Annotated in this window: 362 protein-coding genes, 6 tRNA genes, 2 rRNA genes and 11 pseudogenes (1 of these 381 running past the window's edge); 185 read left to right on the plus strand and 196 right to left on the minus strand. The window is 41.4% G+C overall.

What is annotated here, in order from left to right; translation table 11 throughout:
* The 6 genes and pseudogenes from L6494_RS15485 to tnpA (L6494_RS15510) all read right to left on the minus strand — a co-directional run.
* Positions 1-417: ribosomal RNA gene (locus tag L6494_RS15485) — 23S ribosomal RNA — on the minus strand; it reaches 2,415 nt to the left of the window's first position.
* 256 nt (positions 418-673) lie between these two features.
* Positions 674-746 (minus strand) — tRNA-Ala (locus tag L6494_RS15490).
* An 80-nt stretch (positions 747-826) separates the two neighbouring features.
* A tRNA-Ile gene (locus L6494_RS15495) sits at positions 827-900 on the minus strand.
* Positions 901-1,024: 124 nt separating this feature from the next.
* Positions 1,025-2,515: ribosomal RNA gene (locus L6494_RS15500) — 16S ribosomal RNA — on the minus strand.
* The 16S and 23S rRNA genes sit together here with 2 tRNA genes alongside, the layout of an rRNA operon.
* Positions 2,516-3,191: 676 nt before the next feature.
* Positions 3,192-4,424: pseudogene (locus L6494_RS15505) on the minus strand (ISAzo13 family transposase).
* Positions 4,425-4,767: 343 nt separating this feature from the next.
* A pseudogene (gene tnpA / locus L6494_RS15510) lies at positions 4,768-5,025 on the minus strand (IS200/IS605 family transposase); the annotation flags it as partial.
* 21 nt (positions 5,026-5,046) lie between these two features.
* Between tnpA (L6494_RS15510) and L6494_RS15515 the strand changes: the two are divergent.
* On the plus strand, positions 5,047-6,129 hold the full coding sequence (locus L6494_RS15515; RefSeq protein ID WP_237996037.1) for an RNA-guided endonuclease InsQ/TnpB family protein: 1,083 nt from the start codon (positions 5,047-5,049) through the stop codon (positions 6,127-6,129).
* Between the two features lie 178 nt (positions 6,130-6,307).
* On the opposite strand, the gene L6494_RS15520 is transcribed toward L6494_RS15515, so the two are convergent.
* The 6 genes from L6494_RS15520 to alr form a co-directional block, all read right to left on the minus strand.
* Positions 6,308-6,766, minus strand: a complete 459-nt coding sequence (locus L6494_RS15520; protein WP_330911013.1) for a reverse transcriptase domain-containing protein — start codon at positions 6,764-6,766, stop codon at positions 6,308-6,310.
* A 154-nt stretch (positions 6,767-6,920) separates the two neighbouring features.
* A complete protein-coding gene (locus L6494_RS15525) occupies positions 6,921-7,844 on the minus strand; it encodes a hypothetical protein (protein WP_237988605.1) in 924 nt (307 codons plus the stop codon).
* Positions 7,845-7,919: 75 nt separating this feature from the next.
* Positions 7,920-8,213 carry a hypothetical protein gene (locus tag L6494_RS15530; protein WP_237988607.1) on the minus strand — a complete coding sequence of 98 codons (294 nt, stop codon included), beginning with the start codon at positions 8,211-8,213 and terminating at the stop codon, positions 7,920-7,922.
* 2 nt (positions 8,214-8,215) lie between these two features.
* Positions 8,216-8,461, minus strand: coding sequence for a hypothetical protein (locus tag L6494_RS15535; RefSeq protein ID WP_237988609.1), 246 nt, complete (start codon positions 8,459-8,461; stop codon positions 8,216-8,218).
* A 409-nt stretch (positions 8,462-8,870) separates the two neighbouring features.
* Positions 8,871-8,952 (minus strand) — tRNA-Leu (locus tag L6494_RS15540).
* 84 nt (positions 8,953-9,036) lie between these two features.
* On the minus strand, positions 9,037-10,224 hold the full coding sequence (gene alr / locus L6494_RS15545) for an alanine racemase (RefSeq protein ID WP_237988611.1): 1,188 nt from the start codon (positions 10,222-10,224) through the stop codon (positions 9,037-9,039).
* Between the two features lie 409 nt (positions 10,225-10,633).
* On the opposite strand from alr, the gene L6494_RS15550 reads away from it, so the two are divergent.
* The 14 genes from L6494_RS15550 (at position 10,634) to L6494_RS15615 (ending at position 24,251) form a co-directional block, all read left to right on the plus strand.
* Positions 10,634-11,131, plus strand: a complete 498-nt coding sequence (locus tag L6494_RS15550; RefSeq protein ID WP_237988613.1) for an HNH endonuclease — start codon at positions 10,634-10,636, stop codon at positions 11,129-11,131.
* Between the two features lie 948 nt (positions 11,132-12,079).
* Entirely contained in the window at positions 12,080-13,366 is a 1,287-nt protein-coding gene (locus tag L6494_RS15555) for a DHH family phosphoesterase (RefSeq protein ID WP_237988614.1), read from the plus strand.
* 204 nt (positions 13,367-13,570) lie between these two features.
* Complete coding sequence (locus L6494_RS15560; protein ID WP_237988615.1) at positions 13,571-14,770, plus strand: HNH endonuclease; 1,200 nt, start codon at positions 13,571-13,573, stop codon at positions 14,768-14,770.
* Between the two features lie 76 nt (positions 14,771-14,846).
* A complete protein-coding gene (locus L6494_RS15565; RefSeq protein WP_237988617.1) occupies positions 14,847-15,092 on the plus strand; it encodes a hypothetical protein in 246 nt (81 codons plus the stop codon).
* Positions 15,085-15,474 carry a type II toxin-antitoxin system VapC family toxin gene (locus tag L6494_RS15570; protein ID WP_237988618.1) on the plus strand — a complete coding sequence of 130 codons (390 nt, stop codon included), beginning with the start codon at positions 15,085-15,087 and terminating at the stop codon, positions 15,472-15,474. The genes L6494_RS15565 and L6494_RS15570 overlap by 8 nt, the downstream gene beginning before the upstream one ends.
* Positions 15,475-15,506: 32 nt before the next feature.
* Positions 15,507-16,001: a phosphohistidine phosphatase SixA gene (sixA, locus tag L6494_RS15575; protein ID WP_237988619.1), complete on the plus strand. Its 495-nt coding sequence runs from the start codon at positions 15,507-15,509 to the stop codon at positions 15,999-16,001.
* Between the two features lie 112 nt (positions 16,002-16,113).
* Positions 16,114-17,250, plus strand: coding sequence for a citrate synthase (locus L6494_RS15580; RefSeq protein WP_237988620.1), 1,137 nt, complete (start codon positions 16,114-16,116; stop codon positions 17,248-17,250).
* A 395-nt stretch (positions 17,251-17,645) separates the two neighbouring features.
* Positions 17,646-18,764, plus strand: coding sequence for an NADH-quinone oxidoreductase subunit NuoH (gene nuoH / locus L6494_RS15585; protein ID WP_237988621.1), 1,119 nt, complete (start codon positions 17,646-17,648; stop codon positions 18,762-18,764).
* 64 nt (positions 18,765-18,828) lie between these two features.
* Positions 18,829-19,422, plus strand: coding sequence for an NAD(P)H-quinone oxidoreductase subunit I (gene ndhI, locus L6494_RS15590; RefSeq protein ID WP_237988623.1), 594 nt, complete (start codon positions 18,829-18,831; stop codon positions 19,420-19,422).
* An 89-nt stretch (positions 19,423-19,511) separates the two neighbouring features.
* Positions 19,512-20,117, plus strand: a complete 606-nt coding sequence (locus L6494_RS15595; RefSeq protein WP_237988624.1) for an NADH-quinone oxidoreductase subunit J — start codon at positions 19,512-19,514, stop codon at positions 20,115-20,117.
* Positions 20,118-20,154: 37 nt separating this feature from the next.
* Positions 20,155-20,460: an NADH-quinone oxidoreductase subunit NuoK gene (gene nuoK / locus L6494_RS15600; RefSeq protein ID WP_006199065.1), complete on the plus strand. Its 306-nt coding sequence runs from the start codon at positions 20,155-20,157 to the stop codon at positions 20,458-20,460.
* Between the two features lie 6 nt (positions 20,461-20,466).
* Positions 20,467-21,387: an NAD(+) kinase gene (locus L6494_RS15605; protein WP_237988625.1), complete on the plus strand. Its 921-nt coding sequence runs from the start codon at positions 20,467-20,469 to the stop codon at positions 21,385-21,387.
* 434 nt (positions 21,388-21,821) lie between these two features.
* Positions 21,822-22,613: a GNAT family N-acetyltransferase gene (locus L6494_RS15610; RefSeq protein ID WP_237988626.1), complete on the plus strand. Its 792-nt coding sequence runs from the start codon at positions 21,822-21,824 to the stop codon at positions 22,611-22,613.
* 60 nt (positions 22,614-22,673) lie between these two features.
* Entirely contained in the window at positions 22,674-24,251 is a 1,578-nt protein-coding gene (locus L6494_RS15615) for a hypothetical protein (RefSeq protein WP_237988627.1), read from the plus strand.
* Between the two features lie 200 nt (positions 24,252-24,451).
* On the opposite strand, the gene L6494_RS15620 is transcribed toward L6494_RS15615, so the two are convergent.
* Positions 24,452-25,750, minus strand: a complete 1,299-nt coding sequence (locus L6494_RS15620; protein WP_237988629.1) for an ABC transporter substrate-binding protein — start codon at positions 25,748-25,750, stop codon at positions 24,452-24,454.
* Between the two features lie 264 nt (positions 25,751-26,014).
* Here L6494_RS15620 and pilM point away from each other — a divergent pair, with 264 nt between their 5' ends.
* The 5 genes from pilM to L6494_RS15645 all read left to right on the plus strand — a co-directional run bounded on the left by pilM (position 26,015) and on the right by L6494_RS15645 (position 32,379).
* Entirely contained in the window at positions 26,015-27,124 is a 1,110-nt protein-coding gene (gene pilM, locus L6494_RS15625; RefSeq protein WP_237988631.1) for a type IV pilus assembly protein PilM, read from the plus strand.
* A 4-nt stretch (positions 27,125-27,128) separates the two neighbouring features.
* The gene (locus tag L6494_RS15630) at positions 27,129-27,890 is read left to right on the plus strand and encodes a PilN domain-containing protein (RefSeq protein ID WP_237988632.1); all 762 of its coding nucleotides are present in this window, start codon (positions 27,129-27,131) and stop codon (positions 27,888-27,890) included.
* Positions 27,887-28,648 carry a pilus assembly protein PilO gene (locus L6494_RS15635; protein WP_237988634.1) on the plus strand — a complete coding sequence of 254 codons (762 nt, stop codon included), beginning with the start codon at positions 27,887-27,889 and terminating at the stop codon, positions 28,646-28,648. The genes L6494_RS15630 and L6494_RS15635 overlap by 4 nt, the downstream gene beginning before the upstream one ends.
* Positions 28,649-28,875: 227 nt before the next feature.
* Positions 28,876-31,359, plus strand: a complete 2,484-nt coding sequence (locus tag L6494_RS15640; RefSeq protein WP_237988635.1) for a type IV pilus secretin family protein — start codon at positions 28,876-28,878, stop codon at positions 31,357-31,359.
* A 378-nt stretch (positions 31,360-31,737) separates the two neighbouring features.
* Positions 31,738-32,379: a Uma2 family endonuclease gene (locus L6494_RS15645; protein ID WP_237988636.1), complete on the plus strand. Its 642-nt coding sequence runs from the start codon at positions 31,738-31,740 to the stop codon at positions 32,377-32,379.
* Between the two features lie 284 nt (positions 32,380-32,663).
* Here L6494_RS15645 and L6494_RS15650 read toward each other — a convergent pair whose 3' ends face one another.
* Positions 32,664-32,894, minus strand: coding sequence for a type II toxin-antitoxin system HicA family toxin (locus tag L6494_RS15650; RefSeq protein WP_237988638.1), 231 nt, complete (start codon positions 32,892-32,894; stop codon positions 32,664-32,666).
* Positions 32,891-33,130 carry a type II toxin-antitoxin system HicB family antitoxin gene (locus L6494_RS15655; protein WP_237988640.1) on the minus strand — a complete coding sequence of 80 codons (240 nt, stop codon included), beginning with the start codon at positions 33,128-33,130 and terminating at the stop codon, positions 32,891-32,893. The genes L6494_RS15650 and L6494_RS15655 overlap by 4 nt, the downstream gene beginning before the upstream one ends.
* 676 nt (positions 33,131-33,806) lie before the next feature.
* On the opposite strand from L6494_RS15655, the gene L6494_RS15660 reads away from it, so the two are divergent.
* The 3 genes from L6494_RS15660 (at position 33,807) to L6494_RS15670 (ending at position 36,890) form a co-directional block, all read left to right on the plus strand.
* Entirely contained in the window at positions 33,807-34,091 is a 285-nt protein-coding gene (locus L6494_RS15660; RefSeq protein WP_237988642.1) for an HU family DNA-binding protein, read from the plus strand.
* 26 nt (positions 34,092-34,117) lie between these two features.
* Positions 34,118-35,266, plus strand: coding sequence for a threonine-phosphate decarboxylase CobD (gene cobD / locus L6494_RS15665; RefSeq protein ID WP_237988644.1), 1,149 nt, complete (start codon positions 34,118-34,120; stop codon positions 35,264-35,266).
* A gap of 169 nt (positions 35,267-35,435) precedes the next feature.
* Positions 35,436-36,890: a dihydrolipoyl dehydrogenase family protein gene (locus L6494_RS15670; RefSeq protein ID WP_237988645.1), complete on the plus strand. Its 1,455-nt coding sequence runs from the start codon at positions 35,436-35,438 to the stop codon at positions 36,888-36,890.
* A 10-nt stretch (positions 36,891-36,900) separates the two neighbouring features.
* Here the strand turns inward: L6494_RS15670 and L6494_RS15675 are convergent, their stop codons facing one another.
* On the minus strand, positions 36,901-38,676 hold the full coding sequence (locus L6494_RS15675; protein WP_237988647.1) for a DUF3685 domain-containing protein: 1,776 nt from the start codon (positions 38,674-38,676) through the stop codon (positions 36,901-36,903).
* Positions 38,677-38,814: 138 nt separating this feature from the next.
* On the opposite strand from L6494_RS15675, the gene L6494_RS15680 reads away from it, so the two are divergent.
* Positions 38,815-41,793 carry a pentapeptide repeat-containing protein gene (locus L6494_RS15680; protein ID WP_237988649.1) on the plus strand — a complete coding sequence of 993 codons (2,979 nt, stop codon included), beginning with the start codon at positions 38,815-38,817 and terminating at the stop codon, positions 41,791-41,793.
* A gap of 64 nt (positions 41,794-41,857) precedes the next feature.
* On the opposite strand, the gene L6494_RS15685 is transcribed toward L6494_RS15680, so the two are convergent.
* Positions 41,858-42,307 (minus strand): Fur family transcriptional regulator, encoded by a 450-nt coding sequence (locus L6494_RS15685; protein WP_237988650.1) that lies wholly within the window; start codon positions 42,305-42,307, stop codon positions 41,858-41,860.
* An 851-nt stretch (positions 42,308-43,158) separates the two neighbouring features.
* On the opposite strand from L6494_RS15685, the gene L6494_RS15690 reads away from it, so the two are divergent.
* Entirely contained in the window at positions 43,159-45,261 is a 2,103-nt protein-coding gene (locus L6494_RS15690) for a TonB-dependent receptor plug domain-containing protein (RefSeq protein WP_237988652.1), read from the plus strand.
* Between the two features lie 107 nt (positions 45,262-45,368).
* On the opposite strand, the gene namA is transcribed toward L6494_RS15690, so the two are convergent.
* Together namA and L6494_RS15700 are read right to left on the minus strand one after the other, a co-directional pair.
* The gene (gene namA / locus L6494_RS15695; protein WP_237988654.1) at positions 45,369-46,433 is read right to left on the minus strand and encodes an NADPH dehydrogenase NamA; all 1,065 of its coding nucleotides are present in this window, start codon (positions 46,431-46,433) and stop codon (positions 45,369-45,371) included.
* Between the two features lie 96 nt (positions 46,434-46,529).
* Positions 46,530-46,757, minus strand: a complete 228-nt coding sequence (locus L6494_RS15700; RefSeq protein ID WP_237988656.1) for a hypothetical protein — start codon at positions 46,755-46,757, stop codon at positions 46,530-46,532.
* Positions 46,758-47,487: 730 nt separating this feature from the next.
* Here L6494_RS15700 and L6494_RS15705 point away from each other — a divergent pair.
* The 3 genes from L6494_RS15705 to L6494_RS15715 are packed head-to-tail and all read left to right on the plus strand — an operon-like array spanning position 47,488 to position 52,726.
* On the plus strand, positions 47,488-48,894 hold the full coding sequence (locus L6494_RS15705) for a glycoside hydrolase 100 family protein (protein ID WP_237988658.1): 1,407 nt from the start codon (positions 47,488-47,490) through the stop codon (positions 48,892-48,894).
* A gap of 53 nt (positions 48,895-48,947) precedes the next feature.
* The gene (locus L6494_RS15710) at positions 48,948-51,404 is read left to right on the plus strand and encodes a hybrid sensor histidine kinase/response regulator (protein WP_237988659.1); all 2,457 of its coding nucleotides are present in this window, start codon (positions 48,948-48,950) and stop codon (positions 51,402-51,404) included.
* Positions 51,405-51,445: 41 nt separating this feature from the next.
* On the plus strand, positions 51,446-52,726 hold the full coding sequence (locus L6494_RS15715) for a sensor histidine kinase (protein ID WP_237988660.1): 1,281 nt from the start codon (positions 51,446-51,448) through the stop codon (positions 52,724-52,726).
* 81 nt (positions 52,727-52,807) lie between these two features.
* Here the strand turns inward: L6494_RS15715 and L6494_RS15720 are convergent, their stop codons facing one another.
* A complete protein-coding gene (locus L6494_RS15720; protein ID WP_237988661.1) occupies positions 52,808-53,986 on the minus strand; it encodes a phosphoserine transaminase in 1,179 nt (392 codons plus the stop codon).
* 309 nt (positions 53,987-54,295) lie between these two features.
* Here L6494_RS15720 and L6494_RS15725 point away from each other — a divergent pair, with 309 nt between their 5' ends.
* The 4 genes from L6494_RS15725 to hpsU all read left to right on the plus strand — a co-directional run bounded on the left by L6494_RS15725 (position 54,296) and on the right by hpsU (position 59,073).
* Positions 54,296-56,068 carry a serine/threonine-protein kinase gene (locus tag L6494_RS15725; protein WP_237988662.1) on the plus strand — a complete coding sequence of 591 codons (1,773 nt, stop codon included), beginning with the start codon at positions 54,296-54,298 and terminating at the stop codon, positions 56,066-56,068.
* A 299-nt stretch (positions 56,069-56,367) separates the two neighbouring features.
* A complete protein-coding gene (locus tag L6494_RS15730) occupies positions 56,368-57,159 on the plus strand; it encodes a hypothetical protein (protein ID WP_237988663.1) in 792 nt (263 codons plus the stop codon).
* A 122-nt stretch (positions 57,160-57,281) separates the two neighbouring features.
* Positions 57,282-58,208, plus strand: coding sequence for a glycosyltransferase family 2 protein (locus L6494_RS15735; protein ID WP_237996039.1), 927 nt, complete (start codon positions 57,282-57,284; stop codon positions 58,206-58,208).
* Positions 58,209-58,506: 298 nt separating this feature from the next.
* Positions 58,507-59,073 carry a hormogonium polysaccharide biosynthesis acetyltransferase HpsU gene (hpsU, locus tag L6494_RS15740; RefSeq protein WP_237988664.1) on the plus strand — a complete coding sequence of 189 codons (567 nt, stop codon included), beginning with the start codon at positions 58,507-58,509 and terminating at the stop codon, positions 59,071-59,073.
* A 104-nt stretch (positions 59,074-59,177) separates the two neighbouring features.
* Here hpsU and L6494_RS15745 read toward each other — a convergent pair whose 3' ends face one another.
* The 9 genes from L6494_RS15745 to L6494_RS15785 all read right to left on the minus strand — a co-directional run bounded on the left by L6494_RS15745 (position 59,178) and on the right by L6494_RS15785 (position 71,830).
* Positions 59,178-59,945: a DUF928 domain-containing protein gene (locus L6494_RS15745; RefSeq protein WP_237988665.1), complete on the minus strand. Its 768-nt coding sequence runs from the start codon at positions 59,943-59,945 to the stop codon at positions 59,178-59,180.
* An 81-nt stretch (positions 59,946-60,026) separates the two neighbouring features.
* Positions 60,027-62,354, minus strand: a complete 2,328-nt coding sequence (locus L6494_RS15750) for a CHASE2 domain-containing protein (RefSeq protein WP_237988666.1) — start codon at positions 62,352-62,354, stop codon at positions 60,027-60,029.
* Between the two features lie 102 nt (positions 62,355-62,456).
* Complete coding sequence (locus L6494_RS15755) at positions 62,457-63,419, minus strand: DUF1822 family protein (protein ID WP_237988667.1); 963 nt, start codon at positions 63,417-63,419, stop codon at positions 62,457-62,459.
* Between the two features lie 146 nt (positions 63,420-63,565).
* Entirely contained in the window at positions 63,566-64,543 is a 978-nt protein-coding gene (locus L6494_RS15760) for a Bpu10I family restriction endonuclease (protein WP_237988668.1), read from the minus strand.
* Complete coding sequence (locus tag L6494_RS15765; protein ID WP_442946960.1) at positions 64,516-65,787, minus strand: DNA cytosine methyltransferase; 1,272 nt, start codon at positions 65,785-65,787, stop codon at positions 64,516-64,518. The genes L6494_RS15760 and L6494_RS15765 overlap by 28 nt, the downstream gene beginning before the upstream one ends.
* A gap of 100 nt (positions 65,788-65,887) precedes the next feature.
* Positions 65,888-68,599 carry a CHAT domain-containing protein gene (locus L6494_RS15770; RefSeq protein ID WP_237988669.1) on the minus strand — a complete coding sequence of 904 codons (2,712 nt, stop codon included), beginning with the start codon at positions 68,597-68,599 and terminating at the stop codon, positions 65,888-65,890.
* A gap of 108 nt (positions 68,600-68,707) precedes the next feature.
* Positions 68,708-69,361, minus strand: coding sequence for a sigma-70 family RNA polymerase sigma factor (locus L6494_RS15775; protein WP_237988670.1), 654 nt, complete (start codon positions 69,359-69,361; stop codon positions 68,708-68,710).
* A 175-nt stretch (positions 69,362-69,536) separates the two neighbouring features.
* Positions 69,537-70,910 (minus strand): DUF2330 domain-containing protein, encoded by a 1,374-nt coding sequence (locus L6494_RS15780; protein WP_237988671.1) that lies wholly within the window; start codon positions 70,908-70,910, stop codon positions 69,537-69,539.
* A gap of 65 nt (positions 70,911-70,975) precedes the next feature.
* On the minus strand, positions 70,976-71,830 hold the full coding sequence (locus L6494_RS15785; RefSeq protein ID WP_237988672.1) for an RnfABCDGE type electron transport complex subunit D: 855 nt from the start codon (positions 71,828-71,830) through the stop codon (positions 70,976-70,978).
* A gap of 324 nt (positions 71,831-72,154) precedes the next feature.
* Between L6494_RS15785 and L6494_RS15790 the strand changes: the two genes are divergently transcribed.
* The 3 genes from L6494_RS15790 to L6494_RS15800 all read left to right on the plus strand — a co-directional run bounded on the left by L6494_RS15790 (position 72,155) and on the right by L6494_RS15800 (position 73,809).
* On the plus strand, positions 72,155-72,808 hold the full coding sequence (locus tag L6494_RS15790; protein ID WP_237988673.1) for a phosphoribosyltransferase: 654 nt from the start codon (positions 72,155-72,157) through the stop codon (positions 72,806-72,808).
* A 71-nt stretch (positions 72,809-72,879) separates the two neighbouring features.
* On the plus strand, positions 72,880-73,509 hold the full coding sequence (locus tag L6494_RS15795; protein ID WP_237988674.1) for an HPF/RaiA family ribosome-associated protein: 630 nt from the start codon (positions 72,880-72,882) through the stop codon (positions 73,507-73,509).
* Between the two features lie 90 nt (positions 73,510-73,599).
* The gene (locus L6494_RS15800; protein ID WP_237988675.1) at positions 73,600-73,809 is read left to right on the plus strand and encodes a hypothetical protein; all 210 of its coding nucleotides are present in this window, start codon (positions 73,600-73,602) and stop codon (positions 73,807-73,809) included.
* 140 nt (positions 73,810-73,949) lie between these two features.
* On the opposite strand, the gene gatC is transcribed toward L6494_RS15800, so the two are convergent.
* The 3 genes from gatC to L6494_RS15815 form a co-directional block, all read right to left on the minus strand.
* Positions 73,950-74,240: an Asp-tRNA(Asn)/Glu-tRNA(Gln) amidotransferase subunit GatC gene (gene gatC, locus L6494_RS15805; protein ID WP_237996043.1), complete on the minus strand. Its 291-nt coding sequence runs from the start codon at positions 74,238-74,240 to the stop codon at positions 73,950-73,952.
* Between the two features lie 125 nt (positions 74,241-74,365).
* Positions 74,366-74,887 carry a photosystem I assembly protein Ycf3 gene (locus L6494_RS15810; protein WP_237988676.1) on the minus strand — a complete coding sequence of 174 codons (522 nt, stop codon included), beginning with the start codon at positions 74,885-74,887 and terminating at the stop codon, positions 74,366-74,368.
* Between the two features lie 129 nt (positions 74,888-75,016).
* Positions 75,017-75,718, minus strand: a complete 702-nt coding sequence (locus tag L6494_RS15815) for an SOS response-associated peptidase (RefSeq protein ID WP_237988677.1) — start codon at positions 75,716-75,718, stop codon at positions 75,017-75,019.
* Between the two features lie 201 nt (positions 75,719-75,919).
* Here L6494_RS15815 and L6494_RS15820 point away from each other — a divergent pair, with 201 nt between their 5' ends.
* Complete coding sequence (locus L6494_RS15820) at positions 75,920-76,552, plus strand: glutathione S-transferase family protein (protein ID WP_237988678.1); 633 nt, start codon at positions 75,920-75,922, stop codon at positions 76,550-76,552.
* A 196-nt stretch (positions 76,553-76,748) separates the two neighbouring features.
* Here L6494_RS15820 and L6494_RS15825 read toward each other — a convergent pair whose 3' ends face one another.
* The 4 genes from L6494_RS15825 to L6494_RS30865 all read right to left on the minus strand — a co-directional run bounded on the left by L6494_RS15825 (position 76,749) and on the right by L6494_RS30865 (position 78,273).
* Positions 76,749-76,976 (minus strand): DUF167 domain-containing protein, encoded by a 228-nt coding sequence (locus L6494_RS15825; protein WP_237988679.1) that lies wholly within the window; start codon positions 76,974-76,976, stop codon positions 76,749-76,751.
* Positions 76,954-77,370 (minus strand): ribosomal maturation YjgA family protein, encoded by a 417-nt coding sequence (locus tag L6494_RS15830; protein WP_237988680.1) that lies wholly within the window; start codon positions 77,368-77,370, stop codon positions 76,954-76,956. Before L6494_RS15830 ends, L6494_RS15825 begins: the two co-directional genes overlap by 23 nt.
* A 75-nt stretch (positions 77,371-77,445) precedes the next feature.
* Positions 77,446-78,006 carry a DUF2231 domain-containing protein gene (locus tag L6494_RS15835; RefSeq protein WP_237988681.1) on the minus strand — a complete coding sequence of 187 codons (561 nt, stop codon included), beginning with the start codon at positions 78,004-78,006 and terminating at the stop codon, positions 77,446-77,448.
* 138 nt (positions 78,007-78,144) lie between these two features.
* Positions 78,145-78,273 carry a hypothetical protein gene (locus L6494_RS30865; RefSeq protein WP_269139260.1) on the minus strand — a complete coding sequence of 43 codons (129 nt, stop codon included), beginning with the start codon at positions 78,271-78,273 and terminating at the stop codon, positions 78,145-78,147.
* Positions 78,274-78,492: 219 nt separating this feature from the next.
* Between L6494_RS30865 and L6494_RS15840 the strand changes: the two genes are divergently transcribed.
* Positions 78,493-79,548 carry a hemerythrin domain-containing protein gene (locus tag L6494_RS15840; RefSeq protein ID WP_237988682.1) on the plus strand — a complete coding sequence of 352 codons (1,056 nt, stop codon included), beginning with the start codon at positions 78,493-78,495 and terminating at the stop codon, positions 79,546-79,548.
* Positions 79,549-79,777: 229 nt separating this feature from the next.
* On the opposite strand, the gene L6494_RS15845 is transcribed toward L6494_RS15840, so the two are convergent.
* The 15 genes from L6494_RS15845 to L6494_RS15915 form a co-directional block, all read right to left on the minus strand.
* Positions 79,778-80,200: a hypothetical protein gene (locus L6494_RS15845; protein WP_237988683.1), complete on the minus strand. Its 423-nt coding sequence runs from the start codon at positions 80,198-80,200 to the stop codon at positions 79,778-79,780.
* Positions 80,201-80,289: 89 nt separating this feature from the next.
* Entirely contained in the window at positions 80,290-81,957 is a 1,668-nt protein-coding gene (locus L6494_RS15850; RefSeq protein ID WP_237988684.1) for a GUN4 domain-containing protein, read from the minus strand.
* Between the two features lie 30 nt (positions 81,958-81,987).
* Positions 81,988-84,018, minus strand: a complete 2,031-nt coding sequence (locus L6494_RS15855; RefSeq protein ID WP_237988685.1) for an ABC transporter ATP-binding protein/permease — start codon at positions 84,016-84,018, stop codon at positions 81,988-81,990.
* A gap of 163 nt (positions 84,019-84,181) precedes the next feature.
* Positions 84,182-85,360 (minus strand): 2-isopropylmalate synthase, encoded by a 1,179-nt coding sequence (locus tag L6494_RS15860; protein ID WP_237988686.1) that lies wholly within the window; start codon positions 85,358-85,360, stop codon positions 84,182-84,184.
* Between the two features lie 95 nt (positions 85,361-85,455).
* Complete coding sequence (locus L6494_RS15865) at positions 85,456-89,637, minus strand: non-ribosomal peptide synthetase (RefSeq protein ID WP_237988687.1); 4,182 nt, start codon at positions 89,635-89,637, stop codon at positions 85,456-85,458.
* Between the two features lie 69 nt (positions 89,638-89,706).
* Positions 89,707-90,303 (minus strand): Uma2 family endonuclease, encoded by a 597-nt coding sequence (locus L6494_RS15870; RefSeq protein WP_237988688.1) that lies wholly within the window; start codon positions 90,301-90,303, stop codon positions 89,707-89,709.
* A 52-nt stretch (positions 90,304-90,355) separates the two neighbouring features.
* Positions 90,356-98,032, minus strand: coding sequence for a non-ribosomal peptide synthetase (locus tag L6494_RS15875; RefSeq protein ID WP_237988689.1), 7,677 nt, complete (start codon positions 98,030-98,032; stop codon positions 90,356-90,358).
* A gap of 67 nt (positions 98,033-98,099) precedes the next feature.
* Complete coding sequence (locus L6494_RS15880; RefSeq protein ID WP_237988690.1) at positions 98,100-101,297, minus strand: amino acid adenylation domain-containing protein; 3,198 nt, start codon at positions 101,295-101,297, stop codon at positions 98,100-98,102.
* Between the two features lie 115 nt (positions 101,298-101,412).
* Positions 101,413-108,036 carry a non-ribosomal peptide synthetase gene (locus L6494_RS15885; RefSeq protein ID WP_237988691.1) on the minus strand — a complete coding sequence of 2,208 codons (6,624 nt, stop codon included), beginning with the start codon at positions 108,034-108,036 and terminating at the stop codon, positions 101,413-101,415.
* Between the two features lie 191 nt (positions 108,037-108,227).
* Positions 108,228-108,620, minus strand: coding sequence for a hypothetical protein (locus tag L6494_RS15890; protein WP_237988692.1), 393 nt, complete (start codon positions 108,618-108,620; stop codon positions 108,228-108,230).
* Between the two features lie 86 nt (positions 108,621-108,706).
* Positions 108,707-110,416: an aconitase/3-isopropylmalate dehydratase large subunit family protein gene (locus L6494_RS15895; protein ID WP_237988693.1), complete on the minus strand. Its 1,710-nt coding sequence runs from the start codon at positions 110,414-110,416 to the stop codon at positions 108,707-108,709.
* 22 nt (positions 110,417-110,438) lie between these two features.
* Positions 110,439-111,491 carry an isocitrate/isopropylmalate dehydrogenase family protein gene (locus tag L6494_RS15900; RefSeq protein ID WP_237988694.1) on the minus strand — a complete coding sequence of 351 codons (1,053 nt, stop codon included), beginning with the start codon at positions 111,489-111,491 and terminating at the stop codon, positions 110,439-110,441.
* Between the two features lie 78 nt (positions 111,492-111,569).
* Positions 111,570-113,774 carry a patatin-like phospholipase family protein gene (locus L6494_RS15905; RefSeq protein WP_237988695.1) on the minus strand — a complete coding sequence of 735 codons (2,205 nt, stop codon included), beginning with the start codon at positions 113,772-113,774 and terminating at the stop codon, positions 111,570-111,572.
* 423 nt (positions 113,775-114,197) lie between these two features.
* Complete coding sequence (metK, locus tag L6494_RS15910; RefSeq protein WP_237988696.1) at positions 114,198-115,385, minus strand: methionine adenosyltransferase; 1,188 nt, start codon at positions 115,383-115,385, stop codon at positions 114,198-114,200.
* Positions 115,386-115,579: 194 nt separating this feature from the next.
* Positions 115,580-118,558 (minus strand): cation-translocating P-type ATPase, encoded by a 2,979-nt coding sequence (locus tag L6494_RS15915; protein WP_237988697.1) that lies wholly within the window; start codon positions 118,556-118,558, stop codon positions 115,580-115,582.
* 886 nt (positions 118,559-119,444) lie between these two features.
* Here L6494_RS15915 and L6494_RS15920 point away from each other — a divergent pair.
* Positions 119,445-119,732, plus strand: coding sequence for a DUF427 domain-containing protein (locus L6494_RS15920; RefSeq protein WP_237988698.1), 288 nt, complete (start codon positions 119,445-119,447; stop codon positions 119,730-119,732).
* Between the two features lie 91 nt (positions 119,733-119,823).
* Here the strand turns inward: L6494_RS15920 and L6494_RS15925 are convergent, their stop codons facing one another.
* Positions 119,824-120,399, minus strand: coding sequence for a hypothetical protein (locus L6494_RS15925; protein WP_237988699.1), 576 nt, complete (start codon positions 120,397-120,399; stop codon positions 119,824-119,826).
* Positions 120,400-120,796: 397 nt separating this feature from the next.
* Between L6494_RS15925 and L6494_RS15930 the strand changes: the two genes are divergently transcribed.
* Positions 120,797-122,410 carry an AAA-like domain-containing protein gene (locus L6494_RS15930; RefSeq protein WP_237988700.1) on the plus strand — a complete coding sequence of 538 codons (1,614 nt, stop codon included), beginning with the start codon at positions 120,797-120,799 and terminating at the stop codon, positions 122,408-122,410.
* 152 nt (positions 122,411-122,562) lie between these two features.
* Positions 122,563-122,850: pseudogene (locus L6494_RS15935) on the plus strand (AAA-like domain-containing protein); the annotation flags it as partial.
* 9 nt (positions 122,851-122,859) lie between these two features.
* Here the strand turns inward: L6494_RS15935 and L6494_RS15940 are convergent.
* Complete coding sequence (locus L6494_RS15940) at positions 122,860-124,569, minus strand: IS66 family transposase (RefSeq protein WP_237988702.1); 1,710 nt, start codon at positions 124,567-124,569, stop codon at positions 122,860-122,862.
* A 130-nt stretch (positions 124,570-124,699) separates the two neighbouring features.
* Between L6494_RS15940 and L6494_RS15945 the strand changes: the two genes are divergently transcribed.
* From L6494_RS15945 to L6494_RS15965, 5 genes are all read left to right on the plus strand, one after another.
* Entirely contained in the window at positions 124,700-128,617 is a 3,918-nt protein-coding gene (locus tag L6494_RS15945) for an eIF2A-related protein (RefSeq protein ID WP_442947016.1), read from the plus strand.
* Between the two features lie 42 nt (positions 128,618-128,659).
* Positions 128,660-128,917 carry a hypothetical protein gene (locus L6494_RS15950; protein ID WP_237988704.1) on the plus strand — a complete coding sequence of 86 codons (258 nt, stop codon included), beginning with the start codon at positions 128,660-128,662 and terminating at the stop codon, positions 128,915-128,917.
* A 190-nt stretch (positions 128,918-129,107) separates the two neighbouring features.
* Entirely contained in the window at positions 129,108-131,414 is a 2,307-nt protein-coding gene (locus tag L6494_RS15955) for a heavy metal translocating P-type ATPase (protein WP_237988705.1), read from the plus strand.
* Positions 131,415-131,490: 76 nt separating this feature from the next.
* Positions 131,491-131,799 (plus strand): DUF5132 domain-containing protein, encoded by a 309-nt coding sequence (locus tag L6494_RS15960; protein WP_237988706.1) that lies wholly within the window; start codon positions 131,491-131,493, stop codon positions 131,797-131,799.
* 429 nt (positions 131,800-132,228) lie between these two features.
* Positions 132,229-132,816: an HMA2 domain-containing protein gene (locus tag L6494_RS15965; protein ID WP_237988707.1), complete on the plus strand. Its 588-nt coding sequence runs from the start codon at positions 132,229-132,231 to the stop codon at positions 132,814-132,816.
* A 174-nt stretch (positions 132,817-132,990) separates the two neighbouring features.
* Here L6494_RS15965 and L6494_RS15970 read toward each other — a convergent pair whose 3' ends face one another.
* Entirely contained in the window at positions 132,991-133,806 is an 816-nt protein-coding gene (locus tag L6494_RS15970; protein ID WP_237988708.1) for a carbon-nitrogen hydrolase family protein, read from the minus strand.
* 173 nt (positions 133,807-133,979) lie between these two features.
* Here L6494_RS15970 and L6494_RS15975 point away from each other — a divergent pair, with 173 nt between their 5' ends.
* Together L6494_RS15975 and L6494_RS15980 are read left to right on the plus strand one after the other, a co-directional pair.
* The gene (locus L6494_RS15975; protein ID WP_237988709.1) at positions 133,980-134,576 is read left to right on the plus strand and encodes a MarC family protein; all 597 of its coding nucleotides are present in this window, start codon (positions 133,980-133,982) and stop codon (positions 134,574-134,576) included.
* 146 nt (positions 134,577-134,722) lie between these two features.
* A complete protein-coding gene (locus tag L6494_RS15980) occupies positions 134,723-135,253 on the plus strand; it encodes a PEP-CTERM sorting domain-containing protein (protein WP_237988710.1) in 531 nt (176 codons plus the stop codon).
* A 185-nt stretch (positions 135,254-135,438) separates the two neighbouring features.
* Here the strand turns inward: L6494_RS15980 and L6494_RS15985 are convergent, their stop codons facing one another.
* Positions 135,439-137,631, minus strand: coding sequence for a PhoX family protein (locus tag L6494_RS15985; protein WP_237988711.1), 2,193 nt, complete (start codon positions 137,629-137,631; stop codon positions 135,439-135,441).
* A 545-nt stretch (positions 137,632-138,176) separates the two neighbouring features.
* Here L6494_RS15985 and L6494_RS15990 point away from each other — a divergent pair.
* Positions 138,177-139,142 (plus strand): glycosyltransferase family 2 protein, encoded by a 966-nt coding sequence (locus tag L6494_RS15990; protein ID WP_237996045.1) that lies wholly within the window; start codon positions 138,177-138,179, stop codon positions 139,140-139,142.
* An 84-nt stretch (positions 139,143-139,226) separates the two neighbouring features.
* Here L6494_RS15990 and L6494_RS15995 read toward each other — a convergent pair whose 3' ends face one another.
* The gene (locus tag L6494_RS15995; protein WP_237996047.1) at positions 139,227-139,565 is read right to left on the minus strand and encodes a hypothetical protein; all 339 of its coding nucleotides are present in this window, start codon (positions 139,563-139,565) and stop codon (positions 139,227-139,229) included.
* A 184-nt stretch (positions 139,566-139,749) separates the two neighbouring features.
* Entirely contained in the window at positions 139,750-141,234 is a 1,485-nt protein-coding gene (locus tag L6494_RS16000; RefSeq protein ID WP_237996049.1) for a CIA30 family protein, read from the minus strand.
* A 414-nt stretch (positions 141,235-141,648) separates the two neighbouring features.
* Here L6494_RS16000 and L6494_RS16005 point away from each other — a divergent pair, with 414 nt between their 5' ends.
* Both L6494_RS16005 and L6494_RS16010 read left to right on the plus strand, forming a co-directional pair.
* The gene (locus tag L6494_RS16005; protein ID WP_237988712.1) at positions 141,649-142,146 is read left to right on the plus strand and encodes a HugZ family pyridoxamine 5'-phosphate oxidase; all 498 of its coding nucleotides are present in this window, start codon (positions 141,649-141,651) and stop codon (positions 142,144-142,146) included.
* A 269-nt stretch (positions 142,147-142,415) separates the two neighbouring features.
* A complete protein-coding gene (locus L6494_RS16010; RefSeq protein ID WP_237988713.1) occupies positions 142,416-143,300 on the plus strand; it encodes an alpha/beta fold hydrolase in 885 nt (294 codons plus the stop codon).
* Between the two features lie 60 nt (positions 143,301-143,360).
* On the opposite strand, the gene glgB is transcribed toward L6494_RS16010, so the two are convergent.
* From glgB to L6494_RS16025, 3 genes and pseudogenes are all read right to left on the minus strand, one after another.
* Positions 143,361-145,649 (minus strand): 1,4-alpha-glucan branching enzyme, encoded by a 2,289-nt coding sequence (glgB, locus tag L6494_RS16015; RefSeq protein ID WP_237996051.1) that lies wholly within the window; start codon positions 145,647-145,649, stop codon positions 143,361-143,363.
* 234 nt (positions 145,650-145,883) lie between these two features.
* Positions 145,884-146,129: a hypothetical protein gene (locus tag L6494_RS16020; protein WP_237988714.1), complete on the minus strand. Its 246-nt coding sequence runs from the start codon at positions 146,127-146,129 to the stop codon at positions 145,884-145,886.
* Positions 146,101-146,223 (minus strand): annotated as a pseudogene (locus tag L6494_RS16025) (M23 family metallopeptidase); the annotation flags it as partial. The pseudogene L6494_RS16025 and the gene L6494_RS16020, both read right to left, overlap by 29 nt.
* 111 nt (positions 146,224-146,334) lie before the next feature.
* On the opposite strand from L6494_RS16025, the gene L6494_RS16030 reads away from it, so the two are divergent.
* Positions 146,335-146,718, plus strand: a complete 384-nt coding sequence (locus L6494_RS16030; protein ID WP_237988715.1) for a hypothetical protein — start codon at positions 146,335-146,337, stop codon at positions 146,716-146,718.
* Here L6494_RS16030 and L6494_RS16035 read toward each other — a convergent pair.
* The 6 genes from L6494_RS16035 to L6494_RS16060 form a co-directional block, all read right to left on the minus strand.
* Complete coding sequence (locus L6494_RS16035) at positions 146,715-148,178, minus strand: lipid-A-disaccharide synthase (protein WP_237988716.1); 1,464 nt, start codon at positions 148,176-148,178, stop codon at positions 146,715-146,717. The genes L6494_RS16030 and L6494_RS16035 overlap by 4 nt on opposite strands.
* A 52-nt stretch (positions 148,179-148,230) precedes the next feature.
* The gene (locus tag L6494_RS16040) at positions 148,231-149,580 is read right to left on the minus strand and encodes a UDP-N-acetylmuramoyl-tripeptide--D-alanyl-D-alanine ligase (RefSeq protein WP_442946961.1); all 1,350 of its coding nucleotides are present in this window, start codon (positions 149,578-149,580) and stop codon (positions 148,231-148,233) included.
* Between the two features lie 290 nt (positions 149,581-149,870).
* On the minus strand, positions 149,871-150,317 hold the full coding sequence (locus L6494_RS16045) for a tellurite resistance TerB family protein (protein ID WP_237988717.1): 447 nt from the start codon (positions 150,315-150,317) through the stop codon (positions 149,871-149,873).
* Between the two features lie 181 nt (positions 150,318-150,498).
* Positions 150,499-150,636, minus strand: a complete 138-nt coding sequence (locus L6494_RS16050; RefSeq protein WP_237988718.1) for a hypothetical protein — start codon at positions 150,634-150,636, stop codon at positions 150,499-150,501.
* 219 nt (positions 150,637-150,855) lie between these two features.
* Complete coding sequence (locus L6494_RS16055) at positions 150,856-151,776, minus strand: histone deacetylase family protein (RefSeq protein ID WP_237988719.1); 921 nt, start codon at positions 151,774-151,776, stop codon at positions 150,856-150,858.
* An 83-nt stretch (positions 151,777-151,859) separates the two neighbouring features.
* Positions 151,860-152,078 carry a hypothetical protein gene (locus L6494_RS16060; RefSeq protein ID WP_237988720.1) on the minus strand — a complete coding sequence of 73 codons (219 nt, stop codon included), beginning with the start codon at positions 152,076-152,078 and terminating at the stop codon, positions 151,860-151,862.
* Positions 152,079-152,551: 473 nt separating this feature from the next.
* Here L6494_RS16060 and gyrA point away from each other — a divergent pair, with 473 nt between their 5' ends.
* Positions 152,552-155,188: a DNA gyrase subunit A gene (gene gyrA, locus L6494_RS16065; RefSeq protein ID WP_237988721.1), complete on the plus strand. Its 2,637-nt coding sequence runs from the start codon at positions 152,552-152,554 to the stop codon at positions 155,186-155,188.
* Positions 155,185-156,915 carry an apolipoprotein N-acyltransferase gene (gene lnt / locus L6494_RS16070; RefSeq protein WP_237988722.1) on the plus strand — a complete coding sequence of 577 codons (1,731 nt, stop codon included), beginning with the start codon at positions 155,185-155,187 and terminating at the stop codon, positions 156,913-156,915. The genes gyrA and lnt overlap by 4 nt, the downstream gene beginning before the upstream one ends.
* A 196-nt stretch (positions 156,916-157,111) precedes the next feature.
* Here the strand turns inward: lnt and psb34 are convergent, their stop codons facing one another.
* From psb34 to L6494_RS16095, 5 genes are all read right to left on the minus strand, one after another.
* Positions 157,112-157,282, minus strand: a complete 171-nt coding sequence (psb34, locus tag L6494_RS16075) for a photosystem II assembly protein Psb34 (protein ID WP_237988723.1) — start codon at positions 157,280-157,282, stop codon at positions 157,112-157,114.
* A 196-nt stretch (positions 157,283-157,478) separates the two neighbouring features.
* Positions 157,479-157,892, minus strand: a complete 414-nt coding sequence (gene arfB, locus L6494_RS16080) for an alternative ribosome rescue aminoacyl-tRNA hydrolase ArfB (RefSeq protein ID WP_237988724.1) — start codon at positions 157,890-157,892, stop codon at positions 157,479-157,481.
* Between the two features lie 67 nt (positions 157,893-157,959).
* Complete coding sequence (locus tag L6494_RS16085; RefSeq protein WP_237988725.1) at positions 157,960-160,674, minus strand: GAF domain-containing sensor histidine kinase; 2,715 nt, start codon at positions 160,672-160,674, stop codon at positions 157,960-157,962.
* Positions 160,675-161,015: 341 nt separating this feature from the next.
* A complete protein-coding gene (locus L6494_RS16090) occupies positions 161,016-161,507 on the minus strand; it encodes an NADAR family protein (RefSeq protein WP_237988726.1) in 492 nt (163 codons plus the stop codon).
* Between the two features lie 287 nt (positions 161,508-161,794).
* The gene (locus tag L6494_RS16095; RefSeq protein WP_237988727.1) at positions 161,795-163,027 is read right to left on the minus strand and encodes an RNA-guided endonuclease InsQ/TnpB family protein; all 1,233 of its coding nucleotides are present in this window, start codon (positions 163,025-163,027) and stop codon (positions 161,795-161,797) included.
* A 29-nt stretch (positions 163,028-163,056) separates the two neighbouring features.
* On the opposite strand from L6494_RS16095, the gene L6494_RS16100 reads away from it, so the two are divergent.
* Positions 163,057-163,398, plus strand: a complete 342-nt coding sequence (locus tag L6494_RS16100; RefSeq protein WP_237996055.1) for a transposase — start codon at positions 163,057-163,059, stop codon at positions 163,396-163,398.
* A gap of 335 nt (positions 163,399-163,733) precedes the next feature.
* On the plus strand, positions 163,734-164,105 hold the full coding sequence (psb28, locus tag L6494_RS16105) for a photosystem II reaction center protein Psb28 (protein WP_237988728.1): 372 nt from the start codon (positions 163,734-163,736) through the stop codon (positions 164,103-164,105).
* A 107-nt stretch (positions 164,106-164,212) separates the two neighbouring features.
* On the opposite strand, the gene dprA is transcribed toward psb28, so the two are convergent.
* Positions 164,213-165,331 (minus strand): DNA-processing protein DprA, encoded by a 1,119-nt coding sequence (gene dprA, locus L6494_RS16110; protein WP_237988729.1) that lies wholly within the window; start codon positions 165,329-165,331, stop codon positions 164,213-164,215.
* Positions 165,332-165,407: 76 nt separating this feature from the next.
* Between dprA and L6494_RS30970 the strand changes: the two genes are divergently transcribed.
* The 3 genes from L6494_RS30970 to rpiA all read left to right on the plus strand — a co-directional run bounded on the left by L6494_RS30970 (position 165,408) and on the right by rpiA (position 166,603).
* Positions 165,408-165,563, plus strand: coding sequence for a hypothetical protein (locus L6494_RS30970; RefSeq protein ID WP_330911015.1), 156 nt, complete (start codon positions 165,408-165,410; stop codon positions 165,561-165,563).
* Complete coding sequence (locus L6494_RS30975; protein ID WP_330911016.1) at positions 165,564-165,806, plus strand: hypothetical protein; 243 nt, start codon at positions 165,564-165,566, stop codon at positions 165,804-165,806.
* A gap of 86 nt (positions 165,807-165,892) precedes the next feature.
* Positions 165,893-166,603, plus strand: coding sequence for a ribose-5-phosphate isomerase RpiA (gene rpiA, locus L6494_RS16120; protein ID WP_237988730.1), 711 nt, complete (start codon positions 165,893-165,895; stop codon positions 166,601-166,603).
* Positions 166,604-166,686: 83 nt separating this feature from the next.
* Here the strand turns inward: rpiA and L6494_RS16125 are convergent, their stop codons facing one another.
* Together L6494_RS16125 and L6494_RS16130 are read right to left on the minus strand one after the other, a co-directional pair.
* Positions 166,687-166,950, minus strand: a complete 264-nt coding sequence (locus tag L6494_RS16125) for a hypothetical protein (RefSeq protein ID WP_237988731.1) — start codon at positions 166,948-166,950, stop codon at positions 166,687-166,689.
* A 238-nt stretch (positions 166,951-167,188) separates the two neighbouring features.
* On the minus strand, positions 167,189-168,805 hold the full coding sequence (locus tag L6494_RS16130; RefSeq protein WP_442946962.1) for a mechanosensitive ion channel domain-containing protein: 1,617 nt from the start codon (positions 168,803-168,805) through the stop codon (positions 167,189-167,191).
* Positions 168,806-169,197: 392 nt separating this feature from the next.
* Between L6494_RS16130 and ahcY the strand changes: the two genes are divergently transcribed.
* From ahcY to L6494_RS16145, 4 genes and pseudogenes are all read left to right on the plus strand, one after another.
* Entirely contained in the window at positions 169,198-170,475 is a 1,278-nt protein-coding gene (ahcY, locus tag L6494_RS16135; protein ID WP_237988732.1) for an adenosylhomocysteinase, read from the plus strand.
* Between the two features lie 132 nt (positions 170,476-170,607).
* A pseudogene (locus tag L6494_RS30870) lies at positions 170,608-170,784 on the plus strand (element excision factor XisH family protein); the annotation flags it as partial.
* Between the two features lie 133 nt (positions 170,785-170,917).
* A pseudogene (locus L6494_RS30875) lies at positions 170,918-171,160 on the plus strand (element excision factor XisH family protein); the annotation flags it as partial.
* Complete coding sequence (locus L6494_RS16145; protein ID WP_237988733.1) at positions 171,148-171,480, plus strand: XisI protein; 333 nt, start codon at positions 171,148-171,150, stop codon at positions 171,478-171,480. The pseudogene L6494_RS30875 and the gene L6494_RS16145, both read left to right, overlap by 13 nt.
* Before the next feature lie 529 nt (positions 171,481-172,009).
* On the opposite strand, the gene L6494_RS16150 is transcribed toward L6494_RS16145, so the two are convergent.
* The 4 genes from L6494_RS16150 to L6494_RS16165 form a co-directional block, all read right to left on the minus strand.
* Complete coding sequence (locus L6494_RS16150) at positions 172,010-174,856, minus strand: AAA family ATPase (RefSeq protein ID WP_237988734.1); 2,847 nt, start codon at positions 174,854-174,856, stop codon at positions 172,010-172,012.
* A gap of 40 nt (positions 174,857-174,896) precedes the next feature.
* Positions 174,897-176,471 carry a serine protease gene (locus L6494_RS16155; protein ID WP_237988735.1) on the minus strand — a complete coding sequence of 525 codons (1,575 nt, stop codon included), beginning with the start codon at positions 176,469-176,471 and terminating at the stop codon, positions 174,897-174,899.
* Positions 176,472-176,532: 61 nt separating this feature from the next.
* Complete coding sequence (locus L6494_RS16160; RefSeq protein ID WP_237988736.1) at positions 176,533-176,844, minus strand: CU044_2847 family protein; 312 nt, start codon at positions 176,842-176,844, stop codon at positions 176,533-176,535.
* A 150-nt stretch (positions 176,845-176,994) separates the two neighbouring features.
* Positions 176,995-177,068: transfer RNA gene (locus tag L6494_RS16165), tRNA-Pro, on the minus strand.
* 185 nt (positions 177,069-177,253) lie between these two features.
* Here L6494_RS16165 and lipA point away from each other — a divergent pair.
* The 4 genes from lipA (at position 177,254) to L6494_RS16185 (ending at position 181,848) form a co-directional block, all read left to right on the plus strand.
* Positions 177,254-178,147 (plus strand): lipoyl synthase, encoded by an 894-nt coding sequence (lipA, locus tag L6494_RS16170; protein WP_237988737.1) that lies wholly within the window; start codon positions 177,254-177,256, stop codon positions 178,145-178,147.
* A gap of 43 nt (positions 178,148-178,190) precedes the next feature.
* Positions 178,191-179,114, plus strand: coding sequence for an NAD(P)H-dependent glycerol-3-phosphate dehydrogenase (locus L6494_RS16175; protein WP_237996059.1), 924 nt, complete (start codon positions 178,191-178,193; stop codon positions 179,112-179,114).
* A 649-nt stretch (positions 179,115-179,763) separates the two neighbouring features.
* The gene (gene sigC / locus L6494_RS16180; RefSeq protein WP_237988738.1) at positions 179,764-181,014 is read left to right on the plus strand and encodes an RNA polymerase sigma factor SigC; all 1,251 of its coding nucleotides are present in this window, start codon (positions 179,764-179,766) and stop codon (positions 181,012-181,014) included.
* A gap of 378 nt (positions 181,015-181,392) precedes the next feature.
* On the plus strand, positions 181,393-181,848 hold the full coding sequence (locus tag L6494_RS16185) for a Fur family transcriptional regulator (RefSeq protein ID WP_190703469.1): 456 nt from the start codon (positions 181,393-181,395) through the stop codon (positions 181,846-181,848).
* Between the two features lie 129 nt (positions 181,849-181,977).
* On the opposite strand, the gene L6494_RS16190 is transcribed toward L6494_RS16185, so the two are convergent.
* Both L6494_RS16190 and cobN read right to left on the minus strand, forming a co-directional pair.
* Positions 181,978-183,225, minus strand: coding sequence for a peptidoglycan-binding protein (locus L6494_RS16190; RefSeq protein WP_237988739.1), 1,248 nt, complete (start codon positions 183,223-183,225; stop codon positions 181,978-181,980).
* Positions 183,226-183,239: 14 nt separating this feature from the next.
* Positions 183,240-187,133, minus strand: a complete 3,894-nt coding sequence (gene cobN, locus L6494_RS16195) for a cobaltochelatase subunit CobN (protein WP_237988740.1) — start codon at positions 187,131-187,133, stop codon at positions 183,240-183,242.
* Positions 187,134-187,224: 91 nt separating this feature from the next.
* On the opposite strand from cobN, the gene L6494_RS16200 reads away from it, so the two are divergent.
* A complete protein-coding gene (locus L6494_RS16200; protein WP_237988741.1) occupies positions 187,225-189,162 on the plus strand; it encodes a GAF domain-containing sensor histidine kinase in 1,938 nt (645 codons plus the stop codon).
* A 32-nt stretch (positions 189,163-189,194) separates the two neighbouring features.
* Here the strand turns inward: L6494_RS16200 and L6494_RS16205 are convergent, their stop codons facing one another.
* Positions 189,195-190,058 (minus strand): hypothetical protein, encoded by an 864-nt coding sequence (locus tag L6494_RS16205; protein ID WP_237988742.1) that lies wholly within the window; start codon positions 190,056-190,058, stop codon positions 189,195-189,197.
* A gap of 186 nt (positions 190,059-190,244) precedes the next feature.
* Here L6494_RS16205 and L6494_RS16210 point away from each other — a divergent pair, with 186 nt between their 5' ends.
* Entirely contained in the window at positions 190,245-191,150 is a 906-nt protein-coding gene (locus L6494_RS16210; RefSeq protein WP_237996061.1) for a metallophosphoesterase family protein, read from the plus strand.
* 545 nt (positions 191,151-191,695) lie between these two features.
* Here L6494_RS16210 and L6494_RS16215 read toward each other — a convergent pair.
* The 5 genes from L6494_RS16215 to L6494_RS16235 all read right to left on the minus strand — a co-directional run bounded on the left by L6494_RS16215 (position 191,696) and on the right by L6494_RS16235 (position 197,433).
* On the minus strand, positions 191,696-192,208 hold the full coding sequence (locus L6494_RS16215) for a L,D-transpeptidase (protein WP_237988743.1): 513 nt from the start codon (positions 192,206-192,208) through the stop codon (positions 191,696-191,698).
* Between the two features lie 131 nt (positions 192,209-192,339).
* Positions 192,340-192,795: a response regulator gene (locus L6494_RS16220; RefSeq protein WP_237988744.1), complete on the minus strand. Its 456-nt coding sequence runs from the start codon at positions 192,793-192,795 to the stop codon at positions 192,340-192,342.
* A gap of 135 nt (positions 192,796-192,930) precedes the next feature.
* Positions 192,931-193,461 carry a response regulator gene (locus L6494_RS16225; RefSeq protein ID WP_237988745.1) on the minus strand — a complete coding sequence of 177 codons (531 nt, stop codon included), beginning with the start codon at positions 193,459-193,461 and terminating at the stop codon, positions 192,931-192,933.
* Positions 193,462-193,870: 409 nt separating this feature from the next.
* Complete coding sequence (locus tag L6494_RS16230) at positions 193,871-196,183, minus strand: NACHT domain-containing protein (RefSeq protein ID WP_237988746.1); 2,313 nt, start codon at positions 196,181-196,183, stop codon at positions 193,871-193,873.
* Positions 196,184-196,800: 617 nt separating this feature from the next.
* Positions 196,801-197,433, minus strand: coding sequence for a bifunctional 4-hydroxy-2-oxoglutarate aldolase/2-dehydro-3-deoxy-phosphogluconate aldolase (locus L6494_RS16235; RefSeq protein ID WP_237988747.1), 633 nt, complete (start codon positions 197,431-197,433; stop codon positions 196,801-196,803).
* A gap of 109 nt (positions 197,434-197,542) precedes the next feature.
* On the opposite strand from L6494_RS16235, the gene L6494_RS16240 reads away from it, so the two are divergent.
* Both L6494_RS16240 and L6494_RS16245 read left to right on the plus strand, forming a co-directional pair.
* Positions 197,543-198,193 carry an erythromycin esterase family protein gene (locus tag L6494_RS16240; RefSeq protein ID WP_237988748.1) on the plus strand — a complete coding sequence of 217 codons (651 nt, stop codon included), beginning with the start codon at positions 197,543-197,545 and terminating at the stop codon, positions 198,191-198,193.
* Positions 198,194-198,282: 89 nt separating this feature from the next.
* Positions 198,283-198,372 (plus strand): annotated as a pseudogene (locus L6494_RS16245) (DnaJ domain-containing protein); the annotation flags it as partial.
* Positions 198,373-198,399: 27 nt separating this feature from the next.
* On the opposite strand, the gene L6494_RS16250 reads toward L6494_RS16245, so the two are convergent.
* From L6494_RS16250 to L6494_RS16260, 3 genes are read right to left on the minus strand one after another with little or no spacing between them, the layout of a single operon-like run.
* Complete coding sequence (locus L6494_RS16250; RefSeq protein WP_237988749.1) at positions 198,400-198,813, minus strand: heavy metal-responsive transcriptional regulator; 414 nt, start codon at positions 198,811-198,813, stop codon at positions 198,400-198,402.
* Positions 198,814-198,839: 26 nt separating this feature from the next.
* Positions 198,840-199,067 carry a hypothetical protein gene (locus tag L6494_RS16255; protein WP_237988750.1) on the minus strand — a complete coding sequence of 76 codons (228 nt, stop codon included), beginning with the start codon at positions 199,065-199,067 and terminating at the stop codon, positions 198,840-198,842.
* 13 nt (positions 199,068-199,080) lie between these two features.
* Positions 199,081-201,420, minus strand: coding sequence for a heavy metal translocating P-type ATPase (locus tag L6494_RS16260; protein ID WP_237988751.1), 2,340 nt, complete (start codon positions 201,418-201,420; stop codon positions 199,081-199,083).
* 168 nt (positions 201,421-201,588) lie between these two features.
* On the opposite strand from L6494_RS16260, the gene L6494_RS16265 reads away from it, so the two are divergent.
* Positions 201,589-201,662, plus strand: a tRNA-Met gene (locus L6494_RS16265).
* A gap of 181 nt (positions 201,663-201,843) precedes the next feature.
* On the opposite strand, the gene L6494_RS16270 is transcribed toward L6494_RS16265, so the two are convergent.
* Positions 201,844-203,976, minus strand: a complete 2,133-nt coding sequence (locus L6494_RS16270) for an amylo-alpha-1,6-glucosidase (protein ID WP_237988752.1) — start codon at positions 203,974-203,976, stop codon at positions 201,844-201,846.
* 141 nt (positions 203,977-204,117) lie between these two features.
* Between L6494_RS16270 and L6494_RS16275 the strand changes: the two genes are divergently transcribed.
* The 4 genes from L6494_RS16275 (at position 204,118) to L6494_RS16290 (ending at position 206,369) form a co-directional block, all read left to right on the plus strand.
* Complete coding sequence (locus L6494_RS16275) at positions 204,118-204,729, plus strand: peroxiredoxin (protein ID WP_237988753.1); 612 nt, start codon at positions 204,118-204,120, stop codon at positions 204,727-204,729.
* A 253-nt stretch (positions 204,730-204,982) separates the two neighbouring features.
* Positions 204,983-205,255: a hypothetical protein gene (locus tag L6494_RS16280; protein ID WP_237988754.1), complete on the plus strand. Its 273-nt coding sequence runs from the start codon at positions 204,983-204,985 to the stop codon at positions 205,253-205,255.
* Positions 205,252-205,629, plus strand: a complete 378-nt coding sequence (locus L6494_RS16285; protein WP_237988755.1) for a clan AA aspartic protease — start codon at positions 205,252-205,254, stop codon at positions 205,627-205,629. Before L6494_RS16280 ends, L6494_RS16285 begins: the two co-directional genes overlap by 4 nt.
* Before the next feature lie 197 nt (positions 205,630-205,826).
* Positions 205,827-206,369: a peroxiredoxin family protein gene (locus tag L6494_RS16290; RefSeq protein WP_237988756.1), complete on the plus strand. Its 543-nt coding sequence runs from the start codon at positions 205,827-205,829 to the stop codon at positions 206,367-206,369.
* Between the two features lie 46 nt (positions 206,370-206,415).
* Here the strand turns inward: L6494_RS16290 and L6494_RS16295 are convergent, their stop codons facing one another.
* From L6494_RS16295 to L6494_RS16315, 5 genes are all read right to left on the minus strand, one after another.
* Positions 206,416-207,417, minus strand: coding sequence for a DnaJ C-terminal domain-containing protein (locus L6494_RS16295; protein ID WP_237988757.1), 1,002 nt, complete (start codon positions 207,415-207,417; stop codon positions 206,416-206,418).
* A 224-nt stretch (positions 207,418-207,641) separates the two neighbouring features.
* Positions 207,642-208,226, minus strand: coding sequence for an AAA family ATPase (locus L6494_RS16300; RefSeq protein ID WP_237988758.1), 585 nt, complete (start codon positions 208,224-208,226; stop codon positions 207,642-207,644).
* Positions 208,227-208,745: 519 nt separating this feature from the next.
* Complete coding sequence (locus L6494_RS16305; RefSeq protein WP_237988759.1) at positions 208,746-210,035, minus strand: glucose-1-phosphate adenylyltransferase; 1,290 nt, start codon at positions 210,033-210,035, stop codon at positions 208,746-208,748.
* A gap of 173 nt (positions 210,036-210,208) precedes the next feature.
* Positions 210,209-210,487: a hypothetical protein gene (locus L6494_RS16310; protein ID WP_237988760.1), complete on the minus strand. Its 279-nt coding sequence runs from the start codon at positions 210,485-210,487 to the stop codon at positions 210,209-210,211.
* Positions 210,488-210,556: 69 nt separating this feature from the next.
* Complete coding sequence (locus L6494_RS16315; protein WP_237988761.1) at positions 210,557-212,284, minus strand: S8 family serine peptidase; 1,728 nt, start codon at positions 212,282-212,284, stop codon at positions 210,557-210,559.
* A 240-nt stretch (positions 212,285-212,524) separates the two neighbouring features.
* On the opposite strand from L6494_RS16315, the gene L6494_RS16320 reads away from it, so the two are divergent.
* On the plus strand, positions 212,525-213,982 hold the full coding sequence (locus tag L6494_RS16320; RefSeq protein WP_237988762.1) for a glycoside hydrolase family 13 protein: 1,458 nt from the start codon (positions 212,525-212,527) through the stop codon (positions 213,980-213,982).
* 262 nt (positions 213,983-214,244) lie between these two features.
* Here the strand turns inward: L6494_RS16320 and L6494_RS16325 are convergent, their stop codons facing one another.
* On the minus strand, positions 214,245-214,886 hold the full coding sequence (locus L6494_RS16325; protein ID WP_237988763.1) for a metal-independent carbonic anhydrase: 642 nt from the start codon (positions 214,884-214,886) through the stop codon (positions 214,245-214,247).
* Positions 214,887-214,999: 113 nt separating this feature from the next.
* A complete protein-coding gene (gene rppA / locus L6494_RS16330) occupies positions 215,000-215,692 on the minus strand; it encodes a two-component system response regulator RppA (RefSeq protein ID WP_237988764.1) in 693 nt (230 codons plus the stop codon).
* A 100-nt stretch (positions 215,693-215,792) separates the two neighbouring features.
* Between rppA (L6494_RS16330) and hisG the strand changes: the two genes are divergently transcribed.
* The 6 genes from hisG to L6494_RS16360 all read left to right on the plus strand — a co-directional run bounded on the left by hisG (position 215,793) and on the right by L6494_RS16360 (position 224,853).
* Entirely contained in the window at positions 215,793-216,437 is a 645-nt protein-coding gene (gene hisG / locus L6494_RS16335; protein WP_237988765.1) for an ATP phosphoribosyltransferase, read from the plus strand.
* 349 nt (positions 216,438-216,786) lie between these two features.
* Positions 216,787-219,471: a GAF domain-containing protein gene (locus L6494_RS16340; protein ID WP_237988766.1), complete on the plus strand. Its 2,685-nt coding sequence runs from the start codon at positions 216,787-216,789 to the stop codon at positions 219,469-219,471.
* Between the two features lie 14 nt (positions 219,472-219,485).
* Positions 219,486-219,911 (plus strand): response regulator, encoded by a 426-nt coding sequence (locus L6494_RS16345; protein ID WP_237988767.1) that lies wholly within the window; start codon positions 219,486-219,488, stop codon positions 219,909-219,911.
* Positions 219,912-219,916: 5 nt separating this feature from the next.
* Entirely contained in the window at positions 219,917-222,217 is a 2,301-nt protein-coding gene (locus tag L6494_RS16350; RefSeq protein ID WP_237988768.1) for a hybrid sensor histidine kinase/response regulator, read from the plus strand.
* Between the two features lie 111 nt (positions 222,218-222,328).
* Positions 222,329-224,209: an ABC transporter ATP-binding protein gene (locus L6494_RS16355; protein ID WP_237988769.1), complete on the plus strand. Its 1,881-nt coding sequence runs from the start codon at positions 222,329-222,331 to the stop codon at positions 224,207-224,209.
* A 38-nt stretch (positions 224,210-224,247) separates the two neighbouring features.
* The gene (locus tag L6494_RS16360) at positions 224,248-224,853 is read left to right on the plus strand and encodes a Uma2 family endonuclease (protein WP_237988770.1); all 606 of its coding nucleotides are present in this window, start codon (positions 224,248-224,250) and stop codon (positions 224,851-224,853) included.
* A 48-nt stretch (positions 224,854-224,901) separates the two neighbouring features.
* Here the strand turns inward: L6494_RS16360 and L6494_RS31180 are convergent, their stop codons facing one another.
* Positions 224,902-225,288, minus strand: coding sequence for a dual OB domain-containing protein (locus L6494_RS31180; protein ID WP_442947017.1), 387 nt, complete (start codon positions 225,286-225,288; stop codon positions 224,902-224,904).
* Between the two features lie 14 nt (positions 225,289-225,302).
* Positions 225,303-226,781, minus strand: coding sequence for a hypothetical protein (locus tag L6494_RS16365; protein WP_237988771.1), 1,479 nt, complete (start codon positions 226,779-226,781; stop codon positions 225,303-225,305).
* A 520-nt stretch (positions 226,782-227,301) separates the two neighbouring features.
* On the opposite strand from L6494_RS16365, the gene L6494_RS16370 reads away from it, so the two are divergent.
* Entirely contained in the window at positions 227,302-228,702 is a 1,401-nt protein-coding gene (locus L6494_RS16370) for an amidase (protein ID WP_237988772.1), read from the plus strand.
* Here L6494_RS16370 and L6494_RS16375 read toward each other — a convergent pair.
* A complete protein-coding gene (locus L6494_RS16375; protein WP_237988773.1) occupies positions 228,699-229,655 on the minus strand; it encodes a response regulator in 957 nt (318 codons plus the stop codon). The two genes, L6494_RS16370 and L6494_RS16375, sit on opposite strands and share 4 nt — an antisense overlap.
* Before the next feature lie 240 nt (positions 229,656-229,895).
* On the opposite strand from L6494_RS16375, the gene L6494_RS16380 reads away from it, so the two are divergent.
* Positions 229,896-230,981, plus strand: a complete 1,086-nt coding sequence (locus tag L6494_RS16380) for a RuBisCO accumulation factor 1 (protein ID WP_237988774.1) — start codon at positions 229,896-229,898, stop codon at positions 230,979-230,981.
* A gap of 149 nt (positions 230,982-231,130) precedes the next feature.
* Here L6494_RS16380 and L6494_RS16385 read toward each other — a convergent pair whose 3' ends face one another.
* The 3 genes from L6494_RS16385 to L6494_RS16395 are packed head-to-tail and all read right to left on the minus strand — an operon-like array spanning position 231,131 to position 236,414.
* Entirely contained in the window at positions 231,131-231,652 is a 522-nt protein-coding gene (locus L6494_RS16385) for a DUF411 domain-containing protein (RefSeq protein WP_237988775.1), read from the minus strand.
* 27 nt (positions 231,653-231,679) lie between these two features.
* Positions 231,680-234,802 carry an efflux RND transporter permease subunit gene (locus tag L6494_RS16390; protein WP_237988776.1) on the minus strand — a complete coding sequence of 1,041 codons (3,123 nt, stop codon included), beginning with the start codon at positions 234,800-234,802 and terminating at the stop codon, positions 231,680-231,682.
* 25 nt (positions 234,803-234,827) lie between these two features.
* Positions 234,828-236,414: an efflux RND transporter periplasmic adaptor subunit gene (locus L6494_RS16395; protein ID WP_237988777.1), complete on the minus strand. Its 1,587-nt coding sequence runs from the start codon at positions 236,412-236,414 to the stop codon at positions 234,828-234,830.
* Between the two features lie 182 nt (positions 236,415-236,596).
* On the opposite strand from L6494_RS16395, the gene rppA (L6494_RS16400) reads away from it, so the two are divergent.
* Both rppA (L6494_RS16400) and rppB read left to right on the plus strand, forming a co-directional pair.
* Positions 236,597-237,301, plus strand: coding sequence for a two-component system response regulator RppA (gene rppA / locus L6494_RS16400; protein ID WP_237988778.1), 705 nt, complete (start codon positions 236,597-236,599; stop codon positions 237,299-237,301).
* Complete coding sequence (rppB, locus tag L6494_RS16405) at positions 237,288-238,628, plus strand: two-component system sensor histidine kinase RppB (protein ID WP_237988779.1); 1,341 nt, start codon at positions 237,288-237,290, stop codon at positions 238,626-238,628. Before rppA (L6494_RS16400) ends, rppB begins: the two co-directional genes overlap by 14 nt.
* 4 nt (positions 238,629-238,632) lie before the next feature.
* Here rppB and L6494_RS16410 read toward each other — a convergent pair whose 3' ends face one another.
* Entirely contained in the window at positions 238,633-240,639 is a 2,007-nt protein-coding gene (locus L6494_RS16410) for a serine/threonine-protein kinase (RefSeq protein ID WP_237988780.1), read from the minus strand.
* Positions 240,640-240,690: 51 nt separating this feature from the next.
* Complete coding sequence (locus tag L6494_RS16415) at positions 240,691-242,391, minus strand: serine/threonine-protein kinase (RefSeq protein WP_237988781.1); 1,701 nt, start codon at positions 242,389-242,391, stop codon at positions 240,691-240,693.
* Positions 242,392-242,521: 130 nt separating this feature from the next.
* Between L6494_RS16415 and L6494_RS16420 the strand changes: the two genes are divergently transcribed.
* From L6494_RS16420 to L6494_RS16440, 5 genes are all read left to right on the plus strand, one after another.
* Complete coding sequence (locus L6494_RS16420) at positions 242,522-244,039, plus strand: phenylacetate--CoA ligase family protein (protein ID WP_237988782.1); 1,518 nt, start codon at positions 242,522-242,524, stop codon at positions 244,037-244,039.
* 399 nt (positions 244,040-244,438) lie between these two features.
* A complete protein-coding gene (locus tag L6494_RS16425) occupies positions 244,439-244,612 on the plus strand; it encodes a hypothetical protein (protein WP_237988783.1) in 174 nt (57 codons plus the stop codon).
* Positions 244,609-246,681, plus strand: a complete 2,073-nt coding sequence (locus tag L6494_RS16430; protein ID WP_237988784.1) for an AAA family ATPase — start codon at positions 244,609-244,611, stop codon at positions 246,679-246,681. The genes L6494_RS16425 and L6494_RS16430 overlap by 4 nt, the downstream gene beginning before the upstream one ends.
* 47 nt (positions 246,682-246,728) lie before the next feature.
* On the plus strand, positions 246,729-247,667 hold the full coding sequence (locus tag L6494_RS16435) for a nucleotidyl transferase AbiEii/AbiGii toxin family protein (RefSeq protein WP_237988785.1): 939 nt from the start codon (positions 246,729-246,731) through the stop codon (positions 247,665-247,667).
* Positions 247,668-247,770: 103 nt separating this feature from the next.
* Positions 247,771-248,244 carry a DNA phosphorothioation-associated protein 4 gene (locus L6494_RS16440; protein ID WP_237988786.1) on the plus strand — a complete coding sequence of 158 codons (474 nt, stop codon included), beginning with the start codon at positions 247,771-247,773 and terminating at the stop codon, positions 248,242-248,244.
* Between the two features lie 69 nt (positions 248,245-248,313).
* Here the strand turns inward: L6494_RS16440 and L6494_RS16445 are convergent, their stop codons facing one another.
* Positions 248,314-249,915, minus strand: coding sequence for a DGQHR domain-containing protein (locus L6494_RS16445; RefSeq protein ID WP_237988787.1), 1,602 nt, complete (start codon positions 249,913-249,915; stop codon positions 248,314-248,316).
* A 295-nt stretch (positions 249,916-250,210) separates the two neighbouring features.
* Here L6494_RS16445 and dndC point away from each other — a divergent pair, with 295 nt between their 5' ends.
* From dndC to L6494_RS16520, 15 genes and pseudogenes are all read left to right on the plus strand, one after another.
* The gene (gene dndC / locus L6494_RS16450; RefSeq protein WP_237988788.1) at positions 250,211-251,836 is read left to right on the plus strand and encodes a DNA phosphorothioation system sulfurtransferase DndC; all 1,626 of its coding nucleotides are present in this window, start codon (positions 250,211-250,213) and stop codon (positions 251,834-251,836) included.
* A gap of 61 nt (positions 251,837-251,897) precedes the next feature.
* Positions 251,898-252,329, plus strand: a complete 432-nt coding sequence (gene tnpA / locus L6494_RS16455) for an IS200/IS605 family transposase (protein ID WP_237988789.1) — start codon at positions 251,898-251,900, stop codon at positions 252,327-252,329.
* A gap of 144 nt (positions 252,330-252,473) precedes the next feature.
* On the plus strand, positions 252,474-254,462 hold the full coding sequence (gene dndD, locus L6494_RS16460; protein ID WP_237988790.1) for a DNA sulfur modification protein DndD: 1,989 nt from the start codon (positions 252,474-252,476) through the stop codon (positions 254,460-254,462).
* An 88-nt stretch (positions 254,463-254,550) separates the two neighbouring features.
* Positions 254,551-254,793: a hypothetical protein gene (locus L6494_RS16465; protein ID WP_237988791.1), complete on the plus strand. Its 243-nt coding sequence runs from the start codon at positions 254,551-254,553 to the stop codon at positions 254,791-254,793.
* Positions 254,794-254,845: 52 nt separating this feature from the next.
* Entirely contained in the window at positions 254,846-255,247 is a 402-nt protein-coding gene (dndE, locus tag L6494_RS16470; protein ID WP_237988792.1) for a DNA sulfur modification protein DndE, read from the plus strand.
* A gap of 42 nt (positions 255,248-255,289) precedes the next feature.
* Positions 255,290-256,741, plus strand: a complete 1,452-nt coding sequence (locus tag L6494_RS16475) for a DNA phosphorothioation-associated putative methyltransferase (RefSeq protein WP_237988793.1) — start codon at positions 255,290-255,292, stop codon at positions 256,739-256,741.
* Positions 256,742-256,781: 40 nt separating this feature from the next.
* Entirely contained in the window at positions 256,782-257,015 is a 234-nt protein-coding gene (locus L6494_RS16480) for a hypothetical protein (RefSeq protein WP_237988794.1), read from the plus strand.
* Between the two features lie 135 nt (positions 257,016-257,150).
* The gene (locus L6494_RS16485; RefSeq protein WP_237988795.1) at positions 257,151-258,539 is read left to right on the plus strand and encodes an RNA-guided endonuclease InsQ/TnpB family protein; all 1,389 of its coding nucleotides are present in this window, start codon (positions 257,151-257,153) and stop codon (positions 258,537-258,539) included.
* Positions 258,540-258,610: 71 nt separating this feature from the next.
* Positions 258,611-258,760: pseudogene (locus tag L6494_RS16490) on the plus strand (AmpG family muropeptide MFS transporter); the annotation flags it as partial.
* Positions 258,761-258,783: 23 nt separating this feature from the next.
* Positions 258,784-260,322 carry a sodium:solute symporter gene (locus tag L6494_RS16495; protein ID WP_237988796.1) on the plus strand — a complete coding sequence of 513 codons (1,539 nt, stop codon included), beginning with the start codon at positions 258,784-258,786 and terminating at the stop codon, positions 260,320-260,322.
* Positions 260,323-260,346: 24 nt separating this feature from the next.
* Positions 260,347-260,547: pseudogene (locus tag L6494_RS16500) on the plus strand (AmpG family muropeptide MFS transporter); the annotation flags it as partial.
* Positions 260,532-260,957 carry an ABC transporter permease gene (locus L6494_RS16505; RefSeq protein WP_237988797.1) on the plus strand — a complete coding sequence of 142 codons (426 nt, stop codon included), beginning with the start codon at positions 260,532-260,534 and terminating at the stop codon, positions 260,955-260,957. The pseudogene L6494_RS16500 and the gene L6494_RS16505, both read left to right, overlap by 16 nt.
* 136 nt (positions 260,958-261,093) lie before the next feature.
* Complete coding sequence (locus L6494_RS16510) at positions 261,094-261,246, plus strand: hypothetical protein (RefSeq protein ID WP_237988798.1); 153 nt, start codon at positions 261,094-261,096, stop codon at positions 261,244-261,246.
* A gap of 92 nt (positions 261,247-261,338) precedes the next feature.
* Positions 261,339-261,869 (plus strand): GNAT family N-acetyltransferase, encoded by a 531-nt coding sequence (locus L6494_RS16515; protein WP_237988799.1) that lies wholly within the window; start codon positions 261,339-261,341, stop codon positions 261,867-261,869.
* A 173-nt stretch (positions 261,870-262,042) separates the two neighbouring features.
* Positions 262,043-262,807, plus strand: a complete 765-nt coding sequence (locus tag L6494_RS16520) for a HEAT repeat domain-containing protein (protein WP_237988800.1) — start codon at positions 262,043-262,045, stop codon at positions 262,805-262,807.
* A 129-nt stretch (positions 262,808-262,936) separates the two neighbouring features.
* On the opposite strand, the gene L6494_RS16525 is transcribed toward L6494_RS16520, so the two are convergent.
* Together L6494_RS16525 and L6494_RS16530 are read right to left on the minus strand one after the other, a co-directional pair.
* Complete coding sequence (locus L6494_RS16525; RefSeq protein ID WP_237988801.1) at positions 262,937-263,341, minus strand: phosphomannose isomerase type II C-terminal cupin domain; 405 nt, start codon at positions 263,339-263,341, stop codon at positions 262,937-262,939.
* A gap of 155 nt (positions 263,342-263,496) precedes the next feature.
* Positions 263,497-264,615 carry a PQQ-dependent sugar dehydrogenase gene (locus L6494_RS16530; RefSeq protein ID WP_237996062.1) on the minus strand — a complete coding sequence of 373 codons (1,119 nt, stop codon included), beginning with the start codon at positions 264,613-264,615 and terminating at the stop codon, positions 263,497-263,499.
* Between the two features lie 25 nt (positions 264,616-264,640).
* On the opposite strand from L6494_RS16530, the gene L6494_RS16535 reads away from it, so the two are divergent.
* Positions 264,641-265,564, plus strand: a complete 924-nt coding sequence (locus L6494_RS16535; protein ID WP_237988802.1) for a transposase — start codon at positions 264,641-264,643, stop codon at positions 265,562-265,564.
* A gap of 107 nt (positions 265,565-265,671) precedes the next feature.
* Here L6494_RS16535 and L6494_RS16540 read toward each other — a convergent pair whose 3' ends face one another.
* Complete coding sequence (locus L6494_RS16540) at positions 265,672-265,989, minus strand: hypothetical protein (RefSeq protein ID WP_330911019.1); 318 nt, start codon at positions 265,987-265,989, stop codon at positions 265,672-265,674.
* 183 nt (positions 265,990-266,172) lie between these two features.
* Here L6494_RS16540 and L6494_RS16545 point away from each other — a divergent pair, with 183 nt between their 5' ends.
* A complete protein-coding gene (locus L6494_RS16545; RefSeq protein WP_237988803.1) occupies positions 266,173-266,724 on the plus strand; it encodes a hypothetical protein in 552 nt (183 codons plus the stop codon).
* Between the two features lie 219 nt (positions 266,725-266,943).
* Here L6494_RS16545 and L6494_RS16550 read toward each other — a convergent pair whose 3' ends face one another.
* The 8 genes from L6494_RS16550 to L6494_RS16585 form a co-directional block, all read right to left on the minus strand.
* Positions 266,944-267,393 (minus strand): hypothetical protein, encoded by a 450-nt coding sequence (locus L6494_RS16550; RefSeq protein ID WP_237988804.1) that lies wholly within the window; start codon positions 267,391-267,393, stop codon positions 266,944-266,946.
* A 7-nt stretch (positions 267,394-267,400) separates the two neighbouring features.
* Positions 267,401-269,710: an NACHT domain-containing protein gene (locus tag L6494_RS16555; protein ID WP_237988805.1), complete on the minus strand. Its 2,310-nt coding sequence runs from the start codon at positions 269,708-269,710 to the stop codon at positions 267,401-267,403.
* A 455-nt stretch (positions 269,711-270,165) separates the two neighbouring features.
* Positions 270,166-271,317 carry a hybrid sensor histidine kinase/response regulator gene (locus L6494_RS16560; protein WP_237988806.1) on the minus strand — a complete coding sequence of 384 codons (1,152 nt, stop codon included), beginning with the start codon at positions 271,315-271,317 and terminating at the stop codon, positions 270,166-270,168.
* A gap of 223 nt (positions 271,318-271,540) precedes the next feature.
* The gene (locus L6494_RS16565; protein ID WP_237988807.1) at positions 271,541-272,752 is read right to left on the minus strand and encodes an EAL domain-containing response regulator; all 1,212 of its coding nucleotides are present in this window, start codon (positions 272,750-272,752) and stop codon (positions 271,541-271,543) included.
* A gap of 12 nt (positions 272,753-272,764) precedes the next feature.
* Positions 272,765-277,915, minus strand: a complete 5,151-nt coding sequence (locus L6494_RS16570) for a PAS domain S-box protein (protein ID WP_237988808.1) — start codon at positions 277,913-277,915, stop codon at positions 272,765-272,767.
* Between the two features lie 327 nt (positions 277,916-278,242).
* Positions 278,243-280,948, minus strand: a complete 2,706-nt coding sequence (locus tag L6494_RS16575; protein ID WP_237988809.1) for a glycoside hydrolase family 10 protein — start codon at positions 280,946-280,948, stop codon at positions 278,243-278,245.
* 92 nt (positions 280,949-281,040) lie between these two features.
* Positions 281,041-282,381: a TIGR03279 family radical SAM protein gene (locus tag L6494_RS16580; RefSeq protein WP_237988810.1), complete on the minus strand. Its 1,341-nt coding sequence runs from the start codon at positions 282,379-282,381 to the stop codon at positions 281,041-281,043.
* A gap of 68 nt (positions 282,382-282,449) precedes the next feature.
* A complete protein-coding gene (locus tag L6494_RS16585) occupies positions 282,450-283,412 on the minus strand; it encodes an undecaprenyl-diphosphate phosphatase (RefSeq protein WP_237988811.1) in 963 nt (320 codons plus the stop codon).
* A gap of 439 nt (positions 283,413-283,851) precedes the next feature.
* On the opposite strand from L6494_RS16585, the gene L6494_RS16590 reads away from it, so the two are divergent.
* The 3 genes from L6494_RS16590 to nadB all read left to right on the plus strand — a co-directional run bounded on the left by L6494_RS16590 (position 283,852) and on the right by nadB (position 287,251).
* Positions 283,852-284,631 carry a DUF3120 domain-containing protein gene (locus tag L6494_RS16590; RefSeq protein WP_237988812.1) on the plus strand — a complete coding sequence of 260 codons (780 nt, stop codon included), beginning with the start codon at positions 283,852-283,854 and terminating at the stop codon, positions 284,629-284,631.
* A 299-nt stretch (positions 284,632-284,930) separates the two neighbouring features.
* The gene (psbU, locus tag L6494_RS16595; protein ID WP_237988813.1) at positions 284,931-285,359 is read left to right on the plus strand and encodes a photosystem II complex extrinsic protein PsbU; all 429 of its coding nucleotides are present in this window, start codon (positions 284,931-284,933) and stop codon (positions 285,357-285,359) included.
* A gap of 218 nt (positions 285,360-285,577) precedes the next feature.
* On the plus strand, positions 285,578-287,251 hold the full coding sequence (gene nadB, locus L6494_RS16600) for an L-aspartate oxidase (protein WP_237996063.1): 1,674 nt from the start codon (positions 285,578-285,580) through the stop codon (positions 287,249-287,251).
* A gap of 195 nt (positions 287,252-287,446) precedes the next feature.
* On the opposite strand, the gene L6494_RS16605 is transcribed toward nadB, so the two are convergent.
* The 4 genes from L6494_RS16605 to btpA all read right to left on the minus strand — a co-directional run bounded on the left by L6494_RS16605 (position 287,447) and on the right by btpA (position 292,660).
* Positions 287,447-287,683: a hypothetical protein gene (locus L6494_RS16605; protein ID WP_237988814.1), complete on the minus strand. Its 237-nt coding sequence runs from the start codon at positions 287,681-287,683 to the stop codon at positions 287,447-287,449.
* 612 nt (positions 287,684-288,295) lie between these two features.
* A complete protein-coding gene (locus L6494_RS16610; RefSeq protein ID WP_237988815.1) occupies positions 288,296-290,590 on the minus strand; it encodes a CHASE2 domain-containing protein in 2,295 nt (764 codons plus the stop codon).
* Between the two features lie 139 nt (positions 290,591-290,729).
* Complete coding sequence (locus L6494_RS16615; RefSeq protein ID WP_237988816.1) at positions 290,730-291,725, minus strand: vitamin K epoxide reductase family protein; 996 nt, start codon at positions 291,723-291,725, stop codon at positions 290,730-290,732.
* An 80-nt stretch (positions 291,726-291,805) separates the two neighbouring features.
* Entirely contained in the window at positions 291,806-292,660 is an 855-nt protein-coding gene (gene btpA / locus L6494_RS16620; protein WP_237996064.1) for a photosystem I biogenesis protein BtpA, read from the minus strand.
* Positions 292,661-292,723: 63 nt separating this feature from the next.
* On the opposite strand from btpA, the gene L6494_RS16625 reads away from it, so the two are divergent.
* The 4 genes and pseudogenes from L6494_RS16625 to L6494_RS16640 all read left to right on the plus strand — a co-directional run.
* Complete coding sequence (locus L6494_RS16625) at positions 292,724-292,987, plus strand: hypothetical protein (protein WP_237988817.1); 264 nt, start codon at positions 292,724-292,726, stop codon at positions 292,985-292,987.
* Between the two features lie 521 nt (positions 292,988-293,508).
* Entirely contained in the window at positions 293,509-294,834 is a 1,326-nt protein-coding gene (gene rimO / locus L6494_RS16630; protein WP_237988818.1) for a 30S ribosomal protein S12 methylthiotransferase RimO, read from the plus strand.
* A 151-nt stretch (positions 294,835-294,985) separates the two neighbouring features.
* Positions 294,986-296,524, plus strand: a complete 1,539-nt coding sequence (locus L6494_RS16635) for a DEAD/DEAH box helicase (protein WP_237988819.1) — start codon at positions 294,986-294,988, stop codon at positions 296,522-296,524.
* Between the two features lie 114 nt (positions 296,525-296,638).
* A pseudogene (locus L6494_RS16640) lies at positions 296,639-296,867 on the plus strand (Uma2 family endonuclease); the annotation flags it as partial.
* Positions 296,868-297,298: 431 nt separating this feature from the next.
* On the opposite strand, the gene L6494_RS16645 reads toward L6494_RS16640, so the two are convergent.
* A complete protein-coding gene (locus tag L6494_RS16645) occupies positions 297,299-297,925 on the minus strand; it encodes a (2Fe-2S) ferredoxin domain-containing protein (RefSeq protein WP_237988820.1) in 627 nt (208 codons plus the stop codon).
* A gap of 66 nt (positions 297,926-297,991) precedes the next feature.
* Positions 297,992-298,237 (minus strand): Asr1405/Asl0597 family protein, encoded by a 246-nt coding sequence (locus L6494_RS16650; protein ID WP_237988821.1) that lies wholly within the window; start codon positions 298,235-298,237, stop codon positions 297,992-297,994.
* 661 nt (positions 298,238-298,898) lie between these two features.
* Between L6494_RS16650 and L6494_RS16655 the strand changes: the two genes are divergently transcribed.
* On the plus strand, positions 298,899-299,453 hold the full coding sequence (locus tag L6494_RS16655; protein WP_237988822.1) for a Dps family protein: 555 nt from the start codon (positions 298,899-298,901) through the stop codon (positions 299,451-299,453).
* Positions 299,454-300,129: 676 nt separating this feature from the next.
* Positions 300,130-303,405: a carbamoyl-phosphate synthase large subunit gene (gene carB, locus L6494_RS16660; protein ID WP_237988823.1), complete on the plus strand. Its 3,276-nt coding sequence runs from the start codon at positions 300,130-300,132 to the stop codon at positions 303,403-303,405.
* Here the strand turns inward: carB and L6494_RS16665 are convergent.
* The gene (locus L6494_RS16665; protein WP_237988824.1) at positions 303,387-303,569 is read right to left on the minus strand and encodes a hypothetical protein; all 183 of its coding nucleotides are present in this window, start codon (positions 303,567-303,569) and stop codon (positions 303,387-303,389) included. The genes carB and L6494_RS16665 overlap by 19 nt on opposite strands.
* Positions 303,570-304,236: 667 nt before the next feature.
* Here L6494_RS16665 and L6494_RS16670 point away from each other — a divergent pair.
* The 5 genes from L6494_RS16670 (at position 304,237) to nblB (ending at position 308,230) form a co-directional block, all read left to right on the plus strand.
* Positions 304,237-305,193 carry an RNA polymerase sigma factor, RpoD/SigA family gene (locus L6494_RS16670; protein WP_237988825.1) on the plus strand — a complete coding sequence of 319 codons (957 nt, stop codon included), beginning with the start codon at positions 304,237-304,239 and terminating at the stop codon, positions 305,191-305,193.
* Between the two features lie 423 nt (positions 305,194-305,616).
* Entirely contained in the window at positions 305,617-305,961 is a 345-nt protein-coding gene (locus L6494_RS16675; RefSeq protein WP_237988826.1) for a DUF760 domain-containing protein, read from the plus strand.
* Positions 305,962-306,253: 292 nt separating this feature from the next.
* Positions 306,254-306,673 carry an 8-oxo-dGTP diphosphatase MutT gene (mutT, locus tag L6494_RS16680; protein WP_237988827.1) on the plus strand — a complete coding sequence of 140 codons (420 nt, stop codon included), beginning with the start codon at positions 306,254-306,256 and terminating at the stop codon, positions 306,671-306,673.
* Between the two features lie 274 nt (positions 306,674-306,947).
* On the plus strand, positions 306,948-307,412 hold the full coding sequence (locus tag L6494_RS16685; protein WP_237988828.1) for a CBS domain-containing protein: 465 nt from the start codon (positions 306,948-306,950) through the stop codon (positions 307,410-307,412).
* A 152-nt stretch (positions 307,413-307,564) separates the two neighbouring features.
* Complete coding sequence (gene nblB / locus L6494_RS16690) at positions 307,565-308,230, plus strand: phycobilisome degradation protein NblB (RefSeq protein ID WP_237988829.1); 666 nt, start codon at positions 307,565-307,567, stop codon at positions 308,228-308,230.
* 62 nt (positions 308,231-308,292) lie between these two features.
* On the opposite strand, the gene L6494_RS16695 is transcribed toward nblB, so the two are convergent.
* Both L6494_RS16695 and L6494_RS16700 read right to left on the minus strand, forming a co-directional pair.
* A complete protein-coding gene (locus L6494_RS16695) occupies positions 308,293-308,730 on the minus strand; it encodes an exosortase-dependent surface protein XDP2 (RefSeq protein WP_237988830.1) in 438 nt (145 codons plus the stop codon).
* Entirely contained in the window at positions 308,717-309,127 is a 411-nt protein-coding gene (locus L6494_RS16700; protein ID WP_237988831.1) for an exosortase-dependent surface protein XDP2, read from the minus strand. Before L6494_RS16700 ends, L6494_RS16695 begins: the two co-directional genes overlap by 14 nt.
* A 711-nt stretch (positions 309,128-309,838) precedes the next feature.
* Here L6494_RS16700 and L6494_RS16705 point away from each other — a divergent pair.
* Complete coding sequence (locus L6494_RS16705; protein WP_237988832.1) at positions 309,839-312,064, plus strand: C2 family cysteine protease; 2,226 nt, start codon at positions 309,839-309,841, stop codon at positions 312,062-312,064.
* 264 nt (positions 312,065-312,328) lie between these two features.
* Here the strand turns inward: L6494_RS16705 and L6494_RS16710 are convergent, their stop codons facing one another.
* The 3 genes from L6494_RS16710 to L6494_RS16720 form a co-directional block, all read right to left on the minus strand.
* Positions 312,329-313,192 (minus strand): exosortase-dependent surface protein XDP2, encoded by an 864-nt coding sequence (locus tag L6494_RS16710; RefSeq protein WP_237988833.1) that lies wholly within the window; start codon positions 313,190-313,192, stop codon positions 312,329-312,331.
* A 486-nt stretch (positions 313,193-313,678) separates the two neighbouring features.
* Entirely contained in the window at positions 313,679-313,945 is a 267-nt protein-coding gene (locus L6494_RS16715; RefSeq protein ID WP_237988834.1) for a DUF456 domain-containing protein, read from the minus strand.
* 459 nt (positions 313,946-314,404) lie between these two features.
* Positions 314,405-315,088, minus strand: coding sequence for a PEP-CTERM sorting domain-containing protein (locus tag L6494_RS16720; protein WP_237988835.1), 684 nt, complete (start codon positions 315,086-315,088; stop codon positions 314,405-314,407).
* Positions 315,089-315,349: 261 nt separating this feature from the next.
* On the opposite strand from L6494_RS16720, the gene L6494_RS16725 reads away from it, so the two are divergent.
* The gene (locus L6494_RS16725) at positions 315,350-315,802 is read left to right on the plus strand and encodes a helix-turn-helix domain-containing protein (protein ID WP_237988836.1); all 453 of its coding nucleotides are present in this window, start codon (positions 315,350-315,352) and stop codon (positions 315,800-315,802) included.
* Between the two features lie 447 nt (positions 315,803-316,249).
* Here L6494_RS16725 and L6494_RS16730 read toward each other — a convergent pair whose 3' ends face one another.
* From L6494_RS16730 to rpaB, 5 genes are all read right to left on the minus strand, one after another.
* Positions 316,250-316,768 (minus strand): DUF456 domain-containing protein, encoded by a 519-nt coding sequence (locus L6494_RS16730; RefSeq protein ID WP_237988837.1) that lies wholly within the window; start codon positions 316,766-316,768, stop codon positions 316,250-316,252.
* A gap of 122 nt (positions 316,769-316,890) precedes the next feature.
* On the minus strand, positions 316,891-317,169 hold the full coding sequence (locus L6494_RS16735; RefSeq protein WP_237988838.1) for a hypothetical protein: 279 nt from the start codon (positions 317,167-317,169) through the stop codon (positions 316,891-316,893).
* Between the two features lie 5 nt (positions 317,170-317,174).
* Positions 317,175-317,681 (minus strand): hypothetical protein, encoded by a 507-nt coding sequence (locus L6494_RS16740; protein WP_237988839.1) that lies wholly within the window; start codon positions 317,679-317,681, stop codon positions 317,175-317,177.
* 199 nt (positions 317,682-317,880) lie between these two features.
* The gene (locus tag L6494_RS16745) at positions 317,881-318,522 is read right to left on the minus strand and encodes a cofactor assembly of complex C subunit B (protein WP_237988840.1); all 642 of its coding nucleotides are present in this window, start codon (positions 318,520-318,522) and stop codon (positions 317,881-317,883) included.
* A gap of 95 nt (positions 318,523-318,617) precedes the next feature.
* On the minus strand, positions 318,618-319,346 hold the full coding sequence (gene rpaB / locus L6494_RS16750; protein WP_011318678.1) for a response regulator transcription factor RpaB: 729 nt from the start codon (positions 319,344-319,346) through the stop codon (positions 318,618-318,620).
* 177 nt (positions 319,347-319,523) lie between these two features.
* On the opposite strand from rpaB, the gene radA reads away from it, so the two are divergent.
* The 3 genes and pseudogenes from radA to L6494_RS16765 all read left to right on the plus strand — a co-directional run.
* The gene (gene radA / locus L6494_RS16755) at positions 319,524-321,053 is read left to right on the plus strand and encodes a DNA repair protein RadA (RefSeq protein ID WP_237988841.1); all 1,530 of its coding nucleotides are present in this window, start codon (positions 319,524-319,526) and stop codon (positions 321,051-321,053) included.
* A gap of 122 nt (positions 321,054-321,175) precedes the next feature.
* Positions 321,176-321,889, plus strand: coding sequence for a Uma2 family endonuclease (locus tag L6494_RS16760; RefSeq protein ID WP_237996066.1), 714 nt, complete (start codon positions 321,176-321,178; stop codon positions 321,887-321,889).
* A gap of 332 nt (positions 321,890-322,221) precedes the next feature.
* Positions 322,222-322,923: pseudogene (locus tag L6494_RS16765) on the plus strand (serine/threonine protein kinase); the annotation flags it as partial.
* 31 nt (positions 322,924-322,954) lie between these two features.
* On the opposite strand, the gene L6494_RS16770 reads toward L6494_RS16765, so the two are convergent.
* The gene (locus L6494_RS16770) at positions 322,955-324,253 is read right to left on the minus strand and encodes an IS4 family transposase (RefSeq protein ID WP_237995764.1); all 1,299 of its coding nucleotides are present in this window, start codon (positions 324,251-324,253) and stop codon (positions 322,955-322,957) included.
* Between the two features lie 204 nt (positions 324,254-324,457).
* Here L6494_RS16770 and L6494_RS16775 point away from each other — a divergent pair, with 204 nt between their 5' ends.
* The 4 genes from L6494_RS16775 to L6494_RS16790 all read left to right on the plus strand — a co-directional run bounded on the left by L6494_RS16775 (position 324,458) and on the right by L6494_RS16790 (position 327,891).
* On the plus strand, positions 324,458-326,443 hold the full coding sequence (locus tag L6494_RS16775; RefSeq protein ID WP_237988842.1) for a WD40 repeat domain-containing protein: 1,986 nt from the start codon (positions 324,458-324,460) through the stop codon (positions 326,441-326,443).
* A 54-nt stretch (positions 326,444-326,497) separates the two neighbouring features.
* Positions 326,498-326,719: a hypothetical protein gene (locus L6494_RS16780; protein ID WP_237988843.1), complete on the plus strand. Its 222-nt coding sequence runs from the start codon at positions 326,498-326,500 to the stop codon at positions 326,717-326,719.
* Between the two features lie 3 nt (positions 326,720-326,722).
* On the plus strand, positions 326,723-327,007 hold the full coding sequence (locus L6494_RS16785; protein ID WP_237988844.1) for a type II toxin-antitoxin system PemK/MazF family toxin: 285 nt from the start codon (positions 326,723-326,725) through the stop codon (positions 327,005-327,007).
* 125 nt (positions 327,008-327,132) lie between these two features.
* Positions 327,133-327,891, plus strand: coding sequence for a Uma2 family endonuclease (locus L6494_RS16790; RefSeq protein ID WP_237988845.1), 759 nt, complete (start codon positions 327,133-327,135; stop codon positions 327,889-327,891).
* A 240-nt stretch (positions 327,892-328,131) separates the two neighbouring features.
* On the opposite strand, the gene L6494_RS16795 is transcribed toward L6494_RS16790, so the two are convergent.
* Together L6494_RS16795 and L6494_RS16800 are read right to left on the minus strand one after the other, a co-directional pair.
* A complete protein-coding gene (locus L6494_RS16795; protein ID WP_237988846.1) occupies positions 328,132-328,530 on the minus strand; it encodes a RidA family protein in 399 nt (132 codons plus the stop codon).
* Between the two features lie 18 nt (positions 328,531-328,548).
* A complete protein-coding gene (locus L6494_RS16800) occupies positions 328,549-328,983 on the minus strand; it encodes an NUDIX domain-containing protein (RefSeq protein WP_237988847.1) in 435 nt (144 codons plus the stop codon).
* 176 nt (positions 328,984-329,159) lie between these two features.
* On the opposite strand from L6494_RS16800, the gene malQ reads away from it, so the two are divergent.
* On the plus strand, positions 329,160-330,668 hold the full coding sequence (malQ, locus tag L6494_RS16805; protein WP_237988848.1) for a 4-alpha-glucanotransferase: 1,509 nt from the start codon (positions 329,160-329,162) through the stop codon (positions 330,666-330,668).
* A 51-nt stretch (positions 330,669-330,719) separates the two neighbouring features.
* On the opposite strand, the gene L6494_RS16810 is transcribed toward malQ, so the two are convergent.
* Entirely contained in the window at positions 330,720-331,535 is an 816-nt protein-coding gene (locus L6494_RS16810; protein WP_237988849.1) for a helix-turn-helix domain-containing protein, read from the minus strand.
* Entirely contained in the window at positions 331,510-332,325 is an 816-nt protein-coding gene (locus tag L6494_RS16815) for a pseudouridine synthase (RefSeq protein ID WP_237988850.1), read from the minus strand. Before L6494_RS16815 ends, L6494_RS16810 begins: the two co-directional genes overlap by 26 nt.
* 294 nt (positions 332,326-332,619) lie before the next feature.
* On the opposite strand from L6494_RS16815, the gene L6494_RS16820 reads away from it, so the two are divergent.
* Positions 332,620-333,333: an LmeA family phospholipid-binding protein gene (locus L6494_RS16820; protein WP_237988851.1), complete on the plus strand. Its 714-nt coding sequence runs from the start codon at positions 332,620-332,622 to the stop codon at positions 333,331-333,333.
* A 125-nt stretch (positions 333,334-333,458) separates the two neighbouring features.
* Here L6494_RS16820 and L6494_RS16825 read toward each other — a convergent pair whose 3' ends face one another.
* Complete coding sequence (locus L6494_RS16825) at positions 333,459-334,349, minus strand: phosphatidate cytidylyltransferase (RefSeq protein WP_237988852.1); 891 nt, start codon at positions 334,347-334,349, stop codon at positions 333,459-333,461.
* Positions 334,350-334,500: 151 nt separating this feature from the next.
* Entirely contained in the window at positions 334,501-335,103 is a 603-nt protein-coding gene (gene cbiT, locus L6494_RS16830; protein ID WP_237988853.1) for a precorrin-6Y C5,15-methyltransferase subunit CbiT, read from the minus strand.
* A 180-nt stretch (positions 335,104-335,283) separates the two neighbouring features.
* Here cbiT and L6494_RS16835 point away from each other — a divergent pair, with 180 nt between their 5' ends.
* The 4 genes from L6494_RS16835 to tatA all read left to right on the plus strand — a co-directional run bounded on the left by L6494_RS16835 (position 335,284) and on the right by tatA (position 337,474).
* The gene (locus L6494_RS16835) at positions 335,284-336,678 is read left to right on the plus strand and encodes a serine/threonine protein kinase (protein WP_237988854.1); all 1,395 of its coding nucleotides are present in this window, start codon (positions 335,284-335,286) and stop codon (positions 336,676-336,678) included.
* A 121-nt stretch (positions 336,679-336,799) separates the two neighbouring features.
* Complete coding sequence (locus tag L6494_RS16840; RefSeq protein ID WP_237988855.1) at positions 336,800-336,997, plus strand: hypothetical protein; 198 nt, start codon at positions 336,800-336,802, stop codon at positions 336,995-336,997.
* Positions 336,994-337,254, plus strand: a complete 261-nt coding sequence (locus tag L6494_RS16845) for a type II toxin-antitoxin system RelE family toxin (protein WP_237988856.1) — start codon at positions 336,994-336,996, stop codon at positions 337,252-337,254. The genes L6494_RS16840 and L6494_RS16845 overlap by 4 nt, the downstream gene beginning before the upstream one ends.
* 46 nt (positions 337,255-337,300) lie before the next feature.
* On the plus strand, positions 337,301-337,474 hold the full coding sequence (gene tatA, locus L6494_RS16850; protein WP_237988857.1) for a twin-arginine translocase TatA/TatE family subunit: 174 nt from the start codon (positions 337,301-337,303) through the stop codon (positions 337,472-337,474).
* Between the two features lie 68 nt (positions 337,475-337,542).
* Here the strand turns inward: tatA and cphA are convergent, their stop codons facing one another.
* Entirely contained in the window at positions 337,543-340,248 is a 2,706-nt protein-coding gene (gene cphA, locus L6494_RS16855; RefSeq protein ID WP_237988858.1) for a cyanophycin synthetase, read from the minus strand.
* Between the two features lie 170 nt (positions 340,249-340,418).
* Complete coding sequence (locus L6494_RS16860; RefSeq protein WP_237988859.1) at positions 340,419-341,282, minus strand: cyanophycinase; 864 nt, start codon at positions 341,280-341,282, stop codon at positions 340,419-340,421.
* A 621-nt stretch (positions 341,283-341,903) separates the two neighbouring features.
* On the opposite strand from L6494_RS16860, the gene trmD reads away from it, so the two are divergent.
* The 8 genes from trmD (at position 341,904) to L6494_RS16900 (ending at position 350,607) form a co-directional block, all read left to right on the plus strand.
* Positions 341,904-342,674 carry a tRNA (guanosine(37)-N1)-methyltransferase TrmD gene (gene trmD, locus L6494_RS16865; protein WP_237988860.1) on the plus strand — a complete coding sequence of 257 codons (771 nt, stop codon included), beginning with the start codon at positions 341,904-341,906 and terminating at the stop codon, positions 342,672-342,674.
* A gap of 54 nt (positions 342,675-342,728) precedes the next feature.
* Positions 342,729-343,211 carry a 2-C-methyl-D-erythritol 2,4-cyclodiphosphate synthase gene (ispF, locus tag L6494_RS16870; protein ID WP_237988861.1) on the plus strand — a complete coding sequence of 161 codons (483 nt, stop codon included), beginning with the start codon at positions 342,729-342,731 and terminating at the stop codon, positions 343,209-343,211.
* Positions 343,212-343,272: 61 nt separating this feature from the next.
* Positions 343,273-345,057, plus strand: coding sequence for an ABC transporter substrate-binding protein (locus L6494_RS16875; RefSeq protein WP_237988862.1), 1,785 nt, complete (start codon positions 343,273-343,275; stop codon positions 345,055-345,057).
* A 56-nt stretch (positions 345,058-345,113) separates the two neighbouring features.
* Entirely contained in the window at positions 345,114-345,902 is a 789-nt protein-coding gene (larB, locus tag L6494_RS16880; protein ID WP_237988863.1) for a nickel pincer cofactor biosynthesis protein LarB, read from the plus strand.
* A gap of 114 nt (positions 345,903-346,016) precedes the next feature.
* The gene (locus L6494_RS16885; protein ID WP_237988864.1) at positions 346,017-346,223 is read left to right on the plus strand and encodes a hypothetical protein; all 207 of its coding nucleotides are present in this window, start codon (positions 346,017-346,019) and stop codon (positions 346,221-346,223) included.
* 117 nt (positions 346,224-346,340) lie between these two features.
* Entirely contained in the window at positions 346,341-347,726 is a 1,386-nt protein-coding gene (gene argH, locus L6494_RS16890) for an argininosuccinate lyase (RefSeq protein WP_237988865.1), read from the plus strand.
* 1,371 nt (positions 347,727-349,097) lie between these two features.
* Complete coding sequence (locus tag L6494_RS16895) at positions 349,098-349,592, plus strand: NUDIX domain-containing protein (RefSeq protein WP_237988866.1); 495 nt, start codon at positions 349,098-349,100, stop codon at positions 349,590-349,592.
* Positions 349,593-349,788: 196 nt separating this feature from the next.
* Positions 349,789-350,607 carry an alpha/beta fold hydrolase gene (locus tag L6494_RS16900; protein WP_237988867.1) on the plus strand — a complete coding sequence of 273 codons (819 nt, stop codon included), beginning with the start codon at positions 349,789-349,791 and terminating at the stop codon, positions 350,605-350,607.
* A gap of 184 nt (positions 350,608-350,791) precedes the next feature.
* Here the strand turns inward: L6494_RS16900 and L6494_RS16905 are convergent, their stop codons facing one another.
* Positions 350,792-351,682: a pantothenate kinase gene (locus tag L6494_RS16905; RefSeq protein ID WP_237988868.1), complete on the minus strand. Its 891-nt coding sequence runs from the start codon at positions 351,680-351,682 to the stop codon at positions 350,792-350,794.
* A 109-nt stretch (positions 351,683-351,791) separates the two neighbouring features.
* On the opposite strand from L6494_RS16905, the gene L6494_RS16910 reads away from it, so the two are divergent.
* The 8 genes from L6494_RS16910 to L6494_RS16945 all read left to right on the plus strand — a co-directional run bounded on the left by L6494_RS16910 (position 351,792) and on the right by L6494_RS16945 (position 364,624).
* Positions 351,792-353,516, plus strand: coding sequence for a diflavin flavoprotein (locus L6494_RS16910; RefSeq protein WP_237988869.1), 1,725 nt, complete (start codon positions 351,792-351,794; stop codon positions 353,514-353,516).
* 374 nt (positions 353,517-353,890) lie between these two features.
* Positions 353,891-354,676 carry an Rpn family recombination-promoting nuclease/putative transposase gene (locus L6494_RS16915; protein ID WP_237988870.1) on the plus strand — a complete coding sequence of 262 codons (786 nt, stop codon included), beginning with the start codon at positions 353,891-353,893 and terminating at the stop codon, positions 354,674-354,676.
* Between the two features lie 92 nt (positions 354,677-354,768).
* A complete protein-coding gene (locus L6494_RS16920) occupies positions 354,769-354,975 on the plus strand; it encodes a hypothetical protein (RefSeq protein ID WP_237988871.1) in 207 nt (68 codons plus the stop codon).
* A gap of 169 nt (positions 354,976-355,144) precedes the next feature.
* Positions 355,145-355,579, plus strand: a complete 435-nt coding sequence (locus L6494_RS16925; RefSeq protein ID WP_237988872.1) for a hypothetical protein — start codon at positions 355,145-355,147, stop codon at positions 355,577-355,579.
* A gap of 105 nt (positions 355,580-355,684) precedes the next feature.
* Complete coding sequence (locus L6494_RS16930; RefSeq protein WP_237988873.1) at positions 355,685-359,302, plus strand: HEAT repeat domain-containing protein; 3,618 nt, start codon at positions 355,685-355,687, stop codon at positions 359,300-359,302.
* Positions 359,303-360,031: 729 nt separating this feature from the next.
* Positions 360,032-361,744, plus strand: coding sequence for a diflavin flavoprotein (locus tag L6494_RS16935; RefSeq protein ID WP_237996068.1), 1,713 nt, complete (start codon positions 360,032-360,034; stop codon positions 361,742-361,744).
* A gap of 239 nt (positions 361,745-361,983) precedes the next feature.
* A complete protein-coding gene (locus L6494_RS16940; protein ID WP_237988874.1) occupies positions 361,984-362,547 on the plus strand; it encodes a Uma2 family endonuclease in 564 nt (187 codons plus the stop codon).
* A 394-nt stretch (positions 362,548-362,941) separates the two neighbouring features.
* Positions 362,942-364,624, plus strand: a complete 1,683-nt coding sequence (locus L6494_RS16945) for a choice-of-anchor I family protein (protein ID WP_237988875.1) — start codon at positions 362,942-362,944, stop codon at positions 364,622-364,624.
* A gap of 104 nt (positions 364,625-364,728) precedes the next feature.
* On the opposite strand, the gene L6494_RS16950 is transcribed toward L6494_RS16945, so the two are convergent.
* A complete protein-coding gene (locus L6494_RS16950) occupies positions 364,729-365,268 on the minus strand; it encodes a phycobiliprotein lyase (protein ID WP_237988876.1) in 540 nt (179 codons plus the stop codon).
* A 548-nt stretch (positions 365,269-365,816) separates the two neighbouring features.
* Here L6494_RS16950 and L6494_RS16955 point away from each other — a divergent pair.
* Together L6494_RS16955 and L6494_RS16960 are read left to right on the plus strand one after the other, a co-directional pair.
* The gene (locus tag L6494_RS16955) at positions 365,817-367,184 is read left to right on the plus strand and encodes an efflux RND transporter periplasmic adaptor subunit (RefSeq protein ID WP_237988877.1); all 1,368 of its coding nucleotides are present in this window, start codon (positions 365,817-365,819) and stop codon (positions 367,182-367,184) included.
* A 185-nt stretch (positions 367,185-367,369) separates the two neighbouring features.
* Entirely contained in the window at positions 367,370-370,606 is a 3,237-nt protein-coding gene (locus tag L6494_RS16960) for an efflux RND transporter permease subunit (RefSeq protein ID WP_237988878.1), read from the plus strand.
* A 186-nt stretch (positions 370,607-370,792) separates the two neighbouring features.
* On the opposite strand, the gene L6494_RS16965 is transcribed toward L6494_RS16960, so the two are convergent.
* A complete protein-coding gene (locus tag L6494_RS16965) occupies positions 370,793-371,617 on the minus strand; it encodes a sterol desaturase family protein (protein ID WP_237988879.1) in 825 nt (274 codons plus the stop codon).
* Between the two features lie 53 nt (positions 371,618-371,670).
* Entirely contained in the window at positions 371,671-373,254 is a 1,584-nt protein-coding gene (locus tag L6494_RS16970; protein ID WP_237988880.1) for a mechanosensitive ion channel family protein, read from the minus strand.
* 147 nt (positions 373,255-373,401) lie between these two features.
* On the opposite strand from L6494_RS16970, the gene L6494_RS16975 reads away from it, so the two are divergent.
* Entirely contained in the window at positions 373,402-373,959 is a 558-nt protein-coding gene (locus L6494_RS16975; RefSeq protein WP_237988881.1) for a 3'-5' exoribonuclease domain-containing protein, read from the plus strand.
* Between the two features lie 26 nt (positions 373,960-373,985).
* On the opposite strand, the gene L6494_RS16980 is transcribed toward L6494_RS16975, so the two are convergent.
* The 10 genes from L6494_RS16980 to L6494_RS17025 all read right to left on the minus strand — a co-directional run bounded on the left by L6494_RS16980 (position 373,986) and on the right by L6494_RS17025 (position 386,468).
* A complete protein-coding gene (locus L6494_RS16980) occupies positions 373,986-375,311 on the minus strand; it encodes a hypothetical protein (RefSeq protein ID WP_237988882.1) in 1,326 nt (441 codons plus the stop codon).
* 237 nt (positions 375,312-375,548) lie between these two features.
* On the minus strand, positions 375,549-376,880 hold the full coding sequence (gene ovoA, locus L6494_RS16985; protein WP_237988883.1) for a 5-histidylcysteine sulfoxide synthase: 1,332 nt from the start codon (positions 376,878-376,880) through the stop codon (positions 375,549-375,551).
* 8 nt (positions 376,881-376,888) lie between these two features.
* The gene (locus L6494_RS16990; protein WP_237988884.1) at positions 376,889-378,013 is read right to left on the minus strand and encodes a mechanosensitive ion channel family protein; all 1,125 of its coding nucleotides are present in this window, start codon (positions 378,011-378,013) and stop codon (positions 376,889-376,891) included.
* A gap of 236 nt (positions 378,014-378,249) precedes the next feature.
* On the minus strand, positions 378,250-379,248 hold the full coding sequence (egtD, locus tag L6494_RS16995; protein WP_237988885.1) for an L-histidine N(alpha)-methyltransferase: 999 nt from the start codon (positions 379,246-379,248) through the stop codon (positions 378,250-378,252).
* An 858-nt stretch (positions 379,249-380,106) separates the two neighbouring features.
* Positions 380,107-381,312: an RNA-guided endonuclease InsQ/TnpB family protein gene (locus L6494_RS17000; protein ID WP_237988886.1), complete on the minus strand. Its 1,206-nt coding sequence runs from the start codon at positions 381,310-381,312 to the stop codon at positions 380,107-380,109.
* A 314-nt stretch (positions 381,313-381,626) separates the two neighbouring features.
* Complete coding sequence (locus L6494_RS17005) at positions 381,627-381,959, minus strand: tRNA-binding protein (RefSeq protein ID WP_237988887.1); 333 nt, start codon at positions 381,957-381,959, stop codon at positions 381,627-381,629.
* A 9-nt stretch (positions 381,960-381,968) separates the two neighbouring features.
* Positions 381,969-382,763, minus strand: a complete 795-nt coding sequence (gene tatC / locus L6494_RS17010) for a twin-arginine translocase subunit TatC (RefSeq protein ID WP_237988888.1) — start codon at positions 382,761-382,763, stop codon at positions 381,969-381,971.
* A 381-nt stretch (positions 382,764-383,144) separates the two neighbouring features.
* Positions 383,145-384,068: a transposase gene (locus tag L6494_RS17015; protein ID WP_237988802.1), complete on the minus strand. Its 924-nt coding sequence runs from the start codon at positions 384,066-384,068 to the stop codon at positions 383,145-383,147.
* 78 nt (positions 384,069-384,146) lie between these two features.
* Positions 384,147-384,725 carry a J domain-containing protein gene (locus L6494_RS17020; RefSeq protein ID WP_237988889.1) on the minus strand — a complete coding sequence of 193 codons (579 nt, stop codon included), beginning with the start codon at positions 384,723-384,725 and terminating at the stop codon, positions 384,147-384,149.
* 33 nt (positions 384,726-384,758) lie between these two features.
* A complete protein-coding gene (locus tag L6494_RS17025) occupies positions 384,759-386,468 on the minus strand; it encodes an IS66 family transposase (RefSeq protein WP_237988702.1) in 1,710 nt (569 codons plus the stop codon).
* Positions 386,469-386,552: 84 nt separating this feature from the next.
* Between L6494_RS17025 and L6494_RS17030 the strand changes: the two genes are divergently transcribed.
* The 3 genes from L6494_RS17030 (at position 386,553) to L6494_RS17040 (ending at position 388,526) form a co-directional block, all read left to right on the plus strand.
* Positions 386,553-387,650 (plus strand): tocopherol cyclase family protein, encoded by a 1,098-nt coding sequence (locus L6494_RS17030; protein WP_237988890.1) that lies wholly within the window; start codon positions 386,553-386,555, stop codon positions 387,648-387,650.
* 33 nt (positions 387,651-387,683) lie between these two features.
* Positions 387,684-387,757 (plus strand) — tRNA-Arg (locus L6494_RS17035).
* Between the two features lie 262 nt (positions 387,758-388,019).
* On the plus strand, positions 388,020-388,526 hold the full coding sequence (locus L6494_RS17040) for a YdcF family protein (RefSeq protein WP_237996070.1): 507 nt from the start codon (positions 388,020-388,022) through the stop codon (positions 388,524-388,526).
* A 112-nt stretch (positions 388,527-388,638) separates the two neighbouring features.
* Here the strand turns inward: L6494_RS17040 and L6494_RS17045 are convergent, their stop codons facing one another.
* The 7 genes from L6494_RS17045 to L6494_RS17075 all read right to left on the minus strand — a co-directional run bounded on the left by L6494_RS17045 (position 388,639) and on the right by L6494_RS17075 (position 396,079).
* Positions 388,639-388,932 (minus strand): DUF2288 domain-containing protein, encoded by a 294-nt coding sequence (locus tag L6494_RS17045; protein WP_237988891.1) that lies wholly within the window; start codon positions 388,930-388,932, stop codon positions 388,639-388,641.
* Between the two features lie 78 nt (positions 388,933-389,010).
* Entirely contained in the window at positions 389,011-390,048 is a 1,038-nt protein-coding gene (locus L6494_RS17050) for an AI-2E family transporter (RefSeq protein WP_237988892.1), read from the minus strand.
* 99 nt (positions 390,049-390,147) lie between these two features.
* Positions 390,148-390,786, minus strand: a complete 639-nt coding sequence (locus L6494_RS17055) for a lysophospholipid acyltransferase family protein (RefSeq protein ID WP_237996071.1) — start codon at positions 390,784-390,786, stop codon at positions 390,148-390,150.
* Positions 390,787-391,177: 391 nt separating this feature from the next.
* Positions 391,178-392,059 carry an ACP S-malonyltransferase gene (gene fabD, locus L6494_RS17060; protein ID WP_237988893.1) on the minus strand — a complete coding sequence of 294 codons (882 nt, stop codon included), beginning with the start codon at positions 392,057-392,059 and terminating at the stop codon, positions 391,178-391,180.
* A gap of 94 nt (positions 392,060-392,153) precedes the next feature.
* Positions 392,154-393,146, minus strand: a complete 993-nt coding sequence (locus L6494_RS17065) for a beta-ketoacyl-ACP synthase 3 (RefSeq protein WP_237988894.1) — start codon at positions 393,144-393,146, stop codon at positions 392,154-392,156.
* A 117-nt stretch (positions 393,147-393,263) separates the two neighbouring features.
* Positions 393,264-394,289 (minus strand): phosphate acyltransferase PlsX, encoded by a 1,026-nt coding sequence (gene plsX, locus L6494_RS17070; RefSeq protein WP_237988895.1) that lies wholly within the window; start codon positions 394,287-394,289, stop codon positions 393,264-393,266.
* 314 nt (positions 394,290-394,603) lie between these two features.
* Positions 394,604-396,079 (minus strand): leucyl aminopeptidase, encoded by a 1,476-nt coding sequence (locus L6494_RS17075; RefSeq protein WP_237988896.1) that lies wholly within the window; start codon positions 396,077-396,079, stop codon positions 394,604-394,606.
* Between the two features lie 193 nt (positions 396,080-396,272).
* Here L6494_RS17075 and L6494_RS17080 point away from each other — a divergent pair, with 193 nt between their 5' ends.
* The gene (locus L6494_RS17080; RefSeq protein WP_237988897.1) at positions 396,273-396,929 is read left to right on the plus strand and encodes a Uma2 family endonuclease; all 657 of its coding nucleotides are present in this window, start codon (positions 396,273-396,275) and stop codon (positions 396,927-396,929) included.
* On the opposite strand, the gene L6494_RS17085 is transcribed toward L6494_RS17080, so the two are convergent.
* The 3 genes from L6494_RS17085 to L6494_RS17095 all read right to left on the minus strand — a co-directional run bounded on the left by L6494_RS17085 (position 396,930) and on the right by L6494_RS17095 (position 400,271).
* Complete coding sequence (locus L6494_RS17085) at positions 396,930-398,003, minus strand: EcsC family protein (RefSeq protein ID WP_237988898.1); 1,074 nt, start codon at positions 398,001-398,003, stop codon at positions 396,930-396,932. It abuts the gene before it with no gap.
* A 152-nt stretch (positions 398,004-398,155) separates the two neighbouring features.
* Positions 398,156-399,019: an alpha/beta fold hydrolase gene (locus L6494_RS17090; RefSeq protein WP_237988899.1), complete on the minus strand. Its 864-nt coding sequence runs from the start codon at positions 399,017-399,019 to the stop codon at positions 398,156-398,158.
* A 526-nt stretch (positions 399,020-399,545) separates the two neighbouring features.
* Entirely contained in the window at positions 399,546-400,271 is a 726-nt protein-coding gene (locus L6494_RS17095; RefSeq protein ID WP_237988900.1) for a lysophospholipid acyltransferase family protein, read from the minus strand.
* Positions 400,272-400,624: 353 nt separating this feature from the next.
* On the opposite strand from L6494_RS17095, the gene metG reads away from it, so the two are divergent.
* The 3 genes from metG (at position 400,625) to lptC (ending at position 404,239) form a co-directional block, all read left to right on the plus strand.
* Positions 400,625-402,211 (plus strand): methionine--tRNA ligase, encoded by a 1,587-nt coding sequence (metG, locus tag L6494_RS17100; RefSeq protein ID WP_237988901.1) that lies wholly within the window; start codon positions 400,625-400,627, stop codon positions 402,209-402,211.
* A gap of 178 nt (positions 402,212-402,389) precedes the next feature.
* Positions 402,390-403,013: a LabA-like NYN domain-containing protein gene (locus L6494_RS17105; protein WP_237996073.1), complete on the plus strand. Its 624-nt coding sequence runs from the start codon at positions 402,390-402,392 to the stop codon at positions 403,011-403,013.
* Positions 403,013-404,239, plus strand: a complete 1,227-nt coding sequence (gene lptC, locus L6494_RS17110) for an LPS export ABC transporter periplasmic protein LptC (RefSeq protein ID WP_339394191.1) — start codon at positions 403,013-403,015, stop codon at positions 404,237-404,239. The genes L6494_RS17105 and lptC overlap by 1 nt, the downstream gene beginning before the upstream one ends.
* Before the next feature lie 74 nt (positions 404,240-404,313).
* Here the strand turns inward: lptC and L6494_RS17115 are convergent, their stop codons facing one another.
* The 4 genes from L6494_RS17115 to L6494_RS17130 all read right to left on the minus strand — a co-directional run bounded on the left by L6494_RS17115 (position 404,314) and on the right by L6494_RS17130 (position 409,325).
* Positions 404,314-405,633: a D-alanyl-D-alanine carboxypeptidase gene (locus tag L6494_RS17115; RefSeq protein WP_237988903.1), complete on the minus strand. Its 1,320-nt coding sequence runs from the start codon at positions 405,631-405,633 to the stop codon at positions 404,314-404,316.
* Between the two features lie 345 nt (positions 405,634-405,978).
* Positions 405,979-407,049: an LOG family protein gene (locus tag L6494_RS17120; RefSeq protein ID WP_237988904.1), complete on the minus strand. Its 1,071-nt coding sequence runs from the start codon at positions 407,047-407,049 to the stop codon at positions 405,979-405,981.
* A gap of 329 nt (positions 407,050-407,378) precedes the next feature.
* Positions 407,379-407,702, minus strand: coding sequence for a thioredoxin (gene trxA / locus L6494_RS17125; protein ID WP_237988905.1), 324 nt, complete (start codon positions 407,700-407,702; stop codon positions 407,379-407,381).
* A 459-nt stretch (positions 407,703-408,161) separates the two neighbouring features.
* A complete protein-coding gene (locus L6494_RS17130; protein WP_237988906.1) occupies positions 408,162-409,325 on the minus strand; it encodes a GuaB3 family IMP dehydrogenase-related protein in 1,164 nt (387 codons plus the stop codon).
* Between the two features lie 488 nt (positions 409,326-409,813).
* Between L6494_RS17130 and L6494_RS17135 the strand changes: the two genes are divergently transcribed.
* The 8 genes from L6494_RS17135 (at position 409,814) to L6494_RS17170 (ending at position 418,301) form a co-directional block, all read left to right on the plus strand.
* Positions 409,814-410,890, plus strand: coding sequence for an RNA-guided endonuclease InsQ/TnpB family protein (locus L6494_RS17135; protein ID WP_237988907.1), 1,077 nt, complete (start codon positions 409,814-409,816; stop codon positions 410,888-410,890).
* A 124-nt stretch (positions 410,891-411,014) separates the two neighbouring features.
* A complete protein-coding gene (locus L6494_RS17140) occupies positions 411,015-413,462 on the plus strand; it encodes an endonuclease MutS2 (protein ID WP_237996096.1) in 2,448 nt (815 codons plus the stop codon).
* Positions 413,463-414,087: 625 nt separating this feature from the next.
* Positions 414,088-414,693, plus strand: a complete 606-nt coding sequence (locus tag L6494_RS17145) for a DUF3038 domain-containing protein (protein WP_237988908.1) — start codon at positions 414,088-414,090, stop codon at positions 414,691-414,693.
* A gap of 21 nt (positions 414,694-414,714) precedes the next feature.
* The gene (locus L6494_RS17150) at positions 414,715-416,316 is read left to right on the plus strand and encodes a DUF4335 domain-containing protein (RefSeq protein WP_237988909.1); all 1,602 of its coding nucleotides are present in this window, start codon (positions 414,715-414,717) and stop codon (positions 416,314-416,316) included.
* A 188-nt stretch (positions 416,317-416,504) separates the two neighbouring features.
* Positions 416,505-416,789: a YiaA/YiaB family inner membrane protein gene (locus L6494_RS17155; RefSeq protein ID WP_237988910.1), complete on the plus strand. Its 285-nt coding sequence runs from the start codon at positions 416,505-416,507 to the stop codon at positions 416,787-416,789.
* A 338-nt stretch (positions 416,790-417,127) separates the two neighbouring features.
* Positions 417,128-417,373 carry a DUF433 domain-containing protein gene (locus L6494_RS17160; protein WP_237988911.1) on the plus strand — a complete coding sequence of 82 codons (246 nt, stop codon included), beginning with the start codon at positions 417,128-417,130 and terminating at the stop codon, positions 417,371-417,373.
* 315 nt (positions 417,374-417,688) lie between these two features.
* Positions 417,689-417,979: a hypothetical protein gene (locus L6494_RS17165; protein ID WP_237988912.1), complete on the plus strand. Its 291-nt coding sequence runs from the start codon at positions 417,689-417,691 to the stop codon at positions 417,977-417,979.
* Positions 417,980-418,031: 52 nt separating this feature from the next.
* Positions 418,032-418,301 (plus strand): hypothetical protein, encoded by a 270-nt coding sequence (locus tag L6494_RS17170; protein WP_237988913.1) that lies wholly within the window; start codon positions 418,032-418,034, stop codon positions 418,299-418,301.
* A gap of 81 nt (positions 418,302-418,382) precedes the next feature.
* On the opposite strand, the gene L6494_RS17175 is transcribed toward L6494_RS17170, so the two are convergent.
* The 6 genes from L6494_RS17175 to L6494_RS17200 all read right to left on the minus strand — a co-directional run bounded on the left by L6494_RS17175 (position 418,383) and on the right by L6494_RS17200 (position 423,673).
* The gene (locus tag L6494_RS17175; RefSeq protein WP_237988914.1) at positions 418,383-418,841 is read right to left on the minus strand and encodes a ferredoxin; all 459 of its coding nucleotides are present in this window, start codon (positions 418,839-418,841) and stop codon (positions 418,383-418,385) included.
* Entirely contained in the window at positions 418,841-419,227 is a 387-nt protein-coding gene (locus L6494_RS17180) for a DUF1257 domain-containing protein (protein ID WP_237988915.1), read from the minus strand. Before L6494_RS17180 ends, L6494_RS17175 begins: the two co-directional genes overlap by 1 nt.
* A 39-nt stretch (positions 419,228-419,266) precedes the next feature.
* Positions 419,267-419,476 (minus strand): DUF2997 domain-containing protein, encoded by a 210-nt coding sequence (locus L6494_RS17185; RefSeq protein WP_237988916.1) that lies wholly within the window; start codon positions 419,474-419,476, stop codon positions 419,267-419,269.
* Between the two features lie 1,415 nt (positions 419,477-420,891).
* The gene (locus tag L6494_RS17190; RefSeq protein ID WP_237988917.1) at positions 420,892-421,728 is read right to left on the minus strand and encodes a metallophosphoesterase; all 837 of its coding nucleotides are present in this window, start codon (positions 421,726-421,728) and stop codon (positions 420,892-420,894) included.
* 150 nt (positions 421,729-421,878) lie between these two features.
* Positions 421,879-422,709 carry a metallophosphoesterase gene (locus L6494_RS17195; RefSeq protein ID WP_237988918.1) on the minus strand — a complete coding sequence of 277 codons (831 nt, stop codon included), beginning with the start codon at positions 422,707-422,709 and terminating at the stop codon, positions 421,879-421,881.
* Positions 422,710-422,830: 121 nt separating this feature from the next.
* Positions 422,831-423,673: an alpha/beta hydrolase gene (locus L6494_RS17200; RefSeq protein ID WP_237988919.1), complete on the minus strand. Its 843-nt coding sequence runs from the start codon at positions 423,671-423,673 to the stop codon at positions 422,831-422,833.
* 93 nt (positions 423,674-423,766) lie between these two features.
* On the opposite strand from L6494_RS17200, the gene L6494_RS17205 reads away from it, so the two are divergent.
* Positions 423,767-424,708: a lysophospholipid acyltransferase family protein gene (locus tag L6494_RS17205; protein WP_237988920.1), complete on the plus strand. Its 942-nt coding sequence runs from the start codon at positions 423,767-423,769 to the stop codon at positions 424,706-424,708.
* A gap of 389 nt (positions 424,709-425,097) precedes the next feature.
* On the opposite strand, the gene L6494_RS17210 is transcribed toward L6494_RS17205, so the two are convergent.
* Together L6494_RS17210 and L6494_RS17215 are read right to left on the minus strand one after the other, a co-directional pair.
* Complete coding sequence (locus tag L6494_RS17210) at positions 425,098-425,316, minus strand: hypothetical protein (protein WP_237988921.1); 219 nt, start codon at positions 425,314-425,316, stop codon at positions 425,098-425,100.
* 235 nt (positions 425,317-425,551) lie between these two features.
* Positions 425,552-427,036: a hypothetical protein gene (locus L6494_RS17215; protein WP_237988922.1), complete on the minus strand. Its 1,485-nt coding sequence runs from the start codon at positions 427,034-427,036 to the stop codon at positions 425,552-425,554.
* A gap of 171 nt (positions 427,037-427,207) precedes the next feature.
* Between L6494_RS17215 and L6494_RS17220 the strand changes: the two genes are divergently transcribed.
* The gene (locus L6494_RS17220; protein WP_237988923.1) at positions 427,208-430,459 is read left to right on the plus strand and encodes an alpha-mannosidase; all 3,252 of its coding nucleotides are present in this window, start codon (positions 427,208-427,210) and stop codon (positions 430,457-430,459) included.
* A gap of 127 nt (positions 430,460-430,586) precedes the next feature.
* Here the strand turns inward: L6494_RS17220 and psbN are convergent, their stop codons facing one another.
* Complete coding sequence (gene psbN, locus L6494_RS17225) at positions 430,587-430,718, minus strand: photosystem II reaction center protein PsbN (protein WP_237988924.1); 132 nt, start codon at positions 430,716-430,718, stop codon at positions 430,587-430,589.
* Between the two features lie 96 nt (positions 430,719-430,814).
* On the opposite strand from psbN, the gene psbH reads away from it, so the two are divergent.
* The 3 genes from psbH (at position 430,815) to pth (ending at position 432,160) form a co-directional block, all read left to right on the plus strand.
* Entirely contained in the window at positions 430,815-431,003 is a 189-nt protein-coding gene (gene psbH / locus L6494_RS17230) for a photosystem II reaction center phosphoprotein PsbH (RefSeq protein WP_190696864.1), read from the plus strand.
* Positions 431,004-431,216: 213 nt separating this feature from the next.
* Positions 431,217-431,489 carry a TatA/E family twin arginine-targeting protein translocase gene (locus tag L6494_RS17235; RefSeq protein ID WP_330911022.1) on the plus strand — a complete coding sequence of 91 codons (273 nt, stop codon included), beginning with the start codon at positions 431,217-431,219 and terminating at the stop codon, positions 431,487-431,489.
* Positions 431,490-431,518: 29 nt separating this feature from the next.
* Positions 431,519-432,160: an aminoacyl-tRNA hydrolase gene (gene pth / locus L6494_RS17240; protein ID WP_237988925.1), complete on the plus strand. Its 642-nt coding sequence runs from the start codon at positions 431,519-431,521 to the stop codon at positions 432,158-432,160.
* Positions 432,161-432,413: 253 nt separating this feature from the next.
* Here pth and rpsU read toward each other — a convergent pair whose 3' ends face one another.
* On the minus strand, positions 432,414-432,590 hold the full coding sequence (rpsU, locus tag L6494_RS17245; RefSeq protein WP_237988926.1) for a 30S ribosomal protein S21: 177 nt from the start codon (positions 432,588-432,590) through the stop codon (positions 432,414-432,416).
* A 318-nt stretch (positions 432,591-432,908) separates the two neighbouring features.
* Here rpsU and L6494_RS17250 point away from each other — a divergent pair, with 318 nt between their 5' ends.
* On the plus strand, positions 432,909-435,662 hold the full coding sequence (locus L6494_RS17250; protein WP_237988927.1) for a GUN4 domain-containing protein: 2,754 nt from the start codon (positions 432,909-432,911) through the stop codon (positions 435,660-435,662).
* Between the two features lie 423 nt (positions 435,663-436,085).
* On the opposite strand, the gene L6494_RS17255 is transcribed toward L6494_RS17250, so the two are convergent.
* Both L6494_RS17255 and L6494_RS17260 read right to left on the minus strand, forming a co-directional pair.
* Positions 436,086-436,490, minus strand: a complete 405-nt coding sequence (locus L6494_RS17255; RefSeq protein ID WP_237988928.1) for a type II toxin-antitoxin system VapC family toxin — start codon at positions 436,488-436,490, stop codon at positions 436,086-436,088.
* Entirely contained in the window at positions 436,480-436,740 is a 261-nt protein-coding gene (locus L6494_RS17260) for a hypothetical protein (RefSeq protein WP_237988929.1), read from the minus strand. Before L6494_RS17260 ends, L6494_RS17255 begins: the two co-directional genes overlap by 11 nt.
* A 299-nt stretch (positions 436,741-437,039) precedes the next feature.
* Here L6494_RS17260 and L6494_RS17265 point away from each other — a divergent pair, with 299 nt between their 5' ends.
* Positions 437,040-437,825 carry a Uma2 family endonuclease gene (locus tag L6494_RS17265; protein ID WP_237988930.1) on the plus strand — a complete coding sequence of 262 codons (786 nt, stop codon included), beginning with the start codon at positions 437,040-437,042 and terminating at the stop codon, positions 437,823-437,825.
* 98 nt (positions 437,826-437,923) lie between these two features.
* Here the strand turns inward: L6494_RS17265 and L6494_RS17270 are convergent, their stop codons facing one another.
* The 9 genes from L6494_RS17270 to L6494_RS17310 all read right to left on the minus strand — a co-directional run bounded on the left by L6494_RS17270 (position 437,924) and on the right by L6494_RS17310 (position 446,168).
* A complete protein-coding gene (locus L6494_RS17270; protein ID WP_237988931.1) occupies positions 437,924-438,265 on the minus strand; it encodes a hypothetical protein in 342 nt (113 codons plus the stop codon).
* Positions 438,266-438,420: 155 nt separating this feature from the next.
* The gene (locus tag L6494_RS17275; RefSeq protein WP_237988932.1) at positions 438,421-440,043 is read right to left on the minus strand and encodes a mucoidy inhibitor MuiA family protein; all 1,623 of its coding nucleotides are present in this window, start codon (positions 440,041-440,043) and stop codon (positions 438,421-438,423) included.
* A gap of 221 nt (positions 440,044-440,264) precedes the next feature.
* Positions 440,265-441,200, minus strand: a complete 936-nt coding sequence (locus L6494_RS17280) for a LysR family transcriptional regulator (RefSeq protein ID WP_237988933.1) — start codon at positions 441,198-441,200, stop codon at positions 440,265-440,267.
* A gap of 291 nt (positions 441,201-441,491) precedes the next feature.
* Positions 441,492-442,280 carry a carbon dioxide-concentrating mechanism protein CcmK gene (locus L6494_RS17285; protein ID WP_237988934.1) on the minus strand — a complete coding sequence of 263 codons (789 nt, stop codon included), beginning with the start codon at positions 442,278-442,280 and terminating at the stop codon, positions 441,492-441,494.
* A 32-nt stretch (positions 442,281-442,312) separates the two neighbouring features.
* The gene (locus tag L6494_RS17290; RefSeq protein WP_237988935.1) at positions 442,313-443,062 is read right to left on the minus strand and encodes a transferase; all 750 of its coding nucleotides are present in this window, start codon (positions 443,060-443,062) and stop codon (positions 442,313-442,315) included.
* A 274-nt stretch (positions 443,063-443,336) separates the two neighbouring features.
* Positions 443,337-444,998, minus strand: a complete 1,662-nt coding sequence (locus tag L6494_RS17295) for a ribulose bisphosphate carboxylase small subunit (protein WP_237988936.1) — start codon at positions 444,996-444,998, stop codon at positions 443,337-443,339.
* Positions 444,999-445,114: 116 nt separating this feature from the next.
* Complete coding sequence (locus tag L6494_RS17300) at positions 445,115-445,417, minus strand: EutN/CcmL family microcompartment protein (protein WP_237988937.1); 303 nt, start codon at positions 445,415-445,417, stop codon at positions 445,115-445,117.
* Between the two features lie 7 nt (positions 445,418-445,424).
* Positions 445,425-445,769 carry a carbon dioxide-concentrating mechanism protein CcmK gene (locus tag L6494_RS17305; RefSeq protein WP_039748664.1) on the minus strand — a complete coding sequence of 115 codons (345 nt, stop codon included), beginning with the start codon at positions 445,767-445,769 and terminating at the stop codon, positions 445,425-445,427.
* A 90-nt stretch (positions 445,770-445,859) separates the two neighbouring features.
* The gene (locus L6494_RS17310) at positions 445,860-446,168 is read right to left on the minus strand and encodes a carbon dioxide-concentrating mechanism protein CcmK (RefSeq protein WP_010995042.1); all 309 of its coding nucleotides are present in this window, start codon (positions 446,166-446,168) and stop codon (positions 445,860-445,862) included.
* Positions 446,169-446,838: 670 nt separating this feature from the next.
* On the opposite strand from L6494_RS17310, the gene L6494_RS17315 reads away from it, so the two are divergent.
* From L6494_RS17315 to L6494_RS17325, 3 genes are all read left to right on the plus strand, one after another.
* Complete coding sequence (locus L6494_RS17315) at positions 446,839-448,695, plus strand: NAD(P)H-quinone oxidoreductase subunit F (protein ID WP_237988938.1); 1,857 nt, start codon at positions 446,839-446,841, stop codon at positions 448,693-448,695.
* Between the two features lie 245 nt (positions 448,696-448,940).
* Positions 448,941-450,443 (plus strand): NADH-quinone oxidoreductase subunit M, encoded by a 1,503-nt coding sequence (locus tag L6494_RS17320; RefSeq protein ID WP_237988939.1) that lies wholly within the window; start codon positions 448,941-448,943, stop codon positions 450,441-450,443.
* Between the two features lie 200 nt (positions 450,444-450,643).
* On the plus strand, positions 450,644-451,774 hold the full coding sequence (locus L6494_RS17325; protein ID WP_237988940.1) for a CO2 hydration protein: 1,131 nt from the start codon (positions 450,644-450,646) through the stop codon (positions 451,772-451,774).
* Between the two features lie 62 nt (positions 451,775-451,836).
* Here the strand turns inward: L6494_RS17325 and L6494_RS17330 are convergent, their stop codons facing one another.
* Positions 451,837-452,559, minus strand: coding sequence for a Uma2 family endonuclease (locus L6494_RS17330; RefSeq protein WP_237988941.1), 723 nt, complete (start codon positions 452,557-452,559; stop codon positions 451,837-451,839).
* Positions 452,560-452,786: 227 nt separating this feature from the next.
* Between L6494_RS17330 and L6494_RS17335 the strand changes: the two genes are divergently transcribed.
* Together L6494_RS17335 and L6494_RS17340 are read left to right on the plus strand one after the other, a co-directional pair.
* Positions 452,787-453,803 (plus strand): serine/threonine protein kinase, encoded by a 1,017-nt coding sequence (locus L6494_RS17335; protein WP_237996100.1) that lies wholly within the window; start codon positions 452,787-452,789, stop codon positions 453,801-453,803.
* 62 nt (positions 453,804-453,865) lie between these two features.
* Positions 453,866-455,230 carry a serine/threonine protein kinase gene (locus L6494_RS17340; RefSeq protein WP_237988942.1) on the plus strand — a complete coding sequence of 455 codons (1,365 nt, stop codon included), beginning with the start codon at positions 453,866-453,868 and terminating at the stop codon, positions 455,228-455,230.
* Between the two features lie 201 nt (positions 455,231-455,431).
* Here the strand turns inward: L6494_RS17340 and L6494_RS17345 are convergent, their stop codons facing one another.
* From L6494_RS17345 to trpS, 3 genes are all read right to left on the minus strand, one after another.
* A complete protein-coding gene (locus tag L6494_RS17345; protein ID WP_237988943.1) occupies positions 455,432-456,175 on the minus strand; it encodes a Uma2 family endonuclease in 744 nt (247 codons plus the stop codon).
* 298 nt (positions 456,176-456,473) lie between these two features.
* Complete coding sequence (locus L6494_RS17350) at positions 456,474-457,409, minus strand: methylenetetrahydrofolate reductase (RefSeq protein ID WP_237996102.1); 936 nt, start codon at positions 457,407-457,409, stop codon at positions 456,474-456,476.
* A gap of 245 nt (positions 457,410-457,654) precedes the next feature.
* Positions 457,655-458,662 (minus strand): tryptophan--tRNA ligase, encoded by a 1,008-nt coding sequence (gene trpS, locus L6494_RS17355; RefSeq protein ID WP_237988944.1) that lies wholly within the window; start codon positions 458,660-458,662, stop codon positions 457,655-457,657.
* Between the two features lie 285 nt (positions 458,663-458,947).
* Between trpS and L6494_RS31185 the strand changes: the two genes are divergently transcribed.
* Together L6494_RS31185 and pip are read left to right on the plus strand one after the other, a co-directional pair.
* Positions 458,948-459,937: a CAP domain-containing protein gene (locus tag L6494_RS31185; protein WP_442946963.1), complete on the plus strand. Its 990-nt coding sequence runs from the start codon at positions 458,948-458,950 to the stop codon at positions 459,935-459,937.
* Positions 459,938-460,174: 237 nt separating this feature from the next.
* On the plus strand, positions 460,175-461,113 hold the full coding sequence (gene pip, locus L6494_RS17370; protein WP_237996104.1) for a prolyl aminopeptidase: 939 nt from the start codon (positions 460,175-460,177) through the stop codon (positions 461,111-461,113).
* The last annotated feature ends 260 nt before the right edge of the window (positions 461,114-461,373 follow it).

Below are 461,373 nucleotides of genomic sequence, written 5' to 3' on the forward strand. Positions count from 1 at the left end.
TGGGATTCCTCGTGCCCCATGCTACTCGGGATTCAGCTACTATCCTTCAACTTTCGACTACAGGACTTTCACCTCCTCTGGTGCAGTATTTAGCTGCTTCGTCTAGTCTCCAAGATTCGTTATCGCTGTCCCACTACCCCAATCGGTAAACCAATTGGTTTAGGCTCTTCCCCTTTCGCTCACCACTACTTAGGGAATCTCTTTTGATTTCTCTTCCTCCAGCTACTAAGATGTTTCAGTTCGCTGGGTTGGCTCTTTCCTGTCTATATATTCAACAGGTAGTATTTAGGGTTGCCCCATTCGGACATCTCCGGCTCTTCGTTTGCTTCCAACTCCCCGGAGTATTTCGTCGGTAACCACGTCCTTCTTCGCCTCTGTGTGCCTAGGTATCCACCATGAGCCCTTATTAGCTTGACCACAAACAATTGGTTTTCATCCGGCAAACACTTTGCTTCCGGCTCTGATTTCTGATTTCTTCACACTGATTTTACTCAGCACTCATCTCTCAGCACTCATCACTTTCTCTCTTCGGTGTTTGCTAATTTCTCGCTTTATCTATGCAGTTTTCAAGGTTCTGGCTGGTTTTCACCCAGCAGTCTAACTCTTTATCGATACATACTTTTATATATCTTTACTGTTAGTTGCTGAATTTTCCGGTTTCTTTTTTTTCAGGTGGAGGTTAGCGGACTCGAACCGCTGACATCCTGCTTGCAAAGCAGGCGCTCTACCAACTGAGCTAAACCCCCAAATCATAATTCGTAATTCGCAATTCTTTATTCGTATTTAATTACGAATTACGAATTAGCAATTACTAATTACTTTCAGGTGGGCCATCCTGGACTCGAACCAGGGACCTCACCCTTATCAGGGGTGCGCTCTAACCACCTGAGCTAATAGCCCAAAAGAACCTAATTATTAGTTTGAAAGCCTTTTCAACTTCTGCGACCGACCTAGGTTAGACCTTCTCAGTCTCTATTCACAACTTTCGCTGTTTTCGTTACTTGAGTGGTTTAGGTCTCCCTATAAAGGAGGTGATCCAGCCACACCTTCCGGTACGGCTACCTTGTTACGACTTCACCCCAGTCACCAGTCCTACCTTAGGCATCCCCCTCTCCTAAAAGTTGAGGTAATGACTTCGGGCGTGACCAGCTTCCATGGTGTGACGGGCGGTGTGTACAAGGCCCGGGAACGAATTCACTGCAGTATGCTGACCTGCAATTACTAGCGATTCCTCCTTCACGAAGGCGAGTTGCAGCCTTCGATCTGAACTGAGCTACGATTTCTGAGATTTGCATCACATCGCTGTGTAGCTGCCCTTTGTTCGTAGCATTGTAGTACGTGTGTAGCCCAAGACGTAAGGGGCATGCTGACTTGACGTCATCCCCACCTTCCTCCGGTTTGTCACCGGCAGTCTCTCTAGAGTGCCCAACTTAATGCTGGCAACTAAAAACGAGGGTTGCGCTCGTTGCGGGACTTAACCCAACATCTCACGACACGAGCTGACGACAGCCATGCACCACCTGTGTTCGCGCTCCCTAAGGCACTCTCCCCTTTCAAGGAAATTCGCGACATGTCAAGTCTTGGTAAGGTTCTTCGCGTTGCATCGAATTAAACCACATACTCCACCGCTTGTGCGGGCCCCCGTCAATTCCTTTGAGTTTCACACTTGCGTGCGTACTCCCCAGGCGGGATACTTAACGCGTTAGCTCCGGCACGGCTCGGGTCGATACAAGCCACGCCTAGTATCCATCGTTTACGGCTAGGACTACTGGGGTATCTAATCCCATTCGCTCCCCTAGCTTTCGTCCCTCAGTGTCAGTACAGGCCTAGCAGAACGCTTTCGCCACCGGTGTTCTTCCTGATCTCTACGCATTTCACCGCTACACCAGGAATTCCTTCTGCCCCGAACGTACTCTAGCTCTGTAGTTTCCACTGCCTTTACAAGGTTGAGCCTTGCTCTTTGACAGCAGACTTACAGTGCCACCTGCGGACCCTTTACGCCCAATCATTCCGGATAACGCTTGCATCCTCCGTATTACCGCGGCTGCTGGCACGGAGTTAGCCGATGCTTATTCCTCAGGTACCGTCATTTTTTTCTTCCCTGAGAAAAGAGGTTTACAACCCAAGAGCCTTCCTCCCTCACGCGGTATTGCTCCGTCAGGCTTTCGCCCATTGCGGAAAATTCCCCACTGCTGCCTCCCGTAGGAGTCTGGGCCGTGTCTCAGTCCCAGTGTGGCTGATCATCCTCTCAGACCAGCTACTGATCGTCGCCTTGGTGGTCTCTTACACCCCCAACTAGCTAATCAGACGCGAGCTCTTTCTCAGGCGGCAAGCCTTTCACCTTCCGGCACATCCGGTATTAGCCACCGTTTCCAGTGGTTGTCCCCGACCTGAATGCAGATTCTCACGCGTTACTCACCCGTCCGCCACTAGAATCCTAAGATTCCCGTTCGACTTGCATGTGTTAAGCATACCGCCAGCGTTCATCCTGAGCCAGGATCAAACTCTCCATTTTGTTGAGTCTTTCTTTTAGCTCTTTTGGCTGCTCTTTTACCACCTCAGCCTGGTGTCTTTATTTTCTTGACGCAGGGTAGTTGCTTTTTTTAGGCTTTCAAACTATAATTTTTTCAAGGTTCGGTTGCCCCCCGGACTGCGCTTCGTCGCGCTCTTCCCTTCAGGCACTTATCCAATATATCTAACTTCTCTTTCAGTGTCAACTCTTTTTTTGAATTTTTTTTCTTGAAGCCTTTTTATTTAATTAAACTCAACGAGTCTGTCACCAGACCCGACCCGTTGGTCTTCAGAACCGTGCATGAGACTTTCACCTCACACGGCTCCTCGCTGACTTGGCTCTTGTCATGAGTACCTCTAACTACCATGCGGCTAACTCATCTTCTTCTATGAGGGTTTTTGAGTTATCGTTGGCAGTTTTACTATCGTGGCAGTGACGATGCAATGCTTGAAGGTTTCCGTATAGGGACTTCCAAAGAATAAATTATTCCAAGAAAAACAAGAGACGGGTTCTCTCAAGAATAATAATCATTTTAAGGGGGGAGAAAAGGGGTTGCCCTCGGCAACCCCTTTTCTCCCCCTCATTTAGGCATGAAGAATCTATACACTTGTCGTCTGCTTTGAAGTTAAACAGTGTAAATAAGGGATGTTTTGTAGCTAAATAAATGCTGTTATTAAAATCAAATTAAGTTTGTTTTACTACAACAAATATCAATAAACCAGTTACCTAAATTTGGGAAAAATTCATGAGTAGAATCGGTTAGCCGATGAATCTGTTTTTTAATTTGAGCCATAGCTTTTTTTGTAAGCTTTACCCCATTTTCATAAGTTTCGTGTACTAGCTTAACTGCTGGATGTTTCCCGTTTCATTTCATAGTATTAGCGAAATTTAAAGCCGTTTCTAGTTCATCTAAAATACTGCCGTTCCAATGATTTTCTAGTACTGCCCATGTTCTTTCTATTGGATTATACTTACTATGATAGGGAGGATAGTAGGCTAAACGTATATTTACTTGATGCTTGTGAGCAAACTCTACTATACGTTTCATGAATTGGGTACGTCGTGAACTATTCTGTGGACCATTATCTTGATTGAGAAGTAGGGTTTGAATATCGCCAAAACGATGCTTTTGTTCTACCCAAAAATCTTCTAAAATATCAACAATAAAATCGCTTGTAACTTTCGATTCTGTAAAGTACAAAAATAGCTCATCAAGCTCTGGAAGAAAGATACCATAAGGAGTTACAGTTGTTTGTGGATTATAATCATGGTCATCAGCTTTCGCTCCATCCCGGCTTTTACCCCCTCGATCAAATGAGCCAATCTTAACGCGGGCTTTTCCGTCCATACTTAGACGTAAAACACTCTTATCTTCCGAAGCATCTTTATTTACTATGTCTAATTGCTCAAAGATTGCATCAGTTTGTGGGATTTTTTTTGAGGCTGAACTTTCTTTACCCTTCTGAGCTTGTAACCTAAATTATTTAATTTGACGCGAATTGAATAGGAATGTGTGTAAATTTTCATCACTATAACCATACTTTTCAATTAATTGTTTTCTAACTTCAACGGCACTAAGTCTGGTATATAGTCTTTGACTTTTAAAGCTCGGATCAGTTTGACTATGGAAGTCAACTAAATTTTTTATGTCTTCTAAAAGATTTGGCAGGTGTTCTTCTGCTTTACAACGTCCTTTTGCGCTCATGTTATCAACGCAAGTAATACCACTTTTTAATTCTCTTGTCCCTTTCCTAATTGTGTCTCGATTCCATCCTAATTCTGATGATGCAAGTCTTTGTCCTCCTAAACCTAAGCCCTGAACTGTCTGCGCCATAAATTTACGATTGGCTGAACCTTTTAATTGAAATGCAGTTTCAATCAACAACTTTTTAAGAGAATCAGTTAATACTATAGACATACCACACTCAAAAATCCAATCATTATTTAAATTACTACAAAAGGGGGTGATGAAAGTTTTAAATCCTAGCAATTTGCCGTTGCATTGTTTTCCTGAATGGTTGTTATTAACCTCATACTGCCTGATATTGAATCCGAGAAAATCGAAGCCAGAGTCTTTATAATCGTCTGTTTCTTCTTCTGGGATTATCGGGTTTAGCAGAGTGTGACCTATTCTGGTTTTACTAGGACTTAATTCTAGACCCATTTTTGCTAACCACTTTGAGACCAATATAACTGCGGCGGGCTAGCCCCTGGCTTTAGACATGGGGGTTAGCCGCAGGCGAATTTATTCGCCTTCAAGTTTCTTTTTGATTTTGAATGTACATTTTTATTGTCTCCAGGGGTACGCCTCCAACTGTAGATACAAAGTAAGAATTAGTCCACAAAGTAGGAAGTTTAGTCTTTAATTCGGGAAATTCCAAACGAAGATTTCTAGAACTATTACCTTTGAATCTTTTTACTACTTTGTGGATTCCAAACTGGGGGTCTACCTCAACTAAAAGATGTACATGGTCGGGCATTATCTCCATTTCTAAAATTTCTACTTTTATGTCAAAAAGGCACAAGCCAAAGCCATAGATGAAGCTATCCGCACAAGTCAGTTTGTCAGAAACAAGGTACTTAGATACTGGATGGATAATCGTGGTATTGGCAAGAAGGAATTGTACCAATACAACACTCAATTACGAGCAGAATATGAATTTGTCAAAAACTTAAGCAGTCATTCTTGCCAAGCATTTGTTGAGAATGTAGAACGTGCTATTAATAGATTTTTTGCTAACTGCAAGGCTAAAAAACCAGGTAAGAAAGGTTATCCAAAATTTAAAAAGCATAGTCGCTCTGTTGAATATAAACAACAGTCTTGGAAACTACACCCTTCCATACGACGGATAGCATTTACCGATAAAAAAGGTATTGGCGAACTTAAACTATTGGGTAAATGGGATATTCATCAATATCCTGTTGATTTAATTAAACGAGTGAGGATTGTTCGCCGTGCCGATGGGTATTATGTGCAATTCTGCGTGAAAGTTGATAACAAGCAGGAAGCACCATTAACTACATCCGAAATCGGCATTGATGTAGGTTTGGAATATTTCTACTCTGATAGCAATGGCAACCATGAAGAAAACCCGCGATATTTACGTAAAGCCGAGAAAGATATTAAGCGAGTTCAAAGAAATATTTACAAAAAGAAAAAAGGGTCATCTGGCAGAAAAAAAGCTCGTGGTGTTTATGCTCGTAAGCATTTAAAAGTAACTCGACAAAGGAATGAACACGCTAAGAGATTAGCGCGTAACTTATGCCTAGCTAACGCTAAGGTAGTCTTGGAAGATTTAAATGTTTCCGGCTTGGTGAAAAACCACAAGTTAGCCAAGAGCATTTCTGATGTCTCTTGGTACAACTTCCGCCAGTGGCTCGAATACTTTGGTGAGAACTTTGGGCGGGAAATAGTTGCTGTTCCGCCTCATTTCACTAGCCAGGAATGCAGTAATTGTGGTGCTAAAGTCCAGAAATCTCTTAGCACCAGAACACATTCTTGTCTACATTGCGGACACATTGAACAACGTGATGTGAATGCTGCCAAAGTAATTTTAAGTCGTGCAAAGGCAAGGCAGTGCGGTCTTGGGGAGACCCCAAGACCGCACTGCCGCTAGGGGTGGGCAACCCCAAAGTAACGCCAGTCGAGATGTTCCCTCTACTTCTATTGGACGCAAGTCCAGTAAAAGCAAGGAACGTCAGTGACGCTGGAATCCCACGGCTAAAGCCGTGGGGAGTGTCAATAAATCTCTCATCTCGATGACTTGAGATTTTTGGTTGGCGAGGATTACAAAGTCATCGGCATATCTTAATTAATGATATGGAACTTTGATTTCTATTTTTCGTACCTTTGAGGCTACGTGCATAATCTACTACTAGTTGTTCTAGTCCATGAAGGGCTATATTTGCTAATAGGGGAGATATTACACCGCCTTGGGGTGTGCCTTCTTTAGTCTCAAAGAATTGTCCATCATCCATTACCCCCGATTCTAGCCATGCTTTGATGAGTCTCCGCATAGTTGGGAATGTATTGATTTTGTTGAGCAATTCTTTGTGGTTGATTTTATCGAAGCATTTCGATATATCAGCATCTAGAACGTATTTGTACATTTTACTGATGCTGTTAAATATTGCTTCGATTGCATCATGGGTGCTTCTTCCTGGTCGGAATCCATAGCTATTAGACTCAAAGAGAGCTTCCCATTCTGGCTCAAGAGCTAGTTTGGCAAGGGCTTGAGTCGCTCTGTCGTGCATTGTAGGGATACCGAGGGGACGCTTGTCACCGTTAGATTTAGGAATCCAAACCCGGCGGGTGGCAAAGCCGGGGCTTTACTCATGGATATCTTGCTTGGCGATTACCAGGTTTAGGCTAGGGTGTTGACTTTGTAGGAAAAGCATTAAAAAAAGTTCATACAAATTCTGCGTCGTTATCTAAGGTCGAAAATACGATTTTTCTTTTCGAGAGCATGGACTGACCAAAAACTTGAGATGACCAATCCTTAAGGTCTATATAGCGAACATTTTCTAATGCCTGTTTAACCACAGATGTGGTCAAATTCATCGTACATAAACAAATGCTTAAAATCATCTGACCTATCTGTTTGAGAGGGCATCTAGAGGAAAAATGTTTGTATTTACCAAAAATAGATTCAATGATATCAGAAGCTGCCAAAAAAGTTTTATCCTTGGGAATCTGTTCGATTTCAGTTTTTATATATAACCAAATATTTTGTGGGAAAGTTATATCCAGAAATGTTGAATTGTTTTTTAACTGGAATTCAGCTAGAGATTCTTGATTAATACCGTTTTGTTTAAGTTGAATTTCTAAGGCTCTGGTCATCATCACCATTTGACTCCAAATCCGGATGTCTTCTTGATAATCTTTTAACCATCCAAACTTCATAATTAATTTTTGATTGAAAATGTCCGGGTCAGAAGTTTCTGCTAATTTTAATAAAGTCTCAATTGGACATTTCAACAGTTTCTCTGCCCAATTAATCAACTTCTCTACATTGAAATAACGACATTGAGAGCGTTGCGATGGTGGAGATATAAAGGCTAATTCGGTTTGTTGAAGTTGATGCCGACACTGATTACATTTTTGAATAAAAGATTGATATTTTTCGGAATTAGCTAGCTCATGTTTGAGTAATAAAGCCATTGCATGAGTTACATCATACGTATAAACTACATCTGGATATTTTTGTATGTAAAGCTTAATTCCTTTTTCAATGTCACTACCATGATCTGCTATTATTTGTACTGGGCAGCCCACTTTAGTAGTTAGTTCACAAAGCTTTTGTTCAATCAATTCTCCTCTGGTCGAATCCATGATTTCCAGTGCTAATACTTGAACATCATGGTGTTTTAATCCTCTTTTTGATGGGAAAACTTCCGATTCTAAGTATTATTGAGATACTCCCAAAACCACCAAACACTTTTGCTTTCCTAATTCTACTGTTAGGTCTATAATAAAAACCCAATCACTTCGGTATTCTTTGGCTCGTTGTAGTTCATATAAACCAATTCTTCCTAACCAACTTCTCACACTACTGAAGCAGGGAGTTTTTACTTCCTCCGCCGATGCTTCCCACTTCAAGTTATTCTCAACTCCTCGTAAGCTACTTCCAGAATCAATGCTTTGTTGTATGGCTTTTTGTACTGTTTGAACGCTATATTGATGCCCGAACGCTGCCACCATCTCTATTTTTTCGGAATTTTCTTCCCCTTTTTTTGTCCATCAACCAAATTGGTATGAAGGATACGTAGTTCTTTTTCTGCTTTCATCGCCCGTGTTTTCCAATTCTCTCTTGAGAGCAATAAATCCCTAACTTTTACTTCTAATGCTCTGAGCTTTTTTTGTCTCTCAAGGGCTATCTCTTTCCAATTCTCTCTACTTTGTTTAAACAGACGAATTAATCGGCTGGAGGAACTTTTTAATTTATTCATTAACCACCCAACCTCAATTTGATATTTTTAGGTGTCTATCCTGTATGAAGAAATATCATCATAAGATACCCAAAGTCAACACCCTAGGTTTAGGCTCCCAGTAAGAGCGTCGTTCATTCCCGCTTTACGGATTGAGGACTAGTCGCTACCGTAGGGAAAGGGCTTTCACCTCAGCACTTGAGGGGTAGGATTCACACCTACATTGTTAATCAGTTATCTAGGCTATTACCTAGCAGCTAATCCCCTAGAATCTTTGTGGAGTCTAGTTTCTAGCTAACGAATCGCACGCATCTAAGGCTTGCCAACCAAGGGTTTTGACATGAAATTTTTTACCGGAAAGCCGCAAATAACAAGAGGGTCTTAGGTAAAAATCGACCTAAGACCCTCTTGTTTATTGTTTAAAACTATATGCGGATGAAAGGACTTGAACCTTCACTCCTCTCGGAACTAGAACCTAAATCTAGCGCGTCTGCCAATTCCGCCACATCCGCATCACATAGTTATACCACCATAACATATTTTTTAAGAAAATAGGGAATAATTCAAAATCAATCACCAATGTCCAATATCGCCAACTAAATTACTCCTACACGAGGCAGGCGATGTTTGAAGCCGCACAGAATTTCCCAAGAAATGGTCTTTAATTCTTCTGCCCAATCATCAGCTGTAATTTTTTGATCGCCTTGTTCACCAAGTAACGTAACTACTTCACCTTCTTGTACATCTGGAATAGTAGTGACATCTATCATTAACTGATCCATTGTGATTGTGCCGATTTGTGGTACTCTCTGACCCCGAATTAATACCTGTAATTTGTTTGTAAGATTCCGTGGTACACCATCAGCGTAACCAATACCAACAACAGCTAGACGCATTTCATTAGGAGCAATAAATTGATGACCGTAACTAACACCTGTACCCGCAGCAATTGTTTTGATGTGGGTGACTCGTGCGTTAAGTTGGAGAACAGGCTTGAGGTTGATCGTGTTTTGTAAATGTGGTGCTGGGTAGAGTCCATAAACAGCTAGACCAACACGTACTAGGTCGTAGTGTAATTTTGAGTCTGCGAGGGTGGCGGCTGAGTTTGCCAGGTGCAAGCTAGGAATTTTGATACCTAAAGCTTTGATTTGAGCGATCGCTTCCTCAAATCTTTGATGCTGTTGTTGCATAATTGCTGGATCTGGGTTGTCGGCTGTAGCCAAGTGGGAGTAAATACTGGCAATATGAAGATGAGGTAGCCGGTCTACTAACTGTACAAATTCCCCTGCTTCTTGCCAGTTAGTACCTAATCTAGACATTCCTGTATCTAGCTTGATATGTACAGGAAGAGGCGAATTGTATTGAATAGTTTCTAACACGTTAGAAACTATTAAAGCTTGTTTGGGAGAGCCTATTGTGGGCTGGAGTTGCCATTGAGCGATCGCATGAATTTGTTCTCGTGTGTGGGTTGCACCTAAAATCAAAATTGGTGCTTTAATACCGCTTTCTCTGAGTTGAATCCCTTCAGGAACTGTAGCAACTCCCAACCAACTTGCACCTGCTTGTAATACTATTTGAGCAACTGAAACTGCACCATGACCATAAGCATCTGCTTTGACTACTGCCATCAATTGGGTATCTGGTGATAAACATTGCTTGATTTGCTGTACATTATGTGTCAATGCGTTTAGGTCAATTTCCACCCAAGCACGTTGCGAAAACCAGGCGTAAGTGTCGCACTGTTGATAAGCAGCAATGCTTACAGCTTGTTTGCGACTTAACATTTCTCCTCCCTCCTATCACACCACTGTTCAATTACTTTGCTCTGTTATTAGTTTGTATTTTCAATACTGTTAGGTATATCAGAGTTAATCTGAAAGTTTAACCTTGATTACGGAATAATTACAATATAGCTAGCTCTACCTTTAGGTGTAAGTAATATTTCACTGTACGCCATAAAAATATCTACTGAAGTAGTTCATGGGGAATAGGACATGAAAAAGTGATGCTCACTATCCTATTTCCTATAATCAGTCCCCCGCCACAAATCTTGATTGCGTGAGGATTTCAGCAACTATAGGTTCTTATCTGTATAATTTTTGAAATTATTGCGGAAGTATAATTTATTCTCATCTCCCAATAAGCGGAGATTCGTGTTAATATATGTAAAACTAATACCTTGAGCTTTAATCAATGGGTAAGGTTTTAGTCCTAAACGCCTCTTACGAACCGCTCAATATAACCAGCTGGCGTCGTGCTGTGGTTCTGTTAATTAAAGGCAAAGCAGAACGTGTTGAACACAACGGTAGATTTCTTTATGCAGATTTTCCGTTGCCAACCGTGATTAGGTTGCGCCATTATGTGCGCGTCCCTTACAAGGAAATTCCACTTACTCGCCGAAATATATTGCATCGTGATGGACATAGTTGTCAATACTGTGGCTATACAGGCGATGAGTTGACATTAGACCATGTAATACCGCGATCGCGTGGTGGTGGGGACAGTTGGGAAAACATTGTTACAGCTTGTGTCCGTTGCAATGTGAAAAAGGGTAGTCGTACTCCCCAAGAAGCTCATATGTTGCTGCGCCATCCACCTCGGCAACCTTATAGTAGTCTCTATTTTGAGGTTAGCAAGCATCTTAAGAGTGGACTGCATCAAGAGTGGCAAAAATATGTTATAGGACTTTGACATCAACACGCTAATCATTAGTACCCGGTAGCTCGATTGTCACTTAATCCGGGTACTAGATTCGTGTGTATTGGGTGAAAGTACAGTTTAAGTACCTTGGATTGTCGCTGCTCTGGGTACAAACTCCTCATGGAAATTATCTAAAACATAATTTTTATTCAGATTTGCTAGAATATCTGTACTTTCGTCGCAGATAGCTATAGCATCTGATAAATTTTTAGCTAAATAATTCAGCAACAACCCATTATAACTTATAAAACATCAAAATAGATAAACTTGCTAAGAAATTATTGTCAATATCTTGGATATGGTTGGCAGTACGCAAAATTCTTCAGGAGTTTATTGTCTAATATGATACATAAAAATCCAACTTCACAAAGAAAAAATCTGAAGCGAATGAGTTGATACAGAGTAAATTTTCGTTATAGATATAAATAATTGTGAATTCCTTGAAAACTATAACTAAATGACTAAAACTACTGACCACAAATATCGGGCAACTAAACGATAAAATATAAGGATAGACAGAAATATAGGGACAAAACCGTAACCTGGGCTAGCAAAATTTTGTGGTTGTGTAGCAAAGATGCCATAGTAGATTTCAGTCTAGTACAAACGTAGAAGACAAGAGGTAAAGGGCAGAGTACATAGGTGTCACCCATACCGTAGTTTAGGCAGGTATTTATCTACAAAAGATAACAAAGATTGATCATTATTTGAGATGCGCGTTACAAGACCAGAAGTCTTCGTTTTCAGCCTCTATGTGCATTCTGGTAGAATTGGGTAGATGGATAAACTATCTGCTTGACAAAAAATATACCGAGATATGTATCCCTATCTCCTCATACTTTTTGCGAAGATCAGAATGTGGGGCTAAATTCAGTCAAGTGCTGGTTGTAGTGTCTCTAAACAAATTCATAGAGCTTCACACTTAGAACAAATTTTACTATGCAATTGAATTCTTCTTTTATTAAGCAGTCTGATAGTTTTGCATTGACTACTGAGTCAAATTCGGAGGAACCTGACATAGATAAAGAAACGGAAGTGTCACTGACTAAATCTACCTTACCAACATCTACACCTGACGGTGTAGGTATTTATATAGGACAACGTAGCAATTCCTTAGCATTTCAAAAATCAGAAGAATTGCAAAAGACCCTACTGTCACACCGACATGAGCGTCAGTTAATCATTTTACAAGACTTTCCTGACCCTGATGCGCTTTCTTGTGCTTGGACGTACCAGCTAATTGCCCAGCAATACGATATCAAGTGTGAAATGATTTATGCTGGGACATTAAGTCACCAAGAAAATATAGCTTTAGTCAAGCTAACAGGTTTACCTGCCCAACGCTGGACACCTCAAACTATTAAGGGTAAAGACTTATCATTATATCAAGGCTTGGTTTTAATTGATAACCAAGGTACAACCAGTCAGCTACTAACATCTGTACAGCAAGCAGGTATACCATTAGTAGCAGTAATTGACCACCATAGTTTGCAATCTGAACTGAAATCGGAGTTTGTGGATGTTCGTCCTTATGTGCGAGCCACAGCAACGATTTTTACTCAATATCTTCAATGCGGCTTACTAGCTTTAGATAGTAGTATTAGCCAACACGTCAAATGTGCTACGGCCTTAATGCACGGCTTGCGTTCAGATACGAATCGCCTGATGCAAGCGCAAGAAGAAGACTTTATGGCAGCAGCCTATCTGAGCCGATTTTATGATGCTCAACTGCTGAATGCAATTCTTCAAGCCAACCGTTCTAAACGGGTGATGGATGTAATTGAGCGATCGCTAAAAAATCGCATTGTCCAGAATAACTTTTCTATTGCGGGTGTTGGTTACTTACGTTACGACGATCGCGACGCTATCCCCCAAGCAGCAGATTTTCTAGTGACAGAGGAAAATGTGCATACGGCTGTGGTTTATGGCATTGTTCACGATGAAGACGACGAACTAGAAGTAGTCATTGGTTCGCTGAGAACTACTAAACTGACCCTTGACCCTGATGAATTCATTAAGGAAGCCTTTGGTCAAGATAGCACAGGGCGGTTTTTTGGTGGTGGGAGAACGGGTGCTGGTGGCTTTGAAATTCCAATGGGATTTTTATCTGGTAGTAATGAAAATTCCGCTTATGCAAGAATGAAGTGGGAAGTTTTTGACGCGCAAATTAAGCAGAAGCTACTGAAATTAGTGAATCCTAAAGATAACCCAATTCAGTCTGAGTAAAGCTTGTATTCAAGCAATGATAATTGAGAACTAGCATCAACAAAACTAAAGATAGTTCTCAAGTCATATACGCCTCGGAATTAATTCTGAGGAGTGTCTTCTAATTATTTTGAAGAGGAGTATTTTCAAGTAAAAATACTGCTGACTATTTGTATATTAAATAGCTAGGCTAACAATTAGCATTATTAGCCAATTGCATCTATTATGGAAACTATAATTTTTCTTTTCAATGGTGAAGCACCATATCATACGGAAAGAGGAACGATTCAAAATAAAGATTTGCCTACAGAAATTAAAGAATATTTTTCAAAACAGCAGGATTACTATAAAACATTATGGAGTTGTGGAAACTCTAAATTTATAAAAGTTGGAGATAGAGCATATTTTAAGAGAAGTGGTAATGTTAGAAATGAACCGCTTGGTTTTATTGCTGCTGGCTATGTTATTGCAGCACCAGAAAATGAAAAATTAAGGCTTATTGATAAGAGCAAATATTCAGATTTAAGTGCTGCATATGCAGATGATTATGATGGCTGTTTGTATGTTTATATTAAAATAGATTCAGTAGTAGATTTTAATCTTCCTCTAGACCAAAAATATTTAAAGAAATTACCTCAGTTTCAAGGAGTAAATTTTAACTTTGGAGGAGGTGGTTGTAAATTTAACGAAAAATCATCTCCTTTTTTAGATTCAAAATGGGAGGAGCATTCCCTAATACAACACAGAAAAAAACTAGGGTGTAGACTTGTTGATATTTTTGTGGATCAAGGTGAGAATTTTCAGCAAAATAAGGATTATCAGGCTGCAATTGATGCTTATAAATTAGCTTTAGAAGTTGATTCTAAATATGCCAAAGCAATTAATAAAATAAATAATTGTGAATCCATTTTGAAGAAAATAAATGAAACAAACCCACCAAAATTACCTAACAGGAACGATAAACTATCAAAGGCTAGAGAAGAACTTGATAAGGAGAAATTCTTCACTGTCCAAAATGACAGTGAAGCTTGCCAGAAAATTTATGTATCAATAGCTAGGAGGCAAGGGCAATCAAAGTTCCGGCAAAATTTACTAGAAGCTTATTCTTCTAGGTGTGCAATTACTAATTTTGATGCAGAGGAAGCACTCGAAGCTGCTCATATAATCCCTTATATTGCAACAGAAAATAATCATCCTTCAAATGGTTTGTTATTACGTGCTGATTTGCATACTTTATTTGATTTAAATCTTATTGCCATCAATCCAAAAACAATGATGGTACATATTTCACCTACCTTACAAAAAACTGAGTATAGAGTGATCGAGGGCAAAGAGTTACGTATTCCAAAAAATGAACTGCACCATCCCAGTTTACAGTTCTTAAAGAAGAGATGTGAAATGTGTGAATGGTTCAAACATTTGTAGTGCGATCGCTCATTCTGGTAATGTATGGCAAGATAATTAGTATGATACCTTATTGCCTTAATTTGGAGAAGTTTTCATGACACAGCAAGAGTTGTTGAATGAATTTTTATCCCTACCTTTAGAAGCACAGCATCAAGTAATCGACTTTATAGCTGTTTTACGACAAAGATATACAGTAGTTGAATGCGCAACACAACCAGTAGATGATGATTTAGCAAATGATAATTTTATTGGGATGTGGCGCGATCGCCAGGATTTAGCTGATAGCACTGCTTGGGTACGTAGTGTTCGAGAAAATGAGTGGTCAAAGTCAAATGACTAACTTAACCATTATTGATACCGATATTTTAATCGATGCTGGTTATGGCATTATCGAAGCAGTAAACTGTTTACACAATCTACAAGTAAACTCTGGTTTAACGATTAGCATAGTTACACAAATGGAATTGATAGTTGGTTGTGCTAACAAAGCAGAGCTAAAAACCTTAGAAAATTTCCTCAAACAGTTTCATATCATTAAAGTTGATCAAGCTATTTCAAACAAAGAAGTTGATTTATTGCGGTTTTATCGGTTAAGTCATGGCTTGCTGATTGCTGATAGTCTTATTGCAGCCACAGCAATAGTCTGGAATTACCCATTTATTACGAAAAACCAACGGGATTACAGGTTTATTCAAGGTTTAAATTTATTAAAATATCCATAACTTTTAAAACTTTTTACTCAACACTAAATATCGTGGAAGTATATTTTATTCGTCATGGCATAGCAGAAGAACAACAAACCGGAATCAAGGATGAGGAGCGTAAACTTACCAAAGAAGGAAAGCAAAAAACTGAGAAAGTAGCCCAGCGATTACAAGAACTGGGTTTGCAGTTTGATTTGATTGTCACTAGTCCTTTAGTCCGCGCTCGCCAAACAGCAGAAATCCTCCTAGCCACCGGACTTAGTTCTCAGCTAGAAGAATCAAATCATCTAGCTCCCAATGGACATATTTCCAATTGGCTAGATTACTGGTTGCAACCTAAAAATTTTGACCAAAATACCCAACTAGCATTGGTAGGACATGAGCCTTGTTTGAGTAATTGGGCAGAAATTCTTCTATGGGGGGAAGCCAAAGGCGGTTTAGTCCTCAAAAAAGCAGGTATGATCGGAGTAAAAGTGCCAGAAGTAGGTTCACCTGTGGGTCGTAGTCAAATGTTTTGGTTGACACCTCCCAGGTACTTGTTATAACAGTTTTGCAACTTTTCTCTAAAGAATTGTTGTGAGTTAGGCTACTGTTATGGCAACCATAATTTCTGGTAAGTTAGCGTGTCGGATATTTCACTAAGCAAATGGTGTTGCCATGATGGTGTGCGAATACAAGCCTGGTTTAGAAGGCATTCCCGCCGCCCAATCGAGTATCAGTTATGTAGATGGGCAAAAGGGAATTCTAGAGTATCGTGGCATTCGGATTGAGGAATTAGCAGCAAAAAGTACATTTTTGGAAACTGCTTATCTCCTGATCTGGGGAGAATTGCCAACGAAGGAAGAATTGCAGGTATTTGAGGAAGAAGTCCGCCTCCACCGGCGGATTAAATATCGCATTCGGGACATGATGAAATGTTTTCCCGAAAGCGGTCATCCAATGGATGCACTCCAAGCCTCTGCTGCGGCTTTAGGCTTGTTCTACTCCCTGCGGGACTTACATAATCCTGCCTACATTCGGGACTCTGTAGTGCGCCTAATAGCGACAATTCCGACAATGGTAGCCGCCTTCCAATTAATGCGAAAAGGTAACGACCCCGTTAAGCCTCGCGATGACTTAGATTATTCTGCCAATTTTCTCTACATGCTCAACGAGAAAGAACCGGATGAATTAGCAGCCAAAATCTTTGATGTCTGCTTAATTCTCCATGTTGAGCATACAATGAATGCTTCTACCTTTAGTGCTAGGGTGACAGCTTCAACTTTAACTGACCCTTACGCGGTGGTTGCTAGTGCTGTAGGAACGTTAGGCGGCCCCCTACATGGTGGAGCTAACGAAGAAGTTATTCAGATGTTGGAAGAAATTGGCTCTGTGGAAAATGTCCGTGCTTATGTCGATGAGAGGCTGCAAAATAAACAGAAACTCATGGGCTTTGGTCATCGCGTCTACAAAGTCAAAGACCCACGCGCTACTATTTTGCAAGACCTAGCAGAGCAATTGTTTGCTAAGTTTGGCGCAGACAAATACTACGACATTGCCCAAGAAATGGAACGGGTAGTGGCGGAGAAACTAGGACACAAAGGGATTTATCCCAATGTTGACTTTTATTCTGGTTTGGTGTACAGAAAGATGGGAATTCCCACAGACTTGTTTACACCAATATTTGCGATCGCTCGTGTGGCTGGTTGGCTAGCTCACTGGAAAGAACAACTGGCTGAAAACCGGATTTTCCGTCCTACCCAGGTTTATAGCGGTCATCACGAAGTTCCTTACACACCCCTAGACCAACGTTAATTGGTAGTTCCATTGTCATTCACATCGCCTCCCAGTGTTGGGAAATAGCAACTTCATAGACAGTGGAGAACCGTTGCCAAAATGGAAACGGGCGTTTTGTCTTGTTTAAAGAGACTGGGGAGCAGGGGAGCAGGGGGACAGAGGATGAGAAAATACCCCCTTCCCTATTCCCTATTCCCTATTCCCCATAGTCAATCCCAATCCTAGCTATAAGTAGAACTTCTTGTGTAGCTACAGAAGGCAAAAACCATCGGGCGATATACTAGGCATGGGTATTGGCAAAAGATATTCAATCAGGTGTCATCTGAACAGAGATATAAACAGGTGTCGTTGCAGGGATTAGTTTAACTAATGATTGTAATCCACCATGACTTGATGACTTAAAGAGCAGAAACATGAATTCAGGAATTGACCTCCAAGGAACTTTTATTAAATCCTTGATGGATTTAGGACTCCCACAGGGGGCAGCTAAAGCAATTTGGATGCCTCTACCCATGATCCTAATGCTCATTGGGGCAACAGTGGGCGTACTTGTTTGTGTGTGGCTAGAACGGAAGATTTCCGCCGCCGTACAACAGCGAATTGGCCCCGAATATATCGGGCCGTTGGGGTTACTAGCTCCCGTAGCTGATGGACTGAAGCTAGTATTCAAAGAAGATATTGTACCGGCACAAGCTGACCCTTGGTTATTTACCATCGGCCCCATCCTCGTTGTGCTGCCAGTGTTTCTGTCTTATTTAATCGTTCCTTTTGGACAGAATATTATCATTACCAATGTAGGGACAGGAATATTCTTGTGGATTGCTTTATCTAGCATCCAACCTATTGGCTTATTGATGGCTGGTTATGCCTCCAACAATAAATACTCCCTCTTGGGAGGCTTGCGGGCAGCAGCGCAATCTATTAGTTATGAAATTCCCTTAGCTTTGAGTGTGTTAGCGATCGTCATGATGTCTAACAGCCTCAGCACTGTGGATATTGTTAACCAACAATCTGGCTACGGTATCCTGGGTTGGAACATTTGGCGACAGCCTCTTGGGTTTCTGATCTTTTGGATAGCGGCTTTAGCTGAATGCGAACGCTTACCTTTTGACTTACCTGAAGCAGAAGAAGAACTAGTTGCAGGCTATCAAACTGAATACTCCGGGATGAAATTCGCCCTGTTTTATCTCAGTTCCTACGTCAACTTAGTGCTTTCCGCTTTGTTGGTAGCAGTTTTGTACTTGGGTGGTTGGGATTCTCCCATTCCCCTCAATGTTATAGCTGGCTGGTTGGGAATCAGTGATGTGAATCCCGTACTCCAGGTAGTTAATGCTGCTTTGGGTATCACCATGACCCTAATCAAAGCTTACTTTCTCGTGTTTATTGCCATCCTATTACGCTGGACAGTACCACGGGTACGGATTGACCAACTGCTAGATTTAGGATGGAAATTTTTGTTACCAGTTGGGTTAGTGAATCTGCTATTAACCGCAGCTCTGAAACTGGCTTTTCCTTTCGCCTTTGGCGGTTAGTCATTAGTCATTAGTCATTTGACCAGTGACTAATGACAAATAACAAAAAAGAGAGAGACACAAAATGCTAAAGTTCCTCAAGCAAGTTGGTGATTACGCCAAAGAAGTAGTACAAGCTAGTCGTTACATTGGTGAGGGGTTATCTGTCACCTTTGACCATATGCGTCGCCGTCCTGTCACTGTGCAGTATCCTTATGAGAAACTGATTCCTGGTGAACGGTTTCGGGGTCGGATTCACTATGAATTTGATAAGTGTATCGCCTGTGAAGTTTGTGTGCGGGTTTGTCCGATTAACCTACCTGTAGTTGATTGGGAATTTGACAAAGCGACCAAAAAGAAAAAGCTCAAACACTACAGTATCGATTTCGGGGTTTGTATTTTCTGCGGTAACTGTGTGGAATATTGCCCAACTAACTGTCTGTCAATGACAGAAGAGTATGAGTTAGCCGCTTACGATCGCCATGAACTCAACTATGATAGTGTGGCTTTAGGTCGTCTCCCCTACAAAGTTACTGATGACCCAATGGTGACACCACTACGTGAACTAGTTTATTTACCTAAAGGTGTTCTTGACCCCCACGACCTACCCGCCAACGCTCCTCGTGCTGGCGCACGTCCAGAAGACCTAATAGAAACAGTAGAAACAGTAGAAAATTAAGTGTCATTAGTCATTTGTCCTTTGCTAACGACTAAAGACTAATGACCAATGACTAATGACCAATGACTAATGACTGAGGACAAAAAACAGTGAATCTAGCGGAAGGAGTACAACTTGTTACCTTTGGCATACTGGCCGTGATGATGATTGGAGCAGCCCTTGGTGTAGTGCTAGCATCCAGCATTGTCTATTCTGCCTTTATGTTAGGGGGCGTGTTTATCAGCATCGCGGGTCTGTACCTGTTGTTAAATGGTGATTTTGTCGCCGCCGCCCAAGTGCTGGTTTATGTGGGAGCAGTAAATGTGCTGATTTTGTTTGCCATTATGTTGGTGAACAAGCAGCAGAATTTTAGCCCCTTCCCCAGTACGGGAGTGCGGAAAGTCCTGACTGCGATCGTGGCTGTAGGATTGTTTGGGCTATTAAGTACAATGGTATTGGCTACTCCTTGGGCTAACTCTACTATTCCGGTAGCAGGAGAAAGTTCTATCGTTGTAATTGGTGAACATTTCTTCACCGATTTTTTATTACCTTTTGAATTGGCTTCTGTGTTATTGCTGATCGCAATGGTAGGCGCAATTATTTTGGCACGCCGTGAGTATCTGCCAGACGTGACCCCAGAATTGCCCCAAACTGTGTTGACCTTACCAGAACGACCTAGAGAACTGATAGGTGCTGGTAGCGACACCAAAGAATAAATAGAAGCCAGATTTCGCAGAAGGAATACCAGAACTCATGCAACTCCAGTATTTTTTGCTACTTGCAGCCGCTTTATTCTGTATTGGTATTTATGGCTTAATTACTAGCCGTAATGCGGTGCGAGTATTAATGTCAATCGAGTTATTGCTCAATGCTGTTAACTTGAATTTAATGGCATTTTCCAACTTCCTTGACTCAACATTAATTAAGGGTCAGGTTTTCACAGTATTTGTGATTACCGTGGCAGCTGCTGAAGCGGCGGTAGGTTTAGCGATCGTGCTTGCCATTTATCGCAACCGTGATACCGTCGATATGGAGCAGTTTAATCTCCTGAAGTGGTAATTGCGTGTGCAACTCAAGCAGGTAATCATTGCTTATAAAGCGCGAGACTCCCAGAGCAAACGCTGGGCGGAAATTTGCGCTAAACAGCTAGAAAGTCGCAATTGTCAGGTCTTAATGGGGCCTAGCGGGCCAAAGGATAATCCTTATCCGGTATTTTTGGCTTCAGCAGGACAACCAATCGATCTGGCAATTGTCCTCGGTGGTGATGGTACAGTCCTAACTAGTGCCAGGCATTTAGCACCAGCAGGTATCCCCATTCTGGGGGTAAATGTAGGTGGTCATCTAGGTTTTTTAACCGAGTCAGTAGAAGAATTTCAAGATACAGAACAAGTTTGGGATCGGCTGTTTGAAGACCGCTATGCTATTCAACGGCGGATGATGTTACAAGCAGCTGTATATGAAGGTCATCGCACAAATTTAGAGCCAGTTACTGAACGTTATCTGGGGTTGAATGAATTTTGTGTCAAACCCGCTTCTGCCGATCGCATGATCACCTCTATCCTAGAAATGGAAATTGATGGTGAAGTAGTAGATCAATATGTGGGGGATGGACTGATTGTTTCTACTCCCACAGGTTCAACTGGTTATACTGTTTCTGCCAATGGTCCAATTATGCACGATGGTATGGAGGCGATTACCATCACGCCTATTTGTCCCATGAGTCTTTCGAGTCGCCCTATAGTTTTACCCGCAGGTTCTGTTGTGAGTATCTGGCCTTTGGGTGACTATGAGTTGACGACTAAATTGTGGATGGATGGAGTCTTAGCAACTTCAATCTGGCCTGGACATCGTGTTGATATACGCATGGCTGATTGTCGGGCTAAGTTTATTATTTTGCGGGAGAACAATTCTTACTATCAGACGCTACGGGAAAAATTGCTCTGGGCAGGTACTAGGGTTCACTACACTAGTAATCACAAAAATTGATGAAAACGGTAATTTTTCATCTACTACCTCACCATCATACAGGAAAAAATTAGTAATTACTGAGCAATTTGACCAGCGTAGGCGCAGCCAGCCACAGGTATCGCTCGTGCAATTGAATTCATTTTAGCCCCCAGGTATCTTACCGGGGGCTTTCTATGGGTATAAAGCTCTTTAACTGTTGACTTTTTACTTCCGCATAGCGGTTAATGGTTATGCAAACTTGATATTAGACAAATTCTGTATCCTATTACCAGATTTTTGAAGAAATTAAGCTCATAATAAAACACATTACTGACTTTGACTTTTCGCGTTTTGTTCTCAAAACACTCTTAAATATCGCTTTAATAAGTTGACAAATAAAATAATCTATTTCTATGGTCAGTAAATTTCAGAAGTTAGGATATTTATCTCTACATATTTAAGTTGGAAGACAGATGGAAATTTCTTATAGACACATCAATTACCCACTTAGTCCTCCTTCTGACCTCAAAGATTTTCCCATCATAGAAACAGACAAATATATCCTCAAAATTGCATCGACTAATGAAGAGTTAGAATCTATTTTTCGCTTGCGTTTTGACGTTTTTAATCTAGAATTGGGCTTGGGATTTTCTAGTTCTAGCTTGACACAAATGGATCAAGATCAGTTTGACGCTGTTTGTCATCATTTGATGTTGATTTGTAAAACTACTGGGAAAACCATTGGTACGTATAGGATGCAAACGTATAAAATGGCTTCTTACAATTTAGGTTTTGATGCTGCTGATATATTTAATCTTCAGAAAATACCTCATGCTGTATTACAGGCATCTGTAGAAGTGGGACGTGCCTGTATAGCCAAAGAATATCGCAATATTCAAGCTTTGTTATTACTCTGGAGAGGGCTAGCTAACTATCTTATTTGGAGTGGTAATGAGTATTTTTTCGGGTGTGCTTCATTACTGACACAATCCCCTTGGGAAGCTGCATATGCTTATGATTATTTCCGAAAAAATGATTGGATACACGAAACTATCTTAGTTTATCCGCACTCACAATATTGTTTAGATATGCCACAAATTTTTACTAAAACATATCATGTAGAAATTCCAAAAATTGTCCAAGCTTATTTAAGCATTGGTGCTAGGATATGTAGCTTACCAGCAATTGATCAGTATTTTAAAACCATAGATTTTCTAACTATATCTCATCTAAAAGAATTTACAAAATGGCATTTTAAAGCGTAACAATTTGCTGTATAATAATACCGTTTATGTGTCAATACACAAAAATAATCGGTATAAAATATGTTAGCTAAAAAAGTAATTAATAGAATTTCTAGTTTACCCTTTCATTCTCCTTGGTTGATTATAATTATTTTTTCTGTTCTTGGGTTCATAGGTGTGATCAACCATTCTATGTGGAGAGATGAACTCAACCCTTGGCTAATTGTAAGAGATAGTGAGTCTTTTGGAGATTTAATTGCCAATATACGTTATGAAGGTCATCCTGTTCTTTGGTATTTTTCTCTAGCATTTTTGAGAAAAATTGCTGATAATCCTTTGATAATGCAAATTTTTCATTTGACTATTACAATTTTTTCGGTTTCTATTTTTTGTTTATATAGTCCATTTAATTATCAACAAAAATTTCTTTTTACTTTTGGCTACTTTCCTTTTTATGAGTATTTAGTAATCTCCAGAAATTATGCTTTTAGTATGTTGTTTATTTTTACTTTCTGTGCTGTTTTTTCATCCAGAAAGATAACTTATTTTTATTTAGCAATTTTATTAGGGTTACTGGCTAATAGTAGTGCTTATGCTTTATTTGTATCCTTTTCTTTGTCATTGACTTTGCTAGCCGAATTTTGTTTTGATGGGGAACATCGACAGCAATATTTTAGCCAAAGTCGAAAACATGACTTATTTTTAAGTGCTGGAATTATTGTATTTTCTTTTTTATTATCTATTTATATTATTATCCCTCCCGTAGATAGCTATCTTCATGGAGGGTTAGATGATGGATGGTTAATTAAATTAGATATTCATCATTTACTGAGAAGTATCAGCAGATTGTTTGCTAGTTATTTTTTGATTGTACCCAAGCAAAAATGGCTGGATTTAAGTATTTGTGCTGGTATCGCCTTGTTTATCTTTGCTTTAACATTAATTAAGTTAGTTAAAAAACCATTTTCTATATTTTTATATATTGTTGGCAATTGCGTAATCCTGGCATTTACTTATTTGAGATTTGCTGGCGCACCTAGACATTTTGGACATTTTTATTTAATTCTTATAGCTGCTTTATGGTTGGGCAGCTATTATAAAGAATCTAGTTTTTTGATCAATAAAATTACTATGAAAGAAAAAGTAATTACCTTAGGACAAAAATGGCATTATATTGCATTAGTTTTAATTCTTTATGCTCAATTTTTTGGAGGATTATACGGTTTTACAAGAGATTTAATCATACCATTTTCTGCTAGTCGTGAAACTGCTAATTATATTAAAAAATCAGAATTACAAGATGAATTTATTGTTGCTAGCCGAGATGCGAATATGGCTGCAATATCTGGTTATCTCAATCGAAAGCTTTATTATCCTGAACTTCAAAGAATGGGGAGCTTTACAATATTTAAACAAGGTCGTAATCCTGTTGAACAACCTGAGATATTAGAGCAGATTAATTCTATATTTAAGAGTGAAGCAGACACTAAGAGAATCTTACTAATTTTAAACAAGCAACTAAATGTCACTGCAAATGAATTAAAGATTATTCCTATAAAGAATTTTGATAGAGCATGGGTAGATAGTGAACGATATTACCTTTATTGGGTACACAAAATGCCAAATTTGGGTACAGAGTTTTCTCTCCAGAAAGGATAAACAGACTTTTCAAACATCCTCTGAGTGCTGAGTAATAAGCATTTGTTGAGTCCAGGGTCTGTAGGGGCGGGTTGAGCTAAATCTTCGTGAATGATTCGAGCATATCTGTGAACTCGCCCCTACTGTTTGGGAGAAATGCGGGAAAGTTTTAAACCAACCTACAAATAATTTTATTCAAACCGTATTACCATCCCTAATCACTACCGATTATTCCATTCTTTTGCTGCATCTTCTACAGCTTTATCTACAGTTTTTTCTCCTAACATCGCTGCTTGTAGGTTCTCATAAATGGCTTTTTGCAACTTTTTAATGTCTTTCAAAGCTGGAGTTAATATTTCGGCTTTTTGCAGTTGTTGTGCGCTGACTACTCTCGCTTTTTCTACTGTGGAAGCATTCGCGGGAATATCTTTAAAGTAACTATCCGCTAGTGCTTTACTCGTAGATGGTAGAACATTAGCAGCTTTAGCAAAGGCTAATTGATTATCATCATTGGTGAGGAATAAACCAAATTTCACCGCCGCATCTGGTTGTTTGGTATCGCGGGGAATGACGATATTCATCACAGCGACATTTTTCTTACCTGTATCACCAGTAAGTTGGGGTGAAATTGCTGAAACCTGGGCGATTTTGGGCGCATTGTTGGCGATGGTTTTAAGAAACTCTGGCCCGGAAGCTAAGAATGCTGTTTCACCAGATTGGTATAAATCGATGGCGTGGCGATGTCCTTGCGTCAGTGATTCTTTTGGTAATAACCCTTTTTTATAAAGTTCTACCCAATACTGAAACGCTGCTTTACCTTGAGGCGTGTTAAACGCGGCTTTTCCCTCCGCATCTACTAGGGTGACTCCCATCTGCACCAATGATTGCAGCACTTCACCGGAATCTTGTGGGACAAAAGTTACAAAAAAGGCGTATTTGCCTGTCTTATCTTTAATTTGTTGTGCTGCTTGTGCTAATTCTGCGTAAGTTGTGGGTGGTTTACTGATACCTGCCTGTTTTAATAAATCGGTGTTATAAATGGTTAACCTCGTGGTGAGATACCAGGGAATCCCAAAACTTTTGCTATTGAGTGTGCTGGCTTTCCAAATATTTGGTAGGTAGGAGGAACGCGCTTCCTGTGGGATTTTTGTATCCAAATCTAACCAGGCATTTCGACCTGCTAATTGAGAAGCAAAATCGGGATTGAGGTTAACAACATCAGGTGGCGTTTTTGCGGAGACAGCTGTTAAGATTTTGTTCTCCATAGCTGCCCAAGGAACATCAACCCATTTCACCTTTATACCTGGATTTTGTGACTCAAAGTTAGTAATTAAGCTTTGGAAGTAGTTGGTAAATTGAGGTTGGAGTTGCATAGTCCAAAACTCAATATTGGCTGTTCCAGAAGCAGCTTGTTGGGTATTTGAATTAATTGTTCCGGTACTGCAACTGACAACCCAACTGGTCAGTAATCCTAATATTGCTAAAGCGACCAGTTGTTTAAATTTTTTTAATTGAATCATTTTCCCAGTATTTTTACGCTTGATCAGGGTCAAAAGCTTATGCAGAATTGTCGAGATTATAGTCTAAAACAAACGGTTATGAGTGTTGAATGTTGAGTTGCTGTTAGCGGTAGCGCGGCGTTTAGTCGGTGCTGAGTTATGTAGGGTGGGCAAAGCTGGTATATTTCTAAATTTGGTCAAAAGTTCATAGCCCAAGTGACTAATGACCAATGACTACTTAAGTATCATTTAAATTTTCAATTTTGCATTTTGGTGGGCATTGTTGTGGTGAAAAGTTTTAGTAGTCTGTTTGGTAAATCTCATAAAGGGGTAGGTGTTGAAATAGCACCGGAACGTGTGAATGTAGTTCAAATACGCAAGCAACGCCAAGGTTTAAAAATCGAATCTTTAACATCAGTACCAGTTCCAGAAGGAATTGTTAGTGATGGTCAAATCAATGACCCTCCAGCAATGGCGCAATTGATTCAGCAGGCCTTGGCTCAAAGCAAAATCAAGACTTCTCGTGTGGCGACTGGTGTACCAGGTCGTGATTCGATTGTACGGATCATACCTGTACCGGCAGAGTTGGATGATCGGGAACTCCGGGATATGGTGTTAGACCATGAAGCAGGTTTGTATTTACCCTATCCCCGTGAGGAAGCTGATGTAGATTATCAAAAACTTGGGTACTTTGTAGATGAGGACGGCATTGAAAAGGTACAGGTGTTGTTAGTTGCTACCCGTAAGGAGGTGACAGATACATATATTCGTACCTTTGAGCAGGCAGGATTGCAAATCAATGTTTTAGAGATTAACAGTTTCGCACTGATTCGGACAATCCGCGATCGCCATTTGCGCGAATTAAGTCCACAAGAAGCCGCCGTTTTAGTTGACATCGAGTTCGACAGTACAGAAATAGCCATCATTGTTAACGGTATACCCCAATTTTCCCGCACTGTACCCGTTGGCACTTACCAAATGCAAATGGCCTGGGCTAGAGCTATGAGCTTACCCACATCACGGGATATGGAACTGTTATATGAAATGAAAATTCCCCTAACTCCCATAGACGGTGATAAAACTGGGATGACGGAAGCTGACCCAGGGATGGCCGGGGTGATGCGAATCTTGGGAGAACTCACAGATGAGCTACGCCGTTCTGTCGATTTTTACTTAAATCAAAGTGAAAACTTAGAGGTAGCACAGATTTTCTTAGCTGGGCCTGGAGGTGGGCTACAATATTTAGATGATTTTTTTACACAAAGACTAAGTATACCTACTACACAAATAGATCCTATTGGGTCTTTGTCCTTGGAAGTTAATCAAGACGATTACCCCGCAACACAGCGTTCTGGTTTAGGAATAGTTCTTGGTTTAGGAATGCGGGAGGTGTAACAAAATGTACAGTTTAGATATTAACTTTCTTAAAGATCGTCCAGCCTATCAGCCCAAACTTGAGAAAAAGTCAGGAATTAAGCTACCGACGGGGAATTTAACACCAGTTTATATTGGGGTGACATTGGGTTTAGGCTTTCCAGTCTTGGTAGGGGCTGGTTTGTGGTTTTTGCAAGCTAAAACTAGTGAGTTAGAGCAGGCGATCGCACAACTAGAAGACCAAAGTAAGAAATTAGACGCAGAAATCAGCAATATCAACAAAATTAAAGAACAGACAGCCGCCTTCAAAGCGGAAACCCAAAGTTTAGTTACCGTATTTGACCAGATTCGACCTTGGTCAGCCATGTTAGAAGATTTGCGCGATCGCATTCCCGCGACAGTGCAAATTGAAAATGTCAGGCAAATTCCCCCCACCGCCGCAACAGAAGGACAGCCCTCTCCTAACCCCGCAGGTGGGATAGAAATCACTGGATTGGCTCGCTCTTTTGACAATGTGAACGACTTTTTATTAAGTCTGCAACAGTCGCGCTTTTTAAAGTCTTCCGCAAGCAGAATTATTACAGCTACTTTAGTAGATGCACCAGTACAAGCAACAGCTAGAAATGGTGTAACAATTAAACCACCACAAGTAGTTAAATATACCATTCAATCCAGTCTCAGTGATGTTCCAGCTTCGGAATTGATTCGGGAATTAGAGCAAAAAGGCACAGTGGGATTAGTAACCCGAATTCGTAGTATGCAACAAACAGGAGTCATTACACGATGACGCTGAGTGAAGATTTAAATTTTGCCGAACACGCCGGCAATGTAGATTCAGAACCAACTTACCCCGTTATTTTTGGTATTACCTTTACACCAAAAATCATTGGAATTTTGGTCGGGGTCGTAGGTCTGGCAGGAGCTATGTATATGCTACTCAATATGGTGATGCCAGCTTGGGACAGCTATCAGCAAAAGCAAGGACAAAGCAACGAACTCCAAGGACAAATCCAGCAGAAGGAGGCTACTGTCAAACAAATTGGTAAGGTTAAAGAAGAGCTAGCCCAAGCAAAACAGCAAAAAAAACAGGTTTTAGCTTTATTCTCTGACGAAAAAACTTTAGATACTCTACTTTTGGATTTAAATCGTTTAGTAGAGTCTGGTAGTTCGCCAACGCCTCTCAATGCAGTGAGAGCCAAACTGCAAAAATTTGTACCAGCTACAGATAAACCAGAAATTGTTACCGATGGTTCTCTGGGAGCAGCCGTCAACGGCAAGCTCAAACGCAGTAGCATTAATGTCGAAATCATCGGTACTTATGAACAAACCCAATCTATTATTCGGAATATAGAGCGTTTACAGCCATTACTAATAGTTAAAGACTATCAATCAGCATTAGCAAATATACAAGCTACAGATACATCTGGTAAGCCTTTGCGGAGGGTAGGGGCTGCACCAATTACGACATCTTTCCAATTACAAGCATTAATGCCCCTTAATTCAGAAGATGCAGCTGCTGCGGCTAAAGCAGCGACTAAGAAGTAGTTAGAGGCTACGGGCTTTTAGTTTGGGTTAAGATCCCCCCGCCTGCGGCGACCCCCTTAAAAAGGGGGTAAAAGAGGGTTAAAAGACCATTTCTAATTCTAATAGGGTTAGAAGCCCCTTTTTAAGAGTCTCATAAGCCCCCCTTTTTAAGGGGGGTTGGGGGGATCTTAACCCAACCTACACTCTATTTTTGAATTTTGAATTGCTTATTAAGTGAGGAATGAACTGTGAAACAGTTTCACGGTAATAATTTTATTTTAGGTACGGCTGCTTTATCTTTTCTGGCAGCACAACCAGTATCAGCACAAATTACACAAGTTAATGAAGTCAAGTTAGCTCCCGTAGATGGGGGAGTTAGTGTTACTCTCAAAACTTCTGCCGGCTCGCGTCCACAAGTTTTTACGACGAAACGAGGTAAGGCTTTAGTTTCAGATGTGATTAATACCCAACTGCGTTTACGACAAGGGAATAATTTCCGCCAAGAAAAACCAGTTCCGGGAATTGCTTCTGTTGAGGTTGTGCAACTTGATGCTAATAGTATTCGGGTGATAGTGACTGGTGATAATGATGCGCCAGGTGGTCAACCTGTGGTTAGAAAATCAGATGGAATTACCCTCGGCTATACTCCATCAACAGGAACTACAGCATCAGCACCAATTACCCCTAAACCACCGACATCGACAACACCACCTGCGACTACTCCACCTCCTGGGGCTATGGTTGCTCAACCGGGTGCAGTTCCAAATGTGCTTGTACCTAACCCGGAAGTCACAATTGATGGTAGACCAGCACAACCTGCTGGTGTAGGTCAGCCTGTCAGCCAAGCACCGCCATTCTTACCCAGAGCGATCGCCCCACCAGTTGGGGATATTGCGATTTCTGCAACTGATGCGTCTCCTAGCACCATAGATTTAGGTACTCAGGAACGTGTGCCTCGTTTGGTGTTGCGGGATGCGCCAGTCCGTGAGGTTTTATCGCTGTTGGCTCGTGCGGCTAATCTCAACTTGGCTTATATAGGAGGCGATGCCCCTAAAGAGGGGCAGGAAATTCAGCAAACCATTTCTCTAGATATAGAAAATGAGCCTGTGCAAGATGTGTTTAATTATGTCTTGCGCTTAAGTGGTTTAGAGGCTAACCGCAGCAATAGGACTATTTTTGTTGGGCCGAAACTGCCTAATTCAACGCGTGACGTGATTATGCGTAACCTGCGACTCAATCAGGTAAATGTAGGAGTTGCTTTAAACTTTTTGGTTGGCTTGGGGGCTGAAAGTGCTATTAGTAGAGAAAGACTGGTTACTAGCGTAAATGCCGTTCCTGTTGGTGGTGCAGCTAATGTGGCAGTCACTCAAACTCAGACAACCTCAGAAACCAAACTTGAAACTCAAAGAGTTGAATTTCAAGATTCAAGACCTTTGCTCAGAGGTCTACAAGCATTAGGCGATGAGCGTACCAATTCTCTTACCTTAATTGGACCACCCAGGCAAGTAGAAATGGCAATGGCTCAACTGACCCAACTTGATGTCCGCCGCCGTCAGGTGGTAGTTAATGTCAGAATTATTGATGTAAACCTTTTAGGCCTTCAAGAATCCAACTCTAGCTTTTCTTTTGGAATAGGAAATAACTTCTTCTCCAGTGACGGTGGTGCAGCATCACTGAATTTTGGTGGACTGAATCCACCCAGTGCTAGTAATGTACGTAATAATCTTAACCCCACAGTGAGTGGTAATCCTTATAGTGGTGGTAATACTTTCTTAGATTTAAATAACACTACCAGTATTCCAGGAACTGGAATAGGTGAAAGAACAGTTTTTACTGATAATGTTAATGGCAACTCATTTATTCGTGAGACACCTGGAAGTTCTGAGAGCTTCTTTAATCGCCAAGCCGGAATTTCAGGAGATCCATTTCAGGCAGGTTTTACAGATTTTACAAGGGGAACACCTAATATTGTTACCACAACCGTAAATCCACCTACTACCCCAGGACAGCCAAACACAGTAACAACAACTGTTACACCAGGAACTGTTGGCACAGCAACAGCTGCTTTACCTTCTTTATTTCAGTATCCTAAACGTCTTCTCGCTAGTTTGCAGGCTCAAGTACAAAATGGCAACGCCAAGATTTTGACTGACCCAACTTTAATTGTGCAAGAAGGTCAAGAAGCTGTAGTGAAATTAACGACAGAAGTATTTGGAGGCTTTGAAAGTTCAGAACAAAGTTCATCAACAGGGACAAATTCTCAATCATCTTCTACCAGAAAACCTATTATTAAGGATGCAGGTCTGACGTTGGCAGTTAAAGTTGAGAGAATTGATGATAATGGTTTTGTTTCTTTGTCCGTTGCACCTACAGTGTCAGCACCTGGTGGTACAACATCAACTGGTGATGGTACGATTACTTTAATATCCCAACGCAGTCTTAAATCTGGGCTAGTTCGTCTGCGAGATGGTCAAACATTAATTCTTAGTGGCATTATTCAAGAAACCGATAGAGTCTCAGTAAGCAAGATTCCCATTTTGGGCGATATTCCCCTTCTTGGTTCACTATTTAGAAGCACAAACAGAACTAATCAGCGTAATGAGGTGATTGTACTCCTAACACCTCAAATTATGGATGATTCGGAAAACTCTGCTTATGGCTATAATTACAACCCTAGCCCACAGGTGCGGCAAATGCTTGAGCGTCGTGGTTTGGGTACACCTAAGCGATAATTCGTAATTCGTAATGGGCTAACGCCCCGCTCCGCTAACGTAATTCGTAATTCAAAAAAGTCAGATGTGTCTAAGTTTTGGTTTGATATCTGTTGGCTGATTTTGGCGAATTGGTATTAGGAAGAAAATGCAATCTACTAGATAAACCACAAGCTTTTAAGCTTTGTGGTATTTTTTTGGATAGCCTTGAAGACCCGCATTTCTCACAAACAGTAGGGGCGGGTTAACAGATATACTCGAATCATTCACGAATATTTCGCTCAACCCGCCCCTACGGACGTTGCAATAATTGGTGAGAAATCCGGGTTTAACAAACCAACTATTGCGAAATATGGCAAACTCTTGATATAAGCCAATATCCTGGGGGAGAAATCAACTATGGTGGCGATAAAACAACCAGCAGAAACTAGAACTTTACTCCACAACATCAGCTGGCAAACTTTTAAAACTATGCTCCTGGAGATGGGAACAGAGCGCAATTCCCGACTAGCTTACGAAAATGGAATAGTAGAGATTATGTCCCCACTCATGGCACACGAAAACTCCAACCGCCTTATAGAGGTCTTTGTCGGTGTCCTGTGTGAAGAATTTGGTTTAGAGATTAAACGTTCTGGCTCTCTGACTTTAACGCGGGATGATTTAGAACGGGGGGCAGAGCCAGATAGTAGCTACTACATCCAAAATGAAGCTTTAGTCAGAAATAAAGAAAATATTGACCTAGCCACTGACCCACCGCCTGATTTGGTGCTAGAGGTGGAATATTCTCGCTCTGCAATAGACAAATTGAAGCTGTATGCAGCGATGGGAGTTCCTGAGTTTTGGCGTTATAACGGCAGTACATTAAGAATTTATACGCTTGTAGGTGGGCAATATTCAGAAGTGCAAATGAGCATGACTTTTGCATCTGTGCCGGTGAGGGAGATTCCCCAGTTTGTTTTAGCAGCTAAACAGAATGGTGAAGTCTCTACTACTCGCGCTTTTCGTGCTTGGGTTAAGGGGAAACTTTCTTCGGTGGATTAAGATGGTTGCACCCCACCCCCAACCCCCTCCCCGCAAGCGAGGAGGGGGCTATGATGTACCTCATGTGATTAGGAAACGCTATAGATGATGAGTTCTATGCTTAGAGGCTGTTTAAAAAGTTTTGTCAGGTATCCTTTGTCATTCTGAGTGGAGCTTTGCGGAAGGTTCGCGAAGCGTTCCGAAGGAAAGAATCCGCGTTTTCACCGTTATACTGGGATGCTTCCTTCGTCAGCATGACATAAAAGGCGACTTTTCAAACACTCTCTTAAATTACCTTTCACATATTATTCTTGTAACAACTCGAAAAAAGTTTCTTTATCAATGCCAATATCTTGAATCATTCCCATTAGAGTACCTTGTTTTAGGTCTTTTCCAGAATGAATCGGAACGACAACTCGACTCCCCTGGACATTTTTATAAATGGCATGGCTACCCTTTTGACGATCAAGATAAAAACCTAATTTTTCAATTACTTTAACAAAATCTTTAGCTTTGACACTAGGAAAATTACTCATATTAAGATACTTAATGGCTTAACAATTAAATCTTCTTTAGGGATAGGTTGATGATCAGCCATTAAACTTTCAAGATATAATTCGATAGCTTCTGTAATATTCTCAACAGCTTCTTCAAAAGTGTCGCCTTGAGAATGGCAGCCCTTGAGAACAGGACAAAAAGCGTGATAGCCACCATCTTGTTCTTTTTCTAGAAGAACCGTATAGTTATAGACTTGTTTACTGTTATTTTCCATATATTCCACCTGTTTTGAAAGCTACTATTTTTAGCTTAGACCGTTTCTGTTAAAACTCACTGTAAGAGCCTATTTATAAAGTAAATATTAAGTAGGGTGTGTTACGGCGGTGTGATGATTTGAGTATGAGCGACAGTATAAATTGCCGTAACGCACCATAATCACGCGGTGCGTTACGCGTTGCTTTAACGCACCCTACAATTTAAGCTTTACTTTCGTCGGTGGATTGAGATGGTTGCACCCCACCCCTAGCCCCTCCCCACAAGCGAGGAGGGGAATTTTGATTTGATGGTATGCGATCGCAGTCCAATAAATTAAATTAAACTAAACTACTCAACTAACTTTTTATTTCTTTACTTTTGCAGTGTGACTTAATTGTAATCAGGGGTCTTACTAAGTATTTATTCCTACTTTTGGGGTGGTTTTGGCTGCAACAATCACCCAAAAATTAAAAAAAAATGCCGAAATCCATATAAATTAATGGTTTCATCTATCCACTTCTGGCTGGAACACCTTAGAATGATTCATTGAAAAGTCGAGCCGATGGGATTTACAGACATTTTGAGTAGAAATACTCCCCAAGGTCGATTTTTGTGTTCTGTAAAACAGAGATTTAAGTAAAGATGCTACATGGTACATCTAGAAAAAATCTCAACTAAAAATTAAGGAGTTCCAAATGAACAAGGGTGAATTGGTTGATGCCGTATCTGAAAAGGCTAGTGTGACTAAGAAGCAAGCTGATGCTGTCTTAACTGCTGCTTTGGAAACGATTATTGAAGCTGTTTCCTCTGGCGATAAGGTGACACTGGTAGGTTTTGGCTCTTTTGAATCACGAGAACGCAAGGCTCGTGAAGGTCGTAACCCCAAAACTAACGAAAAGATGGAAATTCCCGCTACTAGAGTTCCTGCTTTCTCTGCTGGTAAGCTATTTAGAGAAAGAGTTGCGCCCCCAAAAGCGTAGGCGTTACTTTTAGGAATTTTGATTTGATGCGGCAACCGGCTCATGGGGGAAATTTAGCTTGGGCAGCAGCACTAGCTGGCTGTCCGGCTGATGCTATTGTGGATTTTTCTGCGAGTATCAGCCCCTTAGGCCCACCCAAAAGTGCGATCGCTGCTATTCACTCGCAAATGGGTAATCTCAGGCACTATCCAGACCCAGATTACAGTGACCTAAGATTAGCTCTAGGTGACTTCCATCAACTGCCGCCAGAGTGGATTCTGCCGGGCAACGGTTCAGCAGAATTACTGACTTTGGCAGGTAGGGAATTAGCAGAATTGGCCGCAACCTTTTTAATTACTCCAGCTTTTGGCGACTACTACCGCACCCTGGCGGCGTACAACGCTAAAGTTCTGGAGTTTTCCCTTTCTTTGGGGACTGGGGACTGGGGATTGGGGACTGGGGACTGGGGACTGGGAACTGGGGGAATTACAGAATCAGGTTCTCCCCTACACCCTTACACCCCTACACCCCTACACCCCTACACCCCATCAAAAAACTGCGCTTTCTTAATTAACAATCCCCACAACCCGACAGGCAAACTATTCTCACGGGAGGCGATTTTGCCTTATGTGGAACAGTTTGCTTTGGTGGTGGTGGATGAAGCTTTTATGGATTTTGTACCTCCTGATGAGGAACAAAGCCTTATTTCGCTGGTGCAGGAATATCCCAACTTGGTAGTGTTGCGATCGCTAACTAAATTTTACAGTCTACCTGGACTGAGAATGGGATATGCGATCGCTCACCCTGACCGCCTCCGCAAATGGCAGTTATGGCGTGACCCCTGGCCAGTAAACACCTTGGCAGCAGCTGCGGCGGTTGCGTCCCTCCAGGATACAGAGTTTCAAGCACAAACTTGGCAATGGCTACCACCTGCACGACAGCAATTGTTTGAGGGTTTAGCCGCCATCCCCGGATTACAACCCCAACCCAGTGCTGCTAACTTTTTACTGGTGGAAACACAACAATCAACTGTGCAGTTACAGCAACAGTTACTCCAGCATCACCAAATTTTAATTCGTGATTGTCTCAGCTTTAAAGAATTAGGCGATCGTTTTTTCCGCGTCGCTGTACGTTCTGAATCTGACAACAAACGCCTGCTAACAGGGTTAAACTTAGTGCTGAGTGCTGAGTGCTGAGTGCTGTTAGCGGTAGCGCGGTGTTTAGCCGGTGCTGAGTGAGAAGACAATATAGCGTTTCCAAATGAGGTTATCATAGCTCCCTCCCTGCTTGCGGGGAGGGGTTGGGGGTGGGGTTCTTGTACCTCACTAAAGCGCAGATTTGAATTTTGAATTGGAGCGAAGCGACTTGACTATTGACTACGATATTGTAATTATTGGCGGTAGTCTTGCTGGACGCTATGCAGCTTTATTTGCTACTCAACTCAAAGCTAAAGTTGCTTTAGTAGAATCTAGAGTAGACTACGGATTATTTTATTCTCAAGCGATCGGCAAAATTGCTAATCTTGCCCAGCCTGGCGATGATTTGGTCAGTTTTGGTATTAACTCCAGAAACGCTGATACTGTCGAAAAATACCCAATATCTGTGAACTGGCCAGATGCAATGCTGTACGCCTATGGTGTTGTATCTAATATCCAAGAACAGACCTCTCCGGCTGTATTAGCGGCGGAGGGGGTCGATGTGATTTTTGGTAATGGTCAATTTTCAGATGATCCTGATTTGGCATTTGCTGTTAATCAACGCCTATTGCGGGGACGCACTTATTTACTAGCTACTGGTTCTCGTCCAGCCATTCCAGAGATTGAGGGATTGCAAACCACTGGCTACTTGACCCTAGCTAATATTTGGCAGGCTTTTAAAGCACCTACACCGCCCCAAGATTGGGTAATTATTGGCGGTGTTCCCCAAAGTATTGAAATTGCCCAAACTCTTGTCAAATTGGGTTGCAGTGTCACTTTAGTAGTTAACCACCCTTACCTGATATCCTCTGTTGACCCAGAAATTTCCCAGTTGCTACAAGCGCAGTTAGAAGCTGAGGGTGTAAGTATTTTTACAGGGAAAATAGTTACTCAAGTCAGGCGAATTGATGGTAAAAAATGGATTCAGGTTGGAGATAAAGCCATTGAAGTTGATGAAATTTTAGTAGCGACAGGGCAACAACCCAATATTGAATCATTAAATTTGTCAAATGTCGGTGTGAAATTGCATCAGCAGCGTTTATTAATTAATGAAAAGCTGCAAACTACTAACCACCGAATTTATGCTTGTGGGGATGTAATTGGTGGCTATGATTTCGCTAATATCGCTCAATATGAAGCGAGAATTGCGATAAAAAATGCTTTATTTTTACCTAGGTTGAAAGTTAATTACTCTAATATTCCTTGGGCAATATTTTCTCAGCCAAGTTTAGCGCGGGTAGGTTTAACACAAGCGCAAGCACAACGCCGATTTGAGCGCAAAGAAATTTTAGTTTTACGACACTATTATAAATCAGTAGCAGCAGCCCAAGTAGAAAGTAAAATTACAGGTATTTGTAAGTTAATTGTATTACGCAACGGCGAGATTGTAGGAGCAACGATATTAGGAACAGCAGCCAGAGAATTAATTAATCTAATCGCTTTCGCCATGTCTCAAAAAATACGCGTCAAGCATTTAGCAGATTTATCTCCTATTTATCCCAGTTTTGCAGAAATTTTAGAACAAACAGCCAGCGAATGGAGCAATCAGAAATTGCATAGTAATCTAACTTGGCAAGAGTGGTTAGAAGGTTTCTTTTATTTTCGTCGCAACTGGAATTTATAAGAATTACGAATTACTTACTCTTTTCATTGTTGCGCTTAAAGTTCTTTTCTGAAAAAGAGACACTACCAATACCTTGGATGACACCGCGACCAATTAAACCTAAACCGCGACCAATTATTTGTGTGAGTACGAAGACAATACCACTGCCTAAGAAAGATAATACTGATTGTAACCTTGGTGCGATCGCATCTCGAAATTCTAGGGTCAATGTCACTAGTAGAGGAATACCACCAAGCTGGGCTAATTCTTTATTGCGAGGAGCATAAACGGAAATTGTCGCAATACCACGAGGCGCAAATAAAAATAATTCATAACGGCTTTCAAAAATTGCCTGGGCTTCTTTCACATAATTATTTAACCGATATTTCCAAGATAAATCATTTCTAAACCTTTCAATTTCTCTCGTGGATATTAATTTGCGATCGTAAAAGTCTTTTTTGATTTGTTCTACATCTGCTAAAGAGTTGAGTAAAGGTTGTACTACAGCGTTAGCTACCTGAATTAACAAATTCTCTAGCATGATTTCAGCTTGAAAGTTGGCTTCTGAAGTACCTGCTGGGTAAGATGTATTATCTATTTGTAAATCAGTTTGAAATAACAGGTAAGATAACAATTCCCTAACTAACGGAATTTTATTCAGAATCGCGGTTTGAACCACTACTGAGTTTTGTAATAATACATTAACAATTTCTATATTGCGGTTTCCTAGTTTGATTAGAGAAAATTTACCAAAAAATTCTGTAACTGTAGCTTGCCACAAATCTTTTAAAATTATAGGCTGCAATTCTATCAATTGATTAACTGTGATTTGAGCTTCACGTAAATCATCTAATTGCTCAGATAATTTCTGGAGAATTAAATAAAGTAATTCCCGTTTCCTATCTTCACGAAAGATGTCAATTTCTAAGGGAGTATTTGAAACATTATTTAAAGAAAATTGTAGTTTATTGATGCAAGATGCAAAGAGGGTAGATTGCAGTGATCTTGGACTTAATAAAGAAGGTGTACTGAATATTTGTTGTATATCTGAAGGGACAATATTACTACTAACTGAAGGTAATACAGATAGTGGTGGTTGAACGGAGTGAATGACTTCTGGTTGCTGTTGTTGTTTTTCTTGGGGTGCTAATAATAATTGATTGACTAACCAACGAGCTGCTAAAATTTCTCGCCTTTGTCCAGCTAAAATTGCTCTATCTAGAATTGGTAAACCAGGGATTTGTAATTGGGCTGTAATTTCTTTTAACGTAGCGTCAATGTAACCAATTCCTGATGAATGTAAATTATATCGCCACTTTGCCAAGGGTAAGCGTCGTGGTGGAGTCTGAGGGGGAGGATTTAATTCAGTATTTGCCCTAGTTTCTAACCAATAGGAATTACCATTGGCTACCTCTATCATCGCTGTCATCAATTCTGCAATAGGAGTACCTTTAGGACAGTAACCATCTGCACCAAAAGCTTTGGCTGCCATGATGATTCCTGGTGTTTGCACAGAACTAAAGAGTAAAATCGGCAGTGTGGGATATAAAGCTTTGAGTTGCTGAATTAGTTGTAAACCTTGCTGTTGAGAGCCTGTTGAGCGATTATCACCTAATTCTAAAATTACCAAATTCACTTGGTTTGGGTCTTGTTGAGCTAGTTCTGCTAGAGTTTGCAAAACTGCTGTATCCGTGGCTGCTTCTGACACCACTTCTATGTTAGGCATTGCCTCTAAAGCTACCCGTAGTCCCAAGCGGAAGATAGGGTCTGGATCAACTAATATAATTTTAAAATGGCGATCGCTCATAGTCTACCCAAATAACATCAGCACTATCTTGTCCACTTTTGCTAACAACTTAGAATCGTATCTCCTTATTGTTACCTGTTTTCGTCCTCTGATAAATGGATGATAATTGGGATAGGCCGCAGTTCACTATGTAATTAAATGAACCTTAGTATTAGGCATTGGTTGGCAGAACGCCAGCTGACAATCAGTTACACTTCCAGTTTGTGCGTTGGGCAATTAGCAGGTATTGCCTATCGTATTGTCCAGGATATGGAAGCTAAAAGCCTAATACCATTAGATATTTGTACTTTAGCTGAGGTTTTGGCACTGCCTTTAGACGCGGTTGAACAAGAAATTACTGTCATTATTTTATTAACCGAAAGTCTGTTACGTAGTCTCAGCCAGAAAAAAGCTTTAAAACGCAACGAAGGTACATGGCTAGCCTTTCAAATTGCTTATCTGCAAGCTTTAGAACAAGTTTTACACCAAGAAACTATCCTGCAAAGACCTTGGCTAGAACGTGCCAAGATACCCTCCCCTACACCAATTCTTCAAGATGTGCTACTCCAGGGATTATTAAAAACCCTCTCTCCAGGCAAATTGACAGACACCCAAGCTGAACAAGCTTTATCTTTGGTGGCAGACTCATTACTCGTACAACAAATGAATCATGCTACTGTTGCTTGGTTCGTCGCCAATGGTACAGAGGAGTTAAAGGCAAAACTGTTAACTCAACGGTTAACACACTCGCTTCCTGGATACTTACTATCAGTCATTGCCCAGAATGCCCTAGCTTTGGCTCAACTGCAAAAATTTTTCCGGGTGGGAACGCCTGGTGATATCCACAGCCCAGAATTGGGGGCGATGGTAGCGGATAAAATTGACTTACATCGAGAAAATTACCGTGCTAGTTTGCTGCAAAACCTCAGCACACCGCTACTAATGGAATATTTTTCATTGAAAGATATTTACATTCCCTTAGTTGGGATACCAGAAACAGCCAATGATGAACAGTCAGTTGATTTAAAAACATGGGTGCAGGAACAGTTAACTGATTTAGAAACTATAACTGTGATTGAATCAGCACCGGGCTATGGTAAAACTAGTTTCTGCCAGATGTGGGCGGCGGAAATAGCACGGGAACTTTACCCTTCTTGGATGCCTGTGGTGATTCGGTTACGGGATATTAGATATGGACAGAATTTAATTGAAACTCTCAATTCTGGTTTTGCATTTAATCAACAGATTCATCTTACTACTTGGCTAGGACAAGACCATCCTCGATGTATATTACTACTAGATGGACTGGATGAATTGCCTCCTGCTAGTCAGAGTAAAAGAACAAAGACAATTTTTATCCAACAGTTAATTCAATTTCAAGCTCAACATCAGCATAAAATTGTGTTGACTAGTCGCTCAACAACTGTGCAAGAATTTGCGCCAGAAATACCCCCACAATGGCGGCGCATTACTATTCAGCAGTTGACAGCAAATGAACTTAAGCTATGGTTTCAACAGTGGACATTAATTCAATCATTACCTGTTGCTCAAAACTTTTTTACGTTTTTAAAACAGGCCGGGTTATTTACAAGTAAATCCAAGTTACCAGAACTCTCAGCTTTGGTACACCAACCATTCATGCTGTATCTTTTGGGTGTTTTACATCGGGATGGGTTACTAGATGACGGGATATTGCAGTTAGCTTATAACCAACAAAATAGTAATTCCTCTTTGTTGTGGGAAATTTATCATCGCCTCCAACAATGGTTGTTAGGCTATCCCTTAACTGGCAATATCCGCGCCAGCTTACAGCGTCAAGGATTGGCGCATATTCATCGTACACAAGAAGCGATCGCAAATTTACTTGCTGGTCATCATCCCCAAGATGTCATCGACCAAATACAAACGATATCTCTACAAATTTTACACAGCGATCGCCATCATATCACCCTGGAATTAACCCCAACGGCTAACCTACCCCCATTTTATTTTCAAAAGAGGCACAGGATTACCCCAATTCCCAATTCCCAAACCATCGCATTCTCTCACCCAAACCTAGGGACATATCTCTGCGCTGAGGCGGTGGCTAGTCAATTACAAATTTTGACACAGTGTCAAGCAGATATTTACGGTACGCAAAATTTTGTGATTGATTCTCCTAACGGCGTTGCCCAGCACCTGTATAATTTACTGGGTTATGGTATTTTGACTCAAGAAATTGCAGAATTAGCGATCGCCAGTTTACACCATCAGCCAATAAATCATTTTACTGGGGAAATTCTCATCCAACGCCTGGAATCTTTTTGGCGTGGTTACTGTCAAGGACGTTGGTTAGATGAAGGTATCGCCCACACAGCTTTATCTTATTTCCACTCACTGCACAACCCTGTCAATATAGAACAGCTAAATACTTATGTGGGTATTAATATATTTTTCTTGGTAGGCGGTATTCACAAAGAAATTCAAGTTACTTTTTGTCCTTGTGGCAACCCCAGCAATAGCACAGAATTTTATCCAGAAGCAATGCTCATGCTGTTATCAAAAGCAAGATTACTGGATACTCATGTTATTAAGTGCATTCATTCTGAATCTCTAGCGGGGATTAATCTATCAGGAGCATCTTTATCTCAAATTATATTAGCTGGTGCTAATTTTGAGCAGACAAATTTAACCAATGCAGTATTGATAGGAGCAAATCTTGCTGGAGTTAACCTGAGTGATGCAAATCTCAGTGATGCAAATCTCAGTGATGCAAATCTCACTGGTGCAAATCTTACTAATACAAATCTTACTAATGCAAATTTAACTGGTGCTAACCTGACTGGTGTCAATTTTCATGATGCTAATTTCACTAATACTTGTTTATCTGATGCTATTATCAGTGAAGCTAATCGAGAAACTGCTAAATTCAAAGGTGCTTTATTCTCCTTAGAACAGTTTCAAGCTTTGAAAGTTTTGTTATCACAGCAATCATACTTTAACATCCAGAACAGTACGGATAACACGAAGCATTGGGATCATAATACCCATGATATCGGTATCATTGAAAATGTAGAAGGTGAAATTAGTTCACCTTCAAATTTAGATGATGATGGTGATGATGAAACGGTTTTTTATGATCAGTTTAATAATTCGTAACTTCCTTATAAACGCTTTACGCAAAGGAGAGGGCTAAAGCCCTCACTACAAACCCGAAAAAGCTTTATTCACTGTCTTGGGAACTGCGATAGCCGTAGAAATTAATTGTGTATTCAGTAATTTTTACCCCAGTTTTTTGTTCAACCTCACGGATAAATTCTTCTGGTAGTTCAATATGAACGTCAAGAATTTGATTAGTATCTAAACAATTAACATGACTGTGAGCATCGCTAATATTGCCATATAAACGCCCATCACAGCGTTCGATACACTCTATAATCCCTTGACTTGATAATGCTTCTAAATTCTGATATACAGATGTATGACCGATTTCTTTACCTTCATGGTTGAGGCGATCGTAAATTTCCCTCGCAGAAAGATGTTCATTAGCTTGCCATAATAGTTCTAAAATAAAGCGACGTTGACGGCTAACCCGCATACCTAATATTTGACACCGTTCAAGCGCATCTTCTAAAGAACGAATGGGTTTTGTGGATACTGCCTGTTTCTGCATATTTAAGTCTACTTAACTATGGGGGAGTTTTCCCAGTTTGAGTTGATGGTTGCTGTGTATCTACCAGGGAACTACACATTTTACCTTTACACCTGCTCTACCTGTGCTGCTGCTGGGGAATGCTGCGGAAATTATAGTTTGAAGTGATTGTGGGGATAATTTTCTGATGTTTGCTTCACCACACCTTCATCTAAAACAAACTCATTACAACTTTAGCTTAAATTTTAGGTAAATGTCCACCTTGAAGCAGGAGCTAGGGAACTTCCAAATCAAAAATGTCCTATCCCTTAGTAAGCAGGGGACGTAGAGGAAGTTGGCAAAGAAGAACCTCATGGTTGTCTTTGAAGCAAAAACACCCCTATTTTTGCATTTTTTAGATTATTTTTTATTATTGTATAAATTATTGCACTTATATCCTTCCCTAAAGAAAAGACCTCTTGCATAAATGCTGAAGCTGTCATGTTGAGTGAAATATTAGTGAATGATTCGAGAATATCTGTGAACCCGCCCCTACTGTTTGTGCGAAATGCGGGTAAATTACCTGATGCAACAATTATTTCTTATTTCTGAATATTAGGGATGAAAAAATATTTTTTATCCATACAAAAAATTATTTCCTGGCGAATTAAAATACAGCTTGCATCGTAACAAGAGCAGTAATCTTATCTTGAATTGTCAAGATATTTATATATGACACTCTGTCAAACTTAAAAATAAGTGAACCCAGCAAATAAGACAGGCTGTCAAAGTAAAATAATTCGATAAAAGTGCTTGACATATATTCGTATTTATCGATACTGTTTTGTTTGGTTAATAAATACAAATAATCATTTTAATTTTTGGAGAACTCAATGAAGCAAGAGTTATGGGTGCTGCCATTAAGTTTATTGGGTGCATTCGTTGGTTCACCATCATTAGCATCAGAGATTGCAGTTGAAGAATTAGATATTAATAAAAAATCGCAAAATATTAATTTAAATATTCTGCAAATAAGTGAGTTAACCCAACACTATACCGATGCTAAATTATTGATGCAGCCATCGGAGTTACACTCAGTTCAAGCTGAGAAATTAGCACAAACTGAAGTGCCATTAGAAGATGATGCAGATATCAGCTTGGAAACCATAGGAGAACAAGACTCACTACCCCAATCAACACCGACTTACGTTATTGAAAAAGAAGAAATTCAAAAACAGGGAGCAACAAGCGTTGCTGATGTTTTGAAAAGAATGCCGGGGTTTGCTATCAATGATGCTGGACATGGCGCAGACATTCACACAGGTACATATTATCGCGGACATTCAATTAACCAGTCTGTCTTTTTAATTAATGGTAGACCGATTAATAATGATGTGAATACTTATCACGGTGCGACAGATTTAAATAGTATTCCTGTAGAAGCAATTGAGAGAATAGAAGTATCTAGCGGTGCATCTACAGCCTTGTATGGTTCTTCAGCTTTTGGCGGAGTAATTAATATTATTACTAAACAAGGGAGCAGCACTCCAAGGTTTAACGCCTCAGCAGAATTTGGTTCGTTGAATTTAAATAATCAACAAACTAGTTTGAGTAGTGGTGGTAAAAACTTTAGATATAATTTGAGCTTTGAACGATTTTTTATTGATAATCGTTATAAAGTACCTCAAGGTGCAGCTAACCGCGATGCTAGCGGTAATTTATTCAATGCAGATACAGCTACTAGCACCTATTTTGGTAACGTTGCTGTTGATTTGAATCCCAAAAATACCTTGAGTTTTGATGTAAAAAAACTCAGTAGCCGTAGGGGTTTGATCTATTTTGGCTTCCCTTTGCAAAGAGATAGGTTAGACCACGATGGATTAAATATTGGTTTATCATGGCGATCGCAACTTGCGAAAGACTCTAACCTTACCACTACACTAGGTTATAACCAAGACTACTTTAATACTTACGGCCCTACGGTTTTTCAAGGCAACACATTTTACCGCACTGGCACGTTAGACACACAAAACTTAACAGCCAGAGTAGACCATGAATGGCGACTCACCGCTAATAATCGTCTACGTTGGGGTTTAGATTTAAAAAATACCAATTTAGATGGGATTACTAACAGCAACAGCCCCAATCGAATCGCGTTGAATGAAGAAGAAAATCGCAGTGTATTGAATACAGCCTTATTTGCGGTTAATACTTGGGATTTGAGCGACAATTTTCAGGTAGATTTAGGTTTAAGACAAAACTTTGATTCCCAATTTGGTAATTACCTCAATCCCAGTGTGGGTATGCGTTACGTAATGTCCCCAAATTTGGCTGTGCGGGGAAGTTGGGCTGGTGGACAACGTAACCCTGGGTTAGACCAGTTATATCTTTATGATACAGTGCATGGTTGGCTGTCTAATCCAGATTTAAAACCAGAAACGGGTTCATCATGGACTGCTGGGCTAGATGTTAATTTTACTCAGGATTTAACCGGACAATTTACTTACTTTGGTAGTAGTTTAGATAATCGTCTGGGAATTATTCAAGGGCAATGGCAAAATATTGGGCTAGTTGATACCAATGGCTTAGAAGCTGCATTACGTTGGCGATTTACTAGGAATTGGTCAACGTTTGTTAACTACACTTACACCGATGCTCAAATTAAAACAGGAACAGAGCGCGGTTTGCAATTAGGTTTGATTCCTTATTCTAATTTGCAAGCTGGAATTGGCTATCAACAAAATGGATGGCAAGCTAATTTATACGCTACATACAATAGTGGTGCGCGAAGGGCTTTGTTTAATAATCCAGGTGATAAGAATACAGATTTTGTACCATCCTACGTAAATTTTGATTTGAGTGGGCGCATCCCTTTAAGTAAAGGTTTGGGGCTGACGTTTTATTTAGAAAATTTATTGGGTGAACAATACGAACGGGTGAACAGAATTTATAGTCCTGGGTTTACTTTCCGGGTTGGTTTAAGTTCAGAAATTTAGAGGAAATAATAATTCGTAATCGGGAATACGTTGACACTTGACACAGTATGTAACAAGTCTGACACACTGAGAGAAGGTTGCTGATCAGTTAGGATGAAGGGAAATTATCACCAGGCTCGATCATATTGAACCGGCCAATGTTTCTCATATCCTAGTTCTTTAGCAGCTAAGTGAGGCCAGTAGGGATTGCGGAGTAATTCCCGCCCCAAAAGCACCATGTCGGCTACGCCATCGCGGATGATTTTGTCTGCTTGTTCGGGGGAAGTGATTAAGCCGACTGCACCTGTGGCGATATTACTTTCTTGACGAATGCGTTGAGCAAATTGGGTTTGATATCCGGGTTTTACTGGAATGTTGATACCGGGTATAATTGCCCCGGAAGAACAATCAATGAGGTCTACACCAAGAGATTTAAGTTCTTTACTTAAGGTAATACTTTGTTCCATATCCCAACCCTTATCTACCCAATCTGTGGCAGAAATGCGGACAAACAGAGGGTATGTTTGCGGCCATATTTCTCGGACGGCGGTAACGACTTCTCGCAATAAACGGGTACGGTTTTCAAAGCTACTACCGTAATTATCTTGGCGTTGGTTGACTAAAGGTGAGAGAAACTGATGTAATAAGTAGCCGTGGGCTGCATGGATTTCTATGACTTTGAAACCAGCTTGTAAAGAACGTTGGGTAGCTTGGACAAAGGCTTGAATAACTTGCTGGATTCCTTCTAAACTGAGGGCTTCGGGTACTGGACTATCTTTACTAAAAGCGATCGCACTACTCGAAACCACTGGCCGCCAACCTTCTTGGGATTCATCTAAAAATTTTCCCCCGCGACTAGGTTTAGCTGTGCTGGCTTTTCTCCCTGCATGGGCTAGTTGAATACCTGCTACAGCCCCAAAGTTATGTATTAATCCCACAATCTTAGCTAAATATTCTATGTGGTCATCTGACCAAATTCCTAAATCTTGGGGACTAATCCGGCCACGAGGTTCTACAGCCGCCGCTTCTGTAATTATTAAACCTGCACCACCTACTGCACGGGATGCTAAATGAACCAAATGCCAGTCGTTAGCAAATCCATTGGTGCTGGAATATTGACACATGGGCGACATGGCGATGCGGTTGCGAAAGGTAACTTCACGAAGCTTGAATGGTTCAAATAGGTGTGCCATTGAGACTAATTCCTTCTCTGATTCGGTAAAAATTGGGAATGGAATTGGTGTTACACCGCAGGCGATCGCATTTAATTGGGAATGGGAAATTGGCTATTATGTATTCCTTCCTTTCTGGAATCTTGCCTTTTTCCAATTCACACCCATAAATGATTTTGGATTTTCTCCTGGAAGCACGGTATTTTGTCCTTGACATTCCCAAATATCGTGGTTTTCTTGTTCTTGATTTATTAGTAAGTGTAAATTCCCTGGCAATTGGGTACTTTGGCAGATTGAATATATTTCTGCCGATAACATTTCTCTTTCAATGTGTCCAAAAAACATAACTACAATCTCTCTTGCTAAAGAACACTTAATTTTTCCTAAAAATTTGGATAGTGATTGCTATATTTTTTAAGATTAAATTAATATATCTTGGAATTAAAAATGTTATCTAGATAGCACTCTAGTCCCAAGACAAAAAACAAAGTTTTAATGATTTATCCTTAATATTACAACCTTCTGCTAGTTTTGATAGTATTAAGAAGGATGACAATTTTCAATATTTATTCATAAAGGAATAGGGTTCAGTTGAGAAAAGGGTCAATTGGGTTATATCAGTAAACAGTTATCAGTGCAAGAGAATTGGTTAAAGGTTTGACAGTCGTATTCCCCAAGACTGACAGCAGTTTCTTGTACTGATAATTAAAACTGATAACGAGTTAATGCTAGCCAAGTGCAGAGAAATATATGCTAGGGTAACAAAGAAGGCACATCCAAATTACGATGTAAGTTCAGAGATTAGTTAGGCGATCGCCAGTAAAGATGCCTCATCAGAGTAAATATTGCCCTAAGTAGTTCCCAAAACCATACTCTAAGGTTATTCCACCGCAGACTTTAACGCGTAAATAAGGCAACTGCTAAAAGTCATATTTTTTAGCGTATTAGTAGTTCAGAAGAAATAGCAGCAGTTTCTTGAGCTTTATCTGATTTCCTTTCATCTTTGGTCAGCTTGAAAGTTGATTTGCTGTGCTTTCCAAGATGGATTTGAGAGTAGTAATAGAACTAAGTGCTTATGAAAACTTCCACAATCAATCAAAAAAATTTCCAGCAAACAGAAGCTTGGCGACTCCTAGAAGAATCCATAATTTATTACCAGGGAAAACCCATTGGGACTGTAGCAGCTCACGATCCTGAATTGGAGGCACTCAACTATGATCAGTGTTTTCTCCGCGATTTTATTCCTTCTGCTTTAGTATTCCTCATGGAAGGTAAATCAGAAATTGTGCGTAACTTTTTAGTGGAGACACTGAAATTACAAAGCCATGAAAAGCAGATGGATTGCTTTCAACCTGGTTCGGGATTGATGCCTGCAAGTTTTAAAGTAGAATCCAATGGCAGCGAGGAATATTTAATTGCTGATTTTGGTGAACAAGCGATCGCACGCGTTCCGCCTATAGATTCTTGTTTGTGGTGGATTCTGCTGCTACGTGCCTATGAAAAAGCCACAGGGGACTTAGAATTAGCCCGTCAGCCACAATTTCAAGCCGGCATCAAGTTAATTTTGGATCTTTGCCTGGTACATCGGTTTGCCATGTACCCCACAATGTTAGTTCCCGATGGCGCATTTATGATTGACCGCCGGATGGGAGTTTACGAACACCCTTTAGAAATTCAGGTATTATTCTACGCAGCCATGCGGGCTTCTCGTGAGTTACTTTTACCCGATGGAGACGGGGGACGCTATATCGATAAAGTTAATGGCAGATTGGGTGCTTTGCACTATCACATCTGCAATTATTATTGGGTAGACCTGAAAAGGTTAAGAGAAATTTACCGTTACAAAGGAAATGAATTTGGTAAAGAAGTTGCCAATAAATTCAATATATACTCAGAATCAATTCCTAATTGGGTAATTGAGTGGCTACCCGAAAGTAGTGGTTATTTAGCCGGGAATTTGGGGCCGGGACGGATGGATTTTCGCTTCTTTGCTTTGGGTAATTTGATGGCAATTTTAACTTCTTTAGCTAGCGAAAAAGAATCTCAAAGCATCATGAATTTATTTGTGCATCGCTGGCAAGACTTAATTGGCTATATGCCTGTGAAAATTTGCTATCCGGCTATAGAAGGTTTAGAGTGGCGAATTGTCACAGGATGTGATCCCAAAAACATCCCTTGGTCTTATCATAATGGTGGTAATTGGCCGGTATTACTGTGGTTATTTACAGCTGCGGCAGTAAAAACCGGCAGAGTAGAACTAGCCCAAGAAGCGATCGCGATCGCTGAAAGTCGTTTAACCCAGGATAAATTCCCCGAATACTACGATGGCAACAATGGTCGTCTGATTGGCAAAGAAGCCAGAATCAATCAAACTTGGAGCGTAGCTGGATTATTAGCAGCAAAGCAGTTTTTAGCCAATCCACACTTCTTAGAATTAGTCACTTTTGCTGAGAGTTTTGAAGGTTTTGGGTGTAGTCTTTAATATACTCCTTAACAAATGGGCATCATAAATTATCAATCTTGAATCTATCATAGATGCCCATGTCCGTCGTCTGGTTCTGGCAATCTTCTCGATCAGCTAAAAAACCTGTCGGTGATTCGCCCTCATCTCTCAGTACAAACTTTAGTAAACCTTCGCGCAGCCTGTTAGCTAAGGTAATTGTGGGTGGTACTACTTTATTTGTAGTTGTAGCCACTTATTTCAGCTATCAGACGGTGCGAAGTATCATGTTAGCCAATCTCAAGGATCAAGTTCTCTCGGAGGTGGAACAGAGCCGAGATCAGATTGATCACTGGTTAGCAGTTCTCAAAGTTAGAGTTGAGATGTTGGCAAACACAGATTTAGTGCGCTCAGTGGATTGGTCGATCGCCAGTAAATATTTAAAAGCGGAAGACCAACGAATTGAAGATTTTTCACTCTTTGGTTTAACCACAGCAGATGGATGGCGAGAAAGTACAGTATTGCACAGTAAACGGGCAAATGTCATCGATAGACCCTGGTTTCAAAGGTCGATTTTAGGATATGTCCATGTTGGCGATCCCATGATTGCCAGAGCGAATGGAGTCTCATCAGTACCAATCTCATTTCCCATACGCAGAGACGGAAATTCATCGAGTTCTCCTATAGGTGTAGTGCATGGAAGCGTGGCTGTTGATCGCATCCAGTATGTCACAGAGACACTAAAATACGGCAAGAATAGCTATGCTTTTACTCTTAACTCCATTGGACAAGCGATCATCTATCCTAACCCCGACTTCATGAGTACAATTGAAAAGCCTGGGATCAAATTGGTGGATGCCGCAGATCGAGGTTTAGCGGCGATCGCTCAAAAGATGGTAAATCGGCAACAGGGTATTGAATTAGTCAACATAGATAAAACTCAAAAATATGTTGCGTTTCTACCTCTAAAAGAAGCTAACTGGTCAGTAGCACTCGTCATTCCCCGTGAAAATATCGAATCTCAGCTAAAACTCTTAGATAGCATTGCTCTGGCAATCTTAGCCTTGGCGGGAACACTGATTGGGGTGTTAGTTTATGTCCAATCTACTGAACAAGCCCAACTCAAACAATCAAAAGCGTTAGCGGATGCAGCCAAAGAAATTGCTGACAGTGCCAACCATGCTAAGAGTGAATTTCTCGCCAACATGAGCCACGAACTTCGCACACCGTTGAATGGGATTCTCGGCTATGCCCAAATTCTGGAACGCTCCAAAGCCTTGCCCGACAAAGAACGTCAGGGAATCCGTATCATCCACCAGTGTGGTTCTCACCTGCTAATGCTAATCAATGATATTCTGGATATCTCCAAAATCGAAGCCCGGAAACTGGAACTTGCCCCCCAAGCTTTCCACTTGCCATCTTTCCTGCAAGGTATTGTCGAAATTTGCTACATTCGGGCGGAGCAACAAAACATTGAGTTTCACTACGAACCTGATGCGGATTTACCCGTGGGTATCAGTGCAGATGAAAAACGTCTCCGCCAAGTATTGATTAACCTACTCGGTAACGCCATTAAGTTTACTGATCGCGGCCGTGTTACCCTACGAGTTCAAAGAATTGGGCTAAAGAGTGATTACACCGCCCAATTGCGCTTTAGCATCGCCGATACTGGTGTGGGTATTGCGCCAGCAGATATCAACAAACTCTTCCAAACCTTTGAACAAGTGGGAGAGCAGAAGCGCAAAGCCGAAGGAACGGGACTAGGATTAGCCATTAGCCAACAGTTTGTAGGGTTAATGGGTGGACAGATCCAAGTCAAAAGTCAGTTGGGTATCGGTAGTGAGTTCTTCTTTGAGATCATTCTGCCCTTAGCAAATGACTGGAGTCAACAGCAGACCGCATCCGCAGGTAAAATTATTGGCTACGAAGGCTCACAGCAGCATATTTTAGTCATAGACGATCGCTGGGAGAATCGCTCCATCTTGCTCAATCTGCTAGAGCCTTTAGGGTTCATCATCATCGAAGCAGAAGATGGACAAGCAGGCTTAGACCAAATTCAGCAACATCGCCCCGATTTAGTCATTACTGACTTAGCTATGCCAATCATGGATGGTTTTGAGCTGCTGCGACAGATTCGGGAAAATGAACAACTGCGATCGCTCAAAGTCATTGTCTCTTCTGCCTCGGTTGCTCAAATCGATCAACAAATGAGCATTGATGCTGGTGGCGATGATTTCCTTGTCAAACCAGTGCAAGTCAATGATTTGTTCAGACTGCTGGAAAAACATCTTGAACTGACTTGGAAAACTGAAGACATCCCCGATCAATCAGTAGATCAGCAACCAACAGAACTAACTCCACCCCCCATAACTGATCTCCAGGCTTGGTTAGAACTCGTGCAAGAGGGGCGATTGAAGAAGCTAATAACAGCCGCAGAACAACTGGAGCAACATAGTCATCAATACCAACCTTTCACTCAGAAGATTATCCAACTGGCAAAACAGTTCCAAAGTGAACAACTCGAACAATTCATACAGCAGTATCTCTCATAAGCATCTGCTACTGCACTTTTATTGATTTCCACAGTTCCAATATGACGTACACACCGCCAATATCTACCATTACAGGTTTAGTTTTAATTGTTGATGATACGCCTACCAACCTAGAGGTAATTTCAGAGACCCTCAGTGATGCGGGCTTTGATATAGCTATAGCCACCAGTGGCGATCGCGCTCTCAAACAAATCGAACGCTGCCGCCCCGACTTGATTTTACTAGATGTGATGATGCCTGGAATCGATGGATTTGAAACCTGCCGACGGATCAAAGCCAATGACAGCACCCGCCATATTCCCATCATTTTTATGACTGCCCTTTCCGATAGTGACAGCAAAGTGAAGGCATTGGAACTAGGTGCTGTAGATTATATAGTCAAACCCTTCTATGATAAAGAGGTTCTAGCACGAGTCAGTACCCATTTGCACCTGTCTCACCTCACCCAAAACCTCGCAGCACAAGTCGCCGAAAAAGTAGCAGAACTAGAAGCTTCGCAACTACAACTGATTCAAAATGAAAAAATGTCTGCTCTCGGTAATCTGATCTCCGGGGTTGCCCATGAAATCAATAATCCCATCGGCAGTATTGTCGGTAACGTCAATATGTTACAGGATTATATTAATGACTTGTTAGGCATTATCGATCTCTATGGACGGAAACTTCCTCAACCTGATGTAGAAATTGAGCATGAACTGGAAGCCGTCGATCTCGATTACATTCGAGAAGATTTACCCAAACTAATTCGTGCTATGAAAGATGCAGGAGATCGCATTATCTCTATCAGCAAAAGTTTGGGTATTTTTTCTCGTGCTGATAGCAACACCAAGCAATTTTTTAATATCCATGAAGGCATTGATAGCACTATTTTAATTCTCAAACATCGTCTCAAAGCTAACGAACGATTTCCAGAAATTACAGTTATCAGAAACTATGATAATTTACCTGAACTAAAATGTTTTCCTGGTCAGTTAAATCAGGTATTTATGAATATCTTAGCCAATGCCATTGATGCTTTAAATGAATCCAATCAAGGACACAGTTTTGAGGAAATTCGAGCTAATCCCAACCTCATTACAATTACTACATCAGGAAATGACAACTATGTAAAAATCTCAATTGCTGACAATGGTAAGGGAATAAGTGAAGAAGTTAGACAAAAAATATTTGACCATTTATATACTACTAAACCTGTGGGAAAAGGTACAGGTTTAGGTTTAGCTATAGCCAGACAAATTGTCGAAGAAACCCACGGTGGCAAGTTGATTTGTAATTCTATCCTTGGTAAAGGTACTGAGTTTATAATTGAGCTTCCACTATAAAAGGATAAGCAAGGGAGCGATGCCTGCGGCGAGCGTAGCCATCGCGGATGGTGTGGGGATAATTCGTAATTACGAATTATTTCAAGCTACAGCAGCAAACTCACTTTTCAAAGTAGCGTATGCCCAATCTAACCAAGGAAGTAAAGCTTCAATATCTGTAGTTTCTACCGTAGCTCCTCCCCAAATTCTAAGTCCAGGAGGTGCAGAACGATAAGGGGCAATATCGTAAGCTACTTGTTGTTTTTCTAAAAGTTTCGCCATTTTCTTAGCGAATTTCCCTTGGTCTTCTGGACTGAGACTAGCAAAACTTGCGTCAACTATTTTTAAGCAGATAGAAGTACAAGAACGGGTTTCTGGTTTGTCTGCCAAGAAACCAGCCCAACTGCTTTGTTCAACCCAGGTGCTAATTGCCGCTAAATTGGCTTCACTACGTCTAATTAAGCCGGAAAGTCCCCCAATACTTTCTGCCCAAATTAGGGCATCTAGGGCATCTTCTACACACAACATTGATGGTGTATTGATCGTATCTCCTTTGAAAATGCCTTCAATTAACTTGCCTTTTTGTGATAGACGGAAAATTTTTGGTATAGGCCAACTTGGCTGATAAGTTTCTAGTCTTTCTACAGCGCGGGGTGAGAGAACAACGACACCATGCTGTGCTTCCCCACCTAAGACTTTTTGCCAAGAATAGGTCAGCACATCGATTTTTTCCCAAGGTATATCCATTGCAAACACCGCAGAAGTGGCATCACAAATGGTTAGTCCTTCACGGTCATCGGGAATCCAATCACCATTGGGAACTCTCACGCCGGATGTTGTGCCATTCCACAAAAACACGACATCATGGCTAAAATCAACTTCTTCTAAATTGGGTAAGCTGCCATAGGGTGCTTTCATCAAGCGGACATCAGACAATTTCAACTCATCTACGACATCTTTAACCCATTCTTGACCAAAACTTTCCCACGCCAGGATATCAAGGGGTCTTTGTCCCAGTAGTGACCATAACGCCATCTCTACTGCACCAGTATCGGAAGCGGGAACAATACCCAAGCGGTAATCAGCAGGAAGACCGAGAATTTGTTTGGAACGTTCAATTACGGCTGCTAATTTGGCTTTGCCATCTTCCGATCTGTGGGAACGACCTAAACAAGCATTTTGCAAATTAGCAACAGACCAGCCAGGATGCTTGGCACAGGGGCCGGAGGAAAAATTAGGATTTTGGGGTTTGGTTGTAGGGAGAGTAGGATACTCTGACATGGTTGCAGTAGGTGGTATTCAGTAGCTAGTAATGATGTAGATACTACATTACCGGATATCTGGGGTGTTGTGGCAAACTTTGTGGAGCGATCGCCTACGCCGGGGTGGAGCATCATCGCTCTTACTTTAGTTAGTCTTCCAAATGGCTGCAAATAGTTACTATGAAAAATTAATAGTTAGAATATGGTGGCTAAGATGATTAGTATACTTGCCAAAGTATCTATTACATGATTCAGATTCTCCAATCCCCAATCCCCGGTCCCCACATCGTGATGTACATTGAGAAATAGCGCACATATTTAACTGTTCATGACATCTATTTTGCTGAACAATCGCTATCAAGTTATTCAGGTACTCGGTGCTGGTGGGTTTGGGGAAACCTTTTTGGCGGAAGATACTCATATGCCTTCTCGCCGTCGTTGCGTGATTAAGCAACTCAAACCCATTGCGAATGACCCCCAAGCCTATCAAATGATTCAACAAAGGTTTGAGAGGGAAGCCGCAACTTTGGAATATCTGGGTGAACATAGCGACCAAATCCCCAAACTCCATGCTTATTTTTTAGAGAATGGACAGTTTTACCTGGTGCAAGAATGGATTCAAGGTCAAACGCTGAGGGGTTTGCTGGAAGCTAAAGGATACCAGAGTGAAACTATTGTCCGGCAAATTGTCTTGAGTCTATTATCGGTGTTAGATTATGTCCACAGTAAAGGGATTATTCACCGGGATATTAAGCCAGATAATATTATTCTCCGTGCTGTTGACCAAAAGCCAGTTTTAATTGATTTTGGTGCAGTTAAAGAAACGATTCGTTCTGTGGTAGGTTCTCCAGGATATCCTACACGTTCGATGGTGATTGGTACACCGGGATATATGCCTAGTGAACAAGCTGTAGGTAGACCAGTTTATGCCACTGATATCTATAGTTTAGGTTTAACAGCGATTTATCTGTTGACTGGTAAACATCCTGAAGAATTACCAACTCACCCCCAAACCGGCGAGATTATTTGGGAACGAAACGCGCCGCATATTTCCCCGGATTTTGCTAGGGTGCTGACTCAGGCGATTAAACCCCAGGCGAGCGATCGCTTCACCACTGCCAGTAAAATGCTGTATGCTCTATCTGCTGGTGATAATACGCCTATACAGTCGGTTGTTAATCCTCCTCAAGCAACCCAACAAACCCAAGCTATACCTATTCCCCAAAAAATCTCTCCTAACAAAAAACAACAGCCTGTTTGGATATTTGGCGTTTTAATCGTAGGTGGTTTGATAGGTGGAGTAGCACTATCTAGTCTGACTCGCCAACCCCCATCTGAAACAATAGTCAGTGATTCTATCCCCTCACCAAAATTTCAGAATCCTGATGTTTTAGCATCTAATCCTCCCGTTTCTGCGCCATTTTCTCCACCCCCTGTTACCCCCAACTCTACCCCGCAGCCAGAAACCCCTCCTCCTGAAACCCCAACCAACAATCGCCCCCTAGATTCTGATCCTCCTCCTATTCCAGTGGATACTCCCGCGCCTCAAGTTCCAGCAACACCACCAGTAGAAATGGAGAATGAGACTGTTGTTGTCCCACCACAAGAAGATCCATTACCACCAAACCCACCTCCCAAGAAACAAAAAAGCAATACTACTAGACAAAGTGTTCCAGCTTTCCCCACAGGGACATCCAGAAGCACCGTAGAGGCGAAACTAGGAAAGCCAAATAGAGATTTAAGAGGTGCGTGGGGAAAAACCCGCGCTGTTGTCTATAAATTAGTACCCAACCAAGTTGACTTAGGTTATTTATTTGACCGCAATACAGGTGTGCTAAAACAAACTGAGGTAGCCTTTGCCCAGTCTGTAGACCCACAATTGATGCAGACTACTTTAAATGGAATGCTAAATGGTCAAGCCTCGCCCAAAATTCAGCAGGGACTACAACAAATACAACAGCGTCAGTTAGAAGATTTTAGTTTTGCTGTCGGTTCAGTTAAAGGTCAGATTATCCGGCAGAATTGCGATTTAATTTACATTAGTGTTTGGGATGCAGATTTACACGATTTTGTGAATCCTGCATCTGCTAAGAAGTGCTGAGTAATGAGTGGGGATACGCACTTATTACTCAAAACTCAGCACTAATTTTTGACTTTATGCCAAAATGGGCGAAAGATAAAAATCTTGTTAGACCCATTTCTAAATAACGCCGTGTGCAACTTTCTTTCAAACCTAACCCCCAACCCCTTCCCTTCCCTTGTAGTGAAGGGAGAATATGTAGAGACGTTGCATGCAACGTCTCTACAGTTGTAGGGGAAAGGTTTGGAGAGGGGTTTCCAAAATAAGTTGCACATCGCGTTAAATATTAAAAACCAAATAGTAGTTTTTAAGGAAAAGTTATGAAAGCAGGGATAAAACGCATTGAAGCAACTCTACATGATTTAGGAACTCGTGATACTACTGCCACAGACGCGGGCGAAAATACCAAGCGGCCTGTGTCGTTTAGAATTAGTGTTGCAGGTAAGGAAGGTACAGACAGTCAAACCCCAGAACAGATAGAAGAATTAAGCACTGACACCCACACGGAAACTACTGATACCCAAAATTTATTTCCTCATCACAGTTCTGTACAAACCTTTGCTACAGAGGACGATGGTGGAAAAACCCCAAACCTACCCAAATTTAAAACTCCCAGCTTCAGTAACCATCGTCACGGTGCTAATCCAGCATTAGCTACGAATATCCTCCAAGAAATTCACGAACACGTAGCTGGTTGGCAACAAGAACTGCATACTATTGTGGAGCGAATCCAGGATATTTACTTAGAAGGCCCCATTGTCAACGGTTGGTTAGAATCTAATCCTTGGGACACAGAACACGGGGGAACTGCCACACTCCGCCACGGAGAAGTAGAACGCCTGATGGATTATGTAGAAGAAATTTGTACACCTGATGGTAATAAAATACCCCATCAAAACCTACGGACAGGTTATCGCCTTTGTGGTGTGGATGCTTCAGGTAAAGTATGGTCACGTCCCTGTCCACCCAATCAGCTAGCGACAGTCAGCATGGCGATCGCACGTTATCAAAAATTACGTCAACTTCTAGGACGCAAGCAATACCTAGAAACTCGCCTCAGTCAACTAGCAGAAACTTTGGTGGTTTTACACAGCCATATTCAGCAGGTATAAATTAGGTGACAGGGGACAGGGGACAGGTGACAGGGTGGGGATTGGGGATTGGGGACTGGGGAAGAGGTTATTAATTTTGAATTTTGAATTTTGAATTTTGAATTTTGAATTCCCCGAAGGGGTTGACTAATATGCAAATCTCTGCTGTTATATGTACTCACAATCGGGATAATTATCTAGGTGCGGCGATTGATAGCCTGTTGGGGCAGGATTTCGCGGGGGAATTTGAGGTCATAGTGGTGGATAATGGGTCAAGCGATCGCACTCGTGAAGTGACGGAAGAAAGGGCGAGTAATCCCCGCTTAAAGTATGTTTTTGAACCTACTCTTGGTTTATCTGTGGCTCGCAACACGGGCGCAAAAGAGGCGAAGTCTGAAATATTAGCGTATTTAGATGATGATGCAGTTGCTAGTGCTGGTTGGCTGCAAGTATTGTATGATGCTTATCAACATAATTCTCAGCTAGCGATCGCTGGTGGTAAGGTCACTCTATTATGGCCTGCGAATATTGAACCACCTTCATGGTTATCTGCTGGTTTAGCCGGCAATTTAGGAGCTTATGACTTAGGTGATAGCGTGGTTTACATTGATAAACCAGGTTTAACCCCCAGAGGTTTAAATTACTCTATCCGCCGTCAGTTTCTCGATAAAATCGGTGGTTTTGACCCCCAACTCGGTAGAGTTGGTAAAAATCTCCTCTCTAACGAAGAACTCCTGATGACGGAACTGGCACTTAAACAGGGTTGGCAAGTTGCCTATCTTCCCACCGCTTTAGTTGCTCATAACGTCGCTCCAGAACGCATCAATCGTTCCTGGTTTTTAAACCGTGGTTGGTGGCAAGGTATTAGCGAATGCTATCGGGAACAACTGGCGGGTAAAGCCGGAATTGCCCAGTTTGGTAGAGGTGGTGAAAGGTTTGTTCGTGGCTTGTATAAAGCATTACAGTATGCCTTTAAAGATCCAGCCGAAAGCTTTGATAACTTTGTTTATAGCTATGGACAGATAGGTTACTTAAACGCCGTCATTCAAGGTCTGTTGTTTAAAAAGTAAGGGACACGTGACAGGTGACAGGTGACAGGTGACAGGTGACAGGTGATAGGTGACAGGTGACAGGTGACAGGTGACAGGTGATAGGTGACAGGTGACAGGTGACAGGTGACAGGTGATAGGTGACAGGTGATAGGTGACAGGCTTCCGCCGTGAGCGTCAGCCGAACGGTGATAGGTGATAGGTGATAGGGGAGATTTCTACCCAATGATTAATTTTGAATTTTGTAGCTTGCTTCTCTAATGAGACGCTACCGCGAACCCGATAGGGTATTTTGAATTTTGAATTGGAGCGAAGCGACTTGACTAATGACTCTTTTGTAGATTTACGCAAATATGACCAATCTTGGTTTGATCGGGGGCGGCCTGGTTGGTATATTTTATTATGGTGGTTCGTGCAGGCGATCGCTTTTCCTCTGACGCTGCATTCTTTTAATGGTCTGCGTTGTTGGCTACTGCGACTGTTTGGAGCGCGTATTGGCAAAGGTGTAATTATTCGCCCTACAGCCCGTTTTACTTATCCTTGGAAAGTTACCGTTGGTGATTACACTTGGATTGGTGATGATGTAGTTGTATATAGTTTAGATGAGATTCATATCGGTGAACACTGCGTCATTTCGCAAAAAAGTTATTTATGTACCGGTAGCCATGATATTCAAGACCCTGCCTTTGGCTTGAAAACCGCAACTATTACCATTGGTAACGGCGTATGGGTAGCTACAGATTGTTTTGTAGCACCAGGAGTGCAAATTGGTGCTAATGCTGTAATTGGCGCACGTAGCAGTGTTTTGGCTGATATGCCATCAGGACAAGTTTGTTGGGGTAGTCCTTGCCGTCCCCAATATCCTAGAGTAATGAGTAATGAGTAATGAGTAATGAGTAATGAGTGGGCATTGTATTTTTCTCCCCCTGCTTCCCCTGCTTTCCCTGCTTTCTTTTCCCCAGTCCCCAGTCCCCAGTCCCCAGTCCCCAATCAAGGTTCACTTGGCAGTAATGGTTGAGATGCAACATCCTCTAAGCGGATGCTAGTGAGTAAATGCTGCCACTTTTCTTGAATTGCTTTATCTTTGGGGTTTTCTTGGTGTAATTGCGATAATGTTTTTAATGCTTCGTGCCAAATCCCATGTTGGAGATATATATCCAAACGTTGCAGAGGTGTAGCTGTCTTTAGTTTTTCAGTAACTTTTTTGTCAAGTGTGACTCGTTTTATTACCCCTTCTACGTAAGTTGGGGGCGAATCTTTTTGTGGGTCGCAGTTAACGGTGAGAAACCAGCGATATCGTTTATTTACTGCCAAAGAAATGTTTTGCGGGACAGAAATACTGATGATTCCTGGGTTTTCTGGAAGAGCGATCGCTTTTCGATAAATTGAATCTGACTTGTGATCTTGTAATACAAATTCTGTAGGATACTCAGAACTTCGAGAGTATGGGATAAAAAACATCAGGGTCGGATGTGCTTCTGTAGTTAATCCCCAGACGTTGATGACAGTGGGAACATCTTGTGTATAGGGTACTAAAGCTGTAAGTTGGGGTTCTGCTAAGGGACACAAACCCCGTTTAGCACCACCACGGACGCGACCTCCAGGGGGCGACTCAGAAGTAGGTAGTGGTGGTGGGTTAAAGCTAACTTTTTTAATCTGGTTGACATCTGAGCTAACTGGTGCAGGTTTAGCCAGTACCAAGGTTTGACCGGCGAAAAAACTTGTGTAGCCAATGGCTAGTGAGAGCAATATTTTCATATTAAGTTAGTAGTTTTGCTATCAAGAAATAGGGGTGTGGGGGTGTAGGGGTGTAGGGGTAGAAAAACTGATGATTGATGACTATTGACTATTAAATTTTGATTTTTGAATTGATACTACGGTTACAGTTGCTACTAATGACAAAGCTGATGGTACAAAGGGAAGCCAAACGCCCGAAATTAATAGACTCCAGCAAAGTAAATACAGAACACTCGAACTAACACCAACTGCTAATGCTAACTTGGGGAATAAACGCCATTGCCAGGCTAATAAACCACCTAATCCAGCCCAACCCCAAATCCAAATTATTTCCAACCAAGGTGACACAACCCGCAATAATGGACGACCATCTAAAACAGCACTAATAATTTGACTAACCATGTGGGCTTGTACTATTACCCCTGGCATTTGTTCATCTAACAGATGACCGTAGGGAGTCGCCCAATAGTCGGGAAAATCTCCTTTGGCTACTACACCAATTAGAACAATGCGGTCTTTGATGGCGTTGGGATTAATGGGGTTAGATAATAGCTGGGTGAGTGTCACCTGTTCCGCGATTTGCTTAGAGGCGCGATAGTTAAGTAGGATTTGACCACCATTGGCATCAATTCCTTGATAACCGCCACTGTGAGGTGATAGGCGGTGCAATACTGTTTTATCTAACTGTAAATTAGGAGGTGTACCAGGGGTAAATTTTGGTTGGATTCCTAAAGATGAAAGATATAAAAATGCCAGTTGGGTACTGAAGGAGTAGGGGGTAGAACACAAGGAAGCGGTTTCCTGAGTCATAAACAGGAGATGGCGACGTACTACACCATCTTTATCATGAATGAAGTCGCTAAATCCTAAGCGTTCCTTGGGAATTTCTGGTGGCGGCGCAATACCTTTAGTGTTGGCTGTAGAGTCACTCCCTTTACAGATGCCGATGAGATTATCAGTCTGTTGCAGTTGTAATTTTAAATCTGCTTGTTCCGCCGGAAAGTCGCGGTAGATATCTAAACCTATAGCTTTGGGTTGGTATTTATTGAGTTTGAGTAATAATTGGTTAAGGGATTTTTCGGAGATGGATGTTCCTTTTAAGATTTCGCCGTTGCGTCGCTGATTGGCTAAATCGTCATCGTCAATGGTAACTAACAACAAACGCCGATCTGTCCCCTCATCAGGACGCGATCGCATCATCAAATCAAAAGCTTGCAGTTCCAAGGCTTGGAATCCTCCCAACAGCCGTAAACCAGAAACTACAGCCGTTACCGCCAAGCTAGACAACGCCAACATTTTGCAGGTGCGTTTTTTGTCAACTGGTCGAGTATAAAATATTTGTTGGGTGGGAATCTCGGTCAGTTCATCCCAAGTTAGGGGAATCTGAGAGGGATTTTGGCAAATTACTGGTAGCCAAGTTGCACAGGGAAATTTATCTTCTAGTCCTTGTAACCGTTCCCGTGCGTGTCGGACTGCTTGATATAAAGGTTCACCGCCTGCAAAACTTTGCAGAAAATATTTGAGAAACTCTTGCGCTACCTGGTCAGGAACAGGTTCACGCATGACGATAATTTGGGGAATGTGTAAATCAGCTAGTTCCCGCGCCAAGCCCAACCCATCACATGAATTGAAAATTGCTAGCTGTAACCCCCGTTCTATGGCTTGTTTGAGGGCATACTTGAGTTCACTAATGGTGAGGCTATCGGTTTTATTCAGGTAAATTCTGCCAGTGCTATCATTTCCCTGACTAGAACTGTGTCCGGCAAAAAATAATATATCCCAGTTTTTCCCCCACAGGTGATCGGTCAATTCCTTACGCCGTGGTTCGACCACAAAACTAACATCGGCATGGGGGCATTTTTGTAAAACAGCTTGATCTGCCTGGGTATCAATCCCCTGACTGTTGCCGACAATGGCCAAAATATTGACCGTTGCGTTGGGGTTAGGGGGTTTATGAACGCGATCGTAGCTTGGTGAGGACAGGGCAATTTCTGCTTTGGGGTAGCGTTCTAGTAAGTCCCAGATGTGCCAAGGGAGTCTTTGCAATTGGCTATTTTCTGATTGCAGAATGACTCTGATTTCGTCTGTGGGCATTAATTTTTCTAGCCATTTTTCCCGCAGGGGTCGAAAATCTTCCGCCTGTAGCCAGGCATTAAAGCGGGCGCGTAAGATATGGGCTAGTTCATGGCAATCTTGAGTGACAGATACATTCGTGACTTGAATTCTATCCGCATCTAAACGGTAACTGTTACCCAGCTGTAAATAGCTAGCCTGCCAACGGGTGTAGTAAACCGTAATTTCTGGACATGGCGGTAGTTTACCTGTGATTTCTGTGGAGGGGCGATCGCTTTCTTCGCCAATTTGCAGCGTGACGGTAAACCCTTGCTCAAAACTACCGTCGCCAAATTTCAGCACTACTAACTTAGCCATGACCGTCGCTTTGCTCCGATTTACCCAATGGGGAGTAGGGAAATTTCATTTTGATTGCTTCCTACCTATTCCCAACGATAATTATTTACACTGACCTAGTTATTAGATCACAAAGTTTTCTTTAATACTCATATCATTGAATGTTACCTGAACGCTAAACTCCTCTTGGAGTTCACCACGAAACTGTAACTGAATGTAGTTATCTGCCCTTCTGGCTTGAGCTTCTAAAAATACTGCACCAGAATTATCTAACACTTTTAGTTGGACTCCAGTTGGTAAATACATTTGATTACCTGTGGAGTGGAGTTGCAGCCGAATACTAGTTTTTTCGTGAGATTCCGGGGAAATTTCCACAATCAACATCACTGGTTGATTGTCAATTTGAATGCCCAAGTCAATCAGTTTTGCTCTTCTAGTTACTGTTTCTGACTGCCCCTGTACTACCTCTTGCACAGGACTACGAAAGGCATAACCTGGTCTTAATTCTGGTAAATTCCATAAGGATTCTACTGTTTGCCAACCAGCCTCAACTTGACCGACAAACCACTGGCTGAGATTGACCAGGGCATCTACTGGGGAAGTTCTTAATTGTGCCAGGCGATCGATTAGTGTTTCTATAGGTTGTATTTGAGTTAAAGCCAATGTTTCTGTTGCCACCTTTTTGACAAAACCCAATAATTGTGCTTCTTGGCAAGAGTCATCCACTTGCACAACGACATAACCTACTCTATCTTCCCAAGTTTCTGCGGGAATCGAGCATACTTGATTGGATGAAAGTACAGGACGGCATTCCAAACGACCTATTGAGGAAACCTCTAAATCAGCCACATTCGCGCAGAGTTGCATAATTGGATTCCAACTGTCGCTAGCTGTCAAATTGGTAGGAATATCCATCATTTGTAAATAATCATTCACTACCCATACAGCTAAAGTATTCAGCCTGACTTGCTCGGCTTTTGCTGAAGTAGGCTGTTGGTTGGCAAACCGTTGGGCATTTGTACGAGCCGCTTGAGAAATCGGCAGCGTAATTGCGAAATCCTCTAGCTTGAATGTGTTGTTAGTCATATCTTTAATCCCCAGTGATCAATGCTGCTATGTACATATCATCCAAATTCACTCAATTTATGCCATAAAAACAATGAATTTTAGAGAAAAATTTCAGCATGGGGAGTAGAAAGTTTCTCTATATTACTAAAATCTCCACACCATAGCTACTCGTCAATTAACCATCCCCGTTGTATGCCGTACTCAATTCCGCCAGTCCAGTCCATTGTGAGATGCTTACGCACCTTATGAAAGAGATGTTGAATGACGGTGGGATTAATGGGATTTTTGAGATATGTTTCTTCATATCTAAATTCTCGGTCAGTGTTTTTCTGCTGACGTAGTAAATAAATCTGGTCAACTTTATACTTCCGAAGATTGACATCACTACTCAGCTTAATCCACTCCATAACTACAACATACAGACTATTAGGATTTCTTGCTTTTAAGTCCTCTGCTGCTCTTGATGAGCCTTCCAGCATAGTTTTATCCAGATAAGTCTTACATTCAATTACCACAACTGGAATATCGAAAATGTGTGTTTCGGTATTCCCTGTAACTGTAACTTCTGAGTATTTTTCTGGTTCTTCCTTAAACAGTGGCAGTATTTCACCAGAATTTCGATCACGCTCTGGTGGAATCGCTGCTTCTAGTGATGCTTGAATGGTTGCTCCAATCACAAAATCATGATCTTTTTTCTCAATACGTGCATACGGACGCTTCAGCATCTCAGAGTATTTTGGTGGGACAAAGAAAATATCTTTGAACGTGTGTGATTTGCCAATCAGAGCGTGTTCTCCAAAGTCTCTGACTAAATCTCTAAATAAGTAATAAAGAAATTCTTCTAATACGCTAGAGTGCAGGTTTGATCTAGAGTCAAATTTCTCAGCATATTTTTGTTGGTCAATAAAGTCTTTGTATGTAGAAAAAAGTGCTACTCTGTCAGCGATAATGGCGTTATCTTGCTCTGTAGATTGTGATGTAGGTCCAAGCAATTGAAGATTTTCTGCCTGCCACTTATCATACTCACTTCTAATTTCACTGATATATTCTCTACTCTTATCATCTCTGTATTTTGTACGATGATTCTCCTTCTGTTCAAGATTAGATCCATGAACTAAAGGGTTTCTATCAGTTGTGGACATAGCTCTAACTTTTCTTGAATATGCAGTGCAATTGACTTAGCAAGAACAGGTGGGACAGCATTACCAATTTGATTATACTGGCAAAGAAATTTCTCATCAAATCTCTTCTCTCGATGTAATAATTTGTGAGATACAACAGTTTTTTTTCCTAGAAAACGATAAGTGTCAGGAAAAGATTGAATGCGTGCGCCTTCGCGGGCTGTCAAATTACGATGCTGAAAAGGATGAATGAAATTAGCATAAAATGATGCTGCTATTGTGTGTGATGGTTTATAAGGATTCAGTCGGCGGTTGTTCTGGTCGTAATTTATCTCTGATAGTTCTCCATTGCCACCTCGTCGTTTAGCCCTATGTTCTTTTGGTGCATCTGAACTAGATTCACCCCATTTAATATGTTTAAAACGTTCTACCAGTCTCTTAGAATGATCCATTGCAACATGGTTATAAAGTATGTTACTTCCATTTCTGATCCATCTCTGATAGTTATTATAAGGTTCTGAAATATATGGTTGTTCTTCTTCTCCCTCACAAGCATTAAGTGATGGTAAATCTGATATCGCATCCCACAAACTAAGAGAAGGAAGTAAAGCATTATTTTCAAATACTGATAATTGATACCTACGAATATTTAATAAATTTAGAGAATGAGTTTTTGGTGGAACACCTAGTTCTTGTCCCTGTTTATTTCCAACAATAAATATACGTTCTCTATTTTGTGGTACACCATATTCAGCAGCATTTAGCAACCATATTTCTACAAAATATCCAAGATTTTCAAAGGTTTCTTTTATAATATCTATTACCTTTCTATCTTCTGTATTTTTTCGGGAAAGTAAGCCTTTTACATTCTCCATTACAAATGCTTTGGGTTCAAGAAAATCAATCCATTGAGCAAAATTAATGAATAGAGTATTTCTAGGATCTTTAGGATCTTTTGCGGCTGGTCCGGCAATACTAAAACCTTGACATGGAGGTCCACCCATAACAATATCGGGTTTTAGTATACATATCTCTTTCACGCTGCTTGCAGAATTAAAATCACGAATATCATGTTGAATAACTGTCATTTCAGGGTGGTTATAGCGGAGCGTATCACAAGCCCAAGCATCGATATCAATGGATAGAGGAACAGAAAACCCTGCCATCTCAAAACCTAAACTAAAGCCACCACATCCAGCAAACAAATCAATAGCTACAGGTTGCGACTTGAACATAAACTCTTGCTTGAACTGGGTTTTTCCCATTACAAAAATCTTGACACTTATAGTTTTATGACTCTGGATAAAGCATGATAACAGATTAGATTAAGTTGTGGGTTACTACTCTCTGTTCGCAATTCCCCAATTACAGCCAATTGCCAATTAACACATAGGCCGACCAAAAACTGGGGGCTTGGTAGTTGGGATGGTGCAGTAGTTTTAGTTGGGCTAGCTGGAGAACTTCAGCTTTAGTCATTTTGCCATTTTTGAGTTCCCGATAAAATTCACCTACAAAAAAGGCTGTTGATTCATCATCAATTTGCCATAGAGAGGCTACAGTGCTACGTGCGCCGGCTCTGACTGCTGCTCCTGCTAAACCGAGGGCGGCGCGGTTGTCTCCGGTTGCTGTTTGACAGGCACTTAACACTAATAGTTCTATTGCTCCTGGTCGGGTTTGATCTCGGTTGCGTAGGAGGTCATCAAATTCTTTGACGTAAATTTGACGGTCGTTTGCCAAAATATAGGTTTCGTCGGCAATGGAACTAAACTGACCATGAGTAGCTAAATGCACAACGTTGAATGAAGCACTACTGACCTCTTTTTGTAGGGCTTGGCTGGTGAACTGCTGATCTAAGAGGCTCTTGGTTGAGACTCCAGCACTAGCAATGAGGTTTACTTCTGATTGGACTGCTGGTAAGGGTGAATAATTAGGAAAACCTTCAGGTGGTTGAGTTAGTCCAGCAGTTAAGGCTCTTAGCTGCTGCCGTTCTAGGGGTTTGGGGTCAAGTAGTTGTAGACCGACACTGAGAGCGATCGCATATTTTTCGATTAAATATTTCTGCCCGTCGTAAAGAGCCGCCATTGGTAAGTTACGTAATGCGCCATCTAGTACAAACACTAGGGTCTTGACTCCACTAGCCGCTAATTCTGACTCAATGGGTTTGAGCAACCAGTTATAAACTTTTTGTGATTGGTCTTTAATAGCTTTGGTAGCTGTGGGATTAACCAGATTTTTTCTTAGTTCTGAGAGAACTTTGTCTACTTCTGGTTGATTAACGTTGGTAGTGTAATGCTTGAGGGGTTGTTTAGGAATTTTGACAATTACTTGTAAACTGTGCGGCAAAATAATTGGGTAAAGGATAGCCGTAGTGGGGTTATCTTTGTCTACTACTTGATCAATTAGTACACTCTCACCTTGTAAACAAGCTTCCCTAAAAAAGTTATCTAATTCTGCCAACTGTAAAGCCTCAATCCTTTGGCGAGCTTTATCTAGAGTTTTTTGATCTATTTCTCCCGATTGGGACTTTAACAATAACTCGACCGATTCGCGATAGATAGGTTCTACACTGTCACGAAAGTTAAATTGTACGTCTTGATGAACAGCCACTAAGTCGCCTCTAAGAGACTTAAGTGTGTCTACTGCTGCATCATAGGCAGCGATCGCACTAGATATATTTTTTTGCGCCCACAGCAATCTCCCTAACTGCCACTCCAACCGATAGATAATATCTGGAGCATTGCTACTCTGTGCCAGAATTAATCCTTGCTGAGTAAGACTTTGCGCTTCTTGCCATTGCTGGTTGTTCTCGTACAAATGCCCCAAACTTAACAACCCATAAGCTTCGGCTGGTTTATCCCCCAAACTTCGGGCTTGTTTGACGGTATTAGCTAAAAGTTGAGCAATTTGTTGGGCATTGGGGGATAAGGTAGAATTTTCTGCCTCCTGTGTCCTACCCAATTTCATCAAACTTTCGGCATAGTTAATCTGAGCATAAATGGCAGCCCGACTAGTGGAGAGTTGGTTAAGTTGGGGTTGAATTAAGGGGATGAGATTTTTTGCCTCTGACAATTGTTGAGTGTCAATTAGCAGGCTGAGTTGATTGAGTTGGGCTTGAATTTTGGTGAGAGGTGAGGCAGATTTGGTTACACTTTGTTGATAATAGTCAATTGCTTGTGCTAGTTGCTGTTTAGCTCGTGCTTTGTCACCTAAATTTAATAAATTGGCTCGTGCATTATTGCCTAGACTTAATAAACTAGCTCCCATCTGTGCAGGCAATTGCAGACGTTCGGTAATTGCTAGACTTTGCTCTAAAACAGTGCGAGATTTGGCTAAATCGCCGATTACCATTAATGTATCACCGAGCGATCGCAATCCCACGGCTTTTTCTACAGAATCTGGTTGTGCTTGTAATTTTTGATTGACTGCTAGTAAAGTCTGTACCGCCCGCCGATAAAAGCCTTTGTTACGCCAGGCTTGGGCTTGATTAATTTGCGATCGCACTTCGCCCGCTTGATTCTTGGTTTGTTGGTAAATCTCTGCGGTTTTTTGCCAAGTAGCTAAGGCTGCTTCTGGTTTGCCCATTGCCAATTGCAAACGACCTTGAATATCAAGTGTTTGAGCTAATATTTGCAAGTTTTGCTCATTTTTTTGGGCTGGGATTAATTCCAAACTGGTTTTAATGGCTGCCTCTGCTGCTGGCCAGTTGCCAAGTTGTTGGTAAGCTAAGGACAAGTTACTATAAATAGCAGCTAATTTAAGACTATCATCCTGCTGCTTATATACCTGCGTTGCCTGTTGCAATACTTCCACCGCTTCCGCAAAACGCCCAGCATCGTATAAAGATTTACCTTGTTCTATTAATAAGCCGCGCTCAGAATTTACCAATCTCGGCGCATTCAAAGGCTGATCAGTTACCGTCTTCAGTTCTCCTCTGTCTGTATTTACAGAGTTGATTGCCAGTACAGGTAAATTGATTGTCAATACCAAAGCTACGAGAAAGTATACAAGTAAACTGAGTTTTATTTTCTGCTTTTTACCTGGGAAATAACGACAAAAGATCCTAACTAAGTGATTCATAATTATGGCAACCAGCAGATAAAAACCCATGACAGGGCTTCAAGAATTTTACGGGAATTAGGTAGTCAATAGCTAGCTCAATGGCGATCGCTCAACCTCAGTAACCTCTTATTCGATCAAACCCTCTGATTCAGCAAATTTACGTAATCGTGGTAGACATTGACGCTGATAAAAGCTGCTTAAGGTGGGAATTGGTAGCCCAAATTCCTCAGACAATTCTTTCCAACTCACTTCCGGTGGTAGACGTTTGAGAATTAATACCTGACAGTTTACCTCTGGACGACCTTTAACGTGAGTAGTCTCTAATTCTCCAGTAGGATCTGTTTTGATCCAAGTTTCTAACTCATCTAAAATTGGTGGTGGTTCAGGGATAGCGGCTAAATTTTCTACAGGGTCAATAATATCACCATTTCCACCTGATGTAGACTGACGAACACGCAAAGGAACTGTTGTTGCTTGTTCTTTATTTTGGTTGATATAAAAGTCTTGTAATCTGCGTTTTAAGTAAGCATTTAACCAAGTAACAACAGTACCATAGATAGGATCGTATTTTTGCCCTGTCAGACCTTCGCAAATGTTCCGGCAGAAGTATAACCAAGTTTGTTGTAGTGCATCTTGATAGTATGGGCTATTTTCCCGCCAAAGTTTCTTGGAACTGAGGCGAATAATTTGCGTGAGCAACTTCTGACGTTGGGGACTTCCAGGAGGGTGTCCACAGACTTGGGAAACTATGTTACGTAGCTGTTCATCAAATTCAACCATGATTACTAGGACAAAAAAGGCAAGAGTTTATAAGGAGCAGCAAGAATATATTATTACTACCTGCTGTCATCCTCAAATAATTTCTCTTGCCTGAGAATAATTATCGCTATCATTTAAACCTATGCAAAATTCACCGTTAAAGATATTTTGGTAAGCGTAGGGTATTTCTTGAAGCCTACATACCGAGCCAAGAGAAGAAAGTTTCCCACCACGAAATGGTGAGATTACCAACGCTCAACTGCATTTTGCGCCGGATATCTTGGATGTTCCAGTTGGTAAGTTTGGCGAGGGTTTGGGCTTCTTGTTCAAAACGTTTTGGTAAAGAGCGTCTGTATTCTTTACCCGCTTGACATTTCACTTCCCCAGTGAAGGGATGTTGTAAAATATATCGCCCTTGGAAAGATTCCCGGTTAGAAGTGTCTTGGAACATTAGGTCTTCGGGGAACTTGTCGCGGGTGTAGCGGACGTGCAAACGAGAGATAAAGACGTTACTGGTGGGAAAGGGGCGACGAAAGCCAGGGGATATTGATGTATCACTGGGGGAATTACCATCTAGCCAAAACACACCTGCTTGCTTGAGTTCATCGGGTGTTAAGGGTTCAGCCGCACAGGGGTCGCAATTACTCATATCCCAGGCATATTCTAAAAAGGCGACTCTCTTACCTTCCTTGGTGTAAGCTGTTTCAAATGTAGATTTGTAGAAGTCGCCAAATTCCTGTTTGACAAATATAGGAATGTTGACGTTAGAGGGAACTTTCACAGTCCGGTAGTTGGTGATTTCAGCTTGTCCCTTGGGTGAGAGGACGTAGACAATTAAATCTTGCTCGGTTGTGGCGTTAATCATCCCCAAGCGAATCGGTAACATAAACTTGGGTGATTGGTAAGAGATTTGTAGGGGACGCAGAAACTCGTAACCAGATTTTTCAAATTTATCGAGGTTGATTTTGGCTACAAAAAACTTCATTGAGGAGCGAATGTAGGGCTTAAGTAACTGTCTTGCGCCTCTGGGAATTTTGTAACCATTGCGATTGAGCCAAGTTTCTAAACCACCAGATTCTTTAGCACTCAAAACGACAATATCGTATTCACCTACATTAAAACGTGCTTCAACCGTCACACCTAAACTGCGATCGCGTCTTGCACTTTGTGCTTCATTAACTGGGGCTGAGGGTACTGCTAAAAATACATCTCCTCTGCGTGCATATGGGACGCAGGGGTTTTCATCAAAATACTCTACTAAACGCGGTGCGCTAAAAGCGTCCAATCGTTCAATAACTTTAGGGTCAGCAACACGCACCTGCTCTTTTTGAATGACTGTAGGGACAGGAACAACCATTGCAAAATCTTTGACTTCCCCTTGGTAGTCATTAGCCATAGTCAAAACAGTGCGATCGCCATCTCTAGCAATCACTACCTGAGAAGCTTTGTTATATAGTTTTGTATCAGCTTTCGCTACATAAAAGCCACAAAATGCCAAAGCCGTAGGTGCAAAGCACAATACAGAAAGGAATACTGATAACAATGGAATAATAAATCGAAAATGACGCATTAATTTATACCTTCTAAAGAAATTAACTTACTGTCTACCTTGTCTCCCCCTACACCCCTACACCCCTACACCCCTACACCCTTACTCCTCACCGCCTCTAACCAATCAAAACGGGGGGCTGCACAGATCACATCAAATAGGATGCTTAAAGGTGCAAACATGAACAATGCCCAAAAAACTGCCGTGGGGATAAAGAAATAATTCCGCAGCAGGAAAGTAACAATAGCAATACCCACTGCCCAAATCACACGCCCCATCCGTGCGTTAGGAATTGACCGGGGATCTGTCACCATAAATAAGGCAAACAGCAACAAAGACCCACTCATTAACCGATGCAAATAAACATCCCAAGTCCAGCCCAACCAGAGATTACGCATGGCTTCTAATAGGGAGTAAGCACCCAAAAAGGCGGCTGTAGTATCCCAACGACCAACCCGTTGCAAAATCATCCCTCCAGCCCCAGCAAATAACAGCCCATACCACCAATCTTCCCCCCACTGTCCTGGAGAAACCCAAGCATCAGAAGTGAAAACTAAGGCAACAATGATGCCAAAGTTAGCTGGATTAAAGAAATGTTTTTGGTTAACTCGTAAGAAAAACTTACTAGCGATCGCACTAGCTGCCGCAAAAGCCATCGTTGTCCAATGATCAGCCCGTAAAAGTAAACTGAGTCCCAAAGCAGTAATCAAAGCACTGCGGAGATTCAGGGTACTAGGGATTGGGGACAGAAGATTGGGCGCATCTTCTACCTCCTGCTTTCTGACTTGCACTAAAGACAAAATGCACTGTGTTGTTAAACAGGTGGCGATCGCTACTGCAATTAATTCTGGTCGCAGAGTCCAATCCCTTGTTCCAATACCCAAAATCAGGAACAAGCCGAGAAAAAGAATTTGATAATCCCGTATATCTTTGAGCAACATTAACTCTTTATTCAGGGATTCCCCGTAGATTTTTCATCAATTTAAACGAGTTCAACCCCAAAATATGTTGCCGTTACAGATTTTGTAACAAAAAAAACCTCAAACCTCCGCGCCCCGCCGCGTTTAAAAATAAAATCAAGCCTGTCCTCAACTAATCCATTAGACAGACTAATAGAATCAAGATATCGCTTCGTTAGTCAGAGGACATTTAATCTTCAACTTCTTAAAATCGAACAACAGCAGTAAAATACCAAATTCAGTAAGTGCAAGCCTAGCCGCAGGCTATTCCAAATTACGAATTACGAATTAGAAGTTACCCACGCCATGCTATTTAAAGACCGCACAGCCGCAGGCCAAGTTTTAGCCAGCAAGTTAGCAGATTACGCTAACTGCCCCGATGTGCTGGTTTTAGCCCTACCTAGGGGTGGTGTTCCTGTTGCTTTTGAAATTGCTCAAGCTTTAAATGCTCCCTTAGATGTCTTAGTAGTACGCAAACTTGGTGTACCTAATAATCCAGAACTAGCTATGGGAGCGATCGCTTCTGGTGGTGTCCGCATCATCAATCAACAAATTGTCAATGAGATCAACATTTCTGAAGAAGTCATTGCTAGAGTTGCAGCCCAAGAACAACGAGAACTAGAAAGACGGGAAAGTATGTATCGGGGCGATGAACCTTTTCCCGAATTAACAGGACGCAAAGTTATCTTAGTCGATGATGGTTTAGCCACCGGTGCAACCATGTGGGCGGCGGTAATTGCTGTCAGACAAAAAAATCCCCAAGAGATTGTGATTGCTGTCCCCGTTGCTGCACCAGAGACATATCAACAATTACAACCCAAAGTAGAAAAAATGTTCTGTATCGCCACACCCAGCCAATTTTATAGCGTGGGTATGTGGTATGAAGACTTTCCTCAAACTACCGATGCTGAAGTCCATGAATTGCTCAAAAAAGCCGGTAATTTAGTTAACAGTCAATAATCAATAAGCATTAGGGTAAAAGGCTCTCCCCTATACCCCTATACCCCTATACCCCTATACCCCTAATTACTATGCAAGTACCACTAGAAATTACCTATCGCAACTTAGAAAAAACAGCTGCGATCGATAACTTAATTAAAGAAAAAGTTGCCAAATTAGAGCATATTTGCAGTTATATCAATAGCTGTCACATCGCCGTTGAAAAGATACACGATCGCCCCCGTAGTGGTTCGCCCTACCGCGTCAGAATTGATCTCACCGTACCACCAGGACATGAACTCGTAGCACATAGTAATCCTAGTCAAAGTATCCAGTATGATCCTCTAGATGCCGTCATTAGAGATGCTTTTGATGCAGCGCGTCAGCAATTAGTCAAACTAACCCAAATTCAACAACAAAGCGATCGCGCCCAAACCCAGGAAGACGCAGGAGAAACCACAGGACTAGTCATCAAACTATTCCGAGATCAAGGTTATGGCTTTATCAAAAACCTAGATGGCGAAGAAATTTACTTCCACAGTAACAGCGTCCTCCATAACGACTTTGAACGCCTAGAAATTGGTACAGGTGTCCATTGTGCTGTAGAAGAAGGCGAAGAAGGACTACAAGCCAGTACAGTCAAAATCGTAGATAAACCAGGTGTCCGTGCTGGTAAATCTGGTCAAACCCTAATTGAACCGCCCTTAGACTGGAGAGAATAAAAAAATTCAAAATTCAATAATTCCCAGGGACTGGGGAAAGGTGATTTTCCCGTCATCCCCCAATTAAAAATTACCAATAACGAATTAATTATGAATAGCGAATTGAAACAAACCGCATCTCAACTTTTAGCCGCTATGCTGTCTAACCCTCATATATACCCCCAAGTAAGTGATGAGGGAGGTTACGGCAAAATGGAACAGCAATTAATTCTCACAGCCGTAGAGATGGCAGAAATCTTAAGTCAGCACATTGAAAATGTTCATTCCCAAACTGACAAGGAACTACAGCAAAAAAATTGATAGGAATGCTATAACCTGCATTTTTCGCAGAAATTGTAATTTGTTTCGTCAAGTCGCTTCGCTCCAATTAAAAATTCAAAAAAGGTCAATAGTCAATAGTCTTAACTGCTGACTATTGACTAATAACTAAAAACTAACAACTAATCAGCATTCATAATTTTTGGTACTTTAAAAAATTCACCTTCTTGTTCAGGCGCACTGTTGAGAATAGCTTCTCTGTCAGCATATGGTTGTAATTCATCATCTCTAGTTACATTGCTAACATCAATAGCCCGTGTTGTAGGAAGTACATCAGTAACATCCAACTCACTCAACTGCTCCACATAATCTAAAATACTGCCTAGCTGAATTGTAAATTGCTCCTCTTCTTCTGGAGTCAATTCTAAACGAGCCAGCAGGGCGACTTTATGAACTTGTTCCCGGTCAATCATGGTTAATTTAAGAGTCAATGGTCAATAGTCAATGGTCAATGGTCAACAGTCAACAGTCAACAGTCAACAGTCAACAGCTAATTATCTTTACCTTGGACTGTAGACTACTGACTTTGAACTCATGACTAAAAGAATACGTCGATTTGCATCCGTCCAGTGGTTTTGAGCCAGTTTTGGGCTTCAATGTAGTTATTGGGGGCCATGCGAATGGCTCTAATCCAGTAGTCTGCGGCTTGGTCAAATAGTGCTTCGCCGCCGTCGTGATCCCCAGCTTCTTTGGCTTTTTCGCCTTGATAGTGGTAAATTACAGCGATATTATTTAAGGCTTGGGGTAAGCGCGGATTGAGTTCAACGCCTTGGTGATAGAGTTCTAAAGCTTTGTCGTGGTCGCCGTTACTGGCATAAATTAAACCCATATTGTAGAGAATATAACCGCGATCGTTGGAGTCTTCCTCTAGGGTTAGGGCTTCTTCATAATATTCTAGTGCTTCGGCATACTCACCTTCTGCCTGGGCGGACATCCCATCTCGGTAATAAACGAATGCTTCTTTAGCTTTTTTGTTAGTTGGCAGTATCTTGAGGATGATATCTGCCATAACTGTAAAGGATTTATCAATAAAGTTATCGTTTTTTTGCGTTCTTGGCATATTCGCCTCTTCTTTAGGGATTGGGGACTGGGGATTGGGGACTGGGGACTGGGGACTGGGTATTAGTAATTCTTTTCCTTTTACCTAGTTCCTAGTCGCCATTCGCCATTGCTTTAGTACACTCAATAGCTAATTTAACTGATTTGGGTGGGTATTCTGCTCGTTGACTGGCATGATACATTCAGGAATGTTGTGTTTTGGGCTATTGACCAGTTTGCTTACGGGGTAGCCAGTCATGGCTGCGGCTGGATAGGGCGATAATAGGGACTGTAGTGGTTGAGGTGTCTGTACTTCGGCATCTAGCCATAAATCGTAATCTTTGGGGTCAAGAATTACTGGCATCCGATCATGGATTGATTGCAATAATTCGTTGGCTGTCGTTGTCAAAATTGTACAAGAAATGATTTCCTCTTGGGTGGGGGAACTCCATTTTTCCCACAAACCCGCAAAGCCAAAGGGTTGTTCGTCTCGGAGACGAAAGTAAAATGGCTGTTTTGTCCCTTGTTGTTTTTGCCACTCATAAAAGCCATCAGCCACCACTAAACAGCGTCGGTGCTTGAAGGCGGAACGAAAGGAGGGTTTTTCGGCTACGGTCTCTGATCTGGCGTTAATTAATTTTGACCCGATGCTGGAATCTTTAGCCCATGAAGGAATTAGACCCCAGCGTAACTGCTGCAATTCACGCCGATTAACTTCAGGATTATGCAAAACTGTCACCACCATTTGCGTAGGTGCAATGTTATATTGTGCAGCCAAATTTTGCCCGGGTTGAACATGAAAAATTTCAGCTAATGCTTTTGCTGTCTGGGTTAAAGTAAATCTTCCACACATGATTTTTTTCCCTATTGCATAAAATAAAACATTGAAATTGCAGCATTAAATATTACTAATATTTTTATTTTTCCAGATAATTAATATTTACTAGAACAACATATTAAATTATCCAAAATATCCTGTTTGATAAAAATAATTTTGTAAGATAGTGTATTTTAGACCTTTAATCGTCAACACATTCTTTATCATAATTTGTACATGGAATCATTACGTTTGTACGATTTTTTACTTTCAGGTAACGGCTACAAGATACGTCTTTTATTAATACAAATGGGTATACCATTTGAGAGAGTAGAGGTTAATATTTTAAAAGGAGAGAGCCGCACAATAGAATTTTTGAGTAAAAATCCTAACGGTAGAATACCAGTTTTAGAAATTGAACCAGAAAAATATTTAGCAGAATCGAATGCTATATTGATGTACTTGAGCGAAAATACAGAATTTTTACCTTACGATCGCTATTTAAAAGCACAGGTGATGCAATGGTTATTTTTTGAACAATATAGCCATGAACCATATATTGCTAAATCAAGATTTTGGATGTCTATTTTAGGGAAAGCCAAGGAATACCATACCGCCCTAGAACAATTACGTGAACCGGGTTACGCAGCCCTCAAAGTAATGGAAAATCATTTACGCTATCATAGCTTTTTTGTGGATGAGCGTTACACAATTGCTGATATTGCTTTGTTCGCTTATACTCACGTTGCTGATGAAGGAGGGTTTGATTTAACACAATTCCCTGCAATTCAAGCTTGGCTAGAACGAGTCAAAGCCCAACCAGGATATATCAGTATTACCCATGAGCCTCAATTATGCTTGGATTGGTAGTTGGGGGAGAGGGGATAGGGGACAGGGGACAGGTGACAGGGGATAGGTGACAGGGGACAGGTGACAGGGGACAGGTGACAGGTGACAGGGGACAGGGGACAGGGGACAGGGGACAGGGGACAGGGGACAGGGGACAGGGGACAGGGGACAGGGGGTAAGCTAATAACCATTGACTAATTACTAATGACTATTCATATTAAACATCTGTATCAATTTCAATCAGTTTTTGCCGTGAGGATAAACCAGTCTTAATTCTGATCTGAGATTTTGATACATCAAACTTGTCGGCTAGTAGTTTAATTAATTCCTCGTTAGCTTTCCCGTCTACAGGTGGAGATTTTAAGTGTACAGTTAGGCTACCATCAGATTGTTCGGCAATTTTTTGCTGTTTTGAGTTGGGTTTAACTTTCACTTTTTTTTGCATAACCTATGTACTGTAATTTTTTTAGCCATAACCAACCTAAAATACAACCCAGTGCATAATGAGGAAAATCCCACCAAGCAAAGGTAGTACCAAGCAAGAGTTTACCTATGAATGTAGCGCGAACCTGATTTAAAAGTGGTGGATGCCAAAGTTGAAGAAATTCTATAATACAGGTAATAATAAAAACCCATATGGGAATTTGTTTGATAGCAGTTTGACTTCGGAAAAACCAAAAGGCAAACAGACACCAAAATATTTCGTAAAATACTGCTGCTCCATAGTTATTTAACCACTGATGACCAAAACCTGGATAATATTTAAACAAAAATCCCATCGCTACTACAATGAGCAGAGATAGGTTGATTAATTTTGATTGGGTGCGATTATGAAGCATTTTGTCAAGGCTAAAAACTATGCCTGATTTTAGCCTTGATATATTGGGGATTGGGTAATTAGTTCTTATTTCCTGTCAAGGATATCTTCTACTACCAGCACCGACTACGCCGATTTTGTGGCGGTAGGAAAGTTCTGCACCAAACCAGCCGGAAATGCTGGTGAGAGTACCGACGATTAACGACAGTAATAGTCCCCAAGGTAAGATTTTGGCTTCAACGTCGCCTAGTCGCAGTAGGAAATTAACTACACTCAAGGTTAAGAGAGAAACATTGAGAATCAGGTGCGCCCAGCCTGCTTGACGCTTGCGGACGCGTTCGATTTGCAAAAAGTCGCTTAGACCGATCATTGCAGCGATCGCACCACTAGCTAATCCTAATCCAATTAACCAAAAGGAAGCCCTAGCCCAGAAGAAATCACGGGTTAACCAGTAACCAAAGTCGCTTCCCAAGGCGGCTGCTAAAAAGGCTATGGGAAAAATCACACTGAGGGGATGTAAAGGATGTCCGGCGATCGCTACTGTACTGGGTACACCTGTATCACGATATTCGCGATCGTCACTTTCAATCACTGGGGGAATATTGGGGAATGGTGTGGAAGCTGTGGAACTTGTAGAAGTTGTTTCTGTGGTTTCCATAATATTTATCCTAATTTTCAGCAAAGGAGACCTCTTGCAAAAGTCCGAAAATGAGATGTGTCATTCTGAATGAAATGTATAATCTTTGAGATGTTTCGCTTCGCTCAACATGACAGCTTCAGCATTTATGCAAGAGGTCTAGGCAATTTGTTCTACGTCGGCTTCTGCTTGCAGTGTGAGTTTAGCTGTTTGTACTTCTAGTTCCCGATTCCAGAAGCCTCTGGCATTATTAATTAAACTCCTGAACTTTAAATATCTTTGAGTCAATTTAGAAAAATAAGCTTTAAATTTTATCTATCTGACGACAGACTAAATACTAAATAACTATCCATCTAAAAGTAGAAGTATAATTTTGTGCCAATAAAAACCTTGATTTTCTATCCTGAGTTGATAGGTTAATCGTTCAAAAGAAAGAGGGATATTACTAGTAAATATGTCAAATTTATCTTAGTAAGAATACGAGTATTTTTTTTAGGAGAACACAAAATGGTATCAACTTTAGATGATACAAAACGTAATGCTATTGCTGCTAAATTGGCAGATGTGAAATTAATTCAACAGTTGATCATAGACAATGAGCAATTATTTGTGAGAGAATCCACTGATAATGAAATCAGCGATCGCTTTCGGACTATGCTTGAAGATGATCGTAAAAATTTGGGTATTCTAGAAACTGTAAATGTGCAGTATGGTATCCAAGAAGAACCACGCAATACAGTCAGAGAAATGGTGGACAAGCTTCGCCAATTAATGCAAGGCTCTGAATTGAACTTTTATGAAAAAGTATTCCAGCATGAATTGTTGAAGCATCAACAAGTCATGAGTGGTTTGCTGATACACAAAGCAGCACAAAAAGTGGGTGCTGATGTTATGGCTGCAATTGGGCCTCTCAACACCGTTAACTTTGAAAATCGCGCTCATCAAGAACAGCTTAAAGGTATTTTGGAAGTCTTAGGTGTGCGCGAATTGACTGGACAAGAAGTTGATCAAGGTATTTGGGGACGAGTCCAAGATGCAATGGCGGCTTTGACGGGTGCGGTAGGTAGTGCTGTCACTCAGGGTTCTGACAAACGGGATATGAATATCCAAGATGTGCTGCGTTTAGATCACAATAAAGTCAATATCCTGTTCACTGAAATACAGCAGAGCAATGATCCTCAAAAGATTCAAGAGTATTTTGGTCAAATTTACAAGGATCTAACTGCTCATGCTGAAGCTGAAGAAGAAGTATTGTACCCCAGAGTACGTTCTTTCTACGGTGAAAGGGACACCCAAGAACTGTATGATGAGCAATCCGAAATGAAGCGGATGTTAGAGCAAATCAAGGCTCTGAGTCCCTCTACCTCTGAATTTAAAGATAGAGTTAGACAGTTAGCTGACATCGTGATGGATCACGTTCGTCAAGAAGAAAGCACAATGTTTGCAGCAATTCGTAACAATCTCAGTTCAGACCAAACTGAGCAATTAGCTACACAGTTTAAAGCTGCTAAAAGCCGCATTCAAGAAAGATTAGGTGGTCAAACCACCGGAGCAAATGTTTAATGTTGAGACTGTAAGCGAAGTCGTTTCATTAAAATAGGTTGATTTAAGCCCTTCTACTCCATGAAATAAGGAGTGGACGGGCTGTTTCGTTGCTGAATTGAAAATGCGATCGCTGAGGTTGGGACGGAGTATGGTCGGCTGCTTTCAACCTATTACTAGAAAAATTTCCTACTATTTTTGTACGAAAATCTATTTTGTAAGTGATAACACCGTAATTTTAAAAGCTCTATTATTGGCTAAGATTATTTATTTTTAGTCCAAGAATTGATTGCTCTTTATCCTGCATGATAAATTTAGAACTATTAATGCTAATAACTTCATAATTTTCTGGGATAAACATAGAACTTAAAGTAGCAAAAATATCTGCCATAGAAATCTTAAACATTAGCGGTATCTCTAAATTCAAAAGGGATTTTGGCAGTTTTCTAACATTTAAATGTAATTTTCCCTCACTGACGTACCATATACCAGTAAATTGATTACCTGTTATCAATTCCCTAGGTTTATTGAAAAAAAATGTTTGGATTCTGGTTTGCTCATAGGTCATATCATTATTAAATTGAATATTTATTTTTTCCGAAGACGTATCAAAACGCCATTTTCCCAAAAGTAGAATTTCTATTTCTAAATCAGAATGTTTACTATTACTCATGTGTATCCTCAAATTAGCTTTAGCTTTAATTTTTCTTATTATTAACAAATATGCAATTAATACCTAGTACCACTACGAGGAAGTTAAATTTAATGACAACTTTTTACACGAGAAAAGAATAAGTGCATTTGCCAAACTAACCAAGACTTTACCCTCCAAGCTCCCATAGAAAGGTTTTCTGTAGATGATTTCGGGGATAAGTCAACGCTATCTTGGTCATAGTGTAACCATTTTGCTGGTAGGTGTCCCATCGGTGTCATAGGGGACAATTGAAAAGTTAGTTGCTCATAGTCTAACCAGTTTCCCTCTTTTCGCCAACCAAGGCGATCGCCCAATCTTTTTTCTGTTTCATAATCTACTTGACCACCCATTTCGCTCCAGATAGTTTGCTGAATATTGAAGCCGAAATAGCCATAACTATAGTGTTCCCAAAGGTGATCAATGGTATGGATATCTTGACAAGAAAAGTTTTCAATATCTTCCTGATAAACGTCATTCCAATAATTCTTGTTCATGATTTTTAGCATTAATTTAGTGGTTTCAATATCGGCTTCTTTCCACTGATGCTGCACGAGAAGATCCCGCAATTGGGTATAATCAATATCTTTATTGCTGGGAAATTCTTTTGTCAACGTACCATTTTTATTAGTCAATCCCATCAATTCTGTTTCTTCAACAGCAGATATAGGTGCTGTAACAAAATTTACTTCTGCTATGTCTAGCACTTTTCTTTGATCGGTGAGTTGCTTGGATATATAGTTTGATATTAAATCAATACCTTGGTCTAAAAAAATGACATTTTCGCTCAAATCAAAATTATGGATTTGCCAATCTAATAATTGAGATTGAGTAAAAGCATCTTTTAATCTGGATTTTTTTTCATAACTTGTCACCATGAAATCGAGAAAGGTTTCAGAAATATCCTCAGTTTCTTCAAGGTTAAATAAATTTGACTGATACTTTAAAATATTATCCCCTAGGTTTTTAATATCACTGACAGTTGCGTAAAAATATTCATCTACTTTTACGACTTCATCTATTAAAGATTGAAAGGGACTAAAGTATTCTTGTAAATAATTATCAAAATTGATGGCAGTATGGGCAATTTTTGCTATTTCTTGACGAATTTTATAAGCTTTTTTTTGATATTCATAAATTTCTTGGGATACTTCTAAATCTTTAACTATTTTCTGAACAATTTCTTTTTGATTTTTGGTATCTTCTGCAAGTTTTTTAATTCCTTCACCAATCAAGCTGATTTTTTCTAACATTAAAAAATAAGCATTACTCAACAGCAAAACTGCTTTAAAATTTTCTTGTTGTTCCCATTTTAGCCCATCAAGAATTTTGAGATTTTCATGATTTTTAAGCTCTAATTTTCTTCTTTCATCTTCTAAAGTTTTTATTTCTAAATATTTTTGTTTGAATAAGTTTTTTAAATCGTCAGTTAGGGTTAACAAAAACTGATGGTAACTATCCTTATAATTTTCTAGAAAATCAATAATATGGCTGTAGTCCTTAATGAATAATTGGATTTCAGCAAAAATTTCTCCCTGACTAATTGCTTTTTTTCGCTTAATTATCCCGCCAAACTGATAATGATATCGAACACCTTCTTTAATTAGGGTTTGACGTTCTCTAATTTTTTTTTGAACTGTTTTTACACCATTATTTTTGAGGACGGGTAATTGATAGGTTCGTTCGTAAATTGAAATAGCTTCGTAAGTAATTAGTTGTCTTTGCTGTTTAGTTAGCATAAACTTGATGTTCAAAACTATGAATAGTTGTTAAGCCCTTACCCATTTCAAAACCTTCGGGTCTTTGTCATAACGGTAGGTAAAGCCATCCTTAGCAGTAACGGACTTCCCAAGGCTAGCCTTGCTTCTGATAGTGTTAATACTAGAGTCTGTTAATGTTTGCATTTCCTTATGAGAAAGTCCTACGATGGTCGCTATTTCTATCGCGATTTCTGGTGGATTTGGGAATTCATTATTAGGTAAAACATCTATTTTAATTTCTAAATTTTCTGGGTAATTAATGACAATTGCTTGTTCTTTTTGCAGCCGATAATCCTGCACAGTCACAAGTTGCCAACTAGAATCTTGTGATAGTTCCAAAACCCATTGATGATAATTAAATAGGCTTTCCCGATGTCCAACACTGATAAATGTTGTTTTTGTTTCTTGTAACTGTTGATATAAATTTTCTTCATTATGCAAATCTAAAGCACTTGTTGCTTCATCTAAGATAGTGAAGCTAGGACGAGTTACTAATAGGCGTGCGAATGCAAGACGTTGTTGTTCTCCCAACGAGAGGATATTTTCCCAAGGAACTTCTTTATCAAAGCCATCGATGCGACTAAGTAAGTTTTGCAGATTAACTTCTTGTAAAATTGCTTCGAGTTGGCGATCGCTCATTTTGCGGTCTTTATGGGGATAGAGTAACTGTTCGCGCAGAGTTCCCAAAATTATGTAAGGACGCTGGGGTAAGAATAAGACTTCTTCTAGGGGCGGTCTCACCAGACGACCTGTTCCGGCGTTCCACAAACCAGCGATCGCTCTCAACAGAGAACTTTTACCTCTACCACTAGGCCCAACAATTAATAACCCCTCTCCAGGTTGAACACTCAAGGACAAATTTTCGACGATCAGCTGTTCATAGTTGGGTGTTTGTAAAGTGACATTCTCGAAAGCCAACCGTTTTTCTTCTACTGTTTTAATGGTACTGACTTTTTCTGGTACTTTGGTGACACCTTCTAAGGCCTCCGAGAGTTCAACTAAACGCTCAATATAACTAGAAACTCTTCCTGAACTCGCAAATTCTCTGATTAATTCGGCTATAGCATTGGCAAAAAGATTACAAGCTATACTAGCTTGGGCAATTTCTCCAAAATCAATCTGTCCTTGAATTTGTAACGGGCCGAATACTATAAATGGAAATATTTGGATAACAGCCTGATATCCTCGATTAAAAATATCCTGACTTCTCTCCCAATTAATCTTGCGTTTAGTATTTTGAATAATTTTATTAAATCTGCGCTGAATTATATTTAATTCTTGGTCTTCTCCCTGAAAAAAAGCTATAGATTCAGCATGATTACGAACATGAGTTAGGCTATAAGTATGGTCGGCTGCTAATTCGAGTTCCTCTTGTTTAATCTTATTTAATTGTTGAGCCAAGTAAACAGCAATTAAATTGCCGACTATGGTATAAGCCACCAATACAATTGTCACGAATTGGGAAAGAGCCCAAAGAATTATTAAAAAAGTTGCCATTTCTAGAACTTTTTCTAGAAAAGTCGCTGAAAATCTCAGAGCATTACTGGTTAAAGGTTCGAGTTCTTGAGATATTTGCTGATCTGGATTATTAACGTCGGATTTAAAGTTTATTTTATAATAAGCACGATTACTTAAATATTTTGATAAAATCTGGCTATTAAGCCATTGATACCAATCAAGAGCGATTTGTTTTCTGACAAATTGAGAAACTCCTACTAAAAGTGTGACTGCAACCAGGGCAGCACCGTAAAGGAATAATGTATCAATAAATTTCTTTAAATCTTTTTCTTCAGTAATGACATCAAGTAAATAGCGGGTAACGAAGCTATTAAAAACAGTTACACCAACAAGTGCGACGATTAATAATATCAGGATAATCAGCATTGCCCATGACCGAAGGACATCGGAAAATGCTCTTCCGTTTGCCTCTGTGGGATACCAATAAGGCCCAGCGATCGCTCTCACATTCTGCCAAAATTGATTAGTAGATGGAGCAGAATCTTTTTTTGAGGATTGATTACTAAAAGTGGTAGCTTGCATCTTGGAAAAATTATTTTAGTCTCTTGAGCCTGATTACATTTCAAAATTCAATACTCAGGAGTGGAAATCCAGAATTGATCAGCAATTCAGCATTACTCAAATGTTCCCCTGAGTGTTTAACTTTAACTATTTTGAATTCTGAGTTGTAAATTTTCACGATGGATTATTTAAAGATACCATCTTCCCATAGTTCTAAGACTTCGTTAGCTGTAAAGTAGCGTTCTTGTTCAGCCGCAAGAGATTTGATTACGGAACGCATTTGCTCGTACTGCTTTCTGGGTTGAGGATTATGCAGTTGCTTTTCAAATAGATATTGAAAATTACTGACTCCACTCCATTTGCCAAATACAACATTTATCTTGTTATAAGGAAATACTGCATAGCTCTTGGGGTCACGAAACAAAGAATTGACATGGATACCTGATTCGTGGGTTTGTGCCGTTTGAGAGTAAGGGGGTGCGGGACGAATCCCTAGTTGCTCAATGTAATTAGTTACTTTAGCGATCGCATCATAGTTAATCCCCTCGACTTCAATTCCAAAACGGACTCGCAAACCATTTAACACCTGCTCAATGGCGACATTTCCGGCTCTTTCCCCCAAACCACAAAATGTCCCCGAAACTAAACTTGCGCCAGCCATGAGAGACTGAAGAGTATTTTCCAGAGCCAATCCCAGATCGTTGTGGTAATGTAACCCCAATGCTACCCCTGTAGTGGATTGCAACAAGTCGTTAACCCAGATATAGCTCTTTTCTGGAGTGAGAACCCCCACGGTATCACACAGTAGGAAGTGTTCGATATAAGGACTGCATGAGCGAATACATTCTACTAAAAAGTCAAAATCGGCTCTAGAAGCATCCTCTGCCGCAAAATCAACTCTGAGTCCAGCGACTTTTGTCGCATAGTGCAGATTTTCTACAATGACATCAATAGCATTTTGACGAATTTTATTGATGATGTGGGATGGGATATCGTCATCAATGGTTTTGCCTTGGTATTCGCTCATGAGGCGAATTTGGGGATCTCGCAAAAACAGCAGTCGATCAGAAACGGCATGGAACAGAATGATGCGCTTAACTCCGCAGTTCTTCGCATGATCGATGTACTCTTTTCCCATCATCGTATCAGCCGTAATTAGACCATCCCATCCCTCTGATACTAATGATTTAACTAACTCTGCTTCTTGTTCACAGACACAAGGCATGATGCCAAGTCCATCAACTCCTGTTTGAGTAATCAGATGGGCAAGTTTTTGTTTAGTTGGATAAGAGAAAAAAATGCCTACTTGTTGTTCTCCATCCCGCAGGGTTTCATCGAAAATTTTGATCGGAAGGGTTTGCATTGTGTTGTACCAATCTAAAATTCAAAATTAAGAAAATCAGGTTAATGATTGTGGGCGTTGGCGTTCCGCCCACTATAGGCGATCGCCTTGACAGGTTAAGACATCATCATCAGTAATTGAGTGGCTAATATTTTTACATTGGGTTCATAAAGCATTCGACCGTGGTTTCCAGGAATAGATATCACTTTGACAGGGTTTTTGGTGTATGATTGCCATCCCCAATCGGGTAAATCATGATGGGACATAGCTTGGAGTTCTTGCAAGAGAATTTCATGAACTTCTTGAGCGCGGAATAAAACAATCGGGGCAGAAATTTGATGAGTAGGCTGGTAATTGGCATAATTGCGCGTAACCACTTTCATTACTTGCATATTGGTTTTGAGTAAAGAAAGGCTGGAGTGTTCCGGTAGGACGTTATATTTGTATAAATACTCTGCTGCCAAATCCCAACGGCCTTGATCATCCGGTTGAGAAGCTAAATCAGCATATTCCAAACCGAGAGAAATTCCCTTTAAAGCTTCAATCCGTTGAAGTAATTGCCAAATCCAATCAATTTCTGCCCGATTAGTTAGATACTCAGGATGAGTAACCAGTCCAGCGTCCAATATAGCCAGTAAACTCACCTTTTGGCCTTGTTGTTCCAATTGGACAGCCATTTCAAAAGCAACGGCACAACCTGAAGAGTATCCTGCTAATATGTATGGACTCTGAGGTTGCTTTTGGCGTAACAGTTCAATCAGTTGACTTGCATGAAGTTCTACTGAGTCTGGAATTGCTCTGAGTCCGTCTCTTCCTGGGGTTTCCAATCCATAAACTGGATGCTCATTGCCTAAATTAATAGCCAAATCTTGAAAATAGAATCCGTGTCCGTTTGCGCCGGGTAAACAAAATAGAGGGGTTGCATTTCCTTGAGGTTGGAGTGAGAGTAAATCAGGATGGGACTTTTGCACCTCTGTATGAGAGAGTTGTTCGGCTAGTTGAGCAATGGTAGGGTTCTGAAATAAACTACTCAAAGAAAGTTGTTGCTCAAACTCCTGTTGAAGATGATTGAGCAATTTCACCGCCAATAAAGAATGTCCACCCAGGTCGAAAAAGTTATCATGAATCCCAATATCTTGATGTTCGAGGATAGCAGACCATACCTGTGCTAGTTGTTGTTCAACTTCATTACGTGGGGCTACATATAAGCCTTCAACCTCAACATTAGGAGCAGGTAAAGCTTTACGGTCAAGTTTGCCATTGGGAGTTAAAGGCAACTCATCCAATACAATGATCTGAGCAGGAATCATGTAATCGGGTAGACGGGATTTGAGGTAATTTTTCAATTCAGTAGAAAAATCATGGGGAATTCCCGTTATATAGGCGATTAATTTTTGGTTGCTCTCAGTTTTATATAAAGTTACAACGGCTTCTTTAACTGATGAATGTTGTAATAAGAGTGATTCAATTTCACCGAGTTCAATTCTAAAGCCCCGTAATTTAACTTGCTCGTCAATGCGACCTAAATATTCCAGATTACCATCAGCCATCCATCTTGCTAAGTCGCCAGTTTTGTAAATTCGCTCAGTTTTACCGAATAACTCAATGTCAATAAATTTTTCAGCAGTAGTTTCAGGACGATTGAGATAACCCCGTGCTAAACCTACTCCCGCAATACACAATTCCCCAGGAATACCAGGGGGTAATGGTTGATTGTGTGCATCTAAAATATAGATGCGGAGATTAGATAAGGGTTTACCGATAGGTGGTTTTTTGCCATTGGGTTGACAAAGTGCGATCGCCGCATTCACTGTAGATTCTGTTGGCCCGTAGCAATTGTATAAACTTTGTTCTATTCCCCACTGGCTAACTAATTCAGCCGGACAAGCCTCACCACCAGCAGTCAGACATTGCAAATCAGGTAAACTCACCCTTGGTAAGACAGATAAGGACGAAGGAGATAAAAAGCTATGGGTAATTTTATGTTCAGTTAAGAAGTCAACTAAGCTTTGACTAGGTAACAAAGTTTCTTTGTCGCTCAAATACAAGCAAGCACCTGTAACTAAATTAGTAGCAATTTCAGCCACGGACAAATCGAAACTAAAAGAACCAAACTGAAGCAAGCGACTGTCATATTGAACTTGAAAAGTTTGCGCCCAGACCAAACTTAAATTGACAATTGCGCGATGTTCAATCATTACCCCTTTGGGTTGTCCTGTCGAACCAGAGGTGTAAATAACATAAGCTAAATTATCAGGCGTACTTTTTGGACTCGGATTTTCGGTTAATGCTGAATTAAAAGTTTCTTGGTCTAAAAAAAGCACCTGACAGGGATTTTCTAAATTAGTTAAAGGTAATTTATCTAATAGGAAACTTTGGGTTAGTAACACCGATATCCCAGCATCTTCTAACATGAACTGAATCCGTTCTTGGGGATAATTGGGGTCAATCGGTACATAAGCACCACCTGCTTTGAGGATACCAAGTACACCAATAATCATTTCTAAAGACCGTTCTACACAGATACCAATTAAGGTGTCTGGTTGAATTTGGTGATTTTGAATTAAATAATGAGCTAGTTGATTCGCTTTTTGATTCAGTTGTTGATAAGTTAAGCTTTGGGATGCAAAAACTAAGGCTAGATGATTAGGGTTTTTAGTAACTTGTTTTTCAAATAAGTCAACTAAAGTTTTATCGTGGGGATAATCAGTTTGAGTTTGATTCCAGCGTTGTAGTTGTAGCAGTTCAGCTGCTGTCATCAACGGTAAAGTATGAATCGGTTGCTGAGGATGATCAATAATTCCCTTCAGCAGAACTGCAAACTGTTCTGCCATTCTTTGGATAGTAACGTTCTCAAAGAGGTCGGTAGCATATTCCCAAGAACAATTTAACTGGTTGTCCTCTTCCATTACCATCAAGCTTAAGTCAAACTTAGCGATCGCACACTCTACCCCCAGCCATTGAATCTCTAACCCTGGTAAACCCAATTCTGGACTTTCATTATTTTCTAGGGCAAACATTACCTGGAATAATGGGTTGTAACTCATACTCCGTTCTGGTTGCAATTTTTCTACCAGCACCTCAAAGGGAATGTCTTGATGAGCATAAGCATCTAAACAAGTTTGGCGAGTTCGTTGCAGCAACTCGATAAAACTTTGCTCAGGATTGATTTGGTTACGCAATACCAAAGTATTGACAAAAAAGCCAATTAGTGATTCAGTTTGGCTATGGGTACGGTTGGCAATGGGAGAACCAATACACAGATCGTTTTGGCGACTGTATCGAGACAGCAGAATATTCAAAGTTGCCAACAAGGTCATATATAGACTTACGCCTTGTTGTTGACTGAAAGCTTTAACGGCTGTACTTAATTCCGGTGTGAGAGAGTAGAGATAGCGATCGCCTCGGTAGCTTTGCTCTGCTGGACGGGGATAATCGGTAGGCAATTCTAGTAATGGCGAAGCATCCTGGAGTTGATGTTTCCAGTAATTAATCTGGTTTTCCAATACCTCCCCTTGTAACCAGTTTCTTTGCCAAGCTGCATAGTCACTGTATTGAACCGGCAAAGGTGCAAGGTTTGGGGTTTCACCTTGGCTAAAGGCAGTATAGGCTTGTCGCAACTCCCGCACAAATACCCCCATTGACCAGCCATCACTGATAATGTGGTGCATATTGATAGCCAACACACATTTGTGATCCTGCAATTGCAGCAGTTTGGCTTTAAACAAAGGGCCAGTATTTAAATCAAACGTTTCTTGGGTATGAGCATCTATTAAACCCTGGATGCTTGGAGATTCGGGATATTCATCAAAGTTTCGGCAATCTTGTACAGTTAAAACTTCGATTTCGTCTAACTTGCGGATGGCAATTTGGGGTTGTCCGGCGATTGTGGGGAAATACATCCTCAGACTCTCGTGTCGATTTAGCAGATAAGCCAAACTAGAGTGGAGGGCATCAAGATTGAGGTTGCCGTTCAGTTGTAGAGCGATCGGCATATTGTAAGTAGCTGATGACCCTTGGAGTTGTGCGAGTAGCCAGAGGCGTTGTTGAGCAAAGGACAGAACCTTGGGAGAATCAGCACTTAAAGCCGGAATTTCTTCTGTGATCACAGCTTGCGTCTTAGCCGATTTCAAGAAGGTTAGTATATCTGCTTTGTTGTTTTGAATTTCCTGCTTGAGTTCAGCAGTAAGGGCGTTTTTGCTAGTACGAATTCGTAACTTATCATCTTCAGCCCAAATTCGGCAGCCCATGTTCTGCAAACGAAGCATTAAAGAAACTATTGGCTGATTTTTAGTCATAATTTTATTTAGATAAAAGTAATTAATTTTTAACAGTAAAGATTAGTAATTGGAGGGGGTTTAAAATTTTTAACTCAGTTCTGTCCTCTGAGGAATAGCTTCTAATTCTACATCTTGGTAAAGGTCGGCAAAAGAGGCGGTTAAGTTAATACTTTTGATGTCAAAATTTTCCTTAGTGGGAGTATAGGTTTGCAGCACCCATAGACCTTGTTCGTTACGTCGGAAGGTTTCAACTCGTTGATTTTTACTATTAACTAAAACGTATTCTTCCAGGCTGTCAAGGGTTTGATAGTCGTTGAATTTGTCACCTCGGTCAAAGGCTTCAGTGGAATTGGATAGAACTTCAATAATCAGTTTAGGAAAGCATTTATAGGTGGGTGTCTCTCGGTCTTTAGGGTCGCAACTTACCATCATGTCGGGGTAATAAAAGCGGTTACGTTTTTCAATCCGGGCTTTAACATCTGCAAAGTAAACTCGACACTCTGACCCTAGCAAGTGGTTACGAATCAATAAAGCGAGATTTAGACCTATGGTGTTATGGGTGTCAGTTGTTCCCGCCATTGCGTAAACTTGACCATCAATATATTCGTGTTTGATGTCGCTTTTTTCTTCGAGTTGGAGGTATGCTTCGGGAGTAAGAAAAACGGAATCAGATAGAGCAATCATGGCTGAAGTTTCTCATTAAAAGATAAATAGATGTTTTTTCAGGTGTGGTAGTTTAAAGTTCGATTTCCTCCTCATCTGAGGTGAGGGGCTGCATACTTTCGCCGGTGGAATTAACCCAAATGCAGGTATCAAGATAGTTTGCTAATTCACTGAGGTTAGGGAATTCAAATACCTTAGCCAGAGGCAATTCCACCTTGAATTTATCACGGATGCGATAGCACAGTTGGGTGGCTAATAATGAATGTCCCCCCAGGTGGAAGAAGTTATCTTTCCGGGCTATGACTTCATATTTCAGCAACTTTGCCCATAGTTCAGCCAAGGATTTTTCTGTCTCTGTTACGGGTAATTCAATGTCTGTAGCTGCAAATGCTGTCTCTATTGCAGGTAAAGCTTTGCGGTCAACTTTACCATTTGGTGTCAGGGGTAGTTTTTCTAAAACAGTGAAATGGCTGGGAATCATGTAATCAGGCAGAGTTTTGCCTATAAAATCCCGCCATTCTGCTAATAAAGCTGGATCAACTTGATTGGTGCGATATTGCAACGGTTGATTGGCGTAATCTTGCCAAGGTTTCATTCGCCAATTAGCTTTTGTCGCAAATCGGGGGAGTGTCTCCTGTCCTGGAATATGCCGTTGAAAAACAACGTCGTAATCAGAAAATCCTGTGGAACTATATTGGATAAAAGGCGTATAGGGCAAATCTCGCGCTAAAGTTCGCAAAGCTTCGGGTTCTATCCCTGATTTGATTTGAGCGATCGCCGCTTTAAAGTCTGTGATAGTACCATCTAATTGTGGAATTTGTTCTAATAACGCCATTTCTGAGGTTAGACGGGCGTTGGGAATACCCTTAATACCTAGCAAATCTGGTTGCTCGGTTGTTAAAATTTGCTGGATTGTTTCCAGATTTAGCTGTTGGTCTTGCCAATCTAACCATTCAGGTTGTGTCAGGGGAGTATCCGCACGATCTAAGTGTAAAACAACGTCATAACGAAAACGGCTCATTTCCGTATGACTGTAACCTGGTTTCAATTGAATTTGTACATGACTAATCCGAGGAAATCTTTGCTTGAGGGCGATAAAGAAATCAGGGTCAATTAGTAATTCTTCTTCGGTGCGAATACTTTTTTGAATCTGTTGACGCAACTCCTGAATTGATAAGTCATCAGAGGCGCGATGAAATTCGACTGCGGTGTGAAAAGCATCCAGCAACAGGAGATTGCGTACATCTCCAAGAAAGATTGATCCCTGAGTCGCCACAACTTTCATAGCTCCCTCCAGCACCTCCAGTAAGTAATCTAAGGAGGGGAAATACTGAATTACCGAATTGATGATCACCAAGTCATAAGCATTTGTCTCAATACCGTCAAACTGGTGGGCTGCACTGGCTTTGAGGGAAACTTTCCCCTGGAGAGACTGCTGTTCTAAATGTTGGGCAATATACTGCAATGCGTCGGGAGAAAAATCTGTACCTAGATAATGCTGACAATGGGGCGCGATTTTAAACAATAACATCCCTGAGCCGCAACCAATTTCCCAAACTCTTTTGGGTGCAAGTTCCAGAATTTTATCAACAGTTGTATCGCGCCATTCTTGCATTGCTGCTTGGGGAATGGGTTGTGCGGTGTAACTATCATTCCAACCAACTATATTCAGGGTCGGGTCATCGGTTGGGGTTTGTTGCCCAGAGTAGCTATTATTAAAAAGGTGTTCCCACAATGCCACCAATTTATCTGAGTTTGTGCTTTCTTCGGTTGCGGCTGGGACAATATAAGCTACCAGACGTTGATCCAGATCCTTTTCTTCCCTAACAATGACAGCTGCTTCGTGAATTTTGGAATGTTTGACTAATGAGGCTTCAATTTCACTTAATTCAATCCGAAAACCACGCAGTTTGACCTGATGATCGATGCGACCTAAGTATTCTAAATTGCCGTCAGGTAGCCAACGGGCTAGATCGCCAGTTTTATAAATTCGCTCAGTTTTACCGAATAATTCCACTGTCATAAATTTTTCGGCGGTTAATTCAGGGCGATTGAGATAACCTCTAGCTAAACCAACACCAGCAATGCACAACTCACCAGGAATACCAGGGGGTAATAGTTGATTATGTGCATCTAAAACATAAATGCGAAGATTAGATAATGGTTTACCAATGTGCGGTTTTTTGGCATTAGGTTGACAAGGAGCTACACTTGCACAAACTGTAGATTCTGTTGGGCCATAGGCATTTAAAAAACGCCGTCCTTTTGCCCACCGCGTAACTAATTCTGTTGAGCAAGCTTCACCAGCAGTCACTAAGACTTGCAAATCAGGTAAATTCGCTTGGGGTAAGAGAGATAAAACTGAAGGGGGTATAGTGATATGAGAAATTTGGCGATCGCTTAAAAAGCTAACAAACTCCTGACTGGGTAACAAAGTTTCTTTTTTGGCAAGATATAAACAAGCACCTGCACCCAAAGCAGTAGCAATTTCCCAAATTGAAGCGTCGAAACTAAAAGACGCAAACTGAAGTAAACGACTTTGGGGTTGAATCTGCAAAGCTTCATCAACCGCCAAAGTTAAATTTACAAGTCCTTGATGCTCAATCATTACTCCCTTGGGTCTGCCGGTAGAACCAGAGGTATAGATTACATAAGCTAAATCATGGGGGTTACTTTGGGAAAGTGGATTTTCTATTGATTCCTCAGCCCAATTTTCCGCATCTAAACAAATTACTTGTGGAGATTTTTTTAATTCAGTCAGAGGTAATTTATCAAACAAGAAACTTTGGGTTAATAATACCGATATCCCAGAATCTTCTAACATGAAGCGAATGCGTTCTGGGGGATAAGTCGGGTCAATTGGTAAATACGCACCACCAGCTTTGAGAATACCGAGTAACCCAACAATCATTGACAAAGACCGTTCAACAGAGATACCAATTAAGGTGTCTGGCTGGATTTGGTAATTGTGAATTAGGTAATGAGCTAGTTGATTTGCTTGTTGATTTAGCTGTTGATAAGTCAGGTTGTAGTCTTCAAAAACTACCGCAATATTATTCGGGGTTTGTGCTGCTTGTTGTTCAAACAGAGTTACAAATGTTTGGTCTTGAGGGTAATAGGTATCAGTTTGATTCCAAGTTTGCAATTGATCGATTTCTGTGATTGTCATCAAGGGAAGTTTACTGACAGGCTGTTGGGGATTTTTGGTAATTGCTGACAGCAAGACTTCAAAGTGTCCGATCATGCGCTTGATGGTATCTGCCGCAAATAAATCTGTGGCATATTCCCACATACAATGTAGCTGGTCTTCCCTTTCCGACAGATACAGTGTTAGATCAAACTTCGCAAAAGGATAATTTTGTTCTACTTGTTGAATCTCCAGCCCTGTTAAACTAACATTCTTCCCTGAACCTTCCATGTTTTGCAACACTATCATCACTTGGCATAGGGGGTTATAGCTCAAACTGCGTTCTGGTTGCAGTTTTTCTACTAAATACTCAAAGGGAATGTCTTGATGAGCATAAGCATCTAAGCAGGTTTGGCGAGTTTGTTGCAGTAACTCACTAAAGCTTTGTTCTGGCTGGATTTTGCTCCGTAATACCAAGGTGTTGACAAAAAAGCCAATTAACCCTTCTGTGTAACTATGGGTACGGTTAGCAATGCCAGAACCAACACATAAATTGTCTTGGCGGCTGTAACGAGAGAGTAAAATATTAAAAGCCGTCAACAGGGTCATAAACAAACTCACCCCGTGTTTTTGACTCACTGTTTTGAGTTGCTGGGTCAGTTCTTTGCTTAAACAATATTCTTCATGTTCACCTTGGTAACTTTGTTGCGCGGGACGGGGATAATCAGTAGGTAAATCCAGTACGCGCGGCGCATCACCTAGCTGTTGTTTCCAGTAATTCTCTTGACTGGCTAAAATCTCCCCTTGTAACCAATTGCGCTGCCAAGCTGCATAATCGCTATACTGAATCGGCATCGGTGACAAATTCGGTGCAGAACCAGTTGCATAAGCAGCATAAGCCTGTTCCCATTCCCGCTTAAATACACCCATTGACCAGCCATCACTAATAATGTGGTGCATATTAATCAGCAGGACATTTTTCTGTGAGCTGAGTTGTAGTAGTTTAGCTCTGAACAGGGGGCCAGTATTTAAATCAAAGGGTTCTTGAGCATGGGTATCGGCTAACTTTTGTAGAGTTTGAGCTTGCGTCTGGGAATCGAGTTCCTGCAAGTTAGCGATAGTCAGCACTTCTATATCTTCTACATTTCTCACTACTACCTGCGGTTCTCCCTCCAAGGCAGGAAAATAACTGCGTAAACTGGTATGACGTTGTAGTAAATAAGTTAAACTCTGCCGCAGAGCCTCTATATTTAGTTGGCCTTGAAGTTGGAATGCGATCGGCATATTGTAGGTAGAAGAAGTTCCTTTACCTTCCAGTTGAGCAATAAACCAGAGTCTTGATTGGGCAAAGGATAGGGTTTTGGGTTGATTTTCTGGCTGTGGTGCGATAGGAGGGGCGCAAGACCTTGCACCCCTACCGTCAATTTCCCGCGCCAACTCAGACAAAATGCTTTGCTCAAATACCTTGCGGACAGGCAATTCCACCCCGAAACTATCACGAATTCGGGTAACTAATTGAGTTGCTAATAAGGAATGTCCACCCAGTTCAAAGAAGTTGTCAGAGCGACTAACAGACTTAACTTTTAACAAACCTTGCCATAAACTAGCCAGTAGTTCTTCTGTAGGGGTTACTGGCATTTCCATGTCAGTGGAAGTATCTGTTTCTGGTACAGGTAATGCTCTGTAATCTAGCTTACCGTTAGGAGTAAGAGGCAACTGATCCAAAACCATAATCTGGCTAGGAATCATATAATTTGGCAGGCGATTTTTTAGGTATTCCTTAACCTCAATTCCTAAAATGAGAGATTTATTCTCTGCTATGACATAGGCTATTAACCTGGGATTACTATCAGCTTCAGATAAAATTACAACAGCTTCTTTAATTAAAGTGTGTTGCAATAATAGCGATTCAATTTCACCCAGTTCAATCCGAAATCCCCGTAATTTCACTTGAGCATCAATACGCCCCAGGTATTCCAGGTTTCCATCATAGTTCCATCTTGCTAGGTCGCCAGTTTTGTAAATTCGCTCAATTTTACCGAATAAATCAATTTCAATAAATTTTTCACCAGTAGTTTCAGGACGATTAAGATAACCCCGTGCTAAACCTACTCCCGCAATACACAATTCTCCAGGAATGCCGGGTGGTAATGGTTGATTGTCTGCATCTAAAATGTAGATACTGTGATTAGCGATAGGTTTACCAATATAGGGCTTTTTCCCATTTGGTTCACAACTATATATACTGGCAATAACTGTCGATTCTGTCGGCCCATAGCCGTTGAAGAAACTCCGCGTTTTTCCCCACTGTATCACTAATTCTGCTGCACAAGCTTCACCACCAACGATAATAGCTTGTAAATCAGGTAATGCAGCTTGAGGTAATACAGATAAAGCCGAAGGAGGTAAGGCGAAATGGGAAATTTTGTGTTCAGCTAACAAGTCCACCAAGGCTTGACTCGGTAACAAAGTTTCTTTTCTAGCTAAATACAAACAAGCACCTGCGGACAGAGTAGTCGCAATTTCACCAATCGACAAATCGAAGCTAAAAGAACCAAACTGAATCCAACGACTGTGGCGTTGAACTTGAAAAATTTCAGTCCAGGCTAAAGCTAGATTGACAATGGCGCGATGCTCAATCATCACCCCTTTAGGTCGTCCCGTTGAACCAGAAGTATAAATTACATAAGCTAAATTATCAGGCGTATTTTGGGGACTGGGATTATCAGTTAATTCTTCAGAAAAAGCTTCCTCATCTAAATAAATTACCTGATTTTTTAGTTCAGTCAAGGGCAATTTTTCTTTGAGGAAAGTCTGGGTTAGTAACACCGATGTCCCAGCATCTTCTAACATGAACTTAATCCGTTCTTGGGGATAATTGGGGTCAATCGGTACATAAGCACCACCTGCTTTGAGGATACCGAGGACACCAATAATCATTTCTAAAGACCGTTCTACACAGATACCAATTAAGGTATCGGGCTGAATTTGGTAATTTTGAATTAAATAATGAGCTAATTGATTCGCTTGTTGATTTAGTTGTTGATAAGTCAGGCTTTTAGATTCAAAAACTAAAGCTAGATGATTAGGGTTTTGAGTAACTTGTTGTTCAAATAAGTCAACTAAAGTTTTATCTTGGGGATATTCTGTTTGAGTTTGATTCCAGCGTTGTAGTTGTAGCAGTTCGGCTGCTGTCATCAACGGTAGAGTATTGATTGGTTGGTTGGGATGATCAATAATTCCCTTCAGTAAAACTTCAAAATGTTGCACCATCCCTTGGATAGTTTTAACATCAAACAAATCTGTTGCATATTCCCATTCTCCTGTTAACCCTTGGGGAGTTTCACGGAACATCAGCGACAAATCAAACAGGGTCGTGGTATTTTCCCACTCAAAACGGGTCAGAGTTAATCCAGGAATTTCTAGTTTTTCTGGAGTTCCGCTTTGTAAGCCAAAAGCAACTTGAAATAGGGGATGATAAGAAAGCGATCGCTCTAAGCCCAATTCATCGACTAGTTTCTCAAAGGGTAAATCTTGATGGTCGTAAGCATCGAGGGTTACTTGCTTGACTCGTTCCAGTAATTCTAAGAAAGTTGGATTTCCTTGCAGGTTGGTACGCAAAGCCAGGGTATTGACAAAAAAGCCAATTAATGATTCTGTTTTCCGACGATGACGATTAGCGATCGCAGAACCAACAACAATATCCTCTTTTCCACTGTAGCGCGACAATAACAGCGTAAATGCTGTCAGTAAAGTCATAAACAGGGTAGTTCCTGAATCCTGACTGAAACGCTTCAACTTCTGGGTTAAATCTTGATCGAGTTCTAAAAACTCACTACGCCCCTGAAAACTCTGTACTGATGGACGTGGTTGATCTGTGGGTAATTCTAACAGAGGCGGGACTTCAGCTAATTGTTTTTGCCAGTAATTAAGTTGGGTTTCGAGTACCTTTCCCTGTAACCATTGTCTCTGCCAATGGGCAAAATCGGCATATTGTAGCGATAATTCCGGTAAAGGAGACGATTCTCCACCAGAGAAGGCGGTGTAAAGGGTGAACAATTCCCGGCGAAAGATGTCCATTGACCAGCCATCACAAACAATATGATGGATAACCAGCAACAGCAAATGAGATTGATCAGCCAGTTGCAATAACTTTACCCGCAGCAAAGGAGGATTTGACAAGTCAAAGGGCTGTTGTAATTCTGCTGTCGCTAAATGCTGCGCCTTGCTTAACTGGTCTTCTTCCCTCAATTGTCGCCAATCTAACACTTGCATTTCCAGTGGAGGATGAGCGTGAATCACCTGTATAGGCGACTCATCGACAACACAGAAGCTAGTACGTAAGACCTCATGACGTTGGACAATTGCTGCGATCGCTTTTTCTAAAGCACTGATATTCAAAAATCCGCTAATTTGCCAGAAAAACGGGACATTATAGCCACAATTTTCACCTTCTAGTTGGTCAATAAACCAAAGTCTTTGTTGAGCAAAAGATAGGGAAATAGGTTGTTTTCGCGATACAGGTATGAGGAGAGGCGATCGCTGTTGCTTTTTCAGTTTTTGTAAAACTAATTCTCGCTTTTCTGGAGAAAGATTTTCAAGACGTTTTAATAAATCACTCATAATATTTGTAATTAAAAACTCTGCGTACCTTTGCGCTTACTTTGTGTACCTCTGCGTTTAAAAATCCTCACGAAATTAATTGCTGTCTCACCTCTTCCTCCGATAACTCATCCACCTCCGCCAAAATCCTGGCTAAATCATCATTTTCTACTGGCTCATTCACTTTTTGTGCTAGTTCGGCAATAGTTGGATTTTCAAACAAATAACGCAAAGAAAAATCTAGAGAAAAAACTTCCCTTAAGCGAGAAATTACTTGCATAGCTAGTAAAGAATGTCCTCCCAATTCAAGAAAGTTATCATAAATTCCCACTTGTTTTAATTTCAGAACTTCAGTCCAAATTGTGGCTATTTCTTGCTCAATTGGTGTGCGAGGAACAACAAAATCAACCTCTAGATTTCTTTGAAAAATATCAGGAGCAGGCAAAGCACGGCGATTGATTTTACCATTAGGTGTAAGAAGGAATGATTCCACAAATACGAAAGCAGCAGGAATCATATAATCTGGTAACTTTTCTTTGAGGAAGTTTCGTAAGCTGCTAGGAGTGGGTGAATTATCCTTCATAACCATATAGGCTACTAAGAATTTATTTCCAGGTTCATCTTCTCGCGCAATAACTATAACTTGTTTTATGTCAGGATGTTGAATTAAAATTGCTTCAATCTCTGCTAATTCAATGCGAAAACCGCGAATTTTTACTTGTGTGTCAATTCGACCGATAAATTCAAGATTTCCATCATCAAGGCGGCGAACTAAATCTCCAGTTTTATAAAGGGTATCTCCCTCAATAAAAGGATTAGAAATAAATTTTTCCCTGGTTAATATTGGTTGATTTAAGTAACCTCTAGCAACACTCGCACCACCCACATATAGTTCACCAGAAACACCAATGGGAACTCGGTGTAAGTTTTCATCTAATAAGTAAACTGTCCTATCGCCAATAGGTTTTCCAATAGAAATTGAAGGGATGTTTTCAGAGATTTGTTTAGGAATCGTGTAACAAGAGGTAATTACTGTACATTCGCATGGTCCATAGCCATGAAGTATTTGTGTTCCCGGCAATAGTTCTAAAGCGCGACGAACATGAGGTACAGAAACGGACTCTCCTCCAAACATCAGTTGTTTAATTTCTGACAACCCTTCCGGCATCGTATCAATCATGAGATTGAATAATGCTGTAGTCAGAAATAGGATGTTAACTTCTTGTTCTTTAATAATCTGGCTTAAGCCTTCTGGTGTGGGAATTTTTTCTGGATAAAGTATACAACGCCCACCATAAATTAAGGGTGTCCAAAGTTCCCAGGCTAACATATCCCAGGAATTTGATGAATGTTGCAGAAAAATTTGTTTCGCATCAAAGTGAATGTAATCAACCCCCAACATCAAACCAATTATGCTGCGATGGGGGATTTCTGTTCCCTTTGGTGTTCCCGTTGTACCAGAGGTGTAAATTACAAAAGCTAAATTTTCTATATTAACTTCACTGGGTAAATTTTCTTCTTTGGATTGGGAAATTACTTCCCAATCTGAGTCAAGATTCACCACAGTTTGATTATTGAGTGGGAGTCTATTTTGTAAATGAGTTTGTGTTAGTAAGATGGGTGTTTTTACATCTTCCAACATGAAAGCTAGTCTTTCGGAAGGATAAGCTGGATCTAGGGGAACGTAAGCCCCACCTGCTTTGAGGATAGCGAGTATGCCGATCACCATTTCTAGCGATCGCTCAACACAAATTCCCACCCGTACCTCTGGTTTAACTCCCAGCGATCGCAAATAATGCGCTAATTGATTGGCGCGGTTATTTAATTCTCGATAAGTTAAATTTTGTTGTTTATATACAAGTGCTACTGCATCGGGGGTTTTTTCAACCTGTTCTTCAAATAAAATATGAATACATTTATAATTAATAGCATCTGTTTTTTGATGATTTTCCAGCAGAATTAATTGTTCTTCTTCGGTTGCACTAAGTAAAGATAATTGGGAAATATATTGTTGTATATTAGCTGCAATTCCTGTGAGCAATGTTTGGAAATGTCCAATCATGCGGGCAATTGTCTGTTCATCAAAACAGCTAGTATCATAAACAATCCTGCCAGCTAATTGTGAACCAGGATTAATCACTATACTGAGAGGATAATTTGTGCGTTCAAAACAACTAACATGACTAATTTCTAAAGTTTTTTTAGTTTCTTGTTTGGCAGAATCTAGCGGATAATTTTCAAATACTAAAATACTTTCAAATAGTGGCAATCCGGGGGGAATATCACTCATTTGTTGAATTTCTGCTAGGGAACAATAAGCATACTGTTCCTGCTCTAAGGCTTGGGTTTGTAATTGCTTGAGCCAAGGTAATAATTCTATTTTTCCATTAACTTTTACCCTGATGGGGAGAGTGTTGATAAATAGCCCCACCATTGAGTCTACTTGCTCAAGCGTTGGTGAACGACCAGATACGGTTGCACCAAATACTACATCGCTTTCCCCACTGTAGCGGGAAATTAGTAATGCCCATGCTCCCTGCACCAAATTATTCAAAGTTAAATGGTGCTGTTTCGCTGCATATTGCAGTTTCTCCGTTATCGTTTGAGATAATTGAAAACGTTGCTCATTATATGTTCCTAATCCTCTCTTTCCTCCTAAAGAAGTAAAAGTTTCAAAACCCTGGAGATTTTTTTGCCAAAAGTTTTTGGCTTGATCAATATTTTGTTGCTGTAACCACTCAATATACTCTCGATAGGGGCGAACAGGTTGGAGGAGTAAATGTTCACCTCGCTGATTAGCTTCATACAACGCTAAAACTTCTTTGAGGACAATCTGCATTGACCAGCCATCAAAGAGGATATGATGATGAGTCCAAATAAATTGGTAGGTCTGCTCTGTTAGCTGAATGATGGTGAAGCGCATTAGGGGAGCTTGAGTCAGATCAAATCCCTTTTGGCGATCGCTTGACAAAAACTTCTCTAAATGATTTTCTTGTTCATCAGGTGTTAAATTCTGCCAATCCAGTTTCACCCAAGGGAGATCCACTTGCTTACTCACCATTTGCAATGGCTTTTCTATCTCTTCCCAATAAAAAGAACTGCGTAAAACTGCGTGTCTCGCCACAACCTGTTCCCAAGCTTGTTGGAAAGCAGGAAAATTCAATTCCCCAGAGAGGATGCAAAGCAACTGCTCAAAATAAACTTCTGACTCTGGTGCATAAAGGGTATGAAACAACATCCCTTGTTGCATGGGTGAAAGTTCATAAAGGTCTTCGATATTTTGCATGGAATTACCTCTTGGGGATAGGGGATTGGGGACTGGGGACTGGGGATTGGGGACTGGGGATTGGGGACTGGGGATTGGGGACTGGGAAGAAAAACTAATGACTAATAAGTCATGACTATTTGTTTTTGTTAATTTTGGCGAGGAATTTATCTAGCTGTTGCTGATTGAGTTTGGCTGCTGAGAAATCAGACGGGGTATAGCTTTGAGAGTCTTTTGATTGACAGTGAGCAATTAGGGTTTTGATTGCTTCCATAAATCCTGAAGCTAACTTTTCAATGGTGTCTTTCTTGTGAACTGTCTCACTATAAGCCCAAGTCATTTCCAGTTTTCCCGCACGAATAAAACCGCTTATTCCTAATAAGTGGCTACGTTGATTGAGTAGGCTTTGTTCAGCTTTGAATTCTTTCGCCACACCCAAAACTTCAGATGCTCTCAGCACTTGATCGAATTGTCCAAGGTAGTTAAAACTAACTTGTGCTGGGGGTAGGGAATGGAATTTTTCGCGGATTGTGGTGTTTGCGTGCAAATATCGCAATACTCCATAACTAATTCCTCGGTTGGGAATGCGCCGCAGTTGTTCTTTGACTGACTTTAAAGCGTCTCCTGGATGGTCAATGTCTTCTAGTTGTAACCCAACAGGAAATAATGTAGTAAACCAACCAATAGTTCGTGACAAATCTACATCTTCAAATAAGTCTTCCCGTCCATGTCCTTCTAAATCAATTACTAAAGAACTTTCTCCTGTCCATCGAGTAAAGCTCTGTACTAGGGCAGTCAACAGTACATCATTAATTTGAGTATTGTAGGCAGAGGGTACATCTTGTAAGAGAGCGCGGGTCTGTTCTGCATTTAAAGCCAGTGACACAGATGCAGTTGAGGCTACTGTGTTATTTTCTTGACTAGATGGATAGTCTACAGGTAAAGCTGTGACTTGAAGACTAGATTGACTTAACCAGTAATCCAACTCTTTGACAGCCTCGGTTTGGGCATATTCTATCAGGCGATCGCTCCAATATTGCCAGGAAGTTGTCTTAGCTGGTAATTTAATAGTCTCGCCCCGACTAATTTGTTGGTAAGCAGTAGCTAAGTCTTCCAGCAAAATCCGCCAGGAAATGGCATCTACTGCTAAGTGATGGATGATGAATAGTAAACAACTTGGGCGATCCTGGCCTAACTGAAATAATGCTACTTGTGCGATTGCTCCTGTAGCTAAATCCAGACCAGCTTGGAGTTCAGCATCTTTGGCTTTGATCTCTGTTTGCTGTTCTGCTGGCGATAGGTGCGACAAATTAAAGATGCTCAATGGCACAAATTCCTGTATGTCGGCGTTAATTTGTTGCCAGTTTTCCCCTTCCTGCACAAACCGCAGACGCAAAGCATCGTGATGTACTAACAATTGTTGTACTACTTGCTGTAATAGCTGAGGTTGCAAGTCTGGCGACACTTCCAGCATGGCTGACTGGTTAAAGTAATCCGGTTCGGGCAAGTTCTGCTCAAAAAACCACTGCTGGATGGGTGTCAACGCTACAGAACCAGTTACTAAACCTTGTTCAGCGTTGACTTGGCGAGTTATACCCACTACAGCTGCTAACTCAGCAATGGTTTGATACTTAAATAGTTGTTTGGGGGCAATTTGAATACCCGCCTGATTAGCACGGGAAATCATTTGAATGCTAAGAATGGAGTCCCCGCCCAGTTCAAAGTAGTTATCATGGATGCCAACTTGTTCTACTCTTAAAACTTCCGACCAAATCGCCACTAATTTCTGTTCTATAAGTGTGCGCGGTTCAATAAATTTATCTTCGCCACTGCGAGAAAAATCGGGTGTTGGTAGGGTGCGGTAGTCTACCTTACGGTTGGCAGTCATCGGGATGGTTTCCAGCAGCATAAATGCCGCCGGAATCATATAATTCGGTAGTTTCTGTTTGAGGAATTGGCGCAATTCATCGGTGGTTGGTGGCGAGTCTTGAGGTACGATATAAGCCACGAGTCGCTTTTGTCCGGGGATATCTTCACGGGCGATCGCAACAGCTTGTAATACTTGGGGATGTTGTCTCAATACCGTTTCTATTTCTCCCAACTCGATGCGGAAGCCGCGAATTTTTACCTGACCGTCCACTCGACCGAGATATTCTAGATTGCCATCTGGGCGAAATCTTGCTAAATCTCCAGTTTTGTATAGTTTTGAGGGTGTAGGGGTTGCAGGTAGTAGGGGTGTGGGGGTATAGGGGTGTAGGGGTGTAGGGGTTGCAGGTAGTAGGGGTGTGGGGGAAGAAATTTCAATAAATTTCTCTGCGGTGAGTTCTGGACGTTGCCAATATCCTCTGGCTAATCCTGCTCCCCCAATGTGCAGTTCTCCTGGAACTCCTATAGGTAGAGGTTGCAGATATTGATCTAAAACATAAACCTGAGCATTGCTGATGGGTCGTCCAATGCTAATAGAGGTGGCTGTTGGGGTAAAGCGATCTAAAGTGGTGACAACCGTTGCTTCCGTCGGCCCGTAACTATTAAATAATTGGGGTGACGGGGAAAGATGCGCTACGCAACTATGCCAATGCTGCACTTTTTCTAGTTGAACTTCTTCCCCTCCAATAATCACAGTTCTCAAACTTTCAGGAATGCGGGAATCTTCAGGGGTAAGTTCTGCTACTAACTGATGCCAATATGCTGTAGGTAAATCCAAAACAGTTAATTGCCATTGTTGGCAACACCGCCAAAATTCATCACTGGAGTGTAGTATTTCTTCGGTGCGTAATACTAAGGTTGCACCAACTGCAAGACAAGGAAAAATTTCTTCAATGGATGTATCAAAACAAACTGAGGCAAATTGCAGAACCTTATCACTGGCGTTGATTCCATATTCATCAATGGCGGTGATGACAAAGTTCATCAATGAACGATGTTCAATCATTACACCCTTGGGTTTACCCGTAGAACCGGAGGTATAAATAATGTAGGCCAGGTTATTAAGTTGAACGTCGCTAATCGGGTTATCTGTACTGTGTTGAGCAATTACTGGCCAATCTGTATCTAAACAAATTGTTTTTCCGGTATACCCTAGCAGTTGATTTGGGAATTTATCTTGCGTGAGCAAAATGCCTAGTTGGGTATCTGCAAGAATTTCAGCTATTCGCTCTTGGGGATAAGCCGGGTCAATGGGAACATAAGCACCACCAGCTTTGAGAATGCCGAGTAAACCGACAATCATCTCTAAGGAACGCTCAACGCAGATACCAACGAGAGTTTCTGGTTTGACTCCTAAACTTTGCAGATAGTGGGCGATTTTGTTGGCGCGATCGCTCAATTCACGGTAGGTTAATTTTTGACCATTCTGCTCTACAGCTACAGCATTAGGCGTTAACTCTACTTGAGACTCAAATAACTTATGGATACACTCTGTCTGAGTATATTCCCTATGAGTCTGATTCCATTCCCCTAATAAGTTTTCTTGAGATTGACTTAATAGAGCTAATTTACCAATCTGCTGTTCTGGGTTAGCTACAATCTCAATTAATATCTTTTGATACTGTTCTAGCATGGCTTGGATGGTGTCAGCATCGAAGAGGTCGCTGTTATATTCCAAGACCAGGGTAATTCCTTTTGCTCCGGTTTTCACACCATACTGTACGCTTTGTTCAAAACGTGGTATGACGAGAAAATCAATATCAAACTTTGCAGATTTGTTACTAGCCGGTTCATGCAAGCTGATGTCCAAACCAGGTAAATTCAAATACGGCTTGGCCGAATTATGGAAACTGAACATCACTTGAAACAGAGGATTGTGACTCAGGTTGCGGATGGGTCTGATTACTTCTACTACTTTATCGAATGGTACGTCTTCGTTGGCGTAAGCTTCCATTGCTACTTGGCGTACACGGTGGAGTAATTCCCGAATTGTGGGATTACCTGATACATCGGTGCGTAAAACCAAGTTATTGACAATCATGCCGATTATCTTCTCGATTTGGTGCATCCGGCGATTGGCAACAGCAGATCCGATAAAAATATCGTCTTGTCCAGTGTATCGGTGCAACAGGATGATAAAAGCTTCGAGCATTGTCATAAATAAGGTTACACCTTCTTGATGACTGAAAACTCTCAGGGATTCGCACAAATCATCGGGCAGTTCCATCCTGACGTGATCGCCATTGTAAGTTTGCTCTTTTGGTCGCGGGCGATCATAAGGTAATTCCAACAGAGGCGGAATACCTGATAACTTTTGTTGCCAATAGGCTAATTGAGCTTGAGCTTCTGCGGTTTTAGCCCATTCACGCTGCCAATAGGCAAAGTCGGCAAACTGAAAGCTTAGTTCAGGTAATGGTGAAGGTTTACCTGCACAGAAGGCTTGATAAAGTTCTACCAACTCACTTAAAAAGATGTTAAATGACCAGCCATCATGAGCCATGTGATGCTCAACATGGGTCAATATATGTTCTTGGTCACTCAACTTAAATACAACCCACTTAATTATGGGTAGTTGAGTCAGGTCTAGATGTGTTTGAATTTCTGCATCGACCAACTTTTGTGCTTCTATTTCCCGCTCAGATTCAGGAACTGCACGGAGGTCAACTACTTCAAAACTGATCGGTTCATGGGGGTTAATTACCTGATATAGCCTACCATTCACCTCCTGATAAGTCGTGCGGAAGATTTCATGACGCTTCACAATCTCATCAAGACAACGTTCTAATACTTGGACATGGAGGAGTCCTTTAAGTCGCATCGTTGCCTGGAATTGGTAGGCACTATTGTCTGGTGCTAATTGGTGGACGAAGTATATGCGCTCTTGAGAAAAGGAAACTGGCACGAGTCCTTCATAGGAAATTCGTTTGATAGCAGGACGTTGCCATTGTGATTCTTCCCCACCTTGGGCAATGAGTTGAGCTATAACGGCTATGGTGGGATTGGCAAATATCTGATTAAAAGATAAATTAACGGAGAAAACTTCGCCTACGCGAGAAAGCATCTGCGTGACAATGAGGGAATGACCACCCAAACAGAAAAAATTATCATTGACTCCAACTAGATCAAGTGCCAATAACTGAGTCCAGATAACAGCTAACTTCTCCTCAATTGGGTTACGAGGCGCGACGAAGATTTCTGGTAAATCGGGACGTGTGCGATCGCAGGCTGGAAGATGACGACGATCAATTTTACCATTGGGGGTCAAGGGTAAGGATTCGAGAATCATCAATGCTGCTGGCATCATGTAAGTGGGCAGCTTTTCTTTTAGAAAGCCTTTTAAGATTGTGGCGGTTACTGCTGATTTTTGATCAGGAACAACATAAGCCACAAGTCGCTGATCACCAGGGATATCTTCACGAACGATGACCACAGCTTGATATACATCTGGGTGTTGACTCAAAACCGCCTCAATTTCGCCTAATTCGATGCGAAAGCCGCGAATCTTCACTTGATTATCAACTCGCCCCAGAAACTCAATGTTCCCATCTGCTAAATAACGCGCCAAATCCCCAGTTTTATATAATCTACTCCCTCCTGCCTCCTCCAACGGATGAGGAATAAATTTTTCCTCGGTTAACTCTGGACGGTTCAAGTAGCCTCGTGCCAATCCATCGCCACCAATATATAATTCACCAGGAGTTCCCACGGGAACTGGTTGCAGTTGGGAGTCGAGTATATATATTTGTGTATTAGAGATTGGTCGCCCAATTGGTAGATTGATTGCGCCCTCTGGGACATCCTGAACTAAATACCAACAAGCAAATGTTGTACTCTCCGTCGGCCCATAACCATTTACCAATCGTTGTGGCGCGCCATTCTTCAGAACTGCTGCGACCGATTTGGGATTTAATGCTTCGCCGCCAATTACCAAGTTTCCCAAGTCTTGAAATGCTTGGGGAACAACGTTAGCTAACTGATTAAATAATGCTGTAGTTAAAAATAATACACTTATTCTTTGTTCACGGATGTAAGCTGCAAAATTTTGGGGTGACAGTAGAATATTCTGAGGAATTCCCACTAAAGTAGCCCCATGCAGCAGAGATCCCCAAATCTCGAAAGTAGCTGCGTCAAATGAAGCATTTGAGCCTTGAGCAATGCGATCGCTAGCTGTAAACTGCACGTAATTGGTGTTGCATACTAGCCGATTGACCGCGCGATGAGGTACAGCAACTCCCTTGGGTGTACCTGTAGAACCGGATGTATAAATCACATAAGCAAGATTTTCAGCCGTCGCACTGGTAGTAGGATTTTCTTGGCTTTGCTGATTAATTGATTGCCAATCAGTATCTAAACAAACCCTCTTCACGCCGCTTGCAGAAAATTCTTCCACAAACTTTTGCTGAGTTAACAGCACTTGCACTTGTGAATCTGAGAGCATGAACGATAGACGCTCTTGGGGATAGTTTGGATCTAGTGGCACATAAGCACCACCTGCCTTGAGGATAGCTAACATTCCGACGATCATTTCTAGCGAACGCTCAACACAAATCCCTACCAAAACTTCTTTCCCTACACCCAAAGACTGCAAATAATGAGCTACTTTGTTGGCTTGTTGGTTCAACTCTTGATAGGTCAGTTTCTGCTCATCAAAGACTACAGCAATATTGTCTGGGGTTTTTTCCACTTGTGCTGCAAATAATTCATGTATGCACAAATGTTTGGGGTAATCTACCGTTGTATCATTCCATTCCACTAATAATTTATGTCTTTCCTGGTCAGTTAAAGCAGCATCACCATCAAGAGACTGATGAGAATTAATAACAATTTCTTTCATAAACTTTAGTAATAAGCTAGATATTTTGATGATCATTAGAAATGATGGCCTTTGAGGGTTTAATCCGGTGCAATCGGACTCAGAGGCCATTTTTTTCTTAGTCGCCATTTGGATTCGATATTGACACCTTGACTCAGATAGCTTTTTTTTACTATCTGACCAACTTCAAATCAGACCCACTAAGAGTGAAATTATTCATCGACAATTTCAACTGTTCTTGGTTGCTCAGATGCCTCTGTATAAGCGTTGGCTTCTGGGCTAAGGTGATTTTTTAGTTTGAGTTTTAGCTCATCAGAAATAGGTAAATCGTTAATTTCTTTGAGGAGAAATCTCACAGATTCGGTTTTGCCACGTTCTGTATAGACTGCCTTGAGAATAGCTTCTATTCCATAGCTCGCTACAGTATCCCCTAAAACCGTGGTCAGACCCAGAAGTCCTATGCCTCCCACGATACCCAATGGCCCTCCCACTGCTGTGAGGGCAGCAACAATAGCAGCATTGCTACCTCCTGATGAGACTGTTAGAATCACGAGAATTATACCAGGAACACCGAGACCGGCCAATTTTTTAGCAATTTCGTCCATTGTAATTACCTAAATTCATTACACTTGTCGTTACAAACTTATCACAGGGTATTATGTTTTTTGATCCTTATTTGATAGCTTAATCTTTAATCAAGATGATGACTGATTTTTCCTTTGACGGCTGAAATAGCTACTGTTCTTGGGGATGCCAAATAGTTTTTGCCCGTTGGATCGCCACTGCGTCCTTTAAAATTGCGATTGGTTGCATAAACCCCTGTTTCTTCTTTTGCCAAAACTCCCAATCCAGAATTGATACAAGCCCCACAACCTGACTTGAGAATCTGCGCCCCTGCTTGGGCAAAAATATCGAGATAGCCTAACTCTTGGGCTTTTTCACGAATTTCAATGGAGGCCGGGACAATAAACAAGTTCACACCTGCGGCTATATGGCGACCCTTGAGAACTGCCGCAGCCTGAGCCAAATCGTAGAGTTTGCCTCCGGTACATGAGCCAATAAAGGCTTTGGTAATGGGAACATCTTCTAATTGACTAATGGCTACTACCTGATCTGGTTTTGGGGGACGTGCAACTTGCGGTTCTAAATCACTGAGATCAAATTGATAAATTTTTTCGTACTCAGCATCTGCATCGCCAATAATCTCTGCAAATTCTTGGGTGCTACGGTTTCGCACATACTCACGGGTCACTTCATCAGAAACAATCAAGCCACATAGCGCACCACACTCAACTGCCATATTGGCTAAAGTCAACCGTTCATCAAAGGGTAGTTGTGTCAGGATTGACCCTCTAAACTCCATTACCTTACTAGTAGCACCAGCACAGCCGATTTGTCCCAAGATAAATAGGATAATATCTTTGGCACTGATGTGAGGCGGCAGAGTTCCAGATAAGTCAAATACTAGGGTTTGGGGAACACGAATCCACATATCCCCTGTAGCATAAATATTCGCCATATCTGTAGTGCCGACCCCGGTGGAAAATGCGCCTAATGCCCCATAGGTGCAGGTATGGGAATCTGTACCTGCAATCACCATTCCTGGGCGAACAAATCCTTTTTCTGGCAGGAGAACGTGACAAATCCCCGCAGCTTCTCCTGGGGAAACTACATCAAATAAGTGGCATCCTTGGACGTTGGCAAACTCAACCATCTGTTGATACATGACATCAGCTTTGTGATCAGCACGGATGTCATTCACTTGGATAAAGTGATCGGCTACCAAAACCACCCGTTGGGAGTCCCAGAGTTTTGCCTCTTCTCCATAGTGTTGATAAAAGGTCTTGGCTACAGGGCCGGCTACTGCATCATGGGATAGGGCTAAATCAACGGAGGCAAAAACTACTTCTCCTGGCTGGACGTAGGCATTCCCAGAAGCTTTAGCCAAAAGTTTTTCGACTAAAGTCATGGGTCGGCTAGGGGTCAGGCTGCGCGGAATGGTGATTTTACCCTGACGACGCAGTTGATTAAAAGACATCAGTCCACCGGCGGCGGCGATCGCATCAACTACTGGATTCTCCTGTTTTTCCCCCAAAATTTCTAGGGGTAGTCCAATATTAATGCTATTGCGATAAAAAATTTCCGCGAACGATCGCGCGCGAATCTTCTCAATCCCAGCAGCTTGCAGGGCAATGGGGGCAACTTCTCGACTCGAACCACACCCAAAATTTTCTCCGGCTTCAATCACATTGTATTTTAGTAGTTCCCCTGCTCCAATAATATGTTCTAACGCATACTGTTTTAAGTGTTCAGGATCATCTGTTGTGGCCCTATTTGCAGGCATAATATCATCGGTATTGATATCATCGCCCAGTTGCAAAACGCTATTTATATGACTCATGAAGCACTCCTGATTCAGAATGTTACTCGGTGGAAATTTCTGCCAACAAAAGGTCAACTAAGGTTTGAGTGTTGACCAAAATTTCCTCTTTTTGGGGAGATAAATCTGCTGTCCTATATCCCTGGGCTAAAATTCGGTCTTGTGCTTGCATAATCCGTTGAGCGGCCTGCTCTTCCCCCCACTGTTGAAGCATTAAAATACACGCTCCCAGAGTGCCGAGGGGATTAGCAATACCTTTACCTGCAATATCTGGGGCTGTACCATGAATGGCTTCGTATAAGCCAAATCCATCAGCGTTCATACTCGCTGATCCTAATAAGCCGATAGAGCCAACTAATGCACCGCCAATATCGCTGAGAATATCTCCAAACAGATTCCCTGCCAAAATCACATCAAACCTCTGGGGATTCAACACCATTTGCATGGCTAAGTTATCCACCAGCATTGGTTCAACGACAATACCAGGAAATTCTGTGGCTTCTTCTTGCACTAAACGAGTCCAGGGTAAATGAGGCAAAGCGTTTTCTTTGTGGGCTACAGTTAGTAATCCTCGCCGCTTTTGGGCTTGCTGTAAGGCTTTGCGAGCAATCCGCCGCATCTGGTGATCGTAATAGAGCATGGTATGGTAGCCGTAAGCTCCTTGGTCATCAGAAGAGCGTCCAGATGGGCCAAAATAAATGCCACTGACTAGTTCTCGAACGATCAACATATCGAGTCCTTGAACTTTCTCAGGTCGCAGACTAGATTTATGCAGCAAACTGTTGACAATCCGAATCGGGCGTAGATTGCAAAAAAAGTCAAAGTGTTTTCGCAGTTCTAGTAGTCCACCTTGGTTAACCGCACCAAATATAATCCCATCTGCGCGATCGCACAGTTGGGCGGTGGCTGAAGGAAAGTAGCTACCAAATTGCTCAAACGCAGTTGCGCCGAGCCAGCCATAGTCTACTTGTAAGGTAAATCCTTCCAGTTGAGCCACCTGTTGCAGAATGGTTAAAGAAGCTTGGACAACTTCTGGCCCGATCCCTTCGCCAGGTATAGCGACTATCCTATAGTATGGCTTATTTAAAGACTCCATTTTTCCATAACTCAAACAATTCCTTGGGATAGAGAACTCCTACAGTATCACAGAGTAAGAAGTATCCCATCTTCAGATTTAGTTTGATAACAAACTACACAACTCATCGATTTCTTGACTTTTTTCTTGAATCAGTATATTGCCTAAAGTTTGTAACTGCCGCAGATTGTCTGGCTTGGCATTATCGATTGCTTCCAGTTCACTTTTTAAGAATGTTTGAAACCGATAATAAGAGTTTTTATTACCTTTGTTACTAGCCTCAAACAAACGTTCTAATTCTCCAGCTACTGCTTCACTTCCACCGTCAAGCACAATATTTAATAGTGGTTTTGCCCATTGCAATAGTCCCCACCTTTTAACTTCTTCATAAGAGTAGACACTCGTTAAAGAACCCGTCCCCAAGGATACTAATAGGATATCCTCTGTCTGAAGGGCTGGTTGATTTTCTTGTCTACTCATTTGCGCCTCTAAAATAGCCAAATTAGCCGGATTGTTCGCGACTAATCCGCCATCGACTAATGTATAAAAGCCGTTGGTGTTATGGGAACTCGCAACGCGATAGGGAGCAAAATAAGTTGGAGTTGCGCTAGTCGCTAAGGCTGCATCTGTAAGAGTAAAACCTGAACATAACTTGCGAAAATTTTTCGATTCTATTTGTTGTTTTTCTAGTTTGTTAGTAAAGAATATTGGAATTCGCTGCTCAATATCATAGCTCGTCACGAAAACTTCTTTGAGATTATTTTCTAACGGACTATCACCAAAATATTGCCTGATAATTTCTTCTCTCCCCTCTGAAGAATATTTTGGTTGGATAAATATATCCTCTATCTGACCAAATACTTGTTCCCAGAATGGCTCGTAAAATATCTCAGCCCCATACTCTAGATATATTTGCAGTAGTTCTTCGGCACTGTATTGGGCGACGGGCGGACTATCAGATGCCTCCATATCTAATCGCGGTTTAGTTAATCCTAGTGCGAGAATTCCGCCGCTTGAAGTCCCTGCGATTAAATCGAACATACTAAAAATCTGTTTTTGTGTCCGCTTTTCAATTTCAGCCAGGATCATTGACGGGATAATACCTCGAATACCGCCTCCATCAATGGCAAGTATTTTATATTTGGGATTGGCTTGAGTATTCATATTGTTTGGCGATCGCTCCTGAGTTAATGTTTGCTGTGGGATATCGTCCTGAGTTTGGGCTGTTTCGGCTTTTTCTTCTTTTGGCTGGGTAGTTTGTATGTTCGCAGATTTGTTGCTCTGTCTTTTTGTCCCTTTTTTTTCCTTTGGGTTCACAGTTTTCACCTCTTCTTCTGGCAGAGATACCACGGGAAGGGGGTTTTTCAGTCCTTCGTTGAGGTTTCCCTCATCGCTCTTAGCATCTGGCTGACTTACCTGCGCCGGGATGTCAGTTTCTTCAATTTGAGAAACCTCAACAGAAACTTGCTGCAACTCAGTTTCACCGATCGCAGTTACTTCAACCAATTGGCTTTCTTCCTCCAGCACTAGAGTTTCCACAGGGGTTACTTCTTCGGAAATACTTGCTGTTTGGTCTTGTCTGTCGCTCTCGTTCGATGATTGTGTCATTCCAAATGGAAGTTGTACGACATCCCAATGAGGATTACCGCGCAAGTTTCCATCATGGCCATTTCCAGTCTCGTCTTTTACTCTTGTTCCTTCTCCTTCGTTTAATTTCCAATAAGCTACTAATCCTGGTTCGTTCCCAACTAGAGGCTGATCTCGATGCTGTTGGATTTCTTCAGGGGGACAGGGGTAATTCCAGACGCTAATGTGAGCTAATTGGCCTGTAAAATATACTTTGTTATGTAAAGTCGCACCCAGAGTCAAATGACTAGTAGCTTTGTTTAAAGAGTCGCCTTTAAAAGAGTCAAAGAACTCATGCTCATCCAGATATATAGACAGTTGACCTTTATTAAAAACAATGGCAAAGAAGTGCCATTGTCCAACAGTTAATTCTCCATTACCAAAGGATTTAATCACCCTTTGGAAATTGTCATCAATATATACATCTAGGTTGCCTGATTCATTGATGCCGAACTCAAAATTATCACTATATCGATCTGACGAACGAGCCAAAAAAACATTGCGCGTTCCGTATGTAGTAGCTTTATTTGTTAGCTGATGAGGATTCAGCCATCCAGAAATGGTAAAGGCTGAACTCCCTTGAGCCAACACACCACCCAAATCATTTTTACCCAAATCTATGTAATCATACTGTCCGTCAAATGTCAAAACGGATTGGCTATATATCTGGTTTGTCACAAGATTTCCATCTCCAAATAAGATAATTACATCAATACCTTGGCCAAAAAAAGAGATCGTCTAACTTTTACCGAAGCAGCCGAAAACACCAGCGTACTTGATTACAGGGAATTATCAAAATACTTTGCAGAGAACACTTGGTATGGCGATCGCTGAAGTTTTCAGAGATTGGCTCAACATAAAAACTATACTCTTTACCGTCCTGTAGGGAAGGTACAATGTCTACATTTTAGGTAGCAATACAGTTTTTTGGGTGGTTAATTACCCTTACACTTTGGTAACTATACCATACTTATACTGAGGGATAAGCACTAAAGCACTGACTTTAAACCCAGGACTTATGCAAGTGTCACAATCGATGGTTGGTGCGTGACGCTATCAGTCTCATGACTACGTTCAAATACTTTCGCAGCGTCACACACCCTACTTAAAAAAACTGACTTTATCTATTTTCTCCCACGGCAAATCTAGATCATCTCTACCGACATGACCATAAGCAGCCAGCTTTCTATAAAATCCGCCTTTCATCAATGAAGGTAAATGTCTTAAATTAAACTCTTTGAGAATACCTGCTAGGCGAAAATCAAAATGTTTTTCTAACAAAATTGTAATTTCATCATCAGATATTTTACCTGTGCCAAAAGTTTCTACTTGGATACTCACAGGACGAGATAGACCTATAGAATAACTGAGTTGCACTTCACATTCATCTGCTAGGTTAGCAGCGACAACATTTTTAGCAGCATAACGAGCAGCATAAGCACCAACTCGATCTATTCTAATAGGGTCTTTACCACTTAAAGCTGAACCGCTATGTTTAGAATATTCGCCATAGGTATCTATAGCGTTTTTTCTGCCTGTTAAACCAGAATGCACCGCAGGCCCCCCAACAATAAACGGGCCATCAGGATTGATAAATATTCTAGTTTCTGCATCCGGTTTAATTTCTTCATGTTCAAACACCGGAAAAATTACAGTTTCTCTAATATCATCCTGCAATTTTTTTAGCTCAGGTTTTTTGCGTTTATTTTGACTAGCAACAATTGTAATACTATGGATTCTATAGGGACGACGATTTTTATATTCAATTCCAACTTGAGTTTTACCATCAGGAGTTAGATAATCTAGGATATTTTTATTTCTAACTTCACTCATTTTTCTAGCTAGTTTATGTGCTAACCATATGGGTAAGGGCATGAGCGTTGGTGTTTGCTTGCAAGCAAAACCAAATACTGTCGCTTGGTTAGTTACCGTAATTTTTTCTATCTCTTCATCAGATAATTTTTGCTCATCAAATAAGTGATATTGATTAGGAGGTAATTCTGTAAGACTAGTTAAAACACTACAAGTTTTACCATTAAATTGTTTGTGGTTATAACCAACCTGATCAATAACTTGTCTGGCTATATTGGTAAAATCTACGTTGGTATTTGGTTCAAATCTGGCAGCCAAAAAAACAATACCCGTAGCAACAGCGCATTCTGTAATGACTCTGGCGTAGGGGTCTTGTTGTAAAAAACGATCGACGATCGCATCACTAATTTGATCACAAAGTTTATCAGGATGTCCCTCTGTCACCGATTCTGATGTAAACATAAAGTCTTTTTTCATAATTTACCTACTTTTGGGTACTGGGGATTGGGGATTGGGGACTGGGGACTGGGGACTGGGGACTGGGGACTGGGGACTGGGGATTGGGGATTGGGGACTGGGGTAAAATCTCCTGTGTAACCTATCACCTGTAACCTGTAACCTGTCACCTGTAACCTATCACCTGTAACCTGTAACCTGTCACCTGTAACCTGTCACCTGTCACCTATGCCTTTTGTTCCTTCATTTACCAACAAAGGCAGTACAGCACTAGCACCAATGACAGCACCATCCACAAGATTAATTGGGGTAATTTTCAACAGATTTCTGAGTGGGGGAATGGCGATCGCTAAAATTTGAATGCCAAAAGAACCTATAATGGCAGCATTTAAGTAAGAATTATTCGGGAGTTTTTCTTTACTAAAAATGCTGTGGGTTTCGGAACGGCTGCTAATTGTATGTAGCAGTTGGGCTGATGTCAGACTCATAAAGGCAATGGTGCTAGCTTGGGGAGTCATCCCATATCTGACGAGGCTGTAACCATAGGCGGCGAGGGTACTAGCAGAGATGACTGCTGACTCAAAAGTAATTCTGCCAAAATCAGATTTTTTGATGATTGGTTCTTCTGGATTGCGGGGTGGTTGGCTTAAGACTTCCGGTTCTGGTGCTTCCAAAGCTAGGGATAAACCAGGAAAAATATCTGTGACTAAATTTAGCCATAATAGTTGAATCGCATTCAAGGGTTCACCAATCCCCACGGCTGTAGCGGTAGTCATGACCATGATTTCGCTGAGGTTTGTAGACAGGAGGAAATGCACGGATTTACGAATATTGTTATAAATCGTTCTTCCCCGACTGACGGCGATAATCATGGTTTCGAGTCGGTCATCTTCTAAGACAATATCTGCAACCTCACGGGCGACATCTGTACCACCTTTACCCATTGCAACACCAACTTGGGCAGCTTTTAAGGCGGGTGCATCGTTAATTCCATCGCCGGTCATGGCGACAACTTTACCTGCACCTTGCAAGGCTTGGACGATTTGCAGTTTGTTACTGGGACTGATGCGCGCAAATACATCTACTTTGTCGCTGAGGGCGGTTAAGGCTTCTGGGGTAAGGTTGTTGAGGTTGGTGGAGTCGAGAATTTCTAGTTGGGTGTCGCGGTTTAATTCTAATTCTTTGGCGATCGCATAGGCGGTAGGACTTTGATCACCGGTAATCATTACGGTGTCAATTCCGGCTTGATGGAAGTCGGCAATTAAGGCTTTCGCGCCTTTTCTAATGGGGTCTGCCATACCTACCAAACCCAACCAAATCAGGTCTGATTCATGGTTATGATTGTTACCGTTGCAGTTGTGGTCTTCATCTATATGGCTGTAGGCTATGCCCAAGACTCGCAATGCTTTCCCGGCCATGCGATCGTTTTCAATTTCTATGGTTTGCCTTTCTTCGTCATCTAAAGGCACTATTTGCCCATTTTTGATCCTGCATTGGCATAGTTGTGCTACTTCGGCGGGGCTACCTTTGACAGCTACAAATTTATTTTCATTATGAGTTTGGTGAATTGTACTCATAATATTACGGTTTTCGGAACGCAGGTTAGTTTGTAGTAGAGGATACTTTTCTCGCAGGGCGATCGCATCTACTCCCGCCGCAATGGCCATGTAAATCAGGGCGTTTTCTGTAGCTGAACCTGTAACTGCATACTCCCCATCTGCCGATTTGCTGACTTCACTTTCGTTACATAGCACCGATACATGAATCAGCTTTAATAGTTCATCGTCGGTGTAGGGGTTAAGATTCTCCTCCCCAGTCAAAAATTCCCCATCGGAAACTTGAATTTGTCTGGTGTTAGCGTGAATTTCCACCACGGACATTTTATTTTCGGTAATTGTCCCGGTTTTATCCATGCAAATTGTCTGCACAGAACCTAAAGCTTCGACTGCGGCCAGACTCCGCACGAGAACTTTATTTTTCCGCATATCGCGGATACCTAAAGCTAGGGTGGTAGTCGCAATTGTGGGTAGTCCTTCGGGAACAGCCGCCACTGCTAGGGATATGGATGATTTCAGCATCTGTACTAAGCCATATCCTCGTAATACTCCCATCCCAAAGACTAGTCCGCAAATACCCGTACTGATTAACACCAGTTGTCCGCCTACTTTGTCTAGTTGTTTGGCTAAGGGGGTTTCTGTGGCTTTGGCTTCGCCTACTAGCTGTTGAATTTTACCCATTTCTGTATATGTGCCGGTCGCCACTACTACCGCCAATCCTTGACCGCCTGTGATATAAGTACCTTTGTAGGCCATGTTGAAGCGATCGCCTAATGGCACATCTCCATCCATCAAAGATGCCGTAGTTTTATTAACGGGGATACTCTCACCAGTCAAAGCCGACTCATCAACACTTAGATTATCTGCTGCAATCAATCGGGCATCAGCAGCTAAATAATTCCCCGGTTTGAGAATTAAAATATCTCCCCCAACTACATTTTCAATGGGTATTTCTATTGACTGACCATCTCTGACTACCCAAGCAGATGTTTGCTGATGATGTTTCAGGGAGTGAATAATTCTTTCTGACTGGCTTTCTGTAACATAACCAATCACTGCATTCAAACCTACTACGCCTAAAATTACCGCAGCATCAACCAATCCACCAGTAAAAATTGATACCCCTGCCGCTACACCCAATAAAGCCACAGGTAAAGACTGAAACTGTTCAATGATGATGCTCAAATTAGACCGCAATTCTGTTTCTGCAAGGACATTCGCCCCGTATTTACTTAAATTAATGGCAGCAGCTTGACTCGATAGTCCTGATTCCGGTGAAGTTTGGAAGGACTGGAGAACCTTATCTGTGGGGATTAAATGCCAATCATCTGTTCTTTGTTCTTTGATGCTGCTATCAGTTTTTGTGATTTTATGAGTAGGTTTTATTAATTTTGTTGTTTGACTTTTTGTGAATTTTGATATATTTTTTTCAATTAAAGCTTGAATTTGTTGATAATTATATTGCGGTGTAAAAATTACCAACAAATTACCCGTTAATGTATTAGCCTTTACTTGTAATATGACTGAGCTTTGGACTAGCGATCGCTCTAAATATGCTTTTAATTCCATTGAACCATAAAGTTCTGTGATTTTATATCTAGCTCTCCCTTTAACTTGAGTATGTATTGCTTTAATCACAACAACCTTGACCCCTTGAATATCTAAAAAGTTTCTTTTATACGTATATATTTATTAAATAGACCTCTTGCAAAAGTCCGAAAATCAGATGTGTCATTCTGAATGAAATGTATAATCTTTGAGATGTTTCGCTTCGCTCAACATGACAGCTTAAGCATTTATACAAGAGGTCTAATAATCATAGTGTGACTAAGTTTATAATTTGACATCTCCTCCGACTGGAAGTCAGGAGGATTCTAAACTGATGTTGCTACGGGGTCTGAAAGACCCTCTCCGCAACGTTTACTAATTGATTGTTAAATAACTCAATTAGCTTTGGCACTGTCAAAATGCCCTACCCACCTCGACTAGATTAAATCTAGTTGTATGGCTACTTGAATGTTAGGTGAAATGCGTGAATACGTTTTTGTTACGGAGTTTTTCATCCTATATTCACGCTATTTGATTTTATCATGTTGTCTAATTTATTAGACAATTAGCTTTCATCCCCCGGCTAGAAGCCGGAGGTTCTCAGCATAAGTACGATAGTTATTAATGTTGTTAAGAGTTTCAAACTTTTATTTACACACCATCCATGATTCTCCCTACATCTGCATACGACTAGGAAAACATGGCTTCACATAAAAGCTTAATTAAAACAATTACTAGTGCCATCAGCCGAAAGTGACAGAAAGGTTTTATGAATAGTTGCAAAACTATAGTAGTTCAGCTATCCATTACCTGCATCTTCCTTTACTTCCAGCGATCTCATAGCCCTCCTTGCGTGCGGGGAGGGGGTTGGGGGTGGGGTTCTTATACCTCAAGCGATAACCGCCATAACATAATTTTAATTAAAGCTGTAGAAGTGTCAGAATGTTAAGTGTAAACTTTAATTACAAACGCACTTATGCCGAAAGCTATTTGGAACGGGGCTATTTTAGCTGAAAGCGACCAAACCGTCGTCGTGGAAGGAAACCATTATTTCCCCTCTGACGCAATTAACAAGCAGTATTTCCAAGAAAGTGACACTCACACTACTTGTCCGTGGAAAGGTGTTGCTAGTTACTACAGCATCGCCGTTGATGGACAAGTCAACAAAGACGCGGCTTGGTACTATCCCAGCACCAAGGAGAAAGCTAAGAATATTGAGGGTTATGTTGCTTTCTGGAAAGGTGTAAAAGTCGAAAATAATTAAGAAAAACACCTATTTTTCTCTGTGTCTCCGTGTCTCTGTGGTGAATAAGTTATTTTTAACCACAGAGGCACAGAGGCACAGAGAATTAGTCTTACCATGCTTCTGCCCAATAGACAATTTCTGAGGCTGAACTATCAATAGCTACACCGTAACTATTACCGTGATTCCACTTAAAGCCGGCTCTACCTTTATCCTGGGCATTTAAGACTAATATTTCATAGGAAGGGGGAAAGGATTCACTACCAGAATCGCTGGTGTAGAACAAAGTAGTTGGTACACCATTGGGGAAATTGGCGTGGTCGTTACTGTCTCCACCCCGATATTGACGTTTTGCCAGTTTTCTGTATTGTGTCAGTAATTTTTGAATCTGTGCTGGTGATTGTTTGAGTCTAGCTTGAAAGAAAACACTTGCTTGGGAAACTCCCGGAGAGTAAGCAATGCGTAAATTCTCGGTATCCTGCGGTATTTCCCTAGGGAAATGCTTTACTTCTTCTTGACTTAACCAGAGTTGATGACGGATTTCTCGATAACGAGATGTATCAGTAATTACTTGATTTTGGCTACTACTAAACGCTTTTCTTAGAAAGAAACTCCCGCCGACAACGCCAACACTGCTGAGGGAGAATAAAACTATCATCGTGAATTTGACAAAGTGCGATCGCTTCATAGCGTTGGGTAGCTTCTCAGGTTTATAGCTATATACCCAACTACTAAACTAAAACCGTAATATTTCGGAGATGGATCTTGATATTTTGATGAAATCTTTGTGTAAACAGGGAAAATACGAAGTTAGTGTAAAATTTTCATGAAGAATATCTGGCTATCTAGTCAAAAACCACAGGTAACTATTTTCAGTATTTTAGCCAGTCTTGGGCATTCATCATCGCCAAAAAGCCTAATTACCTTAAGAAAATCAAGTTTTAAACGATATCAGTAAATTTGCTGTAGTAAACTACATATAAGACAAATTATCCAAAATTAGGCAACAAATCCCGGATTTATCACAAAATTCCAGTTGTATCTAAATTTTATTAATTACGAATTACGAACTAGTTAAGATCACTGTGAAAAAAATCCTGATTTTATCAGCAAATCCTACGAATACTAGCAGACTGCGCTTAGACAAGGAATTACGGGAAATTCAGACAGGATTGGAACGTTGTAAAAACCGAGATGAGTTTGAAATTATTTCTAGATGGGCGGTGCGTCCTGAAGATTTGCGCCGTGCGCTGTTAGATCATGAGCCGCAAATTGTCCATTTTTCGGGACATGGTGCTGGTGATGAGGGTTTAATTTTAGAAAATGATGCTGGGGAATGGCGGCTGGTAAGTACAGAAGCACTGGCTAATTTATTTGAGTTATGTAAAGAGAAAATTGAGTGTGTATTATTAAACGCCTGTTATAGCGAAGTGCAAGCTGAGGCGATTTACCAACACATCGGCTGTGTGATGGGGATGAATCAAAAAATTGGGGATGTAGCAGCAATAGAATTTGCGATCGGGTTTTATGATGCTTTGGGTGCTAATAAATCCTATGAGGATGCTTACAAGTTTGGTTGTAATGCCATTGACCTCAAAAGTATTCCTGAATCTTCTACACCAGTTCTCAAAAGTCGTAAAAATCAAGCTCAGGAAACTCAGACAACGCCAATCATACCCTTAGAAAATCCAGAGGGACAAGTATCTTTGGAATCGGCTTTTTATGTGGAACGTCCACCAGTGGAAATAGACTGTTACCAACAGATTCTAGAATATGGGGCTTTAATTCGGATTAAAGCACCCCGACAAATGGGTAAAAGCTCGTTAATGTCGCGGATTCTTGCCCATGCTAGTGAAAACGGCTGCAAAGCTACTTCTGTGAACCTCCAGTCAGCAGATGCAGAATTTTTAGGTAATTTGGATCTATTTTTGCAGTGGTTTTGTGCCAGCATTACGGATAGTCTGAATCTTCCAGAGAAGATAAACGACTATTGGAAAGGGGTTTTGGGAAGTAAGAACAAGTGTACAAATTACTTCCAGAGATATTTGTTAGCTGAAATTGATACACCCATCGCCTTGGGTTTAGATGAAGTAGACGAAATTTTCAAACATCCGCAAATTGCGACAGATTTTTTCGGGTTGCTGCGGGCTTGGCATGAACGTGCTAAAAATGACCCAGCTTGGAAAAAACTCAGGTTGGTAATTGTACATTCTAAAGAAGTGTATATTCCTCTGAATATCAATCAGTCGCCCTTTAATGTGGGTTTACCTGTGGAGTTACCAGAGTTCAATCAAAAACAGATGCAAGATTTATTGCAGCGTCACGGGTTAACTTGGTCTAATTCCCAGGTGGAACAGTTAATGATGTTGGTGGGTGGACATCCTTATTTAGTGCGAATGGCACTTTATCAAATTGCGCGCCAGAGGATGACTTTAGACCAACTCGAACAAATCGCACCCACAGAAGCCGGCCCTTATAATGACCATTTACGCCGCCATTTACTGAATTTACAAGATGATGAGCAATTATTGGCAGCACTCAAGCAAGTGGTGACAGCAGATCATCCCGTGGATGTGGGAACAACAGCAGCGTTTAAACTCCGCAGTATGGGCTTAGTGAAATTTCAAGGGAATAAAGTTATGTCTTTGTGTAATTTGTATAGTAAATATTTTAGCGATCGCTTAGGTTTGAACAAATAAATTATGTTGCCCAGATCCCCGACTTCTTCAAGAAGTCGGGGATCTAAATCTTACTTGATTAAACCCCTACACCCCTACACCCCTACACCCCTACACCCCTACACCCCTACACCCCTACACCCCTACACCCCCACACCCCCACACCCCAATGTATGCAGTATCAGTATCAAGTCGGTGGTAGCCTTCCCGCAGATGCGCCAACTTATGTTAAACGTCAAGCTGATGATGACTTATATACGGGTTTGAAAGCTGGGCAATTTTGTTACGTTCTCAACTCGCGTCAGATGGGGAAATCTAGCTTGCGGGTGCAGGTGATGGGGCGATTGCAGGCGGAGAGGTTTGCTTGTGCATCTGTGGATATTACCGCTATTGGGACGGCTGAAATTAAGCCGGAACAATGGTATGCCGGGGTGATTGATACTTTGGTGGGATATTTTAATTGTATCCCCTCAATATTCCGGGGTAAGGAGTTCTTCAGTCATCAATGAAAAACCAAAAGGATTGAGAGCAGATTTTTCCTGAATAATAGTTGCTAAAGAAGGAATATTCCCAACCTGAGAAATCCGGTCACGGATATACTCAAAAAAGCTAATTCCCAACTTACGAGTAGTAGCAACAAGAGACATAAAAGTATCCCAAGCCTGAGTACCTTCTAGAGTTTGAGTGGCATAACTAATATTACGCCGTTGCACCATTGTCCTAGCAGCTAACTCCGCCGGATTATTATGCAAAGGTAATTCAGGATGCTCTAAGACTAAAAGCAACTCCGAAATTTTCAGCAGCGTTAATTGTTTTCGCTCATCCAACTGTTGATAACCGGTTTGAGTATCGAAAAGTTTCCAAAACTCAGACCGGAGTTTTTCTGCCATCTGTTGACTGGGTGCATCTTTGTAAGCCAGCAAGTCTCGGTAGTAATCCCAGAAATCATCCAGGAATTTATCAAGAGCTTTTTGGTGACAAGCAACATAAGGGGTCAACTTTTTGTAATGTCGTCCTTCATGCACCCAACACAAAGCGATATTATCAGTCAGTAATTTGAACTGAGGAGCATCATCACAAACGAGAGTTTGCACCACTGGCCAATCAGTTTGTTGATGATAAAAAGCAATCGCTGCTGCTTCTATAATCCGAGTCCGGTGTTGAGAACCTAGTTTGGGTAGATATGTATCAAGTAGAGTATTAAACTCTGCTTCACTCAACACAGTTTCTTGAGGTAATAGTTTAAGAGCATTTTTCCATTTAGTCGGGATTTGGAAAGTCTCCACTAAATTGTCTGTAAGTTGATTGAGAATCAACTCCAGTTCTGTGGCATTTTGCAATACTTTTACTACACTCAATCTGTCTTTTTTGGCAGTGGTCAGGTAGATTGTATAGAAAGGGTTGCAGACTACATTAGTGGTATAGTTCACCCCACCCACCCGCGCACCAGTTTGGTCGAAGTTTTGCCAAGGACTGCTCTCTAGTCCCGACGCATATACTTCATCTTTCTCGCTTTCAAAATCAGTGTGGTTTTTAATCAGTAGGTTCGATAAATATCCGGCTGATATGGATATCCCAATATCTTCTAAAAACTCTAATAATTTGCCTTGGGTCATGTTGCCCCCATAGTATAGGCTCATCACCAAAGCTTTTATTCCCGGACCGAATTCTCCTTCGTAACCGCAAGGCAGTTCTGCTAAATAGGTTTTTCCCACTGAAGGTGAGTAGTATTTCTCTTTACGGAATAATACGTTGTCCGTTCCCAAGGTGATGTCTTGGATGATTACTTCTTGATAGCCTTTAAACTCTGCGTCTGCTGGCAGTTTGTCCTGGGGATATTCCAATATTTGTTCTCTATTTATTTTAACTGTCGCTTTCTTACTGCCTTTGTTGTGCTTTTTTAGAGTCTGTCGTTCTTTTTCTGATGAGTGATTGTTGGCAAATCCTTTCTTGCTGCTTTTGATGTCTGGTTGACCTTTTTCTCCTTTCAGGCGGTTGTTTTCATCTTTTAACTGTTGATTTTCATCTCGTAATTCTTTGACTTCTGCTTGCAATTGCTCTATTAGGTTCAGTAATATTTCTACTGTCCGACGCATTGATTCATCTGCAATTCCTTTTGGCTCGATGGTTTGCAGTATCTCTTCTCCCAATTTTTTACTCGAATCTAGCTTTTGCGTCATGTGTCATATTTTATGATATTGCTTGTCCCTCGCTGACTTTATTTTTTCTACTACCCCTACTTATTGAGCCGATACTTTTAATTTATATAGTGATTTTGATTTAGATGGTTGGTGGAATGAGAACGGTTTAATTTCACCAGTGCTGCGTTTTAGTAAGTTTATTGAAACGGTTTTATTAAAAAAAGTTAGCGAAAATATTGTTATTTTTATTGATGAAATTGATAGTGTTTTAAGTCTGGCTTTTAATCTGGATGACTTTTTTGCAGTGATTCGGGATTGTTATAACCGACGGGCAGATCATCCTGAATATCATCGCATCACTTTTGCATTGATTGGGGTGTCTACTCCCTCAGATTTGATTCAAGATAAAGGACGCACGCCTTTTAATATTGGGAAAGCAATTGATTTAACAGGTTTTGAGTTAGATGAGGCTGAACCTTTGGCGCAGGGTTTGGCGGCGTTGGGGAATCCCCAAGAATTGATGGCGGCGGTGTTGGCGTGGACTGGTGGACAGCCGTTTTTAACCCAAAAAGTTTGTAATTTGTTGGTTGGGGATTGGGGACTGGGGATTGGGGAAGATGATGAGGGTGTAGAGGATGTTAAACAATCCAAAATCCAAAATCTAAAATCTAAAATTGCGGGGTTGGTGGAAGGTGTTGTCAGAAACCGAATTATTGAAAATTGGGAAGGACAAGATGAACCGGAGCATTTAAAGACAATTCGTGACAGAATCATGCGGAGTGGGGAACAGCGCACGGGGCGGCTTTTGGGGTTGTGTCAGCAAATTGTGCAGCAGGGTGAAATAGTTGCTGATGATAGTTATGACCAGATGACGCTGCGGTTGACTGGGTTGGTGGTCAGGCGGGATGGGAAGTTGCGAATTTATAACCGCATCTATGCAGAGGTGTTTCAGGAGGAATGGTGTAACAATCTTTTAGCTAAGTTGCGTCCATATTCTGTTGCTTTTAATGCTTGGGTGGCTGCTGATTATCAAGATGAATCGCGGTTGTTACGGGGACAAGCTTTGCAAGAGGCTTTGGCTTGGCGCATTGGTAAAGGTTTGACTGATGTTGATGACCGATTTTTAGATGCTAGTCAGGAATTAGCAAGAAAAGAATTTGAGCGAGATTTAGAACTAGCTAAGAAAGAACAAGCGATATTAGCCGCAGCGAATAAAACAGCTAGGCAAAGAGTGCAAATTGCCTCGGTGTTGTTGTGCGTTTCGGTGGTGGCTACGGTGGGGTTGGGAGTTTTGGCGGGGAGAAGTAATCAACAATTGGCTACGGCGAGAAGTGAACGGGATAAAATTGATAGTGAGAAACAACAAAAAGAGCAAGAACTAACAACGGCACAGCAGCGAATTGTCAATGCTAATCAGAAGGTGACTGATGCAGAGAAAAAGGTCAGAGATGCTGAGGCTAATTTAAAAAAGCAACAGCTAACTGCCAAGCAAAGACTAGATGCCACAAATCGACAACTGGCACAAGCACAAGACAAAGAAAAGCAAGCGCGGGGACAAGTAGACAAGGCACAAAACGACCTGCGAGAAGCGAAAGCACAACAGCAACAGGCTTTGGTGGGGTTAAAAACTGCGGAAGCACAGCAAAAACTGGCGCAAGATGATCTGAAAAAGACAGAAGCAGGGCGACAAGTTGCCTTGACAGGTACACGGCTGGAACGGTCAGGAGTCGCAAATATTAACCGCTTTGAATTTAATCAAATAGGGGCTTTGCTGGCAGCGATGCGGGATGGTCGAGAGCTAAAAAGTTTAATAGACAAGCAGGGAATTAAAAAACTCAAAGACTATCCTGCTGCTAGTCCTGTATTGGCTTTACAGACGATTTTAGATAGGGTGCGGGGCATGACAGTCATGGCTGGGCATGAGAGTATAGTCAATACTGCCAGTTTTAGCCCGGATGGGCAGCGCATCCTCACCGCCTCTTATGACAAGACAGCGCGGCTGTGGGACTTACAGGGCAGGGAAATTGCCAAGTTCCAGGGGCATGAGGGTCTAGTCAATACTGCCAGTTTTAGCCCGGATGGGCAGCGCATCCTCACCGCCTCAGATGACAACACAGCGCGGCTGTGGGACTTACAGGGCAGGGAAATTGCCAAGTTCCAGGGGCATGAGAGTGATGTCAATACTGCCAGTTTTAGCCCGGATGGGCAGCGCATCCTCACCGCCTCTTATGACAAGACAGCGCGGCTGTGGGACTTACAGGGCAGGGAAATTGCCAAGTTCCAGGGGCATGAGGGTGTAGTCATAACTGCCAGTTTTAGCCCGGATGGGCAGCGCATCCTCACCGCCTCAGATGACAAGACAGCGCGGCTGTGGGACTTACAGGGCAGGGAAATTGCCAAGTTCCAGGGGCATGAGGGTGTAGTCATAACTGCCAGTTTTAGCCCGGATGGGCAGCGCATCCTCACCGCCTCAGATGACAAGACAGCGCGGCTGTGGGACTTACAGGGCAGGGAAATTGCCAAGTTCCAGGGGCATGAGGGTGTAGTCATAACTGCCAGTTTTAGCCCGGATGGGCAGCGCATCCTCACCGCCTCAGATGACAAGACAGCGCGGCTGTGGGACTTACAGGGCAGGGAAATTGCCAAGTTCCAGGGGCATGAGAGTCTAGTCATAACTGCCAGTTTTAGCCCGGATGGGCAGCGCATCCTCACCGCCTCATCTGACAACACAGCGCGGCTGTGGGACTTACAGGGCAGGGAAATTGCCAAGTTCCAGGGGCATGAGAGTCTAGTCATAACTGCCAGTTTTAGCCCGGATGGGCAGCGCATCCTCACCGCCTCATCTGACAAGACAGCGCGGCTGTGGGACTTACAGGGCAGGGAAATTGCCAAGTTCCAGGGGCATGAGAGTACAGTCATAACTGCCAGTTTTAGCCCGGATGGGCAGCGCATCCTCACCGCCTCATCTGACAAGACAGCGCGGCTGTGGGACTTACAGGGCAGGGAAATTGCCAAGTTCCAGGGGCATGAGAGTCTAGTCATAACTGCCAGTTTTAGCCCGGATGGGCAGCGCATCCTCACCGCCTCATCTGACAAGACAGCGCGGCTGTGGGACTTACAGGGCAGGGAAATTGCCAAGTTCCAGGGGCATGAGAGTACAGTCATAACTGCCAGTTTTAGCCCGGATGGGCAGCGCATCCTCACCGCCTCATCTGACAACACAGCGCGGCTGTGGGACTTACAGGGCAGGGAAATTGCCAAGTTCCAGGGGCATGAGAGTACAGTCATAACTGCCAGTTTTAGCCCGGATGGGCAGCGCATCCTCACCGCCTCATCTGACAACACAGCGCGGCTGTGGGACTTACAGGGCAGGGAAATTGCCAAGTTCCAGGGGCATGAGAGTACAGTCATAACTGCCAGTTTTAGCCCGGATGGGCAGCGCATCCTCACCGCCTCAGATGACAACACAGCGCGGCTGTGGGACTTACAGGGCAGGGAAATTGCCAAGTTCCAGGGGCATGAGAGTACAGTCATAACTGCCAGTTTTAGCCCGGATGGGCAGCGCATCCTCACCGCCTCAGATGACAACACAGCGCGGCTGTGGGACTTACAGGGCAGGGAAATTGCCAAGTTCCAGGGGCATGAGAGTACAGTCATAACTGCCAGTTTTAGCCCGGATGGGCAGCGCATCCTCACCGCCTCATCTGACAACACAGCGCGGCTGTGGGACTTACAGGGCAGGGAAATTGCCAAGTTCCAGGGGCATGAGGGTCTAGTCAATACTGCCAGTTTTAGCCCGGATGGGCAGCGCATCCTCACCGCCTCATCTGACAACACAGCGCGGCTGTGGGACTTACAGGGCAGGGAAATTGCCAAGTTCCAGGGGCATGAGGGTCTAGTCAATACTGCCAGTTTTAGCCCGGATGGGCAGCGCATCCTCACCGCCTCAGATGACAAGACAGCGCGGCTGTGGCAGGTGGAAGGCTTGGAGAAATTACTGGCGCGGGGTTGTGGGTGGTTGCGTAACTATTTAACTTACGCGCCGAATTTAAGTGATGGTGATAAGCAGGTTTGCGAAAAGGAGTGATGAGGGGGATGGAATTTTGGGTAAGAATGCGATCAACCCAACGTGAGTTCGCTAAATTCGGAAGAACCCCTCTCCAAAGACGCGGAGCGGCTTCTCGCTAGAGTACCTCTCCCCGACGCGGGGAGAGGCTTAAAACCCTTATTTTCTCGTGCTAAGTTGTATATTTTTAGCCCCTTCCCTACAAGGGAAGGGGTTGGGGTTAGGTTCTGTCGAACGATGGAAGGCGATCGCTCAAAAAATAAACAACATTGTTCTCGGCGGTTGAAGTTTCGAGTGCTGATGGCGATCGCTCTACAGTAAAAGTAGACACGAAACCTAACCCTCTAACCCCCTTCCCTTGTAGGCTATCCATGACCCGGATCTTTCTTAACAAACAGAAAAAATACTTATTAGATCGAAACCGTTGATGGGTATAGTTTGAAAAGTGAGGACAATATAACTGCACACATCCTTGCACAGTTAGTTTATTCACCGCATCAGCGATTAATCAATGGCAAAAACAACCATCTCACTAGCGTCACCTCCTGTTCATAAGTCTTTAGAAGTTTTAGAGATACAGAGTGAAGAAGTATCCATAACTCAAATAGCTACCTATCAGACATTAGAAAAAACCCCTAGTAAGGTGGTTAAATTTCATCAGCAGATGGCTCAAGTTAGCTATAGTATTGTCCATGCAGTTCCAGGTAGGTTACGCTGGCGTGTACCTCGGTTACGCTACGATACAGATTATGCAAAACGTCTATTAGCTTTATTAGAAGCTGATCCCCTCGTCACGCAGACTAGAATCAAAGTAGCTGCCGCATCTGTGGTTGTTATATATAAAAATAGTAAGATTACTGATATAAAAATGCGATCGCGCCTCATCTGTCTAATTGTGGCTGCTAGCGATCCGGGAATCGTCCCCCTCAATACTAAACAGTCATTAGCTGCACAGGAAGACAAAGAAGAAACACCCTGGCCAGGATTGCAACTTTCTGCATTAGCCACTGGTTTAGCCTTTCTGGGTGGGCCTTTGGGGGTATCAATTCCCCCCATCTTGACGGCGGGAACTATTGCTTTAGCCACATTACCCGTATTTCAAAGAGCGTTTGCAGGTATTACAACCCAACGTAAATTCACTATCGACTTCTTGGATTTTATCGCGATCGCCATTACTACAGTCCAAGGTCAGTTTCTCACACCATCCCTGATGTTGAGTTTAATTGAGATTGGCGAAAATATCCGCGATCGCACCGCTCGTTCCTCCAAAATGCAAACCCTAGATTTGCTCAACTCTCTAGGACAGTTTGTTTGGGTAGAACGTGATGGTGAGAAGGTGCAAATCCCCATTCAACAGGTACAAGCAGGAGATACAGTCATCGTTTATCCCGGCGAACAAGTCCCCGTAGATGGCAGCATTATTAAAGGTAAAGCACTCCTAGATGAGCAAAAGTTAACTGGTGAATCTGTACCTATTTTGAAAACCAAAGGACAGCCAGTATTTGCGTCCACTTTGGTACGGGAAGGACGGGTTTACATACTCGTGGAAAGGGTAGGTAACGACACCCGCGCCGGACAGAGTATCAAATTAATGCAGGAAGCACCTGTCCATGATACCCGCATGGAAAACTACGCCATCAAATTTGCCGAAAAAGCCGTTGTGCCAACTCTCTTCTTAGGAGCAGTTGTATTTGCTGCTACCCGTAACCCTGCACGGGCAGCGAGTATTTTAACCCTTGATTTTGCCACAGGCATTAGAGTATCTGTACCCACAACCGTACTAGCTGCACTTTCCTATGCAGCCCGCCAAGGAATACTCATTCGCAGTGGTCGAGCCTTAGAACAACTAGCAGAAGTTGATACCATCGCCTTTGATAAAACAGGCACACTCACCCAAGGAGAAGTATCGGTAATTGCGGTTGAGAGTTACAATTCGGAAATATCTAGCGATCGCATCTTAGCACTAGCCGCCGCCGCCGAACAACGTTTAACTCATCCTGTCGCCGAGGCCGTGATTCGCTATGCCGAAGCCGAAAAAGTCCGTATTCCCAGCCGCAGCAAGTGGGATTACCAACTGGGATTAGGTGTAAAAGCTGAGATTGATGGTGAGACTGTGTACGTTGGTAGCGAACGATTTTTGCGCCAACAAAACATTGATATGGAGGTAATTAACAGCAACGGACAAAAAGCCACATCGGTAATTTATGTCGCCAGTAATGGACAACTTCAAGGTAGAATAAAGTATAGTGATGTTCTCCGCCCAGAGAGTCGGGAAGTCATCTCCCAACTGATGAATATAGAAGGTGTGGAGGTGCATATGCTGACTGGTGACAACAAGCGCACAGCACAAGCTGTAGCAACTGAATTGGGCATTGCGCCCAGCCATACTCACGCAGAAGCTTTTCCAGAACAAAAAGCAACAGTAGTCCGTCAACTGCACGAACAAGGTAAAACAGTAGCATTTGTGGGGGATGGAATCAACGACTCCCCAGCTTTAGCCTACGCCGATGTATCTGTATCCTTTGCCCACGGTTCAGAAATCGCCCGTGAAACAGCAGACTTGGTGTTAATGCAGAATGACTTACATGGATTATTAGCAGCGATCGCGATCGCTCGTCAAGCCAAGCACTTAATTCATCAAAACACTGGTATTGTTGCTGTACCTAACTTGGGAGCATTAATCATCGCTGTGTTGTTTGGTTTGAACCCCCTAACAGCAACAGTAGTTAACAACGGCTCAACCATAGTTGCTGGAGTCAACGGCTTACGCCCAATTCTTAAACATTCATCTCAAAAAGCTCTGCCATTAGGAAGATGAGATGACAAATCTAGCAAGATTAGGCTAGAAAGCTTTCATACAAGTTTTTCAATTTAAATTATCGGAGGAATGAATCATGTCCCCTAAAATCACCGACTTTGTTGAAGACGCTGGCGCACCTGGACTCATCGCTGGTATCGGTGCAGTCTTACTAGCTCCCGTACTTCTCCCTGTTTTCGCAGGTATTGGTAAACCCATAGCCAAGTCAATCATCAAAGGTGGAATCGTTGCTTATGAAAAAAGCAAAGGTGCTTTTGCTGAACTAGGCGAAACTTGGGAAGATATCATTGCTGAAGCCAAAGCTGAACTAGCAGAAGACAACGAAACACCAGCTTTTGAATCTGCTACTAATACAATTGATACTTCTGCTGATAATGGAATCTAGTACCGCTACGCAGAAGTCAAGTCGCTACGCTCCAATTCAAAATTCAAAATTCAAAATTAAAGACAATTAGTGGAGGGTTCAAGCCCCCATTAATTGTATTCCTGCGGGATATATATCGGTTCTCGCTGTAGTGAGGTACAAGAACCCCACCCCCAACCCCCTCCCCGCCAGCGAGGAGGGGGCTATGATATACCTCATGTGATTAGGAAACGCTATAGTCAGATTTAGTCTGGCTTTCCAGCTTTGCATCTGTTGATTGATTTTAGATAATAGATATTACCCATTTCTATAATCTTGTTAATTCAATAAGCATGATATTTGTAAAATAATATTAATTGAATTTATTATTAATTACGAATTACGAATTACGAATTACGTTAGCGGAGCGGGGCGTTAGCCCATTACGAATTAACTTAGGAGGGTGAGTTGATGTTAACAAATAGCCATACGAAGCTGACTGCAATGCAAACAGTCAAAAAGCGCATCAATTTTCATACGCCATCCCAACCGATATCTACTATATCTACCAAAATTGTTAGTGACACTCCAGGCAGACTCAGGTTGAGAATTGCCCATGCTCACCGTCAAGTTGACACCATGCAACACATTGCTAATACCCTAGAAGCCAAGCCTAAAATTCAACAAGTGCGGACTAATATTGATCATGGCAGTATTGTGATTAAGCATGATGGTACAGATAGCAGCTTGGAAGAGTTATTAGTAACACTACGAGATTTAGGGATAATTTTCGCAGAGATTACAGAGGGTAATACCGAAGCTGCCACGACTGTAGCAAGTACAGTTGTAGATTTGAATAAACGAGTCAAACAAGCAACTGATGGCGTTGTAGATATCCGCTTTCTTTTTCCCTTGGGACTGAGTATTTTGGCGGTAAGACAGTTAATAATTAAAGGCTTGCAGTTTGAAATTATTCCTTGGTATGTGTTGGCTTGGTATTCCTTTGATAGTTTTATTAAACTGCATAGTGTTACCGCTCAAAACTCTACTGGGGATTGACGTACTCCCCGCGATGAATCAACGGGGATTCTAGTTCATTTGTTTTCCGGCGGGATAAATCCCCACTCAGCACTCAGCACTCAGCACTCCCAACTCCCCACTCAGCACTCCCAACTCCCCACTCAGCACTCCCCACTCAGCACTCAGCACTCAGCACTCCCCACTCAGCACTCCCTAACTAAATACTCGGTGTTGCAGAGAAGGCATTTGACGGCGGACTTGTTCTAAACGTGAGGGATTAATTTCGGCGATCGCCACTCCCGGTTTATCTCCAGCATCAGCTAAAATTGTTCCCCAAGGGTCAATAATTACCGCGTGTCCGTGGGTGAGACGACGACCGTAGTTATTGCCTGTTTGGGCTGGAGCAATTACGTAGGCTGTATTTTCAATTGCTCTAGCTTGTAGTAATACTTGCCAGTGGTCTTTACCTGTAAACGCAGTAAAAGCGGCAGGTATAAAAATCACATCTACACCCTTGGTTGACAGATGGCGATAGAGTTCAGGGAAGCGGACATCATAGCAAATAGACACACCGATATTTCCCAAAGTTTCCGAGAAATAGACGGGGGGTAGTTGCTCACCGGCTACCACTGTACTAGATTCGCGGTAGGTATTACCATCAGGAACATTCACATCAAACAGATGAACTTTATTGTAATGGGCGAGTTCTTCACCACTAGGGTCAAGCAAAATCGTAGTGTTATAGACCTTACCCGTATCTCCGACAGGCACAGGAAAGCTACCGCCTAAGATCGTAATTTGGTAGCGTTGCGCCATTTTTTTGATGAAAATTTCACTTTCATGGGCGATCGCTTCTGCTTGTGCCAGTTTATCTTTTTCCTCTCCCATAAAAGAAAAATTTTCTGGCAACCCCACCAACTCTGCACCTCGGCGCACAGCCAGATCAATTAATTCTTCAGCTTGTACCAAATTCTTTTGTAAATCTGGCACACTGGTCATTTGAATAGCGGCGGCTAAATAAGACTTCATAGACTTAGCAAGCAATGTAGTTGTGTGCGATAGATAATCAAATATACCGTTAGTTCAATATCCAACAAAGGGGAAATCAATTCAAAATTCAAAATTAGGAACTTTTCTTGACTGCTGACTGCTAACTGCTGACTAAATGACGACTATTATCAAATCTTGATAAATTGGGCGTGATGGTTGATACTTCTATTCTGACTCAAACTTTTATTGCGGTGTTTGTCTTGGCGGATGCTATAGGCAATATACCAGTAGTTTTAGCTTTAACTAAGGGTATAACACCCGAAGACAGAAATAAAGTCATTGATAAGGCGATTATTGTAGCGATCGCAGTTCTGCTAATATTTGCCTTTGCTGGTCAATATATTTTGACCTATTTAGAAATTAGCATGGGGTCGTTGCGGGTAGCTGGGGGTTTATTGCTGCTGTTAATCGCCTTGCAAATGCTCAGGGGAGAATTAGATACACCGATTCATGAACAAGGACGGGATATCTCAATTACGCCTTTAGCTTTGCCTTTATTAGCAGGGCCAGGTACGCTAACAACCGTGATGTTATTTATGTCTAAATCCCAGAGTCCCCATCTGGCTGTAGTTTTGGGTATTTTGGGAGCAATGTTTGTTTCTTGGTTGATTTTGCGTTTAGCCAACCAGATTAATAGTTTGATAGGTGTTGAGGGTGCAGTGATTGTCACGCAACTATTAGGTTTTCTCTTAGCGGCTTTAGCGGTGGAGATTGGTAGCACCGGGATTAGAGAATTGTTTTTGCGGTAGCAACCGCAGTCATAGCCGTAATTTTACGGTCAAGCCATTACTACTTAACCTCTTATTTGAGATTCCTTAACCTTGAGTAATTGATTGAAGGTTTATTAAGTGTAATTGCGGAACGATTCACTTATTTAGCCTGGGAGTATTCTCTAATGAAATTAGCTCAAAGCTTAAGCATTGCTACTTTTGCTGCTATCTCTGTCGCTGCGATCGCACCTAAAGCAGCACAAGCTGCCATAGTTAATTACAATTTTACTGTTGATGCTAGTCCTGATCAGTATTTCGGCTCTTTGAAATATGATGATTCATTCTTAACTGGCTTAGGTCTGGAAACTTTAGGGGTTGAGAATGGTTTAAAAGTTGCGTTCAACTACCTAGGCACTACCTATACAGAGGCAGATGATATTGATTTCGACCTTTTCCCTATAGTTACCTTTAACGATGGCAATCTTCAAGGACTCAGCTATTTTGTTGCTGATCAGTTTATCATCGGTAGTGATGTTAATACTCCAGAGAGAGGAGGAAACATCTTCTACACAATTAGCGAATCAGTAAATACAACGCAAGTAGGTACAGTCAGCTATGCGAAAGTACCAGAACCATTTGCTGTTGGTGGAACTGCGATCGCTGCTACTCTGGGTCTGTGGATAAATCGTAAGAAGAAAGCCGCAGTAGCAGGCTAGACGATTTCATCTTATGTCCACTTGACTACTGATAAAACCCGAATAACCCCACCCCGCCACAGCTACGCTTTGTCTCCCCGTTAACGGGGAGGGGGTTGGGGGTGGGGTTTAATGTTGGCAGCTAAAAAAATAGAGACGTTGCAGTGCAACGTCTCTACATAGATTATGAATTTGAAAATTTCAAATTACAAACCACCGATAACGCCACCATCATTGCGGGTAATTACTACCGTTGCAGAACGGGGACGACCAGGCAAACCATAACCTTGACTGTAAGGCCAGTTGCTGGTTTGTGTGGGATTCGAGGTAGTTCCACTATCACCAGGGTGTTGGATATTGATGAACATCGCTTTACCGTCAGGTGTAGTGATTACACCAGTCACCTCACAATCTGTAGGGCTGGTTAAGAAGCGTCTCACCTGTTTGGTGTTGGGATCAGCACAAAACATACCGTTGCTACCGATGTTTATTAGCTCAGGAACACCATTGATTGTGCTACCAAGACCATCACCTGCTTGATCTGTCTGAATCCAAAGACGACCAAAATCATCGAACCAGAGACCATCCGGTGAACTGAAGTCATCACCTTTAGTATTGCCTTTGAGATTGTCTTCAGGTCTGGTTTTATCGCCAGCTTCAACGAAAATATCCCATTTGAAAGTTGTAGCTGCAACACTCCGTCCATCTTCGCGCCAGCGAATAATATGACCGTAGCGGTTATCAGGACGGGGGTTAGCCGCATCTACGGCAGGACGCGCACTACCTGCATTTGTTGAACCATCTATTTGGTTAACAATGGGTGGGTTGGCTGTGCCACGACGGGTATTGTTGGTCAATGTGCAGTAGACCTCAATTTCCTTATATCCACCAATCCGAGGACGCACTGCTACCCACTCTGGTCTATCCATCATAGTTGCGCCAACTCGGTCTCCAGCCTGACGTGTCTTAATTAGGACTTCAGCTTGGCTATTGAAACCGTTTTCTGGTGTCAAACCGTTTTGACCATAAACTAGAGGAATCCACTGACCAGTACCATTGTCATTAAATTTGGCAACGTACAGAATACCAGAGTCAAGCAAATCGCGGTTAGCTGCACGATTACCAGGATTATAGGGTTGGGCGCAAACAAACTTGTAGATATACTCGTTGCGTTCGTCGTCACCTTGATAGAAAGCAACACGGTTATTGTCATCTACAACAACCTGTGCGCTTTCATGCTTGAATCGACCTAGAGCCGTCCGCTTCACTGGCTTGCTTTGAGGATCATAGGGATCAATTTCTACTACCCAACCGAATAAGTGGGGTTCAAGTGGGTTGGTACGGTTGTTGAAGCGTGGGTCAACTTCATGCCAACGATAGCCGAAACCGTTAGCAGAAAGACCGTAACGATTCTGTCCTGCCAGAATTTCTGAATCTTCAATCCCTGAAGTAGAGACTATAGCTTCACCCAGATTTCCAAAGTAACCGTTCCAGTTTTCTTCACAAGTTAAATAAGTACCCCAAGGTGTGTAACCGTGGGCGCAGTTGTTGACTGTACCGTATGCGGTGAAACCGTCGTTTGTGCCAATTTCACTAAAGCCTGTGGGAGTAATGTTAAACTCCTTCGACTTCATCAGCGCATTGCCAGCCGCAGGCCCAGAAACCCGCATTTCAGTGTTAGAAGTAATGCGGCGACCATAAGGCGAATTGCGATTGTAAGTCCACTCATTACCGTTGTTGGAAATTTCGATTACAGCAACGCCATGAGCAGCTTGAGACTTACGTACTTTCTCAATAGTGACGTTTGGAGTCAGACCTTCAGAACCATGCAGGATATTTTCCTGGGTATACTCATGGTTCACACACAACAAACCGCTATTAATAGACTGATTTAAAAATCCTCTTAATGATCTGGCTTGTGAACTTACTGTCCGACCAACAACATTTCCTCTTGATAGTGGGAAGTAGTGCATACCATCATGGTGCATCCCCACCTGCATTGCTTGCGCTGCCGCATTTTGGGAAGCATCTGGTAGCCAGTCAGGTGCGCCAGGCATGATTGGGTCTCCCCAAGCAAGCAATACTTTGGCTGTGTAACCTTCAGGAACACTGACAAGATCCTTTTCTAAGACTCCTGTAGCTGGATTGAGTAGATTTGGCGGAATACTCTTGAAGCCAATACCAGCAAATCCTTTTCCCTTGGGAATTGGTGCTGCTTCCACACTGTGGAGAAAGCCACCAAGAGAAACATCGCCTAGGACGGTTAATACTGAAGTACCCACAGCTGTCATGATGAACCGCCGACGACTCACACTCACACGATCAATCACGTCACGGATTGATTCGTTTTTGGATGGGTTGAGCGTTGCATTGTTTTTCGGGTGAAAGCGTCCTTTCATTCTCTGTTCTCCATTTTGGGATTGACGGCTTTAATGTTCAGTTCATTCTTGAAAGGAAAGAGCAATATTGATTCTCAACAAACGCTCTATAAAATCACATAAGATATTCAATTTTCTGGTTTTTCAATAGTGAATGAGCCGCATAAATTACAACTTTAGAAAATATTTGATTAAATTAGATAGCCTTACTGCTTTACCAGATTCATATTGAAGCAATCATGGTAATAACAGACTCACAAAGCCTACCAATAGGGTGTTATTGTGTCGGTTCTAATTAAATCTTTGTATTACAACATACTTTTTAAATATTTTCTAACTGTGTTCATGCTGCTCACACTGGCAACAACTATTGAAATTTAGTCAATAATTGTTAACTTGAGGTTATATATTCATTAATTAGAGTTTATTAACAGATATTTTTTGAGAGAAAATACTGCGTTGTTGCAAGTATTTATAGTCAAGACTTCAGTTTTTATTTTCCCAGGACTAAAGTTCTGACTACGAACTAGGAACTGTGTTGAGTGTCGGAGTGTCCTATTCTGGATATGGGTAGTTCTGTTGTGGGTGAGACTGTGTTTATCAGCGTTGTAATACCAACTTATAATCGCCAGCCAATTTTAGAAAAATGCCTGCGTGCCTTGGAGATGCAGCAACTGAGTGCATCAACTGTTTTAGGTGATTATGAAGTTGTCTTAGTAGATGATGGTTCTACTGACGGTACATTAGATTGGTTAGCCGCACACAAAGAAGAGTTTTCCCGTGTGCGCTGGTTTGAGCAAGACCATGCAGGGCCTGCGGCGGCTCGTAATTTGGGTGTAGAACAGGCACAAGGGGACATCATTATATTTATAGATAGTGATTTAGTCGTCCTGGAAAATTTCCTGCAAGCTCATGCAGACGCTTTAGTGCAGGGTCAAGAGAAATTAGCAAGCGATCGCTTTTTTACCTACGGTGCTGTCATTAATACTTGCAATTTCGACAATCCCACCGCCGAACCCTATAAAATCACAGATTTCTCCGCCGCGTTTTTCGCTACAGGGAACGTCGCCATCCCTAAGCATTGGTTAAAAGAAGCCGGATTGTTTGACACTGGTTTTAAACTCTACGGCTGGGAAGACTTAGAACTCGGTGTCAGACTGAAAAATCTCGGATTAAAACTCATTAAATGTCCAGCCGCCGTTGGTTATCACTGGCATCCGGCATTTAACTTAGATCAAATTCCCAACTTAATCGATAAAGAAATTCAACGCGGTCGCATGGGCGTTTTATTTTATCAAAAACACCCCACATGGGAAGTCAAAATGATGATTCAAATGACTTGGTTTCATCGTTTGCTGTGGGGAATCCTTTCACTCAACGGCGCATTAAATGAACGGACAATGACCCCGTTTTTACAATGGTTGATTAATTTAGGTAAGCCACAGCTAGCTTTAGAAATTGCCCGAATTTTTCTCAACTGGTACAACGTCAAGGGTGTATATGAGGCTTATGGTCAATTGAGTGGGCAGTAGGAAGTCTTAGTAGGTTGGGTTACTCTCCGAGACGCTACGCGAACGCTGTAGGGTTATAGGATCAAATTTTTCTGCGATCGCGATTTATGATTCTAATTTAGAAACTCGCGCCTCTAAGTTATTAACTTGTTGCTTTAATTCGACTACTAAAGTTGCTAGCCTATCAAACATCTGCTCTCGTTCTGTTTGTGATACCGTTCTTCTAGAACCTGGAGGTATTGTAATTGGTGTTCTTGGGGATGGAGACTGTCGATTTTGATTCAGTTTTGATTCTATTTGATTTAACCGCAACTCAACACGATTTAAATCTACTTGTAAATTATTCAGGCGAGATTCAACTTGCTGTGATGCAGCCGGGTTTGATAGTAATCCCAGCCAGATAATAATTACTAACAACACAGCAAGGAACAATCTGCGAAACATTTTATTAACTCCAGAGGGAGATAAGTAGTTAGGCATAATTTAATCTGTAAAAAATCCTAGTTTGTAGTTAGCAATTTTATCACCTATAAAAACAGATTATTAGGACTTAAATCATAACTACAAACTTATTTAAGCCTAGCTACTTAGTTATGTACATTCATTATTTTAGCAATTTTCTCATATGTCATCGATCAGGTTTTAAATTAGAGAATAAATCTTGCCAATTAATATTTTGAGCAATATTTGTTCCTTCTTTAACCTCAAAGGTTAAATTACAAGCATTATGTTCTTTTAAAGCTTGTACACACAGTTCGGCTATATCTTCACGGCTGATTTTACCTCTGATATTGTCACCTTGCTCAAAAATTAACTCTTTACCTCCTACTTCTTCTGTTAATGCACAAGGTCTAATAATTGTGTAGGGAATTCCACTGGCTCTTAAACTATCTTCCCCTTTCAATTTCCAAGTTAAAATACCTCCTAGTTGGTCATTTAACCTCACTGCTGGCGGTTCTTCATCTAAATTAATTCCCGGTCTTCCAGGACGAGTTACACCTGCGGAACTAACGTGAACAAATTGTGGTGTAGTTGTTCCACCATAAGCTTTCATCGATTCCAACTGCAATGCAAAGTTACCTGCTGAAAAATGGGGATTTAATGCACCGTCATATTCAAACTTGCTCAACATCAATTGAAAAGAACTAATTGTACTTTGATCAATTGCTGGAGCATCTTTAACTATTTTGGCTCGAAATACAGGTACAAAATCAGTAAAGGGAATGCGGACATTAATCCAAGTGTTAGCTACAGTATCAAATGAATAGCTATAACCTAAACCATCCCATTTGCTATCAGTCCGTAGGAAGAGTTTATAACGCTGTCCATCACCTTTGACACGCAACTCCACACCTGTATAACCAGATAAATTAAAAGGTGGCTCAAAATTTTTCGTTCTCACAGATGCAAATCCGCCAGAGTTTGCTGTGGAAACATTACCAGTAAACACAGCAGTATTATCTAACCACTGCATATTACTAGAACTTACGCCTCCCATCACCACATCATCTAACGCACCCCAGATATTTCTTAATTCTGTAGAGGGATTTGTAAAATCAAATATGAGTTTTTCATTGACTGAGGATAGATATTTTGCAGCCGCATCAACTAAGTTTTTCACCCCTTGATATTCCACAGTTTCGGGAGTGTCGCCCACAATTTCCGGCTGGTAAAATTTCACACCTTGATAATATTTAGCTCTATCTGCTGTGTCGCCTTCTACTGGTTGTACACGGACTGCTGTACAACAAATTACGGCTTGAATATTAGCCATAACCATAGGAGTTAAAGTTTCGGGTTTAGTGATATCCGCAGCTACTAAGTCAACATCATTACTAAGAATTGACCGGGCTTTATCAATATCCCGCACTAGTGCGCGGACTTTATAGCCTCGTTCTAACAACCGCTTGACGACTCGTTTACCAACGCCACCCGTTGCACCTGCTACTAGTATTACACCCACGTTTTTTGCTCCATTAGGTAGATATTGATTATCCTGAGGACGACCTTGGATTAATCGCCGTATGCAGTTCAGGAAAGGAAATACCTCGAAGTAGGTCAAGGTTTCAATAAATCTGCCTAAGTCCCATTGAGAACGATTTTTATCAGCCACAGTTGCGTCTTCATAATTCTCTTCTTGATACATGATAACGGAGTGGTGAGTTATGAGTGCTGAGTAGTGAGTGCTGTTAGCGGTAGCGCGGCGTTTAGCCGGTGCTGAGTGCTGAGTTATGAGTTATGAGTCTTGAGTTATGAGTCTTGAGTTATGTGTGCTGAGTTATCTGTTGTTTATTCTTAGCTTGAGTCACTAGTACAGAACGGCGGAAATAAACAGACCATTCCAAATCAATGAAACGCTTACGCTGTATTCATTTTGAATTTTGTTAGCGCAGCGTTAGCGAGTCCGCGAGCGTCATTTTGAATTTTGAATTCCGCCTTGCGGTACTAGATGATTAGTTCAACATCTTATTGTTACAGCGCGTTAGGATAGTTAATTAGGTATGGCTAAATAAATAGAAATTTACCAATGAGTCAACTAGAAAAAGCTCAAGCTGAGTATGAAGGTTTTACTCAAGATTTTGAGAGCGTGATTATTAGTACAGTCAATGAGCAGGGTATTCCTAATGGAAGCTATACACCCTTTGTCATGGATGATGCGAAGAATATATATATATATGTAAGTGGTTTATCAACGCACACTCAAAATATTTATACCAATCCTCATGTATGTGTTTTATTTATTGAGGATGAGACAAAGACTAATCAAATTTTTGCTCGTCGTCGGTTGAGTTTTGATTGTACCGCTACCCTGATTGAGCGAGAATCTGATATCTGGAATCAAGTAGTTGATCAATTTCAGCAACGTTTTGGTGAAATTATCGAAGTTTTGCGCGGCTTGGCTGACTTTCGCATTTTCCGCCTGACTCCTACGCAGGGAAGATTTGTGATTGGGTTTGGAGCAGCATACCATATCAGTGGCGATCGCCTAAATCAACTCACCCAAATCACCAGCGACAAAGCATAAAAGTGCTGAGTAATGAGTAATGAGTAACGAGTAATGGGTAAAAAGTTAATTCAGCACTTGAAGTATCCTTAACCTCAATCCACTAGATTTATCTATTGGAGTCACTGATCACTCTATATCACATCTCCACTCAGCACTCATCACTCACTACTCACTACTTACTACTCAGCACTGGCTAAACGCCGCGCTACCGCTAACAGCACTCAGCACCGGCTAAACGCCGCGCTACCGCTAACAGCACTCACTACTCACTACTCAGCACTAACCCTATGCTTCAGTTTCAACCGCCTGGTTTTGGGCATAAAGTTATCAATACATCTCTAGGGAAGACAGTTTACTATACTCAAACTGCTGCACCTTGGCTTAATAATGACACTGAAGACTTACCGCCATTACTATTTCTGCATAATTTTGGTGGTGGTGCATCTGCTTACGAATGGTCAAAAGTTTACCCGGCTTTTGCTTTTACTCATCGCATCCTTGCGCCAGATTTAATTGGTTGGGGAGAATCTGCTCACCCAGTTCGAGATTATCAGATTAAAGACTACCTGACAACTATTGCTGAATTTATCACCCAAACTTGTCACCAACCCGTAACAGTAGTAGCTTCTTCCCTCACTGCGGCTTTGACTATACGCTTGGCTATTCAGCAACCTGAGTTATTCAAAAACCTGTGTTTGGTATGTCCTTCTGGGTTTGATGACTTTGGCCAAGGTGCAGGACGCAGACTACCACTACCGATAATTAATACACCCTTATTAGATAATCTCATTTATGCCCTTGGGGCTGAAAATGAAATTGCAGTCAGAAATTTTCTGGAAAGTTTTCTCTTTGTTGAATCAAGACGCGTCACGCCAGAGATAGTGGAAGCTTATCTTACCTCAGCACAGCAGCCTAATGCTAAATTTGCGGCTTTAGCATTTTTACGTGGTGACTTGTACTTTGACCTGAGTTTGTATATTCAACAACTCAAAATTCCCACAGTATTCTTCTGGGGAGAGAAAGCACAATTCACCAGCATCAAGCTAGGACGGCGGTTGATGAGTTTAAACTTAAGTGCTATTCGAGAATTTTACGCGATCGCAGACGCAGGAGTCCTACCCCATTTAGAATTACCTGCTGTATTCACTGGTCTATTACAGCGTTTCGTGTGAAGACTTTACTCTGCGCCCCTCTGCGGTAAAAAAGGGTGGGAATTACCCACCCCTCCCAAATTACGAATATAGAGCTTTAGCAGTTGTCTCTCTATCTAACTTGAGCATCAACACACCCAAAGGTGGTAGACACAAATCCAGAGAATAAGGATGATTGTGCATTGACCAATCATCAGTCCACTTACCACCTAAATTACCCATATTGCTACCGCCATACTGACGGGAATCACTATTGAATAACTCAGTGTAAAATCCTTTCTCTGGTACACCGACGCGATAGTGAGAATGGGGTTGTGGTGTAAAGTTACAAACCACTACCAGAAAATCCTCTGTATCTTTGTCACGGCGGATGAAGGAAACTACACTATGGCGGTTGTCGCTACAATCAATCCACTCAAACCCTTCTTTCGCAAAATCCTGAGTGTACAAAGCCGGCTCAGAACGGTAGAGATGATTTAATTCTTTAAAAAACGTTTTTAATTGTTCGTGTGGTTCATGCTGTAACAAATTCCACTCCAAATCAGCCCAGACATTCCACTCACTCCACTGTCCGAACTCCATGCTCATAAACATGGTTTTCTTGCCTGGGTGAGCAAACATATAGGCAAATAAACTACGCACATTAGCACACTTTTGCCATGTATCACCCGGCATTTTACCAATAATATTGCTCTTACCATGCACGACTTCATCATGAGACAAAGCCAGCATAAAGTTCTCGCTGTGGTTATACCACATACTAAAGGTGACATTGTTTTGATGGAACTGGCGAAACCAAGGGTCCATGCTGAAGTAGTCGAGCATATCGTGCATCCAGCCCATATTCCACTTCAGGTTGAAGCCCAAACCACCTGTATAGGTAGGCCAAGACACCATCGGCCAAGAAGTAGATTCTTCCGCAACGGAAACAACTCCTGGGAAGTAACTAAAAATTAGATGGTTTACCTGACGTAAGAAATCTGCTGCTTCTAAGTTTTCTCTCCCGCCGTATTGGTTGGGTAGCCATTCGCCATCTTTGCGGCAATAGTCAAGGTAGAGCATGGAAGCAACTGCATCCACCCGAATCCCGTCAATGTGGTATCTGTCAAACCAGAATAAGGCATTGGCTACTAAGAAATTGCGGACTTCGTTACGGTTGTAGTTGAAAACCAGAGTTCCCCACTCTTTATGTTCACCTTTGCGGGGGTCGGCGTGTTCGTACAGGTGAGTACCATCAAAGAACGCTAAACCATGCCCATCTTTAGGGAAGTGACCAGGAACCCAATCTACAATTACACCGATTTCGTTTTGGTGACATTGGTCAACAAAATACATGAAGTCGTCCGGGCTACCAAAACGAGATGTAGGAGCGTAGTAACCAGTGACTTGATAACCCCAAGAGCCGTCAAAGGGATGCTCGGCAATGGGTAACAGTTCTATGTGGGTGTATCCTAAATCTTTAACGTAGGGAATTAGGCGAGCAGCTAATTCTCGATAGGTCAGAAAACGTGCGCCTGGATTTAATTCCGCAGCAATAACTACAGGTTCGGTTTCTCCATTAGGTAATCTAGCTGGCTCTGCACTAGAAGCTTGTAACCAAGAACCTAAGTGTACTTCATAAACTGAAACCGGCTGCGTCAGAGGGTCTGTATGACGGCGTTTTTCTAGCCAGCTTTCATCCTGCCACTTGTAGGAATTTAAATCGGTGACAATAGATGCTGTTTTTGGGCGGGGTTCTTGTTGAAAACCATAGGGGTCAGACTTTTCGTAAATGTGTCCTTCCGCGTTTTTGATTTCGTATTTATAATGCGCGCCAATGGCTATTTCGGGAATAAATAATTCCCAAACCCCTGTCACCCCTTTACGCATCTGGTGTTTACGTCCGTCCCATTCGTTGAAGTCCCCTAGGACAGAGACATTGCGAGCGTTGGGGGACCAGACAGCAAAATAGACTCCTTTGACACCCTCGATTTCGGTGGGGTGCGCTCCTAGTTTTTCGTAGATGCGATGATGATTACCTTCGGAAAACAAATGTAAGTCAAAGTCTGTTAAGCGGGGAGAACGAAAGGAGTAGGGGTCGTAAGTAACTCGCTCGTGTTCTCCTTCTTTTATTTTTAATTGGTAGTTAGATAACTCGGAAGTTTCAATAGTACATTCAAAGAAATGCGGATGATGTACCGATTGCATGGGATATTCTAATCTTTGTTCAGGCAAGACTACCCATGCTGCACTGGCATTTGGTAGGTAGGCTCGCACAGCCCAAATGTTTTTGCCGTTTTGGTCTACTAAATGTGAGCCAAGTATTTCAAAAGGATCGTGATGCTGATTCCAAACGATGCTGTTAACCTGCTCAGGGGCGATCGTGGTCATGGACATTAAGCTACCTACGTAGAATAAACTGATTGACTAAATCGGGTTTTGTATATATATATTCTTTACATTTATTTGCAATTTTGTCGCCATCGTTATCGTATCTCAGAATGAGTCACTGAGATGAGAGAAATGGGGAATACCGACAGGTCTACAGAATAATTGATCCTATGATAGGAGAAAGAACAATTCAGTGTGCAGTCTAGTTTATGTATCTAAAATCTATCATTAAACTCAGCGATCACTTAAAATCTCTGTATGAGAACGGTCAAAGCAGTAGTATAAGCAGCGATCGCCTTTTCGATATTCTCTGCCCTGTCTCCCAGCAATTCTATCGCAGTAAGCACTTGCGAGATTATTTTGCGTCATTGCCCAATCTTGAGGCAAAGCTTCCCTGGTTCTGACAGTTAAAGCAGCAGTTAAAGCCGCGATCGCTATATAAAACTCTGGGTCCACCTGTAGCAGAGCGACGGTAGCCAAATGCAGAGGTGTAGGCTTGAAAATTCTCTACAGGAAAAGATGCTGCTGACCAAGCATTACCCGTGGCTACTGTGTTTGATCTTATCCACGAGATAGTTGTAAATTGTGCAAAATATTGTTAACTTTTATGCTTAAAATTGCTGAATAAGTCGATTGTCGATGATATCAAGCATCAATCGAATCATTTGCAGGACGCACCAAAGCCATGCTGACTGAGATATTACCTTTCCGTTTTGAAATAAATACAGTTGCGATCGCTGGAGCAAGTTTGTGGTCTTTGGCGTTATACCTAGCTTTTTCCCCGTTGAGTGAATGGGTAATGACACAACTCAACCGTTGGTTTAATTTTGCCGAGCGATCGCTCTACACTAGCCAATCAGAATTTGAAAAAACGCGCAAAGCCAGGGAATCACAAAACGCCTTTTATGCTTCACTGTTTAGTATTGTGCCATTTTTGGTAACTGGTGCTTTATGTAATTGGGGTGTAGAAATCAGTTTAGGCGGCAGTTGGGCAATTAGTACAGGTATACTTGCCTGTATGGGTTGTGGGATTTATGAGTTAGGGCGTAGGGATGGACAGTCTGATTAATTACTCCATGTCCTCAATTCCTCACTCACAATCTGTGCTATTTTATCTGCTGCGCCGCTTTCGCCTCTAACGCTTTTTAGCTTATTTCGGATATCTGCCAATTTTTCTGGATGAGTCAAAAAGTCTAAAATCATTTCTCCAACTTCTTCTGGGTGCAGTTTACCTATTAATTCTGGGACTATTTCTGCTTTAGCCCAGATATTCGGCCAAGCTAATAACCCTTTGCGTCTGAGAAATAACCAGTTAATGATTTTGGCGAAGGTAGAACCCAAACCTGGCAAATTAGCTAACAATCCTGGTAAACCATCCCAAGAACGCATAGCATCGAGTTGTTGTGTGGGTAATAACACAACCATTGGTACACCTAAAGCACCCAACTCGGCTGTATTTGCTCCGACTGTAGTTAGGCAGATAGAACAATCAGATAATAAGTCATAGGCAGGATTTTCTTGGTGTAGCTCTACATTTAATCCCTTACCTGTTTTCAATATCGGTTTTTGATGACTTTGTTCTGGGACAACTAAGGAAGCACCAGAGAAGTTAAAAGTTTCTACAAAAGGGTTTTTTTGGGAATCGGCAAAACTGGCTAGAGTTGGTAAATCCAAAGTTGGGGCGACGGGAATTACAAACTTTGTTTGGGGTGCTTTGCTGTGGATATATTCAGCGATCGCTAAAAATAACGGTACTCCTTGGGTTAATTTTGCAGCTTTTGACCCTGGTAAAATACCAATGAGTGCTGTTAGCGGTAGCGGGGCGTTTAGCCCGTGCTGAGTGCTGAGTGCTGAGTTAGGAGTGCTGAGTGCTGAGTTGTGAGTGCTGAGTACTGAGTTAGGAGTGCTGAGTGCTGAGTTAGGAGTGCTGAGTGCTGAGTTAGGAGTGCTGAGTGCTGAGTTAGGAGTGCTGAGTGCTGAGTTAGGAGTGCTGAGTGCTGAGTTAGGAGTGCTGAGTTGTGAGTTAGGAGTTTTGAGTTGTTTTTGGGCTTCTAGCATTAGGTCTCCCACGACTGTAAATTTGTGAATATATTTAGGGGAGACTTTGGCTGTTAATTCTGGGTTCATGACTGCGAAGCGGTCAATTAAGTTATGCCATCTGGCTTCCCATTCGGCGTAAACTACTGTGCGATATCCGAGTTTTTTACTGATGACTACAGGGAAAAATTGGTCGCCACCTAAGAAAACAATTACACCGCGATCGCGCCAATCCCAATTTTCAAAGGTTTTACCCCACAGCAAAAATTGCCAAAAATGCTCTGCTGCTTGCACTCGGTCTACTTCTGGATAAGAAAGTGCGATCGCGGCTTCTTTTCCACTAGCATTTGGACATGGTGACAAAACTACGGAAACACGTACCTCCTCACGGTTGTTCCCTAGCTGTTCTCGCAATGCTTTGACTACTGGACGCACCCAGGTTGTCACTTCTCCTGGTCCATTGGAAAGAATGAGAATGTCTACTGGAGTCATGAGTTAATAGTGAGTAGTTATCAACCGATTACATAGGCATGGAGGACTTGCGCTATAACACCTTTTCTGGAAGCAATTGATTCACTACCCGATCTAGTCCTACAGAATGGGCGGCTTTGAATAATACGCGATCGCCTGCTTGCATAAATGTCTTTAATCTTTCCACTAAATCGGCGTGGGTTGTAAAGCATTCTAATGCGATACCCTCGGCACTTTTGGCTATTGTTTCGGCATCTTGTCCATCAACCAACACTAATAAACCGTCTAATTGTAAGTCTCGTACTGCTTCCCCGACGCGCTGATGAAGTTGCGGCGATCGCTCTCCCAATTCTTTCATCGCCCCTAACACGGCAATTTTGCGCTTTCCTGGAGTATCAGCTAATAACTGCAAAGCTGCTAACATAGCTTCTGGTGCAGCATTATAGGTTTCATCTAAGATTAATACATCATTGGGTAAATGAAAACGCTGAGATCGGCCTGTGGGCATATTTACAGTTACACCGTTTTTCAGACTTGACCAATCGATCCCCAAAACCTTAGCCACAGCTAAGGCTGCTAAAAAATTCGTCGCGTTGTGACGGCCAGGTAAAGGTAAGGGTAGCTGGATTCCTGCTACTTCTATCGTGTCGTTATCAATTAGTAAGCCTTGAATATCTCCCCCAGACAAACCATAAGTCAAAACTTCCCCCTGCCAAACTTTCGCCGCCGTTGCTAGTAATAGGGGATTGTCATAATTAAGAATAGCGATACTATCCTTGGGCATTTCCGCTAATAACTCACATTTTGCTTCAGCGATCGCCTCTTCTGAACCCAGTAACTCAATATGTGCTGTCCCGACATTGGTAATCACGCCAATTGTCGGACGCGCGACTTGTGCGAGTTCTGCAATTTGCCCTCTTCCCCGCATCGCCATTTCAATCACGGCGTAGTCATGTTCAGAATTCAGTTCTAAAAGAGTTTTTGGTACGCCAATTTCGTTATTGAAGTTGCCAAAAGTTTTGTGAACCTGACCCTGTGTAGCCAAAACTGCGGCTATGAGTTCCTTCGTAGTGGTTTTACCGACAGAACCAGTCACCCCAATGACAGGTATATCAAAGCGATCGCGCCACCATCGCCCAATTTTTTGATATGCCTCTAGGGTATTTTTGACCTGTAATACTGGGAATGCCGGATTTTCGTAGTCAAAATCGACAATAGCAGCTATTGCACCTTGAGCGATCGCCGTTGGGACAAATTCATGTCCATCAAATTTCTCCCCACGTAAAGCCAAAAAGACTTCACCTGGTTTGATAATGCGGCTATCTGTTTGTATACCACTGCTGACTTTTACTAAATCAGCCGTACTTAAATTTACAGGTTGGGCTAAAAGAACTTCAACTAGTTGGGTTATAGTAGCAGACATAAAAATTCAAAATTCAAAATGAGGGACTTGGAACTAGGCAGAAAAAAGTCAAAAGTCAAAAAATTATTTTTTGTCTCCTCTACCTCCTACCTTCTGACAAAAGTAGTGCCAAAGAAGCTCAACTCCTTTGGCACAATTAAGTATATATGCTAGTCATCAAATTTGAATTGAGGGATAAGCTTTGTTTGTAGTAAGGACTTTAGTCCTTAGAAAAATCAGGACTAAAGTCCTTACTACGAACCGTCAAAATCAAGACAAAGTAAGGGTTTTGTTGATTTGGAATGGGTGGTTTATCCCTGATTTTTAATCAACATTGTTTGTAAAATAGGTGTTGCTATATCGAAAGAAATACCTAAAGCTTGATAAAAATCATTTAAAAAGTTTTTTTCTTCATCGGTGATTAAACCTTCACCCCAGACTAAATCAGCAGATAGCGCAAAAGCAGCTTCTCTTAATTCTAGGGGTAGAGATTCTTTAGCTAAATTAAATAAGGCATTGAAGCCATCCCGCCAGAGAATATCTAGGGTTCTGTTCAATACCTTATGGATAGCATCCTGGGAATAATTTCTCAATAGCTTTGAGCGTGACAATGCAGAGAATAGAGAACGCTCTTGTTCCTCAGTCAAATAACTATCTGACACTGTGGCCAGTAAAACGATCGCGGTAAAAGCTTCTGGTAGGCTAAGTAATTCTGGGGTGGGGATTTCCGCGTCCAGAACGGTCTCTAGTAGATTCATCAATAGTTGCTCCTGGATGGGTGTCTCATTAGCGTACAGTTACCTTTAAAGTTTTTAACCTTTCTTGCAACCTGCAACGCTGTGAGACTTTCATCATCTAGTGTTCCCAGGATTTTTGGACAGTGAACAGCTTTGCTCAATATGGTTCTAGCTAGATATACAGTGCCAAATACAGATTAACTTACCGTTGTTCTGTCTTTTCAATAGTTTCAATCACTGCTAATCCAATACCAGAAGCTGCAATTAACAGTATCGTTGACAGCAAGTAGGCGTTGGTTAAGATCCGAAGGGCTTCATCGAAGAAAATATAGGTGGTCATAGCTTCACCTTTTAAACTATGTGCTGCTAGTAGTATTTATTTCTCCACCTGCGGAGTTGGAAATTCCGTTGAGAAACTGCTAGCACTTGCATCTTAACAAAACTTTAGCTCTTGTATGAGATCAATAAGATTTTTTATTTCTGAAGATTCGATGAAATTACCCTTGATTTAGTTACAGATAATAGTGAAAAAATTTAAAAGCGACAATTTTGCCAGACCCTAAACTAAACAGCGTTCAGTTGTGGCGATAACTGATTGAGCTAGGACATCAAGTTCATAACCACCTTCCAAGCCAAAGAGAACTTTACGTGTTAGCCCCAAACAATAATCTGTAAACAGAGCATAATCATTTGGTTGTAAATTGATGCTAGCTAAAGGATCATCAGCCAGAGCATCATAGCCAGCACTAACAATCAGTAAATCTGGCTGAAACTCCGTAAAAAACGGTACTACCTTATTTTCCCAAAGCGGCTGATAGACAGCGATATCACTACCGGGAGGTACGGGTAAATTTAAGACATTATGATGAAAACCTCGTTCTGTAGCTCTCCCAGTACCGGGATAGCAGGGATACTGATGTAGAGAACAGTAGGCAATTTGGGGATTGATTTCGACGATCGCCTGCGTACCGTTGCCATGATGTACATCCCAATCGAGAATGGCTACACGGTTAATTCCTGGTTGTTCTAAGGCATAAAAAGCCGCGATCGCTGCATTAGAAAATAAACAAAAGCCCATCCCCGCATCACTTTCAGCATGATGTCCCGGTGGACGCGCCAACACAAAAGCCGGATTTGCTGTACTTAAGACTGCATCTACACCATCCAACCAAGCACTCACCGCCAACAAAGCCACATCATAACTACGGGGAGAAATGGGAGTATCGCCATCTAAATAACCACCACCAGTAGACGCGATTTCCCTGACTTTATTGATGTAATTTGGGCTATGGGCTTTTACCAAACATGGCATCACAGATGTATTTTCTAGTGCTGGTGTAGGTTCACGCCAATCAATTTGGGTAGAAATTGCAGCATCTTTCAAAGCGTTAACAATCGCCGTCAAACGTTCTGGTTTTTCTGGATGATAGCTTCCAGTTTTGTGGTCTAGAAACTCATCGGAGTAGATGACTGGTAGCATAAGACATCACAGCAGCAGGATTACGAATGCCATTCTACCCTTACTTATGGCTTGGGTTTTCGAGATACCCAATACCTCATAACTCAATCTTCGGTAAAACCAATCATCTCATCAATGGGTTGATCCAGCATTTCTGGTACTAAAGCTTGGTTTCCTCGGCGTTCTTCTGGCGATTGCTGACGAATCACATCGTCCATTTTAGGTGGGTGCTTGATTTTATCCCGCATTTCTGGGCTTAATTCTGAGGGATCTCCTTCTGGATTCATCTTTTCAGCTTGACTCGGAACAGTTTCCTTATTCATGACTATGACCTCAAACATACACCCACCAGCTTAAACTTAATGCTACTAGGGCAACACTGTCTGAGGACTCATAACACATACACCAATAAGTACAACTTTGTTACGACAAAATTGACTAATTTTTGTACTTTTACGCCAATTATTTGGGATAATTTAATTGTTTTTTTATCACCCCAAATATTCCCTTAATATCTTCTTGAATCAAGGTATAACAGACTTTTAGGCAAATTCAAATTTAAAAATTTACAGACAAAAAAGTCTTTCAATTTTTAATTGAAATTAAACACCGCTAATTAACTTCATCCCAACAACATTTTTGGCACGAAAGACGGGTTAGCACCCTCGGCAGATGCACACAAGATTGTGTTAGAATTGTACCAAAATATGGCAATTATTCAAGAGAAATTTGGCATAATTTTGCGCTTTGTCAAGTACGAAGGCTAAAATCTAAGTTTTTTGGAGTTTTTTAGTTTATGACAACCTCACAGGAGAGGATTATCCCGACGGATCTGCGGAATGAAATGTCCCGGTCTTATCTGGAATACGCCATGAGTGTGATCGTGGGCAGGGCGTTACCAGATGCCAGGGATGGTCTCAAACCTGTGCATCGCCGCATCCTCTTTGCTATGCACGAGTTAGGGCTAACCCACGATCGCCCATTTAGAAAGTGCGCCCGTGTAGTCGGGGAAGTGTTGGGTAAATATCACCCCCACGGCGATACGGCAGTATATGATGCGTTGGTGCGGATGGCGCAGGATTTTTCCATGCGATCGCCATTAATTAACGGACATGGTAACTTTGGTTCAGTAGATAACGACCCGCCGGCGGCAATGCGTTACACTGAATGCCGCTTGCAAGCTTTAACCAGTGCTTCCCTGCTGCAAGATATTGAATCAGAAACCGTTGATTTTATTGATACCTTTGACGGTTCTCAACAAGAACCCACAGTTTTACCTTCACGGATTCCCCAATTACTTCTCAATGGTTCTTCGGGGATTGCGGTGGGGATGGCTACCAACATTCCCCCCCACAATTTAGGCGAACTGATTGATGGGTTGGTGGAAGTGATTCATAATCCCGAAATCACTGATTTGGAGTTAATGCAGTTTGTCCCAGGGCCAGACTTTCCCACTGGGGCGCAAATTCTGGGGACAGCCGCGATTAAAGAGGCTTACACCACAGGCCGCGGTTCAATCACCATGCGCGGTGTCGCCAACATTGAAACCATTGAACAGAGAGGCCGTCCCGACAGGGAAGCCATCATCATCACCGAATTACCCTATCAAACCAACAAAGCGGCATTAATTGAAAAAATTGCCGAGTTGGTGAATGACAAGCGGATTGACGGAATTGCAGATATCCGGGATGAAAGCGATCGCGACGGGATGCGAATCGTGATCGAACTCAAGCGTGATGCTTATCCCCGCGTGGTTTTAAATAACCTCTACAAACAAACACCACTGCAAGCCAACTTTGGCGCGAATATGTTGGCGTTGGTGAATGGCGAACCCCAAATTCTCAGCCTGAAGCAGTTCTTTCATGTCTTCCTAGATTTCCGTATAGACGCAATTACAAGACGCACCCGTTACGAATTGCGAAAAGCGGAAGAACGTGATCACCTTTTACAAGGTTTATTAATTGCTCTATCCCAATTAGATGCAATTATTAACTTAATTCGTCACGCGCCCGATGCACCCACCGCTAAAGGTGAGTTAATCACCACCTATGGACTTTCGGAAGTGCAAGCCGATGCGATTTTACAAATGCAGCTACGGCGGTTAACTGCTCTAGAAGCCGATAAAATCCGTCTAGAACATGAGGACTTACAGACACGGATTGCCGACTTACAGGATATTTTGGCACGGCGGGAACGGATTTTAGAAATCATTGAAACCGAAATCAGCCAAATCAAAACCAGCTTTGCTACACCCCGGCGCACCGTGATTACCCACGCCGAAGGGGAAATAGACGAACGCGACTTGATTGCTAATGAAAAAGCTCTAATTCTGGTGACAGAACAAGGCTACATCAAACGGATGCCAGTTAACACCTTTGAGGCGCAAAGCCGTGCTACCAGAGGTAAAGCCGGCGCGAAGGTGAAAGACGATGACAACATTGAGCATTTCTTAACTTGCTGTGATCATGACAGCATTTTATTCTTTAGCGATCGCGGTGTCGTCTACTGTCTCAAAGCCTATCAAATCCCCGTGGGTTCTCGCACCAGTCGCGGTACACCCATTGTGCAGTTGCTACCCATCCCCAGAGAAGAAAAAATTACTTCGATTGTCCCTGTGGATGAGTTTAGCAGTGAAGAATATCTAGTAATGCTGACCAAAGGCGGCAATATTAAGAAAACCGTATTAGCAGCCTTCAGTCATATTCGCGCCAATGGTTTGATTGCAATTTCCTTAGAAGAAGGCGATCAACTGCGCTGGGTACGTCGCGCCAGAGTCGAAGATAGCGTCATCATCGGTTCTCGTCATGGGATGGCAATTCATTTTAGATGTAACCATGAACAACTGCGTCCTTTAGGTAGAGCAACTCGTGGAGTAAAATCCATGAAACTCAAAAAAGGTGATGAACTCGTCGGGATGGATATTCTACCGGCGGCGATTCTAGAGACTTTAGATACAGAGGAAGTGGATACCGAAGAAATCGAAACCATTGAAGAAGTAGAAACCACCGAAGAAATCGAAAACACTGAAGTTACAGGTAACGTCAGCGTTGGCCCTTGGGTGTTAGTCATCACAATGGGAGGATACGGTAAGCGCGTTCCAGTCGCCCAATTCCGCCTACAAAATCGGGCTGGACAAGGCTTGATGGCGACTAAATTCAAAAACCGCAAAACCAAAGACAAGTTAGCCACTCTAGGTATTGTCAACAGTGACAATGAAATCATGATGGTAACAAGTCGCGGTATCATCATTCGGCAAGCGGTGAATGCAATTTCTATCCAATCCCGTTCTGCAACTGGGGTGAGAGTGCAACGCCTCGACGAAGATGACGTAATTAATGGAGTAGCGATCGTTCCTCCTGATACAGCTGATACAGCCGATACAAGCGATGCAGCCGACGCAGGCGACACAGCCGACATAGAAGAGGTGGAATGAAGTCAAAAGTCAAAAGTCAAAAGGCAAAAGAAATTTTCCCTTTTGTACTCTACCTTTTACTTGCTCTTACCAGTGGGGTTCTGATGGGGTTAACCGTCGCCCCTGTGGGTGCATGGTTCTTGGCTTGGGTAGCCCTCGCCCCCCTCTGGGTAATGGTTGTAGAAAAAAGTCAAAATTTAGAGGGTAGAAGAAACAAGTTATTTCTTTTACCTTTTTCCTTTTACCTTGTGCCTTTACTCTGGGGTATTGGTTATCACGGTGTCGCCTTATTCTGGATTACCGGCATTCATCCGATGGATTGGTTGGGTGTACCTTGGTGGCCGAGTTTAGCCATTACCTTTTTTTGCTTATCATTCATTAGCCTCTGGGGGGGAATTTTTGCAGCAATTTGGGCAGGTGCGATCGCCTGTTTCAATCTGCAAAAATCGCTACCACGTATCCTAATTGGTACAGCAATTTGGTGCGGCTTAGAAAGCCTGTGGAGTGCCGGCCCCTTGTGGTGGAGTTCTCTAGCTTACACCCAGAGTCCGCATAATCTCGTAATTTTACACCTGGGGCAACTATCGGGGCCAAATACTGTCACTGCTGCTATTGTCGCCATCAATGGCTTAATTGCTGAAGCATGGATTAATTACCAGCAAGCTAGCAATAAACGTGATGAATCACACAATAAAGATTTATTCCCTTACACCCCTACACCCCCACACCCCTACACCCCTACACCCCTACACCCCTACACCCCCACACCCCTACACCCCTACACCCCTACACCCCTACACCCCTACACCCCTACACCTTTCAAATATTTAGCGATCGCCACAGGTTTATTAATTACCCTACACCTGATTGGTTTTTTATTATACACTCGCCCCATCGCCCAACCTCCAGCCGCCACCTTGAAGGTGGGGATTATTCAGGGAAATATTCCCAACAAAATTAAACTGCTTCCCGAAGGAGTCCAACGCGCCATTAGAGGTTACACCGAGGGATATTTAACCTTAGTTAATCAAGGCGTTGATGCTGTTCTGACTCCAGAAGGGGCAATGCCTTTTTTTGACAAAGATTTAGCAGTTACTCCCCTAGTTGCAGCCATAGAAGACAAAGGTGTAATTGCTTGGGTTGGGGCTTTTGGGAGAAAGGGACGGAGTTACACCAACAGTTTATTTACAGTCAACGGCCAAGGTGAACTTACCAGCCGCTACGATAAATCTAAGTTAGTACCCTTGGGTGAATACATTCCTTTTGAGGAAATTTTGGGTGCAATTATTCAGCGTTTATCGCCACTAGATGAACATCAAGTACATGGTTCACCCAACCAAATTTTTGATACTCCCTTCGGTCGGGCAATTGTCGGGATTTGTTACGAATCGGCATTTCCCGAAGTATTTCGCCGTCAAGCAGCAGAAGGTGGAGAATTTATCCTCAGTGCTTCCAACGATGCCCATTACAGTGCTGCTATGCCATTCCAGCACCATGCTCAGGATATCATGCGAGCAATTGAGACTGATAGATGGTCAGTCAGAGCGACCAACACCGGATATTCAGCCTTTGTTGATCCCCACGGTAAAACCCTGTGGATGTCTGGATATAATACCTACGAAACCCAAGCCGCAACTATCTACCGACGACAGAGCAAAACTTTATATGTGCGTTGGGGTGATTGGTTGACACCATTGTTATTAGGGTTGGGGTTGATAGCATTTGCCAACTGGTGGAGATCCAGTTAAATGAGTAATGAGTAATGAGTAATGAGTAATGAGTAAATACCCATACTTGTTACTCAATAATTCAGTAGAAACGCGATTTAATCTGACAGACCATTTTTCTACCCAACAAAAAACCCCGGCGAAACTAACCGAGGTAAAAAGAGAAATCGAAATGACGATAAATGATAAGTGATAGCGATATAGAAGTCTAAAAATATTAGCTAACGCTGAAAGCGACCAAAATTAGACTAGAGACAATTAATGTAGCGAATACACTTTGTATCGCGTATTTGCGTTGTTCCCAAATTGCAGGGTACTCGGCACAATATACCTGGGGTTCAGTTGCGTAGTTGTTGAGAACGCCATCTTCATTAACAGTAGTGTACATAGTTTTTTTCCTTATTTATTAACTTATGTAAATAATATTAACAATAATATTACAAAGTGTCAACACAACTTGACAAAAAAATGCTGATAACGGTATATAAGACCGCTTATCAGCAATACAGGAGGGGTAAGTAGTTTTTTCTCTTGCAGAGAATAATTCTGACGAGCCACCGTTGCTTTTTCAATTTTGGTGACAATTAATCAATAGCTTGCCTTCTCATAGACTTAATCTGTCCTCGCTTAGTTTTACTGTCGATACGTTTTCGTTGAGAACTGCGAGATGGTTTAGTGGGTTTGCGTATTTGAGGGAGTGTGACCGCGCCTAGTATGAGTTGTTTGAGTCGTTGCAAAGCTTCCTCGCGGTTTTTCTCCTGACTGCGGTATTCTTGAGCCTTGATGACAATAACCCCCTCCTGGGTAATGCGTCGGTCATTTAGCTTCAGAAGTTGTTCTTTGTAGAAAGCGGGTAATGACGAAGCCTCAATGTCAAAGCGTAAGTGAATAGCAGTAGAGACCTTGTTGACGTTTTGGCCTCCTGCACCTTGAGAACGAATCGCGCTAATTTCGAGTTCGCTATCGGAGATGATGATTTTATTAGAAATTTGCAGCATAACTTACATATAACCTTGTTAGGGCGATCGCGACTACCCCCGCTATAGTTTAGAAACGCCTACTTTATTATGCGGCAATTTGAATAGGAATCTCAATCCAAAACTCAGTACCCTTGCCAACTTCTGAGACACAATCTATAGTTCCACCATGCTTTTCAACAACAATCTGGTAGCTGATGGCTAGTCCTAATCCTGTACCCTTACCTACTGATTTAGTAGTAAAAAATGGGTCAAAGATACGATTTTTAACTTCCTGGGTCATACCTAGTCCATTGTCTGCAATGCGAATCAAAAGACGGGATTCATTAGGAGATATTTGAGTAGAAATACAAATTTCTGGTTTAATTGACTTATTTTTTGACTCTTGTTCCTCTAAGGCATCAATGGCATTAGACAGAATATTCATAAACACTTGATTCATCTGTCCGGCGTAGCATTCTACTAATGGTAAATCGCCATAATCTTTGATGATTTGAATCCCAGAGAAATTAGCATTGGCTTTGAATCGATGTTGCAATATTAATAAAGTATTATTTAACCCTTCATGGATATCAACTAACTTATTTTCAGATTCATCTAAGCGGGAAAAATTGCGTAATGACAAAACTATAGATCGGATACGGTCTGCACCAACTTTCATCGAAGAGATAATTTTAGGCAAGTCTTCTATAACAAAATCTAAATCTATACTTTCTAGTGCTTGATAAATTTCACTATGCGGTTGAGGATAGTATGTCTGATAAAGTGTTAAAAGTTCTAATAATTGTTGAGTGTATTCCTGAGCATGGCAGAGGTTGCCGTGAATAAAGTTGACAGGGTTGTTAATTTCGTGGGCTACCCCTGCTACTAATTGTCCCAAACTAGACATTTTTTCATTTTGAATCAATTTTGTTTGGGTTTCTTGCAGTTCTATCAAAGTTTTTTCTAACTGTGCAGTTTGGGCTTTAGCTGCATTTTCCGCCAGACAACTTTGTTCGTAAAGTTCAGCTTGATAAATAGCGATCGCAGCTTGATCTGCTAACTGTTGTAATAAATCTATTTCCGCCTCTTGCCAATCTCTGGGCGCATCACATTGATGAGCAATAAGTAATCCCCAAAGTTTTTGACCCATATTAATGGGAACAATTAAGTTAGCTTGTACTTGCAAGCTCTGCAAAAATTCTTGATGACAAGCACTCAAAGAAGCGGTGGCAATATTATTCATTGCTCTGACCCTACCTCGACCATAAAGATGGGTATATTCTTCAGGTAAGCACCCCAAAGGCATTTTGCATCCTAAAACTGAATCCCAATTACCATTTACTTCTTCAACAATTACCTCACCCTTAGATTCACTCAAAATTTGATAAATCAATAGTCGATCTGAATTGAGTAGGGAACGGACTTGCTCAACAATAGTTTGTAGGGTGGTATCTAAATCTAAGCTACGGCGGATTTGTTCGGTAACTTGTTTAATTACCTTGGTAATTAAGAATGATTTCTCCAATTCGGCGGTTTGCTCGTTGACCCGACATTCTAAGTCAATGTTAAGTGTCTGTAGCTGTTGATTGGTGTGCTGCTGTTGAATAGCAACAGCAAAATCAGCAGCCAAGCTTTGTCCTAGAGAAATTTCTGCTGCACTCCATTGGGGTGCTTGGCTTTTTTTTTGCTCACACCACATCTCAAAGGAAAGCTCTGGTAGTCGTTGGCGTTGATTCTGCTCACACCGTCCAGCCCATAAAATTTGTGTGTCCCATTCAGGACGGAAAATACTCATGACTCCGATCAAACGTTGGCGATAGTGTAGAGGCATCACCAATATGCCTCGAATGGGAGTAGACTCAAACGCAAAAGCTAAAATCTGCAAATGCGTTTCCTTGTAAAGGTCAGGAATAGCCCACACATCACCCGGTTGAGATTGATTGATCCAAAATTGCCATACGGGATGTTGTTCAATCAAACTGTTGGTTGATTCGGAGGTGGGACGGGGCTGTTCACCCCACATATATAGTTTTTGAGTTTTATTAATATAAAGCCTGCCACCTGTACCACCTAAAATATTGATAGTTGCTTCTAGGGCTGTCTGCAATTCTATATGGGTTTGCTGATGTAAAAGTGTATTGACATGGTTAATAATGGCTTCTCGTCGTTGTTGGGCGCGAGTTTCAGCCAATAGGTTACTTTGAGCGATCGCGATCGCTACTTGATCAGTAATTTGCTGAACTATTTTCAGTTCCCGCTTTAAAATCGTGCGTGGTTGACTGTGATGTGATACCAACAATCCCCATAGTTCTGGCTGTGTGGATGGTTTTTGCAGGTCAGATAATAGAATTGGCACGACGAAGGAAGACTGTACACCCATCGCCTGTAAGTATTCTAAATGGCATTGATCTACTTGGCGATAGTAGATATTTTGATTTAACTGAGCGGGTATTGAGTCTTGTGATGGTAATGACGATAGCCCAATTGTGCCATTAACTACATCAACAATTGAGCGTTGTTTTGCCAAGAGAAACATCCGTCTCGCTTCTTCGGGGATATCACCTGCGGGAAAATGTAACCCCAATAGAGATGGTAAACGTTGTTCATGAATAGATTCAGCAATGACTTCGCCACTACTATCAGGAGCAAACCGATACACCATTACCCGGTCTGTAGCTAAAAATTCGCGAATTTCCACAACTGTAGCGGTTAATATTTCTTCCAGTTCTAGCGATCGCCTGATTCGGTTGGTGATCCGATATAATAGATTCTCTTGCTCTAAATTTGGCGAAAAACTACTTACTTTATCCGTAAATGTCATTACTTGGTACACCTAAACAAGATAAAATTTTTGCCTCATCTTACCCAACATGAAACTAAAATATTTTTACCCTGACTGACTACTGATATAAAGGTAAAAACTTCAATAATCATTCATCTGATTTTATCTTGTTTATTGGGCTATGAATCCCGTGAAAATATGTAAATAATACAATTTAAATGTTTTTATATTTACCAATGTATAAACCAAAAATAGAGGTTGTTTAATTTTTGCCAAAACAGCTTCACGCCTGAGCGTGCTTTACTGTTAGGCAAAATATCAAACCCTATTCCGACAAGAGAAGAAAGTATAAATTTCTTCTCCAAAATTCGGTCATGAAATTAACCTTTTTCTCCCAAGCAATCAACGGAAAATACGGTTAATAGCTGTAGCTGGCGGAGGTCTTCACGCACACTCATGAGAACTTTACCGAGATGATTTTGACCAGTGTTATCTGCACCACAACCCCAAAAATAATCAGTGGGTGAATTTTCTACTAAAACTTCATTCCCAGTATTCAAAAGAATTTCTCGAATATCCGTATGGGTGAAAAACTTTTTGAACACTGCTTCTCGCATAACTTGGGTTTTGACTAAATCCCAATCTGAGCGTAGTTTGCGGCTACTACATCGACCCAAAGCGGCGGCCTCTTCGGGGGTTGTGGCTGCACGAATGACGGGGATGATGACTGCATCGACACTACCAACAAACTTTTGTGCTTGATAGTAATGCTCTACCGTTGACCAGTAAATACCGTGAATTTCAATACCGTGAGGAGAAAAGTTAGAAAAACAACCGAAAGGTTGCCAAACTTTATAAAAGTAAATGGTCATTTGAAAATTTTTCTTTTATTAATATATCAATTTCTATCTTGAATGTCGCAATTCATCATCCCGTTACAGTCGTAAGACTGTAACGGGATGATGAATTGCGACCAGTATAAAAGCAATTCGCAATGGACTAACGTCCTGCTCCGCTAACGCAATGGACTAACGTCCCGCTCCGCTCTAAGCGCAGCTATGCCGCAGGCTTTACGCAATTAATTCAGCCACCCACAAGGGGTGAGGTTTGTATATGTTAGCCGTCAGTTATCTACTTGAGGCTGAAAGCTAGTATTCACCTAACGTTGACACTCCCCCGCTAACCGCTTGCACGGTGTAGCGGGAGATTCTTGCTTCTCAGAAACACGCTTTTTGGCACAAGTACCAACGAGTCTTACTGCTTCTCCACAAGCTTGGATTTCTGCGTGTCCCGCAGTATTTGTTGACAATATTCTTATCCCTTCTGCCCTCAAGTTCCGTGACGCATTTTCATCTCTGTCATGAGTTGTTTGACAATTTAGACAAGTCCACTCACGGATACTTAAATTCAGGAAATCATTCTTATAACCGCAGCATGAACAAAGCTTTGTACTAGGAAAGAATCTGTCAACTTGGATGAATTTACCTCCCTCTCTCTCTAGTTTGTAGCCGATAAAATTAAGCAGCATACCAAACCCAGCATCATATATTGACTTGGCTAACTTGGTACGGGCTAATCCTTTAACGCAAAGGTTTTCAGCTACTATGACTTGGTTATCATCACATAACTTTCGTGAGAGTTTATGGAGAAAATCTTGTCTGGTATTGGATATTTTTTCGTGAACTTTGGCAACTACTTTAACTGCTTTACGCCTATTGTTAGACCCTTTCACTTTACGAGATAAAGCTTTCTGTCTAATTCGTAGTCGTTGAGCATATTTTCTAGTAGGTTTGATTGGGTCAACTTTGTAACAGGTTTCACCATCAAACACAGTTACTAGACTGTTTAATCCTAAATCAATTCCTGATATCTTACCTTGCGCCTTTGTTATTAAATCTTTAGTCTCAAATAAGATCGCAGCAAAATATTTATCTGTACTTGTCTTAGAAACGGTTACAGATTTAATCTTGCTATTAATATTTTTTGAAAGACTAGCTTTAACGATGCCAAGCTTAGGTAGCTTTAATCCACCATCCTTAATTGAACAACTTTCAGGAAATCGGATTGACTGCTGAGAATGCTTACTTTTGAATTTTGGGAATCCAGTACGTTTAGAGAAAAAGTTTTTAAACGCAGATTCTAAATTTTTGAGTGATTGTTGTAGAACAGCAGCAGTGGGGAAAAGCAGCCATTCATAATCAGCTAGTTTCTTCAATTGGGTAAGGTCTTTAGCCATCTGGCAGTAAGTCATACCTTTACCCGTTTCCTTGTATTGAGTATTAGTTTTATTGAGGTAGAAATTCCAAACAAAGCGGGAACATCCAAAGCTTTTAGCTAAGGATATTTCTTGTTTTTTGTTTGGATAAATTCTGACCTTTAATACATCTAACATCAATATAATTTCGAGAAACTTATGGTAATATACTATTTATCGCTACCCCTTGTCAAAGCAAGTCCAATCATGGTTTAAGGTCTGTTTACAGACTTAACGCTCATATTGTTTTAGTCGTGAAATACCGCCGAAAAGCTATTAATGCAGAAATACTAAACAGGTTAAAAGAAATCATCACAGCCACCCTGAAAAAATGGGATTGTAAATTACTGGAGTTCAATAATCCGCAAAGAGTTCCCTTGGTGGCTAAAAAATACTTCTACAACAAGCCTTACTTTTGGACTGGTGCGTATTTTGTCGCTAGTTGTGGTGGTGTTACGGTTGAACAATTAAAAAATTACGTTGAGAACCAAGCACAACCAAAACATTGATTCGCTGCGCTCAGTTTTATATTGGTCGCAATTCATCTCTCCGGCAAGCTAACGCTGTGCCGGGAGTCCTCTTGCTCCATTAAGATAGAAGCTATTGTCAGCCTCACAAATCAATTAGCTTGGGATGTGGGGTTTTTGGCGTTGGGTGCGCTGCTGGTTATTTTTGGGTGGATAATGGTACAAAAGAATTAAATGACAATCAAGCAAAAGTAAACAGGTAAAGTAAAGAATTATATGACCCCCCTGGTAAAGGGAGACAAGATAGAAATTTTGACTCCCATGACCAATTTTCCATTCCCCATGTGCAATTTTAAATTTTGAATTTTGAATTAATTATGTCCTCAACCACCCCCTCAATTCAGTTTTTTGCAGGCATTTATGAAGAACTTAGTAACGTCAGTTTAAGGCGTGAAGTCCGTACTGGTAAACGCATCGTCATGATGACGTTTGAGCAATTGCAAGCATTGGAAGGATTCAACAGTTTTACAAAACAATCATTAAACGCCTTACTTTTAACTGATGAAGAAGGTGAAATTAGTCTTACCCCGTCTTCGACTCGATTCATTTTTGGGGGTGATGAAGGCGACGAACTCAGGGGGGTAGAGTGTAAAGTTGAAGTTGAGCGCGATGATCATTGGGAACGATTCATGCGTTTTATGCACCGTTATGCTGAGGCTAATGGTATGGAATATGGTGAAAAGTCTTAATGGGGATTGGGGACTGGGGATTGGGGATTGGGGACTGGGGATTGGGGACTGGGGATTGGGGACTGGGGATTGGAGTAAAATTTCTACCTTGTCTCCCTTGTACATTCCTACGCCTTTTGATAACGCATTCCTGGTAACTGTGAAACTAAACCCATTAGTTCTAACTGTAATAAAGCACTAGAAACAGAACCGATATTCATACCTGTTTTCTGCACAAGTAAATCAAAGGGTATCGTATCTACTGTAATCGCATCCATTACTTGTTGTAGTTCTGGTGGTAGGATGGGCAAAATCAACTGTTCAGGGACTGGGGATGTATCAACAGTATCAATTTGTGGTATTGCTCCCAGCATTTTGAGTAATTCATCTAGTTCTTTGAGAATTAAAGATGCTCCTTGACTGATTAATTTTAAACAGCCTTGGGATGGGTAATCATCTATTCTTCCAGGTAGTGCATATACATCTCTACCGAAATCATTTGCATAGGTGGCTGTAATTAAAGCACCAGATTTTAAAGGTGCTTCTATAACTAATATGGCGCGACTTAAACCTGCAATAATTCTATTACGGCGCGGAAAATGAGTGCGATCGGGTGGCGTTTTGGCTGGATATTCACTGACAACTAATCCAGCATTCAAAATCTGTTTGTATAAGTCCCGATTTTTGTGAGGATAAATCACATCTACACCAGTACCAACAACGGCGATTGTCCGTCCTCCAGCTTTCATTGCTGCACTATGACTTTCCGTGTCGATTCCCTCCGCCATCCCAGACACTACTGTAAAGCCATTTTTTGCTAAAGCTGTACTAATTTGGCGAGTCCAACGAATGCCATAATCTGATGGTTGTCTAGTTCCCACAATCCCCACTAGGGGTTTTTGTCCCAGATTTTCTGATAATTCCACCTCACCCCGATAGTACAAAATTGGTGGTGGGCTAGGGGTTTCTAGGAGTAACCGGGGATACTCAGCATCGGCTGGTGTCCAGAAATGGGTATTTTCTTGTTGGTGCTGGATGAGTAATTTTTGTGGATTGAGACGCGATCGCTGTTCTACCACTTTTGCTAATGTTTGTAAACCAAAACCCTCAACTTCCCCCAATTGAAATTTATTAGCATTCCAAGCTGTCGCTAACGTCCCAAAATGCTGCTGTAGTCGTCGCAGCAACACAGGCCCAATCCCCGAAATTTGCGCCCAAGCTAGCCAATATGCGCGTTCTTCTAACACCTTTATCTCCTCGCACCCACTAAGTTAATTGTTCCCAAATTTGGGTATTAGATCAATTCTTGATGTTGGAATGGGGATGATTAAAAAATCCCTCAAAGCTAAGTTAGATGATGTCGATGGTGTCTTTATTGAAGCACCAACCAAGAAGATAAAACCATCTCAAACTTGCCCCAAATGTGGGAATCAGGAAAAGAAATCTTTAGACCAGAGAGTGCATATTTGCAGCAATTGAGTGCATATTTGCAGCAATTGTGGATACACTCAACAGCGTGATATCGCATCATCTGAAGTCTTTTTACTTTGGCACTCAAATCAACTACCTGGGTTTGGAACGAACCTAGTAGGCGCAGATGATTCTAGCTCTACTTCACGTACCCGCAAAACTGCGGGAAGCATGAAGAAACTGGGGGCAAAGAAGCGTCAAAAATCTGGCTCTACTGGTGGGGATGTAGAAACCCCACCCTCAACGAAGTAGGGTGGGGTAGTTCATGTGTTAAGGAATATAGTATAGTCGGCCGTGATAAAGCCTTATATTTAGTCGAAATTTCAGGAGTTTTGGGAATGACAGGAACAACAGACCCCGTTACTTTGATGAAGCAAGAAGTCGGCAAAGCTGCGGCTGCTTTGGTTAAATCAGGTTCAATTGTGGGATTGGGTACAGGTTCAACGACAGCTTACACAATTCAATATTTAGGCGATCGCCTCAAGTCTGGTGAACTGACAGATATTGTCGGTATCCCTACCTCATTTCAGTCTGAGGTATTGGCGAAAAAATACGGCGTTCCTCTCACAACGCTGGACGCTGTAGACCACATTGATATTGCCATTGATGGGGCTGATGAAGTTGACCCCAAAAAAAACTTAATTAAAGGTGGTGGCGCAGCCCATACCCGTGAGAAAGTGGTTGATTACTTGGCTAGTCAATTTATTGTTGTGGTAGACAGTGGAAAGTTAGTAGACCGTTTAGGTTCAGTGTTTGCTGTACCAGTAGAAGTTATCCCAATGGCAATTACCCCTGTCACTAATGCTATTAAGCAACTCGGCGGTAAACCAGAACTGCGTATGGGTGTGAAAAAAGCCGGGCCAGTCATCACCGACCAAGGTAATTTTGTCTTAGATGTGAGATTTGACTCTATTGAAGACCCAGTTAATCTAGAAAAAGTCCTGAATAACATCCCAGGTGTTCTAGAAAATGGTATTTTTGTCAACTGTGCGGATGTAGTTTTAGTTGGCGAAGTTATTGATGGTCAGCCAGTGGTGAGACAACTTTAGGCTAGAAGCAAGAAAGAGACAAGGGAGACAAGGGAGACAAGGGAGAAGTTTTCCCCAGTTTTCCCCAGTCCCCAATCCCCAAATTACGCTGCTTCTCTGAGTTGAGTTGGGACATTCACCTCAGATATTGATAGTGAAAGTTGCTCACATTGAGGTGCGGCGGCTTGTTCTAACACTTGAACTTCAATATTTACGCTGACCAAATAACTGCCGGTATCAGCACCAACTGCTTCAGCAATTAATTTGGCAATATCTGGACGCTTTGCAGTCAGAGGATCTCTTAAGATGCACCGATCCCATTCGTGTTTGGCTGTGGGGTTGAGATTGAGAATGTAATGCTTCATCATTTGACTAGACCCTCTTCCAGAAGACCGTGACATAACCGCTTGGCTGTACTAGGCTTTGTGAATGCTGTACTTATTTTAGTACATTTGTACTAAAATATCCAATAAATTATCCGCAATTGATGGCTGGTTAGGGTGCGTCAGTATGAATAATTTCTGAGTATAGCTAGGTTCTATCACACTGACGCACCCTACAGTTTGGATATTTTTTTATCTTTTCCACATAACCGGAAAAGTCAGCTTAACTAACTTGCCCATTTTCGTGAGAGTTGAGTAACTGCAAGTCATTTACCCAGATTGCTTGTTGTGGTACAGGAATCTGCACTCCGGCTTTATCGAAGGCAATTTTCAGACGACGGCGGTATTCTCGTGCGACATCCCATTGCTTGAGGGGTTGGGTTTTAATCCATACCCGAATCATTAAACCGCGATCGCCAAAATGATCTATACCTAATACTTGGGGTGTTTCGATAATTTGGCGTTTCCATAGTAGGTCTTGATCCATCTCCAAAGCTACGTTTTTAATTATCTGCAAAGCTTCTTCAATATCGGTGTTATAGCCCACGGGAATCGTTAAATCGGCTCTTGACCAACGGCTAGAAAGATTAGCCACTATTTTAACTTCACTATTGGGAATAGTGATCAAGCGTCCTTCTGCATCGCGCAGTTGAGTCATTCGCAAATTGAGATTTTCTACTAAGCCTCCCACATCTCCAACAGCAATCACATCGCCTAGAGCATATTGGTCTTCGATAATAATCAAAAAGCCGTTAATCGCATCTTTAATTAAGTTTTGGGAAGCTAACGACACCGCCACACCCACTAAACCAGCACCGGCTAGCAAGGGAACAATATCTATTCCAAACAAAATCAGCCCCATTAAGATGCCAACTCCTACCCAGATAATGGTGACAATACTTTTAGTCACCCCAGAAAATGTAGAAACTCGTAGTTGTATACGTTCAGAGGTTTCTGAATTAAGTAAAGCACCACTACTAATTAACGTAGAAGTAAACCGGTCAATCAGGGCATAACTCAAACGGATAACTACATAAGTTCCTAGTAACACGACACCGAACTTCAGAGGAATTTGAGCGGCTGCGACAATCCCCACTTGTAGTATGCGTGTATAGGGAAATAAACCCAAAATCGTAAAACTTCCACCGCCCCAAATCCCCGCTTGAGTGAACTGAAACAAGCGTTTCTTGACTTCTTGCAGATGCTGGTGCTGCTGTTGATTTAGTTGAGTTGTAATATTCTGAGCCTTGCGTGTAGTTCGCGGGGCGGGACTCGCTGGATCTTTTTGGGAACGTCGCTGCCAAGTATATACCCCCCAACTAGCTACAATTATGGCTAGTCCAATCCCAGCAGCGATTTTACCTTGGTCGATGAGAAATTCGGTTTGGCGTTCTTGTTTAGCCCGTTCTAAGGCTGTCTTTAAATCTTCAGCGATTTGATCTGCCAAGATTGATGGATCTAACTGTTGTAGTCTGGCATCTGTGGTAGTGACAGTCATCAAGTATTTACCGTTGACTTCAATGATTGGTAATCCGTTGACTGTTCGGGTACTTACCTCAATTTGTTGCTCATCTGATTGAAAAAAGATTTGACTTATATCCGCTAAATTCTTCTGGATATTCTCTAAACGATCAGAGAAATTGCTCTTTGATGCTGCGATCTGGAACAATCGGCGACCATCTAAATATACCCAGTCCGAAATAGTTCTGTTACTAGCATCATTGCCCGTATTGCTAGCAGCTGGTAATTGAGGTAAAAGAGGAATCTGGGCTGTAGCTTTTGGTACAGAAGCAACGGCAACAACCATTGAACCTGCGATCGCCAAAAATTTAACGCGCACTCAAACACCTCCTAATGCTGATAAATTCTCTAGCTATCCTCTACGATTAAATTAAGTAATTGTACCTATCAAAAGTTGAGTTTTTGATTTTCAGTGTAGTTTTGCATGGTGAACTTGTTGTTAGTTAACTGTCTTGAGATAGATGACAATTGACTTCATCTAGCGTGAGTAATAGTTAGAGAAATCTTTGTAATACTCTTACCAAAAATAAAGTTAAAAGAAAAAAGCCAAAGATGCAGTTGACATGAAGCTTATCAACCTTCAGTCTAGTTCAGAGAAGCTTTGACTAGCTGTTTGGTAATTACAGCCAAATTTCCTGAGTCGTGGCATACTCTAGAAGAGCGCGTGTGAAATTACGTAGCTCTTGTTACTTTTTTTGAGGAAACTGTTTAATGACCGCAACATCTCCCCGATTAAAGCACGAGGTTAAAGACCTCGGCCTCGCTCCCTTGGGAAGACAGCGTATTGAATGGGCTGGACGGGAAATGCCAGTTTTACGGCAAATCCGCGATCGCTTCGCCATCGAAAAACCCTTTGCTGGTTTGCGCTTGGTAGCTTGCGCCCACATTACCACAGAAACAGCACACCTAGCGATCGCGCTCAAAGCTGGTGGTGCAGACGCGCTGTTAATTGCGAGTAATCCTTTATCAACTCAAGACGACGTAGCCGCTAGCCTCGTCTTAGACCACGAAATTCCCGTCTTTGCTCAAAAAGGCGAAGATGCAGCCACCTATAACCGCCACGTCCAAATAGCATTAGATCATCGCCCCAACATCATTGTTGATGACGGTAGCGACGTGGTAGCGGAATTAGTTCAACACCGTCAACACCAAATTGCTGATTTAATTGGTAGCACTGAAGAAACTACCACCGGGATTGTGCGTTTACGCGCCATGTTTAAAGAAGGCGTTCTCACCTTCCCCGCAGTCAACGTTAACGACGCTGACACCAAGCACTTCTTTGATAACCGCTACGGTACTGGTCAATCTACCTTAGATGGGATTATCCGCGCTACAAATATTTTGCTAGCGGGTAAGAACGTAGTCGTTGTTGGTTACGGCTGGTGTGGTAAGGGTACAGCCCTCCGCGCCCGTGGAATGGGTGCAAATGTCACCGTGACCGAAATCGACCCCATCAAGGCAATTGAAGCCGTTATGGATGGTTTCCGCGTCCTACCAATGGCGGAAGCTGCATCTATTGGTGATATCTTTATTACTGTGACTGGTAACAAGCACGTCGTTCGGGGTGAACACTTCGATGTCATGAAAGACGGTGCGATCGTTTGTAACTCCGGTCACTTTGATTTGGAACTAGATTTAAAATACTTGGCTGCTAATGCTAAGGAAATCAAGGAAGTCCGTCCTTTCACTGAAGAGTATAAGTTGACAAATGGTAAATCCGTTGTCGTTCTCGGACAAGGACGTTTGATTAACTTAGCTGCTGCGGAAGGACACCCAAGCGCAGTTATGGATATGAGTTTTGCTAACCAAGCTTTGGCTTGTGAATACCTGGTGAAGAATAAGGGTAATTTAGCTCCTGGTTTGCACTCTATTCCTGTTGAGGTTGATCAAGAAATTGCTCGCTTGAAGTTGCAAGCTATGGGTATTTACATTGATAGTTTGACTCCTGAGCAAATTGAGTATATCAATTCTTGGCAGTCTGGTACTTGATACATTGATTAGTTGATTTTTTTGGGGATAGGCTTTCGGGCTTATCCCTTTTTTTTTCTCACGCAGAGGCGCAGAGGCGCGGAGGTGAAGAGAGAGGATATAATAGGACGAAGGCTGTTATTGTAACTTTGTATGTCAGCAAAAGATTTTTTTCACAATGCAGTTCGTTTAGCTTTAGAGAAAGATGGTTGGTTAATTACTGATGATCCGTTATATTTTCGGCTGACAGCATTAGTTAAAATCAGGATAGATTTAGGAGCAGAAAAGTTAATTGGTGCTGAAAAAGATAATCAAAAGATAGCTGTAGAGGTCAAGTCGCTTCGCTCCAATTCAAAATTCAAAATTAAATACCCCACGGATAAATCCGGGGGCTTGAATTAATGCTATTTCACTTTTTTCTTCTCCATAAATAAATTTAGGGGCTTGTATCCTTTTTTCTTTGGTCAAAAGTTTTATAGGACTTTCAGCAATTTCTGAATTTCATACAGCTATTGGTCAATTCTTAAATTATAGGATAGCTTTAGAAACGCAAGACTCTGAAAGAGTATTATATTTAGCCATATCTAAAGATATATATCAAGAATTTTTTACTGATATCTTTATTCAAACTGTTTTAGAAAGATACAATATCAAATTATTAGTTTTTGATATTCAGAAGGAGGAAATAGTGTTATGGAAACATTAGATTATCGGGAGATAGTAAAAAGTATCATCTATAAATATGCAAATGAACAACCAGCAGAAGATTTAGAAAATACTGAAATTGTTTTTGATACAGAACGGGATATTTATTTATTATTGTATGCCGGATGGCGTGATGAAAACAGAATTTACGGTTGTCCCATTCATATGAGTATTAAAGATGGGAAAATTTGGATTCAAAAAGATTTTACAGAAGAAGGAATTGCTAATCAGTTAGTAGATTTAGGTGTGCCGAAATCAGATATTGTTTTAGGTTTTAGATCACCTTATGTTAGGCAATTTACTGGGTTTGCATCGGTTTAAATTTTTAATTCATTATTTTAATCGAAAAATATGCACTCACTTTTGAGGATGAGCAATGAAGCCGTATCACATTAATATTTTCTACAGTAAAGAAGATGAAGTTTATATTGCTGACAAGTAGAACGGCGTAAATAATTAAAGGTTTGTAGTAAGGACTTTAGTCCTAAAATAAGGACTGAAGTCCTTACTACGAACTCTGTCACAATAACTTTATATTACTCAGCAAGCCCTACTTAACATAGTTAGGTTTATTCCCACCGACTTACTTCTTCCTGATTTAAAATATTGCTCAGGATTTGGTTTAACTGAAGAAGAAGCGAAGCACTGCAAGAAGTTCTGAAAGCTAAAGCTACTTAATTAGAAGCGGCGGAAATAGAAGGTAAACCGATTCCAATCGCAGTATTAAGTCTCAAAGAAAGCAGCCAGTTGCAGATACCCTCGAAGTGACTACTCGCCAGGTGGAACGTTTCCTCAAGCAATACTATGATGACCAATTATCAGAATCAGCAGAGGAAGAAATTTACAGCAATCAGCTTTTTAATGCCCTCTCTTTCACCCATTGCTTTAACAGAGGAACTTCAAAATCATATTTTCCATTGATTTCTTGTAAGATATGATAACGTACCAGGCGTTTTAATACCTTTTTCGCAATTGGGGTATTAATAGAAATTAAATTATCTCTCTTGGCAACTTGTAATAATAATTCTTGACCAATTGCTATTTCTTCTGGGTTTGTGCCTGTAAATTCTGTCCAAATATTTGTAAAATAAGGTTCACCAGAAGTAAATGCCTCATTAACAGCAGCTTGCAGGAGTTCAGGAGTAATTAAATCAGTACGGTTAAAGTTAGCTTGATTCACCATTGATGCACCTAATAATTGCAAGCAGTACGGGTGACAATTGGTAAGCTTTAATAGTTCTTCTACAATACCTGTATCGTAACGCATTTTAAAAGCTGGGTCTGGATTCAGCAGTAATTCCTCAGCTTCATTAGGTTCAAGATAGACCATTTCTATCGGCACAACACTAATAAAATAACTACTCCAATTTGGACCTAGTTCTTCTAAAGTTTGCACACCCGAAAAAAGAAAGCCGAGTTGTGCATAATGTTGAATTAAGTGGCGCAGTTGGTCAAATAAACGTAGAGTTAGCTGTCCATTGCAAATGGCAGTGCCTATTTTTTCAAATTCATCAAGGTTGAGAAGGATGCGCCGTTCTCCAATTTGCTCAAGTGCTTCATCTAACCAATCTTCTAAGGTGGTGTAGGGACTAGCTTGAAATTGGGGACGTTTGGGAATATTGGGTAATTGAATGCCTTGACTTTTGCAGTCTTTATGAATTGCACGGACTAAGCCATAACAAAAATCTGATTCTTTGGTAGTGATGGCAGCACTTTGCATATCCAAAAACACGGGGAGGATATCACTAGGAAGCAGGCGAGGTAAGTTATACAAAAATGAAGTTTTGCCACAGCGACGGGGGCCATGTAACACAAGAGTGGGACGATCTCGGTCTAAAACTCGACGGACAACTTTATCAGCAAATCGCTGACGACCTTTAAATAAATCTCTTTGCTCAAGGCGTACCGGATTACCGAATTGAAAGGGATTGATTAGTTCGCCTTGAGAGAGTGTGCGTTGTTTTCTTTGTTCCCCTTTAATAACTATTTGCCAACGTTCTAGTACAGGTTTCCAGCATTTAATTGCTTCGTTGTTCAGTCCCAGTGAAGGTAATTGAAATTGTAACTGAACAAGATTATTATTGATTCGTTCTAATCCTCTTTCTCGTAAGGCTATATTTTTATTTTCGAGAGCAGATTGAATATCTCTAATAATAGTTTGTAACCGAGGAAGTAGGATAGAAAGTTCGGGTTTTACTTTTGGTGAGGGTGTTTCTGTAGTGGAGATATCACTGTCAGAATCAAGGTGATAGAAGGGGGAAATCAGGAAGGGTAAGATAGGATGATCTGAGTCAGCAGTAAAAAGTAGTTTTGGGATATTTTGAATTGGCTGGAGTTGGTCAGCGACAATTTGCGGTAAGGCATTTTGCAACGTTATTTGTAATCCTGGTAAGGAAAAATTTTGGGTATATTGAAAGATGTTTAAAGCTTGTTGCGGATTGCTACGAAAAGCGGAAATGAAAAGTTGCTCGTGATTAGGTAATGGTAAAGGTAGTTGGAGGAGTTCACTGGTATAGGGAGGTAAGCATTGAAGTAATTGCAATGCTTGAGGACGGAGGCGATTAATAATTGATGTGAAAAAACTGAAAGGAACGAAGAAAAAATATTCGATGATTCTGTAATAGCTAACTAAGGTTACGGGTATAACTAATGCTGATAGCCATCCTAAATTTTGGGCAGAAAGAGCTATTAATATCACTGTAGCAGTGACAAAAATTATATTGTTTTTTGTTGATGTAAGAGCAAAGGCTATTAAAGCTGCAAAAGCTAAAAACCAAGGAAGTGGTAAAGTAGCTCCTCCCGCCACGACGAACGCCACGACTCCCGCCACGACTCCCGCCACGATTCCCGCCACGACGACCGCCACGACTCCCGCCACGACTCTCGCCACGACTCTCGCCACTCTTCCCGCCACGACGACCGCCACGATTCCCGCCACGACTCCCGCCACTCTTCCCGCCACGACGACCGCCACGACGACCGCCACGACGACCGCCACGACTCCCGTCACGACTCCCGCCACGACGACCGCCACTCCGGCCTCATCATCACTATCTACAATATTTCCTCTCAATAAAAATAGAAAAAAGCCTATGATTATAGTTAAGAACAGTGGAAACAACCAGTTTTGAGCAGCTAACCATCCTCCTAACATCACACTGATTGTTCCTCCTAGCACCATCGCATTACGAGCCTGGGAAAGATTTTTTTGTTTGAAAAAAAATAAAACTAACCAAGTAGTTAATGATAAGGATATTCCTAAAACTGCAAGAGATATGTCAATTTGAGGTAAAGGAGGTAAAAGTTTGATAGCTTCGGTTAATCCATCTAACCAGCTATTAGGTGGTTGCAATATGACTATCCACCACAACCAAGGGATGACAAGTCCTACAGGCAGAAAAAAAACTGCTATTACATAAGCAATTAAGATTACACAAGGTAACTGCAACCAATCTAGCAATTGATTACTTGTAATTAGTCTAAAAATCAGAGGAATATTAAAAATAAATATTATTGATAGATACTGACTAATAAATCGAAAATGTCCAAAACCTAAAATATTTGCAAAACTTGTATCTGGTTTGTGTCCGTTTTCTTTCTTTTGAGGACACCATTCATTCATGCGTTGCTGAAGTCTGGAAGGACAAAACATTGCCCACCAAAACAATTCCCAAGTTTCCCTTAAAAACAGTAACATTTTATTTTAAATTTGATAGTAAAATTGTTGATTTTTTGCTTTATCTTTGAGCTTTCACAAATTCTGCAAACACACTACTAAATAAACCCCCATCCTCCCTTAATAAACCATGACGCTGAAGCCTATCTACAATTGCTGGAGTAGGAAAAGGTAAATTACCTCCTCCTAATTGATAACGCAATGCTAAACGTTCAACTTCAGTTAAATCTTTCCACAGTTCCTCAAAACGAGGCTGTGCCTGAAAAATAAACTCATTTTTAGCGTTTTCTTGATTCTCATATTGCCAAAACATCGCCCCTGCCATCTGCACATAGTAGGGCAATCCCCCTGCCATATTATCTACCCATTCTAAAAGAGCAGAGTTAGGCGTAAATCCTTTCTGGATGATACTTTGCCAAGCTTCATCCTCTAATGTTCCTAAAATAGTTGTACTGAAAATATTGGCGAAAGGAGAACCCAGACTTAAAGTTTCGTAAACCTCAGTCAGAGGGCGTTTGCTGGCAATAACCATTGTTAATAACCCCGCAGAAGCTTTAGAACGCCAATCTTCACCCCAATCCTGAAACAATTCTAATCTTTCTTTTTTACTAGCAATGGCTTCAAATTCATCTAATAAAATAATTAAACGATACCCTTCATCTACTAACACCTGTAAGCCATCTTCTACTGCAAAGCCATCTTCATTATCTTCCTTTGACCAAGGAAAACTTCCTGTTAGTTTCTGAATTCCTCGCCTTAAACCTTCAATAATCCCCTCTGGAGTATGAAAATTTCGATTTGTTAAATCTAAGGCAACAACTAAAGGCTTTTGTGCTGGGGAACAAAATTCGTTGATTCTTTCTTTGATATATCGCAGTAGAGAAGATTTTCCATTGCGTCGCAATCCTACCAAGTTGAGACATTGAGGACTAATAGCACCAATACGATTTTTAATCTCTAAAATCTCTCTCTTCCTGCCGTAAAACCTTTGTGGAGGAACAGGAGAACCATATTCAAAGGGATTTTCACCTTTGGATTTTTGTTGATGAAATTCTTTATTCTGTTGGAAAATCTCTGGAAATTTTTCTTTAATAAGTTGAGCCGAAACAGCCCTTCCCCCTAAGTCATTATCTTCATCACGAGAAAGATGCACAACACCACATACCTTTCCTGTTCGCAAATTTAGCAAAGGCGAACCACTAAAGCCAGAAATAACTTGCCCTTGCTTTAATTTATAGAGAGTAATATCCTGTTTAAAACTTATTCCTTCATATTTAAAACTTGCCGAATCTCCTTGAGAATAATCAACTTCGCTATTCTTGGGATAACCAAAAATATATAAATCATCGTTGAGATTAGGTTCTGCACTATCCAATTCAACGCAGGGATGAAGCAAACTATCTTCTTGTAATTTCAGTAAAGCTAAATCAATAGGATATTTGCAGAATTGTGTAACTTTAGCTGTGTAATTCTGGTTTTCTGCTTTCCAGAATACCTGCATTGGGTTATCTTTCGCAGATTCAACGACATGGGCGCAGGTGAGTATCCAATTTGGCGCAATAAAAAAACCTGTTCCTTGACTACCAGCTACATTCAAGCGCACTGTACAGCATTGCAATTCATCTTTATTGGTCATTAATTGCTCTCACCTAGCATCTTTATAAAAAAGATTACAATAACTGTGAGGTAATTAAATGTTATTTACCCCATTCCATCGTAATTTCTAGGTTAGCTGTGCCTGTTCCTTTGACAATTAAAGCAGTTAGTTGTCCTGACTCAACTCCAATTTGTAAACCTAGTTTGACACTAAATTTATCTGGTTTGACTGTCTCACCAATATCTTTTAATGTACCGGCAACATCTTCAGCAATGGATTTAATTATTTCTGTTGCTTGTTGAAAGACTCTGATTTCAGCAGAAACAGGTTGTTCCCCTATAGGTGTAACCTCTACGTTAATTATTCTGCCGTCAGAAAGTTTAAGGGGGACAATTTTGGTTTTCTCCGCCATACTTAATTTTTCCTGTTAATTTTTATGCTGTAGTTTTTGTAAAAAGATAGACTGAGTATAATAAGTAACGCATATTCGTTCTAGTAATACAGACGCAGGTTCATCATCAATTTGCGAATTGCGACGAATAATGTGCGAATGTACAACAAATCGGGATGACTGGATTCGAACCAGCGGCCCCTTCGTCCCGAACGAAGTGCGCTACCAAGCTGCGCCACATCCCGTAAATTTAGACATATGCCTAAACATAGCACAAATTAGGACTAATACTAAAAATTTGATTAGCCCAAGTCTTTAGCTCAAAGTAGATGTGGTCTTTAGGTTTGCTGCTTCTGAAAGCTGATGAATTCAGCGAAGGATTTGCTTGCTAGGATTAGATTTATAAAACTTTTAGTGGTAAGAGTGGATTGTGACTGTTAAACCAGACTGGTTACGAGTTAAAGCACCCCAATGGGAGCGCGTTGGCAATGTTAAAGAGATTTTACGCGATTTAGCACTGAATACAGTTTGTGAGGAAGCTTCTTGTCCAAATATTGGCGAATGCTTCCAAGCAGGTACAGCTACATTTTTGATTATGGGGCCGGCTTGCACTCGTGCTTGTCCTTACTGTGATATTGACTTTGACAAAAAACCCAAAGCTTTAGACCCCACAGAACCATCACGGTTAGCAGAAGCTGTACGCCGGATGAAACTTAATCATGTGGTGATTACCTCTGTTAACAGAGATGACTTAGCAGATGGTGGTGCTACTCAATTTGTGCGGTGCATTGAAGCAGTGCGGACAGTTTCACCACACACCACAATAGAGGTACTGATTCCTGATTTATGTGGTAACTGGGATGCTTTAAAGATAATTCTGCAAGCTGCACCAGAGGTATTAAATCACAATACCGAAACAGTACCAAGTTTATATCGACGGGTGCGACCCCAAGGGAACTACGATCGCAGTATAGAATTACTCAAACTAAGCCGCCAAATAGCCCCTTGGGTGTACACTAAATCTGGGATTATGGTTGGACTTGGTGAAACCGATGCCGAAATTCGGCAAGTTATGCAAGACCTACGCTCTGTAGATTGTGATATCTTGACCATTGGACAATACTTGCAACCCAGTCAAAAACACTTGCAAGTACAAGGTTTTATCACTCCAGAACAATTTGCTTCATGGCAAGCTTACGGTGAAGAGTTAGGATTTTTACAAGTTGTATCATCCCCATTGACCAGAAGTTCTTACCATGCTGAACAAGTGCGAGAACTTATGAAGCTTCACCCACGAAAGAGAGTGCTGAGTATTGAGTCGTGAGTATTTTGAATTTTGAATTTTGAATTTTGAATTCCTAAGAGTAGTGCAAGGAAATACAGTAGCAATTTTGGGTGCAGGTGCTTGGGGTGCAGCTTTGGCGAAGCTAGCAGCAGAAAACGGTCATAGGGTGCGTGTGTGGTCACGCCACGGATCTGCAACATTGGCAGATGTTCTACAAGATGCTCAAATAGTTCTGTCTGCTATCTCCATGAAAGGGGTGAGAGAAGTTGCATCTCAAGTACATTCTTTCACCCCTTCACTAGAAACTATATTTGTGACGGCGACAAAAGGACTAGAACCAGAAACGATCTGTACGCCTTCACAAATTTGGCAATCAACATTTCCTGAAAATCCCGTAGTTGTGCTGTCGGGGCCGAATTTATCTAAAGAAATTGAACAGTCATTACCAGCCGCCACGGTGGTAGCCAGTCGTGAACCTACAGCCGCCGAAACGGTGCAGCTGGTATTTTCTTCCTCTCGGTTTCGAGTTTATACCAATCCTGATCCGGTGGGAGTGGAACTAGGTGGGACACTCAAGAATGTGATGGCGATCGCAGCTGGGGTTTGTGATGGCTTACATTTAGGAACTAATGCCAAAGCCGCTTTAGTGACTCGCGGACTCACAGAAATGGTTCGCATTGGCAACTGCTGGGGTGCGAAAATGGAAACCTTTTATGGTTTATCTGGTCTAGGAGACCTGTTAGCTACCTGTAATAGTCCTTTAAGTCGTAATTACCAAGTTGGCTATCAGCTAGCTGGTGGTAATTCACTTGCAGAAATTCTCGCTAAGTTACCAGGAACTGCCGAAGGGGTTAATACTTGTCAGGTGTTAGTACAACTAGCTAGGCAAAAAAATATAGTTATCCCGATTACCGAGCAAGTTTATCGATTATTACAAGGTGAAGTCACTCCCGAACAAGCCCTTGATGAACTTATGTTGAGAGATATTAAAGCAGAGTACGAGTAGATAGGGGACAGGGGACAGGGGACAGGTGACAGGTGACAGGGGACAGGTGACAGGTGACAGGGGGACAGCTTATATATTTTTAAGCTAAACCTATACATTGCTAGGAGGAAATATGAAGACAGGTTGAGTGAATGCTAACTAAGTGTGAAGTGTTGATGAAAAAGTGCTAACTGTGAACAATTTAATAATTGAAAGTATCACTTGTAACAGACTACTCAAGCACCTATGATCATCTATATACCTTGATTTATTCCCAAAAAATCCCTAGAAAAAATTAGAAAATCGTCAGGAAATCACTTTCATATCCATGTAGATGTGACTATACCGATGAGGAATATGATTTCCACTGAAATATGTTTATACAAAATACCAAAGTAGCAATTAATATCTATCAATGTTGAAATGCTGACTCGGTAGTTCGGAATTTAAAGCCTGATTGTGTACTTGAATAGCTATTGGTTCAATCAAAAGTTCAGCAGCCGAGTCTAGTTCGGTTTTCATGCTTGACAGAGAACCAGTAAATTGTTTCGCAAAAAAAACATTACTGGAATTCTCAACCGTGTTAGTTAATCTAAAATCACGGGAACAATAGCAACAGTTAAATAGCTGACCGCAATCTATTGTTACCTGGAGCCATAGAGACGATTTTATGCCAGCAACATCTTTTTACGCAGATGCCGCCTACAACACCCAAAAATCCCGCCAGGCTTTAGATCCTGATCTTACGGCTGATGACGGTGAATTTTCGGTGGACGATCTCCAAGAGTTGGAAATCGCTGCTGCTGATCCCAATAACTTTGCTGCTAACGGTAACCGCCGCAGTACAGACTTAGTACGTCTATATCTTCAAGAGATAGGCCGAGTTCGGTTGTTAGGACGCGATGAAGAGGTTTCCGAAGCCCAAAAAGTCCAGCGTTACTTAAGATTGCGGATAGTGCTAGCCAATGCAGCCAAACAAGGAGATGCAGTAGTTACCCCTTATCTCAACTTAATTGAAGTTCAGGAACGTTTAACATCAGAGTTAGGACACCGCCCTTCTTTGGAACGGTGGGCTAGTACGGCTGGTGTTCAGGTATCTGACCTTAAGCCGATTTTGTCAGAAGGTAAGCGTCGTTGGGCAGAAATTGCCAAATTGACTGTAGAAGAATTAGAGAAGGTTCAATCTAACGGTCTACACGCAAAAGAACACATGATCAAGGCTAATTTGCGCTTGGTTGTGTCCGTTGCTAAGAAGTATCAAAATCGCGGTTTGGAATTATTGGATTTAGTCCAAGAAGGAACTCTTGGTTTAGAACGGGCTGTAGAAAAATTTGACCCTACCAAGGGATACCGCTTTAGTACCTATGCTTACTGGTGGATTCGTCAAGGAATTACGAGAGCGATCGCAACTTCTAGCCGCACGATTCGCCTTCCAGTTCACATCACAGAAAAACTTAACAAAATTAAAAAAGCTCAACGCAAAATTGCTCAAGAAAAAGGTCGCACTCCTACTTTAGAAGACCTAGCAATTGAGTTAGAAATGACACCGACTCAAGTGCGGGAAGTTTTGTTGAGAGTACCTCGTTCTGTTTCTTTAGAAACTAAAGTCGGTAAAGATAAAGATACCGAGTTAGGCGAATTATTAGAGACCGACGGTGTTACCCCTGAAGAAATGTTAATGCGAGAATCTTTACAAAGAGACTTGCAAAATTTGTTAGCAGATTTAACCACCCGTGAACGGGATGTGATTCTGATGCGGTTTGGTTTGGCTGATGGTCATCCTTACTCATTAGCAGAAATTGGCCGCGCCCTTGATTTATCACGGGAACGAGTCCGCCAAATTGAATCTAAGGCTTTACAGAAGCTGCGCCAACCCAAGCGTCGCAACCTCATCCGCGACTATTTAGAGTCGTTGAGTTAGTTGAAATAGTCAATAGTCAACAGTCAATAGTTAATGCTTAATAGTAAACAAAATCTCAACTATAGATTGTTGACTCTGGACTATTTATCAGCTAGGAAGAAAAGTGCAAAACTCCGTATTTTTAAATCAGAGATGTAGCGTAAACGGTAAATTTATTTGCCGTTTTAAGAAAGTTTGGCAATTAGTGATAACATTATCTCATCAGCCATTTTGGCAGATATCCTAACAGTAGGGATCATAAATTATTAGATCCATCTTCTCAAACTCATCAATTATTTTTAAAATTTAATAAATATTCGCAATAAGCAACAGTTGTTGCCAATGACTCCAAATATTTGCTATATTCTCAATTAATAAGCTTTGTTGAGAAAAATTAGTATGACTGTCTACACAAATACGTCACTCAAGGCTGAATTAAACGAACGTGGTTGGCGTTTAACTCCCCAAAGAGAAACTATATTACACATTTTTCAAGAACTCCCTCAAGGCGAACATTTGAGTGCTGAGGATTTATATCACCGCTTAGAAGGTGAAGGTGAAGGGATTAGCCTTTCAACTATCTACCGGACTTTGAAGTTGATGGCGCGGATGGGCATCTTAAGGGAACTTGAACTCGGAGAAGGGCATAAGCACTACGAAATCAACCAACCTTATCCCCATCATCATCATCACTTGATTTGTGTGCGTTGCAACTCAACCATTGAGTTCAAAAATGACTCAATTTTAAAAATTGGGGCTAAAACTGCTCAAAAGGAAGGTTTCCACCTACTTGACTGTCAAATGACAATCCATGCAGTATGCCCCAAGTGCCAACGGGCGTTGATGCCGCTTTAGCCCCAAGTACCGCTACGCGGAAGTCAAAAAGCTTATAGCATAGGCTGTTCAGTTATTTAGAATTGTTGCTGCTATTCGGAGGTAAATTACCTGTTACTGACTTACACTGAGCAAATGCTGAAGCGGGTGCTAAAAGCGTCCGCTTCTAACATCAGTGAGGCTGATACCATAAAATTCCTGTGCTTGCTTGATAGCTTTTTTGGTATCTTCTGCCATTAAGCCATTTAATTGGCCTTTATAAAATCCTCTTGCTTGCAGTCGTCTTTGGATCTCTAAAACACTAAAATCACTTTTCGGTGTTTTAGTAACTAAGTTATGTAATTTAGCTCTGGTAGTAGGCCCAGCAATCCCACTGACAGCTAAATAATTACCGGCTTGAAATCTTTTTACTGCATCTGCGGTGTAAGAACCAAAGTAGCCGTTGGGTTGTCCTTGTAAATACCCGGCTTGAATTAACTGTTCTTGCAGCACTCGGACTCCTTCGCCGCGATCGCCTAGACGGAGTTGATCTTTATTCGCCGCTTGCGGAGGCTGAGAAGTTCTACCACCTACACCCAGTGGGGGTAATTTTGCCGTTGTTGCGGGGCCAACAATGCCGTCACTATCCAATTTATAAGCTGATTGAAACCTTTTTACAGATTCTTCAGTGATCGGCCCAAAAATGCCGGTAGCGTTACCGTAATAAAATCCTGCTACTCGCAAACGTTCTTGCAAAACTCTCACCTCTTCACCTTCATCGCCTTTACCTAAATAGTTGGGGCTTTGACGCTTCTTAGTGACTGAATTAGCGACTACAGTTTGTTTTGGTTTTGTACTGGTAGTAGCATTGCTGCGAGTTTGTGTATTAGCAGTGCTAGTTTGTTTTGGTTTTGTACTGGTAGTAGCGTTGCTGCGAGTTTGTGTATTAGCAGTGCTAGTTTGTCTCAGTGTCGTTTGATTACTGACAAAAGTAGCTGTTGGCGGTTGGCTAATTACAGTAGCTCCACGCCAACTATCTAATTTTTCTAAGGTGCTAGCCCCGACAATACCATCAACAGGCAAACCTGCGGCTTGTTGAAAACGCCGCACAGCGTCTTCTGTGGGAAAGTCATAGACTTGAGTAATGGGTGCTTGATAAAAACCTGCGTTTTGCAGTTTTTGTTGGATATTTCTGACAGAAGGGCCTTGATCTCCTCTTTCTAATGCCCAGACACTACTAACGCTACCAAGAACTGATAGTGTCAGAGCAAGGGGTAGCATATACTTCCAAGCCTTACTAGACAAACGTTTCCAGTCGGGTAGAGTCGCTTTATCTAGTAATGGGTCAAAAGAAACTAACTCATTGGCTTCGTTACCTTCGTAGGCGAAAGCTAGATGTAAATACGCGATGTTGTCCATAATTCCTACACCACTTACTTTTCTTCAATAGCTGCTTCAGCTTGATGTACTAAGTTGCGTAAAGTATCTAATGTTTGTATATTTACATCCTGCCATAAACCGCGCTTGTGTGCCTCTAATAATTTTTCCGCAATATCACGTAGAGCATGGGGATTTTTCTCCTGAATAAAGTCACAAACTACGGAATCAAGCAAATAAGCCTGCATGACACCCTGATACATATAGTTTTCGACACATCTGGCCGTAGCATCATAGGCGAATACAAAATCTACAGTTGCTGACATTTCAAATGCACCTTTGTAGCCGTGGCGCATCACACCCTCAATCCATTTAGGATTCACCACACGAGAACGATACACCCGCGCAATTTCTGATTTAAGTTGGCGGACGCGTGGTTGAGATGGAATGGAATTATCACCAAAATAAGTTTCAGGGTTTTTCCCTTGGATAGACCGCACCGCCGCCGTTAATCCACCCTGAAATTGATAATAATCATCAGAATCGAGCAAATCATGTTCGCGGTTGTCTTGGTTTTGCAGGACAATTTGCATTTGCCCTAATCGCTGGGTGAAGGCTTCGGGATTGGGGACTGGGGACTGGGTATTAGGTTGGATTTCTCCCCCTGCTTCCCCTACACTCCCTCCTGTTCTGTCACCTGTCACCTGTAACCTGTCACCTGAAGAATAGGCGTAACAACTCCAATTAATATAGGCTTGGGCTAAATCTTGGTCATCTTGCCAGTTTTGTGATTCCATTAAGCCTTGGAGTCCCGCACCGTAAGCACCTGGTTTTGAGCCAAAGATACGATAAAGCGATCGCGCTAAGGCCGTTTCTGAAGTTAAACCTTGTTGCAACCAAAAATCAGTATCTTGCTTAACTTGCGCTGCTATGGGGTTTTGGTCTGGTGGTTCATCTAGTGCAGCGACTGCGTTGACGGCTTGCTCAAATAAATCCATTAAGTTGGGAAAAGCATCACGGAAAAATCCCGAAATGCGTAAGGTGACATCTACACGGGGTCTTGCCAAAATGCTCAAGGGCAAAATTTCTAAATCGATGACGCGCCGCGCTGCGCCATCCCACACGGGTCTTACACCCAGTAAAGCTAAAGCCTCGGCGATGTCGTCTCCCCCTGTCCGCATTGTCGCCGTTCCCCAGACGGATAAGCCTAGGGTCTTGGGATACTCGCCGTGTTCTTGGGTATAGCATTCAATCAGGTTTTCGGCTGCTTTTCTACCCACATCCCAAGCTGTTTCTGTGGGAATGGCGCGAATATCTACTGAGTAAAAATTCCTCCCTGTGGGTAAAACTTCTGGTCTTCCCCGTGTGGGTGCGCCTGATGGTGCGCTGGGGATGTATTTCCCATCCAGTCCCCGCAACAGATGGGTGATTTCCATCTGTGTTTGTTGCAGCGCAGGGAGAAGTTTGGCGTTAATCCAGTTGAGGGAATTAGGGACTGGGGAACTTAATTTTAAATTTGTAATGAGTTGTTCTACTAGTGAGGCGGCGTGTTCTTCCAGGGTGGTGACGGCATCGCCTGCGGTGTGACAGGGATTTTGAGTTTTTTGGGCTAAAATTTGCTTGTCGCTTAGTGATAATTCACTGCTGAAATCGGCGGTGAGGGGGTCGAGGTCTAAACCCCAATCATCGGCTAAGGATCTGGTAATCCCTGGAGAATAGCGGTTGGGAATGCGAGCGATCGCTACAATTAAGTCCCGTAATTGTCTACCTTGGGGACATTGCCCAAAAATGTGCAATCCATCTCGAATTTGTGCTTCTTTTAGTTCGCATAGATAGCCATCTAAGGAATTTAAAATTAAAGACTCAAAATTTAAAATTTCTTTTTCATCTTGAATCCCTAAGTCTTTATAAAGATTTTCTTGGATGACTAGTTCTCGGATGCGATCGCGCAAGGCTGGTAAGCGGGAAGGATCTAAACTTTCCGCTTCATAATATTCATCAATTAAATTTTCTAGCTTTTGTAAAGCCCCATAGAGTTCTGCGCGAGTCATTGGGGGCGTAAGATGGTCTATGATCACCGCTTGGGCGCGACGCTTGGCTTGCGAACCTTCACCGGGGTCATTGACAATAAATGGGTATAAGTGGGGCATTGCACCAAAGGCTACTTCGGGATAGCAAGTGCTAGATAAAGCTAAACTCTTACCGGGAAGCCATTCCAAATTTCCATGTTTCCCCACGTGAACAATCGCATTAGATCCAAAACATTCCCGCACCCAATAATAAAAAGCTAAATAGTTATGGGTTGGCTCTAAATCCGGTGCATGATAATTCAAACTAGGGTCAAGATCATAACCCCGTGATGGTTGAATACCTACAAATACATTACCTAGTTGAATACCGGGAATTGGGAATTGGGAATTGCTTTGTTGTCCCTCCAGTCCCCAGTCCTCAGTCCCCCACCTCTCCCCAATACCTTGCTGTACTATTTCTGGTAAAGAGGCAAAATATTCTTGATATTCAGCAGTTGATAAACTTTGCTGTACTGGTCGCCAGTCTCTACCTTCTGGATCGTTGGTAACACCAGCCGTTAAACGTGCGATTAATTCATCACTATTAGTGGGGGGATTTTCTACTAAATACCCTTCTGCTTGTAATGCTTTGAGGATTTCTATACAACTAGCTGGGGTATCTAATCCCACACCGTTGGCTAAACGTCCATCGCGGTTGGGGTAATTAGCTAAAATCAGGGCTATTTTGCGCTCTTGGGGTGGTTTGGCGCGTAGTTTAACCCAATTCGCTGCCAGTTCAGCAACAAACTCAATGCGATCGCTCACTGGTTCATAAACTACCACATCTGTTTCTAAGTCAGGATGATGTGTTTGTACCGCCTTAAAGGACACAGCACGACTAATAATTCTGCCATCCACTTCTGGTAGAGCAACATTCATCGCAATGTCGCGGGGAGAAAGTCCTTGTGATAGTGCTTCCCACTGCTCTAAAAATCCGCCACTGAGGATAACTTGCAATACAGGAACATCTAATTTTTCCCACAGTTCAGTCTGGGGTGTTTCTGTATCTAACCGTGCCAAGGAAAAGCTAGTGGTATTGAGTAATACTGAAACTTGCTCTGAGTTCTGACCTTGAAAAAACTGCATTAACTCTGTTTGCACATCAGGGTCACGCAAAGAAGAAACAAACACAGGCAAAGGTTGTAAGTTTCTTTGCGCCAAAGCCGCACACAACGCATCAATAACTTTAGTATTTCCCGCCAAATAGTGAGCGCGGTAAAACAATATACCGACTTTAGGAATTGAGCATGGCACATTGGGGTAAAATCTCCCCTGCTCCCCTGCTCCCCTCTCACCTGTCACCTGTAACCTGTCACCTGTAACCTGTAACCTGTCCCCTAAATACACCCCCACACGGGGAACTCGTTGCGGTGGTGCTGGATTATATACAGTGGCTAAACATTTATCACTGATAAACTGGAGAGCGTTAACAAAATTTTCTACGCCGCCTTCATTGAAATACTGCCATATTTGGTTAACAGTAGTCGCAGGCAAGGTAGACTGAGAAAACAATTCAGGATCGAGCGCATCGTCTCCTGGCATTACAATTAGGTGTACACCATTACGTTGCACAATTTCCTGCACTATTTCTAAACCGTAAGCCCAATAGGAACGTCCTCCTATCAGGCGCAAAATGATTACTTGGGCAAGTTCTAAAACTTGTTCTGCGTAAGTATCAATGCTTATTTGTTGCTGCAACAGTAATAAATTCGCTACTCTCAATGCAGGAAATGTTGTAGGTAATTGGGGAACTGTAGCAGCCAGGGTTTGAATGTCGGTATCAGCAGCCGTAATAAATACAAAGCTAGCTGGGGTTTGTTCTAGAAAAATAACACCTTCTGACTGGTTCAATCCTACCGATGTTGTACTTAAACGATGCATAATCCTGTATTACCGCTTTAAACTGTTGGTTAGAACATAATCAAACAATATTTCAGCCCAGAACCCTATCCTTCTTAGAAAACCATTGAAAATGCTTAGTTCTCCTGATTTGAGCTTTTCTCGAAATTTACCTTTAGTTGTATTTAGTCAGCTTGGGGAATTGTTGCAGCAGATGGCTCATGCAGTAGAAACTGCTGCTTTGGTACTCACAGAAGCTATTTTGTCTAGGATTCGTGTACCTGTGGAGTGGGAAAGACAGAGATTTACATTGGTGGTTTCTGAGCGATTTAGTGCGCTGATGGTGGGTGAGCAAGAACAAGAGAATCGGTTGTGGGAAGAAATTATTCCTTTAAACCAGGTGGTAGATAATTATACAGACTCATCACTTCATACTAGGTTGACATTTGATGCAGAGGCGATCGCCTCTTTTATCTCAAAATTGCGAGATTTGTTTGGTTGTGATTCTGATACCTACCAACATTTGGAACACTATCGCCAAATTCTCAAACCTAATGATGCTACACTACAAAGTCAATTTTCTTTATTATTATTAGAATATCTTTTACCACAGCCAGGCGGGGAACTAGCAACACCTACACTTGCTAATGTGCCGGAAATTTATAGCTGTCAACCAGTAGAAGATGCTTTAAAAAAACAAATTTCCCAAGAGCGACTACTGAATCAGGTGACAACCAAAATTCGCAAAAGCCTAGATTTGTCGGTAATTATGACTACGGCAATTGCACAAGTAAGGGAGTTTTTGGAATTAGACAGATTAGTAATATATAAATTTGAGAGTTCACGAGTCAATAATTACAATCCCCTCTACCCCCGAATGCAAGACTTGCAAAAATATGGGGGTTGTATAGTTTATGAAGCTCGTGCCACAGATACAATTCCATCAATATTACATTACCAGGAAAAAAGTTGTTTTGCTAAAAATTCCCCATGTTGGGAGAAATATCGTCAAGGTTTTACTTTAGTTGTAGATGATATTGAAAAAACTTACGCTCTCGAAGAGTGTTTATTGGATTTTTTAAGACAAAGCCAAGTCAAAGCAATGTTAGCAGCACCGATTATGTTTGAAGATAAACTATGGGGGTTGCTAATTGCTCATCAATGTTACAGTCCCCATCAGTGGACTGAGAGCGAAAAAAGTTTGTTGAATTCCATCGCTGAACAATTAGCGATCGCCATTCATCAATCGGAATTAATGCGATCGCTCACTCAAGAGAAACAAACTCTCGAACAACGTGTCATTGAGCGCACAATGGCTTTACGGGATGCGTTACTCGCGGCGGAAGCTGCTAGCCGCCTCAGAAATGAATTTTTAGCCACTATTAGCCATGAATTACTCACCCCTCTAACTTACGTGATTGGTATGTCGTCTACCTTATTACGCTGGCCTTTGGGTGAATTGAGTCAACGACAACGGGATTATTTACAAACAATCCATGATAGCGGTGAACATCTCTTAGACATGATTAACGACATCCTCGATTTATCGCAAATTGAGGCCGGTAAAGCAGTATTAAATATTGCAGAATTTTCTTTAGTCAAGATTGCAGAAAACACCATAGAATCATTATTAGATAAAGCTCAAACTGAGCAAATTAGTCTAAAACTTGATTTGCAAATTGATCCGAGCCGCGATCGCTTCACTGCTGATGTAGGACGAGTAGAACAAGTCCTCTGGAATTTATTAACCAATGCGATCAAATTTACCCCTGAAGGTGGTAATGTAACTTTGCGTTTGTGGGTGGAAGATGAGACTGCTATTTTTCAAATTGAAGATACAGGTATTGGCATTTCCGAAACCCAAATACCTCTATTGTTTGAAAAATTTCAACAACTCGATACACCCTATCGTCGCCGTTATGAAGGTACAGGGTTAGGTTTAGCTTTAACTAAACAATTAGTAGAACTACATCGAGGTCGCATTGAAGTAGAATCCACAGTAGGAATTGGCTCAATTTTTACAGTCTGGATACCATCTCAGCCGATGAGAGTGCTGAGTGCTGAGTGCTGAGTGCTGAGTGCTGAGTTCGGAGTGCTGAGTTTCTAACTTGTGCGTTGAAAAATAATCATTTCAGTACCGACAACTGGGTTACGCGCTACTAACCTATCTTGAGAGTCGATGATTTCTAAATGAGCAAAATCTAATTCTTGAGAACGTTGTAATATCTCGGCTGCTAGTTGATTTTGCTCAGATGCTTTGAGATTGTACCAATCATCATTAATTTTGACTGTTAGGCTACTGGTGCGGAAGTTAGCTTGAATTGATTTTATGATGCCAGAGGCGATGCGCTCGCTAATTTCTGAGACTTGATTTTCAATGGCTGCTATTAATCTTTGTTCTGGCGTTAACTCTAATATTGGTGTTGGTGTTGGTGTGGGAGTCGGTTCTGGTGTTGGTTCTGGTTCAGTTGGTGGTGTAATTTCTTCTGGTGGCTGTGGTTCTGGTGCGGGTGCTTCGGGTGGCGTAGTTATGATTGGTGTTGGTGTTGGTGTGGGAACTTCTTCCACTGGGGGAACTGTGGCTATCTCTGTGGGTTTGTTAGTAAATACAGTTACCGTTGTCCACACTAAAATTACGGCGATGGTAGCGATGATGCCTGTCAAAGCGTCATCCGTCAACTTGATAGACAAATTTGATGGTAAAAAAGGACGGACTTGTCTAAGTAAAAATCTACTCCATTGAGATGGGAGAGAACGCCAAAATCCCGGTGTTGCTTCAGTACCTGGAGGGGGTGCTGTCTCTAGTTTATCGACAGTGGTTTCTAAAAGTGCGATCGCTCCCCTGAGAAGTTGAATGATTGTCCCCTTCCAAACAGGCTGTACTCTCCTTTGGCGGGGTTGATTTCTCGCTTCATTTGTCGGTTCTGGTTGATTAGCTTGGGGTTCAGGGGAATTGTCTTCTGACATGGAACTTTCACCAACAACAGAGAATCAAAGACGAGTGGTGAGCATGATTGCTGCTACCGCCTCTTGTGCCTTAATGTATCACTTCGTCGAGCAAAATCATGAGTAATTGCATTATGTAATACCCTATGGTAAAGCTGTGCTTACAGAATACAATAACGAATTATCAATTATTGAATTTAAAAAGTGATGAAACTAACCCGCCGACAATTTTTATTGTTAAGTAGTGTCAGCACCCTGGGGACTGGTGTTTTAAGTTGGACATTAATTCGTCAAAATGGCCAAAGTAAACTCATAGATTTAGCAACCGCCGCCACACCGACTAAAAAAGACTTACTTTTGCGGTTTATCTCTGTAGCTGATACTGGGACTGGAGCAAAAGGACAGTATGATGTAGCTAAGGCAATGACGCGTTATCACCAGCGAAATCCTTATGATTTGGTAGTTTTGGCTGGAGATAATATTTACAACAACGGCGAAATTGAGAAAATTCAGGCTGTTTTTGAGCGTCCCTATCAAGATTTGCTCAAACAAGGCGTAAAATTTCAAGCTTGCTTAGGTAATCATGATATTCGCACTGATAACGGTGAGCCACAAGTCAAATACCCTGGCTTTAATATGAACGGACGCAGATATTATAGTGTTCGCCGCGATCGCGTGCAATTTTTTGCTTTAGATACTAATAATAATGCTGATTGGCAAAATCAATTAATTTGGTTAGAAAAAGAATTAAGTAGTAGTAATGCTACTTGGAAAGTGGTATTTGGACATCACCCAATTTATTCATCTGGTGTCTACGGTAGTAATCAAGCTTTTATTAAAACTTTCACACCAATGTTTAAAAAATATGGTGTGCAATTGTATATCAATGGACATGAACACAGTTACGAACGTACTCGCGCTATAGATGGGACTACCTATTTAACCTGTGGTGCAGGTGCAGGTAATCGTCCTACAGGACGTTCAGAGTGGACTGAATATTCCACTAGTAATTTAAGCTTTGCTACCTATGAAGTGTATCCCAATAGAATCGAAGTTAGTGCTATTGGTACTAATCATCGAGTTTTTGATAGGGGTATAATTAAAATCAGCTAAATGTTTAAGTTCAACACCCAAATAATCCAGGCGATCGCCTAACACTAGCTACACCTACGTATAGTACATAATTATAGCGATCGCCTTTCTAAGTTCATGACTATAAACTTAATTTTTTGCAATTATTTAAAATGAGTTATTAGACTATGTATAAAAATAAAAAGTATAAAGGCAAAACTGGTGAATATAGAAACACTAAGAGTAATTAAAATAGGTACATTCATCGATTGAATTATGGTGATTGCTCCAATACTGAAACCTATCGCAGCTATAAAACTGATCAAGCTGACTAGATTTTTATTCACAATCTCCCCCTATTCCTAATTCACGCATTCCTATTACTAATAAATGATTAGCAGTGTTGAATGCTGTAAAAGGCATTACTTTAGATCAGCTTAAATTGTTTGTTAGGTATGCAAAATATATATATTTTTATCGTGAGTCAGTAAAAAAATAGGATTGAGTTCGTAGTAAGGACTTCAGTCCTTATTTTAGGACTAAAGTCCTTACTACAAACCTTTAATTATTTACGCTGTTCTACTTATTTACTTATGGATAACTACTGGCGTACCTAAAGAAGCCCAATTAAATAGCCATTTAGCATGATTAGGGGCAAGATTTACGCAACCGTGGCTGACTGGCGTGCCAAATTTTTTATGCCAATAAGCACCATGAATACCATAATTACCTTGATAAAACATGGCATGGGGAACGTTGGGAACATCATAAGTTCTACCACGCATACGAGTAGACTTGTGCTTTGATTGAATTTTAAAATTACCTATGCGTGTAGGTGTGGCTTTTTTACCAGAGGAAATAACGATCGCATAAACTGGTTTTTTTCCTTCCCAAGCGATTAATCTCTGCGTTGAGAGATTAATCTGAATCCAGCGTTCTTCTGATTTTTGTAGAGTTTGGATATTTTCGGCAATTTTGGGGTTAATTGAACTAGCCCAAACTGTACCCGAACTGATGCAGATTGTACTTAATGACAATCCTGCACCAGCCAGAAATAGTTTTAAGTAGCGTGTCCAGTCGTGAGAACTTAATATTTTCATGGTAGAAACAGACGAATAACTAAATTTCAACCAGGTTTGTAGAAATCAAATATAACTGTGGTTTTGAAAGAATTTCATCCAGAAAAATACAGAAATATAGCGGGAGAGTCTGATATTTCTGCTGAGGAGTGTCAAAGTGGACTACTTTTACCAGAGTGTTGCAGCAATTTTGCTATTTCTGTGACTAACTTATCCAAGGTCGAAGGCTTTTGGAGATAAGTTTGAAACCCAGACTCAAGAGCCTTCTGATCTGCCTGATCTTTGGCATTGCCAGTAAAAGCGATCGCGGGAATTTCTCTTTTGTGGGGAGGCGTAAGCGTTCTGACTTTCTGTATTAACCAATAGCCGTCTTTTTCTGGCATATTAATGTCGCTAATTACAAGATCCACTGGGAATTGTTTAATCATCTCCAAGGCGGATATAGCTGATAATGCCGTCAGCACTTGAATACCATAGGCTTCAAGAATATCAGTAATTAATACTAAGATATCTGGGTCATTATCTACTGCGAGGATTGTAAATCCTTTCAAGATAGCTAAGTCTATTATATCGTTTCCAATATTTGGAATATCAAAGTTTTCGGGCATATATGTAGGATTAATCTTTGATTTTTGAACAAAAAATAGGGTGAATTAAAGTTTGTTAAAAAAGGATTTGCTACACTACCAGGGACTTTTTAACATCCTCTTAGCCTTTAACGCAACTCACTCCAAAAATAGCTACTATTCCTCATAATTTTTATGTATTAATATCACCTCTGCTTCTAGTGCTAAGACCTCTTTTACTGCCATCAGATTACTGCATCGTGTTTCTAGTGCAGAAGCTGGTAAGTTATTTTCGTTAGATAATACTAAGTTATTAATTATCAAAATAAATTGATCAAGGTCGATTGGTTTCAGTAAATATCTTTCACACTCTATCTCTAGCAGTCCGTTAATACTACTTCTGGTACACGTTGAAGTGACAATTATTGGAATATGATTCCTATTGTCTGCTTCCATAGCATTTAATTTGTTAAGCAATGTATAAATACTTTCACCGAAGAAAGTAATTTCACAAATTATCATGTTGGGAACAAACCAACTGAGAATTTCTACAGCCTCCCTTATAGAGCCAGATGCTATCACATTTGCGCCAAAATCTTTGAGAAATATGCTATACAGCACTCCACTATCGAGATCGTTGTCTACAACTAGTATTTGCACACCTTTGAGTATCTCAACTTCGGAAGGATCAGCAATCGTTAAATTCATAACAAAACCTGCGCTGAGGATTTAAGTAGAAAATGGGATGGAAACAACTGTAATTACAAGGAGGATAAATAACTGGCTATTTGCATCAAAAACAGGAGAGAATCACTGAAAGGTGCAGATGAAATGTTCTGCTTCTGGGATATTATTTTTATGTTGTTTGATTTGGTGAATGAATTGATTGATTACAGCAAAAACGATATACAATGGTTCTAAATAGCAAATCATTGAGTTGTATTTTCTCCATGTATAGTAACAAGACATAAATAAATCTACCGTTGAAAATAAGTGAAAAACTCACCATCAGGTGCAGATGAAATATTTTGTTATTAGTAATATAATTTGCTACTGTTTGATTTGGTGAATAAGTTGATTAACTACGAAATAAAATGTAGTTATTTAAGCAAAAAATCTATTGCCATTCCCTATCCTCAAGTTCCTTCTGAGGCAACAATAATGTGGCTTCAATTTCCTGTCTAATAGCAGCAGTCACTTCACAATTACTATGTAGGCAATCGAGTAATAGCTGATTGGCATCGTAGTAGCGTTGCAGCACTTGCTGCTGCTCAGGGCTAAACTCCCACTGGTGATTAATATTGCGATAGTTAATGACCGTAATTTTTAACTGTTCAGCCCAGGCTGAGTAGTTCGTTTGACACCATAGCCGAAACCGTTCTTGATTTTGATGAGAATTTGGCAATTGGTCAGAGAGTTGTTGTAGAGATTTATAGAGTCCAACATCAAGAACAATACCCAAAATGTTGGAGAGAGCATCGCCACAGGCATGAATATGGGCAAAGTCCTGGCTCTTATCAATTGCACACTCCAGTAGCAGATTATCCAATGCCGCATCGAGAAACATCCCTTGGTCAAGGCTGCTGGCTAAAGCAAAGTGAGGAGCTAGGTGAGGATTCTGACTCAAGCCCAGGTAAAATGCTCGAATTGTCGCATCTTTTGGTTGAGTAGGAATAGTACGGGATTTTTGGCTAGCCCAGGTCAAAAACTCTTGTAGATAAGGGTCTTGGGCAACCAGTGCATCAATCTGTTGCTTCATTAACTGCACCAAAGAGTCTGCACTCCGTAGCATGGTAGCTGTCAACAAAAAGATTTCGCGCCAGTGCGGGTCAGTGATGTGACTGACCAGACCTCCCATTGCTTGCTCTAATGCCTGTAGGTTGTGGCTAGCAACGATTTTTCTTGCTGTGAAGTATTCTTGAAATGCGAGATATGAAAAAGAGAAAATTCCCCGCGCCCGTTCTGCAAGTAGCCCATGTTGGGCTTCGATGGCTTTCAGTGCTGCTTCACTTTCTATTTGCAGTTCCTCTGCATCCATTGGCACGTTTGTCAAATTCTGAATATAGTCACCAATATATTGCTCAACGATGCGTTGCTCAAAAAAATACTGCCCTTGTTCAAATGTCACGGCTGCAATCTGACTCAATAATTTCAGCTTTTGGGGTAATAAAAACCCCCGGTAAACCTCATCTCGTTCAACACCTCTGGCTTCATCCCATTTACCCAACAGCAGGTCTAGACCTTGCTTATAAAAGTCAGTGCGCTTAGTCGGAAATTTTTCTTGACCGTGAAACACCCAGCAGGCAAGATGCAGAAATAGGGGTGTGACGACAAGTTGGCGAAATTGCCAGTTTTCATCTAAATCTAGTTTCTGAATAAACTCAACAGACTGGGACTGACCATCTTGAGCGTTCGTCTTGGTAAAAGCCACAAACCATTTTTGAGCGAAGGCTCGGATTTGTTCTGAGGTAAATGGGGCAATTTCAACATCGGTAAAGCCTCGGAGTCTAAGTCTTTGTGCTGCTGTACGACAGGTCGCTACCAACTGATTTTTGTGATACTTATCTGAAAATCTGCGAATTTCGCTTAAGACGGCATTGCTTTGTTGGTTAAGAACTTCATCCATACCATCCAGCAAGAGCAATACTCTGCCGGCATTTAGTAAGGTTTCTATGACTGAGACATCGGCAATGCCAGAGGTGAGGAACTCTTGGCGGATGTAGTTTAATAGGCTGAACTCGTTGTTAATCTTAGACTCTTGGGCAAAATTTCTCAGGGTGATGAAGATTGGCACTTGATTCTCTGCAAATGCGCCTTGGTTACACTGAATGGCGAGATGTTGTAAAAAGGTGGTTTTACCTACCCCTGGTTTGCCCAGTACCCTGAGCTTGGAGTATGTTGCAACTGCCCGTATACCGGGTATATGTTTCTGGTCAACCTCACCTAAACCAAAACGGTCAAATTCTTTGGGATCAAGGTTTTGCAGCTCCGTGATTTCTAACGACTGAAAGCTGGCAATTTCCTCCAAAATATTCACATCAATATATATGTCATCGATCGCAACGGGACGGCTGATGTCCAATAATTGCAAAATACCGCACTGGTCTTGAATTTTATCTAAGCGTTGCGATCGCACTTGCTGCACTAATCTATCAATATCCAAAACAGGAGGCTGGGTGAATTCTTCTCGGTTAATAAATTCTGCCGGGGGATTAGTCGCAATCTCTCGCCAATTCAGTTCTAAGACCGTACAAATTTCCATAAAAGTATGACGCTCAACTGGACGACCACTGAAAAACCGCCAAATTGGTTGTCTAGTTTTGATGTTGACTTCTTCTGCTAGATTCTCTTGTGTCCACCCCTTGCGAGAAAATGCTCTTTTAGCCTCTTGAATTCCTGTGAGTGATGCTTGGAGCGATCGCTTGACCATAGGACAAAAACTTAATCATAAAAATCAGCAAATTAAAGTTTTATGGCTCTCCTAGACTAGCTATAACAAATTAATACTTAATATCAGGTTAAATCCTTACATAGTCTGGGATTCAAGAGTAATAAAGTAAATTTTTATTAAATCCTTGATTTTATTTTGGCGAAACCTTGTTATATCAATCATTTGAGCCATTTTTTAGTGTTAATTTATCAAACCAAGTCTGGGAGAGCCAGTTTTATTAACATCTTTAATCTTAGAGTTTTTTCTATGATAGAAAATTTTCTCTTGATTAAAATTATACAAAATTCAAGAGTAACTCTCAATTTTTTTTAACATTTGTGACAAAATCAAACACTATACATTGATCTTATACATCTCAACCTAGAGATAAGACTTAAATTCAAACATTGATATGTAATGCTATAGAAATAGATATGCCAGATGACTTATCAATACTTACTTGCTGAAAAAGCATATTTGCATTAATAAATATCACTTCAATATGTTTTTTGTATTCAGAAAGTTTTTATCTGAAAACTGGCTAATTTTTATCTATTATATTTGTGCTAAAAATGTTAATAATGAATCGGAGTTTATTATCAATTAAAATAACTTTTTTAAGCTAAGTTTCGCAGTAACTCACTAGCCAATTGCGCGATCGCCTGCCAATTTCTCTGTATGATTAACTGTTTGGGAAATAACTCCCCACTCAAGCCAACAGCAACAGCACCAGCTTGGATCAGTTCTTGAGCATTTTCTAGGGTGACTCCCCCTGTGGGAATTAAGGGAATATGACCGAGTGGCCCTTGCAAACTCTTAATGTAGCTAGCACCTCCCACCGCTTGTACAGGAAAGACTTTCACACAGCTAGCACCATAAGACCACGCCGTAATAATTTCGGTCGGGGTGAGTGCGCCAGGGATAATTGGTGTATCTTGAGCTACTGCTGCTTGAATCATGGCAGGATCAACATGGGGTGTGAAGAGAAATTGCGCCCCAACAGCGATCGCCTCTTGCAACTGCTGTACATTAAATAATGTCCCCGTCCCAATGGTACATTCGGGTAATTTGCTGCGTAGGTGCGTAATTAATTCGCCGGCGCGATCGCTATTCCAGGTAATTTCAATCAGTTTCATCCCCCCATCTGCTACAGCCAAAGCCATTTCCAGTCCTAATTCCAGCTTTGGTGCGCGAATAACTGCAAGCGATCGCTGTTGTTGCAACTGTGATAACCAAACCTGATTAGACATTTCGATATTTCCCAAAGTTTCTGGCTGTTTTAAGGATGCAGAATTTGCATTTTAGCTGTTCAGCCCCTAGATAGGTCATCAACTAGCAGCAGATGAGTTTTTCTCTGCTGTGCAGAACGCTCGATTAGTTAAAAATGCCGAGGCTTACTATCGCTCAATGTTTAGTGGGCGAGTTTCATCATGGAATATTCGCGATCGCCATATGGCAGAAATGCTAGAACAGCTAGTTGAACATTTAGATCAACGAGGAACACCCAGCAAAGTCGTTGTTTGGGAGCATAATTCCCACCTAGGAGACGCAAGAGCCACAGATATGGGAAAACTGGGTGAAGTAAATGTGGGTCAATTAGTACGCGATCGCTACGGACAAGATGCAGTGCTAATAGGGTTTAGCACCTACACAGGAACAGTCACAGCCGCTTCTGATTGGGGCGGAACAACGGAACTTAAGCAAGTGCGTTCCGCTTTACCAGGTAGTTATGAAGCCCTATTCCATCAAACAGGAATACCACAATTTTTGCTTTTGTTGTGGGATAATAATCCGGCTATTACTAGTCTGAGAGAACCAAGATTAGAAAGAGCAATTGGTGTCATTTACCAACCCGAAACCGAGCGTATCAGTCACTATTTTTATGCTTGTCTTCCCGATCAATTTGATGCGGTGATTCACATTGATGATACTAGGGGAGTCGAACCCCTAGACAGGACTGCTTACTGGGAAATGGGCGAAGCACCAGAGACTTTTCCTTCAGCTCTTTAGGGATTAGGGACTGGGGACTGGGGACTGGGGACTGGGAAAAGATAATTTGTGCTAATTACATTAGATTTTGGATTTTGAATTGATTAGATATGCCAATGACGACGGAGTTTAAAGATTATTACGCAATTCTAGGTGTAAATAAAAATGCTACACCAGAGGAAATTAAACGAGCATACCGCGTTAGATATCAAAACCCAGAAGTAGGCTCAATCTTTTTCAATGATGGGACAAATTGTAGTGTGAGCATTATCAGGTTTGATTTCCCAACCTGAAAGTAGTCCTTCTAACTCTTGTTTGAGAATTAGTAATTGTTGAATTTGTTCTTCAATGTCTTTGACTTTATCTTCCAACTTAGTTTTTATGTGTTCACAAGGTAATTCTCCTGCATCGTGAACTTGCAAAAATTCTTTAATTTCTGATAATGTCAAACCCAAACTTTGAGCGCGTTTAATAAAATGTAACCGCGCTAAAACATCAGCTTTAAATAATCTAAACCCACCCTCAGTTCTGCCTGATGATGTAAGTAAACCGAGTTCTTCATAGTAACGAATAGTTTTAATCGGAACGCCACTTTCCTTGGCAACTAACCCAATCAGTTTTGATTCTTCTTGGACTAACATAATACTGTAACCCTTGATAAAAGTTTTTAGGACTTAGGTTTACTCAAAAGAAACCACCATAATTCCAACCCCATTAACCCAAGTCCACCGATTGTCACAGCAGCTTTAATTGGTAGTGATTGTTCAATTTGGCGGAATTGAGTTGTTGACACTTCATGGTTATGATTTATTTCTGCGAGTGCTTGATTGTTAGCTAAACCAAACATCAATCCCCAAGTTGCTAAACTGGCAAGAATTATTTTTCTATTCAACATTTTAGTCTTACTCCTATAAAATTGCTTTAGGCTGAAATTTACGCAGACGTAGGGCATTAGTCACTACTGACACCGAGCTAAATGCCATTGCTGCACCAGCAATGATGGGGTTAAGTAACCACCCGAAAATAGGAAAGAGAATCCCAGCAGCAATAGGAATGCCCGCAACGTTGTAAATAAAGGCGAAAAATAGGTTTTGTCGAATGTTGTGTATTGTGGCGCGGCTGAGTTGAATAGCTGTAACAATACCTTGCAAATCACCAGAGATTAGAGTAATGTCACTAGCAGCGATCGCAACATCTGTACCAGTCCCAATTGCAATACCCACATCAGCTTGAGCTAAAGCAGGCGCATCATTTATCCCATCCCCAACCATCGCCACAATTGAATGCTGAGTGCTGTTTTTTCCCCTGCTCCCCTGCTCCCCTGCTCCCTTGCTCCCTACCCCCTGCTCCCTACTCCCCCGCTTCTCAAATTGCAGCAACTTAACCACCTCTGCCTTTTGCTCAGGACGGACTTCTGCTAACACGCGCTTGATACCAACTTCACGGGCGATGCTTTCGGCTGTGCGGGGGTTGTCGCCTGTTAGCATTATGACTTCTAAGCCAAGTTTTTCTAAGGCTTGCACAGCTTGAACAGAAGTAGGTTTAATCGCATCAGCAATTCCCATCAATGCTTGCATTTCTCCGTTTACTGCTAGCCAAAAGGCAGTTTTACCAAGGTATTCCAAACGTTCTTTATCTTGTTGCAAAGCTTGGGTGTTAATTGCCAATTCTTCCATCCAGCGTTGTGTACCGATTTGTACAAGATTGTCATTTACAATACCTTGAACTCCACTCCCTGCAACTGCTGCAAAATCCCTGACTTCTGCTAATTTGACTTCCTGAGATTGGGCGTATCTGACAACCGCCTCTGCTAGCGGGTGTTCAGAATTGCGTTCTACGGCTGCGGCTAGTTGTAATAGCTTAATTTCGTTGCTGTTAGCTGTGCCGTTAACTGTGAGAAAATCTGTAACTGTGGGTTTTCCCTCGGTAATTGTGCCTGTTTTGTCTAAAACAATGATTTTGGTTTTGTGTGCCAGTTCTAAACTTTCCGCACCCTTAATTAAAATGCCGTTTTCTGCACCTTTACCTGTACCCACCATCACAGAGGTTGGTGTAGCTAAACCCAAAGCACAGGGACAAGCGATAATTAACACCCCTACTGTAGTCATCAACGCCAAGGTAATGTTACCAGTGCTGTTAAACCAAATTATAAAGGTAAGGAGAGCGATCGCCATCACTGCCGGCACAAACCAACCCGTAACTTGGTCTGCTAGTCTTTGAATAGGAGCTTTAGAACCTTGTGCTTGCTGCACTAACTGCACAATCTGCGCCAGTACAGTATCCTTACCTACCCGTGTAGCTCGAAATTGGAAACTTCCAGTTTTATTGATAGTCGCGCCAATTACCTCATCCCCTGACTGCTTTTTCACAGGTAAACTTTCCCCTGTCACCATCGCTTCATCAACTGTAGATGCACCGTTAATTACTTCCCCATCCACAGGAATCTTTTCCCCAGGACGAACTAGCACCACATCACCAATCTGCACTTGGGCAATTGGCACATCTATTTCTTGTCCATTGCGAATCAACCGCGCTGTTTTAGGTTGCAACCCAATTAATTTACGGATGGCTTCTGAGGTTTGACTTTTGGCGCGATGCTCAAATAACCGTCCTAATAAGATTAAGGTAATGACAATTACAGCAGTTTCATAATATACATCTGCCATCAACCCCTGACTGATGAAAAAACCAGGAAATATCGTAGGGAAGAGAGAATAAAAATATGCTGCACTTGTACCTAAAGCTATCAATGTATCCATTGTGGCGTTATGACGTTTGAAAGCTTTCCAGGCGTTGAGATAGAATTTTTGACCACACCAGAACTGTACAGGTGTAGTTAAGATTAATTGCAGCCAAGGGTTATGCAGCCATGCGGGAATGAAAGGTAGGTGTAAGCCTGTCATCATTGGTAATGAACCAATGAACAGCACAATACTAATAATTCCCCCTACTATCAACTTTTGCTGTAAATCCCGTAACTCCTGCTGGCGATGTCTCTTGTCCTCATCATCTTCCCCTGTCATCAAGGTTTCTTCCTGCAATGGATAAGCAGAGTAACCGGCTGCACTCACCGCATTTTGGATAGTTTGTAAATCCGTCTTTTTGGCATCATATTTAATTGTTGCCTGTTCTGCCCCAAAGTTAACGCTACATTCCCCAACCCCAGGAATAGCAACAATAGCATCTTCAATATTTTTGGCACAAGCCGCGCAACTCATCCCGCGCAGTTTCAATGTGGCATTATCCATAATTAGTAACCCCATTGGTATAGCTTCATCTTGAATCCTCCAGTCAACTGGAGAGTCAAGCCCTTTGGGGAACAAATTAAATATTAAGTAGGGTTGCAAAAACTAATTGCAAATCAGACTAGTCAAAAAAAGATTTGTCTGCTACACTAAGAAATGTGTGAAAAACACGGCTCAGTAGCTCAGTTGGTTAGAGCACGGGACTCATAAGCCTGGGGTCGTTGGTTCAACTCCGACCTGAGCCATTTTGTAAGTAATAAGTAAAAAGTTATGAGTGCTGAGTAAGCATCAGATACTGTGTCTGAGCATACCTCATATATCCATGTTTTAGTACCTTGAATAAACTGGGTGTAGGAAGAGATATCTATGGTATCTGAGGAGAAAACTTTACTCATCACTCATCACTCAGCACTCAGCACTTATCACTCATCGCTCATCTATGTGGCGAATAACTTCAGCAATAGACCAAGCTTGTGCTACTGCGCCTCTGGGTTGGTGAGGTTGATCGCCATCAAAAATTTCAGAAATTGAACCAATACAAGCATCATTAAACAAGTGATCTAACAAAGGTTGCCAACTGAAAGGTAGTGGTTGTTCTGGTAAAAAACGCTGCCAAGCACGGATAAAGGGGCCAATTAACCAAGTCCAAACAGTACCTTGGTGGTAAGCGCGATCGCGTGTTTCACTATTACCTACACATTTACCAATATATTGTCGATCTGCTGGGTCAAGAGAGCGAAGACCATAGGGAGTTAGCAAGCGATAGGTAGCTAAATCTAAGACCTGACGACCTTGGGATTCAGAAAAACCGCAATGATGTAAAGACATTGCTAAAACTGCATTGGGGCGAACTTGAGTATTGCGGCGATCGTCAAAATCAATGGTGTCATACAAATAACCCAACTGGGGATTCCAGAATTTTTGTAGAGAAGCTTTTACCTGTTGTGCTTGTTGTGCATAACGCTTTCCTTGATTAGCTAAACGTACAGAATCACCAACTTCTAGCTGACTTAAACGTTCTCCCCATTGACTCATCCAACATAAAGCAGAATACCAGAGAGCATTAATTTCTACAGGTTTACCGGGACGAGGCGTTACAGGTTGTCCCTCCACTAAAGCATCCATCCAAGTTAGGGCGACACTCGGCGCATCCCAACCCAGCAGTCCATCAGTTGCGTCTACCTGGATGTTATAGCGTGTACCACCGATAAATGCTTTATGGATTTGCTGTACGACTGGGAACTGTTCAGCTAAAAATTCCCAATCTTGAGTCGCTTCTAAGTAAAGTCCTAAAGTTTCAATCCACCACAAAGCCGCATCAATGCTGTTGTAGAACGGCTCACTGTCCATATCTGGGAAGGCATTAGGGATTAGACCATGACGACAGTAACGCCCAAAAGTTTGCAGGAGACCTTTAGCTAAATTAAAACGTCCAGGTACTAAAGTCAACCCAGGTAAAGCAATCAAGGTATCTCTTCCCCAATCATTAAACCAGTGATAACCAGCAATCACCGTAGGGCCAGCAATAGAAGCTCGATAAACAATAAATTGATCGCTAGCTTTTAATAATTGTCGCCAGATTGGGGATTGAGCATTATTAATATTGCCAGTCCCCAGTCCCCAGCGATGCACTGAGCTTGTCGAAGTGTCCCCAGTCCCCAGTCCCCTAGTCCCTAAATCCCACCCAAAAATCTGAGATAGTCGTTCTTGTTCTGCTGCTACAGCTTCTGTAAATGTATCGGGAGTTAGAAGGTTCGGCGATTGTTGAGGAAAACCCATCTGGGCTTCTAAAGTTACTGCATCTCCTGGCTTGAGAGTGACTGATAAATAACCGGGACTGAAAAGGTCTTCGCGATCGCATAATCCCCGTTGTGTTTCCTCTGGAAATTCGTAATTCCAGTACCACAAAGGATCTGATCGATATTCTCCTTGTGTCCAACGCAATTGCCAAGGTGTACCAAAGCGTCCAGACGTGATGGCTTGTACACAAACTTGTTGATGGCCAAGCAATTGGGAAAACTGTAAGTCTGAACTACCAGTTTGTTGACCATGAAAATCGCGATCGGCTACTAGTAATCGCAGCCTTAAAACCGCAGTTTCTCTACCTTCGTAACGATATTGAATTAACAAGCGATGGCTCATGGGGACAGAAGGAGGAATAGCGGTTAATTCTCCCCTGCTCCCCTGCTCCCCTGCTCCCCTGCTCCTCTGCCCCTTCTCCATCCCATGAGGCATCACCAATTGCCTGCTTATTTGCCAGTCATTTTTACCCCAAATCCATTTGGGAACTGGGTTAATATCGAAAGAGTGCAGTAGTTTGTAGCCAGTTGGCTCGATATTACCTGTACCCCAGATATTTGTCCCCAGTGCCACAACTTTTCTTGCTACTTCTAAGCTAGCTTCTAGGTGCGAAAACAATAGGGTGCGCCCAGCAGGTGGATTTGTGGCAGCAAATAGCCAACCATGATAAGTCCGCGTGCGGACATCAGCAACAGTCCCACTGGCAAAACTACCCAAGCCATTAGTCAATAACCATTCTCTTGTATCTAAATCAACCATTTGGTACTCAAAATCGTTATGAGTATGATATATTCGTAACAGATCGTAATCAAACTGTGAGTCAGCGTGGATGGGTAAGATTTACCTAACCCCAACTCCAACGCTAGTAAACAGATATAAGTTGAAGGAGATATATAGTAAATGTCCATCACTTACGGAACAGAAGGAAGCCTCCGCGTTGGTCAACAAGCTCCCGATTTTGCAGCAACAGCTGTGGTGGATCAGGAATTTAAGACAATCAAACTTTCCGACTTGAGGGGTAAGTATGTTGTTTTGTTCTTCTACCCCCTAGACTTTACCTTTGTTTGCCCCACTGAGATTACAGCATTTAGCGATCGCTACGAAGAATTTAGTAAACTTAACACTGAAATTCTCGGTGTTTCCGTTGATAGTGAATTCTCTCACCTAGCTTGGATTCAAACCGATCGCAAGTCTGGCGGTGTTGGCGACCTCAACTATCCCCTAGTTTCCGACATCAAAAAAGAAGTTAGTACCGCTTATAACGTTCTCGACCCAGCCGCAGGTATTGCTTTGCGCGGTTTGTTCATCATCGATAAAGATGGTGTCATCCAGCACGCTACCATTAACAACCTAGCTTTTGGTCGTAGCGTTGAAGAAACTCTACGGACATTGCAAGCGATTCAGTATGTTCAATCTCACCCAGATGAAGTTTGCCCTGCTGGTTGGCAACCTGGTGACAAAACCATGAATCCTGACCCAGTGAAGTCGAAAGTTTACTTCTCTGCTGTCTAGAAAGACAGGCTAAGGTGTACACACATTTTTTGCTTGGTGCAAAATGTGGTTTTATCCCCCTTTTCAAGGGGGATTTTGATTTTAGTTCCCTCTTTTTAAGGGGTTAGGGTAGGGTGTTAACTTTGTACCATTTTAGGTGTTCAAAATTCAGGCAAAATATATACCAGTAGTTCTAATAAAGCGGACTACGAACAGCTTTACCACCCTACTAGGTCAGCTAGAATAGTCACTAGATAACCCTGAAATCAAAACTATGACAGTACGACATCCCCGCTACAGTAAAGAGGAATTTGCTCAACGAGGTGATTATCTTTATGAAACCCAGATAAAACCTCAAGTAGAGGCTGGGAATGACGGCAAAATTGTAGTGATCGATCTCGAAACTGGAGACTTTGAAGTTGACAAGAGCGAAATTGCCGCTTGCGATCGCCTTGAAGCCCGTCACCCCGATGCTCAAATTTGGATGATTCGCATTGGCTCACGCCATGTTCGTCGATTTGGTGGACGGATCAAGAGAATCGTATGATCGCTGGAACTGTCAACGTAGATTTTGAGGCGATTATTACCATTTCACTCTGTAGCTCCAGTGGAACTGTTTATACACAAGATGCGATTATAGATACTGGTTTTAATGGTTGGCTCTCACTGCCTCCAGACTTAATCGCTAAATTGAATCTAAGATGGAAAAGACGAGGACGCGCCATTCTCGGAGATGGTAGTGAGTGTATTTTTAATGTGTACGAAGCTATTGTCATTTGGGATGGAAGTTACCTGACAATTCCAATTGACGAAGCCGATTCAGAGCCTCTTGTTGGTATGTCATTGATGGAAGGTTATCAACTTATGGTTCAAGTCTTTGAAGGAGGAAACGTAGAGATCCAAAAAGTAAGAAGTGTCTAACAAATCACTGCGTCCGACCTCATTGTAGGCTACTGGCAAGTCTCTAAAGTTAACAACTCAACTCGATGAGCTTTGCGATCGCCCCACCAACTATCTCAATACCAAACCCTCACTGATAAACACAGATATAATATTAGTGTTAATTGCAGTGTTTATCTGTGGTTTTATAATTTTAATATTTGTAATTTGAATTTTATATGTTAACTTCAACAGATTTTAGCGGCTTGTTTAATGAACGGTTCTTCCGTAATTTTCTACCGATTCCAGCTAGCAATGAACTAAGGTTAGAGATAGGAACACCAGATTTTCAATTGCCAGATATTACCAACGGAACATTAGTTAAATTATCAGATTATCGAGGTAAACAGCCTGTTTTACTTGCCTTTACGCGAATTTTTACAGAAAAGCAATATTGCCCATTTTGCTTTCCTCATATCAAAGCCTTAAATGAAAACTACGAGGAATTTAAACAGCGTAATATAGAAATATTACTAATTACTAGTACCGATGAAAAACAAAGTCAAATAGTTGTCAGAGATTTAGGGTTAAAAATGCCATTACTGAGCGACCCTAGTTGTAGAATATTTCGTACCTATCGAGTAGGACAAGCCCTAGGTGCGCCTTTACCTGCCCAATTTGTATTAGATAAAGACGGAAAACTTCGCTACAAGCATTTATTTTCTTTCTTAGATCACAATGCTAGTATCGAAACTTTACTAGATATTTTTAATCAAAGCTAAAAGGCAAAAGATGTTTATTTCAACCTTTGCCTTTTGACTTTTGATGTTAAAGTTTGACCTGTTGTAAATGACTCCGAGGATCGTAGGTGCGAATAGCCCGGATTTTTTCATAGTATTCCCGTTCTTGCTGGCTCATGTCTTTCGGTGGAACGATCGCCACCTTCACCAACTGATCACCACGTCCACCCTTAGCGAGAGGCCAGCCTTTACCCCGTAAACGCAAGGATTGACCAGAACGCACACCAGCAGGTAACTTCACATTCACACTACCATCGGGTGTAGGTACATCAATTGATGCGCCTAAAGCAGCTTCATCGGGAGTAATCGCCACTTCGCAGACAAGATGATCGCCTTCAATCTGGAAGAATGAATGCGGTTGTAATTCTACCTTTAAATATAAATCCCCCCGTTGTTGAGTCATGGGGTTAAATTGACCTTTACCCCTCACCCGCAGGCGATTACCGGGTTTTGCACCAGGTGGGATACGCACATCTAATGTTTCGTTACCTAAGCTAAAACGCTTTTGAGAACCGGCAAAAGCTTCTGCAAAAGTTAAAGTAATAGCAGCTTCTGTATCTTGTGCGCCACCTGCACTGACATCTTGAAAACCAAAGTCACCAAAGCCACCATAACCGCTCCCAGGTCTACCCCCAGGAGTTCCATAAGAATAGCTTTGTTGTCCACCGCGAGGCGCACCACCACCAAAGCGTCCTAGTAATTCATTGATAAACTCATCAAAATTGCCGTATTGACTGAAGTCAAAGCCACCCATATCGACACCAGCACCGCCGCCAGGGAAGCCACCTTCACCAACTTGTCGCCAATATTGACCAAATTGGTCGTATTTTTTGCGTTTGTCTACATCTGACAAAACTTCGTAAGCTTCGTTAACTTCTTTAAAGCTTGCTTCTGCCTGCTTGTTACCTGGATTAACATCAGGGTGATACTTGCGGGCTAGTTTACGAAAAGCTTGTTTAATGTCTTCTTGACTGGCAGTTTTACTAACTCCCAAAATCGTGTAATAGTCTTTGAAGTCGGTTGCAGCCATCTACCAGCCTCCTGTAAAAATTTCCTTTAAGTTTTTTTCTAAGATCCGAGATTTTATTTTTGCTAGGTATAATGCCAAGCACAAATAATTCTGATTTTAAATTAACAAATAATATAGATAATCAAGTGTGGTTCATCCTCATTGGATCGGCGCGATTACCGTACTTGGGGATTGGGGATTGGGGATTGGGGATTGGGGAAGACAAGGTAGCAGATGCAGAAAAACTAATGACTAATGACTAATTCATCTAGTCCTTCTTCTTGGCTGGGGGGTGCATCGCGGAGTTGGCGGTGCATTCGTAGGATAATTTCTTCTGGGACTTTGCGATCGCGTTTTTTATTTCTTGCCAAACATAGCCAAACAGGAGTTTTCACCCACACCCCTGTAATGTGAGTAAAACCTATGTCACGGACTAGAGTAATAATTTCCCGACGATGGCGGCGTTGAGCATTGGTAGCGTCAAAAATTACTGTTTTATCTGTAGAGATAGCCTGCTGTAATTGTCGTTCAATTTCCCGCCAAATCAGCAGCCAAGACCCTTGAATTGCCTCTGAGCCAAATAATTGCCCCCTGATGGCATCTGTAGAAATTAGCTGCATCAGGGGGCATTCTGCTATTAATTGCTTTGCCAACGTTGACTTACCGCTACCAGGAAGACCAATCAGTAAGATGAGTGATGAGTGCTGAGTTGTGAGTGCTGAGTTGTGAGTGCTGTTAGCGGTAGCGCGGCGTTTAGCCGGTGCTGAGTTGTGAGTAAAGAGTGGTGAGTTAGGAGTCAGGGGTTGAGAGTAATTAGAAATTGCACTCATAAAACCTCACGGTATGCGGGAAACTCAGTCTCTTTAGGGCTGAGAGGGAAGCGACTCGCGCGGTTTTAACCACCTTGAATATTAGAATCATTACCGCCTTGGGGTTACTCTGTTTGACGTGCTTTTGTAATGCACTTTTGACGGGACAATTACCGTTTCAAACTTTTCACCCTGTACGCATAATGTTTTGCTCAATAGAGCCTTCCCTTGCGGGAGTAATGTTAGCTTCTCCCAAGGGGGAGACGCTGCGCGAACGACCTGTTATAAGAGCTTGTTAGGCTTACAACACTGTTCCAGTGACCTTAGAACTGTTTAATTACAAGCGACAGAGCCAGGGACTAGCTACGCATCCACAGGGTGTCGTGACTCAAATAACGGCTACTCGTTTTACCGAGTGGTCTGGTCAGTACGGCTTGCTTGATTACTCTTACAAGCCCAGTCCCTTTAGGGCTGGGTTACTGACTACTAATAACCTCAAACTCATTACTCATTACTCAGCACTCATTACTCAGCACTATTTTAGATAATTGTTCCATCAGTAATAATGGCATTTTTCAGGACAACTACAATACCACTGCGGATGTAGAATCCTTGGGTTTCGCGGTTTGCTTCTTGCACGTTGTCTTTATTGATAATTTTGACATCGTGACCGATGCGGGCGTTTTTATCGATGATTGCACGGCGGATAATTGTATCTGGACCGATACCTACCGGGATATCGCCTTTATCTAGACTGCAATGACGTTCTACAGAAGGTTGATAGAAGTCAGCACCCATGAGTAGAGATTCTTCGATGATACAGCCAGATTCAATCCGCGATCGCACTCCCAAAACTGAGTGTTGAATGCGGCAGTTTTTCAAAATGCAGCCTTCACCAACTATTGATTCTGTGACATGACAGTCTAATAGTTTGGTTGGTGGTAAGTAACGAGCGCGGGTGTAGATTGGGGCTTCTTCATCGTAAAAGCTAAACGGCGGTAATGGTTGCTGTGTCAGGGCTAAATTAGCATCGTAAAAAGCTTCAATTGTCCCAATGTCTTCCCAGTAGTCGTCAAATAAATAAGCCTGAACATTGTGATCTTTTGCAGCATCAGGAATAATTTCCTTGCCAAAATCAGTGCGTTCTAAAGCTTCTTTCAAAAGTTTGATCAAAACATCTTTTTTAAATACATAAATCCCCATCGAGGCGATGTATGGCTGTAATGCGGCTTGTTCTGGGGTCAATCCCAAAATAGTGGTATCGACACGCATTTGAGCTAATTCTTCGCCTTTTGGTTTCTCGCTAAAATCAATCACTCGCCCAGACTGATCAATTTTCATTAAACCGAAATCTGAGGCGCGGCGATCGTCGATGGGAATTACAGATAGTGTAATATCGGCGTTCGTTTCCCGATGACGCTGGATGAATAAGCGATAATCCATCCTGTAGAGGTGATCTCCTGACAAGATCAAAAATTCGTCTACATCCCACTCTTGTAGCATCCATAGATACTGACGCACCGCATCGGCTGTACCTTGAAACCAGTTCGGGTTTTCTGGTGTTTGTTGTGCGGCTAGCACTTCCACAAACCCTTCACTGAAGCCACTAAAATTGTATGTACGCGCGATGTGACGATTAAGGGAAGCTGAGTTAAATTGTGTCAGGACGTATATTTTAAAAATTTCTGAATTTATGCAGTTACTGACAGGGATATCTATTAAACGGTACTTCCCTGCCACTGGTACTGCTGGTTTAGCACGTAGTTTGGTTAACGGGTACAGGCGAGTACCTGCACCACCTCCAAGAATAATTGCTAATACTTTTTTCACAAGATGTCTCCCAACTGCCTTTCAACTCCCACCTACAGTTTAGGACTCTCTGTAGCAACTGGTAAGGGGGGATCAAAGATTATGTCTAATGAATTTTGCTAAACCCTACTTGTGATGTATCTGACTGCCAAAAATATCAAGCAATAGGCTATATTCCAACCGAGGCTGCTAGGTCAAAAGTTCCTACACCTTAAATGTAATTTTTGCGATCGCCTAATCAATCTCACCCAAGGTAGATCCGATAATTGGGCAATTTGATCAGGTGATAGCGTTGCTGTGAATACATCCTTTTCACTCCTGACATCACTCACACCCAGATTTTCTAACACAGCAGTTGCAGTAGAATCTAAATTATTTTCGGTATAGATAAATACTACTAAACTTACTAAATTAGGATCTAAAACCTCATCCAGTGCTAAAACCAAGCTAGCATCTAGTTTTTGGTAGTTCATAAGGGAAGGTGACAGGGGACAGGTGACAGGTGACAGGGAAAAATTTTGCTTTGTCTCTCCATCTCTAAGTTACAGATTGTCTGTATCAATCAATCCAAAACCCCATTTGTGATCAAATGTACCGGGAGATTTGCCGGGGATAGAACTATTTTGGCGTAGTAGGTCTTTTATCGTAGATGGGTCTAACTTGGGGTCGCGCTGTAATAATAATGCGATTAATCCAGTGATAAATGGTGCAGCCATACTTGTACCGGACATGGCGACAAATTGGGAATTAATCGTCATGGAGCGATCGCTATTAAAATGACTAGAAAGTGTAGAGACAATCATTGCACCAGGTGCGGCTATATCTGGCTTGGGGGCTTGATTTCTCAAAGGGCCTTCACTACTAAATTCGGAAATAGTGTTTAATTCTAAACCCATTTCGCGGATGTGGCGATCGATATCTTCGTACTTAACCTTAGTAGTGTAAGCTGCCACTGTCACTGCATTACTAGCACAGCCAGGAGAACCGATTTTTACTGCATCCTTAACGCTTTTACCAGTAAAAAACACCGATAAGGTATCATCTAGCGTCCACACGTCAAGTATGGTATCTGATGCTGAGGTGTTACGGACTCGTAATTGCCAGACACCCCCTTGCACAAGGGATCTACCCCTACCACGAATCTGCACAAAAAAATGATAATCCCCATTAGACGGGTCGCGGTCTGGTGTGACAAGTTCTACTTGAGAATCTGGTAAGTCATAACTTTGGGAAGGATTACCATCAGTAATAATTTTTTGGTAAGGAGTGACAAAACCGTTAGGACTCCGCACAGATACCTCTAATTGACCAGAACTCGTATACCAAGCATTTAACCAAACCATACCGATTTGATTCAGAGGTACATTAAAACGCATACCCCGGCTGCGTCCACTGGGAATATTAGCTTGACCATGAATATTATCATTCCCCTCATTCCCAGCCGCACAGCAAACAATTCTACCTATCCCAGATTCAGCATTGATAATTTGGGATAGAGAATCACTACCATCGTGAGCATCAGCGTGACCACCAACGCTAAGATTGACCACAGCCGCTCGTCCAAACTCACCAGCCACTCGGAAAATATAACGGATAGCATCAGCAATGTGAGCATCCTGCAAATCAGACTTGATAATTACTAACTCCGCCTCTGGTGCAACACCACTATAGACAGCATCAGCACCCGCAGCAATCCCTGCAACATGAGTACCGTGACCTTCCGTATCTTGAGAAACACAAAGCTGTTCGCCTATAAATTCCGCACCGTAACGACCCTCATTTACCCCTCCGCCTGGCAAAGTTTGATCCCAAATCCTTAAAATCCGTCCAGCAAAAGCAGGGTGTTTGGCATCAATACCAGTATCAATAATGCCAATAATTACCCCTTTACCAGTGAGTCCAGTTCTATTGACAAAACTCGACAGTTTAATAGCTTGGAGTGCAACATCCATCCGTAGTTTAAGTTTACGTGATGGCTTAATGCGCTCAATTGCAGATTCTGCCGCTAAAACTGCTAAACTTTCTAGAGGTAAAAAAGCCGTCCGTACACTACCAGAATTTTGATTTATTTCAATACCATATTGCGAAAGATGACTCAAATCTGCATCAGCATCACAATAAATAAAAACCAGACTCTTAGTAGGTTTCATAAAACTTCTAGGAGCAATTATCCCCAGCGATCGCCCGTGTGTAATTAACGCCAACTCCCCTTCCCGTTGAAAATCATCCCAAGCCAACAACAGACCAGGAGAAAGCTTTTCGTATCTCATTTGACCTCAATTTTCAGGCGAAATATATTTAAGTCATACCTTAATCATTAACATCAACTTAATAGGTCAACCCGAAAATAAAACCTAATTTTAATCCCCCCAAATAACTCCTCCTCCTCCCCTTCCTCCTCCTCTCTGCGCCTCTGCGTGAAATAAATATTAAAAATTCTCTACCACAAGTAAGAACCACAAATATGTAACTTAAAGTCAAAATACTACTGAACAAATAAAGAAAAATTCATGCAAATTCAAACACCAGATTGGGTCAAACACGCCATCTTCTACCAAATTTTCCCCGACAGATTCGCCAGAAGTAACCAACCCCACAAACGCCTGCTACGTGAAGCACGTTGGGAAGATTGGGAAGCAATGCCCACACTGCAAGGTTACAAAGGCGGTGATTTATGGGGAATTATAGAGCAATTAGACTACATTCAAGACCTAGGCATTAACGCCATTTATTTCACACCCATATTTCAATCTGCCAGTAATCATCGCTATCACACCCATGATTATTATCAAGTAGACCCCATGTTAGGAGGTAATTCAGCCTTTAAAGAATTACTAGATGCAGCCCACCAAAGAAATATTAAAGTTGTTCTTGATGGAGTATTTAATCATGCCAGCCGAGGATTTTTCTTTTTTCATGACATTTTAGAAAATGGCCCTCATTCCCCGTGGCTGAATTGGTTCAAAATTGAAGGCTGGCCGCTTGCAGCATACACCGGAGAGTTACCCGCCAACTACGTAGGTTGGGCAAATAACCGCGCCTTGCCCGTATTCAACCACGACAACCCAGAAGTTCGGGAATATATCATGGAAATTGCCGAATATTGGATAAAATTCGGCATCGACGGCTGGCGGTTAGATGTACCCTTTGAAATTAAAACCCCTGGTTTTTGGCAAGAATTTCGCGATCGCGTCAAAGCCATTAACCCCGATGCTTATATTGTGGGGGAAGTGTGGGGAGATTCCCGCGAATGGCTAGATGGTACACAATTTGACGGCGTGATGAATTATTTATTTGCTGGGCCGACCATTGCCTTTGCAGCAGGCGATCGCGTAGTCTTAGAACAAGTCCAAGGTCGCGACTATCAACCATACCCGCCCTTATTTGCAGCCGAGTACGCCGCCAAAATTGAAGAACTACTGCAACTTTACCCCTGGGAAATTCAGCTAACCCAACTCAATTTACTCGCCAGTCACGACACAGCAAGATTAATTACCATTGGTGGTGACGATAAAGCCAGCGTAGAACTAGCCACCCTATTGCTACTAACCTTTCCTGGTGCGCCTAGTATTTATTATGGTGATGAAGTTGGTTTACCGGGAAAACTAGATCCCGATTCCCGTCGAGGGTTTCCCTTAGAAGCGAACTGGGATAAAGATATTTATGATACTCACCGCCAATTAATCGCTTTACGTCATACCTATCCAGCTTTACGCATAGGTGATTATAAAGTTATCTCCGCACAGGGAGCATTATACATTTTTGCCCGTACTTTAGGGACAGAAGAATTAATTATCGCTGTGAATGTCGGTACAGCATCAACACAAACTGATATAGATGTTACGAATTTGCAGACTCAACCCAACCAACTGTTATACGGTAAAGCAGAATTTAACTGGCATAGTCAAGGAGAAACAAAACAACTATCCTTAAATCTTCCCCCACGTAGTGCTTGCATCCTAGGTTGAGGGTAGTAGGGGGACATTGGGCAGAAAAAATTCAAAATTCAAAATCTTGCCCTCGAACGAAGTGAAGGGTCAAAATTCAAAAAATATCCAAAATGTAGGGTGCGTCAGTGCGATAGAACCTAACTATACCCAGAAATTATTCATACTGACGCACCCTACCAAACCGTCAATTTCGGATAATTTATTTTCTGGTCTTGCCTAACGGTTAAAAGTGTTGATGAGAGAAGATTCTCTAACGAGGTATCATCTATTGCTGGATGACTTATTTTGCTGTATAAGGCAGTGAAGAGTGATGCGTAATAATACGTAGATTACCGTTATCGTCCTTAAAGAACTGCCAAGTTTTGTCCACTGTGGTAGTCTTACCTTGTTTGTCCGTGAATATCACATTTCCCATCGTAGTAGCCGTATTGCCAGTGATGAAAATCCCTGCATTCTTCATCTCTACTTTTCGCCAGCCTTTCAACGCAAAACCCTTGTCTGTTGGGAAATCGGGGTCATCTCCTACAAAATACGCCAAAGCTCCTGCACGGGTAGTGCGGAACGTCTGGGGAGCGATCGCAAGGGTTGGTTTGAAAAGAACTGGACCGAATTGATAACCGTAGGCATCGTCAATTACCTTTGCCGCTAAAGTTTTAGCAGAGGCTTTACCCTTCGTATCATAGGTTGTAGAAATAGCCACTAATGCGTCTCCCCACGCCTTCTGAGCAGCCAAAACTTCGCTCTCACTAATGGACTTATTGACGATTGGTGTTTTCAGGCTTGCAGGAGTTGTCACTGTGTCGCCGGAGTCTGCAACAGATGTCTGGACAACAATTACAACACCTGAGACAAATGTAGTAGCAGCAAACAATCCTAAAATGCTTGGTTTTAAAAGTTTCATCGATAAAGCTTCAAATTTCACCCGTTTATCTTCTCACAAGTTGTAGTTCCAAGTTAAACCAAGTATACAGAAGTGGCGATCGCAATTTTGTTGCTATTTATGCGATCGCTACGAGCTGTCACCAGATTTTTTTTCTACTCAACAGAAGAAGTTCCGAAGCGATAGCCCTTACCATAAACGGTGTGAATCAAAGTTATTTCCTTACCTACTTCAATTTTGCGCCGTAATAGCCGAATTAATGCAGCTATCACATTACTGCTGGGTTGTTCTTCATGTTGCCAGAGATATTGCATAATCTGAGCGTGAGTTAGTAGCTGTCCGGTATGTTCCATAAAATATTGCAACAGCTGGCTTTCCTTCTGCGATAGTTCAATTACGCGTCCTTGACGGTAGGCGACTTGGTTTTCACAATCAAGTTCTAAATCAGCGACACTTAGCCTTCCCGTTGTCGCTTCATAACTGTGAGAACTAGAACGACGCAACAAAGCACGGACTCTAGCCAACAACTCCCGCAATTCAAATGGTTTAACTAAATAGTCATCTGCACCAGCGTCTAAGCCTGCTACTCTGTCATCTAGAGTATCCTTGGCAGTGAGAAACAACACAGGGGTAGCTTTACCTTGGTGACGCATTTCTTGGCAAATCTCCAAGCCTGTTTTTCCTGGCAGCATCCAATCTAAAATGAGTAAGTCGTAACCGCCTGATTGTGCCATCTCTCTACCAAGTGTTCCATTATAGGCAGCATCAACACTGTAACCCTCTCGCGTCAACACGCGACTCAAAGGGTCAGTAAGTTCTACTTCATCATCAACTAATAAAATTCTCATGCTGCTTGGGGTGAGCAATAGAGATATTCTCAATATTATTGAACTGCTTAAACAAGGACATTGTATCAAGTGTCCATAGCCAAGGATATCAAGAAAGAGAATGTTAACTGTTGCGTTGCCGAAAGGGGAACTACTCAAAAATAGCATCCGCCTCCTGCAAACTGTAGGGTTGGACTTTAGTGCTTTTTTAGACTCAGGAAATCGCCAACTTCAAATTACTGATGCGAGTGGACAAGCTAAAGGATTATTAGTCAGAGGGCAAGATGTACCTGTATATGTGGAATACGGTCAGGCGCAATTTGGTATTATTGGTTACGATGTGATCAGAGAAAAAAAACCGCAAGTTGCCCATTTAGTTGATTTGCAGTTTGGCTATTGTCGAATGTCGGTGGCTGTTAAAGCTTCTAGTCCCTACAAATTACCTGTAGATTTACCACCGCACAGTAGAGTGGCTTCTAAATACGTCAATTGTGCTAATGAATACTTTAATAGTTTAGATTTACCTGTGGAAATAGTGCCGCTTTATGGTTCTGTAGAACTCGGCCCGATTACGGGGATGTCTGAGGCGATTGTCGATATAGTTTCCACCGGACGCACTTTAAAAGAAAATGGACTGGTTGAGATTACTACTTTGTATGAAAGCACAGCAAGGTTAATTGCTCATCCCCTCAGCTATCGCCTCAATACAGGTAACTTACATAATTTAGTTGAGCGTCTCAGAGAGTCCGTCTTGACACCAGCTTAATCAGTCAAAAATCAAATTTATCAACCAATATCCCCGACTTTTTTGAAAAGGCGGGGATTTAATTTCAATATGGTTTAGTAAGCCTTTTCCTAGAACTAACCGAAAAAAGCCTTGTTTCTGTTGGGTTTTGTTCTTCAACCCAACTTACGTCGATTTTACCTTTTTGTGTATTGAGTTAAGTTATTTAAATTAATTTTTCTATACTAAGATTAGTGCAACATTTCATTGTATAAACAGATATTTAAATAACATTTTGTTTCATTTTTTAACAAAACTCTAGCTTGCAACAAAGATTCGGGAGTAGATAACCTGACATCGACATTTATTCTAATTTTTTAATCAAAGTGTTATGAAATCCCACTCTACTCATCAGGAACAGGCGAGACTGGCTGCTCTACGTCAGTACCAAATTTTAGATACTGAACCAGAAGAAGCTTATGACAATTTGGCTCATTTAGCTGCCTTTATTTGTGGCACATCTATAGCTTTAGTTAATTTTATTGATGAACATCGTCAGTGGTTTAAGGCAAAATTGGGTTTAGATGTACCAGAAATGCCTCGTAATGTAGGATTCTCTTACCTATGTCAAGAAAAACAGGGTGTTGTAGTGATTCCTGATGCTTTGGCTGACGATCGCCTGGCAAGCAACCCAGTAGTAAAATCATACCCATATGTGCGATTTTACGCAGGTGTACCCCTGATTAACCCCCAAGGTCAAATGTTGGGAACTCTGTGTGTGATTGATCAACAACCTAAACAACTGAGTCAACAACAAATTGACGCACTTGTAGCTTTAAGTCGCTTAGTAATTGACCAACTGGAACTAAGGCGCAACATGGCTGATGTAGCTCAGATGAGCGAAAAATTGATTAATCAAAAGCAAACAGCACGTATAGCATCGGAAATAGTGAGCGATCGCATTAGTAATATACTCGAAAGTATTACCGATGCCTTTTTTGCCCTAGATCAACAGTGGCAATTTACCTACGTTAATGGTCAAGCTGCCAACCTATTGGAGAGAAATCAAACTGAGTTACTAGGTCAAAATATCTGGGAAACATTTCCAGGGATATTAGACACTTCATTTGAGCGAGAATATCACAGAGCCATTACACAAAAGACGAGCGTCGAATTTGAAGAGTTTTATCCACCCCTAGATAAATGGTTTGCAGTCCACGCTTACCCCAGTAAAGACGGCTTATCTGTTTATTTCCAAGATATTACAGAAAAACATCGCACAGCTTCAGCACTCAAAGAAAGTGAAGAACGTTGGCTGTTAGCCTTGCAAGGCAATAATGATGGGATCTGGGATTGGAACGTCAAAACTAATCAAGTCTTCTTTTCTCTGCGCTGGAAACAGATGTTGGGGTACGAAGACCACGAAATTGCTAACGATATAGAAGAATGGTCAAAGCGAGTGCATCCCGATGATTTAGATTGGGTGATGCAAGCCATTCAAGATCATTTTGACCATAAAACACCCTATTACACTACAGAGCATCGCGTACAGTGTAAAGACGGTAACTATAAATGGATTCTAGATCGAGGACAGGCACTTTGGGATGAGGCCGGTAATGTAGTCCGAATGGTCGGTTCGCACACAGATATTACAGAGCGCAAACAGGCAGAAGAAGAACTAAAATGGCAGAATCAGCGATCGCAACTCTTTGCAGAAATCACCGTCAAAATTCGAGAAACTCTGCAAATTGAAGAAATATTACAAATATCAGTGCAAGAAGTCCAAAAACTCCTGCAAGCCGACCGAGTGCTGATGTTTAGGCTGTGGCCTGACGGTTCGGGAATAGTGGAACAGGAAGCAGTTTTACCCGGCTGGCCTGTAGTGTTAGGACAACAAATTCTCGACCCTTGCTTTCAACAAGACTATGTAGACAAATATCGCCAAGGTAGAGTCAGTGCAATTATGGATGTTGCACAAGCAGATATTCAAGATTGCCATCGAGAATTTTTGCAACAGTTTGGCGTAAAATCTAACCTTGTTGTACCAATTCTCCACCGAGAAGGAATTTGGGGTTTGCTAATTGCCCACCAGTGTAACGCTCCTCGCCATTGGAGTAAATTCGAGTTGGACTTATTGCAACAGTTAGCTAACCAAATGGGGATAGCCTTATTTCAAGCACAGTTACTAGAACAACAAACTCGCCAAAGTCAAGAACTCGCTCGTTCTAATGCTGAATTAGAAAGTTTTGCTTACGTCGCTTCCCATGACTTACAAGAACCATTAAGGATGGTGACTAGTTATTTACAGTTACTAGAACGACGCTACAAAAATCAACTAGACGCTAATGCAGAACAGTTTATTAGCTATGCTGTCGATGGGGCGCAACGGATGCAAACCTTAATCAACGATTTATTAAACTATTCTCGTTTGACAACCCGTGGACAACCCTTTGTCTCAGTTGATTGTGCTGTGATTTTAGAACGGGTACAAACCAATCTCAAAATAGCCATTGAAGAATCTGGAGTAGTCATCACCCATGATCCTTTACCTACAGTTACCGCAGATCCAACGCAGTTAACCCAAGTTTTTCAAAACTTAATTGCTAACGCCATCAAATTCCGCCGAGACATTCCCCTAGAAATTCATATTGGAGTAGTTAGGGAAGGAGGGGAGCAGGGGAGTAGGGGAGTAGGGGAGCAGGGGAGCAAGGGAGCAGGGGAGCAGGGAAGCAGGGAAGACAAGAGAGAATGTTCTCAGAACCAGCTAAACGCCGCGCTACCGCTAACACAATCGGCTAAACGCCGCGCTACCGCTAACAGCACTCAGCACTCTCATTGGCTTTTTTCTGTCCGAGACAACGGAATAGGTATAGAAGAACAATATATTGAAAGAATTTTTGTAATTTTTCAACGCCTGCATGGCAGAAATAAATATCCAGGTACGGGCATCGGGTTGTCAATTTGTAAGAAAATTATTGAACGCCACGGTGGTCAGATTTGGATTGAGTCTGAACCAGGTCAAGGCTCAGTTTTCTACTTCACAATTCCAGAACAAGCAGGTCAAGACAAGTCATGATTGGAACAAATATAATGCCAATTCAGGTTTTGTTAGTAGAAGACAATCCGGGAGATGTCGAACTTACACGCATTGCCTTAGAAGATAGCAAAATCTCAGTTAATCTCAATGTGGTAGAAGATGGGGTAGAAGCAATGGCATTTCTCAGAAAACAAGAAAAATATGCCAATGTACCTCATCCAGATATAGTCCTACTTGATTTAAATTTACCTAGAAAAGATGGACGGGAAGTTTTAGCAGAGATTAAAACTGATCAACATCTCAAACGTATTCCTGTCGTGGTTTTGACAACTTCCCAGGCTGAAGAAGATATTCTCAAAGCCTATAACCTATCGGCTAACTGTTATATAGCCAAGCCAGTTGATTTTGACCAGTTCGTTAGAATTGTAAAGTCTATAGAAAACTTTTGGTTTGCGATCGTCAAACTGCCACCGGAGTAAAGGCTATGGCAGATAAAATTATTCAAGTTTTATTAGTAGAAGATAATCCCGGTGATGCTTTTTTAATTCAAGAGTTAATCAAAGAAGTCAGTACAGCTAAAGTAGCTTTACACACAGTTGAGCAATTGTCAGAAGCATTTAACCTGTTAGCCAATGCAGCTAGTAGCGGGTTAGTTAAAAAGTTTGATGTCATGTTATTAGACCTGTCTTTACCTGATAGCCAGGGAATCGAAACTTTTATTAAAGCTAATAGCCAAGCCAAAACAATTCCGATTATCGTTCTAACTGGTATAGATGATGAAACCTTGGCTTTAAGAGCTATGCAGGAAGGAGCGCAGGATTATTTAGTCAAAGGACAAGTGACTGGCGACTTATTAGTCCGCTCTATGCGATATGCCATTGAACGCCAACGCATAGAAGATGCACTTTGTCAAAGTGAAGAAAGATTCCGGGTAGCCTTAAAGAACTCCCCGATTTTTGTGTTCAACCAAGATATAGACTTACGATATACCTGGGTTTATAACCAAAGGGCTGGGTGGACAGAAGAACCAATGTTGGGTAAAAAAGATTGTGAAATCATGCCCCATGCAGATGCCCAAGCTCTCAATGCAATTAAATATAATGTTTTAACTACAGGTATAGGTACTCGTGCAGAAGTATCGATTACAACCAGTAAAAGTATTCGATATTATGACTTGACAGTTGAGCCATTGCGGAATGAATCCCAAGAAATCATCGGGATAACTTGCGCCAGTATTGATATTACTGAACAACAAACTGCTTTGCAAGAACGCCACTTAGCAGAAGCAAAAATCCGCGAACAAGCAGCATTATTAGACATTACCACTGATGCGATTTGTGTACGCGATTTACAAAATCAGATACTTTTTTGGAATAAAGGGGCAGAAAATTTATACGGTTGGCAAGCTAAAGAGGTGATGGGGCAAAATGCTAGTGAATTGTTGTTTTATGAACCATCCCCAGAGGTGGAAATTGCTCTATTACACGTCATTTCCCAAGGTAACTGGCAAGGAGAGTTAAACAAAGTTACTAAAAAGGGGAAAGAACTTTTAGTAGCTAGTCGCTGGAGTTTAGTTCGTGATGAGTATGGCAAACCTAAATCAATTCTTTCTGTTGATACAGATATTACTCAGAAAAAACATTTAGAAGCGCAATTATTGCGTACTCAACGCCTAGAAAGTATAGGAACTTTGGCTAGTGGCATCGCTCATGATCTCAACAATATCCTGACACCAATTTTAGCCGGAGCGCAATTATTACCCCTAAAGTTTCCCGATGCAGATGAACGCACTCAACATTTATTGGAGATTTTAGAAATCAACGCTAAACGCGGTGCGGATTTAGTCAAGCAGGTATTGTCTTTTGCCAGAGGTGTAGAAGGTAAACGCATCACTTTGCAACTCAGACACATTATTGTCGAACTGTCCAAAATTCTCAAAGAAACATTTCCCAAACCTATCAAAATTGTCACAGATGTTTCCAAAGAATTATGGACAGTTTGTGGAGATAGTACCCAACTCCATCAAGTGATGATGAATCTCTGTGTTAATGCCCGTGATGCTATGCCTGATGGTGGAACTCTTACTATTACGGCAGAAAATCTCCTTATCGATGAAAACTATGTTCGCATGAACTTAGAAGCCAACCCAGGCCCATACATAGTAGTGACAGTCTCAGATACGGGTGAGGGGATTCCAGAAGAAAACTTAGACCGTATTTTTGAACCATTCTTTACAACCAAAGCAGTAGGACAAGGTACAGGTTTGGGACTTTCTACTTTAATTGGGATTGTCAAAAGCCACGGTGGTTTTGTAAATGTAGACAGTGAAGTAGGACGTGGTACTACATTTAAAGTTTACTTACCAGCAGTGGGAAGTACAGAAATATTTAGTCCAGATGAGTTGTCACCACCTATAGGACAGGGAGAATTGATTTTGATTGTAGATGATGAGCCTGCAATCAGGGATATTACGAGAACATCTTTGGAAAGCCACCAATACCAAGCCTTAGTTGCTAGTGATGGGATTGAAGCGATCGCAATTTACGCCAAATATGCCGATAAAATTAGTGCTGTACTAGTTAACCTCATGCTCCCAGGACTGGATGGTTTAACTACTATCCGCACCTTGAAAAAAATTAACCCCGATGCCAGAATTATTGCTACTAGTGGGTTAATTGCTAAAAATAAGCTGGGAGAAATAGTCAACACTGGTGCGGCAACATTTTTACCCAAACCCTACACTATCAATGAGTTGTTGTTGGCTTTAAACCAAGTTATGACCTGATTAGTCAATCTGCTCTACTACCTCTCAATCTCAGGTACTTCACAAAAACTAATAATGTTGCCCTTAAACAAGTGTTTCTAAAATTGTAAAAATTAATATAATGCTCATACTATGAGCATCTACCAATCATCTTCCAAATCTTACAGAAAAGACCGTTGGCGTAACAATGACTGGCGGCTGTTTTTACGTCTAGTCCCTTACGCCCGCCGTAGCAGCAAACTGCTAACCCTCGCGATATTATTGCTATTGCCCATTGCTATAGCTAACGCGGTGCAGCCATTACTAATTGGACAGGCTGTGTCACTCATTCGTAATGAACCCAGCACCTACGAGTTCTTGCAAAATCGCCCCGTAACCCAAGGGTTAAATATCCTCATCGGATTATTGTTCACTATGATTGTGCTGCGATTAATCCTCACAGGTGTTCAGGGTTATGTACTACAGAATATAGGGCAGAAAATCACCGCCGGCATTCGCCAAGATTTATTTCATCATGTAACATCATTGGCCGTAAGGTTTTTTGACCGTACACCTGTAGGTAAATTAGTCACTCGACTCACCAGTGATGTGGAAGTCTTAGGCGATGTGTTCTCCACTGGGGCTATTGGCATCGTTTCTGATGTGTTTTCGATGCTGGTAATCTTGGGGTTGATGTTTTCTATCCAGTGGCAACTTGCTAGTCTATTACTGGTGATGTTAATCCCTGTGACTTGGTTAACTATTTATTTTCAACGACGATATCGTCAAGCTAACTACAAAGCACGGGAAGAACTGTCAGTTTTAAATTCTCAGCTACAGGAAAATGTGCTGGGAATTAACGTCGTGCAGTTGTTCCGGCGAGAAAAGTATAACGCTGAGTTATTTCGCACGACTAACCAACGCTACAACCAGCAAGTTGATGAAACTATTTTTTACGATTCTGCCGTTTCTGCTACTTTAGAATTAATTGGCTTAATTGCGATCGCTGGAGTATTAGGTTTGGGTGGTTGGTTACTGTTAGGCGAAAACTTGACTTTTGGAACATTATCTGCATTCATTTTATACGCCCAGCGATTGTTTGACCCTTTGCGAGATTTTGCCGAGAAATTCACCGTGATTCAAGCTGGGTTCACAGCGATGGAACGTGTAAGTGATATTTTAGATGAACCGATAGAAATTAGCGATCGCGTCAATCCCCGTCTTTCCGTCCTAGATACCCAATTCGGATACATCGATGAAATCATCGCCAATTTAGAATCAGAAGATACCCAGCCTCAACCAACCTTGGGAGAAATCCGGTTTGAACACGTTTGGTTTGCCTATAAAGATGATGATTACGTCATTAGAGATTTAGATTTTGTCATTCATCCCGGCGAAAAAGTCGCCTTAGTAGGGCCGACAGGCGCAGGTAAAAGTTCCATTATTCGGCTGTTGTGTCGTCTCTACGAACCCACCCAAGGACGCATTCTTGTAGATGGTGTAGATATTCGGGAGTTACCCCAAGCAGAACTGCGTCGTTACATGGCAGTTATTTTACAAGAAGGCTTCTTGTTTGCTGGTGATGTAAAAAGTAACATTACATTGGGTGATTACTATACCTTTGAAGAGATTGAAGCTGCTGCTGAAAAAACGAACATTGCCGAATTTATTGGACAATTACCCGCAAGTTATAACACCCAACTCCGAGAACGCGGGACAAATCTATCTAGTGGACAAAAGCAACTTTTAGCCTTTGCCCGTGCAGCTATTCGTAACCCGCAAATTCTGGTTTTAGATGAAGCAACCGCTAGTCTAGATGTTGGTACAGAAGCTTTAGTTCAGGAAGCACTAAACGAGTTGTTAATCGGACGGACGGCAATTATTATTGCTCACCGCTTGTCTACAATTCGCAATGTCGATCGAATTTTTGTCTTGAAGCGAGGCGAATTAATTGAACAAGGTAGTCATGACGAATTGTTAAAAGCTGGAGGACTTTATTCTACCTTGCACAACCTGCAAATGTTGGGAACTTAATCTTTAAGTAAAATTAAGTCAAGCATGAATGCAAAATTATGACTACAAGTTTACCCAGCATTACCGAGATTATACCAATAGTATTGCAATTGCCGAGTGCGATCGCCATGAGTGACGATCAATTTTATGAATTTTGTCAACTCAATCACGATTTAAATATCGAACGCAATGCTATTGGAGAATTAATAATTATGCCCCCAACTGGTTCGGAAACTGACGAAAGCAACTTTAACTTAATTGGGCAGTTATGGGTTTGGACAAAGCAAGATGGTACAGGTGTAGGTTTTGGTTCTAGTGGTGGGTTTACTTTACCTAATGGCGCAGTACGTTCTCCTGATGCAGCTTGGATAAAACGCATACGCTGGGAAGCCATACCATTAGAATTGCGAAAGAAATTTGCACCAATTTCTCCTGAGTTTGTGATTGAATTGCGTTCTGAAAGTGATAATTTAAGAACTTTGCAAGACAAGATGCAAGAATATATAGATAACGGCACACAACTTGGTTGGTTAATTGATAGAAAACAACGCCAAGTTTTTATTTATCGTCCGAATATTCCAGTTGAGATATTAAATAATCCTCAGACACTTTCTGGTGAACCTCTATTACCTGGCTTTTTTTTAGATTTAAGTCAAGTTTGGTAGAAAATAAACTTTCAGGCGTTAAAGACAGAAGCATTGATGATGGGCTACTTAACTTACATACATTGTTTTCCTATTCTCTGTTTCCTTGGATATAGCTTGCCATCCTAAACGTTGCTTCACCTCTGCAACATTAATCACTGCTGCAACTAACTTATAGCAAAATTCTTGATGATATCCATCATAAGAAAATGGTTCACTTATGCTAATAGTTAATCGAAATTGGTCATGGGCAAAATTTTCCAAATTGAGTTTTTGTATAACTTCCAGACAAGTATAAATTCCTGCATCTAAGCAAGATAATTTATCTTTCCAGATAGGGTCAGTAATTGGTAAATTATAAAAGTTATCACCTAAGCAAAAAATAGGTCTGCATTTCTTTTCAGATTGATCACCTTTAACCTGCCATTCCAGTTTCTCTGCCTTGATTAACTTGATTGGTTCTCAATCCCTCAATTTACAGATTGAATTCTATTTTGCATTATGGCATTAATCGCGGCATAATGGCTTTTATAATTGGGTAGTATTGATTGAGCTTGTCCATAAACAGAACTGCTTTTTGGGATAGATTCTAATAACTTAATTGACTTGTGCCATTTATCTTTTGCTTGTTGCCAAGCTGTTAAGGAATTAGGTGAAGTTTCCATAAAAAACTTAGCTTCTGTTGCTAGTTTTTCTGCTAATTCTAAGTTGGCTACAGCTTTCTTTTCAGTGGTAGCTCTTTTGGTTATAGCAATATAATTAAGTTGATAACGAACCAGTTTTTCTTGAGCAATGACAGATACAGATGTTCCTTCGGGAATACTTTTTAATAAATTAATTGCCTCTTGCCATTTAGACGCTGCCTGTTGCCATACATTAAGTGCATGGGGAGGGTTTTGAGCGAGAGAAGAAGCCTCCATTCCCAACTTTAAAGCAGCTTTAAAATTGCTCTTAGCAATATTCTCTTGATATAAATTCAGACCAATTTGGTGAATTTGCATGATCTGTTCTTTGGCAAACCATCCACCAACACCTAAGACAGTTAAGCCAGAAAAAATAAATAAAGTTTTCTGCAAAACTTTAGATGATGATAAATTATATTTCTGCCTTTTTATGTGATTATTCGTAATTACTGATTGATTATTTTTATGTTTAATTCCTTCAAGCTTGGCTTGAAATCCATTTATCTTTTCTTCAAAAATATCACATTCATTAATAATCTCAGTCAATTCCCGAAAATGTTCATTACTAGATATAATTAATTCATGAGCATCATCTAACCATTCTATCGAAAACCCAGATTTACCACAAAATGATGACAATGCTATCATTATTGTTAATAAACTTTGAGTGTTTTGAATAGTATTTTTGACTAAATTTAATCTATTTTGTAATCTTGACAAATCTTCTTCAATATTCAGTATTTGTCTGTGTGAAAGCTTATGTTTATTTGAATTATTAATATTTAAGCGATTTTCAATTTCTATAATTTGAATGGACAAGCTGGGATAATTAATATTTAAATTGATTTGATTGACTAAGTTAGCATCTCCTAAAATATCTGCGGCGATCGCCTGCAATAAATCACCCCATTCCAGCCAGCAATTAATTTTTGACTGTAAACTAATTAAAGATATATCAGTTTCTGGATTGCCAAACTTTTCTGTAATTAATCCTGGGTTGCCAGTAATCGCAGGATTGACTTGTAAAATGTTTGGTATTATCAGACTTTTGATAGTATAAGATATTGTACTAACAGTATTATTATTAGCTTTACGTGTGACACAGCATAATTCTTGGGCGATCGCTTGTTTAATATTGCGGAGTTGTTCCTGAGCATTATTAATCAGGACAACCTGTTGCATAATATCTTGAGAATTACCAATAGTCAGTTTCAACTTATAAACAATTTGTGGCAATTCATTAATAAGTATTTCTATGTCAGCCATAAATATCACTTGGGGATTTGCAAAATTTATTAAGAAGAATTCAGCATATAGGCGCAGCCTTCTGGATTCTGGATTCTAAATTCTGACTCCTGATTTATCCTTTACTGCGAACCCTGCTCATGGTAATCTGGCTGCAAATTCCAGAAGACCTTGATCAATCCATAGCCTTTTTGTGAGATAAGTATTTTTGCTTATCGTAATTATCAGTAAGTACGAGCAATAAGTTGTTAAATCACAAAAACGATAGATTTATAGTTCCCAAAAATTTTGCTAAAGTAACAACGCTGTTGAGGGAAGAGTCAAACCAATTCGCAATTCGCAATTCGCAATTCGCAATTCGCAATGGACTAACGTCCCGCTACGCTAACGCAATTGCAATCAGTGGGGGCTTGAAACCCACATAATTACCAATTACCAATTTGGTCAATAGTTAACAGTTTTTCCCTTCTGCTTCCTTGTCTTCCCAATCCCCAATACCCAGTCCCCAATCCCCAGTCCCCAGTCCCCAGTCCCCAACCTTATGAATGAAACGGATTTAGCCTTTACCCCAGCACTAGAGTTAGCAAAATTAATCCGACGGCGGGAAGTATCACCGTTAGAGTTGGTAGAAATATATCTAAGCCGGATTCAGCAGTTGAATCCCCAGTTGGGCAGTTATTTTACAGTGGCGGCAGATTTAGCGATCGCCGATGCTACAGCTAAGACAGAATTAGTCACGACAACCACAGAACTCCCACCATTTTTTGGTGTACCAATTTCCATTAAAGACCTCAACGCCGTGGCGGGTGTACCTTGTACCTATGGGAGTCCAGCATTACTGAATAACATTCCCGAATTTGATGATGGGGTTGTCATACGCATTAAACAAGCTGGCTTTATTATTCTCGGTAAAACAGCCACTTCAGAATTAGGTTCGTTTCCTTATACCGAACCTACAGGATTTGCCCCCGCCAGAAACCCGTGGAATTTAGAATATACTCCCGGCGGTTCTAGTGGTGGAGCAGCCGCCGCAGTCGCAGCCGGACTATGTGCGATCGCTCAAGGTTCTGACGGTGGTGGTTCAATTCGGGGGCCTGCGGCTTGTTGTGGTTTAGTGGGGATTAAACCAGCACGGGGTAGAGTCAGTAAAGCACCAGTAGGCGATCGCCTAGCGGGAATTGCTGCCAATGGGCCTCTCGCCCGGACTGTGGCGGATGCGGCGGCTATGTTAGATACTATGTCTGGTTATGTCACTGGTGATCCTTACTGGCTACCCGATCCAGAACCATCATTTTTGACGGCTGCCCAAACTCATCCAGGGAGTTTGCGAATTGCCTTTGCTACTGGTATTCTTCCCTTTGGTGAAGCCGATGCTAATTGTCAACGGGCGGTTTTGCAGACAGTAAAATTATTAGAACAACTCGGTCATCAAGTTGAGCAAAAATTTCCCGATTTCAGTGCCTTAGTTGAACCGTTTAAAGCCGTCTGGCAATCGGGAATTGCTGGTGCAGGATTACCGTCCGAGGTATTGCAACCTGTCAACCGTTTGCTATTGGCACGAACGGGGACTGTTGGTGAATATATCCAAGCAGTTTATGCTATGCAGATGGTAGCGCGGCAAATTGTGTCCTTGTTTGACACTATAGATGTATTCCTATTGCCTGTTTATTTGCACTCTCCCATCCGGGTAGGGGAATGGACAGCTTTGAGTCCTGAAGATACATTTGAAAAAATTGTCAATTGGGTTGCCCCTTGTCCAGCAGCCAATGCTACCGGACAACCAGCGATCGCTTTACCTGTAGGGTTTGATAGTAATGGTGTACCTATGAGTGTGCAGCTTGTCGGCAAACCGGCGGCCGAAGCTACCATCATTAGCCTCGCTGCCCAACTAGAAGCCGCTAATCCTTGGATTCAGCACCGTCCAGTTGTGGCTATACATTAAACTTTTGCTTGATGACATTGACTACTAGTTAAGGCGATCGCTACTAGTTCCGCCGATAAATGAATCAGGTTTAGTTCATCCTCTCTTAAAAAGCTTGGTTGTTTCCACAGGAGAGATAACACCCCTAACATTTCATTTCGGTAGGTAATGGGGATGACTAAATGCGCTTGGATGCCGCTTTCTTGGTAATGAGTCACACCAGCTAGTTTTGCGTCTTTGGCAATATTTAAGGAAACTTGAATTTTACCAGTGGCGATCGCTTCACTTGTCAGTGGATCTTGCCCCAACCAATTTTGGATACCACCTTCAGGACAGTAAAATCCTTGGGTGGCTGACAGTGTTTGCCCTTCTACCAGTTGCACAATACAGATATCAGCCGCAAAACTGTCACAAAAAGCTGTAGCGATAGGTGTGAGAATAGCTTCTAAACTTTGGGCGGCTTGAGTCACTTGTACCAAAACAGTTAGGAGTGACATTTGAGCATTAGCACGGCGTAGTTCTTCTGTACGTTGCTTGAGCAAGTCATAGGTTTCTGCGGCCCGTTGCACAACGGCTTTGAGTTCACTAGGGTCCCAAGGCTTAGTAATATACTTATATACCTGTCCGGCATTAATGGCTTCCACCAAGTCTTCAATATCAGTAAATCCCGTGAGAATTATCCGCACCGTATCAGGAAACTGTGGTACAGTTTTACTGAGAAACTCCGTACCCTTCATTTCTGGCATCCGTTGGTCAGAGATAATTACTGCCACTTCCCCTTCTAGTGCCAATACTTCTAAGGCATTAATGCCACTATCAGCTTTGAGGACATTAAAATCTCGGCGAAAGGTGCGATAAAGTAAATCTAGGTTATCCGGTTCATCATCAACTACTAAGATTTTGAGCTTTTTAGGTCTTTCTAAAGTTGCCATTGGACGATGATTTGTCTGGATATCGGAAATAGTGTCAGCCATAGATATTACCTGTAAAAATTATTTATATTCTTACTTTTTTACCAAGCTTAGTAGATTATTTCTATCAAGCCTTGCGGAAAACTACTGATATGGTTATTATGAGTCCCGATGAGCGTTATTGGTAACGCAAAATTTTATCTGACGGTAGAGAGTATATATATTTAGCTGATAAAGATTAGAATAAGATTTGCTAATACGGTATCAACTTAGCCTCTCAAGTAGAAGCTGAAATTTTAGATTATGACTGACTTACCACCCAACGCTCCCAACCCTAAAAATCCTGCTGATGATTCATCTCAAGAGTTACTGCGAAAACTGAGACAAAAACAAGGTAATTGGGTGGAATGGGGATTAGCGATCGCCACTCTACAAAAATCTGGTTACAATCCCCAAGAGATTTTTGAAGCCACAGGATTTGAGCCAGTTCAGCAAAATCAGGTAGTGGTTGGCTCGCAAGTGTATAGTTCTATGGAAAAAGCTGGCGCATCAGAGGCGACGCGCGCGCACTATATGACTCGTGGTAGTGATGTTTTATATGAACTGCGGTTACTCACCCACGAACAACGGGCGGTAGCGGCTGAATTGACTTTTCAGCATAAACTTGATTTAGATGAAGCGCGGGAAATAGCCAAAGCCATTAAAGATTTCGCTCGCTTTCGCGCTTTACCACAAGGGTTTTCTGACCATCCAGGAGATGCTGTAGCTTATCAAGCTTGGAAATTAGCACGGCAAAATTCAGATTTGCAAGAGCGATCGCGTTTAATTGGTAAAGGGTTACGCTTTGCTCACACCCAAACAGCCAGAAAACAAATCGAACAGCTATTAGTTGATTTTACTGTTGTTTCCCAGCGTCCCGCCCCCATTCCTCCCTTTTATCGCTTCGATTCTGAGGATGAATTACCCCGCATTGTACCTGTCGTAGGTGAGTTACCTTTAACACCACAAGACCTGCAAGCAGTTCCCCTGGTGACAGAAATTGAACCATTCCGCCTAGTGAAGTTTGCTGGTGAACAAGCTTGGGTAGCATTACCTGGTTGGCAAGTGCTGTTGAGTGCAGAAGACCCAGTAGTAATTTTAGCAACTAGCGATCGCTTTCCTAACGCAACTCTAGCCCAGCCTAGTTCTGTTTTAGTAGTTGTAGATCGCAATCAACGAGAATGGAATGATTTGAGTTACTTTGTTGTCGATAATGGTGGTGAGCTAGATTTCCAGTGGTTTGAAACAGAACCAGAATTTGCCATCCTCGGCAAAGTTATCATCATCGTCCGCCCACGGCAAATCCTAGATGAAGAAGTAACTAAAGATTCCTGGCAAATTGACGAATAAGCTTGAGATTGTTGACGAAAAATAGAACCTTCCCCTAAGAGATGTTTCGCTTCGCTCAACATGACACCTTAAGCATTTATACAAGAGGTCTATTCATCACATCAATTCAAGCCCACACTTCCCAGTTAGCGAAGTGTGGGTAAAAGATTTTAATAATTGTTAAACACTTGGACTTCTCCTTTTTGATTGAATGCCATAACTGTAAATGGCTCTTTTTTATTACCCGATTCCATTCCAGGCGTTCCTATCACCATTCCTGGTACAGCTAAACCTGCAAGTTGGGGCTGTTGTTGCAGAAAAAGCTTGATGTCATCGGCGGGAATATGTCCTTCCATCACATAACCGTCAATAATTGCTGTATGACAAGATGCTAAATTTGGAGGTAAATTATACTTTTGTTTAATAGCCTCCATCTCATCAGTTTTGATATCTGCTTGGATTTTAAAACCTTGCTTTTGGATGTGTTTTATCCAACTTCCGCAGCAGGTACAAGCCGGACTGCGATAAACAGTAACCTCCCGCATTTGTAAATCTGATGTGGTTTTATTGTCCCAGATACTAGCAGCAAGTGCAGATGTAGAATTACTATCAAAAATAATTACAGTAGCGAGTATAAAAAGTAGCAAATTACGCAGTAATGGACTAATTAAAATAGCGATAATTTTGTACATTGATGAATCCTCATTACCTTCATATTATTACTCAAAAATAGCTGCAATTTCCTTGCCAGGCTGGACATCTGAAAGGGCTTTTTTAGGCAGCAAAAATTTACCGAACTGAGCATATAAAGCAGGTAAAACTAGTAATGTTAACGCTGTAGAAGTAAACAAACCTCCCAGCACCACTATAGCTAGAGGCTGGAGAATTTCCTTACCTGCACCTATACCAATTATCAAAGGTATCATGCCCAAAGCTGAAGTTAAAGCTGTCATTAAAATTGCTACTAAGCGTTCCATTGAACCTGCAAAAATTACTGTCTTTAAAGGCAAACCCTGGGCTAATTTCTGATTGTAATTATCTACTAATAAAAGTCCGTTGCGTGTGGCTACTCCAAATAGAGTGATGAACCCGACTAAGGAAGCCACAGAGATAATTCCGCCACCTAAAGCAATGGAAAATATACCCCCTACCAATGCTAGAGGTAGGTTAATCATAATCATTAGCATCGCAGCAACAGATTTAACTGCAAAGTACATCAAGACAGCAATAATTACAATTGCTAAACTTCCAAATACCAGTAAGTTTTGGGTAGCGCGTTGTTCTGATTCAAATTGTCCGCCGTATTGAATGAAATAACCTGTAGGTAACTGAATTGATTGCTGTACTTTAGCTTGAATTTCATCAACGACAGAACCTAAATCTCGACCGGAAACATTAGCAGAAACTACAATTAAACGTGAGACATTTTCCCGATTAATCGTGTTGGGGCCTGTTCCATAGTCAACGCTGGCGACTTGAGCTAGGGGGATTTTTTGCCCTGTGGGGGTATCTACTAATAAGTTGCGGATAATTTCTAAATTATTCCGTGCTTCTGGTTGTAACCACACAACTAAATCAAATAATTGTTGTCCTTCCAAAACTTGGGAAACAACCCGCCCATTCAAAGCAGTTTCGGTCATTTCTGCTAGTTGACCTATTGTTAAACCATAGCGAGCTGCGGCTGCTCTGGAAAATTTAATTTGTACCTGCTTAATGGGGACTTGGGGTTCAAGTTGTAAATCTACCAGTCCCGGTATATCTTTGACAGCCGCTTGCACCTCAGAACCAATGTGACGCAGTTCGCCTAAATCTGAGCCAAAAATTTTGATAGCGATCGCACTTCTCACTCCTGATAATACCTCATCCATGCGGTGAGAAATAAAGCCGCCAATACTAGGGGCAACTCCTGGTATTTTGGCAAATTCAGCCCTTAGCTTCTCAATGCTTCCTTTCCTATCTTGTAAGCCCTCCTTAGTCAATTCCACATCTAAATGTCCCAAATTCACACCACCAGCATCAGCATCACCAGGAGCGCGTCCGGCTCGTAATTGGACTGTGCTAAATCGCTTGTCACCTTTCAAAGCCTCTTGCATAACGAACCCGACTTGATTCGTGGCTGACAGAGAACTTCCAGGATACAGCAGCACAGCATTAACTAAAGATGGTTCTTGGAACTCCGGCAGAAATACCCTACCCAAGCTTGGTAAAATTATTAAAGATGCAACTAAACTAGCCCCAGCTATTGTCAAGATAATCGTCGGGAAGCGGAGAGAAAAATTTAGTAACGGTTGATAAAGTCGCTGTGATAAAGCATTTACCCAAGTATCATCTGAAGGTAACTGGCGATTAGCTAATAAAATCGCGCACAATGCAGGCGAAAGCGTCATGGCTACAAAGGTAGACGCAAAAATTGATACCAAATAAGCCACACCCATCGGGGCAAATATGCGCCCTTCTACACCCGTAAGCATGAAAATAGGGGCAAAGACTACGGCAATAATGACTGTAGAAAAAATGACGCTGACTCTGACTGCAACTGAGGTATCGTAAACCACCTTAAAAGGATGCACAGGATTGCTTACAGCTTGATTTTTACGTAAACCCCGGTAGCAGTTTTCCATATCAACAATTGAGTCATCCACTACCGAACCAATAGCCACAGCCAAACCACCCAAGGTCATAGTGTTAATTCCCTGACCAAATAAATTGAGAATCAGCATCCCAATTAAAACTGATAGGGGAATGGCACTCAGAGTAATTACAGCCGTGCGCCAGTTCATCAAAAACAGCAGCAAGATAACAGCGACAATAATAGTACCATCACGGAGAGAACTGGTAACATTTTCAATAGCTGCGGCAATAAAACTTTCCTGGCGAAAAGTTTCTGTAACTTTCACATCTGGGGGTAATGCTAATTTTACCTCTGCGATCGCCTTTTCAATTGCTTTAGTTACAGTCGGTGTATCATACTGCGGCTGTTTATTCACCATCACCACAATCGCATACTCACCATTAAGACTACCATCACCACGTTTTAAAGCCGCGCCAATCTGCACAGATGCGACATCTTGGAGTAACACAGGCGTACCATTACGGGCTGTCACAGCAGAGTTACCCAACTGTTCAATAGATTCAACCCGTCCCAGTCCCCGAATGATAATTTCTTGGTCAGGATTAATTAAAAAACCACCAGCAGCATTCACATTAGCGGCTTTTGTAGCTGCTGTCACCTCATCCAAAGTGACATTAAATGCTTTCAACTTCGCCGGGTCAACTAAAACCTGATATTGACGAACATCACCACCATAAGCAATTACTTGCGAAACCCCAGGTACAGCCAACAGTCGATTCGTCACATCCCTGTCAACCAAACGCCGCACTTCCATCAGTGGCGTAGTGTCAGCAGTGAAAGCATACTGCAACACAGTCCCTATCGGGGAAGTAATCGGCGAAATTTGGGGATTTTCTATACCTGAAGGTAACTTCTCCTGCACCTGTTGCAATCTTTCCGTCACCAACTGACGAGCCTGATAAACATTCGTTCCCCACTTAAAAATCACCTTCACCACCGAAATTCCCACCGCCGAGGAAGAACGTACCGTTTCCACCCCCGGCGTACCATTCACAGAACTTTCAATGGGTAAAGTCACCAGAGATTCTACCTCTTCTGGAGCGAGTCCTGGGGCTTCAGTTTGAATCTCAACTTGTGGCGGTGCAAAATCAGGAAAAACATCCAACGGCATCTGAGTCAGATTGTACACACCCAAAAACGTAACTACAACCGCCCCCAACACCACCAACCACCGTTGAACAATCGACCACTTAAGGATGCTATTTAACATTTTCCAACTCCCAACACCAAAAAACTTACTCCAACTCTCCGCGCCTCTGCGTCTCTGCGTGAGATAAATCCAGACTCAAACTCACCGCCGATATCCGCCGCCGAGACCAAACAGCACCTCCAAAAAATGCTCCTGTAGTTAATAACATCCCTCCACCAACCCCCAATAACCACAGTGGTACAGGTAACTGAGACACTACTGCTGTAGTAGCTTCCCCATGTTCATGTTCGGCTGCATTAGATTTATTTCCCCCCAGCAAAGACTGCGCGTATAGTTGCGGCGCACGCTGAATCACTACTAAATCCCCTGCAAATAAACCCGTCTTCACCTCAACCATATCCCCAGAGGTTCGACCCAAAGTAACATCAACTCCTTGATAAGCATTACCATTTTGGATATAAACCTGTTCCTTACCATTGACATCAACAACGGCTGTAGAGGGAATAGCTAACACTGCTGATGAAGTTTGATTTGTGAGGACTTCCAACTCAGCAAACATCCCAGGTTTAAGTACACCACCAGGATTATTAATTTCCGCTTTCACTGGGACAACCCGCGTCTCCCCTGTCACCGCCGAATCAATAATAGTAATGCGTCCTGTAAATGTGCGGTCAGGTAAAGCCGCCACTTTGACATTAACCCGTTGACCTTGACGAACTTTATCTAAATCTTTTTCGTAAATATTAGCTGTAGCAAACACCCGACTATCATTAACAATCGTCATTAATTTGCCACCTGCATCATTGAAGGTTTGACCGATAGTAACTTCTCTATCCGCAACCTTCCCAGAAATTGGTGCTGTTATTGTCACAAGTCCTTTGTTATTACTACGGATGCCTAATTGTTGCAAGCGAGTTCCATAGTTTGCACTGCTGAGACTAATTCGGGATTTGGCAACTGTAACATTAGCCTGGGCGCGTTTGAGTTGATTTTCTGCGGCGATGACTTCCCGGTGACTATTAGCTTTAGTAAGCTGCGCTTTCGCCTGGGCTAGCTGAGTTTGAGATTCTAAAGCATTACGTTGGGGTAAAGCACCAGCCTCAGCTAAATCTTTGTCTTTGTTATATTTTTCTTGAGCAAATGCTACTTGACTTTCAGCTTCAGTAATTTCAGCAGCCGCAATTTGTTGATAGCGATAATAATTTTGTTGCGCTAATTTTAAATCTGCTAAAGCTTGTTGTAAATCTGCTTCACCTTGAGCCAGTTTCTCTTGTGACTCTACGCGCAGTGATGCTAAATCTGGACTGGTGACGACAGCAACGGGTTGACCTTGCTTAACTATAGTACCTGGTTCTACTAACAATTCAACTACCTTTGCCCCTGGAATGGGTGTAGTAACTTCCGCTTGTTTACTAGGTAGGGTTTCTATTTTACCTGTGGCTTTAATGCTGATAGCTAGTTGCTGTAATTTGACTGGTGCAACTTTTATTCCTAACCTTTGAGCCGTTTCTGTATCTACCTGAACCGAACTATTAGCCGATGCTTCATTTCCTCCCTGAAATTCATTTCCGTGTCCAGCATGGGCTAGAACTGCTGCGGGACTTGCTAATAATAGTAAGCTGGCTAGTATACCAGAGGCACTACGCATGATTAAAAACAGAGAGTTTAACATCGCTATCAGAAATCCTGAGTTACGGGGTAAAAGGGTTATTCTGCACCCCACCTTAGTGTTTCATCTCAAAATGAAATTAGGATGAAATTTAGTAGATATTCTCTGTGTCTTTGTGTCTCTGTGGTTAAAGGCTTTTTTACCACAGAGACACGGAGACACAGAGTTATGAAGAAACTTAATTTATGAGAGTGCTACTTGTTGAGGATGAACCAGATTTGGGTACGGCTATTAAGCGAACTCTTACCCAACAGAAATATTTGGTTGATTGGGTGATGGATGGTAATGAGGCGTGGGCATATTTAGAAAGTAGTTGGACACAATATACTTTAGCTATTTTTGATTGGATGATTCCAGGTATTTCTGGTTTGGAATTATGCAAAAAATTACGTTATCGGCATAATCCTTTACCTGTGTTAATGCTGACAGCTAAAGATAGCATGGAAGATAAAGTTATGGGGTTAGATGCAGGGGCTGATGATTATTTAGTCAAACCCTTTGGTATGGCGGAACTGTTAGCGAGATTGAGGGCTTTGCAGAGGCGATCGCCTCAATTCCAACCCCAAGAATTAACGGTGGGAAATCTCACTTTAGATTATGGAAATAATAAAGTAATTAGTAGAGATATGGCGGGGAATAAGCAGGAAATCATCTTAACTAATAAAGAATTTCAACTACTAGAATATTTTATCAAGCACCCCAATAAAATATTAAATTCTGAACAAATTCGCTATCAACTTTGGGAGGTAAATGCAGAACCAGTGAGTAATGTAGTTGCAGCACAAGTTAGGTTACTACGTCGCAAGTTGGCTAATAGTGGCTGTGAAAATATGATTGAAACATTACATGGTCTGGGATATAGATTTAATTTCACCGATGAATCAAAATAAATTATTTCAGCAAACCCGCTTACGTTTGGCGTTGTGGTACGCGCTGGTGATGGCTGTGATTTTAAGTCTGTGTGGAATTGGTGTTTACAAAGCTGTGTCTCATGCTCATTGGATGACCTTAGACCAAGAAATAGAATCAGTAGCGGGAACATTGCATGATAGTATTGAATTGAAATTACAACAACCTGGTCAATTAGAACCAGTTATAAAAACACTGTTACCAAATATTTGTGTAGTAGGAACAAGGTGTATTTCTGAGCCAGTAAATTCTGAACGTCATACCCTCAGTGCTATTCATCAAGACCATTATTATGTACGTTTTTTTGATAATTATGGCAACTTATTTGCTACAGCCGGGACTTATCCAAAAGGGCTATCACCAGAATTTAATCGAGAATTATGGCAAACTCTCAAAGATAATAAAGGTAAGGTCTATCACCAAATTTCTTTAACTTTACATACCCAAAATAATCGTGATTGGGGTTATATTCAAGTCGGGCGGAGTATTGAAGATTTTAATAGTTACTTAGATGCAGTTAAACTGACATTAGTATTAGGTTCGCCAATTGTGATTAGTTTAGTTGGTCTTGCTAGTTGGTGGTTGGCTAGATTAGCAATGCAACCAATTTATAAATCTTACAGACAAATTCAACAATTTACAGCCGATGCAGCCCACGAATTACGCACACCTTTAGCGGCTACTCAAGCAACTGTAGAATCAGCACTTTTGATGTCACAATTGGATGAATTAGAGGCGCGGGAAACTTTACAAACTCTACACCGTCAAAATCAGCGTTTGACTAATCTTGTAACTGATTTATTATTACTATCTCGGTTAGATAGTCAACCTGTGCCAATGCGGCGTGAGATTTGTTGTTTAGATGATATTATTAATGACTTAATAGAAGAGTTTGCAGCATTAGCGATCGCCACAAATATCACCCTCAAATCGCTGATTCTGATATCCACACCTGTAAATATTATCGCTAATCAAGACCAGCTTTATCGTTCGATTTCTAATTTAATTATCAATGCTATTCAGTACACATCATCGGGTGGTAAAGTAATAGTTGCTTTAGACCGTAGTGATAGTTATGTTGTGATTCAAATTCAGGATACAGGTATTGGTATTCCTCAATCAGAATTATCACACATTTTTGATCGCTTTTATCGAGTTCATAGCGATCGCTCTCGTAGCACTGGCGGTTCTGGATTAGGATTAGCGATCGCTCAAGCAATTGTCCTAGCACACCACGGTAGTATAGATGTGCAGAGTGAATTAGGTCAAGGCAGTATTTTTACCCTTAAGCTACCCTGTAAAAATTAAATAATTAATTAGGGGTTGTTGTTGGTGTTGGTGTTTCTGTCGGGGTTTCTGTGGGAGTTGGTGTTGGTGTTTCTGTGGGAGTTGGTGTTGGTTCTGGTGGGGTGGGATTTTTGACTGTAAGGCTGAGTTGATAATCTGCTGATGTGGATGCAGTGGACACCACAACAAATTCATAAAATCCCGATTCTGGTAGTTCTGTTGTTAATGTGCGTTGTGGAGAATCTTCTAAAAATATAATTTTCCCAGAAGGCGAATAAATTGATAACAAAACTTTGGGATTTGCTTGTAGCTGGAAATCTAAAGTTTGATTTTGAGCTAAATCAGCAATAAAAACTTTACCCGCACCAGGTTTGAGATTACCACTGATGGTTTTATTAATAGCATCTTGATCAAAAACGATTTTTTGGAAAGCACTACCTGCAATTATGGCGTTAAGTTTGTCACTAACAAAAGCGTGCCAAACTTGTCCTATAGGCTGATTGATGAAGTCTTGTCCTTTTCGTTTTGGGAAGGCGTGAAAGAAAGCTGCATCACCCAAGTCATACAAAGCGCGACTACTAACATTAATTTGATTGACATCCACCTTCCAGCGATCGCGTTCTGCGGCAGTATAAGTACCTAATTGTCGGCGCGATTTTGTACTTAATGGTACAAGCTTTTCTAGTAATTCACCAGCGATTTTATCCCATTCTGTCCGTAAACTTTCATCCTCTGGTTCATCGCTGAGAGTACGTCCCTTTAAACTGGGATTTTGTTCCCAAAAAGTTTGATTGACTAAATTAACGTAGAAATTAAAGTCTACACCCAATTGTTGACGGCGATCGCTTAATCTTTGTTTGCGTCGTCGTTCTGTGGGCGAGTATTTATCTAGGGGATTGGTAGGCTGGGTAATAGTTGGTGTAGGTGTAGGATTGTCTACCACTTGATTACCAGTTCTCCCGCTAACTCCCCACCAAATTAATCCCCCAGTAGTAACTAACGCCAACACCGCTAGGAAAGTTTTAGTTGGTGTCCATTGATTGTGAGGTTCGGGAGGAAGAGACGCAGGGGAAGTAGGAACACTAGGGGGATTAGAAGAGACAGCTAGAGTGGCTGATATCGGTGCGACTGGGGGGAGGGGTGCTTGAGTGGGGGGATAATAGACTGGTGGAGAATTGAGTGCTTCGAGAACTTGTTGGGCTGACTGGTAGCGATCGCCCGGTCGAGGAGCTAACATTTGATCTAATACTTGTCCTAATAGCGGACTCAGGGTAATTTCCCGCCGCCATTGCCAAGAAAGATTATAATTATCGACTAATTCTTGGGGTTGTTTACCTGTCAATAAAACTATTGCAGTCACCGCCAAAGCATATAAATCACTATGGGGAGACACTGCACCGGTTTGCATTTGTTCTGGTGGTGCGAATCCCACCTTACCTAGTAGGGTAGCGACTGGAGGCGGTGTAGCTATCCCCTGTTGATAATATTGGGAAGCAACGGCGGCTACTACTTGTTTGACACCACCAAAATCAATTAATATTGGTAGCTGGTCAAAAGTGCGAAGAATTAAATTATCTGGCGAAATATCACGATGAATCACACCCAAGGAATGGATATAATCCAACACTGGTAAAATTTGCTGTAAAAGTTGCTTAATTTCTAATTCTGTGAACCGCAAACCCTGTTGTTTACGGCTATTTAATAAATAACTATAATTTTGTCCTTCTATATAATCTTGGACTAAAAATAAATATTCTTTACTTTCTAAGTTAATGTGAAACTGTTCCCGGAAGCGAGGAATTTGGGGATGTTGTAACTTATATAAAACACTAGCTTCACGCTGAAACAGTTCTTCTGCTTTTTGTAAAACGTAGTCCGTTTGAACTTGGGGACAAAATTCCTTTAAAACACAAAGTTCCCGAAAACGGTTAATATCTTCAGCTAAATAAGTCCGTCCAAATCCTCCCTGACCGATTTGACGTACAATCACATAGCGATCGCCTAAAGTTAGCCCTGGTTGAATGTTATTCATTACTCATTAGTCATTGAGGCAAAATTCAATTCTCCCTGATCTTCTTCACTGTCACCTGTCACCTGTCCCCTGTCTCCTATTTTTCACTTGCTCATCTGCGATCGCATACCAAACTTGACCTAAAGTTTGTTGATTCAGTTTCCCACGGTCTTGACCTGGAAACAACTGATTAAATTTTTGATTGGTATCTTTATTTAAATCATTGACTGTGTAATTTCCCAGTTGTCCAGAACGGGCTTGTCGTCTCCAAGTTTGATAATCTCTCTCTGTATAGCTTCCCAGTTGACGGCGAGTTGGTGTACTGAGGTTAGCCTGTTCTATTTTATTCAATAAATCCCCAGCGACGGCAGCCCATTCATCTCGCAAACCTGCATCTTCTGGGTTAGAAGTGAGGCTACGTCCGTTTAACTCCGGTTTTTGGGCATAAAATAAGCCGTCTACTGTCTGAATAAAAAAGGGTTCAGGAATTTCTAACTGTTGGCGACGACTTAAAACTTGACTCAGGGTAATTTTATTTTTGTCACTAACCGGTTGACTAGAAGGATTAGATAACGATGGAATTTGGGGTAAAGAGATTTGTGGTGGAGTAATTGAAGAGACACCGCGAATCAGTGAGTTTACTACAGCAAAAGTCCCTGCGCCAGTCAATACAACTAAAGCTGTTCCCCCAAAACTGACTACAAAAGGACGCATCCAACCAGGGAGAGGTAACTTTTGGGCTACGGCTTGAGTTTTGTTATGGAATTTACTAACGATTACCCCTGCTTTGCGTCCAGGGGCAACTACCATTGTCTTAATCTTGGTAAGATGAGTCACAGGTGGTTTAGTTACATTTGGTGATGGTAAATCTTTGAGAATTAGATCAGCATTTTGATAGCGATCGCTTGGTTTATACGCCAACATCTTTTTTAACACAGCTTCTAGCTTAAAGCTGACATTAATTTCCCTACCCCAACGCCAAATTCCTTGATAGCTGTCGTATAATTTTTGCGGTTCTTTCCCCGTCAGTAATACTAACGCTGTCACCGCCAAAGAATATAAATCACTATTAAAAAATACCTTTCCTTGTCGTAATTGTTCTTCTGGTGCGTAGCCTTTTTTACCCAACAGAGTATGATTGACAGCCAACTTAGTAAACCAAAAACCCTGAGAAGCTGGTAATTGCTTGACACCGCCAAAATCAATCAACACAGGTAAATTATCAGAACGTCGCCAAATCAAATTATCAGGAGAAATATCACGATGAACTACATCTAAAGAGTGAATATAGGATAAAACGGGTAAAAGTTGTTGTAATAAAGTAATAACTTCTGCTTCTGTAAAAGTTTTCCCTTGACTTTGGCGTTGTTCTAATATTTGATCAAAATTATCGCCTTCTACATAGTCTTGCACTAAAAAGAAAAAATCCTGACTCCCCATTTTTACTTGTAGTGAAGCGTGAAACATGGGAATCTGGGGATGATGAAGTTTTTTGAGTACATTTGCTTCTCGCTCAAACAACTCCTTAGCCTTTTGTAAATCCTGTTTTTCTGTGACTTGGGGTGCAAATTCCTTCAAAACACAGGTTTGATTAGATTTCTTTTTATCCTCAGCTAGATAAGTACGCCCAAAACCACCCTGTCCTATTTGACGAACCAGCCGATAACGATTGTCTATAACTTGTCCAACAGTAATAGACAAAGGTTCACCGCAATGAGTGCAAAAATGATTACTGCTATTATTAGCGTGTTTTTTACTGCAATAGACTTGCATGGTGCTGAAGGATAGATGAGGGGTTTTTTTAATTACTACAACTAATATGCTTCAATTTACGAATATTCTTTGAAGAAGGTGATAGGTGATAGGTGACAGGGGACAGGTGACAGGTGACAGGTGACTAATTATGAAACACAAATCTAGAAGACAACAAGTAATCAAGGTATGGGAAGATTTTGTGTCTACCCCTCTAGAGGATTTATTACAGCAGCATATCAACACTTCTGGGGAATCGGCTGTCTTGGATTTGTTTCATGATGTGGCTGCTAATGTCCCGGCTTATCAGGCTTTTTTAGCAGAAAGGGAAATTCAGCCCGATATGATTGAAAGTTGGGGTGATTTTCAGAAAATTCCAGCGATCGCTAAAGAAAATTATATCTCACGTTATCCTCTCGCTGATTTATGCCGCGATGGACAACTAGAAGGTTGCGATATGATAGCTGCTTCCTCTGGTTCTACAGGGAAACCCACATTCTGGCCGAGGTTCTTCACCGATGAATTACAAATCGTTACACGCTTTGAGCAAATTTTTCACGACAGTTTCGCCGCCGATACCAAACCCACCCTCGCAGTTATTTGCTTTACTCTAGGAACTTGGGTAGGTGGGATGTTCACTACAAATTGCTGTCGTTATCTTGCTAGCAAAGGCTACCCCATCACCGTTATTACCCCCGGTAACAATAAAGAAGACATCTTGCGCGTAGTACAAGAACTCGGTGGTAATTTTGCACAGGTGGTTTTATTGGGATATCCACCATTTCTAAAAGATGTAATTGATACAGGTATTGCCCGTGGTGTAGAGTGGCAAAGCTACCAGATGAAATTTGTGATGGCGGGTGAAGTATTCAGCGAAGAATGGCGGAGTTTAGTAGGTGAAAGGGTGGGTTCTCAAAATCCTTGCTATGATTCAGCATCACTTTACGGTACAGCCGATGCAGGGGTGTTGGGTAATGAGACACCATTGAGTATTTGCATTCGCCGCTTCTTAGCGCAAAATCCCGAAGCTGCAAAAGCTTTATTTGGGGAATCACGTTTACCTACACTAGTGCAGTATGACCCAGTTAGCCGCTTTTTTGAAGTGCAGAACGGGCAATTATTGTTTTCTGGAAATAACGGCATTCCCCTCATAAGGTACAACATCTTAGACACTGGGGGAATCATTACTTATGATGCCATGCTCCAGTTCTTAGGAGATTGGGGATTTAATCCCCTGGAAAATCTTACTCCTCACACCCAGCACTCACCTAGAGGTATTCATCAACTACCATTCGTTTATGTTTTTGGACGCTCTAACTTTACAGTCTCCTATTTTGGTGCAAATATCTACCCCGAAAATGTGACAGTAGGATTAGAACAACCAGTCATTAAAGAATGGGTTACAGGTAAATTTGTCTTACAGGTAAAAGAAGACACCGACAAAAACCGCTTTTTATCTGTAGTTGTAGAATTAGCACCAGATGTTGAAGGTTCTGAAGACAAACGCCAAACCATAGCAACCTCAATTCTCAACCAATTGTTGCGACTTAACGGCGAATTTGCCAACTACGTCCCCAAAGAATACCAAACACCCCAAATCACATTAGCACCAATGGGCGATCGCGAATACTTCCCCATTGGAGTCAAACATCGTTACACACGCCAATAATCCAAAACTTTCTTTTCTCTCTCTACGCCTTCCCTGCTGGTTGTGCCTTGCAGTATGGGCGAGTAAATCACCTTCCATTCAGCAACGCCAACATATCTGTAAACTTTTTCTAAAAGCTGTAGTCAATTGTACGTTATGTGAGAAGATAAATAAATGATATTAATATAATGGAATACTAGCAAAATTTAAAAAATTACGAAATTCCCATTATAAAGAATTTCAGCATAATTCAAATATATCAGCAACCGCAACAAAAATAAAGACCATTTTGGCAAAAAATTTTAAAATTTAACAGCGATAATTTGCCGAATTCAAAAATAGCCAGAATAGTGGCTTTACTGATGTAAAAACAGCAATTACGGCAGTTAAAATAGAGAAACCCGATCTACAAAAAATAAGATGTCGCCAGAGCAAAATATAGATGATGTGCAAGAGCCAATTATTACTGCTCCGCCAGAGGTGCGACAAATTATAGAACGAGTATGGCATTTAGAAAAAAATAGACTCGATAAGAAAAGTAATAGCCCCATCAATGATGACATTTTAGACATTGTGAAGGGAGCAGTCCAATGAAGCTCACCTCCATTAAACTGTGTAACTTTCGCTCCTTTTATGGCAAAACCCCAGAAATTATGATCTCTGGGGGAGATGTTCTTAACACCACGATTATTCATGGCAATAACGGCTCAGGTAAAACCAGTTTACTAAATGCCTTTACGTGGGTATTATATGAAAGGTTTAGTGCTGCCTTTGCCTCCACAGAACAATTAGTCAATAAAAGAGCGATCGCTCAAGCACAACCAGGACAAGCTGTAGAATGTTGGGTAGAAATTAACTGGGAACACGAAGGTAAACGCTATAACGTCAAACGCCAATGTCGCGGTTATAAAAATAAAACTGACTTTACAGTAGGTAAAACCGAATTACTCATGCAAGTAGCTGGAGATGATGGTAGATGGTACTTTCCACTCCAGCAACCAGAAGAAATTATCGGGCAGATTTTACCAGTTAGTTTACACCAATACTTCTTCTTTGACGGCGAACGCATCGAAGAAATAGTGCGTTCCGATAAAAAATCAGAAATTGCGGAAGCTACAAAAATTTTCTTAGGCGTAGAAGTAATTAACCGTTCCATTAAGCATCTCGGAGAAGCCAAAAAAAGTTTAGAGAATGAACTAAAAGCCATTGGTGACTCAGAAATCAAACAGCTTTTAAGAGAACAAGCCAAACTCGAACAAGAAATTGAGCAAATCAACACCCGTCAAGCAGAAATCAAGCAAGAATTAGAATATCAACAAACCTTTAAAAAAGAAACAGGTAATCGCCTGCAAGAACTCAGCGCAGCCAAAGAATTGCAAGAGAGACGACAAGAATTAGAAAATCAGAAAAAATCAAATCAAGATAATTGGCGACAAACGAAAGAAGCCCTAAAAAAAATTATTTCCTCACGGGGTTATACTGTCTTACTATCAGATACAACAGCCCAATTTCGCGCCATTCTCCATGACCTAAAGCAGCGAGGTGAGTTAACCTCTGGAATTTCGCGGGAATTTGTTACAGAATTACTCAACTCCCAACGCTGTATTTGTGGTGCAGAATTACATCCAGATAATCACGCCCATGCTAATGTAAGTATGTGGTTAGATAAAGCAGGTTCTTCATCAGTAGAAGAAACCGCGATTCGCATGAGCGCACAAGTAGACGAGATTGACAAACAAGCCGTAACTTTTTGGGAAGAAGTAGACAGAGAACAAACCAGAATCAATCAATTACGTCAAAACATTTCCCAAATCGAAAGCGAATTAGATAACATTCAAGAACGTTTGAGAAAAGACCCCAACGAAGAAATTAGCAACTTGCAAAAACGCATCGATGAAATTGAAAGTAAAATTGATGAATCAAACCGAGAACAAGGTGCAAATCAGCAGAAAATTACGCATCTCAAAACAGAAATCGATGCTTTAATTAAACAAATTGCTAAACAAAAACTCAACGAAGATAAACAATTATTAGCACAAAAACGCATCAACGCTACTCAAGATGCCATTGAACGCCTAACTGAAGTCAGAAACCGCCAAGAAAAGCAATTTCGCTTGCAACTAGAAAAAAGATTACAAGAAATATTTACTACTATTTCTTTCACCCCTTACGTTCCCACAATTAGCGATAAATATGAATTAACCCTAATAGAAAATACCTCTGGTACAGAAGCAGCAGTAGCAGCTTCCACCGGTGAAAATCAAATTCTCAGTTTATCATTTATCGCCAGTATTATTGATAAAGTCAGAGAATGGAGTGCCAAGCGTAAAATACTCACCATACCCGATAGTAGCACCTTCCCAATCGTCATGGATTCTCCCTTTGGTAGCCTAGACGAAACCTATCGCCGCCGCATTGCTCAAACATTACCAAAATTAGCAAATCAGTTAATCGTCTTAGTTACAAAAACTCAATGGCGGGGTGAAGTAGAAGCTGAAATGTCAGACAGAATTGGTAGAGAATATGTCCTGACTTATTATTCCTCTAAACCAGACTGTGAACAAGATTATATCGAAATAGCTGGAGAAAGATATCCTTTAGTAAAACAAAGTCCCAATGAGTTTGAATATACCGAAGTAATTGAAGTTGAAAGAGATTGGTAATCTAATAATTCCTACGTTTTTATTCAGAAATTTAGTTCTTTTCACCTATGTTCATTAAACCTCAAATTGAAATACCAAAACAATTACCATTTTTAGAAAAATTATGTTGGCAAAGAGAAGGTATAGAAAACCTTACTCTTTTAGAAATGCTGAAAATATATGAGCGAGGATGGCATTATCGAGGAGTTTTAGGTGATTTGAGCCAAACAGAAACTTTATTTGTGCAACAGTTAGCTCAATATTATAAATCCTGGTTAGGAGTGCAAATGTTTGAGAGGGAATTGCATCAAATAATTTTAAATGTTCTTAATCAACTAAATGCGAATTTTTTACTAGAATCTGGAGCATACTTTGGCGGCGGAACTCTAGTGAGTTTAAAACATGGCGAATATAGATTAAGCAAAGATATAGATTTTCTCTGTTCCTCTGGTACTGGCTATCGATGGCTACGACAAAACATAGACGAAAATCAATATAATGCCTTATTTAATACACAAAAGAATCTCAAATTTCCGAGAGAAATGAAATCTGACCAGTACGGGGTAAGATTTGCCATTATGGTTGATGAAACTCTGCTAAAATTTGAAATTATTAGGGAAGGACGTATCGAATTGGGAGACCCAGATTATCCCACTTGGTCGCCCGTACCATGCTTAAATGAAATTGATAGTTTTGCTGAAAAACTTTTAGCCAACTCCGACAGATGGAACGATTCTTCAGTAGATTCGAGAGATTTAATCGATTTGGCTATCCAAAGGCTCAAGTCTCCAATTCCGGTAGAAGCTATTGAGAAAGCAGAGACAGCCTATCCCGTAATTGAACCTTTAAAAAAAGCGATATCTTCTTTTCAAAATAACCCTGCTTATCGAGACAAATGTTTTACTGCTTTGCGAATCATCAACCCCAGTCAAATTATTGATGGGATTGATTTAATAGCGGCGGATTTATCATTAGAAAAGACAGTTAGAACACTCAGCGAAAGTTAATTACTGCAACACCAAAATACAAAGATATATTTTTTTGTAACGAACAAGCTAGGCATCGCTTATACTTTTCGGTTAATATAGCTACAAAGCGATTATCAATATCATGGCGGAAACAGGTAGAATCAGGGTTGCTAAAGATAAAGCCGATTTAGTTAAAGCGTTAACATCTTCAGATTCTAGTACAGGAACTTTTCAAACTTTTGCTGATGTAATTGTCTTTGCTGCTGCGTTGGGTGCAAAGCATAAAAAGCGCGTTCCTCTAGGGGAAATTTCTAAACGAGAACCATCACCAATCAGGTTAGAATATTTTGCTTCAGTAGGAAATGATGTGGTAATTAAATTACTGGGAATGACTGAAACTCAGGACATTAATGTTTTATCTCTTTATGAAGAAGAATATGAAACTCAACGCAACAGTATTTTTGAAGAATATGCAAATGGTGGGCTAGAGATACTTCAAAATGAGTTGCGTGGAGCAGTAGATTATTCAGAGCGAATTTTATTATTTCTTAGTTATGAACGCAATCAGAAAGATGAGAAAGAAGAGGAATTTGATCTAAGTAAATTCCTCTCCTAACTTACGTTATGTTTAATTAGTAAGAATTACTCCATCCGAGTCTGAACTTAACTGTCTTAACTACCTTTATTAATTAAGAATAGGTGGAAGTCCTACTTCTTTGGGTTCGACAAACTCACCATCAAACCCTATCGTTTTATCTTCTACAGTTCTCGCACTAGCAAAAGCCTTGCGAAGTTCCGCAATTTCCATTGGGTCTTGAAGTCCACCCAGAATATAAATCAATAACTTAGCAGCTAAATCTTTTCCAGCCACCTGTACCCGTTTTTTATTTGGGTCATATAAAATCCCATACCAGAGTGACTGGGGATACTCCATACCAGAAAAGCCACCTTGCTGGTCAAACTTCCGCAACTTCTTAAAAATACTAGCTAAGGAAAAACGCTTTTTAAATACTAATAATCCTAAAGCTTGCGCTATAGCAACTTGCGCTACAGGACGGAAAAGTATATTCGCTTCACCACCACCCTTTTCAAAACTAAACCTTCTTAAAACAGGCGTATCTTCATGTTCTAAAATTTTTAAACTAGGTAGGCTTGCCAAATTATCAAAAAGTTTTCTGAATTCCTCAATTCCCTGTTCAATTTCCTCGTCTTCTGGGCGCATGGGAATTAAACCCTTCTCAAAAGGTTTCCAGTGGGGGAACTTTTGACCCAAGTATCTTTCTGACATATCTTGTAATGCTTGCAGCGTCGTTAACACCGTAGCATTCGCTGCTACTGTTGCACTGTTCCAATTAACGCGAGGGTTACGATTTGGTTTCTGTTCTAAAAGCGGATGAGTAACAGCAATTTTTCGCGCCACAATTGCAAAACCATCATCTTCATTTAGCTGTGCTAACTGACCTTTAGTTAACGGTGCAGCCATCAAGTTAACATGAACAAAAACCGAACGCACCCTCCGTCTTGCTTCAGTGCGAGTTTCCCCAGCATTCACCGCACAAATAAATTCAATCCCGATTTTTTCCTTGGGTAAGCTTTGTAAATAAGTAGGGTCTACTTGATATTGCTCTGTTAAATCTGACACGGTGATAAAACTATCATCAGCCGCTTTATCTTTTTTATATCGCTGGAGTTTGCCGGTTTTGATTAACTCTATTAACCCTTGCACCCCCATTAGTCGATGTTGACCATCTAGTGCATAAATGGTGACGTTCTCTTCAGAAACACTCAGTAAACCGACTTTACCATCTTTATCTAGAGGGGTAAAATCAGTTGTAGATTTTTTCGCACGTCCTTCACTGTCCCACTCAGAAGCTTTGGGGTCATCCACCCAAGGCTGACTAATTACCACCAGCACCGGCGGAAACTTATGATTTTTTCTAGCCGCCAAATACTGAACTAACGGTGCTTGACGCGACCAGTCCAGAGGACGTTGTTGAATCTCATCGATACTATCTGCGTCAATTTCAATATTATCTGTCTCTGGATTGTACTTTTTTTGCAGTAGGGGTAAACCAGAGGCGAAGTGAACCCGACCCCCAAACCATTCTAGAGTTACAGAACCCACATAAGCCTCAGTTCCGCCCATTTGCGTCTTTTGAACTAAAATATGGTCTTTTTTATCTAAAAAGCTGCCTAAAAGTAAAGATAATACTTGCTTTTCCTTGTTTTCTCGTTCCAGATACTCTCTAGCGATGTCAGAAGTTGGATCAGATGCACTGTCTTTCATGTTAGTTTTTGAAAACTCTAAACTATAAAATAAAATTTTTCTAAAAAAAATTACATAATAATTGTAAAATTTTTAAAAAATAGCAGTAAATATATATAAGGTTAATCAAATATTTACTGCTTCAAGCAGACTCATCAAGTTTTGCTCCTCAAAGTAGAGGACTTTAGCTAAACAAACAAATTGAGCCTACACGGAATAAAATCTGTGTGGGCTAGTCTTGCCTGTTTAGTCAGAAATTGCATTTGTTTGGATGTAATAGATGAGGTGAAAATCTTGTTTTCCGAAGGAGGGAGAAATGAGTACAGCACAAAAACCAGAAACTAAAGGTCAGCAAACACGTACTGTATCAGAGTTCGTGGAAGATATCCAAGCTCTCACGACGGAAATTCAAGAATTGTATTGTTTGGATGCAATACCTTGGGTTGTAGGTTATTCGGGTGGAAAAGACAGCACTGCTACTTTACAGTTGGTCTGGAATGCGATCGCCGAACTCCCTCCAGAAAAACGAACTAAGACAATATATGTGATCACTACAGATACCCTGGTAGAAAATCCTATCGTTGCTGCTTGGGTACGTAATTCTCTCAAACAGATGAAATCTGCGGCGCAAGCGCGAGAATTACCATTTGAACCTCATCTATTACAGCCAGATTTTAAAGAAACATTTTGGGTTGGTTTTATTGGTAAAGGTTATCCAGCACCAAGAGGAAAATTTCGTTGGTGTACAGAACGCCTCAAAATTAATCCGTCAAATCGCTTTATTCGTGATGTGATCCGAGCCAGTGGAGAAGCTATTGTCGTGCTGGGTACTCGCAAAGCTGAAAGCACAAGACGTGCTAGCAGAATGAAAAAATTAGAAGCTAAACGGGTACGCGATCACCTCAGTCCTAACATGAATTTGCCCAATTCTTTAGTTTATAGCCCTATCGAAGACTGGCAAAATGATGAAGTTTGGATTTATTTAATGCAGTGGGAAAATCCTTGGGGATACAGCAATAAAGACCTATTTTCTATGTATCGAGGTGCTTCTGCTGATAATGAATGTCCTTTAGTTGTTGACACAACTACACCTAGCTGTGGAAGCTCTCGTTTTGGTTGTTGGGTGTGTACTTTAGTCAGTCAGGATAAATCTCTGGCGGCGATGATTCAGAATGACGAAGAAAAAGAGTGGATGCAACCTCTACTCGATTTCCGTAAAGAATTGGATGCAGAAGAAACCCGCGATCGCCGAGATTTTCGCCGTAGAAGTGGGGTAGTTCAACTATATGAGCGTAACTTAGAGAATGAAATATCGATTGAGCCTATTCCTGGCCCTTATGTCAAAGAAGCACGGGAAGATTGGCTGAGAAAATTACTTACAGTCGAAAAACAAATCCGTCAAACAGCACCAGAAAATATGCGCGATATTACTCTTATTTCTCTAGAGGAACTAAGTGAAATTCGCCGTATTTGGTTGGAAGAAAGACATGAATTTGATGATAGTCTACCTCGTATCTATCAAGAAATAACAGGTCAAGAATTTAAAGACCCCCGTCCTGGGGCTGACCATAAACTACTAGGTAGTGATGAATGGTCTGTATTAGAAGAAATCTGTGCAGATGATGGTATGCACTTGGAACTGATGGCGAAACTTTTAGACACAGAACGCCAATTTCGGAAGAAAAGCAAGCGCGTAGGAATTTACGAAAGCTTAGAGAAATGCTTTGATACTAGTTCCCGTTCCCCAGAAGAAGCCATTAGAAATGCTCATTTAAAACGCGACTTAAGAGAAGCTGTTAGTCAAGGTGACATAGCCACGGTGAAAGAAAAAGTCAAGCAGCTAACTTTGGGTGATGCTGTCGATGAGCCTAAAAATGAAACTGACAAGCCTTCAACTTGGGGAAATATGAAGTTTAAAAATAAACAAGTAAAGGGCGATTAGTAAAAGGCGATTAGAAATCGCGGCTACACAGACAAAACCCGCCTGCGCGGGTTCAAGGAAAATGAGAGCAAATTTTACGCAATTATATCTACATTACGTTTGGGCAACTTGGGATAGATTACCTCTAATTACACCTGATATTCAAAAGTTAGTTTATGCAGCAATTATTAAAGAATGTGAACAGTTAAAATGTACTGTAATTGCAGTTGGTGGTATTGAAGACCATGTTCATCTACTAACAGGTTTTCCTGTAACTGTGAGTGTGTCTGAATTAATTAAACAGATTAAAGGTAGTTCTTCTCATTTTATAACTCACGAAGTCAAGCCAGGCGATTTTTTCAAATGGCAAGGTAGCTATGCCGCTTTTACTGTTAGCCATGATGCAATCAATAGCGTGGCTAATTATATCAGAAATCAAGCTAATCATCATCAACAAAAATCTCTTATTTCTACTTGGGAATTAAATTTACCGGGCGATTTAAAGGGCGATTAGAAATCGCGGCTATACAAACAAAACCCGCGCAGGCGGGTTAAATATTTCATTTCTACTTTCTTAATAGTCCGCGTAGGCGGACTTAGCCTGTGTAGCCGCGAATTTCATTCGCCTTGAACTGTGTAGCTATAACCATAAAGACAAATGATATTTCTAGAACTCGTATTACAAAACTTCGGACCTTATTCTGGCAGACAAGTAATAAATCTTGATACAAGAAGTGAAGAAAACCACCGTCCAATTGTCTTATTAGGTGGGATGAATGGCGGGGGAAAAACTACTCTGATGGATTCTATCCGCCTAGCTCTCTATGGACAACGCGCTCAATGTTCTACTCGTGGTAACTTGAGTTATAGTGATTTTTTAACTCAATGCGTTAATAATAAAGCAACCCCTGCGGAAAAAACCCGCATTGAATTACTTTTTGAACACATTGAAGACGATAAACCAGTCAAATATCGTATTGTCAGAACTTGGGAAAAAAACCCAAAAGACGGTAAAGACACACTAGGGATTTTAGGTGATGATGACACCTGGCCTGTTGATTCTTTAGTAAATATCTGGGATGACTATATAGAAAATCTCCTACCAATAGGTATTTCTAACTTATTTCTCTTTGATGGAGAACAAGTTAAAGAACTTGCAGAACAGGAAACACCACCACCAATAGTTATCGAAGCTATTCGCGGACTCTTAGGGTTAGAGTTGTCCGATAAATTGGCAGTTGATTTAGAAATATTAGTAAACCGCAAACGTAAAGAAGTCGCGGAAATTAAAGATTTAGCTAATTTAGAAGAAATTGAAAAACGATTAACACAATATCAGGAAGATTATCAAGAAATAGAATCAGAATTAGCAAAGCTAAATAATCAAACTGAAGAACTAGAAACTCAACAGCGAGAAGCTTTAGATAAGTTCATTTCTGAAGGCGGTAAAATAGCCGCCGAACGCAATCAATTAGAACAACAACAGAAAGATAAGTTATTAATAGTAGAAGATATCAGACAGTCAATGGGTGAATTAGCTGCTGATGTTTTACCCCTAGCATTAATTCCCAATTTACTAAATCAAGTTCAAGCGCAGGGAACACAAGAATTTCGCTATCAACAGGTACAGTTATCTAAAGATGTCTTAATTGAGCGAGATCAACGCTTACTAAATTGGCTGAATCAATTAGCAATTAATTTAGAACAGGTTGATCAGATTCAATCTTTTCTTAAGGAAGATGCAGAGAGTTTATATACAGGTTACGCTCAATCAGAAGCACCTTGGCTATTAGCAGATGAGGAAAGTTTGAGCCAACTAGATAATGTGAGATATCATTTGCAAAATGCTAAGAAATCTGCTCAACAACACTTAACTAAGTTGCAAGGTGTAGAAGAAGAAATTATCACTTTAGAAAGACAAGTACAGACAGCCGCAGAACCGGAAGCATATCAAAAGCTACGCGAGACTGTGGAAGATGCACAAAATCAAGTTTCTCAAGCTAAGGCTAAATGTGAAATAACTCGCCGCAAATTTGCGGAATTAACAGATGTAATTGAACGGACAAAGAAAGAATTAAAGGAATATACAGATAAAAATCTTGATAGTAAAAATAGACAACATATTATTACTTCAGTCGCAAAAGTCCAAGAGACATTGAAACTTTTTCGAGAAAAATTAACTCTGAAAAAACTGAATAAATTAGAGGAGGAAGTGAAGAATTGTTTTCTCTATCTGCTACACAAATCTGATTTAGTGCGTAGCATCGCCATTGACACCAAGACTTTTAGTTTGTCTATTTATGATTTCAATGGTAAACCAGTTCCCAAACATCGCCTGTCAGCAGGGGAAAAACAACTACTAGCGATCGCATTTCTCTGGGGACTAGCCAAAGTCTCAGGACTTCGCCTACCAGTAGCCATTGACACACCCCTCGGTAGACTCGATTCTTCCCACCGCAACAATCTAGTAGAGAAATACTTTCCCTCCGCCAGTCATCAAGTTATTTTGTTATCCACTGATACGGAAATCGGTAAAAAAGAAGTCGAAACACTACGTGAAAATGAAGCGATCGCCCGTGAATACCTCCTCAAATACGACTCACACAACCGCGAAACCACCGTCATAGAAAATCAATACTTTTGGTAGTAGATATTGTCTAAAAAATTGAGTCTAGCAATTTATTTCAATCTAGATAGTTACAATATATTTAAATAGCATAGGAAAATCAATCACTATGGTATCACCACATTTATTAGAAATAGAGCGTGACTTATGTGCTTTATCATTAGAAGAACTACAATGGCTCTTAGAACGTATTCAAAAGCAAATGCAAGAAAGACAGCAAACATCAGATAAGTTAACTCATCAAAAATACATGAATGCACAATTAGCAGCAATGGCTATTGATGCAGATATTCAAACAGAAATTACTGCAATCCATCAGGAGTTTCTTGTGACTGACATGGATGGATTATAAAATCGCTATTGTTTGGGTTTGTAACCAATAAATTCGATATTTACTTAATGTTATGGAATCTCCAATAGAAAGAATTAAACTCTCCCAAACTGCAAAAGAGCAATTACTTAAACTCAAACGCAACACTAAAATCGACCAATGGAATATTCTTTGTCGTTGGGCTTTTTGTCGTTCCCTTGCAGAATCTACCCCACCTTCCCCCGTTCCACTTCCCCAAGATAGTAACGTCGAACTAACTTGGCGCGTCTTTGGTGGCGAAATATCCGATATTCTCCTCCTCGCCCTCAAACAACGCTGTCATAATGATGGCTATCCCACGGATAAAGAAACCCTAGCCACCCAATTCCGTCTACATTTGCATCGCGGTATTGGTTACTTAGCCGGCGACCCAAATATCAAGAAAATTGAAGATTTAATTGAACTGGCAATAAAAGGTGGAAAGGATATTAAGTAACAGTAACTGATAACTGTTAACTGATCACTGACAACTGATACTATGCCTGAAACGGTAGAAATCGAGCGTCATAGAGCCGCGATCGCTCGCAATGAAATCTCTCGTCCTGTACGATTGGCTATAGAATGGGCAATCCTCAACCAAGACACCAGTTTTTTCGATTACGGTTGCGGCTATGGTGGGGATGTGCAACGTGTAGCTAACCTCGGCTACACCAGTTTAGGCTGGGACCCTTATTACTACCCCGATGAACCAATCACCTCTGCTGATGTGGTTAATTTGGGTTACATCCTCAACGTCATAGAAGATATTGAAGAACGTCGCCAAAGTCTCATCCAAGCTTGGGAACTCACCGGCAAAGTTTTAATTGTCGCCGCACAAGTATTAATTAATGCTCCCAGCAAAGCCCAACTAGCTTACAGTGATGGTATCGTCACCAGGCGGAATACTTTCCAAAAATATTACGAACAAGAAGAACTCAAAAAATATATTAATGAAGTCTTAAATGTAGATGCAGTTCCAGTAGCACTGGGTGTCTACTTTGTCTTCCGAGATGAAGCTGAAAAAGAAAGTTTCAAAGCCATCCGCTTCTTTTCCCGCACCTCTACACCACGCGTCCGCATCCCCATCAAGCGGTTTGAAGACTACCAAGAACAACTCCAACCCCTGATGGAGTTTTTCACCCAACGCGGTAGATTACCCGTCAAAGGTGAATTAGCCACAGCACAAGAACTACTGGGGGAATTTGGTAACTTCCGCCGCGCCTTTAATGTCATTTTACAAGCTACCGACGAAGCCGAATGGGATGCGATCGCCTACCGTCGTTCTTTAGATATTCAAGTCTACCTCGCCCTCACCCACTTTGATCAACGTCCCAGATTCTCGCAATTAGCCCCAACCATGCGCCACGACATCAAAGCTTTCTTTGGTAGCTATGAGGAAGCGTGTGAAGTCGCTGACCAAAAATTATTTAGTCTAGGTAAACCAGGAATAATTAAAACCGCCTGTGACAAAAGCAAAATTGGGAAACATACACGGGGTGCGCTTTACGTCCATGTTTCCGCTTTATCAGCCCTAGACCCCTTACTACGCATTTACGAAGGTTGCGCCAGCCGCACCATTGGACGTGTTGATGGGGCTACGTTAATCAAATATCACATTGATAAACCGCAAATATCCTATCTTTTTTACCCAGAATTCGACACAGACCCCCATCCAGCCCTCACAGCTAGTATCACAATTGACTTAAAAACTTTGTATATCACTCACCGAGATTACAGTGACAGGGCAAATCCTCCCGTACTGCACCGCAAGGAAACCTTTGTTACAGCTAGTTATCCTCTGTATGAACAGTTTGCCAAACTCACCCAGCAGGAAGAGGAATTGGGATTACTGCAACAGAAAAGCGAAATTGGTACGCGTGAAGGTTGGAAGAAATGCCTAGCTGCACACGGAGTAGAAATTAGGGGACATGAAGTTGAACAAATTAGGTAACTGTGAAAGTTTATTAACCCCACTCTCAGGAGAAACAATTATGGAAAGTATTAAAATACGTTCTCATGTAGGTGCAGATGGGATTTTACATCTTGATATTCCAATAGAAATGGCAAATACAGAAATTGAAGTTACAGTAACAATTCAAACAGTATCACCACAACAAAGAGGCTGGATGCCGGTTTTTTTTGAAGAAGTAATTGGTGGTTGGGTAGGAGAACCCCTAGAAAGACCAGAACAGGGAGAGTATGAAACTAGGGAGCATTTATTTTGATGTATTTGCTCGATTCAAATGTCTGTATACGGTTAATTAATAATACTAGCCCTGCGGTCACAAGGCGACTGGCAAACCAGCAACCAGAGGATATTGTTGTTTCAACTATACTCCTAAACAGGAGGTGAGTAAAGATTGTACAGAACAATTCCAATCAGAGCTAAATTCACTGATGAAGAAAAAACTTTTTGGGTTGACCAATGCCAACACTCAAGCAGCTTAATAAATTGTGCAATTTACCATACTCGCCAAAGTCATTACGCAAGATTAGAAAGCATGGATAATGCTTTTACAACTTACTGGTGCGGTGACGAATTGCGTAGTGGATGGAAAACTTATTATTGTCAAACAACTTATCCTGAATTAGATAAAGCTCTTAAGGAAAATCCACATTACAAAGGTTTAGCCGCACAAGCAGCACAACAAACTTTGAAATTAGTTGGCGAATCAATAACTAGCTACAACGGATTAGTTAAGGCTTACTACAACAGCGAAGTTGATAAACCTTCGTTGCCTAAGTATCGCAAGAAAGGAGGTTTGGCAGCAGTAACATTTCCTCGTCAAGCACTGACTTTTAAAGATGGTTATTTCCAGCCATCAATTAGTAAAGAAACTAAACCAGAATTAATCACAGATATCAAACTACCTTTGCCTGATTTTATTGATTCTGATTGGGTAAAGGAAGTAAAAGTTCGTCCTTATTATGGCGAGTTCTGGATTGACTGGGTGATTGATGATGGTAAGCAACCGATTAAAAACAACCCACATCTCGATTACTCCCAGGCATGGGGATTTGACCACGGGGGGACAAATTGGCTGACTGGAGTTGCTACACTGGGTAAAAGCTTGATTATTGATGGCAGAAAACTCAAGTCAATGAATCAAGGTTATTGTCGTTTAGTCGCCAAATACAAGCAAGGTAAATCTGATTTTTATTGGGATGCTAAACTTGACCGCATTCAGCGTAGGCGCAATAACCAAATGCGAGATACAATCAACAAGGCAGCTAGATTTATTGTTAACCGATGCCTAAATGACCGAATAGGAAATATAGTTATTGGCTGGAATGAAGGGCAAAAAGTTAACGCTAGTTTAGGTAAAGCAAATAATCAAAACTTTGTCCCAATTCCAACAGGTAGACTAATTCAAAGATTAAAGCAGTTAGCTAGTGAATATGGAATTATTGTTACCGTAACAGAAGAAGCTTACACTTCAAAAGCGTCTTACCTAGATGACGATAACCTCTACAAGCATGGTGAAAAACCCGCAGGATGGAAACCGTCAGGTCAAAGGGTAAAACGTGGATTATATCAATCAGCTAAAGGATTATTAACCTCCGCAGATGCACAAGCAGCAGCAAATATTTTAAGAAAAGTAGCCACACAGCTAGGTTTATCTTTAGCCGAGGTGGGTAGGGCATCTTTGACTGTGCCACAACGATATGACTTGTTTAAGAGGTTAAATAAATCATATCGTAAACGTTGCGTAGCGTGTCTGAAGACGCAAGTAGCAACATCAGTTTAGAATCCCCTGTGATTCCATCCAGGGGAGAAGTCAAGGCAAGATAACTGCAACTCACAAATAAAAACAGATATATGAATCCAGTGCGATCGCTGTTGCAAGTTTTTGGTAGCCGGAAGATGGCGGCTTTGATATTACTCGGTTTTTCATCTGGTTTGCCATTATTCTTGACTAGTAAGACCTTGCAAGCTTGGATGAATGTCGAAAAGGTCAATTTAACAGCATCATAAATTACACCCCACAACCTATGAGTATCATTGATTGGTTCATTGTTGCAGTTTACGCCTTGATTGTCACAGGCATCGGAATTGTAGCCAGTCGCAAGCAAAACAATACAGATGAATATTTTCGAGGCTCACGGCAGCTACCTTGGTGGGCAATTGGTTTATCAATTATTGCAACCTCTTTCTCTGCCGCTTCCCTCCTTGGCGGTCCAGGAGAGGGCTATGAGCATGGTTTTCTCTATCTACAGCTACAGTTCGGTGACTTGATTGGCTATGGACTAGTCATCTTGATATTTCTACCATTTTTTGTGGGACTGAATCTAACCACAGCCTATGAGTATCTGGAAAAACGCTTTGATGCCAAAACTCGCTCTCTTGGTTCGCTGTGTTTTTTACTGTTTGTGATTGCCCGTTTAGGAGGACTTTTATATGCTGCCGCCCTAGTTGTTTCAACAATTACAGGGCTGCCTGTGTATATCGCTATCTTACTCGTTGGGGTCATCTCCATTATCTATACTGTAGCAGGTGGTATTACAGCAGTAGTTTGGACTGATGTATTTCAGTTTGGGATGATTTTCGTTGGCTTGGCAGCAGGTATTTGGGCTGCTGCATCAGCAGTTCCGGGAGGCTTGGGAGAACTTTGGCGTGCAGCCAGCGCAGGGGGAAAACTCGCTGTAGTAAACTTATCCTGGGAACCAGAATCAATTCGCTCACTACCAACGGCATTATTAGCTTATGGGATGTTGGCCTTTGCTGTGGCAGGAACAAACCAGCAATCTGTACAGCGATATGTCTCCTGTGCCGATGTCCCCTCAGCACGTAAGGCAATTTTGCTGGGTTGGTTTTCTGGCTTTGTAGGTGTTGCTGCTACACTCCTGCTTGGTGTTTTGTTGTTTGGTTTTTATTCCCTTAATGCTGGCCTGCCAGCTAATGTCAAACCAGATGAAATTCTGTCTTATTTTATAGTTAATCAAGTTCCACCGGGGGCTTCAGGATTGTTAGTAGCTGCCATTTTTGCTGCTGCTATGTCATCTATTGATTCGGCACTTCATTCCCTGGCTACGTGCATGACAGTTGATTTTTATGACCGTTATGCCAAATCAGAATATAGTGAATCTCGATCCTTGAAGGTTGCCCAATGGTTGATTGTAGTCTGGGGTATTCTGGGTATAATCTCGGCGTTTTTTGTTGCCTCAACAGGAAAATCTTTACTTCCATTCCTGGTGACATATACCACCATGTTTTTAGGCCCATTGCTGGGAATTTTCCTTATGGGAGTTCTCTTTCCCCGCATTAATGCTACTGGGGCATTTTACGGTACTGTTCTGGCAGTTATCCTCATTGTGGTTGGCTCAGAAAATAACTGGTTCAGCTTTCCGGGAATTTGGCGTTCGGCGATTACTGCCCCGGTTGCAATCATATTAGGTCTGGTGATTTCTCTAGTTGGTAGCGAACCACCAGAACGTTCTCTGCAAGGACTGACATTTTGGAATAATGGCGGTGGGTTAAAACGGATGAATCGTCCTGGATTAGATGATGAGGAGCAAGAGACTTCCAAATAAAGTGCATCTTCATTAGGAAATGGTATCAGCCGTGATATTTTGGTTGCACCAGCCGGCAGCCTAGCAAAAAGTACGGGTTGGCCTTTATTTTTCGTGATTAGTATTATAGCCGCAGTCCCCGGATTGCTTTTATTACCATTTTTTGCCCCCTGGAATCAAAAACCAGTGGCAGTAAACAGACCAGGAATTGAGCCAGAAGACGAGGATTTATGGGGAACCAAATAGTAATTCTTATCGGCACATTTATTCTTTTACTCACCGGATTGTTACTTGGCTACGTTCTTTCACAATTAGTTTTAGGTTATCTAACATTTAACCTCCTCACCTTTTTTGGAACAATCAGCCTAATTTTAATTTTTGGCACACTCTATTACGTATTGTTCTGGCAATTGAAGCGAGGAGAAACCCAATCCCAAAAATTACCACAACCGATTCCTGAGCCACTTAACGAGCCAATCAATGAACCCGCATTTGAGAACCAAAACTATCTCAAAAACAAACTCATTTCTAAATTATCGGGTGATGCCGCCGCCGCAGAACGTTTAATTGAGCAAGCCAGAGAAAACTATCCTGGAATGCCAGACAATTGGTATTGCGAGAGAGTTCTAGACGACCTAGACCGAGATACCCGCTAATAACTCTCCGCGTCCCTCCGCGTTTAAAATTCCCCCCTCCTAGCACGCAATGCCCAAAACTCGCTAAAATTAAGTCAAGTAAAATTCACAAATCTTTAATTAGGTTTTAAAACCTCAAGCGATCGCACACAAAAATATGTCTATCTTTCGTCAATACATTGCCCCCTTACTAGTCGTGTTAGTCTTCATTGTTGCCCTAGTAGCAGTCAGCGCACGCATATTTTTACCCTCCGACATGGCAGCACCAGCACCGATTGAAGAAGTGGGAATGGTGATAGGTGACAGGTGATAGGTGATAGGTGACAGGTGATAGGTGACAGGTGATAGGTGATAGGTGATAGCTGACAGGTGACAGGTGACAGGTGAGTAAAATTTTGAATTTTGAATTTTGAATTGTTAATACCGGGCTATTATATTCGTCGTGGTTCTACCTTGGAGCGATCGCTGCTAGTCAAATTCATGCAGCGCACCTACCAAGACATATATCCAGAACAGGATTTTGCCCATCTAGCCAGAACCGTTGAGCAATACTTCTCCAAAGATACCCCCTTGTGGTGGGTGGATTTTTTGGGTGAGGATGTAGGAGAGCAGGGAAGCCAGGAAGATAAAGCAACATCATCCCCCTTTTCTCCTCCCTCTCCCGTCGCCTGTCTCTGGGTAGGAAATGCTATAGATCAAGTGACCGGCACACGCCATCCTCACATTTTTTTACTTTACGTCCTCCCAGAACATCGACGGCGGGGCGTTGGTACAGCATTAATGCGCTATGTAGAGAATTGGGCAATTCAAAGAGGCGATCGCCAAATCGGATTGCAAGTATTTAAATCCAACCAAGCCGCCCTAAATCTCTACAATCAGCTAGGTTATCAAACCCAATCTCTCTGGATGCTAAAGCAACTTGATAGTCATTAGTCATTAATTAATGGGGATTGGGGATTGCTTTCTCTCCTACTCCTAATTCCCAATTCCCAACTCACCCCGTATGAGATGGATGAGAAAGTGTACAATGGTTACGATAAAAATAAAGCTTTAATAAATTAGTACGGATGGTTATGTGTAAATACCACTCCGCAAGATAAAAGTATATGTATGACGAAGAAGAACTAAGTATACTCGAACTCGATATCGAGGAGGATTTAGAGAGTCCCTTAGATAAACTAGAACCAATCACGGCTGAGTCAGAATTGCCAAAACCTGACCCAGACGAAATGTTAGCACTGCTGCAAAACCCCCAACGTCAACAAAGGATGTTGGCTGCTCGTGCTTTTTGCGATATTGAAGACCCACGCGCTACTCCCCTTTTAATAGACCTATTGACTGATACTTGTCCATTAGTGCGGGTGAGTGCAGCTTATGGTATTGGGCGCAATCCCAGTACCGATGCAGTTGAACCATTAATTAACCAGCTAAATCGAGACTGGAACGGCTATGTACGCAAAGGTGTAGTCTGGGCTTTAGGGAATTGTCGCGATCGCCGTTGTTTAGCACCCCTAGCAGATGCCTTAAGAACCGATATTTCCGCCGTGCGTTTGTGGTCTGCTAGTGCCTTAGCACAAATGGCAGATGTCGGTTACGAAGCAATTATCGGAGCAATACCCCCCCTAATTGAAGCCTTATTTCAAGACCCAGTAGCAGCAGTCAGAAGTAACAGTGCGTGGGCTATAGGACAACTGTGTAAAGAACTACCCTCTAATGTAGTTTATGCCGCAGCGATCGATGCTTTAATCCAGTCCTTTGCCGAAGAAAAAGACTTAGGCGTGCGGGAAGACTCCAAAGCCTCACTATTAGGTGTAGGCGACCCCCGTGGCTTGCAGCTAATTGAAACCTTAGAACAAGAAGGATGGTTTTAGAAGAGGTAGGGGTGTGGGGGTGTGGGGGTGTAGGGGTGTAGGGGAAGGAGACAAGGGAGAAAGAAAAAATTATTCCCCCAATCCCCAATCCCCAGTCCCCAATCGCCAATCGCCAATCCCCAATCGCTTCTACTTCTCAGCCACAGGCTTAACCACATTTAAATCATAAGGACGTTCAGTATCATCCTCGCCCAAATATTCACCATTTTGAATTTCCAGAATGACTAAGGGAATAGACCCTGGATTTTCAACCTTATGCAGCGTTGCAGCTGGTACATAAGTTGATTGGTTACGGTTTAGTAAGACTTCTTCATCTCCGCAAATCACCTTAGCCACACCAGAGACTACAACCCAGTGTTCATTGCGGTGATAATGGATTTGTGGCTTAATACCGTGTCTGGGCTTGATTTCAATGCGACTAATTCTATAGGTTTCTCCCTCTTCTATGACTTCTACATTACCCCAGTAACGCGAGCCTGAGTGACAGGAAGACTCATTGCTATTTAATTGAGCGTTATCTTCATTCTGAGTCATAACTAAAATTTTTGAGCTAAAAGAATATTACTGTTTTCCAGAAACCTAACTGAAACCAGATAAAACTAAGCGCAATCCGCAAAAATATTATCTATAAGTAAGGGCTGCTGTCACCTACCCTTAGATAATAAATTGTCTCGAATTAGTCATTCGTTCTATTCGCTAACTCCTGTATACTGAATCCGATAAATCCGATTATTAGCTTCCTCTGTAACTAATAAACTCCCATCAGGTAAAACTAATAATCCCACAGGTCGCCCCCAAGTGCTGGGAATAGAAGGGTTAAGCAAAAACCCAGTTAGAAAGTCTTCATAGTAGCCTTGTGGTCGTCCTTGAGTATTAAAGGGAACAAATACAATCTTGTAACCAGTACCGCGATCGCGATTCCAAGAACCACGAAAAGCTACAAAAGCCCCATTACGATACTTTTGGGGAAAAGTCTCACCATCATAAAATTGCAACCCCAAGGCGGCTGAGTGGGCTTGAAATAATACATCAGGGTTACGGGTACGGGCTGCTAAATCTGGACGTTTACTTTTACCATTCGCTGTTTGACGAGGATCAAGATTACTTGGTTTGAAGTAAGTATAAGGCCAGCCGTAAAACTCCCCCTGTCGAATGCGCGTCAAGTAGTCGGGAACTAAATCATCTCCAATCCCATCCCGTTCATTCACTGTGGTATAAAGTTCCTTGGTGACTGGGTGAAAGTCTAGACCAACGGGGTTACGTAAACCAAAAGCAAAAGTCTGCTGCTGAGAACCATCTAAGTTCATCACCTGTACCGAAGCCCGTGGTAATTCCTCTTCATCCACATTAGAACGAGAACCCACAGAAACATATAGCTTGTTACCGTCAGGTGAAACTACTACATTCCTTGTCCAATGCTGATTGTAACCACCACCAGGAAGATCAGCGATTTTTTCACCATTACCCGTTAGTTGCTGTTGTCCTTGACTATAAGGAAACCTTAAAACCGCATCGGTATTACCCAAAAAGAAGGAATCACCACTAAAAGCCATACCAAAGGGAATATTCAGCCCATTGGATGCACTAGCAAAGGTCTGACTGACATCAGCCACCCCATCACCATTGGTATCTCGCAACAAACGAATCCGATTTTGTCTAGTCTCCGTCACCAACACATCACCGCTAGGCGTTAAAGCTAACCAGCGTGGTGCATTTAAACCATCAGCAAAAACATTAACTGTAAAACCCGATGGTACTTTGAGTATTAGACATCTCCAAAATAGTATTATTCTGTGATAAAAGAACATTAAAGCGTTATTTTGACACAGAAGCATGAGCAATATACTGAATTACATTGAAGAGAATCCTAAACAAACCCAAAGGTTAATAGGTCTGGAATATGAACAGTTACAACAATTAATCATAAATGGGGAAAGATTATATCATGAAAAAAAAGCTTTACTGGAATCTAAGAAAGTGAGAATTATTGCTGGTGGAGGAGGTCGGAAACCAAAATTATCTATTTCTGAACAAATCATTTTAACTTTAGTGTATCTCCGACATCTGACAACCTTTCAACTTCTAGGTATTCAGTTTGAAGTAAGTGAGTCTACAGCCAACGATACGTTTAACTATTGGTTGCCTAACTTGCGAGAATTACTGCCATCAAGTTTGCTTGAACAAGTAAAAAAAAACGCTTCTGACTATGAAGTAGTAAAAGAAATGCTCACAGAATATGAATTAATAGTAGATAGCTATGAACAAGTCAGAGAAAGACCTAGAGACAATGATGAACAAAAGAAATATTTTTCAGGTAAGAAGAGTAATCATACATTTAAAACTCAAATGATTATTTTACCTGATGCTAGTGATATCGTTGATGTTGTGGCAGGTGAACCTGGTCCAAAAAGCGATATAACTTTGTTCCGAGAATATCGTTCAGAGTTTGATGCCAAACAAAGATTTAAAGGAGATAAGGCATATCTTGGAGAAGATTTAATTACAACTCCAATTAAGAAACCAAGAAATCAAGAACTAACAACTGAACAGAAAGAACAGAACAAAATATTTTCATCTAAACGAATCTTTGTTGAACATCGAATACGGTCAGTCAAAATCTTTCGAGTTGTCCAAGAGAGATTTAGGTTAAATACCCGCAAATATAAGCAAGTAATTTTGACGATTTGTGGGCTAGTAAGGTTACGGATTCGAGGGCTAATATTACCATTAGAAATATCAGCTATATCATCAGGTTAAAATTATCGCATATAACTAGATATTTTTGCCTAATTATCAACAGCAAATATCTCAAAGTCTTATTTCATCGTACAGAATAGCTAATTTAAGATGATTGCATTTAGTGGCTACAGCCTAGCCAAACAAAGGCTTTGACTGTTTTCGGAGATGTCTATTGGTTTTTCGGGAACTGGTACAACTTGAGGCGGTTTGGATGCGCTATCTGTGGCGAAGGGTGCAGGTAAATTCTGCAAGTTGATGCGGATGGGTTGGGGTGAAAGTGTTTCCGTCGGAATGACATCTTTTACCTGTGTAGAATTCTCTGCCATTTGAGCCGCAGGAGTAGATGCTTGCAGTATGGGATTATCTAAAGAGGTGCGATTTTGGTCACAACCTGTTGCGATGAATAAGCAACCCAGCAACAATAAATATTTAGAGACATTCATGAAATTAAAAACATATACACAATTTTCTAAATTTAGAATCGAAATTCAGTTATTGTCACCTCTCAAAAGTCCGATTTTTGGGTAGGTGGATAGCCAATTTTTTCTTAATCATTTCAGCAAGGACGCGAATATTACTGTGGTGATTCACTACTAGATTAACTAATCAGACAATTTAGATTGAATATGAATGAGAGTTTAGCAACTACATTAGGAGAACTACAAGCACAAATATATTGGTTACATGATGCTGAAAAGTTTACAGAATTAGCTTCAGCAGCAGCTACCATATATATGAAGCTTGGTTATGCTCAACAGCAGGCAGAAACGGCAGGTAATTTAATTAGTGAAGCTTATCAATTATCTGATATGGCTGTTTTAGTCCAAAAAGCTGGTGATTATGATCAGGAAATCTCTTATTACTATCAAATTAAAGATAAATTTACTCAAGTAGAAACAATATTAGGTTATCGCACCAGTATCGCTATTCATCAAATTAAATGGTGGATGTATTTTCGTCATCAACAAAAACTCAAAATTTTAGTACATTTGTTTTTACAACATTTTAAAGCTTTAGGTTTTATTCATTTATTAAGTGCTATCAAACTTACATACTGTATTTGGGAAATAGCTAGAGTTCACAAATTGCGTGACACAAAAACCACTCAAAATAATGCTATAAGATACTGGGAAGAATTACTAAAAATAAAACCATCACAATACCCTTATATTGGCTAAAATACTCATGTAAAGACGCGATTTATTGCAACTAAGGGACTTCCAGATAAAAAATATCCAAATTGTAGGGTGCGTCAGTGCGATAGAACCTAACTATACTCAGAAATTATTCATACTGACGCACCCTACCCAACCATCAATTGCGGATAATTTATTTTTTGGTGTTCCCTAACAAGACCAATTATATACACAAAAACACCTTAATTATTGCAATTTTCTTCATGATTTCCAAGACCTAATTTTTGTCAATACAGGTTTGTTTGGTGTGGACAAATTGAGTCGATATTGGGTTATTGGTACATAAGAACCATTACCATAACGGACGGTAACAAGAAAGGCTGTTTTATTGCGTGGATCTTTAGCAATTTTATCGATGTAACCAGATTGTATTTGTTGCATTTTTAAGGTTTTTGCTTGTCTAAATTCTGATCGAGAAATACACACAATTGGAGAACCATCTATATACTGACCTGAATAAAACCAATAACTTCTTCCTTGGGCTTGAAATTCATATTTGGAAATAACTGTAAATCTATCAAACTCGTCTAATTGCTGATTTTGTTTGCACGTACTGTCAATATATATTTCTTGAGCAATGGCTGGAGTAGTAGAAAATAAACTCAACATTAAACTAATAACTAATCCATGTTTCAGTTTTATTTGAGACATAATATTATCAATATTCTCCTATTAAAAACAAATTTTCTTCTATTGTCCTTTTAACATTAGAACTAACATTAGTAGCACTATTGAGGCACTCTAACAGTAATTTATTAGCATCCCAATACTGTTGTATACAATGCCAATCCTGCTCATTGAACTGCCAATTATAACCAATTTGGCGAGTGTTAATCATGAGCGATCGCAATTCCTCAGTCCAAGCTTTACCATGAGTTTGCCACCATATTTTCAGTGTATCTCTATCTTGATGGGGATGAGGTAGTTGATTAGCTAAATCTTGTAGAGAAAGTTGCCAAGATGGTTGATTAGTTAGTAAATATTTCAAGTCAAGAGACAACCTTAAAACCACAAGCCGTTGAAAAAAAATATCAGCAGTCATAGTGAGACTCACAGCCAGTGCATGAGTCAATGCTAAATCTATAGCTAAATCTCCAGCCAAATTACCAGCTAGTTGGTGATCCAAAGATATCGCCAAATCTTGATTGCAGGCTAGAGGATGTTCTGGAGGAAGAGCAATTGTCAAATAAAAAGCACGCACACTAGCACAGTGATAAGCAGCTATTACTTGAGAAGATTTTTCTTTTAACCATTTTAAAAATTCATATAATTGATGGCTATGACTCGCCAAACTATCAATTTTCTCCTTCATTAATTGCAGCAAATCATCGGCAGGATTTAACATTCCTACACTAAGTAAAAAAACCTCCCGCCAACGCTGCTCATGTAAATGATTGACAAATTCTTGGAGTATTTCGCTGTTGGCATTAGCAACAATTTCTCTAGCTGTAAAATACTCTTGAAAGCTTAAATGAGAAAAAGAATAGATTCCTCTTGCACGTTCAATGAGTAACCCATGTTGAATTTCAATAGCTCTTAAAACAGCTATACTGGCGATTTCTAAAGCATCTGTATCAGTGATGCTATTAGGTAAACTAGATAGGTAATCAGCAATAATTTGCTGGATTTTAGTTGCAGTGATAAAGTAAGTCCCTTGCTTAAAACTAATGGCAGCAATATGGCTAAGTAACTTAATTTTATCTAGCAAAGACAAGTCACGATAAATTTGATCTCGTTTGATTCCTCTGGCTTCGTCCCACCTTACCAGTAACACATCCAATGCTTGTTTATAAAGTTCCGAGTGGTTAGCGGGAAAATCCTCTACAGATTTAAAAACTAAGCAAGTGAGATTTAATAAAATTGGTGTAGTGGCTAACTCTAGAAGTTGAGCATTTTCTGCTAATTCCAGTTTTCGCATAAACTTATGTGCCAATATATGCGCTTGCAATGGCGAATTTTTTGCAAATGCCAAAAACCATCGGTGAGCAAAAGCAGCTATTTGCTTTTTATTAAAATCAGCAATTTCTACTTCTGTAAATCCATATAAATTAAGATATTGAGAAGTTAGACGACAAGTAATAATTATCTGATTTTTGTAAAATTTATTAATAAAACTGCGTATTTTATTAATCAGAATTTCTGCATCTTCTCCTATGACTTCATCTAAGCCATCTAATAAAATTAAAGCTTTCCCATGATACAAAACTGTAGTTAATTCTGTTTCAGAAAAACCAAAATTAATAAAATCTTCATGGATATAATTTAATAAACTAATTTTGCTGGACTCTCTAATTTCTTCAGCAAAGTTTTTTAAATTGATAAAAACTGGCAGATAATCAGGTTGAAAAAATCCGCGATCGCAACTTATAGCTATTGATTGTAAAAATGTAGTCTTTCCAGAGCCTGGTTTGCCTAAAACTAGCATTTTCGAGTGTTTTTTCACAGCATCTAAGCCAGAAACTCTTTCTTGGCATACTCTACTTAAACCACTACCGTTGACTTCATAGGAGTCTAAATTTTGTAAATCAGCAATTTTCAGCCATCTTCTGCTGCTAATTTCCTCACAAATATTCACATCAATATATAGATCATTGAGGTTAATCGGCTTGGCAATATCTAAAAGGTGCAAAATACCACACTGAGCTTGAATCCTCTCATGATGAACAGAGCGCAACTTTTGTACTAAGACATCAATATCTAAGGTGCTATTGTCAGGGGTATCTAAAGGCGCAGCTTCATCTACAGGAGTATTTTGGGCAATTTCTGATGTTTCTAGATCAAGAACAAAGCAGATATCATGGAAGACATGGCGATCAACTGGTTTACCAGTAAAAAACTTCCAAATTGGTTGACGCGTTTCTAAACCTACCTCAGCCGCTAAGTATTCTTGCGTCCAACCTTTGCGCTTAAAAGCACGTTTAGCTTTTCTAATGCCTTCATCCGATGCTTGGAGCGATCGCTTTGCCATTACCTTGCCACCAACCTAGAATATTTAATTCCCGTTTAAAATACAAATCATACAATTTATACACTAAGTTCTACAAAAACTGAACGCGATCGCAAACATCGATTCTTCATAATGGTATTTGAGTCAGCCAAATCTACATACCCAACTAGCTTACGGCATTGCCTAACCGAGCGATCGGATTTTGAGCAGTGCCAAAGCTTTTATTCAACTGACTTGTATTACAGCTATTAATACAGAAAGCCCATAACTTTGCACAAACAACGGGGACAGAGGATAGGTGACACTTCCCTGTCCTCTGTCATATCATATCCGCTTGATTGCTACCCGAAGAACCCCACCCCGCCAAAGGGATGGCTTTGTCTCCCCTCCCCGTTCACGGGGAGGGGATTAAGGGGTGGGGTGTAAGGACTGTGGGAAACATAACTAATTATCCGAACTTGATAATCGGTGAAAGGTTAAGGTAATTGCACTTTTGTGTGGTCAATCACTAATGCTTTTTCATAGTAGGCATTTTCCTCACTACAAGGCAATATCACCTGAACCAGAGTTTTTTGTTGTGGTTGACTCTGGATTGTGAGTTTACCACCGTGCAATTCTGCCAAACGTTTAACAATGGTTAACCCTAATCCTGAGCCTTGCTGCTCATAAAGTTTGCGTTCAAACTGCCGATAAGCTCCCAGTTCGGCAATTTGAGCAGCAGTCATTCCCCGTCCTTGATCAGTAAAAGATAAAACTAACATATTGTTGATAGCTTTACTTTTAACTTGAATTAAAGTTCCTGGTGAAGAAAACTTCAAAGCATTATCAATTAATTCTTCTACAATCTTAGAAATTCTCTCTGGAGAAATTTTGATATAACAGGGATATAAATCTATCTGTAAATCCTCCTGTCTTCCTGATTTTGCAGCTTTTTCGGTAATGATATCAATCAATTCCAATGTAGGAAATTTTGTGGTTTTACTTTGCAGAACTTTTAATTGTTGTGTATCTGTGGCAATAATTTCTAATTCTGCATACAGTAAAAAATTTTGAATTAATCTAAATAAACGTTCACCAGAACAATAAATTGATTCTGCCATTTCCCGGATCGCGTGTGAGTCAAGATACTCACTTTCTTCCATCAGAATTTGTGAAAAACCTAAGATACCATTCAGAGGGGTTCGCATTTCATGAGGTAGCGACAGCGCAATGCTATTACGTAAATTATCTAGTTTTTTCTGAGTTTCTTGGTGAATAGTAGATTGCTTGGCTAATCTACAAGCGATCGCAGCTAACAACTCGGCTCTGGTAAACGGTTTGACGATATAATCATCTGCACCCATTTCCATACCTTGGCGAAAGTCGGTTTTGTCAGATTTAGCCGTGAGAAATATTAAAGGAATCATTGCTGTTGTCGGATTTTGACGCAATCCCTTTAATACTCCATAACCATCTAATTCTGGCATCATGACATCACACAGAATCAAATCAGGCATTTCCGCTAGGGCTAAATCTACGCCAATTTGCCCGTTTTCAGCTTCAATTAAGTTAAAGCCTTCATTATCGAGTAGTTCTAAAATATTTTGGCGTACATTTATATCATCTTCAATAACTAAAACTTTGCTCATATTTTTTGAAAAATAATATTTCCTTAAAATCCAAATGCTTTAAATTAAATCATCTATACTATTTAAAATTGAGTAATTGGTAAGCGACTATATTCTGCCTAATTTTATTTAGCACCAATTACCAAACTTAAAAACTAATAACTCGAAGCCGAATGGAACACACATAAAACCAATTCGCAATGGACTAACGTCCCGCTCCGCTAACGCAATAAATAATGAATCGTTATACAGATAATTGTTTCTTACTCCATAAGAAACTCTCAAATTCTATTGATGGCAATGCTCGACTAAATAAGAATCCTTGCATGGAATCACAGTGATTTTCTCGTAAAAAACATAATTCTGCTTCTGTCTCGACACCTTCAGCTATCACCTGCATATTCATGTTATGTGCCATTTCGATTAAAGCTTTTGTAATTGCAGATTTATGAGGATCTTGTGCGACATTATGGATGAAATAACGGTCAATTTTCAGGGTATTAACAGGCAAATTTTTCAAATAAACTAAAGAAGAGTAGCCTGTACCAAAATCATCAATAGCAATTTTAACTCCTAGAGATTGCAATTCATGAATAGTAAAGATTGCATTATTTAAATCCTGCATAATCATACTTTCGGTTAGTTCTAATTCTAAATATTTCGGATCTAAATTATTTTTCTTTAAAACATTAGTTATTTTTTTAATTAAATCTGGTCTATTAAATTCTATTGCTGATAAATTTACACTAAGAGTCAAAGGGTCTATACCTGCATTCTGCCAAGTCCTGATTTGCTGGCAAACATTTTCTACTACCCATTGGCCAATTGTAATAATTAACCCTGTAGACTCTGCCAATGGAATAAATTCTGCGGGAGACACCAAACCTAATTCAGGACTTTGCCAACGTAATAAACTTTCAGCCGCAACAATTTTACCAGATTTCACATCGACTATCGGTTGGTAATGTACCTCAAATTCTTGAAAGTTTTGTTTTTTAATAACTTGATTGAGACTCATCGCTACTAACTGCATTTTCGGCGATGTAGTTTTAATTGGGTTTTGATTGATGAAGTATTTCTTCAAAGTGGCTTGTCTTTCTAAACGGTTCATCACCGCACTTAATAATTCTGCTCGTGTAAATGGTTTAGTCAGATAATCATCTGCACCCATATCCATCCCTTGACGAAAATCTGCTTTGGCAGATTTTGCTGTCAAAAAAATAAAGGGAATCGCCGCAGTTGATGGTTCTTGACGCAATGCTGTGAGTACGCCATAGCCATCAACTTCTGGCATCATCATGTCACACAAAATTAAATCAGGAAATTCTTCTAGAGCCAAATTTATGCCGATTCTGCCATTGGCTGCTGCTACAGTTTCAAAATCTTCTGCTTCTAGTAAGTCTAAAATGTTTTCACGTACTAGCTCTTCATCTTCAATGACTAAAATCTTGATCATTATTGCCTCAATTTATATTTGATTATTTAAGGGCAGATTAACAGTAAATACTGTACCAACTCCTAGTATACTTTTGACAAAAATTTCACCTTTATAAATATCTACACATTTTTTTACAATAGCTAATCCCAATCCAGTGCCTAGGATATTGCCTACATTACTAGCACGATGAAAAGATTCAAATAAATGGGGAATATCTTCTGGGGGAATCCCAATTCCTTCATCTTGGATTTCAAATATAGCTTGTCCATTTAAAGTCTTCAGCATAAATTTTATATGGCTATTAGCAGGTGAATATTTGATGGCATTAGATAGTAAATTACTGAGAATATGTCCTAGCAATTTATCATCCATACAACATTCAATAGATTCTTTTTCACTGGTAAAATCAATTTGGTAATTACTAAAATGTACTTGAGTTTCTTCGACTAAATGACGGCAATATGCAACTAAATCAAAGGATTGGGGTACGAACTCTAGTTTTCCCGCTTCTGCCTTACCAATGATCAAAACATCATCTAACATTTCAGTCATGCGCTTAACAGCAGTTTGAATCCGGTTTAGATGTGTAAGTTGTTTTTCCGGTGTCAATTTGTGGTGGTAATGTTCTAGTAACTCTGAGGAAGACAGAATAATACTTAAAGGAGTGCGAAATTCATGGGAAGTCATGGAGACAAAGCGGGATTTGAGTTCGCTAAGTTCTTTTTCTTTCTCTAGTCCTACTTTTAATTCTTCTTCTAGTTGTTTGCGATCTGTAATATCTGCCCTGTAGCCGACTAGTTCCACTGGGTTACCGATGTCATCTCGCACTACCTTGCCTTTATCGTATAGCCAACGATAAGTCCCATCTTGATGTAAAAAGCGGTATTCCAGCTTATAATGCCCTTGCTGTAAGACATTGGCAAGATTGGCAACCACTTGCGGGATATCTTCTGGGTGGATACGACTTATCCAAAAGCTAGAATCTTCTGTAATTTGCGCTGCTTCATAGCCAAGTAGAGTGCTGACATTTTCGCTGATAAACAAAGCACCAAAATCGCCAGAGGTTTTGCAAGCATAGATAATGGCTGGGCTAGATGTCAGTAAATATTGGAGTCGCTGTTGGCTAATTAGTAGTGCTGTTTCTGCTTGTTGACGTTCAGTGATATCTGTTTGAATGCCAATGTAATGAGTGAGTTTATCTGTATGATCGTAAACTGGGGAAATATTTAACTCACTCCAAAATAAACTGCCATCTTTACGGTAGTCGCGGAGGATGACAGTACCAGCCTTTCCAGTTTGCATAGCAGCATTAAGTTCTTGTAACCCTGGTTGATTAATCTCTGCACTATGGAATAAGCGAAAATTTTGTCCAATCACTTCTTCGTAGGAATAGCCAGTGATTCTCTCAAAGGCAGGATTAACATAAATGATTGGCCCGTTGGGGATACTCGCATCGGCAATGATAATGCCATTACTGCTAGCAGCGATCGCCCGATCGCGCAGTCGTAATCCTTCCTCTACTTGCTGACGCTTGGTAATGTCAGTGTGAATACATACTGTGCCGAAAATTTTGCCCTTAGTATCTTTAATGGCATCAATGCGGAGGTCAACTTGCAAGATTTGACCTGTGCGCGATCGCATCGTCACTTCACCGCGCCAAGACTGTCCCCGATGGATAGCAGTTAATATTTGTTGACTGTCTTGAGGCTGTTGGGAAATCACCCAAGTTCCCCCAGCCGCCTCTAGTTGCTCTAGATTATAACCATATAATCCCACAAAGGCTGGGTTAACATAAATACTTACACCCCTAACGTCAGTGATGACAACAGCATCACTCGTACTTTCTATGGCTTTTTGAAAACGTAATAGAGATTCTTCTGCTAATTTGCGATCGGTAATGTCGCGGGTTACTTTAGAAAATCCTCGCAAATTGCCGCTTGCATCTCGTAATGCCGTTAAAATACAGTTTGCCCAAAAGTTTGAGCCATCCTTGCGAACAAAAATACTCTCACATTCACATCTACCCTGGGCTGCTGCCATCTCTAACTGTTGCTGTGGTATATCTTGAGCAATCTCTTCTGGTGGGAAAAAACAGGAAAAATGCCGCCCAACGATTTCTGGGGTTTGATATCCAGTAATACATTCTGCACCAGAGTTCCAACTCATGACTTGACCTTGGGGGTCAAGCATATAAATTGCATAGTCTTTAATGCTTTCTACTAATAAGCGAAAATATTCTTCACTTTGACGCAGTTCTTCTTCAGCCCGTTTGCGGTCTGTAATATCTGTAGATATACCACAGACAGCATAAGAAACACCATTACTATCTTTTAAAGGAAACTTAACAGAAATGTAGGTGTATAAACCATCTTCTTGAGGGACTATTTCTTCTACTTCGATGGGATTACCACCTGCAATAACCAAGTGGTTATTAACTGCAAAGCCATCAGCAACATGACGAGGCCAAACATCGTATATGCTTTTGCCTACAATTTCGTCTTGAGTGGTATGAAATAGTTTTTCGTATTGGTGATTAACCAGTACAAATCTATTTTGAGTATCTATTAAGTAAATGACCGCCGGTGAGTTATCCAAAATCGCCTGTAGTCGCGCCTGTATCTCCCGCAATTTCGACTCAGCTTGTTTACGAGCCGTGACATCTCGATCTATGCCTCGGTAGCCACAAAATTTCCCCTCAGCATTAAATATTGGTACGCCACTAGTTTCTAGAGTTACTAGATGCCCATCTTTATGGAGGTTAATGTTTTCTAGACATTTAAATGGTTGTTGAGCAGCTGCAATTGGCTCAAAGATGCTCAATACACGTTCCAATTCTTCAGGCGGTAACAGTTCTAAGGGACTTTTACCTAATAATTCCTGTGGTTCATAACCTAAAATATCTCTGATTTTGGGACTGACATAGGTATAGATAATGTTTTCATCTACTTCCCACACCCAATCACTGCTAGTCTCCACCAAGTTACGGAATCGTTCTTCGCTTTCTTGTAGGGCTACTTCAGCTTGTTTGCGTTTGATGCCAATAGCTATTTCGTGAGCAGCAATACCCAAGGCAGTAAAGGTAGATTCTCTGAGGATTTGGCGAGAAAACAGGGCTATGACTCCCAAGGTTTCCCCTTCTACTATTAAGGGATAGCCAGCGAAAGCAACCATACTTTCCTGTTTAGCCCACTCTTTATTACTGATGCGGGGGTCGTCCTGTACAGAGTTGGTGAGATAGGGTTGACCTGCTTGAGCAATTAAACCAATTTTGAACTGACCTAATGGTACAGACCTATGTTGCCCATCAATGTGGGTGTATATCCCTGAACTGACCTGTAATTCTAAGACATTGTTTTGGGGGTTTAGTAGCCAAATCCGGGCAAAGGCAGCATCCAAATTTTTGACTAGAGCCTCGGTGCAGTGGCGCATCATCTCTTGTAAGGTGGAACTTTGAGTCAGAATAGTATCAACTTCACCCCGAAAGTCTGCTAACCTGACTCGTTCTGCCAAAGCTTCCTCTGTGCGTTTATGATCGCTAATGTCGGTAATTGTGCCAACATAACTAAGAATGTTGCCTGTCTCTTCTTTCTCGGCAACTGCCTGACCAATAACCCAACGGTAACTACCATCAGGACGTTGAAATCGATACTCTGAACGAAATACTTGGTTGTTGGCTACCGCTTCATACCACTGTTGCCATACGTGTTCTTGGTCGGCGGGATGAATAGCCCGAACCCAGCCTTGACCCGCCGCCTCTTGTGGGGTCATCTGGGCAATTTCACACCAACATTGATTGACATAGATACAATTACCACTAACATCTGTGCGGAAAATGCCTACAGGAGAGATTTTCGCTATGGTTTGATAGCGGCTTTCGCTCTCTCTCAAGGAAACTTTGGCTGTAACAAGATCGTGAATATCGGTGTTAGTACCAAACCAGTTGACTATATTACCTTCATGATCTCGTAAAGGTAAGGCGCGTCCTAAGTGCCAACGATAGGTGATAGCATCTGCCGACAACAGCCGCAGTTCTATTTCGTAATTAGCACCTGTAGCTAGGGAATGACTCCAAGCAGCTAGACACCTTTCCTGATCGTCGGGATGGACAAATTTCTCCCACTGCCAACCCAATATTTGTTCTGGAGTAGTGCCGAAATAGTCCAGGGTGCGTTGGTTGACATATTCACAATAACCATCTGCTCTAGTAATCCACACTTGTTGGGGGATAGATTCTGCCAGAAAACGAAAACGTTCTTCACTTGTGGCTAAAGCTGTTTGTTCTGCCAGCAGTTGCTCATTTTTTTGTTGCAGGGCGATCGCGCGTTCTGCTAATTGCATTTCTAGCTCTTGGTTCGCTTGTGTTAAGCTAGCCTGTGCTTCTAGGCGATGGTCAATATCCATCGTGACTCCAATCATCCGAGTGGGTCTACCTATCCTATCTCTTAGGACTGTTCCCCTGGCTAAAACCCTTTTATAAGCAGATGTTTGTCCTGAAATGAGTAACCGATGCTCTATCTCAAATGAACCAAGATTAGCGATCGCTGATTGGTTAGCCAGCTCAACTATTTCTCGATCATCAGGATGTACTAAAGTCATCACTTCATCCCAATAAACTGTCCCCTTTGCTTCTGGCTCACTACCCACAACAACATTATTCAAGAAATAGATTTGATTATTAGTAAGATTCCGTTCCCAATAAATTGTTTTGGTTGTCTCCAGTGCTAACTTTAATTTGGCTGTGTTCTCTTCATTAACATCTATGCTTTGCTGTCCCCAAAATTCATTTAAGGTACTAGCTTCAGTCTTGAATATCGCCTCTGAAACATTCCCTACTACTGATTCTGGTGTACTACTATCTGCTGGTATTTCCAGAGATTGCAAAATACTTTCAGCTGTGACTGTTCCTATTAGTTTACCTTGTTCATCTATAACTAATAAGCAACTTGATTGATATTGATGTAACCGTGAAAGTACGGTGGCTATATTCAGCAATTGGCAAGGTTTGATTGTCATTGCTGTGTGCTGTTGCATGACAGCAGAAATTTTCGTTGTTGTACAGTCAACACCCAACGCCATAAGCTTGACCAACTGTTGTGCTGATAACCACCCTACTACCTGTGAATCAGCAACTACAACGATACCAGTCCCTCCCTCATCCATTTGTGAGATTGCCTCTGACACTAGTGTTTCTGGCTCAACCGTCAGTGGTGAACAGTTAATAATTGATTGTAAGCATCGTAGCCAGAGAAGCTGAGGTAATGAGGGCATAGATGGTTAATATAGCAAGTATCAAAAGATAGATTTCTCACGTATATGCTTTCGGTATTGTATCTATTTTGCTGCTAAATAAATAATAATATCTCTCGTATAAATACCATAATTTTAGTATGAAGAAATACAACAATCAAGACTAGCCAATTTGAAGCTGTAATTTGCTGATTTTGCATGGGGCTATGCTGCTGCTATCGCTAGCTTTTAGGATTAAAACGATATAAATCGAGAAATTGATCAAAATTTCGGACTTTGATTAGTTCTCTGCTGAGAATTTAGCTCTAACCGCTTCTCACCATACCGTAACAGCCTTTCTATAGTGGATAGACGATTTTCCCAAGCTTTGATTTGGTAACTATTACTAATATTTTGGTCGCGCATCCACACCCGAAACTGAGATTGGAAGCGTGTTAGGCTGGATTTAGCAACGAGCAATTTCCTGGGAGAAGGTGAAGTTGCTAATTGAGTTAAAGCATTTTGTAATACTTCCGCCTGGCTGTGAAACTCTGAAATTACCTTGGGCGATATTTGTAATTTTTCTTGATGTAAAACTAAACGCCATTCTCTCTGTAGTGCATTATACCTAGTTACAGCCGATTGTAAGGGGTCACGATGGGGTATAGGTTCATTAATTACAGATGCAAACTTACCTTGAGTGTTAACAAAGAGCTTGTGTAATTCATGGTTAACATTTTCGGCAGCAAAAAGAGCATAACCACCAACTGGCAAATCCCTGACCAATTGCAGTTGGTCTAATGTTCCTAGGGTAGGTAAAGAAAGCAGGCGAATTCCTGGTATTAACAAGGTAGAGCCTAACTGAGTCGAAGCGATCCAAGGTTGCGCTAGCTGTTGAAAGCGCACAGTATCTTGGGCATAAGTCATGGGAATAATTAAATCAATATCCCCTCGTCGCGCCCACACTTCCCAGTGTTGTTGCAATTTCTGGATACGTTCTGCTTCTGGTAGCGGAAAGACAGCCACCGACAAAATCAAGTTAGTTCGCTTTTGGCGCATCATCTGTGATACTTCGGTCACAAAGCTATCTACTTGCTGAGTGCGAAATGCTGTCCACTGTTGCCACAATTGAGCTTGACTTGGTGTAATAGTTACTGGGTCTACCCCTGTGAGTTTTTGAAATTCCCCTCTAGCAGCTTGACCATAACCATAAGTCCGACCGGCGGCTGGGTCTTGAAAAGGATAGCGAATATAGTCTAGTTGTAGTCCATCTACCTTGTAGCGGGTGACAATCTCCTCATACAATTTGAGTAAATACTGCCGCGCTTCGGGATTAGCTGGGTCAAGAAATGGCTTGGTCTGACCTACAGGAATAATTTTGCCCTGGTTATCGTAGTTAGCCCAACCAGGATGAGCCGCCAGCACTGGCCCGGGATAATCAGGATTGATGTTGAGCAGTTCATTATGACGCTGATTTCCCACAGCAAAAGTCCACACCCAAGCGTGTAACTCCATCCCGCGCTCATGGGCTAATTTCACCCCCACAGCCAAAGGGTCCCAATCCCGAATTAATGGGTTTTGCTGTGGTGCAACTTGGCTGGGATAAATGGGATAACCAGCATTGACAACTTCAAAAAAAATAGTATTGATACCAGATTGTGCTAGGCGGTCAAAAACTTTACTTAGTCCTTGTTCGCCACCTGCACGGACAATTGTCCCTCGGTCTAACCACACAGCCCGAATTTCGGCTGGTGCTAATCTCCGATCAACGGGAAACTGTTTCCACAAGTTATTTCTAGCTACTAGCCATTGTTGACGAGCCAGGGCGTAATTTTTATTGGCAATCAACCGAGGTAAGTTGTTAACTATGACCCTAGCTTGTGCTAAAACTTGCTCTTGATTAGGTATGGGCGTAACCAATCTAGTAGTAGCCAATTGTCTATCTTCTCCCTTGACAGACTGGGATACGTCAGACTTCGGAGCATTGGCTAAAGCTGCTAAATGTGCGCTTTCAACTCGACCAATGAGATTTTCTAGCTGTTGTTGCATGGCGGCTGCTTCGCCAGCATTAATAGGTTCATGAGAATTAGGGACAACATCCCAACGGACTGTTTGTTCTAGTTGGTCTATAGCCTCATCCTGTTTCCTTGTAGAGACAGGATTTATCGCGTCTGTTGGGGACGTGGGAGAAGTAGAGGGAGTCTTAGCGATTGGTGCAGGGCAATTTGGGGCAGATTCTGTGATTTTTTGATTACCATTGGCTGGTGTGGAGATATGACGATTGAGCGCAACTTGTAACCAAGCCGTATCTAATTCAGCAGAGGAAGCTGCATCTGTTCCCCACCGCCAACCCAACAAAGTAGAACGTTCTGTACTCACCACCGCAGCCGCGTTATCTTGGGAATTCCAAACAGCCACAGCTTTGCTAGCACCATCATTAGGAACTAAAACACCGCCATGCACCTGACCAAAAAGTCCCTTTTGGTTTACCCAGGCTGGAAGTTGAGTTTTTGGTGGTTTAAGTTGCTGTTTATTATTGAGGCTAAATCCCCAATAGCTTCCCAAGAGGTTTTTCAACAACTGACGCACTCCGGGGGCTGAGAGACTACCTACCGCACCGCTAGCAATCAAATTACCGCCTTTGTTTGTCCATCTTTCTAGAGCGATCGCTTGCTCTGCTGTTAGTGTTTCAATATTGGGTAAGAATAACACCTGGCGATCGCCCCAATCTGCTGCACTCTTCACGTTCTCTAGGGGAAGTACACAATAGGGTACGCCAATAGTTTGTAAGCGTTTGGTAATTCCTATCCAATGCTGTGTATTTTCTGGGCTTTGTACCACACTCAAAACAGGTGCTGGTGTAGCGGCCTTGACTGACACAATATTTAAACAGTTAACAATAATAAATTGAGCTGTAAAAATGAAGAATCTGTGATTTTTTAATAACAATTTGGGATTCTTTTTATTGTCTAACACCTGACTCTTCACTACACGCCCTCATTTATTAATTAACTTTTCTTTATTATTTATGAGGCAAAATCACCATATTTTACCTCCGAAAAACGACTGAGATTTACTAATTAAATTTTCACGGTATCACTAATACAAGTATTGATCAGTTCTTCTACCCCTGCTACTGGCAAAATTTTTGTATTTAATTGCTGCGCTACTTCTGCCACACTCATGTCATCTAAAAATACTAATTCTCCATGTTTAAGCATGACATTAGGCAGCAAAATTCCCTCACCTAAATCTTGCCCTTTTAAGTTTATAAGTAAGTCATGGCCTGTAATTAAGCCTGTAACACTAATAGCTTGTCCCCAATAATTACTATTTAATGCCTGCATATTCACTTCCAAACCTGCAACATTATTTAATCGTTGCACAATTGGTTGGAAAGCTTTTTCCACAGCATTACCAACAACCCAAGTTAATTTTCTGGTAGATGGAATTTCGTCTGGCAATAATTCTGCCGCCGCCGTTTCAAATTGCTTAATAAATAAGCGAATTGAACCCACCCCGTTATCAATTTGCGGATACTCTTCATATTCAGATTCACTGGGTAATTCTGCACCACCGATCAAAAACCATTCATCAGCTAACCAAGCAATATTAGAACCAGACTTTTGCCGAAATTCTCGTGTCAGTAATTGCACTTGAGCAATCACTTCTTGAGCTTTTTCTGGGGTTACAGGTACTAGTTCATCTTGTTCAGGACGGAATCTTGTCAAACCTACTGGTACGACTGCCACCGATGCTACAGTAGGAACTTCATCAGTATAAAATGACGCTAAATCTCTTAGGGTTTGTTCCAGGTGTTGACCATCATTTATCCCCGGACAGACGACGACTTGAGCATGAATTTGCAACCGTCTTTTTTGAAACCAGCGCAACTGTTCTAAAATTTGTCCCCCACGCTGATTTTTTAGCAGTCTAATTCTGATGTCCGGTTCTGTCGCATGAACGGAAACATACAAGGGAGACAACCGCATCTGCTCAATTCGTTGCCATTCCCTTTCCGGTAAATTGGTAAGAGTTAGATAAGAGCCATATAAAAAGCTCAAACGATAATCATCGTCTTTGAAATACAAGCTAGAACGTTTACCTGGGGGTTGTTGATCGATAAAGCAAAACGGACAACGGTTATTGCACTGAATCAGACCATCAAACAACGCAGTCTCAAACTCTAACCCCAGGTCTTCGTCGTAGTCCTTTTCAATTTCAACATAATGAGTTTTGCCAGAAGCATCTAAAACTTCTAATTCTAAAAATTCGTCTGAGCAGAGAAATTTATAATCAATTAAATCACGGGGCTGTGTGCCATTGATAGCTGCGATCGCATCACCGACTTCAAAGCCAATTTCAGCTGCGATCGAGTCTGGTAATACCTTAGTAATTTTGGCAGGACGAATAGTAGTCATGAGTCCAACGTCAACGGTCAACAGTCAACGGTCAACAGTCAACTTAATGACTCATGACCAATGATCTATTAACTATTGTTCAACAGTCTGGCACTGATTGCACTTAAAATTACTACACCAAATACCAATCGATACCAAATAAACACCCAAGTGCTTTGAGTTTTGAGGAAACGCAGTAACCCTGCGATCGCAATATAAGAAAAAATCGCCGCCGAAATTACTCCCGCTACTAGGGGAATAATTGCCCCATCTCCTAAACTTGTATCTAATACATCTTTTAATGAAACTAACCCCGCTAAGGTAATGGCGGGAATCCCTAACAAAAATGAAAACCTCGCGGCTGTTTCCCGTTGTAAACCCATAAATAACCCTGAAGTGAGGGTAGAACCGGAACGCGATACCCCAGGAACTAAAGCCAAGGCTTGAGCTAAACCCATTAGTAGCCCATCTTGCATTGTCAAGTGTTCAAAATCTCGCTGACGCTGACCGAGTTTTTCTGCCAAGCCTAGTAAAATTGACATGAAAATTGAGGCAATGGCGATCGCTCCTAGGCTTCTAATGGGTGAATTATCAAAGTCGGGAATAAATCTTTTAATTAACAGTCCAAAAAAGACTATTGGTAAAGTTCCTAACAGAATACCCAATAACAAGCGGAAGTCATAATCATTGTAATCTTTCAAGGCGATCGCTCTGGTAGCTCCCTTCATAATTCTGGTCAAATCTCCCCAGAAATACGACAACACGGCGGCTATACTACCTAGCTGAATAATGGCAGTAAACGCCACCCCCGGATCACCCCAGCCCAACGCTACGGGTACGACTTTTAAATGGGCTGTGCTGCTAATAGGCAAAAACTCAGTCATTCCCTGCACAAAGCCTAAAACAATCGCCTGCCAAATATTCATCGCTTTTACCCCAACTGTACTGACACTATCTGGGGTACTGAGAACTTTGATTGGAAATGCTGCTACCGATAAAACAGCAGAGACTGCACCAAGCAGCACAAACCACCGACGTTTCAATAAAGTCATAAGTCTACCTGCGATCGCTATGATTACCAATAATTAAACAAACATATCTCTCAAGAACTTGCCAGGAAAATTACCCAACAAAGCATCTCATGTTCTAGTTGGCTGTGCAAGGGACTGGGGACAAATCAATTCAAAATTCAAAATTCAAAATTAAATAACTGGGGATTGGGGACTGGGGACTGGGAAGCAATTTTGCACCTGTCACCTGTCACCTGTCACCTGTCACCTATCACCTGTCACCTATCACCTGTCACCTATCACCTGTCACCTGTCACCTGTCACCTATCACCTGTCACCTATCACCTGTCACCTGTCACCTGTCGCCTGTCACCTATCACCTATCCCACGCAAAACCGTAGTAAAATAAAAATGCCCCAGGGGGGGATTTTGGCGTATGGTATTTTGGTTAATATAAAGTTTAGTAACAATTATTAAAATTTTGATTAATAATACTTTTTCCTCTTACACTACTTCGACCACAGCGATAAATACAGAATTAAGCCCAAAAGAGACAGAACCAAGGGAGATTGAGGAATTAGAATCAACGCTACAAGCTTCGGCCTCTTTCCCCCTGGTTGTACCTAGGCGGCAAACTTGGTTAATATTTGCCGCCGCCGTGTTTTTAGTCTCAGTGCCAGTATTTATTGAAGCACCACTGGTGCGATCGCTGCCGGTTGTTAGTTTAGCTATGACCGGATTTTGGGTATGGCTGAGTTTTAAATTAATGTCACGCCCTGCTACTTATCTTTGGGGCGATTTGCTCTTAGGCTTTAGCTGGAGTTGGTTAGCAGGGGGAATTTACTGGGGTTGGTTGCGTTTTGAGCCTCTATGGCATCTACCAGTAGAATCAATAGGTCTACCCTTTGCCTGTTGGTGTTTAGCTCGTAATTGGGGCAAAGTTGGTAACTGGTTTTATTTAGGTTCTTTACTCGGTACAGTCTTAACAGATATTTACTTTTATTTAGTAGACTTAATACCCTATTGGCGGCAAATCATGCAGGTAGAACCCAGCAAGGTGTCACCGATTTTACAGGCTGCCGTTACACAAGTACAAACTCCTTGGGGTGTATCCTGGGCAATTATTTTAGCTATCGTCTTGCTAGTTGCAGGTGTCATCCCTTTAAGCCAAAAGCAGCGACACTTGTATGCTTTTGGTGGTGCAGTTTTAAGTACAATTTTGGTAGATAGTCTATTTCTTTTAGCAGCTTTGTCCGCCTAAGAATAGGAAAATCGTTAACTATCCTTAAATAAACAGTATTTTCCCCTGTCTCTCTTCTCTTCCTGCTCCAGTATCTAGCCTAATTTATATTGCCAACCAAGTAGCAGCAAAGATTGTGGCCATTAATAAGCTGTATATTAGTTTCTGATGGCTGCTGTGTGTAGATTAAGCCATCAGTTTTTAGTCAACAGTTAATAATCGAGAGTCAATAGTCACAACTATGGATGATGGACTAGATATTGTTGGCAGCTGTGAGCTTAACGCTGTTATTTCAGTTTGATGGAAAGAGGTAAAAAATCGTGAAAGGATTGGCGCGTTTATTAACAGTATTTAGTTTGTTGCTTGGTTGTTGGGGATGGTTGGGAACAACTCAGATTGCCCAAGCTGCCAATTTACAAAGTTTCGTTATGCCTCAAGTCCCAGTTTTAGCCGTAGAACGGACGAATAAAGCAGACAACAAACTAGGAACAGAGTTCGGTAAAAAAGTTGATTTGAATAATACCAACGTCAGAGCTTTTCAACAATATCCAGGTTTATACCCCACTCTGGCGAAAAAAATCATCAAGAATGCTCCTTACTCTAAAGTAGAGGATATCTTGGATTTGCCTGGATTGAGCGATCGCCAAAAGCAATTGCTGCAAGCTAATTTTGATAACTTCACTGTGACAGAACTAGAATCTGTCTTCAATGAAGGCGATGATCGCTTTAACAACGGTATCTACAGATAACTTTTTGTGTAGTTACTGTCAAGAAGACTCACCCACTCTCTATCCCAGGGGGTGGGAGTCTTATTATGTGATCAGGGAATAAGTTACTAATTCGTAATTCGTAATGGACTAACGTCCCGCTCCGCTAACGTAATTCGTAATTAAGATTGGGTATTCCGTCCCCAGTCCCCAGTCCCCAATCCCCAGTCCCCAATCCCCAGTCCCCCAATTCCCCAACCTTGGAAATAGACATCCCTAGCCAATTTGACGTTTTAGTAGTCGGTGCTGGTGCAGCTGGACTTTATACAGCTTTGTGTCTGCCAGAATCTTTGCGTGTCGGCTTGATTACTAAAGAAACAGTTTCTCTCTCAGCCAGTGATTGGGCGCAAGGTGGTATAGCCGCCGCGATCGCGCCTGATGATTCTCCTGCCCTTCATATTGAAGATACACTCCAAGCAGGCGCAGGTTTATGTGATGTGGAAGCTGTAGAGTTCCTCGCCCAACACGCCCCTAGTTGTATTCAATCTTTGGTAAACTTGGGGGTAGCTTTTGACCGTCACGGGCAAGCCCAAGCTTTAGCATTAACTTTAGAAGCAGCCCACTCTCGTCACCGGGTTCTTCATGCTGCTGACACCACCGGTAGAGAAGTGACAACTACTCTCACCGCCCAAGTATTGCGTCGTCCAAATATTCAAGTAATTCAGCAAGCTTTAGCTTTGAGTCTGTGGCTAGAACCTGAAAGTGGTAAGTGTCAGGGAATTAGTCTGTTTTATCAAGGTGAAATTCGCCCCATCAAAGCTAGGGCTGTGGTACTAGCTACAGGTGGCGGCGGCCAGGTATTTGCCCAAACTACTAACCCAGCCGTCAGTACCGGCGATGGAGTGGCGATCGCTTGGCGGGTGGGAGCAATTCTCCGCGATTTGGAATTTGTCCAATTTCACCCCACGGCTTTAACTAAACCCGGACGTTTCCTGATTAGTGAAGCTGTCCGTGGGGAAGGCGCACACCTAATTGATGATGAAGGACGGCGGTTTGCTTTTGACTATCACCCCTCTGGTGAACTTGCACCCAGAGATATAGTCAGTCGAGCCATTTTCAGCCATCTGCAACGTACCGCCGTTGATCTGGCTACGGCTAATGTGTGGTTAGATATGCGCCCTATCCCCCCTGACAAAATTCGCCAGCGTTTTCCCAACATTCTCAAAGTTTGTCAGCATTGGGGGATTGATGTCTTTCATCAACCCATCCCCGTCGCCCCAGCCGCCCATTATTGGATGGGTGGAATTGCCACTGATTTAATGAATCGTACCAATATACCGGGATTATACGCAGTGGGAGAAACTGCCAGTACAGGGGTACACGGGGCTAACCGCCTAGCGAGTAATTCCCTGCTGGAATGTATTGTTTTTGGCGCACAGTTGGCACAAATCCAACTTCCTGATTGGGAAGATTCACAATTACCAGCATTACCAGCACGGGAATTTAATACTGATCTTCAGGAATGGCAAAACCAACAAACACAGCTAGCCACCATCAGGGAAAAATTGCCCCGTCTAGTTTGGCAAAGTGCCGGCATTTGTCGGGAAGAGTCAAGTTTATTAAGTGCGATCGCTACGGTAGAATCTTGGCGGCAAGATTTCGCGGCTTTACCTTTGAGTCAATTCTTGCTGGCGTTACATCCCAACGAACCCGTGAAATTCCATTTTCCCGACGTTGATCAACAAGTTCGATTATGGTCAGAAACTGGCAATTTACTAGATGTAGCTTATCTCATCCTCAAAAGTGCTGCCTTTAGAACTGAAAGCCGGGGTGGACATTATCGCTTAGACTACCCCCACCCCAATCCTGATTGGCAAATTCACACTTTAGTACATAAGTACCTATGGAGTAAATCGCCCATCGTCAAATCTTAAATCTTTCTTAAGTAAATTCTACTAAGTGCTTTCATTGACTATACTCTTTTAAAAAGAGCAAGTAGAAATACTGAATGTTCTCTAAACCTAACATACCCTAGCTTTTGTGTTGGAACAAGATAATTTTGTCGCAAGAACCACCTTGTGACTAATCTTTATTTGTTTGTACATTCCAAATTTGTCCAAAAAAAAGATTTAACGAGTACCACTCCCATATTCGCTGTCTGGCCCTCCATAATTTGGCGGGACGTAAGTGTTAACTAAATCTTTTGGCTCATCTTCACGAGCTGTTGTAGCCTTACTAGCAGGATGATTAGAAGCAAGATTTGGTAAATGATGGAGAGTAGCTGTAGCGTCAGCAACCTTTGGTATTACCAAAAAAGCACTGAGACAGAACATCACAGCACTGATGATTTGCAATTTTGTCGTCATAGGTTTTTGTAAACGGAAGATATTGTGAATTTATTGAGGCTGTTTTGTTAAATACAGGAAACTGAATTACTTTTCCAAAAAGACAATTTTGGTAAATTTATTGCGTTTCCACTGAAAAATAACTACTTAACTGACAAGTATCTAGTAATAAAGGTCATCCGAAATACGGATTTTAGTCTTCAAACAAGCTTGACAATTAAGAAATACAACTTAAGGCAAGTGCTTAACATCACTCTAAAGTTAGAAGTAATTCTCTGCCTAAAGTTATATATGTTCATTAAGTACCACAAAAGAATTATCTACGCCATATTTATTTAATAAAATCTTAAGATTTTCATGTGTAAATACTCACATAAATCAGTATTTATCCTGTAAAATCACTTAGAAAAATTTGCACTACTGATAGTATATTTCTATAAAAATTAGGCAACTCTGGGTAGTAGAGTAGCTCTTTTGTAAATTTTTCATGAATTTTTATTCATAAAAGTTACTGAAACTTCAAAAATGAATTTCCCCACTCCCCACTCACCACTCACTACTCACCACTCCCCACTTACTACTCACTACTCCTCACTCAGCACTCAGCACTCAGCACTCCTCACTCAGCACTCCCTAAGAAAATTCATAGCAATTTTTCCCCAGGTTCTTAGCACGATACATAGCAGCATCTGCTTGTTTCAGCAATGTATCCGCATCTTGTCCGGTTATGGGGTAAATACTGATGCCGATACTAGCGGAAACTTTAGTAGTATATCCAGCTAAAACGATTGGTTCAGTGATACTAACTAAAATTTTATCAGCGACTTTAGCCGCTACTTGCTGATTAGGTATCGCGCGTAAAAGCACTGTAAACTCATCGCCACCCAAGCGAGAAACAGTATCACTAGCACGTAGAGAATTGCTTAATCGCTGACCAATAATTACTAACAGGCGATCGCCCATTTCATGACCTAGGGTATCGTTAACTTGCTTAAAACCATCCAGGTCAATAAACAGTATCCCCAGTAATAAATGATTATTGTGCGCCCAGTCGATAGATTCTTGCAGTTGTTCAGCGAAAAATTTACGATTAGGTAGCCCGGTCAGAGAGTCATGATAGGCTAAATAACGCAAACGGTCTTCTTTGAGTTTAAGTTCACTATTAGAGCGATACAACTCAGCCGCAGTCCGGCGGAGTTCATCTTCCATCAACTTGCGCTGTGTAATATCTCGAATCACCCCTACTAAAAAGAAGTTTCCAGCTGCATCTTTATGGAGCGATCGCTTAGTAGCAATTAGGTGAGTCTTCCCATAAGCATCAGTAAATTCTTCTTCATTTTCCTGGGGTAGCTGTGTCAATAAAACTAACTCATCTTGCTCACGGAAGACATCAGCTTCATGTTTCGGGAAAAAATCAACATCAGACTGATCAATCAGCACAGTATCAGGATGACCAATAAATTCACAATAAGCTTGATTTAACACAATCCACTGACGTTGCTCATTTTTCACGAAAATGGGGTCAGCGATCGTATTGATGACTTGCTGTAAAAACTCTCTAGAGCGTTTCAACTCTTCCTGCATATAAGCCAAATGATAAGTTATCCAGATGACTGAACCACTAAATGTCATTAGTGGCGGAATCAGTGGTATCCACCAACCGGACAAGAAAGCTAGATATGCACCTATGATCAGCACCAAAAAAGAAAGTATCACACTGACAGCACTTTTCATGTAAGTGAAATACAAAACTACACTACCCGCATTCTTGCTAATAGGAAGATTGCGAATAAGCTTACTCCACTGATCTGCAAATTTCTGGAAAAATCTAGGTAGAGGCCGCCGGATTCGCCATTTAGTTGCAGTTCCGATATAAGACCAAGCAAAAATCCACAAATATTCCCAAAAGTCTGGCCAGACTTTTAATAATGGTCTTCCATCTAAAGCTGCTGAGATTAATTGATCAACAAAATAGGCTTGCAATACAATCCCAGGTATAGGCTTTGCTCCTGTCATCAGCCCATTAGAATAGGGAATAAATACAACTTCCTGAAGACTAGAAGCAGTAGAGCCAATTAAAACAATCCGATCCTTAATCAAGCTAATTGGCACTCGATTATCTAACACATCTGCCATACTAACTTGGCGATAACCACAGTTTTTTTCCGGCGTATTATCACAACCAGGTTTGGGAAAATTTGATAAAATTTGATAGCCTTTGGCATCCGCTCTCACATAAGCACCATCATTCTCTTGAAAGCGGTGAAATACTTTCTTCCCTAACTGTAAATACTTCGGGTTACTAGCTGCACCCTGGGGAACAATACCCTCTGATTTTAAATACAACAATGCTAGTTTTAAAGCAAAGCTTTCGTGTAAATTATCGCCAATATGCCAATACAACAAACTCCGACGTACTTTGCCATCAGGGTCATACAGTATATTGTTAAAGCCTACCTGTTGACGATTTAATTCTGGTGGAGGTAAAACAGTCTGTTTACCGTTAGGTGATAGCAGTTCAATACCAATTAAATTTGGCATTGATTTATATGCTTCAACTAAAGCTGCATGACCATCTTTTATCGGCACATCCCGATAGATATCTAAACCAATAGCACGGGGTTGATGAGCTTGTAGTTTTTGCAATAATTCAGCAATCACACCATCTGCAATGGGGAATCCTTCGCGTAAAGAAGCTTCATCAATGGTGACTATCGTAATTCGATGATTGGGAGGCTCATATGGACGTAACTGAAAAAATTGATCTAATACCGCTAACTCTAAGGATTGTAATAATCCCAAATAGCGTAAACATAAGACTAAAATGACAACGCCAGAGGTAATAATTAATTCTTTATTGACTCTACTAAGCGATGCTTTCAGCCCCAAAATTAATTTTACGAGACGCTTCCTGAGTTTCTGACTCATTCCCCTTACCCACTGAACAATTCAAAATTCAAAATTCAATACATTAAAACCTATAATTTACGATAATTCAGAACCCCGATTTCTTTGAGAAATCGGGGTTCTTGGCTCTCACGAGGAATTTAGGATAAAGATGGCGATATTATCTAAAGTATTTGAAGTTACTCAGACCTGTATAACCTGTCACCTTGGCTAGTTCTGAGAGGTCTTGGACTCCACTGTAAGGTTTACCGTTGATAATCCAAGTGGGGAAGCCTGTGATCTGTGCAGCTTTACACAATTCAGGTTTACTATTAGGGCTATCAGGAGCGCATTCTACCTTGACCTGATTCTCTTTGAGGATATCGTAAGCTTCTTTGCCAAACAACTGTTTTTGGTCATGACAGTGAGGACACCAATAAGCTACATACTCTTTAGCACCTACCTGAACTAAGTGGCGTGCTAAAGCAATTTCTGCCTCACCAGAAGTAGTAGTGATTTCCCAACCGAATTTAGGGTCAGGCTTGCTCTGGGGAACAAAGGGGGCAAGTCTTCCAGGCGGTACACTAACTTGAGCATTGGGGGTCTGAGGATTGGTATTGATATCTTGATAAACAATCAAAGTAGCAATTATTGTCACCATCCCGACAATTAGCGCAGTCAATAAGATTTGTCCGATGTCCTCCCAGGTGCGACCAATAATAGTCACTACCAAAAGACTAAGGGAGAACAACGCCGAGGTAATGCAATAAGGACAAACAGCTTTTAGTTGAAAGGCTAGTACATACATTAAGTAGCCACTAAAAACAGACATGGCGATCGCGCCTACCAACAGTAACCACCAAGTCAAGTTTTCTAGTTGTTTGGGGCCTTTGTTTTCGGTTGTTTTTAAAACCACAGGTGCTAAAGCCAAAACCAGCATACCGATGTAGGCGAAAAGCCCAAATAAGGCGAGTGGTTGTCCGAAAACTGTTCCCCAAGGGCTAGCAAGTACATCAGTACAACCCTTACCAACAGCATCTACTGGACAAGTAACAGTACGTCCGGTTAACTTTTCGATAGTTAAATAGCCAGTATTCAAAGCACCAAGTCCAGCGATCGCGGCAATTATTATCCGTGACCACTTATGAATCCAGGGAGTAGAACGGCGGCGAATCATAAACTGTGAATGGGGGATTGGGGATTGGGGATTGGGGATTGGGAATTGGGGACAATTATCTACTCCCTACTTCCTAATTTTTAAGAATGTAACTTTACTTGTTTTGCTGATTTGCTGTCACTGTCACTTTTGGAGTTCCAACTCCGACGAGCAGCTTCCACAAATTGACTGACGCGAATGGGGTCAATTGGTTGCTCAATCCGACCTTGGCGTTTTAATGAACTAGAAACAATTACACCATTAGCGGCCTGCAACAGTGTAGCAACATTTTCCCAATTTGCCCCACTGCCAATAAATACCGGCGTATCATTAGCTGCACTACAGGCCAGTTCTAAATCTTCTTGGTTGGGGGGACTACCCGTAGCCCAACCCGATAAAATCACTGCATCTGCCAAACCACGCTCAATGGTGTCTTTGACAGCAACAGTGAGATTGGGGGAACTCAGGGGACGGGCGTGTTTTACTAAAACATCCGCCAGAATTTTGACATCAGTACCTAACTCTCGACGATAGCGGAGTAATTGATGGGCTTCCCCTTCAATTAATCCTTGGTCGGTAGCCATTACCCCTGTCAAAACATTCACACGGATAAATTGCGCCCCTACACAACTAGCGATCGCCATTCCACTATGACCATCGTTTCGCAAAACATTGATCCCTACAGGCAACATCACCAAATTCTGGATACGCTGCACTACTATAGTCATGGCACTCACAACGGCTGGATCGACATGATTTTTAGTGAACGGTGCATCGAAAAAATTTTCTACAATAATACCGTCAACTCCGCCACTGGCCAGAGCCGTTGCTTCTTGTTCGGCGCGGTCAATCACTGCTTTGAGGCTACCTCCCCAACGAGGTGAAGTCGGGAGGGGTAGCAAGTGTACTACGCCAATAATTGGTGTTCGAGTTTTAAATAGCTTTACTAAGTCCACGTCTTTTACTATTGTGAGGGCATCAGGTATTGGGAATGGGGCATAGGACATGGGGCATAGGACATGGGGCATTTAGTTGCTCTTCTCTGCTCCTCTGCTTCCTTGTCTCCCTTCCAAATCTTTTTGAATTTTGCGAAAAGTTCTGTAGGCGGGTTTCCCGCCGTAGGAACGCCACTTGCTACAAGCCGGGAAACCCGTCCAACGCAGTGGCTCAACTTTTCAAGAAGAATTTTGAATTTTGAATTGATTCGTCCCCAATCCCTTCTTATCATTAAAGTCTGTTTTATTTTGCTTGTTTTACTGCTTCCACCTGAAGATAGAATTTAGCGTAAAACTTACCATAAGATATGTTAAGATAAAACCTGGCTATAAGAGGAGTTTGCCACTCACAACACGCAAGGCAGCTTCCCTTGGTTAGGCACTTTGCCAGCGCATCGTCGTGGGCATAGCCTGGACATTAGGGTAGCATTATTGCTTCATTGGGCGTAGTCGCGAATGCGATTTCCCTGAGGGTAGCGACTTCTCATAAACAGCCCTTTGGGCGGCTTCCCGATGGGTAAATTAACAACGCACACGCTGCGGTAGTGTAAAATACCAACAGGCGATTTGTTAAAAAAGATTACAAGTGTCAAATGTACCCAAAGACACTTAATTTTTACCTGGGAAACAGACTAATAAAAACATCATAACATGACCTGAAGATAACTAAGGTCATAGGTTTGAGGCGGTTACTGACAGTGGAAACACCCCACCGGAGCAATGTAACTGCTAGGGTGCGAACCACAAAGAGCAAAATTACTGCTGTTTGTGTTTGACAACAAGCAAAAACCGGAAAATTTTTTCAAAATATGGGTGAAAAGCCAACAATAGCAATTTCTCACTTGGGCTGTGAGAAAAATCGAATTGATACAGAACATATGTTAGGGCTGCTGGTAGAAGCAGGATATGGTGTAGATGGAAATGAAGAGTTAGCAGATTACGTTATAGTCAATACTTGTAGTTTTATTGAAGCAGCTAGGGAAGAATCTGTTAAAACATTAGTAGAACTCGCAGAAGCAAACAAAAAAATAGTAATTACAGGCTGTATGGCGCAGCACTTCCAAGGACAATTGTTGGAGGAATTGCCTGAAGCCGTGGCTGTAGTTGGCACTGGAGATTATCATCAAATCGTCAATGTCATTGAAAGGGTAGAGCAAGGGGAGCGAGTTAAACAGGTTAGTGCCGAACCAACCTATATTGCGGACGAAACAACACCGCGCTACCGCACCACTACCGAAGGAGTTGCTTACCTGCGAGTCGCAGAAGGGTGTGATTACCGTTGTGCATTTTGTATTATTCCCCATTTGCGTGGTAATCAGCGATCGCGTACCATAGAATCTATAGTTGCTGAAGCCCAGCAACTAGCCTCTCAAGGGGTGCAAGAGATCATTCTCATTTCCCAAATCACCACTAACTACGGGTTAGATATTTACGGTAAGCCCAAATTAGCTGAATTGCTGCGGGCTTTGGGGAAAGTGGATGTACCGTGGATTAGGATGCACTACGCCTATCCCACTGGGCTAACCCCAGATGTCATAGCGGCAATTCAAGAGACACCTAACGTCTTACCTTACTTGGATTTGCCCCTGCAACATTCTCATCCAGAGATTTTGCGGGCTATGAACCGTCCCTGGCAAGGGCGAGTGAATGATGAGATTATCGCTCGCTTGAAAACAGCCGTACCAGGTGCAGTGTTGCGGACAACATTAATAGTAGGCTTCCCTGGAGAGACAGAAGCGCATTTTGAGCATCTACTTGAGTTCGTGCAACGGCATGAATTTGACCATGTGGGAGTCTTTACCTTTTCAGCAGAAGAAGGAACAGCCGCATACACACTACCAAATCAATTGCCACAAGCTGTCATGGATGAACGCCGCGATCGCATTATGGCCATCCAGCAACCCATATCTTGGCAAAAAAATCAGCAGGAAATCGGCAAAATCGTTGAAGTCCTGATTGAGCAAGAAAACCCTGGAAGTGGGAAATTAATTGGCCGTTCTGGCAGATTTTCCCCAGAAGTTGATGGTCAGGTCTACGTTGGTGGCGAGGCCAAGTTAGGAACTATCGTACCCGTCCAGATTCACGGCGCGGATGAGTACGATCTGTTTGGTCAAGTGGTGACAGGTGACAGGTGACAGGTTACAGGTTACAGGTTACAGGTTACAGGTGACAGGAGGGAAAAAGGTTAAAAGATTTATTCTTTACCCAGTCCCCAGTCCCCAGTCCCCTAGCAATAGATTTCAATTTACAAATTTCAAAGTAAAAAAACACAATCGAGGAGATTTGATGAATCTTTCTTTTCAAGAACTAGGCATTTCACAAGAACGCGTTGAACACTTAGAAAAACTTGGTTTTACCGAACCTACCAACATTCAAGCGCAAGCTATTCCCCAACTGTTGTCGGGTAGAGATGTAGTAGGTCAATCACAAACGGGTACAGGCAAAACAGCTGCCTTTTCCCTACCAATGCTAGAGCGGATCGATGTTCAGCAAAGAGGTGTGCAAGCCGTAGTTTTAACACCCACCCGCGAGTTAGCTATTCAAGTTCATGATGCCATGAGCCAATTTGTTGGTCATACTGGCTTACGGGTATTAGCAATTTACGGTGGTCAATCAATTGATCGCCAAATTATGCAACTCAAGCGTGGTGTGCATATAGTCGTCGGTACTCCCGGACGAGTAATTGACTTACTAGAACGGGGTAATCTGAAACTTGATCAAGTCAAGTGGTTTGTATTAGATGAAGCCGATGAAATGTTGAGCATGGGCTTTATTGATGATGTTGAGAGAATTCTTTCTCAAGCACCCCAAGATCGTCAAACTGCTCTATTTTCAGCTACCATGCCACCATCAATTCGGATGTTGGTAAACAAGTTTTTGCGATCGCCTGTGACAGTCACAGTTGAGCAACCAAAAGCCACCCCCAACAAAATCAATCAGGTAGCTTATCTCATTCCTCGCCACTGGACAAAAGCCAAAGCATTACAGCCAATTCTGGAAATGGAAGACCCAGAAACCGCTTTAATCTTTGTCCGTACCAGACGCACCGCCGCCGAACTCACCAGTCTACTGCAAGCTGCTGGTCACAGTGTCGATGAATATCACGGCGACTTATCCCAACAAGCACGGGAACGCTTACTAAATCGCTTCCGTAATCGTCAGGTACGCTGGGTAGTAGCTACCGACATTGCTGCACGGGGTTTAGATGTCGATCAACTGTCCCATGTGATCAACTTCGACCTTCCCGATAGCGTTGAAACCTACGTTCACCGCATTGGCCGGACAGGTCGCGCTGGCAAAGAAGGTACAGCAATCACCTTAGTACAACCCTTCGAGCGTCGCAAACAGCAAGTCTTTGAACGCCATGTGCGGCAAAATTGGCAATTGCTTTCCATTCCCACACGGGCACAAATCGAAGCACGCCACATCATGAAATTGCAAGGTCAAGTCAGAGAAGCTTTGGCTGGTGAACGTTTAGCTTCATTCTTGCCAATTATCAGCGAACTGATTGAACAATACGACGCACAGGCGATCGCAGCTGCGGCACTACAAATTGCTTACGATCAAACTCGTCCCGCGTGGTTAAGTTCGGATGTTGAAATTCCTGAAGAAACCACATCATCCCCCAAACCCAAACTCAGCAAGCGGCGTGAATTTCCTGGTGACAGAAACCGTTCTAACTGGAACAGATCCGATAATAACAACGGTGACGAAGACAGACGTGGAAGTTCCAAGCCAAAACTACGCTCAGGTCGTCGTGAGCCTTCGGTTTCCTCTGGTAATCAAAAGTTAGGCTCATCCGCAACTAGAGAATCAGCTTCATAGAGTGCTGAGTATTATTTTGTCTACTCGGAACTCATGACTTATGACTCCTTGTGTTGACTAATTGTTTTGATCAGCTTGTAGGAACATAGATAGTGATGCAATATTTCTAGTCTGATGTTCACAATCTCATTCCTTAGAGCAGCTACAAGCTGAACATCCAGAATGGCAGATGGAACTAGTGGACGGTAATATCCTGGTTATATAACCATCGGATTATGCTCCAGAAAAAATAGGTGCTGAGTTAATTCGATTACTTAGCAACTGGGTACGTCCGCATAAACTTGGACGAGTAACTAGTTCGAGTGCTGGTTTTATTCTGCCTAACCTGGAAACAAAAAACGGTATTAACAATTCAAAATTAAAAATCTTGTCCAACCCGCAGAACTGCGTTCCATCCGTGAAAAGTTTGGTGGTGGTGGTTCATGGGTGCGGTAGAGTTTGGCTAGCCTATTGTAGTCATAGTCACGACATACAAGGCTACATATTCCCAACGAAAAAATTTTAGCATTCCAGCATAAGGTATTAGCTGATTAATACAGATACGGCAAATCAGGATCAAGAGATCGCTTCAGCAATATCTTGTAATTAAAATGCTGTAGCCTCATGGGTATTTTTTAGGACTAAAGTCTTTAGTACAAATAGCAAGTGAGGAATTTGCAAAATATCTTCATGTAGATATATGAACGCTAAAACTATAGTTTTTGCAAACTCCTCGCAAATTTTACAGCCGAGTATTAAGGGAACACACTAAATCCCTCTTAAAAGAATTTATCATTAAATTGCTGATACTTTAGCAAAAGCTTCATTTAAATTTTGTTGAAATATTGCTGGTTGCTGTTCTTCTCGATGACGACGAGCAAAGTGCTTATCCATTAATAACGGGACTTGATCAGCTTGAATGCGGCTGTAGCGAGTTTTATCTGGCATGACTATGTTCGGCCCACCTTTGCAGTTTTTCATACAGCCAGTCGCTTTAATAGTAACTTGGTCTTCTAATCCGCGATCGCTCAATGCCGCCTCTAGTGCTTGACAAAGGGTTTTACCACCACGTTTCATGCAATCAGACTTTTGACACATTAAAATTGTGGCTTTTGTCTTAGGGGGTTGTGTCTGAGTTGGTGCAGAGGTGTTAGCTGTAGCAGCCATCACACGTTCAGCTTTGAGACTCACTTTACCAGCTTTGCGATCGCACTTTTTTTCCCCAACTACTTGTAACCACGTTCCTGGCAGCAAACGCAAGTCAAAATTATACCTTAAATCTTTAGCGAGTTTAATATAATATTCACCGTCATAAGTACCTAGCAACAAGCCTTTGAGCTTGTATCCGTCCTTAATTACAAATTCAATAAATCTACCTTCAAGACAAAATTGTGATACTTCTTTGCTTTGGCATACACCCATATTCTTTTACCCTTTTTTAACTAACTTTAAGCCTGAGTCATTTGGTAGAGTCGGTCAAAACAGCTATTAGTAGCTTTGCCAACTTAGTTTCAGAGTCGAAATTAAATCTTGACGAGAAGCAGTGAACTGCTTCATTACGCTCCATATCTGAATAGCAGCCACAGGAGAGCTAATTTCAACTGTCAATGGTTGATTAGCCTCACACGAACAGGGAATTTCTAACTCCTGCAACCGTTGATAAACCTGCCAACGGTCTAGCCAATCCACTTCTACAAGGTACGTTTGCTCGATTTGTGAGAGGAATGAATTCAAGTGAATAGCCCTCAAAGTGCAACTAAATTGCAATAAATACAATACAGCTACTCCCCATATTTAAAATTTTTGTAGGTGCAGCCTCTTTTATTTAGAATAACCTAAGTGCAAACAATTCTCAGTTGGTTTGCAAAAAAAAATAAAAATTTTGTAATAATTCTCTACTAAAGCCAATAGTGACACTCACGCAGCATAGTGATTCCAGAGAATCTGCCTAAATTTTTCCAGATTTATGTAGATATATATGAAAAGTGAAAATAATCACACTTAATAGCCCCATCTGCTCTAGTGATAAGAATTTATGGCTATGAGAACCCCGCTTTCTTGAAGAAAGTGGGGTTCTGGGTTGATTTTGAACTGTCTTAATAGACATTTATCTTACAGGAAAATATATCACTGACCAGAGATATAAGCCTTTACCTATGTATAGATAGCTTAACTACAAAAAAACTCAAAATATAACTCAATCGCTAACTAGCGTTAATCAAATATTAATTAACGTATGTATATTCATTTGATTTAAGATAATTAGCTAGGAAATTTTAGTAAAAAAAACTTCCAAAATATATGCTATTGATAGAGGCGGATTTCATTTCTATGATGTTAGTATGTTAAGAAATGAACAGTTACAAAATTTGACTGTTGATCAGAGAGGGGAACAATGACTGATACACAAACCTTATTGCAAAATTTTGGTCAAGTTTACGACAATCCAGTATTACTAGATCGCAGTGTAACTGCTCCAGTAACTGAAGGATTAAACGTTGTTTTGGCTAGCTTTCAAGCATTGTACGTGCAGTATCAAAAGCATCATTTTGTAGTGGAAGGTGCAGAATTTTACTCACTGCATGAATTTTTTAATGACAGCTATAATCAAGTTCAAGACCACGTCCATGAAATTGGTGAACGATTAAATGGATTAGGTGGTGTACCAGCAGCTACTTTCAGCAAGTTGGCAGAATTAACCTGTTTTGAGCAAGAATCTGATGGTGTCTATTCTTCTCGCAAGATGCTAGAAAATGACCTAGCAGCAGAACAGTCTATCATCAACGTCATCCGCCGCCAAGCTGCTCAAGCAGAGAGTTTGGGCGATCGTGGTACACGCTATATGTACGAAAAAATTCTGTTAAAGACTGAGGAAAGAGCTTATCATTTATCTCACTTCTTGGCTAAAGATAGCTTAACCTTGGGTTTTGTTCAACCTGCTCAGAATTAATGTTGAGATAATTTAGGTTCAGTCAACTATAGACTGAATTTAATTTTACAGGACTGCGTTTTACAAGAAGATGAAAAGAGGCGGAGGATATTAATACTCTCCGCCTCTTTTGTTATGGTTATTAAAATGAAACAATTGCAAAATATTAGCAATATCCCATTGAAGAAATATTTGCACTTTTTAACCTGGATATATTTCCTAATTGCATATATCTAAAAACCTAGTTTTGATGTTCAAAAATATTAGATTAACCTAGCGATCGCACTGGTAAGAAATTTGATTATTGAGAATTATTTTGAATTATCTTGAGTAAGAAATTCAATTTAATTAGCATAAAGATAAAAGCATTCATAAATCATTAGTTAAAGCCAAGAACTCCTGTTTCTCAAAGAATGCAGGATTCGGAAGTTTCATAATTATCAAAACAGGGGCTTCTAGACCTTATGCTGGGAGGTGAGGGTCAAAAGAGGTAGCCGTGCTGTACTAGTACAGCACGGCGTAACTAAACAGATCATTCTCAATCGTTCAAAGCCTTAAGATATAGAACTTTTGACTTCCGCCTTGCGGTACTAGTGTGTTAACGAACCTAGAAAACTTAATAATAAACAACACTACTAGAGGGAAAGACCCTTAAAATAATCAGGACTTTGTATTCTCGTACTAAAACCCAAAGACTATGCCCCGCCGTCAAGACATCCAGAAGATACTGTTATTAGGATCTGGCCCCATTGTGATTGGCCAAGCCTGTGAATTCGACTATTCTGGCACTCAAGCCTGTAAAGCACTGCGAGAAGAAGGTTATGAAGTGGTGTTGGTCAACTCCAACCCGGCGACAATCATGACCGACCCGGAAACAGCCGATCGCACTTACATCGAACCCCTAACACCAGAAATAGTTGCCAAAGTCATCGAGAAAGAACGTCCAGATGCTTTACTCCCAACGATGGGTGGACAAACAGCCCTCAACCTAGCTGTCGCTTTGGCCAAAAATGGAGTGTTAGATCAATATAACGTTGAATTAATTGGCGCGAAGTTAGAGGCGATTGAAAAAGCTGAAGACCGGAAATTATTCAACGAAGCAATGGCGAAGATTGGGGTGAGTGTTTGTCCCAGTGGTACAGCCTCATCCTTAGAAGAATCAAAAGCGATCGCCAAACGAATCGGCACATATCCTTTAATTATTCGCCCAGCTTTTACAATGGGTGGTACGGGTGGCGGTATCGCCTACAACCAAGAAGAATTTGAGGAAATGGCACAAGTCGGGATTGATGCAAGTCCCGTTTCCCAAATTCTCATTGACCAGTCCCTCCTCGGCTGGAAAGAATATGAATTGGAAGTGATGCGCGACCTTGCAGATAACGTTGTAATTATCTGTTCCATCGAAAATATCGACCCGATGGGGATTCACACCGGCGATTCCATCACCGTTGCACCAGCCCAAACCCTCACCGATAAAGAATATCAACGGCTGCGGGACATGGCGATTAAAATCATCCGCGAAATTGGTGTAGAAACTGGCGGTTCTAATATCCAATTTGCCGTTAACCCAGTAGATGGGGATGTTGTCGTCATTGAAATGAACCCCCGCGTTTCTCGCAGTTCCGCTTTGTCTTCCAAAGCTACGGGTTTCCCAATTGCGAAGATGGCGGCGAAGTTGGCTGTCGGTTACACCTTGGATGAAATTAAAAACGACATCACCAAGAAAACCCCAGCTTCCTTTGAACCAACCATTGATTACGTTGTTACCAAAGTCCCCCGCTTCGCTTTTGAAAAATTCCCCGGTTCAGAACCCGTCCTGACCACCCAAATGAAATCTGTCGGGGAAGCTATGGCTATTGGGCGGACTTTTAACGAATCCTTCCAAAAAGCCCTGCGTTCTCTGGAAACCGGCCGCGCGGGTTGGGGTTGTGACAAAGCAGAAAAATTGCCCAGTGGCGAACAAATTCGCGCCCAGTTACGCACACCGAACCCCGATCGCATTTTTGCGGTGCGTCATGCTTTGCAATTAGGGATTAGCAGTGAAGAAATCTATGAACTTACTGGGATTGACCCTTGGTTCTTAGATAAAATGCAGCAACTTTTAGAGGTGGAAAAATTCCTCAAGCGCACACCTCTAAAACAGTTGACAAAGGAGCAAATGTATGAAATTAAACGCGATGGATATAGCGATCGCCAAATTGCCTTTGCTACCAAAACCACCGAAGATGAAGTCCGCACCTACCGCAAACAATTAGGTATCACACCTGTTTACAAAACTGTCGATACCTGCGCGGCGGAGTTTGAAGCCTTTACACCTTATTACTACTCAACCTACGAAGAAGAAGATGAGGTCATCCCAGCTACCAAACCCAAAGTGATGATTTTGGGAGGCGGACCCAACCGCATCGGCCAGGGAATTGAGTTTGACTATTGTTGCTGTCACGCCGCCTATGCCTTGAAGGGTGCAGGCTATGAGACAATTATGGTCAACTCTAACCCAGAGACAGTATCCACCGATTACGATACTAGCGATCGCCTTTACTTTGAACCGTTAACTAAAGAAGATGTCCTCAACATCATCGAAGCGGAAAATCCAGTCGGGATCATCGTTCAGTTTGGCGGACAAACGCCTTTGAAACTAGCTTTACCATTGCAGGCATATTTGCAACAGCTAGAGGCGGCGGAAGATTCCCCATCCTCAGTCACCAAAATTTGGGGAACATCACCCGATTCTATTGACAAGGCTGAAAACCGGGAACGGTTTGAGAAGATTCTCAAACAGTTAAATATTGCTCAACCGCCGAATGGGATGGCGCGGAGTTATGAAGACGCGCTGATTGTGGCTAAACGCATTGGTTACCCGGTGGTAGTGCGTCCTAGTTACGTGTTGGGTGGTAGGGCGATGGAAATCGTCTACTCTGATACAGAATTGGAACGTTATATGACCTTTGCGGTACAGGTCGAGCCAGAACATCCAATTTTAATTGATAAGTTTTTAGAAAACGCCATTGAAGTTGATGTAGATGCGATCGCCGACCACACCGGGCGAGTAGTAATTGGCGGCATCATGGAACACATCGAACAAGCGGGTATTCACTCAGGAGACTCAGCTTGTTCTCTGCCTTCAATCTCCTTACCGCCAGCCGTGCTACATCAAATCCGCACTTGGACGGTAGAACTAGCACAAGCCCTTTCTGTGATTGGATTGATGAATATTCAGTTTGCCGTCGTCGGTGCTAGCAGTTATTCGCCCCAAGTATATATTCTGGAAGCTAACCCCCGCGCTTCTCGGACAGTCCCCTTTGTCTCGAAAGCTACAGGTGTACCCTTGGCGAAATTAGCATCCTTAATTATGTCTGGCAAAACCTTAGAAGAACTCAATTTCACCCAGGAAGTCATCCCCAAGCACATTGCAGTCAAAGAAGCCGTGTTGCCCTTTAATAAATTCCCTGGAACTGATACAATATTAGGCCCAGAGATGCGCTCCACTGGTGAGGTAATGGGCATAGATAGCGATTTTGGTCGCGCCTTTGCCAAAGCAGAATTAGGTGCTGGAGAGCGTTTACCACTAACAGGAACTGTGTTTGTCTCCATGAGCGATCGCGATAAAGCCGCCGCCGTTCCTGTCGTGAAAGAATTTCTTGACTTGGGCTTCCAGGTGATGGCTACCTCTGGTACACGCCAAGTTTTAAGAGAGCATGATTTAAATGTCGAGTTAGTGCTGAAACTGCACGAAGGTCGTCCCCACGTCATCGATGCCATCAAAAATCAGAAAATTCAACTGATTATTAACACGCCTTCTGGAGAAGAAGCCCAAACTGATGCTAGATTAATCCGCCGCACAGGTTTAGCCTACAAAATCCCCATCATCACCACTATCGCCGGGGCTAAAGCTACCGTCGCGGCAATTCGTTCCATGCAAAATACGACTTTAGACGTAAAAGTCATTCAAGACTACTGCTCAAATCTGTAGCTAGGGGTGTAGGGGTGTAGGGGTGTAGGGGTGTAGGGATGTAGGGGTGTAGGGGTGTAGGGGTGTAGGGGTGTAGGGGTGTAGGGGTGTAGGGGTGTAGGGGTGTAGGGGTGTAGGGGTGTAGGGGTGTAGGGGTGTAGGGGATATTTTACCCCAGTCCCCATTGCCCCTTATCCCCAGAGGGGACCCCGAGTTCCCCAATCCCCAGTCCCCATATCGAATCTACACAAAGCAGTATTTACTAGGAAAATTAAGTAATTATTATAGAAAAATAATTATGGTTTTCATTGAGATATTTTAACAAATATGAGGAAGTGATCATTCTCTGCGGAAACTTCATCCACAAGTAAGAGTCAAAGGAATTCAGTGCATTTGGTCGCCAGAGGAGAATAACTACTGTGTAAGACCTAAAACAGAAAATATCACGACCATTTATTGATTATGAGTGGGATGTGTATTTGCAGTTTTTGTACTATTTTAGTAGTACACTGAGATAGATTGATTTACCTAAATCTTGATGCCTTCAAAAATTTATGATTACCCAGTACACCAAAGCCTCTCATAAATGTTACAATTGTTAACAAATATTTAGATACAAAAATGTTCACCCCGCTACCTGTTATCTAACCCTAGATACTTGCGCGGACTAGGAAATAACTGTAATTTCTAGCAGTTAAAGACCCACTTAGATTGATATAACAGCCGAAGCTCATCGGTTGTATAAATTCCCAAACATAACAAACACCCCAGCTTGACTGGGTAGCACCGGCAAAGAGCATCTATCAGTTAATGACCCTACCAACAAGTCCAACATTACCAAAGAGTAGCGCCATGAAGACCGCTCAGACAGCCACAGACCTCGTGCGGACTTACCTGCGTGAGATTGGCCGTGTACCACTCCTAACCCACGAGGAAGAAATTTTTTATGGTAAACAGGTACAGCGTTCATCCACATTACAGGAAGTGCGCGAGGAACTGTTCAATAAGTTAGGTTATGAGCCGAGCTTAGAAGAGTGGGCAAAAGCGGCAGAGTTAGACATAGCACAATTAAACGAAGTGATAGCGGAAGGCGAAATTGCCAAACGCAAAATGGTAGAAGCCAACTTGCGGCTTGTGGTATCCGTTGCCAAAAAGTACATTAAGCGCAATGTCGATTTACTGGACTTAATCCAAGAAGGCAGTATTGGAATGCAACGGGGTGTAGAAAAGTTTGACCCCACCAAAGGGTATAGATTTTCTACCTATGCCTATTGGTGGATTCGCCAAGCCATCACCCGTGCGATCGCAGAAAAAGCGCGTACTATCCGCCTACCAATTCACATTACCGAAAAGCTTAACAAAATTAAAAAAGCGCAACGCCACCTGTCTCAAAGACTAGGACGCGCTCCCACAGCATCTGAGCTAGCCAGTGAATTAGAATTAACACCTAGGCAGGTACGAGAATACCTAGAAAAAGCACGCTTGCCCTTATCTTTAGACTTACGCTTAGGAGATAACTACGACACCGAACTAGGAGAAATGCTAGAAGATCCTGGTGCTTCTCCAGAAGATTTTGTCATGCAATCTTCCCTATCTTATGACCTAGATCGCCTCATGGAGCAACTTACCCCTCAACAAAGAGAGGTGATTAAACTCCGTTTTGGATTAATGGATGGACAGGCTTTAACTTTGGCAAGAATAGGTGAGATTCTCAACATTAGCCGCGAACGAGTACGGCAAATTGAAAGAGAAGCTTTAACTAAACTACGTAAATCTAAAGCCTGTATGGATGAATATTTGGCAAGTTAGTCAACCAATTTTAGGTTTTGGATTTTAGTAGGGGCGGTTTCACAGATATCCTCAATTATTCAGGATGATTCGGGTAAACCCGCCCCTACGACTTCCCTCAATATACAAGGTCGGGTTGACGCAAGGAAACCCAACACCTTGATCAATTTGTGGTGTTGCCAAGTCTCACTTTAGCCCAAGAATCACCCCACTTTTAGGGCGGTGATTGTCAACTCGTGTCTTAACAGACTATACTGCTAATGACTATAAGGCGTGAAAATCCCCTCCTTAATGTACGGTTACACCGACTCCTGATGACAAATTAACTTGTTACATTATTTGACAGGAACACTAAATGGCTTCGGGAGTCAAGTTAAAGAAAAGACCTCAGCCTACTAAAGTCACTAACACCACATTCAACTGTGGTAGTACAGGAGGTACAAAGTGAGTAATTCATCTAACCGAGTTTCAGAATTTTTTGACAGTGAATCAGAAACAAGCAATTTACTCTGGCAGTATGTTAAGTCATTAAACCCAGAGACAGTTAACCAGTTATCCAAACCAGCCTCTCCTGAAGTTTTTCAAGTCATGGAGCGTAATATAGTAGGGCTGTTGGGAAATCTGCCTTCTGAACACTTTGACATTACTATTACTACCAATCGCGAAAGCTTAGGACGGATGTTAGCATCCGCAATGATTAGCGGCTATTTCTTACGCAATGCCGAGCAAAGAATGAACTTTGAAAAAGTAATGCACGGAACTGAAAGTAATAATCACGAATTTGAATAGCAATTTCATTGTGTCACACAGTAGTTCAACAGTGAAATTATCAAGGCAAGATACTCAAGAGCCATGTCATAGCCAAATTATCAGATGATTCAAACAAGCGTTAGCGAAATTTGGCAGCCATATCTTAAATGCTAACGCTGCTTGTCTGTGATCATAGATATGGGAAATAAACAACTTAATTAAATGTGTAGATAAGCTAAAAGCAGTTTATATTTTTAAATGAGTGAGACTCGGTAGATATTAAAGGATCTGCCGAGTTTTGTTATTGGTCAATAGTTAGTAGTCAATATTCATGAACAAAACCACGACTCTACCACCACACAAAATTATTGGTGTTGCCGTAATTTGGAATGATCAGCAGCAAATTTTAATTGATCGTCGTCGCGAAGAAGGCGCAATGGGTGGTTTATGGGAGTTTCCCGGTGGTAAAATTGAGTTCGGCGAAACCGTTGAAGAGTGTATTAAAAGAGAAATTTACGAAGAACTAGGAATAGTAATTGAGGTAGGAGAGCATCTGATTACTATTGACCACACTTATACTCATTTACGTGTCACCTTGACAGTACATCACTGTCGCCTGCTTTCAGGTGTTCCTCAACCTCTAGAGTGTGATGAAGTTCTTTGGGTGAATTTAGATGAGTTAGAAGAATTTACTTTTCCCCAAGCAAATACGCAGATTATTGCTGCATTGAAAGGGAGTGGTGAGTGCTGAGTAGTGAGTGCTGAGTAGTGAGTAGTGAGTAGTGAGTAGTGAGTAGGGAGTGCTGAGAAAATTTTACCTTGTCTCCCTTGCTTTTTCCCAGTCCCCAGTCCCCAATCCCCAATCCCCAATCCCCAATCCCCAGTTATTTAATTTTGAATTTTGAATTTTGAATTTTGAATTGATTTGTCCCCATTACCGTAACAATGTATTAACTCAATCAGGTTGAGTCACTGAATTTTCTACAATATTCGCAGAGACTGTGATCAAGGGTGTAAGTAAATCAATGCCTAAAAGCGTTGCCGATATAATGAGTCCTGAGCCAATTGCTGTCGGGCCAGCTACTCCACTTCAAGAAGCGATCCAAATTCTGGCAGAACGACGCATCAGCGGCCTACCCGTTGTCGATGATGTAGGTAAATTGTTGGGCATTATTTCAGAAACTGACTTAATGTGGCAAGAAACTGGTGTAACACCTCCGGCATACATCATGTTTTTGGATAGTGTGATTTATTTAAAAAATCCTGCTGTCTACGAACGCGATCTGCATAAAGCTTTAGGACAAACCGTTGGGGAAGTGATGAGCAAAAATCCTGTTACTATCACTCCCGATCAAACTGTAAAACAAGCAGCACAAATAATGCACGATCGCAATGTTCATCGCTTACCCGTATTAGATAACACAGGTAAAGTTATCGGGATTGTTACCCGTGGCGACATTGTGCGGGCGATGGCTGCTAGTCAAGATTAGTTATTAGTCATTAGTCTTGTAGGGTGCGTCAGATATCAAAAATATGTTTATTGACAGCATTTAAGCAGTCTGACGCACCCTAATAATATGCTGGACAATTGACCATTGATTTTAGACTTTTTTAAACCACTTTGAGAAATTAGGATAATTAGATGAGTAAAACTCCTGAGTCTGTGAGACAATTGCTCAGTTCTGAAGATTTGGGCGATCGCTTGCGTGCTGTGAATCAAATCCGTGAACTTGAACCTGCGACTGCGTTTGAATTAGTGCAAATTGCTATTGGGGATAGTAATTCCCGCGTTCGCTATTCAGCAGTGAGTCAGTTCGATACTCTCGGAACTCAGGACTTAGACTTATCGCTGGATTTATTGCGTGCTTTATTAAGTGACCCAGAAGCTGATGTGCAAGCAGCCGCAGCAGATTGTCTAGGTGCGTTAAAGTTACACGCTGCTTTTGAAGATTTGCAGCAACTTTATCACAACACCCCTGAGTGGCTAGTACAATTTAGTATTATTGCTGCCCTGGGAGAATTGGGAGATCCGCGATCGTTTGAATTATTGAAGCAAGCACTTTCGTCTGATGTGGAATTAGTGCAGACTGCGGCAATTAGTTCTATGGGTGAGTTAGGAGATTTACAAGCAGTTCCTCTGTTAGCTTCCTATGCTACCAACCCTGATTGGCAAATGCGTTATAGAGTAGTGCAGGCTTTGACTCGTTTGGGTGGTGCAGAAGCTAAGTCTATTTTAGAAACTCTAGCAAATGATGAAGTAGAAGCGATCGCTACTGAAGCTAAAAAATCTTTGGCTTCAGCTGAATAATAATCTCAGAACTTACGCAAGATTCAACCCAAAAGCTTATTCTTGCGTAGCGTTCATAAGTCTTATACTGTTTTAGTTTTCATCTGACGACGGCGCACCAACATCAGCCCAGCCACTGCACCTAAGCCAATCATAGTTGTAGGTTCGGGTATTGGTGTGCAGCAAAAAGAAGTAGTAGCAAACACTTTGAAATCCGGGCCGTTAAAGCTGGTCTCAGATATTAATTTCAGGCCGCTCAATACTATATCAGAATTCAATCCTAAATCTGCATAGCTAACTCCCCAAGATCCTACAGGTTGTGCGCCTGAAACTTCTGTTGTATCGATACTGTAGCCAGCAGATTTCCAGAGGTCACGAGTAATTGTATAGTAATTACCCACTAAATTTCCGTTAGTGTCTATCCCTTGCACCTTGATATCACTGTTCAGCCCACGCTCAAAAAAGAAGAAACTGTCTAATCCTCGCCTACCTGATGCAATGGGAGATTCAAAAAAAAACATCAATATCAAACTTACCAGTATCTTCAGAATCGATGATATTGTTTAAGTTATAGTTACCTAAGTATGCTGCAATTTCTCCTGCTGTTGGATCTTCATTTGGGGCAGAACCAGGATCACTAGCCAGCTTACCTCTAGAAGTGCTGGCTGCACCACTGTTAATGGCAGGAGTTTTTGGTGTATTAAAATTTATTTTAGCGTCCTTGACTAAAAGAAGGGTTGTTTCCGCAAAAAGGGTCACTCCACCCTGCTCAATAGATGTCAAGAAAATATCTTCTTGGGGATTAGCAGGATCTGGAATAAAGTTGGTTGTGAAGCTAGCAGCTTTAGCAGAGTTACACATAGCTAAAGCTGTACTCAAAGCTATTACACCAGATGTGAGTATATTTTTAACTTTCATTTATCTTTACCCAAAATTTTGATTTCAGCTATTTTAGTCAGAGAATAACCGTTTAAACCTTTACTGTATCTGATGTTTAAAAATTGAACTAGATTTTTTTCGACCAGAATAATATAAAGACCGTTACTTCCATTACAGAGTTTATCACCTCAAAATTACTTAAGTAATACGTATTTATTGAAAATTATGTAAGCTATCGCTTTGCTGTTGCCAAAATCGACAATCATATCCCAACGCTCCTCATCACCATTTTTATGATTGCTGGTAAGGAGTAGCCTTTGCGACATAGGATAGGAGCGTCACCCCGGAGAGTGGAATTTATAGCGTTTCTCGGTTGAGTGAAGTACAAGAACCCCACCCCCAACCCCCTCCCCGCTAGCGAGGAGGGCGATTATATATCTATGAACTAAGTGTTTTCAAATAAAAATACTATAAATAGTTTGTATTATTGTATTTAATAAAAGCGGAAATCTTCCGTAATACTATCTTATTTAAAAAGATTAGTTATAGCTTTATTGCATATTTATTCTTAAATTAAGTGCTTATACCATAAATTTTATATTGCGTAGATGTCCCCTGGCTTTTCTCAATATTCAAGAAGAAAATAAAGAAAAAGTTAATTTTGTTTCCGTTGTTGTAAAAAACTAGTTTTTTGCATAGATGAAAGGGTGCAGATTCCCCGATTTTATAACTATGTAAGCAAGGATATTTATGCCTTTTGATAATGCAGGTAACACATTAAATACTGCGAGAAAATTAGCCCTCACTACTAATATTCAGACTCTCACCGACTGGGTGGGTTCGTCAGATATTGACGATTTCTATAGTTTTAATCTGACTGGTCGCAGTAGCGTTAATATCACTCTTGATGGGTTGAGTTCAGATGCAAATGTACGACTAATCAAAGATGCCAACAATAATGGATTCGTTGAGAATAATGAGACTATTGTTGGTTCTTACAAGAGTGGAACTGAAATTGATTCAATTCAGAGAACTTTAGATCCTGGAAATTATTTTATTAAAGTCTACTTCAAAGGTAGTGACACTAACTACAACCTAAAAGTATTTGAAAATGTTGCCCCAACTTCACTACAGTTTAATCTCAATAGCACCAGCCTTAATACAACGGACACTCTCAGCATCAACAATGCTTGGGTATCAGATGCAAACGGTGTTAGTGACATCTCAAAGGTAGACTTCCGCATTCAAAAAGCTGGTGGTAAATGGCTATCTGTGGCTGATGCTACGGTATTTACTCCTGATGCTAGCAATGGAAATAGGGCAAGTTTTAACTATAGTTTATCCCTCAAAAATTTCAATTTTGGGGCTGGTCAATATATTCTTCAAGGGATAGCTTACGACCAGACTGGTGCTACCAGCAATGTATTCAAGCAGACATTTACAATAATTACAGAGCAAAACAATACAACCATGCCTTTTGATAATGCAGGTAACACATTAAATACTGCGAGAAAATTAGCCCTTACCACTAATATTCAGACTCTCACAGACTGGGTGGGTTCGTCAGATATCGATGATTTCTACAGTTTTAATCTGACTGGTCGCAGTAGCGTTAATATCACTCTTGATGGGTTGAGTTCAGATGCAAATGTACGACTAATCAAAGATGCCAACAGTAATGGATTAGTTGAGAATAATGAGACTATTGTTGGTTCTTACAAGAGTGGAACTCAAATTGATGCAATTCGGAAGACTTTAGATGCTGGAAATTATTTTATTAAAGTCTACTTCAAAGGTAGTGACACTAATTACAACCTGAAAGTATTTGCAAATACAGTAACGACCACAGCACTAACTCCAGCACTAACTCCAGCACCGACTCCAGCACCGACTCCAGCACCAACTCCGGTTCAAGATTGGTTTAGTAAAAATCTACTTGACCAACAAATTATTACATTGGCGCGGAACTTAGCATCTGATAGCGATTTAAGTCGTCAGGATATGCTGAGTATCTTTAGAAATGCTCAAGATAATTCTGCAATTGATGTTAATGAGGTAAAAGACCTTAAGACATTGTTAGGTGCAAGCACACCTTTCACTATGCAAGATTCTGTGAAATGGTTATCCAAACAGGTGAGTAATGGTGCATCTGTCAATATGAGTGCTACTGATTTTGAGTCTAATTTAGTTGGTCGTTGGTTTTTAGGAACAATAGCACCGACACCTGTATTTAATGGTAAAAACCTCTCTTACACTGTGGTGAAAGGTAGTCTGTATGGTAGTTCCGGCGAAGCGCGAATTGGTGATATTGATCAAAATAAACTAGGTGATTGTACATTTTTAGCCGCTTTAGGTGCAACCTTTGGTCGCCAGTCTGATGATGCAGGCAACACTTCTAGTTATTTGATTAATAGCATGATCACAGATAATGGTGATAACACCTACACTGTGCGCTTTTACTCCAGAACATCTTTTGATCCTGGTGAAGCACAATACGTGACCGTTGATCGTCGGATTGCTACCAGTATTGCCGCTAAGAGAAATAACGGTGTTCTTTGGGTAGCTTTAGTTGAAAAAGCTTATGCTCAATGGATCGAATGGAGAACAGGTGTAGCTGGTTATAATGCAATAGGTAACGGCAGCAATCTTTCTGCTCCTCTCCGGTATGTTACAGGACAAGAAACCACTAACTATAGTATCAAACAAGTTAGTTTTTCGACGCTAGAAACAGCTTTAGTAAACGGTCAGAGTGTGACAGCAGCAAGAGCGGGTACTAAAGATAGCAAATATATTGTCAGTAATCACGGTTATTCATTGACAAATACCTATATCGACACTAGCGGTCAGCAACGGGTTGTAGTGCGAAATCCCTGGGGTATAGATGGTAAGTCTCTAAGTGGTAGCAACGACGGGTTTATCGACTTGTCCTTTGAAGAATTCACTCAATCTTTTAGTTATGGAATTACCATTGCTTAAGTAGACTGTAGAGACGTTGCATTGTAACGTCTCTACAGAGGTTGTCGGTAGGCTGGCTAATTATCTGAACTTTAATTGGCATGAGAACTGCTATATATCTAACCAATATAAAACCCGCCGGAGCGGGTTTAAAAATTGCTAAATACTTCTTTTTAGAAAACAGTGATAATCACTGTGTTTAACTATAATGCACTCTCATTTTTAGCAACAACTATTATGTTGTAAGAGGGCGCAGATATGGTATTGAGTGCTAAAAAGAAGATTTTAAACAGAAGCTTTCTTTGTCTGACGACGGCGCAACAAAGCAAGTCCGGCAATTGAACCTAAGCCAATCATAGTGGTAGGTTCAGGGGTATGTACTATTGGCTCACCAGTCTGACCAGCGAATACTTTGAAATCAGGCCCATTAAAGCTGCTTTCAGCAATTAATTTCACACCACCAATTACTGCGTCATCAGCTAATCCCAACTGTAAGAAGTTTAATCCATAAGAGCCTACAGCTTGAGCAGAAGCAACTTCTAGTGTATTAATGCTGTAGCCAGCAGGAGTCCATAGGTTACGGGTGATTTTAAAGGCAGTACCGATAGTGTTGCCAGTAGTATCCAGTGCTTGAACTAGGAGATCACTGTTACTACCGCGTTCATAGAAGAATAGGTTGTCTCTCCCACCGTCGCTTTTGCTAACGAAAGTTTCAAACGTTAAATCAATCTCAAACGCACCATTATCTTCAGTATCGATAATATTATTTAAGTTGAAGTTGCCTAAGTAATCTTTGATGTCATCATTATCTGGATTATTTTCTGGAATGATACTAGTTGGGGGATTACCAGATATAGGATTAGAGGCGTTATCACCTTTATCACTGCTAGCCGCACCAGTATTTGGAACATTAAATACTACGGGTGTGTTGGATATGATTGTGGCACTATTAACTCTGAAAAGATTAACATCGGGAGTAAATATCTGCCCATCCTGCGTAATAGACTCTAAGAAAATATCTTGTGTTGGATCTAGAACAGGATCTGGGTTAGTTTTGGTTACGAAGCTAGCCGCTTGAGCAGAGCTAGAAGCACCTAAGACAGCACTGAGAACAAGTCCGGTTGAGATAAATATATTTTTAGCTTTCATTTAGTTTTCCTCTGATTTTTGAGTGTTAGTGAAATTACTAGTTCAGTTTGTACTCTCAATACAGAGTTTAGCACCTAAAAATTACTTACGTAATGCGTATTTATTGAAAATTACGTAAACTATGCTGCAAATTTTGTGTTTTTTACATAAAGAGATTTTTGAACTTCCCAGTATCAATTTTTCTCTTCATAAATAATGTCTTTTAGAAATGCGTGAAACTGCTGATGCTGCAATGTTTCACACATTCTAGTTTAAATATTTACTTTGAGTTTCTACAAAATCTATCTATTAGCAGATGATTTTATTAATTTATTGTTGACTGTTGACAGCTAACGTGAAACAATCTTCTTTCTTATGGTGTGACAGTTTAACAACTGTCTAGAAGAAAACACAGGAGAGGACATATATAGTTGTGCGAGATTGAATTTATCAATAGTAAAAATAAGTAAGAATCAATGCTTTAGATTGAGTCTAGTTACCAAAGACCTACGGCCAGGTTGTGACAAGGAAAACTACGAAAGCTGCGATCGCTAATAATCCTTGAATCAAATTCCCAACAACTGTACCGACGACAATACCTATACCTGCTTTAATCGCTAATCCTAGTTGACGACAGTAAATATACTCAGCAATAATCGCACCCAATAGTGGCCCGAATAAAATACCTAACAGTGGACCACCTATGGCGGGAACTACAGCACCAATAATACTTACAATCATTAAAGCCAGCAGCAGCCAATAGATAATTTGCATAGTTCGTAATTGCGATGATGTTCGCCTCACATTGTAGAAGTAGGGTGTGTTAGGCGTAAGCCGTAACGCACCTTCCCCAAGGTCTTCGGTGCGTTACTAGTCAAGATTAGTTATTAGTCATTAGTCTTGTAGGGTGCGTCAGATATCAAAAATATGTTTATTGGCAGCATTTAAGCAGTCTGACGCACCCTACTAATATTCCAGTTGCGTAAGTCCTGGACTTTTTTGAACCACTTTGAGAAATTAGGATAATTAGATACTTTCAGAACTTACGCAAGTGTCACAATCAATGGTAGGTGCGTGACGCTATAAGTCTTATTACTATGTTCAAATCGTTTCGCAGCGTCACACAACGGCAATAAAGCAGGAGGAAAATCCACACCGCTTTTTGCCTCCCCTACATAAAAAATATGCCAGTTGCGTCAGTCCTAACTTTGATATTAAAATCAGGCTGTCAAATTAAGCATTTACAGCTTTGCGACGACGAGCCACAGTCATTCCAGCAGCCACTAAACCTAAGCCTAACATTGTAGTGGGTTCAGGAACGGCAGCTACAGTCATGCCAGAGAATGTTGATTGTATTGTTCCAGTTCCACCGGCTAATAGAATTGATTCTACTGCGGCTACACTCTGTACACTGGTGAAGTTCAAATTAACAGAACCAGATGATTTTTCAGTTTCGTTCTCACCTAAAAAGTAACCCTTAAAAGCTAGTGCTATGGAAGAACCAGTTCCACCATCACTAGCAATCACATAGTCAGATACACTGGTAGCCTTGAAAACATTTTTTCCATCGGTCAAACCAGCAAGGTCAGCACCAAAATCAAAAAGAAGCTTTGCTGGGTCAAAAGTACCTGGAATGGGTGAAATATCAGAAATTTGAGCAGCACTAAAAGCCGTAAAAGAACCGGTTTGTGCAACTAATCCTACTAAATTAGGACTAGAAAATGTGATACTACCGTCTGATGCAAGGATTGAGGTTACGGGTGAGAAAGGACCAGCACCAATTCCACTGTAAGCAGCTTGACCTTTTAAAACAGCAGCTTCAGCAGAACTAGCAGAGGTGAAGACACCAGCAGTAGCTATTGTACCCATAGCTAAAACTGCAACTGCCGCTTTCAAAAATTGGGATTTAGACATCATAGACTCCTATAAGATTAATGAGAAACTAAGTTTTGTTTTTGTACGTAAGTACATGTGGTAAATACTTGCAAATGTACTTTGTATATAAGTACATTTGCGTCGGAAAGATTACGTATTTGTAACTGCTCTTAGCATCACATAATCATCAGAGAAGATGCAAGATTCACCTAACTGAATTCATCAACTCTTTAATACCTGTAATTCAATTTCTGCATGAAGATGCGCTAGATTTTTAATGAAGGTTTATTTAGTAAAAATGTGATGAGTCTGAGATTGCAAGTGGAGATAAAAGAAAGCCAAGAAGAATTAGAAAAAGCTGTGAAATATGCTGTAGAAGCTAGTAGCAAAGAACGATTACAAATGCTCTATTGGTTAAAAACTGGTCAAGTTAATAACAGGCGATCGCTCGCACAACTTTTGGGACGTGATGAAGCAACAATAACGCGTTGGTTGAAAAAATATAAGGAAGGAGGATACAGAGGTTTATTGGAGGTGAAACAAGCACCTGGTAAAGAAGCGATAGTAAGCGGAGAGAACTTAGAACGTTTAAAACAAAGATTGTGTGAACCACAAGTATTTAATAGTTATAGCGAGATTCAAGAATGGATCTGCACCGAATTAGGAGTGAATATTGCTTATAAAACCGTATACCAGCTAGTAAGGTACAAACTTGGTGCAAAGCTAAAATTTTCTCCTCCAAAAAATGGCAAATAGCACATTACTATATGGTTTACTTCTTATGACTTTATTCGTGAAGCTGTATTTAGCGCAGCTTCATAAAAAATTTGTATAAGAATGTCCTTCGTAATATATTGTTTGTCTAAAAATATCAGGTTATGGACTTTCTTCCATATGAGAGGATGTTTGAAAATTCTTCAATGATGTCGGAAATACTGACACATAGATTCTTCGTTAGGATTGAACAATGTTCAATCCTTAACCACATATTTGTATCATCATTGAACTGAAATAGTATCAGACGGAATGCAGATGAGATAAATCACGTCTTTACATGAGGATTTTGGTCTTATCTGAACCGTATTGGCTACTATCAATATTTAAGGTGCGTCAGTGAGAGAAAACTTGAACATACCAAGAATTCTTCGTACTGGCGCACCCTAGTAACAGCTATTTTGGGATAATTTATTTTTTTGGTGTTCCCTAATTGCCAAACACCTGTGGCCAAGTTGTCCAGAGGAAAACAGCAACAGCAGCGATCGCTAACAATCCTTGAATCAAATTCCCAACAACTGTACCGACGACAATACCTATACCTGCTTTAATCGCTAATCCTAGTTGACGACAGTAAATATACTCAGCAATAATCGCACCTAATAGTGGCCCGAATAAAATACCTAACAGTGGACCACCCACGGGTAAAGTTGGTAGCAATCCTAAAAATCCCAGTATAAAACCTACAAATGCGCCAATTTGTCCCCATTTGCTAGCACCTGCTTGTTTTGCACCTATATAACCAGCTAAAAAATCAACCCCAATACTTAAAATTAAAACAATCCCTGTCACAATCAAAGGTATTTGGATAGATACAAAGGAATGACTAACTATTCCCCAAATAATAATAGCTACTAAAATTAAACTAGTTCCAGGGATGGCGGGAACTACCGCACCAATAATCCCGACAATCATTAAAGCCAGCAGCAGCCAATAGATAATTTGCATAGTTCGTAATGGCGATGATGTTCATAAATAAAACATGAGCATTACCAAGGGTTATCCTACTCTTGATACAAAAAAGTAGTGAACCGATAATAATGCTCATTAAAACAGGCTATGCGGTAACTCTAAAAGTGTTTTTGGTAATATTCCTCTACCGCACCCACAGCTTTTAGTAATGGTGCATCTAAAGGCTCAATCCAATCAGACACCTCACGCGCTAACCCAAGAGTTGACTTTCCACCTGACGCTTCAAGCTCACCAAGGACTGTCTGATTTTTCACAGATTGCAAAACACTGATTACATTATTTAAACGCTGTGAGTGTTCAGACTCATGACGCATCTGTTCAGCAATTTCCACCGATTGGTCAATTAGCTTGATAAATTCTTCTGTTTGAGTTTCCATGAATTTTACGGACAAGTGAACTCTTCCACAGTAATATTTTTGCCCTCAGACCACTTGATATTAGGATCTTTTGAATCTTGAATGAAGGTTTGTTGACCACCACCTGGATAGCATGAAGCGGGTGTTTGCGGAGCAACAATGCCTTGATAAACTGTTGTTCCTGCTGGTACAGTTACTTTTAGTCTGATGGTGGCTTGATTACCCCATGCTTGATTGAGAGCTAAATTCCTGATTACATCTACATTTTTTTTGTATTTGTCAGTTGTTAAATACCTACCATATTTATTATCATTGCTACTATAGTAGCGATAAAAAGTTTTAGGTTGCTTGAGTTTGACTGCCTCACATTTAGAATCAAGGAAAGTGACAGCTATTTCGGTTGCTAGAGGACAAGAAGCGGTTACTTCTTGAGCAACTACTTGTGTCGAATTGAAAGTAAGATTGGGACTGACTACCAATAAGTTAGTGATAACACCTAAGCCAATACTGACGGATACTGATGGAAATTTCATGTAAACTCTTCCTCTCAAGACTTCGTAAATTTCTTTGTCAGTATCACACTTGTTCTTTATATTGCCTTTTATTTTAAGTATTATTTAATTTTGCATATACGTATAGAAATATATTTTATATGAGCCGTAACTTAGCATCAATAATTTAAGGTGTGTTACACCGAAGGCATAACACACCCTACAATAAATTGATATTTCTTCATATTGATGTGAGAGTTACTGCTAATTTATCAGCAATCCCAGCTATCCAATTTTCATCTTGTTTTGTGTAACTTCTGGGTGCATTTGCTCCTAAAATCAATACACCTTCATTGCCAATTGGTTGACAAATTACCCCTTGAGTGTTTTCTGGCAAATAATCAAATTCTACTCTTCCGGGGTAGACATATAAAGCTACTAGATAGATAGGCTGTTGCTTTTCTAAAACCCGTTTAACAATTGTGCCTGGAACGACTTCTGATTTGTTTCCCAGAATGCCGCGACGTAACAAAACTTTGCCTTGATAGAAAACTACTAGCGATCGCGTTACCGTATTAGTTAACAATAAATGTGATGCCCAGGCTAGTTCTGTTTTCACGGCTTCTGGTAAATCATCTGCTAAAACAAAACCTTCTTCACCAATCAGTTCTACAGCATCAGGCGATCGCGGCTGGACTTGTTGCCAAATTAAACCAGTTAAAATCAGCACAGCACTCAAAATTACACCAACAACATCACCCCGCGCTTGGGAATTGGTAATTTCTGGTGTCAATAAACGGTTGATCAGCAAAAGCACAGAGCCTAACCCACCGACTACCAAGGGTAAGCGTCGCAAAACTCGATTAGGATCAGATTTAGTCATTGGTCATTGGTCATTAGTCATTAGTTAAAAGTCAACAGTTAACAGTTAACTGTCATTAGTCAACAGTCAACAGTCAACAGTCAACAAATTTACCTCTACTCCTCTCCGGGTTCAATTATCCGTTGAAACAGGTAGCCAGTACCTCGTGCTGTGAGAATCAATTCAGGGTTACTGGGGTCATCTTCTAATTTTGCGCGTAAGCGGGAAATATGCACATCAACCACACGGGTATCTACGTGACGTTCTGGTGTATATCCCCAAACCTCTTGCAGAATTTCAGAACGGGAGAAGGCTTCTCCAGAACGGCTGACTAGCAATTCTAGGAGACTAAATTCCATACCTGTCAATCTGATACGCTCATCGCCTTTGTAGACTTGACGTTTGTTGGTATCGATTTTGATATTCCCAACATGAATCACTCCCGAACTGGGAATACCAGACGCACCGGTTTTATCTACTCGTCTGAGGACTGAACGAATCCGTGCTTCCAGTTCTTTCGGGGAAAATGGTTTAACTACATAGTCATCAGCGCCCAATTCTAAACCGGTGATGCGATCGGCTACGTCACCCAACGCTGTTAACATGATAATGGGTACGTCTGATTCTTTACGTAACTCTTGACAGACACCATAACCATCTAGTTTTGGCATCATCACATCCAAAACTACCAAGTCAGGATCAGACTTACGAAAAGTTTCTAATGCTTCTTCTCCATCGCCGGCTGTGACTACATCGTAGCCGATCATTGAAAGGCGCGTTTCCAAAATCCGGCGAATGCTGGCTTCATCGTCTACTACCAGAATTTTTTCTTTATGACTTTCCAAGTTTCTCAACGCTCCTTAACTAAAATTTCTCATGATTAATTTTTAATACCATAATATTAAGATATCATTCCCTCAATTGATTTGGAAAAAGCTGCAAATCCTTCTATTAATTGGATTTTTAATTAGACCAAAAGTTAAGCAAAAATTAAGATATTTAATAATATTTAATATTTAAGAATGGCAAAGCCTAAAACTTTTTACATTTGTAACGAATGTGGAGCAGAATCTCCCCAGTGGTTTGGTAAGTGTCCAGCTTGTGGTACTTACAACTCCCTAGAAGAACAAATTAGCATTCAGTCTTCAGTAGATATACCCAGCCGGGGAGTCAGTGCTTGGCACGCCACACAAGGTAATGGGAAAACTGGGAATAAACCAAAACCAGCAAAAGCCAGAGCTTCCTTAACATTTGACCAAATTAGCGATCGCCAACTCACCCGTTGGGAGTCTGGTTATGAAGAATTGGATCGGGTGCTTGGGGGTGGAATAGTACCCGGCTCTATGGTGCTAATTGGTGGTGATCCGGGTATTGGTAAATCTACTTTGCTATTACAAGTATCCAATAAATTGGCTCAGAGATACCGCATTCTTTATGTTTCTGGGGAAGAATCAGGACAACAAGTTAAGTTAAGAGCTTCTCGCTTAGGAGTGACAAACCTGCTCAATGTTGTTAGTGATGAAAATTCCGAAGCAGAAACAGCAGTAACATTGGCAGCAGTATCACCGGAAGGGATAGGTGCAGATTTATACGTCTTGCCAGAAACAGACTTAGAAGAAATTTTGAAAGAGATAGATTCTCTCAAACCAAATGTAACAGTGATTGACAGTATTCAAACCGTATTTTTTCCGGCTTTAACTTCAGCACCTGGTTCAGTAGCTCAAGTCAGGGAATGTACGGCGGCGTTGATGAAAGTGGCAAAACACGAAGACATCACAATGTTAATAGTGGGACACGTCACCAAAGAAGGGGCGATCGCCGGGCCGAAAGTTTTAGAACACTTAGTAGATACGGTACTGTATTTTGAAGGCGATCGCTTCGCCTCCCATAGATTATTAAGGACAGTCAAAAACCGCTTCGGTGCAACCCACGAAATCGGCATCTTTGAAATGGTAGAACATGGGCTGCAACAAGTCCTCAACCCCAGCGAGTTATTTTTAGGTAATCGTGACGATCCCGCACCGGGTACAGCCATTGTTGTGGCTTGCGAAGGGACACGTCCCATTGTCGTAGAATTGCAAGCTTTGGTAAGTCCTACAAGTTACCCCTCACCGCGTCGGGCTGGTACAGGTATAGATTATAACCGCTTAGTGCAGATTCTCGCCGTTTTAGAAAAGCGGGTGGGGATACCCATGTCCAAATTAGATTCCTACGTTGCGTCTGCTGGGGGTTTAAATGTGGGAGAACCAGCCGTAGATTTAGGAATTGCCATTGCGATCGTTGCCAGTTTCCGCGATCGCATCGTTGATCCAGGTACAGTATTAATCGGTGAAGTCGGCTTAGGTGGACAGGTGCGAGCCGTTTCTCAGATGGAACTGAGGTTAAAAGAAGCCGCTAAACTAGGATTTAAACGAGCGATTATTCCTAAAGGTCAAAAATTCCCCGACTTTGACATCGAAATTTTACAAGTCTCCAAAGTCATAGATGCAATTATTGCCGCCATTCCCCATCAAGAACTGACAGACGAAGATTTAGATCCAGATGAAGAATAGGTGACAGGTTACAGGTTACAGGTTACAGAAGTATGAAGAAATAATTGTTTCTTTCCCCTATACCCTTACACCCCTACACCCTTACACCCCTACACCCCCACACCCCCACACCCCTACCCAATATGACAGCCATCATCACCCCCAACTACCAAATCACTTGGGAAAAGCTACCCGATGATTACAAGCTACCAGACGATCCAGTGGACAACATCAACCAACCATTTCTCGCCGCAGCACTCACCCAAAGCCTGGAACTAGCGGGAAAACTGCCACCTAACGCCCTTACACCAACAAATTACGGTATTTGTGCCACATTAAATGGTAAAACTGTCGTTAAAGCCCCAGACTGGGCATATATTCCTAATATCATAGTCAGTAGAGAAGAAGTAACCCGCAGTTACACCCCTCAATTAGAGGGAGACATCCCCGTAATTGTCATAGAGTTTCTATCTGATACAGATGGGAGCGAATATTCTAGTAAACCCACTTACCCCCCTGGTAAATGGTTTTTTTACGAGTACATCTTAAAAGTACCTAATTACGCCATTTTTGAACCCAATACCGGAGAGTTAGAGGTATATCGCCTAGATCAAAGTGCAGGTAGATACAGCCCACAAACCCCCAACGAAAACCAACATTACTGGATAGCCGAAATGAATCTCTACCTTGGCGTATGGCAAGGTACGCGAGAAAACCGCACAGGTAATTGGTTACGCTGGTGGGATGAAACCGGACAACTACTACTATGGGGTTCAGAGTTAGTGGAAAAAGAACGCCAACGCGCCGAAAGGCTAGCAGCACAACTACGCGCCGCCGGAATTGAGCCGGAAGATTAGACTGACTTTTCACAGGATCTGGAAAACCCCTCTCCAAACCTTAGATCCCGGACTTTTGGGAAAAGTCCGGGATTTGGACACCGCAACATCGCTACTTTTCCTGTCGTGGATATTCTGGCGGAGTATGAAAACCTGCTTTTATCCAAAATTGTCGAGATTTTTGCATCAAGCGATCGCTACGACGTTGATCATTTAAATCTAATCTATACAAGTTACCCTACTTAGGATTGAGTTCGTAGTAAGGACTTTAGTCCTTTTGTAAGCTTCATCCCTAGCACCTTAAAGTTTTGCCTATGCCAAAATAGATACCAAGAAAACTACGGTTTTTATCTATGGTGTGGAATCCAGGGCAGCATTTATTTGGCGATCGCTACATAATCGAGAAAAAGCTAGGTGAAGGTGGAATTGGTATTACCTATCTTGCGAAAAATAGGCGCGGTGAATTACGAGTTATCAAAACTCTCAGAGAACAAATCCTGAATCATCCCGCCTGGATAACCAAGCAAGATAAATTACGCTATGACTTTCGTGACGAAGCTTTGCGACTCGCTTTGTGTCGCCATCCTCATATCGTGCAGGTAGAAAACGTCTTTGATGAGGATAACTTGCCATGTATGGCAATGGAGTACATTGAAGGTCAAGATTTGGGTGAGCAAATCACCGCAACAGGAGCATTGTCAGAAGCAGAAGCACTGAAATACATCCGGCAAATTGGCGATGCTTTAACTTTAGTTCACGAAAAAGGCTTGCTGCATCGAGATTTAAAGCCAAATAACATCATGATCCGTGCGAGTAAGCCAGAAGCCGTATTGATTGACTTTGGAATTGCTAGACAATTTATTCCCGGTGGAGTCCAACAACATACACAAAATCTTACCCCTGGTTATGCGCCTCCTGAGCAGTATGTACCCGATGCGGAACGTGGAGAATATATTGATGTTTACGCCTTAGCCGCCACATTATATTCTTTGCTGACTGGAGATTTACCGATGCCAGCACCAGCTAGACTACAAAATTTTACCCTCAAACCACCATTGGTGACAAGTTAAGGCTGTAAATCTTTTGTCAAGAGGCTTTGAGAGAATTGTTGAAGAAAAACTGGTCAGACCCTCGTTGAAGATCAGGGAAAGGAGCGACAATTAACTTAATGTTTGGTTTTCGCTTCTGTTTGATAATCCCTAAATCTCGATTTTGAGGGTCAGCAAAATACTTAACAGGGTCTGTTGCCTTACCTTTTTGATGAGCCATCGTAAAATGATAAAGACCACGATAAATCATTTCTAATGAAATCTCATCAAAAGGCAGAGAAAGTTCGTCAGCTACAGCATCACCTAAATCTACTAAAACCGCATAAAATAACCAAGTTGCCCAAATCTGCAACTTAATCCCATTAATTGAACCCGTCCATAAATAACTTAGCCCTAAGAGTCTTTTGACAGTATTAAAAGCATCTTCAATGCGCCAACGTCGTCGATATAAATCGGCTACAACATAAGGGGGTAAAACATTAGGATCTAGAACGCTTGTTAAATAAGAATGCCATGTTTTTCCAGAACGCACTTCAATTAACCGTAAGGTAATAAATGGGGTCTTATTTGTGCCAGAACCCAGACGTATCTTTCTGTCCCTGAGTCCATAGCTATCTGTAAATACCTGTTCTATCTTGATTGCTGCTCCTTTTTTTATTCTCGTAATAAAGTCAACTTTTTTCTCGATTAACTGATGCCAAAACTTAAAGTGATAAAAACCTCTATCTAATAAGAGTAAAGTTCTTGTTGTAACTAAATTTAGGATATTTTCTTCCGATTTAGTGTCAGATGCCTTGGGATTTTCTTCAAACCAAATTTCTACAGGTAATCTGGTCATTAAATCAATGACTGTACTCATTTTTCCTGCTAATTGCCCTCTTTGAGCCGACTCTAAGCTTTGTAATTTTCTAAACAATGCCTCCAGTGTTGACCCGTCTACTATCCAAATTTTCTCGAATTTTGATAATGTAAACTGAATACTTTCTGGCAACGGTCGTTTATTTCTACTATGCCAAGCTGTTCTTAAACTAGGCAGTAAATCTTTAAATACTTTTTCAAATAATTCTGATGGAAATGTCAAAAATCTCTGTGATACAGCTTGTTGACTAACTTTTGTAGGATTACACCACAGAAAACCGTCTCTAGCTAACATTCTTGTCAGTTCTCTGACTCCGGCTATGTCTCGCCATAACAAGGTTAGTACCGCAGCCATCATCAATGGTAAATTCAGTATCCGTTCTCTGAGTCCTAGTTTTCGGTAGTAATTTTCTTGATTTGTAATCGCTGGGGTCAATAATTTTTCCAGTTGCTCTGCAATTACTTCGTCTTCCACCATTGGTCTGTGTTTCTTTTTGGCGTGGTCTCTATTGGTTTTTTTGCTGGTGGTCATGACTGGACTCAATCGCTCAATTACTTGTCTAGACTGAGTTTCCCATGCTTTTGACCACTACAAATACCACCCTTGACAATTTTCCCTTTTCCTTAACTTGTCACCAATGTCAAACCACCAAAAGACTTTAATCCCAGTATCGGTGACAGGGTGAATGATGCAATTATGCGGGGGATGGCTTTAAATTACAAGTATCGTCCCCAGTCGGTGCAGGAGTGGTTGGATTTGTTGGATGTGGGGATAGTAGCACCAACACAGCCAGTAATATCTTCTGCTTACACACCTGCATCTTGGGAATGCGCCCACATCATCCCAGGTATTTCTGGAATTATAGCTCTTAGCTCCAAGGAAAAAATCCTAGCAAGTGTAGCAGGTAGAGTTATTCATATATTTTCATCAACTACAGGTCAACTTATCCGCACCCTGATTGGTCATTCTTACTCGGTTAATTCCATAGCTTTCAATAGTAATGGTGAAATATTAGCTAGTGGTAGTAGCGACAACACTATCAAACTGTGGGAGGTGGGAACAGGCAGAGAAATTTTTACTTTCTCTGGTCATTCCAGCAGCATTGAGTCTGTAGCTTTCAGTAATGATGGGCAAATACTAGCTAGTGGTAGTAGTGACGAGACTATCAAATTATGGTCATTAACAACAGAGACAGAACTTCGCACTTTCACTGCTCATTCGGGTTGTGTTTATTCTGTAGCTTTCAGTAGTGATGGAAAAATACTGGCTAGTGGTAGTTATGACAACACAATTAAACTGTGGTCACTAGCAACAGGGCGAGAACTGTTCACTCTCACTGGTCATTCCAATATGGTTACATCCGTAGCCTTCAATAAAGATGGGCGAATACTGGCTAGTTGTAGTTGGGATCAAACTATAAAACTATGGGAAGTAGCAACAGGCACAGAGATTCGTACCCTGACTTGTGATTCACACTCAGTTAATTCTGTAGCTTTCAGTAATGATGGGCGAATACTAGCTAGTGGTGGTGGTGACGGCATCAAACTATGGGAAGTGATTACAGGTGTGGAAATTAGCACCCTTCATTCTGGATGGGTTGATTGCGTAGCTTTCAATAGTGATGGGCAAATTCTTGGTAGTAGTGGTAAAGGATCAATCAAATTGTGGAAAGCGGCAACAGGTGCAGAAATTCAAAGTTTTACTAGTGTTAGTGATAGTAGTAGTAGCTACGTAGCCTTTAGTAGTGATGGCGAAGTGTTGGCTATTAATTACGAAAACATGATAAAACTCTGGGATGTAATAACTGGTAGAGAAACTTACATACTTAATGAGTACGCCTGGTCTTGTACCGTATTTTTCAGTAGAGATGGAAAAATTCTCGCTAGTAGAATTGGTGACACTGTAAAACTTTGGTCAGTGGCAACGGGAGAAGAACTTAAGACTCTCACTGGTCATTCTAACGGGAGTATATTGATCGCTTTCAGTGATGATGGGCAAATTCTTGCTAGTCCTAGTAATCGTAATACTATCCTATTGTGGTCAGTGTCCACTGGTCGATTAATTCACACTCTCATCTGTCATTCTTACGGGATTAGATCCATTGCCTTCAGTAAAGATGGGCATATTATAGCTTGTAGTAGTAAAAGCACTATTCAATTATGGTCAGTAGTAACGGGTCAAGAAATTTACACATTGAATAATTCCAGTCTAGTTAAATCTATTTCCTTCAGCAGCGATGGACAAATTCTTGCCAGTAATACTGACAACACTATTACACTGTGGTCAGTGGAAACAGGCACAGAAATTTATACTCTCACTGGTCATTCGGACAGAATTACATTCATCGGATTTATTGGTGATGGGCAAATTTTGGCTAGTGTTAGTGACAATATTATTAAATTATGGGAAGTACAAACAGGAAAAGAAATTCGCACGCTCTCTGGTCATTCCGGCAGGGTTAATTCCATCACCTTCAGTAGAGATGGGAAAATTTTGGTTAGTGCTAGTGGAGACAATACTATCAAACTATGGGAAGTACAAACAGGGAAAGAAATCTGCAATCTGATTCATTATAATTCGGTTGAGTCTGTCGCCTTTATTTGTAATGAAGCTTGGCTAGCTGCCGGAGATAAGAGTGGAAATATTAAAATTTGGCGACGCAGCTAGTTGTGCAATAACAGCGTCAAAATAGTATTAGAACTAGCAAACAATAAACACAATATGAAAGCATACGAATTTCCTGCCAATATCACCGATGAAGGCAAAATAGAATTACCAGATGTGATATTGCAAAAGTTAGCAAATAATCAGCAGGTCAAAGTAATTCTTCTCGTCACTGAACCCACAGAAGCGGAACAAGAAGAAGCCGCTTGGCATCGTCTTGCAGCCGAGCAATTATTAAAAGGCTACAGCGAAGATGATGCTATCTACGACACGATTTAAGCAATGCAAAACTATCAATCTGGCTCAGTCATTTTACTCAAACTGCCATTTTCTGATGCAGTAACATACAAACTTCGCCCAGTATTAGTACTTTTAGATACCGGAGATGATGATGTTATTGTGGCGCGGATTACCAGTCAAATCACTCACACTGCTTTTGATGTTGAAATTATCGAATGGCAACAAGCAGGTTTAATGCGTCCTTCGGTAGTGAGATTGCATAAGATAAACACAGTAGAAAAGCGTCTCTTAGAACGTCAATTAGGAATTTTACAACCAGATGATTAGAGCAAAGTTCGTCAGTACATCCAACAAATATGGTCTTCTATATAAATGATTAAGAGATACAAACTGATCATGAAACTGTGAGGCTAAAACACTTCCTGCCTAGTCCCTAATCTCTTACTATATCTATGACTACCTTCCCTAGATACATTCCCCAATCTGATCCGCCCCTTCCTGCGTGGGAAACCCTACCTACAATGTATGATTTACCTAGTGACAACCCAGAGGACTCAGGTTTGCCAGACGATTTTCACTTTTTACAACCTTTACTTTTATACTTAACCTTTCAACCCATTAACTGGAATGCCGAATTAGTTTATAGTGCGGCTGACCTAAATCTTTACTACGATGTCGAGCATCCCTTATGGTATAAACGCCCCGATTGGTTTGGTGTAGTCGGAGTACAAAAACTCTACAAAGGTGAGGATTTGCGGTTAAGTTATGTGACTTGGCAAGAACCAGCAAATCCGTTTGTCGTAGTGGAATTATTATCCCCAGGTACAGAGGACGAAGATTTAGGTAATAGTCCCAAAGTAAAAAATAAACCTCCTAGTAAATGGGAAGTTTACGAACAAATTCTGCGAGTTCCTTACTATATTGTGTTTAGTCGCTACACCAATGAAGTGAGAGCCTTTCAGTTAGTCGGTGGTCATTATGAACCAATAAATTTAACTCAGGGACGCGTACTCATGCCAGAGTTAGGTTTAAGTTTAGGTGTATGGCAAGGAGTATTCCGAAGTATTGATAGGTTATGGTTACGCTGGTTCACTTTAACGGGTGAATTGATTCCTGAGCCTACAGAGGAAGCAGAACAAGCCAAAAGAAAAGCCGAAATTCTGGCAGAACGCTTACGACAACTAGGGGTGAATCCTGATGAATTGGTTTAATGAGAGATTAACCTGTAGCCAAATGTAGGGTGCGTCACTGCGCTAAAACCTCGCTAAACCAAGAAATTATTCATACTGACGCACCCTACCAACTTAATATTCCTGACTCAAACTTGTGGACGGACAATTTTAGCTGAAACCGACAGAAGCCCCACATCTGACCGTTCGCGTTAGCGTTCCGCAGGAAAGGCAGTGTAGGATGAATGTCGGGGTGATGAGGAATTGACCCACAACTAAACTCTATTTTTGGGGTATCACTGCGATACAGTCAATTTCTACCAACACATCCTTTGGTAAGCGCGAAACTTCCACACAAGCGCGAGCGGGAGCTGTAGCTTCATCAAAATACTGAGCATAAACTGCATTCACAGTGGCGAAATCATTCATATCAGCTAAGAATACCGATGTCTTGACCACATCAGCAAAGCTTGCGCCACCAGCGTTTAAGATGGCTTGCAGATTTGCCATTACTTGTTGTGTTTGTTGTTTGACATCTCCTGCACCCACAATTTCCCCGGTGCTAGGATTGAGTGGAATTTGTCCAGCCACGAATAGCATTTGACCAGAAGCAGCGATCGCTTGATTATAAGGCCCTACTGGTGCAGGTGCTTGCTCAGTACGAATAACTTGTTTACTCATAGTTTCCTCAACGGTGCGTTACTCAAAACTCAATTGGGGACGAATCCCATGATGTCGATAACGCCAATAATCCCGCAAAATGCGATCGTGGTCAAAGCATAAGTTACTTGGTACACGCCAAGGCTCAAAAATCCCCACATTCTTAGCATCATCCCCGGCTTGAGGTTCTCCTGTGGCGGTTGCTAAAAATACAATGCTAATCGTATGCTGACGCGGGTCACGTTTGGGGTCAGAATACACCAAAAATTGCTCAATTAATTCTATCTGTAACCCTATTTCTTCCTCAGCTTCCCGCCGCGCCGCCACTTCTACAGGTTCGCCATAATCCACAAATCCCCCAGGAATCGCCCAACCCAAAGGCTCATTGTGTCGCTCAATTAAAATAATTGGTCGATGAGGTCTGTCTATTAATTCAATAATGATATCTACCGTAGGCGCAGGATTTTTGTACATAGTCAATATAATTACGAATTACGTTAGCGTAGCGGGACGTTAGTCCATTACGAATTACGAATTGTCAATAGTTTTTCTCTCCCCAATCCCCAATCCCCACCAAAAGATAGCTTTCCAAGCTGACCTTAGCATGATAAATTCGATGGGATCGCTTCCTCCTATATTTCACGTTAAATATGCCTTTTCCTAGATCCAGTGGCATTTTGTTGCATCCTACCTGTTTCCCTAGTCGCTTTGGTATGGGAGATTTGGGCTTAGAAGCCTATAAGTTTATTGATTTTCTGAGAGACAGTGACCAGCAATACTGGCAAGTCTTACCTTTGGGGCCTACTGGGTATGGTAATTCTCCTTATGCTTCCTATTCAGCAATGGCGGGTAATCACTTACTGATTAACCCAGAACAATTACAAGAGCAGGGTTTATTAACTGAGGAGGACTTTGCTAATCTACCAGAATTTGATCCTAATCAAGTAGATTACGACCGAGTTATCCCCATCAAAGTTAGGTTATTAAAAAAAGCCTGCAACAATTTTCAAGCTAAAGCCACGCCTTTACAAAAAAAAGAATTTGCCGGGTTCTGCGATAGTAAGGCTTATTGGTTGGATGATTATGCTCTCTTCATGTCCCTCAAGGATGCCCACAACGGTACAAGTTGGCACACTTGGAAGCCGGAACTGGTGAAGCGCGAACCAGCAATGATGGAGATGGCAAAACAACAGCTACAATCTGAGATTTTCTACTATAAGTTTGTCCAATTTGAATTTTTCCGCCAGTGGTCAGAACTGAAGAATTACGCTAATATGAGCGGAATTCAAATTATTGGCGATATTCCCATCTATGTAGCTCAAGATAGTGCTGATGTGTGGGCGCATCCCGATATCTTTTGTTTGGATGAGGAAACTATGCAACCGGCACTCATGGCGGGAGTTCCACCAGATTACTTTAGTGCAACTGGTCAATTATGGGGCAACCCGGTTTATAACTGGGAGGCGTTGCAAAAACAAAACTTTAAATGGTGGTTGGGTCGCTTTGAGGCGATGCTGGATTATATAGATGTGATTCGCATTGACCACTTCCGAGGCTTTGAAGCTTTTTGGGCTGTACCCCAAGGGGAAGAAACAGCTATGAATGGTGAGTGGATGAAAGCACCAGGTGAAGAGTTGTTTGATGTGATTAAACAAAACTTGGGTAAGTTACCTGTGTTAGCTGAAGATTTGGGTGTGATTACACCAGAAGTTGAGGCGTTGCGGGATAAATATGAGTTTCCCGGTATGAAGGTGTTACATTTTGCCTTTGGTTCTGATCCCGGTAATCCTTTTTTACCTTTTAATTATGGGCGTAATTTCGTCGTTTATACCGGCACTCACGACAATGACACAACTGTCGGCTGGTTCAATGCAGCCAATGACTACGAAAAAGAAAACCTGTTGCTTTATTTAGGTTGTGTAAGTCCTGAAGGGATTCACTGGGATTTAATTAGATTGGCTTTAAGTTCGATCGCTAATCAAGCGATTATGCCGTTGCAAGATATTTTGGGTTTGGGAACTGAAGCGCGAATGAATTTTCCGAGTATCGCTGAGGGGAATTGGCAGTGGCGTTATCAATCGGGAGCTTTAAAATCAGAATTAGGCGATCGCCTAAAAAATCTCACTAAACTCTACGGACGCTCCCCTCAAGAGAAATAGGGGAAATGAGGAAGTCAGTCGGGGATATTTTCCCGCTTCTTCCTCTGGATTTTATGATTGAGGTTTAGCCGCAGCAATTTTAATTTCTTCCTCCTTACCAAATTCCCCCATTTGCTTGGCTGCTTGCTGATTCACACTCATCAGCACACCACCAGCATTATTAGTTCTTACTGTCAACTGTTCTTGTGCTTTCCAAACGCGATGTGCGCCCTCTGGTAAGACTCCTTCAAACTCGGTTTTGCCATCAGCTACTACCCGAATCCACGAGGATGCTTTCAAAGTTACGCCAATCTGGACTGATTGACTATCTTTATTAACTATTAGGCGATCGCTGACTGGTAGAGTTGTTGATTTTTGGGATTGAGTCGGTGATGTTTTGGCGAGATTTTCTTGATTGTTTTGTTTAGGATCACTACCATTTGCGCTGAAGGCAGCATTATTTAATACATGAGACAAGCTGCTAACAGAGCAAATAATCAGGAATATATACAGCAAATAAAGATGTACGGGACGTAATAAACCCATTGATATTGACTGGTTGGGAGTCGCAGGGGGAGTATTCGCAGTTTGAAAACTCACAGGAAATTGACTGGCGAATTCTCCACCTTTAAAACCCAGCGCATCCGCAAATTGTCTAATTAAGCCTTGAATATAGATTGGTTCTGGCAAATCATCTAGATTTCCTTCTTCAATGGCCTGTAACAGTCGCCGAGGAATTCTAGTTAATCCAACCATTTCTTCTAAAGATAGACCCCTTTCTTGACGCGAAGCCCACAACTGCGCCCCCATTTCTGTGAGTTTTTCGGCTCTTTGTTGTTCTATAGAGAGTTGTGGTTGCTCATTATTCTTTCTCTTTAGCCATTTCATGTCTTTTTACGCTCCTTACCTCAGCTGAATCTTTAATAGGTATGTGCTTTATCTGATTTTGCAGACAGCGAATTTCGTCATCTTGGAGAACACGATATTGACCCTCTTTTAATAGAGGTGCTTTTGATGTTTGTAGTCGAATAGAGCCGATCCCAGTTCGATGTAGCTTGACTACGGGATATCCCAACTGTTCTGCTACACGGCGAATTTGGCGGTTTCTACCCTCCTTAAGGACAACTTCTAAACGACTGTTGTCAATAAGCCTTTCTAGGAAACTTACCTCGGCTGGGCGGGTAATTTTCCCGTCTAACAGCACACCCCTACGCCACTTTTCTAGGACTGCTTCCGAGGGATGACCTTTAACTACAACTTGATAAGTCTTAGGAATGCTGTGACGCGGATGGGTAAGTTTAAATGTCAATTCTCCATCATTAGTGAGTATTAACGCACCTGAAGAATAGGCATCTAGGCGACCAACGGGATGAATACCAGTACCTTTACTTAATTCTTGAGGTAATAAATCCAAAACTGTCTTTCTACCTTGGGGATCGTGGCAAGTGGAAACTACTCCTAGGGGCTTGTTGAGTAGCACATAAACTAACGGTGGACGATACTGTGCCGATATTAGCTGATCGTCAACTGTAATCCTATCCTTTTGGGGGTCAACTTTTTGTCCTATTTGTGCCAATACACCATTGATCCGCACGCGCGATCGCCGAATCATTTCTTCGGCTTCTCGACGTGAGGCTACACCCAATTCAGAAAGAACTTTTTGCAACCTGGCTTCCATGTGGAAATTACGGTCAATAATCTAATGGTTTACATAATAATCATCATATTGGCATTTTGTATGAGGTAGCCATAAATGCTACAGTTAATGCTTGTTTCAGTTCAATTGATACTAAGCAAATACCCATTTATCGTAAATTCAAGGGTTTAAGACCCCTACGTCTACACGTAGTATCAGTTGAGTTGGGGTTTAAATCCCAGACTCCAATTGTCTTTAATTTTGAATTTTGTTAGCGCAGCGTTAGCGAGTCATCGAGCGTCATTTTGAATTTTGAATTGTTAATCGAGTGGTTAAATGCCAGAACAAAATTCCCAAACCAGACATTTTCACAAAATCCGCATTATTACAAACGTCCTCAAAACAGCACTAAAGCTATGGTTAAGGTCGCAAGTCAGCCAAGTCTCTCAGCTAGAAGTGGAGATTAAAGCGAGCGATCGCCAGCTGCTTTCCGGTTGTATCCCTTGGGTTTCCATATTGGCTAATCATGCTGTATATCAAGGTCTCCATATTACCCACATTAAACTAGCAGCAGAGAATATTCAAATCAATATAGGTCAAATACTCAAAGGACAGCCCTTACAACTGTTACACGTAGTACCAGTAGTTGGCGAATTGACCATAGAGGAGAAGGATCTAAATGCTTCCCTAGGATCTGAATTATTATCAACTGCTTTAAATGATTTACTGGTTAAACTTTTACCAGAATATTGTCCAAAATCCAAGCCTATTGTTTGGCAAAAAATTATTCTAGACAATCAAAAAATCACACTGAACGCAATCATACCATCTACAGGTGAACCTATACCCCTAGAAATTAGTTTCTCCTTAAAATTGCTGAGTGGACAAGAGTTGCAACTATCGCAAATTCAAGTCACACAAAGCGCGATCGTTCTTTTGGAAAGTAGCGATAATTACAACTTTCATCTCGGCTCAGATGTCAATCTCCAAGAACTCACCCTGATCCCCGGTAAATTGCTTTGTCATGGACAACTTAACGTTAATCCGTGACAGGTGACAGGTGACAGGTGATAGGTGACAGGTGACAGATGACAGGTGATAGGTGATAGGTGATAGGTAATAGAGGGCTGGGAATGAGAGGAAGTAGGCTATTTTCTGTGTATTTGAATTACGAATTACGAACTACCAAGCAGGGGCAAAATGAGGGTGACAAAATAGTAGACCAAAGGAGCTGTAAAGATATAGCTATCTGTACGGTCTAAAATACCACCATGTCCAGGGATTAGTTGTCCTGAGTCTTTCACTCCAGCATCACGCTTGAGCATAGATTCGGTGAGATCGCCCAAAAGACTAGCGAGGCCAATCAGTAACCCTAGGGTAATACCTGTGAGGAGAAATTGCGGTAATTGTAAATAATAAGACCCAGTGAGGGCTACACCCAGACTAGCACTGATCCCAAAAACAGCACCTTCAACGGTTTTCTTGGGACTGATATCGGACAGACGAGTTTTACCAAAAAATCTACCGATAGTGTATGCACCAATATCAGCAGCCCAAATACACAAGAAAGTTAGTACCGTGATTGTTAGTCCTTTTGGTAGAGCAGCTAAATTGTTCTCTCCGAAAATATCTTTCCATGTTCCTGGCCAGTAACCATCTAGAGGTAAATTACTGATAGCTACACTGCCCATCGTGCGTAAACGCACCCAGTAACTAGGTAAATACCCCACATAAAAAAGCCCCATAATCGAAGCCGAAACATCTGCGATTGTCGCCATTTTCGGCTGAAACAGCAAGTAAAAACAAATAAATGTGCCAGCGATGGGCATGAAAGCATCAGCTAAAGCACCATCAATTTTAGAAATCACTAGTAACACTAGACTCAGGAAGAGCGTAGTTTTGGCAGCTGGTAAAATGCCTCTGGTTCGCACTAAATCAAAATATTCCTGTTGTCCCAAAAAAACCACAACAGCAAGCATGATCGTAAAGTACCAACCCCCCAACAGGACAGCACCCAAAGCAAGAGCGATCGCAACAATTCCACTAATAATCCGAGACCAAGGCATAGAAGTATTTAATATTGGGATTGGGGGACAGGGGACAGGGGACAGGGGACAGGTGACAGAGGACAGAGTACAAGAAAGCAGGGGAAGTAGGGAGAGAAAAATACAATCCCCAATACCCAATCCCCGATCCCCAATCCCCAATCCCCAATCTCTAGTCTAGTTTCTCACCACTGAGGATAAAAATGGGATCAACTGCGGCAAAGGTTTGAGAAAAGCCGCGTGTTTCTAATCTGTTAACCGCAGACTGCACAACTTCAATGTTCCTGGCTTGTAACTGCGAGAAACTCTGAGAAATCGCATATAAAGTTTCCAGATTAGTGGCTGTGGCTACTATTCTTCCTGATGATGGTAAATAATTCCACACAGTTTGCAAAATATCTTGGATTGCTCGCCCTCCCTCAATACAAACACGGTGAGGGGTAACTTTGATCTCATGTAAACATTCTGGCGCACTACCTTCAATCACTTGCACATTTTTGACCCCAAAGCGATCGCAGTTACGTTTAATTAAGTTGGCAACTTCTTCATCCCGTTCAACAGCAATAATCTGTCCCTTTGGACACAATAGCCCCACCTCTACAGGAATTGTTCCTGTACCCGCGCCAATGTCCCACAATACCGAATCAGGTTCTAGCCGCAGCTGGGAAATCAACAACAACCTAATTTCTCGCTGACTAAAGGGGATTCCTGGCAAATGCTCAAACAATTCATCAGGAATACCAGGAGTGACATAAGGCCAAAGTTGGGAGGGCATAGGAATACACAATTATACTAGGACAAGAAGGCAGGAAGTAGGAGAGACAAGGAAGATAAACCACACCCGCTACCGCTAACAGCACTCATTACTCATTACTCATTACTCATTACTCATTACTCATTACTCATTACTCATTACTCATTACTCATTACTCAGCACTCAGCACTCAGCACTCATATGATTGGGGAAACATTCAACGATCGCTACGAGATTCAACAACAGTTAGGCAAAAAAGCCGGGCGGCGGACGCTACTAGCTAGGGATTTGGTCACTGGTGAATTGGTAGTTGTCAAATTGCTGGCTTTTAGTAGTGATTTTGAATGGGATGATCTCAAACTCTTTGAGCGTGAGGCAGAAACTCTCAAGTCTTTGTCACATCCCTTGATTCCAAGATATGTTGACTATTTTGAGGTTAATTCGCCAAACATCAAAGGTTTTGCCCTAGTACAGAGTTATATCCCAGCCCTCACTTTAGAGCAATACTTACAAAGTGGCAGAACTTTTAACGAAACTGAAGTAAAACAAGTAGCTAAGGCAGTTTTAGAAATTCTCGTCTATTTACATGGGCTGCATCCATCGGTGATTCACCGTGATATTAAGCCTAGCAATATTTTATTAGGGGAGCGTTCTGGTAATAGTGTTGGTCAGGTTTATCTAGTAGATTTTGGCTCAGTACAGACTGTTTTGGCTACAGAAGGCGGGACAAGAACTGTAGTTGGCACTTACGGATATATGCCACCTGAGCAATTTGGTGGACGTACTGTCACCTCATCTGACCTTTATAGCTTAGGTGCAACGTTAATTTACCTAGTCACAGGTAGTCATCCTGCTGATTTACCCCAAAAGGATTTTCGGATTCAGTTTGAATCTGTGGCTGATCTCAGTCCAGGTTTAACACGCTGGTTGAAGTTGATGACTGAACCTAACTTAGAACGGCGGTTCAGTTCAGCGAGTGTTGCGCTGCAAGCTTTAGATGAATCACAAGCACCCACAAATATTATTAGTTTAGTTACTACTCAACCAGCTGGTAGCAGAATTCAGCTAACGAAGAATTGGGAGACGCTAGAAATTCTCATTCCTCCCGTGGGTTTTCAGCCATCAATAGTGTTTACAGGATTATTTGCGATCGCCTGGAATTCTTTTATTCTCTTTTGGACAATCGGCGCACTCTCAGCCCCTTTTCCCATCAATGTCCCCTTTGCCTTATTCTCATTGCCTTTTTGGGGTGCTGGCGGCTTTATGATTTACACTTTGCTACTAAATTTATTTGGCAATATCTACCTACGTCTAGATGATCAACAAATTACCTTTTCTCAAGAAATATTGGGTTTTAAATTCCATCGTCCCCGTCCATCCCCCAGAACAAGTATCAGCAAGCTAGTTTACACAAAAAAACACTGGACTAGAGATTCTGAAGGCAGTCGCACTCAAGTACCAGCACAATTAGATATTTGGGCAGGCGTACAAAAATATCAACTAGGGATTAACAGTACCATTCAATCGGAAGCAGAACTAGAATGGTTAGCCCATGAAATCAGTGATTGGCTGGGTATCCCTATTCAGCAAGATTAAACAAAAACTAATTTTCGCTCATGCAATTAAACTTTTGCCCATTTCAAATATTTATTTCAATTTAGGTGATATATTTACGATTAAATAAGTAGGAAATCAAGAATATTATATCGGTCTAAAAATGGAAACCACAACCACAAGGCAATCCCTAATTAATTTAATTCAAAAGCATCTAAATATCGCATCTGAAAGCACACTAGAACAAGTTTTAGAACTACTAGAGGATGAAGAAGATATTAGAGATGCTCGTGCTGAAATAGCAGATGCAAGAATTCACGGTACTATATCTTGGGATGAATACAAAAAAGAAATAGCGTGACTTACCAAATTGAATTTACCAAGGGTGCTAATAAACAATTAAAGAAATTACCCAGCGATATTAAAGAACGTATCGACTTAAGAATTCAAGAATTAGCCATAGATCCACGTCCCAACGGGGTTAAAAAATTGGCGGATGAAGACTCTTTATATCGTATTCGAGTGGGTGATTATAGAGTAATTTATCAAATATTTGATACTATTTTATTGGTGACTGTAATTAAGGTAAAACATCGTAGTGATGTTTATAAAGATTAGTCTTGATACAAATTAGTTAATTAAACATAGTTTAGAGGAACTGTATATGTTTGGACTAGGATGGCCGGAAGTAGTTATCATCGCTGTTGTAGCTATTGTAATTTTTGGCCCCAAAAAAATTCCCGAACTGGGGAACGCACTAGGTAAAACCCTACGAGGTTTTAAAGAGGAGCTAAAAACTCCTAGTGAGGATACCAACCCGGAATACGAAGAAAAATAGAAATTTCAAATTAGTAACTCAGCAACGGTCAATAGTGGAGATGCGATTGTCCACATCTCTACTATTAACTACAGCAAAGTATTAATAACGGAATTAGATGCTATCCCATTTTGGTTATCGACAATGGCGGTGTGAGTATTTTGTTGTTGAATCTCTTCTGTGACTACACCGCGTAGCTTGATGAGTTTAATAGCACGGGTAACACTCTCTGGCAGAATTACTACCAAACCTTTTTCGGGGGCCATGTCCAAGCCTTTGTTTATTGCTTGGGTTTCATCCAAAATTGATTCATAACGGGCATCGGGTTTAACTTGGGTAATGCCTTTAGTGATCAAATCGGCGGCTGATCCCCTTGCTCTTCCCCTGGTATCGTCGTCTTCTTTGATAATGATGTAGTCAAAAATCTCGGCTGCTAGTTTGCCTAATGTGACAAAATCTTCGTCGCGGCGATCGCCTGGCCCACCGACTATGCCAATTCGTTGTCCTGTAGTCCAGTTGCGGACAAAAGAACCCAAGGCTTCGTAACTGGCTGGGTTGTGGGCGTAATCTACCAAGGCGTGATAGTTGCCCAAATTAAACAAATTCATCCGTCCTGGTGTTTGACTCACCGAAGCACGAAAGGTTTTTAAGCCGGCGCGAATTTGTTCGATAGACACATTCTGCACAAAGGCTGCTAAACTCGCCGCTAAGGCGTTAGCAATCATGAACGGCGCACGTCCACCCATCGTCAGGGGGATACCTTCTGCCCTTTCGATGCGATGTGTCCAATCACCTTTAACAATCGACAGGTAGCCATTTTCATAGACTGCCGCTACTCCTCCCTTTTGGATGTGCTGCTGCACTAACTCCGAACTGGGATTCATGGTGAAATAAGCAATATTGGCTTTGGTTTTTTCAGCCATTGCAGCTACGCGGCGATCGTCGGCATTGAGTACCACGTAACCATCAGGAAATACAGCTTCTGCAACTACACTCTTGAGGTTGGCTAGCTGGTCAATGGTTTCTATGTCACCTATGCCTAGATGATCGGCAGCAACATTTAACACTACACCCACATTACTTAACTCAAACCCTAAACCAGAACGGAGAAGACCTCCACGGGCTGTTTCTAATACGGCTACTTCTACTGTAGGGTCTTGCAGGATGACGTGTGCGCTTTGGGGGCCTGTGTTGTCACCTGATTCTACTAAGTAATCCCCGATATAAGTACCGTCTGTAGTTGTATAACCCACTACCTTGCCTGTCTGCTTATAGATATGAGCTAACAGGCGGGTAGTTGTAGTTTTGCCGTTAGTGCCTGTAACGCTGAGAATGGGAATGCGGCTGGATTGTTCATTGGGGAACAGCATATCCATAACTGCGCCGGCAACATTGCGGGGAATGCCTTGACTGGGGGCTACGTGCATCCTAAAACCAGGAGCAGCGTTAACTTCCACAATCACGCCATCTAGTTCTCGTAAGGGGCGGCTAATGTCAGAGGTGACGATATCTAGTCCACCGATATCTAAACCAATAATTTTGACTACCCTTTGCGCTAACCAAACGTTTTCCGGGTGAATTTCGTCTGTACGGTCTACCGCAACACCACCTGTACTTAAATTGGCGGTTGCCTTTAAATAACAAATCGTGCCTTTGGGTGGCACGCTGTTGAGGGTGTAACCTTGCCTTTCTAGTAGCTGGTAACTGGTGCGGTCTAGTTCTATTTTGGTCAGGACGTTATCATGTCCATCGCCACGGTTGGGGTCTTGGTTGGTTTCTTCGATTAGTTGGGCAATTGTGGATCTGCCATTCCCAATCACATGAGCTGGTACACGTTCGGCAACTGCTACGACCTTACCATCTACCACTAGTACCCTGTGGTCGCGCCCAACGTAATACCTCTCCACAATGATTGAGCGGGAAACTTGTCTGGCTGCTTCGTAGGCGGCCTCTGCTTCTTCCCAGGTTCTAATATCAATGGTGATACCACGCCCATGATTACCATCTAGGGGCTTAATCACAATGGGATAACTACCAACCTGTTCAATGGCTTCTTCTAAATCATCCAAGAAATTAATGACTGTACCCCTAGGTACTGGTACACCACACGCAGCTAAGATGCGTTTGGTGGCTTCCTTATCACAGGCTAATTCTACGCCTAAGATGCCAGTTCTTTGAGTCATGGTGGCTTGCATCCGCTTTTGATTCACACCATAGCCAAGTTGAATCAAAAAGCGTGCGCTGAGTTGCATCCAGGGGATACCGCGTTTTTCCGCTTCTTTGACAATGGCTTCGGTTGAAGGGCCTAGGGAAGCATCACGCCATAGGTCTTTGAGGTCTTGGATATCTTGCTCTAGTTCTGCCTTGGGGTATCGACCGCGATCTACAATGCTTTGGCACAACCTGACGGCTGCTCTGCCAGCATAGCGTCCCGCTTCCTCGTTTAAATACTCAATTACTACCTGGTAGATTCCAGGTGTGGCGGTTTCACGGGTGCGGCCGAAGCCAACGTGCATTCCTGCTAATTCTTGGAGTTCTAGGGCTACGTGTTCGACAATGTGACCCATCATCGTGCCTTCTCGCACTCTCATTAGAAAGCCACCACGACAGCCAGGTGAGCAGTAGTGACCTTCCAGACTTGGCAGCGCCTCTACCAATCCTTCATAAAAACCGGGGATTTCATTTGAGGGTGTCTCGGCAAGGTTCTCTAAGTCGAGGCGCATGACGATCAGCTTGTGGCGTCGAATGCTCCAGTAATTTGGGCCGCGTAAGGTCTGGATCTTGAGGATTCTCATGGGAATAGGTAGATGGAGATTCGGAACCAAAATTCTAGTTTCTTACTGGAATTGACCGCTAAACTGTTTGCAACGAACAGTTTTTTCTTCTTACATAGTATTTCAAGGATTTTTCTACGGCAAAGAATAATAGGCGATCAATTCAGTCTAACCTCAGGTACTCTATTCCGTCAGCTAGAGATGCGGTGTACCGCAGGCAATACTGTCCTTTGGTACAGGTGAAAGCGATCGCCATAGCTGAGGATATGCAGACGTAAGTTATGCACGGTTAAAGGTTCATTTGCGCCAACGTGGGGTTCGTTGGTGTGGGTGAGTTCGGTGGGATCGACAATGGTGACACTGCCTTTGCCCATTACCTGTAGCCAACCATCGCGTTCAAATACAGCACAAGTATCTTCATCGATGCCAATTCCTAGTCTATCGGGATGAGCCGCGACTGCGCTAATGAGGCGACCCATCCGATTGCGATTGTGGAAGTGCTGGTCAACAATGACTTCAGGAATTAATCCCAAACCCGTCGCCATATCTACTAGGGAACGATTTGGCGTTTCACCACTACCACCACCAGCAATCATGTGATGACCCATCACGGCTGCTCCAGCACTTGTGCCGGCTAGAGTCAGTTGTCCGCCTCTGACCCGCTTGCGGATAATTTCCATCGCTGGTGTATCTGACAATACACCACACAGGCGCAGTTGGTCGCCCCCTGTCAAAAATACCCCACTACAGGCTTCTAGGGATTCTTTCACATGGGAAGATTCACACTGCTCCCGTTCACGAATGTCTAAAATCTCGACCTTTTCAGCACCCATTTCTTCAAAAATGCGGATATACCGACCACCGATAATCGCGGGTTCGCGGGAAGCGGATGGAATAATTGTAATATAGGCCTTACTTGCACCAGAACGTCCAAAAAAAGTTCTCAGGATTTCTCGTCCATGAACTTTATCTTCTGCGCCTCCGATTACCAGAACGGCGGTTTTTGTAGCTTGGGGTGTCCTCATTTCCAGCGATTTAGCTTTTAATTCCGGCATTGTGTTTCTCCTGTCAACAACTTCAGGAGCCATCGCCTTGGTCGGTGAGTGCAGCCACCCGTGGGGTTTTGCCGTCGAGTGGACTGCCGTTCCCTGGAGGGGTTTCCCGGCTTGTGGCGAATGGCGTGTGCATTTAACAAGGTTGATGAGCCTGATAGTTACTGCACTTTGTTTTTTACTAAGGACACTGCATTCGATGCACAAGAAGCCTCGTTATTCTGGTGTTCTTTGCTGTGCCTCAAAGCCAGAGCCTTGTTTTTCACCTGGTCACTTTTTCCAGACTGGCTCAATTGTGCTTAAGGGCTGTGTTCTCCCCTGGCATTGGGGATTAGGTTTCCCTTCTGGGTTTGGAGTGAGCAGGTCTTTACACACATTTTCTGAGGCTGGCCTGATGCATCCTGGAAGTTGTTAACTTGGTCAGATTATTTATTTAAATCTAGTTGTGACAACATTTAAACATAAATTAAGTAACTAGAAAAACTTTTGAGTCTAGCAAAAGCCAAGAGTTCTAAGACTTTTAGATACTATTGATAAAGCCTATATGTAGTTTTACCCTACAATTGCAGCTTGTGTTTGATAGACATTCAAATTTAAGATTAGTGTTCTTGAATACGAATTACTGTGCGTTTTGATATAGTTACACTTTTTCCTGACTGTTTTACCTCAGTTCTCAGTTCTGGTCTGCTGGGTAAAGCCCTCGCTAAACAAATTGCCCAAGTAAACCTAGCTAATCCTAGAGACTTTACTACCGACAAGCACCGCAAGGTAGATGACGAACCCTATGGTGGTGGTGTAGGGATGCTGATGAAGCCAGACCCCATTTTTAGGGCGGTAGAATCCTTGCCAGTTCTACCCCGCCGCGAGATTATTTTAATGAGTCCACAAGGTCAAACCATTAATCAACCTCTGTTGCGAGAATTGTCAAGCAACTATGACCAATTAGTAGTCATTTGCGGACATTACGAAGGGGTAGATGAGCGGGTACTGCATCTTGTGACCCGTGAGGTATCCTTGGGGGATTTCATCCTCACTGGGGGCGAAATTCCGGCAATGGCATTGATTAATGGTGTGGTGCGTCTCTTACCGGGGACTGTAGCGAAAACAGAGTCTTTAACAGCCGAAAGTTTTGAAGAGGGATTGTTAGATTATCCCCAATATACTCGTCCTGCCAACTTTCGCGGCTGGAAAGTCCCTGATGTCTTATTATCTGGCAATCACGCCGCGATCGCTCAGTGGCGTTATGAACAACAAATTCAAAAAACCCGCGATCGCCGTCCTGATTTGCTCTCAAAATGGCAACAGGAGAAGAGGCAGGGGGGCAGGGGAGCAGAGGGGCAGGGGGAGCAGGGGGAGCAGGGGGAGCAGGGGAGGCAGGGGAGGCAGGGGGAGTAGGAAAACATAACCAATGCCCAATGCCTAATTATCATTCACCATTGACTACTAACTATGAATATCCGAATTGGTAATGGCTACGACATACATCGACTGGTGAGCGATCGCGCTTTAATTTTGGGAGGAGTCCAAATTCCCCATGAACTCGGTTTACTAGGACATAGTGATGCGGATGTACTAACTCACGCCATTATGGACGCGATATTGGGGGCATTGTCTTTAGGGGATATTGGCCATTATTTCCCCCCCACTGATCCCCAATGGGCAGGGGCAGATAGTTTAGTTTTGTTAAGCCAAGTCCATCAGTTAATTCGGGATCAAGGCTGGCAGATAGGCAATATTGACTCCGTGGTGGTAGCAGAACGTCCCAAGTTGAAGCCCCATATTAAAACAATGCGTGACAAAATAGCAGATGTTTTAAAATTACAGCCTAATCAAGTGGGTATTAAAGCTACCACCAACGAAAAATTAGGACCTGTAGGACGAGAAGAAGGGATATGCGCTTATGCTGTAGTTCTGCTATTAGCGGCGGATTAACTTACTTTCAGTCAAGGATTTTGCATCCCTAGCAAAATAATTAAATTAACCATCTAAGATTATGCCATCTACTAGTAAGATAATTACTCTAATTAAACGTTTTTGGATACTGATAATTCTGGCTGCATTTACAGCAGTTACAGTTGCGGCTTGTAACCCAGAGAATTTTAAAAGTTCAGCAGCACAAACCCCACAGTTAGTAAATAGTATTCTTAGTGATCCCAAAACTTTTAATCTAGCCCTAAGTCAAGAATCGCCTAATATTTTCGGTCTGACTTATGAAGGGCTAATTAACCAAAATCCTATTACTGGTAAAGTAGAACCTGCTCTAGCAGAATCTTGGCAGATTTCTGAGGATAGATTGCGCTTTACATTCACTTTGCGTCCGGGCTTGAAATGGTCTGATGGTAAGCCACTCACAGCAGAAGATGTAGTTTTTACTTATAACGATATTTATTTTAATGAAGCAATTCCTACAGATACTAGGGATGGTTTCAGAATTGGCGTAAATCGGAAATTACCTACTGTCAAAAAAATTGACGATCGCCGTGTGGAATTTACTCTACCAGAACCCTTCCGACCATTTCTTTTAAATGCTGGTACTCCAATTTTACCTGCCCATGCTTTAAAAGGATTTGTGAAACAGAAGAACCAAGACGGTAAACCGATATTCTTAAGCAAATGGGGCGTTGATACACCTCCAGAGCAAATTATTGTGAATGGCCCTTACAAATTAGAACGCTATGACACCAGTGAACGGGTAGTTTTTCGGCGCAATCCCTACTATTGGCGCAAAAGTCCTCAAGGCCAACCGCAACCTTATATTGAACGGATAGTTTGGCAAATAGTCGAAAATACAGATACTTCTTTGCTACAATTTCGTTCTGGTGGATTAGATTCTGTAGGAGTGACAGCAGAATACTTTTCCTTACTGAAAAAGCAAGAAAAACAAGGCAATTTCAAAATTTACGGGAGAGAACCAGGAACAGGTACAAACTTTATTTTATTTAACTTAAATAAAGGTAGAAGAGACGGTAAACCACTGGTAGATCCTATCAAGTCTCGTTGGTTTAATACAGTGGAATTTAGACAGGCAGTAGCTTATGCTATTGACCGTCAAACGATGATTAATAACACCTTTCGTGGCTTGGGTGAACCACAAAATTCACCAATTACTGTCCAAAGTCCCTATTACATCTCCCCTCAAGAGAATCTCAGAACTTACGATTACAATCCAGAAAAAGCCAAGCAACTGCTGAAGAAAGCGGGCTTTAAATATAATGAACAAGGTCAATTATTAGATGCGGAAGGTAATCGTGTTCGCTTCACCTTACTGACTAACTCAGGTAATAAAATTCGAGAAGCGATAGGGTCACAAATCAAACAAAACTTGGCTGTTATTGGGATGCAAGTTGATTTTACACCCTTGGCCTGGAATACCTACACAGATAAACTGGCTAATACTTTAGATTGGGAAGCTTCTTTACTCGGTTTAACTGGTGGTTTAGAACCGAATGATGGGGCTAATGTTTGGTCTCCTGATGGGGGACTACATATGTTTAATCAAAAACCCCAACCAGGACAAAAGCCCATTGAAGGTAGAGAAGTTGCACCTTGGGAAGAAGAAATTGGTCGCTTATATGTCCAAGCAGCCCAGGAATTTGATGAAGCGAAAGTCAAAGAAATTTATGCCCAAACCCAAAGGATTACCCAAGAATATTTACCCTTTATTTATTTGGTGAATCCACTAGCCATGACAGCAGTACGCGATCGCTTTTCTGGCATTAAATTTTCAGCCCTAGGTGGTGCTTTCTGGAATCTCTACGAAATCAAAATTGTTGAGTAAGGCTGTCACCTGTCACCTGTCACCCGTTACCTGTCACCTATCCCCTAAAATTTACCGTGACTCAAACTGAAACTTTGCGATCGCTCCTAGAGGCGGTTGCTAATGGTAAAGTTACCCCAGATATGGCTTTAGAGTCTCTCAAAGACTTAGCTTATGAACCTGTGGGGGAGTTTGCCAAAATTGACCATCACCGTCATCTGAGAACCGGTTTCCCGGAAGTAATTTGGGGGCCGGGTAAAACCCCAGAACAAATTGCCCAAATTATGGAGGTAATGCGTCAACGTAATCCTGTAGTGATGGCTACCCGCATTGAACCCAAAGTTTATACCTTATTACAACCAAAAGTTCGGGGATTACGGTACTACGAACAAGCAAGAATTTGTGCAATTGTGCCGCTTGAAATTGAACCACAGTTTGAGGGAGTTATTGGTATTCTCTCGGCTGGTACGGCTGACTTACCCGTTGCAGAAGAAGCCGCAGTTACAGCTGAACTTTCTGGGTTTCGTGTGCAGCGTCTTTGGGATGTGGGTGTGGCGGGAATTCATCGTTTGTTAAGTAATCGCCATCTGCTGGAGTCAGCATCAGTATTAGTTGTAGTCGCCGGGATGGAAGGTGCTTTACCCAGTGTTGTAGCGGGTTTAGCTAATTGTCCTGTAATTGCTGTACCTACCAGTGTGGGTTATGGTGCTAGTTTTGGCGGGTTAGCACCATTATTAACAATGCTCAATTCCTGTGCGGCTGGGGTGGGGGTAGTCAATATTGATAACGGTTTTGGTGCAGCAGTGTTGGCGGGACAGATTTTGCGAACAGCCGAGAAATTACGGATGGCATCGGCGACATCTTGAGTTATGACAGCGAGTGATTGGGGACTGGGGATTGGGGACTGGGGACTGGGTGAATTACTTAATCTCTAAACTTTAGTTTCTATCCCTAATCTTTAACTTAATGAATTACTCAAGATGCACTACCTAAGTGATTTAATATCTCAAAATTTTGGGGATCTACCTGTTAATTTAACTGTGTTGGCACAAAATGTGACTGACCCTGACTTGATAGGTCAGTTACAGAAAGCGTGGAATACTTTTGTTAAGTCAGGTCAAATCTGGGCATTATTGATTGGTTTAGTAATTGGTTCTATCTTTAGAAACCTGACTAAGTACGGTTGACATGGATAGGGAGTAGGAAGTAGGGGTGTAATACTAATTCAAAATTCAAAATTCAAAATTAAAGAATTTTTGACTTTTGACTTTTGACTTTTTTATACCCCAATCCCCAATATTTCTATGACCGAAAAACAAACGTGGAGTCAGAGGTTTGAATCAGCGTTGCATCCAGCGATCGCTCTTTTTAATGCCAGTATAGGTTTTGACATACAATTAATAGAATACGACCTCACAGGCTCTCAAGCTCATGCCCAAATGTTGGCGCATACGGGGATTATTTCCTCGCAAGAAGGAGAGCAACTGGTGGCGGGTTTAGAACAAATTCGCCAAGAATACCGCCAAGGACAATTTCAACCGGGTATTGATGCGGAAGATGTCCACTTTGCGGTGGAACGGCGGTTAACAGAAATTGTTGGTGATGTGGGGAAAAAACTACACACGGCGCGATCGCGTAATGACCAAGTAGGCACAGATACTAGGTTATATTTACGTGACCAAATTCAACAAATTCAGCAGTATTTACGGGACTTTCAACGTGTCTTATTAGAAATCGCTGAACAAAACGTAGAAACTCTCATCCCTGGTTATACCCACCTGCAACGCGCCCAACCCCTGAGTTTAGCTCATCACCTCTTGGCATACTTCCAGATGGCACAACGAGACTGGGAACGCCTAGGAGATGTTTATCGCCGGGTAAATATTTCGCCTTTGGGGTGTGGTGCTTTAGCTGGGACGACTTTCCCTATTGACCGTCATTACACAGCCGAGTTATTGCATTTTGATGGTGTTTATGCTAATAGCTTAGATGGGGTGAGCGATCGCGATTTTGCCGTTGAATTTTTGTGTGCTGCTAGCCTGATTATGGTTCACCTCAGTCGGCTATCTGAGGAAATGATTCTTTGGGCATCTGAAGAATTTCGTTTTGTCACCCTTAAAGATAGCTGTGCTACAGGTTCTAGTATCATGCCGCAAAAGAAAAACCCCGATGTACCAGAATTAGTCCGGGGCAAAACTGGCAGGGTATTCGGTCATCTTCAAGCAATGCTGGTAATTATGAAAGGATTACCCCTGGCATATAACAAAGACTTGCAAGAAGATAAAGAAGGGTTATTTGACAGCGTTAATACCGTTAAAGCTTGCCTGGAAGCCATGACTATTTTGCTGCGAGAAGGCTTAGAATTTCGTACTCAACGCCTAGCTGAAGCCGTAACAGAAGACTTTTCTAATGCAACCGATGTTGCAGATTATTTGGCAGCAAGAGGAGTTCCTTTCCGAGAAGCCTATAATCTTGTAGGTAAAGTTGTCAAAACCAGCATTGCCGCCGGTAAACTATTAAAAGATTTAACCCTAGAAGAATGGCAACAACTGCACCCAGCCTTTGCAGATGATATTTATACAGCCATATCTCCTCATACCGTTGTAGCCGCTCGCAACAGTTACGGCGGTACTGGTTTTGATCAGGTAAATAAAGCACTTTTAGCTGCCCGTAGTCAAATGTCTGAGTAAAGGGACTGGGAATTTTAGATTTTAGATTTTGGATTTTAGATTGAAAACCAATCCAAAATCCACTCATTGAATTGCCTAATACGCACAAAAAAATTAAGGACGTACTATAAAGTACGCCCCCACAACTAAAACACTCAAAGAAGTGCAGGTTCAGAAGGTAGCTTATTCAGCATCAATTGTTGCTGCGCCCTCTTCTTCCTCACTCTTAGGTGGTCTTTGTTGGAATCTTCTCTGCATTTTTCCGGTTGTAGTCCGTTTACGAAACTTTCTGGCGTATGCCTGGTTCCGTAGCGCCTTTTCTTTTTTCGGGTTACGGCGCTTTGCCATGTTCACCTCATGAATAAACAACAAAAAGAGCAACTAGGCATCTGGTAGACAATATCAGCTACTGGTGCTATTGATATGGTTTCGTCCTAGTTGAAAACTGTAGATAGTTTGAACAGCATACCATCATACCGTATTTAATTGCATAATGTCAATATTTTCCAATACCAGGAAATTGTCAGGCTGAAAAATTAAAATTGACTTTCAAAAACTATCAAAAATGAATATCTTGTTTGTCCTAAGACTTCTATAGTATAGGACTCCTATTTGATTTTTGAGAAAATTTAGTACATCTCATAACCCGTTTTCTCTGTTCCCTGTCCCGTTCGATTGACGCGGCTCGACTCAACTTCCCTGTGTCCCGCAAGGAAGCCCTGACTCCTGTTCTGACTTTTTGCGTTATGTGAAAAAGCTAACGTGAAACCTAACCCCCTTCCCTAGCAGGGAAGGGGGAATATGTAGAGGAGATGTACTAAGCGCGAGTTCGTTCTTAGCGTTCTCGTAGAGTAGCCTCTCCGCGTCTTTGGAGAGGGGTTTTCAGATCCCGTCAAAAGTCAGACTTCTGTTGCCTCCCAAAGTAAGTTCTCCAAATCAAAGCAGACTGCTATATACTTTGTGCAGATAGCAATCTTCATTGATTCATGATCACAAAAAAATTGGGTTAATTCAAAAAAAATCGGGGTTATTGAAGTATCTTAGTTCTCAAAAATAAAAGTAAATTTCTATAGCTTATCTATGTTTTACCAATTTAAATAGAAAGATTTAAATTTTATTAACCAGAATTTAATAAATGCTATGGCTAGTCGGTTTTGACAATAGCATTTGGAAAATTTTTAAAAATCTGGATATTTAAATAATTCCTAATAATAGGTTTATATGCAACTAAATTGTTGGCAAATAAATAGCAAAGTTGATATTATATAGAAATATTGTTAAAATACACCCTTAAGCGACCAGCATATTTGTTTACAGCAAAATCAACTCTTTAAATAGTTGATTTCATGCAGGTGGCAGGTGATTAAATAACACAATATAACCATTTTTAGATTGAAAGTTCTTGCTTTTTTTTCTGCACCTGTCCAATACGCACGTAGTCTGTGGCGTATTGGACAAACCGTACTAGGTATTATTTTCCGTCATCCGATTACAGGAACTAGTATCATTCCGATATTACCTGACGGAAGAATCGTATTGATCCGGCGGCGAGATAATGGTCTTTGGGGATTACCTGGGGGTATGGTGGACTGGGGACAAGATATACCCACTACAGTCCATCGGGAGTTAATGGAAGAAACTGGACTGGAGGTAATAAAAATTAAGCGGTTAGTTGGGGTTTACTCTTCTCCAGACCGTGACCCCAGAATTCATTCAATTTGTGTGGCGGTAGAAGCGGAAGTGCAAGGGAATATGGCGATTCAGGATGAATTAGAAGTCATGGAAATCCAAGCTTTTCCTCCTCATGCCCTACCTCTAGACCCAATGTCTCATGACCACGCCCGCCAGCTACGAGACTATTTGAATGGCTTGACAACCATAGCTTGAAAATAGTTTATGAGTGCTGAGTTATGTTAGCGGTAGCGCGGCGTTTAGCCGGTGCTGAGTTATGAGTGCTGAGTTATGAGTTAATCAGGATTTTCATAAAAATATGTGTAATTTTAGGGTAAAATTAGCAACTTAGATTTATGATCAAAAGTCTAATTTAAAACTTAAAATTCGCTATATGGGTTATTAAATCAAGATGGATACGCTGTTACGTAACGCCCGGAGAAAGCTATCTCAAGGGCTATTATTCTGGCGTGAGGCTGGGGAAGGTATTCCTATCGTTTTGTTACATGGTAATTGGCATGAAAGTAGCCAATGGGGATCAGTAATGGCGTTGCTTGCTAAAGATTTTCATTGCTTTACCCCAGATTTATTAGGGTTTGGGGAGTCTGAAAATCCCAATATCCATCACTCAATTGATTTACAAGTGGAATGTATTGCTGAGTTTCTGGAAGCTTTGAAATTAGAAAAAGTGTACTTAGTAGGACATTCCATTGGGGGTTGGATTGCGGCTAGTTATGCCCTAAAGTATCCAGAGCAGGTTGATAAGTTAGTCTTGCTAGCACCGGAGGGTGTCAAAATTCCAGGACAGGAAGCTTATTGGCAGAAGATGCAGAGGTTAGTTAAACGATCGCCACTCTTTTTTAAGATACTGCGATCGCTGCGTTCTATCACTAAGATTTTTGGTTTACATGAGAAAATTGAACAAGATTGGCAAACACGCCAAAAGATAATACAATACCCTACAGCTTGCCAATTATTATTTCAACGACAAACACCAGAAATTACGGCGGAATTATTACAAAGTCTATTACATAAAATAGAAGTTCCGGTGTTGATTTTACAAGGAAGTAAAGATTCTCCTGATGCTTTAGTTCGTAGTGAGGTTTACAGTAAACTTATTCCTCAAGCGGAATTTAAAATGATTTCTCATGCTGGTAATGATTTACCAAAATCTTGTGCTGGTGTTGTGGCTGGAGATATTCGAGAGTTTGTTTTTGGGAATCGCAAATAGGCAATGTGCCAATTTAAACGCATTCACTGTTAAGCGTTCCCGCAGGGTAGGGTCGCAGAGGTAAGCGCAGAGTCCGCAGAGAATTAATTTATTCAGTTATAGCGGTTCTGGCTTTAGTGAGGTGAACCCCACCCCCAACCCCCTCCCCGCAAGCAAGGAGGGGGCTATGATACACCTCATGTGATTAGGAAACGCTATAGGTCATTACTATTTTTTGCATTCCCCAAAAGATTAAATTTGGTTCTACTATTAAACGTGCAGTTATTTCAGGATATAAGGCTTGTAGATAGTTTAATAGTAAGACGCGATCGCCTCCTTTAATTGCTACTTTTCCATCAGGAAATAATTGCCACCAATCTGCAATAAAATCTTTAATTCCAGCCAATAAAGTGTAAATTACACCGCTTTGAATTGCCTCTGGGGTATTTAAGGCAAAACGTGGGGGTAAAGACTGAATTACTTCTATATTTAATTTGGGTAATTGTCCAGTTTGTTGCCCTAAACTCGTCAATTGTAAACCCACCCCCGGCAAAATTGCGCCGCCAACTAAACACTGATTAGCATCCGCACCTGTAAAAGTTAGTGCTGTCCCCGTATCAATTACTAACATGGGGAAACCCCAAGTCATACCCGCACCCCACAAAGCCAAAGCACGGTCAATTCCCAATGTGGGATATGTATTCTTGAGGGGTATTTGGTCTAAAGTAATTAGATGAACATTGGGGTATGTTTCCCAAAGTGCGGTTTGCTTTGGTACTACAGAGGCGATAACAATAGGGAGTGCTGTTAGCGGTAGCGCGGCGTTTAGTCGGTTCTGACTAAGGCGATGGGGAAGCGAAGTTACTCCCTTGTCCCCTTGTCCTCTTGTCCCCATTCCCCACAATTCCCGATTCTGCAAATCATTTAATGTTTCACAGCAAGCCAACAGCTGTATAACTGACTCAGGTAAATAATCAGTATCCCACGTACAATCAAGGGTTTCGCCTGAGAATAAAGCCCAATGCTGGCGGGAATTGCCAATTTCTAAAGCTAGCCATATATTTTCTATGTGTCTTGGGTGTTGGTAAGGTTTCACACTTTTAATTTTTTAAACTGAACTATAGGTTTTTTAATAAAAGTTAACAAACAACCCGTGTCACAATAGGACTAGAGGAATAAATACTCATTGTGTTAAGGAGATAGTTATGGTAGCAGTCACCGATAAAACTGAAAAACGGCTCACCATACAGACTGGAGAAATTGCTGAAGATACTACAGTAATACGTTCTTTAGATTGGGATCGCGATCGCTTTGATATTGAGTTTGGTTTACAAAACGGTACTACTTATAACTCATTTTTGATACGCGGTGAGCAAACAGCCTTAGTGGATACTTCCCACGAAAAATTCCGTAAACTATATTTTGATATCCTCACAGGCTTAATTAATCCCACAGATATAGATTATTTGATTATTAGCCACACTGAACCAGACCATAGTGGCTTAGTCAAAGATTTGTTACAGATGTCTCCAGATATTACAGTTGTGGCTTCTAAAGTAGCAATCCAATTTCTGGAAGATTTGGTACATCAGCCATTTAAGCGGAAAATTGTGAAAAATGGCGATCGCCTAGATTTAGGTAACGGTCACGCAATAGAATTTGTAATTGCTCCCAATTTACACTGGCCTGACACCATATTTAGCTTTGACCACAAAACCCAAATTCTTTACACCTGCGATGCTTTCGGAATGCACTACTGTTCTGATAGCACCTTTGACGAAGACTTAAAAACCATTGAAGCTGATTTTCACTACTATTATGAATGCTTGATGGGGCCAAATGCGCGGTCGGTATTGTCTGCCCTCAAACGGATGGGAGAATTACCAACCGTGAAAATGGTCGCCACCGGTCACGGGCCATTACTCTCCCATCACGTTGAAGAACTAATTGGACGTTACCGTAAATGGAGTCAAACCCAAAGCAAAGCAGAAACCACCGTTGGTATATTTTACGTTTCCGAATATGGCTATAGCGATCGCCTCGCCCAAACCATAGTCAACGGTATCAGCAAAACAGGCGTAGCCGTCGAAATAGTAGATTTGGGTTCAGCCGTAGACTTACAAGAACTGCGCGAACTAGTCGGACGTTGCACGGGACTAGTAATTGGGATGCCTCCTGCGTCTGGTGCTGCTGGTATTCAAGCTGCACTGAGTACAGTTTTAGGATCTGCCAAAGAGAAACAAGCCATAGGCATATTTGAAACAGGCGGCGGTGATGATGAGCCGACTTACCCCTTACTCAACAAATTCCGTTCCTTGGGCCTGCACGTAGCATTTCCTGTAGTGGAAGTGAGAGAAACACCCACAAATAACACTTATAAAGCGTGTGAAGAAGCGGGTACAGACTTAGGACAGTGGGTAACACGCGATCGCAGCATCAAAGCTATGAAATCCCTAGGTGCTGATTTAGACAAAGCCTTGGGGAGAATTAGCGGCGGACTATATATTATTACCGCCAAAAAAGATGAAGTCTCTAGCGCGATGCTAGCTTCTTGGGTGACTCAAGCCAGCTTCAAACCATTAGGATTATCAATTGCAGTCGCCAAAGATAGAGCAATTGAATCCCTCATGCAAGTAGGCGATCGCTTCGTCCTCAACGTCTTAGAAGAAGGTAACTATCAAGTCCTCATGCGGCACTTCTTAAAACGATTTGCCCCTGGTGCAGACAGATTTGAAGGAGTCAGAACCCAACCAGCAGAAAACGGTACACCCATCCTCACCGATGCTTTAGCTTACATGGAGTGTGAAGTGCAAAGCAGAATGGACTGCGGCGACCACTGGGTAGTATATAGCACAGTTTACACCGGACGAGTTTCTAAACCCGAAGCCCTGACAGCCGTTCACCACCGCAAAGTCGGAAACCATTACTAAAAAACAAATTTGTAGTAAGGACTTTAGTCCTAATTTTTCTAAGGACTAAAGTCCTTACTACGAACCTTCAAACTCCTGTTTGAGTTTTGATAAAAGCGATGTCTACGACGGGCTACGCCTACGCTGTCTTCTTGTCGGAATTGCGCGATCGCCTTTATTTATGTCTTGATATTCAAGCATAATTTTATACTTGCTAACACATAAAGCGAAATTTTTTTGAGTAACTTTCAAGTTTTGATAGACTAAAATAGTTACATTGCTTAATACAATAAAACTGGATAAATTTATTTAAAAAATCATGAATATTTCCTGTTAATGCGTAGGTAGAACCTGATAGAATTAATCATAAAAAACCAACATATATTTATATTTTCATGAAACGTGACTCTATTTATTACCAAATTTTCAAACGATTTCCAGCCTTAATATTTGAAATCATTGATAACCACCCTGCACAGGCGCAAAACTATCGATTTGAATCAGTGGAAGTAAAAGAAACCGCCTTTCGTATTGATGGTGTTTTTTTACCACCAGAAAACGCAACATCTAGAGTTATCTTTTTTGCCGAAGTTCAATTTCAGAAAGATGAAAGTCTTTATCATCGATTTTTTACCGAGTCGCTCACCTATTTGTACCGCAATCAATCTCAATACGATGATTGGTACTGTGTAGTAATATTTCCATCACGGAGTTTAGAGCCAAGCGACACAAGAACTCATCGCATATTTTTAAACAGCGACCAAGTGCAACGCATTTATTTAGATGAGTTAGGGACTGCTGATACTCTGCCAATCAGCATCAACTTAATGCAGTTAACAATTGCATCCTCTGAAAAAATGGCAGAGCAAGCCAAGCAACTAATTCAAAGGGTAAAATTAGAAGAAACAGGCACACTGCCGAAAACCGAAATCATCGAAATCATTACAACAATTGCTGTTTACAAGTTTTCGTCTTTGAGTAGAGAGGAAGTAGAAGCTATGCTAGGAATAACTTTAGAGCAAACAAGAGTATATCAGGAAGCCAAAGCTGAAGGTCGAGAAGAAGGTCGAGAAGAACTGTTGAAAGTTGCTGTCCCACTGTTACTAAAAACTGGGATGAGTGTAGAACAGATTGCTCAACAATTTAATATTGCTGTGGAATCTGTGGAGAAATACAGGTAAAACGTTCTACCACAGACGTGAAAGTTTTGCTCACTATGACAAAATGTGTGCTGTTTACAAGTTTTCGTCTTTGAATAGAGAGAGTGGAAGCTATGCTAGGAATAACTTTAGAACAAACAAGAGTATATCAGGAAGCCAAAGCTGAGGGTCGAAAACAGGGTCTAGAAGAAGGTCGAAAAGAACAGGAAGCTGAACTGTTGCCAGTTATCGTTCCACTGTTACTGAAAATTGGGATGAGTGTAGAAGATATTGCTCAACAACTCAATGTTGCTGTGGAATCCGTGGAGAAATACAGATAAGATACACCCTTGATGAGTTATGGCGATCGCATTTCATCTTACCTAAGTTTAGGGGTAAACTCGTTCTGTACACTTGATTAAAAGGCCGCCAAGAGCGATCACCATCACATTTGGCGTATAAGTAATTTCACCACTAGAATACATATATTAGCTTACTTATAGTTGATATATGACATTTGAGAGTTTCTTGATTGCTGTAGCTAGTGTACTTTGGACTAAAGCACAAGAGAAAATCGGCGAAAATATCGGTGATGTTTTATGGACTGCTCCGGGTAAGTTGATAGAATTGCTACGCCGAAAGAATAAAGCACCATCTCTTACCAGTAATGAACCGCAGAGATTAGATTACGGTCAAGCAGTATTAGAACTGACACAAGCAGCACAAGATCCCGAAATTGCTCAAGCTGTTGTGGATGTAGAAGCAGCAGTTAACAATGACAAGTCTGAGGCTGCTAAGGAAATTAAAAATAAAGCAGCAGAAATCAAATCTCATCCATCAGTTGTAAATAACTTTGCGAAGTTAGCAGAAGAAATTAAAGCAGAAAAAGGTGCAATGGTTGCTCAACAAATCACAATTGAGCAACAGAACAATACTTACAACTGACTACAGTCGTCTCCAGGGGAGGAGGGGACAAGGTTAACTCCCGATGACTGGCGTGAAATCTGTCGTGAAATAATTGCAGAACGGCGCAAGCTGACAACAAATCCTTTGACATCAACTGAAGGCGTTGCACTGCAAGTTGATGATGTTTACGTACCACTGGGATTAGTTGAGCGTAAAAAACAGCCAAAGCCTCAAGGTGATATCTCTCCAGAACAGGGTTCAGAACTGTATAAGGAGACAGAAATCACCAAAACATTTAAGCATGATGCTTTTTTAGAAGAAGTTCTCAAACAAAAGAACACGCCGAAAAGTCAGGGTAGGCGAATTGCAATTATTGGTGAACCAGGCGCAGGAAAAACAACACTTTTACAGCAGATTGCTGATTGGGTATCTTGTGAGATTGATCGGTCGATTGTGATTTGGGTATCTTTAGCAGATTTGCGAGGTCAAGAACTAAGACCTTATCTGTTCGAGACTTGGTTGACTCAAGTCGCACAGAAGACAGGTAAAGCTGAAGCCTCTAAGCAACTAAAAGATGATTTTGTTGCTTTATTTAAGCAAAGCAATGTGTGGCTGCTGCTAGATGGATTAGATGAAATGTCCGCATCTTCAGCTAATCCTCTCACAGAAATTGCACGGCAATTCCGTGAAGGAGGGTTAATTTCTCAAGCGCGAATTGTGCTGACTTGTCGGGTTAATCTATGGGATGGCAACGTTAATGCACTTGATGATTTTGATAACTATCGCACTTTAGATTTTTCTTATCCAGAACAGGTAGAAAAATTTATTCACAAATGGTTTGCTACTATTCCCGAAACTGGAAAGCAGTTATGTACTGCGTTGAAAGAACCGGGTAAAGAACGGATTCAGGATTTAGTGAAAAATCCTCTCCGGTTGACGCTGCTGTGCTGGAATTGGCAATCAGGAGATGGTAAGTTACCAGATACTCAAGCAGGACTTTATCAGCAATTTGTTGATGACTTCTACAAGTGGAAAAAAGACGAATTTGCTATCAACTCTCATCAACGTCAGGAACTCAATGTCAAATTGGGGGAATTAGCTAAAGCAGCAATAGACAAAGAAGCAACACGTTTTCGCTTACGGCAAGATTTTGTTAATCGCTTCTTGGGAGATGCCGATGATGAAAAGTCGCTGCTAAATTTAGCACTAAATCGCGGCTGGTTGAACTGTGTAGGGATAGATACAAATAGAAAACCTGTTTACGCTTTCTTTCATGCCTCATTTCAAGAGTACTTTGCTGCTAAAGCAATTAATGACTGGCATTTCTTTCTCAAGCACAATTCTAAAAATCCCAGGCTAGGAACTTATCGCATCTTTGAACCCCAATGGAAGCAAACAATATTGCTTTGGTTAGGACGAGAAGAAGAAAACCTCAAATGGCAAAAACAACAGTTTATTAATGCCTTAGTTAGTTTTAAAGATGGATGTGGCAAGTGGAATAGAGAAGATATAGATAAAGGATTTTATGAATATCGCGCCTATTTTTTAGCCGCAGCAGGAATTGTAGAGTTTAAAGATTTTTATAGAGCCAATGAAATAGTAGCGCAAATTGTCAAGTGGGCAATTGATATGAGGAGTTCAATCGAAGAGGACGCTAAATCAGCACTGCAACAAACAGACCGCACAAAAGCGATCGCAGCTTTGGTGCAACTGCTGCAATCAACTTCTGTGTCTGCCTACACCCGTAGTAAGGCAGCAGATATCTTAAGGACAATCGACCCAAGCAGTGAAAATGCGATCGCTGCTTTTGTGCAACTGCTGCAATCAACTTCTGTGTCTGCCTACACCCGTAGTAAGGCAGCAGATATCTTAAGGAAAATCGACCCAAGCAGTGAAAATACGATCGCTGACTTGGTGCAACTGCTGCAATCAACAACTGTGTCTGACTCCACCCGTAGGGAAGCAGCAGATATCTTAAGGAAAATCGACCCAGGCAATAAAAATGCGATCGCGGCTTTGGTGCAACTGCTGCAATCAACTTCTGTGTCTGACTCCACCCGTAGGCAAGCAGCAGATAGTTTATGGACAATCGACCCAGGCAATGAAAATGCGATCGCTGCTTTGGTGCAACTGCTGCAATCAACTACTGTAGATGACTACACCCGTAGTAAGGCAGCAGATAGTTTAGGGACAATCGACCCAGGCAATAAAAATGCGATCGCGGCTTTGGTGCAACTGCTGCAATCAACTACTGTAGATGACTACACCCGTAGGCAAGCAGCAGATAGTTTATGGACAATCGACCCAGGCAATGAAAATGCGATCACCGGCTTGGTGCAACTGCTGCAATCAACTTCTGTGTCTGACTCCACCCGTAGGCAAGCAGCAGATAGTTTATGGAAAATCGACCCAGGCAATAAAAATGCGATCGCTGCTTTGGTGCAACTGCTGCAATCAACTTCTGTGTCTGACTCCACCCGTAGGCAAGCAGCAGATAGTTTATGGAAAATCGACCCAGGCAATGAAAATGCGATCACCGGCTTGGTGCAACTGCTGCAATCAACTTCTGTAGATGACTACACCCGTAGGCAAGCAGCAGATAGCTTAGGGAGAATCGGCACAGGCAATAAAAATGCGATCGCTGCTTTGGTGCAACTGCTGCAATCAACTACTGTAGATGACTCCACCCGTAGGCAAGCAGCAGATAGCTTAGGGACAATCGGCACAGGCAATAAAAATGCGATCGCTGCTTTGGTGCAACTGCTGCAATCAACTACTGTAGATGACTCCACCCGTGGGCAAGCAGCAGATAGCTTAGGGACAATCGGCACAGGCAATAAAAATGCGATCGCTGCTTTGGTGCAACTGCTGCAATCAACTACTGTAGATGACTACACCCGTAGGCAGGCAGCATATAGCTTAGGGGCAATCGACCCAGGCAATGAAAATGCGATCGCTGCTTTGGTGCAACTGCTGCAATCAACTACTGTAGATGACTACACCCGTAGTAAGGCAGCAGATAGTTTAGGGACAATCGACCCAGGCAATAAAAATGCGATCGCTGCTTTGGTGCAACTGCTGCAATCAACTACTGTAAATGACTACACCCGTAGGCAAGCAGCAGATAGTTTATGGACAATCGACCCAGGCAATGAAAATGCGATCACCGGCTTGGTGCAACTGCTGCAATCAACTACTGTAGATGACTACACCCGTAGGCAGGCAGCATCAAGCTTAGGGGCAATCGACCCAGGCAATGAAAATGCGATCGCTGCTTTGGTGCAACTGCTGCAATCAACTACTGTAGATGACTACACCCGTAGTAAGGCAGCAGATAGTTTAGGGACAATCGACCCAGGCAATAAAAATGCGATCGCTGCTTTGGTGCAACTGCTGCAATCAACTACTGTAGATGACTACACCCGTAGGCAAGCAGCAGATAGTTTATGGACAATCGACCCAGGCAATGAAAATGCGATCACCGGCTTGGTGCAACTGCTGCAATCAACTACTGTAGATGACTACACCCGTAGGCAGGCAGCATCAAGCTTAGGGGAAATTATACAGAATAACCAGCATCGCGTTGAGGTAGTCAAAGCTTTAAGTGGTTATTGGCAATTAAATTATAAATACTACGATCTAGCTTGGAAATGCGCCCAGAATATGCCTTACCCCGATTTCTATCAAGCTTGGCATCAGCATAATTTTGCTACTCGTACAATGCGAAGCTTAAAGAAAATCCTCTTCACCAGAATAATTTAAGCCCTTTTGCAGCAGCGACATTACAAATAGCTATTTAACGGGATGTGCGACTTATTCTTGAAACCCCTCTCCATAGCTTGCTTCTCGTATCTCTCCCCTGCAAGGCTACTGTGTACACACAAGTCTTTTAGAGTTAGTCGATACATTCACAATGTCAAGCAATACATTCACAATGTCAAGCAATACATTCACAATGTCAAGCAATACATTCACAATGTCAAGCAATACATTCACAATGTCAAGCAATACATTCACAATGTCAAGCGATACATTCACAATGTCAAGCAATACATTCACAATGTCAAGCAATACATTCACAATGTCAATGCAGCAACTTATGTGTACACAGTAGCCTGCAATTGTAGAGACTTTGCATATAACGTCTCTACTTTGATTCTTGCTCCCCTTCCCTTGTAGGGAAGGGGTTGGGGGTTAGGTCTAAGAAAAAGTTGCTCAAGGCGTGATATTACCATTAGTTTTCGCCCACTCCATAATGATTGCGTCTTTTTCACAAGGGTTGCCAATGCTCTCTCAAATCCAAACTCAGATATTTAGAATTACTAAACCGTTATCCTATTCATAATAAACGCTGAAAATCTAATCAAACAAACTAAGCTTTAATGATAAATAGCTATTCATTTACTACAGTTGTGGACTCTGCCTACACTATGGCAATGATTTAAATCCAGTGATGAATTTATCAAAAAATACTAAAACAAGTGAATTATGATGCCACAAACTAAACCCCGCGACATTCAAGTCATGCCCATTGGCACTGATACTATAATTGTGCGATCGCGTAGTTGGACAAGATTAAGATTTGAAATTGAATATGCTCTCGCCAAGGGTACAACTGCTAATTCTTATGTAATTCAAGGTGATAAAGTTGCACTGATTGACCCCCCAGGAGAAACCTTCACGCAAATTTACCTGGAAGCTTTACAGCAAAGGATTGATGTCAAAACCATTGATTATGTCATTCTTGGTCACGTTAACCCCAATCGTGCCACCACATTAAAAGCATTGCTGGAACTCGCACCACAAATTACTTTCGTTTGTTCCAATCCAGGGGCAATTAATTTGCGGGGTGCGTTAGAAAATCAGGAATTGCCAATTCTCGTCATGCGGGGGGATGAAAACCTAGATTTAGGCAAAGGTCATGATTTGCAATTTATCCCCATACCCAACCCCCGTTATGCAGATGCACTCTGCACCTACGACCCCGAAACAGAAATTCTCTATTCAGATAAATTATTTGCAGCGCATATTTGCGGTGATCAAGTATTTGATGAAGGTTGGCAATCTATCAACGAAGACCGCCGCTATTATTTCGATTGTGTGATTGCACCCCACGCTAAACAAGTAGAAACAGCACTAGATAAACTCGCTGATTTACCTGTGCGGATGTACGCCACCGGACACGGGCCGATAGTCCGTTACGGTTTAATTGAACTTACCCACGCCTATAGAGAATGGATTCAACAGCAAGCCTCGGCTGACTTGACAGTAGCATTGATTTATGCTTCAGCTTATGGAAATACAGCAACATTAGCTCAGGCGATCGCACGGGGAATTACTAAAGCGGGTGTGGCAGTAGAATCAATTAACTGCGAATTTACCGAACCAGAAGAAATCCGGGCGGCTGTGGAAAATTCGGCTGGTTTTGTCATTGGTTCGCCTACCCTTGGCGGCCATGCACCTACACCAGTGCAAACAGCGTTAGGAATTGTCTTATCCACCGCCACTAACAATAAACTTGCGGGTGTGTTTGGTTCATTTGGTTGGAGTGGGGAAGCAGTTGATTTAATTGAAAGCAAACTCAAAGATGCTGGTTATCGGTTTGGTTTTGATGCTATTCGCGTGAAATTCAAACCCAACGATGCAACTTTGCAATTGTGTGAAGAAGCCGGAACTGACTTTGCTCAAACCCTGAAGAAAGCTAAAAAAGTTCGTGCATCCAGCCAACCCGCCACCAACGTAGAACAAGCCGTGGGGCGAATTGTCGGTTCTTTATGTGTTGTCACCGCCAAACAAGGGGATATTTCCAGCGCGATGTTAGCCTCTTGGGTAGCGCAAGCTAGCTTTAATCCTCCTGGTTTAACTATTGCTGTTGCTAAAGATAGAGCAGTGGAAAGCCTAACACACTCAGGTGATAAATTTGTCCTTAACATACTCAAAGAAGGCAATCACTTGGGATTGATGAAACAGTTCCTCAAACCCTTTAGCCCCGCACAAGACCGATTTGCTGATGTCGCCACTGAAGAAGCGGAAAACGGCAGTCCTATACTTAAGGATGCTTTAGCATACTTGGAATGTTCAGTACAAAACCGCCTGGAATCAAGCGATCATTGGTTGGTTTATGCGACTGTCGAGAATGGCAAAGTGCTAAATCAAGATGGCGTGACGGCTGTACATCACCGGAAATCAGGGAATCATTATTAATTGTTGATTGTGCCAATTTTATATACCTCTTGCAAAAGTCTGAAAATGAGATGTGTCATTCTGAATGAAATGTATAATCTCTGAGATGTTTCGCTTCGCTCAACATGACAGCTTCAGCATTTATGCAAGAGGTCTTATGATTAGAGAGTGGTTGCAAGGCGAGTATTCCATCAGCACAGATATCAATCAGCTAATCTAATCGCACTTCCAATCCCAGGCTTTTGGGAAGGAGCAGTTAAATGGATACTGTTGTAATAAATTTAGAGCCAGCAGTTCGCCTCACTGATGAGCAGTTTTATCAAATCTGCATGGCGAATCGGGATTTAAGCCTAGAACTGAATGCCCAAGGAGAACTGATTATTGTGCCACCAGTAGGCGGAGAAAGTGGAAGTCATGAAGCTAGGCTAATTACTGATTTAGAAATTTGGAATCGCCAAACAAAATTAGGAGTAGTTTTCAGTTCCTCGACAATATTCCGGCTACCGAACGGAGCAAAACGATCGCCTGATGCAGCTTGGATAAAATTGTCACGATGGGAAGCACTTACTATTGAGGAACGGGAAAAATTTCCGCCATTAGTGCCAGATTTTTTAATTGAACTGAGATCAAAGAGCGATCGCCTTAAGTCTCTCCAAGATAAGATGCAGGAATATATTGAGAATGGCTTGCGCTTAGGCTGGTTAATTAAACCTCAAGATGGAGAGGTGGAAATTTACCGTCAGGGACAGCTAAAAGAATTAGTGAAAATGCCAAGTCTACTTTTTGGTGAAGATGTTTTACCTGGGTTCGAGTTACAGGTATAGTCAACCTTTTGCTTTATGAGATTTGACAGCCCCAGAATCCCGGTATCAAATACCAGAATCCCGGTATCTTGAAGATACCGGGATTCTTAGAAGCTTTATCTCGCTTAGATAAAGATTAAGTAAAAACACTGTACTTAATCTTTATTTAACCTTTCCTTATGAATTACTTAACTTAAAACAAATAACCTCTCAGATGTACCCGTAGTTCGTGATTCGTCTAACTCCCCATGACGACTTGCGACTAATTTAGTTGACTCGGCAAACATACATGAATTATCCACAAAGCTCTAATTAAGCTTTGTGGGTAAATTTTCATGTGTTTAATCGGCGGTAAGGCAAGAGTTACACCGTGTCTGAAATCAAGAAGTTAAGCGTTTTAAAATTCACTACAATCATGTCTATCAAAAAGCTTATCAGCCTACTAGCTCCATCTGCTATTTTGTTAGGAGCAATGGCAACTCCAGCAGCAGCATTGACGCTCAAACCTATTGGTACTTACAACACAGGTATCTTCGTTGGAGGGGGAGCAGAAATCCCGACTTATGATCCTCTGACTCAAAGACTGTTTGTAACCAATGCAAGCACTAACACTATTGACATCATCAATATTAGTGACCCAACTAAGCCTTCATTATTTAAGACTCTTGATATTACTACCTATGGTGGTGGGGCTAATAGCATCGCCTTCAAGAATGGCTTGTTAGTAGCAGCAGTGGAAGCATCTACCAAGCAAAATAATGGTCAGGCTGTATTTTTTAACGCCAATGGTGATTTCTTAAATTCTGTCACAGTGGGAGCGTTACCTGATATGCTCACCTTTACACCTGATGGAACTCGTGTGTTAGTAGCTAACGAGGGTGAACCAAATAGTTACAATCAAGCCGATAGCGTTGACCCAGAAGGCTCAGTGAGTATTATTAATCTTGCTGATTTTAGTGTAATTAACGCTGGCTTTACCCAATTTAACAGCCAGATTGATCAGCTACGAGCTGCGGGAGTGAGAATCTTTGGCCCTAATGCTACTTTTGCTCAAGATGTAGAACCAGAATATATCACTGTTTCTGAAGATTCTACTAAAGCTTGGGTGGCTTTGCAGGAAAATAATGCGATCGCCATCCTCGACTTGATCAATAATGAGTTTACAGACATTATCCCTTTAGGTTTCAAGGATCATAGCCTACCAGGAAATGGTATTGATGCAAGCGATCGCGATAATGCTATCAACATTGCTAACTGGTCTGTCTGGGGGATGTACCAACCCGATGGTATAGCCTCCTACCAAGTCAACGGTGAAACTTACATTGTCACAGCTAATGAAGGTGATGCTCGTGACTACGATGGTTTTAGTGAAGAAGTGAGAGTGGGTAATAATGCTTATCAACTCGACCCCACCGCTTTCCCTAATGCTGCTGTTTTAAAACAAAATGCAAATCTAGGACGCTTAACAGTCACGACAACTCTTGGTGATGAGGATAGTGATGGTGATTTTGAAAAGATTTACGCTTTTGGTGGTCGTTCCTTCTCAATTTGGAAATCGGATAAAGATACAGGCAAACTTAGCCTAGTCTATGACAGTGGCGACGACTTTGAGCAAATCACCGCCCAATTGTTACCTGACTTCTTTAACTCTAATCATGAAGAGAGCAACTCATTTGATAACCGCAGCGACAACAAAGGCCCAGAACCAGAAGATGTCAAAATAGCCGAAATTAACGGTCGCTTTTACGCCTTCGTTGGATTAGAGCGCGTTGGGGGTGTGATGGTTTATGATATCACCGACCCAATTAAACCTACTTTTGTTGAATACGTTAACAATCGTGATTTCAACGTTAGTCCAACCATAGATGGTAAAACTAATCCCGCAGTGGGAGACTTAGGAGTAGAAGGGCTTCTCTTCATTTCAGCCAAAGATAGCCCCAATGGTAAACCTTTGTTGGTGACAGCCAATGAGGTTAGTGGAACTACAACTATTTTCTCAATTGATGATGGGATAAAATCTGTACCTGAGCCTGGAACTATCTTTGGTTTATTAGCTGCTGCTGCAATGGGTATGCTGAAATTTAAGCGTCAAAACTAAAGCGTAGATTCCTTAGAACCCCGGTTTCTCTAAGAAACCGGGGTTCTAGCCTTTGGCTATATACCAGGGTGAGAACGAGGGCTGTACGCCATCGCAACCACAAATTAATCTATGCGCTTTTCTAAATACTGACCAATCATCAACTGTTCCCCAGCGCGGGAAATAATGGTTTGTCTGGTGCGATATTTACTACCAACTAACTTTAACTCTTCCTCAAAGACTGAACCGTTATACTCTGTCCGCAGACATAGAGTTTTTGGGTTGGGGAAAGAATAATTGGCGGTGACTGGCTTAGATGTAGCAAAACCGCGATCGCGATATAATGTGCTTCCTAAAGCCCCAAATAATGTAGACCCTTGGGACTCCTTGCGATTTTTGAGGGTGTCTGTGCTAGACCAGTTAACTTCAGCACCGCAAATTAACATCACTGCATCATTTAAATCATGTATTTGAGCCAGTTTTTGCAATTCATCACATCCTGGTTCTAAAAATCGGATGGTGATCATACTCTGTATTTCTTTAGTGTCACCGTCTGGAAGAGTATAGTAACGCCTTTCTGAGAGCCACTGACCAACTGATTCTCGGAAAAATTCGATGATTTGGGATTCGTCAGCAGTATGTGCAATTTTTAACGGTGATATCACTCGTAACTGTCCTCACCTAAAAGGAATAAAAATTTGGCTTCATCTATATAATACATGGAGATAAAAGGCAATTATAGTTTAAAATTTTTAATATATTTGGATGAATACCGAGATCCCCAGTAATTGCGCTGGTGTTTTTGCTACTATGAAGATATATGTTTAGTAAAGCTAACTATTTCTATTTCAAACAATCGTGGCGGCAATATCGAAATCTAAATTATTCTCTGATTTAGACTGCCACAGGTACTATATTTTGGGCTATTCCAAATTTTTGGGCTGGAATTGATACCAGTGTTATAGTCAAATCAAATCTCAAATATGTTTTGCCTGTGCATGAACAATGTATTAGTAAAACTAGTTTTGACATTATTTGGTAAACATAGTAAGGTTTGACACAAAAAAGGTTTTCAACACAATTTGTATATTCTCCAGATTTCTCAGCCAGCAAGATATACACGGGTTTGTTTGGTTACAAAAAGCTGTTATCTCAAAAACTTGTTTAAACAAGCTAAATAGATAATTTTGAACTAAAATTACAGCAAAAATCAATGAAGCAACAAACTTACACGCCTATTGGGCAGTTAATTAATACACACTCTAATTGTAGTGTAGAAAATCATACGCAAAAAAGTAGGGTTTCCTATTTCTTATTTATAGCTTGTCTATTCAGCATGGGTATATTAACTGCTAGTTGTGGCTCTTTACCAAAAGAATCAGCGACAGCACAGCCTCAGCAAAATACCAGAGGCGGCGGTGGTCAAGCAACACCAGTAGATGTAGCCATTGCCCGGATAGATAGATTGCAACCACAAATAGAATATACAGGTACAACCACACCATTCCAAATCATATCGTTGCGATCGCAAGCAGAAGGCAGGCTGTTATCTTTAAACTCAGATGTTGGCGATACAGTCAAAAAAGGTCAAACCGTTGGTCGATTAGATGACACCCTACTATTAACAAACTTAAAACAAGCCGAAGCTGAACTAGCAGCCTTGCAATCAGAAGTAGCCAGGGCTAAGACCCAAGTCAGTAACGCCCGTGCAGAAGTAGAAAGAGCGCGACTAGAGTTAGTCCAAGCCCAAGCAGATGCTAACCGCCAACAGAAATTATTCAAAGAAGGGGCAATCTCTGAACAGCTTGCGGAACAAGCAAACACCAAAGCTCAGACAGCAGCCCAAGCACTGCGGGCTACCGAAGAGCAAGTCCGCACCGCACAACAAGCCGTAGCCGCAGCCCAAGGTAGAGTATTCGCCCAAAAAGCAGTATTAGCCCAAGCACAAGAACGCAGATCATACACTCGTTTGACATCTCCCCTCACTGGTGTAGTCACCGAAAAAGTCACAGAGCCAGGAAATCTTTTACAAGCAGGTGGCGAAGCTTTAAAAATTGGTGACTTTAGCCGGATTAAAGTTGTTGTGCAAGTTTCCGAATTAGAATTGAGTCAAATTCAAGTAGGGCAATCTGTACAAGTCCGCTTAGATGCCTTCCCCCAGGAAAAATTAATTGGTAGAGTCACCCGCATTTCTCCCACCGCCGATGCTACAGCCCGCTTAATCCCAGTAGAGGTGGTGATTCCCAACAGTAACAACAATATCGGTAGTGGGTTACTAGCAAGAGTAAATTTTGCCCCCCAAACACCACAGCGAGTAGTGGTGTCACAGACAGCCTTGCAAAAGTCAGCTAAAATCACACCCCCAGGCGAAGTAGAAGAACAGAATGGGAAACTTTATGTAGTGAAAGACTCAGAAGGTAAAACCAAAGTCACAGCGCGCGCTGTCACCCTAGGGAAAAAAGCTGATGGTAAAGTGGAAATTTTATCTGGCTTACAACCAGGCGATCGCTATGTCGTTCGTAGTGGAAAACCTTTAAAAGATGGGGAAACTGTACGTCTTTCAATTCTTTCAGATAAGTGATGAGTGCTGTTAGCGGTAGCGAGGCGTTTAGCCGGTGCTGAGTAATGAGTAATGAGTAATGAGTAATGAGTGGTGAGTGGTGTTAGCGGTAGCGCGGCGTTTAGCCGGTGCTGAGTTTGGTAAAAAATCAGTTTTTTGAATTTTTAATTCCCTCAAAGGGTGTTGAATGGGAGTGACGCGAAGAAATGCAGCAAGTTAATAAAAGTGGTGGATTTAGTATCAGTGCCATATCCATTCGCCAACATATTGGCACACTGATGCTAACCTTAGCAGTAATAGTTTTGGGTATCTTTTTCGTTATTAAACTACCCGTAGACTTATTACCTTCAATTACCTACCCCCGTATTGGTATACGCATACAAGCACCTGGTGTCTCCCCAGAGGTAGCAATTGATGAAGTCACCAAACCTCTAGAAGAAGCTTTTTCTGCTACTGAGGGTGTGATACAAGTTTTTTCTCAAACTCGTGAAGGACAAGTAAGTATAGATTTATACTTCCAACCAGGGGGAAATATTGACCAAGCTTTAAACGATGCCACAGCTGCCTTTAATAGAGCTAGAAGCACTTTACCAGATAGCATTGAATCACCGCGCTTATTTAAAGTAGACCCTTCCCAGTTACCTGTTTACGAATTTGCATTAACTTCCCCATCCTTAACCGGGGTTGATTTGCGGGTATTTGCCGAAGAAGAACTCGCCCGTGAATTAGGTGTTGTCCCTGGAGTCGCCGGGGTAGCTGTGTCAGGAGGTTTGCAAGAAGAGATTAGAGTCAACCTTGATTTAGACCGCTTGCAAGCCTTGGGTATAGGTTTAACTGATGTCCTCGATGATTTGAGAGACCGCAACCAAGACATTTCCGGCGGTAGAATTTTGGGCGCAAATTCTGAACAACTTACCCGGACTGTAGGACGCTTTCAAAATGCGGATGAAATTAAAAACTTATCTTTTGAAGTATCTACCCCAGCAACCAGTACGCAGTCCCCAATCCCCAATCGTCGTGTCTATCTAAGAGACTTTGCCGAAGTTATCGACGGTTCAGAACAGCAAAGGATTTATGTTTCCCTCAACGGTGAACCAGCCGTCAAAGTAAGTATTCAAAAGCAGCCAGATGCAAATACTATCAGTGTAGTTGATGGGGTAAAAACACGTTTAGAACAGTTGCAACAATCTGGTGTCATCGAGGAAGGGACAATCATGACACCTACCTTAGATGAATCAAAGTTTATCCGTAATTCTATCGCCAATGTTACAACATCTGGGCTAATTGGTACAGCACTAGCCGCGATCGCAGTTCTCTTATTTCTTGGTTCTCTAAGGCAAACTTTTATTATCGTCGTTGCCATTCCCTTAGCTACCCTAGCAGCAATTATCTTGATGGGGATCTTTGGCTTAACTCTCAACGTTTTTAGTTTGGGTGGTTTAGCCTTGGGTGTGGGTATTGTCGTAGACAACTCCATCGTCATGTTAGAAAACATTGCCGAAGGTGTCGGGATGACTCCCGGTAAGGATAATCAAAGCCGTTTACGTCCAAAACAATTAATTGCTCAAGCAGAACAAAGTAGCCGAGAAGTAGAATCAGCCTTAATCGCCTCCACTAGCACCAACTTAGTAGCAGTGTTACCGTTCTTGCTCATTGGGGGCTTTATTGCTTTACTATTCAATGAATTAATTCTCACCATTAGCTTTTCGGTCGCTACTTCCATTGTGATTGCAGCTACCGTTGTGCCGATGCTCGCGTCTCGAATGTTAGGATGGCAAGTTTCGAGTTCTTTGAGTGAATTTTGGCTATTGCGGCAGTTTAATCGCAGCTTTGAAGCAGCTACCAGAATGTATGCTGGCTTCTTAAAGATGATATTACGCTGGCGGTTAGTAACGATCGCGATCGCAATTATCCTCTTTGGTGGTGGTAGCTTGTGGATGTCCCCCCAAATTCCCCAACAAATCCTCCCGCGCATCAACACAGGACAAGCCAATTTATTCGCCCAGTTTCCCCCAGGGACACCTCTAGAAACTAACCGCAAAGTTATGAGTGCGGTGGAAGAAATTCTCCGCCAACAACCAGAAACAGAATATGTTTTCTCTACAGCTGGTGGTGCATTATTTGGAACTAGTACCAATGCCAATCCCCTACGCGGTACTAGTAATATTACCCTCAAACCCGGTAGTAATATAGATGCTTACGTTGAAAGAGTCACACAAGCTTTTAACAAGTTAAATTTAGCAGGTATTCGCCTCCGCCTATCCCCAGGTCAGGTAAGAGGTTTAATCCTGAATAACTCCCCTGTCCGCAATGCTGATGTTGACATCATTCTTCAGGGTAATAGTTCACAAGCCTTAGAACAAGCTGGTCGTCAAGTTCTAGCAGCCTTAGAAGAACGTGCCACCCTAACCAGATTCCGCCCCGATGCCGATGATAGACAACCAGAAATTCAAATCCGCCCCGACTGGGAACGAGTTGCAGCTTTAGGACTAACTACCCAAGATATCGGTAACACAATTCAAACAGCCCTGGAAGGTAGCATCCCCACTCAATTACAACGGGACAATCGTTTAGTAGATGTGAGGGTGCAGTTAAATGAATCTTCAGTACAAACACCTTCTCAACTTCAGAGATTACCCTTATTTGTTGATAGTAATCGCCAAGTCCGCTTAAGCGATGTAGCCCAAATTGTCGAAGACCAAGCCCCAGGAGAGATTCAACGCATCAACCAACGCCAAGTTGTCATCTTTGCAGGCAACCTAGCAGAAGAGGCTAGCCTCAGTGATGCCTTAATACAGGTAGAAGCTGTACTAGATAGCCTAGACTTACCAGAAGGTGTCAGCATCTTACCCAGTACAGCCGCCACATCTAATCAAGAACTCCAAAGTTCACTGCAAATTCTAGGCGGATTAGCTACCTTTTTAGTATTTGTAGTCATGGCAGTGCAGTACAATTCCCTCATTGACCCCCTAGCCATTATGTTCACAATTCCCCTAGCCTTAGCTGGTGGTATTTTTGGACTTTACCTGACTCAAACTGCCATTGGTGCAACTGTCATTGTCGGTGCAGTTTTACTCGTGGGAATTGTGGTTAACAACGCTATCATCATGGTTGAATTAGCCAACCAAATCCGTGAACGAGAGCAAATCGATCGCAAAACTGCTATTTTGCAAGCTGCACCGCAAAGATTACGCCCCATTTTAATGACTACCATCACCACTGTTTTAGGTATGTTCCCCTTAGCATTAGGAATTGGGGAAGGGTCAGAATTTCTGCAACCATTGGGTGTAGTTGTGTTTTCTGGTTTATCCTTAGCAACACTCTTGACACTATTTATTATCCCTTGCTTCTATACCCTACTTCACGATTTACTAGGGGGGAGTTGGATCAAGTCAATATCTTTGTGGCTACGTCTATGGAGGAGAAAATTAAATAAAGTGTAATTAGGCACTAAATTCAACAAGATGCAGACCGTGTTTGGGAAGAGATTATTCACAGGCTCAGGGCTGACAAGGAGCGTGGTGAATTTGCTGGAGTCCACGTAGCCCCAAATTCTAGTGCAGACATCCCAGATGATGAAAACATGGGAGTGCGGTTAGTTTTACTCATGAGTAATGAGTCATGACTCATTACTTATTATGATTCCTATGTTCAATAAGACTCACAGGAAACATTATTCCCCGCTTCTTGGTAGGAGGATTTAGTGTATTGAATACTCTGTCCCAAAATCCCTGAATGCCATAATTTCCCTGAAAGCAAGTGTGATGAAGATCATGGAAATCTGATGGAATAAAAAATATTGACAAAGAACTATGACCTTCTAAATTATAAGCATTCCCTATAATGCTCCATGCACAAAGTTGAGTGATGTCGTATCCAAATATAAATATAGGTAAAATGTCTGTGAGCGTAACAATTACATATTCAATAAAACTCTTATGTCCAGCCACAAAACTTGAGGAATCACGAAATTCATGATGTTTAAGATGGATTTTTTGCAAGAACTTCCTGTGTAGTAGCCAATGGGCAACATAAAAACAAAAATCAGCAACTACTATTCTCATCAAAAACCATCCAAAATTGAGGATTAAGCTATTTCCTCTATGAACTTCTGGGGCTAGATATAGAATTATTGATGCTGATATCAAAGCTTTCATTTCTCCTATGATGACACCTTTTACAGTGAAAATGGGAAATGATTGCTTTTTTACTTTCTTAACTCTTACTATCAGTTTATCTCTAAGAGAATCATTAGTTTTGATTACTTTTTCAATGAAAAAACCAATACTATAAAATGAAATAGAACCAACTAGCCAGTACAAAATAACTTGCATTATCAAGTTGGTTTCGGTTTTATTTAAAAACCAGTAAAAAACCTGCTGAACAATCGTGCAGCTAATAGCAATTTTTACGAAAAACTCAAGTTCATAACACAAATTCAAGAAATATTGCATCTATATAACCTCAATATTTATAGAAAATAATGTTTCTGGTTGTGATATAATTTTTACTCTTCACAACTTGCGCTGGAAGGATGAAGTAGAATACTTTCTTCAAGTAAGGTATCCATGAACATTTTGCAAAGAATACGCTGTATATGGAGATGTTTTCCTGGCTTCACTTTTGTCAATGTCCGCAGCAACAAGTTAGATTCACCAAGACTTTCCACTCCATCTATTTGTGTAGATTCGAGGACATCTGAATAATTTGCTTTTAACTCTTGTCCTACTTCCTCAATGACTCTGTAGACATGAGCTAGGTTGGAATTATAAGGTACACCAACTTCCACTACTGCAAATATATACTGTTTGGAGTAATTGGTAATTGAGCCAATATCCCCATTGCGAATAATCTGTAATTGACCATTAGGATGTCTAATGCGGGTGGTTCTTAGTTCAATCGCCTCAACTATACCTTCAACAGTTTTCTCTTCGAGTTTCCCTGCTTCTATATAGTCCCCTACTAAATAGTAGTTTTCAAACAGAATAAAGAAGCCGCAAACTATATCACTAATTAGTGTCTGTGCGCCTAGACCTACAGCTATACCCACAATACCTGCACCAGCCAGTATAGGAGTCGGATCAATGTCGAGGGTATAAAGAATCGAAATTCCCACGCTGAAATAGATTAAATATTGTAATAAACTCCGAAACAGAGGAACAAGCGTTAAACGCCTACTTCTTTGCATTTCAGTCAAATTTTGGTTTTTGAATAGCACCTCTTCAACGAGTAAGTAGACGATTTCAAACAACACACGACTCATAAAGATGATGGCGATGATCTTGATAAGTCGTGGACCAAAAGCAGCCAGGTTGGCTATGAATTGTACTTGCTGGGTGACTAATGTTGCCATACAGACGTAGATGACAAATTCCAGACACCGTTTCAAAAAGGGTATTAGGTGTTGGAGGCGATCGTAGAATCGCAACAGGTTCTCAGGGCTGGAATATCTGATGCTGAGAACATCTAGGGTATCAACGATCGCAGCCACTGCTTTCAAGATAAGCAATCCCACCGCAATAATCAGATAGATTCGCAGGGCGATGTACAGATATTCTGAAACTACACCTGGTAACTTGAGAAACTGAGTACAGGAAATGATTACCCACAGCCAAATTCCACCTTTGATTCTTTGATTGAGGGCGTTAAAGAAAGCATCAATACTTTCATCATCGGCGGTATTTCTTTCTAAGTTCTTAGCGTAAGTGCTAGCTAGCTTCAGTCCATATTTGAGGAATTTCAGTGCGATCGCGGCTACAATGGCCGTACCAATACTCTGAGCAATCCCAATTCCCAATGTGATCCAAAATCCTGATGGGATACGCTGAATTAGAGCGAGTTTATACTGTTGTAGGTTTTCACCGCGATAGATTAGAAAACTATTAGCACCTACAATCAAAATGCACAACACTAAGCAAGTCAGTAACAAAAACCCTGTAATATTGCGACGTAGTATTTTGAGCTTGATATCGTTACTTTTCAGTATTGAAACTTTAATCAATAGCTTAAATAACTTTCCTAAAAGCCATGACAATAGTAAGAAAATAAAGATGCAAATGCCAATTTCAGCCAAGATAATTAATATGTTCATTTCGATATATAAAACTTAATCTGATGGGAAATTTTAACCTGGTAATTTGGATTTTCCTGATTTTAATAGTATAGATTAAACTAGTTAGTGCAATTACTTAAAATTAATTTATAGATGGCTTTAAACGGGCAGGAAAAATAGGTGACAATGGAAATTTACATCAGCACAGATATTGAAGCAGATGGCCCTATCCCTGGGCCGTACTCCATGCTCAGTATTGGCTCGGCAGCTTATACCGCAGATAAACAATTGATCGCAACCTTTACGGCAAACCTGGAAACCTTGCCAGGGTCACAAGGTCATCCCAAAACCATGAAATGGTGGTCAGAACAACCAGAAGCTTGGGAAGCTTGCCGAGTTAACCCACAACCACCAACACAGGTGATGCAGAACTATCACGCTTGGTTACAAGCACTACCCGGTAAACCAATCTTTGTGGCCTATCCAGCTGCTTTCGATTTTATGTTTGTGTATTGGTATTTGATCAACTTTGTGGGAGAGAGTCCCTTTAAGCATTCAGCACTAGACATCCGCTCCTATGCAATGGCATTTCTGCAACGTAATTATGGTGAATCAGGAAAGGAAAACCTCCCAACTGAGTGGTTAGAGGAGATTCCTTTAGCCCATATTGCTCTGGATGATGCCATTCAACAGGGTAAGTTGTTCTGCAATTTGTTGCAGAACAACTTACAGCGTGAACATTAATTTACTGGCTAGCTATGGACATAGTATCAAGATTTAATACTGTCGAGATAAGCCTTAATCGCGGGTAGTGCTGTCATCTTTTCATAGAAGAAATTGTTGACAATATTCATCACCTCTGATTGTGCTGCATCTACCTGTGGTCCGAGGGGAACACCTGCTTCCTGACGACAGATGGAACGGTATAGACGCAGAAGATGGCGGACAATCTCCAATTCCTCTTCCCCTTCCAATACCTTGATGACTGACATAATTAACTCATCAGTCTGATCGAGAATGCTATCGATATCAAAGACGGTACTTTTTTCGGTAGCCTCTTGGACAGTTCGTACCAGTGCATGGACTTGGTAAAGTAATGCAGCTGGTTCGTCAAAGAGTTCGCGCAAAAATGCTGCTTCCTCATACTGTCCATTCAGTCGGAAGATGTTATAGAGGCGTTTAGCTGCTTTGCCATAGTTAGCACCATCTTCCTTAACACATTTCTTCACTTCCTTTTCCAACCGCCCTATATAATCATCCATGACATCGGTGGAGACTTGCTTCACCAGTTTGGAAAAAATGGGGGCAGATTGGGCATCTAGGTAAACCTCTTGAAAATAGCCGTCCAAATAGCCATCTAGGGGCGTAATCGTTCCATCGGGAGCTTCCCAGGTGACATCCAACATATTGCTAGCGTTGGACAATTGACCGCGTACCTGATCAGCAATCACCCAGTCGAGCTTACACCAACCTGGATCGTCAGCGACAGAATCCCAGGTAATGATGACAGGATTTCCTTGAGAGTCGATTGCCTCAATTTGTCCAGCTACAATCTCGTCAGGTAGCCATGCAATTGGTGATCCTTTACTACAAGTGCGATCGCTGCGGGTAACATCTTGGGGATAGCTACCAAATTTCAGTTCAATTAATTGAAAGTTGGGGCCAGACAAGCTGCTGATTCCTTTCTCACGCATAATTCGGGCGAGAATTTGGCAGGCTTCAGTCCGGGTGGGGGCAATAATATTCACCCGCTCGAAATAATCGCAGTCTCCAGGATAAGTTTGTACCTTGGATTGAGCGGCTGAACCAGATAGAGCTAAAGCGGTTTCTACGACACCGGGAACATCATCAAATTCTACAATTCTGCCGATCGCCCGAAACCTTTCCAGGTCTTTTGGATCGAAATCCAACATGGTGACTTTGTGACCAAATACACCAGTTTCTTGATCGATGGTAATATCGCTGTCCCCTGTCGCTTCCGTAATCGACTTCATCCAGCGTTCTAATTCTTGCTCATTGAGTTGAACCCCCAATCTGTTGGCAGATTCAATTACACGCTGGCGTGCATCTGCGGTTTGGTCTGATGTTGTACTCATTTTTATATCCTCTATTTCAGAAATACAAATATCTTGTCAAGGCTTAGTTTCGGTTGTTGAAATTCTGCCATCTAAATATTGTCAAAATCTTTCATTAAACCTCCCAGGAGACCCCCACTATATCGGTACTCCGATTAGTGGTGGGTGATTGACTAAACCTCTCCTACTTTTAAGCACAATGATTTATTTCGGCTTCCTGATGAGAAAGTGAAACACTAGTAAATTAGTTGCACGGAATTACTGGTTGATGACAATCCTAAAACCAGCGTGCTGATAAAAATTGGGGCGAAACCAGTTGCGGTAATACTTTAAAGCTTCTGTACCGTTAGTGATCCAACATCCACCTAACATCATATTATGTTTGTCATCAAAAAATATAGCAGAATTGTCTTCATAAAGAAAGTGAGGTTTATATCCTGAAAGCGGATTTAAGTTATCACTTAACCATTCCCAAACATTCCCCCGTAAATCGTACAATCCAGAGGGACTTTTGGCGGTTTCTAGCATCCCCACTGGACTAGGTGAGCCAAATCTTAAATTGAGATTATAATTTTCTATATCTTTTATTAAACCGTTACCATAAGTTGCTAAATGGTATTCAGCTTCACTCATTAAACGAGTATTTTTACCTTGCCAACGACAGTAAGCCATTGCTTCATAGTGATTGACTTCTACAGGCCAATCTAGGGGTAAGTCTACCTCATCAAACATGGCTCGATATTTATAATTACCATTTTCAGGTAGCCAAAATTTCGGATGTTTAATGTTGTTTTCAGTTTTCCAGCACCAAGATTCTTCATGCCAATAATCTTGATTTTCGTAGCCTCCAGCCTTGACAAAATAGAGAAAATCAGCATTGGTAATCAGATATTGACTGGCTAAGAAAGGTGCAACTTCAACAGTGCGATCGCCATAATCAATATCCCATCCATAGGTCGAATCATCAAAGGCTTTACCGAGTTTTACTACTCCCCCTCCTACTTCCACCATTTGATTCTGAGAAGTGTAACCATTAGCCGGAGCATATTCCCAATTTTCAGGCCGTTTTAATCTCTCAATTGGCAGTTGGCGAATTAACATCGAAGAAGTTTCAATGTGAATACGTTGGTGTTCTATGCCCATTATTAAAGCCCAAAGGGGATGATTGGGATGAATTGGTAGAGTAATTGGGGTGGTTTTAATAAATTCAGAAATTATGGAATATGCTCGTTCTCGATATTCCCAAGCCTTTGCAACTTCTGGCCATTCCAGATGTGCGATCGCTTGATTTAATTCCTCTGGTTTTTCTGGATCAACACCAATTTCAAACAGTATTTCATAGTCTGAATGAAGGCGTTTTTCTAATAAGCCCACCTGGATTAACTTATTGATGTAAAAAACAGGCGAATGACCCAGATAAAAAATGAGAGGATTTCTGAGAGGGTCGGGGTTAAGATAAAAGGTTTCTTCGCCGACCAGACTTTCCAAAAGTCTATCTTCCAGTCGCCAAGCATTATCAAAGTAATCGAAAATATCTTGGTTATTGCAACTATCAAGTTTTAGCAGTTCAGTAGATTGAATAGTTTTCATTACTTTCCTTAGTTTTTGATAGCATTTCGAGTTTTTTGATAGTTCTCTGGATCTGTTCTTAATTCGATATGCAAAAAATCAATTCCCTCTTGCTCTAAAAGTTCTAGAATAGCCAGATTTAAGTTTTTCTCCGCCTCAAAATAGAGATTGTCATCATTAACAAATGCCATCATTTCAATGATGCGGGCATTATCTTCAATTTTTTTAAACCGTACTATACATGATGGAGAAAAGCCAGTCATAGACTTAGGCATTTCTTGAATAGCATCACAAATTCTGGCAGTTTGCCGTGCGGAAATCCCATCAATTTTCAGAATAACATTAAGTCCCCACTTTAATTCTTTGCCTGGATTTTGTGACCAATTTTCCACAATCCCGCTAATCATTCGGGAGTTGGGCATTTTGATAATAGAACCCCACTTAGTTACATGGAGGGTTGTAGTTCTAAATCCGATATTGAGTATTTGCACAAAACCATCTACTCCTGATACTCCCACCCAGTCACCTTCTCGATAGAGTTTATCGGAATAGATAATAAGTGTACAAAACCAGTCATAAACAATATCTTTCAACAGCAAACCTAAAGTGATACCAGCACCACCTAATAGACCAACTAGTGCAGCCGCCGATTGTCCTAAAAATATCTCACTTATCTTGATTGCCAGTACAATAATTGCTGCTGATTGAAAAATCTTTGGCATCAATGGTCTGAGCAACTCATCAAGCTCAGTTTCAGTATGTAGCACTACATTGGCTATTATCTGACCTAAAATAGAAGAGCTTCGGTAAATAACATAAGCAACTATAAAAATGACTATTAAATTTAGTATCCTACCAATGGTATTGGTCAATTGAGAGCCTAAATTATCTGCCAGAATTTCCTTGATTAACCAAAATCCACCAATCTGAATTATCCAACTTAAAGCAGGCTTGACAACTATTATCAATTCATCATCAAGTGTACTTTTTGTTTTGCTAGTAAATCGCTCAATGCTCTTAATAACGACTCCAACAAAAAACCGCCTCAATATCTGCGTCACTGTCAAGATAAGAATAACAGCTGCAATTTTGGCAATCGGGATGCTGGAGTAGTTGATATTATTTAGTGTGTTCCAAACCGATTCTATGTTCATAATTCTAGTTAAAAGGTAGTGAGATTTTTGTAGTTTCTGTTACAGTAAATGACGAAGCTGGTCTATCCCCAAACTTTGTGGGATCAAAAGATTTGGGGATAAGCTAGAAAGGATCAGGTAAAATATTTCCGTAAATTAACTTGTAGTTATCGTATTTAAGATTACAGTTTAATTTTCGGAAGTGTTATGCGGATTTTCAGTTTTTAGCTATATTTTCATCCATGAAACAATAAGATTTAAGCTTGACAAAGAATCAAGCCAAACCATTCCTTGGAGTCTGTCCAAGTCTTGATGGTCTTCATTCCTTGTACCTCCAATTCTTTTTGGATATTTTCTAAATCAAACTTACGCGAAATTTCGGTGAGAATGCTTTCTCCTGCTTCCAAAAAAACTTTTAAATCTAAAGCTTCTAGAGATACCCAATGGCTCTTTTGGCAATGCAGATACATTTCAATTTGAGCATCCGCTTGATTGTAAATCGCTTGATGAGTGAATGAATCAAGATCAAAATTACCTTGAAACCGCCAATTTAAATGGGAAAGCATATTTAAATTAAAAGCAGCCGTTACTCCTTGATTGTCATTGTAGGCTGCTTCTAAAATATCTTTGGGTTTTTGTAAATCAATCCCAAGTAAAAAGTAATCACCTGGGTTTAGAGTCTGCGAAACTTGCTGCAAGAAATACTCTGAATCTTGTGGGGTAAAATTTCCCATCGAACTTCCCAGAAAGAAAATCATCCGCGATGGCGTTCCCCCCAGGGTAGATGATTGTGAAGCCGTAGATGCTAGCATTGCTAATGCTTGTTCATAAGTTCCTACTAAACCCTCAACAGACAAACCAGGATATTTTTTTTGTAGTTTTAGCACACTGGCTTTGAGGATTCCGCCACTGACATCAACAGGTACATATCTACATAAACTGGACTTATTTTGGTAAGCATCTAAAAGTAACAGAGTTTTAGTAGAACTCCCACTACCTAATTCTATAAGTTCACATTTATCTGTGATCTGGGCAATTTCATCGGCAAACTGGCTTAAAATCCATGCTTCTGTTCTTGTAGGATAATATTCTGGTAATTCACAAATTTGTTCAAATAATTCCGATCCGCGATCATCATAAAAATATTTGGGTGGTAAATTCTTTGGTGTTTGTTTTAATCCTTGAATTACATCATCACCATCATTTTTGAAATATTGATGATGCTCGGCAATAATTGTTAAAGACTTTGTTCTCATTATGAAATTGCCTAAATCAGTGGACTGGACTTCAATAATAATATAAAAATTCCCACCTAAAACTTTGTAAATAATATCAATTTATGAAAGATTAATATATTCTTTATTTTATGAATCTTTTTATGTAAAAACATTTTTCTTGACAGTACATTCAGCTATCATGACAACGATATCTTACTTATTATTTTTGGAATTTACTGTACTCTTAATAATTTTTAATAAATTAGTTTTCAACCAATCAATTTATGTGTATGAAAAAAATAGTATGGATATATATCCACACTTAAAAGATTTTTAGGCTCTTTTTTTATTAAGAACTTAACTCTATTGAATCATTAACATTTTTTAGCGATTTAGCGATCGCCTAATATATAAACTTGTAGGGAAACACGAGCAAGGTCGTTACACACGAAACTTGAAACAACAAATAGACAGCCTAATTTAAAGCGGACTTGTTACATTTTCTGCATCAGTAACGCTAGATAGGTATCTGCGAAACTAGAAATCTAAATTATAGATATACTACGCAGTCCATTTTAGCCGCAAATTTATGTATTAACTACTACACAAAGCAATTATACAGTTATTTGATCAAAGCGAGGATATAAAAATTTCAACTTTTACGTGTTTAAATCATGAGAAACACTAAGAACCATTAAGAAAGATTAAGCAATGTAATAGTTGAAGCGCATAAGAGGATGTTTGAAAAGTTGTCATTTGTATAAAAAATTATCCTGAAAAATCTGAAACCTATGTATATACTTAGATGTTTTTTACGCTTCCTTCTCTTTAGAGCTATAGAACAAACCTTTTCAAACAATCTTTAATATCGCTATGTGATTTTTGACACTCCCCGGTCTAAAGACACGGGGATTCTACTTTCACCCTAGTCACTTGCTCAACCAGGGTTTCCCCAAGTAAAGTAGAGGTTACTAGTCCAGTAGCGTTACTTTCGGTCTGCCCGGCCGTAGCTTTTGCAAGATTCAGAATATTTTTAGCAGCGTTAACATCTCTTTGCATCTCACATCCACAACTACATTTATGGGTACGAGTTGAAAGAGCTTTTTTAACAATTGCGCCACAATCACTACATTTTTGAGATGTCATTCTAGGATTGACAGCAACAGCTTTACTGTTAAACTTACCTGCAAAATATTCTAACCAGCGACGAAAAAATCCCCAGCTAACATCATTAATTGATTTAGCAAGACAATGATTTTTTACCATGTTCTTTACTCTTAAATCTTCGTAGACCACTAAGGCGTTAGCCTTGCATACGTTACGCGCAATTCTCTTTGCGTGTTCACTCCGTTGTCTACTTACTTTTAAGTGCTTCCGAGCATATCTCTGTCTAGCTTTCCGTCGTTGGTTTTTACCTTTCTCCTTTTTATATATTTGACGTTGAGAGTGCTTAATTGCTTTTTCGGCTTTCCTTAGAAATCTAGGATTAGGTTCATGATACCCATTGGAATCAGAGTAGAAATACTCTAAACCAACATCTAAGCCCACTTCACCATCAGCAATTCTTGACTCACTTAATGGTTCAGTTTTAATTGCAAATTGGCAATAGTAACCATCAGCTTTCTTGACTAGCCTTACCCGTTTAATTGACTTAACTGGGTAAGTGTGAATATCCCATTTACCAAGTAATTTGACCTCACCAATACCTTTTTTATCAGTGAAAGTAATGCGTCGTCTGGTGGGGTGTAGTGACCATCCCGAAGTTTTATACTCAACTGAACGGTTATCTTTTTGAAAGCGTGGATATCCTTTCTTGCCTGGAGTCTTTGATTTGCAATTACTGTAAAACCTGTCAATAGCCGACCAAGCTCTTTCGGTTGCAGATTGGCAAGCCATTGAATTGAGTTGTTCTACAAATTTAAACTCTTTCCGTAGTGCTGTTGAGTAGTTATTAAGAGCGACTTTATTGATGTTCGCTTCTCTTGGTGCATCCATCCAGTAACGAATAGCTTTATTCCTAATGAACTGCGTGGTTCTAATAGCTTCATCTATGGCTTGATACTGTAACTTTGTGCTTTTTATTTTGTACTCTAATACCAGCACTACTTAATCACCTCCTTGATGTACTGAATTTCTTATATGGTATCATGAATGTACAAACAATGTTGAACATTTATGAAAACTAAAAGATTAGGATTTCGTTTGTCGGAACGCAGGTATCATAAGCTTTTGTTAATATCCGTCGAGCAAGATAGAACTATGTCTAGCCTTGTTGAAGAATGGATAGATTCTTTGCCAGAACCCAAAAAGCCAAAGGTCACTGAGGGCTAAAGCCAATAAGCGTGGTTTTCATCCCCTGTCTAAAGCACTTTGGACGCAACTACGTTGCTATTTCTCAGGGGTTTTCAACCTACCCTTTATAAAATTCTTTTACCCAAAGGTACATCTCTATCTGGTTGAATTAAAGCAACTTCACCGTCATCCAGAACTATACCCAATACCAAAACTTCAGACATGAAATCAGCTATTTGACGAGGCGGAAAGTTTGTCACAGCTAATATAAATTGGTTGATAATATCCTCTGGCTGATATAGTTTGGTAATTTGCGCGCTAGATTTTTTTATACCCAAATCACCAAAATCTATCCACAGTTTATAAGCTGGTTTTCGGGCTTTAGTAAATGCCTCTACTTGAATAACTTTACCAACATGAATTTCGACTTTCGCAAAGTCTTCATAGCTGATTTGCATGACTGATCGCTATTTACCAGAGAGTTTGACTAAACCAATACCACCAAAATAAAGACCTAAAACAGCACCAGCCAAAAGACTTTGGGTGAGAGGGTCTGTAGAAGGCGTGAGGACAGCACCTAAAATTACTCCCCCCAGAATCACCGATCGCCAACCAGCTAGCATAGTTGCAGAAGAGACAATTCCCAGATTAGCCAGTAACAGTTGGATAATCGGCACTTGGAATGCTAACCCGGTACTGAACATTAATAACAGTACAAATTCAAAATACTTGTCAATTGACCAAATTTGTTCGACTACATCCGCACCGTAGCTGATAAAGAAGTTTAAAGCGGCGGGAATGAGCAGCGAATAAGCAAATACTAAACCAGCACCAAATAACACACTCGACCCTAAAACTATCGGCCCCAGTAATCGACGTTCACGGCGAGTCAGTCCCGGCAGAATAAACTGGATAACTTGATAAAGTATGAAGGGACTAGAGATGACTATGCCACTGTAGGCGGCAACTTTGATAGAGACAAAGAAATATTCTCCAGGTGCAAGTTGCAGAAATTTAACTCCCTTGGCTGGAACTTCGAGTAGCTGGACAATTGGTTTCACAGCTAGAAAACAACCGACAACTCCTACAGCTACAGCAATCAGGGCATAAAAAATCCGTTGTCGTAACTCTTCTAGGTGGTCGAAAAGAGACATTTCAACCTCATCAGGCAACTCATCTATAGGATGAGGTTCAGAGTTGCCATATCCCTCAGTATCGATGTCAGGAGTGTTTACGGTATCTAGTTCTTGTGAAGGTGTCATGAGTCAGGTGGTAGGCAACATTTGCTAACTATTCTATCTGGCGAAGCCAATAATTAGAAGGCAGAGGAGCAGAAGAGCAGGGGAGCAGGGAGCAGGGGAGTAGGGAGCAGGGGGTAGGGAGCAGGGAGCAGGGAGCAGGGAGCAGGGAGCAGGGAGCAGGGAGCAGGGAGCAGGGGAGCGGGGAAGACAAGGGGGAATTTACTCATTACTCATTACTCATGACTCATTAGACATCTCCGAAAACAGTCAAAGCCTTTGTTTGGCTAGGCTGTAGCCACTAAATGCAATCATCTTAAATTAGCTATTCTGTACGATGAAATAAGACTTTGAGATATTTGCTGTTGATAATTAGGCAAAAATATCTAGTTATATGCGATAATTTTAACCTGATGATATAGCTGATATTTCTAATGGTAATATTAGCCCTCGAATCCGTAACCTTACTAGCCCACAAATCGTCAAAATTACTTGCTTATATTTGCGGGTATTTAACCTAAATCTCTCTTGGACAACTCGAAAGATTTTGACTGACCGTATTCGATGTTCAACAAAGATTCGTTTAGATGAAAATATTTTGTTCTGTTCTTTCTGTTCAGTTGTTAGTTCTTGATTTCTTGGTTTCTTAATTGGAGTTGTAATTAAATCTTCTCCAAGATATGCCTTATCTCCTTTAAATCTTTGTTTGGCATCAAACTCTGAACGATATTCTCGGAACAAAGTTATATCGCTTTTTGGACCAGGTTCACCTGCCACAACATCAACGATATCACTAGCATCAGGTAAAATAATCATTTGAGTTTTAAATGTATGATTACTCTTCTTACCTGAAAAATATTTCTTTTGTTCATCATTGTCTCTAGGTCTTTCTCTGACTTGTTCATAGCTATCTACTATTAATTCATATTCTGTGAGCATTTCTTTTACTACTTCATAGTCAGAAGCGTTTTTTTTTACTTGTTCAAGCAAACTTGATGGCAGTAATTCTCGCAAGTTAGGCAACCAATAGTTAAACGTATCGTTGGCTGTAGACTCACTTACTTCAAACTGAATACCTAGAAGTTGAAAGGTTGTCAGATGTCGGAGATACACTAAAGTTAAAATGATTTGTTCAGAAATAGATAATTTTGGTTTCCGACCTCCTCCACCAGCAATAATTCTCACTTTCTTAGATTCCAGTAAAGCTTTTTTTTCATGATATAATCTTTCCCCATTTATGATTAATTGTTGTAACTGTTCATATTCCAGACCTATTAACCTTTGGGTTTGTTTAGGATTCTCTTCAATGTAATTCAGTATATTGCTCATGCTTCTGTGTCAAAATAACGCTTTAATGTTCTTTTATCACAGAATAATACTATTTTGGAGATGTCTATTACTCATTACTCAACGCCATCTCAGTAATTTCTTGAGTTTTTGACACCATTTAGCTACCAAAGATGGACGCTGAGATTTATACTTGACCCGTGAAAAAGAAGTGACTGTGGGGATCTTACCTTCTAACTGTGCGGCTTTATTTAAATCTGATGCGGCTCTGTATTCGTAGCCTAGTTGAGAGCAAACGAATCCACGATATTTATAAGCTTCAATATAGCGGGGGTTGAGGCGAATTGCTTGGGTGAAGTAGGCGATCGCTTCTTGATATTCTCCTTGTCCTACGCTCTCTACACCATAGTTATAGAAACTTTCTGCATCAAAGCGATTGACTGATATGTTGGGGGAATGTTTGGGTGAAGGTGCAGCAGGCGTTGTCACAGTGGGACTTTCTGACTTGAGCAGATTGTACGCAGCGTTGATTTGTTTAATTTTGGCCTCTGCTTGCTCTTTTTGCTGTGGATGAATAAAGCGATCGGGATGCCAAATTTTTACCAATTGGCGATAAGCTCGTTTGATCTCTACCTGCGATACACCAGGTTTTAGCCCTAGAATTTCATAAGCATGATTAATATCAAGACAATCGCGCATAAAGAGAAAGAGAAGTAGATAAATCGTATCCCCTCAATATTCCGGGGTAAGGAGTTCTTCAGTCATCAATGAAAAACCAAAAGGATTGAGAGCAGATTTTTCCTGAATAATAGTTGCTAAAGAAGGAATATTCCCAACCTGAGAAATCCGGTCACGGATATACTCAAAAAAGCTAATTCCCAACTTACGAGTAGTAGCAACAAGAGACATAAAAGTATCCCAAGCCTGAGTACCTTCTAGAGTTTGAGTGGCATAACTAATATTACGCCGTTGCACCATTGTCCTAGCAGCTAACTCCGCCGGATTATTATGCAAAGGTAATTCAGGATGCTCTAAGACTAAAAGCAACTCCGAAATTTTCAGCAGCGTTAATTGTTTTCGCTCATCCAACTGTTGATAACCGGTTTGAGTATCGAAAAGTTTCCAAAACTCAGACCGGAGTTTTTCTGCCATCTGTTGACTGGGTGCATCTTTGTAAGCCAGCAAGTCTCGGTAGTAATCCCAGAAATCATCCAGGAATTTATCAAGAGCTTTTTGGTGACAAGCAACATAAGGGGTCAACTTTTTGTAATGTCGTCCTTCATGCACCCAACACAAAGCGATATTATCAGTCAGTAATTTGAACTGAGGAGCATCATCACAAACGAGAGTTTGCACCACTGGCCAATCAGTTTGTTGATGATAAAAAGCAATCGCTGCTGCTTCTATAATCCGAGTCCGGTGTTGAGAACCTAGTTTGGGTAGATATGTATCAAGTAGAGTATTAAACTCTGCTTCACTCAACACAGTTTCTTGAGGTAATAGTTTAAGAGCATTTTTCCATTTAGTCGGGATTTGGAAAGTCTCCACTAAATTGTCTGTAAGTTGATTGAGAATCAACTCCAGTTCTGTGGCATTTTGCAATACTTTTACTACACTCAATCTGTCTTTTTTGGCAGTGGTCAGGTAGATTGTATAGAAAGGGTTGCAGACTACATTAGTGGTATAGTTCACCCCACCCACCCGCGCACCAGTTTGGTCGAAGTTTTGCCAAGGACTGCTCTCTAGTCCCGACGCATATACTTCATCTTTCTCGCTTTCAAAATCAGTGTGGTTTTTAATCAGTAGGTTCGATAAATATCCGGCTGATATGGATATCCCAATATCTTCTAAAAACTCTAATAATTTGCCTTGGGTCATGTTGCCCCCATAGTATAGGCTCATCACCAAAGCTTTTATTCCCGGACCGAATTCTCCTTCGTAACCGCAAGGCAGTTCTGCTAAATAGGTTTTTCCCACTGAAGGTGAGTAGTATTTCTCTTTACGGAATAATACGTTGTCCGTTCCCAAGGTGATGTCTTGGATGATTACTTCTTGATAGCCTTTAAACTCTGCGTCTGCTGGCAGTTTGTCCTGGGGATATTCCAATATTTGTTCTCTATTTATTTTAACTGTCGCTTTCTTACTGCCTTTGTTGTGCTTTTTTAGAGTCTGTCGTTCTTTTTCTGATGAGTGATTGTTGGCAAATCCTTTCTTGCTGCTTTTGATGTCTGGTTGACCTTTTTCTCCTTTCAGGCGGTTGTTTTCATCTTTTAACTGTTGATTTTCATCTCGTAATTCTTTGACTTCTGCTTGCAATTGCTCTATTAGGTTCAGTAATATTTCTACTGTCCGACGCATTGATTCATCTGCAATTCCTTTTGGCTCGATGGTTTGCAGTATCTCTTCTCCCAATTTTTTACTCGAATCTAGCTTTTGCGTCATGTGTCATATTTTATGATATTGCTTGTCCCTCGCTGACTTTATTTTTTCTACTACCCCTACTTATTGAGCCGATACGATAAATCTATGTTAACTATTCCAGTCAATCCTCTCCAATCTACTCAAACACCTCACAGTGGATACCATTGGGACGGGAGTAGTCGCCGCTTTTTTGAAGGCTGGTATTACCGCGTCACTTTACCGGATTGTGGTCAGACTTTTGCTTTTATGTATTCCATTGAAGACCCCATTGGCGGTCAACCCTACAGTGGCGGTGCGGCGCAAGTCCTGGGTGTGAATGATGAATATCTCTGTCGGATTTTTCCTGATGTGACTAAATTCTGGGCTAGTCGAGATGTTTTGGCTTTGGGTCATTGGGGTAAAACTAACCTCAATAGCCAACCCCTCTACCTCTTACCATCAGAGTTTGCACAGTATGTCCAAGAAGGTTATCAAGCGACTGCGAATTTAAACCAGGGATTTATTCAAGATCCGGCGACTGGTTTTTATTGTCGTTGGGAATATGAAATTAAGCCTGTATATGGCTGGGGAAATCAAAATAGTATTCAACAATCTACTGCTGGCTGGCTGTCGTTTTTACAGATTTTTGAACCGGGATGGCAGATTTTAATGGCTCATGGTTTGGCTAGTGGTTGGATTGATTGGAATGGCAAAATTTATCAATTTCAGAATGCGCCAGCCTATGGGGAAAAAAATTGGGGTGGTGCTTTTCCCCAAAAATGGTTTTGGTTGAATTGTAATAGCTTTGATGGTGAACCTGATTTGGCATTAACGGCTGGGGGTGGTAAGCGGGGTGTGTTGTGGTGGATGGAGTCTGTAGCAATGATTGGGTTGCATTATCAAGGCCAGTTTTACGAATTTGTCCCCTGGAATGCCAAAGTAGAGTGGAATATTCAACCCTGGGGTAGATGGCAAATGAAAGCAAAAAACCTAGATTATGAAATTGAATTAACGGGAACTACGCATCTACCCGGTACACCCCTACGTGCGCCGACAACAAACGGGTTACAATTTTGTTGTCAGGACACAATGCAAGGAAAGCTGAGTTTAGAGTTACGACAAATCAGGGGTACATCCCCTCTAGTCATTCTTAACGCAGACAGCTATCTTTGTGGGTTAGAAATTGGCGGCGGCTCTTGGAACAATTTTTGGCAGTCCACCTAAAACTACTGCTATCATAGTATATGCTCCGTAGTTGGGGCTGTAGCTCAGTTGGATAGAGCGAGCGCCTCCTAAGCGCTAGGTCGCCGGTTCGAGCCTGGCCAGTCCCGTTGTCAAAAACTCATTACATCAAGTTAGCGATCGCAATTCCTATCTCTGGAATGGTTGCTAACTATTGTTCATCTATAGTTAATACGCACCTAACTGCGTATTAACATAAGCGGTCAAGATATGTTTGGGTGAGTTTACCAATATTCTTATTTTTCTGAATCTATAGACACAATCATCAGCCGAAGTTTTAGAGCCTTGAAGAATAATCTATTGTTTAGAGGTAAGTTATTTCAATTTGCAGTGCTTGTTCTACCCATATTAATGTGGTTGGGATATCAGGAAGCACAGAATAATAGCAAACAACCCGAAGCAGTCATTGTTTTAGGTGGCTCAACCAAGAACCTAGAAAGAGAAAAATTTACTGCTCAATTTGCTCGCAAGTATCCAAATTTACCAATACTGATTTCTGGTGGTAGTCCACCTGTCTCTACCAAGCGGGTTTTTGCTAAGGCTGGTATTAATCCTCAACGTTTACATTTAGACTATGAGGCAGTAGACACTGTTACAAATTTTACTACATTGGTAGATGATTTACAAGCACGTAAAATTAAGAATGTTTATTTAGTCACTTCAGATTTCCATATGCGCCGCGCCTGTATAATCGGTGAGATCATTTTGGGTAGTCGGGGAATTCACTTTAAAGCAATATCCGTACCTTCCCAAACACCACCTGAACCCATTGAAAAATCTATTCGTGATGGAGTTAGATCGTTAATTTGGGTAGCGACTGGTTACACAGGCGCGGAGGAAGTTAAACATCGGCGGTGAGAAATACGGGATTACTCAAAACTCAGCACTCAAAACTCAGCACTCATTACTCATTACTCATTACTCATTACTCATTACTCAGCACTCAGCACTCATTACTCCTAAATTTTGCTCAAGCTGCGATTTCTTGTACGAGAACGTAAGGCTGGATAATTAGGGTGTTAAATCGCTTTTCGCGATCGCAATTCCATTTTCCCACTTGAGTTACTGAAGGCTTTGTGATTAATTGACCCTCAATCCATTGTTGGACAGATGAGGTATTATCAGTTGCGATCGCTTCGCCTACATCTAGCAAATCTAAGTCCATCGACACCAAAATTACCGCTTCTCTTTGGACATGGGGAATCAGCCATTCCCACTCTGCTTGATCTAAGATTTCTGATAAATCCTTTCTTATGTCTGGCATGATTGGCTGTGTTTCGCGTGTATATGTTGATTTTACAGTAATTGGGAATTAAGACGACTAATGAATAATGACTAATAACTAAACTTCTGACTTCATAGCATTAATTTCAAACAAAGATACAATTATTCCAGTAATTGGGATTGATAGAAAAATTCCCAATAATCCTGCAACTCTCGCACCTATTAACAGAGCAAAGAATACCACTACCGGATTAAGATTTAATGCTCCTTGCATGACGCGAGGGGCGATTAAATTATCTTGAATTTGCTGGAGAATTATGCAAGCTATTAATACTTTTAATCCCAACCACACATCTTGAGATAACACAATCAAAGTAATTATGCTAACTCCTAACGTTGCTCCTATACCTGGAATAATGTCAAGTATCCCTATTATCAAAGAGAGAAGTAAAGCAAAAGGTACATTAAATAATATAAAGACAATGAAACTGGCACTAGTTAGAAATAACGTTAATATTAACTGACCTCGAAAGAAGCCTAGAAAATTTCTGCGAAGAACATTTGTAAACTTACCACGATGCTGATTTGGTAAAAATTTTAGAATAAAATACCACAATTTTTCACCATCTAGCAACATAAAAAAAGCTACGACAGCAATTATGATAAAAGTGACAAAATTAGTTAATAACTGTTGTAATATAGTCAAACTTGTGACTAAGGTTGATATTGCTTGATTTCGTAATTGTTCTTGAATTATGCTTAAATCTATTTGCAAATTACGATTACGCAAAATTTCTTCAATTCTTTCTAAAAAAGGCAACAAAGAAGTTAAAAAATTAGAGATACTATCTATTAATTGTTGTCCTTGAGATACAACAGCTACACCAATTGTAATTAATAGCCCACTAAGAAATATAATGCTAATTAAAAAAACTATAATAACTGCTATACCGTGGGGTAAAAAATTCTGCAACCACTTTACCGGATAGCTGAGTAAAAAAGCTAAAATCGCGGCAAACGTAAAAATTACAATTACTGTTTGAAAGTATGCTAAAAGCTGTACTAAAACCCAACCAGCAGCAACTAATAGCAAAAAGCGAACTATTAACGAATTATTCAGACGATGCCATAAATTTTTGGCTTCAAAGCCACTCATAATATTTAATATTATTTAATTTCTGGATATTGAGTTTTAATGTACAAAAATTAAGTGGCGATCGCCACTTTCTGAGAGCATAGGTTCTAAATATTTTTCTCAACGCCCTAAATCGTGCATTTGGTTAATGACGGCGGTACATTTTTGTGTTATGCGTTCCAACTCTTCTTTATTGGTAGAACTGGGGGTATCAATTAAATTACCAATTCTGACCGTCAGGGGAACTGCACGCGGTAAAGATGAGCCTGGTTGTAAAATCTTCTCCGAACCCCACAAACATACAGGTAATATGGGGGCTTTTGCCTTAGCAGCTAACAGTGCTGCGCCGCGTTTAGGGTCGCTAATTCGACCATCGGGTGTACGAGTTCCTTCTAAGAATACGCCAACAGCCCAGCCATTTTCCAAATATTCTAGAGCTGCGCGGATAGCATTGCGATCGGCACTTCCGCGACTGACTGGGTAAGCACCATACAATTTAATAGCTTGTGCCAAAACTGGGACATCAAATAATTCTTCTTTAGCCATGTATGCTACTGGACGCGCAACACAATTGGAGACAATTGGCGGGTCAAAGTAACTAGCATGATTACTTACAACAACTACAGGCCCAGATTGAGGAACATTTTCCACCCCATAAATCCGTCCCCGAAAGTAAGCATGAAGCATCGGACTGACTACCGACCACTTGAAAGCATGGTAAAGAGCTAGACTAATAAACGGTTCACGAGTTCGAGACATAGGGGATTGGGTACTGGGGATTGGGGACTGGGGATTGGGTACTGGGGATTGGGTACTGGGGATTGGGGACTGGGGATTGGGCATGAATCAATTCAAAATTGAAAATTAAAAATTCAAAATGAACATACCATTTCAAACGAGCAAAAGCCTTGATATACGAAACTTTTGACTTTTGACTTTTGACTTTTGACTCCCGCGTAGCGGTACTAGTCCCCAGTCCCTAATCCCTAATCACTAGTACAGATCGGCGGAAATAAACAGACCATTCCAAATCAATGAAACGCTTACGCTGTATTCATTTTGAATTTTGTAGCTTGCTTCTCTAACGAGACGCTACCGCGAACCCGATAGGGTATTTTGAATTTTGAATTTTGAATTCCGCCTTGCGGTACTAGTTTGGTAATTCAGCCGCGTTACGGACGTTTTCTAAGATTAAATCAGTTGTGGTGCGATTAATCAAACCAGTTAGGACGTTACCGGGGCCGATTTCGACTACTTTTTCAATATTGTTGACTGGTAGTTGTAAAGCGATTTCTCGCCAGCGTACTGAACTTGTCATTTGTTGGCTGAGGCGTTGCTTTAAAATTGTGGCATCAACGCTGGGTAATGGCTCAACATTAGATAAAACTGGTACTGTCGCTGATTGAAATTCTACAGCGTCGAGAATTTTTTGAAACTCATCTGCTACATTTGCCATTAAATGTGAGTGAAATGCTCCCGAAACTTTCAGGGGGATGGCGCGTTTAGCTTTAACTAGAGAAATGACTGTTTGTACTGCCTCTGTAGTGCCGGAAATGACTACCTGTGCTGGACTGTTATCATTTGCTAACACTACATCAGGCGTTTCGGCAATAACTTTTTCTAATTGTTCGCGGTCAAACTTCATCAAAGCTACCATCATTCCACCTTCGGCACTATCCATCAGTTCGGCGCGTCGCTTGACTAGCTCTAATCCGGCTGACCACTCAAACACACCCGCAACGTAAAGGGCAATGTATTCTCCCAAACTGTGCCCAGCAACTAAATCTGGCTCGTGTCCTTTTTCCCGGATGAGGTCAGCTAGGATACTTTCTAATACATAAAGACAAGGCTGAGTGTAGAGTGTCTTTGATAACTTTTCTTCTTCGTTTTGGCAGATGTCTGTCACAGACCAGCCTAAGATTGCCTCAGCTTGGTCAAACTTGGCTTTAGCCATTGGTATATCTAATAAGTCTGTCCCCATTCCTAGTGTTTGAGAACCTTGTCCGGGAAACACCCATGCAGTTTTAGTCATTGGTCAATCGCTTCGCTCAAATTCAAAATTAAAAATTCAAAATTCAAAATGAAGAATCCAATTTTTGAATTTTGCATTTTGAATTTTGAACTGTTTACTTACCCCATTGGAAAATTGCTGCCCCCCAGGTTAAACCTGCTCCAAAGCCGGATGCAGCAATTATGTCATTAGTTTTTATTTTACCTTCCCGCACGGCTTCATCTAAAGCAATGGGGATGGAGGCGGCGGAGGTATTACCGTAATTAGCCAAATTACTGATTACTTTGTGGTCAGGAATATTCAGCCGTTGGGCAACGGTATCAAGGATACGTTGATTGGCTTGATGTAGTAACAGCCAATCTATTTGGTCAACAGTGAGGTTAGCGGCGAATAATGCTTTATCAATGATTTCTGGCACTTTTTGGGCGGCAAAACGGTAAACTTCTTTACCATTCATCGTGATGGGTTGATAAGTGCCTTGAGTAACATTTACGCCGGGGATGATTTCTTGGGGAGTACCTTGATAAGCCAAGTTGAGGTAGTGGTTTTGAGTACCGTCACTTTTGAGGGCAAATCCTAATAGGCGATCGCTATCATTGGCTTGCATAACAACTGCCCCTGCCCCATCACCAAACAATACGCAAGTGCGCCTATCTTGCCAATCTACCCAACGAGAGAGGATATCTGCCCCGATTAAGAGTACATTCCGATATGCGCCTGTTCTAATATATTGGGCGGCTGTGACTAGCCCAAAGACAAAGCCAGAGCAAGCTGCTGTCAGGTCAAAAGCTACTGCTTGGGTTGCACCTAACGCAGCTTGAATTTTACAGGCACTACCAAATAAGTCCTCTGGGGTGGAAGTTGCCAGCAATATTAAATCTAAATCACCTGGTGTAATTCCCGCCGAGGCGATCGCTTGAATGCTTGCAGCAGTAGCCAGACTACTTAAGGAATCTGTGGAATTTGCTAAACGTCGCTGTCTAATTCCTGTTCTGGTAGTAATCCACTCATCTGATGTTTCCACCAGTTGGGTGAGTTCTTGATTGTGAAGGGAAGTTGCTGGTACTGCCGAACCACTTCCTATTATTGCTATACCTAAGTTTTGCACTCCTATTCTCCCAAGCTATCAGCTTTTAGTCATTAGTCATCAGTCATTAGTCATTAGTCTGATGCTGCTAACCAATGACTTCTTGCTAGCTGTAATTGCTAGTCTTGTGGCTGATTGCTAACTACTCTCACTCTGTAGCATCTCATATTGGGATTGCAGTTGTTGCATTACTTTGTTGTCTACAGCTTCTTTAGCCATGCGAATGGCGTTAAAAACTGAAGGTGCTTGAGAACTACCATGACCGATTAAACAAACTCCTGAAACCCCTAACAGCAAAGCACCACCATGTTCGGCGTGATCCATGCGCTGCTTAATGCGTTTGAGGTTGGGTCTTAAAAGAGCTGTCCCAATTTGACCGTGCAATCCTTGGGGTAATTCTTCCCGTAAGATTTGCAAGATTACCCCGCCGATGGCTTCAGCAAATTTGAGTAAGATATTGCCGACAAAGCCATCACAGACAATCACATCAAATTCGCCGGAAAGTACATCTCGTCCTTCAGCATTACCAATAAAGTTGATGTAAGGATTTTCCCGCAACAGTTCGTGAGTCCGCAAGGCTAACTCATTGCCTTTGGTATCTTCTTCGCCAATATTCAACAAACCTACTTTGGGTTCGTTTGTACCTAGAGCATATTGGCTATAAATCGAACCCACCACGGCAAACTGTTCTAAAAACTTGGGACGACAATCTACGTTTGCGCCGACATCAAGTATTAAGACTGGTTTACCCGCTTTAATGGTGGGAAACACTGTACCAATAGCTGGACGGTCAACCCCTGGCAATCTTCCCAGACGAAGTAAAGCTGAGGCCATAGCTGCCCCAGAATGACCAGCCGAGAATACCGCGTCTGCCTTTTGCTGCTTCACCAAATCCATCGCCACATTAATAGAAGCCTTACGTTTGCGTCTGACCGCATTCAAAGGCTCTTCATCCATTGCGATCGCATCCTCAGCCGGAATGATTTCCACTCCTTCCAAATTGGTTTTTGGAGGCAAGGCAGCTTTGATTTGTTGGGGATCACCCACTAACAAAACTTTCACACCTAATTCTTCACTGGCTCGCACCGCGCCAGTAACGATTTCACCGGGAGCATGATCCCCTCCCATTGCGTCAATTGCTATCCGCACGCCAGTCGATCCCATTGCTCAGAGCTTCTTAGAAACCTTACAAATTTTACCAGATGGCTTCACTGAAAAACCTTAACTTTCTCACTGCCGAATTACTGTTGTTATTTTTGCAACAGTTTATGACAGTAAGCACACGATAGCACATAGTTTGTAAGGGTGTAAGGGTATGGGGGTGTAAGGGTGTAAGGGTGTAAGGGTGTAAGGGTATGGGGGTGTAGGGGAAGAATAATTTATATTTGTTCTTTCCCCTATACCCCTATACCCCCATACCCCCATACCTCCATACCCCTATACCCCTATACCCCTACACCCCTACACCCCTAGTTCTCCTAGTTCTCCAGTACCCAATTAACCAGCATTCTTACACCGAAGCCTGTTGCACCGGTGCTGTTATAGCCATTGTCTTTATCTGCCCACACTGGCCCGGCAATATCTAAGTGCGCCCAGGCAGTATCTTTGACAAACTGTTTGAGGAACAAAGAGGCTGTGATTGAACCACCAGGACGTGGCCCGGTGTTTTTCATGTCCGCGATACCAGATTTAAGCCCGTCAAAATATTTTTCTTCCATTGGCATCCGCCAAATTTTTTCACCTGAGCTTTCCGAAGCTTGTTCTAGCTGGGTCGCTAAAGCATGATCTGGAGTATATAGCCCGGCTATGTCATCACCCAAGGCAATGACACAAGCACCAGTCAGGGTAGCTAAATCGACGATCGCATCTAATCCTAATTTGTCGGTAAAAACTAAGGCATCTGCAAGAGTTAAACGTCCTTCAGCGTCGGTGTTATTCACTTCGATTGTTTTACCGTTAGATGCTGTCAGGATGTCTCCTGGGTGCATGGCTTTACCGCTAATCATGTTTTCAGTCACAGCCGAGATAAAGTGAACTTCTGCGTCTGGTTTGAGTTGAGCGATCGCTTTGGCTGCACCTAACGTAGCGGCTGCACCACCCATATCGATTTTCATGGTTTCGATACCGCTACCAGCACCTTTAATGTTGAGTCCACCGGAATCGAAGGTTAAGCCTTTACCAACAATTCCTAGTTTGCGTTTGGGTGTACCTTCTGGTTTATATGTCAAGTGAATAAATTTTGGTGGTAAATCAGAAGCTTGGGCAACTCCCAAAAAAGCACCCATGCCTAATTTTTTACAGTCTGCTTGTTCCAAAATTTCGATTTGCAACCCGTGGTCTTGGGCAATTTGTTGGGCAATTTCTGCCATCGTAATGGGTGTAACGCTGTTGGCTGGTGCTGCTACTAATTCCCTTGCCAAGATGACCCCGGAAACGATTTGGTTGGCTTTGGTAATTGCGGCTTCTTGTCCAGCAAATCCTAGAAATTCGATGGTTTCGACTCTTGAAGCTTTATCTTCTGGATCTGATTTAAAGCGATTATCTTGGTAAAGTCCTAGTTGCACACCTTCGGCCAGTGCTTGTAAAGAGGCGGCTGGATCATTATTCCACAAGGGGAAACTAAAGCCTAAAACTTTGCTTTTTTGTTTTTTGGCGACTTTCCCTACCACAGCAGCTGTACGTCTGAGGGTTTCTAATTTGAGATTATCGGCTTTGCCTAAACCCACTAAAATAATTTTTTTGACTGGGCTAGCACCACTGACACGACTAAAAATGGTGCTGTTGGCTTTGCCTGTAAATTCTTCTTCGGCAATTATTTCTTTTAAAATGCCGGACAACTTCTCATCTAATGTTGCCAGTTCCCCGGTTAACTCTACTGCTTCTTCAAATAATGCGATCGCAAGGGTATCTCCTGCCCACTCTAGCAAGGGCTTGTCACTTAGTTGAATTGTCATTTTTGAATTTTGCGTAAACTTACTTCTTGTACAAGTATTGCTCAAAAATTTTCGAGTGAGGGATTGGGGATTGGGGATTGGGGACTGGGAGAGGAAATTGAACTAATGACCATTGAGCATATAATTGGAACTATACTCAAACCTTCTGCATGAAGATTCTTAATTTTGAATTTTGAATTCGGAGCAAAGCGACGTGACTCAAGCTCTATCCCCTAAACAAAGGGCAGAAGTGTTCTATCCTAGTTCTGACGGTGAACCTGTGGCAGAAAGTTATGCCCACCTGTGCGTTTTGCTGGCAACTCTAGAAGTTCTGCGCCAGTATTTACAAGGACAACAGGCAACAGTCCTGGCTAATCAGTTTCTCTACTATGCTCAGGGTTTCCCTAAGTTGCGAGTTGCGCCAGATGTGATGGTGATTTTTAATGTCGCGCCTGGTGGTCGAGATAATTACAAAGTCTGGGAAGAAGGGGAAGTTCCATCTGTCATTTTTGAGATGACTTCAGCCGGGACGAAAAATCAGGATCTGGAATTTAAGAAGACTTTGTACGAGCAATTGGGAGTCAAGGAATACTGGCTATTTGACCCCAAAGGTGAATGGGTGAAGGGACAGTTACAAGGCTATCGGTTACGGCAAGATATATATGAATTGATTACAGACAATCGCAGTGAACCTTTGGGGTTGCGGTTGCAAGTGGAAGGAGAATTGATCGGTTTTTATCAGGAAGATACAGGTGAAAAGTTACTGAATCCCACAGAACAGGCGCAAGCACTACGAGAAGCACAGCAGCAGGTAGATATGTTGAAGCAACGTTTGCGATCGCTGGGTATTGATCCTGAGCAAATCGAATAACTAATTAATATCAAATTTTTTAGCGATCGCAGTCATAATTTCTTGCTCTACTGCTATAGTCTGATTGTCTAGTCGGGCAATTCTTTGGCACTGCGCTAGTAAAGGTATGGCAAAATCCCGATCTAGTTGGTTGAGTAGCTGATCTAAGGGTTGGGGTGATTTGATATTTTTCTCAATGGCTGAGATGGAAGTTGGACTGAGGTTGGCGGCTTGTAGTTGGGGTAAGATTTCTTGCCAAGTTTTTTCGGGGTGACTGGCTAAAATCATGCGGACTAATATTTTATCCATGATGGCTTGTTGAGCGATCGCAGTTTCTAAATATTTTTCGCTTTCTGCTTTTAAGGTTGCTATTGTTTGCGGTGATTCTAGTGAAACGGATTCATCTAGTTTGGCTTCGTAAAAACGACAAGCGGCATATCCTAGAGAATAACTCATGGTGGCATTGGCACTAGCTGCGATCGCTGCTCCCGCAAAGGGGACGTTTCGCAATAAAACTAATCCGGCTGCTTTCAGGAGGCGATTCCCTCCCAAGCCTAAACCAAAAATTGTTAACAGTTCACCTTTGCGGCTAGAATCTTTTAAATCTAAGCCATAGGCAGCAGCAATTTGATAGAGCATTTCTGTCTGCAATTTAATTGTCGCTGCTAAGTCAATTGCTAACAGTGCAGTGGCTACTCCTGGCAAAATACTACTCGCTAACCCAATCCCCCCTGCTTTCGCGGCTTTTTCCATCATGATACGATGGGCTATTTGCCTGGGGGATTCTTGGGGATTTTTCTGCTGGATTTTTTTAACCGCAGTTTCTGCTTTTTCTAAATCAACACTATCACTAGCACCAATCAGCCAATTGAGATTTAAAAAGCCTGATATTCTTCTAATCAACCAATTTTGCTCAATATGATTGATGATTTTGCCGGTGATTTGAGTTGCTTTTTCAAATAAATTATGGGTGGTTTTTACGGTTGCTGTTCCTACTCCCACTGCTGTATCTATCAAAGATAGTTGCTTTTGATTTGTGGGTGAATCAACTAATTGGTTGATATCTTTTTTTGTTGATTGCGATTCGTCTGGCATTGGTTGTCATTATCCTCATTACAGCCTCTCTTTTTTGGTTGTAATGAAAAATTGCCTCTTTTGACATCTGCCAATTAGTGCAAATTTGGTGTTAAACGCAGAGGAAGAGGGAGTAAGCGCAAAGTAACGCAAAGTGTTTGCAACGTAATTGGTTATTGATATTTGGCTTCATTTTGAATTTTGTATGCTGTTTTCACGTCCATAGTGAATGGTATATTGCTTGAAAGGTTTTTGATCTCTAAAAAGTTATGAGACTCAAGAATTTTATAGAGATTGATATCTTGCTCTAATAAGCAGGCGTGTCCACTTTCGGGTAAAATTAATTTTTTACTATTGGGTATGATGTTGCCTAGGCGTTGGATTTCGCTAACGGAAGGTAAAAGGCGATCGCTAGCACCGGCAATTAATAAAACTGCTTGTTGAAGAGAACGCAACTTATCTTCATCAATTTTAAATTCCCTCAACATGGATACTCGCCAATTCACTGTTTCTGATGGTACAGAACGCATGGTTTTTAGCAGTTCATGTCTGACATTCCGCGAGATTCGGGGTAAAGACGCTAAAAATGGTAACAAACCTAATGCGCCGACATCATAAAAACATCCTGGGACTAAGTACATTAGTTGCGATGTCCAATCTAACCAAGGTCTGAGTCCAAAGGCGGATGCTGGGTTAATTAGAATGATGCGTTTAAATAATTGTGGGGCTTGGGTTGCTACTTTCATCGCCAAGCAACCGCCAAAGGACTCACCACATAAATAAACTGACCTTTGGGAACTTTTCTCTAATTCCGCATGGATTAAGTCTAATACGTTACTGGTGAGTGCTTCCCATGTAGTCAAGTCTTGACGGGGGATTGCCAAACACCGGACATCAAAGCCTACTTCTAGTCCTGCTGTTTGCGATCGCAATAGTTGACCTGTTCCATCCATTCCCGGTAAATACACAAATAGCGGGTATTCTGGCTTGACTTGTCTAGGTGTGAGAAAACACGGCTTTAGTTCAACTTCTGGCATTGTGGCAAAATTTCAGTCACGTTCTCGGTTTTATTTATATTTACCCTAGTAAAATCCAAAATTCTACATAACTAGGACAATAAAAGGTTTGAAGCGCAGTCGTCAAAGTTAAGATCCTTTTGGAATCATAGCTTTAAATGTAACAAGCACTTTAGATTTATTTTAATAAGTTAATAATTACTTAACCTAAATTCAAGAATACATGAATCTGCTAGTTAATAGCAGTTTAAATCAAGAATATGAATAAACAATAAAGCAGTCACATATAAATCTATGCTTGTACGGATGTACCAATGTCTGATCAAGATGTTTTTAATTACTATTAAGTATAAGAACAGTTAAATTTATGTAACTTTGATCAGGATTACTGATGATTACTATAGGAATTTCATATATTAATCCTCTTCCATCTATGATGTTTACGAGATTTCAGGCATTAACCAGGGGTTTCGATTTTCATTAATGGTGTGGAATTGCTATATCCTGGTTAATAAGAGTTATCAATTCGTAAAAAACATCTACAATTTTAATAGCAGCCTTGCATCAGTAAGTGAGCAATTTCACGGTGACAGTATGTGGTTAGTTCAGCTACGACGTTTTTTGCCTGTTTGCCGTGATATTGGTGTTGATGTTGAGATGTAATCCAATAAGGGCGACCAATTAACACAGCAACTCGACGATAAATTACCAGGGGATGCCAACCAGATTGATTAAATAAAGGTTCAGAAGGGTCGAATAGACTTAACAATCGCAAGGGGAAAGCGGCTGTGTTCACCTCCTCTATAGAGGCGATCGCAATTGGTAAGACTCCTAAATCTGGTATATCAGAACGTAACGCCAAATGAGCAAACCCGCGACGAAATTCACCTACTTGATGGGGTTCGGTGTATTTCACCATTGGATTAGCACCTTCAGGAAACACTCCCACCATCTGTTTTCTTCGTAATAGTTGCTGGGACTGCACAAAAAAGCTTTGCTGTCGCTGTTGGTTTTCTTCTAGAGGAAAACAACCTAATTGTCCTGTGACAATCTCTCGCAAAATCGGTACTTGTCCCATGTAGTGATGGCAAGCAAAGCGAATCGGACTTTCTAAAGCTGCCATTAAAATCAGGGCATCCATAAAACTGCGATGATTGCTCACTACTAACAAACTAGCATCTTGGGGAATGCGATCCTCGTAATAACGAAACATATTTGTTGAGAGTGTAGCCAAGAATGATTGAGAAATGTCTAGAGGTCTATTTAGACTCATAGCTAATCTGTATATTTTCCGTAAAATATCGCAGTTTATCTTGACTTAATTTTTACATTTCTTTACTATTCTCATGACTGTCTTAAGGTAGAAATGTTTTATAAGCAGAAGCGAGCAAATATGAATTATTGGGTAGTTTACATTACCTATAACTATAGATGTAATAAGAAAAATCACCTGGATTTGTAGTAGTTAATTTCCCGTTTATATAAATAACAAAATCATGCTTAATGTCGTAAATTTGCTAATATAAAGTTGTTGTTGGAAAAAAGTACACCAATGTTATATAATTGCTTGGCTTTGCTTTTAGAATTAAAAGATTAAACGTTTTAATAATTTGATTTTTATTTTGCATGAATATAGTGAATAAAACAGAAAAGACATTTGCATTAACAACCCCCTTATATTATGTAAACGATGTACCGCACGTAGGTAGTGCTTATACAACAATGGCAGCAGATACGCTGGCGCGGTTTTATCGGTTGCAAGGAAGGCAAGTATTACTAATTACAGGTACAGACGAACACGGGCAAAAAATTCAGCGATCGGCAGAGAGTTTAGGTAAAGCACCACAAGAGTTTTGCGATCAAATATCGGCTAGTTTTGCGTCCTTGTGGGAGTTACTGAACATTAAATGCGATCGCTTCATTCGCACAACCTCACCGCGCCACGAAGCCATCGTTAAAGAATTCTTCCAACGAGTCTGGGAAGCTGGCGACATTTACCAAGGTCAACAAAAAGGTTGGTATTGTGTATCCTGTGAAGAGTTTAAAGAAGAGAGGGACTTATTAGAAGGCAATCGCTGCCCTATTCATACCAACAAAGAAGTTGAATGGCGAGACGAACAGAACTATTTCTTCCGTTTATCGAAGTATCAAACCCAATTAGAGGAATTTTACCAGTCTCACCCAGACTTTATTCAACCACAAAGTCGTCGCAATGAAGTTTTAAACTTTGTTAGCCAAGGTTTACAAGATTTTTCCATTTCACGAGTGAATGTAGATTGGGGTTTTCCTGTCCCTGCTGATCCCAACCATACCTTATATGTGTGGTTCGATGCCCTGCTGGGTTATGTCACAGCTTTGTTAGACGCTGATAGTACCCCCACCTTAGAAAATGCCCTAGCCAAATGGTGGCCGATTAACCTGCACTTGATTGGTAAAGATATCCTCCGCTTCCATGCTGTTTATTGGCCGGCGATGTTGATGTCAGCCAACTTACCTCTACCAGAAAAGGTGTTTGGTCATGGGTTTTTAACCAAAGATGGCCAAAAAATGGGCAAAAGTCTGGGTAATACCCTTGATCCTATAACACTAGTTCAACGCTATGGTAGTGATGCCGTTCGTTATTACTTCCTTAAGGAAATCGAATTTGGCAAAGATGGCGACTTTAATGAAATTAGATTCATTAATGTTTTGAATGCAGATTTGGCAAATGATTTAGGTAATTTGCTCAATCGCACCTTAAACATGGTGAAGAAATACTGCGCTGAAAATGCGCTGTCAGTTAATAACGAAGCTGTTCCTGCGGAAAATCCTTTGAAAGCCATTGGGTTACATTTAGGGGAAAAAGTTAAACTAGCCTACGAATCATTAGCGTTCAACCAAGCTTGCGAAACTGTGCTTTTACTGGTGCAAGCCAGCAACAAGTATATTGATGACCAAGCACCGTGGACACTATATAAACAAGGGCAAAAACAGGAAGTTGAGACTGTACTTTACACAGTTTTAGAATCTGTTAGACTAGCAGCTTATCTGCTTTCCCCAGTGATTCCGAATATCAGTACCGATATCTATCAGCAACTGGGCTTTGGAATGGATTTTAATGAACAAACAGCAAGTTTTGATACCCATTCACAATGGGGATTACTATCCAATCAACAAAACTTGGGGAAACCCCAACCGATTTTTAAACGCATAGAACTACCAAAAACTGATTAGTCCTTTAGTTTTTTTAATTTTTGATTAATCCTGTTCTAGTTCCATTTTTTATTTTTTCTGAAAAAATAACGGGGCTAAACTTAATTATTAGCCTCGGAACGTTATCATAAGCCGATAGTATTCTCAACTTGAAAAATTCTATCAAAAATATCAAAGATAAAAATGAGGTATGACAACAATGTTGAATAACTTAGAAAATGACTCGATATTTACGCCTGAGCAGGTTTTAGAAAATCGAGGTCGTGTTGCAATATTTATTGATGGCTCAAACCTATTTTATGCAGCTTTGCAATTAGGAATTGAGATTGATTACACGAAACTACTGTGTCGCTTGACAGGCGGTTCTCGGTTGTTACGAGCTTTTTTCTATACTGGTGTAGACCGCACCAACGAGAAACAACAGGGGTTTTTGTTGTGGATGCGACGGAATGGTTATCGAGTCATCGCTAAAGATTTAGTACAGCTACCAGATGGCTCTAAAAAAGCCAACCTAGACGTAGAAATCGCCGTAGATATGATGGCGTTAGTGGATTCTTATGACACCGCAGTCTTGGTTAGTGGTGATGGGGATCTGGCTTATGCAGTCAATTCCGTCAGCTATCGTGGTGTCCGGGTGGAGGTTGTAAGTTTGCGTTCTATGACTAGTGATAGCTTAATTAATGTTAGCGATCGCTACATTGATTTAGAGGCTGTCAAAGAAGACATTCAAAAAACCCCACGCCAAAGCTATCCCTATCGACCTTTATCTGGTATGGGATTTTTAGATGATACCAGCGATGGACACCTAGAAATTCATGATTAATGCAGTATAAACAAGAGCATTCAAAAACAAGCACAAATTTAAATCAACAGGGGGGAATTAGCAAAACTTCCCCCCCCTTTTCTTTACTAAAAAGTCATTGGTATTACCTACCTTTAACTATTTGTTTAATGCTTGGTTTAGTCGCTTGTGGAGTTAAATCTCCTATAAATAATCAAGCAAATACTTCTGATTCATCAAGACAAGATAGCAATTTGACTTTCTTTGATGTCACCCTCGAACAAGCAGATGAAGTAGGAAGACCAGTCTGGAGAGTCAAAGCTAAACAAGCACAATACACCAAAGAAAAACAAATTGGTGAAGCGCAAAGTCCCTTTGGAGAACTATATCAAGATGGCAAAGTAGTTTACCAAGTCAAAGCCGAAAAAGCAGACATTGAACAGGATGGTAAACAACTATTTCTCAAAGGAAAAATAGTAGCTACAGATCCTGCAAACGGGATTATTTTGCGGGGGAATGAATTGGAATGGCGACCTCAAGAAGATTTATTAATTGTCCGTAACCAAATTAATGGTAGTCATAAACAACTTCAGGCTGTAGCGCAGGAAGCAAGAGTAAAAACCCGCGAACAACGCATGGAATTTTCGGGAGGTGTAGTAGCAACCTCCGCCGATCCCCAAGTGAAAATGCGAACTGAGCATTTAATTTGGCAGATTAAAGCAGAAACATTAATCAGCGATCGCCCCATTCAAATTGACCGTTACAAAAATAATCAAATTAGCGATCGCGGTAAGGGTAATTCCGCCGAAGTCAATTTAAAAACTAAGATTGCCACACTAGCAAAAAATGCTCAATTAGAGTCATTAAATCCCCCAGTCCAAATCACTAGTAACTCCTTGACTTGGAACATGAACGGGGAAACTGTCAGCACAAATACACCTGTACGTGTGTTTCACAAAGCAGAAAACTTAACTGTGACTGCTAACCAAGGTGAAATGAAAATCCCTCAGAAAATAGTTTATTTAATAGGCAAAGTCAACGCTATTGGGCAGCGTCGTCAGACCTTGAATGCTCAAAGAATGACTTGGTATCTAGACAAAAAATTATTAGAAGCCCAAGGAAATGTAACTTATCAGCAAGTTGATCCCCCCGTAAATTTCAAGGGGGAAACGGCTGTCGGTAATCTGCAAACCGAAAATATTATTGTTAAAGGGGGCGGTTCTGGGAACAGGGTGGTGACAGAGATTATTCCTAATATGAGGGAGTAGGGATTGGGGACTAGAAGGGAGAAAAGGGAGAACTTACTTCCTCTACACCCCTACACCCCTACACCCCTACACCCCTAACTTCTAAACACAATTTCATTGCGCTTAGTATTACCTAGTTCTGGTAATGATTTAGCTGTATGTGGCGTGAGGGCATTAGGAACGCTGGGAGGGATTTGTAACTGCTGTACCAGACTTTGCAAGAGTTTGTCTTGTTGTTGGCGGAAAGCTGTGATTTGCGAACCACGGTTAATAATGGCAAACCAAACTAAACCGCGATCGCGTGTTGGGACAACCCCAGCTAAAGCACTGACATCTCGTAAAGTCCCAGTTTTCATCACAGTTGCAGCCGGTAAACGCCGATACTGCATTGTCCCTCGGTGATCGAATCCAGAGGTGGGAAACAAATCAGCCAAGTTGAGTTGGTCAGCAGCAGCAGCTTGCTGAATTGCCATTAGCATCGCACAAGCAGCCCTAGGAGAAATGCGATTTTCTTGTCCCAGTCCTGAACCATTAATTAACTGAATTTCTGCCTCTGGCACATTAGCCATTTTTGCGGCTTTTACCTGGACTACTGTATGTCCACCTACCGATTCTGCCAGCATCTGCGCCATTTCGTTGTTGCTGTAAACGTTCATCTCCTTGATTAATTGCTTCAGAGGTAGAGAACGGTGACGCACTAGTAAAGTCTGTTGGGGGTTAGGCTGGGGTGCAAATTTGACTTGACCTGCAATCACAAGCTGGGGTTTAGGTGTACCCTTGGGCATGATGGAATGAATGTAATTTGCTGGACGAGTCCAAGTTTTGGAATTGAGAGATTGCTTGAGCATTTGTCCAGCTAACAGGGGATGGCGTTGGAAATTCATGGCGAAATTGCCAGTAATCACTAAATTTCCCTTGACTTGCTTGATCCCCATTTTGTTGAGAGTATTACCCAAAGCGATCGCTTCCTCCCAAACAAACATCGGGTCGCCACCACCAGTAATGACTAAATCTCCTTGTAAAACGCCCTTTACTACTGGCCCTGTAGCACTGATCATGGTATCGAATTGGTGGTTAGAACCCAAAGTTTTCAAAGCCACCAACGAAGTTGCAATCTTGGTGAGAGAAGCCGCAGGTAAAGGTGTTGTACCCTGATGATCAGCCATCAGCACAGGCCCTGACTGCATCCAAATTCCCTGACTTTGAGTGAGATTTTGCGCGATTAACTTAGATTTTAATAGCCCTTGGAGATATTGTTTAACAGTATTAGCCCCTGCTGGATTGGGATCGGGTGCAATCACTAAGCCAGGACTACTTTGCCAAGTTAGTGCATCTAAGGCATCTGACGGCTTGATTTGAACTCCAGCCATCTCCAGCCAGAGAGATACCAAACCTGAACCCAACAATTCCAGCATGATTTAATCCTCTTAGGATGTAACAGAACACAACAATTTGGTTTACTGTGCTACTATACGGGATTTTTGGTGTAAATCAGTATTGAGCCGTAATAATTGGTGTTTTTTCCCTCTCTGGGTAGATTAAATTACATGGTTTTTGTATCTGTTTTGACAATTCCTCAAAGTTGAGCGTTGATTCAGAGCGATCGCAGATATATTCACTAAGTTATCGACATTTACCAAATTCTTCAATATAAATAAAATAAGCAATTTATTTATACTCCTCTATAGCAAAGAACCCCGGTTTATCCAAGAAACCGGGGTTCTGAAGTACAGCAATTATCAAAAATCAATACCAAATATCTATTTTTTTTCTGGATGCAATTGCTCTTTTGAAGCAGGCATTCCCATCTGGTTAATTGCCGCAATCATTTGATATAAGCGTCCTAAATCTCGTTGATTAAAGTATAAAACTATCCGTGGTAGGTCAAAAGTTTCGTCCTGATTTTCTTGGGGTAACGTCGGACTTTTTTCAATTCGCCCTTTCACAATAATGTCACTAAATTGATCATTGAGATATTCAACTTCTGCATCTGATAATTCTTGCATTAGGCGAATTACCAACTGATCACCTACATAGCGACTAGAGTGATAAACCTGGTAAAAACGGGTAATAGCATCACAAGCTACTTCCAAGTTATCGGTGACAGTGTAAAGACTGGGATCTTCAGGACTGACCAGACCTTCTTTTACCAAATGCTCATTAATGTACTGACTCCAAGATTGCCAATAATCACCGCCGGGGTGGTCGATTAAAACCACGGGTACAGGGCCAAATTTACCCGTTTGGCTCAACGTCATACACTCAAAAGCTTCATCTTGAGTACCAAAGCCGCCAGGGAATAAGGCGACAGCATCACTTTCTTTGAGGAGAAATAATTTGCGGGTAAAGAAATATTTAAAATGAATCAGTTTAGGATCGCCCTCAATAATTGGGTTAGCTTCCTGTTCAAAAGGTAACTGAATATTTAAGCCAAAAGAATTTTCTCGTCCCGCACCTTCATGACCAGCTTCCATAATTCCACCACCGCCACCAGTCATGACCATAAAGCCCAACTTGGTGATAGCACGCCCAAATTGTAAAGCCATTTGGTACTCTGGGGTTGCTGAAGAGAGACGAGCCGACCCAAAAATAGTGACTTTGCGGACGTGTCGATAGTCATAAAATAGCTCAAAGCCTCGCTCCATATCTGCTAGAGAAGCAGATAATATCTTCCAATCGAGGCGATCAATATCACTATCAGCTAGGCGAATGATGGTAGCTAAAGCCTGCTGAATGAGTTGCTGATGCTTTAAAGTCGGTAAGCGATCAATTAATCCAGCGATATCCGCTTGGAGAGACTCGAATGTGTCAAACGACGCAGATGAAGTCATGAGAACTGCCAACACAATGGCATTATATTTTACCTAATTTTGGCGTGCAATAACCATTGGGCGTTGGGAATTGGGAATCGGGCATTGGGAATTGGGTTTTTTCTTCCCTATCTTCCCTATCTTCCCTATCTTCCCCAGTCCCCAGTCCCTAGTCCCCAGTCCCCAGTCCCTAGTCCCCAGAATTTATCAGTGGCATTTCGACTCTATTTTTTTAGAGCATAAAAGGTTTGTAAGGCGCGAAATTGATCGCCTCACAAACTTACTGACAAATATTGACTTAAATTTAATCACCAATCGACTAATCAACAGACATTGACTACTGATTGAATTCAAAGATACTTTTCTAAAGTGTTAGCTAATGTAGTTTTAGGTACTGCACCAACTACCATGTCAACCTTTTGCCCATCTTTAAAGATCATCAGGGTGGGGATACTGCGGATACCGTACTGACTGGCAACTTGGGGATTTTCATCCGTGTTGACTTTCACAACTTTTATTTGACCTTCGTACTGAGATGCGATTTCCTCAACGACAGGTGCGACCATTCTGCAAGGCCCACACCAAGGGGCCCAAAAATCAACTAAAACAGGTACATCGCTGTCGAGTACCTCTTGCTTAAAAGTAGAATCTGTAACTTGTGCGGCTGCTGACATGCCTAAAAACCTTTGCCAATTATATTTCTGACTTTCGTGAAAATTCTACCATAGCAAAAACATCAGCCAGAAAGAGAAGGATGTACATTTGCAAAGAACTCCAGAATTTATTCACAAATATACAGACAAAAGGAACCGCCCGAACAGTAGTCCGGGCGGAGTGTGGTGTGAGGAGTGAACGGAAACATGCGTCTCCGCTTTCTCTATTGTAGGCGACAGATGTGAATTTTCCAGGGAATGTTTAGGACTCTGGAAAAAATTTCTCAAGGATTCAAAGTATTTATCTATTAAGGATTAGGTATTTATTAGGTATTGGGAATGAGAAGACATTTTTCTATTCCCTATTCTCTACTTCAATGGTTAAGGTTGTAGGGTTGTAGGAGGTGTGGGGGTGTAGGGGTTTAAGAAATAATGATTTTTTTTCTGTAATTTTATAATCTTCCCTATCCCACATTCCCTTTATTTACCCATGCCTAACTGTTGAGCTTTTTGATAAACCTTGCCTTCGGTTAACAAAGAAGGAGCAATAACGACTTCAACTTGCTGCATTTCTTTGAGATTTTTTGCTCCTAAAGTTCCCATGCTGGTTTTTAACGCACCCAAAAGGTTATGAGTGCCATCATCTAATCCTGCGGGTCCAATGAGAATTTGCTCTAAACTACCGGTCGTACCAACGCGAATTCGCGTCCCACGGGGCAATATTGGGCTAGGAGTCGCCATACCCCAGTGATAGCCCCTTCCTGGGGCTTCTGCGGCTCTTGCAAAGGGTGAACCGATCATCACACCATCTGCGCCACAGGCAATACATTTACAGATGTCGCCACCGGTGATTAAACCACCATCAGCAATGATGGGGATATAATTACCAGTTTCTTGGAAGTATTCATCGCGGGCGGCGGCGCAATCAGCGATCGCAGTGGCTTGGGGTACACCCACACCCAGCACACCACGAGATGTACAAGCTGCACCAGGGCCAATCCCTACTAATACGGCAGCAGCCCCAGCTTTTAATAAGTTCAAAGTGACTTCATAAGTCACGCAATTGCCCAAAATTACGGGGATGGGCATAGAACGGCAAAATTCTGCTAAATCAAGGGGTGTAATAGTCTCTGGGGATAAGTGAGCAGTGGAAACCACTGTAGCTTGGATAAAAAATAAATCTGCCCCGGCTTTTGCTACCACTTCACCGTATTTGCTAGCACCTACTGGAGTAGCACTAACTGCGGCGATACCACCTTGTTGTTTAATTTCCTGAATACGTTTTTCGATTAATTCTGGCTTAATTGGTTCGGCATAAAGTTCTTGCATCAAAGAGACAAATTCATCCTTCCCTACCGATGCAATCCGATCCAAAATTGGATTTGGGTCAAGATAGCGAGTTTGGATACCCTCTAGGTTGAGTACACCCAATGCGCCCAACTGTGACAACTTTACAGCCATGCCCACATCGACAACACCATCCATTGCACTGGCAATGATGGGGATTTCTCGCTCAATATTACCGATTTTCCACCGAGTATCGGCTAAACTCGGATCGAGTGTTCTGTTACCAGGGGCTAGAGCAATTTCATCAATGCCATAGGCTCTGCGAGCTGTCTTTCCCCGCCCAAGTTGAATTTCCACGCTGTTAACTTTTCTTAATTCTGTTCTAGCTAGGGTATCAAATTGTGAGCTAAATTGCAGCGTTTTTTTTGACGGGGGATTGGGGACTGGGGATTGGGGAACTGGGGACTGGGATTTAAAAAGGGTGGGAGGGCTGATAACTGATAACTGATAACTGATTTAAGTCCCCCACAATGGGTAATCAAAATCAGTGTATGGAGGATGTTACGGTTAAGCCTTCTGGGAGCTAATCACTAGTAACCAATTTACTATACATAAATAGACAATCATGGTCAAATATTTATTGCTCTCTAAACATTTTCTCGATAGCATCACTTAAACTATTAGCATTTCATTCAATCCGCATCTTCTCCAACAACTCTAACGCTGTTTCTGTAAACGTTAAAGTGTTTTTTTGGTTTACCATATCTTGTTTTACCGGACATATTGACTTGCTTATATACTACGTGTAGTATGCTTTAATATCACATTTGAAAAGGTCGTGTCAAATGCTTTTATCCATCAAAACAAAGCTAAAACTAAGTCAAGTCCAAAAAATCATCATGAGTAAACACGCGGGAATTGCGAGATTTACTTATAATTGGGGTTTAGCTACTTGGAATAGCTTTGTTAAAGATGGATTAAAGCCTAACAAATATATCCTGAAAAAGTTCTTTAACAATCATGTAAAACATGAATTTACATGGATTAAAGAAAAGGGAGTTTGTCAGAAAATAACTCAATATGCCTTTGATAATCTTGGGGATGCTTTCTCTAGATTCTTTAGTGGGAAAGGTGGATACCCTAAATTTAAAAAGAAAGGGCATCACGATTCTTTTACTATTGATGCTAGCGGTAAACCTATTCCCGTTGGCGGTAAATCAATAAAGCTACCTACCATCGGATGGGTAAGAACTTACGAGATTTTACCTCACACTACTTGTAAATCAATCACAATATCACGAACTGCTGATAGTTGGTTTATTGCCTTCGCTTACGAGCAGAAACATGAACCAACCGTTAAGCAACACGATGTTGTTGGCGTTGATTTAGGGGTTAAGGAACTGGCTACACTCTCTACAGGTGTTGTTTTTCCTAATCCCAAGCATTACAAAACTAATCTAGAAAAACTGAGAAGGTTATCTAGAAAGTTTGCCAGAAAAAACAAAGGGTCTAACAACCGATATAAAGCTAAAATTCAACTCGCTAAACATCATTCTAGGGTAACTAATCTCAGAAATAATACTCTTCACAAAATCACTACTTTCTTATGCAAAAACCACGCAAAAATAGTAGTCGAAGATTTAAATGTTTCGGGGATGTTATCTAACCATAAATTGTCCCAAGTCATTGCTGATTGCGGTTTCCATGAGTTCAAAAGGCAGTTGGAATATAAAGCTAAAAAGTTTGGTTGTGAAATAATTATTGCAGATCGTTGGTATCCATCGAGTAAAACCTGTTCCAATTGTGGACATATTCAAGATATGCCACTCAAAGAAAGAACCTATAACTGTGGTAGTTGTGGTCATTCAATGGACAGGGATTTAAACGCTGCAATCAATTTATCGAGGTTGGCTAAACCTTGAAAGCTTATGGAGGGATAACCGCTCCCATGCTCCCCGTGAAGTAAGAAATAAATGTCTAAACTTGTCTAGGATTTATATAGCAGCTAGAATTGATACGATAATTGTCAGATTTGATATTGCAGCTTTGATCCAATCTGAAACCTTAGAACTACTGGAATGGCATCGTCTATGCCAGCACCTTTCCACGTTTGCCGCCACTAAGCTAGGGGCGATCGCATCCTTGCGTCTGCAAATCCCGACATCTCAAGCAGCAAGTGAGCAGTTGTTAGCACAGACTAAAGAAGTCTATCAACTGGAAACTCGCCTGACTGCGGGATTATCTTTTGAGGGAGTTCAAGATATTGGAGATGCCTTAGAACGGGCAGAACTCCAAGGAATTTTGGCAGGGGATGAATTATTGGCGATCGCAACTACTTTAGCAGGGGCGAGAAATTTACGGCGTGTCATTGATAATCAAGAAGATTTGCCGATATTAAATGAGTTAGTTGCTGATTTACGAACTTATCCTGAATTAGAACAAGAGATTCACCGTTGTATTGATGAACGGGGACAAGTCACTGACCGCGCTAGCCAAAAATTAGGAGAAATTCGCATCGAATTGCGAAAATTACGCAGTCAAATTACCCAAAAACTGCAAAATATCTTACAGGCGAAATCAGGGGCAGTCCAAGAACAAATTATTACTCAACGAGGTGATCGCTTTGTCATTCCGGTAAAAGCCCCGCAAAAAGATGCTATTCCCGGTATTGTTCATGACACCTCAACCAGTGGCGCAACTCTTTACATAGAGCCGAATTCGATTGTGCCAATAGGCAACCAATTGCGGCAGACAATTAGAAGAGAGCAAGCAGAAGAAGAAGCAGTGCGCCGCGTTTTAACGGAGCAAGTAGCAGCCGTCAAGCCTGATTTAGAAAGGTTATTGGCAATTGTGACAACATTGGATTTGGCAACCGCTAGAGCTAGGTATAGTTTATGGCTGGAAGCTAATCCCCCTAGATTTATAAACCGCGAAGAACAGGAAATCATCACATTACGGCAGCTACGTCATCCCTTATTGGTATGGCAACAGCAACACGAACAAGGTCATGCTGTGATTCCTGTTGATTTGTTAATCAGCCCCAATATTAAAGTAGTCACAATTACTGGCCCTAACACCGGGGGAAAAACTGTCACATTAAAGACCCTAGGATTGGCAGCATTGATGGCCAAAGTGGGTTTATTTGTCCCAGCCCGTGAACCAGTAGAAATGCCGTGGTTTGACCAAGTATTGGCTGATATTGGTGATGAACAATCTTTACAGCAAAGTTTATCTACTTTCTCTGGTCATATTCGTCGCATTAGCAGAATTTTGAATGCGTTAGGTAAAGGTGACAGGGGACAGGTGACAGGTGACAGGGAAGAAGAAGAAGAAGAAGAAGAAGGAGGAGCAATAGACTATGCTCAATCCCTCGTATTACTTGATGAAGTTGGCGCGGGTACAGATCCGGTTGAAGGGAGTGCTTTAGCGATCGCCCTTTTACAATACTTGGCTGATCATTCCCAGCTAACGATCGCCACAACTCACTTTGGGGAATTGAAAGCCCTCAAATATGAAGATTCGCGGTTTGAAAACGCTTCGGTAGAGTTTGATGAGGCGACTTTATCGCCCACCTACCGCCTACTTTGGGGAATTCCTGGACGTTCTAATGCTTTAGCGATCGCCCTCCGCTTGGGGTTGAAACCAGAAGTGATAGAACAGGCAAAAAGTCAAGTAGGAGAGGCTACAGATGAGGTAAATCAGGTAATTGCCGGGTTGGAAGCCCAACGCCGTAGCCAGGAAACCAAAGCCGCAGAAGCACAAAAAATCTTACAACAAGCGGAACGTTTATATAAAGAAGTATCAGCTAAAGCCTCGGCGTTAGAGGAAAGGGAACAGTCTTTAAAGGCTTCTCAGGAAGTAGCCGTCCAGCAAGCAATTACTCAAGCTAAAGGCGAGATTGCCAAAGTAATTCGTCGTTTGCAACAGGGTACACCCACAGCCCAAGATGCCCAACAAGCAACTAACACTTTAAATCAAATTACCCAAAAATATCAGCCAGCACCACCGCCGAAACAAAAAATTGGCTTCATGCCCAAAGTAGGCGATCGCATTCGGCTATCTCAGTTTGGACAAACAGCAGAAGTTTTAACCGCCCCTGATGAAGATGGCGAGTTCAGCGTCCGCTTTGGAATTATGAAGATGACTGTCAAGTTAGAAGATATCGAATCTCTTGATGGTCAAAAACCCGAACCAGTCACTAAACCAAAACCCACCCCAGCCACAGTCACGCCACCACCCCCAACAGCCCCCGTCATTCGGACTTCCTACAATACCGTCGATTTACGGGGTAAACGGGTATCTGATGCCGAATATATTCTAGATAAAGCCATTTCTGAGGCTCATGGTCAAATCTGGATTATTCACGGTTACGGCACTGGTAAATTACGTCAAGGTGTTCACTCCTTTTTACAACATCATTCCAGAGTGAGTCGCTTTGAAGCAGCAGAACAGGCTGATGGTGGTAGTGGGGTCACTATTGCCTATATCTCTTGAGGCAGGGGGCAGGGGGAGAAAAATATAATGCCCAATGCCTACTTACAAGCTAGGAAATTTCTTTCTGCAATAAATATAACTTCTGTCAGTTGGTAATTGTTCATCTCAAATGATTGATTACCTGATGATGCTGGCAATTAATTATTAAAGGTTAAATTAACCAGACATATTTATTTATACTTTTGTACGGAAATAACAGCCAAAACTGGTAAATATTACCAGCAAAATACATCTTCTACACTGTTGAAAATAAAAATTCATCTTGTAGAGTAAGACAGTGACAATTGCTGTTTACCAAAAGTAAGAAAAGCAAGTAGAGTCAGAAAAATAACTGTGTATTTAGTAACAAAGCAAAGTCTAATGTCTTTTCTTTCTCTTCCTTCCTGCTTTGTCAGTAAGGAGTAAGGAATAGGGAGTAGAGAGTGGGGAGATATAAATTCAAAGTAGCCTGGGGAATCTTGCCACATCAAAATTAAACAACTCCTACCTTCTGCCCTTTGACTATAGACCTTTGATTGTTGACTTTTCTCTGCCTCCTGCCTTCTTTACAGGAAACCAACTTTAATCATTAATAGTCTCGTTTCAAAATGGGTAACAGCAACCGCCCCTACCAGCCTGATCACCTATGCTAAAAGTTATGCACTCGGCCACTGATTCAGCCACTCCCAATTCTCAGTGGGAGGACTTAACTAAACTTCCCAATCCCAATGTTATCCAATGGGAAAACATCAAAACCCAGTTAGACTTAGTGCTGTTGGCACTAGAAACTTTAACCGGTATTGGTTCTGAGGCAATGATCTCAGCCGCAACTGATTTGAATTTGGAGTCGAGAGTGCCAGATCGCGTAGCTTTATGGCGACTGCGACAGTCAAATCCCATACGCAAAGGTCAAGGAGGGCGAAAAAAACTAGATGTGGAAGAAGCGCGATCGCTAGTTCTGATTATCTGCTACCTCACCAAACAGCACCAGGAATTAATTCGCCGTGCTGTGGGGCTACTAGAACAAATGGCGGCAAAAAATCGAGAACCTCATCAGGTTGCTTTACTGGGAGATTATATTGATGCTTTCTGCAACACTTACCAAGAGCGCATGGAAGAGGATGAGCAAATCTCAACGGATCTACTTACCCACCTGGCACTAAAACTGCTAATAGATTTACTGTTTTACAGCGCACCTGGTGGACACCGCCGTCTCTGGTTAGCACTAATAGATCGTTCCGCAAAAATTTGAAAACATCTCCTTTGTTCTGCCATGCCTCTATCAAATTCTGTCATTCGTCGCTACACACCTCCTACTTGTACGCTAGAAGTATTAGCCCAAAGTTCTCCTCTATCTCGTTGGATGGGGAAACCTGTACTGAAGCAGTTAACTTTTGAGTTACGCTTTGATGATCCAACTTTGCCAGAAGAACGCCGAGTGCCAATTCGAGGCGATCGCGATCAACTGGAAGCTTTATGTGATGCTGTCACTACTTACGTACAAGAAATTTTGCAACAGTCACCGGAAAGCTTTGGATTCAGTTTCTCTGGCCTCCAGGATTCAACCAAAGTATCCAATGACACAGAGTTAACAGATTTTCAGCAAGTTCCTTTATTAGCTAAAACATCAAATTCTTTTACATCACAATTTTCAGGGTCAAAAATCTACTTAGAATCAAACAGTCATTTAACACATAATTTATATCTCGGTTCTTTAGCTAATCAAACTTCTGGTACTGTTATCCAACTTAGTCTTTTACAACTATTTGATTTGGCAACTGCTTTAGATGAATATGCCGCAGATGTCTTGGCGTTACCAATGCTGAATCAAAGTAGTTCAGTTGTCCGCTTCCCTACCTGGGTTTCTGTCGCGGCAATGTTCATTATCGGTGTAGGTTTAACGCCTTGGACTTGGCAATATGCTAGCAATCTGCGGCAAAAACAACCACAAACAGCTAAAATCGCCAACTCCCCAGAATCACAAGTTGCCTTACAAGCCCCAACATCGCCTAATTTCCCTGCACCTCAACCTGAACTTTCTCCTTCTAATAATTTTTCATCTCTGCCTCTAACTTCTACTCCTCCATTACCTCCAACTTCCAATTTACCCACGACAACCCTGCCATCTCCTAATTCTGATTTCTCTACAACAACTACCAATTCGCCTCTAGCACCCAATTCTCTTACCTCAAAACAGACATCAAATTTACCCCAAACAGAAATTCCATCAGTTCCTGGCAATTCATCGGTTAACATACCAAATCAGCAAATCGCAATTCAGCCTAATTCTTCCAGTTCAAGTAACCCGGCTGAACTGGGACTTCCTATCAAGCGGGATTTACCACCAAGACCATCTTCTATTCCCGCACCACTCCCGCCGCCACTAGCTACTCTACCGCCTGCTAATGGTAGCAACACCATTCCTCAACCCTATTCACCAGTAACTTCTCAACAGTCCCCAGCTAGAATCAATTCTCCTGCAACTACCTCCTCGGAAGCGGGTGATACTAGTTCATTAGTAACAAGATTAAGGACTCCATCGCAAAATCTCACACCCACAGAAGTTTCTGTTAACAGCAGCAGTACACTGTTTGACACACCCCAAGTAGCAGAAGCCAGGGAATTCTTGAAAAAACGCTGGCAACCACCTACAGGATTTACACAAACTTTAGAATATAGTCTGATGGTCGGTGTTGATGGCTCAGTTGAGCGTATTGACCCATTAGGTAAGGCAGCTAGAGAGAACTTCGAGATGGTGGGGATGCCTGCTATTGGTGAACCTTTTGTTTCCGCCAATCGCTACGGACGAAATACAAGAATTCGAGTTCTTCTCAGTCCTGATGGCAAGGTACAGACTTTTTCTGAGTCTGAATAGTATTCATAAAGCATTGGGTTTGATGACACTTGTAAAACTGGTGCAATTTTGTACCAGTTTTACTGTAATTTTCGTGCTGCTAAAGTAGCTTTTTGAGTCCAGTTATTAAAGTGGTTCTTACATTAATACAAGTAAATCTACCAATCACTACAATCACAATTAAATAACTTTAATTAGAGGTAGATAATATGCAAAATGTTGGGACTCAAAAAGATAGTACAGCTTGGATTATTCAAACATGGGCTGCTTTTATATTTGCTATTTCTATGACCAGTTTTGGTATTGTTAATTTGCCTGTGGATAACTGGGTAAAAGGATTTATGGGTATGGGGTTGGTTTTTTCTGTTGGTTCAACTTTTACCCTAGCTAAAACTACTAGAGATTTGCACGAAGCGAAAAAATTAACTTCCCGTATTGATGAAGCGAAAGTAGAAAAATTGCTGTCACAGCATGATTCTTTAAGTTTAAAATAAAGGTATCAATTTCAGTGGGATGGCATTCCGCTCACCGTAGGTGATTGTTTCTAATTAAATACGTTTCAATTAAGGTGAAAGTATCAAAACTAACTTGACGAAGTATAGCCAGTATAGCATGACATAAATGAAGATACCATTTCAAATGATGCAAAAGCCCGGAATTTAATTCTTTTGACTTTTGACTTCACGGCGTTACTAGCTGCTTGGGTACTGTATGTTTTACCACATTCCAAAAGTTGTAGTATGATATTAATCGTCCAGATTCAATCGTATTAGATTTTGCGAGATGCTTTTTTACGTTTGTTTTATTAAAGTAGCACTTCTATGAAATTAGTATGAAATTAGATCGCATTACCAGCGATCCCAATCGGATGAATGGACAGCCTTGCATTCGCAATCTTCGTCTTACCGTTCGTCGGGTAATTGAGCTATTAGCTACCTATCCTGATCGACAAGAACTACGCCAGGAGTTTCCTGAACTGGAAGATCAAGACATTCAGCAAGCCTTAATTTTTGCATCGATCTACTTAGACGATCGTATTGTTGAATTACCACATCGTTATGAGACTGTTGCTGGTTAAGTGTCCGAGCATTAACGGATATATTGCTGACGGTAATTGCTGAGTGTGGGGAGGAGTTGAGACAAGGAGCAGCCGTAACCGTTGAGCCAAGCCGTATTCGTATTCATCGTTTACTGTTGCTCCCTAATGTCTAACCTTTCGTTGCAGACAAATCGCATCAATTTCCATAAGCTGAAGTGTTTGTTCAAAAAGGAATGTGAGGTTTCTGGAATGGCGTTAGTTTGAGGTGTAGAAAATATAGATTCTTGACATATCGATGCACATAAGTTGCGAAACGGATATTTGTTCGATACGAGAACTTAAAAGAGGGAAATCATGAAGCAGATTATGAGTGTAGCTGGGGGAGTCTTCTGTACTATCTCAATTATTTCGCTAATTTTTGGAGGTGCATCTCTTTCTGGTATGATCAATCTTCAAAATGAATTAAAAGGCCGAGGGAAATTTGACGTAGTGTTAGGCGAATTGATCGGTACAGAAAAGGAAAATGAACAAAAATTGAAAAATAAACAAAACGAAGTGATGCTCTTTTTCGTGCTTGCTGGAGTTACTGGTTCTTTGGGAATTGGTATGATTCTTGCAGGGAAAAATAAACCTAATACAGTATAGTTATTTGTAAATATATCTCTAGCTAATTACTTTCTATGAGGGCTAAGAAAAAATGGCTAAAGAAGCTTCAGCCGCTACTACAGTAATGTCGGTTATTGCTCTAATTTTTGGTATCTTAGGTATGCTAGTATCGTTCATCCCATTTCTTGGAGGATTGGCAATTGTTCTTGCTTTTCCATCTTCCATTCTAGCTGGGATTGCAACTTATTTAGCCTATTCTAATGTTGAACCTAAGACATTTCCTTTAGTTGCGCTAACTATCAGTGTGATTGGTTTAGTGATTTCTTGTTTTCATATTGTTGGGCTGTTGGCTAGTAAATAAACAGTGATAAATCTCTCCTTCAAAACAAAAGGACTAGTGAAACTAGTCCTTTTGTTGTGTAGATTGAAATTTTTATTTTAATTAAGTGGATTTTTTGGACTTGAGCTTTTGCTTTTTACGTCGTTTTTGAGACGTAGCAACTGCATGATCTACCGGATAGCCAACAGTGGGAATAACCTGATATTTGCGATCGTCTTCCAGATTTCTTAGTTCGGTGTAATCAACCCAATGAATACAATCGACCGGACAAGTGTCAATTGCTTCTTGAATAACCTCTTCCGCGTCCCCATCTTGACGAATTGCGCGCGATCGCCCATAGTCTGGTTCAATGTAAAAGGTATTCCGCGCCACATGAGCGCAGTGCTTGCAACCAATGCAGGTGATTTCGTCAACGTAAACACCTTTTTGGCGCACCATACCCCCCAATTCCGGCTCTAAACCAGAACGTTCCGGCGCATCTCGCAAAAAACCGCCTAGTTCTGGCTCGAAACCGGAACGATTTTCCTGTTGTTCTTCCGGTGACGGCAGAAAATCAGCCATTACGCACTCCAGCGTTGTACAACTAAGCGAATTGAACCATCTTCATTTTTTTGCTGTTCAGCTACCTGGAAACCAACACGAGCGGTTTCTTGTACCACTGTTTGGTAAGCATAACGCTGGGTGACTTGGCGTAAGAAACCATCTACAGATAGATTTTGCTGCCAATATTGCAAGTCAGCAACTAGTTCGTATTCTTTGCCATTCCATCTAAAACCGATATCATAGCCATTTTCCTGTTCAATAGTAATTTCGGCAGGATGGGTTTGACCACGATATCCACGTACTTCTCTTGGGCCAGGTTTCCAGTCAATGCCCAAACCGGTGAGAGCATCTTTTAAGGATTCCAGGTTACGGATTTGAGTCTTAATTTGGCTAAAGTGTGACATGGTTGTTGTAAATCAATGACACTAAACTATGTTGAAAACTTACCAATCGCTGTAAGTGGTGTGCGTATTCGCCACACTAGATTCCTGCACATTAGCAGCGAAATATTCTGAGGTTGGCTCTTGAGTCAGTACCAGCCCTAGCTGTGCTTCTATAGCTGCTGTGACTTCAGCACAAGAAGCTCCCACAATACCAGTGACTTTTTCCTGTACCCGACCGTCTGGATAAATTATGAACTCTAATGTCTCCATGCTTTTGGCCAACCACAATAATACGCTTGGATTTTACTGCCCTAGCAGCAGGCTATATGTATAGCCGTAGGAACATTGTTACTTAGAGACAAATTTGCCATTTTCTAACTAATGTTCCATCTTTCTAAATAAATATCTCAGAAAGTTTACAAAAATTCTTAATCTTATAAGTATACACGTCTATCAATAGTTAGTTTCTCTTAACCTAATTAATTAGTCAAGGTCAAAACCAAGTTTGTAGTATTAAGTTGCAATATCCCTCAAAACAGGGGATAGCGGTAGTATACCGGGCTATGTGAGTCACAAATCTATTGAAATTATTGAAAAATTTTATCATTACCATTGGATTTGACATATTTTTTTGTTGGGGAATGGGGAGAGTGGGGAGCAAAAAGAAGATAAGGAGACGTACAGAGGTCATTGGTGCAGAGGAAGTAAATTCTTCCTTGTCACCCGTTAATCCCCCAGTCCCCAATCCCCAATCCCCAAAGTTTAAGGAATATTTCTGAATTGTTACGACAAGTTAATGGTATTTAAGGTTAGTGAATAGGGCTATCAGATCAAAAAAAAGGTGCTAAATTAAGTGCAAGGTACAAAAAGGTTAAGAGTTAATTAAACCCAAAGCTTAATTAGAGCCTGTACCTCCTGCTCTAAGGCCTCATATCTTCGCAATCTTAAACTCGTTGGTTGCATCCTTTTACAAGTGTTTTCGCCTTGAGTTTATTGGTTTATTTTGTGGAGGTTTTGAACTTACAGCCAGAAATGCCTGCCTATTGGAATCAAGGATGCAGGGTTCTGAAGTGAGTGATGGTTGCGAAAGTTGTCCACCTTATTTGAGTTATTTTAGTTCTGTTCTTTCTATTTTCTCTAACAATTGCACATTTACTAAACCGCCTAAGCTAATGATATTTTCCTTCTTAGCTTCAGGCGGTTATTGTCATGAATAAATAGGGATTGGGGATTGGGGACTGGGGATTGGGGACTGGGGATTGGGGACTAGGGAGAATAATTATTACTTATTTTCTTCTCCCTCACAACTCAGCACTGGCTAAACGCCGCGCTACCGCTAACACAACTCATTACTCATTACTCATTACTCATTACTCATTACTCATTACTCATTACTCATTACTCATTACTCATTACTCATTACTCATTACTCATTACTCATTACTCAGCACTCATTACTCATTACTCATTACTCATTACTCATTACTCATTACTCATTACTCATTACTCATTACTCATTACTCATTACTCATTACTCATTACTCATTACTCATTACTCATTACTCATTACTCATTACTCATTACTCATTACTCATTACTCATTACTCATTACTCATTACTCATTACTCATTACTCATTACTCATTACTCATTACTCATTACTCATTACTCATTACTCATTACTCATTACTCAGCACTCATTAATGTAATTACAGTTACTTCTGGTGGACAAAATAAACGTCCTGGGCGATAAGTTCCTAAACCGCGATTGACATACAATTGGTTTGTGGAAACTTGGTGATATCCTTGCGCCCATTCCCAATATCGCACTACTTTTGAACAATCTCCTAATAGAAGTGGAATCCAACGCCGGAGTTTTTTAGGAATTTGTTTGATGATATTTTTATAGTGGTAGACTACAGGCCCTATACCTGGTATGACAATATGTCCGCCGTGGGTATGACCGGATAGTTGCAAATCTACTCGCCATTGTTCGAGAATTTTAGCGGTGTCTGGGTTATGAGATAAAACAATCCGGGGTGTAGATGGGTTGAGTTGTGCCATTATTGGTGCAGGATTGAACTCTTTTGACCAATAATCAGCTAATCCTACTATTGGTAAATCTTGTCCTAGAGGATAAGCAATTTCATTCCACAGGACATTAACCCCGATACTAGTTAATGCTGTGGTAACTTCTGCTTGGGAGTGACTGTAGTGAATATCGTGATTGCCAAGTACAGCATAAATGCCATAGCGACTTTGTAGATATTTAAGTCTTAATGCCAGTTGGTGAATTGGTGTAGGGTCATCGGTTACATAATCACCAGTTAATAATATTAAATCTGGTTCAGCTTCGTTAGTAGCTGCGATCGCTTCTTCTAGTAATTTTTCTGATAGTCGCAACCCATCGTAATGAAAATCCGACAACTGCACTAACTTTAAGCCTTGCAAACTGGGTGGAAGTTCTGCAATCTTAACCGTGAGTTTATCTACACTTAAACGTCCTGTAAACAACCAGTGCATATGTGCTAGGGACTCCTCATACCAGCGTCTACAGCTTATCAAAAAACGAAATAAATCTTGAGAAAATGTTAAAAATTAATATGTAGGGAAAAAAGGAGTTGAGGGAAAAGACAGCAGGGGAGAATAATCAATGACTAATGACTTACACAACTATTCTCTTTCTAATGTAATTACTGTTACTTCTGGTGGGCAAAATATCCGTCCTGGGAAATAAGTTCCCAAACCACGATTTACATACAGTTGATTATTCCCAATACGGTGTAAACCCTGTGACCATTCCCAATGATGGATGATAAAAAACTCTCTGCGTAGACAGGGTAAAAGCTGCCGCAATATCATCGGAATTTTGCGGACGATTTTTTTATGATATGGTAACACAGCCCCAATTCCAGGGATAACTATTTGTCCTCCATGAGTATGACCAGATAATTGCAAATCTACGCGCCACTGTTGTAAATACTCGGCGGTGTCTGGATTATGAGTTAAAACAAGGCGTGGTGTAGAAGGATTTAACTGGTTAAAAATAGTTGCTGGTTTGAATTCACGGGAGTAATAATCTACTAGTCCTACTATTGGTAATTCTGTTCCCAAGGGATAGGCAATTTCATTCCAAAGGACACGAATACCGATATTTGTCATCGCCTCAGTGATTTCTGCTTTGGAGTGTTTGTAATGCAAATCGTGATTACCAAGAATTGCATAAATACCATGATTACTTTGCAGCTTTTTGAGTTGTAGCGCGAGTTCGTGAATTGGGTTAGGGCTAGTGGTGACATAATCACCAGTTAATAATATTAAATCTGGTTGTGCTTGGTTGCTCAAAGCGATCGCTTCTTCTAACATCTCATCCGACAGCCGCAAACCATCATAGTGAAAATCTGATAGATGCACCAACTTCTTACCCTGTAGCGATGCAGATAAGCCTGCAATCTTCACCGTCAACTGCTCTACACTCAACGGACTAGATAAAAACCAGTGCATAAGTTACTTCATAAATCTCAACAATAGAGCTTCTAGCCTAACTTAAAAATCGGGATTAGAGGAGATTTTAGCTCAATACCCAATCTTAATTACGAATTACGAATTACGAATTACGAATTAATTACAGGTGTTTCTCTAACCAATTTTCTAAATCAGTCAATACTTCTTGGTAATTGAGGTCATCTTGTAACTCGTGATATGCGCCTGGGTATTCAATTCGCAGTTTATCTGGAGAATTTACAAGCTGGTAAAAAATTTCACCACCTTCAGGTAAAGCCACTTTATCTGCTCCGCCGTGGAGAATTAGTAGTGGGACTTGCCACTCTGGAGCATGGTGATAAATCCAGGCGACTGTGGCAAAATATTCTGTGGCTAGACGCGCACTAGCGAAGGTATGGCGTAGGGAATCTTGCTTGTAGGCGACTAACACTTTCTCATCCCGTGAAGCAGCAGCTAAGTCAAGTCCTGTATTTAAGGTGAAACTCGGCCAAACTCTTGACATTAACCTACCTACCAGTAAGCGGAATTTCGACACGCCAACTTTACCGATCGCAGGTGCTAAAGTAATTACGCCTTGTAATGTAGATGCTTCTTGAGGATACCGTAAAACATAGTCTAAGACAATGACTGCACCGAGACTATGACCTAACAAAAAAACTGGGACTTGTGGCTGTTGAGTGGGAATTAACTGAAGAAAAGCCCTTAAATCTTCCCGAAACTCAGCCCAATTATTGATATGACCGCGACGACCAGGCGATCGCCCATGACCGCGCAGGTCTAAACTGTAGATAGCATATTGTTTGGGAACAAGATGTTCGACTATATGACTGTATTTGTCGCTGTGTCCTCCGAGTCCATGCACAATAACTAATACTGCTTTGACGTTACCTTCTGGAAACCAACTTTGATAATAAAGTTTCAGACCCCCGACACTTGGAAAGACGCTTTGATTGTGATAAATCATCGGGTTAAGTTTTTCTATGGTTTGCCAACAAGCGACTAGCCTGTCAAGGTATATTTTAGAGAATCCTTTATGAATTGCTAAGACCTAGGTAACGTGTCATCTAGTGAGCAGGAAAGTAGCACCCCATCAGAAATATCCTCTCCTGTAACTGCTGCAACTATCAAGCGAGTGGAGGAAGGGGTTGCAGCTGCGAGCGATCGCACTATTCGCCAGATGATTGCAGATACCCTATTTCAGCTAGAATCTATTCATGAGCAGAATTCTCCAGCTAGAATCAATTCTGGGATACGGCGGTTTGTATTGCGATCGCTTATCCATTGGGTTTTTCAGGTAAAAGTAGAAAACCTCGAAAAAATACCCCAAAAACCAGCCATTCTAGCTGTCAACCATCTCCACCATATCGACCCCCTACTACTATTAGCAGAACTTCCCACCCAACCCTATTACTACATTCTGGGTGATGCCCGCACCTTATATAACAAATGCTGGAAACGTTTGATTCTCCGCATTGCGGGGGGTGTGATTCCCCTAGCTAGGATGTGGAAAGAAGAACTCGCTGTCATACAAGCAGCCAAAGCCGGAAGGGAAGACTTGAATAACTTAGCACAAGTCATTGAAAAAACTGTACCCACTGGCGGAGATATACATACACTACGCCAAATAGACCGCATTGTTTTAGGAATTTTAGCTCACGGTGATAGCTTGATTCTCTTTCCCGAAGGAAGACTGGGAAATACTGAAGGTCAGTTACATTTACCTTTGAAGCGAGGAACTGTAATTTACGCTTTACGCGCTGGTGTACCGATAGTACCAGTAGCTTTAATTGGGACTCAAGATTTGTATTGGGGAAAAGAATTAACAGTGCGTTTTGGTGAACCACTACACTTTACCCCAACAGCTAGACCAAAACGTGAGGAAATAGAAGCGGCTTTAGAAACTTTGCAAAATACTATGCTGTCTCTTTTACCCACTGATTATCAAGAACCAATTGGGCTAAAGCCATTGCGTCATTTTCTCAATCATATATTGTGGTAAGCTTTTGCTCATCTAATTTGTATATTTTTCGTGTTGACTGTTGACTGTTGATGTGGAATTTAAAAGCGTAACAGCTTATTAAAAAAACAATTCAGTAGACCTCTTGCATAAATACTTTATCTGTCATGTTGAGCGAAGCGAAACATCTCAAAGATTATACATTTCATTCAAAATGACACATCTCATTTTCGGACTTTTGCAAGAGGTCTGTTGTATACAACGCCTCTACAGGATCTGACTTTTCACGTTATGTGGAAAAGCTAACGCGAAACCTAACCCCCTAACCCCCTTCCCTAGTAGGGAAGGGGGAAAAGTTAAAGCCTCTCTCCTTGTAGGGGAGAGGTTTGGAGAGGGGTTTTCCAGATTTCGTGAAAAGTCAGCTACAGGATTTATTTCTCTAAAAAGTTTGTCACCTTAAAATTCGATGTTCCTTCCCAGCAATGATTTAAACAAGCATTTATTTGAGCATCAGCAGTATCATCAGAGTTAGAGGCGTTTAATTGCACTACGGTTACAATATATTCAAAGATAATCACACACTGTTTTTGTGGTGAAATTCTCTCAACCACAATTGTTTCACCAACTCTCGGAATTTGTGGTAAATTCACGACAAATGTTTCAATTTTTGGTTTATCGAGTGGATTCTTGAAATTGAAATATTTACAATAAACAATAATTTTCACGCAAAGAAACACCAAAGAAAGTCAAAATTAAATGTTTGTAGTGTTCGCCTAGGAAGATAGGACTAAAGTCCTTACTACAAACAATCCCATATTTTTACATTATTTAACATAGTATAATTTATAATCTTTAAGTTTTCCTGTCTCCTTCTGCTCATTTCTATTACTTACCACGCCATAGACTTTGCAACTTCTGAAAAATCTTGACTACTCTTTCTTCTAGCCATACCATAGCACGATCAAGCAATTCTAAAATTTGCTCTAGTATATGCTTTTCGTAACTTACTGAAGTAGCTTTAGTTTCTATCCAGTCTGGTTGGATTTCTTCTTTATCAAGTTGCTGTGATGAAATTTGTCCTCTTTCACTGTCCGTTTTCAAGGGAGAGATAGCAGTTTGAGTTTGTTTGATGGTGGTGATTTTTCCAGATGTTTGATGAAGACGGGTGAGGTGGCTGGGTTGTTTTTTGAGTGACAGTAAATTAGAGTCGGTTTTTGATGTTGGGCTAGGAACAATAGCAGGATTTATTTTTAATGATGCTTGAGTTTTTTCTTCAGCAATATTTGCAGTATCACCATACAAATCACTCCAATTTAGCCACGGTTCTTGATTGCTGTTAGATAATGCTTTATCTTTAGCACCTCGTGCATTTAAGTTTTTACTTTTACCGATACTAAAAAAGTAATTTACTGCTGCTTCAATTAAAGCGGAGATATTGAATTTTTGAGCTTCCAAACTATCAGCAGTAACCGCTATATCTCCCCTAGCGGCTAGCTGTTCTTTCCCATAAACAAAAATATTGATTTGAGTCTGGGTGACTCGCATGATTTCTTGGCTAGGAAGAATAGTTTTTGCTTCCAACTGAGCAAATGCTGTGTCTAGAGAAGGAATGATTTTACTAGTGTTGAGTAAATTAAGTATGCTCTCAGTTGGGAAGGGAAGTTTAACTATATTTTTGCCAGTTAATTTGGTAAATACACGCTCAAATTCTGCTAATAACTTTGCTTTTGGGTGATTTTCTGGTAAATGTAAATCCTGGAAATAATTAGCAAGTTCACTAATAATTCTGTCAGATAATTTTGCTTGTTGTTGTGGTGTTAAAATATCCAATATTTGATTCTCGATGCTCACAAGTACCAACTGGCGATTCAGCAAATCTGTGCCAATTCCTCTCACTACTGAAAGGTGACAGTTAAGAATATCATGTTGGTTGCTAGGTATAATACTTGGTGCTGTTTTGTTGGGAATAGTTAAGGGTTGAGAAATATCAGATTTATTTGTGGGATGATCAAAAAATTTCGCCCAAAACGACTGCAAAGGTTTCAATAATTTGGATATGTTTCTAGAAGTAACTGTTGTTTCTTCTTTGGGAAGATGCTGCACAGCCTCTAGTATGTGTTGAATGGGTGTATCAGCAGAGGGATGATTTGGCGATAACTTTGGCTGAGTAGGTGGTGCTTTAGAGTACAGTATTTTTACAGATGAATCAGCCGATTGCAAAAATAAATACACAGGATACAGTATTAATTCCACACCCCACTTAGTCGCAACTTGCAAATGTCGGAAGGTGCTTTCCCACTGTGTTGTCAACCGCCGAGATTGCTGGTGGACAAGGTTAAAGAGTCTACTTTGATAACGACCAGAAGACATGGTAGTACATTAATGAATTTGAGCCTGATTGAGTTGTGAGACTCCCAGAATAAGGCAAAAATAAACATAAAGAATGCTGATTTTGTCAGCTTTTCTTGATCTCAGATGATGGCTTTATTTACGCCACACTGTACTAATAATTATCGTAATTGCTTTAATCTTAACGAAAATATGACTACTCCCCTATCTCATCCCCATAAAAAATTAATCTCAGATGCGATCGCACTATTGCGCGGATACTGTCAAGTTAATTCCCAGTCTACTTGGTTATACCAAGAATCTGATAGAGATTTTACTAATTTTTTCCCATCAAATTTGTCTGATTGGCAACCTGTTGAGTTAAACGCCAAAGGTAACATTGCTTGGACAGGAGGACAAAAAGTGCTATGGCTAGTCCAAAAATTCCTAGTACCCCAGAATTTGCACGGGTATCCTCTAGGGGGTTTAGCATTGCGGTTGTCGTTGTTATGGTGGGCAGACTCAGCCAAGATTTATGTCAATGGGGAATTAGTATTAGAGGGAGATTTATTTGATTGTGCGCCTAGGGTGTTGCTGAGTCCAGAGGTGACACCAGGGGAAGAATTTACTGTGGCTTTGCGGCTAGTCAGTCCGGGACATTGTGACGGTGCGTTGGTGCGATCGCTACTTATATACGAGTCTACAGATTATAATCATCCTGATCCCGGTTTGATCGCCGATGAGTTGGCAATATTGCCGCTATATCTAGAAAAATCCGCCCCAGAAAAACTAGATACTTTAGCATCCATTATCAATCAATTCCCCACCCATACACCAGAAACCCTCATCACCCTCCGTCAACACCTCATCAAGCACCTGCATACATCTGCATCCGATTTTAAAATCTACTTACTAGGACACGCCCATCTAGATTTAGCATGGCTATGGCCTGTGAGTGAAACCTGGAATGCAACCCAAAACACCTTTGAGTCAGTCCTCAAGCTACAGCAAGATTTCCCCGAATTAATTTTCTGTCATTCCACCCCAGCCATGTATGCTTGGGTGGAAGAACATCGCCCAGATTTATTTAAAACCATTCAACAAAAAGTAGCGGATGGAGTGTGGGAAGTTGTCGGCGGTTTTTGGGTAGAACCAGACTTAAATTTGATTGCTGGGGAATCCATAGTCCGTCAACTATTGTATGGTCAACGCTACGCCCAAGAAAAATTCGGCAAGTTGATGAGTGTGGTTTGGCTTCCCGATACCTTTGGATTTTGTGCCACTTTACCGCAGTTTTTGGCTAACGCTGGCATTGAATACTTTGTCACCCAGAAATTGCGGTGGAATGATACTAATAAATTTGATTATGGGGCTTTTTGGTGGCGATCGCCTGACGGTAGCCAAATATTTAGTTATATGTCTGCACCCATCGGCGAAGGCATTGACCCCGTAAAAATGGCAGCCTATTCTTTAGAATGGCAAGCCCAAACCAATTTAACCGCATCCCTTTGGCTTCCTGGTGTCGGCGACCACGGCGGCGGCCCCACCCGTGATATGTTAGAAATCGCCCAACGCTGGCAAAATTCGCCATTTTTCCCAGATTTAGAATTTACAACATCTGAAAAATATCTCCAGGAAATTGAGGCATGGGGCAAGGAGCAGGGAAGAATTTTATCCCAATCCCCAGTCCCCAGTCCCCACTTCCCCATTTGGGATGACGAACTCTATTTAGAATTCCATCGCGGTTGCTACACCACCCACGCCGACCAAAAACGCTGGAATAGGAGTAGTGAGAATTTACTGTACCAAGCTGAACTCTTTGCTACTTTCGCTAAACTTATTTGTGGTGTGGAATATCCCCAAGCCGAAATCGAAACCGCTTGGAAGCAAGTATTATTTAACCAATTTCACGATATTTTACCGGGTTCATCAATTACCCAAGTTTATACAGATGCGTTAACTGAATGGGAACACGTCCAACAAACAGGGACGAAGATATTAAAAGAATCATTAGAAGCGATCGCATCTCACTTTACCCCATCAGAGCCACCAAATCCCGACAGTGTGCCAATTTTCGTTTTCAATTCTCTCAACTGGCAACGCTCTGAGGTCGTATCTGTCACCTTACCCACAACCAATCAACAATGGCAAGTTTACGACACTACAGGAAACTTACTCACCTCCCAATTATCTGAAACCTCAAGCCTACTGTTCCTCGCCACCGAAATTCCCCCAGTCGGCTATCGCTTATTTTGGTTATCCCCCATAGCCACAACATCTCCTTCATCTCATGTCCGCTTGATTGCTGAAGAAACCCAAAAAAACCCACCCCGCCAAAGCGACACTTTGTCTCCCCTCCCTGCAAGCGGGGAGGGGATTAAGGGGTGGGGTGTAAGGACTACGGGAAACATAACTAATTTCCCAGACTGGGTTTTAGAAAATGAATATCTGCGGGTTTTAATAGACCCCGACACCGGAGATTTATTAAGTGTCTTTGACAAAACCCATCAACGAGAAATCTTAAACGGTGCAGGTAATCAATTACAAGGCTTTAAAGACAGTGGTCAATATTGGGACGCTTGGAACATTGACCCCAATTACACCCAGCATCCCTTACCAGCAACCCACCTCAAATCTATAGAATGGCTAGAACAAGGACTAGTGCAAACTCGCCTGCGTGTAATGCGTCAATTGGGAGACTCAGAATTTTGCCAAGACTACATTTTGCAAGCTGGTTCACCACTATTAAAAATTGCCTCTAGAGTCAATTGGCAAGAAAATCAGGTGTTAGTGAAAGCCGCTTTTCCTCTCAACGTGACAGCCGACTATGCTACCTACGAAATTCCCTGCGGTGTAATTCGTCGCTCTACTAAACCAGAAACCCCACAGGAAAAAGCTAAATGGGAAGTCCCCGCTTTACGTTGGGCTGATTTGACTGAAACAACTAATGAGGGTATTTACGGAGTCACCTTACTCAATAATTGTAAATATGGTTACGATGCTCAACCCCAACAACTACGTCTCACCCTCCTACGCAGTCCCAATTGGCCTGACCCACAAGCAGACCGAGGCTTACACGAATTTACGTATGCGTTATATCCTCACGCTGGTAGCTGGGAATCAGCCCAGACAGTCAGACGAGGTTATGAATTAAACATTCCCTTGCAAGTAATCCTAAATCCCACACCCCACGCCCCACTCTCGAATCAAGACAAGCTAAGTTTCTTAAATTTATCAGCCGAAAATTTAGTCTTAATGGCTGTAAAACCAGCAGAAGACGAACCAGATAAACTAATTCTCCGATGTTACGAGTCACAGGGGGCAACAACAGAGTTATCTTTACAAAGTGATTTAGGCTTAACTCTAGGTGAACAAGTAGATTTATTAGAACGTCCTACTCAAAAATTATCATTAGTCGCACCTTGGAAAATAGCTAGCTTTAGAGTTATACCCCCAAGTAAGTAGAGGTCATGAACTGCGTACACTCTTGTCTGCTTAGAAATTTGGTGATTCAGACGCGATGAATCGCGTCTCTACATAAGGGCTTTCAGGCTTATTTAAACCTATTTCCTGTTTTTAGCCCTTAATTTGTTTAATCTTCATGATCATCATAAGGGTCTGCCAATTCCCTGCTAGGAGGGCCGAAAGAAGTGTAAACTCCATACCCAGTAATCCCAACGATGACGACAGCCACAGAAATGATAAGAACTATTGCGGGTTCCATAAGTGATTTATAGATTATGAGTGCTATTCTTATAGAATATTACAGAAGATTAAAAAAAGCTTTGGCAACTAATCTTAGGTGAATCTTAGGTGAACTATGGCACAACGGACTAGGTTGGGAGATATCCTGAGACCTTTAAATTCTGAGTATGGTAAAGTAGCTCCTGGCTGGGGAACAACCCCAGTAATGGCTATTTTTATGGGTCTATTTTTCGTGTTCTTGCTGATTATCCTACAACTTTACAACAAGTCAATCCTGATTCAGGATGTCAGAGTAGGTTGGTAGATAACTAATAGACAGCAACTAAGCTGACATAGTTAGTTAGCAGACCTCTACCCGGCTTGTCCGGGTTTTTTTGTGTCTTTGCTCCTGAAAAAGTTAGGCTTAATATGTGAGGGAGTAGGGAATGTGATTTTTCACGTTATGTGGAAAAGTTAACGTAAAACCTAACTCCCTAACCCCTTCAACTGCATACACATTATCAAGAGGAGAAACCGCGTGAATATTTTTGGTATCGGTTTACCGGAAATGGCTGTAATTATGACTGTCGCACTATTAATTTTTGGCCCCAAAAAGTTGCCAGAAATTGGACGAAGTTTGGGTAAAGCAATTCGCGGTTTTCAAGAAGCTTCTAATGAGTTCCAGAGTGAATTTAAGCGGGAAGCTGAACACTTGGAACAGGCTGTTAAAACTACTGCGGAACTTGAACCCAAGAAAATCGAAGGAATAAAATCGGAGCAGGATAGTGCTGGTTCTTCCCCAGTCGTATAACTGCTGCGAATCGATTGACTAGAAAGAAGATGACAGAAACTGTTACGCCATCAGCTTTGGTGATTCCTCAACTCATTGTGGGGTTGGGGAATCCAGAGCCTAAATATGACCAAACTCGCCATAATATCGGCTTTGCGGCTATTGAAGCTCTAGCGCGTTCCTGGCACATTTCCTTAGCGGAAAATCGCAAGTTCCAAGGAGAATACGGCGAAGGGACTGCACCGGGAGGGGTCAAAATCCGCTTATTAAAGCCCTTAACTTATATGAATCGCTCAGGACAGTCTATACAAGCGGTGACAAGTTGGTATAAGTTACCACCGGAGTCTGTGCTAGTGATTTATGATGATCTGGATTTACCTTTAGGAAAAACGCGCCTGCGCCTATCTGGTTCGGCTGGGGGACATAATGGTATGAAGAGTGCGATCGCTCATCTTAACACGCAAAATTTCCCCCGCTTACGTATCGGTATTAGTAAACCCAAAGATGCAGCCAATAACGACAACTCAGATACTGTTTCCTATGTGTTGGGAAAATTTACCTCAGCTGAAAATCAACTGATGTCTCTTGTACTCCAGTTTGTAGGTGAATGTGTAGAACTGAGCCTCAAACAAGGAGTAGAAAAGGCTATGAACCGTTGTAATAGTCGTACTATTGAGGTTTCTAAATCTTAATTTTTTTTGTTCAGAACTAACACAAAAATAACGTATTTTCGTCATTACATTCAATCCCCAATCCCCTGTCCCCTGTCACCTGTCCCCTGTCCCCTGTGCAGATATATCTTAACTAACAGCGATATACTCACACCCCATCTGGGGTGTAGTACATCCTGATTGATTCTTCTCAAAAATAATTAGTGGTAAGTCAATGTCGCTTTTCTAGGTGATTTTCCCCAAGCAACACACGTACCCAACCGAATTGGCTTATTTAAAAACGTTTTTTACGCCTAGCTGACACTGCTTTCCGTTTGCGTTTTTCTAACGGAGTTTCAAAGTGCCGATGATACTTGACATCAGCTAATATACCAGCCTTAGATACTTGACGCTTGAACCGACGTAAAGCTGAATCGATTCCTTCGTTCTCTCCTAGAAGTACCTGAGTCATTCGTTTGCCTCGTTTTCCTCATTGAACAACACTTTCCATTGTAATATTAGCCTCAAACTTAGCCAAATTTGTTGAGGTTGTAAGTAAGAACAAGGGCAATTTTTTTTCTGATGATTCTGTCTCTGTGATCCTTGAGATGAGAAGAGGATGATCAACTTTTTCTGACAAATAATGATATGCTAATTAAGCATTTTTACTTAGTTCAACGCCTAATTGCGTAGATGTGATCGCAGTTTGTCGTTAGACATCCCTTGGTATTTTTTCGCAAGCTGTGATCGCTTATACTCCTAAGAGCAGGTTTCACTACACAAGCGATCGATGGCAGAAGAACCAAAAGACCAGAACGCACCCATAACGCTGGAAAGTTTTTGGAAACTCCTTGATTCCAAGCTGATTAGTCTCGGTATTCCTGGGGCTTTGATTGGCGTTGCAATTGATTTCGCCCGTAAGTCGGAATGGAGAAACGCCGGGTTATGTATAGTTGCAGCTGGAGTTTTCTGGTTAATTATCAAAGTTGGTAATAAACTCAGCCCACGCATTGACCAACTAATAGAATGGATATTCAGTAACCTTGAAAGACTAGCTTTGGATTTTTGGGCAAAGTTAACTTCTGACTTTGAAGGTAAATATTATCAAAGATTAAAATTTGACTGTCGAGAATATGAAATTCGGGGAATTAATCGCGGTGCATTGCAATTAGAAAATGTGTTTGTTCCCCTCAAAATGGCGCAGAAAGTAGCGGAACATATACCACAGAATCTTATTAATTATCAGCGAGGAACAATTAACCCACTGGAACAGCAAGAAATTGGTAACTTGCTAGTACAGATGAACAGGGATGTTTACTTTAAAAGGTTAGCTATTTTAGGTGCGCCTGGTTGTGGTAAATCTACTCTCCTCAGACACATTACTTTAATGTATGCGACACGCCAACAACGGCGTTTACATCCCAAAGCACCAAAATTAATTCCGGTTTTGCTGCAATTGCGAGATATTTACCAAGAAATAATTCAAAATCCTGAGATAGCTTTAGCAGAAATTATTGAGAACGCAGTTAAAAAACTCCAAGCTAGTGAACCTCTGCAACCGCGTAAAAATTGGTTTCGTAAAAGACTGAGTGAAAGTAAATGTTTAGTCATGCTGGATGGACTAGATGAAATTCCAGATGATGAGCAAAGGCAAAATGTGAGTGCATGGGTTGATAAACAAATTGGGATACATTCTGATGGTTATTTCATTCTCACTTCTCGCCCAGAAGGTTATCGTAAAGCACCACTAACACAAAATGTCTGTCAGTTAGAAGTACAGCCATTTAGTCGTGAACAACGAGATAAATTTATTCAAGATTGGTATTTTCATCGCGTTAAGCGAGAATATAATAATAAGGTAGATTTGGGTGTAAGAGATCGCGCCAAGAAACAAGCTAACAATCTCATTGAACAAATACAAGCATCTTCATCTTTAAAACTGATGGCAAGAAACCCTTTATTGTTAAATATGATTGCCATCACCCATGAAACCCATCAGACTTTATCTAATAAACGCGTAGATTTATATAAAGAGATTTGTCGAGTATTGTTAGAAGGGAGACAACGAGTTAAAGGACAAACTACGCTGCTTTCTGCTGAACAAAAGCAATCTGTTTTAAAGTCTCTGGCTCTAGAGTTAATGCAACAAAATACCCAAGCATTTACTTTAGATCAATTTTCCCGTCGTGACAAGACATACAAACAGGCGAAGTCTCTTATCCAAGACAAGTTAGATAGATTTCCTCAAGTCATAATTACGCCAGAAGACTTTATTAAAAAAGATGATATAGGCGTGCGGGAGTTACTGAGTGAGAAACAACAAGAGGGGATTTATGAATTGGCTCATAAAACTTTTCAAGAATATCTCGCAGCCGTTGAAATCAAAGAATCTCGACAAGAAAATTTATTAATAGAGGCATTGAATGATGAGACTAAGTTGGCTTGGTGGCGAGAAACAATTCGATTTTATGCCGCCCAAACAGATGCTAGTCAATTAATTGCCAATGCTTTAAATCATGCCAATATATCTGTATTGACTCTGGCTTATCAGTGCAGCAAAGCAGCCCAAGAACTAGAACCTTATGTAAGAAAACAGTTAACAGCTAAATTAGAACAAAGTTTAGCATCTGATAATTTAGCAGAATTTACCTTAGCGGCTGAGGTTAAACTTGCTGATAGGATGAGTCAGTTAAATCATGATTTCTTGGATGAAATTAATGTTGAACAAGACAGTATTGCAGTTGATAGTAGTGATATAACTTGGGCAGAATATCAACTATTTTTAAATGAAACCAGTACACCAAATACCTTGGCTAATAAAAGACAAGCTCAACAGCCTGTAACTAACATTAGCTTTTGGGATGCTAATAGTTTTTGTGCTTGGTTGAGTTTAAGAAGTCGCACAGAATTAGCTGAACCAGGAATTTGTTATAGACAAGCATTAAAACCAGAACAAAATGCTGATGGTAAAATTAAATTGCTGCGGTTTCAAGTACCTACTCGCTATGCAACACTTGCTTACTACCTAGCAGCAGGTAAGTGGAAAGAGGCAGACGAGGAAACATGGAAGGTGATGTTGGAAGTTGCGGGAAGGGAAAAACAAGGCTATCTGGAATTAGAAGACATTCGCCAATTCCCCTGCGAAGATTTGAGAATTATTGATCAATTATGGGTGAATTACAGCAATGGACATTTTGGGTTTAGTGTTCAGAAAGAAATTTATCTCAGTGTGGGCGGAATTTTAGAAGGAAGTCGAACCAGTTCACCTTTCAAAAAGGTTCTTGTTCCCTTCCAATGGATATATACCCGTTTTGGTGGTAGAGTGAGAGATGAAGATAATGAAATCTACGAAGCTTATAAACGTTTCGGCGATCGCGTGGAGTGGAGAGTGAAACAAAGCTGGATTAGCTATAGTGCCGTAATATATACAAAGGATGCCCCCAAGGGACACTTACCATATATTCACTTCTATTTTTATGCCACACAAACCGAGGAAGTCTTCTTCTCTTCTCTCGCGTCGAGACTTGTAAAATGTAACATATAAAGCTTTCAGCAGTTTGTAAACATTTATCACAGCCTCATTTTCCACGCAATAATCAACATTTCACAGTTCGGATACCTGGCACGGGCGGCTGATAACAATTTGCGTGAATAAATTTTTCTGCTACCTCATGCACCTCAGTAGATTCCGTCACCCTCTGCTTATCCCAAGGTAAACTCATTTGCCCAGGCGACGACTTTTTAGCCTTCCCACCCTTAACAATCGAAGGTAAAAAGCGACTCCCCCAATGAAAAACCTGATTTAAGTTCGCGTCGAGGGCGGGGCATAAAAGACTTCCAGATCAAAAAATATCCAAAATACAGTGTGGGGGTGTGTCAGTGCGAGAAAATCTCACTACACCTAGAAATTATTCATACTGACGCACCCTACTAACTCACTAATATGTTTGGTTTGGGGTAATTGGTATCAAATGGAGATAATCTGGATTTTCTTGACTCGGTGCATTGGTTTGGTAGGCTTTTCAGTAGTAATCAATTCATCAGCCTTGAGCCAGATAGCAGCAGCAACATGAAGTGCATCCATTGCAGCTAAACCGTAGAGAGAGGAAAGTTGATAAGCATCTTGTGAAATTTGCTCCAAGTCTGTTGCCCAATAGCTAACAGCACTAAAGAAGGTTTCGTAGAAGTCTGTTTCGTCTTGCTGTTGATTATAAATTGCTTTAGGCACTACTTCTAACTTGACAAATTGGCTCGATACAAATTCCCGATTGTCATCATTGAGAATAGTGTTTGCTTGAATGCCGATTGACTGAACACCCCGAAAAGCAGCAATGAGAACCCCAGAGTCGATGTAAGTCTTCTTACGACTCACGGTATCCTCCCCGACGTTCAGCGAGTTCTTGTTCAATTTCTGCTGCTGTGAGTAATTTTATGCCAGAAGCGATCGCACGTTGCCGAATTTCCCACAGTTTCTGGGCTAAAGGTGTTTGTGGAATATATTCTGTATTGATTGATGTTGCTTCAGATTCAGATTTTAGCGATTCAACAAACTCCAAAACTTTTTGCTGTTTTTCGGGTGTGAGTTCTCGCCAGTGTTCTAGCAATTGCTTTTCTTTCGCCATGATCTACCTCACCATAGAATGATAGTTGTGTTATTAATTTTCACACAAGCAAGGCTTAATAAGCTGGGTTAGCTTTGAGCAGAAGAGTAGTTTCTAAACAACAAAGCCACAAGTTCAAATACCAACCACATAACCGATTTTAGAGAAGTTATGCTCCTAGGAAATGTATCTTTCTGATGGTGTAATCAATCAAGCAATAGCGTTGGTAAATAATGTACCTAAACGTAGCCCGCAGTAGCCATTGCTCCCCCTCCCACTGCTAAACTAAAAATAACCCTTACCCCTGCAAAGGTAAACTTATGACCTCTGCAACCAATCCAGCAACTGACCTAACCCCTTTCCCAGACCATACGCAGCTACCAGAGTCTGATGGTACTTTCGTGTTCGCGGAGCGTACCGGAGGTAAAAACTTCCAGGAACATCCCCAAAGCATTCTACTCACCGACTCCATTAGACCGATATTGCAACAACTCCATCCCGATGGACAATATTGTATCGGTCAAGATAGCGGTATCTACTGGCGGATGACTGACCCCCCAGAGAAAGGCGCAGAAGCACCAGATTGGTTTTATGTAGGAAATGTACCACCTTCGCTGGATGGGCAACCCCGTAGGTCTTATGTGTTGTGGCGAGAGTTTATTGCCCCATTAATTGTTTTGGAATTTGTTTCTGGCGATGGTACAGAGGAGCGAGATAGAACCCCTTGGAAGGGGAAATTTTGGATTTATGAACAGGTGATTCGTCCTCCATTCTATGGCATTTATGAAGTGAATAAAGCCAGCGTGGAAGTTTATCACCTGATTGACGGACAATATCAATTATTACCAGTAAATGAACGTGGGCATTATCCCATACATCCTTTAGGTGTTGAGTTGGGTATATGGCAGGACTCATACCAAAATATGGAATTACCCTGGCTGCGCTGGTGGGATTCGCAGGGTAATTTGTTGTTGAGTGGTGAGGAAAGAGCCGAACAGGAGCGTCAAAGGGCTGAACAGGAAAGCCAAAGGGCTGAAAAAGAACGTCAACGGTCAGAACGCCTAATTGCCCAATTGCGCGCTCTCGGTGTTGAACCAGAGGCTTAGTAAAACTTTGCGTAAAATCGTGGGGAATTTAGGTGGGAAATTTAAACGCAGAGGGTGATAGAGGTAAGCGCAGAGGTACGCGGAGAGTTTGCTACTAATTAAAAGTCGATTCTGCCTCTATTAAATAATTTGAATCCTACGGCTAAAGCGGCGATCGCCAAAAACAAATTCCACAAGCTAATGGATTTAAAAAATATACCACCACTCAAAAACACCAGGACGAAGCCAATACCTAACAAAACCCAGCCGAAATTACCAGTTTCTCGCCGAAAAAATATCAAAGATAATGCACCTCCCATCATGGCTAAAACTGAAGCGGTTGCAGGTAATCTCCGCGAAAATGAATAGTAACCGCTAACGAATATGACGTTTTGAGCGAGGAAGTAGATACCTGTAAATAGTAAAATTAAACCTATAGCTTTAATTAACAGCTTACTCATAATTTGTCTGCATCTTTCTTGATGGCAGTGTTTATTGTTACCGACATTTTAATTTAGGTTGGCAATAATGCTAGGGTATGTAAGTAAATGTTGTTTAATTGTAGTAAAAGTTTAAATCAGTTATCAGGCACTTGATAACTGTTCACTGTTCACTGTTAAATATCTAACCCTGTGACTGTTAGCTCTGGTGGATGCTCAACAGTGAACTGGTAATGTAATTCTTGTTTCTCTTGGGCTGGAATCGTTAACCGCCATTCCAGAATCCCCATTTCGCTGAGGGGTATTTGGGGGTTGCTGCGGTTGAGGCGAACTTTAATTTGCTCGTTGCGGCTAATTGGTAGTTGTTCCGTTAACTTTAAAAGGGTTTCTTGATTGAGCAAGTTAGTAACTACTAAACGATAAGCGTAAGTTATGCGGCGTTGGTTGCCAATCAATTTTTTATCTACTTGACGCTCAACTAAATCACGCTCAATTTTTAAACCTTCGTCAATTCCTAAGTTAAGCTCAAATTCTTGTCCTGGGGCAATGTTTTCTAATTCAGTTGTGCCAACAAATAGATCATCACGGAAAATATTGGCTGTACCTGCTAATAAAGTTGCACCATTCGGACTATTTTTTACATTGGCTTCTAGATAAGCAAAGCTAACTAGACGTGGTATGGCTACATACTGAAAATCACAGGGGTAATCGTCGTTAAAAATTGTGGTTTTATGAGGTGTGCCATCACTAGGGATGTTACCACCGCCATTGAGTTTAAAGGTGACAATACTACCCTCTTTAACTACCTCCACCACCATATTTTGTGCTGATAAAAAATTCTCCTCGTCTTCTGCTTCTAGTTGCATTTCTTCCGTAGATGAAGCAGACATAGCTCTAATAGCGGGTAGGGATGGGCTAGCTAGTTTGCGTAGCGATCGCGCGGCTGGAGGTGTTACGGTGTCTATATACCAAGGATTTAATTTCGGTGGGAGTGTGCCTAGTCCTGGTTTGGCAGTGGATAGGGTAAGGTTCACATCCTGCCAATCTTCGCCAGTATTTTGGGTAACTTCTGCTAAATAACTTAAGTTTAATGTCTTGCTAGTAGTATTTAACCGCAGGTCATATAAAGGTTTCCAACTGGCATGATTCACCAGGTAAGATAGCTCTAACTCAAATTCCCCTGCATCTGTAACTTCTATTCCTACAACTAAGGTAAAACTTTCTTTGGCGTGGGGTGTTTGAACGCTGTGTAATGAGTTACGCAGGGATTGGATTTGCTTATCTAATTCTTGTTGTTGGCTGTTACACTCAGCAGCAGCGATCGCATATTCGCTGTATTGACTGCCCAAAAAATTCAAAAAATCTAGGGTTTCACTCAGGCTAAGATTTTTCCGCGATAGGCTTTGGGCAAAGGGTTCTTCTGTTTTTTCCCGTAAACCTGCAATAAATTGAGATTGTAAAGTTAAAGCATCTACTTGGGCTTGGAGATGACGTTTTTCTGTTTCTAATTGCTGAATTTGTCTGGTTAACTGGGCAACTCGTTCGGCTACTGGTTCGGTGGTGTAAATGCGATCGCAACTTACTGCTAACAAACGTACTCCTACCGTACCTTTACCACTAACTCGAACAGACTCAGGTTCTAGAGTCACTGGCAGTAAAGGAATTGCTAATTCCCGTTCCGAACCTGTGAGGGACACCTTACCCTGTCGTGTAACTAGGGCTTTTTCACTGTACACCGTCACAGATACAATCTGACTTTGTATTGTTTTGCGCCAAGATGGTATTTCCGGGTTAACCACTGCCAGTTTTTTCCTGTGTTAAATGATTCTCCTGGTTAATTATTAAGGCTTAAAGGTCTACCTCGTCAAGCTGCTTAAGTAATGAGTAATGAGTGCTGAGTAATGAGTAATGAGTAATGAGTGCTGAGTAATGAGTAATGAGTAATGAGTAATGAGTAATGAGTGCTTGTCTCCTCTGCCCCCTGCTCCCTGCTCCCCTGCTCCCCTTGCCTCCTACTCCCCTACTCCCCTGCACTAGCATTAGGTGCAACAGTTTGCTCAGTTTGCGCTACAAATTTCTTAGCTGCTTCCAGCAAATACTCGTAGTAAGTATGAGCTACGATTGATAGCTGTTTCCCAGGTGGGTAAACTATGTACCAAGTCCGCTTAATAGGAAAATGCTGTACGTCTAAGATGCTAAATTCGGTATCTGTTAACAGGGTATGGCGAGATAAAACTGAAATTCCTAAGCCGCCGGCGATCGCTTGTTTAATGGCTTCATTACTGCCTAATTCCAGCTTCACTCTTACTTTTACTTGATGTTCTTCCAAGAGACTCTGCACCGCACGACGTGTTCCTGAACCCGGTTCGCGCATAATGAAAGGTTCATTAGATAAACGTTCTATGGGGATGTTTTTTTCCTTGGCTAATGGATGATTTAAGGGTGCAAACACCACCAAGGGATTATCTAAAAATGGCTCGCAAGTCACGTCTACACTTTCTGGAACTTGACTCATAATGTATAAGTCATCCATATTGCTCATCATCCGGTCTATGATGCCTTCGTGGTTTGTGACTTGCAGCGAGATTTCAATTCCCGGATAAAGTTCACAAAAAGGCCCCAACAAACGCGGGATCAAATATTTTGCTGTGGTGATTACTGCTAAACGTAATTGCCCTTGTTTTAGCCCTTTTAAGTTGGCAACTTTCATTTCAAACTGGGCTATTGTCTCAAAAATTTGCCGACAGGTTGCAAACAATTCTCGCCCTGCTTCTGTCAAATAGAGGCGTTTTCCTACTTGCTCAAATAGTGGTAAACCTACCGACTTCGTGAGCTGCTTAATCTGCATCGAAACAGTAGGTTGGGTCAGAAATAGTTCCTCGGCTGCACGAGTAAAACTGCCATGTCGTGCAGCTGCCTCGAACACCTTTAACTGGTGTAGGGTCGCCTGATTCAAGAGTGATTCTCCTCTAATAGCGATTTATCAATATAAAACTAGTATCACTGAATACTCACCAATAATAGAATTTCACTCATATCAAAGTTATGAGTTTAGTATAGATAAAACTCTATTCTCGCTATTAGAAGAAAGTAGTTTTACTTATGGTCTTGAGAAGTTATCATCAATGAAACAAGCAAAGCGTAAGATGCCTTCCAGCTGCAAGATGAATGCTGAATACTGAGTGCATAAATTTTTAATGACAATTTCCCTAAATTGCTCATTTTTTAATTAGCAGTTCATAATTCATCATTCATCATTCCATACTTCTTCTGTAATTTTTACAGGAAGGTTGACTAAATCTGGCAACATTAATACTTCTCTTTCAGCAACTTGTTCTTTGATATTTACTGGCAAGTTTAATGGTTGGCGTTGTTCAATCCAGCAACTTGCTATAGGTAAGGTTTGTTCTAATTCATCTAGGGGTCGGGGAATAACCATCACGGCGTTTAACTCCCCAATGCGTTCTGCTTCAAACATTCCTGCTTCTACTGCTACCGCGACATTAGCTACAGAGCCACGGATAATGGCTGTACACAAACCAGCACCAATTTTTTCATAGGATGCTAGCTGTACATCAGCCGATTTAAGCATGGCATCACACGCACCTACCATTGCGGGAAAGCCTCGTGTTTCGACTAAACCAATTGCTTGGTTACTCAATCGACTATACTGACCTTCTTCCATGAATTGGCTGAGACGGTTAGTAATAGGTAGCACTATGTCGAGGTTGGGAAAAGGTCGGGGAATGACTAAACTAGAAACCAATTGACCGAACTGTTCCGCAGTTTGTACACCAGCTTCTACAGCCAGACGCACATCAGCAATGCCACCACGAACGATCGCCGTACAGTGACCACTACCAATTTTTTCATAGCCAACTAGATGAACCCCAGCAGATTTCAGCATCATGTCCGCAGTTCCCACGATCGCGGGGAAACTGAGGGTGGATACCAAGCCTAAAGCAGTATCCTTGAAGCTGTCTTGACGACGGGTTGTCTGGTTTGTGCTAATAGACTTTTGATTATATGTCTCCATGTGAATCCTCCAGGATACTCACAAACTAACACTTACTCAGAGGAATCGTCAGAAACGGGGGTGTTTAAAAATTGCCGATGGGGAAATAATGTTACTAGAAGTCGTTGGATACTCCCTTGCCCATAAATCTGAGTACCGAAGGTATTAGGGGATTCAGTGGCAGTTTGACCAGATTCTATATCTTCTGGGCTTAGTTCTGTCTGGGTAGAGTCAGTCTCATGATGATCTTCTTCTACAGCAGGAGGTTGATTTTCTGATGCTGTTGAGGATTCTGGTACAGATATAGATTGGTGCGTTACTTCTACAAAAGCTGCGGCTGAGATGGTAGTTGATGTAATCACTTTGTTCTCATTTTCTTTAGGCTTTTGGGTATTTGTAGCAGCAGCGTTATCTGTGGATGTCTCTGGCTGCGGTTCTGTGATATTAATCGCACGACCAATATCTCCTAAAACTGAACCGGGTGGCACTACTAGTCCTGGGGCGACAGAACAGTTAAATACTGTTGTGGCTGAACCAATACAAGCATTCGTGCCGATTTTGCCTTGACCAACCATCAAAAACCCTGCTCCCAAGTTCACACCTGGTTCTACTTCTATTGTTCCTTCATTAACTTGGAGAATTGACCCCATGCCAATACAGACTCCTGCCCCGATGATAATCTTGCTGTTTGTAGCCGCTTGGAGTATCACCCCTGGTGCAACTACTGCACTTGGATGAATTTTCACCTCACCACTAATGTAGGCATCAAAGTTGTTGTGGAGGCGCAGTGGCGGCACAGACATGGAAATTTTAACCTCGGAAGCCGAATATCAGGGGAGTGCTGAGTAATGAGTAATGAGTAATGAGTCAGGTGATTATTGTCTGTCATCATTGCTTGTCATCAACAAAGACCTGGGTTGCAACTGCAATGACTACTCACAACTCAGCACTTTTAACTCAGCACTACTATGTAATGAGTGTGAATGTTGAGTCAGGTGATTATTGCTTGTCATCAACAAAGACCTGGGTTGCAACTGCACTGACTACTCACAACTCAGCACTTTTAACTCAGCACTACTATGGACGCTGAATAATTGTTTCTAACACTCGCCGCTTGGCTTTGGGGTCAATGCCAATCAAGCGCACGTATTCACCTGCATATTCAGCTAAGGTGGATTCTACAGCCGCGATCGCATCTCTTTCTGAGTTAGCGGAAATGGGGCCGGTACTATTCCAAGAACCTGTGCGGAATCTTCTTTGATCTACGTGTTCAATACTAAGCTTATAGCCACCAGCCAAGACTTGCCGGACTTGATCTACTACCTCAGAACTCAACCGAGTGCTAGTAGCTGTTGCTGTCCCTGATGATGATGATGATGATGAACTCACCACCGATCTCTGGCTACCAGAGGGTGCTACTTGACCGTTGGGGCGTTGGATAATGGTTTCTAAGACGCGCCGTTTAGCTTTGGGGTCAATGCCAATCAGACGTACATACTCACCTTGATGGCTTTCTATACACTCTTCTAAAGCAGAAACTACTTCATTAGCTGAAGTTGATTCAATTGGCTTACAACTATTCCAAGAGCCTGTGCGGAAGCGTCGCTCATCTACGTGTTCTGTGCCAATTTTGTAACCACCTGCTAGGAGTTGGCTAATTTGCTGTACAGTTTCAGCCGGAAGTCTACCACTACCAGATCCGTTACTATAGCTGCTGCCATTACCGTTGTAGCTACCGTTTGTCTGACTTGCAGGTGCTTTAAAGCTAGTCGAAGCTTGAACTGCGCCATCAGGACGTTGAATGATGGTTTCTAATACCCGCCGTCTACCTGCATCAATCCCAAACAGACGCACATACTCGCCACTGTGGTCGGCTAGACAGGTTTCTAATGCTGCTACTGCTTCGCCTAATGTTCTGGCTTCAATGGGTTTGCAGCTAGTCCACGAACCTGTACGGAATCTTCTTTGGTCTACGTGTTCTGAGCCAATCTTATAACCTTGCTCTAATAAATAACGTAATTGGTCTATGGTTTCTGCACCCAGGCTATTGCTTGCCACTTCACTACTCCTTCCTATTTCTATGACATTAAGTTTATTACTTGTATAAGATTTAGCGTTCTTATCACGAATGGGTGCAATACACTTGTTATCCGCAGCACAAAGATAACCAGCTCGCAAGGCTTGGTTAATCCCAATCACATGATGGGCAAATTCCTGATCTTGATCTTGCACGTCTGACAAGCGATCGGCCTGCTGTTGGGTGGTGATGATCGATCCTGAAGGTACATATTTGCCAGGGGGAATTTCTACGTCTTGAATCAAAGCGTGCATCATCACAATGCAGCCTGCTCCTATCCTGGAATTGAATACCGTAGAGCGAAAACCAATAAATGAATTTTCCCCAACATAAGCAGGGCCGTGAATCAGGGCCATGTGGGTGATAGAAGCATTTTTGCCAACCCAAACCGAGTATTCATTGCTATCATCGCCTATGACTCGGCCTTGCTCCAAACCGTGAATGACGACACCATCTTGAATATTAGTATTTTCACCAATATAAAAAGGTGTGCCTTCATCGGCTCTAATTGAAGTTCCTGGAGCAACGATTACATTTGCACCTATGTGGACATCCCCAATAATGTTGGAAAAAGAGTGTACAAATGCGGTTTCATGGATTTCTGCTTCCGCTAAACTCCTTGACCACGGGGTTGGGGGAGCCGCCGTGCTGCGGACTGCCATTGCGAGATTCCTCCTAAATTAAGTGTCAATAGTCTGTATTCCATAGTTCATAGTCCATAGTCCATTGCTCATAATTTTGAGTCTGTTGACTATGACTATTGACTTTTGACTTTTGACTACCTGTATTGGTCTTTTTTGCTATAAATGAGACGATCTTCTACGTAAATAGTATCAATTATCGCCACCACTGCTGCATCCAAAGGACGCTGCTCACTCCCAGGTACTTGACGCGCCGCACTACCACGACTGATCAGTACCCATTCGTCTACCCCTGCACCTACGTTATCTGCTGCTACCTCGTATTTTTGCAGGAGGTTTCCTTCTTCATCTACTAATTGCAACAACAGTAGCTTCACACCTCTGAGACTAGGTTCTTTTTGTGTGCTAACTACTGTGCCACGAACTTTAGCGATTTGCATTACTCAACTATGGTCTTCTGCCGAAGGGACGAATTGCGTTCACATTTTCCCGGAATTGCTCTACATCTTCGGTATAACGAATTGGGAGAACATATTCTAAGTTCTCGTGAGGACGCGCAATGATGTGTGTAGACAAAACTTGTCCACCATTGACGCGCTTCACTGATTCAACCCCTGCGCCTACAGAAGCTTGTACTTCCGATACATCGCCTCTCACAATTACGGTAACTCGACCACTACCAATTTTTTCGTAGCCTACCAAGGTGACACGAGCAGCTTTTACCATCGCATCTGCTGCTTCTACCACTGCGGGAAAGCCTAGCGTTTCTACCATTCCTACTGCAATTGACATTCTTTTTGATTCCTGAATAAACTTTCTAGCTTTGAATTTCCATTGACGCTCAAGAAGGCAACCCCGTTAATGAGTTTTTCTACTCAGCTTTTAGGTACGGAACTGTTCCACAGCTTCCGTGTAACGAATCGGTAAGACGTATTCTAGGTTCTCATGGGGGCGGGCAATGATGTGTGTAGATACAACTTCACCACCATTGACTCTTCTGGCTGCTTCAATTCCAGCTGCTACTGAGGCTTGTACCTCAGATACATCTCCCCGCACAATTACAGTAACTCTAGCACTACCGATTTTTTCATATCCTACCAAAGTTACGCGTGCAGCTTTCACCATCGCGTCAGCTGCTTCTACTACTGCGGGAAATCCCTTGGTCTCAATCATTCCAACTGCAATTGGCATCCCATATCTCCTAAAAAATTAATCCAATCAGTACTGCGGTTTGAAAATTTTGCCGGGGAAGCTCATCTTGAGCTACAAAAACACTTCCAAACTAAGCATAGAAAAGGTTGGCATCTCTGGCAATATAAATTAGTATAATAGTTTATAATAAAAAAGTTTTAAAAAACTTAACAAAAATTTGTACCTGTGTTCTTTTCAATCAAATTTTACGGATTACTATAGCAACCACTTGTGCTTTATAATTTTTTTATTACATTTACAAAAAGATATTCATAATCGAGGCTAATCCTGTCTGGCAAAGGAAGATGAGAGTCTGTAATTTTTGCTGTCTCTGGTTTTCCTACAGTTTGTAGTAGGGATCAAGGGTAAATGAAAAACATATAAGAATATATAAGTTTTCTAAATATGCTCTATAAATTTATGTTCTCAAGGTAGAAACGAAGAGTTTAAATCACAGAAAATATGCAGAATGCAAAGGCTTTACCACAAATCAACTTGACTTTAATAGCAGTTTTCGTAGGGGATAGTTAAGTAAAATATACTCATCAAAGATTTTAATAAAAAAATTAAAAAAAGTATAGTTTTTGAAACAACTTAATTTGTTTTAGTAAATCATGGGTTTAAGGGGTTTAAGGAAATTTAAGGCTGAGTCTTCAAGGAAAATCAATAAATGAATGAGTTTCTATTTACAACAAGTTGGTGTATGCCTTTTTATAGTTTGTTAGGCGCACTCATCACATTGCCGTGGAGTATAGGTATTATCCGACGAACAGGGCCAAGACCTGCCGCGTATTTCAACTTGTTGACTACCCTTTTGGCTTTTGCTCATAGCCTTTTAGTGTTTAAAGATATTTGGAACAGAGAACAAGAAACCTGGGTAATTACTTGGTTTCAAGCGGCGGATTTAAATTTATCCTTTGCTTTGGAAATTTCACCAGTTAGTATTGGGGCAACAGTATTAATCACAGGGCTGAGTCTCCTAGCGCAAATCTATGCTCTAGGTTACATGGAAAAGGACTGGGCTTTAGCAAGATTTTTTGGACTGATAGGATTTTTTGAAGCTGCACTGAGTGGTTTAGCTTTTAGTGACTCTTTATTTCTCAGCTACGCACTATTGGAAGTTTTGACACTTTCTACATACTTGCTGGTGGGATTTTGGTACGCACAGCCCCTAGTAGTGACAGCAGCACGAGATGCGTTTTGGACAAAACGTGTAGGAGATTTATTACTACTAATGGCGGTAGTAACACTTTCCACCTTAGCGGGTAGTTTGAATTTTTCTGACTTATATGAGTGGGCGCAAACAGCGACTTTAGACCCAGTAACCTCAGCATTGTTGGGCTTGGCTTTGATTGCTGGGCCAGCAGGTAAATGCGCTCAGTTTCCCTTGCATATGTGGTTAGATGAAGCAATGGAAGGCCCTAACCCAGCTTCAGTCATGCGGAACTCTTTGGTGGTAGCGGGTGGTGCTTATATATTGTATAAACTACAACCTATATTAGCTCTCTCACCTGTTGCATTGAACGCTTTACTGATTATAGGTAGCGTGACAGCAGTGGGAGCTAGTTTAGTGGCTCTAGCCCAAACGGATATTAAGCGAGCTTTATCCCATTCTACTAGTGCTTATATGGGATTGGTATTCTTGGCAGTGGGCTTAGAACAGGGGGGTGTAGCCCTGATGTTGTTGTTAACCCATGCGATCGCAAAAGCATTATTATTTATGAGTTCTGGCTCAGTCATTTTTACTACCCACAGTCAAGATTTGACAGAAATGGGTGGTTTATGGTCTAAAATGCCGGCAACTACTACAGCCTTTATCGTTGGTTCAGCCGGGATGGTGACAATATTACCACTGGGTAGCTTTTGGGCAATGCTAGCCTGGGCTGATGGCTTAGTGAGAGTTTCCCCTTGGGTGATTGCCATTTTAATCTTAGTCAACGGGTTAACCGCCTTAAACTTGACACGGGTGTTCAGATTAGTATTTTGGGGTCAACCGCAACAAAAAACCCGCCGCGCCCCGGAAGTCGGCTGGACGATGGCTTTCCCAATGGTATCACTGACAATTCTGACGTTAATCTTACCTCTAATGCTACAGCAATGGTACTTATTGCCAGCTTGGGAAAGCATTGATTGGTATGTGGTTTTAGTATTGGTTTCTTCTACAGTCGCTGGGGTAGTCATCGGGTCAACCATTTATCTGCACAAAGCTTGGTCTAGGTCAAGAATCATGGGTTGGCGAATGATGCAAGACTTATTGGGTTATGACTTTTACATTGACCGAATTTATCGCCTCACCATAGTGAGTGCAGTATCCATACTATCGAAAATTTCCGCGTGGAGCGATCGCTATTTAGTTGATGGCTTAGTAAACTTAGTCGGTTTCGCCACGATTTTCAGTGGTCAAGGCTTAAAGTACAGCATTTCTGGTCAATCCCAAGGATATATGTTGACCATCCTAGCGGTAGTCAGCGTCCTAGGCTTTTTCATTAGCTGGTCATTAGGCTTACTAGATAAGTTGCCTTTTTGAGAGTTCTTAATGAGTGCTGAGTAATGAGTGCTGAGTAATGAGTAATGAGTAATGAGTAATGAGTGCTGAGTATTGAGTATTGAGTGGAAAACTGGAAGAGAGGAAAGTTAAAAGTATTTATTTATAACCTGTCCCCAGTCCCCAGTCCCCAGTCCCCAGTCCTCAGAGGTTCTTTAATTTTGAATTTTGAATTTTGAATTTTGAATTTTGAATTGAATAGTCACCTGTCACCTGTCCCCTTCTTTATGCTAAGTGTCTTAATTTTTGCCCCATTATTGGGTGCGCTGTTAGTTGGTTTATTCCCTGCTGGCGTGAATGGGAAAATTTCCCGGAGTATCGCGTTGATTGTTGCAGGATTAATTTTCTTGTGGACTGTCATATTGGCTAGCCAGTTCAATCCAGGGGAAGTTAATCAACAGTTTAGTGAGTTTTTACCCTGGATAGATGCGTTGGGATTGAATTATAATCTAGGAGTAGATGGGCTATCCTTGCCTTTGCTGTTGTTGAATGGATTATTGACTGGCATAGCTATCTACAGCACCGATGAATCTCTACAACGTCCTCGGTTTTATTACTCCTTGATTTTGGTGTTGAGTGCTGGAGTAGCCGGAGCATTTATTGCTCAAGATTTACTGCTATTTTTCTTGTTTTACGAGTTGGAATTGATTCCCCTATATCTGCTAATTGCTATTTGGGGTGGTGCGAAAAGAGGTTACGCCGCTACAAAATTTCTCATCTATACTGCGCTTTCGGGAATATTGATTTTAGCTAGTTTCTTGGGTATGGTATGGCTGAGTGGTGCTGATACCTTTGCTTTATCAGCATTCGATGCTCAATCTCTACCGTTAGCAACCCAATTGCTACTCCTAGGGGGAATTTTAATTGGTTTTGGCATCAAAATGCCCCTAGTTCCCTTTCACACTTGGCTACCAGATGCTCACGTAGAAGCTTCTACGCCGATTTCTGTGTTACTGGCTGGTGTATTGTTGAAATTGGGGACTTATGGCTTGTTGCGGTTTGGTATGGACTTGTTACCAGATGCTTGGGCATATTTAGCCCCTTGGTTAGCAGTTTGGGCAGTGGTGAGTGTGTTGTATGGCTCATCCTGTGCGATCGCTCAAACTGACATGAAGAAAATGGTAGCCTATAGTTCTATTGGTCACATGGGCTATATCTTACTCGCCGCCGCAGCCGCCACACCATTAAGCACTTTGGGTGCTGTCATGCAGATGATTAGCCACGGGTTAATTTCTGCCATGCTGTTTTTATTAGTGGGGGTTGTGTATAAAAAGGCTGGTAGCCGTGATTTAAATGTGATTCGTGGACTACTGAATCCAGAACGGGGTATGCCTTTAATTGGTAGCTTGATGATTATAGGTGTAATGGCTAGTGCTGGTACTCCGGGAATGGTAGGATTTATTTCAGAATTTATTGTATTTCGCGGCTCTTTTGCTGTATTCCCGGTACAAACTCTGGTATCAATGCTGGGTACAGGTTTAACGGCGGTTTACTTTTTAATTCTCGTCAACCGTGCCTTTTTCGGACGCTTGTCTGAGCAAGTGATCAACCTACCTAGAGTTTACTGGAGCGATCGCATTCCTGCCTTTATCTTAGCTGCCCTGATTGTCGTTTTTGGTATCCAACCTGGTTGGTTAGTACATTGGTCTGAACCCACTATCACCGCTATGGTAAACGTAGAACATACAGTTGCCACTGTTTCTTTAGAGACAACAAAAAGCCAAAACTAAATGTTTGGAATAAGGGTGTGGGGGTGTGGGGGTGTAGGGGTGTAGGGGAAAGAAAAAATATCAATTATTCTTCCCTTATACCCTTACACCTTCTGAACAGGAAAAGTCTTGTTATTAGTAAATAAATTACCAAGTATCAACTATCTAGTAATTAACAAACATAATTTTAAAAAAATATCTTTATTTCTTGGAGAATTAAAATGGTAACTATTAAAAAGAAACAAAATCATAATCCTTTAGCTGAGTATATTAAACGCCTCCAAACAGGACAAGCGTTACTGGCAGACAGTCCACAAAATGTCTTAGAAGTTGTAGGTATTCTCAAAAGCTATGGGGTAATTATAGATGCTTATTCAAATAACTTGATTTATATTTCTGAAAATCAGTTTTTAGTATTTTTCCCATTTTTTAAATATTTTAATGGTGAAATTAATTTACCAAAATTACTTCGTCATTGGTGGCATGACAGAATTAATTTTGAATATGCAGAATATTGCATGAAAGCCATGATGTGGCATGGTGGCGGCGGTTTAGATGCTTATTTAGATACTAAAGAATTTCAAGAAAGAGCAGAAGCAGTTATCAAAGCAAAATTTGGCATCAATCCCTTGATAATGGGTTTGAATCAACTGTTTCCCGACTTTTTAACTGAACAGTTACGGATGTCTGCTTACTACAGTGGGTTGGGACAATTTTGGCGGGTCATGGCTGATATTTTTCTGAACTTATCAGACCGCTATGACCGAGGTGAAATTAAAACTATTCCCGATGTTGTAGAACATATTAAGGCGGGGTTAGTAGCGGATGCTTTAAGGCCAATTGCCTACGCGGTGAAAATTAACAAAAAAGTCTATGAAATTATTCCTCAAAGTTTGGGGTTGACTTTTTTAGCAGATACCGCAATACCTTATGTAGAAGCAGTATTCTTTAGAGGTACGCCATTTTTAGGAACAGTTTCATACAATGCCCAAGGTTATCAAGTTCCACCTGATCAATCTCGATTCCAATATGGGGCATTATACGCTGATCCGTTACCTATTGGTGGTGCAGGTATTCCGCCTACCCTGTTAATGCAGGATATGCGTCATTATCTACCAGAGTATCTGCACGAAATTTATCGGCGAGGTTTACGGGGAGAGGATGATTTGCGTGTGCAGATTTGTATGACTTTCCAAAAATCTATGTTTTGTGTAACTACAGCAGCGATTTTGGGATTGATGCCTTATCCTGCGGATAGTGAGGAAGCATCTGAGCAAGAGGCTAATCGAGTTTATTTAGAAAAATGGATGGATAGGTTACAAACTTCCCAGTTGCTGAATGTGAATAAGTAAGGTTGTGGGGGTAAATTTAAACGCAGAGGGGGAAGGAGGTAGGCGCAGAGTCTCGCAGAGAATTAGGCTTCTGGTTCAACGCCCAAAGAACGCAATTGAGCAATCAGGCGATCGTTTCGTTGACGTTCCTGTTCGGCTCTTTCCTCACCAGTCAACAACAAATTACCTTGCGAATCCCACCAGCGTAGCCAAGGTAATTCGGCGTTTTGATATTCGCCCTGCCAAATGCCTAACTCAACTCCCAAGGGCAGAATAGGATAATGTCCATGCTCAGTTGCTGCTAATAACTGATATTGCCCACCAATTAATTCATAAACTTCCACGCTGGCTTTATTGACTTCATAAATGCCATAGAAGGGAGGACGAATTACCTGCTCATAAATCCAAAATTTGCCCTTCCAAGGGGTTTTGTCTCGTTCTTCACTACCATCGCCAGAGACAAATTCCAATGCAATCAATGGGGCAATAAACTCTCTCCACAGTACATAAGACCTTCGTGTTTGTCCATCCAGCAATGCCGGTACATTCCCTACATAAAACCAATCTGGTGCTTCTGCGCCTTTTTCTGGGGGGTCAGTTAAACGCCAGTAAATGCCTAAGTCTTGACCAATACAATATTGCCCATCAGGATGTAATTGTTTGAGTACTGGTGTAATTGAATCCGTCAATAAAATGCTTTGAGGATGTTCTTGCCAATTTTTCACGAATGTACCATCAGACTCTGGTAGCTGCGTATGGTCGGGAAATGGGGTGAGGTCAGTATCTAGATTAGTTGCAGAGGTCATAAGATTACCTTTGCAGAGGGTAAGGGTTGTTTTTTAGTTTAACGTGAGTGAGATGAGTTAGGAGGGTGCGTCAGTATGAATAATTTCTAGCTGTAGAGAGACTTTCTCACACTGACGCACCCTACCCTACTTACCCGCCCTAACCTACTATTGTCCTCACAAAGGTCATTCAAGCGTTAACTCTCTCTTGTGTGAAAATGAGTACAAATATTTTGGGAGTTGCAAAGATGGCTTGGGTAGCAGGTGATCAGTTGCAGGGTGGCAAATACACGATTGAAAAGGAGTTGGGAAGGGGACGGTTTGGTATTACATATCTGGTTAAAAACAGGAATAGCGATCGCCTAGTTATTAAAACTATAAATGATAACCTGCTTCAATCTCTTAGTCAGCCGCAACGCGAACGACTAGAGAATATGTTTTTGCAAGAGGTGACTAATCTTACCCGGTGTCAGCATCCGCATATTGTGAAGTTTAAAACACCCTTTAGAGAAGGAGAGTATCCGTGTCTGGTAATGGAGTATGTCGGTGAAGATAGTTTGGCTAATCTTCGTCCAGCAATCCTTTCGGAACAAGACGCACTACGTTACATTCAGCAAATTGGGGAAGCTCTGATAGTAGTACATCAAAATGAACTGATTCATCGGGATGTGCGTCCAGAAAATATCCTGTTGCGGAAGCGAGACGGGAATTTAGAAGCGGTGTTAATTGATTTTGGTTTAGCTCTTGATTTTGATTACATTTTAACCACAAGCCGGACTCAAGAAACATCCGCCGGATTTACACCATCTGAGCTTTCTACTAAAGGTACGATAGCCAAGGCGTATAGCGATGTTTATTCACTAGCGGCTACTCTTTATAAACTGCTGACGGGGAGAACGCCTGTGGATGCAGTCAAGCGCAAATTAGACGGTGAGCATTTAGTTTCCCCAAAAGAATACAATTCTCAGATTAGCGATCGCACCAACAAGGCAATTTTAACAGGGATGCAACTAGATCCCAAACAGCGATCGCAATCGATGAGAGAATGGCTAGATTTATTAACTCAGCCTGAGATAACTGTTACATCTAACACCAAGTCAAATTGGGAACGCAACATTCAGGTTTGGGGAATTATTATAGCTGCGATCGCCGCTATTGGAGGTTTACTCGGAGGACTAGCTGGCTGGATTCCCATTTTTAAAACCACTCCATCTCCTAGCCCATCATTAGTGTCTCCTACTCCATCATCTAGCCAAACTCCGTAGAATTAGCTAAACTCTTATCATCATACTGGCTTTGAACTAATTATTTTTACTCAGAGGTATTCATGCCCTGGATAAAAGGACAAAAATTACAAAATGGTAAATATGTAATTGAGAAAGTCCTGGGACAAGGGGGATTTGGGATTACTTATAAAGCACAGCAAGTTGGGCTAAATCGTGCAGTTGTTATTAAAACACCAAACGAACATCTCAGCTATGATCCAGAGTATGAAAAATACGTAGAGCGATTTATTCAAGAAGGGAAAATACTGGCGCGTCTATCTCAAGATCCCCATCCTCATATTGTAGGAGTAATTGATCTGTTTGTAGAAGGTAATACTCACTGTTTAGTCATGCACTTTGTAGAAGGGGAAAATTTGTTTGAGGTTATAAAACGCAGAGGGGCGTTACCAGAATCCGAGATTGTGCGCTGTATCTGTCAGATTGGGGAAGCCTTGACGATGGTACATCAAGCAGGGCTAGTACACCGAGATGCCCACCCAGGAAACATCATGCTGCGGAAGAATGGTAAAGCAGTTTTAATTGATTTTGGTATTGCCAAGGAACTCTTGCCTCAAACGTTGAGTTCAACGGGTAATGTAGGTAACAAAGGATTTGCACCCTATGAACAGATGACTAGAGGTAGTCGAGAGCCAACAGTTGATGTTTACTGTCTCACTGCTACACTGTATTATGCAGTCACAGGTCAACCACCAATAAATTCTCTAGCTCGTAAGTTAGATAATATTCCCCTCCAGCCACCTAAACAAATTATTCCTCGTATTAGCGAACAATTAAATCAAGCAATACTCAAGGGTATGGCACTGGAGGCACAAGATCGCCCCCAGTCAATGAAAGCATGGTTGGCAATGTTAGAAGCACCAAAAGCAGCACCTCCGCCTCCTGTTGAACCAGTTCATAAAAAAGAAGTTGTTAGTCCTAAACCCAAGATAAAGTTAGAAATTTCTCCACGTAAAGCAATTACTAAGTCACCTAGAATTATTCCCTGGGGCTGGTTGATTGGTATATTATTCAGTTACCTATTGATAGGCTACCTTTTAGTTGCGTCTAACGCTCCGTTCTGGGTTTGGGCTGGGGCTGGGGCTTTGGCTTTGGCTGGGGCTTTGGCTGGGGTAGGGGCTGTAGCTGGGGCTTTGGCTGGGGTAGGGGCTGTAGCTGGGGCTTTGGTTCTTGTGGCTGGGGCTTTGGTTCTTGTGGCTGGGGCTGTAGCTTCGGCTGTGGCTGTAGCTTGGGCTGTGCCTATAGCTTGGGCTGTGGCTGTAGCTTGGGCTGTGCCTATAGCTTGGGTTGGAGAAAAATTACAAACATCCTTTAGCCAGTTTCATACTTTTTTGATTTTGGTTACTACTTCCCTTTTTGGCTTGGGTTTGGGGCTGCTAGTACACCGAGTTTTTAACGGAGTCTCATAACTTCCTCAATGTTGAAGTTTGTGAGGGACAAAGAAGTTCGTAGTAATGACTTTAGTCCTTAAATGAGGACTAAAGTCCTCACTACAAACCAGTGCAATCTCGCTCATCAACAGCATCATCTAATAAATATTCTTTCGTTAGGACATTAAGTTTTAATAATATCGCTCAATAAAGTCTAATTCAGAACCCGTAAAATTTGATTCAGACTTCTGGTTCAACGCCAAGCGACCTTAATTGAGCAATCAGGCGTTCATTGCGTTGACGTTCTTGTTCTGCTCGTTGGCGTTCCTGTTCTGCTCTTTCCTCACCCGTCAACAACAAATTCCCCTGCGAATCCCACCAGCGTAGCCAAGGTAATTCCATATTCTGATATTCACCTTGCCATATACCCAACTCCACACCTAAAGGATGTATGGGATAATGTCCACGTTCATTGGCTGGTAATAATTGATATTGTCCATCAATTAAGTGATAGACTTCTACGCTGGCTTTATTTACTTCATAAATACCGTAAAAAGCCGGATGGATTACCTGCTCATATATCCAAAATTTACCCTTCCACGGGGTTTTGTCTCGTTCTTCACTACCATCCCCAGACACAAACTCTAATGCAATCAATGGTGCAATAAACTCGCGCCACAACACATAAGACCTGCGGGGTTGCCTATCCAGGGAAGGTGGTACATTTCCTACATAAAACCAATCTGGTGCTTCTGCGCCTTTCTCTGGGGGGTCAGTTAAACGCCAGTAAATCCCCAAGTCCTGACCTATACAATATTGACTATCAGGATGTAATTGTTTGAGTACTGGTGTAATTGAGTCCGTCAATAAAATACTTTGGGGATGTTCTTGCCAATTTTTCACAAATGTCCCATCAGAGTCTGGTAGCTGCGTATGGTCGGGAAATGGGGTGAGGTCAGTATCTAGATTAGTTGCAGAGGTCATAAGATTACCTTTGCACAGGGTAAGGGTTATTTTTTAGTTTAGCAGTGGGAAGGGGAGAAGGGTTAAGGCTGTGGTTTTTGTTAACCTACACACTCCCCTTTAAAATCAGAAATGCAGGGTGTTTTCATACAACTAGAGAAAAAATAAACCTAGCTTTCAAAGCCTCTCCCCCCGTGGGGGAGAGGTTTGGAGAGGGGTCAAAATCTCGGCTACAAAACGAAAAATCAAAACTTATGGATTTTTCTTTTTTCGTATGAAACCACCCTGCCCTGTAAAATCAGAAATGCGATCGCCTAGCCTACTTCGCTACAACTAAATCAACAGGCTTCACACCCGCCAAATCTAAAATTTGAGGAATCAAATCTTCCCGCTTGACTGCCATCATGTGGACACCATGACACAATTTTCGCGCTATCTGCACTTGTTCGGCGGCAATTTTTACACCTTCTTCTAGTGGGTCTTTGGCTGTTGCTAACCTCTCAATAATATGCTGGGGTATATTTACACCAGGAACGCACCTATTAATAAATTGAGCATTTTTTGCTGATTTCAATAGAAAAATTCCCGCCAAAATTGGTTTGTTATGGGTTGAAGCTATCTTATCCATGAACTTTTCTAGTTTTTCAAAATCAGTAATTAATTGACTTTGAAAAAATTGCGCCCCTGCTTCAATTTTACGTTCAAAGCGACTTTGCAAACCTGACCAACTGGCACACTGCGGGTCTACGGCTGCACCTGCAAATAAATCTGTTGCACCATCAGTCAAGGATTTATCGTTGCAATCGACACCTTGATTCATTTTCCGAATTAGTTGTAATAGTCGCACTGCTTCTAAATCAAAGACGGCTTTGGCTTCAGGATGATCGCCTGCTTTTACTGGGTCGCCAGTCAAAGCTAAAATATTACGAATACCCAAAGCGTGTGCGCCCATGAGGTCGGCTTGTAAACCGATACGGTTGCGATCGCGGCAAGCCATCTGACAAATTGGTTCAATCCCATTTTGTAACAAAATAACTGAAGCTACCAACGAAGACATCCGCAAAACTGCACGGCTACCATCGGTAATATTGACAGCATGAACCCTCCCCTTAAGAGTCGCCGCCATTTCAATCATGTGGGTGGGATTTCCCCCTTTTGGTGGTGCTACCTCGGCGGTAACTAAAAATTCTCCCGCTTGCGCGGCTTGACGGAAATTATTCAATGTACTATAGCTAGGGCTATGGTTATGTTCCATAACGTTGATAAGTGGTTTCTCTTCAAGGGTATTATGAATCACACCTCAAAGAGAAATTGTTAGGGACTGGGGAGTATTCAATTCAAAATTCAAAATGACGCTCTCTACGAGACGCTGCGCGAACGATGACTCGCTAACGCTGCGCTAACAAAATTCAAAATTAAAGAACCTCTGAGGATTGGGGACTGGGGACTGGGAACTGGGAAGAAGTAGGTGAGAAGAACTCTCTACTCAGCACTCAGCACTCACAAAGGCATTGAATAGCCTAATGCAGCTTTTACATCTCTTAGGGTTTGGTTGGCGATGGCTTCGGCTTTTTCTCTACCATCACGCAACACAGACTCTAGATAACCTTTGTCATCCATGATTTGCTGATATTTTTCTTGGATGGGTTTTAAAGCATTAATTGCTGTTTCAGTGAACAATGGCTTAAATTGTCCCCAGCCCATATCTTGACACTCAGCCGCTACTTCTTCCTTGGTCTTGCTAGAGAGTAGCATATACAACGTTAGCAAGTTGTTGCACTCTGGGCGTTCTGGGTCGTCAAAGGTTAAACCGCGTACTGGATCGGTTTTACAGCGTTTAATTTTATTCGCAATTTGATCTGGTGGATCTAAAAGATTAATCCGGCTTAACTCTGAAGGATCGGATTTAGACATTTTGCGTGTCCCATCTGTCAGACTCATCACTCTCGCGCCTTCCTTACGGATTAAAGGATCTGGCAATTTCAGCACAGGTGTATCCTTAGCGAATTGGTGATTAAATCTGTTAACAATATCCCGTGTCAGTTCCAAGTGTTGTTTTTGGTCTTCACCCACTGGCACTTTATCAGCTTGATAGAGCAAAATATCAGCCGCCATCAGTACGGGGTAGATTAACAAGCCTGCACCGACATTTTCCCCTTGCTTGAGGGCTTTTTCTTTAAACTGAATCATGTCTTGCAGCCAATTTAGGGGTGTGATGCAGTTGAGTAACCAAGCTAGTTCACTGTGGGCTGAGACGTGAGATTGAATAAAGATATTGGAGTATTTTAAGTCAATACCACAGGCTAAATAAAGTGCAGCAATTGTATAACTATCTGCTGCCAATGTCGCTGGATTATGCGGTACTGTAATCGCGTGTAAATCTACGACACAAAAGAAATTTTCATACTGTTCTTGGATTTCTACCCAGTTGCGAATTGCTCCTAAGTAGTTACCCAAGTGTAAGTTACCAGTTGGTTGAACTCCAGAAAGAACACGCTGCTTACCCATAAATTACCAGTTTATTAATCTCAAATACCCACCGTGGAAAGTGGCGATGGCAAAACACCTTTCATTTTGACATTTTCTCATCGTTATTAGTTATTAGTAGAGGGCAGTGGTGTTTTATTGACGCTGATAATTACAAAAATTTCGTTTTATCAGGTTTTTTAGCTTTTTTCGAGGTGATGTGAGCTTTTACACCAATAAGCTATCTCATAGGCTATTTGTTGATTAAAGATGAGTCTGCTTAGATGTAGTGGAAGTTCCTTTCCATGTCTTTAAGACTACCTATTAATGATTCGTACAAACCGCAATAACTTTGTTTTGGCGACTGTGGTGGCTATTGGTGGCGCGATCGCCTGCATCCCATCTTTGGCGATCGCTATTTCTACACCAGCACCAACTCATACACCAAAGTCTTTACCAAGATCCGTTTCTAGCCGCCAACTAGCACAATCTACAATCAACACCGCATCTGTAGAGGCGGCGGTATTTCAACAAATTAACGAATTCCGCACTTCTCAAGGTTTACCAGCCTTAACTCGTAATTCTGCGATGGATAATCAAGCTAGAATCCATAGTCAGAATATGGCTAAGGGTAGTATCCCATTTGGTCATTATGGTTTTTCATCCCGAATTCAGGCGAGTGGTATTTCTTACCAAGGTGCGGCGGAAAATGTGGCTAAAAATCGCGGATATAGTGATCCGGCTACCCAAGGTGTACAAGGTTGGTTGAGAAGTTCGGGACACCTCAATAATATTAGAGGTAACTACAACCTGACAGGTATTGGTGTAGCAGTAAACAGCAAAGGCGAAGTGTACTTAACACAAATCTTTGCTCGTACATCAAGTCAAACTTCCACACCAAATCCTTCCCAGGGTTCAGGTAATACAATCAATACAACATCTGTAGAGACGGCGGTATTTCAGCAAATTAACAAATTCCGCACTTCTCAAGGTTTACCAGCCTTAACTCGTAATTCTGCTATAGATGATCAAGCCAGAATCCACAGTCAGAATATGGCTAAGGGTAGTATCCCATTTGGTCATTACGGTTTTTCATCCCGAATTCAGGCGAGTGGTATTTCTTACCAAGGTGCGGCGGAAAATGTGGCTAAAAATCGCGGATATAGTGATCCGGCTTCCCAAGCTGTACAAGGCTGGTTGAGAAGTTCAGGACACCTCAACAATATTAGAGGTAAATACAACCTGACAGGTATTGGTGTCGCAGTAAACAGCAAAGGCGAAGTTTACCTAACACAAATATTCCTCTACAAAAAGTAGGAATTATTGGTTGATTCTGCGGCAACAAGTATATTCTGAAGTTACCTAAGTAGAACGGCGTAAATAATTAAAGGTTTGTAGTAAAGACTTTAGTCTGAAAAGAAGGACTAAAGTCCTTACTACGAACTTGATTACAATAACTTCAGATAGTTAGGTTTATTACCAACGACGTACTTACATCGTACCTTAAATACGGTGTAGGATTCTTATATACATAGAAAATAATTACAGATGAAAATGCGTGAACTTTATCCACTTATACAACCTTATCAAGAAGGAAAGTTACAGGTTTCTGAATTACACACGATTCATTTTGAAGAATCAGGTAATCCCCAAGGTAAACCCATTATTTTACTGCATGGCGGACCTGGTGGTGGATGTCCGCCATTTTATCGGCAATATTTTCATCCTGAAAAATGGCGTTTAATTATGTTTGATCAGCGTGGCTGTGGTAAAAGTCAACCCCATGCTGAGTTAAGAGAAAATACCACTTGGGATTTAGTTAATGATATTGAAAAACTGCGATCGCATTTAGGGATAGAAAAGTGGGTGGTTTTTGGTGGTAGTTGGGGTAGCACTTTATCATTAGCCTATAGCCAAACCCATCCAGAGCGTTGTTTAGGGCTAATTTTACGCGGTATATTCTTGCTCAGACAAAAAGAGTTACGTTGGTTTTATCAAGAAGGTACTAGTTATCTTTTTCCTGATGCTTGGGAAGAATATCTCAAGCCAATTCCTGTAGATGAGCGTGATGATTTGCTCACCGCTTATTATAAACGTTTGACTAGTCCAGATTTACAAGTTAGGCAAGAAGCGGCGCGGGCTTGGTCAATTTGGGAAGCTAGCACTAGTAGATTATTTACAGATACCCAGCTAATCCATAATTTTGGTGAGGATGAATTTGCTGATGCCTTTGCTCGCATTGAGTGTCATTATTTTATTAATAAAGGTTTTTTAGAAACCGATGATCAATTATTATTAAATGTTGGACGGATTCGACATATTCCGGCTGTGATTGTGCAAGGACGTTATGATGTAGTTTGCCCGATGATATCAGCTTGGGAATTACATCGTGCTTGGCCAGAAGCAGAATTTATTGTTGTTCCTGATGCTGGACATTCGATGAGTGAAGTGGGGATTCGTAGTGCTTTGATTGCGGCGACAGATGAATTTTGATGTATTTTATACTTGATGGCAAAAAGAAAATTGTCTTCTCAAAAGAGACGCACTCAAATCAAGTAGGCTTTTCACATCAGAATATAGCGTTTCCTAATCACATGAGGTATATCATAGCCCCCTCCTTGCTTGCTCTTAGGGGGTTGGGGGTAGGTTCTTGTACCTCACTAAAGTGAGAACCGCTATAAGTGTCTAAAAACACATTGTAAATTTACGGTTAAGCAATTAAGCTGTTATGTGAAGGTTGTTTGAGTTTTTAC

Source organism: Nostoc sp. UHCC 0870 (genome assembly GCF_022063185.1).
Taxonomy (GTDB): Bacteria; Cyanobacteriota; Cyanobacteriia; order Cyanobacteriales; family Nostocaceae; genus Trichormus.

What these genes read in the sequence shown, in the direction of transcription:
- L6494_RS17250 (WP_237988927.1), top strand. Translation starts at nt 432,909, where the DNA reads ATGGCAGAAGAACCAAAAGACCAGAACGCACCCATAACGCTGGAAAGT.
- L6494_RS17185 (WP_237988916.1), bottom strand. Translation starts at nt 419,476, where the DNA reads ATGGAGACATTAGAGTTCATAATTTATCCAGACGGTCGGGTACAGGAA.
- L6494_RS15955 (WP_237988705.1), top strand. Translation starts at nt 129,108, where the DNA reads ATGGCAAAAACAACCATCTCACTAGCGTCACCTCCTGTTCATAAGTCT.
- L6494_RS15720 (WP_237988661.1), bottom strand. Translation starts at nt 53,986, where the DNA reads ATGTCAGAGTATCCTACTCTCCCTACAACCAAACCCCAAAATCCTAAT.
- L6494_RS17120 (WP_237988904.1), bottom strand. Translation starts at nt 407,049, where the DNA reads ATGACTTCATCTGCGTCGTTTGACACATTCGAGTCTCTCCAAGCGGAT.
- L6494_RS17215 (WP_237988922.1), bottom strand. Translation starts at nt 427,036, where the DNA reads ATGTCTTCTGGTCGTTATCAAAGTAGACTCTTTAACCTTGTCCACCAG.
- argH (WP_237988865.1), top strand. Translation starts at nt 346,341, where the DNA reads ATGACCGAAAAACAAACGTGGAGTCAGAGGTTTGAATCAGCGTTGCAT.
- nblB (WP_237988829.1), top strand. Translation starts at nt 307,565, where the DNA reads ATGAGTAAAACTCCTGAGTCTGTGAGACAATTGCTCAGTTCTGAAGAT.
- L6494_RS16200 (WP_237988741.1), top strand. Translation starts at nt 187,225, where the DNA reads ATGCTTAGTTCTCCTGATTTGAGCTTTTCTCGAAATTTACCTTTAGTT.
- L6494_RS15870 (WP_237988688.1), bottom strand. Translation starts at nt 90,303, where the DNA reads ATGATTGCTCTATCTGATTCCGTTTTTCTTACTCCCGAAGCATACCTC.
- L6494_RS16215 (WP_237988743.1), bottom strand. Translation starts at nt 192,208, where the DNA reads ATGAAAATATTAAGTTCTCACGACTGGACACGCTACTTAAAACTATTT.
- L6494_RS16395 (WP_237988777.1), bottom strand. Translation starts at nt 236,414, where the DNA reads ATGTTAAACTCTCTGTTTTTAATCATGCGTAGTGCCTCTGGTATACTA.
- L6494_RS15985 (WP_237988711.1), bottom strand. Translation starts at nt 137,631, where the DNA reads ATGAAAGGACGCTTTCACCCGAAAAACAATGCAACGCTCAACCCATCC.
- L6494_RS16435 (WP_237988785.1), top strand. Translation starts at nt 246,729, where the DNA reads ATGTTCATTAAACCTCAAATTGAAATACCAAAACAATTACCATTTTTA.
- trpS (WP_237988944.1), bottom strand. Translation starts at nt 458,662, where the DNA reads ATGGGTAAGCAGCGTGTTCTTTCTGGAGTTCAACCAACTGGTAACTTA.
- L6494_RS16535 (WP_237988802.1), top strand. Translation starts at nt 264,641, where the DNA reads ATGAGCAATATACTGAATTACATTGAAGAGAATCCTAAACAAACCCAA.
- L6494_RS15660 (WP_237988642.1), top strand. Translation starts at nt 33,807, where the DNA reads ATGAACAAGGGTGAATTGGTTGATGCCGTATCTGAAAAGGCTAGTGTG.
- L6494_RS16275 (WP_237988753.1), top strand. Translation starts at nt 204,118, where the DNA reads ATGTCCATCACTTACGGAACAGAAGGAAGCCTCCGCGTTGGTCAACAA.
- L6494_RS17300 (WP_237988937.1), bottom strand. Translation starts at nt 445,417, where the DNA reads ATGCAAATCGCTAAAGTTCGTGGCACAGTAGTTAGCACACAAAAAGAA.
- L6494_RS16945 (WP_237988875.1), top strand. Translation starts at nt 362,942, where the DNA reads ATGTCTATCAAAAAGCTTATCAGCCTACTAGCTCCATCTGCTATTTTG.
- L6494_RS15860 (WP_237988686.1), bottom strand. Translation starts at nt 85,360, where the DNA reads ATGCAAACCCTTCCGATCAAAATTTTCGATGAAACCCTGCGGGATGGA.
- L6494_RS16160 (WP_237988736.1), bottom strand. Translation starts at nt 176,844, where the DNA reads ATGGCGGAGAAAACCAAAATTGTCCCCCTTAAACTTTCTGACGGCAGA.
- L6494_RS16910 (WP_237988869.1), top strand. Translation starts at nt 351,792, where the DNA reads ATGGTAGCAGTCACCGATAAAACTGAAAAACGGCTCACCATACAGACT.
- L6494_RS16505 (WP_237988797.1), top strand. Translation starts at nt 260,532, where the DNA reads ATGGGGAACCAAATAGTAATTCTTATCGGCACATTTATTCTTTTACTC.
- L6494_RS16700 (WP_237988831.1), bottom strand. Translation starts at nt 309,127, where the DNA reads ATGAAAGTTAAAAATATACTCACATCTGGTGTAATAGCTTTGAGTACA.
- L6494_RS16095 (WP_237988727.1), bottom strand. Translation starts at nt 163,027, where the DNA reads ATGTTAGATGTATTAAAGGTCAGAATTTATCCAAACAAAAAACAAGAA.
- L6494_RS16005 (WP_237988712.1), top strand. Translation starts at nt 141,649, where the DNA reads ATGAGTCAACTAGAAAAAGCTCAAGCTGAGTATGAAGGTTTTACTCAA.
- L6494_RS16480 (WP_237988794.1), top strand. Translation starts at nt 256,782, where the DNA reads ATGGAAAGTATTAAAATACGTTCTCATGTAGGTGCAGATGGGATTTTA.
- L6494_RS16960 (WP_237988878.1), top strand. Translation starts at nt 367,370, where the DNA reads ATGCAGCAAGTTAATAAAAGTGGTGGATTTAGTATCAGTGCCATATCC.
- L6494_RS16205 (WP_237988742.1), bottom strand. Translation starts at nt 190,058, where the DNA reads ATGTCAGAAGACAATTCCCCTGAACCCCAAGCTAATCAACCAGAACCG.
- L6494_RS16965 (WP_237988879.1), bottom strand. Translation starts at nt 371,617, where the DNA reads ATGCAATATTTCTTGAATTTGTGTTATGAACTTGAGTTTTTCGTAAAA.
- L6494_RS16610 (WP_237988815.1), bottom strand. Translation starts at nt 290,590, where the DNA reads ATGAGTCAGAAACTCAGGAAGCGTCTCGTAAAATTAATTTTGGGGCTG.
- L6494_RS16285 (WP_237988755.1), top strand. Translation starts at nt 205,252, where the DNA reads ATGATCGCTGGAACTGTCAACGTAGATTTTGAGGCGATTATTACCATT.
- L6494_RS16685 (WP_237988828.1), top strand. Translation starts at nt 306,948, where the DNA reads ATGCCTAAAAGCGTTGCCGATATAATGAGTCCTGAGCCAATTGCTGTC.
- mutT (WP_237988827.1), top strand. Translation starts at nt 306,254, where the DNA reads ATGAACAAAACCACGACTCTACCACCACACAAAATTATTGGTGTTGCC.
- L6494_RS16565 (WP_237988807.1), bottom strand. Translation starts at nt 272,752, where the DNA reads ATGATCAAGATTTTAGTCATTGAAGATGAAGAGCTAGTACGTGAAAAC.
- lnt (WP_237988722.1), top strand. Translation starts at nt 155,185, where the DNA reads ATGAAGTCAAAAGTCAAAAGTCAAAAGGCAAAAGAAATTTTCCCTTTT.
- rimO (WP_237988818.1), top strand. Translation starts at nt 293,509, where the DNA reads ATGGGTGAAAAGCCAACAATAGCAATTTCTCACTTGGGCTGTGAGAAA.
- L6494_RS16365 (WP_237988771.1), bottom strand. Translation starts at nt 226,781, where the DNA reads ATGGCTGACATAGAAATACTTATTAATGAATTGCCACAAATTGTTTAT.
- L6494_RS15560 (WP_237988615.1), top strand. Translation starts at nt 13,571, where the DNA reads ATGGAAACTATAATTTTTCTTTTCAATGGTGAAGCACCATATCATACG.
- L6494_RS15645 (WP_237988636.1), top strand. Translation starts at nt 31,738, where the DNA reads ATGGTGGCGATAAAACAACCAGCAGAAACTAGAACTTTACTCCACAAC.
- L6494_RS16150 (WP_237988734.1), bottom strand. Translation starts at nt 174,856, where the DNA reads ATGTTACTGTTTTTAAGGGAAACTTGGGAATTGTTTTGGTGGGCAATG.
- L6494_RS16375 (WP_237988773.1), bottom strand. Translation starts at nt 229,655, where the DNA reads ATGGCTGACACTATTTCCGATATCCAGACAAATCATCGTCCAATGGCA.
- L6494_RS16940 (WP_237988874.1), top strand. Translation starts at nt 361,984, where the DNA reads ATGGATACTGTTGTAATAAATTTAGAGCCAGCAGTTCGCCTCACTGAT.
- gatC (WP_237996043.1), bottom strand. Translation starts at nt 74,240, where the DNA reads ATGATTGACCGGGAACAAGTTCATAAAGTCGCCCTGCTGGCTCGTTTA.
- L6494_RS15725 (WP_237988662.1), top strand. Translation starts at nt 54,296, where the DNA reads ATGACATCTATTTTGCTGAACAATCGCTATCAAGTTATTCAGGTACTC.
- L6494_RS16710 (WP_237988833.1), bottom strand. Translation starts at nt 313,192, where the DNA reads ATGAAAGCTAAAAATATATTTATCTCAACCGGACTTGTTCTCAGTGCT.
- L6494_RS16785 (WP_237988844.1), top strand. Translation starts at nt 326,723, where the DNA reads ATGCAAAACTATCAATCTGGCTCAGTCATTTTACTCAAACTGCCATTT.
- L6494_RS16975 (WP_237988881.1), top strand. Translation starts at nt 373,402, where the DNA reads ATGGAAATTTACATCAGCACAGATATTGAAGCAGATGGCCCTATCCCT.
- pip (WP_237996104.1), top strand. Translation starts at nt 460,175, where the DNA reads ATGCGTGAACTTTATCCACTTATACAACCTTATCAAGAAGGAAAGTTA.
- L6494_RS15850 (WP_237988684.1), bottom strand. Translation starts at nt 81,957, where the DNA reads ATGCTAACTAAACAGCAAAGACAACTAATTACTTACGAAGCTATTTCA.
- L6494_RS15750 (WP_237988666.1), bottom strand. Translation starts at nt 62,354, where the DNA reads ATGGCTAAGTTAGTAGTGCTGAAATTTGGCGACGGTAGTTTTGAGCAA.
- trxA (WP_237988905.1), bottom strand. Translation starts at nt 407,702, where the DNA reads ATGTCAGCAGCCGCACAAGTTACAGATTCTACTTTTAAGCAAGAGGTA.
- L6494_RS15820 (WP_237988678.1), top strand. Translation starts at nt 75,920, where the DNA reads ATGGAATCATTACGTTTGTACGATTTTTTACTTTCAGGTAACGGCTAC.
- L6494_RS15990 (WP_237996045.1), top strand. Translation starts at nt 138,177, where the DNA reads ATGGGTAGTTCTGTTGTGGGTGAGACTGTGTTTATCAGCGTTGTAATA.
- L6494_RS17195 (WP_237988918.1), bottom strand. Translation starts at nt 422,709, where the DNA reads ATGCACTGGTTTTTATCTAGTCCGTTGAGTGTAGAGCAGTTGACGGTG.
- L6494_RS16235 (WP_237988747.1), bottom strand. Translation starts at nt 197,433, where the DNA reads ATGTCTAATCAGGTTTGGTTATCACAGTTGCAACAACAGCGATCGCTT.
- L6494_RS16370 (WP_237988772.1), top strand. Translation starts at nt 227,302, where the DNA reads ATGAATGAAACGGATTTAGCCTTTACCCCAGCACTAGAGTTAGCAAAA.
- L6494_RS16580 (WP_237988810.1), bottom strand. Translation starts at nt 282,381, where the DNA reads ATGACTACTATTCGTCCTGCCAAAATTACTAAGGTATTACCAGACTCG.
- dndD (WP_237988790.1), top strand. Translation starts at nt 252,474, where the DNA reads ATGATATTTCTAGAACTCGTATTACAAAACTTCGGACCTTATTCTGGC.
- L6494_RS16255 (WP_237988750.1), bottom strand. Translation starts at nt 199,067, where the DNA reads ATGTTGAATAGAAAAATAATTCTTGCCAGTTTAGCAACTTGGGGATTG.
- L6494_RS16190 (WP_237988739.1), bottom strand. Translation starts at nt 183,225, where the DNA reads ATGGACAACATCGCGTATTTACATCTAGCTTTCGCCTACGAAGGTAAC.
- ovoA (WP_237988883.1), bottom strand. Translation starts at nt 376,880, where the DNA reads ATGAAAACTATTCAATCTACTGAACTGCTAAAACTTGATAGTTGCAAT.
- L6494_RS16090 (WP_237988726.1), bottom strand. Translation starts at nt 161,507, where the DNA reads ATGACCATTTACTTTTATAAAGTTTGGCAACCTTTCGGTTGTTTTTCT.
- L6494_RS16705 (WP_237988832.1), top strand. Translation starts at nt 309,839, where the DNA reads ATGCCTTTTGATAATGCAGGTAACACATTAAATACTGCGAGAAAATTA.
- metG (WP_237988901.1), top strand. Translation starts at nt 400,625, where the DNA reads ATGAATATAGTGAATAAAACAGAAAAGACATTTGCATTAACAACCCCC.
- sigC (WP_237988738.1), top strand. Translation starts at nt 179,764, where the DNA reads ATGCCAGCAACATCTTTTTACGCAGATGCCGCCTACAACACCCAAAAA.
- L6494_RS16970 (WP_237988880.1), bottom strand. Translation starts at nt 373,254, where the DNA reads ATGAACATATTAATTATCTTGGCTGAAATTGGCATTTGCATCTTTATT.
- L6494_RS17105 (WP_237996073.1), top strand. Translation starts at nt 402,390, where the DNA reads ATGTTGAATAACTTAGAAAATGACTCGATATTTACGCCTGAGCAGGTT.
- L6494_RS16745 (WP_237988840.1), bottom strand. Translation starts at nt 318,522, where the DNA reads ATGACTAAATCTGATCCTAATCGAGTTTTGCGACGCTTACCCTTGGTA.
- L6494_RS16035 (WP_237988716.1), bottom strand. Translation starts at nt 148,178, where the DNA reads ATGACTCCAGTAGACATTCTCATTCTTTCCAATGGACCAGGAGAAGTG.
- L6494_RS15615 (WP_237988627.1), top strand. Translation starts at nt 22,674, where the DNA reads ATGTTAGCTAAAAAAGTAATTAATAGAATTTCTAGTTTACCCTTTCAT.
- L6494_RS17160 (WP_237988911.1), top strand. Translation starts at nt 417,128, where the DNA reads ATGAAATTAGATCGCATTACCAGCGATCCCAATCGGATGAATGGACAG.
- L6494_RS15525 (WP_237988605.1), bottom strand. Translation starts at nt 7,844, where the DNA reads ATGGATTCGACCAGAGGAGAATTGATTGAACAAAAGCTTTGTGAACTA.
- L6494_RS15785 (WP_237988672.1), bottom strand. Translation starts at nt 71,830, where the DNA reads ATGTTGCTCAAAGATATACGGGATTATCAAATTCTTTTTCTCGGCTTG.
- L6494_RS31185 (WP_442946963.1), top strand. Translation starts at nt 458,948, where the DNA reads ATGATTCGTACAAACCGCAATAACTTTGTTTTGGCGACTGTGGTGGCT.
- L6494_RS16605 (WP_237988814.1), bottom strand. Translation starts at nt 287,683, where the DNA reads ATGACGACAAAATTGCAAATCATCAGTGCTGTGATGTTCTGTCTCAGT.
- L6494_RS16125 (WP_237988731.1), bottom strand. Translation starts at nt 166,950, where the DNA reads ATGATGAAGCATTACATTCTCAATCTCAACCCCACAGCCAAACACGAA.
- dndC (WP_237988788.1), top strand. Translation starts at nt 250,211, where the DNA reads ATGAGTACAGCACAAAAACCAGAAACTAAAGGTCAGCAAACACGTACT.
- L6494_RS16875 (WP_237988862.1), top strand. Translation starts at nt 343,273, where the DNA reads ATGCCATCTACTAGTAAGATAATTACTCTAATTAAACGTTTTTGGATA.
- L6494_RS16385 (WP_237988775.1), bottom strand. Translation starts at nt 231,652, where the DNA reads ATGTACAAAATTATCGCTATTTTAATTAGTCCATTACTGCGTAATTTG.
- carB (WP_237988823.1), top strand. Translation starts at nt 300,130, where the DNA reads ATGCCCCGCCGTCAAGACATCCAGAAGATACTGTTATTAGGATCTGGC.
- L6494_RS16760 (WP_237996066.1), top strand. Translation starts at nt 321,176, where the DNA reads ATGACAGCCATCATCACCCCCAACTACCAAATCACTTGGGAAAAGCTA.
- L6494_RS16510 (WP_237988798.1), top strand. Translation starts at nt 261,094, where the DNA reads ATGTCTATCTTTCGTCAATACATTGCCCCCTTACTAGTCGTGTTAGTC.
- L6494_RS15530 (WP_237988607.1), bottom strand. Translation starts at nt 8,213, where the DNA reads ATGGTGGCAGCGTTCGGGCATCAATATAGCGTTCAAACAGTACAAAAA.
- psbN (WP_237988924.1), bottom strand. Translation starts at nt 430,718, where the DNA reads ATGGAACCCGCAATAGTTCTTATCATTTCTGTGGCTGTCGTCATCGTT.
- ispF (WP_237988861.1), top strand. Translation starts at nt 342,729, where the DNA reads ATGAATATCCGAATTGGTAATGGCTACGACATACATCGACTGGTGAGC.
- L6494_RS17290 (WP_237988935.1), bottom strand. Translation starts at nt 443,062, where the DNA reads ATGTCTGTGCCGCCACTGCGCCTCCACAACAACTTTGATGCCTACATT.
- gyrA (WP_237988721.1), top strand. Translation starts at nt 152,552, where the DNA reads ATGACAACCTCACAGGAGAGGATTATCCCGACGGATCTGCGGAATGAA.
- plsX (WP_237988895.1), bottom strand. Translation starts at nt 394,289, where the DNA reads ATGGGATCGACTGGCGTGCGGATAGCAATTGACGCAATGGGAGGGGAT.
- L6494_RS16790 (WP_237988845.1), top strand. Translation starts at nt 327,133, where the DNA reads ATGACTACCTTCCCTAGATACATTCCCCAATCTGATCCGCCCCTTCCT.
- L6494_RS16545 (WP_237988803.1), top strand. Translation starts at nt 266,173, where the DNA reads ATGAATGAGAGTTTAGCAACTACATTAGGAGAACTACAAGCACAAATA.
- L6494_RS15715 (WP_237988660.1), top strand. Translation starts at nt 51,446, where the DNA reads ATGACGTACACACCGCCAATATCTACCATTACAGGTTTAGTTTTAATT.
- tatC (WP_237988888.1), bottom strand. Translation starts at nt 382,763, where the DNA reads ATGACACCTTCACAAGAACTAGATACCGTAAACACTCCTGACATCGAT.
- L6494_RS15765 (WP_442946960.1), bottom strand. Translation starts at nt 65,787, where the DNA reads ATGGGAAAAACCCAGTTCAAGCAAGAGTTTATGTTCAAGTCGCAACCT.
- L6494_RS15895 (WP_237988693.1), bottom strand. Translation starts at nt 110,416, where the DNA reads ATGAGTCATATAAATAGCGTTTTGCAACTGGGCGATGATATCAATACC.
- L6494_RS15610 (WP_237988626.1), top strand. Translation starts at nt 21,822, where the DNA reads ATGGAAATTTCTTATAGACACATCAATTACCCACTTAGTCCTCCTTCT.
- L6494_RS15710 (WP_237988659.1), top strand. Translation starts at nt 48,948, where the DNA reads ATGCCCATGTCCGTCGTCTGGTTCTGGCAATCTTCTCGATCAGCTAAA.
- cbiT (WP_237988853.1), bottom strand. Translation starts at nt 335,103, where the DNA reads ATGCCCTCCCAACTTTGGCCTTATGTCACTCCTGGTATTCCTGATGAA.
- L6494_RS16270 (WP_237988752.1), bottom strand. Translation starts at nt 203,976, where the DNA reads ATGGTTGATTTAGATACAAGAGAATGGTTATTGACTAATGGCTTGGGT.
- L6494_RS17305 (WP_039748664.1), bottom strand. Translation starts at nt 445,769, where the DNA reads ATGTCAATTGCAGTAGGAATGGTAGAAACGCTAGGCTTTCCCGCAGTG.
- L6494_RS17260 (WP_237988929.1), bottom strand. Translation starts at nt 436,740, where the DNA reads ATGGCGAAAGAAAAGCAATTGCTAGAACACTGGCGAGAACTCACACCC.
- L6494_RS16980 (WP_237988882.1), bottom strand. Translation starts at nt 375,311, where the DNA reads ATGAGTACAACATCAGACCAAACCGCAGATGCACGCCAGCGTGTAATT.
- L6494_RS15630 (WP_237988632.1), top strand. Translation starts at nt 27,129, where the DNA reads ATGTACAGTTTAGATATTAACTTTCTTAAAGATCGTCCAGCCTATCAG.
- L6494_RS16345 (WP_237988767.1), top strand. Translation starts at nt 219,486, where the DNA reads ATGCCAATTCAGGTTTTGTTAGTAGAAGACAATCCGGGAGATGTCGAA.
- L6494_RS16295 (WP_237988757.1), bottom strand. Translation starts at nt 207,417, where the DNA reads ATGGCTGCAACCGACTTCAAAGACTATTACACGATTTTGGGAGTTAGT.
- L6494_RS17045 (WP_237988891.1), bottom strand. Translation starts at nt 388,932, where the DNA reads ATGCCAGACATAAGAAAGGATTTATCAGAAATCTTAGATCAAGCAGAG.
- L6494_RS17090 (WP_237988899.1), bottom strand. Translation starts at nt 399,019, where the DNA reads ATGCCAGAAGTTGAACTAAAGCCGTGTTTTCTCACACCTAGACAAGTC.
- L6494_RS15775 (WP_237988670.1), bottom strand. Translation starts at nt 69,361, where the DNA reads ATGGTTGAATTTGATGAACAGCTACGTAACATAGTTTCCCAAGTCTGT.
- L6494_RS16350 (WP_237988768.1), top strand. Translation starts at nt 219,917, where the DNA reads ATGGCAGATAAAATTATTCAAGTTTTATTAGTAGAAGATAATCCCGGT.
- L6494_RS15880 (WP_237988690.1), bottom strand. Translation starts at nt 101,297, where the DNA reads ATGCAAAATATCGAAGACCTTTATGAACTTTCACCCATGCAACAAGGG.
- L6494_RS16695 (WP_237988830.1), bottom strand. Translation starts at nt 308,730, where the DNA reads ATGTTTTTTTTTGAATCTCCCATTGCATCAGGTAGGCGAGGATTAGAC.
- L6494_RS17145 (WP_237988908.1), top strand. Translation starts at nt 414,088, where the DNA reads ATGCTAAAAGTTATGCACTCGGCCACTGATTCAGCCACTCCCAATTCT.
- L6494_RS16925 (WP_237988872.1), top strand. Translation starts at nt 355,145, where the DNA reads ATGACATTTGAGAGTTTCTTGATTGCTGTAGCTAGTGTACTTTGGACT.
- L6494_RS16645 (WP_237988820.1), bottom strand. Translation starts at nt 297,925, where the DNA reads ATGGGTGTATGCCAAAGCAAAGAAGTATCACAATTTTGTCTTGAAGGT.
- L6494_RS17135 (WP_237988907.1), top strand. Translation starts at nt 409,814, where the DNA reads ATGCTTTTATCCATCAAAACAAAGCTAAAACTAAGTCAAGTCCAAAAA.
- L6494_RS15940 (WP_237988702.1), bottom strand. Translation starts at nt 124,569, where the DNA reads ATGACGCAAAAGCTAGATTCGAGTAAAAAATTGGGAGAAGAGATACTG.
- L6494_RS15980 (WP_237988710.1), top strand. Translation starts at nt 134,723, where the DNA reads ATGAAATTAGCTCAAAGCTTAAGCATTGCTACTTTTGCTGCTATCTCT.
- L6494_RS17170 (WP_237988913.1), top strand. Translation starts at nt 418,032, where the DNA reads ATGGCTAAAGAAGCTTCAGCCGCTACTACAGTAATGTCGGTTATTGCT.
- L6494_RS16340 (WP_237988766.1), top strand. Translation starts at nt 216,787, where the DNA reads ATGAAATCCCACTCTACTCATCAGGAACAGGCGAGACTGGCTGCTCTA.
- L6494_RS16040 (WP_442946961.1), bottom strand. Translation starts at nt 149,580, where the DNA reads ATGTCTGCTACTATAACCCAACTAGTTGAAGTTCTTTTAGCCCAACCT.
- L6494_RS16210 (WP_237996061.1), top strand. Translation starts at nt 190,245, where the DNA reads ATGAAACTAACCCGCCGACAATTTTTATTGTTAAGTAGTGTCAGCACC.
- L6494_RS16585 (WP_237988811.1), bottom strand. Translation starts at nt 283,412, where the DNA reads ATGACTTTATTGAAACGTCGGTGGTTTGTGCTGCTTGGTGCAGTCTCT.
- L6494_RS16440 (WP_237988786.1), top strand. Translation starts at nt 247,771, where the DNA reads ATGGCGGAAACAGGTAGAATCAGGGTTGCTAAAGATAAAGCCGATTTA.
- L6494_RS15865 (WP_237988687.1), bottom strand. Translation starts at nt 89,637, where the DNA reads ATGACTAAAAATCAGCCAATAGTTTCTTTAATGCTTCGTTTGCAGAAC.
- L6494_RS15565 (WP_237988617.1), top strand. Translation starts at nt 14,847, where the DNA reads ATGACACAGCAAGAGTTGTTGAATGAATTTTTATCCCTACCTTTAGAA.
- L6494_RS16525 (WP_237988801.1), bottom strand. Translation starts at nt 263,341, where the DNA reads ATGACTCAGAATGAAGATAACGCTCAATTAAATAGCAATGAGTCTTCC.
- L6494_RS17075 (WP_237988896.1), bottom strand. Translation starts at nt 396,079, where the DNA reads ATGACAATTCAACTAAGTGACAAGCCCTTGCTAGAGTGGGCAGGAGAT.
- L6494_RS16050 (WP_237988718.1), bottom strand. Translation starts at nt 150,636, where the DNA reads ATGACCACCTATATTTTCTTCGATGAAGCCCTTCGGATCTTAACCAAC.
- L6494_RS16230 (WP_237988746.1), bottom strand. Translation starts at nt 196,183, where the DNA reads ATGGTCAAGCGATCGCTCCAAGCATCACTCACAGGAATTCAAGAGGCT.
- L6494_RS17155 (WP_237988910.1), top strand. Translation starts at nt 416,505, where the DNA reads ATGCAAAATGTTGGGACTCAAAAAGATAGTACAGCTTGGATTATTCAA.
- L6494_RS15685 (WP_237988650.1), bottom strand. Translation starts at nt 42,307, where the DNA reads ATGCAGAAACAGGCAGTATCCACAAAACCCATTCGTTCTTTAGAAGAT.
- L6494_RS16445 (WP_237988787.1), bottom strand. Translation starts at nt 249,915, where the DNA reads ATGAAAGACAGTGCATCTGATCCAACTTCTGACATCGCTAGAGAGTAT.
- L6494_RS17295 (WP_237988936.1), bottom strand. Translation starts at nt 444,998, where the DNA reads ATGGCAGTCCGCAGCACGGCGGCTCCCCCAACCCCGTGGTCAAGGAGT.
- L6494_RS15925 (WP_237988699.1), bottom strand. Translation starts at nt 120,399, where the DNA reads ATGAAGCGATCGCACTTTGTCAAATTCACGATGATAGTTTTATTCTCC.
- L6494_RS15810 (WP_237988676.1), bottom strand. Translation starts at nt 74,887, where the DNA reads ATGCCAAGAACGCAAAAAAACGATAACTTTATTGATAAATCCTTTACA.
- L6494_RS17335 (WP_237996100.1), top strand. Translation starts at nt 452,787, where the DNA reads ATGGCTTGGGTAGCAGGTGATCAGTTGCAGGGTGGCAAATACACGATT.
- L6494_RS17115 (WP_237988903.1), bottom strand. Translation starts at nt 405,633, where the DNA reads ATGCTGGAATTGTTGGGTTCAGGTTTGGTATCTCTCTGGCTGGAGATG.
- L6494_RS16800 (WP_237988847.1), bottom strand. Translation starts at nt 328,983, where the DNA reads ATGTACAAAAATCCTGCGCCTACGGTAGATATCATTATTGAATTAATA.
- L6494_RS16835 (WP_237988854.1), top strand. Translation starts at nt 335,284, where the DNA reads ATGATTGGGGAAACATTCAACGATCGCTACGAGATTCAACAACAGTTA.
- L6494_RS15800 (WP_237988675.1), top strand. Translation starts at nt 73,600, where the DNA reads ATGAATAGCGAATTGAAACAAACCGCATCTCAACTTTTAGCCGCTATG.
- L6494_RS16840 (WP_237988855.1), top strand. Translation starts at nt 336,800, where the DNA reads ATGGAAACCACAACCACAAGGCAATCCCTAATTAATTTAATTCAAAAG.
- L6494_RS15745 (WP_237988665.1), bottom strand. Translation starts at nt 59,945, where the DNA reads ATGAAAATATTGCTCTCACTAGCCATTGGCTACACAAGTTTTTTCGCC.
- L6494_RS15900 (WP_237988694.1), bottom strand. Translation starts at nt 111,491, where the DNA reads ATGGAGTCTTTAAATAAGCCATACTATAGGATAGTCGCTATACCTGGC.
- psbH (WP_190696864.1), top strand. Translation starts at nt 430,815, where the DNA reads ATGGCACAACGGACTAGGTTGGGAGATATCCTGAGACCTTTAAATTCT.
- dndE (WP_237988792.1), top strand. Translation starts at nt 254,846, where the DNA reads ATGGAATCTCCAATAGAAAGAATTAAACTCTCCCAAACTGCAAAAGAG.
- L6494_RS16655 (WP_237988822.1), top strand. Translation starts at nt 298,899, where the DNA reads ATGACTGATACACAAACCTTATTGCAAAATTTTGGTCAAGTTTACGAC.
- tatA (WP_237988857.1), top strand. Translation starts at nt 337,301, where the DNA reads ATGTTTGGACTAGGATGGCCGGAAGTAGTTATCATCGCTGTTGTAGCT.
- L6494_RS15520 (WP_330911013.1), bottom strand. Translation starts at nt 6,766, where the DNA reads ATGCACGACAGAGCGACTCAAGCCCTTGCCAAACTAGCTCTTGAGCCA.
- L6494_RS15970 (WP_237988708.1), bottom strand. Translation starts at nt 133,806, where the DNA reads ATGAAGTCTTATTTAGCCGCCGCTATTCAAATGACCAGTGTGCCAGAT.
- alr (WP_237988611.1), bottom strand. Translation starts at nt 10,224, where the DNA reads ATGTTAAGTCGCAAACAAGCTGTAAGCATTGCTGCTTATCAACAGTGC.
- L6494_RS16010 (WP_237988713.1), top strand. Translation starts at nt 142,416, where the DNA reads ATGCTTCAGTTTCAACCGCCTGGTTTTGGGCATAAAGTTATCAATACA.
- L6494_RS17015 (WP_237988802.1), bottom strand. Translation starts at nt 384,068, where the DNA reads ATGAGCAATATACTGAATTACATTGAAGAGAATCCTAAACAAACCCAA.
- nuoH (WP_237988621.1), top strand. Translation starts at nt 17,646, where the DNA reads ATGAATTCAGGAATTGACCTCCAAGGAACTTTTATTAAATCCTTGATG.
- L6494_RS15760 (WP_237988668.1), bottom strand. Translation starts at nt 64,543, where the DNA reads ATGTCCACAACTGATAGAAACCCTTTAGTTCATGGATCTAATCTTGAA.
- L6494_RS16625 (WP_237988817.1), top strand. Translation starts at nt 292,724, where the DNA reads ATGGGGCATTTAGTTGCTCTTCTCTGCTCCTCTGCTTCCTTGTCTCCC.
- L6494_RS16820 (WP_237988851.1), top strand. Translation starts at nt 332,620, where the DNA reads ATGCCAGAACAAAATTCCCAAACCAGACATTTTCACAAAATCCGCATT.
- L6494_RS16425 (WP_237988783.1), top strand. Translation starts at nt 244,439, where the DNA reads ATGTCGCCAGAGCAAAATATAGATGATGTGCAAGAGCCAATTATTACT.
- L6494_RS16635 (WP_237988819.1), top strand. Translation starts at nt 294,986, where the DNA reads ATGAATCTTTCTTTTCAAGAACTAGGCATTTCACAAGAACGCGTTGAA.
- L6494_RS16770 (WP_237995764.1), bottom strand. Translation starts at nt 324,253, where the DNA reads ATGGTGGAAGACGAAGTAATTGCAGAGCAACTGGAAAAATTATTGACC.
- L6494_RS15770 (WP_237988669.1), bottom strand. Translation starts at nt 68,599, where the DNA reads ATGAATCACTTAGTTAGGATCTTTTGTCGTTATTTCCCAGGTAAAAAG.
- L6494_RS16520 (WP_237988800.1), top strand. Translation starts at nt 262,043, where the DNA reads ATGTATGACGAAGAAGAACTAAGTATACTCGAACTCGATATCGAGGAG.
- L6494_RS16155 (WP_237988735.1), bottom strand. Translation starts at nt 176,471, where the DNA reads ATGACCAATAAAGATGAATTGCAATGCTGTACAGTGCGCTTGAATGTA.
- L6494_RS16290 (WP_237988756.1), top strand. Translation starts at nt 205,827, where the DNA reads ATGTTAACTTCAACAGATTTTAGCGGCTTGTTTAATGAACGGTTCTTC.
- L6494_RS15690 (WP_237988652.1), top strand. Translation starts at nt 43,159, where the DNA reads ATGAAGCAAGAGTTATGGGTGCTGCCATTAAGTTTATTGGGTGCATTC.
- L6494_RS16720 (WP_237988835.1), bottom strand. Translation starts at nt 315,088, where the DNA reads ATGATGTCTAAATCCCAATTTTTGAAAGCGGCAGTTGCAGTTTTAGCT.
- L6494_RS17165 (WP_237988912.1), top strand. Translation starts at nt 417,689, where the DNA reads ATGAAGCAGATTATGAGTGTAGCTGGGGGAGTCTTCTGTACTATCTCA.
- L6494_RS16045 (WP_237988717.1), bottom strand. Translation starts at nt 150,317, where the DNA reads ATGAATCTACTAGAGACCGTTCTGGACGCGGAAATCCCCACCCCAGAA.
- L6494_RS16740 (WP_237988839.1), bottom strand. Translation starts at nt 317,681, where the DNA reads ATGAAATTTCCATCAGTATCCGTCAGTATTGGCTTAGGTGTTATCACT.
- L6494_RS15700 (WP_237988656.1), bottom strand. Translation starts at nt 46,757, where the DNA reads ATGTTTTTTGGACACATTGAAAGAGAAATGTTATCGGCAGAAATATAT.
- L6494_RS17180 (WP_237988915.1), bottom strand. Translation starts at nt 419,227, where the DNA reads ATGTCACACTTTAGCCAAATTAAGACTCAAATCCGTAACCTGGAATCC.
- L6494_RS17040 (WP_237996070.1), top strand. Translation starts at nt 388,020, where the DNA reads ATGTGGTTGGGATATCAGGAAGCACAGAATAATAGCAAACAACCCGAA.
- L6494_RS17190 (WP_237988917.1), bottom strand. Translation starts at nt 421,728, where the DNA reads ATGCACTGGTTGTTTACAGGACGTTTAAGTGTAGATAAACTCACGGTT.
- L6494_RS15705 (WP_237988658.1), top strand. Translation starts at nt 47,488, where the DNA reads ATGAAAACTTCCACAATCAATCAAAAAAATTTCCAGCAAACAGAAGCT.
- L6494_RS15965 (WP_237988707.1), top strand. Translation starts at nt 132,229, where the DNA reads ATGTTAACAAATAGCCATACGAAGCTGACTGCAATGCAAACAGTCAAA.
- L6494_RS15755 (WP_237988667.1), bottom strand. Translation starts at nt 63,419, where the DNA reads ATGACTAACAACACATTCAAGCTAGAGGATTTCGCAATTACGCTGCCG.
- L6494_RS16665 (WP_237988824.1), bottom strand. Translation starts at nt 303,569, where the DNA reads ATGGGGACTGGGGTAAAATATCCCCTACACCCCTACACCCCTACACCC.
- L6494_RS15855 (WP_237988685.1), bottom strand. Translation starts at nt 84,018, where the DNA reads ATGCAAGCTACCACTTTTAGTAATCAATCCTCAAAAAAAGATTCTGCT.
- L6494_RS16990 (WP_237988884.1), bottom strand. Translation starts at nt 378,013, where the DNA reads ATGAACATAGAATCGGTTTGGAACACACTAAATAATATCAACTACTCC.
- lptC (WP_339394191.1), top strand. Translation starts at nt 403,013, where the DNA reads ATGCAGTATAAACAAGAGCATTCAAAAACAAGCACAAATTTAAATCAA.
- L6494_RS17050 (WP_237988892.1), bottom strand. Translation starts at nt 390,048, where the DNA reads ATGAGTGGCTTTGAAGCCAAAAATTTATGGCATCGTCTGAATAATTCG.
- L6494_RS17220 (WP_237988923.1), top strand. Translation starts at nt 427,208, where the DNA reads ATGACTACTCCCCTATCTCATCCCCATAAAAAATTAATCTCAGATGCG.
- L6494_RS16310 (WP_237988760.1), bottom strand. Translation starts at nt 210,487, where the DNA reads ATGAACTACCAAAAACTAGATGCTAGCTTGGTTTTAGCACTGGATGAG.
- L6494_RS15830 (WP_237988680.1), bottom strand. Translation starts at nt 77,370, where the DNA reads ATGCTTCATAATCGCACCCAATCAAAATTAATCAACCTATCTCTGCTC.
- L6494_RS16810 (WP_237988849.1), bottom strand. Translation starts at nt 331,535, where the DNA reads ATGAAATGGCTAAAGAGAAAGAATAATGAGCAACCACAACTCTCTATA.
- L6494_RS15840 (WP_237988682.1), top strand. Translation starts at nt 78,493, where the DNA reads ATGGTATCAACTTTAGATGATACAAAACGTAATGCTATTGCTGCTAAA.
- L6494_RS15790 (WP_237988673.1), top strand. Translation starts at nt 72,155, where the DNA reads ATGCTATTTAAAGACCGCACAGCCGCAGGCCAAGTTTTAGCCAGCAAG.
- rppA (WP_237988764.1), bottom strand. Translation starts at nt 215,692, where the DNA reads ATGAGAATTTTATTAGTTGATGATGAAGTAGAACTTACTGACCCTTTG.
- fabD (WP_237988893.1), bottom strand. Translation starts at nt 392,059, where the DNA reads ATGACTAAAACTGCATGGGTGTTTCCCGGACAAGGTTCTCAAACACTA.
- egtD (WP_237988885.1), bottom strand. Translation starts at nt 379,248, where the DNA reads ATGAGAACAAAGTCTTTAACAATTATTGCCGAGCATCATCAATATTTC.
- L6494_RS16860 (WP_237988859.1), bottom strand. Translation starts at nt 341,282, where the DNA reads ATGCCGGAATTAAAAGCTAAATCGCTGGAAATGAGGACACCCCAAGCT.
- L6494_RS16360 (WP_237988770.1), top strand. Translation starts at nt 224,248, where the DNA reads ATGACTACAAGTTTACCCAGCATTACCGAGATTATACCAATAGTATTG.
- L6494_RS17095 (WP_237988900.1), bottom strand. Translation starts at nt 400,271, where the DNA reads ATGAGTCTAAATAGACCTCTAGACATTTCTCAATCATTCTTGGCTACA.
- L6494_RS15570 (WP_237988618.1), top strand. Translation starts at nt 15,085, where the DNA reads ATGACTAACTTAACCATTATTGATACCGATATTTTAATCGATGCTGGT.
- L6494_RS16145 (WP_237988733.1), top strand. Translation starts at nt 171,148, where the DNA reads ATGGAAACATTAGATTATCGGGAGATAGTAAAAAGTATCATCTATAAA.
- L6494_RS17320 (WP_237988939.1), top strand. Translation starts at nt 448,941, where the DNA reads ATGCTAAGTGTCTTAATTTTTGCCCCATTATTGGGTGCGCTGTTAGTT.
- L6494_RS17030 (WP_237988890.1), top strand. Translation starts at nt 386,553, where the DNA reads ATGTTAACTATTCCAGTCAATCCTCTCCAATCTACTCAAACACCTCAC.
- L6494_RS17330 (WP_237988941.1), bottom strand. Translation starts at nt 452,559, where the DNA reads ATGACCTCTGCAACTAATCTAGATACTGACCTCACCCCATTTCCCGAC.
- L6494_RS17005 (WP_237988887.1), bottom strand. Translation starts at nt 381,959, where the DNA reads ATGCAAATCAGCTATGAAGACTTTGCGAAAGTCGAAATTCATGTTGGT.
- L6494_RS15550 (WP_237988613.1), top strand. Translation starts at nt 10,634, where the DNA reads ATGGGTAAGGTTTTAGTCCTAAACGCCTCTTACGAACCGCTCAATATA.
- L6494_RS16540 (WP_330911019.1), bottom strand. Translation starts at nt 265,989, where the DNA reads ATGAATGTCTCTAAATATTTATTGTTGCTGGGTTGCTTATTCATCGCA.
- L6494_RS15730 (WP_237988663.1), top strand. Translation starts at nt 56,368, where the DNA reads ATGAAAGCAGGGATAAAACGCATTGAAGCAACTCTACATGATTTAGGA.
- L6494_RS16410 (WP_237988780.1), bottom strand. Translation starts at nt 240,639, where the DNA reads ATGAATAACATTCAACCAGGGCTAACTTTAGGCGATCGCTATGTGATT.
- L6494_RS16555 (WP_237988805.1), bottom strand. Translation starts at nt 269,710, where the DNA reads ATGGCAAAGCGATCGCTCCAAGCATCGGATGAAGGCATTAGAAAAGCT.
- L6494_RS16260 (WP_237988751.1), bottom strand. Translation starts at nt 201,420, where the DNA reads ATGGATAATGCCACATTGAAACTGCGCGGGATGAGTTGCGCGGCTTGT.
- L6494_RS17085 (WP_237988898.1), bottom strand. Translation starts at nt 398,003, where the DNA reads ATGCCAGACGAATCGCAATCAACAAAAAAAGATATCAACCAATTAGTT.
- L6494_RS16815 (WP_237988850.1), bottom strand. Translation starts at nt 332,325, where the DNA reads ATGGAAGCCAGGTTGCAAAAAGTTCTTTCTGAATTGGGTGTAGCCTCA.
- L6494_RS17150 (WP_237988909.1), top strand. Translation starts at nt 414,715, where the DNA reads ATGCCTCTATCAAATTCTGTCATTCGTCGCTACACACCTCCTACTTGT.
- L6494_RS15885 (WP_237988691.1), bottom strand. Translation starts at nt 108,036, where the DNA reads ATGAAAGAAATTGTTATTAATTCTCATCAGTCTCTTGATGGTGATGCT.
- L6494_RS15875 (WP_237988689.1), bottom strand. Translation starts at nt 98,032, where the DNA reads ATGAGTGATTTATTAAAACGTCTTGAAAATCTTTCTCCAGAAAAGCGA.
- L6494_RS17285 (WP_237988934.1), bottom strand. Translation starts at nt 442,280, where the DNA reads ATGGAGACATATAATCAAAAGTCTATTAGCACAAACCAGACAACCCGT.
- pth (WP_237988925.1), top strand. Translation starts at nt 431,519, where the DNA reads ATGACAGAAACTGTTACGCCATCAGCTTTGGTGATTCCTCAACTCATT.
- rppB (WP_237988779.1), top strand. Translation starts at nt 237,288, where the DNA reads ATGAATCAAAATAAATTATTTCAGCAAACCCGCTTACGTTTGGCGTTG.
- L6494_RS16560 (WP_237988806.1), bottom strand. Translation starts at nt 271,317, where the DNA reads ATGAGCAAAGTTTTAGTTATTGAAGATGATATAAATGTACGCCAAAAT.
- L6494_RS16825 (WP_237988852.1), bottom strand. Translation starts at nt 334,349, where the DNA reads ATGCCTTGGTCTCGGATTATTAGTGGAATTGTTGCGATCGCTCTTGCT.
- L6494_RS15650 (WP_237988638.1), bottom strand. Translation starts at nt 32,894, where the DNA reads ATGAGTAATTTTCCTAGTGTCAAAGCTAAAGATTTTGTTAAAGTAATT.
- L6494_RS16030 (WP_237988715.1), top strand. Translation starts at nt 146,335, where the DNA reads ATGCTGACTGAGATATTACCTTTCCGTTTTGAAATAAATACAGTTGCG.
- L6494_RS17055 (WP_237996071.1), bottom strand. Translation starts at nt 390,786, where the DNA reads ATGTCTCGAACTCGTGAACCGTTTATTAGTCTAGCTCTTTACCATGCT.
- L6494_RS16415 (WP_237988781.1), bottom strand. Translation starts at nt 242,391, where the DNA reads ATGCAAGTCTATTGCAGTAAAAAACACGCTAATAATAGCAGTAATCAT.
- L6494_RS17340 (WP_237988942.1), top strand. Translation starts at nt 453,866, where the DNA reads ATGCCCTGGATAAAAGGACAAAAATTACAAAATGGTAAATATGTAATT.
- L6494_RS15890 (WP_237988692.1), bottom strand. Translation starts at nt 108,620, where the DNA reads ATGGACGAAATTGCTAAAAAATTGGCCGGTCTCGGTGTTCCTGGTATA.
- L6494_RS15825 (WP_237988679.1), bottom strand. Translation starts at nt 76,976, where the DNA reads ATGCAAAAAAAAGTGAAAGTTAAACCCAACTCAAAACAGCAAAAAATT.
- L6494_RS15995 (WP_237996047.1), bottom strand. Translation starts at nt 139,565, where the DNA reads ATGTTTCGCAGATTGTTCCTTGCTGTGTTGTTAGTAATTATTATCTGG.
- rpiA (WP_237988730.1), top strand. Translation starts at nt 165,893, where the DNA reads ATGACAGGAACAACAGACCCCGTTACTTTGATGAAGCAAGAAGTCGGC.
- L6494_RS16730 (WP_237988837.1), bottom strand. Translation starts at nt 316,768, where the DNA reads ATGCAAATTATCTATTGGCTGCTGCTGGCTTTAATGATTGTCGGGATT.
- L6494_RS17175 (WP_237988914.1), bottom strand. Translation starts at nt 418,841, where the DNA reads ATGGCTGATTTTCTGCCGTCACCGGAAGAACAACAGGAAAATCGTTCC.
- L6494_RS17265 (WP_237988930.1), top strand. Translation starts at nt 437,040, where the DNA reads ATGACCTCTGCAACCAATCCAGCAACTGACCTAACCCCTTTCCCAGAC.
- L6494_RS15780 (WP_237988671.1), bottom strand. Translation starts at nt 70,910, where the DNA reads ATGCGTCATTTTCGATTTATTATTCCATTGTTATCAGTATTCCTTTCT.
- L6494_RS16495 (WP_237988796.1), top strand. Translation starts at nt 258,784, where the DNA reads ATGAGTATCATTGATTGGTTCATTGTTGCAGTTTACGCCTTGATTGTC.
- L6494_RS15920 (WP_237988698.1), top strand. Translation starts at nt 119,445, where the DNA reads ATGCCGAAAGCTATTTGGAACGGGGCTATTTTAGCTGAAAGCGACCAA.
- cphA (WP_237988858.1), bottom strand. Translation starts at nt 340,248, where the DNA reads ATGAGAATCCTCAAGATCCAGACCTTACGCGGCCCAAATTACTGGAGC.
- L6494_RS16725 (WP_237988836.1), top strand. Translation starts at nt 315,350, where the DNA reads ATGAGTCTGAGATTGCAAGTGGAGATAAAAGAAAGCCAAGAAGAATTA.
- L6494_RS16715 (WP_237988834.1), bottom strand. Translation starts at nt 313,945, where the DNA reads ATGCAAATTATCTATTGGCTGCTGCTGGCTTTAATGATTGTAAGTATT.
- L6494_RS17350 (WP_237996102.1), bottom strand. Translation starts at nt 457,409, where the DNA reads ATGGAACATAACCATAGCCCTAGCTATAGTACATTGAATAATTTCCGT.
- malQ (WP_237988848.1), top strand. Translation starts at nt 329,160, where the DNA reads ATGCCTTTTCCTAGATCCAGTGGCATTTTGTTGCATCCTACCTGTTTC.
- L6494_RS16390 (WP_237988776.1), bottom strand. Translation starts at nt 234,802, where the DNA reads ATGTTAAATAGCATCCTTAAGTGGTCGATTGTTCAACGGTGGTTGGTG.
- cobN (WP_237988740.1), bottom strand. Translation starts at nt 187,133, where the DNA reads ATGCATCGTTTAAGTACAACATCGGTAGGATTGAACCAGTCAGAAGGT.
- L6494_RS16885 (WP_237988864.1), top strand. Translation starts at nt 346,017, where the DNA reads ATGCACTACCTAAGTGATTTAATATCTCAAAATTTTGGGGATCTACCT.
- L6494_RS17200 (WP_237988919.1), bottom strand. Translation starts at nt 423,673, where the DNA reads ATGATTTATCACAATCAAAGCGTCTTTCCAAGTGTCGGGGGTCTGAAA.
- L6494_RS15835 (WP_237988681.1), bottom strand. Translation starts at nt 78,006, where the DNA reads ATGGAAACCACAGAAACAACTTCTACAAGTTCCACAGCTTCCACACCA.
- radA (WP_237988841.1), top strand. Translation starts at nt 319,524, where the DNA reads ATGGCAAAGCCTAAAACTTTTTACATTTGTAACGAATGTGGAGCAGAA.
- L6494_RS16320 (WP_237988762.1), top strand. Translation starts at nt 212,525, where the DNA reads ATGCAAATTCAAACACCAGATTGGGTCAAACACGCCATCTTCTACCAA.
- rpsU (WP_237988926.1), bottom strand. Translation starts at nt 432,590, where the DNA reads ATGACTCAGGTACTTCTAGGAGAGAACGAAGGAATCGATTCAGCTTTA.
- glgB (WP_237996051.1), bottom strand. Translation starts at nt 145,649, where the DNA reads ATGACCACGATCGCCCCTGAGCAGGTTAACAGCATCGTTTGGAATCAG.
- L6494_RS17310 (WP_010995042.1), bottom strand. Translation starts at nt 446,168, where the DNA reads ATGCCAATTGCAGTTGGAATGATTGAGACCAAGGGATTTCCCGCAGTA.
- L6494_RS16060 (WP_237988720.1), bottom strand. Translation starts at nt 152,078, where the DNA reads ATGAATAAGGAAACTGTTCCGAGTCAAGCTGAAAAGATGAATCCAGAA.
- L6494_RS17020 (WP_237988889.1), bottom strand. Translation starts at nt 384,725, where the DNA reads ATGCGCGATTGTCTTGATATTAATCATGCTTATGAAATTCTAGGGCTA.
- L6494_RS16220 (WP_237988744.1), bottom strand. Translation starts at nt 192,795, where the DNA reads ATGCCCGAAAACTTTGATATTCCAAATATTGGAAACGATATAATAGAC.
- L6494_RS15960 (WP_237988706.1), top strand. Translation starts at nt 131,491, where the DNA reads ATGTCCCCTAAAATCACCGACTTTGTTGAAGACGCTGGCGCACCTGGA.
- L6494_RS16185 (WP_190703469.1), top strand. Translation starts at nt 181,393, where the DNA reads ATGACTGTCTACACAAATACGTCACTCAAGGCTGAATTAAACGAACGT.
- L6494_RS17315 (WP_237988938.1), top strand. Translation starts at nt 446,839, where the DNA reads ATGAATGAGTTTCTATTTACAACAAGTTGGTGTATGCCTTTTTATAGT.
- L6494_RS17025 (WP_237988702.1), bottom strand. Translation starts at nt 386,468, where the DNA reads ATGACGCAAAAGCTAGATTCGAGTAAAAAATTGGGAGAAGAGATACTG.
- metK (WP_237988696.1), bottom strand. Translation starts at nt 115,385, where the DNA reads ATGAAAAAAGACTTTATGTTTACATCAGAATCGGTGACAGAGGGACAT.
- L6494_RS16935 (WP_237996068.1), top strand. Translation starts at nt 360,032, where the DNA reads ATGCCACAAACTAAACCCCGCGACATTCAAGTCATGCCCATTGGCACT.
- L6494_RS15680 (WP_237988649.1), top strand. Translation starts at nt 38,815, where the DNA reads ATGAACCTTAGTATTAGGCATTGGTTGGCAGAACGCCAGCTGACAATC.
- L6494_RS15580 (WP_237988620.1), top strand. Translation starts at nt 16,114, where the DNA reads ATGATGGTGTGCGAATACAAGCCTGGTTTAGAAGGCATTCCCGCCGCC.
- L6494_RS15675 (WP_237988647.1), bottom strand. Translation starts at nt 38,676, where the DNA reads ATGAGCGATCGCCATTTTAAAATTATATTAGTTGATCCAGACCCTATC.
- L6494_RS16915 (WP_237988870.1), top strand. Translation starts at nt 353,891, where the DNA reads ATGAAACGTGACTCTATTTATTACCAAATTTTCAAACGATTTCCAGCC.
- L6494_RS15635 (WP_237988634.1), top strand. Translation starts at nt 27,887, where the DNA reads ATGACGCTGAGTGAAGATTTAAATTTTGCCGAACACGCCGGCAATGTA.
- L6494_RS16920 (WP_237988871.1), top strand. Translation starts at nt 354,769, where the DNA reads ATGCTAGGAATAACTTTAGAACAAACAAGAGTATATCAGGAAGCCAAA.
- psb28 (WP_237988728.1), top strand. Translation starts at nt 163,734, where the DNA reads ATGTCCTCAACCACCCCCTCAATTCAGTTTTTTGCAGGCATTTATGAA.
- L6494_RS15975 (WP_237988709.1), top strand. Translation starts at nt 133,980, where the DNA reads ATGGTTGATACTTCTATTCTGACTCAAACTTTTATTGCGGTGTTTGTC.
- cobD (WP_237988644.1), top strand. Translation starts at nt 34,118, where the DNA reads ATGCGGCAACCGGCTCATGGGGGAAATTTAGCTTGGGCAGCAGCACTA.
- L6494_RS16420 (WP_237988782.1), top strand. Translation starts at nt 242,522, where the DNA reads ATGAAACACAAATCTAGAAGACAACAAGTAATCAAGGTATGGGAAGAT.
- L6494_RS16550 (WP_237988804.1), bottom strand. Translation starts at nt 267,393, where the DNA reads ATGTCTCAAATAAAACTGAAACATGGATTAGTTATTAGTTTAATGTTG.
- L6494_RS17325 (WP_237988940.1), top strand. Translation starts at nt 450,644, where the DNA reads ATGGTAACTATTAAAAAGAAACAAAATCATAATCCTTTAGCTGAGTAT.
- ndhI (WP_237988623.1), top strand. Translation starts at nt 18,829, where the DNA reads ATGCTAAAGTTCCTCAAGCAAGTTGGTGATTACGCCAAAGAAGTAGTA.
- hisG (WP_237988765.1), top strand. Translation starts at nt 215,793, where the DNA reads ATGTTAACTGTTGCGTTGCCGAAAGGGGAACTACTCAAAAATAGCATC.
- L6494_RS17270 (WP_237988931.1), bottom strand. Translation starts at nt 438,265, where the DNA reads ATGAGTAAGCTGTTAATTAAAGCTATAGGTTTAATTTTACTATTTACA.
- L6494_RS15815 (WP_237988677.1), bottom strand. Translation starts at nt 75,718, where the DNA reads ATGTGTGGAAGATTTACTTTAACCCAGACAGCAAAAGCATTAGCTGAA.
- L6494_RS16380 (WP_237988774.1), top strand. Translation starts at nt 229,896, where the DNA reads ATGACTGACTTACCACCCAACGCTCCCAACCCTAAAAATCCTGCTGAT.
- L6494_RS16465 (WP_237988791.1), top strand. Translation starts at nt 254,551, where the DNA reads ATGGTATCACCACATTTATTAGAAATAGAGCGTGACTTATGTGCTTTA.
- L6494_RS15620 (WP_237988629.1), bottom strand. Translation starts at nt 25,750, where the DNA reads ATGATTCAATTAAAAAAATTTAAACAACTGGTCGCTTTAGCAATATTA.
- psb34 (WP_237988723.1), bottom strand. Translation starts at nt 157,282, where the DNA reads ATGTACACTACTGTTAATGAAGATGGCGTTCTCAACAACTACGCAACT.
- L6494_RS16315 (WP_237988761.1), bottom strand. Translation starts at nt 212,284, where the DNA reads ATGAGATACGAAAAGCTTTCTCCTGGTCTGTTGTTGGCTTGGGATGAT.
- L6494_RS16900 (WP_237988867.1), top strand. Translation starts at nt 349,789, where the DNA reads ATGGATACGCTGTTACGTAACGCCCGGAGAAAGCTATCTCAAGGGCTA.
- L6494_RS16735 (WP_237988838.1), bottom strand. Translation starts at nt 317,169, where the DNA reads ATGGAAACTCAAACAGAAGAATTTATCAAGCTAATTGACCAATCGGTG.
- L6494_RS16355 (WP_237988769.1), top strand. Translation starts at nt 222,329, where the DNA reads ATGAGCATCTACCAATCATCTTCCAAATCTTACAGAAAAGACCGTTGG.
- L6494_RS16795 (WP_237988846.1), bottom strand. Translation starts at nt 328,530, where the DNA reads ATGAGTAAACAAGTTATTCGTACTGAGCAAGCACCTGCACCAGTAGGG.
- L6494_RS16280 (WP_237988754.1), top strand. Translation starts at nt 204,983, where the DNA reads ATGACAGTACGACATCCCCGCTACAGTAAAGAGGAATTTGCTCAACGA.
- L6494_RS15795 (WP_237988674.1), top strand. Translation starts at nt 72,880, where the DNA reads ATGCAAGTACCACTAGAAATTACCTATCGCAACTTAGAAAAAACAGCT.
- L6494_RS16780 (WP_237988843.1), top strand. Translation starts at nt 326,498, where the DNA reads ATGAAAGCATACGAATTTCCTGCCAATATCACCGATGAAGGCAAAATA.
- L6494_RS16055 (WP_237988719.1), bottom strand. Translation starts at nt 151,776, where the DNA reads ATGCTACCAGTCATCTACTCCGATGAGTTTCTAGACCACAAAACTGGA.
- rppA (WP_237988778.1), top strand. Translation starts at nt 236,597, where the DNA reads ATGAGAGTGCTACTTGTTGAGGATGAACCAGATTTGGGTACGGCTATT.
- L6494_RS16475 (WP_237988793.1), top strand. Translation starts at nt 255,290, where the DNA reads ATGCCTGAAACGGTAGAAATCGAGCGTCATAGAGCCGCGATCGCTCGC.
- L6494_RS15555 (WP_237988614.1), top strand. Translation starts at nt 12,080, where the DNA reads ATGCAATTGAATTCTTCTTTTATTAAGCAGTCTGATAGTTTTGCATTG.
- nuoK (WP_006199065.1), top strand. Translation starts at nt 20,155, where the DNA reads ATGCAACTCCAGTATTTTTTGCTACTTGCAGCCGCTTTATTCTGTATT.
- L6494_RS16955 (WP_237988877.1), top strand. Translation starts at nt 365,817, where the DNA reads ATGAAGCAACAAACTTACACGCCTATTGGGCAGTTAATTAATACACAC.
- L6494_RS16085 (WP_237988725.1), bottom strand. Translation starts at nt 160,674, where the DNA reads ATGACATTTACGGATAAAGTAAGTAGTTTTTCGCCAAATTTAGAGCAA.
- L6494_RS16670 (WP_237988825.1), top strand. Translation starts at nt 304,237, where the DNA reads ATGAAGACCGCTCAGACAGCCACAGACCTCGTGCGGACTTACCTGCGT.
- arfB (WP_237988724.1), bottom strand. Translation starts at nt 157,892, where the DNA reads ATGCTGCAAATTTCTAATAAAATCATCATCTCCGATAGCGAACTCGAA.
- L6494_RS16615 (WP_237988816.1), bottom strand. Translation starts at nt 291,725, where the DNA reads ATGATTCGCCGCCGTTCTACTCCCTGGATTCATAAGTGGTCACGGATA.
- L6494_RS15535 (WP_237988609.1), bottom strand. Translation starts at nt 8,461, where the DNA reads ATGAATAAATTAAAAAGTTCCTCCAGCCGATTAATTCGTCTGTTTAAA.
- L6494_RS16430 (WP_237988784.1), top strand. Translation starts at nt 244,609, where the DNA reads ATGAAGCTCACCTCCATTAAACTGTGTAACTTTCGCTCCTTTTATGGC.
- L6494_RS30970 (WP_330911015.1), top strand. Translation starts at nt 165,408, where the DNA reads ATGATTAAAAAATCCCTCAAAGCTAAGTTAGATGATGTCGATGGTGTC.
- L6494_RS16250 (WP_237988749.1), bottom strand. Translation starts at nt 198,813, where the DNA reads ATGTTAGTCCAAGAAGAATCAAAACTGATTGGGTTAGTTGCCAAGGAA.
- L6494_RS16300 (WP_237988758.1), bottom strand. Translation starts at nt 208,226, where the DNA reads ATGAGTGCAATTTCTAATTACTCTCAACCCCTGACTCCTAACTCACCA.
- L6494_RS15845 (WP_237988683.1), bottom strand. Translation starts at nt 80,200, where the DNA reads ATGAGTAATAGTAAACATTCTGATTTAGAAATAGAAATTCTACTTTTG.
- L6494_RS16225 (WP_237988745.1), bottom strand. Translation starts at nt 193,461, where the DNA reads ATGAATTTAACGATTGCTGATCCTTCCGAAGTTGAGATACTCAAAGGT.
- ahcY (WP_237988732.1), top strand. Translation starts at nt 169,198, where the DNA reads ATGACCGCAACATCTCCCCGATTAAAGCACGAGGTTAAAGACCTCGGC.
- namA (WP_237988654.1), bottom strand. Translation starts at nt 46,433, where the DNA reads ATGGCACACCTATTTGAACCATTCAAGCTTCGTGAAGTTACCTTTCGC.
- L6494_RS17345 (WP_237988943.1), bottom strand. Translation starts at nt 456,175, where the DNA reads ATGACCTCTGCAACTAATCTAGATACTGACCTCACCCCATTTCCCGAC.
- L6494_RS15655 (WP_237988640.1), bottom strand. Translation starts at nt 33,130, where the DNA reads ATGGAAAATAACAGTAAACAAGTCTATAACTATACGGTTCTTCTAGAA.
- tnpA (WP_237988789.1), top strand. Translation starts at nt 251,898, where the DNA reads ATGAGAGCAAATTTTACGCAATTATATCTACATTACGTTTGGGCAACT.
- L6494_RS16530 (WP_237996062.1), bottom strand. Translation starts at nt 264,615, where the DNA reads ATGTTCTTTTATCACAGAATAATACTATTTTGGAGATGTCTAATACTC.